Annotated in this window: 402 protein-coding genes, 4 tRNA genes, 2 pseudogenes and 5 riboswitches (1 of these 413 running past the window's edge); of the genes and pseudogenes, 158 read left to right on the top strand and 250 right to left on the bottom strand. The window is 72.3% G+C overall.

What is annotated here, in order from left to right; translation table 11 throughout:
- Positions 1-108: 108 nt before the first annotated feature.
- Positions 109-531, top strand: coding sequence for a phage holin family protein (locus JOD48_RS03305; protein WP_191791916.1), 423 nt, complete (start codon positions 109-111; stop codon positions 529-531).
- On the top strand, positions 528-815 hold the full coding sequence (locus JOD48_RS03300; RefSeq protein WP_191791917.1) for a DUF3618 domain-containing protein: 288 nt from the start codon (positions 528-530) through the stop codon (positions 813-815). Before JOD48_RS03305 ends, JOD48_RS03300 begins: the two co-directional genes overlap by 4 nt.
- Positions 816-1,017: 202 nt before the next feature.
- Here the strand turns inward: JOD48_RS03300 and JOD48_RS03295 are convergent, their stop codons facing one another.
- Complete coding sequence (locus JOD48_RS03295) at positions 1,018-1,230, bottom strand: BldC family transcriptional regulator (protein ID WP_030151000.1); 213 nt, start codon at positions 1,228-1,230, stop codon at positions 1,018-1,020.
- A gap of 338 nt (positions 1,231-1,568) precedes the next feature.
- On the opposite strand from JOD48_RS03295, the gene JOD48_RS03290 reads away from it, so the two are divergent.
- The gene (locus JOD48_RS03290; protein WP_372440791.1) at positions 1,569-1,889 is read left to right on the top strand and encodes a DUF3073 domain-containing protein; all 321 of its coding nucleotides are present in this window, start codon (positions 1,569-1,571) and stop codon (positions 1,887-1,889) included.
- A gap of 169 nt (positions 1,890-2,058) precedes the next feature.
- Here JOD48_RS03290 and purM read toward each other — a convergent pair whose 3' ends face one another.
- The 13 genes from purM to gdhA form a co-directional block, all read right to left on the bottom strand.
- Positions 2,059-3,177, bottom strand: coding sequence for a phosphoribosylformylglycinamidine cyclo-ligase (gene purM / locus JOD48_RS03285; protein WP_191791918.1), 1,119 nt, complete (start codon positions 3,175-3,177; stop codon positions 2,059-2,061).
- Between the two features lie 56 nt (positions 3,178-3,233).
- Positions 3,234-4,781 carry an amidophosphoribosyltransferase gene (purF, locus tag JOD48_RS03280; RefSeq protein ID WP_191791919.1) on the bottom strand — a complete coding sequence of 516 codons (1,548 nt, stop codon included), beginning with the start codon at positions 4,779-4,781 and terminating at the stop codon, positions 3,234-3,236.
- Between the two features lie 93 nt (positions 4,782-4,874).
- Positions 4,875-5,321, bottom strand: coding sequence for a hypothetical protein (locus JOD48_RS03275; protein ID WP_204807345.1), 447 nt, complete (start codon positions 5,319-5,321; stop codon positions 4,875-4,877).
- A 128-nt stretch (positions 5,322-5,449) separates the two neighbouring features.
- Positions 5,450-10,156: an ExeM/NucH family extracellular endonuclease gene (locus tag JOD48_RS03270; protein WP_204807343.1), complete on the bottom strand. Its 4,707-nt coding sequence runs from the start codon at positions 10,154-10,156 to the stop codon at positions 5,450-5,452.
- Positions 10,157-10,543: 387 nt separating this feature from the next.
- The gene (locus tag JOD48_RS03265; protein WP_191791922.1) at positions 10,544-10,921 is read right to left on the bottom strand and encodes a sterol carrier family protein; all 378 of its coding nucleotides are present in this window, start codon (positions 10,919-10,921) and stop codon (positions 10,544-10,546) included.
- Positions 10,922-10,956: 35 nt separating this feature from the next.
- A complete protein-coding gene (locus tag JOD48_RS03260; RefSeq protein WP_307823943.1) occupies positions 10,957-12,543 on the bottom strand; it encodes an RNB domain-containing ribonuclease in 1,587 nt (528 codons plus the stop codon).
- 160 nt (positions 12,544-12,703) lie between these two features.
- Positions 12,704-13,591, bottom strand: coding sequence for an ABC transporter ATP-binding protein (locus tag JOD48_RS03255; RefSeq protein ID WP_191791924.1), 888 nt, complete (start codon positions 13,589-13,591; stop codon positions 12,704-12,706).
- The gene (locus JOD48_RS03250) at positions 13,591-14,508 is read right to left on the bottom strand and encodes an ABC transporter ATP-binding protein (RefSeq protein ID WP_191791925.1); all 918 of its coding nucleotides are present in this window, start codon (positions 14,506-14,508) and stop codon (positions 13,591-13,593) included. Before JOD48_RS03250 ends, JOD48_RS03255 begins: the two co-directional genes overlap by 1 nt.
- On the bottom strand, positions 14,505-15,647 hold the full coding sequence (locus tag JOD48_RS03245) for an ABC transporter permease (RefSeq protein WP_191791926.1): 1,143 nt from the start codon (positions 15,645-15,647) through the stop codon (positions 14,505-14,507). Before JOD48_RS03245 ends, JOD48_RS03250 begins: the two co-directional genes overlap by 4 nt.
- On the bottom strand, positions 15,640-16,635 hold the full coding sequence (locus JOD48_RS03240) for an ABC transporter permease (RefSeq protein WP_191791927.1): 996 nt from the start codon (positions 16,633-16,635) through the stop codon (positions 15,640-15,642). The genes JOD48_RS03245 and JOD48_RS03240 overlap by 8 nt, the downstream gene beginning before the upstream one ends.
- A 46-nt stretch (positions 16,636-16,681) precedes the next feature.
- On the bottom strand, positions 16,682-18,364 hold the full coding sequence (locus JOD48_RS03235) for an ABC transporter substrate-binding protein (RefSeq protein ID WP_191791928.1): 1,683 nt from the start codon (positions 18,362-18,364) through the stop codon (positions 16,682-16,684).
- Positions 18,365-18,679: 315 nt separating this feature from the next.
- A complete protein-coding gene (locus JOD48_RS03230; protein WP_191791929.1) occupies positions 18,680-19,438 on the bottom strand; it encodes a copper homeostasis protein CutC in 759 nt (252 codons plus the stop codon).
- A 225-nt stretch (positions 19,439-19,663) separates the two neighbouring features.
- Positions 19,664-21,001: an NADP-specific glutamate dehydrogenase gene (gdhA, locus tag JOD48_RS03225; protein ID WP_191791930.1), complete on the bottom strand. Its 1,338-nt coding sequence runs from the start codon at positions 20,999-21,001 to the stop codon at positions 19,664-19,666.
- Positions 21,002-21,264: 263 nt separating this feature from the next.
- Positions 21,265-21,374: riboswitch (SAM riboswitch) on the top strand.
- A gap of 20 nt (positions 21,375-21,394) precedes the next feature.
- Between gdhA and JOD48_RS03220 the strand changes: the two genes are divergently transcribed.
- Together JOD48_RS03220 and JOD48_RS03215 are read left to right on the top strand one after the other, a co-directional pair.
- Complete coding sequence (locus JOD48_RS03220; RefSeq protein ID WP_204807341.1) at positions 21,395-22,048, top strand: NADPH-dependent FMN reductase; 654 nt, start codon at positions 21,395-21,397, stop codon at positions 22,046-22,048.
- A complete protein-coding gene (locus JOD48_RS03215) occupies positions 22,045-22,611 on the top strand; it encodes a flavin reductase family protein (RefSeq protein WP_191791932.1) in 567 nt (188 codons plus the stop codon). Before JOD48_RS03220 ends, JOD48_RS03215 begins: the two co-directional genes overlap by 4 nt.
- A 71-nt stretch (positions 22,612-22,682) precedes the next feature.
- Here JOD48_RS03215 and JOD48_RS03210 read toward each other — a convergent pair whose 3' ends face one another.
- From JOD48_RS03210 to JOD48_RS03135, 16 genes are all read right to left on the bottom strand, one after another.
- On the bottom strand, positions 22,683-23,099 hold the full coding sequence (locus JOD48_RS03210) for a hypothetical protein (RefSeq protein WP_239527319.1): 417 nt from the start codon (positions 23,097-23,099) through the stop codon (positions 22,683-22,685).
- A gap of 159 nt (positions 23,100-23,258) precedes the next feature.
- On the bottom strand, positions 23,259-24,356 hold the full coding sequence (locus JOD48_RS03205; RefSeq protein WP_204807339.1) for an LLM class flavin-dependent oxidoreductase: 1,098 nt from the start codon (positions 24,354-24,356) through the stop codon (positions 23,259-23,261).
- Between the two features lie 43 nt (positions 24,357-24,399).
- Positions 24,400-25,515 (bottom strand): LLM class flavin-dependent oxidoreductase, encoded by a 1,116-nt coding sequence (locus JOD48_RS03200; protein ID WP_191791934.1) that lies wholly within the window; start codon positions 25,513-25,515, stop codon positions 24,400-24,402.
- A gap of 13 nt (positions 25,516-25,528) precedes the next feature.
- Positions 25,529-26,176 carry a GNAT family N-acetyltransferase gene (locus JOD48_RS03195; protein ID WP_204807336.1) on the bottom strand — a complete coding sequence of 216 codons (648 nt, stop codon included), beginning with the start codon at positions 26,174-26,176 and terminating at the stop codon, positions 25,529-25,531.
- The gene (locus JOD48_RS03190; RefSeq protein ID WP_204807334.1) at positions 26,173-26,562 is read right to left on the bottom strand and encodes a rhodanese-like domain-containing protein; all 390 of its coding nucleotides are present in this window, start codon (positions 26,560-26,562) and stop codon (positions 26,173-26,175) included. Before JOD48_RS03190 ends, JOD48_RS03195 begins: the two co-directional genes overlap by 4 nt.
- A gap of 40 nt (positions 26,563-26,602) precedes the next feature.
- Positions 26,603-27,877 (bottom strand): LLM class flavin-dependent oxidoreductase, encoded by a 1,275-nt coding sequence (locus JOD48_RS03185; RefSeq protein ID WP_204807332.1) that lies wholly within the window; start codon positions 27,875-27,877, stop codon positions 26,603-26,605.
- Between the two features lie 99 nt (positions 27,878-27,976).
- The gene (locus JOD48_RS03180) at positions 27,977-28,846 is read right to left on the bottom strand and encodes an NADPH-dependent oxidoreductase (protein WP_204807330.1); all 870 of its coding nucleotides are present in this window, start codon (positions 28,844-28,846) and stop codon (positions 27,977-27,979) included.
- Between the two features lie 60 nt (positions 28,847-28,906).
- A complete protein-coding gene (locus JOD48_RS03175) occupies positions 28,907-30,100 on the bottom strand; it encodes an FAD-dependent oxidoreductase (protein ID WP_204807328.1) in 1,194 nt (397 codons plus the stop codon).
- A gap of 97 nt (positions 30,101-30,197) precedes the next feature.
- Positions 30,198-31,259 carry an ABC transporter substrate-binding protein gene (locus JOD48_RS03170; RefSeq protein ID WP_191791940.1) on the bottom strand — a complete coding sequence of 354 codons (1,062 nt, stop codon included), beginning with the start codon at positions 31,257-31,259 and terminating at the stop codon, positions 30,198-30,200.
- Between the two features lie 83 nt (positions 31,260-31,342).
- On the bottom strand, positions 31,343-32,158 hold the full coding sequence (locus JOD48_RS03165) for an amino acid ABC transporter ATP-binding protein (RefSeq protein ID WP_204807326.1): 816 nt from the start codon (positions 32,156-32,158) through the stop codon (positions 31,343-31,345).
- Entirely contained in the window at positions 32,155-33,303 is a 1,149-nt protein-coding gene (locus tag JOD48_RS03160) for an amino acid ABC transporter permease (protein WP_204807324.1), read from the bottom strand. The genes JOD48_RS03165 and JOD48_RS03160 overlap by 4 nt, the downstream gene beginning before the upstream one ends.
- A gap of 73 nt (positions 33,304-33,376) precedes the next feature.
- Positions 33,377-33,988, bottom strand: coding sequence for a GNAT family N-acetyltransferase (locus tag JOD48_RS03155; protein ID WP_204807322.1), 612 nt, complete (start codon positions 33,986-33,988; stop codon positions 33,377-33,379).
- On the bottom strand, positions 33,985-34,959 hold the full coding sequence (locus tag JOD48_RS03150; protein ID WP_204807320.1) for a DUF1684 domain-containing protein: 975 nt from the start codon (positions 34,957-34,959) through the stop codon (positions 33,985-33,987). Before JOD48_RS03150 ends, JOD48_RS03155 begins: the two co-directional genes overlap by 4 nt.
- 51 nt (positions 34,960-35,010) lie before the next feature.
- Complete coding sequence (locus tag JOD48_RS03145) at positions 35,011-36,432, bottom strand: NtaA/DmoA family FMN-dependent monooxygenase (protein WP_204807318.1); 1,422 nt, start codon at positions 36,430-36,432, stop codon at positions 35,011-35,013.
- 12 nt (positions 36,433-36,444) lie between these two features.
- Complete coding sequence (locus JOD48_RS03140) at positions 36,445-37,713, bottom strand: LLM class flavin-dependent oxidoreductase (protein ID WP_204807315.1); 1,269 nt, start codon at positions 37,711-37,713, stop codon at positions 36,445-36,447.
- Positions 37,714-38,296: 583 nt separating this feature from the next.
- The gene (locus JOD48_RS03135) at positions 38,297-39,073 is read right to left on the bottom strand and encodes a 3-hydroxyacyl-CoA dehydrogenase (RefSeq protein ID WP_191791947.1); all 777 of its coding nucleotides are present in this window, start codon (positions 39,071-39,073) and stop codon (positions 38,297-38,299) included.
- Between the two features lie 119 nt (positions 39,074-39,192).
- On the opposite strand from JOD48_RS03135, the gene JOD48_RS03130 reads away from it, so the two are divergent.
- The 7 genes from JOD48_RS03130 to JOD48_RS03100 all read left to right on the top strand — a co-directional run bounded on the left by JOD48_RS03130 (position 39,193) and on the right by JOD48_RS03100 (position 47,210).
- On the top strand, positions 39,193-40,821 hold the full coding sequence (locus JOD48_RS03130; protein ID WP_204807313.1) for an ATP-dependent DNA ligase: 1,629 nt from the start codon (positions 39,193-39,195) through the stop codon (positions 40,819-40,821).
- Positions 40,822-41,226: 405 nt separating this feature from the next.
- Entirely contained in the window at positions 41,227-42,339 is a 1,113-nt protein-coding gene (locus JOD48_RS03125; protein ID WP_204807311.1) for an ABC transporter substrate-binding protein, read from the top strand.
- The gene (locus tag JOD48_RS03120; protein WP_204807309.1) at positions 42,336-43,232 is read left to right on the top strand and encodes an ABC transporter ATP-binding protein; all 897 of its coding nucleotides are present in this window, start codon (positions 42,336-42,338) and stop codon (positions 43,230-43,232) included. Before JOD48_RS03125 ends, JOD48_RS03120 begins: the two co-directional genes overlap by 4 nt.
- Positions 43,225-44,136 carry an ABC transporter permease gene (locus JOD48_RS03115; protein ID WP_204807307.1) on the top strand — a complete coding sequence of 304 codons (912 nt, stop codon included), beginning with the start codon at positions 43,225-43,227 and terminating at the stop codon, positions 44,134-44,136. The genes JOD48_RS03120 and JOD48_RS03115 overlap by 8 nt, the downstream gene beginning before the upstream one ends.
- Positions 44,137-44,221: 85 nt before the next feature.
- Entirely contained in the window at positions 44,222-45,652 is a 1,431-nt protein-coding gene (locus tag JOD48_RS03110; RefSeq protein WP_204807305.1) for an LLM class flavin-dependent oxidoreductase, read from the top strand.
- Positions 45,649-46,944 carry an MFS transporter gene (locus JOD48_RS03105; protein ID WP_204807303.1) on the top strand — a complete coding sequence of 432 codons (1,296 nt, stop codon included), beginning with the start codon at positions 45,649-45,651 and terminating at the stop codon, positions 46,942-46,944. The genes JOD48_RS03110 and JOD48_RS03105 overlap by 4 nt, the downstream gene beginning before the upstream one ends.
- Positions 46,945-46,991: 47 nt before the next feature.
- On the top strand, positions 46,992-47,210 hold the full coding sequence (locus tag JOD48_RS03100) for a helix-hairpin-helix domain-containing protein (protein WP_204807301.1): 219 nt from the start codon (positions 46,992-46,994) through the stop codon (positions 47,208-47,210).
- 6 nt (positions 47,211-47,216) lie between these two features.
- On the opposite strand, the gene JOD48_RS03095 is transcribed toward JOD48_RS03100, so the two are convergent.
- The 4 genes from JOD48_RS03095 to purL all read right to left on the bottom strand — a co-directional run bounded on the left by JOD48_RS03095 (position 47,217) and on the right by purL (position 52,412).
- A complete protein-coding gene (locus JOD48_RS03095; protein WP_204807299.1) occupies positions 47,217-47,978 on the bottom strand; it encodes an SAM-dependent methyltransferase in 762 nt (253 codons plus the stop codon).
- 182 nt (positions 47,979-48,160) lie between these two features.
- Positions 48,161-48,520 carry a hypothetical protein gene (locus JOD48_RS03090; RefSeq protein ID WP_204807297.1) on the bottom strand — a complete coding sequence of 120 codons (360 nt, stop codon included), beginning with the start codon at positions 48,518-48,520 and terminating at the stop codon, positions 48,161-48,163.
- 74 nt (positions 48,521-48,594) lie between these two features.
- Positions 48,595-49,689 carry an endonuclease/exonuclease/phosphatase family protein gene (locus JOD48_RS03085; RefSeq protein ID WP_204807295.1) on the bottom strand — a complete coding sequence of 365 codons (1,095 nt, stop codon included), beginning with the start codon at positions 49,687-49,689 and terminating at the stop codon, positions 48,595-48,597.
- Positions 49,690-50,039: 350 nt separating this feature from the next.
- On the bottom strand, positions 50,040-52,412 hold the full coding sequence (gene purL, locus JOD48_RS03080) for a phosphoribosylformylglycinamidine synthase subunit PurL (RefSeq protein ID WP_191791958.1): 2,373 nt from the start codon (positions 52,410-52,412) through the stop codon (positions 50,040-50,042).
- A gap of 208 nt (positions 52,413-52,620) precedes the next feature.
- Between purL and JOD48_RS20050 the strand changes: the two genes are divergently transcribed.
- Entirely contained in the window at positions 52,621-53,625 is a 1,005-nt protein-coding gene (locus JOD48_RS20050) for a DUF2599 domain-containing protein (RefSeq protein WP_204807293.1), read from the top strand.
- Between the two features lie 108 nt (positions 53,626-53,733).
- Here JOD48_RS20050 and JOD48_RS03070 read toward each other — a convergent pair whose 3' ends face one another.
- The 3 genes from JOD48_RS03070 to JOD48_RS03060 form a co-directional block, all read right to left on the bottom strand.
- A complete protein-coding gene (locus JOD48_RS03070; protein ID WP_204807291.1) occupies positions 53,734-54,462 on the bottom strand; it encodes a GNAT family N-acetyltransferase in 729 nt (242 codons plus the stop codon).
- Positions 54,463-54,879: 417 nt separating this feature from the next.
- Positions 54,880-57,060, bottom strand: coding sequence for an acyl-CoA dehydrogenase family protein (locus tag JOD48_RS03065; RefSeq protein ID WP_191791961.1), 2,181 nt, complete (start codon positions 57,058-57,060; stop codon positions 54,880-54,882).
- 38 nt (positions 57,061-57,098) lie between these two features.
- A complete protein-coding gene (locus tag JOD48_RS03060) occupies positions 57,099-57,827 on the bottom strand; it encodes a TetR/AcrR family transcriptional regulator (RefSeq protein ID WP_307823942.1) in 729 nt (242 codons plus the stop codon).
- A gap of 280 nt (positions 57,828-58,107) precedes the next feature.
- Here JOD48_RS03060 and JOD48_RS03055 point away from each other — a divergent pair, with 280 nt between their 5' ends.
- Genes JOD48_RS03055 through JOD48_RS03045 form a run of 3 tightly spaced genes read left to right on the top strand, consistent with a single transcriptional unit; the run spans position 58,108 to position 61,933 of the window.
- Positions 58,108-59,595 carry an acetyl-CoA C-acetyltransferase gene (locus tag JOD48_RS03055; RefSeq protein ID WP_204807289.1) on the top strand — a complete coding sequence of 496 codons (1,488 nt, stop codon included), beginning with the start codon at positions 58,108-58,110 and terminating at the stop codon, positions 59,593-59,595.
- Positions 59,596-59,606: 11 nt separating this feature from the next.
- Positions 59,607-60,959: a 3-oxoacyl-ACP reductase gene (locus JOD48_RS03050; protein WP_204807287.1), complete on the top strand. Its 1,353-nt coding sequence runs from the start codon at positions 59,607-59,609 to the stop codon at positions 60,957-60,959.
- Entirely contained in the window at positions 60,956-61,933 is a 978-nt protein-coding gene (locus JOD48_RS03045) for a MaoC/PaaZ C-terminal domain-containing protein (protein WP_204807284.1), read from the top strand. The genes JOD48_RS03050 and JOD48_RS03045 overlap by 4 nt, the downstream gene beginning before the upstream one ends.
- 85 nt (positions 61,934-62,018) lie before the next feature.
- Here the strand turns inward: JOD48_RS03045 and JOD48_RS03040 are convergent, their stop codons facing one another.
- From JOD48_RS03040 to JOD48_RS03030, 3 genes are all read right to left on the bottom strand, one after another.
- Positions 62,019-64,199, bottom strand: a complete 2,181-nt coding sequence (locus JOD48_RS03040; RefSeq protein ID WP_204807282.1) for a CocE/NonD family hydrolase — start codon at positions 64,197-64,199, stop codon at positions 62,019-62,021.
- Positions 64,200-64,285: 86 nt separating this feature from the next.
- Positions 64,286-65,779: a peptide MFS transporter gene (locus tag JOD48_RS03035; protein WP_239527318.1), complete on the bottom strand. Its 1,494-nt coding sequence runs from the start codon at positions 65,777-65,779 to the stop codon at positions 64,286-64,288.
- Positions 65,780-65,883: 104 nt separating this feature from the next.
- Positions 65,884-66,504 carry a GNAT family N-acetyltransferase gene (locus tag JOD48_RS03030; protein ID WP_191791967.1) on the bottom strand — a complete coding sequence of 207 codons (621 nt, stop codon included), beginning with the start codon at positions 66,502-66,504 and terminating at the stop codon, positions 65,884-65,886.
- 122 nt (positions 66,505-66,626) lie between these two features.
- On the opposite strand from JOD48_RS03030, the gene JOD48_RS03025 reads away from it, so the two are divergent.
- Positions 66,627-66,803 carry a CsbD family protein gene (locus tag JOD48_RS03025; protein WP_191791968.1) on the top strand — a complete coding sequence of 59 codons (177 nt, stop codon included), beginning with the start codon at positions 66,627-66,629 and terminating at the stop codon, positions 66,801-66,803.
- Positions 66,804-66,875: 72 nt separating this feature from the next.
- Here the strand turns inward: JOD48_RS03025 and JOD48_RS03020 are convergent, their stop codons facing one another.
- From JOD48_RS03020 to JOD48_RS03010, 3 genes are all read right to left on the bottom strand, one after another.
- The gene (locus JOD48_RS03020) at positions 66,876-67,667 is read right to left on the bottom strand and encodes a GNAT family N-acetyltransferase (RefSeq protein ID WP_204807280.1); all 792 of its coding nucleotides are present in this window, start codon (positions 67,665-67,667) and stop codon (positions 66,876-66,878) included.
- 123 nt (positions 67,668-67,790) lie between these two features.
- Positions 67,791-69,191, bottom strand: a complete 1,401-nt coding sequence (locus JOD48_RS03015) for an aminotransferase class V-fold PLP-dependent enzyme (protein WP_191791969.1) — start codon at positions 69,189-69,191, stop codon at positions 67,791-67,793.
- Positions 69,192-69,232: 41 nt separating this feature from the next.
- Positions 69,233-69,347, bottom strand: a riboswitch (SAM riboswitch).
- A gap of 80 nt (positions 69,348-69,427) precedes the next feature.
- Positions 69,428-70,270 (bottom strand): phosphotransferase enzyme family protein, encoded by an 843-nt coding sequence (locus JOD48_RS03010; RefSeq protein ID WP_204807278.1) that lies wholly within the window; start codon positions 70,268-70,270, stop codon positions 69,428-69,430.
- Between the two features lie 74 nt (positions 70,271-70,344).
- Positions 70,345-70,437: riboswitch (SAM riboswitch) on the top strand.
- A 6-nt stretch (positions 70,438-70,443) separates the two neighbouring features.
- On the opposite strand from JOD48_RS03010, the gene JOD48_RS03005 reads away from it, so the two are divergent.
- From JOD48_RS03005 to JOD48_RS02985, 5 genes are all read left to right on the top strand, one after another.
- Positions 70,444-70,908, top strand: coding sequence for a rhodanese-like domain-containing protein (locus JOD48_RS03005; protein WP_204807276.1), 465 nt, complete (start codon positions 70,444-70,446; stop codon positions 70,906-70,908).
- A 20-nt stretch (positions 70,909-70,928) separates the two neighbouring features.
- Positions 70,929-72,188: an O-succinylhomoserine sulfhydrylase gene (locus tag JOD48_RS03000; RefSeq protein WP_204810294.1), complete on the top strand. Its 1,260-nt coding sequence runs from the start codon at positions 70,929-70,931 to the stop codon at positions 72,186-72,188.
- Between the two features lie 114 nt (positions 72,189-72,302).
- The gene (locus tag JOD48_RS02995) at positions 72,303-73,352 is read left to right on the top strand and encodes an LLM class flavin-dependent oxidoreductase (protein ID WP_191791972.1); all 1,050 of its coding nucleotides are present in this window, start codon (positions 72,303-72,305) and stop codon (positions 73,350-73,352) included.
- 66 nt (positions 73,353-73,418) lie between these two features.
- On the top strand, positions 73,419-74,213 hold the full coding sequence (locus JOD48_RS02990; protein WP_307824277.1) for an MBL fold metallo-hydrolase: 795 nt from the start codon (positions 73,419-73,421) through the stop codon (positions 74,211-74,213).
- A gap of 66 nt (positions 74,214-74,279) precedes the next feature.
- Positions 74,280-74,951: a DUF1345 domain-containing protein gene (locus tag JOD48_RS02985; RefSeq protein ID WP_307823941.1), complete on the top strand. Its 672-nt coding sequence runs from the start codon at positions 74,280-74,282 to the stop codon at positions 74,949-74,951.
- A gap of 10 nt (positions 74,952-74,961) precedes the next feature.
- On the opposite strand, the gene JOD48_RS02980 is transcribed toward JOD48_RS02985, so the two are convergent.
- The 5 genes from JOD48_RS02980 to JOD48_RS02960 form a co-directional block, all read right to left on the bottom strand.
- Positions 74,962-75,243, bottom strand: coding sequence for a hypothetical protein (locus tag JOD48_RS02980; protein WP_204807274.1), 282 nt, complete (start codon positions 75,241-75,243; stop codon positions 74,962-74,964).
- Positions 75,244-75,382: 139 nt separating this feature from the next.
- The gene (gene purQ / locus JOD48_RS02975) at positions 75,383-76,111 is read right to left on the bottom strand and encodes a phosphoribosylformylglycinamidine synthase subunit PurQ (protein ID WP_204807272.1); all 729 of its coding nucleotides are present in this window, start codon (positions 76,109-76,111) and stop codon (positions 75,383-75,385) included.
- The gene (gene purS / locus JOD48_RS02970) at positions 76,111-76,383 is read right to left on the bottom strand and encodes a phosphoribosylformylglycinamidine synthase subunit PurS (protein ID WP_030151045.1); all 273 of its coding nucleotides are present in this window, start codon (positions 76,381-76,383) and stop codon (positions 76,111-76,113) included. Before purS ends, purQ begins: the two co-directional genes overlap by 1 nt.
- 264 nt (positions 76,384-76,647) lie before the next feature.
- Positions 76,648-77,304: a hypothetical protein gene (locus tag JOD48_RS02965; RefSeq protein ID WP_204807270.1), complete on the bottom strand. Its 657-nt coding sequence runs from the start codon at positions 77,302-77,304 to the stop codon at positions 76,648-76,650.
- Positions 77,304-77,702 (bottom strand): PadR family transcriptional regulator, encoded by a 399-nt coding sequence (locus tag JOD48_RS02960; RefSeq protein WP_239527317.1) that lies wholly within the window; start codon positions 77,700-77,702, stop codon positions 77,304-77,306. Before JOD48_RS02960 ends, JOD48_RS02965 begins: the two co-directional genes overlap by 1 nt.
- 85 nt (positions 77,703-77,787) lie before the next feature.
- Between JOD48_RS02960 and JOD48_RS02955 the strand changes: the two genes are divergently transcribed.
- Positions 77,788-78,147: an HNH endonuclease signature motif containing protein gene (locus tag JOD48_RS02955; RefSeq protein WP_204807268.1), complete on the top strand. Its 360-nt coding sequence runs from the start codon at positions 77,788-77,790 to the stop codon at positions 78,145-78,147.
- Here the strand turns inward: JOD48_RS02955 and JOD48_RS02950 are convergent.
- Both JOD48_RS02950 and JOD48_RS02945 read right to left on the bottom strand, forming a co-directional pair.
- The gene (locus JOD48_RS02950) at positions 78,125-79,081 is read right to left on the bottom strand and encodes a phosphoribosylaminoimidazolesuccinocarboxamide synthase (RefSeq protein ID WP_307823940.1); all 957 of its coding nucleotides are present in this window, start codon (positions 79,079-79,081) and stop codon (positions 78,125-78,127) included. The genes JOD48_RS02955 and JOD48_RS02950 overlap by 23 nt on opposite strands.
- A 5-nt stretch (positions 79,082-79,086) precedes the next feature.
- Positions 79,087-81,375, bottom strand: coding sequence for a substrate-binding domain-containing protein (locus JOD48_RS02945; RefSeq protein ID WP_204807263.1), 2,289 nt, complete (start codon positions 81,373-81,375; stop codon positions 79,087-79,089).
- Between JOD48_RS02945 and JOD48_RS19835 the strand changes: the two genes are divergently transcribed.
- Both JOD48_RS19835 and JOD48_RS02935 read left to right on the top strand, forming a co-directional pair.
- The gene (locus JOD48_RS19835; protein WP_307823938.1) at positions 81,374-82,570 is read left to right on the top strand and encodes a LacI family DNA-binding transcriptional regulator; all 1,197 of its coding nucleotides are present in this window, start codon (positions 81,374-81,376) and stop codon (positions 82,568-82,570) included. The genes JOD48_RS02945 and JOD48_RS19835 overlap by 2 nt on opposite strands.
- Before the next feature lie 228 nt (positions 82,571-82,798).
- A complete protein-coding gene (locus JOD48_RS02935; protein WP_204810288.1) occupies positions 82,799-85,045 on the top strand; it encodes a glycoside hydrolase family 6 protein in 2,247 nt (748 codons plus the stop codon).
- A gap of 193 nt (positions 85,046-85,238) precedes the next feature.
- Here JOD48_RS02935 and purD read toward each other — a convergent pair whose 3' ends face one another.
- The 7 genes from purD to JOD48_RS02900 all read right to left on the bottom strand — a co-directional run bounded on the left by purD (position 85,239) and on the right by JOD48_RS02900 (position 92,361).
- Positions 85,239-86,528 carry a phosphoribosylamine--glycine ligase gene (gene purD, locus JOD48_RS02930; RefSeq protein ID WP_204807259.1) on the bottom strand — a complete coding sequence of 430 codons (1,290 nt, stop codon included), beginning with the start codon at positions 86,526-86,528 and terminating at the stop codon, positions 85,239-85,241.
- An 11-nt stretch (positions 86,529-86,539) separates the two neighbouring features.
- Complete coding sequence (locus tag JOD48_RS02925) at positions 86,540-87,160, bottom strand: signal peptidase I (protein WP_191791982.1); 621 nt, start codon at positions 87,158-87,160, stop codon at positions 86,540-86,542.
- 54 nt (positions 87,161-87,214) lie between these two features.
- Positions 87,215-88,561: an RCC1 domain-containing protein gene (locus JOD48_RS02920; RefSeq protein ID WP_204807256.1), complete on the bottom strand. Its 1,347-nt coding sequence runs from the start codon at positions 88,559-88,561 to the stop codon at positions 87,215-87,217.
- Positions 88,562-88,624: 63 nt separating this feature from the next.
- Positions 88,625-89,383, bottom strand: coding sequence for an LPXTG cell wall anchor domain-containing protein (locus tag JOD48_RS02915; RefSeq protein WP_204807254.1), 759 nt, complete (start codon positions 89,381-89,383; stop codon positions 88,625-88,627).
- 1 nt (position 89,384) lies between these two features.
- Positions 89,385-89,921, bottom strand: a complete 537-nt coding sequence (locus tag JOD48_RS02910) for a hypothetical protein (RefSeq protein WP_191791985.1) — start codon at positions 89,919-89,921, stop codon at positions 89,385-89,387.
- Positions 89,922-90,295: 374 nt separating this feature from the next.
- The gene (locus tag JOD48_RS02905; protein WP_191791986.1) at positions 90,296-91,582 is read right to left on the bottom strand and encodes an adenylosuccinate synthase; all 1,287 of its coding nucleotides are present in this window, start codon (positions 91,580-91,582) and stop codon (positions 90,296-90,298) included.
- A gap of 338 nt (positions 91,583-91,920) precedes the next feature.
- On the bottom strand, positions 91,921-92,361 hold the full coding sequence (locus tag JOD48_RS02900) for a DUF3151 domain-containing protein (protein WP_204807252.1): 441 nt from the start codon (positions 92,359-92,361) through the stop codon (positions 91,921-91,923).
- 69 nt (positions 92,362-92,430) lie between these two features.
- Here JOD48_RS02900 and JOD48_RS02895 point away from each other — a divergent pair, with 69 nt between their 5' ends.
- A complete protein-coding gene (locus JOD48_RS02895; protein WP_191792012.1) occupies positions 92,431-92,769 on the top strand; it encodes an STAS domain-containing protein in 339 nt (112 codons plus the stop codon).
- A gap of 47 nt (positions 92,770-92,816) precedes the next feature.
- Here JOD48_RS02895 and JOD48_RS02890 read toward each other — a convergent pair whose 3' ends face one another.
- Positions 92,817-95,168: a SpoIIE family protein phosphatase gene (locus JOD48_RS02890; protein ID WP_204807250.1), complete on the bottom strand. Its 2,352-nt coding sequence runs from the start codon at positions 95,166-95,168 to the stop codon at positions 92,817-92,819.
- A gap of 114 nt (positions 95,169-95,282) precedes the next feature.
- On the opposite strand from JOD48_RS02890, the gene JOD48_RS02885 reads away from it, so the two are divergent.
- Entirely contained in the window at positions 95,283-95,738 is a 456-nt protein-coding gene (locus JOD48_RS02885) for an STAS domain-containing protein (RefSeq protein WP_138826418.1), read from the top strand.
- 203 nt (positions 95,739-95,941) lie between these two features.
- On the opposite strand, the gene fbaA is transcribed toward JOD48_RS02885, so the two are convergent.
- Positions 95,942-96,964: a class II fructose-bisphosphate aldolase gene (gene fbaA / locus JOD48_RS02880; RefSeq protein WP_191791989.1), complete on the bottom strand. Its 1,023-nt coding sequence runs from the start codon at positions 96,962-96,964 to the stop codon at positions 95,942-95,944.
- A gap of 170 nt (positions 96,965-97,134) precedes the next feature.
- Entirely contained in the window at positions 97,135-97,827 is a 693-nt protein-coding gene (locus JOD48_RS02875; RefSeq protein ID WP_191791990.1) for a TrmH family RNA methyltransferase, read from the bottom strand.
- Positions 97,828-97,984: 157 nt separating this feature from the next.
- Between JOD48_RS02875 and JOD48_RS02870 the strand changes: the two genes are divergently transcribed.
- Both JOD48_RS02870 and JOD48_RS02865 read left to right on the top strand, forming a co-directional pair.
- Positions 97,985-98,893, top strand: a complete 909-nt coding sequence (locus JOD48_RS02870) for a DedA family protein (RefSeq protein ID WP_307823936.1) — start codon at positions 97,985-97,987, stop codon at positions 98,891-98,893.
- Positions 98,893-99,666 carry an HAD-IIA family hydrolase gene (locus tag JOD48_RS02865; protein WP_191791991.1) on the top strand — a complete coding sequence of 258 codons (774 nt, stop codon included), beginning with the start codon at positions 98,893-98,895 and terminating at the stop codon, positions 99,664-99,666. Before JOD48_RS02870 ends, JOD48_RS02865 begins: the two co-directional genes overlap by 1 nt.
- A 161-nt stretch (positions 99,667-99,827) precedes the next feature.
- On the opposite strand, the gene JOD48_RS02860 is transcribed toward JOD48_RS02865, so the two are convergent.
- From JOD48_RS02860 to JOD48_RS02845, 4 genes are read right to left on the bottom strand one after another with little or no spacing between them, the layout of a single operon-like run.
- Positions 99,828-100,217 (bottom strand): universal stress protein, encoded by a 390-nt coding sequence (locus JOD48_RS02860; RefSeq protein ID WP_191791992.1) that lies wholly within the window; start codon positions 100,215-100,217, stop codon positions 99,828-99,830.
- Entirely contained in the window at positions 100,217-101,776 is a 1,560-nt protein-coding gene (locus JOD48_RS02855) for a tripartite tricarboxylate transporter permease (protein WP_191791993.1), read from the bottom strand. Before JOD48_RS02855 ends, JOD48_RS02860 begins: the two co-directional genes overlap by 1 nt.
- Positions 101,769-102,443, bottom strand: coding sequence for a tripartite tricarboxylate transporter TctB family protein (locus tag JOD48_RS02850; protein WP_204807248.1), 675 nt, complete (start codon positions 102,441-102,443; stop codon positions 101,769-101,771). Before JOD48_RS02850 ends, JOD48_RS02855 begins: the two co-directional genes overlap by 8 nt.
- Position 102,444: 1 nt before the next feature.
- Positions 102,445-103,518 (bottom strand): Bug family tripartite tricarboxylate transporter substrate binding protein, encoded by a 1,074-nt coding sequence (locus tag JOD48_RS02845; protein ID WP_204807246.1) that lies wholly within the window; start codon positions 103,516-103,518, stop codon positions 102,445-102,447.
- Between the two features lie 225 nt (positions 103,519-103,743).
- Here JOD48_RS02845 and JOD48_RS02840 point away from each other — a divergent pair, with 225 nt between their 5' ends.
- Entirely contained in the window at positions 103,744-105,510 is a 1,767-nt protein-coding gene (locus JOD48_RS02840; protein WP_204807244.1) for an ATP-binding protein, read from the top strand.
- Positions 105,507-106,235, top strand: a complete 729-nt coding sequence (locus JOD48_RS02835; protein WP_191791997.1) for a response regulator — start codon at positions 105,507-105,509, stop codon at positions 106,233-106,235. The genes JOD48_RS02840 and JOD48_RS02835 overlap by 4 nt, the downstream gene beginning before the upstream one ends.
- Before the next feature lie 79 nt (positions 106,236-106,314).
- Here JOD48_RS02835 and JOD48_RS02830 read toward each other — a convergent pair whose 3' ends face one another.
- From JOD48_RS02830 to JOD48_RS02805, 6 genes are all read right to left on the bottom strand, one after another.
- Positions 106,315-111,003: an HtaA domain-containing protein gene (locus JOD48_RS02830; RefSeq protein ID WP_204807243.1), complete on the bottom strand. Its 4,689-nt coding sequence runs from the start codon at positions 111,001-111,003 to the stop codon at positions 106,315-106,317.
- Between the two features lie 249 nt (positions 111,004-111,252).
- Positions 111,253-111,828, bottom strand: a complete 576-nt coding sequence (locus tag JOD48_RS02825) for a LemA family protein (RefSeq protein WP_239527316.1) — start codon at positions 111,826-111,828, stop codon at positions 111,253-111,255.
- Positions 111,829-111,990: 162 nt separating this feature from the next.
- A complete protein-coding gene (locus JOD48_RS02820) occupies positions 111,991-112,752 on the bottom strand; it encodes a hypothetical protein (protein WP_191789781.1) in 762 nt (253 codons plus the stop codon).
- Between the two features lie 38 nt (positions 112,753-112,790).
- A complete protein-coding gene (gene pyrE, locus JOD48_RS02815; protein WP_030151073.1) occupies positions 112,791-113,375 on the bottom strand; it encodes an orotate phosphoribosyltransferase in 585 nt (194 codons plus the stop codon).
- A 10-nt stretch (positions 113,376-113,385) separates the two neighbouring features.
- Positions 113,386-114,132, bottom strand: a complete 747-nt coding sequence (locus JOD48_RS02810) for a hypothetical protein (RefSeq protein WP_204807241.1) — start codon at positions 114,130-114,132, stop codon at positions 113,386-113,388.
- Positions 114,133-114,156: 24 nt separating this feature from the next.
- Positions 114,157-114,924, bottom strand: a complete 768-nt coding sequence (locus tag JOD48_RS02805) for an SDR family NAD(P)-dependent oxidoreductase (RefSeq protein ID WP_191789784.1) — start codon at positions 114,922-114,924, stop codon at positions 114,157-114,159.
- A 115-nt stretch (positions 114,925-115,039) separates the two neighbouring features.
- Between JOD48_RS02805 and JOD48_RS02800 the strand changes: the two genes are divergently transcribed.
- Positions 115,040-115,831 carry an exodeoxyribonuclease III gene (locus JOD48_RS02800; RefSeq protein WP_204807239.1) on the top strand — a complete coding sequence of 264 codons (792 nt, stop codon included), beginning with the start codon at positions 115,040-115,042 and terminating at the stop codon, positions 115,829-115,831.
- Between the two features lie 88 nt (positions 115,832-115,919).
- Here the strand turns inward: JOD48_RS02800 and JOD48_RS02795 are convergent, their stop codons facing one another.
- Both JOD48_RS02795 and JOD48_RS02790 read right to left on the bottom strand, forming a co-directional pair.
- On the bottom strand, positions 115,920-118,376 hold the full coding sequence (locus JOD48_RS02795) for a glycoside hydrolase family 94 protein (RefSeq protein ID WP_204807237.1): 2,457 nt from the start codon (positions 118,374-118,376) through the stop codon (positions 115,920-115,922).
- 81 nt (positions 118,377-118,457) lie between these two features.
- Positions 118,458-120,680 carry an NTP transferase domain-containing protein gene (locus tag JOD48_RS02790; protein ID WP_204807234.1) on the bottom strand — a complete coding sequence of 741 codons (2,223 nt, stop codon included), beginning with the start codon at positions 120,678-120,680 and terminating at the stop codon, positions 118,458-118,460.
- Between the two features lie 293 nt (positions 120,681-120,973).
- Between JOD48_RS02790 and JOD48_RS02785 the strand changes: the two genes are divergently transcribed.
- Positions 120,974-121,603, top strand: coding sequence for a DUF4190 domain-containing protein (locus JOD48_RS02785; RefSeq protein ID WP_191789788.1), 630 nt, complete (start codon positions 120,974-120,976; stop codon positions 121,601-121,603).
- Positions 121,600-122,259: a DUF4190 domain-containing protein gene (locus JOD48_RS02780; RefSeq protein WP_307823935.1), complete on the top strand. Its 660-nt coding sequence runs from the start codon at positions 121,600-121,602 to the stop codon at positions 122,257-122,259. The genes JOD48_RS02785 and JOD48_RS02780 overlap by 4 nt, the downstream gene beginning before the upstream one ends.
- A 38-nt stretch (positions 122,260-122,297) precedes the next feature.
- Here the strand turns inward: JOD48_RS02780 and JOD48_RS02775 are convergent, their stop codons facing one another.
- Positions 122,298-123,023 (bottom strand): TetR/AcrR family transcriptional regulator, encoded by a 726-nt coding sequence (locus JOD48_RS02775; protein WP_191789789.1) that lies wholly within the window; start codon positions 123,021-123,023, stop codon positions 122,298-122,300.
- A gap of 303 nt (positions 123,024-123,326) precedes the next feature.
- On the opposite strand from JOD48_RS02775, the gene JOD48_RS02770 reads away from it, so the two are divergent.
- From JOD48_RS02770 to JOD48_RS02755, 4 genes are all read left to right on the top strand, one after another.
- Positions 123,327-124,040, top strand: a complete 714-nt coding sequence (locus JOD48_RS02770; protein WP_191789790.1) for an ABC transporter ATP-binding protein — start codon at positions 123,327-123,329, stop codon at positions 124,038-124,040.
- Positions 124,040-124,933 carry a hypothetical protein gene (locus JOD48_RS02765; RefSeq protein ID WP_204807232.1) on the top strand — a complete coding sequence of 298 codons (894 nt, stop codon included), beginning with the start codon at positions 124,040-124,042 and terminating at the stop codon, positions 124,931-124,933. The genes JOD48_RS02770 and JOD48_RS02765 overlap by 1 nt, the downstream gene beginning before the upstream one ends.
- Positions 124,934-125,037: 104 nt before the next feature.
- On the top strand, positions 125,038-126,465 hold the full coding sequence (locus JOD48_RS20045; protein ID WP_204807230.1) for a sensor histidine kinase: 1,428 nt from the start codon (positions 125,038-125,040) through the stop codon (positions 126,463-126,465).
- Complete coding sequence (locus JOD48_RS02755) at positions 126,462-127,124, top strand: response regulator (RefSeq protein ID WP_204807228.1); 663 nt, start codon at positions 126,462-126,464, stop codon at positions 127,122-127,124. The genes JOD48_RS20045 and JOD48_RS02755 overlap by 4 nt, the downstream gene beginning before the upstream one ends.
- A 102-nt stretch (positions 127,125-127,226) precedes the next feature.
- Here the strand turns inward: JOD48_RS02755 and thiC are convergent, their stop codons facing one another.
- The 10 genes from thiC to clpB form a co-directional block, all read right to left on the bottom strand.
- A complete protein-coding gene (thiC, locus tag JOD48_RS02750) occupies positions 127,227-128,903 on the bottom strand; it encodes a phosphomethylpyrimidine synthase ThiC (protein WP_204807226.1) in 1,677 nt (558 codons plus the stop codon).
- Positions 128,896-129,005, bottom strand: a riboswitch (TPP riboswitch). It overlaps the preceding gene by 8 nt.
- Positions 129,006-129,130: 125 nt before the next feature.
- Positions 129,131-130,423: a hypothetical protein gene (locus tag JOD48_RS02745; RefSeq protein ID WP_204807224.1), complete on the bottom strand. Its 1,293-nt coding sequence runs from the start codon at positions 130,421-130,423 to the stop codon at positions 129,131-129,133.
- Entirely contained in the window at positions 130,420-131,055 is a 636-nt protein-coding gene (locus tag JOD48_RS02740) for an ABC transporter ATP-binding protein (RefSeq protein WP_191789796.1), read from the bottom strand. Before JOD48_RS02740 ends, JOD48_RS02745 begins: the two co-directional genes overlap by 4 nt.
- A complete protein-coding gene (locus tag JOD48_RS02735; RefSeq protein WP_204807222.1) occupies positions 131,046-132,125 on the bottom strand; it encodes a peptidoglycan-binding domain-containing protein in 1,080 nt (359 codons plus the stop codon). The genes JOD48_RS02740 and JOD48_RS02735 overlap by 10 nt, the downstream gene beginning before the upstream one ends.
- A 94-nt stretch (positions 132,126-132,219) precedes the next feature.
- Positions 132,220-132,807, bottom strand: a complete 588-nt coding sequence (locus JOD48_RS02730; protein ID WP_191789798.1) for a hypothetical protein — start codon at positions 132,805-132,807, stop codon at positions 132,220-132,222.
- A gap of 513 nt (positions 132,808-133,320) precedes the next feature.
- On the bottom strand, positions 133,321-133,749 hold the full coding sequence (locus JOD48_RS02725) for a hypothetical protein (RefSeq protein ID WP_191789799.1): 429 nt from the start codon (positions 133,747-133,749) through the stop codon (positions 133,321-133,323).
- Between the two features lie 237 nt (positions 133,750-133,986).
- A complete protein-coding gene (locus JOD48_RS02720; protein WP_204807220.1) occupies positions 133,987-134,295 on the bottom strand; it encodes a hypothetical protein in 309 nt (102 codons plus the stop codon).
- A 347-nt stretch (positions 134,296-134,642) separates the two neighbouring features.
- A complete protein-coding gene (locus JOD48_RS02715; protein WP_307823934.1) occupies positions 134,643-135,626 on the bottom strand; it encodes a diacylglycerol/lipid kinase family protein in 984 nt (327 codons plus the stop codon).
- 65 nt (positions 135,627-135,691) lie between these two features.
- Positions 135,692-136,840: a CAP domain-containing protein gene (locus JOD48_RS02710; protein ID WP_204807216.1), complete on the bottom strand. Its 1,149-nt coding sequence runs from the start codon at positions 136,838-136,840 to the stop codon at positions 135,692-135,694.
- Positions 136,841-137,162: 322 nt separating this feature from the next.
- Positions 137,163-139,778 carry an ATP-dependent chaperone ClpB gene (gene clpB, locus JOD48_RS02705; RefSeq protein WP_204807214.1) on the bottom strand — a complete coding sequence of 872 codons (2,616 nt, stop codon included), beginning with the start codon at positions 139,776-139,778 and terminating at the stop codon, positions 137,163-137,165.
- Between the two features lie 250 nt (positions 139,779-140,028).
- On the opposite strand from clpB, the gene JOD48_RS02700 reads away from it, so the two are divergent.
- Entirely contained in the window at positions 140,029-140,580 is a 552-nt protein-coding gene (locus JOD48_RS02700; protein WP_204807212.1) for a hypothetical protein, read from the top strand.
- Positions 140,581-140,705: 125 nt separating this feature from the next.
- On the top strand, positions 140,706-141,662 hold the full coding sequence (locus tag JOD48_RS02695) for an alpha/beta hydrolase (RefSeq protein WP_204807210.1): 957 nt from the start codon (positions 140,706-140,708) through the stop codon (positions 141,660-141,662).
- Between the two features lie 33 nt (positions 141,663-141,695).
- On the opposite strand, the gene JOD48_RS02690 is transcribed toward JOD48_RS02695, so the two are convergent.
- From JOD48_RS02690 to JOD48_RS19395, 11 genes are all read right to left on the bottom strand, one after another.
- On the bottom strand, positions 141,696-142,721 hold the full coding sequence (locus JOD48_RS02690; RefSeq protein WP_191789804.1) for a cation diffusion facilitator family transporter: 1,026 nt from the start codon (positions 142,719-142,721) through the stop codon (positions 141,696-141,698).
- Between the two features lie 66 nt (positions 142,722-142,787).
- Positions 142,788-143,237, bottom strand: a complete 450-nt coding sequence (gene mnhG, locus JOD48_RS02685) for a monovalent cation/H(+) antiporter subunit G (protein WP_204807208.1) — start codon at positions 143,235-143,237, stop codon at positions 142,788-142,790.
- On the bottom strand, positions 143,234-143,689 hold the full coding sequence (locus JOD48_RS02680) for an MrpF/PhaF family protein (RefSeq protein WP_191789806.1): 456 nt from the start codon (positions 143,687-143,689) through the stop codon (positions 143,234-143,236). Before JOD48_RS02680 ends, mnhG begins: the two co-directional genes overlap by 4 nt.
- Positions 143,686-144,387 (bottom strand): Na+/H+ antiporter subunit E, encoded by a 702-nt coding sequence (locus tag JOD48_RS02675; RefSeq protein WP_191789807.1) that lies wholly within the window; start codon positions 144,385-144,387, stop codon positions 143,686-143,688. The genes JOD48_RS02680 and JOD48_RS02675 overlap by 4 nt, the downstream gene beginning before the upstream one ends.
- A complete protein-coding gene (locus tag JOD48_RS02670; RefSeq protein WP_138826491.1) occupies positions 144,384-145,955 on the bottom strand; it encodes a Na+/H+ antiporter subunit D in 1,572 nt (523 codons plus the stop codon). Before JOD48_RS02670 ends, JOD48_RS02675 begins: the two co-directional genes overlap by 4 nt.
- Entirely contained in the window at positions 145,952-146,500 is a 549-nt protein-coding gene (locus tag JOD48_RS02665) for a Na(+)/H(+) antiporter subunit C (RefSeq protein ID WP_204810279.1), read from the bottom strand. The genes JOD48_RS02670 and JOD48_RS02665 overlap by 4 nt, the downstream gene beginning before the upstream one ends.
- A gap of 89 nt (positions 146,501-146,589) precedes the next feature.
- Positions 146,590-149,688 (bottom strand): Na+/H+ antiporter subunit A, encoded by a 3,099-nt coding sequence (locus tag JOD48_RS02660; protein ID WP_204807206.1) that lies wholly within the window; start codon positions 149,686-149,688, stop codon positions 146,590-146,592.
- A gap of 259 nt (positions 149,689-149,947) precedes the next feature.
- A complete protein-coding gene (locus tag JOD48_RS02655; protein WP_204807204.1) occupies positions 149,948-150,586 on the bottom strand; it encodes a PadR family transcriptional regulator in 639 nt (212 codons plus the stop codon).
- Positions 150,587-150,664: 78 nt separating this feature from the next.
- Positions 150,665-151,756, bottom strand: a complete 1,092-nt coding sequence (locus JOD48_RS02650; RefSeq protein ID WP_191789810.1) for a hypothetical protein — start codon at positions 151,754-151,756, stop codon at positions 150,665-150,667.
- Between the two features lie 65 nt (positions 151,757-151,821).
- Positions 151,822-152,397: a dCTP deaminase gene (gene dcd / locus JOD48_RS02645; protein ID WP_030151112.1), complete on the bottom strand. Its 576-nt coding sequence runs from the start codon at positions 152,395-152,397 to the stop codon at positions 151,822-151,824.
- Between the two features lie 61 nt (positions 152,398-152,458).
- Entirely contained in the window at positions 152,459-152,995 is a 537-nt protein-coding gene (locus tag JOD48_RS19395) for a TM2 domain-containing protein (RefSeq protein WP_239527314.1), read from the bottom strand.
- A gap of 137 nt (positions 152,996-153,132) precedes the next feature.
- On the opposite strand from JOD48_RS19395, the gene JOD48_RS02635 reads away from it, so the two are divergent.
- Positions 153,133-153,206, top strand: a tRNA-Gly gene (locus JOD48_RS02635).
- An 84-nt stretch (positions 153,207-153,290) separates the two neighbouring features.
- Here the strand turns inward: JOD48_RS02635 and JOD48_RS02630 are convergent.
- A complete protein-coding gene (locus JOD48_RS02630) occupies positions 153,291-153,524 on the bottom strand; it encodes a hypothetical protein (RefSeq protein ID WP_204807203.1) in 234 nt (77 codons plus the stop codon).
- A 113-nt stretch (positions 153,525-153,637) separates the two neighbouring features.
- Here JOD48_RS02630 and JOD48_RS02625 point away from each other — a divergent pair, with 113 nt between their 5' ends.
- The 3 genes from JOD48_RS02625 (at position 153,638) to JOD48_RS20040 (ending at position 157,060) form a co-directional block, all read left to right on the top strand.
- Positions 153,638-154,042, top strand: coding sequence for a TOBE domain-containing protein (locus tag JOD48_RS02625; RefSeq protein ID WP_191789813.1), 405 nt, complete (start codon positions 153,638-153,640; stop codon positions 154,040-154,042).
- Positions 154,039-154,887: a molybdate ABC transporter substrate-binding protein gene (gene modA, locus JOD48_RS02620; protein ID WP_307823933.1), complete on the top strand. Its 849-nt coding sequence runs from the start codon at positions 154,039-154,041 to the stop codon at positions 154,885-154,887. The genes JOD48_RS02625 and modA overlap by 4 nt, the downstream gene beginning before the upstream one ends.
- Before the next feature lie 82 nt (positions 154,888-154,969).
- Positions 154,970-157,060: an ABC transporter permease gene (locus tag JOD48_RS20040; protein ID WP_204807201.1), complete on the top strand. Its 2,091-nt coding sequence runs from the start codon at positions 154,970-154,972 to the stop codon at positions 157,058-157,060.
- Here the strand turns inward: JOD48_RS20040 and JOD48_RS02610 are convergent.
- The 5 genes from JOD48_RS02610 to JOD48_RS02590 form a co-directional block, all read right to left on the bottom strand.
- Positions 157,045-158,304 carry an AGE family epimerase/isomerase gene (locus JOD48_RS02610; RefSeq protein ID WP_204807199.1) on the bottom strand — a complete coding sequence of 420 codons (1,260 nt, stop codon included), beginning with the start codon at positions 158,302-158,304 and terminating at the stop codon, positions 157,045-157,047. The two genes, JOD48_RS20040 and JOD48_RS02610, sit on opposite strands and share 16 nt — an antisense overlap.
- A gap of 120 nt (positions 158,305-158,424) precedes the next feature.
- The gene (locus JOD48_RS02605; RefSeq protein WP_191789816.1) at positions 158,425-159,339 is read right to left on the bottom strand and encodes a carbohydrate ABC transporter permease; all 915 of its coding nucleotides are present in this window, start codon (positions 159,337-159,339) and stop codon (positions 158,425-158,427) included.
- On the bottom strand, positions 159,336-160,241 hold the full coding sequence (locus JOD48_RS02600) for a carbohydrate ABC transporter permease (RefSeq protein WP_191789817.1): 906 nt from the start codon (positions 160,239-160,241) through the stop codon (positions 159,336-159,338). The genes JOD48_RS02605 and JOD48_RS02600 overlap by 4 nt, the downstream gene beginning before the upstream one ends.
- Before the next feature lie 182 nt (positions 160,242-160,423).
- Positions 160,424-161,713: an ABC transporter substrate-binding protein gene (locus JOD48_RS02595; protein WP_191789818.1), complete on the bottom strand. Its 1,290-nt coding sequence runs from the start codon at positions 161,711-161,713 to the stop codon at positions 160,424-160,426.
- A 170-nt stretch (positions 161,714-161,883) separates the two neighbouring features.
- Complete coding sequence (locus JOD48_RS02590; protein ID WP_191789819.1) at positions 161,884-162,948, bottom strand: LacI family DNA-binding transcriptional regulator; 1,065 nt, start codon at positions 162,946-162,948, stop codon at positions 161,884-161,886.
- Between the two features lie 325 nt (positions 162,949-163,273).
- Between JOD48_RS02590 and JOD48_RS02585 the strand changes: the two genes are divergently transcribed.
- On the top strand, positions 163,274-164,845 hold the full coding sequence (locus JOD48_RS02585) for a GmrSD restriction endonuclease domain-containing protein (protein WP_204807197.1): 1,572 nt from the start codon (positions 163,274-163,276) through the stop codon (positions 164,843-164,845).
- Between the two features lie 223 nt (positions 164,846-165,068).
- Here the strand turns inward: JOD48_RS02585 and JOD48_RS02580 are convergent, their stop codons facing one another.
- The 20 genes from JOD48_RS02580 to JOD48_RS02485 form a co-directional block, all read right to left on the bottom strand.
- Entirely contained in the window at positions 165,069-166,940 is a 1,872-nt protein-coding gene (locus JOD48_RS02580) for an ABC transporter ATP-binding protein (RefSeq protein ID WP_191789821.1), read from the bottom strand.
- On the bottom strand, positions 166,937-168,775 hold the full coding sequence (locus JOD48_RS02575) for an ABC transporter ATP-binding protein (RefSeq protein ID WP_204807195.1): 1,839 nt from the start codon (positions 168,773-168,775) through the stop codon (positions 166,937-166,939). Before JOD48_RS02575 ends, JOD48_RS02580 begins: the two co-directional genes overlap by 4 nt.
- 287 nt (positions 168,776-169,062) lie before the next feature.
- Entirely contained in the window at positions 169,063-170,034 is a 972-nt protein-coding gene (locus JOD48_RS02570) for a DMT family transporter (protein WP_191789823.1), read from the bottom strand.
- A gap of 180 nt (positions 170,035-170,214) precedes the next feature.
- Positions 170,215-171,465 carry a diaminobutyrate--2-oxoglutarate transaminase gene (ectB, locus tag JOD48_RS02565; RefSeq protein ID WP_191789824.1) on the bottom strand — a complete coding sequence of 417 codons (1,251 nt, stop codon included), beginning with the start codon at positions 171,463-171,465 and terminating at the stop codon, positions 170,215-170,217.
- 68 nt (positions 171,466-171,533) lie between these two features.
- Entirely contained in the window at positions 171,534-172,706 is a 1,173-nt protein-coding gene (locus JOD48_RS02560; protein ID WP_204807193.1) for a hypothetical protein, read from the bottom strand.
- Between the two features lie 53 nt (positions 172,707-172,759).
- On the bottom strand, positions 172,760-174,061 hold the full coding sequence (locus tag JOD48_RS02555) for a lysine N(6)-hydroxylase/L-ornithine N(5)-oxygenase family protein (protein WP_191789825.1): 1,302 nt from the start codon (positions 174,059-174,061) through the stop codon (positions 172,760-172,762).
- 70 nt (positions 174,062-174,131) lie between these two features.
- Positions 174,132-175,187: an FAD-dependent oxidoreductase gene (locus JOD48_RS02550; RefSeq protein WP_307824276.1), complete on the bottom strand. Its 1,056-nt coding sequence runs from the start codon at positions 175,185-175,187 to the stop codon at positions 174,132-174,134.
- A gap of 65 nt (positions 175,188-175,252) precedes the next feature.
- Positions 175,253-177,226 carry a class I tRNA ligase family protein gene (locus JOD48_RS02545; protein WP_191789826.1) on the bottom strand — a complete coding sequence of 658 codons (1,974 nt, stop codon included), beginning with the start codon at positions 177,224-177,226 and terminating at the stop codon, positions 175,253-175,255.
- Between the two features lie 42 nt (positions 177,227-177,268).
- On the bottom strand, positions 177,269-177,823 hold the full coding sequence (locus JOD48_RS02540) for a DUF3291 domain-containing protein (RefSeq protein ID WP_191789827.1): 555 nt from the start codon (positions 177,821-177,823) through the stop codon (positions 177,269-177,271).
- A gap of 146 nt (positions 177,824-177,969) precedes the next feature.
- A complete protein-coding gene (locus JOD48_RS02535; RefSeq protein WP_204807189.1) occupies positions 177,970-179,226 on the bottom strand; it encodes an NAD(P)/FAD-dependent oxidoreductase in 1,257 nt (418 codons plus the stop codon).
- Between the two features lie 65 nt (positions 179,227-179,291).
- On the bottom strand, positions 179,292-179,999 hold the full coding sequence (locus JOD48_RS02530; protein ID WP_204807186.1) for a rhodanese-like domain-containing protein: 708 nt from the start codon (positions 179,997-179,999) through the stop codon (positions 179,292-179,294).
- Between the two features lie 132 nt (positions 180,000-180,131).
- A complete protein-coding gene (locus tag JOD48_RS02525) occupies positions 180,132-181,043 on the bottom strand; it encodes an alpha/beta hydrolase fold domain-containing protein (protein ID WP_204807184.1) in 912 nt (303 codons plus the stop codon).
- A complete protein-coding gene (locus tag JOD48_RS02520) occupies positions 181,036-182,652 on the bottom strand; it encodes an amino acid adenylation domain-containing protein (protein ID WP_204807182.1) in 1,617 nt (538 codons plus the stop codon). The genes JOD48_RS02525 and JOD48_RS02520 overlap by 8 nt, the downstream gene beginning before the upstream one ends.
- 23 nt (positions 182,653-182,675) lie before the next feature.
- Positions 182,676-183,101 carry a GNAT family N-acetyltransferase gene (locus tag JOD48_RS02515; protein ID WP_204807180.1) on the bottom strand — a complete coding sequence of 142 codons (426 nt, stop codon included), beginning with the start codon at positions 183,099-183,101 and terminating at the stop codon, positions 182,676-182,678.
- Positions 183,102-183,145: 44 nt separating this feature from the next.
- Complete coding sequence (locus JOD48_RS02510) at positions 183,146-183,622, bottom strand: hypothetical protein (RefSeq protein ID WP_191789832.1); 477 nt, start codon at positions 183,620-183,622, stop codon at positions 183,146-183,148.
- Between the two features lie 91 nt (positions 183,623-183,713).
- The gene (locus JOD48_RS02505; RefSeq protein WP_191789833.1) at positions 183,714-185,060 is read right to left on the bottom strand and encodes a condensation domain-containing protein; all 1,347 of its coding nucleotides are present in this window, start codon (positions 185,058-185,060) and stop codon (positions 183,714-183,716) included.
- 582 nt (positions 185,061-185,642) lie between these two features.
- On the bottom strand, positions 185,643-186,299 hold the full coding sequence (locus tag JOD48_RS02500) for a 4'-phosphopantetheinyl transferase family protein (RefSeq protein ID WP_204807178.1): 657 nt from the start codon (positions 186,297-186,299) through the stop codon (positions 185,643-185,645).
- Positions 186,300-186,566: 267 nt separating this feature from the next.
- Positions 186,567-186,639 (bottom strand) — tRNA-Arg (locus JOD48_RS02495).
- A gap of 202 nt (positions 186,640-186,841) precedes the next feature.
- A complete protein-coding gene (locus tag JOD48_RS02490; RefSeq protein WP_191789835.1) occupies positions 186,842-187,615 on the bottom strand; it encodes a KUP/HAK/KT family potassium transporter in 774 nt (257 codons plus the stop codon).
- Entirely contained in the window at positions 187,612-187,974 is a 363-nt protein-coding gene (locus JOD48_RS02485) for a KUP/HAK/KT family potassium transporter (RefSeq protein WP_204807176.1), read from the bottom strand. The genes JOD48_RS02490 and JOD48_RS02485 overlap by 4 nt, the downstream gene beginning before the upstream one ends.
- Positions 187,975-188,066: 92 nt before the next feature.
- On the opposite strand from JOD48_RS02485, the gene JOD48_RS02480 reads away from it, so the two are divergent.
- Positions 188,067-188,804 (top strand): fumarylacetoacetate hydrolase family protein, encoded by a 738-nt coding sequence (locus JOD48_RS02480; protein WP_204807174.1) that lies wholly within the window; start codon positions 188,067-188,069, stop codon positions 188,802-188,804.
- Positions 188,805-188,909: 105 nt separating this feature from the next.
- On the opposite strand, the gene JOD48_RS20035 is transcribed toward JOD48_RS02480, so the two are convergent.
- Positions 188,910-190,142 carry a DUF418 domain-containing protein gene (locus tag JOD48_RS20035; RefSeq protein WP_204807172.1) on the bottom strand — a complete coding sequence of 411 codons (1,233 nt, stop codon included), beginning with the start codon at positions 190,140-190,142 and terminating at the stop codon, positions 188,910-188,912.
- The gene (locus JOD48_RS02470) at positions 190,139-190,738 is read right to left on the bottom strand and encodes a TetR/AcrR family transcriptional regulator (RefSeq protein WP_204807171.1); all 600 of its coding nucleotides are present in this window, start codon (positions 190,736-190,738) and stop codon (positions 190,139-190,141) included. The genes JOD48_RS20035 and JOD48_RS02470 overlap by 4 nt, the downstream gene beginning before the upstream one ends.
- Before the next feature lie 175 nt (positions 190,739-190,913).
- Here JOD48_RS02470 and JOD48_RS02465 point away from each other — a divergent pair, with 175 nt between their 5' ends.
- Both JOD48_RS02465 and JOD48_RS02460 read left to right on the top strand, forming a co-directional pair.
- A complete protein-coding gene (locus JOD48_RS02465; protein ID WP_191789840.1) occupies positions 190,914-191,651 on the top strand; it encodes an ABC transporter ATP-binding protein in 738 nt (245 codons plus the stop codon).
- Entirely contained in the window at positions 191,648-193,012 is a 1,365-nt protein-coding gene (locus JOD48_RS02460; protein WP_204807168.1) for an FtsX-like permease family protein, read from the top strand. Before JOD48_RS02465 ends, JOD48_RS02460 begins: the two co-directional genes overlap by 4 nt.
- Positions 193,013-193,166: 154 nt before the next feature.
- On the opposite strand, the gene JOD48_RS02455 is transcribed toward JOD48_RS02460, so the two are convergent.
- From JOD48_RS02455 to JOD48_RS02415, 9 genes are all read right to left on the bottom strand, one after another.
- A tRNA-Ser gene (locus tag JOD48_RS02455) sits at positions 193,167-193,255 on the bottom strand.
- A gap of 156 nt (positions 193,256-193,411) precedes the next feature.
- Positions 193,412-196,009 (bottom strand): MMPL family transporter, encoded by a 2,598-nt coding sequence (locus tag JOD48_RS02450; protein ID WP_204807166.1) that lies wholly within the window; start codon positions 196,007-196,009, stop codon positions 193,412-193,414.
- A 40-nt stretch (positions 196,010-196,049) separates the two neighbouring features.
- Complete coding sequence (locus JOD48_RS02445; RefSeq protein ID WP_204807164.1) at positions 196,050-196,745, bottom strand: TetR/AcrR family transcriptional regulator; 696 nt, start codon at positions 196,743-196,745, stop codon at positions 196,050-196,052.
- Between the two features lie 68 nt (positions 196,746-196,813).
- Complete coding sequence (locus JOD48_RS02440; RefSeq protein ID WP_307823930.1) at positions 196,814-198,085, bottom strand: threonine/serine exporter family protein; 1,272 nt, start codon at positions 198,083-198,085, stop codon at positions 196,814-196,816.
- Positions 198,086-198,232: 147 nt separating this feature from the next.
- A tRNA-Ser gene (locus JOD48_RS02435) sits at positions 198,233-198,317 on the bottom strand.
- Between the two features lie 159 nt (positions 198,318-198,476).
- Positions 198,477-199,022: a GTP-binding protein gene (locus JOD48_RS02430; RefSeq protein ID WP_084690016.1), complete on the bottom strand. Its 546-nt coding sequence runs from the start codon at positions 199,020-199,022 to the stop codon at positions 198,477-198,479.
- 391 nt (positions 199,023-199,413) lie between these two features.
- The gene (locus JOD48_RS02425; RefSeq protein ID WP_030151140.1) at positions 199,414-199,830 is read right to left on the bottom strand and encodes a DUF742 domain-containing protein; all 417 of its coding nucleotides are present in this window, start codon (positions 199,828-199,830) and stop codon (positions 199,414-199,416) included.
- 10 nt (positions 199,831-199,840) lie between these two features.
- Positions 199,841-200,290, bottom strand: a complete 450-nt coding sequence (locus tag JOD48_RS02420) for a roadblock/LC7 domain-containing protein (protein ID WP_030151141.1) — start codon at positions 200,288-200,290, stop codon at positions 199,841-199,843.
- Between the two features lie 40 nt (positions 200,291-200,330).
- Positions 200,331-204,023: a sensor histidine kinase gene (locus JOD48_RS02415; RefSeq protein WP_204807160.1), complete on the bottom strand. Its 3,693-nt coding sequence runs from the start codon at positions 204,021-204,023 to the stop codon at positions 200,331-200,333.
- 108 nt (positions 204,024-204,131) lie between these two features.
- On the opposite strand from JOD48_RS02415, the gene JOD48_RS02410 reads away from it, so the two are divergent.
- Together JOD48_RS02410 and JOD48_RS02405 are read left to right on the top strand one after the other, a co-directional pair.
- Positions 204,132-205,223, top strand: coding sequence for an NAD(P)H-quinone oxidoreductase (locus JOD48_RS02410; protein ID WP_307823929.1), 1,092 nt, complete (start codon positions 204,132-204,134; stop codon positions 205,221-205,223).
- Between the two features lie 46 nt (positions 205,224-205,269).
- Positions 205,270-205,953 (top strand): bacterial proteasome activator family protein, encoded by a 684-nt coding sequence (locus JOD48_RS02405; protein WP_239527313.1) that lies wholly within the window; start codon positions 205,270-205,272, stop codon positions 205,951-205,953.
- Between the two features lie 25 nt (positions 205,954-205,978).
- Here JOD48_RS02405 and JOD48_RS02400 read toward each other — a convergent pair whose 3' ends face one another.
- From JOD48_RS02400 to JOD48_RS02380, 5 genes are all read right to left on the bottom strand, one after another.
- On the bottom strand, positions 205,979-206,872 hold the full coding sequence (locus tag JOD48_RS02400) for an EamA family transporter (RefSeq protein WP_307823928.1): 894 nt from the start codon (positions 206,870-206,872) through the stop codon (positions 205,979-205,981).
- A gap of 107 nt (positions 206,873-206,979) precedes the next feature.
- On the bottom strand, positions 206,980-207,918 hold the full coding sequence (locus JOD48_RS02395) for a carbohydrate ABC transporter permease (RefSeq protein WP_204807156.1): 939 nt from the start codon (positions 207,916-207,918) through the stop codon (positions 206,980-206,982).
- A complete protein-coding gene (locus JOD48_RS02390; protein WP_191789848.1) occupies positions 207,915-208,904 on the bottom strand; it encodes a carbohydrate ABC transporter permease in 990 nt (329 codons plus the stop codon). Before JOD48_RS02390 ends, JOD48_RS02395 begins: the two co-directional genes overlap by 4 nt.
- Positions 208,905-209,084: 180 nt before the next feature.
- Positions 209,085-210,473, bottom strand: a complete 1,389-nt coding sequence (locus JOD48_RS02385) for an ABC transporter substrate-binding protein (protein WP_191789849.1) — start codon at positions 210,471-210,473, stop codon at positions 209,085-209,087.
- A gap of 254 nt (positions 210,474-210,727) precedes the next feature.
- Entirely contained in the window at positions 210,728-211,735 is a 1,008-nt protein-coding gene (locus tag JOD48_RS02380) for a LacI family DNA-binding transcriptional regulator (protein ID WP_191789850.1), read from the bottom strand.
- 226 nt (positions 211,736-211,961) lie between these two features.
- Between JOD48_RS02380 and map the strand changes: the two genes are divergently transcribed.
- Positions 211,962-212,744, top strand: coding sequence for a type I methionyl aminopeptidase (map, locus tag JOD48_RS02375; protein ID WP_191789851.1), 783 nt, complete (start codon positions 211,962-211,964; stop codon positions 212,742-212,744).
- Between the two features lie 76 nt (positions 212,745-212,820).
- Here the strand turns inward: map and JOD48_RS02370 are convergent, their stop codons facing one another.
- From JOD48_RS02370 to JOD48_RS02325, 10 genes are all read right to left on the bottom strand, one after another.
- On the bottom strand, positions 212,821-213,267 hold the full coding sequence (locus JOD48_RS02370) for a GNAT family N-acetyltransferase (RefSeq protein WP_307823926.1): 447 nt from the start codon (positions 213,265-213,267) through the stop codon (positions 212,821-212,823).
- Between the two features lie 112 nt (positions 213,268-213,379).
- A complete protein-coding gene (locus JOD48_RS02365) occupies positions 213,380-214,321 on the bottom strand; it encodes an HAD family hydrolase (RefSeq protein ID WP_307823925.1) in 942 nt (313 codons plus the stop codon).
- Complete coding sequence (gene serS / locus JOD48_RS02360) at positions 214,318-215,631, bottom strand: serine--tRNA ligase (protein ID WP_204807152.1); 1,314 nt, start codon at positions 215,629-215,631, stop codon at positions 214,318-214,320. The genes JOD48_RS02365 and serS overlap by 4 nt, the downstream gene beginning before the upstream one ends.
- 85 nt (positions 215,632-215,716) lie before the next feature.
- The gene (locus tag JOD48_RS02355; RefSeq protein WP_204807150.1) at positions 215,717-216,619 is read right to left on the bottom strand and encodes an ABC transporter ATP-binding protein; all 903 of its coding nucleotides are present in this window, start codon (positions 216,617-216,619) and stop codon (positions 215,717-215,719) included.
- 53 nt (positions 216,620-216,672) lie between these two features.
- Positions 216,673-217,749: an iron-enterobactin ABC transporter permease gene (gene fepG / locus JOD48_RS02350; RefSeq protein WP_204807148.1), complete on the bottom strand. Its 1,077-nt coding sequence runs from the start codon at positions 217,747-217,749 to the stop codon at positions 216,673-216,675.
- Positions 217,746-218,849 carry a Fe(3+)-siderophore ABC transporter permease gene (locus JOD48_RS02345; protein ID WP_204807145.1) on the bottom strand — a complete coding sequence of 368 codons (1,104 nt, stop codon included), beginning with the start codon at positions 218,847-218,849 and terminating at the stop codon, positions 217,746-217,748. The genes fepG and JOD48_RS02345 overlap by 4 nt, the downstream gene beginning before the upstream one ends.
- A gap of 1 nt (position 218,850) precedes the next feature.
- Positions 218,851-219,726, bottom strand: coding sequence for a siderophore-interacting protein (locus JOD48_RS02340; protein WP_204810266.1), 876 nt, complete (start codon positions 219,724-219,726; stop codon positions 218,851-218,853).
- The gene (locus JOD48_RS02335) at positions 219,726-220,715 is read right to left on the bottom strand and encodes an ABC transporter substrate-binding protein (RefSeq protein ID WP_204807142.1); all 990 of its coding nucleotides are present in this window, start codon (positions 220,713-220,715) and stop codon (positions 219,726-219,728) included. Before JOD48_RS02335 ends, JOD48_RS02340 begins: the two co-directional genes overlap by 1 nt.
- A 115-nt stretch (positions 220,716-220,830) precedes the next feature.
- Positions 220,831-221,850 (bottom strand): ABC transporter substrate-binding protein, encoded by a 1,020-nt coding sequence (locus JOD48_RS02330; protein WP_204807140.1) that lies wholly within the window; start codon positions 221,848-221,850, stop codon positions 220,831-220,833.
- A 58-nt stretch (positions 221,851-221,908) separates the two neighbouring features.
- Complete coding sequence (locus JOD48_RS02325; RefSeq protein WP_204807138.1) at positions 221,909-222,931, bottom strand: helix-turn-helix domain-containing protein; 1,023 nt, start codon at positions 222,929-222,931, stop codon at positions 221,909-221,911.
- A gap of 55 nt (positions 222,932-222,986) precedes the next feature.
- On the opposite strand from JOD48_RS02325, the gene JOD48_RS02320 reads away from it, so the two are divergent.
- From JOD48_RS02320 to JOD48_RS02300, 5 genes are all read left to right on the top strand, one after another.
- Positions 222,987-224,789, top strand: coding sequence for an ABC transporter transmembrane domain-containing protein (locus tag JOD48_RS02320; protein ID WP_204807135.1), 1,803 nt, complete (start codon positions 222,987-222,989; stop codon positions 224,787-224,789).
- 95 nt (positions 224,790-224,884) lie between these two features.
- Positions 224,885-226,636 (top strand): ABC transporter ATP-binding protein, encoded by a 1,752-nt coding sequence (locus tag JOD48_RS02315; RefSeq protein WP_204810264.1) that lies wholly within the window; start codon positions 224,885-224,887, stop codon positions 226,634-226,636.
- A 65-nt stretch (positions 226,637-226,701) separates the two neighbouring features.
- Complete coding sequence (locus tag JOD48_RS02310) at positions 226,702-227,949, top strand: diacylglycerol/lipid kinase family protein (protein WP_204807134.1); 1,248 nt, start codon at positions 226,702-226,704, stop codon at positions 227,947-227,949.
- 53 nt (positions 227,950-228,002) lie between these two features.
- Positions 228,003-229,223: an AI-2E family transporter gene (locus JOD48_RS02305; protein ID WP_204807132.1), complete on the top strand. Its 1,221-nt coding sequence runs from the start codon at positions 228,003-228,005 to the stop codon at positions 229,221-229,223.
- Positions 229,224-229,431: 208 nt separating this feature from the next.
- On the top strand, positions 229,432-234,129 hold the full coding sequence (locus JOD48_RS02300; protein WP_204807130.1) for a hypothetical protein: 4,698 nt from the start codon (positions 229,432-229,434) through the stop codon (positions 234,127-234,129).
- A 50-nt stretch (positions 234,130-234,179) separates the two neighbouring features.
- Here JOD48_RS02300 and JOD48_RS02295 read toward each other — a convergent pair whose 3' ends face one another.
- Positions 234,180-234,959 carry a glycosyltransferase family 2 protein gene (locus JOD48_RS02295; protein WP_191790042.1) on the bottom strand — a complete coding sequence of 260 codons (780 nt, stop codon included), beginning with the start codon at positions 234,957-234,959 and terminating at the stop codon, positions 234,180-234,182.
- A 404-nt stretch (positions 234,960-235,363) separates the two neighbouring features.
- Positions 235,364-236,188, bottom strand: coding sequence for a DUF5926 family protein (locus tag JOD48_RS02290; RefSeq protein ID WP_191789860.1), 825 nt, complete (start codon positions 236,186-236,188; stop codon positions 235,364-235,366).
- Positions 236,189-236,299: 111 nt separating this feature from the next.
- Here JOD48_RS02290 and JOD48_RS02285 point away from each other — a divergent pair, with 111 nt between their 5' ends.
- Positions 236,300-238,087, top strand: a complete 1,788-nt coding sequence (locus JOD48_RS02285) for a metallophosphoesterase family protein (RefSeq protein ID WP_204807128.1) — start codon at positions 236,300-236,302, stop codon at positions 238,085-238,087.
- A gap of 29 nt (positions 238,088-238,116) precedes the next feature.
- Here JOD48_RS02285 and JOD48_RS02280 read toward each other — a convergent pair whose 3' ends face one another.
- Positions 238,117-238,440 carry a rhodanese-like domain-containing protein gene (locus JOD48_RS02280; RefSeq protein ID WP_191789862.1) on the bottom strand — a complete coding sequence of 108 codons (324 nt, stop codon included), beginning with the start codon at positions 238,438-238,440 and terminating at the stop codon, positions 238,117-238,119.
- Positions 238,441-238,513: 73 nt separating this feature from the next.
- Between JOD48_RS02280 and pgm the strand changes: the two genes are divergently transcribed.
- Positions 238,514-240,196 carry a phosphoglucomutase (alpha-D-glucose-1,6-bisphosphate-dependent) gene (gene pgm / locus JOD48_RS02275; RefSeq protein ID WP_204807126.1) on the top strand — a complete coding sequence of 561 codons (1,683 nt, stop codon included), beginning with the start codon at positions 238,514-238,516 and terminating at the stop codon, positions 240,194-240,196.
- Positions 240,197-240,281: 85 nt separating this feature from the next.
- On the opposite strand, the gene JOD48_RS19375 is transcribed toward pgm, so the two are convergent.
- Entirely contained in the window at positions 240,282-240,581 is a 300-nt protein-coding gene (locus JOD48_RS19375; RefSeq protein ID WP_191789864.1) for a GNAT family N-acetyltransferase, read from the bottom strand.
- Positions 240,582-240,725: 144 nt separating this feature from the next.
- On the opposite strand from JOD48_RS19375, the gene JOD48_RS02265 reads away from it, so the two are divergent.
- From JOD48_RS02265 to JOD48_RS02240, 6 genes are all read left to right on the top strand, one after another.
- Positions 240,726-242,009, top strand: coding sequence for an MFS transporter (locus tag JOD48_RS02265; protein WP_307823923.1), 1,284 nt, complete (start codon positions 240,726-240,728; stop codon positions 242,007-242,009).
- A 210-nt stretch (positions 242,010-242,219) separates the two neighbouring features.
- Positions 242,220-244,007, top strand: a complete 1,788-nt coding sequence (locus JOD48_RS02260; protein ID WP_204807124.1) for a pyruvate dehydrogenase — start codon at positions 242,220-242,222, stop codon at positions 244,005-244,007.
- Positions 244,008-244,122: 115 nt separating this feature from the next.
- The gene (locus JOD48_RS02255) at positions 244,123-245,259 is read left to right on the top strand and encodes a phosphotransferase family protein (protein ID WP_204807122.1); all 1,137 of its coding nucleotides are present in this window, start codon (positions 244,123-244,125) and stop codon (positions 245,257-245,259) included.
- Positions 245,260-245,434: 175 nt separating this feature from the next.
- The gene (locus tag JOD48_RS02250) at positions 245,435-245,929 is read left to right on the top strand and encodes an NfeD C-terminal domain-containing protein (RefSeq protein ID WP_307823922.1); all 495 of its coding nucleotides are present in this window, start codon (positions 245,435-245,437) and stop codon (positions 245,927-245,929) included.
- Between the two features lie 70 nt (positions 245,930-245,999).
- Positions 246,000-247,481 carry a flotillin family protein gene (locus tag JOD48_RS02245; protein ID WP_191789868.1) on the top strand — a complete coding sequence of 494 codons (1,482 nt, stop codon included), beginning with the start codon at positions 246,000-246,002 and terminating at the stop codon, positions 247,479-247,481.
- Positions 247,482-247,576: 95 nt separating this feature from the next.
- Positions 247,577-248,128, top strand: coding sequence for a DivIVA domain-containing protein (locus tag JOD48_RS02240; protein WP_204807119.1), 552 nt, complete (start codon positions 247,577-247,579; stop codon positions 248,126-248,128).
- Positions 248,129-248,140: 12 nt separating this feature from the next.
- On the opposite strand, the gene JOD48_RS02235 is transcribed toward JOD48_RS02240, so the two are convergent.
- Together JOD48_RS02235 and JOD48_RS02230 are read right to left on the bottom strand one after the other, a co-directional pair.
- Entirely contained in the window at positions 248,141-248,803 is a 663-nt protein-coding gene (locus JOD48_RS02235) for a class I SAM-dependent methyltransferase (RefSeq protein WP_307823921.1), read from the bottom strand.
- Positions 248,804-248,907: 104 nt separating this feature from the next.
- Positions 248,908-249,717, bottom strand: a complete 810-nt coding sequence (locus JOD48_RS02230) for a GAP family protein (protein ID WP_204807115.1) — start codon at positions 249,715-249,717, stop codon at positions 248,908-248,910.
- 127 nt (positions 249,718-249,844) lie between these two features.
- Between JOD48_RS02230 and JOD48_RS20030 the strand changes: the two genes are divergently transcribed.
- The gene (locus JOD48_RS20030; RefSeq protein WP_204807113.1) at positions 249,845-251,323 is read left to right on the top strand and encodes a sensor histidine kinase; all 1,479 of its coding nucleotides are present in this window, start codon (positions 249,845-249,847) and stop codon (positions 251,321-251,323) included.
- Positions 251,320-252,006, top strand: a complete 687-nt coding sequence (locus JOD48_RS02220) for a response regulator (RefSeq protein ID WP_191789873.1) — start codon at positions 251,320-251,322, stop codon at positions 252,004-252,006. Before JOD48_RS20030 ends, JOD48_RS02220 begins: the two co-directional genes overlap by 4 nt.
- A gap of 96 nt (positions 252,007-252,102) precedes the next feature.
- On the opposite strand, the gene JOD48_RS02215 is transcribed toward JOD48_RS02220, so the two are convergent.
- The 3 genes from JOD48_RS02215 to JOD48_RS02205 all read right to left on the bottom strand — a co-directional run bounded on the left by JOD48_RS02215 (position 252,103) and on the right by JOD48_RS02205 (position 256,051).
- Positions 252,103-253,590 (bottom strand): sugar porter family MFS transporter, encoded by a 1,488-nt coding sequence (locus JOD48_RS02215; protein ID WP_204807110.1) that lies wholly within the window; start codon positions 253,588-253,590, stop codon positions 252,103-252,105.
- A gap of 284 nt (positions 253,591-253,874) precedes the next feature.
- Entirely contained in the window at positions 253,875-255,236 is a 1,362-nt protein-coding gene (locus JOD48_RS02210) for an MFS transporter (protein ID WP_204807108.1), read from the bottom strand.
- Between the two features lie 128 nt (positions 255,237-255,364).
- Positions 255,365-256,051 carry a FadR/GntR family transcriptional regulator gene (locus tag JOD48_RS02205; protein WP_204807106.1) on the bottom strand — a complete coding sequence of 229 codons (687 nt, stop codon included), beginning with the start codon at positions 256,049-256,051 and terminating at the stop codon, positions 255,365-255,367.
- A 130-nt stretch (positions 256,052-256,181) separates the two neighbouring features.
- Between JOD48_RS02205 and JOD48_RS02200 the strand changes: the two genes are divergently transcribed.
- Both JOD48_RS02200 and JOD48_RS02195 read left to right on the top strand, forming a co-directional pair.
- Positions 256,182-256,808 carry a gluconokinase gene (locus JOD48_RS02200; RefSeq protein ID WP_204807104.1) on the top strand — a complete coding sequence of 209 codons (627 nt, stop codon included), beginning with the start codon at positions 256,182-256,184 and terminating at the stop codon, positions 256,806-256,808.
- Positions 256,805-258,217, top strand: a complete 1,413-nt coding sequence (locus JOD48_RS02195) for a GntT/GntP/DsdX family permease (protein ID WP_204807102.1) — start codon at positions 256,805-256,807, stop codon at positions 258,215-258,217. Before JOD48_RS02200 ends, JOD48_RS02195 begins: the two co-directional genes overlap by 4 nt.
- A gap of 72 nt (positions 258,218-258,289) precedes the next feature.
- Here the strand turns inward: JOD48_RS02195 and JOD48_RS02190 are convergent, their stop codons facing one another.
- The 3 genes from JOD48_RS02190 to JOD48_RS02180 all read right to left on the bottom strand — a co-directional run bounded on the left by JOD48_RS02190 (position 258,290) and on the right by JOD48_RS02180 (position 262,000).
- Positions 258,290-259,471 carry a hypothetical protein gene (locus tag JOD48_RS02190; protein WP_204807100.1) on the bottom strand — a complete coding sequence of 394 codons (1,182 nt, stop codon included), beginning with the start codon at positions 259,469-259,471 and terminating at the stop codon, positions 258,290-258,292.
- Positions 259,461-260,645, bottom strand: coding sequence for a hypothetical protein (locus tag JOD48_RS02185; protein WP_204807098.1), 1,185 nt, complete (start codon positions 260,643-260,645; stop codon positions 259,461-259,463). Before JOD48_RS02185 ends, JOD48_RS02190 begins: the two co-directional genes overlap by 11 nt.
- Before the next feature lie 236 nt (positions 260,646-260,881).
- Positions 260,882-262,000, bottom strand: coding sequence for a VIT1/CCC1 transporter family protein (locus JOD48_RS02180; RefSeq protein WP_204807096.1), 1,119 nt, complete (start codon positions 261,998-262,000; stop codon positions 260,882-260,884).
- A gap of 123 nt (positions 262,001-262,123) precedes the next feature.
- Here JOD48_RS02180 and JOD48_RS02175 point away from each other — a divergent pair, with 123 nt between their 5' ends.
- From JOD48_RS02175 to JOD48_RS02145, 7 genes are all read left to right on the top strand, one after another.
- Positions 262,124-262,501 carry an FKBP-type peptidyl-prolyl cis-trans isomerase gene (locus JOD48_RS02175; RefSeq protein ID WP_030151190.1) on the top strand — a complete coding sequence of 126 codons (378 nt, stop codon included), beginning with the start codon at positions 262,124-262,126 and terminating at the stop codon, positions 262,499-262,501.
- Positions 262,502-262,715: 214 nt separating this feature from the next.
- Positions 262,716-263,309, top strand: a complete 594-nt coding sequence (locus JOD48_RS02170) for a ribonuclease H family protein (protein WP_204807094.1) — start codon at positions 262,716-262,718, stop codon at positions 263,307-263,309.
- 138 nt (positions 263,310-263,447) lie between these two features.
- Positions 263,448-264,416, top strand: a complete 969-nt coding sequence (locus JOD48_RS02165) for a DNA-3-methyladenine glycosylase family protein (RefSeq protein ID WP_239527311.1) — start codon at positions 263,448-263,450, stop codon at positions 264,414-264,416.
- A 256-nt stretch (positions 264,417-264,672) separates the two neighbouring features.
- Positions 264,673-265,731 carry an iron-siderophore ABC transporter substrate-binding protein gene (locus JOD48_RS02160; RefSeq protein WP_204807092.1) on the top strand — a complete coding sequence of 353 codons (1,059 nt, stop codon included), beginning with the start codon at positions 264,673-264,675 and terminating at the stop codon, positions 265,729-265,731.
- A 13-nt stretch (positions 265,732-265,744) separates the two neighbouring features.
- Positions 265,745-266,803 (top strand): FecCD family ABC transporter permease, encoded by a 1,059-nt coding sequence (locus JOD48_RS02155; RefSeq protein ID WP_204807090.1) that lies wholly within the window; start codon positions 265,745-265,747, stop codon positions 266,801-266,803.
- Positions 266,800-267,879, top strand: coding sequence for a FecCD family ABC transporter permease (locus JOD48_RS02150; protein ID WP_204807088.1), 1,080 nt, complete (start codon positions 266,800-266,802; stop codon positions 267,877-267,879). The genes JOD48_RS02155 and JOD48_RS02150 overlap by 4 nt, the downstream gene beginning before the upstream one ends.
- Positions 267,880-267,881: 2 nt before the next feature.
- Positions 267,882-268,718 carry an ABC transporter ATP-binding protein gene (locus JOD48_RS02145; RefSeq protein WP_204807086.1) on the top strand — a complete coding sequence of 279 codons (837 nt, stop codon included), beginning with the start codon at positions 267,882-267,884 and terminating at the stop codon, positions 268,716-268,718.
- 144 nt (positions 268,719-268,862) lie between these two features.
- Here the strand turns inward: JOD48_RS02145 and JOD48_RS02140 are convergent, their stop codons facing one another.
- Together JOD48_RS02140 and JOD48_RS02135 are read right to left on the bottom strand one after the other, a co-directional pair.
- Positions 268,863-269,021 carry a hypothetical protein gene (locus JOD48_RS02140; RefSeq protein ID WP_191789886.1) on the bottom strand — a complete coding sequence of 53 codons (159 nt, stop codon included), beginning with the start codon at positions 269,019-269,021 and terminating at the stop codon, positions 268,863-268,865.
- Positions 269,022-269,238: 217 nt separating this feature from the next.
- Complete coding sequence (locus JOD48_RS02135; protein WP_191789887.1) at positions 269,239-269,910, bottom strand: DsbA family oxidoreductase; 672 nt, start codon at positions 269,908-269,910, stop codon at positions 269,239-269,241.
- A 147-nt stretch (positions 269,911-270,057) separates the two neighbouring features.
- Here JOD48_RS02135 and JOD48_RS02130 point away from each other — a divergent pair, with 147 nt between their 5' ends.
- The gene (locus JOD48_RS02130; RefSeq protein ID WP_204807084.1) at positions 270,058-270,327 is read left to right on the top strand and encodes a hypothetical protein; all 270 of its coding nucleotides are present in this window, start codon (positions 270,058-270,060) and stop codon (positions 270,325-270,327) included.
- Positions 270,328-270,428: 101 nt separating this feature from the next.
- Here JOD48_RS02130 and JOD48_RS02125 read toward each other — a convergent pair whose 3' ends face one another.
- From JOD48_RS02125 to JOD48_RS02110, 5 genes are all read right to left on the bottom strand, one after another.
- On the bottom strand, positions 270,429-271,037 hold the full coding sequence (locus JOD48_RS02125; protein ID WP_204807082.1) for a DinB family protein: 609 nt from the start codon (positions 271,035-271,037) through the stop codon (positions 270,429-270,431).
- Positions 271,038-271,154: 117 nt separating this feature from the next.
- Positions 271,155-271,415 (bottom strand): metal-sensitive transcriptional regulator, encoded by a 261-nt coding sequence (locus JOD48_RS02120; protein WP_138826660.1) that lies wholly within the window; start codon positions 271,413-271,415, stop codon positions 271,155-271,157.
- Between the two features lie 11 nt (positions 271,416-271,426).
- On the bottom strand, positions 271,427-271,849 hold the full coding sequence (locus JOD48_RS02115) for a hypothetical protein (RefSeq protein WP_204807080.1): 423 nt from the start codon (positions 271,847-271,849) through the stop codon (positions 271,427-271,429).
- On the bottom strand, positions 271,846-271,962 hold the full coding sequence (locus tag JOD48_RS20315) for a DUF8730 family Cys-rich protein (RefSeq protein WP_494278073.1): 117 nt from the start codon (positions 271,960-271,962) through the stop codon (positions 271,846-271,848). Before JOD48_RS20315 ends, JOD48_RS02115 begins: the two co-directional genes overlap by 4 nt.
- A 33-nt stretch (positions 271,963-271,995) precedes the next feature.
- A complete protein-coding gene (locus tag JOD48_RS02110) occupies positions 271,996-272,169 on the bottom strand; it encodes a DUF8730 family Cys-rich protein (protein ID WP_191789895.1) in 174 nt (57 codons plus the stop codon).
- 75 nt (positions 272,170-272,244) lie between these two features.
- Here JOD48_RS02110 and JOD48_RS02105 point away from each other — a divergent pair, with 75 nt between their 5' ends.
- A complete protein-coding gene (locus tag JOD48_RS02105; RefSeq protein ID WP_204807078.1) occupies positions 272,245-274,098 on the top strand; it encodes an FAD-dependent oxidoreductase in 1,854 nt (617 codons plus the stop codon).
- A gap of 439 nt (positions 274,099-274,537) precedes the next feature.
- On the opposite strand, the gene JOD48_RS02100 is transcribed toward JOD48_RS02105, so the two are convergent.
- From JOD48_RS02100 to JOD48_RS02085, 4 genes are all read right to left on the bottom strand, one after another.
- Entirely contained in the window at positions 274,538-275,515 is a 978-nt protein-coding gene (locus JOD48_RS02100) for a carbohydrate ABC transporter permease (protein ID WP_204807076.1), read from the bottom strand.
- A gap of 1 nt (position 275,516) precedes the next feature.
- Positions 275,517-276,524 carry a carbohydrate ABC transporter permease gene (locus tag JOD48_RS02095; protein WP_204807074.1) on the bottom strand — a complete coding sequence of 336 codons (1,008 nt, stop codon included), beginning with the start codon at positions 276,522-276,524 and terminating at the stop codon, positions 275,517-275,519.
- Between the two features lie 2 nt (positions 276,525-276,526).
- Positions 276,527-277,921, bottom strand: a complete 1,395-nt coding sequence (locus JOD48_RS02090; RefSeq protein WP_204807072.1) for an extracellular solute-binding protein — start codon at positions 277,919-277,921, stop codon at positions 276,527-276,529.
- Positions 277,922-278,094: 173 nt separating this feature from the next.
- Positions 278,095-279,393: an ROK family transcriptional regulator gene (locus tag JOD48_RS02085; RefSeq protein WP_204807070.1), complete on the bottom strand. Its 1,299-nt coding sequence runs from the start codon at positions 279,391-279,393 to the stop codon at positions 278,095-278,097.
- Positions 279,394-279,600: 207 nt separating this feature from the next.
- Here JOD48_RS02085 and JOD48_RS02080 point away from each other — a divergent pair, with 207 nt between their 5' ends.
- Complete coding sequence (locus JOD48_RS02080; protein WP_204807068.1) at positions 279,601-280,269, top strand: GNAT family N-acetyltransferase; 669 nt, start codon at positions 279,601-279,603, stop codon at positions 280,267-280,269.
- Positions 280,270-280,277: 8 nt separating this feature from the next.
- Here the strand turns inward: JOD48_RS02080 and JOD48_RS02075 are convergent, their stop codons facing one another.
- A complete protein-coding gene (locus JOD48_RS02075; protein WP_191789900.1) occupies positions 280,278-280,472 on the bottom strand; it encodes a hypothetical protein in 195 nt (64 codons plus the stop codon).
- A 217-nt stretch (positions 280,473-280,689) separates the two neighbouring features.
- Between JOD48_RS02075 and JOD48_RS02070 the strand changes: the two genes are divergently transcribed.
- Positions 280,690-281,319, top strand: coding sequence for a histidine phosphatase family protein (locus tag JOD48_RS02070; RefSeq protein ID WP_191789901.1), 630 nt, complete (start codon positions 280,690-280,692; stop codon positions 281,317-281,319).
- A gap of 48 nt (positions 281,320-281,367) precedes the next feature.
- Positions 281,368-281,892 (top strand): PH domain-containing protein, encoded by a 525-nt coding sequence (locus JOD48_RS02065; RefSeq protein WP_191789902.1) that lies wholly within the window; start codon positions 281,368-281,370, stop codon positions 281,890-281,892.
- A gap of 72 nt (positions 281,893-281,964) precedes the next feature.
- Here JOD48_RS02065 and JOD48_RS02060 read toward each other — a convergent pair whose 3' ends face one another.
- Entirely contained in the window at positions 281,965-282,657 is a 693-nt protein-coding gene (locus JOD48_RS02060) for an MOSC domain-containing protein (protein ID WP_204807066.1), read from the bottom strand.
- 194 nt (positions 282,658-282,851) lie between these two features.
- Between JOD48_RS02060 and JOD48_RS02055 the strand changes: the two genes are divergently transcribed.
- The gene (locus tag JOD48_RS02055; RefSeq protein WP_204807063.1) at positions 282,852-284,396 is read left to right on the top strand and encodes an APC family permease; all 1,545 of its coding nucleotides are present in this window, start codon (positions 282,852-282,854) and stop codon (positions 284,394-284,396) included.
- 109 nt (positions 284,397-284,505) lie between these two features.
- On the opposite strand, the gene JOD48_RS02050 is transcribed toward JOD48_RS02055, so the two are convergent.
- Positions 284,506-286,239 (bottom strand): M20/M25/M40 family metallo-hydrolase, encoded by a 1,734-nt coding sequence (locus JOD48_RS02050; protein WP_307823920.1) that lies wholly within the window; start codon positions 286,237-286,239, stop codon positions 284,506-284,508.
- Positions 286,240-286,519: 280 nt separating this feature from the next.
- Between JOD48_RS02050 and JOD48_RS02045 the strand changes: the two genes are divergently transcribed.
- A complete protein-coding gene (locus tag JOD48_RS02045) occupies positions 286,520-287,257 on the top strand; it encodes an MIP/aquaporin family protein (RefSeq protein WP_138826684.1) in 738 nt (245 codons plus the stop codon).
- Positions 287,258-287,316: 59 nt separating this feature from the next.
- On the opposite strand, the gene JOD48_RS02040 is transcribed toward JOD48_RS02045, so the two are convergent.
- The 3 genes from JOD48_RS02040 to JOD48_RS02030 all read right to left on the bottom strand — a co-directional run bounded on the left by JOD48_RS02040 (position 287,317) and on the right by JOD48_RS02030 (position 291,347).
- Entirely contained in the window at positions 287,317-287,973 is a 657-nt protein-coding gene (locus JOD48_RS02040) for a TetR/AcrR family transcriptional regulator (RefSeq protein WP_191789905.1), read from the bottom strand.
- A gap of 22 nt (positions 287,974-287,995) precedes the next feature.
- Positions 287,996-290,314: a YhgE/Pip family protein gene (locus JOD48_RS02035; RefSeq protein WP_204807059.1), complete on the bottom strand. Its 2,319-nt coding sequence runs from the start codon at positions 290,312-290,314 to the stop codon at positions 287,996-287,998.
- Between the two features lie 91 nt (positions 290,315-290,405).
- The gene (locus tag JOD48_RS02030; RefSeq protein WP_204807056.1) at positions 290,406-291,347 is read right to left on the bottom strand and encodes an ATP-binding cassette domain-containing protein; all 942 of its coding nucleotides are present in this window, start codon (positions 291,345-291,347) and stop codon (positions 290,406-290,408) included.
- Between the two features lie 277 nt (positions 291,348-291,624).
- On the opposite strand from JOD48_RS02030, the gene JOD48_RS02025 reads away from it, so the two are divergent.
- From JOD48_RS02025 to JOD48_RS02010, 4 genes are all read left to right on the top strand, one after another.
- Complete coding sequence (locus JOD48_RS02025) at positions 291,625-292,971, top strand: NAD(P)/FAD-dependent oxidoreductase (RefSeq protein WP_191789907.1); 1,347 nt, start codon at positions 291,625-291,627, stop codon at positions 292,969-292,971.
- A 36-nt stretch (positions 292,972-293,007) separates the two neighbouring features.
- Entirely contained in the window at positions 293,008-294,084 is a 1,077-nt protein-coding gene (locus JOD48_RS02020) for a lysylphosphatidylglycerol synthase transmembrane domain-containing protein (RefSeq protein ID WP_204807054.1), read from the top strand.
- Between the two features lie 104 nt (positions 294,085-294,188).
- The gene (locus JOD48_RS02015) at positions 294,189-294,416 is read left to right on the top strand and encodes a BrnT family toxin (protein ID WP_204807052.1); all 228 of its coding nucleotides are present in this window, start codon (positions 294,189-294,191) and stop codon (positions 294,414-294,416) included.
- A 10-nt stretch (positions 294,417-294,426) separates the two neighbouring features.
- Positions 294,427-294,888 carry a hypothetical protein gene (locus JOD48_RS02010; RefSeq protein ID WP_204807050.1) on the top strand — a complete coding sequence of 154 codons (462 nt, stop codon included), beginning with the start codon at positions 294,427-294,429 and terminating at the stop codon, positions 294,886-294,888.
- Between the two features lie 128 nt (positions 294,889-295,016).
- Here JOD48_RS02010 and JOD48_RS02005 read toward each other — a convergent pair whose 3' ends face one another.
- A complete protein-coding gene (locus JOD48_RS02005) occupies positions 295,017-297,140 on the bottom strand; it encodes an MMPL family transporter (protein WP_204807048.1) in 2,124 nt (707 codons plus the stop codon).
- 77 nt (positions 297,141-297,217) lie between these two features.
- Positions 297,218-298,702: an amino acid permease gene (locus JOD48_RS02000; RefSeq protein ID WP_204807046.1), complete on the bottom strand. Its 1,485-nt coding sequence runs from the start codon at positions 298,700-298,702 to the stop codon at positions 297,218-297,220.
- A gap of 180 nt (positions 298,703-298,882) precedes the next feature.
- Between JOD48_RS02000 and JOD48_RS01995 the strand changes: the two genes are divergently transcribed.
- From JOD48_RS01995 to JOD48_RS01975, 5 genes are all read left to right on the top strand, one after another.
- Positions 298,883-299,305, top strand: a complete 423-nt coding sequence (locus tag JOD48_RS01995; protein ID WP_191789911.1) for an organic hydroperoxide resistance protein — start codon at positions 298,883-298,885, stop codon at positions 299,303-299,305.
- A gap of 82 nt (positions 299,306-299,387) precedes the next feature.
- Positions 299,388-300,026 carry an SDR family oxidoreductase gene (locus JOD48_RS01990; RefSeq protein ID WP_204807044.1) on the top strand — a complete coding sequence of 213 codons (639 nt, stop codon included), beginning with the start codon at positions 299,388-299,390 and terminating at the stop codon, positions 300,024-300,026.
- 254 nt (positions 300,027-300,280) lie between these two features.
- Entirely contained in the window at positions 300,281-300,898 is a 618-nt protein-coding gene (locus JOD48_RS01985) for a class I SAM-dependent methyltransferase (RefSeq protein ID WP_204807041.1), read from the top strand.
- A gap of 145 nt (positions 300,899-301,043) precedes the next feature.
- Positions 301,044-301,841, top strand: coding sequence for an excalibur calcium-binding domain-containing protein (locus tag JOD48_RS19365; RefSeq protein WP_239527310.1), 798 nt, complete (start codon positions 301,044-301,046; stop codon positions 301,839-301,841).
- A 140-nt stretch (positions 301,842-301,981) separates the two neighbouring features.
- Positions 301,982-302,398 (top strand): Hsp20/alpha crystallin family protein, encoded by a 417-nt coding sequence (locus JOD48_RS01975; protein ID WP_204807039.1) that lies wholly within the window; start codon positions 301,982-301,984, stop codon positions 302,396-302,398.
- A 149-nt stretch (positions 302,399-302,547) separates the two neighbouring features.
- Here JOD48_RS01975 and JOD48_RS01970 read toward each other — a convergent pair whose 3' ends face one another.
- Together JOD48_RS01970 and JOD48_RS01965 are read right to left on the bottom strand one after the other, a co-directional pair.
- The gene (locus JOD48_RS01970) at positions 302,548-303,393 is read right to left on the bottom strand and encodes an SDR family NAD(P)-dependent oxidoreductase (RefSeq protein ID WP_191789915.1); all 846 of its coding nucleotides are present in this window, start codon (positions 303,391-303,393) and stop codon (positions 302,548-302,550) included.
- Between the two features lie 100 nt (positions 303,394-303,493).
- A complete protein-coding gene (locus JOD48_RS01965) occupies positions 303,494-304,423 on the bottom strand; it encodes a hypothetical protein (protein WP_204807037.1) in 930 nt (309 codons plus the stop codon).
- A 134-nt stretch (positions 304,424-304,557) separates the two neighbouring features.
- Between JOD48_RS01965 and JOD48_RS01960 the strand changes: the two genes are divergently transcribed.
- Positions 304,558-305,517 carry a hypothetical protein gene (locus tag JOD48_RS01960; protein WP_191789917.1) on the top strand — a complete coding sequence of 320 codons (960 nt, stop codon included), beginning with the start codon at positions 304,558-304,560 and terminating at the stop codon, positions 305,515-305,517.
- A gap of 7 nt (positions 305,518-305,524) precedes the next feature.
- Here JOD48_RS01960 and JOD48_RS01955 read toward each other — a convergent pair whose 3' ends face one another.
- Positions 305,525-305,788 carry a hypothetical protein gene (locus JOD48_RS01955; RefSeq protein WP_204807035.1) on the bottom strand — a complete coding sequence of 88 codons (264 nt, stop codon included), beginning with the start codon at positions 305,786-305,788 and terminating at the stop codon, positions 305,525-305,527.
- Positions 305,789-305,921: 133 nt separating this feature from the next.
- Between JOD48_RS01955 and JOD48_RS01950 the strand changes: the two genes are divergently transcribed.
- The 3 genes and pseudogenes from JOD48_RS01950 to JOD48_RS01940 all read left to right on the top strand — a co-directional run.
- The gene (locus JOD48_RS01950) at positions 305,922-307,433 is read left to right on the top strand and encodes an exonuclease domain-containing protein (RefSeq protein WP_204807033.1); all 1,512 of its coding nucleotides are present in this window, start codon (positions 305,922-305,924) and stop codon (positions 307,431-307,433) included.
- Positions 307,430-307,711 (top strand): annotated as a pseudogene (locus JOD48_RS20295) (FRG domain-containing protein); the annotation flags it as partial. The gene JOD48_RS01950 and the pseudogene JOD48_RS20295, both read left to right, overlap by 4 nt.
- Positions 307,712-307,743: 32 nt before the next feature.
- Positions 307,744-307,977, top strand: a pseudogene (locus tag JOD48_RS01940) (helix-turn-helix domain-containing protein); the annotation flags it as partial.
- A 496-nt stretch (positions 307,978-308,473) separates the two neighbouring features.
- Here the strand turns inward: JOD48_RS01940 and JOD48_RS01935 are convergent.
- The 3 genes from JOD48_RS01935 to JOD48_RS01925 form a co-directional block, all read right to left on the bottom strand.
- Positions 308,474-309,133 (bottom strand): Eco29kI family restriction endonuclease, encoded by a 660-nt coding sequence (locus JOD48_RS01935; RefSeq protein WP_204807031.1) that lies wholly within the window; start codon positions 309,131-309,133, stop codon positions 308,474-308,476.
- A gap of 119 nt (positions 309,134-309,252) precedes the next feature.
- On the bottom strand, positions 309,253-309,882 hold the full coding sequence (locus tag JOD48_RS01930; protein ID WP_307824275.1) for a very short patch repair endonuclease: 630 nt from the start codon (positions 309,880-309,882) through the stop codon (positions 309,253-309,255).
- Between the two features lie 140 nt (positions 309,883-310,022).
- Positions 310,023-311,285 carry a DNA cytosine methyltransferase gene (locus JOD48_RS01925; RefSeq protein ID WP_204807029.1) on the bottom strand — a complete coding sequence of 421 codons (1,263 nt, stop codon included), beginning with the start codon at positions 311,283-311,285 and terminating at the stop codon, positions 310,023-310,025.
- Positions 311,286-311,685: 400 nt separating this feature from the next.
- Here JOD48_RS01925 and JOD48_RS01920 point away from each other — a divergent pair, with 400 nt between their 5' ends.
- Positions 311,686-312,027 (top strand): hypothetical protein, encoded by a 342-nt coding sequence (locus JOD48_RS01920; RefSeq protein WP_204807027.1) that lies wholly within the window; start codon positions 311,686-311,688, stop codon positions 312,025-312,027.
- 195 nt (positions 312,028-312,222) lie between these two features.
- Positions 312,223-313,524 carry a DNA sulfur modification protein DndB gene (locus JOD48_RS01915; RefSeq protein WP_204807025.1) on the top strand — a complete coding sequence of 434 codons (1,302 nt, stop codon included), beginning with the start codon at positions 312,223-312,225 and terminating at the stop codon, positions 313,522-313,524.
- Between the two features lie 87 nt (positions 313,525-313,611).
- Here JOD48_RS01915 and JOD48_RS20290 read toward each other — a convergent pair whose 3' ends face one another.
- The 4 genes from JOD48_RS20290 to JOD48_RS01895 all read right to left on the bottom strand — a co-directional run bounded on the left by JOD48_RS20290 (position 313,612) and on the right by JOD48_RS01895 (position 319,128).
- Positions 313,612-314,280, bottom strand: a complete 669-nt coding sequence (locus JOD48_RS20290) for a helix-turn-helix domain-containing protein (RefSeq protein WP_204810251.1) — start codon at positions 314,278-314,280, stop codon at positions 313,612-313,614.
- A gap of 205 nt (positions 314,281-314,485) precedes the next feature.
- On the bottom strand, positions 314,486-315,109 hold the full coding sequence (locus JOD48_RS01905; protein ID WP_204807022.1) for a hypothetical protein: 624 nt from the start codon (positions 315,107-315,109) through the stop codon (positions 314,486-314,488).
- A gap of 3 nt (positions 315,110-315,112) precedes the next feature.
- Positions 315,113-316,771 carry a DEAD/DEAH box helicase family protein gene (locus JOD48_RS01900; RefSeq protein WP_204807020.1) on the bottom strand — a complete coding sequence of 553 codons (1,659 nt, stop codon included), beginning with the start codon at positions 316,769-316,771 and terminating at the stop codon, positions 315,113-315,115.
- A complete protein-coding gene (locus JOD48_RS01895; protein ID WP_204807017.1) occupies positions 316,771-319,128 on the bottom strand; it encodes an ATP-binding protein in 2,358 nt (785 codons plus the stop codon). The genes JOD48_RS01900 and JOD48_RS01895 overlap by 1 nt, the downstream gene beginning before the upstream one ends.
- 201 nt (positions 319,129-319,329) lie before the next feature.
- On the opposite strand from JOD48_RS01895, the gene JOD48_RS20285 reads away from it, so the two are divergent.
- The 3 genes from JOD48_RS20285 to JOD48_RS01880 are packed head-to-tail and all read left to right on the top strand — an operon-like array spanning position 319,330 to position 322,239.
- Positions 319,330-319,635, top strand: coding sequence for an HNH endonuclease (locus JOD48_RS20285; RefSeq protein WP_372440676.1), 306 nt, complete (start codon positions 319,330-319,332; stop codon positions 319,633-319,635).
- Positions 319,632-320,213 (top strand): hypothetical protein, encoded by a 582-nt coding sequence (locus JOD48_RS01885; protein WP_204807014.1) that lies wholly within the window; start codon positions 319,632-319,634, stop codon positions 320,211-320,213. The genes JOD48_RS20285 and JOD48_RS01885 overlap by 4 nt, the downstream gene beginning before the upstream one ends.
- Positions 320,214-320,256: 43 nt before the next feature.
- Entirely contained in the window at positions 320,257-322,239 is a 1,983-nt protein-coding gene (locus JOD48_RS01880; RefSeq protein ID WP_204807012.1) for an SIR2 family NAD-dependent protein deacylase, read from the top strand.
- A 27-nt stretch (positions 322,240-322,266) separates the two neighbouring features.
- Here JOD48_RS01880 and JOD48_RS01875 read toward each other — a convergent pair whose 3' ends face one another.
- A complete protein-coding gene (locus JOD48_RS01875) occupies positions 322,267-323,106 on the bottom strand; it encodes a VOC family protein (protein WP_204807010.1) in 840 nt (279 codons plus the stop codon).
- Positions 323,107-323,264: 158 nt separating this feature from the next.
- Between JOD48_RS01875 and JOD48_RS01870 the strand changes: the two genes are divergently transcribed.
- The gene (locus JOD48_RS01870) at positions 323,265-324,305 is read left to right on the top strand and encodes an ADP-ribosylglycohydrolase family protein (protein WP_307823919.1); all 1,041 of its coding nucleotides are present in this window, start codon (positions 323,265-323,267) and stop codon (positions 324,303-324,305) included.
- Between the two features lie 54 nt (positions 324,306-324,359).
- Here JOD48_RS01870 and JOD48_RS01865 read toward each other — a convergent pair whose 3' ends face one another.
- Entirely contained in the window at positions 324,360-324,854 is a 495-nt protein-coding gene (locus JOD48_RS01865; RefSeq protein ID WP_204807008.1) for a hypothetical protein, read from the bottom strand.
- Positions 324,855-324,980: 126 nt separating this feature from the next.
- Here JOD48_RS01865 and JOD48_RS01860 point away from each other — a divergent pair, with 126 nt between their 5' ends.
- Complete coding sequence (locus JOD48_RS01860; RefSeq protein ID WP_204807006.1) at positions 324,981-325,955, top strand: glycoside hydrolase family 19 protein; 975 nt, start codon at positions 324,981-324,983, stop codon at positions 325,953-325,955.
- A gap of 107 nt (positions 325,956-326,062) precedes the next feature.
- Here JOD48_RS01860 and JOD48_RS01855 read toward each other — a convergent pair whose 3' ends face one another.
- From JOD48_RS01855 to JOD48_RS01800, 12 genes are all read right to left on the bottom strand, one after another.
- Complete coding sequence (locus JOD48_RS01855; RefSeq protein ID WP_204807004.1) at positions 326,063-326,710, bottom strand: nucleotidyltransferase domain-containing protein; 648 nt, start codon at positions 326,708-326,710, stop codon at positions 326,063-326,065.
- A gap of 290 nt (positions 326,711-327,000) precedes the next feature.
- Positions 327,001-329,538, bottom strand: a complete 2,538-nt coding sequence (locus JOD48_RS01850) for an alpha/beta hydrolase-fold protein (RefSeq protein WP_204807002.1) — start codon at positions 329,536-329,538, stop codon at positions 327,001-327,003.
- Between the two features lie 77 nt (positions 329,539-329,615).
- The gene (locus JOD48_RS01845; RefSeq protein WP_204807000.1) at positions 329,616-330,446 is read right to left on the bottom strand and encodes an HpcH/HpaI aldolase/citrate lyase family protein; all 831 of its coding nucleotides are present in this window, start codon (positions 330,444-330,446) and stop codon (positions 329,616-329,618) included.
- A complete protein-coding gene (locus JOD48_RS01840; protein WP_204806998.1) occupies positions 330,443-331,651 on the bottom strand; it encodes a CaiB/BaiF CoA transferase family protein in 1,209 nt (402 codons plus the stop codon). The genes JOD48_RS01845 and JOD48_RS01840 overlap by 4 nt, the downstream gene beginning before the upstream one ends.
- Positions 331,648-333,699, bottom strand: coding sequence for an SUMF1/EgtB/PvdO family nonheme iron enzyme (locus JOD48_RS01835; RefSeq protein WP_204806996.1), 2,052 nt, complete (start codon positions 333,697-333,699; stop codon positions 331,648-331,650). The genes JOD48_RS01840 and JOD48_RS01835 overlap by 4 nt, the downstream gene beginning before the upstream one ends.
- A complete protein-coding gene (locus JOD48_RS01830; protein ID WP_204806984.1) occupies positions 333,696-334,649 on the bottom strand; it encodes a ribokinase in 954 nt (317 codons plus the stop codon). Before JOD48_RS01830 ends, JOD48_RS01835 begins: the two co-directional genes overlap by 4 nt.
- Positions 334,646-336,040, bottom strand: coding sequence for an ADP-ribosylglycohydrolase family protein (locus tag JOD48_RS01825; RefSeq protein ID WP_204806982.1), 1,395 nt, complete (start codon positions 336,038-336,040; stop codon positions 334,646-334,648). Before JOD48_RS01825 ends, JOD48_RS01830 begins: the two co-directional genes overlap by 4 nt.
- Positions 336,037-337,215, bottom strand: a complete 1,179-nt coding sequence (locus JOD48_RS01820; protein ID WP_204806980.1) for an ADP-ribosylglycohydrolase family protein — start codon at positions 337,213-337,215, stop codon at positions 336,037-336,039. The genes JOD48_RS01825 and JOD48_RS01820 overlap by 4 nt, the downstream gene beginning before the upstream one ends.
- Positions 337,216-337,322: 107 nt before the next feature.
- Positions 337,323-338,609 carry an ABC transporter substrate-binding protein gene (locus JOD48_RS01815; RefSeq protein ID WP_204806978.1) on the bottom strand — a complete coding sequence of 429 codons (1,287 nt, stop codon included), beginning with the start codon at positions 338,607-338,609 and terminating at the stop codon, positions 337,323-337,325.
- Between the two features lie 80 nt (positions 338,610-338,689).
- Positions 338,690-339,517 (bottom strand): carbohydrate ABC transporter permease, encoded by an 828-nt coding sequence (locus tag JOD48_RS01810; RefSeq protein ID WP_191789933.1) that lies wholly within the window; start codon positions 339,515-339,517, stop codon positions 338,690-338,692.
- Between the two features lie 4 nt (positions 339,518-339,521).
- On the bottom strand, positions 339,522-340,490 hold the full coding sequence (locus JOD48_RS01805) for a carbohydrate ABC transporter permease (RefSeq protein WP_204806975.1): 969 nt from the start codon (positions 340,488-340,490) through the stop codon (positions 339,522-339,524).
- Complete coding sequence (locus tag JOD48_RS01800; protein ID WP_191789935.1) at positions 340,487-341,527, bottom strand: LacI family DNA-binding transcriptional regulator; 1,041 nt, start codon at positions 341,525-341,527, stop codon at positions 340,487-340,489. Before JOD48_RS01800 ends, JOD48_RS01805 begins: the two co-directional genes overlap by 4 nt.
- Before the next feature lie 269 nt (positions 341,528-341,796).
- Between JOD48_RS01800 and JOD48_RS01795 the strand changes: the two genes are divergently transcribed.
- On the top strand, positions 341,797-342,954 hold the full coding sequence (locus JOD48_RS01795; RefSeq protein WP_204806973.1) for a hypothetical protein: 1,158 nt from the start codon (positions 341,797-341,799) through the stop codon (positions 342,952-342,954).
- 92 nt (positions 342,955-343,046) lie between these two features.
- Positions 343,047-343,700, top strand: coding sequence for a chitinase (locus JOD48_RS01790; protein WP_204806971.1), 654 nt, complete (start codon positions 343,047-343,049; stop codon positions 343,698-343,700).
- Positions 343,701-343,790: 90 nt separating this feature from the next.
- Here the strand turns inward: JOD48_RS01790 and JOD48_RS01785 are convergent, their stop codons facing one another.
- Both JOD48_RS01785 and JOD48_RS01780 read right to left on the bottom strand, forming a co-directional pair.
- Positions 343,791-344,252 (bottom strand): hypothetical protein, encoded by a 462-nt coding sequence (locus JOD48_RS01785; RefSeq protein WP_204806969.1) that lies wholly within the window; start codon positions 344,250-344,252, stop codon positions 343,791-343,793.
- A 49-nt stretch (positions 344,253-344,301) separates the two neighbouring features.
- A complete protein-coding gene (locus JOD48_RS01780) occupies positions 344,302-345,057 on the bottom strand; it encodes an SDR family oxidoreductase (protein WP_204806967.1) in 756 nt (251 codons plus the stop codon).
- Between the two features lie 140 nt (positions 345,058-345,197).
- Between JOD48_RS01780 and JOD48_RS01775 the strand changes: the two genes are divergently transcribed.
- Complete coding sequence (locus JOD48_RS01775; protein ID WP_191789940.1) at positions 345,198-345,827, top strand: hypothetical protein; 630 nt, start codon at positions 345,198-345,200, stop codon at positions 345,825-345,827.
- A gap of 28 nt (positions 345,828-345,855) precedes the next feature.
- Here JOD48_RS01775 and JOD48_RS01770 read toward each other — a convergent pair whose 3' ends face one another.
- Genes JOD48_RS01770 through JOD48_RS01760 form a run of 3 tightly spaced genes read right to left on the bottom strand, consistent with a single transcriptional unit; the run spans position 345,856 to position 347,639 of the window.
- On the bottom strand, positions 345,856-346,374 hold the full coding sequence (locus JOD48_RS01770; protein WP_204806965.1) for a MarR family winged helix-turn-helix transcriptional regulator: 519 nt from the start codon (positions 346,372-346,374) through the stop codon (positions 345,856-345,858).
- A complete protein-coding gene (locus tag JOD48_RS01765) occupies positions 346,371-347,159 on the bottom strand; it encodes an SDR family NAD(P)-dependent oxidoreductase (protein WP_191789942.1) in 789 nt (262 codons plus the stop codon). The genes JOD48_RS01770 and JOD48_RS01765 overlap by 4 nt, the downstream gene beginning before the upstream one ends.
- Positions 347,160-347,207: 48 nt before the next feature.
- Positions 347,208-347,639 (bottom strand): VanZ family protein, encoded by a 432-nt coding sequence (locus JOD48_RS01760; RefSeq protein ID WP_204806963.1) that lies wholly within the window; start codon positions 347,637-347,639, stop codon positions 347,208-347,210.
- 28 nt (positions 347,640-347,667) lie between these two features.
- Here JOD48_RS01760 and JOD48_RS01755 point away from each other — a divergent pair, with 28 nt between their 5' ends.
- Positions 347,668-348,111 (top strand): YchJ family protein, encoded by a 444-nt coding sequence (locus JOD48_RS01755; protein WP_307823918.1) that lies wholly within the window; start codon positions 347,668-347,670, stop codon positions 348,109-348,111.
- Between the two features lie 12 nt (positions 348,112-348,123).
- On the opposite strand, the gene JOD48_RS19360 is transcribed toward JOD48_RS01755, so the two are convergent.
- The gene (locus tag JOD48_RS19360; protein ID WP_191789944.1) at positions 348,124-348,987 is read right to left on the bottom strand and encodes a copper chaperone; all 864 of its coding nucleotides are present in this window, start codon (positions 348,985-348,987) and stop codon (positions 348,124-348,126) included.
- A complete protein-coding gene (locus JOD48_RS01745) occupies positions 348,984-350,459 on the bottom strand; it encodes a tyrosinase family protein (RefSeq protein ID WP_191789945.1) in 1,476 nt (491 codons plus the stop codon). Before JOD48_RS01745 ends, JOD48_RS19360 begins: the two co-directional genes overlap by 4 nt.
- A 257-nt stretch (positions 350,460-350,716) precedes the next feature.
- Between JOD48_RS01745 and JOD48_RS19355 the strand changes: the two genes are divergently transcribed.
- Complete coding sequence (locus JOD48_RS19355; protein ID WP_239527309.1) at positions 350,717-351,358, top strand: hypothetical protein; 642 nt, start codon at positions 350,717-350,719, stop codon at positions 351,356-351,358.
- A gap of 19 nt (positions 351,359-351,377) precedes the next feature.
- Positions 351,378-352,487: a threonine aldolase family protein gene (locus JOD48_RS01740; protein WP_307823917.1), complete on the top strand. Its 1,110-nt coding sequence runs from the start codon at positions 351,378-351,380 to the stop codon at positions 352,485-352,487.
- 73 nt (positions 352,488-352,560) lie between these two features.
- Here the strand turns inward: JOD48_RS01740 and JOD48_RS01735 are convergent, their stop codons facing one another.
- The 5 genes from JOD48_RS01735 to JOD48_RS01715 all read right to left on the bottom strand — a co-directional run bounded on the left by JOD48_RS01735 (position 352,561) and on the right by JOD48_RS01715 (position 359,776).
- Complete coding sequence (locus JOD48_RS01735) at positions 352,561-356,391, bottom strand: DUF5979 domain-containing protein (RefSeq protein WP_204806961.1); 3,831 nt, start codon at positions 356,389-356,391, stop codon at positions 352,561-352,563.
- A gap of 293 nt (positions 356,392-356,684) precedes the next feature.
- Positions 356,685-356,963 carry a hypothetical protein gene (locus JOD48_RS01730; RefSeq protein ID WP_204806959.1) on the bottom strand — a complete coding sequence of 93 codons (279 nt, stop codon included), beginning with the start codon at positions 356,961-356,963 and terminating at the stop codon, positions 356,685-356,687.
- Positions 356,960-358,234: an inorganic phosphate transporter gene (locus JOD48_RS01725; RefSeq protein WP_307823916.1), complete on the bottom strand. Its 1,275-nt coding sequence runs from the start codon at positions 358,232-358,234 to the stop codon at positions 356,960-356,962. The genes JOD48_RS01730 and JOD48_RS01725 overlap by 4 nt, the downstream gene beginning before the upstream one ends.
- A 183-nt stretch (positions 358,235-358,417) precedes the next feature.
- Positions 358,418-358,894: a VOC family protein gene (locus tag JOD48_RS01720; protein ID WP_191789950.1), complete on the bottom strand. Its 477-nt coding sequence runs from the start codon at positions 358,892-358,894 to the stop codon at positions 358,418-358,420.
- 108 nt (positions 358,895-359,002) lie between these two features.
- Positions 359,003-359,776: an NUDIX hydrolase gene (locus JOD48_RS01715; RefSeq protein ID WP_204806955.1), complete on the bottom strand. Its 774-nt coding sequence runs from the start codon at positions 359,774-359,776 to the stop codon at positions 359,003-359,005.
- Between the two features lie 96 nt (positions 359,777-359,872).
- On the opposite strand from JOD48_RS01715, the gene JOD48_RS01710 reads away from it, so the two are divergent.
- From JOD48_RS01710 to JOD48_RS01690, 5 genes are all read left to right on the top strand, one after another.
- Positions 359,873-360,913, top strand: coding sequence for an SPFH domain-containing protein (locus JOD48_RS01710; protein ID WP_204806953.1), 1,041 nt, complete (start codon positions 359,873-359,875; stop codon positions 360,911-360,913).
- 1 nt (position 360,914) lies between these two features.
- Positions 360,915-361,928, top strand: coding sequence for a diacylglycerol kinase catalytic domain-containing protein (locus JOD48_RS01705; protein ID WP_204806951.1), 1,014 nt, complete (start codon positions 360,915-360,917; stop codon positions 361,926-361,928).
- Between the two features lie 48 nt (positions 361,929-361,976).
- The gene (locus JOD48_RS01700; protein WP_204806949.1) at positions 361,977-362,729 is read left to right on the top strand and encodes a DinB family protein; all 753 of its coding nucleotides are present in this window, start codon (positions 361,977-361,979) and stop codon (positions 362,727-362,729) included.
- A 115-nt stretch (positions 362,730-362,844) separates the two neighbouring features.
- Positions 362,845-363,582 (top strand): HEAT repeat domain-containing protein, encoded by a 738-nt coding sequence (locus JOD48_RS01695; RefSeq protein WP_191789955.1) that lies wholly within the window; start codon positions 362,845-362,847, stop codon positions 363,580-363,582.
- Between the two features lie 163 nt (positions 363,583-363,745).
- A complete protein-coding gene (locus JOD48_RS01690) occupies positions 363,746-364,342 on the top strand; it encodes a VanZ family protein (protein WP_191789956.1) in 597 nt (198 codons plus the stop codon).
- Here the strand turns inward: JOD48_RS01690 and JOD48_RS01685 are convergent.
- From JOD48_RS01685 to JOD48_RS01660, 6 genes are all read right to left on the bottom strand, one after another.
- Positions 364,339-364,692: a helix-turn-helix domain-containing protein gene (locus JOD48_RS01685; protein WP_191789957.1), complete on the bottom strand. Its 354-nt coding sequence runs from the start codon at positions 364,690-364,692 to the stop codon at positions 364,339-364,341. The two genes, JOD48_RS01690 and JOD48_RS01685, sit on opposite strands and share 4 nt — an antisense overlap.
- Before the next feature lie 320 nt (positions 364,693-365,012).
- Positions 365,013-366,746, bottom strand: coding sequence for a glycoside hydrolase family 43 protein (locus JOD48_RS01680; RefSeq protein ID WP_239527308.1), 1,734 nt, complete (start codon positions 366,744-366,746; stop codon positions 365,013-365,015).
- A gap of 1 nt (position 366,747) precedes the next feature.
- Positions 366,748-369,216, bottom strand: a complete 2,469-nt coding sequence (locus JOD48_RS01675; RefSeq protein ID WP_204806947.1) for a beta-xylosidase/alpha-l-arabinosidase — start codon at positions 369,214-369,216, stop codon at positions 366,748-366,750.
- 7 nt (positions 369,217-369,223) lie between these two features.
- Positions 369,224-370,174, bottom strand: coding sequence for a carbohydrate ABC transporter permease (locus JOD48_RS19350; RefSeq protein ID WP_191789960.1), 951 nt, complete (start codon positions 370,172-370,174; stop codon positions 369,224-369,226).
- The gene (locus JOD48_RS01665) at positions 370,174-371,094 is read right to left on the bottom strand and encodes a carbohydrate ABC transporter permease (RefSeq protein WP_191789961.1); all 921 of its coding nucleotides are present in this window, start codon (positions 371,092-371,094) and stop codon (positions 370,174-370,176) included. Before JOD48_RS01665 ends, JOD48_RS19350 begins: the two co-directional genes overlap by 1 nt.
- A gap of 25 nt (positions 371,095-371,119) precedes the next feature.
- Positions 371,120-372,427, bottom strand: a complete 1,308-nt coding sequence (locus JOD48_RS01660; RefSeq protein WP_204806944.1) for an ABC transporter substrate-binding protein — start codon at positions 372,425-372,427, stop codon at positions 371,120-371,122.
- Between the two features lie 191 nt (positions 372,428-372,618).
- Between JOD48_RS01660 and JOD48_RS01655 the strand changes: the two genes are divergently transcribed.
- From JOD48_RS01655 to JOD48_RS01645, 3 genes are all read left to right on the top strand, one after another.
- On the top strand, positions 372,619-373,629 hold the full coding sequence (locus JOD48_RS01655) for a LacI family DNA-binding transcriptional regulator (protein ID WP_191789963.1): 1,011 nt from the start codon (positions 372,619-372,621) through the stop codon (positions 373,627-373,629).
- Positions 373,630-373,760: 131 nt separating this feature from the next.
- Positions 373,761-373,967, top strand: coding sequence for a hypothetical protein (locus tag JOD48_RS01650; protein WP_191789964.1), 207 nt, complete (start codon positions 373,761-373,763; stop codon positions 373,965-373,967).
- 146 nt (positions 373,968-374,113) lie between these two features.
- Complete coding sequence (locus tag JOD48_RS01645; RefSeq protein WP_204806942.1) at positions 374,114-375,646, top strand: glycosyltransferase 87 family protein; 1,533 nt, start codon at positions 374,114-374,116, stop codon at positions 375,644-375,646.
- Positions 375,647-375,682: 36 nt separating this feature from the next.
- Here JOD48_RS01645 and JOD48_RS01640 read toward each other — a convergent pair whose 3' ends face one another.
- The 3 genes from JOD48_RS01640 to JOD48_RS01630 are packed head-to-tail and all read right to left on the bottom strand — an operon-like array spanning position 375,683 to position 379,760.
- Positions 375,683-376,462 (bottom strand): uracil-DNA glycosylase family protein, encoded by a 780-nt coding sequence (locus JOD48_RS01640; RefSeq protein WP_204806940.1) that lies wholly within the window; start codon positions 376,460-376,462, stop codon positions 375,683-375,685.
- 21 nt (positions 376,463-376,483) lie between these two features.
- The gene (locus tag JOD48_RS01635; RefSeq protein ID WP_204806938.1) at positions 376,484-378,199 is read right to left on the bottom strand and encodes a S41 family peptidase; all 1,716 of its coding nucleotides are present in this window, start codon (positions 378,197-378,199) and stop codon (positions 376,484-376,486) included.
- A 43-nt stretch (positions 378,200-378,242) separates the two neighbouring features.
- Entirely contained in the window at positions 378,243-379,760 is a 1,518-nt protein-coding gene (locus tag JOD48_RS01630) for an amidohydrolase family protein (RefSeq protein ID WP_191789968.1), read from the bottom strand.
- Between the two features lie 227 nt (positions 379,761-379,987).
- Here JOD48_RS01630 and JOD48_RS01625 point away from each other — a divergent pair, with 227 nt between their 5' ends.
- From JOD48_RS01625 to JOD48_RS01610, 4 genes are all read left to right on the top strand, one after another.
- The gene (locus tag JOD48_RS01625) at positions 379,988-380,488 is read left to right on the top strand and encodes an FBP domain-containing protein (protein WP_204806936.1); all 501 of its coding nucleotides are present in this window, start codon (positions 379,988-379,990) and stop codon (positions 380,486-380,488) included.
- Positions 380,489-380,515: 27 nt separating this feature from the next.
- Positions 380,516-381,106 (top strand): TetR family transcriptional regulator, encoded by a 591-nt coding sequence (locus tag JOD48_RS01620; protein WP_204806934.1) that lies wholly within the window; start codon positions 380,516-380,518, stop codon positions 381,104-381,106.
- 130 nt (positions 381,107-381,236) lie between these two features.
- Entirely contained in the window at positions 381,237-381,854 is a 618-nt protein-coding gene (locus tag JOD48_RS01615; protein ID WP_191789969.1) for a carboxymuconolactone decarboxylase family protein, read from the top strand.
- 147 nt (positions 381,855-382,001) lie between these two features.
- Positions 382,002-383,219, top strand: coding sequence for a glycoside hydrolase family 3 N-terminal domain-containing protein (locus JOD48_RS01610; RefSeq protein ID WP_204806932.1), 1,218 nt, complete (start codon positions 382,002-382,004; stop codon positions 383,217-383,219).
- Positions 383,220-383,340: 121 nt separating this feature from the next.
- On the opposite strand, the gene JOD48_RS01605 is transcribed toward JOD48_RS01610, so the two are convergent.
- The 6 genes from JOD48_RS01605 to JOD48_RS01580 form a co-directional block, all read right to left on the bottom strand.
- A complete protein-coding gene (locus JOD48_RS01605; RefSeq protein ID WP_191789971.1) occupies positions 383,341-384,060 on the bottom strand; it encodes an ABC transporter ATP-binding protein in 720 nt (239 codons plus the stop codon).
- Entirely contained in the window at positions 384,047-384,940 is an 894-nt protein-coding gene (locus JOD48_RS01600) for an ABC transporter ATP-binding protein (protein WP_225226852.1), read from the bottom strand. Before JOD48_RS01600 ends, JOD48_RS01605 begins: the two co-directional genes overlap by 14 nt.
- Before the next feature lie 125 nt (positions 384,941-385,065).
- A complete protein-coding gene (locus tag JOD48_RS01595) occupies positions 385,066-386,505 on the bottom strand; it encodes a branched-chain amino acid ABC transporter permease (protein ID WP_204806930.1) in 1,440 nt (479 codons plus the stop codon).
- Positions 386,502-387,536, bottom strand: a complete 1,035-nt coding sequence (locus tag JOD48_RS01590) for a branched-chain amino acid ABC transporter permease (protein ID WP_191789974.1) — start codon at positions 387,534-387,536, stop codon at positions 386,502-386,504. Before JOD48_RS01590 ends, JOD48_RS01595 begins: the two co-directional genes overlap by 4 nt.
- Before the next feature lie 170 nt (positions 387,537-387,706).
- Complete coding sequence (locus tag JOD48_RS01585; protein ID WP_307823913.1) at positions 387,707-388,798, bottom strand: branched-chain amino acid ABC transporter substrate-binding protein; 1,092 nt, start codon at positions 388,796-388,798, stop codon at positions 387,707-387,709.
- Between the two features lie 447 nt (positions 388,799-389,245).
- Positions 389,246-390,097: an aldo/keto reductase gene (locus JOD48_RS01580; RefSeq protein ID WP_204806928.1), complete on the bottom strand. Its 852-nt coding sequence runs from the start codon at positions 390,095-390,097 to the stop codon at positions 389,246-389,248.
- 245 nt (positions 390,098-390,342) lie between these two features.
- On the opposite strand from JOD48_RS01580, the gene JOD48_RS01575 reads away from it, so the two are divergent.
- From JOD48_RS01575 to JOD48_RS01555, 5 genes are all read left to right on the top strand, one after another.
- On the top strand, positions 390,343-391,887 hold the full coding sequence (locus JOD48_RS01575; protein ID WP_204806926.1) for a polysaccharide deacetylase family protein: 1,545 nt from the start codon (positions 390,343-390,345) through the stop codon (positions 391,885-391,887).
- 182 nt (positions 391,888-392,069) lie between these two features.
- Positions 392,070-392,273 carry a cold-shock protein gene (locus JOD48_RS01570; protein WP_030152390.1) on the top strand — a complete coding sequence of 68 codons (204 nt, stop codon included), beginning with the start codon at positions 392,070-392,072 and terminating at the stop codon, positions 392,271-392,273.
- A gap of 129 nt (positions 392,274-392,402) precedes the next feature.
- Positions 392,403-392,514: riboswitch (SAM riboswitch) on the top strand.
- 105 nt (positions 392,515-392,619) lie between these two features.
- Positions 392,620-392,994, top strand: coding sequence for a hypothetical protein (locus JOD48_RS01565; protein WP_191789978.1), 375 nt, complete (start codon positions 392,620-392,622; stop codon positions 392,992-392,994).
- Positions 392,995-393,126: 132 nt separating this feature from the next.
- Positions 393,127-393,855 carry a hypothetical protein gene (locus tag JOD48_RS01560; RefSeq protein WP_204806923.1) on the top strand — a complete coding sequence of 243 codons (729 nt, stop codon included), beginning with the start codon at positions 393,127-393,129 and terminating at the stop codon, positions 393,853-393,855.
- A gap of 134 nt (positions 393,856-393,989) precedes the next feature.
- Complete coding sequence (locus tag JOD48_RS01555; RefSeq protein ID WP_204806922.1) at positions 393,990-394,988, top strand: transglutaminase-like domain-containing protein; 999 nt, start codon at positions 393,990-393,992, stop codon at positions 394,986-394,988.
- A gap of 51 nt (positions 394,989-395,039) precedes the next feature.
- Here JOD48_RS01555 and JOD48_RS01550 read toward each other — a convergent pair whose 3' ends face one another.
- A complete protein-coding gene (locus tag JOD48_RS01550; RefSeq protein ID WP_204810236.1) occupies positions 395,040-398,981 on the bottom strand; it encodes a TM0106 family RecB-like putative nuclease in 3,942 nt (1,313 codons plus the stop codon).
- 257 nt (positions 398,982-399,238) lie between these two features.
- Between JOD48_RS01550 and JOD48_RS01545 the strand changes: the two genes are divergently transcribed.
- Positions 399,239-400,252, top strand: coding sequence for an excalibur calcium-binding domain-containing protein (locus JOD48_RS01545; RefSeq protein ID WP_204806920.1), 1,014 nt, complete (start codon positions 399,239-399,241; stop codon positions 400,250-400,252).
- A 98-nt stretch (positions 400,253-400,350) separates the two neighbouring features.
- Here the strand turns inward: JOD48_RS01545 and JOD48_RS01540 are convergent, their stop codons facing one another.
- The 4 genes from JOD48_RS01540 to JOD48_RS01525 all read right to left on the bottom strand — a co-directional run bounded on the left by JOD48_RS01540 (position 400,351) and on the right by JOD48_RS01525 (position 404,327).
- A complete protein-coding gene (locus tag JOD48_RS01540) occupies positions 400,351-401,115 on the bottom strand; it encodes an amino acid ABC transporter ATP-binding protein (protein WP_191790054.1) in 765 nt (254 codons plus the stop codon).
- An 89-nt stretch (positions 401,116-401,204) separates the two neighbouring features.
- Positions 401,205-402,248: an amino acid ABC transporter permease gene (locus JOD48_RS01535; protein WP_191789982.1), complete on the bottom strand. Its 1,044-nt coding sequence runs from the start codon at positions 402,246-402,248 to the stop codon at positions 401,205-401,207.
- A 29-nt stretch (positions 402,249-402,277) separates the two neighbouring features.
- Positions 402,278-403,201, bottom strand: a complete 924-nt coding sequence (locus JOD48_RS01530; RefSeq protein ID WP_191789983.1) for an ABC transporter substrate-binding protein — start codon at positions 403,199-403,201, stop codon at positions 402,278-402,280.
- A 196-nt stretch (positions 403,202-403,397) separates the two neighbouring features.
- Positions 403,398-404,327: an ABC transporter substrate-binding protein gene (locus JOD48_RS01525; RefSeq protein WP_191789984.1), complete on the bottom strand. Its 930-nt coding sequence runs from the start codon at positions 404,325-404,327 to the stop codon at positions 403,398-403,400.
- Between the two features lie 571 nt (positions 404,328-404,898).
- Between JOD48_RS01525 and JOD48_RS01520 the strand changes: the two genes are divergently transcribed.
- Together JOD48_RS01520 and JOD48_RS01515 are read left to right on the top strand one after the other, a co-directional pair.
- Entirely contained in the window at positions 404,899-406,893 is a 1,995-nt protein-coding gene (locus JOD48_RS01520; RefSeq protein WP_204806918.1) for an ABC transporter ATP-binding protein, read from the top strand.
- A gap of 5 nt (positions 406,894-406,898) precedes the next feature.
- The gene (locus JOD48_RS01515) at positions 406,899-408,794 is read left to right on the top strand and encodes an ATP-binding cassette domain-containing protein (RefSeq protein ID WP_204806916.1); all 1,896 of its coding nucleotides are present in this window, start codon (positions 406,899-406,901) and stop codon (positions 408,792-408,794) included.
- An 88-nt stretch (positions 408,795-408,882) separates the two neighbouring features.
- Here the strand turns inward: JOD48_RS01515 and JOD48_RS01510 are convergent, their stop codons facing one another.
- The gene (locus tag JOD48_RS01510; RefSeq protein WP_204806913.1) at positions 408,883-410,049 is read right to left on the bottom strand and encodes a winged helix DNA-binding domain-containing protein; all 1,167 of its coding nucleotides are present in this window, start codon (positions 410,047-410,049) and stop codon (positions 408,883-408,885) included.
- 1 nt (position 410,050) lies between these two features.
- Entirely contained in the window at positions 410,051-410,737 is a 687-nt protein-coding gene (locus JOD48_RS01505) for an LmeA family phospholipid-binding protein (RefSeq protein WP_204806910.1), read from the bottom strand.
- A 125-nt stretch (positions 410,738-410,862) separates the two neighbouring features.
- Between JOD48_RS01505 and JOD48_RS01500 the strand changes: the two genes are divergently transcribed.
- The 4 genes from JOD48_RS01500 to JOD48_RS01485 all read left to right on the top strand — a co-directional run bounded on the left by JOD48_RS01500 (position 410,863) and on the right by JOD48_RS01485 (position 414,508).
- A complete protein-coding gene (locus JOD48_RS01500) occupies positions 410,863-411,645 on the top strand; it encodes an LLM class F420-dependent oxidoreductase (protein WP_204806908.1) in 783 nt (260 codons plus the stop codon).
- Between the two features lie 69 nt (positions 411,646-411,714).
- The gene (locus tag JOD48_RS01495; protein WP_204806907.1) at positions 411,715-413,076 is read left to right on the top strand and encodes a multidrug effflux MFS transporter; all 1,362 of its coding nucleotides are present in this window, start codon (positions 411,715-411,717) and stop codon (positions 413,074-413,076) included.
- Positions 413,077-413,346: 270 nt separating this feature from the next.
- A complete protein-coding gene (locus tag JOD48_RS01490; protein WP_191789991.1) occupies positions 413,347-413,718 on the top strand; it encodes a VOC family protein in 372 nt (123 codons plus the stop codon).
- Between the two features lie 34 nt (positions 413,719-413,752).
- Positions 413,753-414,508 carry a uracil-DNA glycosylase gene (locus tag JOD48_RS01485; protein WP_204806905.1) on the top strand — a complete coding sequence of 252 codons (756 nt, stop codon included), beginning with the start codon at positions 413,753-413,755 and terminating at the stop codon, positions 414,506-414,508.
- 1 nt (position 414,509) lies between these two features.
- Here the strand turns inward: JOD48_RS01485 and JOD48_RS01480 are convergent, their stop codons facing one another.
- The 4 genes from JOD48_RS01480 to JOD48_RS01465 form a co-directional block, all read right to left on the bottom strand.
- Positions 414,510-417,713 (bottom strand): AAA family ATPase, encoded by a 3,204-nt coding sequence (locus tag JOD48_RS01480; protein ID WP_204806903.1) that lies wholly within the window; start codon positions 417,711-417,713, stop codon positions 414,510-414,512.
- Positions 417,713-418,990 carry an exonuclease SbcCD subunit D gene (locus JOD48_RS01475; RefSeq protein WP_204806900.1) on the bottom strand — a complete coding sequence of 426 codons (1,278 nt, stop codon included), beginning with the start codon at positions 418,988-418,990 and terminating at the stop codon, positions 417,713-417,715. The genes JOD48_RS01480 and JOD48_RS01475 overlap by 1 nt, the downstream gene beginning before the upstream one ends.
- A gap of 103 nt (positions 418,991-419,093) precedes the next feature.
- Positions 419,094-419,438 carry an STAS domain-containing protein gene (locus JOD48_RS01470; RefSeq protein WP_191789994.1) on the bottom strand — a complete coding sequence of 115 codons (345 nt, stop codon included), beginning with the start codon at positions 419,436-419,438 and terminating at the stop codon, positions 419,094-419,096.
- 119 nt (positions 419,439-419,557) lie between these two features.
- The gene (locus JOD48_RS01465; RefSeq protein WP_191789995.1) at positions 419,558-420,037 is read right to left on the bottom strand and encodes an aminoacyl-tRNA deacylase; all 480 of its coding nucleotides are present in this window, start codon (positions 420,035-420,037) and stop codon (positions 419,558-419,560) included.
- 166 nt (positions 420,038-420,203) lie between these two features.
- Between JOD48_RS01465 and JOD48_RS01460 the strand changes: the two genes are divergently transcribed.
- The gene (locus tag JOD48_RS01460; protein WP_204806898.1) at positions 420,204-420,827 is read left to right on the top strand and encodes a hypothetical protein; all 624 of its coding nucleotides are present in this window, start codon (positions 420,204-420,206) and stop codon (positions 420,825-420,827) included.
- On the top strand, positions 420,824-422,020 hold the full coding sequence (locus JOD48_RS01455) for a PrsW family intramembrane metalloprotease (protein WP_204806896.1): 1,197 nt from the start codon (positions 420,824-420,826) through the stop codon (positions 422,018-422,020). The genes JOD48_RS01460 and JOD48_RS01455 overlap by 4 nt, the downstream gene beginning before the upstream one ends.
- Here JOD48_RS01455 and JOD48_RS01450 read toward each other — a convergent pair.
- From JOD48_RS01450 to JOD48_RS20025, 3 genes are all read right to left on the bottom strand, one after another.
- Positions 422,009-423,814: an ABC-F family ATP-binding cassette domain-containing protein gene (locus JOD48_RS01450; RefSeq protein ID WP_191789998.1), complete on the bottom strand. Its 1,806-nt coding sequence runs from the start codon at positions 423,812-423,814 to the stop codon at positions 422,009-422,011. The genes JOD48_RS01455 and JOD48_RS01450 overlap by 12 nt on opposite strands.
- Positions 423,815-424,058: 244 nt before the next feature.
- Entirely contained in the window at positions 424,059-424,565 is a 507-nt protein-coding gene (locus JOD48_RS01445) for a nucleoside deaminase (RefSeq protein ID WP_191789999.1), read from the bottom strand.
- Positions 424,562-426,418: a M15 family metallopeptidase gene (locus JOD48_RS20025; RefSeq protein ID WP_204806894.1), complete on the bottom strand. Its 1,857-nt coding sequence runs from the start codon at positions 426,416-426,418 to the stop codon at positions 424,562-424,564. Before JOD48_RS20025 ends, JOD48_RS01445 begins: the two co-directional genes overlap by 4 nt.
- Positions 426,419-426,683: 265 nt before the next feature.
- On the opposite strand from JOD48_RS20025, the gene JOD48_RS01435 reads away from it, so the two are divergent.
- The 4 genes from JOD48_RS01435 to JOD48_RS01420 all read left to right on the top strand — a co-directional run bounded on the left by JOD48_RS01435 (position 426,684) and on the right by JOD48_RS01420 (position 430,719).
- The gene (locus JOD48_RS01435; protein ID WP_191790001.1) at positions 426,684-427,211 is read left to right on the top strand and encodes a hypothetical protein; all 528 of its coding nucleotides are present in this window, start codon (positions 426,684-426,686) and stop codon (positions 427,209-427,211) included.
- A gap of 53 nt (positions 427,212-427,264) precedes the next feature.
- A complete protein-coding gene (locus JOD48_RS01430) occupies positions 427,265-428,464 on the top strand; it encodes a hypothetical protein (protein ID WP_191790002.1) in 1,200 nt (399 codons plus the stop codon).
- Positions 428,465-428,619: 155 nt separating this feature from the next.
- Positions 428,620-429,216, top strand: a complete 597-nt coding sequence (locus JOD48_RS01425; RefSeq protein ID WP_191790003.1) for a hypothetical protein — start codon at positions 428,620-428,622, stop codon at positions 429,214-429,216.
- A 294-nt stretch (positions 429,217-429,510) separates the two neighbouring features.
- Positions 429,511-430,719 carry a GAF domain-containing sensor histidine kinase gene (locus JOD48_RS01420; protein ID WP_204806892.1) on the top strand — a complete coding sequence of 403 codons (1,209 nt, stop codon included), beginning with the start codon at positions 429,511-429,513 and terminating at the stop codon, positions 430,717-430,719.
- Positions 430,720-430,757: 38 nt separating this feature from the next.
- Here the strand turns inward: JOD48_RS01420 and JOD48_RS01415 are convergent, their stop codons facing one another.
- The 3 genes from JOD48_RS01415 to JOD48_RS01405 all read right to left on the bottom strand — a co-directional run bounded on the left by JOD48_RS01415 (position 430,758) and on the right by JOD48_RS01405 (position 432,075).
- Entirely contained in the window at positions 430,758-431,075 is a 318-nt protein-coding gene (locus tag JOD48_RS01415) for a type II toxin-antitoxin system PemK/MazF family toxin (RefSeq protein WP_307823912.1), read from the bottom strand.
- A complete protein-coding gene (locus tag JOD48_RS01410; protein WP_030152361.1) occupies positions 431,072-431,275 on the bottom strand; it encodes a hypothetical protein in 204 nt (67 codons plus the stop codon). Before JOD48_RS01410 ends, JOD48_RS01415 begins: the two co-directional genes overlap by 4 nt.
- Before the next feature lie 131 nt (positions 431,276-431,406).
- Positions 431,407-432,075, bottom strand: coding sequence for a response regulator (locus JOD48_RS01405; protein WP_191790006.1), 669 nt, complete (start codon positions 432,073-432,075; stop codon positions 431,407-431,409).
- 142 nt (positions 432,076-432,217) lie between these two features.
- Here JOD48_RS01405 and JOD48_RS01400 point away from each other — a divergent pair, with 142 nt between their 5' ends.
- A complete protein-coding gene (locus JOD48_RS01400) occupies positions 432,218-433,873 on the top strand; it encodes a bifunctional phosphatase PAP2/diacylglycerol kinase family protein (protein WP_204806890.1) in 1,656 nt (551 codons plus the stop codon).
- An 85-nt stretch (positions 433,874-433,958) separates the two neighbouring features.
- Here JOD48_RS01400 and JOD48_RS01395 read toward each other — a convergent pair whose 3' ends face one another.
- Entirely contained in the window at positions 433,959-434,573 is a 615-nt protein-coding gene (locus JOD48_RS01395; protein ID WP_191790008.1) for a 1-acyl-sn-glycerol-3-phosphate acyltransferase, read from the bottom strand.
- 179 nt (positions 434,574-434,752) lie between these two features.
- On the opposite strand from JOD48_RS01395, the gene JOD48_RS01390 reads away from it, so the two are divergent.
- The 4 genes from JOD48_RS01390 to JOD48_RS01375 all read left to right on the top strand — a co-directional run bounded on the left by JOD48_RS01390 (position 434,753) and on the right by JOD48_RS01375 (position 437,758).
- A complete protein-coding gene (locus JOD48_RS01390) occupies positions 434,753-435,229 on the top strand; it encodes a hypothetical protein (protein ID WP_191790009.1) in 477 nt (158 codons plus the stop codon).
- Positions 435,230-435,401: 172 nt separating this feature from the next.
- Positions 435,402-435,716 (top strand): DUF4190 domain-containing protein, encoded by a 315-nt coding sequence (locus tag JOD48_RS01385; protein ID WP_191790010.1) that lies wholly within the window; start codon positions 435,402-435,404, stop codon positions 435,714-435,716.
- 91 nt (positions 435,717-435,807) lie between these two features.
- On the top strand, positions 435,808-436,806 hold the full coding sequence (locus JOD48_RS01380) for a cyclase family protein (RefSeq protein ID WP_204806889.1): 999 nt from the start codon (positions 435,808-435,810) through the stop codon (positions 436,804-436,806).
- Between the two features lie 76 nt (positions 436,807-436,882).
- Positions 436,883-437,758 (top strand): hypothetical protein, encoded by an 876-nt coding sequence (locus JOD48_RS01375; protein ID WP_204806887.1) that lies wholly within the window; start codon positions 436,883-436,885, stop codon positions 437,756-437,758.
- 33 nt (positions 437,759-437,791) lie between these two features.
- Here the strand turns inward: JOD48_RS01375 and JOD48_RS01370 are convergent, their stop codons facing one another.
- Positions 437,792-438,616: a DUF427 domain-containing protein gene (locus tag JOD48_RS01370; protein WP_204806885.1), complete on the bottom strand. Its 825-nt coding sequence runs from the start codon at positions 438,614-438,616 to the stop codon at positions 437,792-437,794.
- Between the two features lie 93 nt (positions 438,617-438,709).
- On the opposite strand from JOD48_RS01370, the gene hrpA reads away from it, so the two are divergent.
- The 15 genes from hrpA to JOD48_RS01295 all read left to right on the top strand — a co-directional run bounded on the left by hrpA (position 438,710) and on the right by JOD48_RS01295 (position 457,827).
- Positions 438,710-443,518 (top strand): ATP-dependent RNA helicase HrpA, encoded by a 4,809-nt coding sequence (gene hrpA / locus JOD48_RS01365; protein WP_307823910.1) that lies wholly within the window; start codon positions 438,710-438,712, stop codon positions 443,516-443,518.
- A 149-nt stretch (positions 443,519-443,667) separates the two neighbouring features.
- Positions 443,668-444,441 carry an SDR family oxidoreductase gene (locus JOD48_RS01360; RefSeq protein WP_204806883.1) on the top strand — a complete coding sequence of 258 codons (774 nt, stop codon included), beginning with the start codon at positions 443,668-443,670 and terminating at the stop codon, positions 444,439-444,441.
- A 111-nt stretch (positions 444,442-444,552) separates the two neighbouring features.
- Complete coding sequence (locus tag JOD48_RS01355; RefSeq protein WP_204806881.1) at positions 444,553-445,077, top strand: O-acetyl-ADP-ribose deacetylase; 525 nt, start codon at positions 444,553-444,555, stop codon at positions 445,075-445,077.
- Positions 445,078-445,282: 205 nt separating this feature from the next.
- The gene (locus JOD48_RS01350; RefSeq protein WP_204806879.1) at positions 445,283-445,501 is read left to right on the top strand and encodes a hypothetical protein; all 219 of its coding nucleotides are present in this window, start codon (positions 445,283-445,285) and stop codon (positions 445,499-445,501) included.
- Positions 445,501-446,718 (top strand): YeiH family protein, encoded by a 1,218-nt coding sequence (locus tag JOD48_RS01345; RefSeq protein WP_191790020.1) that lies wholly within the window; start codon positions 445,501-445,503, stop codon positions 446,716-446,718. Before JOD48_RS01350 ends, JOD48_RS01345 begins: the two co-directional genes overlap by 1 nt.
- A gap of 255 nt (positions 446,719-446,973) precedes the next feature.
- Complete coding sequence (locus JOD48_RS01340; protein WP_204806877.1) at positions 446,974-448,806, top strand: YhgE/Pip domain-containing protein; 1,833 nt, start codon at positions 446,974-446,976, stop codon at positions 448,804-448,806.
- 194 nt (positions 448,807-449,000) lie between these two features.
- Positions 449,001-449,453 carry a hypothetical protein gene (locus tag JOD48_RS01335; RefSeq protein ID WP_204806875.1) on the top strand — a complete coding sequence of 151 codons (453 nt, stop codon included), beginning with the start codon at positions 449,001-449,003 and terminating at the stop codon, positions 449,451-449,453.
- The gene (locus tag JOD48_RS01330; RefSeq protein ID WP_191790023.1) at positions 449,450-449,773 is read left to right on the top strand and encodes a winged helix-turn-helix domain-containing protein; all 324 of its coding nucleotides are present in this window, start codon (positions 449,450-449,452) and stop codon (positions 449,771-449,773) included. Before JOD48_RS01335 ends, JOD48_RS01330 begins: the two co-directional genes overlap by 4 nt.
- 110 nt (positions 449,774-449,883) lie before the next feature.
- Entirely contained in the window at positions 449,884-450,564 is a 681-nt protein-coding gene (locus JOD48_RS01325; RefSeq protein ID WP_204806873.1) for a DNA-3-methyladenine glycosylase I, read from the top strand.
- 44 nt (positions 450,565-450,608) lie between these two features.
- Positions 450,609-452,054, top strand: a complete 1,446-nt coding sequence (locus tag JOD48_RS01320) for an L-serine ammonia-lyase (RefSeq protein ID WP_204810222.1) — start codon at positions 450,609-450,611, stop codon at positions 452,052-452,054.
- A gap of 187 nt (positions 452,055-452,241) precedes the next feature.
- On the top strand, positions 452,242-453,501 hold the full coding sequence (locus JOD48_RS01315) for a sensor histidine kinase (protein ID WP_204806871.1): 1,260 nt from the start codon (positions 452,242-452,244) through the stop codon (positions 453,499-453,501).
- On the top strand, positions 453,498-454,178 hold the full coding sequence (locus tag JOD48_RS01310) for a response regulator (protein ID WP_307823909.1): 681 nt from the start codon (positions 453,498-453,500) through the stop codon (positions 454,176-454,178). The genes JOD48_RS01315 and JOD48_RS01310 overlap by 4 nt, the downstream gene beginning before the upstream one ends.
- Before the next feature lie 125 nt (positions 454,179-454,303).
- Complete coding sequence (locus tag JOD48_RS01305) at positions 454,304-455,512, top strand: hypothetical protein (protein ID WP_204806869.1); 1,209 nt, start codon at positions 454,304-454,306, stop codon at positions 455,510-455,512.
- Positions 455,513-455,596: 84 nt separating this feature from the next.
- On the top strand, positions 455,597-456,715 hold the full coding sequence (locus JOD48_RS01300; RefSeq protein WP_204806867.1) for an App1 family protein phosphatidate phosphatase: 1,119 nt from the start codon (positions 455,597-455,599) through the stop codon (positions 456,713-456,715).
- Positions 456,716-456,786: 71 nt separating this feature from the next.
- Positions 456,787-457,827 carry a hypothetical protein gene (locus JOD48_RS01295; RefSeq protein WP_204806865.1) on the top strand — a complete coding sequence of 347 codons (1,041 nt, stop codon included), beginning with the start codon at positions 456,787-456,789 and terminating at the stop codon, positions 457,825-457,827.
- A gap of 20 nt (positions 457,828-457,847) precedes the next feature.
- Here the strand turns inward: JOD48_RS01295 and fdxA are convergent, their stop codons facing one another.
- The 3 genes from fdxA to JOD48_RS01280 all read right to left on the bottom strand — a co-directional run.
- A complete protein-coding gene (gene fdxA, locus JOD48_RS01290; RefSeq protein WP_056764260.1) occupies positions 457,848-458,165 on the bottom strand; it encodes a ferredoxin in 318 nt (105 codons plus the stop codon).
- 147 nt (positions 458,166-458,312) lie between these two features.
- On the bottom strand, positions 458,313-458,939 hold the full coding sequence (locus JOD48_RS01285; RefSeq protein WP_129429624.1) for a superoxide dismutase: 627 nt from the start codon (positions 458,937-458,939) through the stop codon (positions 458,313-458,315).
- A gap of 226 nt (positions 458,940-459,165) precedes the next feature.
- On the bottom strand, positions 459,166-459,590 hold the 3' portion of the coding sequence (locus tag JOD48_RS01280) for a lysophospholipid acyltransferase family protein (RefSeq protein ID WP_191792300.1). 217 nt of this gene lie beyond the right edge of the window; only the last 425 of its 642 coding nucleotides appear in the window; the start codon falls outside the window, past its right edge; its stop codon occupies positions 459,166-459,168.

Genomic DNA, 459,590 nt, shown 5'->3' with positions numbered 1-459,590 from the left:
TCGGGCCGGTTGACCGGTTGAGTGGGACATGAAGAACCGACTCTTCAGGGCGCGGGTGAACCCCGCGCGCACGGGCGCCCCGACCGGAGCGCCAGGAAGGTGACCACCATGAGCGACTGGGACGACGGACAGCCCCCTCCCCCGAGCCCGAAGCCCTCGATCGGCAAGCTCGTCGAGCAGATGTCCGAGCAGGCCACGCGCCTGGTCCGGACGGAGATCGCGCTCGCCAAGAAGGAGCTGACGACCAAGGCCGCCCGATCGGGCATCGGGATCGGGATGTTCGTGGTGGCCGGTGTGCTCTCGCTCTACGGGCTCGGGTTCGCGCTGCACTCCGCGATGGTCGGGCTCGCGCACGCCGTACCGCTGTGGCTCGCGGCCCTCATCGTCGGCGTCGTGCTGTTCCTGCTCGCGGGCATCCTCGCCTTCGTCGGCAGCAAGCAGCTCAAGAAGGGGATGCCCCCTACCCCGGAGAACGCCATCGCGGGGATCAAGGAAGACGTCGCCACCGTCAAGGAAGGACTGCGCCCGTGACCACAGAACCGACCCAGGCCGAGCTGGAAGCCGAGATCGCCCGGACCCGGTCCGAGCTCGCGAGCACGATCGACGAGCTGACCACCCGCCTCGACCCTCGCACCCAGGCGGCGAACGTGGCGCACCAGACCAAGCAGGCCGCTGCTGACACCGGCAGCTTCTTCACGGGCGGCGGGCTCCCCGAGCACGACCCCGCGCGAGCGCGCAACGTCAAGATCCTCATCGGCGGTGCCGTGGCGACGGTCGCGCTCGTCGCCGCGGCGATCCTCCGGCGTCGCTCCTGACGTCGCGACGTGCTGGCCGGGTCGGCCGAGGTCGACCGAACAGCACCCCCAGGAACGACCGAGCCCGGCGCCACAGGCGCCGGGCTTTCGGCTGGTCGTGAGGAAGGGGTCAGGACGCGACGGGGAGCATCGGGAAGCAGGTCCCGAGGCTCCTCAACGGCCCGACGGCGCAGGCTGGGCGCGCGGGGACACCGCGCGTCGGTCAGCCCTTGTCGACGCCCTCGGCGTTCTCGCTCGCGGCACCCAGGAGTGCGCGAACCTCGGACTCGCGATAGCGACGATGCCCCCCGAGGGTCCGGATCGACGACAGCTTGCCGGCCTTGGCCCAGCGAGTGACGGTCTTGGGATCGACGCGGAACAGGCTCGCGACCTCGGCCGGTGTGAGCAGAACTTCGGACTCTCCATGGACGGACATCACTGCACCTCCTCCTAGCGACTGGCTGGTCCGACGGTGACGTCGGAACGCGACGACAGCGCTGCGCTAGCCCTTCCATTGTCGCAGCATGAGGATTTTGGGCGACTTGGCGGACAGGGTGAATTAGGCGGGGTATGGGTGGTACAGGTGTTTCGGACCGAGATCCGGGCGTGTCGCGCGGCCCGGATCTCTCCCTCCGGCCGCTCCTGCCCCACCCCCTGCGACCTCGCCGCGACCGGCCTCGACCCCCTGGTACGGCGTCCGGAGCGGCCCGACGGGCCGCCGTTGTGTGGAGACAGTGTGACAAGGCACCCGTTCGGGGGACCTGAGTGGCTGGAATGCATCCGGACCATGTACCGTTGGACTCTGAACAGACGAAACACACTCCCGGGGCCGCACGTCGAAGTACGTTGCCGCCCCGCTTCTACGTTGAGGGGGTCGGAGCCATGGGCCGCGGCCGTCAGAAGGCTAAGCAGACCAAGGTCGCTCGTGCGCTGAAGTACTACAGCCCCGAGACGAACTACCAAGCTCTCGAACAAGAGCTCACTGGTCACAGCCACACGGATCTCGCGACAGATCCTCGCTACGGAGCGAGGTCTTCCGAGGACAACAGCGGAGAGTACGACCAGCCGTTCGCCGGCTGGTCCGACGACCGCTGACTCGACCTCACCCCCTCCTGCGACCTTCGGGCCCCAGGCGGTCCGTGAGTCGACAGATCGCGAGTACGTCCTCAGTGACCTGCCCGCGACCTCACGTCGTTCGACGAAAAGCGCGTCCTGCACCCCAGGCCTCCCGGCCCGAGTCGCAGGACGCGCTTTTCGTCGTACGTCAGTTGCGGTAGTCACCCGTCAGGCGCACAGCCCCTGCGTGGACGCCCTTGGTGCCGACCACCAGGTCCTCTCCCCCGGCGGCAGACGTCTCGGCCGGGTCGAGAGCGCCCACGGTGCCCAGGACCCAGGCCGTGAGGCCCAGCTCGGTGCATCGCGCGAGGGCGGCGTCAGCGCCGTCGGCGCCCACGATCGCGACCATGCCCACGCCCAGGTTGAGCGTGTTCTCCAGGTCACGTCGAGGCACGTTCCCGAGGTCACGGACCACGGTGAAGATCGGCGGGACCTCCCACGAGCCGCGGTCGATCGTCCCGACGAGGCCAGCCGGGAGCACACGGGCCAGGTTGGCCGCGAGCCCACCACCCGTGACGTGCGTGAACGCGTGCACCTGCGCCGCGTCGTCGTGGGCCAGGGCCAGGCAGTCGCTCGCGTAGACGCGCGTGGGCTCGAGCAGCTCCTCGCCGAGCGTCCGACCGAACTCCTCGACCTCTCGGTCCAGCTCCCAGCCCGCGTGCTTCACGACCGCACGCACTAGCGAGTAGCCGTTCGAGTGCAGGCCCGACGATCCCAGCGCGATGAGGACGTCGCCCTCGCGCACCCGCTCGGGGCCCAGGAGGCGGTCGGCCTCGACCACGCCCGTCGCGGCACCCGCGACGTCGTACTCGTCCTCGCCCAGGAGACCCGGGTGCTCGGCCGTCTCCCCGCCGACGAGGGCCGTGCCGGCGACCTCGCACGCCGCCGCGATGCCACGGACGATGCCTGCGATGCGCTCGGGCACGACCTTGCCGCACGCGATGTAGTCCGTCATGAAGAGCGGCTTGGCCCCCACCACGACGATGTCGTCGACGACCATGCCCACGAGGTCGAACCCGATCGTGTCGTGGACGTCCATCGCCTGCGCGATCGCGACCTTGGTCCCCACGCCGTCGGTCGAGGTGGCCAGCAGGGGCTTGGTGTAGGTCGCGACCTCGCTGAAGTCGTAGAGCCCGGCGAACCCGCCCACTCCCCCGAGGACCTGGGGGCCGTGCGTACGGCGTACGGCGTCCTTCATCAGCTCGACGGCCTTGTCGCCCGCCTCGGTGTCGACACCGGCTGCGGCGTACGTGAGACCTTCAGACACGAATGAACTCCTGGTGGTTGCGGCGCGCCCCGGGTGGGGCGGTGCGTCGTACGGGGTCAGGGGTGGTCGAGGGCGGTCCCGCCGCCGACTCCCACGGAGAGGCTGCGCAGCCCGTCCTCCGGAGCGCCCAGCGGCAGCTCGGCCTGCTCGAGCAGGTGCTTGCCGAGCTGGTCGTCCGGGGGCAGCTCGATGGGGTACTTCCCGGTGAAGCAGGCCGTGCAGAGCTGGGAGGCGGACTGCTCGGTCGCCGCGATCATCCCCTCCTCGGAGATGTACCCGAGGGTGTCGGCGCCCAGCGAGGCGCCCACCTCCTCCGGCGACAGGCCGTTGGCGATGAGCTCGGCGCGCGACGCGAAGTCGATGCCGTAGAAGCACGGCCACTTGACCGGCGGGGAGCTGATGCGGACGTGGACCTCGGCGGCCCCCGCCTCGCGCAGCATGCGGATCAGGGCACGCTGGGTGTTGCCGCGGACGATCGAGTCGTCGACGACGACGAGACGCTTGCCCCGGATGACGTCGCGCAGCGGGTTCAGCTTGAGCCGGATGCCGAGCTGGCGCAGCGTGTCCGACGGCTGGATGAAGGTGCGCCCGACGTAGGCGTTCTTGGTCAGCCCCTGGCCGAACGGGATGCCCGACTCCTGGGCGTACCCCACGGCGGCGGGGGTGCCGGACTCGGGGACCGGGATCACGAGGTCTGCGTCGATGCCGTGCTCGCGAGCGAGCTGGCGCCCCATCTCGACGCGCGCGGCGTGCACCGAGCGGCCGTTGATCGAGGTGTCCGGGCGGGCCAGGTAGACGTACTCGAAGACGCAGCCCGCGCGCTCGACCGGTGCGAAGCGCTGCGAGCGCAGGCCGTCACCGTCGATCGCGATGAGCTCGCCCGGCTCGACCTCACGGACGAACGACGCGCCCACGATGTCCAGGGCGGGGGTCTCGCTCGCGACGACCCAGCCGCGCTCGAGGCGACCCAGGACGAGCGGGCGCACCCCCTGCGGGTCACGCGCCGCGTAGAGCGTCTTCTCGTCCATGAAGACGAGGCTGAAGGCGCCTCTGAGCCGCGGCAGGACCTCCATCGCGGTGTCCTCGAGCGAGTGGTCGTCGTCCCCCGCGAAGAGCGCGGTGATGAGGGCCGTGTCGGTCGTGTTACCGCGGGCCAGCTCGCCGCGGCGCTGCGCGCCGTAGCGCTCGGCGACGAGGTTCACGAGCTCGGCGGAGTTGGTCAGGTTGCCGTTGTGCCCCAGCGCGACCGTCCCCGACGACGTCGCACCCAGCGTGGGCTGCGCGTTCTCCCAGGTCACGCCACCGGTGGTCGAGTACCGGCAGTGCCCGACGGCGATGTGCCCCGTCAGGGCGTTGAGGGCCGTCTCGTCGAACACCTGGGAGACGAGTCCCATGTCCTTGTAGACGAGGATCTGCTCACCATTGCTGGTCGCGATCCCGGCCGACTCCTGACCACGGTGCTGCAACGAGTACAGACCGAAGTAGGCAAGCTTGGCGACCTCTTCGCCGGGCGCCCAGACACCGAAGACGCCACAAGCGTCCTGGGGGCCTTTCTCGCCGGGCATGAGGTCGTGGTTGAGAAGTCCATCTCCGCGGGGGGCCACGGCTCCAGTGTCCCATACGGTCCCGGGCTGCCCGAAGTCACGACCAGGGGGTGGACCACGTGACCGGACGAGGATCCGGCTCAGCGTGCTCGCTCAGCGGCGCAGGCTGCGCTTGTCCGCCCAGATCGCCAGCGCGCCCGCGACGAGCGTCGTGAGCGTCGTCGTCCCCAGCACGACGACCGTGAGGTAGACGCCGGGCTTGAGCACGCCGCGGGACTCCGGGGAGCCGAGCCACGTGATCCCGAGGCACAGCCCCACGACGATCCCGACGACCGCGCCCGTCGTGAAGAACGCCTTGTACCGGGGCGCGCGACGGATCGTCGTCGGGTCGATCATCGACTCGATCTCGATCTCGACCTCGTCACCACGGATGCCGCCGTCGTTCGCGTCACCGGGCTCGGTCGACGCGGTGTCCGCGGCAGCGGGCGTGGTCGGAGGTACCGGGGCGGCCGGGGCGGCAGCGCCGGTCTCCGGCGGAGCGGCGGGAACGGGGCCGTCAGGGGTCGCGTTCACGTCGGGGGTGGGGGTGCTGGGGCTCACGCGCCGACAGTACCCCGTCCTGCTGAGAATCCCCTGGGCCGCACCCGTGCCAACGGGGCGCGAGACGCCGTCGGGCCTGCTCCCCCAGCAGGGAAGCAGGCCCGACGGATCCTCAGGTGATCAGCGCGTCAGCCGCACGTGACCGCCGGGTAGGCGACCTCGTAGACCTCGGTCAGCGTCTGACCGCCCTGCGACTTCGTCGCTCGGACCTCGACCGTGCCGGCCGGCACGGACGTGGCGCGGGTGTTGAACGACTGCGCCGCGATCTTGCCCTCCTTGAGGTTCGGGAAGGTCTTGGTGCCGTAGGGCGTCGTGAACTTCACGTCGATCGGGCCGGACTCGCCGTTCACGCCCTTGACCGACAGGTGCACGCGGCCTCCGACGCACTGGCCCTTCGCGGTCAGGTCGTCCATGACGACGTCGGGAAGGTCGACCCCCTCGACCGTGAGGGCCAGGCGCGTGACCGTGCCGCTCGGGTCCGCGACCACGTACAGGCCGTACTCGCCGCCCGCCGTCTCCGCCGGGACCGGCACCTCGAGGCTCGCAGCCCCGTTCGTGACCGTGCCCGTGGCCACGGGCGTGCCCGGGTTGGCCGCGTCGAACGCCGTGCCCGCAGGCACGAGGTACGCCGAGACCCCCGTGTTGGCCGGGCTGCCGAGCGACGTCAGGTTCAGACGAGAGACCGCCGCGGTGACGGACTCACCTGCGGTGACCGTGCCCAGCCCGTCCGCGACCACGCCACGACGGGCGAAGTCGGGGGCGAGGTCCGGGTGGGCCTGCAGGTAGGAGATCCACGCGTCACGGTCGATCAGACCCGAGTCGCGCGCGTCCGTGCCCTGCGAGAAGACCCGGAAGTTGTCGCCGCCCGTCGCGAGGAACGAGAACGTCGCGACCCGGTAGACCTTCGCCGGGTCGAGCGGCTCACCGTTGATGAGGACCGACGTGATGTTGTCACCCGGGGTGGCATTCACGTCCGCGGTCTTCGTGGTGTAGCTGACGTTGTCCGACAACCCCAGGGCCAGGTACGGACGCGACGGGCGCGTGCCGTCCGCGTTGGTCTGCCACTGCTGCTCGAGCATCGTCTCGACCTGCGCGCCCGTGAGGGACACGGTCCACAGGTTGTTGACGAACGGCAGGACCGCGTTGGCCTCGGCGTACGTGATGACGCCGTCCTCGCCGAAGTAGAGCTCGTTGCGGAGCCCGCCCGGGTTGACGACACCGAAGTCGGCACCGCCGCGGGCCGGGTCGGCCAGCGTGTCGCGCAGCGAGGTCGCGACGAGGTTCCCGAGCGTCGACTCCGACGCACGGTCGTCACGCCCCGTGGAGGGCAGCGGGCCCGAGCCCGTGTACTTGCCGTCCACGTACGAGCCCCCCAGGTAGGCGGTCGTGATGTCGGCCGTGACCGAGCCGACCGGCTGAGCGCCGATGACCTCGGCCTGCGCGAGCGCCGCGTCGACGATCGTCTTGACCTGGGCCACGCGGGGGTAGGTCGCGACGAGCTCGCCGGCAGGCGTCGTGGTGCGCTTGACGTTCTCGACGGAGTAGTCCGTGACGAGGTCCGTCGCGGTGTCGAACGTCAGGCTCACGTGCCCGACGTTCTCGCCGTAGCTCCCGGTCTGCAGGACCGGACGGGTCCGGTCGGTGCCGGGGATCGGGGCCTCCCACGCGTACTGCTTGTGCGTGTGGCCCGTGAAGATCGCCGAGACGCGGGCGTCCGTGTCGTTGACGATCTGCTCGAACGCGCCCTGGTGGGCGAGCTCCTGCTCGAGCGTCGAGCCGTCGGGCGTGCCCGCGCTGGCGCCCTCGTGGTAGAGGGCGACCAGCAGGTCGGCCTCACCGTTCGCGGCGTCACCGTCGCGCAGCTGCGCGGCGACACGGTTCACGGCCTCGACGGGGTCGCCGAAGTCGAGGTCCGCCACGCCGGACGGCGTCACGAGCGTCGGGGTCTCCTCGGTCACGGCGCCGATGACGCCGACCTTGACCCCGTCGACGTCGATCACCGCGTACTCCGGCAGGGCCGGGTTCGTGGTGCCCTTGGCGTAGACGTTGGCCCCCAGGTAGGACCAGTCGGCCGCGTCGCTCACGCGCCCGGTCAGGTCCGCGAAGCCCTTGTCGAACTCGTGGTTGCCCACCGCGGAGGCGGACAGGTCCAGGGCGTTGAGCACGTCGATCGTCGGCTGGTCGTCCTGCAGCGCCGACGCGAACAGCGAGGCGCCGATGTTGTCACCGACCGAGAGGAACGCGGTACCCGCCGGGTTGGCGGCGCGCAGCTGCTCGACCGTCCCGGCGAACGCGACGGTGTTCGCGTCGATGCGACCGTGGAAGTCGTTGATCGCGAGCAGGTCGAGCTCCTTGACCCCGCCCGGCTCCTCGCCGCCCAGCTCGAGGCCGACGACGATCGGGTCGTGGTCGGACGAGCGGAACGCCGTGGTGTCGTACAGGTTCGAGACGTTGTAGTTGAAGCGGCTGTACTCGTTCGCGATGGGCTCGACCGAGTTGATGTTCCAGATGTCGGTGTCCGTGACCGCGTTCGCGGCGCCGGGCGATGCGAGCACGTGGTCGAGCGAGCCGACGAGGCCGTCGAACAGGTACGTCTCCTTGCCCGTCGTCGGGCCCAGGTCGACGTAGCCCGCGTCCGTGAGGACCTTGATCGGGTCCTCCTGGGCGTAGGCGTTGAAGTCGCCCGCGAGCAGCACCTTGTCGGTGCCCGCAGCCGACGAGACCTGGTCGGCGAACGTCACGAGCGCCGTGGCCTGCTTGACGCGCGACGCGTTCGACGCGCCCTGCCCGTCGCCCTGGTCGGCGTCCGCCCCCGAGCCCGAGCCCTTGGACTTGAAGTGGTTCGCGATGACGACGAAGTCCGTCGAGGCCTCGCCCCCGGCGACCCGGAAGGTCTGGGCGAGCGGCTCACGCGCGTTGTCGAAGGCCGCGACGTCGTGGACGACCGAGGCCCCCACGGGCTCGACGGCCGCCGGACGGTAGATGAACGCCGTGCGGATGACGTCCTCGGACGCGGGCAGCGTCGCGGGCGAGGGCACAAAGGCCCAGGTCCCGGCACCGGCCGCGGCGTTGAGGCGGTCCGTGAGCGTCGAGAGCGCGGCGTCACGGTTCTTGCCGAACGCCTTGGAGTTCTCGATCTCCTCGAGCGAGACGACGTCCGCGTCCAGGGCGTTGATCGCCGCGACGATCTTGGTCTCCTGACGTTGCAGGTTCGCCGCGTTCGCCGCACCGCGGGCGTCGCAGCCCGTGCGCACCGTGATCGGGTTGCCCTCGCGGTCCGTGTAGAACTGGCACCCGCTGAGCTGGTCGCCCGTCGTGGTGAAGTAGTTCAGGACGTTGAACGTCGCCACGGTCACGTCGCCGCCCACGGCCTCCGGGGCGTCCGTGCGCGTGTTCGCGAACGTCGCGGGCTGGACCGCGGCCGCGTTGGCCGGGGTGAGCTCCGTGACGGGCTGGAAGTTCCAGCCGTCGAACCGGTAGTCGAGGACCACGGGCGACGTGAACGTCGCGAGCGCGCCGACGCGCACCGGCGCGCCGCCGGTCAGGTACGGCAACGGCTTGGCCTTGTTCGCGGCGTTGTTGAAGTTCGTCGTCGCCCCGTCGTCGAGGTTGACGCGGCGGGCGTTCGCGTCGGCGACCGCGGCCGCGGCCTCCGCGCTGCCCGGACGGCCGACCGACGTGGGCTGCCGCAGCGGCTCGGTGCCGCTCGCCAGGACGACCGAACCGTAGTAGTTCGTGTCGTAGTTGTCGGCGACGACGTAGTCGCCGGCGGGCTGGACGAGCATGCCCTCGAGCTTCTCGCGGTCCGCGGCGGTCGCGGGGTACGCGACGTTCGCGGGCTTGACGACCTCGGCCGGGTCCGTCAGGACCTTCCAGCCGGTCGCCGCGGGCGTGACCTGCGTCAGCCCGAAGTACTCCGAGACCACGCCCGTGACCTCGACGTGCTGGCCGACCTGCAGCGCCGTCGCCGCAGCCTTCGAGTACACGAAGAGGCCGTCCGACGCGGTGTGCGTCGCGAGGTCCAGGTCGCCCCCCGAGCCGGCCGTCTGGATGTAGAGACCGTCGAAGCCGCCCGAGGGGTAGGTCGCGGTCACGACGCCGCGCGTCGTGACGGTCTGGCCCACGAGGGGGCTCGCGTCACCCGTGCCCTGGATCTCGGCGATGGTCTTCGCTGCGCCGGGCTCCGGGTCGGGGCCGGGTCCTGAGCCGCCGCCGCTGTTCTGCGGCGTGACCGTGCTGCTGACCGCGAAGTCCTTGGAGTTGTCGTCCGTGTCCGCGCCGGCCGCGCGGTTGAGCGAGCCCGGCACGGTGTTGGCCGTTCCCGCGGGAGCCGCCGCGGCCTCGAACGTGTTGGACGTGCCGTAGCCCAGCAGGTCCACGACCTGCGGGTTGCCCACGACGGAGCCGGGCGTGATCGTGATCGCCGAGGCCGACCTGACCAGGGCGAGCGTCCCGTTCTGGCCCTGCGGCGCGATGGTGCCGGTCGCGTCGGGCGTCGGGAGCGCGGCGCCGTTGGCGCCGTTCGAGGCGCCCTGCACCAGGTAGTAGCCGCCCGCCTTGATCTTGCCCGTGAGCGGGACGACGCCGTTCGAGGCGCCCGTGCCCGTCGCGGACCGGTACTGGACCGACCAGCCCGTGAGGTCGATGTCCGCAGCCGTGGGGTTGTAGAGCTCGACGAACTTGTTGAGGTAGGGGGCGCTGGCGCTCCCGCCGTTGAGGTACGCCTCGTTGATGACGACGGACGAGCCGTCGACCGCAGCAGATGCCGTCCCTGCGGCTACCGTGCTGAGCGCCGCCGTGGCGACGAGCGACGCCGAGAGGGTGGCCGCGACCACACCTCTCCTGCGTCGGGACTGGTGGTGACTACCGATCACGCTGACTCCTTCGTGTCGTGGCCGGGTTCCCGGCGCGCCCGCCTCGGCGCGGGTGGCGCGGGTGCAGGCTCTGGAATCCAACAGCAGGCTGATGAACACGTGGTGTCCGGCCGGTCTCCACCGGTCGAACGACCACGTCTCCCAGGCGGACGGCACCCTCCGGCCGGGGTGCGCGACGTCGTCGTGCGCGGACCGGTCGACGGGCACCGTCGCCCGTTCGCCTCGCACGCTATCTCACGATGCAGACACTGCGAACTTCGAAGGGCCCTCGCTCTCGCCCGAGGGCGGCGGCAGCCGGTGCCGAGGGCGACGGCAGCCGGTGCGGGGCGGCTGCGCGTCGAGGGTGGCCTACCGGTCGCGGCGGCGCGCGGCCTGCAACGGCAGCAGCGACGAGATGTCCGACCGTTCGCCCGAGGCGCTGATGCGACCGTCGGCGACGGCCTCGGCCCAGTCGACCGCCCCGGTCACGAGGCCGAGCCACGTCTCGGGGTCGGTCTCGACGACGTTGGGCGGGGTCCCGCGGGTGTGCTTCGGGCCCTCGACCGCCTGGACCGCTCCGTACGGGGGCACCCTGACCTCGACGGCGTGGCCGGGGGCTACCTCGGCCAACTCTTCGAGCGTGAAGCGGACGGCGGTCGTGATCTCGGGGCGGCCGGCGGCACCGTCCTGCCAGACGGCGAGAGCGGTGCGGCCGACGGCCGGGTCGGTGCGGCGACGAGGAGGCATGGGTCCATCCTCACGCACTCGACGGACCCGACCCCTCAGGCGAGCTCGAAGTCGACCCGACGACGTTCGATCGACGCCTCGCGCACCCTGACCCGCACCGGGTCGCCCAGCGGCAGGTCGGCACCCTCGACGCTCGCCCGGACCGCGGGCTCGGCGATCACGACCTGGCCCCGCACGAGGTGCCGGTCGTCGGACGCCGGTGCGGGACCGCCGGGGGTGGCCTCGGACGCCGGCGTGACCGCCGCAGTCTCCTTCGCCGCCCGCTCCGCAGCCTTGGCCGCACGACGGCCTCGCTCCTCGTCGTTCTCGACGTCGACGACCACGGCGTCGAGCACCTCCCCGACCCGCCCCATGAGGAGCGCCGCCTCGATGATGTCCACGCTCGCCCGCTCGTACGACCCGGCACGCTGGCCGGTCCTGGCCATGGTGCGCGGCAGTCCCGGCAGGGCGTCGCGCACCCAGGTCGGCACGTCCTCGCCCGCGCACAGGGCCAGGCAGATCTCGGTCCCGTAGCGGTCGACCAGGCGCCGCAGCGGCGCGGTCACGTGCGCGTACTCGGCGGCGATCGCGGCGTGCGCGACGTCGTCGGGCACGCCCGCCGGCTGTCCCGTGCCACCGAACGGGACGTACGACGCGCCACGGAACAGCGACGTCGCCTCGTTGAGGAAGGCCGCGTGCCGTGACGTCGCCGAGTCGAGCGCGGCGAGCAGCTCACCGTAGGACTGGTCCTGAGGCCAGTCGATGCCGAGCGCGCCCGCCGTGCGGCGCAGGCGCGCCAGGTCACGCGGGTCTGCCGCCGGGAGCGTCCGGAAGATCCCCACCCCGCCCGACCGCATGATCCGCGCGGCGGCGATGCCGGTCAGCAGCGAGACCTGCGCGTTCCACCCCTCGACCGGGAGGGTTGCTCGGAACTCGAGCCCGAACGTCCCGTCCTCGTGCGCCACGACGTCCTGCTCAGGAACGTTGAGGGACACCCCACCCCGCTCGCGCTCGCGTGCCTCGCGCAGCAGCCCGATCTCGGGCAACAGGTCGAGCATCTCGCCCGCCTCCCCCGCGTCGAGACGCGCCTGAACCTCCTCGTACGTCAGCCGCGCGGTGCTGCGCACGAGGGCGCGCTCGACCCGGGCGGACGTGATCTCGCCCCGCTCGTCGAGCTCCACGTGCCAGACGGCGGCGGCCCGGTCCGCGTCCGGCAGAAGGCTCGCGGCGGCCTCGGACAGGACCGCAGGATGCAGAGGAGTGCGCTCGTCGGGGCCGTAGAGCGTCATCCCCCGCTCGTTCACCTCGGCGTCGAGGGCGCCGCCCGGGGTCACGAAGACCGCGAGGTCGGCGATCGCGTACCGCACGAGGTAGCCGCCGGGGCGGCTCTCGAGGTGGAGCGCCTGGTCGAGGTCCATCGACCCGGGCGGATCGATCGTCACGAACGGCACGTCACGCTGGTCGGCGCGCCCGTCCGTGACGTCACGTCGTGCGGCCTCAGCCGCCTCGTCGAGGGCCGGCCGGGGGAACTCTGCGGGGATCTCCATCTCGGCCCGCAGCGCGGCGAGCGCGCTCAGGACGGGGTCGACCGCGGGCAGGACGGTGGCGGTGGGGGGCGCGACGCGCAGGTTCCGGGAGGGCACGTCCCGACTCTAGGGGGTGTCTGGCGCCGTCGGGCGGCGCGGCGACCCCTCACGCCGGTCTCCCGCCCCGGCACACGAGTGACGGCCCCGGGCCGTGGCCCGGAGCCGTCACTCGTGCGTCGGTCGCCTGCTCGCGCCGACACCGCCTGGTCGAGCCGCCCTAGAGGCCGGCCGTTCCGAAGCGGTCACGCACCGCGGCGGCCTCCCCCGAGGCGGTCGCCGTGGATGCGAGCTCGTTGCGCACCTCGTCTCGCAGCTTGCCCTGGTTCCGAGGATCAGGTGCAGCCGACAGGAGGAGCTTGGTGTACTCGTGCTGCGGGTTCAGGATGACGTCGTCCGCCGGACCCCGCTCCACGATGTTGCCACGGAACATGACGATGATCTCGTCGGAGAAGTGGCGCGCTGTCGCGAGGTCGTGCGTGATGTACAGGACCCCGAGGTTCTCCTCGCGCTGGAGGCGCGCGAGCAGGTTGAGGACGCCGAGCCGGATCGAGACGTCGAGCATCGACACGGGCTCGTCCGCGATGAGGAAGCGAGCCCCCGGTGCGAGCGCCCTGGCGATCGCGACGCGCTGCCGCTGGCCCCCCGACATCTCGTGCGGGCGCTTCTCGGCGAAGATCGCCGCAGGCGTCAGGTTGACGCGCGTGAGCAGCTCCTCGACCGCCTCGTCGAGCTCGGCGTTCGTCTTCGCCCGACCGTGGATCCGGAGCGGGCGCTCGAGGTGGTGGCGGATCGAGTGGAACGGGTTGAGCGACGCGAAGGGGTCCTGGAAGACCATCTGGACGTTGTGCCGGTACGTCGCCAGGGCCCGGCCGCGGTGGGCGCTCGGCGTGCCGTCGATGAGGATCTGCCCCGACGTCGGCGTCTCGAGCTTGGCGATCATGCGCGCGACCGTGGACTTGCCCGACCCGGACTCCCCGACGATCGCGATCGTCTTGCCGGGCTCGAGCGTGAACGAGACGTCGTTCACGGCACGGAGCCGCGACCTCTTGAGCCCGTTGCGGATCGTGAAGTCCTTGGTCACGTTGCGGACCTCGAGCGTGCCCATCAGGCCACCTCTCCCGTGTTGTCTCCCGAGCCTTCGCCGGACCGGACGAACGCCCCGCGCTCCCCCGTCAGGCTGGGGAACGATGCCAGCAGCTTGCGCGTGTACTCGTGCGCAGGTGCGCGGTAGATCTCCTCGGAGGTGTTCAGCTCGACGATCTCGCCCTGGAGCATGACCGCGATGCGGTCGCTGATCTCCAGGAGCATGGGCAGGTCGTGCGTGATGAAGACGACTGCGAAACCGAACTGCTCACGCAGGCGCATGATCTCGCGGAGGATCCCGCGCTGGACGACCACGTCGAGGGCGGTCGTCGGCTCGTCCATGATCATGACCTGCGGGTTCAGCGCGAGCGCCATCGCGATCATGACGCGCTGACGCATGCCGCCCGAGAGCTCGTGGGCGTAGCTGTTCAGACGGTTCGGGTCCACGCCGACCAGCTCGAGAAGCTCGCGACTGCGAGCGACCTTCTCCTTCTTGGACATCCCCCGACGGTGGGTGTCGAGGACGTCGAAGAGCTGGGCCTTGATGCTGATGACCGGGTTCAGGGAGTTCATCGCCCCCTGGAAGACCATGGAGACCTTGTCCCACCGGAACGCGCGGAGCGCGTCCCCCGTCAGGGCTGCCACGTCGATGTCGTGACCGTCCTTGTCGTGCAGGACGATCTCCCCGCTCGTGCGGAGCGCGGGTGGCTTGAGGAGCTGGTTGAGGCCGTACGCCAGCGTCGTCTTGCCGCACCCGGACTCCCCGGCCAGGCCGAGGATCTCGCCACGGTGGAGCGTCAGTGACACGTCCTTGACGGCCCGGACCACGGGACTGACCTGGTACTCGATCGAGACGTTCTTTGCGGTCAGGACGGGGACGGCGTCGGCCGCGGCTCCGGCGTTCCCGGCGGGCCTGGAGGTCAGGGTCGGCGTGCTCATGCTTCCACCTTCTCGTCGTGGCGGGCCGAGACCTCGACCGGCGGACGCTTCGCCGACGGGGTTGCTCCGCGCTTCCCACGCTTCTTCTGGGCGAGCCGGACGTTCTTCACAGCCGCAGGGGCCGTCCGGAGCTTGGGGTTGATGATCTCGTCGATGCTGAAGTTGATCAGCGCGAGACCGCAGCCGAACAGCGCGATCAGCAGGCCCGGCGGCACGAACCACCACCACCGTCCGTAGGCCATCGCGTTCTGGGTGCTGGCCTCGTTGAGGATCGTGCCCCACGTGACCGACCCCGAGGGGCCCAGGCCCAGGTAGGAGAGCCCGGCCTCGCTGAGGATCGCGAGGATCACGGCACCCAGGAAGTTCGCCGCGAGCAGCGGGAGCAGGTTCGGCAGGATCTCGACCAGGATGATCCGGGGCGCCTTCTCGCCCGCGACCTTCGCTGCGTACACGTAGTCACGGCTGCGCAGCGACCGGGCCTGGGCGCGGAGCACGATCGCGGCTCCGGCCCACCCCGTGATACCGAGGATCAGGGCGATGAGCAGGAGCGAGCGGGACTCGAGGTAGGCCGAGATCACGATGATGAGCGGCAGCCCCGGGATCACGAGCATGATGTTCGTGATGAACGAGAGGATCTCGTTGGTCCAGCCGCCCACGTAGCCGGCGATGATGCCGAACGCCAGGGACAGGACCATCGCGATGACACCTGCGAGCAGACCGACCGTGAGGGACCCCATGCCACCGTGAGCGACCTGGGCGAAGATGTCCACGCCGATGTTGTTGGTGCCGAGCAGGTGCTCGGAGCTCGGCGGGAGGTACTGCGCGTTCTTGGTCGAGGTCGGGCTCTGGCTGAAGAGCGGCGCCAGGACCGAGAAGAGGACGATGCCGAGCGTCAGGACGAGACCGACGACGAGCTTGCCGGAGCGGCGAGGAAGCATGGCCCGCAGGCCTCGCTTGGGCGCGGCGCTGGTCTGGACGGGCTCGCCGGCGACGACCGACTCCGGCGACGCGATCGGGACGTCGGGCACGAGCCCGCGCGTCTCGTTGCGGGCGGGAAGTCCGTCGACCACGACCGAGCTGGCCGGGGCGGCGTCGGCAGCCGGGGTGACGGTCTCGGCGTCACGGATGTCGTCAGCCATTGTTGCGCGTCCTCGGGTCGATGATGCCGTTGATCAGGTCCATGAGGAAGTTCGCGGCAAGCACCACGACGGTGATCACCAGGAACGCTCCCTGCATGAGGGCGTAGTCCTTGGCCTGGACCGCCGTGAAGAGCAGCTTGCCGATCCCGGGGTAGCTGAACGCCTGCTCCATGACCACGGACCCTGCGACGACGAAGCCCAGCGCGATGCCGAACCCTGTGACCGACGGCAGGACCGCGTTGCGGGTCGCGTAGGTCGTGGCGACGCGCATGGGGCGCAGCCCCTTGGCCTCGGCCGTGGTGACGTAGTCCTCGGCGAGGGTGGACACCATCATGTTGCGCATCCCGAGGAGCCACCCGCCCATCGCGGACAGGACGATCGTGATGGCGGGCAGGGTGCCGTGGTAGATCACGCTGCCGATGAACTCCCACGACCACTCGGGGCCGTTGTCGAACATGAAGATGTCGTAGGCACCGACGATGGGGAACCAGCCCAGCGACACCGAGAAGACCGAGATCAAGACCAGAGCGAGCCAGAAGTAGGGCACGGCCTGGAGGAAGGTCGACGCGGGGATGATGTGGTCGACCCAGGTCCCGCGCTTCCACCCGACCCAGGCGCCGCCACCGACGCCCAGGAGGAAGGCGATGATCGTCGCCAGCCCGACGAGGCCCACCGTCCAGGGGAGGGCCTCGCCGATCAGCTGGTCGACGGTTGCCGGGAAGTAGACCACCGAGGTACCGAAGTCACCCTTGAAGAGGTTCCCCCAGTAGGCGAGGTACTGGTCCCAGAGCGATGCGTCGTCACTGCCGAAGAGGAGATCGATGCTGTTGAGCATCCCAGGAGTCAGTTCGCCATTCCTCCGCAGAAGCGTATCGATGTAGATCTGCTTCGGGTCACCGGGTATGGCCCGGGGAAGAATGAAGTTGAGTGAGACGGCGGCCCAGAGGGTGACCACGTAGAACGTGATCCGCCGTGCGAAATACCTCATGCGATGGACTCCTCGTGGCTCCGAGCTCCTCTTCGGCAGTACGACATCAGCTGTTGGACTCGAGCTGCGAGAGGATGACGCCGTTGCTGATGGTGGCCCACGACGGCGGGAACGCGTACATGTCACCCTCGGCGGGCCAGCCCGTGTAGTCCTTCGTGTTGACGAACGACATGGTCGGGTTCACGACCAGCGCGATGTACGGGAGGTCACGGACGATCTCCTTCTGGACCGTGGCGTACGCCTCCTTCTTGGCCTCTTCGTCGTTCGTGGCGGCGGCTGCGGCCACCGCGTCGTCGACGAGCGGGTTCGAGTAGCGCGGGAAGTTGAAGCGGCCGGCCTCGATCGTCTCGCCCACCGGCGTCGTGTACTCGGTCGTGAGCCACTGGCGGTAGATCGCGAACGGGTCGTCGAGCGAGGTGCCCGTGATGCCGCTGATCATCATCTGGTAGTTGCCGGCGGTCCGGGCGTCGGACATCTCCTGCTGCGTGATCTTCACGTGGTTGATCTGGACGCCCGCGTCGATCCCCTGCTGAGCGATCAGGTCGCCCGCGGCGTTGTGGTCGCTCCAGCCCTCGACGGAGATGAGCTCGACGACGAGCTTCTGGCCGTCCTTCTCGTAGATGCCGTCGGCACCCTTGGTGTAGCCGGCGCCCGTGAGGACCTTGTCGGCCTCCGCGACGTTGGCCTCCTGCGGGCTCTCCTTCTCGATGTCCGGCGAGATCCACCGGTCGTCGCGACCGACGAGCGCGAGCGAGGGCGACGCCACCGCTGCGTGCCCCGAGAACGCCTTGTCGTTGATCTCGCCACGGTCGATCAGCAGGTTGACCGCCTCACGGACCGCGAGGTCCGTCTGGGGGCCCACGCAGCCGAGCGCGGCGTTCATGCAGGACATGATCGTCGTCGGGTCCTGCGGGGTGTTGAGGAGGGAGAGCTGCCCCTTGCCCGTGATGGGCTCCGGGTCGGCGACGAACATCGTCGTCCAGTCGATCTTGCCCGTGGCCAGGAGGTCCTGGGCGCTCTGGTTCTTGTCGAGGGCCAGGTAGCGGACCTTCTTGAGCTTGGGCGCCTCGCCCCAGTAGTCCTCGTTGGCCACGACGGTGTACGTCGCGTCCGAGATGGTGTCGAGGATGTAGGGGCCGGTGCCGACCGGCTTGTCGTTCGTGAACGTGATCTTGTCGGCGACGCCCTCGTAGATGTGCTCGGGCACCATGAGCGTCGTGCCGAGGATCTGGACGGCGGCCGTGAACTGTGCGCCGTTGAACGTCAGCTTGACCGTCGAGTCGTCGACCTTCTCGGCCGCGCTGAGGTAGTCACGCTTGGCGGTCTCGTTGGTGTACGAGAAGATGACGTCCTCGACCGTGAACGGCTCGCCGTCGGTCCACTTGACGCCCTCGCGGATCTTGATGGTGAGCTCGGTGCCGTCCTCGGACCACTCGTAGGACTCGCCGAGGCGCGGCGTCGGGTCGCCGGCCTCTGCCCGGTTGTAGAAGAAGAGCGGCTCGTAGATCCCGCCGTTGGTCACGTGCAGGGGGTTCGGGGCGTAGGGGTTGAAGTTCGCGACCATGGGGGTCTGCGTCCCGGCCCACACGTTCAGGACACGGCTGCTCTCGCCGCCGCCCCCCTCGTTCTTCTCGCCCCCGGAGCTGGAGCAACCGGCCGCGAACATCGTCACACCGGTCACCAGGGCAACCGCCGTGAGCAGGCGCTTGCGCGCCACGCTTCGAATCATCATTGGTCCTTTCGAGTCGTCAACGCGTCGTCACGCTGATCGGCCGCTCGCCACCGTGCGAGCTCGTGGCAGGAACACTAACGAATCCCGGACGGGGTTCCGACCAATACAACAGGAAAGTTACCTAAATGAAATCTCGCCGACTCCGGAGCACCCCGGAACCGCTAGATCCTGCGGATTCGAGCCGAGGCGCCCCACCGACGATCGGTGCGCAGTGCACAACGGAACCGTCCTGCGGGGACGCTCGTCGGTCGGGTGGCCGCCGTGGGAACGCTCCGACGACGACCTCTCCCAGCGCCCTCCTGAGTGGTGGCCCTAGAGGCGCGCGAGAGCCTCGTCGACCGCGTCCCGCGCCGCGCGGGCGACAGCCGGGTCGGTGACCTCGTAGCCGGCCCCGCCCCCGCCGCCGGGGCCGCCGTCGTCGGACAGCGTGCGCTTGGCCGAGAGGTGGACCGCGTCCACCCCCGCGTCGACGAGCGCGGCGACGTCCTGCGGGCGCACTCCACCGCCCGCCTGGACCTGCACGCGCCCCGCGGAGTGGCGCGCCATCTCCCGCAGCCGGTCGACCCCGTCGATGCTGCTCGGAGCGCCGCCCGAGGTCAGGACGCGGGAGACGCCCAGGCCCGCAAGGAGGTCGAGCGCCGCCGTCACGTCCTCGACGACGTCGATCGCCCGGTGGAACGTCACCTCGCGCCCGTCCGCCGCCTCGACGAGAGCGCGCACCGCGTCGGAGTCGACGAGCCCGTCGGCGGTGAGCGCACCGATCACGACCCCGGACGCCCCCGCGACCACCGCCGCGCGCACGTCGCGCACCTGCACGTCGACCTCTGCCGCAGTGAACACGAAGCCGCCCGGGCGCGGCCGGATCAGGGGGTGCACCTCGACGGGCGCGGCGTCCCCCGCCACCTCGAGGGCCGCAGCGACCGCCGCCTCGACGAGCCCGATGCTCGGCGTCAGCCCGCCCGTCGCCCCGAGCGCCGCGCACAGCTCGACGCGCTGGGCGCCGACCTCCGCCGCGACCCGCACGCCGTCGGTGTCCTGGACTGCGATCTCGAGGGCGACCTCGCGTGCCATGTGGGGATGCTCCTTGGGTCAGGGGTCGGCACGCCGCAGCGCACCCGGTGTCAGCGGTCAGCGTAGACCCGACGGGACCGCGCGCGCTCTGCCGTCAGGGGCCGCTCCCCTCGCCACGGCGTCGAGCCCCCGGAACGCCGACGGGAGCGGCGTCCTGCGCACGCCGTGAGGCGCACGGAGGACGACGCTCCCGTCGGTCGGTAGGGCCCCAAGGGCTCAGGTCGGTCAGATGACGCCCAGCGAGATCATCGCGTCGGCGACCTTGGTGAAGCCCGCGATGTTCGCACCCAGGACGTAGTTGCCCGGCGTCCCGTACTCGTCGGCGGTCTCCTCGCAGCGCGCGTGGATGCCCGCCATGATGTGCGCGAGGCGCTCCTCGGTGTACTCGAACGTCCACGCGTCGCGCGAGGCGTTCTGCTGCATCTCGAGGGCCGAGGTCGCGACGCCGCCGGCGTTCGCGGCCTTGCCGGGTGCGAACAGCACGCCGGCGTCCTGCAGGAGCGCGACGGCGCCCGGGGTCGTGGGCATGTTGGCGCCCTCCGCGACCGCGAGGACGCCGTTCGCGACGAGCTGCTTGGCGTCCTGCTCGGTCAGCTCGTTCTGGGTGGCGCACGGCAGCGCGACCGTCGCGGGGACGTCCCAGATGCTGCCGCCCGTCACGAGGCGCGCGCCGGGGCGGCGCTCGACGTAGTCGGCCACGCGCCCGCGCTCGACCTCCTTGATCTGGCGGAGCAGGTCGACGTCCACGCCTGCCTCGTCCACCACGTAGCCCGAGGAGTCGGAGAAGGACACGACGTTCGCACCGAGCTGCTGGGCCTTCTGGATCGCGTAGGTCGCGACGTTCCCCGATCCGGAGACGACGACGCGCTGGCCGTCGAAGCTCTGGCCCTTGGTACGCAGCATGTGGTCCGCGAAGAACACCGTGCCGTAGCCCGTGGCCTCGGTCCGCACGAGCGACCCGCCCCAGCTGATGCCCTTGCCCGTGAGGACGCCGGACTCGTAGCGGTTCGTGATGCGCTTGTACTGGCCGAACAGGTAGCCGATCTCGCGGCCTCCCACGCCGATGTCCCCCGCAGGGACGTCGGTGTACTCGCCGATGTGGCGGTAGAGCTCGGTCATGAAGGACTGGCAGAAGCGCATGACCTCGCCGTCGGACTTGCCGCGCGGGTCGAAGTCCGAGCCGCCCTTGCCGCCGCCGATGGGCATGCCCGTGAGGGAGTTCTTGAAGATCTGCTCGAACCCGAGGAACTTGACGATTCCCAGGTACACCGACGGGTGGAAGCGCAGACCGCCCTTGAACGGGCCGAGGGCCGAGTTGAACTCGACGCGGAAACCGCGGTTGATCTGGACGTGGTTCTGGTCGTCGACCCACGGCACGCGGAAGATGATCTGGCGCTCGGGCTCGCAGATGCGCTCGAGCACGGCCGCGTCGACGTACTGGGGGTTCTTCTGGAGCACCGGCCCGAGCGAGTCGAAGACCTCGCGAACTGCCTGGTGGAACTCGACCTCACCAGGGTTGCGGGCGAGGACCTCGTCGAAGACGGACTGCAGACGACTATCCATGGAGTGCTCCTCGGCAGGGCGGGCTTTGAACCGCACCAGGTTACGTACTCGTAAACAGCGCCGTACTCCCGTCCCACTCTGGGAGACGCCGGGCTCACGACCTGGGACGTTGCTCATGCCCGGGGCAACAGTTCGATCTGCCTGCGTCGGTCGACACCGTGCGACGTGCCAGAGCACGCGGCACGAAACCTCCGTCCACCCCGTGAGAATTCTCGACCGGATCGGTGCAGAAAGCCCCCCACGGGTCTATACCCCTGTCCAGAGGTCACGAGCACCAGCGCGAAGCCCCGGCTCGCTGGTCAGCAACCCCTTCACGACGGGGTGCTCCGGGAGATGACCCGGCCGCGCCGGCACGACGCGGCAAGCGTGCAGCACGACGACAGTGAGGAAGCGATGACCCAGCACCCTGCAGCCCCCCGCCCCACGCAGACCGACCACCCGCGACCGGCCCTGGTCACCCTGGTCGGCAACCCCCGTCCCGGTTCGCGGACCCTGGCCGCCGCCCTGACGGTCGCGGCCCGGGTCGCCGACCACCTGGGCCTGGCCGCGGCCGACGTGAACGGGCCTGACGTGAACGGGCCCGACCAGGCCACGATCGACCTCGCCGAGATCGCGACCGAGATCCTCGCCCCCGAGCACCCGCGCGCCGACGCCGCGCGGGAGACCGCCGCGGGCGCCGCGGTCCTGGTCGTCGCGACGCCCGTCTACAAGGGCTCGTACACCGGCCTCCTCAAGGCGTTCCTCGACCTCTACGGCCCGGACGGGCTGGCCGGCGTCGTGGCCGTCCCGGTCGTGGTGTCGGGCAACCCCGCGCACGCTCTCGCGGGCGAGGTGCACCTGCGCCCGCTCCTCGTCGAGCTCGGCGCGACGGTCCCCGCACGCACGCTGACCCTCCTGGACTCCCGGCTGGGCGAGGCCGACCTCACGAGCGCCGTCGACGCCTGGCTCGGCCACGCGGGAGGTCCCCTGCTGCGGGCGGCGGGCGACGCCGTCAGGCAGGAGACCACCCACCGGACCGCCCCCGAGCTCGCCGAGGTGACCCGATGACCGCCGAACCCACGACCCGCTCCGACGTCGCGCGCCTCGCCGGGCTCGAGGCCCTGCTCCACGAGCAGGACGAGCCGCAGCTCAGCGCCGACGCCTACAAGGCGGTGTTCCGGCAGCACCCCGCGGGCGTCGCGGTGATCGCGCTCGAGCACGAGGGCCGGCCCGTGGGCTTCACGGCGACGTCGGTCATCTCGGTCTCGGCCGCGCCGCCGCTGCTCGCGTTCTCGCTCGCGTCGACGTCGTCGTCGTGGCCCGCGATCTCCGCGGCCCGCACGGTCACGGTCAACTTCCTCAGCGCCGACCAGGACGACGTGTCCGCGCGGTTCGCGACGAGCGGGATCGACCGCTTCGCAGCCGGCGGGTGGGCTCCTCTCGCGTCCGGGGAGCCCGTGATCGACGGCGCGCTGTCCTGGGTGCGCGGCCGCATCATCCAGCGCACGCCCGTGGGCGACAGCTACCTGGTCTCGCTGCGCGCGCTCGCGTCGGGGACCCGGGCGGACGCCACGCCGCTCGTCTACCACGACCGGTCCTACCACCGGATCGGGGACCACTCGGCCCTCTGAGGCCCACGATCTGGGTGAGGGGCCCGACGGCGGAGCGCGCCGCCGTCGGGCCCCTCACCCGTGCCGCCTGGCTACCAGGTCCACCCGCGCGCGCTGAGCTCGAGCTCCTCGCGCAGCCGCTCGTCCTCGTCGCTGCGCAGGCCCGCGCGCAGCGGGTCGGCCACGACGTCGAGGCCGCTGAGCCGGCACGCCTCGCGCAGCAGCGCGTCGTACGCGCCCTGCGCGGCGAGGTAGTGGTGGGCGCGGGCGTAGACGTCCGGGTCGGCCTCGACCGCGCGCAGCTCGTCGGCGAGCCGCCCGAGGCGGATCTGGAGAGCGAGCGCGACGAGAGGATCGGGAGCCCGACGGCGCCGCTCGCGCAGGGTGGTCCGGTGCGGTCCGGGTGGCGGGAGGGCATCGGTGGAAGGCCGGTCGACGCGCATCGTGGACCAGGCGATGGCGGCGACCAGGGCCGCGCCCACCGCTCCGGAGACCACGAGGAGCCACATCGTCGGAGCCTTCTTCCGTGCCCGTGCCCGGCGCACGCGAGGGCCCGCCGGACACTTCCAGCCTAGGCCGAGCGGGAACGCTCCGCCAGGGTGCCGGTCGTGCCCGGCCGGCCCGCGGTCGGCCTCTGCCTGGCGTCCCTCGCCCGCTCCCCAGCAGGCCTACCGTGCCGTGAACCCCTTGGCCCGGCGGGCGTCGGCGGGCCCCCAGAGGTCGGTCTTGACCTCGGCCCTGACCAGCGGCACGACCTCCTCCGCGAACCGGCGCAGCACGTCGTCCTGCCGGGCGGGCTCCAGGAGGTGGTTGATCGAGACCGACTGGAGATCGTGCCCGTAGCTCTGGTGGTAGTCGAGGATCTTCTCGGCCACGCGCTCGGGAGAGCCGACGAGGGCGGGGCCGCGCTCGACGGCCTCCTCGATGGTCCGGAAGCTCGTGACCTTGCCGACCGCGGACGGGTCGTGCTTGCGCAGGTCTGCGCGCGCGACGGCGCCCTCGTAGATGGGGCGGAACTCCTCGATCGCCTGCTCGGTCGTGTCCGCGAGGAACAGCCCGCCGGACCCCGACCCGACGAACCCGTACGCCGGGTCGTGCCCCGCGGCCGCGTACTGCTCGCGGTAGTGGTCGATCAGCACCTGGTAGCTCTCGCGGGGCTGGAGCGCGTTGGCGCTCACGATCGGGTCGCCCCACCTCGCGGCGAGCTCGACAGCGAACCGCGAGGTCGCGGACCCGTGCCAGATCCGGAACGCGCCGTCGTACGGGCGCGGCAGGGTCGTGGCGCCTCGCAGGTCCGGGCGGTGACGGCCCTCCCAGTCGACCTCCTCGCCGCTCAGGAGCAGCCGGAGCAGCTCGTAGTTCTCCTCGAGGTACTCGTACTGCTTCGCGAGGTCGAGACCCAGCAGCGGGTACTGGAGGGCCTCGTTGCCCTTGCCGATGACCATCTCGAACCGGCCCCGGCTGAGCTGGTCGATCGTCGCGTAGTCCTCGGCGACCCGGATCGGGTCGAGCAGGGACAGCACCGTCACGCCCGTGCTCAGCAGGATGCGCGACGTCCGGGCGGCGATCGCCCCGAGGATCACCGTCGGCGACGAGGACAGCACGTCCCCAGCGTGCCGCTCGCCGACCGCGAACGCGTCGAGGCCGAGCTCCTCCGCCAGGACCGCGGTCTCGACGACGCGTTCGAGCCGGTCGGCCGCGGGCACGGCCTCGCCCGTGACGGGGTGGGGCGGGTTGAAGACGATGTCGAGGACCTGGAAACGCACGGAAGCTCCTTGGTGGGGGTGGGTGGTGGTGCCGAGGGAGTGCTCAGGCCGCCTGGGTCGACGCCGCCTCGGCGTCGCGCTTGGCGACCTCCTCGCGCACGATCGGGATGACGTAGCGACCGAAGTCGGTCGCGTCGTCGAGCAGGTCGTAGCCACGAGCCGAGATGATGCGGACTCCCAGGTCGTAGTACGCGAGCAGCGCCTGCGCGACGGTCTCGGGCGTCCCGACGAGCGCGTTCGAGTTGCCCGCTCCCCCCGTGGCCCTGGCCGTCGCGGTCCACAGGGCCGTGTCGAACCGGTCGCCCTGGGCCGCGATCTCCAGAAGGCGCTGCGAGCCCGCGTTCTCCGGCTTGTCGATCGGGTGGCGACGGCTCGGCACGCCCCCGGCCGCGGCCTTGCGCTCCTCGATCCGGTCGAGCACGCGGTGGGCCTTCTCCCAGGCCAGCTCCTCGGTCGCGCCGAGGATCGGGCGGAACGCGGCGTGGATCCGCGGGGGCGTGGAGCGCCCGGCGGCAGCGGCCTCCGCGTGGACCCGCTGGATCTGCTCGGCCGTGCGGTCGAGCGGCTCGCCCCACACCGCGTAGATGTCGGCCTCGGCCGCACCGACCTTGAACGCCGCGTCGGAGGACCCGCCGAACGAGATCGTTGGCGTGCGTCCCTCGAACGGCTTGGCGTCCAGCACGAAGTCGTCGAAGTCGTAGAACGTCCCGTGGTGGTCGAACGGCTCGGCGCTCGACCACGCCCTCTTGACGATCTGGATGTACTCCTGGGTGCGGGCGTAGCGCTCGTCCTTGGTCAGCGTGTCGCCCTCGCGCCCCTGCTCGTGGTCGTTGCCGCCCGTGATGAAGTGGACGGACAGCCGCCCCTCGGAGAGCTGGTCGAGCGTCGCGAACGACTTGGCCGCGAACGTCGGGTAGGAGACGTTGGGGCGGTGCGCGAGCAGCAGCTCGACCGTGTCGAGGCGGGCCGCGGTCCAGGCCGCGAGCGCCGACGGCTCAGGGCCGCTCGACCCGTAGGCGAACAGGACGCGGGTCCACCCGTTGTCCTCGTGCGCGCGCACGAGGCGCTCGAGGTACTGCTTGTCGAAGGGGGCGGTCGTACGGGCGGTGGTCTCGGAGGCGTCGCTCGTGGTGGCGATGCCGAGGAACTCGACGGGCATGGTGTTCTCCGGTTCAGGTGAGGTCGGGTGCGGTGGGGTGCTGTCTCGGTGAGCGTGGCTCCGGGGTGAGGTCGAGGCCGTACGCGTGCAGCCGGCCACCGCCCTCCCCCTCGATCACGCGGGTCTCACGCTCGGGCAGGCGCCGGAACCCGAGCGCCTCGTAGAGCCTGTGCGCGCGGGTCATCTGCGGGCCGGAGTTCATGACGACCCGCTGCGCTCCCTGGGCACGGGCCACGTCGAGGACGTGCCGCGTGAGCGCGGTGCCGATCCCCCGCCCCCGGGCCGCGGGAGCGACACCGAGCAGCCGGAAGTCGAGCTCGCCCTCGCGGGCCAGCGGCGAGATGTGCCGGCCGGGCGACGGCGTCGCGACGGTCCCGAGCAGGGCGCCGGTCTCGTCGTCGACCGCGACCCACACGTCGTGCTCGGCGGCGCGGCTCGTGACGTCGCGCAGCACGGCCCGGTACGACTCCGAGATCGAGTACTCGTGCCCGTACGCCGCGTCGAGCAGGTCGGCGACGGCCTCGTGCTCGGCGGGCGTCACGAGCCGCACGGTCACCCCGTCCCCGGGCGTCCCCGCTCCCCGGGGGGTCTGCTCGCTCCGGTGAGCGACGCCGTCGGGCAGGCTGTCCGCGCGCGGGCGCGACGTGGTGGGCGCGCTCATGCGCGCTGCCGGACGGGCTCGTGCGGGCCCGACGGCGCCGCTCCCGTCCCCGGCTCGGCCGGGAGTCCCGCGTCGCGCCAGGCGGGGAAGCCACCCTCGACGTGCGTGACGTTCGTGTAGCCGCGTGCCGCGAGGGCCTCGGCGACGGGGCCCGAGCCGCGCTCGGAGCCGCAGACCACGACGACCGGGGTGTCGAGCGACACCGCAGGGGCGGCGGCAGGGCCGAAGATCGCGTCGAGGTCGTCGCGGTCGGTGACCGTGGCGCCGGGGATCCTGCCGGCGGTCGCGCGGCCACCCTCGCTGCGCACGTCGATCAGGAAGGCCCCGTCGGCGACGCGGGCTCCCGCGTCGGTGGCCGGGGTGAGGAGGGGCTGGTGCTGGGTCATGTGGGTTCTCCGGGTTCTGGTGGGGCGGGTCGCGGGTGGTCTACCTGGCGAGGGCGGGTTCACGGGTGGGGGCGTCGACGACGCCCTGCAGACCCCAGTGCCGGGCCAGGAGCTCGAACGAGCGCGCCCGGTCGGCGGGGTCGTGGGCGGCGGTCGTGACGACGATCTCGTCGGCAGCGGTCACGCGCGCCAGGGTCTCGAGGCGTTCGACGACGGTCTCGGGCGACCCGACGAACCGCGTCTCGACGCGGTCCTGGACGGCGGCCCGGTCGGCATCGGTCAGGTCCTCCCACGCCGGCGACGTGCCGGGCGCCGGGTACGCGACGGCACCGCCCGCCCCGCGACGGATCGACAGGACCCAGGCCGTGAACGGCTCGCCGATCCGGCGGGCCTCGTCGTCGGTGTCCGCGACGAGGACGTCGGCCGAGACCACGACGTACGGGCGGTCGAGCACTCCCGGCCGGAACGCCGCCCGGTAGGCCGCGACGGTGTCGAGGGTCGCGGACGGGCCCACGTGGTAGTTCGCGGCGAGCGGCAGCCCGAGCTCGCCCGCGACGCGGGCGCTCATGCCGCCGCTCGACGCGAGGACGAACAGGTCGAACGCCGCGCCCTCGACGGGAGGGCTCGTCCACCCGGTGCCCGCTCCGTCGGTGAACGTCCCGGCGCGCAGCCCGAGGACCAGCTTGAGCTCGGCACGGAACTCCCCCGGGGTCCGGCTCGCACCGACGACCTCCTTCTGGGCGAGCAGCCGCTCACGCAGGGCGGAGTCGGAGAGGTCGACGCCGGGCGCGGCGGGGACCAGGAGCCCGTCGACCACGCGCGTCCCGGCCGGACGCTCGGGGGCGGGCGGGACCGGGGGTGCGGCGGGTGCCTCTCCCGTGCCCGACGGCGGGGCCCCGCCTCCCGCGCTCTGCGCACCCTTGGCGGGGGGTGGGGTGAAGGCCCGCCCCAGGCCGAGATCCACGCGCCCGGGGTGCAGGGCCGCGACGGTCCCGAACTGCTCGGCCGCGATCAGCGGGCTCGTCGTGCTCAGCAGCACGGCCCCCGACCCGACGCGGATGCGCGACGTGCGCTCCGCGACGAGGGCCGCGAGGACCGCGGGGGACGCCGACGCGACGCCGGGCGACAGGTGGTGCTCGGCGAACCAGATGCGGCGGTAACCGAGGGCGTCCGCGCGGACAGCGGTGTCGAGGGTGTCGCGCAGGGCCTGGGCACCGGTCGATCCCTCGCTCACGACGGCGAGGTCGAGGATCGACAGCGGGACCCGGCTCGGGGGCGACAGCTGAGGGACGGTCGGCTGGTCGGAGGTGGTCATCGAAAGGTCCTCTGTGAGTCGGTGGGGCGCTGGGTGCGGAGTAGTTGTCGTCGATCGCCCGATCTGACGACATCTGCTCCGCACTCAGCAGGAGATGGGTCAGCGGGACGGCAGGCCGCGGGCCGCGAGCGCCGAGTGCAGGTGCGCGTGTCCGCGCTGGGGGCCGGGGATCGCGAGCCGGTCGACCACGCGGCGGCGCCAGCTCTCCGTGAGCCCCTCGTCGCGGTAGAACGGCGCGATGACGTCCTCGTAGGCGTCGACGTGCTCGACCTGGGCGTCGAGGTCGTAGGTCTCGTGGTGCAGCACGGCGGCCTGGGGCAGGCGCGGCTTGACCCGCTCGCCTCCCTCGGGGTCCGGGTGCCCGACGACGAGCCCCACCACCGCGACGGTGCCCTCGGGCAGGCCGAGCTCGGCCGCGACCTGCTCGGGGTGGTGGCGCAGCGCACCGATGTACACGGTCCCGAGCCCCAGCGACTCCGCGGCGACGACGGCGTTCTGCGCGGCGAGGGCCGCGTCGACGAACGCCACGACGGTCGAGTCCAGGTAGTCGGTGCCTTCGAGCGAGGTGCCGTGCGCCTCGCCGATCGCGCGCGCACGCGCCAGGTCCGCGACCCACACGAGCAGGAGCGGCGCCTGCCGGATGTGCTCCTGACCACCCGCGAGCGCCGCGAGCCGGTCCTTGCGCTCCGGGTCGGTGACCGCGACGACGCTCCAGAACTGCATGTTGGACGACGTCGGGGCGGACTGCGCGGCCGCGACGAGGGTCGGCAGGACCGCCTCGTCGAGCGCGTCGGGGAGGTAGGCGCGCACCGTGCGGTGCCGCAGGATCCCGTCGATCGCCGCGGTGGGCTCCGCGAGGACGACGGCCTGGCCGGGGCCGTAGCGCTCGGTCAGGGGCGAGGCCGTCGCGAGGGGGTCCGTCGCGAGGACGGCCTTGGGGGGTGCGGCGAGGTCGGTCGAGGTCGACATGGTGGCCTTTCGGTGGTCGGAGCGGAACGAGGTGGTCGGTGTCGCAGGCGGGGTCTGCTGTCAGTCCGCCCGGCCGCGAACCTGCGCCAGCGGACCGCGCGCGAAGCGGGCCAGGGAGAACAGCCGGTCCGCGGCCTCGGGCGATGCGTCCGGGTCCTCGCGGGCCAGCTCGGCCAGGACCCGCCCGATCGACGGCGCGAACTTGAAGCCGTGCCCCGAGAACCCCGCGGCGATCACGACGCGGCCCACGCGGTCGAGCACGAAGTCGTGGTCCGGAGTCGTGGTGTACGTGCAGGAGACAGGCACGAGCCGCTCCGCGTCGGCGCCCGGCACCCACGCCCGGACGTAGTCCTGGAGCTGGGCGAGCTGCCCCGGCTCGGGACGGAAGGTCCGCCGGTCGGGGTCCGTGCGGGGACCGACGCCGTGGAACCCGACCTTGATCCCCTCCCCCGGAGTCGCGAGCCCGTAGACGCCGCTGGGCCACGCGTGCGGCTCGGCGGGGGCGTGCGTGAACGCCGGCCAGGCGCCCTCCGCCGGTGCACCCAGGGTGAGGGCGAAGTGCGCGGGCTGCTCCTGGGTGACGACGAGGGACGGGAGGGGCGCGGCGCCGTCGGGCTCGGGGAACGCCGCCCCCAGCAGGCCCGTGCTCCACGCGCCCACGGCGACCACGACCGTGCCCGCGACCAGGTCGCCCCGGTCCGTGACGACACGTACCGAGCCCGGACCCGGGTGGACGTGGCGGATGTGCACGCCGTGGCGGACGTCGGCACCGTGCGCGCGGGCCGCGGACTGGAACGCCGCGACGGCACGGTCGGCGTGTACCCGCCCGGCCGTCTCGGTCTCGTGCAGGACGTCGCCCTCGAAGCGCAGGCCCGGCCAGCGTTCGGCCGCCTCCTCGGGGCGCAACCACTCGTGCGGGATGCCGCGCGCGACGAACGCGTCCCCGATCTCGGTGCGCCGTGGGAAGCCGTGGCTCACGCCACCGGTCAGCGTGAGGACCGCGCCCGCGCGCAGCCCTGCGTCGCGTTCGAGCTCGCGCCACAGGCCGAACGCCTCCTGCGCGAGGTCGAGGTACGCGGGCTGGGAGTACGTCGTGCGGTAGATGCGCGACGCGCCGTGCGAGGCGCCGTTCGCGTGGCCGGGCTCGAAGCGTTCGAGCAGGACGACGTCGTGCCCCGCGCGTGCGAGCTGCCACGCCGCGGCGGACCCCATGACGCCGCCGCCGACGACGACGTGCGACACGTGCTCGGTCATGCTGGGTGCCTCTCTCGGGGCTGCTTCACGGTGGGTGGTCCGGTGCCGCCGGCCCGCGGGTCCCAGGAGGAGCCCCGCGGGCCGGGCGGCCGTCCGGTCAGGGCTTGGGCAGCCCGGGCGGGTTGGTCTCCGAGGCGGCGATCGCCTCGTCCTCCAGGCCCCAGTGCTCGAGGAGCTTGGCGTAGCTGCCGTCCTCGATCGCGTGGTTGATGGCCGCCGTGACAGCCGGGGCGAGCTCGCTGCCCTTGAGGGTCGCGACCGCGATCTGCGCCGTCGCGGGCCAGCCGCCGTTGAGCGTGCCCACGACCTTGTACTGGTCGGGCGCGGTCGCGGCGCTGTACGCGAGGCTCGCGTTGGGGCCCACGTACAGGTCGAGGCGACCCGAGGCGACCGCGAGCAGCGCGTCCTTGTAGTCCTCGTAGTACTCGGGCTCCCCGCCCTTGAGGGGGTCGAGGCCCGCGGCCACGTTCTCCTCGTTCCAGGCGAGCAGGATCTTCTCCTGGTTGGTGCCCGACCCGACGCCCACCGTGAGGCCCGCGATGTCCTTGGCCTCCTTGATCGGTGGCACCTTGTCGTTCGACGCGCCCGCGAGCCAGCCGAGCTGGTCGTTGCGGTAGGACGAGAAGTCGTACAGCTCCTTGCGCTCCTCGGTCACGGTGACGTTCGAGATCACGGCGTCGACGTCCCCGGACTGCAGCGCGAGCGGCCAGTCGGCCCACGCCTTGACCTCGAGCTCGAGGTCGAGACCCAGGGCGTCCGCGACGAGGACGGCGATGTTGGGCTCGTTGCCGATGGGCGTCTTGTCGTCGTCCGCGAGGAACCCCAGGGGGGGCAGCCCGCCCGCGGTCGTGGAGACCTTGAGGACCCCTGCGGCCTTGACGTCCTCGGGCAGGAGCGCGATCGCCTCGGGCGACTCGGTCGTGTGGATGAACTCCTGGTCGGGCGAGGTGTCGATCACGAGACCGGCGGCCTCCGCGGCCTTCTCGTTGTCGGCCGTGCCGGGCTCGGCGTCGGCGTTCGTCGCGCACGCCGCGAGCAGCGCGAGGAGGGGAAGGGTCGCGACGGCGGCGACCGCGCGGTGGGAGAGACGGGCGGGGCGGCGACCGGTGCGGGACGCCGCAGAGGGGCGGGCGGGCGCGCCGGAGGTGTGCAGGGACATCGTGTTCTCTTTCGTGGTGGGTGGGAGTGCGGTGGGGCGGGTGACGCGGACCGGCCTCGGGTGTGCCGGACCCCGGGGGTCGGTCACAGGACCTTGTCGAGGAAGGCCCTGGTCCGGTCGTGGCGGGGCGCGTCGAGGACCTGGGCGGGCGGCCCCTGCTCGACGATGCGACCCGCGTCCATGAAGACGACCGTGTCGGCGACCTCGCGGGCGAAGCCGATCTCGTGCGTGACGACGACCATGGTCGTGCCGCCGTGCGCGAGGTCCTTGATGACGTCGAGCACCTCGCCGACGAGCTCGGGGTCGAGCGCCGACGTCGGTTCGTCGAAGAGCAGGACGCGAGGCCGGGTCGCGAGCGCGCGGGCGATCGCCACGCGCTGCTGCTGCCCGCCGGAGAGCTGGCGCGGGCGGGCGTCGACCTTGTCGGCGAGGCCGACCCGGGCCAGGAGCTCGCGCGCCTCGACCTCGACCTCGGCGCGTGGTCGGCCCTGCGCCGAGACGGGCGCCTCGACGACGTTCTCGAGGGCCGTGAGGTGCGGGAAGAGGTTGAAGCTCTGGAACACGAACCCGATCCGGGTCCGCTGGACGAGGATGTCCTTCTCCTTGAGCTCGCGCAGCGTGTCTCCTCGGCGGGAGTACCCGATGAGGTCGCCGTCGACCGCGACGAACCCGCGGTCGACCTTCTCCAGGTGGTTGATGACGCGCAGCAGCGTCGACTTCCCCGAGCCGGACGGGCCGAGGATCACGGTCACCTCGCCCGGGTGGACCACGAGGTCGATGCCCGCGAGCACCTCGAGCGTGCCGTAGGACTTGTGGACGCCGCGGACCTCGACGAGGCCCAGGGGCGTGGTGGGCGGGTTGGCCGGCTCGGCCGCGGGACGGGTGGTCGTGGCGGTCATGCGGCACCTCCAGGGTGGCGGCCGGTCGCCCCGGTGCGGGTCAGGTGACCGCGCCCGACGGCGGCGCGCGCCGCGTAGGCGGGTGGCAGGTGGGCGGGCGCGGGGCGTCCGGTGGCCCGGGACCACGCGACCTGGAGCGTCCACCGGACGCGCTGGACCGGGGTCGGGGGCAGCGTGCGGACCGCGCCCTTGGCGTAGTGCCGCTCGACGTAGTACTGCGCGATCGTCAGGACCGTCGTGATGACGAGGTACCAGATGGCCGCGACCATGAGCAGCGGGACGACGCGCTGGTTGCGGCCGTAGATGACGCCGATCGTGTAGAACAGCTCGCCGTACGCGAGGACGTACACGACCGAGGTCCCCTTGACGAGGCCGATGATCTCGTTGACCGACGTCGGCACGATGGTCCGCATGGCCTGCGGCAGCACGATGCGCAGCGTCTGGCGCGAGCGCGGGATGCCCAGGGACGCCGCGGCCTCGTGCTGGCCCTGGTCGACCGAGAGGATCCCGGCGCGCACGATCTCCGAGGAGTAGGCGGCCTGCGACAGGCCCAGGCCCAGGATCGCGGCGCCGAACTTGTCGATCACGTCGAGCGTGCCGAACTCCAGGAAGCCGGGGCCGAACGGGATGCCGAGCGACAGCGTCGGGTACAGGTAGGCCAGGTTGTACCAGAGGAGAAGCTGCAGGATCAGGGGCACCGAGCGGAACACCCACGTGTACGCCGACGACACGGCCTGGAGCAGCGGCGAGCGGGACAGTCGCATGAGCGCGAGGACCGTCCCGAGCCCGAACCCGATGACCGCGGCGACCGCCGTCAGCCGGATGGTCCCCCACAGCCCGCCCAGCACAGAGGGCCAGGTCAGGTACTGCGCGACGACCGACCACTCCCACTTGGGGTTGGTCACGAGCGAGCTGACGACCATCGCGACCAGGACCGCGACGAACGCGGTCGCGACCCAGCGTCCCGGGTGGCGGGCGGGGACGACCTTGAGGTCCTCCCAGCGCGAGGTGGCCTCGTCGGGAGCCGTGGCCCCGTCGGAGACGGATCGGTCGACAGTGGCGGTGGCGCCCGGCGGGTCGGGCAGGGATCCGGGGGGTGGCGCGAGCTGGCGCGACTCGTCCTGCGGGAGGGACAGGGTGCTCATGGTGGACCTCGGGGAGAGAAGGGGGGTGGGCGTGGGCTGGTCCAGCCGTGTCAGAGCGAGCGCGACCTCGGGGTCACACCAGTTCTGACACGTGCGGACAGAGCCACTTCTCGAACGCCAGGGGCCCGATCTCCTCGGGGTCGCGCGTCACGTCGAACAGCGGGGTGTAGCCCGCGCTGAGGTACAGGCCTGCGGCCTCGGGCTGGCGGGGTCCGGTCGTCAGGTAGATCCGGGGGTAGCCGCGCCCGGCCGCGCGCTGCTCGAGCTCGGCGAGGACCTGGCGCGCGAGCCCGCGCCGCCGGTGGGCCGAGTGGGTCCAGATGCGCTTGAGCTCGGCGGTCGCGACCAGGGGGACGCCGTCGTCGGAGTGCGTGGCGCCCCGGGCGTGCGGCCCGGCGTCCGGCCGGGTCCGGCGCGCGGGGTCACTGACCTCCGGTTCTGCCCGACGGCGGAACGCACCACCCGCGACCGGCTCGCCGTCCGCGAGGAGCAGCACGAGGTCGCCGTGCGGGGCCGCGAAGTCGGTCGCAGGGTAGTGCTCCATCTCAGCGCGCAGGTCCTCCTCGTCGAGGAGGCTGCGGTAGCGCGAGGCGTACTCGTGCGCGAGCTCGTCGAGCAACGGGCGCACCAGCGGGTCGTGCAGGTGGACGGAGCGGACCGCGACCGCCGTCGTGGGCGCGCTCATCGCGGCACCTTCTCCCCCGCCTCGACCGAGAACGGCAGGACGTTGCCCTCGACCGGGCGCGGGCACGTGCCGAAGTCGGTGAAGGCGTAGGGCAGGTTGAGCGTGCGGTTCAGGTCGAGCCGCAGCGTCCGGACGGCGTCGTCCGGCCCGGCAACGCGCTCGTCGTCGGGGGCGTCGACCTCGTCGGGGGCGTCGGTCTTGTCGGAGGCTGCGGCGCGGTCGACGAACAGCACGCGCCAGTCCGCGACGCCGGGGGCCGGGTCGGTGAACAGCAGGCTCGCACTGCCGCCCGGCGTGCCCGTGAGGCGCAGGGTCGTCGTCAGGCCGTCGCGCGTGACGTCGACCTCGCCCACGACCTGCACGTGGTGCTCCAGGCCGGGCTGCGCGCCGCCCACGACCTCCGCGACCGGCTCGTCATACCAGCGGACCGGTGCGTCGAGAACCCACGACGGGTCGTAGGCGAAGGTCGGGACCCCCTCGAACGTGACCCGGGTGCGGGCCCTGGGGTCACGCACGCGCAGCCCGTAGCGCCCGGTGCGCCGCACGAGCTCGACCGCGACCGGGGAGGCCGGGTCGGCGCCGTCGGGCACGAAGGTCGCGACGAACGTCGACGCGCCCTCCGCGACGTCCTGGACGTGCGTGCCGCGCAGTGCGTCCTGGCCGCCGGCCGGGACGATCGCGTCGGCCGCCGCGGCGCGCAGGTGCACGCCGTCCGCGTCCGACCACCACTGGCCGGGCAGGCCCGGGAAGGACGTCGGGGACTCCGGGACCCAGTGCAGCGACGTGAGGGTGAGCCAGCCGTGCTGCTCGCGCAGGGTGCGCTCGCGCTCGGCGTGCCACGCCGACCACACGGCCGCGGCGGCGCTCGTCGCCGAGCCGCCGGACGGCTCGACGGGCGTGCCCGTCGGTGCGGACGCCGTGTGGCGGCCGCGCGTGGTGACGCCTGCCGGGGACGTGGTGTTCGTCGTCATGATGCTCCTTCGGGGCTGGTGGTCGGGCGGTGGTCGGGCGGTCGAGCCGGGTCAGGCGGAGGGGGACGTCGTGCCGGTCGAGGCTCCGGCGGGGCGCCTCGACCCCACCTCGGGACGCGAGAGCCCCAGGTGGTCGCGGAGCGTCGTGCCCGTGTACTCGGTGCGGAACGAGCCGCGCTCCTGGAGCAGCGGCACGACCTGGTCGAGCACGTCGTCGAGGCCCGTGGGGGTCAGGTGCGGCACGAGGATGAAGCCGTCCGACGCGTCCTCCTGCACGTGGCGGTCGATGTCGTCGGCGACCTGCTGCGCCGTGCCGACGAACCCGCCGCGACCCGACACCTCGATCACGAGGTCCCGGATGGACCAGCCGTTGGCCGCGGCCTTCTCGCGCCAGGCGCGGACCACCGGGCCTGGGTTGCTGACGTGCCGGACGCGGCCGCGCGTGATGTTCAGGTGGTCGAGGTCGGGCTCGACGTCGGGCAGCGGCCCCTCGGGGTCGTACGCCGTGAGGTCCCGCCCCCAGACCTGCTCGAGGAACGCGATCGCCGTCCGCCCAGGGACCTGCTGGAGCCGGATCTCCCGCGCACGCTCGGCGGCCTCCTCGGCCGTGTCCCCCAGGACGACGACGGTCGCGGGGAGGATCTTGAGCGAGTCGCGGTCGCGACCGTGGGCCGCGAGGCGGGACTTCACGTCGGCGTAGAACGCCTGGCCGTCCTCGAACGCCGAGTGTGCCGAGAAGACGACGTCGGCCGTCGCCGCCGCGAAGTCGCGCCCGTCGGCCGAGTCGCCCGCCTGGAACAGGACGGGGTGCCCCTGAGGCCCACGCGGGGTCTCGAACCGGCCCGACACGTCGAAGTGCTTGCCCTGGTGTGCGAACGGGCGCACGGCCCCGGGCCGCACGAGCTCGTCCTCGTCCACCGCGTCGTCGTCCCACGCGTCCCACAGCTGCCGGGCCAGGGCGACGAGCTCGCCCGCGCGCTCGTACCGTTCCTCGTAGGGCAGGAACCCGCCGCGGCGGAAGTTCGCACCCGTGAAGGCGTCGGGGCTCGTGACCAGGTTCCAGGCCGCACGCCCCCCGGACAGGAGGTCGAGCGTCGCGAACTGGCGGGCCAGCTCGTAGGGCTCGTTGAACGTCGTGTTGACCGTCCCCGCGAGGCCCAGGCGGTCGGTGACCGCGGCGAGCGCTGCCAGGACCGGGAGCGTGTCGGGGCGGCCCACGACGTCGAGGTCGTGGATCTGCCCCTTGTGCTCGCGCAGCCGCAGGCCCTCGGCGAGGAAGAAGAAGTCGAGCTTCGCGGCCTCGGCCCGGCGCGCGAGGTGCTCGAACGAGCTGAACTCGATCTGGCTGCGCGAGGCCGGGTCGCTCCACACGGTCGTGTTGTTGACGCCCGGGAAGTGGGCGCCCAGGTGGATCTGCTTGCGTGGCCGACCGTCGTGCGGGCGGGCCGACGAGGCGGGGGTGGGGTGCGTCATGGTGGGGGTTCCTCAGGCGATCGCGGCGGCGTAGCGGTTGGCGGGGCGGGCGAGGCCCAGGGTGTCCCGCAGGGTCGTGCCCGGGTATGCGGCGCGGAAGACGCCTGCGTCCTGGAGCAGCGGCACGACGCCGTCGACCAGCGCGTCGAGGTCCGTGCGGAGCGAGGAGGGTCGGATCGTGAACCCGTCAGCGGCGCCCGCCTCGAACCACTCCTCGACGACCTCGGCGAGGTCGCGGGCCGTGCCCACGTGCGTGAGCGAGTCGGTGTCCCACGTGACGCCCTCGAGCCCTTCGAGCAGGTCGAGCCGCGCCTGGGCGCTGGCCCTGTCCTGTCCGATCACGGCGTAGAGGTCGACCAGGACGCGCAGCTCGTCGGGGTCGCGTCCTGCCTCGGCGGCCGCGGCGCGCACCTGGTCGCGAAGCGCCTTGGCCGCGTCGAGCGTCGTGGCCCGCACCCGCACGACGTCGGCGCGACGACCCGCGAGGGCCAGCGCCTCCGCGGAGTCCCCGCGCACCACGACCGGGGGCTGCGCCTGGGGCGAGCGGGGCGTGATCGAGGGGCCCTTCACGGCGAACCGGACGCCGTCGTAGTCGACGTAGTGCACCTTGTCGCGGTCGATGAACCGCCCCGAGGGGACGTCGCGGATCTCGGCGTCGTCCTCCCAGCTGTCCCAGAGGCGGCTCACGACCTCGATCGCCTCCTCGGCCTCGGCGACCGCGTCCGCGGTGTCCTGGGCCTCCTTGCGCCCGAACAGCGCGGCGGCGGCCTCGGTCGTCGACCAGCCCACCTGCCACGCGGCGCGGCCCGTGCTCACGTGGTCGATCGTCGCGATCGCCTTGGAGACGTGGAAGGGCTCGGTGTGCGTCGTGTCGACCGTCGCGACGAGGCCGATCCCCGTCGAGCGGGGCGCGAGGCGCGAGGCCACGAGGGCCGCGTCGAGCCGGCCGCGGAGCGTCGTGTTGCGCGTGGGCTGGAGCGAGAACGTGTCGTCGAACAGCGCGAAGTCGAGCACGCCGCGCTCGGCGGTCGCGACGAGCTCCTGGAGCCGGTGCGCGTCGAACAGTCGCGGCGACTGCGAGCCCACGGCCCGCCACGCACCCGCTCGTGCGCCGGCGTCGGACAGGTCGACGCCGAGGTGCACCGAGCGGCGCGGGCGCTCGTCGAGCAGGTCGTCGATGCCGGCGAGCGCGTCGAGGTCGTCCTCGACGGGCCGGGACGCGGCCTGCTCGTCGGGCTGTGAGGTGGGGGCGAACAGCGGCGTCAGGTTCGAGTCAGGCATGGGTCGTTCCACTCCGGGAGGTCGGGTGCGGGGTCGCTCGGTCGCTGCCGCAGGGGTCGGCGGACGGCCGCGACGGGTCGCGAGAACTGGGGTGCAGAGGGGTGGACCGCCGGGCGCGGTGGCGGGTGGCGCTGTGGCTCGCCGCAGATCGGCATGCCGCAGCGACCCGTTCACGGGCGGGGCGGTTCAGGGACGAGCCGGTCCGGCTCGGGAGACGTCAGGAGGAGCGCAGGCTCAACAACAGACGCGGCCCGGGACGACGGGGCGCCCGGGGGGACAACACGTGCGACCTGCGAGGGCCGACGGCGCCGTCACGGGGACGAGCGCGGTGCTGGTGTCCACGGGTCCTCCTCGGGTCGTCGTGCTGCGGTGCGGCGGACGGGGCGTCTGCCGATGGCCCGGAATGTATGCCCGAGCACAGGAGGTGTCAACGACTTGGGCCAACCGTCCGCATTCTGGACCGAATCAGTAGAGATTGAGACAGGAACCGGTCCGAACCGGACACCACCTTCCGCTGAGTGCGGAGCAGTTGTCGTCATCACCGGCGATCCACAGCAACTGCTCCGCACTCAGCGGACGAGGGTCAGCGCGGGGCCATCCGGATCCCGCCGTCGAGGCGGATCACCTCGCCGTTGAGCATGGGGTTCTCGACGATCGCGCGCACCAGGCGCGCGAACTCCTCGGGGCGGCCGAGCCTGCGCGGGTGCGGCACCTGAGCCGCGAGCGACTCCTGGGCCTCGGGCGGCAGGGACGCCATCATGGGCGTGCTGAAGATGCCGGGCGCGATCGCCATGACCCGGATGCGCCGGTCCGCGAGGTCGCGCGCGAGCGGCAGCGTCATCGCCGCGACCCCGCCCTTCGACGCCGCGTAGGCGGCCTGACCCACCTGGCCGTCGAACGCCGCGACCGACGCGGTGTTCACGATCACGCCGCGCTCCTCGGGCGCCTCGCCGCGCGGGTCGCCGTCCAGGGCGACCATGCGCTCGGCCGCGAGCCGCGCGACGTTGAACGTCCCGACCAGGTTCACGGTCACGACCTTCTGGAACGACGCGAGGTCGTGCACGCCGCCCTTGCCGAGCACGCGCCGCGCGAGCACGATCCCCGCGCAGCTCACCGCGACGTGCAGCCCGCCCAGGTCCGCGGCGGCGTCGAGCGCCCGGGACACGTCGTCCTCGTCCGTGACGTCGGTGGGCACGAACCGGACCGCGTCGCCCAGGGTGTCCGCGAGCGCCTGGCCGGGCGAGCCCGGCAGGTCCGCGACCACGACGCGCGCCCCGGCGCCGACCAGCTCCTCGACGGTCGCCCGCCCCAGCCCCGAGGCCCCTCCGGTCACCAGCGCGACCTTGCCCGCGATCTCCACGTCCCACTCCTTCGTCGACGCCCCTGGGCAGCGTAGCCCGAGGGCGAGGAGGTCCGCAGGGCCGGGCGCCGCCGTCGGGCTGGCCGAGCGGGCCGGGCGGGGTGGCGCGAGGATGAGACATGCTGCTCGCCGAGGTCGCCGCCACGTCCGACGCCGTCGCCGCCACCCGCTCGCGCCTGGCCAAGCGCGCGGCGCTGGCCGACCTGCTGCGCCGGGCCGCACCGGACGGGGAGGCAGGCGGGCCCGGTGACGACGTCGAGATCGTCGTGTCCTACCTCGCGGGCGAGCTGCGGCAGCGGCGCACGGGGCTCGGCTGGGCGTCGCTGCGGTCCCTCCCGCCGCCTGCCGGCTCCCCGACGCTCACGGTCGAGGCGGTCGACGCGACGTTCGAGGAGATGGCGGCGCTCTCGGGTCCCGGCTCGGACACCGCCCGGTCCGCGGCGGCCACGGCGCTGTTCGCAGCGGCGACCGAGCGCGAGCAGTCGTTCCTGCGCGGCCTGGTCGCGGGCGACCTGCGCCAGGGTGCGCTCGACGCCCTGGTCGTGGACGCGGTCGCGGAGGCCGCGGGCGTCCCGGTCGACGCGGTGCGCCGCGCGGTCATGCTGCGCGGGGCGACGGGCCCGGTCGCGCGCGCGGCGCTCGAAGCCCCCGGCCCGACGGCGGCGCTCACCGCCCTGGCCGGGTTCGGCCTCGAGGTGGGTCGCCCCGTACGGCCCATGCTCGCGCAGTCGGCCCCCGACGTGGCGGCGGCGTTCGACAAGCTCGGGGCCTCGCCCGCGGCGGACGACCCGGGACACCGGGTGTCGGTCGACGTGAAGCTCGACGGCATCCGCATCCAGGTCCACCGGGACGGCGACGCGGTGCGGGTGTTCACACGCTCGCTCGACGACATCACCCCGCGCGTCCCGGAGATCGTCGCGGATGCGCGCTCCCTGGCCTCGGAGCGGTTCGTGCTCGACGGCGAGGCGCTCGTCGTCGGGCCGGACGGCGTGGCCCGGCCCTTCCAGGAGACGGCTGCCCGGTCGGCCACGCGGGACGCCGGCGGTGCGGGCAGTGGGGACGCCGACGGTGCTGGTGGCGCGGACGGCGGGGCCGCGCTTGCCGGGGCGCTCGCGCTCCGCCCGTACTTCTTCGACGTGCTGCACGCCGACGGTCACGACCTGATCGACGCCCCGCTGCACGAGCGGCTCGACGTGCTCGACCGGGTCGCGGGGTCGTTCACGGTCCGCCGCCTGGCGACCGCGTCCCCCGGCGCGGCAGAGGAGTTCTTCGCCGAGGCCGTGCGCGAGGGGCAGGAGGGCGTGGTCGTGAAGTCGCTCGACGCGCCCTACGCGGCAGGGCGCCGCGGAGCCGGGTGGGTCAAGGTCAAGCCGCGGCACACGCTCGACCTCGTGGTGCTCGCGGTCGAGTGGGGGTCGGGTCGCCGGACGGGGCTGCTGTCCAACATCCACCTGGGCGCCCGCGACCCCCAGGGCGGGTTCGTGATGCTCGGCAAGACGTTCAAGGGTATGACCGACGAGATGCTGCGCTGGCAGACGGAGCGGTTCCTCGAGCTCGAGACCTCGCGCACCGACTACGTCGTGCACGTCCGGCCCGAGCAGGTCGTCGAGATCGCGTTCGACGGGCTCCAACGGTCCACGCGCTACCCCGGCGGGCTCGCGCTGCGCTTCGCGCGCGTGCTGCGCTACCGCGACGACAAGACCGCCGACGAGGCGGACACGATCGAGGCGGTCAGGGCGCTGGCCTGACCTCAGGGCCGGCCCCGTGCCGTTAACCCGGAGGAACCGGGCGAAACATCGTCTCGGAGACCGGATAGGGCCTTGTGCCGTCCCGGTGGCTGCCGCCAGGATCGCCGCCATGCGCTTCGACGACTCCGCCCACGAGCACCCCGGGACACCGGTGCGCCTCGTGGTGCGCCGCGCCGTCGACCTGCGTCTCGTCGCCGGCTGTCTCTGTCGATAGCCCCGCCGTTCCCCGGGCACGGCTCGCGCCGACCCCCCGCCCCGCGCTCCTCGCGCGCTCACGCTCCCGCTCGCGCCGTCGTGCACCTCGCGCGCCAGCGGACCGAGCGACCCCTTTCCCACCCTTCCCACCGTGCTGCCGGCGTGCCCGCCGTCGGCCGGACACGCCTACCCCGACTACCTGGAGCTCCCATGCCCCGCACCCTCAGACCCCACGCCCACCACCCGGCCCGCACCGCCGTCCGTACCGCCGTCCGGGCCGCGCTGACCGCGGGCCTCGCCGTGACGCTCGTGGCGTGCTCGGCCGCGAGCGCCGAGGAGGCCACGGTCGGCGAGTCCGGCAAGGCCGTGCTGCGCTACGACGGCTCGGTCGGGCAGGTGACCTTCCCCGAGCTCGCGGCGGACCTCGGCTACTTCGAGAAGGTCGAGCTCGAGTGGGTCGGCGACTCGACGGGCGGCCCACAGAGCATCCAGGCCGCCGCGACAGGCTCGACCGACTTCGGGGGCGCGTTCAACGGCGCCATCGTCAAGCTCAAGGCGTCGGGCTCGCCCATCACGTCCGTCATCTCCTACTACGGCTCGGACGAGCTGTCCTACGGCGGCTTCTACACGGTCGAGGGCAGCCCTGTCACCGAGCCCCGGGACCTGATCGGCAAGTCGATCGGCGTCAACACGCTAGGCGCGCAGAGCGAGTTCCTCATCCGCGAGTGGCTCTCACGCGGCGGGCTGAGCGCCGAGGAGATCGACCAGGTCGAGCTCGTCGTCGTGCCGCCCGTGAACGCCGAGCAGGTGCTGCGCGAGGGGCAGGTCGACGTCGTCGGGCTCTCGCGCGTCTTCCAGGACAAGGCCCTGGAGCGCGGCGGGATCACGCAGCTCTTCAGCGAGACGTCGCTCTACGGGAACTTCTCCTACGGGACGTACATCCTGCGCGACGAGTACATCGAGAAGAACCCCGAGGTCGTCGAGGACTTCGTGCAGGGCACGGCGCGCGCGATCCGCTGGACGCAGGTCACCCCGGTCGAGGAGGTCCGCGCGCGGTACACCTCGATCATCGAGGGGCGCGGGCGCGGCGAGAACACCGAGCTGGTCCCCTACTGGAAGTCCCCGAGCATCACGGTCCCGGGAGGCGTGATCGACGAGGAGGAGATCTCGACGTGGATCGACTGGCTCGTGCGCGAGGGCGAGCTCGAGAAGGGCCAGTTCTCCCCCGAGGACATCTACACCAACGAGTACAACCCCTACGCGAACGGGACCTACGCGAAGGACGCGGGCCCCGACGGCGAGCCCGTCGAGGTCGCGCCATGAGCGGCACGACGGCGGTCACGGCGACCCGGCCCAGCGCGACGGTTTCCCCGGAGGCGGCGGACTTCCCGGGCTCGACCCCCAAGCTCCGCCTCGAGCACGTGCACAAGGAGTTCATCGTGCGCGACGCGGCCGCGGGCCGCGGGGCACGCAAGCGGTTCACGGCCGTCGAGGACTTCACGCTCGACGTCCGCGCGGGCGAGTTCCTGACGGTCGTCGGGCCCTCGGGCTGCGGCAAGTCGACGCTGCTGGACCTGCTCGGCGGGCTCACCGAGCCGACGTCGGGCCGCATCCTGCTCGACGACTCGCCCGTCACGGGGCCGGGCCTCGACCGGGGCGTGGTGTTCCAGCAGTACGCGCTGCTCCCCTGGCGCACGGCCCGCGCGAACGTCGAGCTCGGGCTGGAGGCCAAGGGCGTCGCGCGGGCCGCACGGGCCCGCGTCGCCGACGAGTACCTGGACCTCGTGGGCCTCACGGCCTTCGCGGACCGGTACCCGCACGAGCTCTCGGGCGGCATGAAGCAGCGCGTCGCGATCGCGCGCAGCCTCGCGTTCGACCCCGAGGTGCTCCTCATGGACGAGCCGTTCGCGGCCCTCGACGCCCAGACGCGCGAGTCCCTCCAGGACGAGCTGCTGCGCATCTGGCGCGCGACGGGCAAGACGATCGTCTTCATCACCCACGGCATCGAGGAGTCGGTGTACCTGGGGCAGCGCGTCGCGGTCATGACACCCCGCCCGGGCCGGCTGCAGACCGTGATCGACGTCGACCTCGCGGGGGCCGCTGACCTTGGCGGCGACGACGGCAAGCACGGCGACGTCCGCTCCTCGGCGCGCTTCGGCCGGTACCGGCACGAGGTGTGGAGCGCGCTCCACGCAAAGGAGGACGCCCATGTCTAGCACCGTGACCCCGCACGCCCCCGCCCGGGGCGAGGCCCTGGCCCGCCCTGCGCAGGACACCGTCGCGTTCGCCGACCCGCCCACGCTCGGACGCCGCCAGGTGCTCACGGCCGACCAGGACCCGACGCCGTCCGCCGGCGCTCGCCTGCGGGGCGTGGGAGTCCGCGTCCTGCGGGCCTCGGCCGCGATCGTGCTCTTCCTGGTGATCTGGGAGGTCGCGCCGCGCGTCGGGCTGGTCGACAAGGTCTTCCTGCCGCCGCTCAGCGCGGTGCTCGAGTCCTTCTGGGAGCTGCTCACGAGCGGCGAGCTGGGCAAGCATGTCGGGACGAGCCTGACGCGGGCGGGCACGGGATTCGCGATCGCGGTCCTGCTCGCGATCCCGCTGGGCATCGCGATCGGGTGGTGGGCGAGCGTCGCCCAGTTCCTCGGCCCGTTCCTCGAGCTGTTCCGCAACACCGCGGCCCTGGCGCTCCTGCCCGTGTTCATCCTCGTCCTGGGGATCGGCGAGACGTCGAAGATCACGCTCGTCGTCTACGCGTGCTTCTTCCCCATCCTGCTCAACACGATCGCCGGGGTCCGGACCGTGGACCCGCTGCTCGTGAAGTCGGCCCGGTCGCTCGGGCTGCCTCCCGTCCGGCTGTTCCAGAAGGTCGTGCTGCCGGCCGCCGTCCCGACGATCTTCACGGGCATCCGCATGGCCGGGACGAGCTCGATCCTGGTGCTCATCGCGGCCGAGATGGTCGGCGCCAAGGCCGGGCTCGGGTACCTCATCACCTACGCCCAGTTCAACTTCCAGATCACGAACATGTACGCCGGGATCATCGCGATCTCGCTCGTCGGGGTCTCGATCAACGCCGTGCTCGTGAGCCTCGAACGGCACTTCTCGCGCTGGCGCACCACGTGAGCGGTTCGCCCGTGAGCGACCCAGCCCCCGCAGGAACCGTCTCCCGCCCCATCCCACGACCCGACCCACGACCCGAGGACGCACCATGACCCAGCAGCCCCGCCAGCTCAGCCTGAACCTGTTCATCCACCCCGCCGGCCACCACGAGGCGGCCTGGCGGCACCCGGACACCCAGCCCGAGCGCATCTTCACGGCCGACTTCTACACCGAGCTCGCCCGCACGGCCGAGGCCGCGAGGTTCGACGCCGTCTTCTTCGCGGACGGCCCCGTCCTGCACGACGGCGTCGAGTTCAACAGCGTCGGCCGGCTCGAGCCGATCCTGACGCTCGCGTCGATCGCTGCTGCGACGACGCGGATCGGGCTGATCGCGACCGCGTCGACCACGTTCTACGACCCGTACAACCTGGCGCGGCTCTTCTCGACGCTCGACCACCTGAGCAACGGTCGCGCCGGGTGGAACATCGTCACGACGGCGAGCGAGGACGCGGCCCGCAACTTCGGCCTCGACTCCCACCCGGACCACGTCGAGCGGTACGCGCGCGCCGCCGAGTTCGTCGAGGTCACCACCCGGCTCTGGGACAGCTGGGAGGACGACGCGGTGCTGATCGACCGCGCGTCGGGCCGTTACGCCGACCCCGCGAAGATCCACGACGCGGCCTTCCGCGGCGAGCACCTGCGCGTCGAGGGCGCATTCAACGCGGCCCGCTCGCCGCAGGGCCACCCGGTCCTGGTCCAGGCGGGCGCGTCGAACGAGGGGCGCGCGTTCGCGAGCCGCTACGCCGAGGCGATCTTCACGGCGCACCAGCGGCTGTCCGACGCGCAGGCCTTCTACGCCGACATCAAGGCCGGGGCCGAGGCGCTGGGCCGCTCGCGCGACGCCGTCAAGATCCTCCCGGGCATCAGCCCGTTCATCGCCGCGACCGAGGACGAGGCCAAGGCCCTGGAGCGCGAGTTCAACGAGCTCACGGTCCCCGAGTACGGGCTGCGCCAGCTCGAGAAGCTCACGGGCGTCCGCCTCGATCACGCGCAGCTCGACGGCCCCGTACCGACCGAGCTGTTCGCGGACGCGGGCGACGTGACCGACAACTCGCGCAGCCGCCTCCAGGTCGTCGCGGGCATCGTCGAGCGTGAGCAGCCCACTGTCCGCGGGCTGCTCCACCGCCTCGCGGGGGCGCGCGGCCACCGGGTCGTCGCGGGCACGCCCGAGCAGGTCGCCGACACGATCGAGGAGTGGTTCACGCAGGGCGCCGCCGACGGCTTCAACGTCATGCCGCCCTACCTGCCGGGCGGCCTGGACGACTTCGCCGACCACGTCGTGCCGATCCTGCGCGAGCGCGGCCTGTTCCGTACGGAGTACGAGGGCACGACGCTGCGCGACCACCTCGGCCTCGCGCGCCCCGAGAGCCGGTACGCGACGCGCGCGGCCGACGCGCTCCCCGAGGCGGGCCGTACGGACGAGGCGAGCGGCGCCGTCGGGCAGGAGGGGGCCCGGACCACGGAGCCGGTCCTGGCGTGAGCGCGGGCACGGGCTCCCCGCCGGTCCGGTTGGCGTGGACCGTCCACGTCCCCGCCGGCGTCTGGGGCGTCGCCCAGGGCGCGGCCGCACCGGTCGTCGCGCTCGCCGCGCGCGAGCACGGCGCGTCGCTGGGTGTCGCGGGCCTGGTGGTCGCGCTCGCCGGGCTCGGTCAGCTCGTCGGCGACCTGCCCGCGGGGCGGCTCGTCTCCCGGTTCGGGGAACGGCGCTCGATCGTCGGGGCGAGCGTGCTCGCCGTGGGCGGGGTCGCGCTCTGCCTGGTCTCGTGGTCGGTCGTCTCGCTCGCGGTCGGCGTGTTCCTCGCGGGCCTCTCGCAGGCCGTGTGGGGCCTCGCCCGCCAGACGTACCTCGCCGAGGCCGTGCCGTTCGCGCGCCGCGCACGCGTCATGTCGAGCGTCGCGGCCATGATGCGGGTCGGCTTCTTCGTCGGTCCCCTCCTCGGGGCGGCCGCGATCCTGGCCGTCGGGACGCGCGGCGGGTTCGCGGTGCAGCTCGTCGCGGTGTGCGCCACGGCGGTCCTCATGGGCCGCGTGCCCGACGTCGGACGCTCGCCCCGTGCACCCGGCGCGCCGGGCGACGTGGCCGCCCGGGAGGCGGGGCTGTGGCGCGTGCTCGTCGAGCACCGCCGGCTGCTGCGCACGCTCGGCCTCGGCGCCGCCCTCATGGGGCTCTCGCGCACGGCCCGCACCGTGGTCCTGCCGCTGTGGGCCGACCTCCTGGGGGTCGACGCAGCGACGACGAGCCTGGTCTTCGGGGCGAGCGCCGCGCTCGACGTGCTCGTGTCGATCCCCGCGGGGTACCTCATGGACCGGTTCGGTCGGCGCGCCCTCGCCGTCCCGTCGCTCGCAGTCCTCGCTGCGGGCTACCTCGCGCTGCCGTGGGCGGGCGGCGTCGCGTCCCTGGCGGTGATGGCCCTGGTGCTCGGGTTCGGGAACGGGCTGAGCAACGGCGTCATCATGACGCTCGGCGCCGACGTCGCGCCGCCCGCGCAGCGTGCCGAGTTCTTCGGGGCGTGGCGGCTCCTGCACGACGCGGGGGCGTTCGCGGGTCCGCTCGTCGTCGCGGGCACCGCCCTCGTCGCGCCGCTGGGGGCCGCCGCGGTCGTCGTCGGCGCGACGTCGGTCGCGGGCGGTGCCGTGTTCTGGCGGTACGTGCCCGTGTGGGCGCCGTGGCCGCGGCCCGTGCCGGTGGCGGTGGAGATGGAGCCCGTGGCGGTGACCGTGCCGGGGGCGGAAGCCGTGACCGGGGTCGCGAGCGAGACCGTCCCTCGGTGATGCTGGGTGTCCACGCCCCCTGGCGGGCCGACCGAGAGGACCACGCCATGACCGACGACCGCGCCGCCGTCCCGCCCAGCGACCTCACGCCGCGCATCGGCAAGGTCGCGACCCGCGAGCTCGCGCACCACGGGTACACGCGCTACGAGGACCTCACACGCGCGACCGCCAAGGAGCTGCTCGCGATCCACGGGGTCGGGCCCCGGGCGATCCACATCCTGGGCGAGGAGCTTGCCGAGCGGGGATCGGGGTTCCGGGAGGCGTGACGCTCGTCAGGACCGGAACAGCCCGCCCCACAGGAAGGACTCGCCGAACAGCGACGAACCGTCGGCCTGCGGTGCGAGCCTGCGCAGCTCGATCTCGGTGAACCCGTCGAAGAGGGCGCGGAGGTCGTCCGCGCCGTACGCGAGCCCGCCGGCGAGCGCCCCGCTGCGGTAGAGCTCGACGTCGTCGACCTCGGACCCCATCGCGGCGACCCCGTCGCCCGCGGCGGCGAAACAGGTCAGTCCGAAGGATCCGCCGTCACGGAGCCAGGACTCGACGAGCCTTCGGTAGCCGATCCGACGGTGCGGCGGGAGGTGGTGGAAGCACCCGCTGTCGAAGACGACGTCGTACGTCTCCTCGGCGGACCAGTCGAACATGTCCGCGCACACGAAGCGGACGTCCACACCGGCGGAGGATGCCCGCTCCTGCGCCCAGCTCACGGCCGTCCCGGAGAGGTCCAGCGCGTCGACGGTCGCGCCCTGCTGGGCGAACCAGATCGCGTTGCGCCCCGGTCCGCACCCGAGCTCGAGCACACGCGTGCCTGGGCCGATCGGCAGGAGACCCGCCCCGTGCCAGGCGACGAGGCTCTCCTCGGGGGCGTCACGGAAGAACGGGACGTCACGGTCCCGGTCGGTGTAGAAGGTGTCCCACCAGGCTGCGCTGCCGTGCCAGGCGGCGGCGCCGCGAGCGGCCCACCGCTCGGTGGCCTCGGCGTAGAGGGCGTCGAGCAGCCGCGCGACGTCGTTCTCGGTCTGGATGGAACGGTTCATGACGGCCCTCCGCCTCAGGCGCCCCCGAGAGCACGTTCATATGCTCTGACCTGCGAAGACACCGAGATCATCATCCCACCTGAGGGCCCGTCGAACCAGGGGTCCGGCGGGTGTTTTCCGGGGCTTTCAGGTGGTCCTGGCAGGGCCGAGAACGTCCGTGAGCGCCGGCGGCGACCCGGCGCTCAGGCCGTGATGACGTCGATGACCTCGGTGTCGTCGTGGCGGCGGGCCAGCGCCGTCACGACGGGCGGCTTGGGCACCGGCGGCTGCGCCTTGACGCCCGTGCTCCTGCTGCGGCGCGGGCGCGTCGGCACCGGGACGCCGAGGGACTTGAAGACCTTGCGCAGCTCGGCCTCGGTCCAGCCGGCGGCGAGCGCGTCGGAGAACGCCGTCGCGTACTCGCGCTCGGCCTCCTCGAGCGTCGCCTTGGCGGCCGCGACCTGCTCGGCCCGCTCGGCCAGGACGCGGCCCGACTCCATGCGGTGCTCGAGGAGGTCGCGCAGCCGAGCCTCGTACGTGGTGGCGGTGTCGTCGTCGCTCATGCCACCAACCTAGGGCCTGACCTGCACGGTCGCCAGGATCGTCAGGTGATCGGTGGTCGTCGGCGCGGCGACGCTCACGGGGCGACCTGCACGGTGACCGCGAGCGCCCGGTGGTCGGAGCCGGGAACGACGAGCGAGTCGACGTCGTCGACCCGCATGCCCGCCTCGACCACGACGTGGTCGAGGTCGAGAAACGTCGGGACCCGCTCCCCCACGGGCCACGACAGGTTCAGGCCGTGCCCTGCCGTGCGCGTCGCGTCGCGGAACCGGTCGCCCAGGACAGCGCGGAACGACGCGTGGTCGTACGTCGCGTTGAAGTCGCCCAGCAGCACCTGGGCCAGGGGCTCGTCGTGCGCGCGCCGGGCAAGGTCGGCCATCTCCTGGTGCCACACGCCCGTGATCTCGGGCAGCGGCGGGACGGGGTGGACCGCGGTCACACGCACGGGCGTGCCGTCCACGTCGACCGTGGCTGCGGGCATGGCGAACGTGCTCCACTCGCTGGTGTCGGGGTCGGAGAGCACTGTCCGGCTCCACAGGCCGCTCCCGGGCGAGCCCGTGCCCACCTTGGCGTCGACGTGGTGCGGCATGACCGCCTCGATCCCCGCGGCCTCGAGCCGGTCGTGGAAGTCGGCCGTGAGCTCGACGACCGCGAGCACGTCGGCGTCCTGGTCACGAACCATCTGCACCACTGCGGCGGCGTCCGCCTGCCCGAAGTACGCGTTGACCGTCAGGACCCGCAGCGTCCCCTGGGCACCCGCCTCGATGCCGTCGACGCCGGGACCCGGCACGACGAACGGGGCGACCCACACGACCTGCGCCGCGAGCGCGACCCCGCACAGGGTCGCGAGCAGCCGGCGCCGCAGGGCCAGGGCCGCCGCGGCGACCAGCAGCGTGAGGGGGACGACCCACGGCGTGGCGCCGACGACCTGCGCGAGGGGCGTGACGCCGTCGTACGGGACGGCGCGCACGAGCGTCATGGCCAGGACCACCCCGCCCAGGACCCACAGCACCAGCCCGACGGCGCGCCCACCCGGGCGACGTCGGCTCGCCGGGGCGGGGGCGAGGTCGGGCGGGGTGGCGGGTGCGGGTGCGGGGGCGACGTCGGGCTCGGGGCCGGGCGCGCGGCCACCGTCGTCGCTGGTCCCCGCGGCGCTGCTGTCCCCTGTCATGCAGCGACCCTATCGACCGATTCGGGCGGTTCCGGGCCGGTCGGTCCCGGGCGACGGGCAGACCCGGTGCAGCGCGCGGAGGGATTCTGTGAACGCGGCCGCGTTGCCCTGGGGCGGGCGTCGTCGACCTCCGAGATGCTGCCCGTTGTCGGCCAGGCAACCCCGGAACCGACGACGAGCCCGATCTCGGCGAGCCGCCGCACCGGGTGGGGCCTCACGACGACCGCGAGATGCGGCCAACTGGGGTCCGGGACGGTTCCAGACCCCGGCTGGCCGCATCTCGCGAACGCCGACGGGGCGGGGCGCCCGAGGAAGACCTCGCGCGCCCCGCCCCGTCGGCGGCCTGACGACTAGCCGAAGATCCCCGGCAGCGTCGCGCGGAACACCTGGTCGGCCTCGCTCAGCGGGATCGTGAAGATGCCCTCGATCTCGAGCGACTCCCCGGTCTCGCTGACCTCGGCGGGCTCGGTGCCGGTCTCGCCGATCTTGAGGACGGGCACGCCGCGCGCGACGCACGCGTCGACCAGCTTGGTCTCCTCGCCGCGCGGCACGGCGACGAGCGCACGGGCCGTCGACTCGGAGAACAGGGCCTCGAACGGGGTCACGCCGTCGCGCGCGGCGAGGGCGTCGATCGAGACCTTGGCGCCGGTCCCGAAGCGCAGCGACGCCTCGAGGAGGCCCTGGACCAGGCCGCCCTCGGAGAGGTCGTGCGCGGCGGAGACCAGGTCGTCGCGGCTCGCGTTGACGAGCACCCCGGCCAGTGCGCGCTCGGCCGCGAGGTCGACCTGCGGGGGCACGCCACCGAGGTGCTGGTGGACGACGTCGGCCCAGGCGGAGCCGTCGAGCTCGGGACGGGTCGTGCCGAGGAGGTAGATCGCTTCCCCGGCCTCGCGCCAGCCGGACCCGGTGGCGTGCGCGACGTCGTCGAGCACGCCGAGGACGCCGACGACGGGCGTCGGGTGGATCGAGGAGTCGATCTGCCCGGGCTCGCCCGTGCCGTTGTAGAGCGAGACGTTGCCGCCCGTGACGGGGACGCCGAGGGTCTGGCACGCGTCGGCCAGGCCTTCGATGGCCTCGACGAGCTGCCACATGGAGTCGGGGTCCTCGGGGGAGCCGAAGTTGAGGCAGTCGGTGATGGCGAGCGGGCGGGCGCCGGTCGTGGCGACGTTGCGGTACGCCTCGGCGAGCGCGAGCTGGGCGCCCGTGCGCGGGTCGAGCTTGGCGTAGCGGCCGTTGGCGTCGGTCGCGAGGGCGACCCCGAGGCCCGTGGTCTCGTCGACGCGGATCACGCCGCCGTCGTCGGGCTGGGCGAGGGCCGTGTTGCCCTGGACGAAGCGGTCGTACTGGTTGGTGACCCACTCCTTCGACGCGAGGTTGGGCGAGCCGAGCAGGCGCAGCGCGGTCGCGCGGAGCTCGTCGGCGGTCTCGGGACGTGCCAGCGCGGCAGCAACCACGGTGTCCGCGTTGAGGCCGTCCATCCACGTGGGGCGCGCGTAGGGGCGGTGGTAGGTGGGGCCCTCGTGCGCCACGGACTTGGGGTCCACGTCCACGATGCGCTCGCCCTGGTGGTCGATCGTGAGGCGACCGGTGCCGGTGACCTCGCCGATGACGGACGTCTCGACGTCCCACTTGCTCGTGATGGCGAGGAACTCGTCGAGCTTGTCGGGAGCGACGACCGCCATCATGCGCTCCTGCGACTCCGACATGAGGATCTCGCCCGCGTTGAGCGACGGGTCGCGCAGCAGGACCGAGTCGAGCTCGACGTGCATGCCGCCGTCACCGTTGGAGGCGAGCTCCGAGGTGGCGCACGAGATGCCGGCCGCACCGAGGTCCTGGATGCCCTCGACGACGCGTGCCGCGTAGAGCTCGAGGCAGCACTCGATGAGGACCTTCTCCATGAAGGGGTCGCCCACCTGGACCGAGGGGCGCTTGGCGGGGACGCCGTCCTCGAACGTCTCGGACGCGAGGATCGAGGCGCCACCGATGCCGTCGCCGCCCGTGCGCGCACCGAACAGGACGACCTTGTTGCCGACGCCCGAGGCGTTGGCGAGGTGGATGTCCTCGTGGCGCAGCACGCCGATGCACAGCGCGTTGACGAGCGGGTTGCCCTGGTACGACGAGTCGAACACGAGCTCGCCGCCGATGTTCGGCAGGCCGAGGGAGTTGCCGTAGCCGCCGACGCCCGACACGACGCCGTGCACGACGCGCGCGGTGTCCGGGTGGTCGACCGCGCCGAAGCGCAGCTGGTCCATGACAGCCACGGGGCGTGCACCCATCGAGATGATGTCGCGGACGATCCCGCCGACGCCCGTCGCGGCGCCCTGGTAGGGCTCGACGAAGCTCGGGTGGTTGTGGGACTCGACCTTGAACGTCACGGCCCAGCCGTCACCGATGTCGACGACGCCCGCGTTCTCGCCGATGCCGACGAGGAGGTGCTTCTTCATCTCGTCGGTCGTCTTCTTGCCGAACGTGCTCAGGTGCACCTTGGACGACTTGTACGAGCAGTGCTCCGACCACATGACGGAGTACATCGCGAGCTCGGCGGCCGTGGGGCGCCGCCCGAGGATGTCGCGGATGCGCTGGTACTCGTCCGGCTTGAGGCCGAGCTCCGCGAAGGGCTGCGCCTCGTCGGGGGTGGCGGCTGCGCGCTCGACCGTGTCGAGGTGCGGCCGGTGCTCGGAGGTCGCTGCGGCGGGCGTCGGGGCGTTGCTGGGGGCGGTCATCGAATCCCTCGGGGTGGCGTGCCAGCCGGCGCGTTTCGACGAGCGAGTCATCGAGGAGGCGACCGGCACGGGGCTGCACAGGTGCGGCCAGTTTACCGGCGGTCGGGAGCGGTGGGGTCGGGCGTCCAGGAACGCGTGCGGCGGACGGTTCCCGGGCACGTGGGCGGCGGGGTGCGGCCCCCTCGGCGAGCGGCGATAGCCTCGCACGGTGACTCCCGTCGTTCGCCGCCGCCCCCGCTCCACCCTCACCGTGGTGGGCGTCGTCGTGGCCGCCCTGCTGGCGGGATGTTCCCCGCCCGACGGCGCCGCTCCCGTCCCGCCCACGTCCGCGGCTTCCGAGGGGGCCGCGTCGGGGGAACCCTCGACGGCACCGTCACCTGAGCGGGCGACCGTGACGCAGGCCCTCTCGGCCGACGGGATCGAGCTCGTGCTGACGGTGCCGCTCGGGGCGGCCGACGACGCCAGCGCCGGAGGCGAGGTCGTCACGGTCACCCCGGACGAGGACGGGTCGAGCCGCGTCGCGTTCGTGCTGCCCGCCGCCGAGGCGGCGAACGTCGCCTCGGCGGGGAGCACCCCGACCGGCCCCACCGACGGCACCGACGGCACCGACGGCACCGACGGCACCGACGCAGTGCGCACCGCGGTGCCCGCGACGCTCGACCTCGTCTCCCCCGCCGACGGCTCACTGGTGCGCAACAGCGACGGCAGCATCACGGTCCACGACGCCGCGGGCACCCCGGTCGGCGGCCTGTCGGCGCCGGAGGTGACGGAGGCGCCCGGACCTGCGGGCCGTGCAGGAGTCGTGGTCGCGGCGCCGACCCGCGCGGAGGTGCACGTGAAGGCCCGGGGGGCGGCGCCGTCGGGCACCGGGAGCGCGACGGGCGACGCTGCCGGTCCGGGGAACGGCTGGACCGTGACCACGTGGCTCGGCGCGCAGGGCGTGCGCAGCGCGACCTGGGGGAACCGCGAGGGCGGACGCTCGCTCGCGGTCGACCCGACGCCGTGGGCGCGGCAGTCGGGCATCGTGGGCGAGGCGACCGCCTGGGCGCAGCTCGTCGCGAGCGAGCCCGAGGCCGCCTCGACGACCATGCGCGACCAGTTCGACTGCCACGCCCTGGGCGCGACCGACAAGAAGACGTGGAACCTGGAGCCGTGGCGCCCGGACGTCGGGTTCCTGGCGACGGCCGCTGCCCGCTGCAACCCCACGCCCTAGCCCCGGCGGACCCCGCCCCCTCTCGGTGCCGAACATGCGGTTGGCGTCGAGAATCGGCCGGATCCGGACGCCAACCGCATGCTCGACCGACAGCAACCGCATGGTCGCTCAGTCGAGGCCCAGCATCTCCCTGACCGGTCCGACGCCGTGGAGCGTGACCTCGGGCCGCAGCGCCTCCGGGCGCGCGTCCCAGTCCTCGCGGTCGAGGCGGTACCGGACGTCGGCAGCCGCCTTGCCCTCGCGGGCGAGCGTCGCGATGCCGTTGGGCCGGTAGCCGAGCTTGCGCGTGACGCCGTTCGAGGGGCCGTTGTCCTCCCAGGCGGACGTCGTGGCCGTCCGGGCGTCGAACCCCGCGAAGAGGAGCTCGAGGATCATGAGCCGCGCGAGCGTGCCGACGCCGGCCCCCTGGTGCCGACGCCCCAGCCACGAGCCCGACTCCGCGGTACGTGTCACGACGAAGTCCGACGCCGTGAGGGCCTGCACGCCCAGCACCTCGCCGTCGCGGACCACGGCCAGCTCGATCGCCCAGGACGCGGGCGCGATCCGCGACGCTGCGCCCCACTGGTAGGCCAGGATGCTGCGGCCGACCTCGACCGCCGAACCGCGCGACCACGGGAACATGAAGGGCATGAACCCCTCGTCGTGGATGCCCTCACCGCCGACCACGGCGAGCCGGTACAGGAGGTCCTCGTCGAGGTGACGCAGCTCGAGGTCCCCCGAGACGACGCGCAGGCCGGACGGAGGCCAGAGCTCGGTGCGCGTCGGGCGTGCGGGGGTCGAGCCTGCCGACGCGGGGGCGTCGGGGACGGGTGCGTCGGGGACGGGGTCGGGTGCCATCGGTGCAGCCTGGCGAAGTCCGCGAGGTGCGTCAACAGCAATGCCGGGGACTCGCCGTCGGGCCGACGACGGACGACGCGCCGGGACCGCGACGGTCCGAGCGACCGGCCCCACGGACCCACGGACCCACGGACCCACGGACCCACGGACGCACGACGGGACCCGCCGGCCCGACCTGACGGCTGGTGGTCGTCAGGTCGGGCGGGCGGGTCCCGGGTTCCCTCGGTGGCGGTACCGCTCCGCCGTCGGTCCGAGGTCGTTCGTACGCCCGCAGCCGGGCCGAACATGCGGTTGTCGTTGCTCGACCATGCGGTTGTCGTTGCTCGACCATGCGGTTGTCGTCCGGAATCACCGCGATTCCGACGCCAACCGCATGCTCGGCGCCGAGACGGCACCGCGGACGGCGCCGAGACGGCGTCAGCGCCTGGCGACCTTCGACCCGCCGCGGGCCGCCTTCGCCGCTGCCTTCTCGCGCGCCTTGATCGACTTCTCGCTCACGGGCTCGTCGCCGCTCGCGCGCAGCTGCCGGTAGTACTCGCGGGCCTCGTCCTGACGGACCTGCTCGGCCCCCGACGCGATCTTGGCGCGCAGGTGCTCGGGGCCGTAGCCCCAGGCGTCGACGAGGTCCTGGGCGTGCGGGCGCAGGCGGGCGACGAGGCGGTCGACGTACCCGCTGACGGTGCGCGCACGCTGCGCCGACAGGCGCCCGTTGATGAGGTACCACGCGAGGTTGCGCTCGATGGTCGTGAGCCCGAACAGGTCGCGCACCCACGTGAGGACCTGGCGCGTGCCCGCGTCCTCGATCGTGTCGAGGGCCTGCGTGAAGGCCTCCCAGTGCAGCAGGTCGGCGTGCGCTCTCGCCATCTCGATGAGCTCGTGCTGGTGCTCGTTGAAGAGCTCGGCGGCCTTCTCGGGCGTGGCCTTCTGGGCCGGGCGCAGGGCCGCGGCGACGTCGGCGACCATGGTCTCGACCCGGTCGGTCAGCAGGTCGCGCTGGTTGCCGACGTCCTTGAGGTGCCCGACGGCGCGGCGCGGGTCGCCCACGTCCGCGATGGTCTGCGCGGCGCGCTTGAGCGGCGTGCGGTGCAGTGCGGCGTCGGCCGCCTGCTCGACGACGAACCGGGCCATCTGCCCCGGGGAGATGTCCTTGAACTCCTTGCCGTAGTCGGCCAGGAGCCGCTTCGCGACGAGCTGGAGCAGGACCGTGTTGTCCCCCTCGAACGTGACGTAGACGTCCAGGTCGGCGCGCAGGCTCGTGAGCCGGTTCTCGGTGAGGAACCCGGCGCCGCCACAGGCCTCGCGCGCCTCCTGGAGCGTGTCGAGCGCGAACCACGTGCTCATCGGCTTGAGGGAGGCCGCCATGGTCTCGAGGTCCTCGCGCGACTCGGGGGTGTCGTTCTCCCCCGAGAACACGGTGTCGAACAGGTCGAGCAGGCGGTCGTGCGCGAAGTGCATCGCGTAGGTCTGCGCGATGCGCGGGAGGAGACGGCGCTGGTGGGTGCCGTAGTCGAGGAGGACGACCTCGTCGACGGCCGACGCACCGTTGAACTGGCGGCGCTGGTTGCCGTAGGTCACCGCGGTCGCGAGCCCCAGCTTCGACGCGGTGATCGCGGCCCCGTCGAGCGAGACGCGCCCCTGGACGAGCGAGCCGAGCATCGTGAAGAAGCGGCGCCCGGGGCTGTCGATGGGCGAGGTGTACGTGCCGTCCTCGGCGACCTGGCCGTAGCGGGCCAGGAGGTTCTCGCGCGGGACGCGGACGTGCGTGAAGTGCAGGCGCCCGTTGTCGATCCCGTTGAGCCCGCCCTTGAGCCCGTCGTCCTCCCCGCCGACGCCGGGCAGAAAAGCACCGGCCCCTCCGTCAGCAGCGGTCTCCCGGATGGGCGCGTAGAACGCGTGGACGCCGTGGTTGACGCCGTTCGTCACGAGCTGCGCGAAGATGACCGCCGCGGTCCCGTTGACGGCCGCGTTGCCGAGGTAGTCCTTCCACGCCCCGCGGAACGGGGTGTGGACGACGAACTCCTGCGTCGCGACGTCGTACGTCGCGGTCGTCGCGATGGAGGCGACGTCCGAGCCGTGACCCGTCTCGGTCATGGCGAACGCGCCGGGGACGGAGGCGTCCATCGCCCCCGGCAGCAGGCGGTCCTGCTGCTCGGGCGTGCCGAGGTGCAGGATCGCCGACGCGAACAGACCCCACTGGACGCCCGCCTTGATCTGGAGCGAGGGGTCGGCGGCGACGAGCTCCTCGAACCCGGCCAGGTTGCCGCCCGCGTCGTCCTGCCCGCCGAGCCGCGTGGGGAACCCGCGGTGCACCTGCCCGATCTCGACGAGCTGCTTGACCTGGTCCATGACGCGCTCGCGGTGCTCGGTGAGCGAGAGCCCCTCGATGCGGTGGAAGCGCTCCTCGCCGGCGGTCGCGCGAGCCTTGGCCCGCAGGTCCGCCCAACGGCCCAGGAGCTGGTGGGAGAGGTCGGCCACGTCGATGCGGACCTCGCCCGCAGGCATCGAGGGTGTGACGCCCGCGGCGGGGATCGACGTGGAGGCGGCTGCGCCGTCGCCGCGGGTGTCGCGGGCGGTGGTGCGGTCTGAGGTGGTGGTCATCGGGACTCCTGTGTGCCGGTGGTAGCCATGAGAGAGGTTCAGAGGTCGTCGGTCGAGGGGGTGGCGGTGTCGTCCGCAGCCGGTGCCGCGCCCCGACCGCGGGCCATGACCCCGACGGGCCCGCCCCACAGCCAGGCGGCGACGCGCTCGGTGAGCTCGTCGCGGTCGGGGGCGTCGGGCCCGTCGTGGTTCCCGAGCCACCACTCGCCGGCCCCGCGCACGAACCCGACGGCGCCCGCGGCCCACGCGGCGGCGTCGGCGGGGCTCACGTCTGTCGCCCGCGTGAAGGGCTGGGCGACGAGCTGGGTCACGGAGTCGAGGAACGCCGCGAGGGGCGCGGAGGCGGTGCGGGCCGTGCCGTCGGTCCCTGCGATCGCGCCCGTGCGGGTCACGAAGTAGTAGACGTTGGGCGAGCTCGCGATCATCTCGAGGTAGACGCCGACCATGGCGCGCAGCGCGCGGCGCGGGGTCTCGGCGGACTCCGCAGCCTGGGTCAGGGCGTCGTGCATCTGCCCCACGACCGAGGCGCCGATCGCGATCTGCAGCCCCGTCTTGTCCTCGAAGTAGCGGTAGATGATCGACTTGGACGTGCCCGAGGCCGCCGCGATCTCGTCCATGGAGACCCCGGGACCGCCCTTGTGGACGGCCTTGCGGGCCGCGTGCACGAGCTCGGCGCGACGGATCGCTCGGTGGTCGTCCCAGCGGGTCGAGCGGCCGTCGGTCACGGGGGCGGGGGGCGGGGTGCGTCCGGGGTCGCGAGAGAGCACGGCAGTGCGGGGTCTCCCGGCTCGTCCGTTCGTGTCGCCGTTGATCACGCAGTCCTCCAGTGGTGCCCGACGTCGGTGTCGTCCCTGGTCGTCCGTCCGGCGGTCCGCGAGTGGCCGGCCGGGCGGCGCCCCTCGAGGCGGGTGCCGCCGGGGCGCAGGGAGCGAGGGGTGTGACCCACCTCACGGTACCGAGAGTATCAGGTACTGTGGGTCTTGGACACCGCGTGGATCGCGCCCGCGGTCCCCACCCTCAGCAACGACGCGAGAGAGAGCAGGCGAAGTGGCCACCCCGAAGACACCCCAGACCACCACCCCCGGAACCGACGAGCGGCCGGACGCGCAGCACGTCGAGCAGCCCGGGCGCACTCCCGCCCTCCGCGACGCCTACGTCCTGGGCGGCAACCGCATCCCGTTCGCCCGCGCGGGCGGCAAGTACACGGGAGCCGGCAACCAGGACATGTTCACGGCCGCCCTCGAAGGCCTCGTCGCGCGCTACGGGCTCCAGGGCGAGCGGCTGGGCGAGGTCGTCGGCGGTGCCGTGCTCAAGCACTCGCGCGACTTCAACCTGGTCCGGGAGTCCGTCCTCGGCTCCTCGCTCTCGCCGCAGACCCCCGCGTTCGACCTCCAGCAGGCGTGCGCGACGGGCCTCGAGGCCGTCGTGACCGTGTCCAACAAGATCCGCCTCGGCCAGATCGAGTCGGGGGTCGCGGGCGGCTCGGACACCGTGTCCGACGCGCCCATCGCCGTGAGCGAGGGGCTGCGCAAGGCGCTCCTCAAGGCCAGCCACGCCAAGACCCTGGGCGCTCGCCTCAAGGCCTTCGCCGCCGTGCGCCCGGGCGACCTGGCGCCGTCGACGCCCAGCACGGGCGAGCCCCGGACGGGCCTGTCGATGGGCGAGCACCAGGCGATCACGACCGCAGCCTGGGGCATCAGCCGCGAGGCGCAGGACGAGGTCGCCCTGAACAGCCACCTGAACCTCGCCGCCGCCTGGAAGGCAGGGTTCTTCGACGACCTCGTGACCCCGTTCCGCGGCCTGACGCAGGACCAGAACATGCGCGCCGACTCGTCCGCCGAGAAGCTCGCGTCGCTCAAGCCGGTCTTCGGCAAGCACCTCACGCCGAGCGCACCCACGCACGGGGCGGCGGCCGGAGGGTCCGCTGGCGCGGCGGCGGCAGGCCCCGCCCTGCCTACCATGACCGCCGGCAACTCGACCCCTCTGACCGACGGCGCCTCGGTCGTCCTGCTCGGGTCGCGCGAGTGGGCGGCCGACCACGACCTGCCCGTCCTCGCCCGCGTGGTCGACGCCGAGTCCGCTGCGGTCGACTTCGTGCACGGCCACGAGGGGCTGCTCATGGCCCCCGCGCACGCGGTCCCCCGCCTGCTCGCCCGCAACGGCCTGGCGCTTCAGGACTTCGACTTCTACGAGATCCACGAGGCCTTCGCCTCGACCGTCCTGACCACGCTGGCCGCATGGGAGGACGACGACTACTGCCGCACCGAGCTCGGGCTCGACGGTGCGTTCGGCTCGATCGACAGGTCTCGTCTCAACGTCCACGGGTCGTCGCTCGCCGCAGGTCACCCGTTCGCCGCGACCGGCGGGCGCATCGTCGCGACGGCCGCGAAGCTCGTGGCCGACAAGGCGCGCGAGACGGGCCGCCCGGCCCGCGCGCTCATCTCGATCTGCGCGGCCGGTGGCCTGGGCCTCGCCGCGATCCTCGAGAGCGCCGCGAGCCCGGCCGCCACGCCCGCACAGAGCACCGAGAGCTGAGGGAGCCCACCATGACCGACAAGTACCTGTCCGCCGTCAACTCGGGCTTCACCAAGACCCTCGCCAAGAAGCTCGGCCTGCCCCGGCCCGCGGTCCTGCGCCGCTACCGCCCGGGCGACCCGCTCGTGCCCGGCCCGGTGCTCGTGATCGGCGAGCCCGGCTCGGCCAAGGACACGAACGCCGTCGCGCAGGCCCTGCTCGGGTGGGACCTCGACGTCCGGCAGAACGCCGGCGACGGGGAGACCCGCTGGGGGGCGGTCGTCGTCGTCCTGACGGGCGCCACCAGCCCCGCTGACTTCTCGGCTCCCGTGCTCGAGCTCGGCGCGAACCTGCGCCGCCTCGCGCCGAGCGGGCGCGTCGTGACCGTCTCGCGCGCACCGGCCGACGACGACACTCCCCTGCTCGCGGCGACCCGCCAGGGCGTCGACGGGTTCCTGCGCTCGCTCGCCAAGGAGCTGCGCGCGGGCGCAACGGCCAACGGCATCCAGCTCACGGACGGCGCCGCACCGGACTCGGGGTCGGCCCTGGCCACGCTGCGGTTCTTCCTGTCGGGCAGCTCGGCGTTCGTCGACGGGCAGCTCCTGCACGTGGGCCCGGCCGCGACCGAGAGCACCCCCGACTGGGACCGCCCCCTCGCGGGCCGCGTCGCGGTCGTGACGGGCGCCGCCCGCGGGATCGGCGCAGCCATCGCCCGCACGCTCGCACGCGACGGCGCGACGGTCGTCGTGGTCGACGTCCCCGCCGCGGGCGAGTCCCTCGCGAAGGTCGCCAACGAGATCAAGGGCACTGCCCTGCAGCTCGACGTGACGGCCGAGGACGCGGGAGCCCGCATCCTCGAGCACGCCCGGACCCGCCACGGCGGACTGCACATCCTGGTCCACAACGCCGGGATCCTGCGCGACAAGCTGCTCGCCAACATGTCCCCCGACAAGTGGGACGCCGTCATCGCGGTCAACCTGCTCTCGCAGCTGCGGATCAACGAGTACCTGCTGGGCGCGAACGGCTTCTCGGAGGCGCCGCACATCGTCTCGCTCGCCTCGACGAGCGGCATCGCGGGCAACCGGGGCCAGACGAACTACGGCGCCTCCAAGGCCGGGGTCATCGGGCACACGCGCGCGACCGCGCGCCTCCTGGCCCCGCTCGGCGGCTCGGCCAACGCCGTCGCGCCCGGGTTCATCGAGACCGACATGACCGCCTCGATCCCGCTCGTCCAGCGCGAGATGGCCCGCCGCGTGTCCTCGCTCCAGCAGGGCGGCCTGCCGATCGACGTCGCCGAGGCCGTCGCGTTCCTCGCGTCCCCGGCCGCGGCGGGCGTCAACGGCCAGGTGCTGCGCGTGTGCGGCCAGAGCCTGGTGGGCGCGTGACGGCCGCCGCGCAGGAGGCCCCCGAGCGCCGCAACCCGCGTCTCGTCACGCTGCCCACGCTGCCGGGGCTCGGCGGCCTGTATGCGAGGGGCGTGGCGTCGTCGGGCCGGATCGCCGTGACCCGCTCCCCCGTGGGGCGCGTCCTTCCCGGGCCGCGCGACGTCGTCCTGCCGGACGTCGTCTACCGCGTCGCCGACGTCCCGACCGCGGACGTGACCGAGCACCTGACCGCGTACCAGCGGCTGGTCGGCGAGCGTGTCGACGACACCCTGCCCGCGGGCTACCTGCACGTGCTCGCGTTCCCGCTCGCGACCGCCCTCATGGTCCGCGGCGACTTCCCGCTGCCGCTGCTGGGCCTGGTGCACGTGTCGAACGCGGTGTCGCTGCATCAGCCCGTGCGGGTCGGCGACGTGCTCGAGGTGCGCGCGACCGCCGAGAACCTGCGCGCGCACCGGCGCGGGGTCCAGGTGGACCTCGTGACCGAGGTGAGCACGGGCGGCGAGCTCGCGTACCGCGGCGTCTCGACGTACCTGGCCAAGGGGTTCGGTCTGCCGTCGGAGGAGGAGGCGCCCTCTCAGCGGACCGAGGAGGCGCCCCGCGAGGACTTCGTGCCACCGCTCCCGACCGCACGCTGGGAGCTCGGCAGCGGGACCGGGCGCGCGTACGGCGCGATCTCCGGCGACCGCAACCCCATCCACACCTCGGCCCTGGGCGCCAAGGCGTTCGGCTTCCCGCGGACCATCGCGCACGGCATGTACACGGCGGCCCGCGCGCTGGCCGAGGTCGGCGCCGCTCGCGGCGACGCCTACGACTGGACGGTCGAGTTCGAGAAGCCGGTCCTGCTTCCGGGCACGGTCCAGGTCGCCATCACCCGAACACCCGACGACGCCGCTCACCCGGGCATCTTCACGTACGCAGGCTGGAACGGCCGGAGCGGCAAGCGCCACTTCAGCGGGACGGTCACGCCCCGCTGAACGCTGTTCCTGCCGCTCGCCGAGAAGTGAGCAGACGCCCCTGATCGGGTCAGATCAGGGGCGTCTGCTCACTTCTCGGCGGAGCTCACCCCGCAGTGCGGCGGATGCTGCGCCGCCACCTGCGCTCGAACACCACGTCCTCGCCGTCGCGCGCCACGACCTCGTCGTCGGTGTGGAAGAACTCGGCGTCGCACGAGATCTCCGAGCGCGTCACGACGCTCGCGTCCCACGCGAGGTCGGACGGTGTGGCCCCTGGCCTGCGCAGCCGCACGCTCCAGTCGGAACGCGTGCGTGCGCTCAGCGGGTCGCGCCCGATCCAGTAGCGCTCGAGCGCGTCCTCGGTGAACTCGAGGCCGTCCGGGTAGACGCGCGTCCCGCCGTACCGCGGGTCGACCTCCAGGAGCCATTCGTCCGCCGCGACGTCGCGCACGACGCGTCGCTCGGGTCGTTGGTCCGCGTCCTGCGGGTAGACGACACCGAGCGGGGGCGCCTGCTCGGGCTCCTCGAAGGTGACGACGGGGTGCCCGCCGGGGGCTGCGCCGTCGTGCACCGGGAGCTCGAGAGAGCTGCCCGCGGGCGCGACCGCGAGCGCCGCACCGCCCGGCTGCGGCCACACCCACGGCCAGTACGCCGACGAGACCGCGAGCCGGAGCCGGTGCCCGGGGGCGAGGGCGTACCCCACGCCGCTGAGCTCGAACGTCACGTCGTGCGTCGTGCCGGGTTCCCAGGGGACCACGCGGTCGCGCCCCTCGCGGGCCGACAGGTTGAGCACGCCACGGGTCACGAGCGTCGACGAGCCGTCGGGGCCCACGTCGCACAGCCGCGCCACGACCTGCCCCTTGTCGCCCGCGGACGACAGGCGCAGGCGGACCCGTGCACGGCCCAGGATCTCGAGCCGCTGGGTGAGCGGGGCCGAGTCGAAGCACACCGACCGCCCGTCCTCCTCGCGTTGGTCGGGCGGCAGGTCCGCGTCGTTGCCGAACGGGAAGAAGCGCCCCGCGTCGATCCCGGTGTGCTGCGGAGAGGCCACGAGGCACGACGGCGGCACGTCCGCCGGGGCCGTCGGCCCGCCGCTCGCAGGTCCCCGGTGGGCGGGAAGCTGCGTGACGAGCGGGGCGGTCGTGCGGAGCACGGGGGCACCCGCGTCGTCGTCGGTGTCGGTGTCGTCCGTTCCACCGGGCGCTCCCGCGAGCGGGAGCACCGTGGGCCGGACGTGCGGGGACGGCCACTGCGCCTCCCCGACCCAGCGGCCGGGCAGCTCGTCGTAGACCGTGGCGGGCGGCACGGACTCGGTGACCCACGCGCGCAGCGCCGGTTCGTCGAGCGCGCCCGTGTCCTCGTCCTTGAGGAACTGGTCCCACCAGCGCAGGGTCTCCTGGAGGAACCCGATCGAGGGGCCGGGCGGCAGCCCGCGGTCGGGGTACTGGTGCGACCAGGGGCCGACGATCCCCCGGACCGGGCCGCCCAGGGCGCGGTCGCCCTCGGCCGCCTGGTCCCCCGCGGCGACGAGCCGCAGGACCGTGTCGCGGTAGGGGTCGTTCCACCCGCCGACCGCGAGCACCGCGGCTGTGATCGCCGAGTAGTCCTCGACGACGCTGCCGTGGCGCCAGTAGTCGTCGCGCGTCTGGTGGTCGAGCCAGGTGTGGACGAACGGCTCGGTGTGCTCGAGGCGGTCGAGCCACTGCTCCTTCCATCGTTCGCCCACGACGGCCGGGTCCGGGGGCCGGGAGCAGAACGCGAGCATGGTCGCGGCCCACGCGTGCATGTCGACCGCGAGGACGGACCCGCCCGTGTAGTGCACGTCGTTGTCGTACCGGTCGTCGGTCGAGCACACCGTGACGATCGCCGCGAGCGCCTCGGGCGCGAGGGCCGCGACCTGCAGGGCGTTGAACCCTCCCCACGAGATGCCGAACATCCCGACCTTGCCGCTGCACCACTCCTGCGCGGCGAGCCACTCGACGACCGCGACGCCGTCGGCGAGCTCGGTCGGGGAGTACTCGTCGTCCTGGTGGCCGTCCGAGTTCCCGCTGCCGCGGATGTCGACGCGCACCGACGCGTACCCGTGGCCCGCGTAGTACGGGTGGCGCTGCGCGTCGCGCGGGGCGGTCCAGTCGGACAGCCGGTACGGCAGGTACTCCAGGATCGCGGGGACGGGCGTGGGGTCGACCGGTCGCCAGACACGCGCGGCGAGGCGTGTCCCGTCGGCGAGGGGTATCCAGTGGTCCTCGACCGTGGTCTCGAACGGGAGCTCGGTCACGTACCGCATGGTCATTCCTCCGGTGCTGGGTCGTTCGGGTGGTGCAGTCGTTCGGGTGGTGCAGTCGTTCGGGTGGTGCCGGTGGCGCGCACCGGTCAGTGGACGGGGTGCATGGTCCGCTTCATCCAGGGCGAGAGGACCAGGACGACGACCGCGACGAGCACCGCGACCGCGCCGTTGAGCGTGAAGTACAGGCCGTCGGGGATCTCGCCGTAGAACCGGACGGTCTGCGCCTGGATACCGTTCGCGAGCGCGATCGACAGGAACCACACGGCCATCGACTGGCTCGAGAACGCCGCGGGGGCGAGCTTGGTCGTCGCGGACAGGCCCGTCGTCTGGAGCAGCACGTCCCCGAGGCCGAGCAGCAGGAGCGAGGCCAGGAGCCACCACACGGCGATCTTCCAGTCGCCGCTCTGCCCCGTCACGGCGGGCACGAGGACCAGGTAGGACAGCCCGCCGAGCAGCGCGCCGATCGCGATCTTCTTGGACGCGTGCGGCTGTCGGGGCCCGAGCCAGGTCCACAGCGCCGCGACCACGGGCGCGACGAGCACCTCGACGCCGCCCAGGAACGAGCTGAACCAGGCCGCGGGAGCCTCCCACCCGAAGATCGTGCGCTCGACGTGCTGGTCGGCCAGCAGGATCAGGACGCTGTACGCCTGGAAGAGCACGAAGTTGAACGCGACCGACGCGAACCACAGCACGAGGAACGGCCGCAGGCGGCCGCGCTCCTCCCCCGTCACGCGGGGGCTGCGGAACATGACGGTGAAGTAGACGATCGGGGCGGCCATGGCGACCACGGTCAGCGCGTCGACGACGCCCGCGATGCTGAGCCGCCCCACGAGCGCGAGCCCGACGGCGAGGATCACCACCCCTGCCGCGGCGCCTCCCAGGATCCACAGGGTCCGGCGCATCACGGCCGGTGGCAGTGGCGCCTCGGGGCCGCGCCCGTGCCCGGGGACGTGCTTGCGACCGACGACGTACTGCACCACTCCTGCGGTCATACCGATCGCGGCGGCCGAGAACCCCCAGTGCCAGCCGACGTCGGCACCGAGCCACCCCGTCACGAGGGGCCCGAAGAACGCCCCGACGTTGATGCCCATGTAGTAGAGCGCGAACCCGGCGTCCCGGCGTTCGTCGGTGGTCGAGTAGAGCTTGCCCACGAGGGTCGACACGTTGGGCTTGAGCAGGCCCGTGCCCAGGCTGATGAGGACCAGCCCGAGCCACGTCGAGAGCTCGGCGGGGATCGCCATGGTGTAGTGCCCGCACGCGATGAGGATGCCGCCCCACAGGACCGCGCGGTACGAGCCCAGGACCCGGTCCGCGATCCACCCGCCCCCGACCGAGACCAGGTAGACCATCGTCCCGTAGCCCGCCGCGATCGATGCGGCCGGCCCCGCCGCCATCCCGAGCCCGTCGTCCGCGACGGTCGCCGTGAAGAACAGGACGAGGATCGCCTGCATCCCGAGGAAGGAGAACCGCTCCCAGACCTCGAGACCGAACAGGGTCGACAGGCCCCGCGGGTGCCCGAAGAAGGCCCGGTCGTCCGGGTCGACCGCTGGTCCTGCCGGTCGTGCGCCCTCGATCGTCAACAGCCCTCCAGCGATCGGTCGGCCCGTCGCAGGTCCGCGCAGGCATCCTTCCAACCTAAGGAGGATCGGGGAAAGAGGCCACAGGGGCGGCTCGCGTCAGCCCGTCACCTCGACCGCTGCCCCGGCGGCAGGCGATGCACGCGGTCCAGCAACCCGTCCCGCACGGCCGGCCACTCGTCCGCGAGGATCGAGAAGTAGGCTGTGTCGCCGCGCGACCCGTCGGGCGCGACACGGTGGCTGCGCAGCACCCCCTCGGGGATCGCGCCGAGCCGCTGGATCGCCGCGATCGACCGCGCGTTGCGAGCGTCGGCCCGCAGCGCGACGCGCTCGACGTCGAGCACCTCGAACGCGTGCTGCAGCAGCAGGTACTTGCACGCCGGGTTGGTCACCCCGCCCCACCAGGGCCGGTCGTAGAAGGTCGAGCCGAGCTCGACGCGGCCCTGCGAGGGCGACCACTCGTAGAGCGAGGTGCTGCCGCGGACGGACGTGACGCCGTCGGGCCCGGAACCCGGAGCCACCGGCCCGACGACGGCCCACGCCAGGCGCCCCGGCGCCGCCACCGCCTCGCGCACGTAGGCGGACATGGCGGGCGTACCGCGCGGCGTGGGCGACGACATCCCGGCCCACAGGGCGTCGTCGACGAACGCGCCGAGCGCGGGCGCGTGCTGCTCGGCGAGCGGTTCGAGGCGCAGCCCGAACCCTTCCAGGACGACGTCGTTCTCCATGCGGGCATCCTGCCCGACCACTTGTGAAGGTCTCGTGGACCGCCCGTCCTCCGAGATGCGAGTCCCCGGCAGCCCTGCCTACGGTCGTCAGGAAGCACCCACCAACACCGAGGGAGGACCCCATGGGACTGGGAGACAAGATCAAGCACGGTGCCGAAGAGGCCAAGGGCAAGGTCAAGGAAGGCACCGGCAAGGCGACCGGCAACGAGCGCCTCGAGGCCGAGGGCCACGCCGACCAGGCGAAGGCCAACGTCAAGCAGGCCGGCGACGACGTCAAGGACGCCTTCAAGAAGGACTGACGCCCCGACGAAGACCGCCCCGGGACCCATCTGGGTCCCGGGGCGGTGCTGTGGACAGGGGGGACGAACCGGTCAGAGCGCGATGACCGGGGGCAGGTCGGCGGCCGCGGCGCGGTCGGGGGACGACCCTGCGACGGCGTCGAAGCCGCCGGCCCCCGCGAGCGACAGCTCGCCGACGGCCGGTACCACCGTGAGGACCGGCGGTCCCACGGGCACCCCGGCCCCAGGACCCACGGCGTCGGGCTCCCCGGTGGCGGTGAGCCCGACCGGGCCGAGCACGGGCACGATGCGCGGGCTCATGATCCGGGCGAGCAGGCCGAGCTCGACGCCGGGCCACTCGTGCGCCAGGATCGAGAAGCACACCGAGTCGGCCCGGGTCCCGTCGGGAGCCGTGCGGTGACCACGCATGACGCCCTCCTCGTACGCGCCGAGGCGACGCATCGCGGCGAGGGAGCGCGTGTTGCGCGCGTCGACCCGGAAGCCGACACGGTGCACGTCCCACGACTCGAACGCATGTCGGAGCAGCAACCATTTCGAGACCGGGTTGACGAGGCTCCCCCACGTGGAACGGGCGTAGAAGGTCCGCCCGATCTCCACGCGCCTGTCGTCGAGCGACAGGTCACGGAAAGCGGTGCTCCCCACCACGAGACCCGAGCCCGCGTCGACGACGGCGAACGCCGTCAGCGCGCGCGTGGCGCGGGTGTCCTCGATGAAGTTCACCATCCCGACCTCCCCCTCGGGGAGGGTCGCACTCATGCCTGCCCACATCGACGGATCGACGATCTGGGCCAGCGCACCGGCGTGCGCGACAGCCAGGGGTTCGAGGCGGAACCCGTGGCCTTCAAGGTGGACATCGTGCTGCACAGCGCATATCAGAACACACGCAGGCGTCGCCGCCAAGACCACGGAACGGTCGTTCGTGAACGGTGAGGTGACGCCCCGGTGAACGTTGCGCTCCAGGCAGCGTCTCCGCAGGTCAGAGGGTGCTCAGGCGGGGGCGGGTCCGCAGCCCACGGCGGCCGTGATGTTGCCCGCGGCGGCCGTCGCGAACAGGCCCGAGAGCCCCGCGACCTGCAGGAGCGGTCGCGGGTCGTCGCTCACGACCCAGCAGCCGTCCACGACCTCGTACCGGGCCTTCGCCCCCTCGCTCACCCAGGTGCGCAGCGCGGAGACGAGCCGGTCGATCTCCTCACCCGTGGTGCCGACCCCGATCGACGCCCGGATCGCCCCCGCCGGGAAGCCCAGCCGCGCCAGGAGCGGGTGCGCGCAGAAGCGGCCGTCGCGCACGCCGATGCCGTGCTCGGCCGACAAGTAGGCCGCGACCAGCCCCGCGTCGGAACCGTCGACCGAGAACGTCACGACCCCCACGGGGTCGACCGCGTCGGCCCAGGCGCGCACGACGCGTACGCCGTCGATCGCCTCCAGGCCCTCGACGAGGCGGGCCCGCAGCTCGGTCTCGTGCGCGACGAGCACGCCGGGCTCGAGGGCCGCGAGCGCGTCGCACGCGGAGGCGAGCGCGACCGCGCCGATCACGTTGGGCGACCCGGCCTCGTGCCGCGCCGGGGCGCTCTGCCACGTGGTGCCGTCGAGCGTCACGTTGCGCACCGCGCCGCCGCCGGCGAGGTAGGGCGTGCCGGTGTCGAGCCAGTCGCGGCGGCCCACGAGCGCGCCCGCACCGAACGGCGCGTACGTCTTGTGCCCAGAGAACGCGACGTAGTCCACGTCGCTCGCGGCGAGCGAGACGCCGCGGTGCGGGACGAGCTGTGCGCCGTCGAGCAGGACGCGCGCGCCGGCGTCGTGCGCCGCGGCCACGACCTCGGCGAGGGGCAGCGACTCGCCCGTGACGTTCGAGGCCCCCGTGATCGCGACGAGCGCGTACGGGAAGCGCGAGAGCTCGGCGCGCAGGCCCGACAGGGTCTCGGCGACGGTCGCACCGCCGACCAGGACCGTGGCGCCCCCCGTGCGCTGCCAGGGCAGGAGGTTCGCGTGGTGCTCGACGTCGAGGACGAGCACACGCCCCGGCGAGCCGTCGGCCTGGGCCGGGACGCAGCCCGCGAGGAGGTTGAGGGAGTCCGTGGTGTTGCGCGTGACGATCGTGACGTCGTCCTCGCGCGCCCCCACGAACGCGCCGATGGTCTGACGCGCAGCCTCGTAGAGGGCCGTCGACACCTGGGAGAGGTAGCCCGCGCCGCGGTGCACGCTCGCGTACAGCGGCAGGACCTCGGTGACCCGGTCGGCCACGACCTGGAGCGCCGGTGCCGAGGCCGCGACGTCGAGGTTCGCGTACGGGACGCTGCGCCCGTCGACGAGGGGGACCAGGGTGTCGCTGCCCACGACGGGCAGCACGGCACACGAGGTAGGGGCTTCGATGACTGCATGTGCGCTCATGGCACGTCCTCCGGTGGTCGTCGGAGTTCGCCGTGCCGGCCCCTCCGCGCTTGCCCCCCTCCTGATAGAGAGGGACCTGGTCGTCACCCGGGGCACCCCACCGCGGAGGAGGGTTGCCGGCCAGCAAACCGGGGTTTTGCGCTGGCACTCATGACCTGGTGTCCAGGATGGTCGAGGCGCGCGGAGCGTGTCAACCGGTGGGCACAGCGTCTCGGATGATGAGCAGAGGCAACCTGTCAGGTGGGCAGATCCGGCGAATCGGACGCTGTCGCGAGACTCTCGACCCGCTGCGCGTCGGAGCGGTACATGGCCGCGTGCTCCCGGAAGTCGTCGCGTCCGGTCGCGGCCGCACGCTCGTCCGTGAACGCCGCGAGCTCGTCGAGCCGCGCGACCACGACGGTCAGGACCTCCCGGCGCGAGTACGGCATCCCGTACGCGCGGACCAGGGCGTCGAGGCGCGCCAACGGGTCCAGCCGCCCGACGACGTCGCTCCCCTCCGACTCCCCCGCGTCCGCCACGAGGGGCGCGAGCCGGTAGCCGAGGTAGGCCAGGTCCCAGATCCGGGGGCCGGGGCTCGCGGTGTCGAAGTCGATGAGCCCGACCACGGCCCCGTCACGGAAGACCAGGTTGTACGGGGCGACGTCGTTGTGGCACACGACCTCGGCAGGCTCGTGCGGTGCGGTCTGCCAGGTGGGGGCCGCCGGCAGAGCGTCGGGGACGAGGGCGGCGGCGCCTGTGTCGAGGAACCCGACGCTCGCGTCGTGCACGCGCCGCAGCAGCGCGCCCGCGTCCCGGAGCACCGACTCGTCCCAGACCCACGGTGGCAGCGGGTAGTTCCCGACGTCACCGGGGAGGAACGACAGCACCTCGCGCCCCTGCTCGTCCGTCCCGAGCGGCTCCGGCACCTCGGCGACGCCCTGTGCGCGCAGGTGCCGCAGGAGCGCCTGGACCGTGGGCGTCCAGGGCCCTGCGGTGCGGCGGACGGTGTCGCCTCGCCGCACCACGGTCGTCGAGTTCCCACCGGCCAGGGGCTCCTCGGCCTGGTCGGGCGCGCGGTCGGGTTCGGGGAGGTGGCTCATGCGCAGGAACCTAGCCCGACCACCCTGCGAGACACCTGTTCTTTTCCGTGGTCACGGTGGCGTACGATCCGACGCAACCATCCAGAGCGGCTGAGTGACTTGGCACGATGACGCCGCAGCAACCCCCCGGTGACGGGCGAGGGTGCTACCGCCACGACCGATGGAGGATCACCATGAGTGCCCCCGACCGCGCGACCGCTGCCCCGGTCCCCGACGCCCGTCCCGCCGACGGGTACGCCGGCGACATCACGCCCCAGCAGGCGTGGACCCTTCTCCAGAACGACCCGAGCGCCGTCCTCGTGGACGTCCGCACCGACGCCGAGTGGCGCTTCGTCGGGGTCCCCGACCTGTCCTCGACGGGCCGCGCGCCCGTCCTGACCCAGTGGGTCGACGTCGCGGGCCGCCCGAACCCGGCGTTCGTCGCGGAGCTCACCGCGGCCGGGCTGAGCCCTGAGCGTCCGGTCGTCTTCCTGTGCCGCTCGGGAGCCCGCTCGATCGGCGCGGCCAAGGCCGCGACCGCCGCGGGGCTGGGTCCCGCGTACAACGTCCTCGAGGGTTTCGAGGGAGCGCTCGACGGCGCCGGTCACCGTGGTTCCGACGGCTGGCGCGCCGCGGGCCTGCCCTGGACGCAGTCGTGAGCGCCGCGACCGGGGACGGCGTGCTCCGCATCCCCGCCGGCGTCCCGGGCGGCTCGGGTCGTGGCCCCCTCCCCCGTTCGGTCCGTCCCGACACGCTCGCGGTGCGCGGCGGCCACGCCCGCACCAACTTCGAGGAGACGAGCGAGGCGCTCTTCCTCACGCAGGGCTACGTGTACGGGAGCGCCGCGGAGGCCGAGGCCGCGTTCACGGGCGAGGTCGACCGCTTCATCTACTCGCGCTACGGCAACCCGACGGTGCACACGTTCGAGGAGCGGCTGCGCCTCATCGAGGGCGCCGAGGCCTGCTACGCGACCGCGTCGGGCATGTCCGCGGTCTTCACCTCGCTCGCGGCGCTGGTCGGTGCCGGGTCGCGCATCGTCGCGGCCCGCGCGCTGTTCGGCTCGTCGCTCGTGATCTTCGACGAGATCTTCGCCAAGTGGGGCGTGCGCACCGACTACGTCGACGGTCACGTGCTCTCGCAGTGGGAGGAGGCGCTGTCGACCCCCGCGGACGTCGTCTTCTTCGAGACCCCGTCCAACCCCATGCAGGACGTGATCGACGTGCGCCGCGTGAGCGAGCTCGCGCACGCCGCGGGTGCCGTCGTCGTGCTCGACAACGTGTTCGCCACCCCCGTCCTGCAGAAGCCGCTCGAGCTCGGCGCCGACGTCGTCGTGTACTCGGCGACCAAGCACATCGACGGGCAGGGCCGCGTGCTGGGCGGCGCGATCCTGGGTTCCGAGGAGTACGTCAAGGGACCCGTCCAGACCTTCATCCGCAACACGGGCCCCTCTCTCAGCGCGTTCAACGCCTGGGTCCTGGTCAAGGGGCTCGAGACGCTGTCGGTGCGCGTCAAGGCGCAGAACGCCTCGGCCCTCCAGGTCGCGACCGCGCTCGAGGAGCTGCCCGGCGTCACGGCCGTGCGCTACCCGTTCCTCGCCTCGCACCCGCAGGTCGAGCTCGCCAAGGCCCAGCAGAGCGGGGGCGGGACGGTCGTGACGTTCAACCTCGACGTGCCGGGCGCCGACGCCCCGGGCACCGACCCCGAGCTCCTCAAGAAGCGCACGTTCCAGTTCCTCGACGCGCTGCGGGTCGTGGACATCTCCAACAACCTGGGTGACGCCAAGTCGCTCATCACGCACCCCGCGACCACGACGCACCGCAAGCTGGGGCCGGACGGGCGTGCCGCCGTCGGGATCGCGGAGACGACCGTGCGCCTGTCGATCGGCCTCGAGGACCCGCTCGACCTGATCGAGGACGTCGAGCAGGCGCTGCGCCGCTGACCGTCCGGCCGGGTGCGGAGTACGTGTCGCGAAACCTGCCCGACGACGACACGTACTCCGCACCCAGCGGCCGCGCAGGAATACCCCGGCCGTATCCCGGGGTTGCACCAGGCGATGACTACCTCGCCGCGCCTCTCCGTCCTCGACCTCGTCCCCGTCCGCTCGGGACAGTCCTCCGCCCAGGCCATCGCCGCCTCCCTGGACCTCGTGCGCCTCGCCGACCGCCTCGGCTTCACGCGCTACTGGTTCGCCGAGCACCACAACATGCCCGCGGTCGCCGCGTCCGCACCGCCCGTCATGATCTCGGCGGCCGCCGCGGTGACCGAGCGGATCCGCGTCGGGTCGGGCGGCGTCATGCTCCCCAACCACGCGCCGCTCGTCGTCGCGGAGCAGTTCGCGGTCCTGGAGGCCATGGCCCCGGGGCGCGTCGACCTGGGCATCGGGCGCGCGCCCGGCAGCGACCCGGTCGTCACCGCCCTGCTGCGCAGCAGCGGCCCGACGTCCGACGTCGACCGCTTCCCCCAGCACGTCCAGGACATCCGCTCGCTCATGAGTGCCGAGGGCGCCTCGGTCCGCCTCACGACCGGTCAGGTCTACGACGTCCACGCGACTCCGGCCGCCGAGTCGGTGCCGACCGTGTGGTTGCTCGGGTCGAGCGACTACTCCGCGCGCCTGGCCGCCGAGCTCGGCCTGCCGTACGTGTTCGCCAACCACTTCTCGGGCGCCGGCATCGACGAGATCCTCGCCCTCTACCGCGACGGCTACCGCCCGTCGGCCGAGCACCCCGCGCCGGAGACGTTCCTGACGGTCAACGTGTCGGTCGCCCCGACGCTCGACGAGGCACGCGCCCGCGCGCTGCCGCAGGCGCGCATGATGGCCCGCCTGCGCTCGGGGAAGCCGCTGGGCGCCCAGGAGACGGTCGAGGACGCCGCGTCCACGCCGCTCGACGGGCTCACGTCCCAGATGGCCGAGGAGATGCTCGACCGCTGGATCGTCGACGAGCCCCAGGCCGCGGCCCGCCGCGTGCGCGAGCTCGCCTCCCGGCACGGCGTCGACGAGGTCATGGTCGTGCCCGTCGCGGGCTCGCGCGCCGACGAGTCGCTCGACGCGACGCCCGGCCGCACGCAGACGATCGAGCTGCTCGCGGCCGCGCTCGGAGACTGACGCCGAGCCGTGACCCCACCGAGCGACGACCGCACCCGACGGCCCGCCCACGCGGCGCCGTCGGGCGTGCCCGTCCTCGTCACGAGCCAGGCCTCGGTGCTGCTCGCCCCCAACCCTGGACCCATGACGCTCGACGGGACCAGGTCCTACGTCCTGGCCGCGCCCGGGGCGGGCACCCGCGTGGTCGTCGACCCCGGGCCCGACGACGTCGCTCACCTCACGACCCTGGCCGCCGGGCCGCCCGTCGAGCTCGTCCTGATCACGCACCGCCACGCGGACCACACCGCAGGGGCGGCACGCTTCGCCGAGCTCACGGGCGCACCGGTCCGCGCGGCCGACCCCGCGCACTGCCACCCGGCTCGTTCCCGCGACGCAGCGCCGTTGCTCGGCGGCGAGACGATCCACGCGGCCGGCCTGCGGATCGAGGTGCTCGCGACACCCGGGCACACGGGCGACTCGACGAGCTTCCGCCTCCCCGACGACGGCCCGCACGGCAGCGTGCTGACAGGCGACACCGTCCTGGGCCGCGGTACGACCGTCATCGCCGAGCCCGACGGCTCGTTGCGCGACTACCTCGCGAGCCTCGACCTGCTCGAGTCGCTCGGCGCTGCGACCGTGCTGCCCGCGCACGGCCCGCACCTGGACGACCTGTCCGTCGCCGTGCGGTCGTACCGCGAGCACCGGGCCGACCGGCTCGCGCAGGTGCGCACCGCGCTCGGGGACCGGGCGGGCGAGGCGGTGACCGAGGCGCTCGTCGACGACGTGACCGCCTCGGTGTACGGCGACGTCGCCCTCGGCGTGCTCCCCGCGGCGCGCCAGAGCGTCCGGGCGCAGCTCCGGTACCTCGCCGAGGGCGCATAGCGGCGGACGCCGCGGGACGAGCCCGGCCGACGCGCCGGGCCGCGGCGCCGGTGGTTGACTGACCGCGTGATCCCCTCCCGCCCGGACCTGCCCTCGACCCCCGTCCCGCGCGACCGCCTCGGGGCCGGCCCTGCGGTGCGTCTCGCGGTCGGGCTGCTCGTCGGGGCGGGCGTCGGGTTCTGGTTCGGCTCGCAGGGATACCCGCGCTTCGCATTCCTCGCGGGGTGGAGCGTCGCGGCCCTGCTGTTCATCGCGTGGACGTGGCTCGTCATCGCCCCCATGGACGCCCGGGTCACGGCGAGCCATGCCACACGCGAGGAGCCCTCGCGCCGGGTGACGCACCTGTTCATCCTGGCGGCGTCGGTCGTGAGCCTCGTGGGGGTCGCGCTCCTGCTGCTCGCGTCGCCCGACGACAAGCGGGCCCAGGCGCTCACCGCGGTGTTCGCCGTGGGGAGCATCGCGATCTCGTGGGCCGCCGTCCACACCCTGTTCGGCCTGGCCTACGCACGCCAGTACTACACGGGCACCGACGGCGGCATCGACTTCAACCAGGCCGAGCCGCCCCGGTACCTCGACTTCATGTACGTCGCGTTCACGGTCGGGATGAGCTTCGCGATCTCCGACACCAACGTGACGTCGGGCGAGATCCGGCGCACCACGCTGGGCCACGCCCTGCTGTCCTACCTGTTCGGGACCGTGATCATCGGCGCCGTCGTCAACCTGGTCGCGGGGCTCTGACCCCGCCGTCTCACCGGCTCCGGCGCGTCACGACGCTCGACACGAGCGCGGCGACCGCCGCCACGGACATGACCAGGAAGAGCGCGAGAGCTACCCGCAGCGGCGTGTACGCGATGCGCTCGGTCATCTCGCCCGCCGGGCCGAACCAACCCCAGTCCGCGACCACGGCCTCGATGCGCGAGCCGATCGCCCCTACCCGACCCGGCGCCGCGCCGAGCATACCGGTCACCCACGCGACGCAGTCGATCATCAGGGCGCCGAACACGGAGGAACCGGACAAGAGGGTGAGCACCGGACCAGGGTAACGGGTCGGGCGGCGGGGAGGCGGGTGATATCCGTCCCCGAGGACGCCACTGCCCGACGGCGCCGCTCACCTCGGGAGGTGAGCGCCACCGTCGGGCAGTGCGCGTGTCGCGCGGGGCGACGGGCTCTCAGGCCTGGACGAGCGTGCTCAGCACCGAGGTGAAGAAGCCCAGCCCGTCCGTGCCCGCGCGCGGGCCGGACTCGTTCGCGGGGCCGAACCCGGCCTCGACCGCGTGCTCGGGGTGCGGCATGAGGCCCACGACGTTGCCCGCCGCGTTCGAGATGCCCGCGATGTTGCGGCGCGACCCGTTGGGGTTCCAGCCGTCGTAGCGGAAGACGACGCGGCCCTCGGCCTCGAGCTCGTCGAGCGTGCGCTCGTCGGCGACGAACTGGCCGTCCTGGTTCTTGAGCGGCACCGTGATGCGCTGGCCCGCGGTGTAGTCACGCGTCCAGGCGGTGTCGGCGTTCTCCACGACCATGGTCTGCTCGCGGCAGATGAACGCGAGGTGGTCGTTCTTGATCATCGAGCCGGGCAGCAGGTGCGCCTCGGTGAGGATCTGGAAGCCGTTGCAGATGCCCAGGACGGGCAGCCCGCCCCTGGCTGCGTCGACGAGCGAGTCCATGACGGGCGCGAAGCGGCTGATCGCCCCGGCGCGCAGGTAGTCGCCGTACGAGAAGCCGCCCGGCAGCACGACCGCGTCGACCCCGTGCAGGTCCGCGTCCGCGTGCCACAGGGACACGGGCTCGCCGCCGGCCAGGCGCACCGCACGCGCGGCGTCGCGGTCGTCGAGCGTGCCGGGGAACGTGATGACACCGATCCGGGCCGTGGCCAGGCCGGTCGCTGCGGGGGCGCTCATCAGGCGCTCTCCCCGCCCAGCTCGGCCGTGAGCTCGGCGACGAGGACGACGTCCTCGATGACCGGGTTCGACAGGACCTTCTCGCCGGCCTCGCGGGCCGCGGCAAGCACCTCGGGGGTGACGTCACCCTCGACCTCGAGCTCGAACCGCTTGCCCTGGCGCACGCCGGTGAACTGGGTGAAGCCCAGGCGCGGGAGCGCCCCGACGACGGCCTTGCCCTGCGGGTCCAGGATCTCGGGCTTGGGCATGACCTCGACGACTACGCGTCCCACAGGAGCTCCTCGGGAAGTTGGTCCGGCCGGCTCGGCTCGGACAGGTCCGCACGAGGCTCGGGGCGCGCCGCGAGGGCGGCGACGAGGTCGCACGGATCTCGGTGGGTGGGGATTCCGGGGCCAGTTTACCCGGGCCGCGCATGGGGCCTGGCCGCGTCTCAGGCGTCGGTCGGGGTGGTGCTTCCTGGGCGCCGAGAACGAGGTCGCGGCCGTTCTGCGTGCCACGGCGACCTCGACCTCGTTCTCGACCGCGGGGGTCTCCCGTCAGGAGGTCGGCCCGGCGTCCCGGGGGGTCGATGAGGCGGGCGTGGGTGCCGGACGTTCGACGCCGGGCGGCAGCGGGGCCGGTGCACGCGGCGGCACCGGCATGTTGCCCTCCATGACGTGCCGACGCCAGGCCCGACGGACTCGGTCCTTGCGGAAGGCCGTGCCCCCGACGACGATCGTCAGCGCCATGAACGCCCACCAGTACCAGGACGACAGGTAGATCGGGACGTAGACCCCCTGCCCGGTCAGGAACGCGACGGGCGTAGGCCACGTCGTGGCCAGGACGAGCATGGCGACCACCCCGGCCTGTGCCCGGAACGCGTAGGCGGCTCCGTGGATGTCGTCCGCGACCCACCACCAGTACTTCTCGGGCAGCCGCCTGTCGAACATCCGGTACAGCGCCCACCGCCACAGCGGCGGGTGCTCGCGCCACCGCAGCCCCCAGCCGGCGCGCAGCAGGCTGCGGACCTCGTCGGTGCTCAACCGGTCGGGCGCGGGCGCCCCCGCGGCCTCGGCCGCCCCGTGCGCGACGTCCTGCTGGACCGCGAGCAGCTCGTCGCCGTGGACCTCGCGCCAGCGGCGCGGGTAGGCGCGGGCCCACCAGCGCGCCGACCGTTCGAAGCGCTCGTCGGGTGTCAGGTCGCGGCGGCGCATCAGGCCAGCCCTCCGGCGAGCCTGCCCGACGTCGGGCGCACTGCCGTGCCGCGCGTGTCGAGGGCCTTCTGCGCCCTGGCGGCGAGCTCGCGGAGCCTGGCCGTCTCCTGCTCGGCTGCGCGGCGGCCGTCGTCGGTGATCCGGTAGTAGCGCCGGAGGCGACCGTCGACGACCTCCTCACCTGCGGGCTCGACGAGGCCGGCCCCCGAGAGCCGGTCGAGGTTGCCGTACAGGGTTCCGGCGCCGAGGGCGGTGGCGCCGTCGGACAGCTCGGCGACGGCCTGGATGACGGCGTAGCCGTGCAGCGGCTCGGGGGTGAGGGAGAGCAGGATCAGGTACGCCTGCTCGGTCATGCGGAAGGACTTCCCGCCGGCCGGGCCGCTCGTCGCTGTGGTCATGGTCGATATATATCGTGCGACGACCCATACGGGCAAGAGGCAGCCCCGACCTGCGGTGTCAGAGGCTCGGCCTAGGATCGAACACATGTTCGATCCGTCGCTCGCAGCCCGCCCCGGGCCAGGGGTCCAGGTGATCGCCGCCGTGCTCTCGCGGGACCGCACGTGCACGTTCCCGGGGTGCTCGGTGCCCGCCTTCCGGTGCGACCTCGACCACGTGGCCCGCCCTGCGCCGCGAGAGCCGGACGCCCCCGAGCCCGACGTCCGGCCCGAGGACCTCATCTCGCTGTGCCGGCACCACCACGTGGTCCGGGCACGGTCCGGCTGGCGCCCCGAGCTCACGGCCGACGGCACGGTGCGCTGGACGTCACCGACCGGCCACCGCTACGTCCGCGAGCGCCTCGGCTCCCCGACGGGCTCAGGGCTCAGAACAGGGACTCGCCCGTGATCCGCTCGTAGGCCTCGAGGTAGCGGTCGCGCGTGCGCTCGACGACGTGGGCGGGCAGCGAGGGCGGCGGCGCGTCGGACGCACGGTCCCAGCCCGAGGCCTCGGAGGCGAGCCAGTCACGGACGTACTGCTTGTCGAAGCTGGGCTGCGAGCGCCCCGGCTGCCACTGGTCCGCGGGCCAGAAGCGCGAGGAGTCGGGAGTCAGCACCTCGTCCCCCAGGACGGTCGCGCCCGAGACGGGGTCGATCCCGAACTCGAACTTGGTGTCGGCGAGGATCACGCCGCGCGCGCGCGCGATCTCCTCGGCGCGCGAGTAGACGGCGAGCGTCAGGTCGCGCAGGCGGGTCGCGGCGTCGATCCCGATCGTCTCCGCGACGACATCGAACGACACGTTCTCGTCGTGCTCCCCCACCTCGGCCTTGGCCGCGGGCGTGAAGATCGCCTCAGGCAGGCGCGACCCGTCGACGAGACCCTCGGGCAGCGGAACTCCGCACACCGTACGGTCCACGCGGTACTCGACGAGGCCGGAGCCCGTGAGGTACCCGCGGGCGACGCACTCGACCGGGAACATCTCGAGCCGGCGGCAGACCATGGCACGCCCCGCGACGGCGTCGGGCACCAGGCCGTCGCCCGGCATGGCGCTGGCCTCGGTGCTGACGACGTGGTTCGGGACCAGGTCCGCGAGCTTGTCGAACCACCACAGGCTGAGCTGGGTCAGGACGACGCCCTTGTCCGGGATGCCCGGGGACAGCACGTGGTCGAACGCGCTGACACGGTCGCTCGCGACCACGAGGACCACGTCACCGAGCGGGTGCGCGCCACCGAGCTGCGCGAGGTCCGGCTCGTAGAGGTCGCGCACCTTGCCCGAGTAGACGTGCCGCCACCCCGGGAGATCGAGGTGGGCCGTGTCGAGGGCGTCGCGCGAGTCAGTCACGGCGCCTAGTCTCTCATCCACCCGCCCTCGCCTCGGGAGGTGATCTCCTGTCGTTCGTCCGAGCAGTCCGTCAGGACTCCGACCATCCGTGTCGGACATCCTGCGCCGTCGCTCACCGTCACGGCGCGGCAGTGCACCCGCAGGTAGCGGCCGTCGGCCGCCAGCAGCCGGTGCTCCAGGTCGAGCATCCCGCCGACGCCGCCGAGCTGGACCGCGAGCGCGACCTGGACTGCGGGAAGGTCCTCGGGATGGACCCGGTCGAGCCACTCCTCGGGGTCGGCGGTCTTCAGGTCGTCGGCGGGGAGGCCGAGCATCGCCCTCCAGGACGGCGAGAAGTAGACCGTGCCGGTCGCGACGTCCCAGTCCCAGGTCGCGTCGTACGCGGCGACCGAGGCCAGGGCGTAACGTTCCTCGCTCACGCTGATCTCCTCCGCCAGCCGTCGCTCGCGCAGCGCCGCCTCCTCGAGCTCCGTCCGCTGGGCACGCAGCGCGGCGAGGTGGTCCTCCTGGTCGAGCGCGACCGCGAGCATCGCTGCCCAGTGGTTGTACCTCTCGCGCGCGCTGGTCGCACGGGTGTCGACCGGGCCGCCGATCACGAGGTACCCCCAGTCGCTCGCGTCGGACGCCACGGGGATGACGAACGAGAGAGCGTCGGCACTCAGGAGCGCGCGCGGAGGGAACTGCGCCGCGGGAAACCTGTGCCCGACGAGCCGTCGGCCGGCCAGGCTGCCACGGACGCCGGCGACCTCCAGCGCGCCCCCTCCCGGTCCTGCACCGGGAGGGTTCCAGAGGGCGATCGCAGCCGGCCCCACCTGGCCCCTCGGCAGCCACTCGAGGTGACGCAGCGACGCGCTGTCGGCGTGCATGAGCTCGAGGTCGAGCTCGTACTGGTCGACCATCGCCCGCTCGAGGTTCCCCGAGCGGACGAGCAGCGCGTGGGTGCATCCTTTGGCGAGCGCGACGAGGACCTCGGTCGTCACGTCGCTCAGCGCCAGAGAGCGTCCCTGCGGGCGTCCCCGCGCCCCGCCGACCCCGACCACGGCGCTGATCGACCCCGCCGGGCCACGGCGCTTGGTCCCGGCCCCGAGCTCGGCCTCGAGCGCACGCACGGCCGGCACGAGCAGCTCGAGCGCCTCGGGCACGGGGCGCAGCACGGCGGTGCGGTCGGCGAGCGCCCGGTAGAAGTGCGGCGTGGGCACCGTGCCGTCGCCGGCCGCGTCGGTCATCGTGCCGACGACCGCCCGCACCCATCCACCGACGGCGCTCTCGCCGGAACCGGTCGGGCCGGTGCTCCCCGGGCCTCGGCGGGCTCGCAGCACGACGGAGTCGTCGAGCACGGCGCGCGCGACGGCGTCGAGGCGGGCCGTGGCGGTGCCGGCCTCGGCCGCCTCGGCCGACGTCGGTATGCCGTCGACGAGCAGGTCCGTCCGTGTGCTGTCGACGCAGCCGCAGGACTCGCGGCAGACCAGCGTCGCCTCGGCGAGGTGCTGCCCGGGCCCCACCTGCTCACCGTGGATGCGCGCGAGCAACAGCTCGGCGGCCAGCTCACCGACCCGGTCGTGGTGGGGGTCGACCGACGAGAGCCGCGGTCGGGACCGGGCACCGCCGTCGGAGTGGTCGAAGCCGATCAGCGCCTGGTCGCGGGGGAGCACGAGGCCGGCATCGGCGAGCGACCGCAGGAAGCCCACCGCGTTGCGGTCGGTGCCCGCGACCGTCGCGGTGGTGTCGAGCCCTTCCTGGAGAGCGGCCCGTGCCGCTGCCGCCCCCGCCGCCTCCTGGTTGTCGCGGGTCTGGTAGATCCACTCGGGTCGCGGTTCGATCCCGCGGGCGCGCAGCGCGGCCTCGTACGCGGCGTGCCGCTCGACGAGGTCGTGCTGGCGCGGGTTCCCGAGAAACCCGATGCGCTCGTGGCCGTGCTGGAGGAGGTGCTCGACGGCGGCGCGCACACCACCCGCGTTGTCGGGTGTGACCACGGGCGCCCCGAGGTCGTCGACGGTCTCGCTGATCACCACGAGAGGCTTGCCCGATCGATCGACCCCCCGCAGGACGTCGTGCTCGACCGCGGACGTCACCACGATGACGCCGTCCATCACGTCGAGCCCCACGATCTGCCGGTGGGGCGGCCGGTCGGGGAACTCCTCCCGGTCCAGGTCGGCCGGATAGGTCTGGAACGCGACCACCCGGTGGCCGCCCGTCCGTAGTCCTCGTGAGATCCCCGCGAGGATCTTCCCGAAGTAGAAGCCGCCCACGACGGGCGAGAGCACACCGATCGTGAGGTGTCGTCGGTGGGTCATGACATCGACCATGGTGTCCACTCCGTCGTGTACCGCGTTCTCCGTGCGACCGGTCCGCCGTCGGGCCGGTCGGGTCGTGCTGTGTGCGCTGCCTGCGGCATGCTGTGTGACCGTGGCCACATTCTCACGTCCGGAAAGCCCGATTGCTACCGGTAGGCGTCCCACCATCACGGATGTCGCCCGCACGGCCGGGGTGTCGATCGCGGTCGTCTCCTACGCACTCAACGGGCGACCGGGCGTCTCCGAACGCACCAGACGCCGCGTGCTCCAGGTCGCCGAGGACCTCGGCTGGCGACCGAGCGTGGCGGCCAGGGCCTTGCGCGGAATGTCCGGGACGGTCGCTCTGCTCCTCGTCCGGGACGAGATCGGGACTGCGTCGACCGACGCTGATCTCGAGCTCGCCGACGGGCTCCGCGACGTCCTCGACACCGACCTCCCGTTGACCGTGCACCTCGTCGACTCCCTCTCCGAGGCGGCAGCCGGGGTCGCCACCTGGTGGGCCGAGCACCGCTACGACGCCGTCGTCATGACCGGGATCCGCACCGACGACCCTCGCCTCGCCGTCGTCGAACGGCTCGGCGTCCTGACCGTGCTGGTCGACCAGGTCTCCTGGTCCTCGGCAGCCCCGACGGCCCCGACGGCCCCTGCCCCGCGGACGGTGGCCCTCGACCCGGCGGCAGACGTCAAGGTCGGCCGGCACCTCAGCGACCTGGGACACCGGCACGTCGCGGTGCTCGCGTCCGCGACGTCGCTCCGGTCAGGGCATGGCGCTGCGGTTGCCGTGCGTGACGAGGTCGCCCGGCGAGGTGGCACCACGCTCGTCGAGCCCTGCACGACGCTCGAGGAGGTCGCGACGACCGCCCGTCGGCTGCTCGCCACCCCGGACCGCCCGACGGCGATCGTCACCTCGGACGACCTGGGCGCCCTGGTCGTCCTCGACGTCGCACGCCGTGCCGGGCTGGCCGTGCCGTGGGACGTGTCGGTCGTCGCCGGTCGCGACGCCCCCGTGCTGCGCCTGTCGACCCCGCCCGTCACCGCGGTCGCGCGCCCCCTCCGCGCTCTCGGGCAGGAGGCGGGTCGCCAGGTCCTGCGCGCCGTCGGACGCCACGAGGGCGACCGCCCGGACGACGAGACCTCCCGGGAGGTCCCCGGTGGAAGGCTCGTGCTCCGTGGCACCACTGCTCCACCGCGCTGACCTCGCACGTCGCGGCGTCCACCGTCGCCTCCGTCCGCCGCCGCCGGGTGAACGACTGTGTCGTCCTAAACGTTTCATGTCGTTCCCTCCACACCCGGTCCGTGGCACGTTGCGCTCGACGCCGCACTCCCGCGGCACGGACCGGCCGGTGTCGTCCGGTCCGAGGACGAACCTCAGGAGGACCTCGTGTCACCAACCCCCCATCGGCTGCGCAAGGGCGCGACAGCCATGGCCGCTGCGGCGCTCGTCGCCGCTCCGCTCGCGCTCGCACAGGTTCCGGCCGCCGCGGCCGAGGCCCGCGTCGCGAACCCGTACGCCGGGGCCACCCAGTACGTGAACCCGTACTGGTCGGGTGCCGTGGAAGCGGCCGCCGCACGCGCCGACGACGACCTGGCTGCGAAGATGCAGGCGATCTCGGGCGAGCCCACGGCCGTCTGGATGGACCGCATCAGCGCGATCGAGGGCAATGCCGACGGCCCGGGCCTGCGCTTCCACCTCGACGAGGCGCTCGCCCAGAAGGACGCGGGCGTGCCGATCGTGTTCAACCTGGTCATCTACGACCTGCCCGGCCGTGACTGCTACGCGCTCGCGTCGAACGGCGAGCTGCCCGCCACGGACGCCGGGCTCGTGCGCTACAAGAACGAGTACATCGACCCGATCGTCGACATCCTCGACGACCCCAAGTACGACTCGCTGCGGATCGCGGCGACGATCGAGCCCGACTCGCTGCCCAACCTCATCACCAACATCAGCACGCCCGACTGCCAGCAGTCCGCCCCGTACTACCGCGCGGGCGTGAAGTACGCGCTCGACGAGCTCTACACGGTCGGCAACGTCTACTCCTACATCGACGCCGCGCACGCGGGCTGGCTGGGCTGGCCGAGCAACTCGGGCCCCGCTGCCAAGCTCTTCGCCGACGTCGTGAGGTCGACGAACGCGGGCTTCGCATCGGTCACGGGCTTCGTGACCAACACCGCGAACTCGACGCCGCTGGTCGAGCCGTTCCTCGAGGACGTACAGATCGGCGGCACGCCCATCCGGTCGTCGAGCTTCTACGAGTGGAACGCCGACTTCGACGAGGCCGACTGGACCGCGCACCTCTACGACCTCCTGGTCGCCGAGGGCTTCCCGGCCTCGATCGGCATGCTCATCGACACGTCCCGCAACGGGTGGGGCGGCGACGCCCGACCGACCGCGGTCAGCACGTCGACGAACCACAACACCTACGTCGACGAGTCGCGCGTGGACAAGCGCATCCACCGCGGCGCGTGGTGCAACCCCGCAGGCGCGGGCATCGGTGAGCGCCCGCAGGCCACACCGTCGGGCTACCCCGAGTCGCACCTGCACGCGTTCGTGTGGGTCAAGCCTCCGGGCGAGTCCGACGGCGCCTCGACGGACATCCCGAACGACCAGGGCAAGCGGTTCGACCGCATGTGCGACCCGACGTTCGTCTCGCCCAAGCTCTCCAACCAGCTGACGGGCGCGCTGGGCGGGGCCCCGCTCGCGGGCCAGTGGTTCGACGCGCAGTTCGAGATGCTCGTCGAGAACGCCTACCCGGTCATCGAGGGCGGCGGCACGACGCCCGGCGACGTGACGGCTCCCACGGCACCGACGGGCCTCACCGCGGGCACGGCCACGGCCACCTCGGTCCCCCTCTCGTGGACGGCCTCGACCGACGCGGTCGGCGTGACGGGCTACACGATCTACCGCAACGGCGTGCAGGTCGGCACCTCGACCACGACGAGCTTCACGGCGACGGGCCTGAGCCCCGCGACCACGTACTCGTTCACGGTCACGGCGCGCGACGCGGCCGGCAACGTCTCGACGCCGTCTGCCGCCCGGTCGGTCACGACCGCGGCGGGCCAGACGGACCTGCCGCCCTCGACGCCCACGGGTCTGACCGCGGGGACGACCACGGCGAGCACCGTCCCGCTCTCCTGGAACGCGTCGACCGACGACGTCGGCGTGGCCGGCTACGTGGTCCTGCGCAACGGAGCCCAGGTCGGCACCCCGACCGGGACGTCCTTCACCGACACGGGCCTGACGGCGGGCACCACGTACTCGTACACGGTCCGGGCCAAGGACACCGCGGGCAACCTCTCGGCGGCCTCGGCCGCGGTGAGCGCGACGACCACGACGGTCGTCGTCCCGCCCCCCGGCTCGTGCACCGTCGCCTACTCGGCGAACGGCTGGGGCTCGGGCTTCACCGGCACCGTGAAGATCACGAACACCTCGACCAGCACGGTCAACGGCTGGAGCCTGGCCTTCACGTTCCCGTCGGGCCAGACGATCACCAACTCGTGGTCGGGCCAGTTCACGCAGACCGGCGCGAACGTCACGGTGACCGGGCTGTCCTGGAACGCGAACCTCGCCCCGGGCGGGTCCGCCGAGGTCGGCTTCAACGCGAGCCACAGCGGCACGAACGGCGTGCCGGCCGTCTTCACCCTCAACGGTCAGGCCTGCACGACCTCCTGACAGGCGCGCGTGCGGCCCTCGGCCGTCTGCGCACCGACGGGTCCCCTGTGTCGGACGGACCCGGACGGCGAAGGCCCGCGAGCATCGGCTCGCGGGCCTTCGTCCGTCGCCAGGTCCGCCCGCTCCTGGCCGTCTCCCGCTCAGGGGCGCCGACCGAGCGGGACGACCGGGCCGTACCGTCGGAAGGACGCGGTCAGTCCCGCGCCGCCTTCTCCGCGATGTCGGTGCGGTGGTGCGAGCCGGGCAGGACCACCTGGTCGACGCCCGCGTACACCCGGCGCCGTGCCTCGGCGAGGTCCGTGCCGCGCGCGACGACCGACAGCACGCGGCCGCCGGCGCTGCGCAGCGTGCCCTCGTCGAGCGTGGTGCCGGCGTGCAGGACGTGCACGCCCTCGACCGCCTCGGCTCCCTCGATGCCCGTGATCGGGTCGCCCGTGCGGACGCTCGACGGGTACCCGTTGGCCGCGACGACCACGGTGACCGCGGCGTCGTCGGACCAGCGCAGGCGCGGGAAGTCCGCGAGCTCACCACGCGCCGCTGCGCGCAGCACCGCGGAGAGCGGGGTCGTGAGGCGGGCCAGGACGACCTGCGTCTCCGGGTCGCCGAAGCGCGCGTTGAACTCGACCACGCGGGTGCCGCGGCTCGTGAGCGCCAGACCCACGTAGAGCACGCCGGCGAACGGCGTGCCGCGGCGCGCCATCTCGTCGATCGTGGGCTGCGCGACCCGGGTCACGACCTCCTGGGTCAGGCCCTCCGGCGCCCAGGGCAGCGGGCTGTAGGCCCCCATGCCTCCCGTGTTGGGGCCGGCGTCGCCGTCGAACGCGCGCTTGAAGTCCTGCGCGGGGGCCAGGGGGACGACGCTCGTGCCGTCCGACAGGCAGAAGAGCGAGACCTCGGGGCCGTCGAGGTACTCCTCGATGACCACGACGGGGTCTCCCGCACCGGGGCGGGGCGTCGCGAAGCAGGCCTGCGCGTGCTCGAGAGCCTCCTGGCGGTCGTCGGTCACGACGACGCCCTTGCCCGCGGCCAGCCCGTCGTCCTTGACGACGTAGGGGGCACCGAACGCGTCGAGCGCCTCGGCGACCTGGTCGACGTCGGTGCAGACGTGCGCGAGCGCGGTCGGGACCGACGCGGCGGCCATGACGTCCTTGGCGAAGGCCTTGGAGCCCTCGAGCGCGGCAGCCTGTGCGCTCGGTCCGAAGCAGTCGATGCCGGCCGCGCGCACCGCGTCGGCGACCCCCGCGACGAGCGGCGCCTCGGGGCCGATCACCACCAGGTCCGCGCCGAGGCGGGTCGCGAGCGCCGCGACGGCCTCCCCGTCGACCGCGCTGACCGCGTGCAGGGTCGCGAGCTCGCCGATGCCCGGGTTGCCGGGGGCGGCGTGCAGCTCGTGCGCCTCCGCACCCGTGGCCGCTGCCTCCTGGGCGAACGAGTGGACGATGGCGTGCTCGCGGGCACCCGAACCGATGACGAGGATCTTCACGGGACGGCAGTCTACCGATCGCCACCCGGGGCGACCGGGGCGTCCACGTGACCTGCGCCCGTGACGGCGCTGCCACCGGCCCCCGACGGCCCGTCGTCGGGGTCCCCGCTCGTCGCGGGGTCCTCGGCGTCCTCGTCCCGCACGGTGCGCTTCTTCGAGGAGGGCATGAGCGCGAACCCGACGAGCGCGCAGGCCGCGACGACGACGGGAATCCCGACGGTCGGGCGCCGCAGGACCTCGATCGCGTCCCGGGCTCCCGGGATCCGGACCATGGGCACCAGGGCGTCCTCGACCACGTAGGGCTCGGGGTCGTCGACCGGGTTGTTGTCGCCGCGCAACGTCAGGGTGCGGGCCGCCCCCGGTCCGTCCTCGACCTGGACGACGCGGTGCGTGACGAGGACACCTTCGCGCGTGAACACGCTCACGACGTCGCCCACCTCGAGCGTCGAGGCCGGGACACGGCGCGAGACGATGCCGTCGCCCACCTCGTAGGTGGGGATCATCGAGCCTGAGACGACCACGAGGGACTGCAGGTTGCCCGTCTGGATACCGACGAACAGCACCAGTCCGAGCACCCCGGCGATCGCGGCGACCGTGAGGAACGCGTCGCCGATGCGCTTGAGCCACTTCATGCAGCACCTCCGGGAGAGGCCGTCGGGTCGAGAGAGGTCGAGGGAGTCACGGCGTCACCCCCAGGCGGACCAGGTCTGCAGCACCGGCCACGGCCGGTACTTCTTGGGTGCCGCTGTGGGACCGCCCTCGATGCCGAGCTGCCCCTGGGCGTTGCTCCCCCAGCAGTAGACGCTGCCTGCGGTGGACATCCCGCACGCATGGTTGCTGTCGACGTCGATCGTGGCGAACTGACCGATGTCCATCTGGCCGGTCGTGATCTCGGACGGGCGGTCGACGACGGTCTGGACCCACGACTCGTCGTACCCGACACCCGCCTGCCCGGACGCGTTGTCGCCCCAGCAGTAGCCGTCCGCTCCGGTGGTGATGGCGCAGGCGGTCATGCCGCCGAGGTCGACCGAGCGGACGCCGATCTCGGTGAGAGCACCACGGACCTGGAGCGGCACGTTCGAGAGCTCGACCTGGGCCCCGTCGCTCGACTGCCCGAGCTGCTTCTTCGAGTTGTCGCCCCAGCAGAAGGTCCGCAAGGCGTTGTTCGGCCCCGAGCCGACGGCGCACGCGAAGTTCTGACCGACCGACACGTCTCCGACCGCGAAGCCGGACATGGGGCCCGTCGTCACGACCTGGACCGGGACGAGGCTCGTCGTCGTGGTCCCGTCGCCCAGCTGTCCACGGCCGTTCTCACCCCAGCAGTAGGGGACGCCGTCGGCCGTGAGGCAGCCCGACGCCTCGCCCACCCCGATGTCCGTCACGGTCGCGGACGCCGGGAGGGCACCTCCCGAGATCAGGACGGGAGTGGCGCTGCTCCCGGCCGAGGTGTGCGTCTCCCCCCAGCAGTACCCCTTGCCTCCGCTGACGACGCAGGACGAGCTCGCCCGGAGCTCGAGCTCGGTCACGGCCCCGGTCTGCGACGCTACCCGGACCGGCACGGCGGAGCTGGCGACGCCGGACAGGCCGAGCTGTCCCTGGTCGTTGCCTCCCCAGCAGTACACGCCGTCGTCGGTCGCGGCACAGGCGTGCGACGTGCCGACGTCCAGCCGGGTCACGGTCTTGCCCTGCAGCTCTCCGCGCACCGGGCCGACGAAGACGTCCGAGGACGTGGTGTCCCCGGTCCCGAGCTGACCCACCGAGTTGTCGCCCGAGCACCAGACCTGGCCGCTGACGAGCGCGCACGAGAAGTTGCCCCCGGCGACGACGTCGGTCGCGGTCGCGGCGACCGCGACGTCGATCTGCCCCTGGGAGTAGACCGCGTCGGTCCAGGCAGCCGTGGTCGGCTCCGGGCGGCCCGCCCACAGGACCGCCGCGACGGCGAGCAGGAGCACGAGCAGCGCGGCCGCACGCGTGCGGAACCGGTCGGAGCCCGGAGCGTGGAGGTGCGCTCGGGTCATGGATCGGCTGGCCATGCTCTCTCCTCTCGTCCTGGTCGTCTCGTGTCCTCGGTCAGGCGTCCTGGTCGACGCGGTCGTTCAGCCGGGCGCACGGCCGTGCCGTCGGTCGCTCTCAGCATCCCGCCGACGCCGTACGAGCGCAGCCCCGATGCCGAGCAGCCCTCCGGCGAGGGCGGCCAGGGACATGACGTCCGTACCGGTGGTGGCGAGCGGTCCGCTCCCCGGCCGGCCCGCGCCCCCTAGACGGTCCGCAGCGTCGGTCCCAGTGGTTCCCGGGGGATCGTCCGGCCAGGTGGTCCCACCGCCCTGCGAGGCCTCGCCCTGCGTCTCCTGGACGGAGAGGTCGTAGCGGACGCTGCCCGTCGCACCGGCGGCGACGTCGTCGTCGAGCGTGACGGAGACCTTGAGCGACGTCGTCCCGCCGGCGGGCAGGACGACCTCCTCGCTGGAGGTCCCGGCCCGCTCCCCTCTCCACCCCTCGACGAGGACAGCGGCCCCCGTCGGGCAGGAGCCGTTCTCCCAGGTGGTGCTGCACGCCTCGATCGACGTGCTGAGCGACGAGCCCAGCTCACCGCTGGTCGTCATCGCGACGCCCACGACGACTCCGTCGCTCTCGTGGGTCGAGGCAAGGTCGACGAGGGTGGACCGGGTCTGCCCCGGTGACATGCCGTCGAAGGAGAACGACTGCGGCTGGGGGATCACCTCCCCGGCCGACACCCTGGCGGGTGCGTCCACGGCGACGGCAGCGCCGGCTCCCAGGAGGGCTCCGGCGCTGCCGAGCGTGCAGGCAGTCGCTATCCCCGCGACGGCGAGAGCCGTTCGCGGGATCCGGGCCATGTCAGGAAGCGATCTCCGTGCCGGTGACCTGGACGGTGATCTGCGCGGACTTCCCCTGCGCCCCGGCGTTGGGGCCCGTCGCGCTCGTGTCGGGGTTCGTGAACGCGTACGTCACGTCGACCGGGATGACGTCGTTGGTCGCGAGGTTGTCCGGGTCCTTGCCGCCCGACGTGTCGTACGCGGCGGTGACCGTGAGGAACGAGGCTGCGTCACCCGTGACCGAGACGACCGGGGTGTCGACGAGGTCCGCCGCGTTGGTCGAGTCGGCGTTCTTGACCCAGACCGTCCGCGTCACGGACTCGCCGGGGGCCAGGTCCTCGACGACGGGGATCGTGAGGGCGAGCGCTTCGCTCGACGCCTCCTCGAACCCGGTGTCGGCACTGGTCACCGAGCCCTGCAGGTTGAAGGCGGACGTGCTGACGTCCCCCTTGAACCAGACGTTGTCGCTCCAGAGCGCGCTGGTCGCGGCGACGCCGACCCCGAGGACGACCAGGCCCGCGAGTCCTGCCTTGATCTTGCGGCTACGTGATTCCTGCATGAAACACCCATCTCTCTCGGTCAGGGCTGCGAGCGGTACGTAGCCGACGCCACCCTGAAGTTCCCTTGCGGTCACCCCAAGAAAGCGCCGTTGCATGAAGCTTCTTGGTACGCCTATACCATACTGAGAACGAGACGTGACGTGAAGACACGCACAGTCTTTACCCGGGCGACTTGTGCAGTCCTGTCCGGTTTCTGACACGCTGTTATGACGAAGATCACCCGCTACGGCGCGGGACGCCGAAGGGCCCCGCGTCGACGTGTCCGATCGGACGGTCGAGCGCGGGGCCCTTCGTGGTCGACGTGTCCGTCATGACGGACCTCCCCTCGTCGAGGAGGACGGCGACCGGTACCAGCGTCCCAGCGAGGCAGTTCTCAGTGCAGCAGGTCGTGGAGCGGGATGATCGCGTCGCGCGACGGCCCCACGCCGATCGCCGAGACCCGGGCTCCCGAGAGCTCCTCGAGCGACCGCACGTACGCCTGGGCGTTGGCCGGCAGGTCCTCGAACGACCGGCAGCCCGAGATGTCCTCGGTCCAGCCGTCGAACTCGGCGTAGATCGGCGTGGCGTGGTGGAACGCCGTCTGGTCCGTGGGCATCTCGTCGTAGCGGACGCCGTCCACGTCGTAGGCAACGCAGACCGGGATCTTGGGGATGCCCGTGAGGATGTCGAGCTTGGTCACCACCAGGTCCGTGATGCCGTTGATGCGGCTCGAGTACCGGGCGATCACCGAGTCGTACCAGCCGCAGCGGCGCGCGCGACCCGTGGTGACGCCGTACTCGCCACCTGCCTTGAGCAGGTACTCGCCCATCTCGTCGAAGAGCTCCGTGGGGAAGGGGCCCTCGCCGACACGGGTCGTGTACGCCTTGATGACGCCGATGACCGACGAGATCTTCGTGGGGCCCACGCCCGAGCCGGTCAGCGCGCCGCCGGCCGTCGCGTTGGACGACGTCACGAACGGGTAGGTGCCGTGGTCGACGTCGAGCATCGTGGCCTGGCCGCCCTCGAACAGGACGTTCTTGCCCGCGTCGAGCGCCTGGTTGAGGATCAGCGACGTGTCCGCGACCATCGGCTTGACGCGGTCCGCGTACGCCAGCAGCTCCTCGACGGTCTCGTCGACCGTGATCGCGCGCCGGTTGTAGACCTTGACCAGCAGGTGGTTCTTCTGGTCGAGCGAGCCCTCGATCTTCTCCGCGAGGATCTTCTCGTCGAACAGGTCCCACATGCGGATGCCCACGCGGTTGATCTTGTCGGCGTACGCCGGCCCGATCCCGCGCCCGGTCGTCCCGATGCGGCGCTTGCCCAGGAAGCGCTCGCTGACCTTGTCCATGGTGCGGTGGTACCCGGTGATGACGTGCGCGCTCCCGGAGACCAGGAGGCGCGAGACGTCCACCCCGCGCGAGATCAGGTCGTCGAGCTCCTGGAAGAGGACCTCGATGTCGACGACGACACCGTTCGCGATGACCGGGGTGACCCCGGGCGACAGGATGCCGGAGGGCAGCAGGTGCAGGGCGTACTTCTCGTCGCCGATGACGACCGTGTGCCCGGCGTTGTTGCCGCCGTTGAACTTGACCACGTAGTCGACCCGCGACCCGAGGAGGTCGGTCGCCTTGCCCTTGCCTTCGTCGCCCCACTGGGCACCGATGAGCACCACGCCTGGCATGGATTCCCCACTTTCAGACTGCCTGTTCCTCGGACCAGGTCACGGACCGGCACCGACCGGCACGTACGTCAGGACTGTCCGGTCGGCGAACGACCGCGTCGCGCACCATCGACCGGAGATCGACGTACGGCGCGTGCCGCCGACGGGTCCTGCGCGGGCCCGAGGCGCGTCCGGGCGGCAGTCACCCGGAAGCCTGGACGAGTTTACCCGCCATTGACCTCGGAAAGCCCCTCGGCCCACCGTGGGGGCTCACCGCCGCCCGACGACGCAGCGCGCGCGGCGTCGTCGGGCGGCGGGAGGGCGCACCGGCGCCGGCGCGCGGTGACCCTGCGCGGACGTCAGCCCGCGAGCGCCGCGACCTCCTCGGCCGACGTGCCCGAGTCGACGAGGAACTGGGCGCAGCGCTCGGCCTCGCCGTCCTCACCAATGAGCGACGCCGCGCGCGAGAGCGCCAGGAGCGCCCGCAGGAAGCCCTGGTTCGGCACGTGGTCGGCCGGGATCGGCCCCTGACCGCGCCACCCGGCGCGACGCAGCGCGTCGAGCCCCCGGTGGTAGCCCGTGCGGGCGAACGCGTAGGCCGTGACGGCCGCGTGCTCGTCGCCGTCGCGCAGCGTGGCCTCCGCGAGGAGGGCCCACGGGAGCGACGAGGCCGGGAACGCGCTCGCCAGGGCGAACGCGTCGTCCCCCCGGGCGATCGCCGCGTCGACGTCCGGCTCGGCCGGGAGGCGGACGGGCGCAGGCCCGTCGAGGAGGTTGCGGTGCGTGGGTGCGTGAGACATCCAGCGATTCTCGCAGGCTCCTGACGAGCGCATGTGCAACGAGACGCCCCGCACCCTAGAGTCATGAGCATGATCGAGATCTCCACGTCCCCCGCGACGACCACGCTCGTCATCGCCGGGGACCTCGATCTCGCGGAACGCGACCAGTTCCCGGAGATCGCGGCCCGCGTCGTCGGGTTGCGCCGCCAGCTCCTCGTGATCGACATGTGCCGTGTGACCTTCATGGACTCGACCGGCGCAGCCTTCCTCATCTCGCTCGCAGACTCCGGCCGCAAGCGTGGCGGGGCGACCGTGCTTCGTGGCTGCGACGACCGGGACCTGTTCGTCCTCGAGGTGTGCGGTGCGCTCGACCTGTTCCGCATCGACGCGGACCACCGGTGCGACCCGCCCGTGAGCGCCAGCGCCTGACGCGCCGGACACGGCCCCCTCGGGCCGTCTGGCCCTCCCCGGGCCGCTCAGCCCTCCTCGGACCTCGCTGCCCGCTCGGCACGCTCGGCGCGCTCGCTGGCTGGTCGGATCCGGGCCCACACGAGCTTGCCCGAGCCGGCCGGCCGCCAGCCCCAGTCCGCGAGGCGCTCGACGATCTGCATCCCGAACCCGCCCATGCGGTGCACGTGCCCGTCGGTCGACACGGGCGGCGCAGGGTTCGAGTCCTCGACCTCCACGCGCAGACCGTCCCCGGTGTCGAAGAGCCGCAGCGCGAGGTGCCCCCACCCGTGCAGGACACCGTTCGCGACGAGCTCGGACACCACCAGCTCGGCGTTGGCGCTGTCGCCGAGGTCCCACGCCTGACAGGTGCGCAGGACCGCGTGCCGCGCCCGTCCGATCGACGCGGGCTCGCTCGGCAGGAGCCAGCGCCGGCTCCGCGGGCTCAGGGCCGAGGTCACGGGGTCGGTCACGGGGTCCGGGACCCGGACGACGACGAGCGCGACGTCGTCCTCGGGGGCGTCCGCGAGGCGCGACAGGAGCTCCTCGCCGATCCCCGCGGAGTCGATCGCGGTGATCGCACGGGTCGCCTCGACCAGGGCGTCGAGGCCGACGCGCAGCGCGCGGTCCCGGCGCTCGATCAGACCGTCGGTGTAGAAGAGCAGGACGTCGCCCGGGACCAGCTCGGCCCGTCCTGTCGCGCGCGTCCCCACCCCGAAACCGACGAGCGAGCCCCCGGCCTCGTTGAGCTGCGTGACCTCGCCGTCCCGGAGCAGCAGGGGCGGCAGGTGCCCCGCCCGCGAGTACTCGATCGTCCAGCGCTGCAGGTCCCCCGCGCCCCCGTCATCGGCCCCGGAGGCGTCCTCGCCGGGCTCGTCGGACCTGTCCTCGTCCGACGGCTGCTCGCCGTGCCGTACGAGCGACGCGTACACGAGGCTCGCAGACCGCGGGATACGCATGCCGACCACGAGCTGGTCCACGCGCTCCAGGACGGGCCCGGGGGTCGTGAGCTCGTACGCGTAGGACCGCACGACCGACCGGAGCTGCCCCATGGCGGCAGCGGCCTCGACGTCGTGCCCCACCACGTCCCCGATCACGAGCCCGACGACGTCGGGCGTGATCTGCAGGACGTCGTACCAGTCGCCGCCCACCTGGGCGTGCTCGGAGTTGGGCGCGTAGTACGTCCAGACGTCGAGCCCCGTGACGTCGGCCTGCTCGGGCAGCATCGCGCGCTGCAGGGTCTCCGCGAGCCGGTGCTCACGGGCGTAGAGACGCACGTTGTCGATCGCCAGGCCGGCGCGCCGTGCGAGCGTGCGCAGGACCGCGTCGGCACTCTCCGGGTCCGTCGCCGTCGCAGGGGAGGCCGGTAGACCGCTCGTCGCCAGCAGCCCCAGGACGCGCCGTCGGCCCGCGATCGCGTGGAGCAGGACCTCGCGTGGCGCGCCCGCGAGCGTGGAGGTGCGCTGGCGGACGTCGCGGCTCAACCAGCCCGACGCCGACCACTGCGGGTACTCGGCCGACAGGTCGAGCCGCACCGGGCCGTCGATCCGCCCGTCGAGCAGGTCCTGCACGGTGTCCTGCAGGTCGATCACGGTCCCCGGGACCAGGAGCGCCGGGCCCGTGGCGTCGCCGAGCGCGTCGGTCTGCCCCATGGCGCCCTCGACGATGCCGGCGCCGTCCGCGATGTACCGACCGTGGCGCTGCCCGCGCCCGCTCGGCGGCGTCGTGGTGTCGATGCCCTCGGCGAACCGCAGGCCGTCGTCGTTCATGTAGAAGCCGGCCCACTCCACGAGCGCGCCCTCGAGGACGTCGCAGATCTCCCGCAGAGCGAGTGGGTAGTCCAGGTCGTTGAGCAGGTCCGAGGTCTCGGTGATGATCGCCAGACCGGCACGCTTGCGGCGTTCGAGCTCGAGCGACGCGAGCTGGGCCGCCGACCGGTCGACGTACTCGGTGACGTCGACCATCGAGCCTGCCCAGTGGCCGACCTCGCCCCCGGACTCGTCGACGGGCGCGAGCGTGAGCTGCACCCAGATCATCGACCCGTCGTGCCGCTCGTGCTGCACCGTCCGCCTGACCTCGCGGCCCTCGAGCACCCCCGCCCGGAAGGGCTCGGCCTCCGACTGGTCCGCGAGCAGGTCCGACAGGAACTGCGGGCGACGCCCGACGACCTCGTCGGTCGCGTAGCCCGTGAGCCGGCTGAACGCGTCGTTGACCCACAGCACGGGCATGCCCCCCGAGGCCGGCCCCAGCAGGAAGGCGGCGATCCCCGCACGCTGCACGGCGCGCGCGAGAAGCTCCTCCGCGCCCTGCGGCAGCGACGCTCCTCCGGCACGCGGAACGTGGCCCCATGAGCCCAGACCCAGGCTCGACGAGCCGACCATTTCCACCTCCGAACGACACTGCCGTGAGCGCGTTACTGTCCCGAGTGGACATTCAACCGTAGATTGGTGATCTCCGAGACCTGTGCGGGTCCGGTCCACGCTGGGAGGAGCAACGTGCGCGACGGTAACACCACGGCTGGTAGCGAGCCCGAGGACCCCGAACTCGGGGCGAGCGGCGTCGTCACGGACCAGGCCGATCCTGCGAGCGTCCACGTCATCGTCGGGGCGACCCGAGCACGCATCGTGCTGTCGGGAGAGATCGACGCCGATCTCGGCGCCGACCTCCTGGACGCCACGGCCGACGCGGAGGCCACGGGTCTGCCCGTCGAGATCGACGCCCATCACGTGACCTTCATGGACTCCTCGGGCGTGGCCTTCCTCGCCCGGCTCGCGACCCGCGGGCCGCACCGGGTCCGGGTGCTGCGCGCCCCGCCGACGGTGCGGTTCCTGCTGGAGGTCACGCGCATCGGCGACATGCTCGACATCGTCGACGAGGACCCGGGCTTCGACCTGCCCGACGGCGTCACGCACCTCAACGGCAGTCGTCGCCTGCCGCGCACCGACCGCTGACGCCGGGCCGGGCGCACCGCCGTCGGTGCGCTCCGCCGTCGGGCGTCGGCTGACGTGGGCCGCCCCGCCGTCGGGCGTCCACCACCCCAGGCTCCCGAGAGCACGCAGCAGGCCCCGGTCCGTGACGGACCGGGGCCTGCTGGCACTCCAGGTGGCGGGACGTCCCCGCCGGGGTCACCGCCCTGGTGGGCGGGTCACCAGGTTCAGCGGATCTTCTGGCCCGCCGAACGCAGCTGCTGCGACGCCTCGACGATGCGCTGAGCCATGCCGGCCTCGGCCAGCTTGCCCCAGGCGCGCGGGTCGTAGGCCTTCTTGTTGCCCACCTCGCCGTCGATCTTCAGGACGCCGTCGTAGTTGCGGAACATGTGGTCGACGACCGGACGCGTGAACGCGTACTGCGTGTCGGTGTCGATGTTCATCTTGATGACGCCGTTGTCCACGGCCTCCGTGATCTCCTCGAGCGTCGAGCCCGAGCCACCGTGGAAGACGAGGTCGAACGGGTTCTCCTTGCCGATCGCTTCGCCGACGGCCTTCTGGATGTCCGCGAGGATCGACGGACGCAGCTTGACCGCACCCGGCTTGTAGACGCCGTGCACGTTGCCGAACGTGAGGGCCGTCAGGTAGCGGCCCTTCTCGCCCGCACCGAGAGCCTTGACGGTCGCGAGACCGTCCTCGACCGTCGTGTAGAGCTTGTCGTTGATCTCGGCCGTGTGGCCGTCCTCCTCGCCACCGACGACGCCGACCTCGATCTCGAGGATGGTGCGCGCGGCGACCGAGAGCTCGAGGAGCTCCTCGGCGATGACCAGGTTCTCGTCGAGCGGCACGGACGAGCCGTCCCACATGTGCGACTGGAAGGTGGGCAGGCCACCGTTCTTGACCTGCTCGGCCTCGATCGCGAGCAGCGGGCGGACCCAGGAGTCCAGGTTCTGCTTGGCGCAGTGGTCCGTGTGCAGGGCGATGGTGACGTCGTACTTCTTCGCGACCTCGGTCGCGTAGGCCGCGAGGGCGAGCGAACCGGTCACGCGGTCCTTGATCGTCGAGCCGGACGCGTACTCGGCGCCACCGACGGAGACCTGGATGATGCCGTCGGACTCGGCCTCGGCGAAGCCCTGAATGGCAGCGGTCACGGTCTGCGAGGACGTGATGTTGACGGCGGGGTAGGCGAACTTGCCTGCCTTCGCACGGTCGATCATCTCGGCGTAGACCTCGGGGGTTGCGATAGCCATCTGCAGAACTCCAATGACGGAAGGAGGTGGGTGCCGACGACACTGCCGCGCGCCCTGTTATCCCCATGATTTTGTCATGGATCCCTACCGGGGGTGTCGCCCGTCCCTCAGGTGGACGCTCGTCACCACGGGTTGGGACGTCTCACGGAGCGGGCTGCGGGGCCTACCCGTCAGGGGGTCGTGAGGTGCTGCGTGACCCATGCGTGCATCGCGATCGCCGCCGCGGCGCCCGCGTTGATCGACCGCGTCGAGCCGTGCTGCGTGATGTGCAGGACGTCGCGGCTCGCCGCCCGCGCCTGGGCCGTCAGCCCCGTGCTCTCCTGGCCGAACAGCAGCACGCACTCGGGCGGGAACACGTACCCCTCGAGGGGGACCGAGCCGGGGACGTTGTCGATCCCGATGACGGGGATGCCCGCCCCGTCGTGCTGCTCCGCGGCCCAGGCCAGCAGGTCCTCGACCTGCGGGTGGTGGCTCACGTGCTGGTAGCGGTCGGTGACCATCGCACCGCGACGGTTCCAGCGGCGCCGCCCCACGATGTGCACCCCGGCCGCGTTGAACGCGTTCGCGGTGCGCACGACCGAGCCGATGTTGAGGTCGTGGCCCCAGTTCTCGATCGCGACGTGCAGACGCCGGTCGCGCGGCCTTCGCGCGTCCATGTCCGCGACGACCGCCTCGACCGTCCAGTAGCGGTACGCGTCCACGACGTTGCGGCGGTCGCCGTGCTCCAGGAGCTCGGCGTCGTAGCGCGGGTCGGTCGGCCACGCCGCCCTGCCCCCGGGCCAGGGACCGACACCCACCTCGACCTCGTCCTCGCCGCGGGGGGTCGGATCGTCGGGCTGCGGCTGTTCAGGGCGGGCGGTCACCGTCCCATTGTCGCTGCTCCCGCTCGGGTCACGGTCCCGCTCGTGACGCGCCGGGCGGGCGGCCACGGCACCGAAGACGTGCGATCCACCCACGACGTTCACCTTCGCGCCACGCCGCCCAGGGAAGGCCCGACGGCGCGCCCACTACGCTGGGTGCGTGCTCACCGACCTGCTCACGTCCGCGCTGCCCGATGCCACGGCCGCACTCTCCGCCGTCGACGGCAGCCACGTGGTCGCGCTCGGACCCGACTGGCTCGACGCGCGGAACATGATCAGCGGGTTCATCGAGCGCTTCGGCGTCTACGCGGTGTTCGGCATCGTCGCCGTGGTCTTCATCGAGACCGGCCTGCTGTTCCCGTTCCTGCCCGGCGACTCGCTGCTCTTCACCGCGGGCCTCCTGGTCGCGCAGGACGAGCTGAACCTGTCGATCTGGCTCGTGTGCGGCATGATCTTCGCCGCCGCGTTCCTCGGGGACCAGCTCGCGTACCTGATCGGTAACAAGATCGGTCCGCGGCTGTTTAAGCCCGACGCCCGCGTCCTGAAGACCAAGTACATCGACCAGGCGCACGACTACTTCGAGCGCTTCGGCGGTCGCACCGTCATCCTCGCGCGCTTCGTCCCCTTCCTGCGGACCTTCGCGCCCGTCGCCGCCGGCATGAGCGGCATGCGCTACCGCACGTTCGTGGTCTACAACCTCATCGGCGCGTTCGTCTGGGGCGTCGGCGTGACGCTGCTCGGGTACTGGCTCGGCAACGTGCAGTTCGTCAACGACCACATCGAGACCATCCTCGTGCTGATCGTCGCGGTCTCCGTGATCCCCGTCGTGATCGAGGTCCTGCGCGCCCGCCGGGAGTCCCAGCGGGTCAAGGCCCAGGGCACGAGTGCCCTCGCGGACGCCGCGACCGTCTCCGAGCTCGCCGCCGCCTCCGCGACGCCTGCCGCGTCGACCACCGGCGAGGCCGCTGCGGCCCCCGCCGCGCCCCCCACCGAGGCGACGACCGCACCGGTGACACGACCCGAGAAGTCGACGGACGCCGTCGAGCACTCCCCCGGAAAGGACGACTGATGCCTCGCGTGATCGAGAGCTGGCTCACCGACATGGACGGCGTGCTCGTCCACGAGGGCCACGCCATCCCCGGCGCCCCCGAGTTCATCCGGGCGCTGCGGGACAAGGAGCGCCCGTTCCTCATCCTGACGAACAACTCGATCTTCACGGCCCGCGACCTGCGCGCGCGCCTCGCGACCTCGGGCATCGAGGTGCCCGAGGAGTCCATCTGGACGTCCGCGCTGGCCACCGCCCAGTTCCTGAGCGACCAGGTCCCGGGCGGCAGCGCCTACGCGATCGGCGAGGCCGGGCTGACGACCGCTCTCTACGAGGCCGGCTACACGCTCACCGAGTCCGACCCCGACTACGTGGTGCTCGGCGAGACGCGCACCTACTCGTTCGAGGCCATCACCAAGGCCGTGCGGCTCATCCTGGGCGGCTCGCGCTTCATCTGCACCAACCCGGACACGACCGGCCCCTCGCAGCAGGGGCCGCTGCCCGCCACGGGTGCCGTCGCGGCCATGATCACCGCCGCGACCGGGCGGGAGCCCTACTTCGTGGGCAAGCCGAACCCCATGATGTTCCGGTCCGCGCTCAACCGCATCGACGCGCACTCCGAGACGACCGCGATGATCGGCGACCGCATGGACACCGACGTCGTCGCGGGCATCGAGGCCGGGCTCTACACGTACCTCGTCATGACCGGCTCGACGAAGCTCCACGAGGTCGACACGTTCCCGTTCCGGCCCAGCAAGGTCGTCGACTCGATCGCGGACCTCGTCGACCGCGTCTGAGTCCTGTCGGCGGGCGGCCCCGGCCCCGCGGCCCTCTCGGCGCGGCCCTGCCCTCCAGACGGGCCCCGCCTCCAGGCGGGCCCCGCCGCCCTCCCCCGGACAGCGCACCGCCCCGGCCCCCCGACCAGCTCGGGGTACCGGGGCGGCGGTCCGTGGACGCCTCAGGCCTTGACCGCCAGGACCGGGCAGCTCGCCCGGAGGAGGATCTGCTGAGGCGTCGAGCCGAGCACGAGCTTGCCCACCGGGGTCCGGCGGCGCAGGCCGACGACGATGAGCTCGGCGTCGACCTCCTCCGCGACCTCGAGGACCACGTCGGCCGGCAGGGCGCCGGACTTCAGGTGGCGCACCTCGTGGCCGACCTGCGCCTCGTCGAGGATCTCGATGACGTGGGCCAGCTCGGCCTCGTCGGCCCACCGGGGATCGACGAGCCGGTCCGCCCGGGTCGCGTTGACGATCACGACCTTCGACCCGAGCAGCGCGGCCGACCGGCCCGCCGAGCGGGCGGTGGCGGTTCCGAGGTCGCCGGGCGCGTAGGCGAGGACGACGGTCATCAGTTCACCTCCTGCGACTGGGATTCTTCGCGAATCTCCTCGCCGAGCCGGGACAGCTCGGCGTTGGCACGCTTCTCGCGGCTCTTGAGCCACAGGCCGAGGCCCACGATCACCAGGATCGAGACGTACGCGGTGGCCGCGAACGGGCTCGTCACGAGGTACGAGAGGTCTCCCTGGCTGATGGTCAGGGAGCGCCTCAGACGGTCCTCGGCCATGGGGCCGAGGATCATGCCGACCACCATGGGGGCCACGGGGTAGCCGTAGCGCCGCATGAAGAAGCCGACCACACCGATGACGAGCAGGATGAGCACGTCGATCGGGGAGAAGTTGAGCGCATACGACCCGAGCGCCCCGAACAGCAGGATGCCCGCGTACAGGTAGTGCCGGGGGATCTGCAGGACCTTGACCCACATGCCCACGAGCGGCAGGTTCAGGACGATCAGCATGAGGTTGCCGATGTAGAGGCTCGCGATGAGCGCCCACACGAGCGACGACTGCGTCTGGAAGAGCATCGGACCCGGCTGGATCCCGTACGACTGGAACGCGACGATGATGATGGCCGCGGTCGCGGTCGTGGGGAGCCCCAGGGTCAGGAGCGGGACGAGGACGCCCGAGGCCGCCGCGTTGTTCGCCGACTCCGGGCCTGCGACGCCCTCGATGGCGCCCTTGCCGAACTGGTCCTTGTGCTTGCCGGCGAGCTTGCGCTCGGTCGCGTACGACAGGAACGTCGCCACGTCGGCGCCACCGGCCGGGATGGTCCCGACGGGGAAGCCGATCGCGGTGCCGCGGAGCCAGGGCTTCCACGAGCGTCGCCAGTCCTCGGGCTTCATCCAGGAGCGCCACCCCTTCTCGACCGGGATGACGTGCACCGGTCCGTGCCGCAGGCGAGAGGCCACGTAGAGCGCCTCGCCCACCGCGAACAGGCCCACGGCGACGATGACGACGCTGAGGCCGTCGGCGAGGTTCGGGACGCCGAACGTGAAGCGCTGCTGCCCGGTCAGGGTGTCCGTGCCCATGAGGCCCAGGAACAGTCCGAGGGCCAGGGCGACCATGCCGCGCGAGACTGACTTGCCGAGGAGCGCTCCCACCGTGATGAACGCGACGATCATGAGCGCGAAGTAGTCGGGTTCGCCGAGCTGGACCGCCCACCTCGCCATGACGGGGGCCACGAGCGTCAGCAGGACGGTCGCGATGGTGCCCGCGACGAACGAGCCGATCGCGGCCGTGGCGAGTGCCGCGGCACCGCGCCCGAGCCGCGCCATCTTGTGGCCCTCGAGCGCGGTCACGATCGAGGCGGACTCGCCCGGCGTGTTGAGCAGGATCGAGGTCGTCGACCCGCCGTACATGCCGCCGTAGTAGATGCCCGCGAACACGATGATCGCGGCCGTCGCGTCGAGCGAGTACGTCAGGGGCAGGAGCAGGGCGATGGTCATGGCAGGACCGATGCCCGGCAGGACGCCGACCGCCGTCCCGATGAACACGCCGAAGAGCGCGTAGAGCAGGTACACGGGCTGCGCGACGGTCGCGAAGCCCTCCATCAGTGCGGAGAGGTTATCCACGGAACGAGCTCACCCCTTCGAGGAACGGGCCGGGGGGCAGCGACAGGCCGAGCAGTCCGCCGAAGACGAACTGGATGACGAGCGCGAGGACGACGGCGAGCGCGATCGCGCGCCACCACGGGCGGGCCCCGAGCACGATCGCCGACCCGCCGAAGAGCAGCGTCGCCGCCACCGGCCAGCCGGCGAGGTTGATCGTGTAGACGTGCGCCACGAAGATGACGCCGAGGAGCGCGACCGTCTTCCAGTCGGTCCTGACGTCCGGGTCGACGTCCTCGCCGTCGTCCTCCTCGCCGAACTTCCCGCGCAGGAGCCCGATCAGCACGAGGACGCCCGAGATCAGCAGCAGGCCGCCGACGAGGTACGGGAAGGCGCGAGGGCCCATGGTGGTCGTCGAGCCCGGGACCTGGATGGTCCCGGCGTCGGCGACCACGAACACGCCCAGGGCGATCGTGACCCCGGCGACCACGTACTCGCCGATCCGCCGCCTGGGGGCCGCGGCGGTGTGCGGCGCCGCGGCCCCCGACGGCCCGGTCCCGCCGGTGAGCGGGACCTCTTCGGTCACCGGGTCCTGTCCGCGCGAGTCGGCGCGACGGCCCGTGGCGACCTGGGGGGAGGCCCCGCCCGGTGCGGGGGATTCACCGGGCGGGACGACAGAGGACGAGGACATGTCAGGCGACCAGACCGATGTCCTGCAGGACCGCCTGGATGTCGGCGATGTTCTGCTGGAGGTAGTCGTCGAAGTCCGCGCCGGTGACGAACGCGTCCGCCCAGCCCTTCTCGTCGAGCGTGGCCTGCCACTCCTCGGACGCGTGGAGCTCGGTGAGGACGTCCTCGAGCGCGGCGCGCTCGTCGTCCGTGATGCCGGCGGGGGCGAGGACGCCACGCCAGTTGGTGAGGTCGAAGCCGTAGCCCGCGTCGTGGAGCGTGGGGACGTCGGGGAGGACCTCGACCTTCTCGGGGCTCGTGACCGCGAGCGCACGCAAGGTGCCCGCCTTGACCTGCTCGGAGTACTCGCCGACGCCCGAGATGCCGGCGCTGACCTTGTTGCCGAGCAGGGCGGAGAGGGACTCGCCACCACCCGAGTACGCGACGTAGTTGAGCGTGTCGACGAGCTTCTCGGACGGGACGCCGGCCTGCTTGAGGAGCATCCCCGCGAGGATGTGGTCCGCGCCGCCGGCCGATCCCCCGGTGACGGTGACGCTCTTGCCGTTGGCGACGATGTCGTCCACGAGCTCCTGGAGCGTCGTGTACTTGGACTCGGCCGGCACGACGATGACGAGCGGTTCCTCGGTGAGGCGCGCGATCGGCGTCGTGTCCTCGATGCGGGCCTGGGACTTGTTGGTCTCGACCGCACCGACCATGACGAGTCCGGTGACCATGAGGGTGTTGGGCTCGGTCACGTTCGCGAGGGAGGCCAGGCCGACGGTCCCGCCCGCACCGCCCACGTTGGTCACGTTGATGGTCTTCGCCAGCCCCGTCGCCTGCAGCTCCTTCTGGAGCGCGCGGCCCGTCTGGTCCCAGCCACCGCCGGGGTCTGCGGGGACGATGATGTCGAGCGAGGCCAGGCCGACCGCGGCGGGCTTGTCGCTGCCCTCGCCTGCCGGGGCCTCGTCTCCCGAAGCGAGACCTGCGCAGGCGCTGAGGGCGAGGGCGAGGCTCGTGAGTGCTGCTGCGCCGACCAGGCGGCGACGCCCCGGCCGGCTGGTGCTGTGCCCGCTGCGCGGGCTGACGACGGATGCCATTTCTCCTCCTTGAGCAGGCCTCGCGACGTCGTAGTCCGGGGCCGTTGGTGTGCAGCGGAGCCTAGGAGCGCGGAGGCACCGTGTGGTCCCTGAGGTCGTAATGGACGTTGTGGTCGTTGTGGTCAGGCGAGTTTCCGGCGTCAGGTCACGGGTACGTCTCGGTTCTGCGTCCGAGTGGCTGGCCACCCCTGTGGCCTGGGGCACACTGGTCCGGTGGGATGGGCAATGCCGCTCAGGGTTCAGCTGCTCCTGCTGCAGGTCGTCATCGTCCTCGCCGTGGTCTCGGCCGCAGGCGTGGTCGCGGGGACCCTGCAGGAGCGGCAGCTTCGTGACGCGTACCTCGACCGGATGACGGGGGTCGCGCAGTCCGTCGCGGGGCTGCCTGCCATCAGGGACGCGCTGGGCTCGACCGACCCCTCGGCCACCATCCAGCCCATCGCCGAGGTCATCCGCGAGGCCTCCGACGTGACCTACGTCGTCGTGACCGACGACGAGGGCATCCGCATGTCCCACCCCACGGCGGAACGCATAGGGGAACGCGTGTCCACCGACCCCTCCGTGCCCCTTTCCGGGGGTACCTACATCGGCACCCAGACCGGCACCCTGGGCGAGTCGTGGCGCGTCAAGGTCCCCATCTACGACGAGACGGGGCGGGCCGTCATCGGGGCCGCGTCGGTCGGCATCCTCGAGTCGCAGCTCCACGCGGACTTCCGCGAGGACCTGGACGGCCTGCTCCTCGCGCTGGGCACCGCCGCGGCAGGCGGGGTCGTGTGCGCCTGGTGGGTCACGCAGCTCGTCCGCCGCAGGATCTACCGGCTCGAGCCGGAGGAGATCGCGTCCCTGCTCGAGACGCGTGACGCGATGCTCCACGGCATCAGCGAGGGCGTCGTCGCGCTGGACCGCACCGGGCGGGTCGCGCTCGTCAACGACGAGGCGCGCCGCCTCCTGGGCCTGGGGCCCGGCGAGGCCCCGGTCGGGTCGCTCGCGACCGACGTCCTCGACGGCCAGCTCCTGGAGCTCGCCGACCGGCCCGGCGACCATTCGAGCGGCGAGCTGCTCCTCGCGGGCGAACGCGTGCTCCTGGCTCGCGCCAACCCGGCCACGGTCGACGGGCGGGCCGTGGGCGCGGTGCTCGTCCTGCGGGACCACACCGAGCTGCACGCCCTCCTGCAGGACCTCGACGGCGCCCGCGACCTGACCGACGCCCTGCGCGCCCAGTCGCACGAGTTCGCCAACAAGCTGCACGTCGTGTCCGGGCTCCTCGAGCTGGGTCAGCACGTCGAGGCCGTCGCCTTCATCGAGCGAGCCGGGCACGGCGGCCTGCTCACCGCGAGCGCGATCGCACCGGGGGTCCACAGCCCGCAGGTCGCGGCCCTGCTCCTTGCCAAGGCGACCACGGCGCGCGAGCGCGGGATCGACCTCGAGGTCGACCCGTGCTCGGTGCTCGACGCCCCGGGCTCCCCCGACTCGGCCGCGCTCCAGCAGGACGTCCTGACGATCCTCGGCAACGCGATCGACAACGCGATCGACGCGGCGGGCCCCGGCGGGACCGTCCAGGTCCTGGTCCAGGAGGACGCCGAGGAGGTGGCCGTCCTCGTCGACGACGACGGCCCGGGCGTCCCGACGGCGTTGCGCGCCGCGGTCTTCCGGCCCGGCTTCAGCACCAAGCACGCGGGAGCCCAGCCTCCCCGGTCCGTCCGCCGGGTGCCACGCGCCGGCACCGACACGTCCTCCTCACCCCGGTGGGACGCCCTCCGGCACGACGACGCCCCCTCCTCTCGGCTCCCACCGACGCCAGCCTCCGACGCGGGAACCGCGCGCGGCATCGGGCTCGCCCTCGTGCGACGGATCGTCGCCCGACGCGGCGGCACCGTCGGGTTCACGACCTCACCGCTCGGCGGCGCGCGCCTCACGCTGACGCTGCCCGTGCGCTCCTCCGCGGCCCCCGCAGGGGCCGCACTCGACCGACTCACCGGGACGGTGCACCGATGACTTCCACAGACGACCGACTGCGCACCCTGATCGTCGAGGACGATCCCCTCGTCTCCCGCCTGCACCGCGGGTTCGTGGAGAGCCACCCCCGCTTCGTCGTCGTCGGCGAGGCCCGCACGGGCGCGGAGGCGGTGCGAGCGATCTCGGTGCTCGAGCCGGACCTCGTCCTGCTCGACATCTACCTGCCCGACACGAGCGGGTTCGCGGTGCTGAACCAGCTCCGTCGGCGGCCCGGTCCCCCGGTCGACGTGATCGCGACGACGGCGGCACGCGAGCTCGACAGCGTGCGGCGCGCCATGGCGGGCGGGGTGCAGCACTACCTCGTCAAGCCGTTCACCGCGGCCGTGCTGCGCGGCCGCCTCGACGAGGTCGTCCGGTTCCGCGCGCAGGTGCGGGCGACCGACGGCGCTCTCGACCAGGCCACGGTCGACCGGCTCGTCCGGCAGGCCCGCAACGAGGGCCCCCAGCTGCCCAAGGGCCTGTCCGACCGCAGCCTGGAGCTCGTCGTCGGGGCTCTCGTCGACGTGTGCAGGACCGGGTCGGTGGACGCCTCGGCGGTCGACGTGGCCGAGGCGACCGGCATGTCCCGGGTCAGCGCCCGGCGCTACCTCGAGCACCTCGTCACGGTCGGCCAGGCCGAGGTCAACCCGCGGTACGGCTCGGCCGGTCGACCCGAGAACCGCTACAAGCCGCTCCTCGCTGTCAGCGCGGAGTCGCCGTCCTAGCCGGCCACGGAGCAGAACGACGAAGGGCGGGCCGGGACCTCGAAAGGTCCCGGCCCGCCCTGGTCGTGCAGGTGGGTCGTCAGGCGTCGACGCGTGCCCGACGGCGCTTGCTCGCGGCGAGCAGGCCAGCGCCGCCCAGGAGCAGCATCACCCCGAAGGCCGCGACCGTCGCCGAGTCGGCGCCGGTGTCAGCGAGGCCCGAGTGCACGTCGCACTCGACGTCGCCGCCGACCGGGAAGCTGAACGTGACGGGGGCGAGCGCCGTCCCCGGCTCGTAGAAGCCCGCGAACGCCTTGGCGCCCGCGGCGGTCAGCGTGGCGGAGGCGCCCGTCCACGTGATCGTGCTGCCCGAGGTCGACTTCTTGCCCGAGAGGTTCAGGCTCGCGAACGCGACGCCCTTGCTCGTGGACTTGTTGCCCTGCATGTCGCTGCTCACCACGTCGACGATCAGGGTGCCCGAGCCACCGTCGACCTGAACGCGCGGGTTCGAGATCTGCAGGTCCAGGATGCCGTCGTGCCCCGTGAACTTCACCGAGCCGGCAAAGCTCGTGCGTCCCTTGCCGAGATCGGTGTTGAAGGATCCCTTGCCACCGCTCCACGTGTACGAGGAGCCGTTGTCCTTAACTCCGCTCGTCGAGACCGAGCCCTTGGCGATCGGGCCGGCGATGTATGCGCGGAACGCGTCGCTCACGCCCCAGCTCAGCGTCGCACCGTTGACGCCCTGCGCGTAGCACTGCTGGGCGGCGGAACCGCCCGAGGTGCTGGTCGTGCCCGTGACGGTGATGATCGCGGAGACCTTGTGGTTCGCACCCTCGAGGGACAGCGTGTGCTCCCCCGGCTCGAGGTTCTTCGGGATCGTCACCGTGGCCGACGCGGCGCCGCCGGCGTTGGCCGTGACCCCGGTCGCGAGGGTGCGCGGCGTCGACCGGATGACCGACTTGAGGCCGGCCTCGTTCGCGCCGAAGCCCACACCGCTGATCGTGACCTTGCCGCCGGGCACGACCTGGTAGGTCGAGAGGGTGGCCTTGGCGGGGTCGACCGTCGTGGTGCCGGAACCGTCGTTCGGGGTGCCGATGCTGCCACCTGTACCACCGCCCGAGGTGCTGTTGGCACCCATCACGAAGAACAGCGGGTCGAGCTCCGTACCCGCGGGGTAGAAGCCCGAGAACGCCTTCGAACCCGCGTCGGTCAGGGTCGTGGCGACGTTGACGTAGGTGACCGAGCCGCTCTCGTGCTCGATCGCACCGTTCAGCGCGAGCGAGGCGAACCGGACGCGCTTGGCGTCGAACGTGGTCCCGTCGAGGTTCGCGGACCGCACGTCGACGACGAGGGTGCCCTTGCCGGGCGACGTCACGTCGACCGTCGGGTTCGAGAGGGTGAGGTTGAGCAACCCGTCGTGACCCGAGAAGGTGACCGTCCCGCCGTACTCGGCGGTCCCGAGGAGGGTTCCGGGCTTCCACGAACCGCCGGTCTGACGGAAGTCGAACGTCCCGTCCTTGACGGTGGCACCGGCGGACGCCACGGCGCCGCCCTTGGCGATGCCCCCCGTGATGTAGGTACGGAAGCTCTCCTTGACGCCCCACTGGAGGTCGCCCACCGGAAGGGTGGCGTCGACGGGCGGCCCTTCGACGGCAGTCACCGTGACGGTCTGCGACGCCGACGGCTCGAACGTCGCCGCGTCCGCCGGCACGAACCGCGCCGAGAACTGGACCGGGCCGAGCACGGAGGTCGGCACGCCGATCGCCGCCTTGCCCTGGACGACCGGGATCCGAGCCACGACCGAGTCTCCGCGCAGGAACTCGACGGTCCCTGTCGCGGTGGTGGGCGTGACGGTCGCCGCGAGCTCTGCCGCGGCGCCGAGCGCCACCTCGGCGGACGCCGCGGTCAACGTCGTGGCCGTCTTGACGGCCACCGGGGCGGCCGACGTGAGCCTGATCGGGGAGAAGGTGTCGAGCGTGCGGTCGGTGATGGAGAGCCCGTGCGCCGCGGAGGTGGCGACGACGTAGTCCTTGGACGGGTCGAACGACCCGGCAGGGACCGTGATCGTCTTGGTGAACTTCCCGTCGACGATCGAGGCCACGTGCGCGAGCTGCAGCCAGCCGGCGGCGACCAGCGGTCCCTCGCCCTTCCAGATCGCCGCGTCGCCCAGCAGGACGTAGGTGCCGTTCGAGGCGCCGGCACCCACGAAGCCGCTGCCCGTGATGGTGAAGGTGTTCGCGACCGACGGGTCGACGTCGCCGCTCGGTGTGACCGTCACGGTGGGCTTCACGATCGTGAAGGTCGCCTCGCCGTGCGCACCGAGCGCACTCACGACCGTGACCGTCGTCGTCCCTGCGGGGGCCGACCTGGGGACCGAGACGGTGAGCGCGGCACCCGTGGACGAGAACGTCGCGGGAGCGCCGTCGATCAGGACCGACTGGACCTTGTCGCCCTCACCGAGGCCGTCGACCGTCAGGGTCTGCTTGCCTCCAGGGACCACCTCGGGCAGGCCCGGGGCGATGGTCAGCGGCCCGGGGGCCGGCTTCTCCGTGAAGTTCACGGGGACGGAGAGCTCCTGAGCAGCGTTCGTCACGCCGCCGGCACCGTAGGTGTAGACACCGAAGCGGCCACCTTCGAGCGCGGCGGGAGCCTTGAGCGTGAGCCTGGCCGTGAACGAGCCCTCGGCCGTGATGTCGACCCACTGAGCCCGGATGATCGCCTGATTCGTCGGGGTCAGCTGCTCGAGCACCGTCTCGGACAAGGCCCATACCTGCGACCCGACCTTGCGAGCAGCGCCCGTCGCCCCGGCAGACGGCTTCCAGCTCTCCGCGAACGCACCGAACACCACGTAGTTGCCCTGCGGCAGCGTCTTCGGGATCGGGTTACCGTACCCACCGACGTTCGACGCCGGGTCGAACCCGGTGCCCTTCACGACGATCTCGTCACCAGGACGAACCACCGTGTTCCCCAGCGGCGTCTTCCCGTCAGCGGCGAAGACCTCGACCTTCGGCTCGAACACCGGGGCCGGCGCGTTGGTGAAGTTGACCACGACCGCCTTCTCCTGCGCGGCGTTCTTCATGCCGCCTGCGGCGTACGTGTAGACGCCGAACGTACCGCCCTCGATCGCGTCGAGCGTGGTGAGCTTCAGCTTCGCCGTGAACGAGCCGTCGGCGGAGATGTTGACCCAGTCCTTGCGGATCGCGCCCTGGTACTGCGGCGGGACCTGGTCCAGCACCGACTCGGCCAGGGCCCAGGCCTGCGGCCCCGCCTTGCGGGCCGAAGACGGCGCCCCCGTCGAGGGCTGCCAGTCCTTGGCGAACGACCCGAAGACCACGTAGCTGCCCTGCGGCAGGTTCGCCGGGATCGGGGCCCCGCGGCCGCCGACGTTCGACGCCGGGTCGAACCCGGTGCCCTTCACGACGATCTCGTCACCGGGACGAACCACCGTGTTCCCCAGCGGCGTCTTCCCGTCAGCGGCGAAGACCTCGACCTTCGGCTCGAACACCGGGGCCTGCGGCTCCTCGCCCTGGAGGGTGATCGGGGTGAGGGTGTCGAGCGAGCGGTCGGTGACCGACAGCCCGTGCGCGGCCGAGGTGGCCACCTGATAGGACTTCGACGCGTCGAGCGTGCCTGCCGGGACCGTGATCGTGGTCGTGAACGCGCCGTCCTTGACGAGCGCGGCGGGCACGAAGGCCTGCTGGAGCCAGCCCGTGCCGGGAAGCGCCGAGCCGCCGCTCCAGAGCGAGGTCTCGCCGAGCAGCACGTACGCGCCGTACTTCGCGCCCGCTCCGACGAAACCGGTGCCCGAGATCGTGAACGTGTTCGCGACGGCCGGGTCGACGTCCTTGTTCGGCGTGACCGTGACCTGGGGGTCGGCGACCGGGGCCGGCGGATCGACCTGCTTGGCCGTCACGGTGTGCGCGACGCCGGCGGACGTCGACGCCGTGAAGGCCGCGGCGTCGGCCGGGGTGAAGCGCGCGGTGAAGGAGCGCTCCCCCACCGTCGTGGGCGTGACGTCGCGGCGGGCGACGCCGTCGGACACCGTGGCGGTGCCGAGCGACGTGGCGCCGTCGAAGAACTCGACCGCGCCCGCGGCAGCGGGTGCGACCGTCGCGCTCAGCGCGAGGGCCGTGCCCTCGACCGAGGTGCCGCCCGGGGAGACCGCGAGCGTGGTCGAGGTCGTCGCCGCGGGGGCCACCGGGAGCGGCGCATCGAGCGTCGCCGTCAGGGTGGACATGGGCTTGCCGACGTACGCGCTGAAGTAGTCCGAGACCGCAGCGAGGTCGTTCGAGACGGTACCGCTCGCGACGAGGGTCAGGGTGTCACCGGTCCGCGTCGGGGCGACCGTGACGTCGGCGACCTTCGCGTCGTTCCCGGTGCCCGCGTTGATCGTGCCCCCGAAGTCGGCCGTGAGCACGCCCGCCGTCGGGGAGGTCAGCCGGAGCGTCAGGTCCGAGATGGTGAGGCCCAGGGCGCCGTCGTGGCCCGAGTACGTGGTCGACCCGGCGAACCTCACGGTCCCCGTGCCCGCCGCGTCGAGCGATCCGGACGCCGGCTTGTAGACCGACTTCCCGTCGACCATGGCAGGCGTGACGGTCCCCTTGGCGATCGGGCCCGTGACGTAGCCCGTCCAGCCGTCCGTGAAGTTCCAGGTGGCGCTGCCACCCGACACCGTGTCGGCGGCGGCCCCTGCCGGAGCGACTCCGACGAACGTGAGACCGGCGACGAGCGCTCCGGTCAGGAGTGACGCGAGGGCGCGTCGGCGCCCTCCCCGTTGCGTGATGAGCACTCGATCTCCTGTGAAGGTCCAGGGTCGCCCGCGATGGCGACGCATGGCGACAGGTCTCTCGACCATCGCCCCGTGGACCATATAAGGGCTGCCTCACCAAAGCAAGGCAAACCTTATCTGCTGTGCGCGGAGTCACACCCCCGCACCTCCCAGGACGCGAGGAGGGGCGGGGCGCCCTCCGGCCCCCCGCCCCTCCTCGCGTTCCGCCCTCGGTCCCCGGCGTCGTTCCGGGGCCCGCGGGCTCGCTGCTCAACGGTCGACGATCGGCCCGTTCCCGTGGAAGTCGACCCGCGGCGCGTTCCGCACCGCCGGGTTCTCGACCTCGAAGTACTCGGCGCGCTGGAAGCCGAACATCTTCGCGACGACGTTCGCCGGGAACGTCTCGACCTTGGTGTTCAGCGTGCGCACGTTGGCGTTGTAGAACCGGCGGCCGGCCGCGATGCGGTCCTCGGTGTTCGTCAGCTCGTCCTGGAGCCGACCGAAGTTCTCGCTCGCGCGCAGCTGCGGGTAGGCCTCGGCCACCGCGAAGAGCCGCCCCAGGGCCTGGGTGAGCTGGTTCTCCTTGGCCGCCTGGTCCGCCGGACCCGTCGCGGTGCCCGCCGCGGCCGATCGAGCGGCAGCCACCTCCTCGAACACGCCACGCTCGTGCGCGGCATAGCCCTTCACGGTCTCCATGAGGTTCGGGATGAGGTCGTGGCGTCGGTGCAGCTCGACGTCGATCTGGCGCCAGGACTCCTGCACCAGGTTCCGCAGCCGGACGAAGCCGTTGTACTGCGCGACCGCCCAGAACAGGACGATCAGGACGACGATGCCGATGACGATCAAGGCGATGGTGCCGCTGTCATGCTGCCCCCTTGGGCTGAGCTGGTCGGACCGCTCGCCCGAGCACCGCACGACCGGACCTGACGGACCGGGCGCGAGACGCCGTCGGGCGGCGCGGAAGGTAGGTGCATCGTAGCGGCGCAGCCGCTCGCCGGACCGCACGGCTCACGGCGACGGCGTGCCCCACGGCGGCGCCCCGGCCTCCGGCTCCGGACGCACCTCGCGCGGGCCGCGCGACGCCTGCTGTCCCCGGCACGGCGGGACCGCACCCCGGTCCAGCCACACGAAGTCCGGGACGGCGTCGACCACCACGGCCAGACGCGAGAGCGTCGGGAGGACGTTGTCGGGGACCGTCCGCCCGCCCGTCCACGCGAGGATCGCGTCCCCCTCGATCCGCAGGAACCGCCGCTCGAAGTCCGCCTCCAGCAACCGGTGCATGGTGCGCGGGTGCAGCACGTCGTGCGCGAACCGCAGGTCGCTCGCCTGGACCCGCCACGCACGGTTGAAGGCGTCCGACTCGAGCTGGACGTCCTGCCCGCCGAACACCTTGGCCAGCCTCGCGCCGAGCCCCTCCGGGGTGAGCTGTAGCGTGGGGAACGAGGCATGCAGCAGCAGCGCGACCACGTGCGCCGAGTGCGTCGTCGACTCCTTGCCCGAACCCGTGGTCCAGCTGAACGTGAACGACAACGCCGAGCGTCCCTCGTACGGGCCCGTCAGGACCTCGGTCGCCCGTCGCGACCGCCCCTCGTCGAACGGCGTGCCCCGCCACCGGCGAGCCAGCGCAGGGTCGGCACCATGGTGCTCCCACCCGTTCTCCGCAGCCCACCGTTCGAGCAGCGCGACGCGCGCCCGGTGCCCCCACCAGCCGACGAGCACCCCCGCGACCGCGAGCAGCGCCATCCCGACCACGAACCACGAGCCGTCCATCGTTCCCCCTGGGCCGCGTCCGCCGTCAGACGGACCGGTCAGGCCAGATCGAAGTCGGTCAGGCCGAAGATCGAGTGGTAGGGCACGCCCAGCGCCTCGATCTTCTCGCGCGCGCCCGTGTCGCGGTCCATGATCGTCGCGACGCCCACGACCTCGGCGCCCGCGGCCCGCGCGGCCTCGATCGCCGTGATGGGCGAGCCGCCCGTCGTGGTCGTGTCCTCGACGACGACGACGCGGCGCCCTGCGATCTCCGGGCCCTCGATCTGGCGCTGCATGCCGTGCGCCTTGGCCGCCTTGCGCACCACGAACGCGTCGAGGTCCTGTCCGCGCGAGGCCGCGGCGTGCAGGAGGGCGGTCGCGATCGGGTCCGCCCCCAGCGTCAGGCCACCCACGGCGTCGACCTCGGCCGTGCCCAGCCCGACCTCCTCGAGCTGGTCCAGCAGGACGTGCCCGATGAGCGGGGCCGCACGGTGGTGCAGCGTGACGCGGCGCAGGTCCACGTAGTAGTCGGCCTCCTTGCCGGAGGACAACGTCACCTTCCCGTGCACGATCGCGAGCTCGGCGATCAGGTCGCGAAGCTGCTCGCGAGGCGTCGGGGACAGGTGCGTGGAGGTCTCGGTCATGGGGTCAAGGCTAGCGGTCCGACGCGTCCGCGGGCCGCGGGCTCTCGCCCTCCGGGTGCTCGGGAACACCGGGGACCGGGGGGCGTTCCGGCGCACCGACCCGAGCGAGGACCCCGGCGAGCAGGAGAGCGAGGTCACGCACGTCCTCGACGGGCGCCGTACCGTCCGTCCAGGACAGGATCGCGCGGCTCTCGAAGCGCAGACGGGACCCCACGTACGCGGGGTCCAGGAGCCGTTGCCGCACGGCCTCCGTCAGGAGGTCGTGCGCAGCGAGCTCGTCGGGGGCGCGCACCGTCCAGGTCGAGGCGAACGCCGGGTCGTCGAACACGACCTCACGGCCCACCACGCGCTGGACCGACGGCTGCCGGTACCCCACGGGCACGACCTCGACCGTCGGGACGTCCCACGGGACGTCGAGGGCCACGACCTGGCACTCGACCATCGTGGGGCGCCCGCGTCCTGCCATGGTCGCGGCGGAGCGCCACGCGTACCGGAACGTGACGAGCGGCCGGCCGTCCACGGCCCCGCGGCGAAGGTCCTCGACCCTGCCGCGGTCCTGGACGTCGAACGGGGCCCCCTTCCAGCGGTCGAGCAGGGACTCGTCGGGCGGCGCAGGCTCCCAGCCCAGCTCCCGCACGAGCGCGTCCTGCGCGTCCCGGCGCGCACGCCGGGCGACCACGGCCAGCACGGCCACCGCGACCACGAGCACCAGCAGGACGCTCAGCACGACCAGCCCGACGACGGACTCGCGGCTCATGCGCGCCTCCTGCGTCGCACTCCCCTAGCGCCCCTCGAACGCCCGCACGGCCGCGCGCGGCGCGACCTTCAGCAGCCCCGACGCGAGCCGGTACCGCAGCGACGGCGTCGAGATCACGACGCCGCGGCGCACGTCCGCGAGAGCCGCGGCCACGACGCGGTCGGCGTTCAACCACGCGACCTCGGGGAGCTGTGTGTAGTCGATCCCGGCGCGCTCGTGGAACTCGGTGTGCGTGAGCCCGGGGCACAGCGCGGTGGCCGTGACGCCCGTCCCGCGCAGCTCGACCGCGAGCCCCTCGGTGAAGGTCCGCACCCACGCCTTGGCCGCCGAGTAGGTCCCGCTCGCGGTGAGCGCCGCGACCGACGCGACGTTGAGGATCGCGCCGCGCCCACGCTCGGTCATCTGGCCGGCGGCGGCGTGCGAGAGCACGAGGACCGCGCGCACCATGACGTCGAGCGCCTTGACCTCGGCGTCGACGTCGCCGCCCACGAACCGCTGGTGCACCGCGTAGCCCGCGTTGTTGACGAGCAGGCCCACGGGGCGCTGCCCTGCCTCGTCCTCCTGCGCCACGGCGAGGCGCGCTGCGACGCGCGCGACGTCGTCGGGCACCGAGAGGTCCGCCGGGAGCACCTGGACCCGCACGCCGGCCGCAGCACGGATCTGCTGCGCGACACGCTCGAGGCGTTCCTCGTCGCGCGCGACGAGGACCAGGTCGTGACGGGCCGTGGCCAGCTGCCACGCGAACTCGAGCCCCAGGCCGGCGCTGGCGCCGGTGATCAGTGCAGTCGCCATGGGCCCCAGCCTAGGGGGCGCGGGGCGGTCGCGAGACCCGCACGCCCGACGACGTCGCGCACCGTCCCGCACCCGGGGCGCGGGACGCGTGGGACGCCCCGGATAGCCTGTCGCCATGCGTCTCGCCACCTGGAACATCAACTCGATCCGAGCCCGCGCCGAGCGGGCCGTCGCCTTCCTCGAACGATCGGGCACCGACGTGCTCGCGCTGCAGGAGACCAAGTGCAAGGACGCCCAGTTCCCGCACGAGATCTTCGAGGCCGCGGGCTACGAGGTCGCGCACTTCGGCCTGAGCCAGTGGAACGGCGTCGCGATCGCCTCCCGCGTGGGCATCGAGGACGTCGAGACGGGCTTCGCGACGCAGCCCCACTTCGGGGCCGAGCCGCACCTGGAGGCCCGGGCCGTCGGGGCGACGTGCGGCGGCGTGCGCGTGTGGAGCCTGTACGTGCCCCACGGTCGCGCGCTCGACGACCCGCACTACCCGTACAAGCTCGAGTGGCTGCACAACCTGCGCACCCAGGCCGCGGGCTGGCTCGAGGCGGACCCCGCCGCGCAGGTCGCGCTCGTCGGGGACTGGAACGTCGCACCGCTCGACACCGACGTCTGGGACCCGGCCGTGTTCGCCGGGCACACGCACACGTCTCCGGCCGAGAGGGCGGCGTTCTCGGCGTTCGCGGCGGCCGGGTACAGCGAGGTCACGCGCGACTTCTTCCCCGAGGAGCACAAGTACACGTACTGGGACTACCAACAGCTGCGCTTCCCCAAGAACCAGGGCATGCGGATCGACTACGCCTACCTGTCCCCCGCGCTGCGCGCCCGCGCGACGGGCGTCGAGATCGACCGCGACGAGCGCAAGGGCAAGGGCGCCTCGGACCACGTCCCGGTGATCGTGGACCTCACGGACTGACGTCCCCGGCCTGAGGTACCGAGAACGAGGTCGGGGTCGTTCTGAACCTCAGAACGACCCCGACCTCGTGCTCGGCACCCGCGGTGCACTAGCCCAGCGTCACGACGACCTTGACCTCGGAGCCCTCCGGCTGCACCGGGATCGGCTGCGTCGGGTCGAGCTCGACACCGTCGAGCGTCACCGACCGCACACCCTTCGAGACGTGGTCCGGGTTGCGGACCTCGATCTCGTAGACCGCGCCACGCCACTCACGGCGCACCTCGAAGCCGTCCCAGTCCTTGGGGATCGACGGGTCGACGACCAGGCCGTCGAGGGCCAGGCGCACACCGAGGATGTACTTCGTCGCGGCCGTGTACATCCAGCCCGCCGTACCCGTGAGCCACGGGTTCTGCGCCTTGCCGAACCACTCGTGGTCGCGGCCGTACAGGAACTGCACGTACGCGTACGGCTCGGCCCCGCGGACCTCGATGTTGTCGTTCTGGTTGTACGGCAGGATCGCGTCGTAGAACTGCACCGCCTCGTCGCCGCGGCCCAGCATGGCCTCGGCGATGATCGGCCACGCGTTCGGGTGCGAGAAGATCGCCGCGTTCTCCTTGATGCCCGGGTACACGCGCGTCACGAACCCGACCGTGTCGTCGACCTTGGTGAACGCCGGCCAGTTCAGGTGGTTGCCGTACTCCGAGCCCAGGAGCTCGCGCACCGAGTCCATCGACGCCTCGCCGCGCTCCTGCGTCGTGATGCCCGCGATGACGGGCCACGCCTGGTGCTCGAGGAAGATCTTGCCCTCGTCGTTGTCGTTCGAGCCGATCTTCACGCCGTCACGCGTGTACCCACGGATCCACCAGGCGCCGTCCCAGAGCTGGGTGTCGGCGACCTTCGCGATGCGCTCGAGCTCGGCCTCGTACTTGGCGACGTCGGCGGCCGCGCTCTCGTCCCCGGCGACCGCACGGTGCCGTGCGACCTCGAGGAACGCCTGGATGGCCCACGCGTGCAGGAACGTGACCAGCGAGGTCTCGCCGCCGCCCAGGTTGAGGCAGTCGTTCCAGTCCGCACGCAGCCCCAGGGCCACGCCGTTCTGGCCGATCTGCTCGCTCGAGAAGTCGAGCGCGCGCGTCAGGTGCTCGTACACCGTGGCGGGCGTGCCCTCGGCGAACGGGATCTCCTCGTCGAGGAATTCCAGGCGACCGGTCTCCTTGACGTACTCGACGACCGACGGCACGAGCCACAGGTGATCGTCCGAGCACGTGTCCTCGAGCCCGTGGATGAGGTCCTTGGGGTCGGGCGTCGGGACGATCGTGGGCGACGGGACGTCGGGGAGCTTGGGCGCGTCCGGGTCGAACGCCTTGGGCTCGAACAGGTGCAGGCCGTAGCCCGCCTCCGTCTGGGCACGCAGGAGCTCGACGATGCGCTGGTGCGTCTTGGTCGGGTTGGTGTGGATGACGCTCATGACGTCCTGTGCCGTGTCGCGGAAGCCCAGGCCGCTGCGGCCGCCGACCTCGACGAACGACGCGAAGCGCGACCACACGACGCAGGTCTCCGCCTGGAGCAGCGTCCACGAGTTGATCATGGTGTTCATGCCCTCGTGGGGCGTGCGGATGCGCAGCTTGTCCTGCTTGGCCTTCCAGTACGCGGCCAGGCGCGCACGCTCGGCGTCGACGGTCGCGACGTCCGCGTACTTGGCCTGCATCGCGCGGCCGGCCTCGGCGCGCGAGCCGTAGCCGAGCATGTAGACGAGGCGCTTGGTCTCACCCGGCTGCAGCGTGATCTTGTGCTGGAGCGAGCCGCAGTGGTTCTGCGTCGTCGCGCTCTCGTTCGAGCCGTGCCCGCGCTCGATCGCGATCGGGTTGGCCTCGGAGCGGTAGGGGCCGATGAAGTTGTCGCGCAGCGAGTCGTACGACGACGGCGCCTCGCTCGACGCGAAGTAGTGGAACGTCCACGGCTCGTAGTAGGCGTCGTACTCGATGATGCCGTCCTCGTACGACGACCCCGTCGAGTAGAGCGACATCTGCAGGTTCTGGTTGTCGATCGTGATCGTGTGGAAGGAGAACTCCACGTACGACCCGACCGTCAGCTCACGGACCTCGTCGGTCGTGTTCGTCAGGCGCACGTCCCAGATCTCGACGTCGTCGTCCAGGGGGATGAAGATCGTCTGCTGGGCGTCGATGCCCTTGTACTGGGCCTCGAACGTCGAGTAGCTCAGGCCGTGGCGCGTCGTCCAGCGACCGGCACCGCCCGCGGGGTCGATCGGGTCGCCGTCGGCCGCGAGCGGCTTGCCCACCGGCTGCCACGACACCGACCAGAAGTCGCCGTCGGCCTCGTCGCGCAGGTACACGTAGTGCCCCGGGCGGTCGAGCGGGACGCCGTTCTGGCGGAACCGCGAGATGCGGCCCGTCTGCGCCGACTTGTAGTACGAGTAGCCGCCGCCGTTGTGCGAGAGCACGGTGCAGAAGTCCTTGGTGCCCAGGTAGTTCGTCCACGAGACGGGGACGTCTGGGCGCTCGATGACGTACTCGTCACGAGCGGTGTCGAAGTGGCCGTAGCGCATCGTCGGGTCGGTTCCTGTCGGTGAGAGGTGCGGGTGGGGTGGGGGTGGGCCGACCCTCCGGGGTCCGAGGACCCCGGAGACTCAGACGCCTGCGGTGACGAAGCCCTTGAGCCAGTCGAGCAGCTCGGCGGCCTTCTCAGGCGAGTCCGCCTCGACGAACATGCGCAGCACGGGCTCGGTCCCGGAGAACCGCAGGAGCGCCCAGTTGTCGTTCTCGAGGACGATCTTGGTGCCGTCGAGGTGCGAGATGCTCACGACCGGGTAGGGGCCGATGTGCGTGAGCGGGTCCGCCTCGAGGCGGCGCGGCACGGCCACCCGCATCTCCGGCGTGGAGTCCACGCCTGCCTCGAGCGTGTAGAGGCGCCCCGTGATCTCGTAGATCATCTCGCGCAGCTCCGAGATCTTCTTGCCCGTGCGGGCCAGCATCTCGACGACCAGGGCGCACGCGAAGATGCCGTCCTTGCCGAGGATCCAGCCACGGACCGTGAGGCCGCCCGAGGACTCGCCGCCGAGCACGGCGCCGATCTCCTCCATGCCGGCCGTGACGTGCTTGAAGCCCACCTTGACCTCGCGGGACTCCTCACCGAAGTGCGCGGCGAGCCGGTCGAGCAGGTGGGTCGTGGCGAGGTTGCGCACGACGCCGCCCTTCTCGCCGCGGAACTCGTGCAGGTACCAGTACAGGAGGAGCAGGAGGTCGTTGGTCGAGATGTACTCGCCCGTCTCGTCGACGATCCCGATGCGGTCCGAGTCACCGTCGGTCGCCATGCCGAGGTCGTAGCGGCCGCCACCCTGCTGGATCATCGAGATCAGGGTCGACAGACGCTGCAGGTCCGGTGCGGGGGCGATGCCACCGAACAGCGGGTTGTGCGACGCGTGGATGAACTCCGAGCGCACGCGCATGTCGTTGAGGATCGTGCCGAGCGTGAGCTGGCTCGTGCCGTACATGGGGTCCACGATCACGCGCAGGTCCGAGCCGCGCACCGCGTCGACGTCGACGATCTTCTCGATCGCGTCGACGTAGGGCTCGGTGAGGACCTTGTCCACGACGAGCCCGGCCTTGCGGGCGACCGCGAGGTCGAGCGTGATGACGTCGTCGACGCTGAGCGCGTTGGCCTCGTCCTGGTAGCGGTCCGTCTCGTCGTCGAGGGGGAGCGAGCCGTCCTGGCGGAACACCTTCATGCCGTTCCACTCGGGCGGGTTGTGGCTCGAGGTGACGATGATGCCGTAGGCCGCGCCGAGGTACGGGGCGGCGAACGTCACGAGGGGCGTGGGGACGTCGTCGGGCAGGAGCGTGACCGGGATGTTGTTGCCCGCGAAGACCTCGGCCGCCGCGATGGCCGACTCGCGCGAGAGGAAGCGGCGGTCGCCGCCGATGACGACGCCCAGGCCGTCGATCCCCTTGCGGACCGTCTCGTTCGCGATGGCCTGGCACAGGCGACGCACGTTGGCGAGCGTGTAGCCCTCGCCGATGATGGCGCGCCACCCGCCGGTGCCGAACACGATCTTGGTGTCGGTGTTCTTCTTGGGCATGAACAGGCGCTTGAGGAGGATGTCCGCGGCCTCCTGGAGCTCCTCGGGGGTGTTGATGCCCCGGACCTCGTCGGTGTCGTAGATCCGGTACGACGAGATGCTCTTGTGCTTGGCGATGACGCGGCGGGCGAGCTCGGTGAGCCGGTGCTCGCCTCCGGCGACCATGGCCTCGAGCTCGGAGAACAGCAGGTCGGGGGCTGCGACGTAGGCGCCCACGTTGACCTCGATGGGCTCCCCGTCGGGGTGCGCGTCGGCGGGCCGGTCCTCCTCCTCGAGGATGGCCGTGATCTCGCCGTCGTGGCGGACGATGCGCCCGTAGGTCGGGAGGTCCTCGGTCACGACGGCCGCGAGCAGCGACAGGTCGGCGGCCTTGAGCGTGTGGCGCGTCAGGAGCCCGAGGAGGGACTCGGACCGCAGGAGCGGGGTGTCGGCGTAAGCCACGAGGACCTCGCTCGCGGGACGCCCGAGCGCCTCGACCGCGGCACGGGCCGCGAGCACGGCACCGCCCGTCCCGGGCAGGTCTTGCTGCTCGACGTACCGCAGCCCCTCGCCGAGCAGTCCCCGCACCGTCGTGTCGCCGGGGGCCACGACGACCACGATGCGGTCGTCGGCGACGACCTTGCGGACGTTCGCGACGGCGAGCTCGACCACCGTCGCGTCTCCGAGCGGGCGCGTGATGAGCTCGCGCGAGGCGTCGTCGTGGCCTGCGGCGAGGACCACCGCCGCTCGATCGTTCGTGGTGGCGGGAGCCTGTGCGGCCTGTGGCAGGGTCATGACGTCCTCACTGCTCGGTGATGCGTCGTGCGCGGCCCGTGCAGACCACGCTCGGTAGGGCACCAGAGAGGCGAGCGAAAAAAGCACGACTCCTTCCAAATCCCTCGTGCGAGGGTCCGCGGAAGCCCGGTACCACCACCGATCATAGACGCGCCAACGGCCCTCCCGAAGGCCTCCGGGGGCTTTGGGGTGGAATCCTCACAAAATATTCGTCCGGAACCCGCGCGCACCGACGAGGCCGTGCCCAGTGGGGGGTCTCGGCAGCGGTCGCGGGTCATGGCTACGGTTCTCCCATGACGTCACCTCCACCGCAGGGCTCGGACACCCCGGACCAGGATCCGTTCGCGCCACCGGTCCCCCCGTACTCGCCCGGCGGAGCGTCACGCCAACCCCCGCTCGTGCCGTACCGCCTCCCGACCGGGTCGGACGACGCCCCCGCCCCGGCGGACCCGTACGCGCCCCCGGCCCCGGGGTTCCCGACGACGCCTCCGCCCGCGGGCAACCCGGCCTACGGTCCGTACGGGGCCCCCGGGACCCCTGTCTACGGGAGCCCGCCGGGGGCGTACGGGACCGATCCGTCCGCCCTCTCGTACCCGCCGGGCTACCCCGGCGCGTACGGCCCCGGCCACCCGACCGGCTACGGCCCGCAGCCGGGCTGGCCGACCCCGTCGTGGGACGCCTCGTTCGCTCCCCCGCCACGGCAGAACGGCCTGGCGCTCGCGTCGATGATCACGTCGCTCGTGGGCCTGGCCTTCTGCATGGTCCCCGGGGTCGTCGGGCTGATCCTGGGCATCGTGGCGCTGCAGCAGATCTCGCGCGACGGGACGACCGGCCGCGGGTTCGCGATCACGGGCATCGCGGTGGGCGCCGTCGCGACCGCCCTCGTGGTGCTGTGGCTCTTCGCGATGATGGGGTCCTGGTGAGCAGCCCGCCCTCCCCGCACGAGTACGACCCGGACGTCTACTACGCACCCGGCTGGCAGCCCCCTGCCCCGCGGACCGAACCGCTGGCCGTCGCCGCCGTGGCGACGGGGCTGCTGCTCGGCCCGGTCGGTGTCGGGGTCGGGGCGGCCGCGCTCGCGCGCATCCGGCGGGACGGGACCCGTGGCGTGGGCCTCGCCTGGGCGGGCATCGCCCTGGGGGTCGCGGTGACGCTGACGGCGGTCGCGGTGCTCGTCGCGCTGTTCGTCGGCAAGGCCGCGACGGCACCGCTGCCCACCGACGTGAGCGAGCCCCGGTCCGCGCACGCGCGCCAGCTCGTCCTGGGGAACTGCCTGGCCGAGCTGCCCGACGACGGCGAGGTCGCCACGGTGCGGGTCGTACCCTGCGCGGACCCGCACGAGGCACAGGTCGTCGCGCGGACCGACTTCGCCGCGGACGCGGGGTGGCCGGGGCAGGACGTGGCTGACGCCCGGGTGTCCCGGGTGTGCTCGCCCGCGGTGCTGTCGGCGGACGCGCCCACGGACGGCGTCGAGCTGGTCGTGTGGTCGCCGTCCGAGGCGTCCTGGGCGCAGGGCGACCGGACCGGGCTGTGCGTGGCGAGCACCGCGGCACTCACCGAGGGCTCCCTGATCGGCTGACGCCCCGGGGAGGAGACCCACCCGTGTGCCCGGCGAGGTCAGTCCTCGGGCACCGGGTCCTCGTCCACGTGGATCAGCGCGAGGTAGGAGCGCAGGCCGGCCACCATGTCGACGGGCGGACGCGGCGTCCCGCGCTCGATCAGGAACTGCACCTGCAGCCCGTCCATGACGGCGACGAGGGCCCTGGACACTGCGGTGACGTCGATCCCGGGCCGCAGTCGTCCCTCCGCGGCGCGACGGGAGACCTCGTCCCGGATGCGCGCCAGGACACCGTCGTAGCGTCGCTGGAAGTACGCGTGGGCCGGGTGGTCGGGCGACGTCGCCTCGGCCGAGAGGATGCAGAAGAGCTCGACGATGCCCGGCCGGGCCGCGTTGCGCTCGACGACCCGCACGAGCGACTCGAAGTAGTCGAGCCCTTCCTCGCGGTCCTGGGCGAACAGGGCGAAGTCCGCCTCGTCACGACGTTCGAGCACCGCCTGGAGCAGCATCTCCTTGGTGGGGAAGTGGTGGAGCAGACCCGGGTGCGAGATCCCCACGCGCGAGGAGATCTCGCGCAGCGAGGCCGAGTGGTAGCCGACCTCGCCGAAGAGCCCCGTCGCGGCCTCGATGATCTCGTCGCGCTTGGCGCGCCCCTTCGCATAGCCGCGAGGCGCTGCGCCGGTTCCCGGGCCGGGGCCGTCGCGGCGGGCGTCCCCCCGGGAGGCTGGCTCCGCCGTCGGGCGGGCCGGGCCGCTGGCGTGCAGGTCTGACGTCGTGCTGGGCATGTGCCCTCCCCCATGAAGTGTGATTCCCCGCGAGCGTAGCGCCGCCGACGGCGGCGACCCGTCGCGTTCCACTCTCGACGCCGGGTGACTCAGGGACCACCGCCCCGAGGCCGTGTCGGTGTGAGCGCTCTCAGGGGCACGTCTGCCGGGACCCGTGGCGCCCGCCGCCGCCACCGCCGTTCCACCGCAAGTCGCAACCCACCTTCCCCCTTCCGCCAGAAGCGCCCACGACCACCCGGAAGACAGGCTGGAGGCACGGCGCGCGGCACCCTGCCGCACGACCGGAGGAGAGGGGATCCCCCGATGCCAGCCATCGAGATCGTGGGCCTGCGCAAGTCCTACGGGACGTTCGACGCCGTCCGCGACGTGAGCTTCGCCGTCGAGCCCGGGAGGGTCGTGGGGCTGCTCGGCCCCAACGGCGCGGGCAAGACGACGACGCTGAACGTCCTGCTGGGGCTCGCGTCCGCGAGCGCCGGCACCGCGACGATCCAGGGCAGCCCGTTCGCGGCCCTGGAGAAGCCGGCCTCGACCGTGGGCGCGCTGCTCGACGCGGGCGGCCTGCACCCGGGCCGCAGCGGCCGCGACCACCTGCGGGTCCTCGCGACCGCGGGCGGGACCGGGGGCCGGCGGGTCGACGAGGTGCTCGCGCTCGTCGGGATGGACCGTGCGGCCGACCGGCGGGTCCGGACGTACTCGCTCGGGATGCGTCAGCGCATCGGGCTGGCCGCGGCGCTCCTGGGCGACCCGCAGGTCCTGGTGCTCGACGAGCCCGCGAACGGCCTGGACCCCGCGGGCATGCGGTGGATGCGCGAGGTCCTGCGCTCGTTCGCCGACGGCGGCGGGGCGGTGCTGCTCGCGAGCCACGTCCTGGCCGAGGTCACGCAGGTGGCCGACGACCTGGTCGTGATCGGCCAGGGCCAGGTCATCGCCGACGGCCCGCTCACGGACCTCGTCCGGGGCGAGTCCCTGGAGGACTTCTACCTGAACCTGACCGCCGAGACCGAAGGAGTGCGCTGATGTTCCGCGCCGAGCTGCTCAAGCTACGCACGACCCGCACGCCCTGGGTCCTGGGGATCGTCGCCCTCGCGGGAATGATCCTCGTCCAGGCCCTGACGATCACCCTGCCGCGCGTCCTGTCGAGCCTCGAAGGGCTGGGTGGAGGCGCCACCGTGGGCCTCCAGGCCTCGCCCGAGATGACGGCCGACCTCGCCCCAGACCTCACCGGGCTGACCGACCTGGGCGCCGCTCCCGTGCAGCGCGCGATGCTGGACCTGCTGGGCAACGGCCCCGCGGGCTCGGGCTCCGCAGGGGTCTCGGTCATCTGCATGCTGCTGCTGGGCGTCCTCGCGGTCACGACCGACTTCCGCACGGGCGGCATCGTCCCCACGGCCCTCGTCGTCCCGTCCCGCCTGCGCGTCCTCGCGGGCAAGGCGGGGGCGACCGCGGTCGTCGCGCTCGTGATCGGCGCCGCGCTCGCGGTGCTCACGGCCTTGGGCCTTCTCGCGGCCGTCGCGTCGACGCCCGGCGCGCAGCTCATGGTCGACGCGGGCGACGTCCTGGGGGTGTGGGGGCGCGGACTGCTGGTCCTCGTGCTGTTCGCGTGGCTCGGGCTGGGCATCGGGACGCTGATCCGCGGGCAGGTCGCGGCGATCCTGGTCGTCGTCGGGCTCGTGGTGGTCGAGCCGTTGGTCCAGGCCGCGGTCGTGCTGCTCTCGGGCGGCACGTCGAGCGCCGCGGCGTGGCTGCCGCTGGGCCTGGGGTCGCTCGCGTCGACCGGCCAGAGCGCGACGTCGGCCCTGGGCGGCCTCGCCCCGATGGGCGTCGGGGTCGCGGTGCTGGGACTGGTCGCCTGGGTCGCGGTCGCGCTCGGGTCGGGCGCGGTGACGTTCCGCCGCCGCGACCTCGTCTGACGTCTCGTCCGAAGGGGCGGCCCGTCGGGCGCCACGGCCACGTACCGTGGTGCCCGACGGCGCCGCCGACACCGCCCGCCCGCCCGGACCTGAGAGGAACCTTCGTGCTCGACGCCCTGCACCGCCGGCTCGCCGCGGTCGGCATCCGCACCGCGACGGGTCGCGACGCCCTGCTCGGCGCGGTCGTCGCGGTCCTCACGGTCGGCTTCCTGCTGGCCGTCGAGCGGGTCGCGCTGACGGACCTCGGCATCATGGTCGACGGCGCGCCCGACTCCCTGCAGTTCTCGACCGGGGGACGGGTCGCAGCGATCGTGATCGTCGTCGCGCAGGCCATGGCGCTCACGCTGCGCCGTCGGGCACCGCTGCTCGCGCTCGCCCTGACCGTGGTGGGCCAGGTCGCGCTCGTGCCGGTGCTCCCCGCGTTCGTCTCGTTCCAGGCGCCCGCGACGCTCGTCGCGGCCTACTCGGTCGGCGCGTACGCACCGCGCCGCACGGCCCTGTGGGCGGCCGGGGCAGCAGCGGGCGTGCAGGTCCTGCTGGGCTTCGTGCTCGGCGGCCCCGTGCCGATCACGTCGACGGGTCCCACGCCCGTCGCGGTCCAGGTCTGGGGAGGTCTCGCCTCGGCACTCCTGACGTACGTGGCCTCGGCGCTCGTGGGCGCGTACGTCGGCACGCGCCGCGAGCTGTTCGCCCAGCTCCAGGGGCGCGTGGCCCAGGCCGAGCGCGAGCGCGACATGCTCGCGGCGCAGGCCGTCCTGGAGGAGCGCGGCCGCATGGCCCGCGAGCTGCACGACGTCGCCGCGCACCACCTGTCGGGGATCGTCGTGCAGGCGGCCGCGGCCGAGCGCCTGGTCGACCGCGACCCCGAGCGCGCCAAGGAGTCGATGCGCTGGATCCGCACCCAGGGACGCGAGACGCTCGACAACCTGCGCCTGGTCGTCGGCATCCTGCGCAGCTCGTCGCAGACCGGCCCCGGCGAGCCGGGCGAGGAGGCACCGGCCGCACCGCAGCCCACGCTCGACGACGCGGACGAGCTGCTCGACCTCGCGCGCAGCGCCGGCGCCGAGGTGCGCGACGTGCGGCTCGGCGAGCCGTTCGACCTGTCCCCCGCCGTCCAGCTCACGGTCTACCGCGTGCTCCAGGAGGCGCTGACCAACGCGCGCCGGCACGCGCCCGGGCGCGCGATCGAGGTTGTCACCGACCACCAGCAGGCCGCGCTCGTCGTCACGGTGACCAACCGGTTGCCCGTCGCGGCGATCGGCTCGGGTGGCCGGGCCGGGCCGCCTGGGCCGGGCAGCCCAGCGCCCGGCTCCCCTGCTGCCCCGGCCCCACCCGGCCACGGCCTCATCGGCATGACCGAGCGCGCGCACCTCGTCGGCGGGACGCTCGACGCCGGCCCCGTGCCCGGCGACGGCTGGCGGGTCCGGCTCACGGTCCCCCGGCCGGTCGACCCGGTGTCCCCCACGATCCCCCAGCGCTCGGCGACGTCCGCGGACGGGCCGGGCTCCGCCGTCGGGCAGGAGGCCCCATGACCCGAGTGGTGCTGGTCGACGACCAGGCCGTCGTCCGCGCAGGCTTCACCGTGATCCTCGAGAGCGAGGGCTTCGAGGTCGTGGGCGAAGCGTCGAACGGGGCCGACGCCGTGCGCGTCGCACGCCGCGAGCGCCCCGACGTCGTGTGCATGGACGTCCGCATGCCCGGCGGGGACGGCATCACGGCGACGCGCGCGCTCGCGGGTCCCGGCGTCGTCGACCCGGTCCCGGTGCTCGTGGTGAGCACGTTCGACCTGGACGACTACGTGTTCGGCGCCCTGGAGGCCGGGGCGAGCGGGTTCCTGCTCAAGGACGCCGAGCCCGACGTCCTGGTCGACGCGGTGCGGCGCGTGGCGTCGGGCGAGGGCCTCGTCGACCAGACGCTCACGCGGCGCGTGATCGACGAGTTCGCCCGACGGCGGTCCCCCGCGTCCCCGGACGACGTCGCCTCAGGTCTGCTCACCTCGCGCGAGCACGACATCCTGGCGCTGCTGTGCCGGGGGCAGTCGAACGCCGAGATCGCCTCGACACTGTTCCTCGAGGCGAGCACCGTGAAGTCGCACCTGAGCCGGATCATGACCAAGACGGGCCTGCGCGATCGCGTCCAGCTCGTGGTGTGGGCGTACGAGCACGGGATCGCGGCGCCCGGCACCCCCTGAACACGCCGGGCCCCCGCTGAGTGCGGAGTAGTTGTCGTCGATCGGCTCGTTCGACGACAAGTACTCCGCACTCAGCGGTCGGGCAGGTGGCCGGGCGGCGGCTCAGCTGCCCGCGACCGGCAGGTAGACCCGGCCGCCCGCGTCCGTGAACTCGCTCGACTTCTCCGCCATGCCGGCCTCGATCGCCTCGACCGAGGTCAGGCCGTTCTTCTCGGCGTACTCGCGCACGTCCGCGGAGATCCGCATCGAGCAGAACTTGGGCCCGCACATCGAGCAGAAGTGCGCGGTCTTGGCGGGCTCGGCCGGCAGGGTCTCGTCGTGGAAGGCGCGCGCGGTGTCGGGGTCGAGCGACAGCGCGAACTGGTCGTGCCAGCGGAACTCGAACCGGGCACGCGACAGCGCGTCGTCCCGCAGCTGCGCGCGCGGGTGCCCCTTGGCGAGGTCGGCCGAGTGCGCCGCGATCCGGTACGTGATGACGCCCGTCTTGACGTCGTCGCGGTCGGGCAGCCCCAGATGCTCCTTGGGCGTGACGTAGCAGAGCATCGCGGTCCCGGCCTGGGCGATGATCGCGGCCCCGATCGCGGACGTGATGTGGTCGTAGGCGGGCGCGATGTCGGTCGCGAGGGGGCCGAGCGTGTAGAACGGCGCCTCCTCGCACAGCTCCTCCTCGAGGCGCACGTTCTCGACGATCTTGTGCATGGGGACATGGCCAGGGCCCTCGATCATGACCTGCACGCCGTAGGACTTCGCGACCTTGGTCAGCTCGCCCAGCGTGCGCAGCTCGGCGAACTGGGCCGCGTCGTTGGCGTCCGCGATCGACCCCGGTCGCAGGCCGTCGCCCAGGGAGAACGTCACGTCGTAGTCGCGCAGGATCTCGCACAGCTCCGCGAAGTGCGTGTACAGGAACGACTCCTGGTGGTGCGCGAGGCACCAGGCGGCCATGATCGAGCCGCCCCGGGACACGATGCCCGTGACGCGGCGCGCGGTCAGCGGGACGTAGCGCAGCAGGACGCCCGCGTGCACGGTCATGTAGTCGACGCCCTGCTCGGCCTGCTCGATCACGGTGTCGCGGTAGATCTCCCACGTGAGCCTCGCGGGGTCGCCCTTGACCTTCTCGAGCGCCTGGTAGAGCGGCACGGTCCCCACGGGGATCGGGGAGTTGCGCAGCACCCACTCGCGGGTCTCGTGGATGTCCTTGCCCGTCGAGAGGTCCATGAGGGTGTCGGCGCCCCAGCGCGCGGCCCACACCATCTTCTCGACCTCCTCCTCGATCGAGGAGGTCACGGCCGAGTTGCCGATGTTCGCGTTGATCTTCACGCCGAACGCCTTGCCGATGATCATGGGCTCGATCTCGGGGTGCCGGCGGTTGGCCGGGATCACGGCCCGGCCGCGGGCCACCTCGTCCCGCACGAGCTCGACGTCCACGCCCTCGCGCGCCGCGACGAACCGCATCTCGTCGGTGATGACCCCGGCCCGCGCCCAAGCGAGCTGCGTGCGGGCGCCGCCCGTGCCGTGCTCGGTGGCGACGGCGTCGGGCCGCAGCCACGACGCCCGCAACGCGGGCAGCCCGCCCGCGAGGTCGAACGCGGCCGGGTCGTCGACCTCGGTGTACGGGCCCGAGGTGTCGTACAGGTCCAGGTGCTCGCCGTTGCTCAGGTGCACGCGGCGCTCGGGGACGCGCAGGTGCTCCGCGCCGGGGACGGGGTGGTGCACCTTGGCAGACCCGGCGATGGGTCCGGTCGTGATGGTGTGCGCGGGCACAGCGGTCTCAGAGCTCATTGCTCTCTCTCCCTACGTCGGCATGATCCGAACAGGTTCGAACGGTCGGCGGCGCTGAGCCGCCCTCTCAGCTCGCTGCTGCGAGCTCCCGTGGGTGTGTGGAGTTGTGGGTGGTACTGGTGGTGCGGTGGTGCTGGGTGGTGGTGCGGTCGTCACCGTAGCGCAGGTTGCACGACGGCGGCGCGGGCGTCCCGCGATCAGCCCGGCTCACCCAGCGTCGAGGTCCGTCACCTCTCCTTGAAGTACTTGAACAGGTGCTTCTCCCGGGTCGCGAGCGCCCCGACGACCGCTCCGACGAGCACCGCGCCCGCTCCCGCGAGGACGGTCCGCATGCCGATGACCCAGGTGCTGAGGTGGTCGGCGGGAAGGCCGGCATCGGCGGCGAGCCACCACAGCACCGGAACGGTCACGATCACGGCGGCACCGGTCCACGCCGCGGTCTCCAGGAGCACCTGCCAGGTCAGCGCCGAGCGCGGGACCCGGGCGTGCAGGGCTGCGGCGAGCTCGAGGCGGCGCAGACGAATCGCGGCGAAGCCCAGGGCCAACCCCAGGAAGGCGGCGGCGATCGGCGCGGGCTTCGTCAGACGATCCCTGAACTCGGCGCTCGCGTCGTACGTCGCGCCGAGCCGGCCGTTGAGCTGCTTCTGGGTGGGCTGAACCTCGGAGGCTGAGTCGGCGACGATGGTCGTGCGCAGGAGCGTCGCCGTCTCGGGCTCGACGGGCCAGATCTCGACCCAGCACGAGTCGAACAGTCCCGCCGCGGGCACCGGCGCGACTGCTGCGTAACCGAGCGCGCGGTCGCGCCCGTCGTCGGGGTACGGGTAGACGGCGCCGACCCGCGCGGGACCGGTGCTCGTCGCGATCGAGTCACCGGCGGACGCGCCGAGCGCCTCGGCCAGGTCCGCGGACAGCCACAGTCCCGCCCCGGCGACCCGGCCGCGGTCGAGCGCGCCGAGCAGCCCGGGGGTCGCCTCGAAGCCGGTCAGCTCGCTCGACGGCAGGTTGAGCGCCCGCACGGGATCCCCCGTCCGCAGGGCTCCGGCGGCGTTCACGCCGTCGACCCCTGCGAGGGCCTCGCAGCGTGCCCCGTCGACCTGCCCGGTGGCCTCGAGGATCTGCACGCTCGCGCCCGCGTCCCGGTACTCACGGGCGCCCTCGATCACGCCCGCGACCGCACGCACGTCGACCGCGGCGAGCGCCCCCACGACCACGACGAGCACCGCCGCGAACAAGGTCGCGCGCGTCGTGCCGGACCCGACGTTCCGCCACGCCTCGGACACCACGGACGCGGCCCGCATGGCACGCGCCCGCACTGGTCGCGCGGGCTTCTCCCCCGGCCCGACGCCGCCACTCGCCTCCGCGCGGAGGTGCGCTCCGCCGTCGGGCACGGTGGGGGGTGCTGAACCCGTGACCTGACCGAGGGGCTGTGCGCCACCGGGACGGTGCGAGGCGCCCGGGGACGTGGCCAGGCCGGGTCCCGCCGCGCCGTCGGGCACGGGGCCCTGCTCGGTGGCGGTCACGCCGCGACCTCCGCGGACTGGAAGTCGGCGAGGTCGATCACGCGCGTGCAGGCGTCGCGCGTGTGCGGGTCGTGCGTGGCGACCACGACGATCGAGTCGTCCTGGGCGATGCCGGCCAGGACCTCGTTGACTGTCGCGGCCGTGCGCAGGTCGAGCTGCGCGGTGGGCTCGTCGACCAGGAGCAGATCCGGGGCCAGGGCCACGGCACGCGAGAGCATGAGCCGCTGGGCCTCTCCGCCCGACAGCGCCCGGAAGGGTCGGTCGGCGACCGACGTCAGGTTGAAGCGCGCCAGGATCTCGGCAGCCCGGTCCTCGGCGTCGGGGCGGCGCAGTCCGCGCGCCAGCAGCGGCAGCACCACGTGGTCGAGGGCGGCGCGACGCGCGACACCGTGCGGGTTCTGGAAGACCCACCCCGTCGTGGCGACCCCGACGCGCTCGACCTGCCCCTGCGTGGGGCGCTCCCAGCCCGCGACGATGCTCAGGAGCGTCGACTTGCCGCTGCCCGAGGGCCCGACGAGCGCGACCACCTCGCCCGCCACGATCTCCAGGTCCAGTCCGGCGAAGAGCAGCCCGGTGCCGGGGAACGCGTGCCCCAACCCCGCCCCGACCAGCCGCTTGCCCCCTACCGGCACGTCTGGCCCTCCTCCTGCGAGGTGAGCTCGACCTCGGTGGGAGCGGCCGCCGCGTCGAGGCCGTCGAACGTCACGAGGGTCTGCCCCAGGCTCGACGCGACGACCGTCACGGGGTACGCCGTGCCGTCCGCGCTCACGCAACCGGTCGCACCGCTCAGCGCGAACAGCGACCCCGGTGGCACGACCGACACGTCGAGAGGCGCGGCCAGCACGTACTCGAGCGTCAACGGCTCGGACCCCTCGGTGCGCTGCCACCCGGCGAACTCCATGCTGCCGCGCACGGCCTCGAGGAACGTCGGGTCCGTGACCACACCGCCCTCCCCGACCGGTGCGCTCAGCTCGCCCAGGCGCAGCACGCGGTCCCCGGGCGTGACGTTGGAGAGAGTGTCCGACAGGCCGAGCGAGACCAGCGTCCCGGCGGTCGTCGCGAACGCCTCCTCGGACGTCGCGGCTCCCACGGGCACCTCGCACGCCTTGACCGTGACCGACGACGCAGGCAGCCACAGCACTGACGCCACCGGCAGGTCCCCGGTCGGCTTGGCCACGCCCGCAGCCTTGAACAGCTTGGTCACGGCGGCCTTGGTCGTGTCGCCGTAGGTGCCGTCCGCGCTCACCTTGTGCCCGAGGCGAGTGAGCTCGACCTGCAGGGCCTTCACGTCGTCGCCCTTGGCCGTGGGAGCCAGGTCCCGCCACAACGGGATCGACGTCGCGAGCGCCACGACCGGACGGTCGTCGACCGTGGCCGGGCTCGATCCCGACTCGATCACGGCCCCCGGGGCGCACACCGAGCGCGTGACCTTGCCCTGGTCCGCGACGGACAGCGTGCCCTCCTCCGCGACGACCGGGGTGACCTTGACCTTGCGGGCGTCGTCGAACACCTGACGCGAGACCGGAACGGTTGCGGGTGGCGTCGCACTCCGCACGCTCTGCGGTTCCGCCTGCGGCGCCAACGCCATGCCCGCCGTGACACCCCCCGCGAGCAGCACCACCGCCGTGAGCGCGAGCGCGCCCACGCGGGCCGCTCCTGAGCTTGCGGCCCTGGGCCGGGCGGGGCGTCGATCTCTGGTCACTGCTGCTCCTCGGGTGGTGCGCATGCGTGGTTGCTGCCGGGGTGTGCGATGTCGTGATGTCGACGTCGTGATGTCGACGTCGTGATGTCGGGGACTACTGCTCCGGGTCCCGCTCGCAGGCCGTCATCTCAAGAGGTGGCGCTTGCCCGGCCAGCGCTCCCGGAGTCTCTGTCGTCGAACCGTCGTCGGCGACGTTCATGCCGGTCCCGTAGCTCGACATCTCCTCGATGTAGTCCGCCTTGTCATAGCCCTCGTCGCGATGACCGCCGCGGACCAGGCAGTCGGCGACGGCCTGCATCAGATCCGTGTTCTCCGGGTTGTCGGCCACCGCCCAGTAGAGCGCCTCAAGCACGGCGAGATCGACCTTCTCCTCGCACTCGGCCATGATCGCTTCCCTGCGCGCGCGATCCGCGTCGAGCTGGTCCTGCGGGGTGTCCCAGGTCGAGCCGACGCCCTCGACCTTGACCCCGCCTTCCTGGGTGCGACTGGCCGCGAGCCCCTGGTCCCGCATGCACTGGACCGACTCGTCCTTGACCTGGTCGTACTCGGCGGCGGTGATGACGTCGTCCTCGAGAATCGCTCGGGAAACCTCTGCGGTGACTTCATCGCGGGCCTTGGCGAACTCGGCCGCGTAAGGATTGCGCACCTCGGACTCACCCGAGCACCCGGTCACCAAGGCCACCGCCAGAGCGGTCCCCAGCGACGCCCCCGCCCCCCGTCGTCGAACAGTCCTCAGCATGTGCTCTCCCCCCAGGTGTGCGACCCCTGCGACGCGGAAGCTGCCCGCTGCTTTGAGCACGCACGATAGCGGCCGACGGTTCCATCGCGCTCCGCCCCTCGAGGCGCCGCCGGAGGCCTCACTGCTCTGGACTCGCCTCCTCATTGTTGTGTCCCTTTGCCCACCGCAGACCAGGCAGTCCGCGATTACCTGCGGCACGTCCTCGTTCTGCGGGCTCCCGCGAGCCTGCCAGTATTCGCGTCAGGTACGTCGAGGTCTTCCGGACGGGCAGTGTGAGAACCCGCATCCTGGGGGACCTCGTCCCCTCCCCGACCCGACTCAGCCAACCAGCCCAACACCCTCATCTGCGTTGAGTCTCTGACCGTCTGGTTTCTGAAGCTCTCCAAGGCGCCCGCTGCAGGTTCACGCCCGCCTGCGCCTCCGGCCCGCTGCCCCGTGGGCGTCGCCGCCCACGGATCACTCTCGGTTTTCCATCGCCTGCAGGGGATCGGTGAGGCATAGCGACGACTCTGGCGAACCCGTGCCCGGCAGGTTCTGGTCCTTGAGGTCTTGTGCGTACTGTTCACCGGTGTACGTCTCGTCAACGACTTTGAACTCGCGGAGACACTGCGCGATGAGCTCGTTGAAGTCCACCCTGTTCGGGTTTGTCGTGATCACCGTGTAGAGCGGCACGACCTCCCGGAGACCCACACTGATCTCACATTCGTCCTGGACGGACTTGAGCTCCTCGGTGTATTCCCCTTCGGTCTGATATGACTCCACACCGAACTCGTCAACCCAGGTCTCGACCGCAAGCCCACGGTCACCCATGCAGGCGATGAACGCGTCCTGGACCTCCCGGTACTCGTGCTCCTCGAGCGTTCCGTCCTGGGCGATGTGGCGCACCAGATCGATAGACGTGGATTCCGCGAGCGCACGAACATCAGGCTCCCACGGAGAAGCCTCAGGGCCCTCGGACGTGCCGTCAGTAGAGCACGCCCCCAGCATCAGGACCGTCGCTATCGCTGCCCCTGTCCAACACATTCGCTGCACTCAGATCACCACTCCATCCACACCTGGAGCGGCCGACGCACCCCTGGGCGCGTCGGCCGCCTCTACGCCAACTCAGCTACTACTGGTGAATCAGGCAAATGCAACGAGCCGGTTGGTCACCCAGGACGAGTTCACAGTGCCGGTCTTGGAGTTCTGGCCCGGACCCGCCCACAGTGCCGGCCACGTCGTGACCTTGGTGCCGGTGGCGGGGTTCTGGTAGGTCATTCCAGCCTTCGCACCCCCGCAGGTGTAGTTCGTCACCAGCGCGTACCCGGGCGTGTTCTCACCCGGGTGAAGGTACGCGGAGCACGACGCCGCTTGCGCCGGAGCCCCAGCCACGACGGCGCCTCCGAACGTCACCACAGTGGCTGTCAGGACGGCCATGATCTTTCGCTTCATTGCGTTCCCCCTCTGCAGGCCTCCCCCCCTTGAGAAGCCCCTGCGGAGCCAGGCTGGCAGGACCCGGCACCATCCCACAAGGGATTCGTCAGGACTTCTCACTATCTGAACTGGACGTACGACCTGGTAACCACGTAGACGCGCCCAGGTCGTCGGGCTCGGCACCACACCGTGCCGGGCTCGGCGGGGTGAACGCCCATGACTCGTCGTACACCGTCGTTCCACCCGCCTCAGCACGTCCCGGGGAGCGCGTCTCCCCGTGCCCGCCGTGCCGTCCGGCCTCCACTCAGCCCACACCTGTCCTGCCGTCGTCGCGCCCTGACGCGCCCTACCGCTCGGGGAGGGGATCAGCCCTCGGCCGGCGCCCCCTCCGCGATGTCGTCCGACGTGTCGGGCTGGTACACGCACACCCACAGCGCCCCGGCGCGGACGGTGACCTCGAGCTTCTTCGCGGGCTCGATCACGTCGCCGTCGAGCTGGCGCGGCTGGGGCCGGTCGGAGATCACGGAGATCCGCGATCCGCGCAGCACCTCCATGTTGGGGACGCGCCCCTTGCCGCGCAGCACGCCGACGAGGAGCTGTACCCAGTGGCCGAGGTTGCGGGGCGCGATGATCGCGACGTCCATCTGGCCGTTGTCGGGCTCGGCGTCGGGCAGCAGGTTGACGCCCGCCTGGAGCTTGCCGACGTTCCCGACGACCACGGTCCGCGCCCGACGGCGCAGCACCGGCCTGTCGTCGACGCGCACCTCGACCTTCATCTCGTCGTCGGCGAGGTGCTTGAACGCGGAGACGACGTACGCGAGCACCCCGGCCTTGGCCTTGAGCGCGGTCGGGGCGTCCTCCATCATCGCGGCGTCGAGGCCCATGCCGGCCATGACGGCGAAGGCCTGCCCGTCGACCTCGCCGATGTCCACGGCCCGACGGCCGCGGTCGAGCGCGAGGCGGATGCCGTCCTCGGGACGGGGCGGGATGCCGAGGTTGCCTGCGAGGAGGTTCCCGGTGCCTCCGGGGAGGACCGCGAGGGCGGCGTCGGTCCCGACGAGCCCTTCGATGCAGGCACGCACGGTACCGTCGCCGCCGCTCACGAACACGACCTCGGCACCGTCCTCCACGGCCTGGCGGGCCTGGCCCGTGCCGGGGTCCTCCGCGGTCGTCTCGAGCCAGGCGGGGGTGGGCCAGCCGGCGTCGGCGAGCTGGGTCTCGATGGTGCTGCGGAGCTCGTCGAGGCCTTCGACGCGATTCGGGTTGACGATCACGGCCGAGCGGAGCGGCGCGTGGTCGAGGCGTTGCTGGGCGGCGGTCTCGGGCGCTTGTTCCTGGGACGGGTTCACACCTGAGTATGTCGTGCGCCGCGCCCGCTCGCCCGACAAGGGGACGACTCGGGCACTCCGGGCGCTCAGTACCCGAAGACCTGCACCCAGGTGTTGCCCGCGCGCCCCAGCCCCATGGTCGTGAAGTCGCAGTTGAGGATGTTCGCACGGTGCCCCTCGGACGCCATCCATGCGTCGACCACGGCCTGGGCGGTCTTCTGCCCGGCGGCGATGTTCTCGCCGCCCGGTCGTGCGTAGCCCTGGGCCGTGACGCGGTCGCCGAACGTCCGACCGTCGAGGCTCGTGTGGCTGAAGTACCCCTGCGCGACCATGTCCTGCGCGTGCAGGGTCGCGGCGCGCCCGAGCCGGTCGTCGGCGCGCAGCGCGGGGCAGCCCGCGGCGGCGCGGTGCGTGTTGACGAGCGCGAGGGCGGCGGCCGTGTCGCCCGCGGTGTCTCCCCCGCCCGACGACGTCGCTCCCCCCGCGCTCCCGGTGGCACCTGGCGTCGTGGTCGGGTCGGCGAGCAGCGCGGCCCGGGTCGCGGGGCCGGCGACCCCGTCGGGCTCGAGGCCGTTCGCGTCCTGGAACGTGCGCAGCGCGCGGTCGGTCCCGGGCCCGAACACGCCGTCGGCGGGCACCGTGGCCCCGTGTGCCTGGAGACGCTCCTGGACCTGCTGGACCTCGGGCCCGGTCGCGCCCTGCTGGGGCGGTGCCGCGGGGGCCTCCGGGGCGGGCGGGGGTGCCGGGACCGGGGCCTCGTCGGCGGAAGGCTCCGGCGCCGGGGCCGCGGCGGTGGGCTGCTCGGCGGCGGCGCCGGGCTGCTGCGCGGCGTTCCCGGCGGTCCCGGCGGTTCCGCTGCTGCCCGCCTGGGCGAGCAGCGGCTCGCGCCCGTCCGCGCTGCGGCTGGCGCGGTCGTCCCCCCGGCCGAGCGCGGCGTCCCAGCGGGCACCGATCGGTTCGAGGCCAGGTCCCTCGCCGCCGAGCTCCTGCGTCGCCGGGACCACGAGCAGCCCGCCCACGAGGCCGAGGGTCACGACCGCCACCTGCGGCAGACCACGAGGTCCGCGCGCCCTGCCGGTGGAGCCGGTGGTACCGGTCGAGCGGGCGTGCCGGACGGCCTCGGCGCGCCGCCGGCGACGCTGCGCCCGCGACGGCGAGGCGGCGGCCTGCTCGGCGAGGCGGCGCGCGGCGCGGGTCTGAGGAAGGCGGTCGGGCAACGGGGACTCCGGCGGCACGAGCGACCTTCCGTCGGTGGAATGTGGGCTGATTGCCCAGTATGCCCCGACACCGCGGGTGAAAACCAGGCGCCCGGTAGGACCGGGCGTCTGTGCGCCCCGCCCGAGATCGGGCCCGTTGTCGCCTTATGTCGAGCGAAGCGACAACCGGCCCGATCTCGCGGGGCGCGCTGCCCCGGAGCCGATGGCACGAACACCTCACCCGTCGCCGGGACGCACGAAGGCCCGGCCCCTTCCGGGACCGGGCCCTCCACCGCGAGGTGAGCGGCGCCGTCGGGCAGGAGGAGCTCCAGCCCGACGGCGCGCCACCCCGCGGACGGCGTCAGCGCTGGACGGTCAGCTCCAGCCCCTCGCCCTCGGTGACCGACCGGTCGACGACGATCGTGTCGCCGTCCGCGACCTCGCCCGCCAGGAGCTTGCGCGCCAGGCGGTCGCCGATCTCGCGCTGCACCAGGCGGCGCAGCGGGCGCGCACCGTACGCCGGGTCGAAGCCCTCGAGCGCGAGCCACTCGCGCGCGGCCGGGGTGACCTCGAGCGTGAGGCGACGGTCCGCGAGGCGCTCGCCGAGCCGGTCGACCGCGATGTCCACGATCCGCCCCAGCTCGTCGAGGTTCAGCGGGTCGAAGATCACGACGTCGTCGAGCCGGTTGATGAACTCCGGCTTGAAGTTCGACCGGACCGCCGACATGACGGCCTCGCGCTTGGCCGCGTCGTCGAGCATGGGGTCCACGAGGAACTGCGAGCCCAGGTTCGACGTCAGCACCAGGATGACGTTGCGGAAGTCGACCGTGCGGCCCTGGCCGTCGGTCAACCGGCCGTCGTCGAGCACCTGCAGCAGGATGTCGAACACCTCGGGGTGCGCCTTCTCGACCTCGTCGAGCAGCACGACCGAGTACGGCCTGCGCCGCACGGCCTCGGTGAGCTGGCCGCCCTCCTCGTAGCCGACGTACCCCGGAGGGGCACCGACCAGGCGTGCGACGCTGTGCTTCTCGCTGTACTCCGACATGTCGATGCGCACCATGGCGCGCTCGTCGTCGAACAGGAAGTCCGCGAGCGCCTTCGCGAGCTCGGTCTTGCCGACGCCCGTGGGGCCGAGGAACAGGAACGAGCCCGTGGGGCGGTCGGGGTCGGCGACGCCCGCACGAGAACGCCGTACGGCGTCCGAGACCGCCGCGACCGCTGCCTTCTGGCCGATCAGTCGCTTGCCGATCACGTCCTCCATGTGGAGGAGCTTCTCGGACTCGCCCTGGAGCATGCGGCCCGCGGGGATGCCGGTCCACGCGGAGACGACCTCGGCGATCTCGTCCGCGCCGACCTTGTCGGCGATCATGGGCGCCTGCGGCGCGGTGGCGGACTCGTCGCTGTCGATCGACGCCTCCTCCTGCTCGGCGGCCTGGAGCTGCTCCTGGAGCTGCGGGATCTCGCCGTACTGGATGCGGCCCGCGGTCTCGAGGTCACCCTCGCGGATGGCCCGCTCGACCTGGACGCGCAGCTCGTCGAGCTTGGCGCGCAGGTCGCCGACGCGGTTGTGGCCCGCCTTCTCGGCGTCCCAGCGCGCGGTCAGCGCGGACAGCTCCTCGCGACGGTCCGCGAGGTCGGCGCGCAGCTTCTCGAGGCGCTCGCGCGAGGCGGGGTCGTCGGACTCCGAGAGCACGACCTCCTCCATCTCCAGGCGCGTGACGGCACGCTGGAGCTCGTCGATCTCGATGGGCGAGGAGTCGAGCTCCATGCGCAGGCGCGACGCGGCCTCGTCGACCAGGTCGATCGCCTTGTCGGGGAGCTGGCGGCCCGTGATGTAGCGGTCGGACAGCGCGGCGGCGGCCACGAGCGCCGAGTCGGCGATCGTCACCTTGTGGTGCGCCTCGTAGCGCTCCTTGAGTCCGCGCAGGATCGCGACCGTGTCCTCGACCGAGGGCTCGCCCACGAAGACCTGCTGGAAACGGCGCTCGAGGGCGGGGTCCTTCTCGATGTGCTCGCGGTACTCGTCGAGGGTCGTCGCACCGACCAGGCGCAGCTCGCCGCGGGCGAGCATGGGCTTGAGCATGTTGCCCGCGTCCATGGCGCCCTCGCCGCCCGCACCCGCACCGACGACCGTGTGGAGCTCGTCGATGAACGTCACGACCTCGCCGTCTGAGGACTTGATCTCCTCCAGGACGGCCTTGAGGCGCTCCTCGAACTCGCCGCGGTACTTGGCGCCCGCGACCATGGCCGCGAGGTCGAGCGAGATGAGCTTCTTGCCCTTGAGCGAGTCGGGGACGTCGCCCGCGACGATGCGCTGGGCCAACCCCTCGACGACGGCCGTCTTGCCGACGCCGGGCTCACCGATCAGGACGGGGTTGTTCTTGGTGCGGCGCGAGAGGACCTGCACGACGCGGCGGATCTCCGAGTCGCGCCCGATCACGGGGTCGAGCTTGCCCTCGGCCGCGGCCGCGGTGAGGTCCTGGCCGTACTGCTCGAGCGCCTTGTAGGTCCCCTCGGGGTTGGGGCTCGTCACGCGGCCCGAGCCACGGACCGCGGGCAGCGCGGAGCGCAGCGCGTCGGCGCTCGCCCCGGCGTCGCCGAGGATCTGCGCGGCGGGCGAGGAGCCCGCGGCGATCCCGATGAGCAGGTGCTCGGTCGAGACGTACTCGTCCCCCATGCCCTGGGCCTCCTTCGAGGCCAGGTCGAGCGCGGCGGACGTGCTGCGCGACGCGGTGGGCTGGGCGACGGCCGAGCCGCTCGCGGTGGGCAGCGCGACGAGGGCCGCGCGCACCTTCTGGCCGATCGCCTGGGCGTTCGCGCCCACGGCGTCGAGCAGCCCGACGGCGACTCCCCCCTCCTGCGTGAGGAGCGCGGCGAGGAGGTGGGCGGGTTCGAGCTGGGGGTTGCCGGCGGCCGAGGCGGTCTGGATGGCCTCGCCGATGGCCTGCTGGGACATGGTGGTGAACTTGGTGTCCATGGGGTCTCCGGATACTTCAGGGTCTGGGTCTACCTGGAACAACAGGGCCTGACTTGAGCCTATTCCACTCAACTCTGTCCGTCATGTCAGCCATGCGGCGTCAGGTCCGGGTACCAACGGGTGGCACCCCCTTCTCACCGACGTCGATCCACGGGATGCTGTGGGGCGTGAAGACACGACGGCTCGAACCTCCTGCCACCATCGCACCGGACCATACCGACCGCACCACGGCGCCGGACGGTGGCCCGCGATGAGCATCCTGCTCCTCCTCGTCCTCGCCGTCGTCCTGGTCGGTCTCGTCGTGATCGGCGTCGTCGCGTGGCTCCTGCTGCGCCCCAAGAAGGTGCCCGCGCCGCAGCCCTACGGGTACGGCGCACCGGTCGACGGCTACCCGGGGCAGGCGCCGGCCGGGTACCCCGGCCAGCCCGCGCCGAACGGGTACCCGGGCCACGCCGTCCCGCCCGCCCAGCCCCACGTGGTCCCGAGCGGGCAGCCGCCGTACCAGGCGTACCAGGCGTACCCCGCGCAGCCACCGGCACCGCCCCAGGGCGCCGCGCACCCGTACGGCCCGCCGAGCGCTCCGCCCGCCCCGCCCGCTCCGGCCGCCTCGTCCGGCGCCCCCGTCGCGCCCGCCCAGACGTGGACCGCGCAGGTCACCGACCCCGGGACCGAGCAGGTGGACGACTCGGAGATGGACGAGTCGACCCGCCTTCGGGAGGACGTGCGCCCCGCCCCGCCCGCAGCACCCCCGGCTCCCCCGGTCCCGCCGTCGCCCCCGACAGGCCTCGCCCCGCCCGCCTGAGCCACGGCACGTCCGGTCAGGGCGAGCGACACCCAGGGATCACGCTCGCTCTGACAGGCCCGCCCCCGCAGTGGACAATGGCGGCACCGCGGCACCGCCCGAGTCCGCGCGCGAAGGGCAGCACCATGACGCACGGCTGGCAGCAGGACGTCCTCGGACCCGACTGGGTCGCCCGCACGCTCGACCTCCCCGGTGGCGACACGGCCACGCTCGTCCGCAAGGCGACGAGCCCGGAGGGCGCACGACGCCGCCGGGCCGTGCTGTACGTCCACGGGTTCGTCGACTACTTCTTCCAGACCCACCTGGGCGACGCCTTCGAGGAGCACGGCTACGCGTTCTACGCGGTCGACCTGCGCGGGTACGGCCGGTCGCTCGCGCACTGGACCGAGGCCGGCAAGGACCCCAACATGGTCGACGACCTGAGCCTCTACGCCCAGGACCTCGACGCGGCAGCCGCCGTGATCCGGGCCGAGGGGCACGACGAGCTCGTGGTCGTCGGACACTCGACGGGCGGCCTCGTCACGAGCCTGTGGGCCAACGCCCGCCCCGGCAAGGTGGCTGCGCTCGTCCTCAACAGCCCGTGGTTCGACCTCAACTCGTCCTGGTTCGACCGTGTGATCTCCACCCGGGTGATCGACGTCGTCGGGCGCTTCGCCCCGCGGCTCGTGGTGGGCTCGCTCGACGACGCCTACGGGCAGGCCCTGCACACCGGGACCGGCGGCGAGTGGACCTACGAGCTCGGCTGGAAGCCGCACGAGGGCTTCCCCGCGCGGGCAGGCTGGGCGCGCGCGATCCGGCGCGGGCACGCGCAGATCGCTCGCGGTCTGCACGTCCAGTGCCCCGTGCTCGTCCTGACCTCGACACGGTCCGGGCCGAACAAGGGCTGGCACCCCGAGGTCGTCACGACCGACAGCGTGCTCGACGTCCAGCACATCAAGGACCGAGCGCCCGGGCTGGGCGACGACGTGACGCTCGTCGCGATCGAGGGCGGCGCGCACGACCTCGTGCTGTCCCCCGAGCCGGCCCGGACGGCGTTCCTCGACGAGGTCTTCGCGTGGCTCGACGAGCGGCTGCCGGGCTGACCGGCCCGGCGCCGTAGAGCGACGCGCATCGCCCTACGGGACCGCTGGGGCCGACGACACCGACGGCACCAGGGACGGCTCGCTCGCCGGGGACACCGAGATCACGGCCCCCGCGATCACGGGCGCCGCGGTCGCCCGGCGCTCGAGCGCGTCGATGCGCTCGGCGACCACGTGCTCGTCGTCGTCCCCCACGAGGTCGACGCTCGCGACCAGGTACAGCGACCGCGGCCCGACGAACTCGAGGCGCAGGTACGTGACCCGGTCGACCTCGGGGTCGGCGAGCAGCTCGCGGAGCACCGCGTCACGTGTCCCGACCCCCGCGGGCTCGCCCACGAGGAAGCGCCGGTTGCGATCGATGAGGATCCACGAGATGACACCGAGGATCAGGCCGACGACGATCGAGCCGATCGCGTCGGGCACGGGCGACCCCGTGACCTGGTGCAGGAAGATGCCGACGAAGGCCACCACGAGGCCCATGAGCGCTGCGGCGTCCTCGGCGAACACGGCCCGCAGCGTCGGGTCGGACGTGACCAGGACGTGCTGGAGCAGGTCGCGCTCGGCCTTCTTCGCCTCCTTGCGGGCCTGCCGGTTCGCCTGGAGGAACGAGACCCCCTCGAGGACGAACGCGACGCCGAGCACCGCGTACGCGATCCCGAAGTCGTCCGCGGGCTCGGGGTGGACGAGCTCCTGGATGCCGTGCGTGATCGAGACACCCGCCCCCACCGCGAACAGCCCGAGCGCCGCGAACATCGACCACACGTACGCCTCGCGCCCGAACCCCAGCGGGTGGTCGTGGTCAGCGGGCTTGCGCGACCGCTTGTTCGCGAGCAGCAGGAACACCTCGTTGCCCGTGTCGGCCCACGAGTGCACGGCCTCGGCGACCATGGAGGCCGAGCCGGTGAGCACCGCGGCGGCCGACTTCGCGACCGCGATGAGGAGGTTCGCGCCGAACGCGACGATCACCGTGAGCGCGCTCTCGGCGTGCTCCTCGGTCTTCACGACGCGCGGGCTGTCGGCCACAGGCCGCGTGGGGGGCTGCGCACGGGGCGACGAGGTCATGTAGCGGGTCTATCACCGGACCCGTCGCCACGCGCGGGGACGCATCGCCCTCGGCGGGCGCGGCCGTCACCCTCGGCGGGTTCCGGCGTCACCCTCGGCGGGCCCCTTGCCGTCCGCCTTCTCGCGGTCCGCGACGTCCTTCTCGCGGTCCGCGACGTCCTTCTCGCGGTCCGCCGCCTCCTGGTCCGCCGTGAGGTCGTCGAGCACGAGCAGGTCGGGGCGGACCTTCCCGGTCCGGTAGCCCGCACGGCCCACCATGTGCGCGGCGACGGGCGACGTCATGAGCTGGAAGATCACGACGAGCACGAGCATGCCCACGGCCGACCAGCTCCGCAGCCGCAGCCCGAGCGCGATCAGCACGAGGATCAGTCCCAGCACCTGCGGCTTGGTCGCGGCGTGCATGCGCGCGAGCAGGTCCGGGAACCGCACGACGCCCACACCGGCGGCGAACGCGAGGAACGCCCCGCACAGCAGGAAGATCGCGGCGACGACGTCGGCCACCAGGGTCCAGCTCATGAGCGTGCCTCCTCGGGTCCGGTCGAGCCGCCGACCTCGGGGGCCGCGGCCTCCTCGACCTCGTGCAGCGCGTCGGGCTCGTGCTCCGCGCCGTGCTCGGGGTCAGCGGCCTTGTCCTGCTCGCCCTCTTCGGCCGCGAGGCGTTCGGCCTCCTCGGCGGCGATCTCCTCGCGGGTCTTGATGCGCCCTTCGCCCTCGGGCTCGACGGACGCGAACCGCGCGATGGTCACGGACCCGACGAAGCCCACGAGCGAGAGGACGACGAGGATCGGGATGGTCTCGGTGCGCCGGGACCAGGCGGCCTCGAGCGCGATGGTGCCGACGAGCGTCGTCGTGAAGACGTCGAGCGCGATGGTGCGGTCGAGCATCGACGGGCCCTTCTCGGCCCGGACGACGGCGAGCGTCGCGGCCGAGGCGAGGAGCACGGCGCAGACGAGGACGACGACGATCATCGCTGCCCCTCCCCTCGGTCGGTACGACGTTCGGTCCGGCGAGCGGCGCCGTCGGCCCCGGGTGCCCCGGGTGCCCCGGTGGTCCCGCCCGACGCCGTCGCGCCCGCGGGCTCGGGAGTCTCGCCCGGGTGGTGGTACAGCCCGGCGGCCTTGAGCTCGTCGTTGGACGCGAACGCGCGCAGCACGCGGGCCTCGAGGTCGAGCGTGTCCTGACGGACCTTGTCCGCGCCGCCTGCGGCGTCGAGGTCGAGCACGTGCAGGTACAGCATCCCCGTGAGGCGGTGCGCCTCGATGACGAGCGAGCCGGGCACGAGCGAGCTGAGCTCGGACGTGATGGTCATGTAGATGTCCGAGGGGTTGCGCAGGCGCACGCCGACCACGGCCCCGTGCGGGGTGTGGCGTAGCTTGAACGCCTGCATGCTCACCTGGAAGGACGCGACCACGAGGTCGGCGACGAACCGGGCGACGAGCACGAGCAGGGGCCAGGGGCGCACGGTGCCGCTCGTCGCGATGGACGGCAGCGGCATGAACGTGATGAGCAGGCTCGCGAGGAGGATCCCCGCGAGGACGTTGCCCCACGACAGCTCGCCCCACAGCATGACCCACACGACGGTCAGCCAGACGACGGTGCGCCACTGCGCGGTGAGGCGCCCGAACCAGCCGCCCGCGAGCGGGCCTCTACGACGGTGCAGGCTCATGACCCCTCACCTCCCTGCTCCTCCTCGACGAGGTCGCTCGAGACCCCTTGCCCGCGACCGGAGTCGTCGGGGAAGACCGCGTCGACGTAGGTCGAGGGCTGCATGAGGTTCCCGGCGGCCCTCTCGGCGTACGAGTACAGCGGCCCGGCGGCGAACGTGAGGGCCAGGCCGAAGGCGACGAGCGCCGTCGTCGGCCCGACCATGCCTCGCGGCGTGCCGGTCGACGGCAGCTCGACCGGGGCCGTCTGCCAGAACGCCTTGTTCCACGCCTTCACGATCGCGTAGAGCGTCAGCAGCGACGTCACGACGCTGCCCACGACGAGCGCCCACGTGAGCGGCGTGCCCTGGGCGACGCCCTCCTGGAGCAGCCCGACCTTGCCGAGGAAGCCCGACAGCGGCGGGATGCCCGCGAGGTTCATCGCGGGGATGAAGAACAGGATCGCGAGCCCCGGGGCGATCTTCGCGAGACCGCCCAGCTTGTCCAGGGACGTGGAGCCGCCTCGCCGCTCGATGAGCCCGACCACGAGGAACAGCGTGGTCTGGACGGTGATGTGGTGCACGACGTAGAAGATCGACGCCGCCATCCCGGCCTCCGACGCCATCGAGATGCCGAAGATCATGTACCCGATGTGGCTGACGAGCGTGAACGACAGCAGACGTTTGATGTCGTTCTGCGCCACGGCACCCAGGATGCCGATGACCATGGTCAGCAGCGCGAGCCACATGAGGACCGTGTCGAGCCGGTTGTCCGGGAACAGCAGCGTCTGGGTGCGGATGATCGCGTAGACGCCGACCTTGGTCAGCAACCCCGCGAACACGGCCGTGACGGGCGCGGGCGCCGTCGGGTACGAGTCCGGGAGCCAGGCCGAGAGCGGGAAGATCGCCGCCTTGATCCCGAACGCGAGCAGCAGCAGGAGCTGGAGCGTCATGCGGACCCCGGGGTCCACGTCGGGCAGGCGCTCGGCGAGCTGGGCCAGGTTGACCGTGCCCGTCGCGGCGTAGGTGAGCGCGATCGCGACGAGGAAGATCACGGACGACAGGAGTGCGACGACCACGTAGATCGACCCTGCGCGGATGCGTTCGCCCGTCCCGCCCAGGGTCAGCAGGACGTACGACGCCGCGAGCAGGATCTCGAAGCCCACGTAGAGGTTGAACAGGTCGCCCGAGAGGAACGCGTTCGCGACCCCCGCGGCAAGGACCAGGTAGGTCGGGTGGTAGATCGAGACGGGTGCTTTGTCGTGCCCGTCCGCGACGCCCTGCCCCAGCGAGTAGAGCAGGACGCACAGCAGCACGAAGCTCGACACCGTGAGCATGAGCGCCGAGAGCCGGTCGGCGACCAGGTCGATGCCGACAGGGGCGGCCCACTCCCCGACGTCGACCACGATGGGGCCGTTGTCCGCCCCGACGAGCAGACCGATGGAGGCCGCCAGCACCAGGGACAGCGCGGCGACGGAGATGATGTGCTGGGCGCGCGGGTGGCGCCAGAGCGCGAGCGCGAGGCCCGCCGCGAACAGCGGCAGGACCACGGGCAGCGGGACGAGGGTCGCGAAGCCGTAGGTGAGGTTCATCGGCCCTCACCTCCTCCGGTGCCGGGCCTGCCCGACGCCGGGGCGTCCTTCTCGCTCGGACGCTCGCCGCGGGAGTCGGTCTCCCCGTCCCCGTCGCCGTCGGTCTCGTCGAACACCTGCGAGGCCTCGTCGTCCAGGGTCTCTCCGCTCTCCTCGGTGTCGGAGTCCTCGAAGGCCGGGGCGTTGCGCGCAGCGTGGCGCGCGACCCGGCGGTCCTCGAGGTCGTCCTGCACCTCGTCGTGACCGTGCAGCTGCCACGACCGGTAGGCCATGGCGAGCACGAAGGCCGTGAGGCCCAGGGTGATGACGATGGCCGTCAGCACCATCGCCTGGACGAGCGGGTCGCTCATCTGGTCAGGGGGCGTCGTCCCGATGAGGGGTGCGCCCCCGGCACGCCCACCGGCGACGAGGAACATGAGGTTCGCGCCGTTGCCGATGAGGATGAACCCGATCAGCACGCGGGTCAGGCTGCGCTCGAGGAGCAGGTAGATACCGGTCGCGAACAGCACGCCGATCGCGAGCACGAGGATCAGGCTCGGGGTCATGTCGATGCTGTCGGTGGTCCGCGCCACGTCGGCGGGGTCGACGTCCGCGGCGGGCAGCAGGAGCGGCGCGAGCAGGTGGTTCGTCAGGCTCATCGTCGCCCCCCTCCGATCTGGTCCGGTTCCATCGCTTCCATGGGTCCTGCGTCCTCCCGGGCGGAGGCTTCGGCCTGCCGGTCGATCTCTGCGCCGAGGGTGCGCAGGATGTCGAGCACCAGGCCCACGACGACGAGGAACACCCCGACGTCGAAGAACAGGGACGTGACCAGGTGGACGGTCCCGATGAGCGGCAGGCTGATGTCGATCGCGGTGCTCAGCAGGACGCTCTTGCCCATGAACAGGCCGATCAGCCCGACCCCGACGGACAGGAACAGCCCGGTGCCGAGCAGCAGGCCCGGGTGGACCGGCGCGGCCTCGCCGAGCTCGTACCGCCCGCCGGCGAGGTATCGCACGATGAGCGCGATCCCGACGACGAGCCCGGCCGCGAACCCGCCACCGGGTGCGTTGTGCCCCGAGAACAGCAGGAAGATCGCGAACACGATCATCGAGTGGAAGAGCACGCGCGTGACGACCTCGAAGATGACCGACCGTCGCTGCGGGGCGAGCGTCCGCCCGGCGCTGAGCCACACGAGCATGCGCGGCTGCTTGCCCGCCTCGGTGGCCTGGTCGACCCCGCGACGGCGCAGCGCGGCCCCTGGGTCCTCCTCGTTGGCCCAGATGCCAGGGGTGGCGCCCCCCGACGACGTCGCGTTGCGCTCGCGCAGGATCTCGCCGCTGCGGGTGCGCAGGAACACGAGCGACGCGACGCCGGTCGCCGCGACCAGCAGCACCGAGATCTCGCCCATGGTGTCCCACGCACGGATGTCCACGAGCGTCACGTTGACGATGTTCTTGCCGTAGCCGTGGATGAAGGCCTCGGCCGGGAAGTCGAGCGAGATGGGGCTCGCGACGCGTGCGAGCGGCACCGTCAGGGCGAAGCCCATCATGACGACGCCCACCGCGACGCCCAGCCCCAGGCGTACCCACCGCGACGCGACGAGCGGGCGGTTGGAGAAGTAGGGAGGCAGGCGGCGCAGCACGAGCACCATGACGACGAGCGTGATGGTCTCGACCAGGACCTGGGTCAGCGCGAGGTCCGGCGCACCGTGGAGCAGGAACAGCATCGCGTTGCCGTACCCGGCGATCCCGACGAGGATCACGGCCTTGAGGCGGCGACGGGACCGGGCGGCGAGGATCGACGCGACGCAGATGGCGGCCACCGCGGCGACCTGCGCCGGGCGGTCCCAGGGCTTGACCTGCTCGGGCCACTGCCCGCCGATGAACATCAGCAGACCGGGCCCGGCGACCAGGACGACGAGGATCGCGCCGAGGTAGAACGGCAGCGAGCCACGCTGGGTGACCGCGGTGACGTCGGCCGCGAAGTCGTCGAGGCGGCGCATGATCCGCCGGTACGTGCGGTCGGCCTCGGGGCCCGTCCACAGGGACGCCTGGAACCGCTCGACCGCGTTGCGCTGCCAGAACAGCACGGCACCGACCCCGAGGATCAGGACCGTGAGCCCCAGGGCAGGGGTGAAGCCCGCCCAGAGGACCAGGTGGCCCGGCTCGCCGACCGGGTACGTGTCGGCGTAGGGCGCGAGCAGGTCCTCGCCGAAGTGCGGCACCAGGGCCGTCGCGAGTCCGAGGAGGGCCAGCACCAGGGCCGGCCACACGAGGAGCGCCGGCTGCCGGTGGATGCGCGCGGGGTCGATCGGGGCGTCGTCGGGCGCGAGTCCCGGGCCGCGCTGCGTGGCGGCCGCCGGCGGCGTGGGCGAGCCCTGCGCCGCCGCGTCCTTGGTGACGGCGTCGACCCGGACGTGCTCGTTGGCACGAGCCACCGCCGCGGCGACGTGCCGCTTGGTCGCGAACGCTCCCCAGAAGAACCGCACCCCGTACGCGACCGTGAACATCGAGCCCACGACCACGCCGATCAGCACGACCGTGTTCACCCAGGCCGGCCCCTCGCCGTGCAGGAGCGACTCGAGCGCGGCCTCCTTCGCGACGTACCCCGCGAGCGGGGGCAGGCCGATCATGGACGCGGTCGCGAGCCCGCCGGCGAGCGCGGTCAGGGGCAGCGCGCGCCCGACGCCCGTCAACCGGCGCAGGTCGCGGGTACCCGTCGCGGCGTCGACCACGCCGACCACGAGGAAGAGCGACGCCTTGAACATGGCGTGCGCGCCGATCATCGCGAGGCCCGCGAGCGCGGCGGACCGCGTCCCGAGGCCCACGAGCAGGACGATCAGGCCGAGCTGGCTCACGGTGCCGAACGCCAGGACGAGCTTGAGGTCGTGCTGGCGCAGCGCCCGGTAGCCACCCAGGAGCAGCGTGCCGACGCCCAGGACGATGACGATCGTGCGCCAGACCGTGGTGTCGGAGTACGCGGGGGCGAAGCGCGCGACGAGGTAGACACCGGCCTTGACCATGGCCGCGGCGTGCAGGTAGGCGCTGACCGGGGTGGGCGCGGCCATGGCCGCGGGGAGCCAGAAGTGCAGCGGGATGAGCGCGGCCTTGCTCGCCGCACCGGCCAGGAGACAGACGATCGCCGCGGTCACGGCGCCCCCCGTCGGCGGGTCCGCGATGATCTCCGAGAGGCGGAACGTCCCTCCCTGGACCCCCAGGATCACGACGCCCACGAGCATCGCCAGACCACCGGCCGTGGTCACGACGATGGCCTGCATCGCGGCGCGCCGGCTCGCCTTCCGGTCCGCGTAGTGACCGATCAGCAGGTAGGAGAAGACGGTCGTGAGCTCCCAGAAGATGAACAGGAGCAGCATGTCGTCGGACGTGACGAGGCCGACCATGGCTCCCGCGAACGCGGTGAGCACGGCCCCGAAGCGGCCGAGTCCCGAGGCGGTGGGAGAGAAGTAGGCCGAGCAGTACACGAGGACCAGCGCGCCCACGCCACCGACGAGCAGCAGCATGAGCCACGACAGGGTGTCCATGCGGAAGGCGAGCTCGAGCCCCAGGCCGGGCACCCACTGGGTGACCTCGGTGGGGTGCACGCCGTCCATGACGCGCGTGGTCCAGCTGAGGGCGTAGACAGCGGCGGAGGCGGGCGCGAGGGCCATCACCAAGAACGCCTTGCGGCCCAGCACCGACACGAGTGCGGGCGCGCCGAGTGCCATTGCCAGATGCGCAACGAGCAGATAGAGCACGTCCGCTCCGTCCTGGTCGGGGGCGGGTGGGCGAGAACACGGACCGCCGGCGCCGCGCGGACCGACCGTTCCTGCTCGACGGCGCGCAGGTGGAGGACGGCCCGGAGACACACCGGGTCCGGTAGGTATTTTACCGTTCGACGAGGCCCTCAAGACCACGCGACGCCCCGTGCACCGGTGGGAGATGTCACAGGTTCAGCGGGAATGCACCGGCGAGCCACGGTTCGGCCACCGACCGGCACGAGCCACCGGAGGCCGGCTACAGGGCAGGGACCGCCTCGTCGACCGCGCTCGTCCCCCAGGCGTCGAGGCCGCGCAGCGTGCCGTCCCCCAGGCGACGGACCAGGACCTCGGTGTACCGCAGCTCGGCGAGGAGCAGCGCGAGCTCGTACTCGGTCTCGGCGGTGAAGGGGGCCGGGACCTCCTCGACGCGGCGTTCCAGGTCGTCCTCGAGCCGGCTGACGGCGACCCGCAGCGCCACGAGACGGGTGCGCAGGAGGGTGGCGGCGTCGTCGGGCGCGAGGACCTGCATGAAGCTGAGCGCCGCCATGAACTGCGGGAACTCCTTGACCGGGGTCTCGAGCAGGCTGCGCATCCAGTCGTCGACCTCCTCGCGCCCGGCCCCCGTGAGCCGGTAGACGGTCCGCTGGGGCCGGTTCCCGTCCTGCTCGGTGCCCGCGGGCTCGATGAACCCGTCGCGCACCAGTGCCGTGATGACCGAGTAGAGCGAGCCGTAGTTCAGCCGGACGGACTCGTCCTTGCGGCCGTCCTTAAGCACGCGCGCGATCTCGTAGGGGTGCATGGGCTTGTCGCCGAGCTGGGCGAGGACCGCGAGCGCCAACGGGTTCCCGCGGCGGCGGGCCGTGGCCGCGCTGCTGCGCACTGCACCCTCCGACATGCCCACCTCGCCCTGTTCACCCGATTCCTGCCGGCCGGTCGAGGGTATGCGGGGCACGGATGAGAGCGCAACCAACCCTCAGACGTCCTGCGGGTCCACCAAGAAGTCGGCCTCGTCGGCGATCTCCCCGCCCACGGCCGCGTAGAGCGCCCGGGTCACGGTCGCGACAAGCTCGGCAGCACGCTTGCGCGCGATCTTCAGCTCGAACGACGGCACCTCCATCTGCGCCTCGACGAGGTCCCGCGGCTCCCAGCGCACCCGGTACGCGACCGCGCCCTGGGACGCCCACGGCAGGTTGCGCAGCAGCAGCGGCAGCTGCTCCTCGCCACCGACCTCGACGGCCACGAGGCCGTCGACGCCCATGTCGATCACGAGCCCGTACCCGTCGAGGATCTTGCCGCTCGTCAGGGCCGCGATGTCGATGTCGTCCGCCTGCGCGTGCAGCGCCCGCCGCAGCTCGGGGTCGAACTTCTCGCCCCGGAACAGCGGCATCTCCCCGATACCCTGCGGCGGCCCCTGGTACGGGCTCCCCTCGGTCGCGAGCACCACGCGGGGGTGCACGGCCCCCACGACGGCCACCGCCGCCTGCGGGTCGAGCCACACGTCCGAGAACACCGACATGTTCACGGCGACGCCCGGGTCCGGGGTCAGGACCACCGCCGGGGACACCGGGTTGCCGGCATCGACCCGGATCGACCCGCCGAGGCGGCGCGCGACCTCGACGAGCCACGCGATCACACGCTCTTCCTCACGCGTCGGCAACCCGGACGCGAAGGCCCGCCCGACACCGTCGCGGTCTCCACCACCAGGGATCGGGGCGTCACCACGGTCGCGGGGACACACGACGTCGAACACCTGCTCCGTGCCCGGCGGCAGGCCGGGGTTGACCCCGTCTGCCGACCACGGCGAGTACGGTCCGGTCAGCGTCGTGTGCCGCGAGGTGCGCAGGACTCCCGGCTCGCCCGGCCTGGCCGTGCGGGGCGCCGGCGTCAGGGGGTCCGTGCCCGACGGCGCCACGTCCCACCGCGCGCCCGCGAACCTGGACACGGCAAGGGTCTCGACCTCGTCGACCTCGACGTCCCCCGGCAGCGCGAGCAGGTGCCGCGCCTGGTGGGCCTGCGCCGACGACGCGGGGAACGGCTGGAGGGTCGGGCTGGTCGGTTGCGACACGGTGGGTTCGGCCTCTCTGCGGTGACGACGTCCGATCAGGCGGGCTCGGTCGAGCCGGCTGGGGATCACACGTCGGTGCGGTGGAAGTTCTGCCAGGAACGCGAGGCCGTCGGCCCGCGCTGGCCCTGGTACCGAGAACCATAGATCGACGATCCGTACGGGTGCTCCGAGGCCGACGACAGGCGGAAGAAGCACAGCTGGCCGATCTTCATGCCCGGCCACAACGTGATCGGGAGCGTCGCGACGTTGCTCAGCTCGAGCGTCACGTGACCGCTGAAACCCGGGTCGATGAACCCGGCCGTCGAGTGCGTGAGGAGACCGAGGCGGCCCAGGCTGGACTTGCCCTCGAGACGGGCCGCGACGTCGTCGGGCAGGGAGACCTGCTCGAAGGTCGCGCCCAGGACGAACTCGCCCGGGTGCAGGATGAACGGCTCGCCCGGCTCGACCTCGACCAGGCGCGTCAGGTCCGGCTGGTCCGTCGACGGGTCGATGAACGGGTACTTGTGGTTGTCGAACAACCGGAAGAACTTGTCGAGCCGCACGTCGATGCTCGACGGCTGGAGCATCGCAGGGTCGTAGGGGTCCAGGCGGACCCGCTGGGCGTCGATCTCGGCAGTGATGTCGCGGTCGGAGAGGAGCACGGGGCAACCGTACTCCGCACCGGCGGGGCGCCGGTGCGGAGTATCGGACCGCGGGGGTACGTCAGCTGCGCAGCGGGCGGCCCGTGGAGTCGACCGAGTACTGACCGCTCTTGGACGTCAGGTAGAGGATGCCCTCGACGAGACCCCAGATCCCGACGAGCGGCGCCAGGAAGCCGAACGACAGGACCGAGATCAGCAGCATCGCCACGCCGATCCCGGTGTACCCGAGGTAGAAGCGGTGGATGCCGAGCGACCCCAGGAAGATGCCGAGCAGACCGGCCGCGAGCCGTGACTTCGCGTTCGGGTCCTCGTAGTAGCCCGGCTGCTGGGCGCCGTACGCGCCGTACGGCTGCTGGTACCCCTGCTGATAGCCCTGCTGGGGGGCTCCGTACCCGTACCCGGGCTGCTGGGCGTAAGGGTCCGTGCCGTAGGCCGAGTGCTCCCCGTACGCGGGCTGCTCGCCGTACGCCGGCTGCTGGGCGTACGGTTCGGTCGGTGCCCCGTACGCGGGCTGCTGCGGCGCCCCACCGGACGTGCCGTACGGGTCCGCTCCAGCCGCAGGATCGGTGGGCTGCTGCTGGTACGGGTTCTCGGACAAGACGCCTCCTCAGGCAGTGCTCGGGCACAAGATGCTGGCATCCTGGCCCGACGTGGGTATGATCGTGGACGCACGCCGGTTCCTCACCGGCTCGCACCGGCCGGAGACGGCCCGCGAGCTGCAGGGTTCCACGTCACGCGGATGTAGTTCAATGGTAGAACTTCAGCTTCCCAAGCTGATAGCGCGGGTTCGATTCCCGTCATCCGCTCCACACGTCGAGAGGCCCCGCACCTGCTGGTGCGGGGCCTCTCGCGTTCGCCTCCGGACGGACCGACGCTCCCGCCCCGCGCCGCCGTCACACCTCGTCGCGCGTGCGGGACCGGACGACGGCGCTCCCGACGCCGACCAGCACGGCCACGCCGCCCAGCACGACGAACAGGATCGGGGACTGCGGTCCGTCCTTGCCGGTCAGCGCGGCGATCCCACCGCCCAGCGCCCAGACGGCGCCGATCACGATCAGTGCGAGCGAGCTCCAGTACCGACGAACCACGAGTCCTCCGATCTTCCCCGCGCACCGGTGCGTGCGCACCGCCCGAGCATGCCACGCCCGGGCCGCCACATAGGACAAATGCGCTGGAACCGGTGCTCAACCGTCACGCGACCAGCCCGGCAATCCGCATCTGCGGGCCTATAGTCGTCCTCATGCCGCACTATCGGATCAGGGAAGCAGCCGACCTGCTCGGCGTCAGTGACGACACCGTGCGGCGCTGGGTCGACGCCGGAGACCTCGACGCGACGCTCGACGGCTCCGGTCGCAAGGTCGTCGACGGCGCGCAGCTCGCCGAGTGGGCTGTCCGCACCGCGCAGTCCGCGCCCGACCCCTCGGGCGTCGCCCGCTCCGCCAGGAACCGGTTCGTCGGCATCGTCACCGGCGTCGTCAGCGACACCGTGATGTCCCAGGTCGAGATGCTGTGCGGCGGACAGCGCGTCGTGTCCCTCATGAGCACCGAGGCCGTCCACGAGCTCGGTCTCGAACCGGGGAGTCTCGCCGTCGCCGTCGTCAAGGCCACCACCGTGATCGTCGAGACGCCAGGAGGCCTCGCGTGACCCGCACCTTCCCCTTCCGCACCGCCCCCCGCACCACGACGCATCCCGCCGCACGCCCCGCCCTGCGCACGCTCACCGCGGGGACCACCGCCCTGCTGGTGGCCGCGCTCGCGGGGTGCGCGGCGCCGTCGGGCACTGCGGACCCCGGAGACACCGGCTCCGCGCCCGCCGCCGAGCAGACGCTCACCGTGCTCGCCGCCGCCTCGCTGCGCGACGTGTTCGCGGACCTCGCCACGGACTTCGAGGCCGACCACGACGGCGTGACCGTCGCCCTGTCGTTCGCAGGGTCGGCCGACCTCGCCGACCAGCTCCTCGCCGGGAGCCCCGGCGACGTGTTCGCGTCGGCAGACACCACGAACATGGGGCGCGTCGTCGAGGGCGGCGACGCCGCCGACCCCGTGGTCTTCGCGACCAACACCCTCACGGTCGTCGTGCCCGCCGGGAACCCTGGCGGCATCACGTCGTTCGCGGACCTGGCGCGCGAGGACCTCAAGGTCGTCGTGTGCGCCGCCGAGGTGCCCTGCGGGGCCGCGACCGCCAAGGTCGAGGCCGCCGCCGGGACCGCCGTCCACCGCGTGAGCGAGGAGGCGAGCGTGACGGACGTGCTCGCCAAGGTCACGGCCGGGGAGGCCGACGCCGGGCTCGTCTACGTCACCGACGCGACCCTCGCGGGCGACGACGTCGAGGTGGTCGACGTCCCCGAGACGAAGACCGTCCTGAACACCTACCCGATCGCCGTGACCTCCGGCGCCGCGGACGCCGCACTGGCACAGGAGTGGCTCGACCTCGTGACCGGGCCCGTCGGCCAGGCCGCGCTCGCGAAGGCGGGCTTCGGGGCGCCGTGAGGCCCGACGACGAGCGTCGCCCCGGGCGAGGTCGCTCCCCTCGCCCGGGCGACGACCCCGCGAGGACCAGGGAGGCCACCTGATGCGCGGGCTCCCCCGCTGGGTCCTGGCCCCCGCGATCCTCGGGGCCCTGTTCGTCGTCGTGCCCGTGGTCGCCATGGTCGCGCGCCTCGACGTCTCCGGGGGCCTCGGGGGGATCTGGGACCTGCTCACCTCACCGACCGCGACCGACGCCCTGTGGCTCTCGGTGCGGACCTCGCTCGTCGCGACCGGGTGCTGCGTGCTGCTCGGCGCACCCATGGCCCTCGTCCTCGCGCGGACCACGTTCCCGGGGCAGCGCGTGGCCCGTGCGCTCGTGCTGCTCCCCCTCGTCCTGCCGCCCGTCGTGGGAGGCATCGCGCTGCTCTACACGTTCGGGCGGCGCGGGCTGATCGGCCAGCACCTGTCCGTCCTGGGGATCGAGGTCGCGTTCACGACCGCCGCGGTGGTCATGGCGCAGACGTTCGTCGCGCTGCCGTTCCTCGTGCTGAGCCTCGAAGGGGCGCTGCGGACCCACGACGCGCGCTACGAGGAGGTCGCCGCGACGCTCGGCGCCTCCCCCACGACCGTCCTGCGCCGCGTGACCCTGCCGCTCGTCCTGCCCGGGCTCGCGTCCGGGGCGGTGCTCGCGTTCGCGCGCGCCCTCGGGGAGTTCGGCGCGACCATCACGTTCGCCGGGGCGCTCCAGGGCGTCACGCAGACCCTGCCGCTCGAGATCTACCTGCAGCGCAGCGCAGACCCCGACGCCGCGGTCGCGCTGTCGCTCCTGCTCGTGGTCGTGGCCGTGGTCGTCACCGCGGCCGTGCACGGAGGGCCGTTCGGCCGCGAGACCCCCGCCGAGGGGGACGGGAAGCCGGCCGAGGGGGACGCGATCTCGGCCGACGGCGACGGGTCGCGTCACCCCCGACGGACCGGTGCGTCACCCGCAGCGGGCGGGTCCGTCCCCCTCGGTGCACCGGTGCGCGTGCGTGTCCGCCTCGCGGAGCGCGGCGTCGACCTCGACCTCACGATCGAGCCCGGCCAGGTCGTCGCGGTCCTCGGCCCCAACGGCGCCGGGAAGTCGACCCTGCTCCAGGCCGTCACCGGCCTCCTCCCCCACCGCGGCCGCCCCCGGTCGGGGTGCCCCGACGAGCTGCGCGTCTCGATCGACGGCACCGTCCTCACCGACACCACGCGCGGCACCGCAGTCCCCCCTCGGCGTCGCGGCGTCGGCTGGCTCACGCAGCGCCCGCTGCTCTTCGCGCACCTCGACGCGGTCGACGACGTCGCGTTCGGGCTCCGCGCCCGCGGTGCGACCCGGCGTGAGGCCCGGGCGCAGGCCCGCGAGCGCCTCGCGACGCTCGACGCGGAGCACCTCGCCGGGCGCCGGCCGCGCGAGCTCTCCGGCGGCCAGGCGCAACGGATCTCGATCGCGCGAGCGCTCGCGACCGACCCCCGCGTCCTGCTGCTCGACGAACCGCTCGCGTCGCTCGACGTCGGGGTCGCGCAGCAGGTGCGCCGCACCCTGCACGACACCCACCGCGCCCACCCCCGCACGACCCTGCTCGTGACGCACGACCTGCTCGACGTCCTCCTCCTCGCCGACCGCGCGGTCGTCCTGGAGCACGGCCGGGTCGTCGAGGACGGGCCGGCGCGCGAGGTCCTGACCCGGCCGCGGTCGCGGTTCGCGGCGCGCCTGGCGGGGATCAACCTGCTCGCGGGCACCGCGACCGACGACGGCGGGCTGCGGCTCGGCGCGGGAGGTGACGCAGCGACCGGCACGAGCAGCGCGGGCACCCCACCCGCCCCCACCACGACGCAGGTCGTGGCCGGGGTCGTGGCCGACGACGAGGGCCTCGTCGCGGGGGACCCCGCGGTAGCGATGTTCGAGCCCCGGGCGGTCGCCATCCACCGCGAGGCGCCGTCGGGCAGCCCGCGCAACGCCTTCGCGGTGACGATCACGTCGCTCGAGCCGCACGGGCAGCTCTTCCGGGCCTGGGGAGAGGCGACGGGACCGCGCGAGGTGCGCGACGCCGTCGGGCACCTCGCCGCCGACCTGACCCCGACGTCCGTCGCCGACCTGCGCCTCGCACCGGGCGAACGCGTGTGGTTCGTGGTCAAGGCGGCCGAGGTGCAGGTCTACCCCACGCGCTGAGCGCGCCAGGCGCGGACCGACTCCGCGAGGCTCCCCGTGACCGGCACGTCCGCGAGGAGGAGCGCCTGCCCCGCGTGGTAGACGTCGGGCTTGCCGCCCCACACCTCGGCCGACGGCCGGTTGTGGGCGTCGAGCTCGTGGTGCCACGAGCCCCGCTCGACGTCGACGAGGTGAGACCGCGCGTACGCCCACCAGTCGTCGGCGAGCCGCGCGTACCGCTCCTCGCCCGTGACCCGGGCGAAGACCTCGGCGGCCGCGATCGCCTCGGCCGCGACCCAGTGGAAGCGGCGCTGCTCGACAGGTCGCCCGTACCAGTCCACGGTGTAGACGAACCCGCCCTCCTCGGGGTCCCAGCCGTCGGCCGCGGCGCGGTCGAACAGGTGGCGGGCGGCGTCGAGGCGGGCCCCCGGTGCGACGGCGACCCCACCGGCCGCCCTGGGGTCCTGCGCCCTCCGCGCCGCGTCGAGCTGCAGCAGCAGGCGTGACCACTCGAACCCGTGGCCGGGCGTCGACCCGTACGGCTTGAACTGGTCGGCGGGGTGGTCGGCGTTGAGCTCTGGCTGTGGCTGCCACGAGGCGTCGAAGTGCTCGACGACCCTCCAGTCGCGCTCGGCCGCCCAGCCGACGACCCGGTCAGCGATCGCCGCGGCGTGCTCGAGCCACAAGGGGTCGCCCGTCGCCGAGTGCGCCGCGAGCAGCGCCTCGACGCCGTGCATGTTGGCGTTCGCCCCCCGGTAGGGCGCGCACACGGTCCAGGCACGGTCCCACTCGTCCCGCAGCATGCCCTGGTCCGCGTCCCAGAACTCCTGGTCGAGGACGCGCAGCGCGTCGTCGAGCAGATCGCGCGCACCGGGCCGTCCCGCGATCGTGGCACTCGACGCGGCCAGGACGACGAACGCGTGCGCGTAGGCGCTCTTGGTGTCGTCGACCGCGTCGCCCGGTCCGCGCGAGGCGAACCAGCCGCCGTCCACGGGGTCGGCGAGGTGGGTGCGCAGCCCGTCGAGGGCCCGGTCCGCGAGCGCGTCGGCCCCGGGCACCCCGAGCAGGGTCCCGAGCGCGTGCACGTGCGCCATGCGTGCGGTGATCCACGTGTGCACGGGCTGGCGCGCGTCGGGGACGCCGTCGGCGTCGAGCCACCGCGCCCCGCCGTCGGGCCCGAGCGACGCCTGCGCGAAGGCGAGCAGCCTGCGCAGCTCGTCGTGACGCCACGCGGCCCCGCCCGTCGTGCGTGCCGGCTCGTCCATGACCGTCATCGTTCCCCGTTCGTCGTCCTTGTCCGAGATCTTCCCCGGACGGGCCCCTGCTCGTCGAATGCTCGTCGAATGCTCGTCGAATGCTCGTCGAATGCCCGTCGAATGCCCGCCTCAGCCCTTGACCGACCCGGACATGAGCCCACCCATGAAGTACTTGCCGAGCAGGATGTAGACCAGGAGGGTCGGGAGCGAGGCGAACAGCGCCCCCGCCATCGAGACGCCGTAGTTCTGCAGCAGCGCACCGTTCGCGAGGTTGTTGAGCGCGAGCGTGACCGGGCCGTTCTGGCTCGAGGAGAAGAACACCGCGAAGAGGAAGTCGTTCCACGCGGACGTGAACTGCCAGATCAGCACGACCACGAAGCTCGGGATCGACAGCGGCAGGACGATCGACCAGTACGTGCGCAGCATGCCCGCCCCGTCGACGCGCGCGGCCTCGATGAGCTCGCTCGGGACGGTCTGGTAGTAGTTGCGGAAGATCAGCGTCGTGATCGGCAGGCCGTAGATCACGTGCAGCACGATCAGCGTCGGGATGCCGCTCGGCAGGTCGAGGCTCAGGACGAGCTGGTTGAGCGGGATGATCACCGCCTGATACGGGATGAACATGCCGAAGAGGATGAGCGTGAAGACGAGGTTCGCTCCCCGGAACCGCCAGCGTGAGAGCACGAACCCGTTGAGCGACCCGAGGAACGCCGAGATGAGCGCGGCCGGGATCACCATCTGGAGCGTGCGCAGGATCGCGGGCGACAGCGCGGTCCACGCGGCCTGCCAGTTCTCCGTGGTCCACACCTGCGGCAGGTTCCACGCGCGGGTCGGCGCCGCGTCGCCCGGTCCCTTGAAGCTCGTGACGAGCAGGACGTAGACGGGCACGAGCACGACGAGCACGAACAGGATCAGGAGCGCGTAGCGCAGCGTACGGGCCACGGAGAACCGCTCGACCGGCTTCTTGCGACGACGCGAGCCGGCGGCGCCGGACCCCGAGCCCGAGCCCGGTGCCGTCGCCTCGACAGGGGTGGTGACCGTGGTCATCGGATCTTCTCCTTGCGGTTCAGGGAGATCAGGTAGGGCACGATCACGAGCGCCACGATGATGAGCAGGATCGCGCCCACCGCGGCCGCGTTCGCGTAGTCGAAGCTCGACTTGAAGACGTACATGTCGACCGCGGGGACCTTGGTCTGGTAGTTCGAGGGCTTGGAGATCGACATGATGAGGTCGAACGCCTTGAGCGACATGTGGCCCACGATGATGAGCGCGGACAGCGCGATCGGGGTGAGCTGCGGGAAGAGCACGTAGCGGTAGAGCTTCCACTCGCTCGCGCCGTCGATGCGGGCCGCCTCGCGCAGCTCCTCCGGGATGCCGCGGAACCCTGCGAGGAAGAGCGCCATGACGTAGCCGGAGAGCTGCCAGATCGCGGGGATCGCGATGGCCGCGATGCCGAACGTGACGTTGTTCCACCAGTCGTTCTGGAGCGCGTCGAGCCCGATCATCTGGAACAGCCGGTTGAGGCCGCTGGCCTTCTCGTCCTGGTTCGAGTTGAGGAGCCAGCGCCACACGACGCCCGAGGCGATGAACGAGACCGCCATGGGGAACAGGTAGACGGCGCGGAAGAAGCCCTCACCCTTGACGGGCTTGTCGAGGAGCCAGGCCCAGACGAAGCCGATGACCATGGTGCCCACCAGGAAGACCACGGTGTAGATCAGCAGGTTCAGCAGCGAGTGCTGGAACTCCGGGCTCGCGAGGAGGTCGAGGTAGTTCTGGAAGCCGACCCTGGACACGGGCGCCTGACCCGTGGACTGTGCGGCCTTGTGCATGTCCGTGGTCGAGGTCGAGAAGTTGATCGCGATGAGGCCGTAGACGAACACCCCCACCAGGATCAGGGACGGGGCGACGAGGAGCAGTGGCGGCCCCCAGCGTCGGGCGGAGTGGATCACCGGTGATCCTCCAAGGGTGCGGGCACGGTCCGGGGCGCTCGCCGCGGGGGTGCGGGAGCGCCCGCCGACCGGTGCGGCGGGGAACGAGGCGGTGCGGCGGGACGCCGCGGGTACGGGACGTGACCGGGCGGTGCCCGCCGCGGGGCTGCGCGAGCAGCTCCGCGACGGGCCCGCCCCGCGCCCTACTCGGCGGCGGCAGCGGCCAGGTCGGCCTGGTACTGCGCCAGGTCGGAGGCGCCGGAGGTGAACTTGCTCGTCGCGTCCGAGACGGCGTTGAGCACGGCGACCGAGGCGGCTGCGCCGTGCGCGAGCGACGGCACGATCGTGTCGTCCGCGAACGAGGTGATGGCGGTCTGCTGGTACTCGGAGAAGTCCGTCGGGTTCGCGTCGGTGCGGGCCGGGATGGAGCCCTTGGCCTTGTTGAACGCCGTCTGGCCCTCGAGGCTCGAGACCGTCTCGATCCAGGCCTTGGCACCGTCGGGGTTCTTGGCTCCCACGGGGAGCGTGAACGAGTCGGCGAGGAATCCGAACATGCCGTCCGTCCCGGGGACCGGGAAGTAGGTGAAGTCGGTGCCGGCCGTCTTGCCGGCCTCCTCGAACGCCGCCACGGCCCAGTCGCCCATGACGTTGAACGCGGCGTCGCCGTCCATGACGAGCTGGGTGGCCTCGGGCCAGTCCAGGCCGTCGCGGTCGGTGTTGGTGTAGCTCATGAGCTTCTCGAAGTCCTCGAGCGCGGCCGTGACCTCGGGGCTCTCCCAGTCGGTCGTGCCGTCCCAGAGCCCGTTGTAGGCCTCGGCACCGAGGTCGGCCATGAGGACCGTCTCGAGCAGGTTGACCTGGGTCCAGGTCTGGCCGACCGAGAGGGCGGTCTTGCCCGTGGCCTGGACCGCGTCGAGGGCGGCGAACCAGTCGTCGAGGGTCGCGTAGGTCGCGGCGGGGTCGAGGCCCGCCTCGGTCAGGACCGCAGGGTTGGCCCAGACCATGTTCGAGCGGTGGATGTTGGAGGGCATCGAGTAGATCTTGCCGTCGACCGTGAGGAGGTCGATGAGGTCCTGGGGGAAGACGTCCGTGACCCCGAACTCGTCGTACAGGTCGGAGATGTCCTCGATCTGGGCGGCGTCGATGTAGTCCGTGAGCTCTGCGCCCGCGTGGGCCTGGAAGGTGTCCGGCGGGTCGTTGGCCTGGAGCCGGGTCTGGAGCAGGTCCTTGGCGGCCGATCCGGCGCCGCCGGCGACCGCGCCGTTCACGAAGGTGTAGTCGGGGTGCTGCTCGTCGAAGACCGAGACGAGGGCGTCGAGGCCGGCCTTCTCGGAACCGGCGGCCCACCAGGTGAAGACCTCGACGTCACCGCCTGCGGCATCCCCCGAGCCACCCGAGGTGGAATCGCTACCAGAGTCGCCGCTGCAAGCCGCGAGGGCCAGGAGGGCTGCGGTGCCCACCAGTGCCCCGGCGACGCGTAATCCGTTACGCATGGGGTCCTACTTTCGTCGTTGACAGCGCTGTCAGGAACAGGTCGAACGTAAGACCGCACCTCTCCCCCTGTCAAAGAGGTACGCCGAATCGTTACCTGCGAGAGACATCTGCGGGGGTCGAAGAGGACGACGACGACAAAGCGGCCGGCCTGACGCTCACCCCGGTCGGGTCATCGCCGGGCCGGGACCTCCACCGCCGCCAGGCGCGGCGCGATCTCCCCGGAACCCCGGGGGATCAGCACGGTCGGGACGACGCGCAGCCGTGGAGCGCCCCCGGGCGACTCGATGCGGTCGACCGCGAGACGCGCGGCCTCCTGACCCATCGCGGAGATCTCGTAGCCCACGACGGTCACGTCGAGGACGTCCGCGAGCTCGAAGTCGTCGAACCCGACGAGGGCGACGTCGCGGCGCGCGCCCTGGACGGTGCGCAGCGCTCGGAGCGCCCCCTGGGTGATCTTGTTGTTGGCGGTGAGGATCGCGGTGGGGGGCTCGTCGAGAGCGAGGAGCCCCTGGACCGCCTCACGGGCCGTCGCGGCGTCGTGCAGCCCGTCGCGCACGTAGCGCTCGGGGTCCTCGATCCCGGCGTCGCGCAGTGCGGCGACGAAGCCCTCGTGCCGTTCGCGGAACGTCCACAGCCGGGACAGGTCTCCGGCGAGCGCGATCCGGCGGTGCCCCTGCGCGAGCAGGTGCCGGGTCGCGGCGGCGGCGCCGGCACGGTTGTCGAGCACGACGGTGTCGGCCTCGATCCCGCTCGGCGGGCGGTCGAGGAAGACGACGGGCACGCCGCTCGCGAGCTCGGCGTGCAGGTAGGAGTGGTCGGTCGCGGTGGGAGCGATGAACAGGGCGGCGACGCGGCGTTCGATCAGCGCGTCGATGAGCTCGCGCTCCTGGTCCGCGTCCTCGTCGGAGCTCGTGGTGATGAGCTGGAGCCCGTGTTTGCGCAGCTCGCGCTCGATCCCTCCCGCGAGGTCCGAGTAGAAGGGGTTGGCGATGTCCCCGGTCACGAACCCGACGAGGCGGGAGCCGCCGCCGCGTGCAAGGTCCGCCGCGACGGCGTTGCGCCGGAAGCCGAGCGCGTCGGCGGCCGTGCGCACCTTGAGGCGGGTCGCCTCGGAGACGCTGGGTTCGTTGTTGAGCACGCGGGAGGCCGTCTTGAGGCTGACCCCCGCGGCCTCGGCCACCGCGGCGAGGGTCGGGCGACCTCCGCCGCGTGCAGTGCGGCCTCCTGAGGCCATGTGCACACCCCCGCACGGTTCGACTGGCGGGGATTCTTCCACACCCCGACTGGCTCCGCCTCGACGTGTCGCCGACGACGCGGTTCGGACGGCCAGGACCGTCCGGCGCTCCTGGGGCGAGTAGACCCGATCTTGACAGCGCTGTCAAGATCAACGCCCACCCTCTGTCGCAGCCTCGCCAGGACACCGCGTCCACCCCCTGCGCCCGGTGGACGCCGGACCGATTCGTGACCATCCGACGCTCTCCGCTAGCCTTCGATCGCCCTGTCGGTCCAGGACGCCGCCGGCGGGTTGCACGCAGGCGACCAGAGCAGCAGGAGGCGTCATGGGTCGCACCGCTCCGGGGTGGTACCCCGACCCCTCTGCCGCCGGTGCGGAACGGTGGTTCGACGGCGACCGCTGGTCCCAGCACACGCGCCCCACCGTCCAACCCACGAGCACCCAGCGCCTGCCCCTCGGCGTCGGGACGCTCGGCGGCGATGCCCCCCGACCGGCGAGCCCGTCAGGCGAGAAGTCCCCCGCCATACCGTTCGCCGAGGTCCGTCCGGCCGTCGAGGAACAGCCCGCGTCGTACGCGCCCGCGTCGACCGTCCGGGCGCTGCCCCCGGTCCCTGCCCCGCCGGGACGGGCTGCTCGGCCCGCGTCCCCCACGGGCCCGACGGCGTCCCGCGCCTCGGCCCGCCAGCAAGCCTCGACACGCCGGGACGCCTCGACGGGGCGACCCGCCCGGCAAGGACTTCTCTCCGGGCCCGCGCTCTGGGTCGGCGGCGCGGTGCTCGTCGTGGCCCTCGCCGGGAGCGGGGTCGCCCTCACCCAGAAGGGCGGATCGGACACCCCGCCGACCCCCGTGACCTCCAGGACGACCACCGCTCCGCCACCCGTCGAGGACCCCGCGGAGGACCGGACCCCGGACTACCTGGAGGTGGCCAACTCGGCCGTCCTCGAGGTCCCGACCCTCGACGTCGACGCCGTCGTGGCCGCAGCCCCCTCCCAGTCGGCGCTCGCGACGGTCGCGCTGCTCGAGGTCGGCGACCGGGACGTCTCCGCCGCGTTCGCGGTCGAGGCGTTCGGAGCCCGTTTCGCCGACACGGACGGCAACGGGTGCGACACCCGCAACGACGCGCTCACCCGGTCGATGTCCGGGGTCTCCTTCAGGCCCGGCACGAACGACTGCGTCGTCCTGACGGGCCTGCTCGCCGACCCGTACAGCGGCACCGACATCGCCTTCGAGCGCGGCCCGCTGTCCTCGGAGAAGGTGCAGGTGGACCACGTGGTCGCCCTGACCGACGCGTGGCACAAGGGCGCACGGACGTGGGACGCGGCACGGCGCGAGGCCTTCGCCAACGACCCGCTCAACCTCCTGGTCGTCGACGGCGCCCTCAACCAGCAGAAGGGCGACGGGGACGCCTCGGCCTGGCTCCCTCCGAACGAGGCCTTCCGCTGCGCGTACGTCGCACGCCAGGTGGGCGTCAAGTACACCTACGGCCTACGCGTGACCAGCACCGAGAAGGCGGCCCTCGTCGCCGTCCTCTCGACGTGCCCGGGCGAGCCGCTACCGACCGGCAGCACGCTCCCTCCGCCCCGCGACCCCGTCGTCCCCCCGGTCGAGAAGCCCCGGCCGCGCCCCACGCAGACCCCCACGCCCGAGGCACCTCCCGTCGCCGCGCCGCCGCCCGCCCCCTCTCCAGCGCCCCCGACGCCCGAAGCGACGCCGAGCCAGACCCCGATCCCCGAGGACTGCAAGGTCAAGGGCCTCTACGTGCGCCAGATCGACGGCGCGACCAACGTCTACTACGTGCGGGGCGAGGAGTGGAACTTCCGAGACGTCAAGGCCGACGTGTGCTTCGAGAGCCGCAAGGACGCGGAGGCGGCGGGCTTCAAGCGGGCGTGGTGGTAGACGCGGAGACCGTGACCAACCCGGCCGACCAGCCGCGACGCGGCGACCACCGCCCCCGGCCCGGCGCAGGCACTCCCTTCCGCCCGCCGCCCGAGCCCGGTCGGGGATGACGCGTGACTCCGGGCGAGCGCGACGAGGCCCCCGGCCACTCGTGCTGTGCGTACCTCCGGGCGCCGACACGTGGAACGGTCGGCGCCCGGGAGGCGGCGTGCGGCGCCGATCGTCAGCGGTAGGCGGCCGCCTGCAGCGCGAACAGCTCGGCGTACAGGTCCGGCTCGGCCACCAGGTCCTCGTGCGTACCCTCCTCGCGAACTCGCCCCGCGTCGAGGACGACGATCCGGTCCGCGTCCCGCACGGTCGAGAACCTGTGGGAAACGAAGAGAGTGACCCCTCCAGCGAGCGCACCTGCGCGCTCGGCCGACGCCGTGAACCGCTCGAACAAGGCGTGCTCCGCGGTCGCGTCGAGCGCCGAGGCCGGTTCGTCGAGCACCAGGAGCAGAGGGTCCGGACGGAGGAGCGTCCGGGCAAGCCCGAGGGTCTGCCACTGCCCACCGGAAAGGTCGACGCCGTCCCGGTAGGCGTGACCCAGCACCTGGTCGAGGCCGTCAGGCAGGCCCTCGACGACCTTTCGCGCCCGCGCCTCCCCCAGCGCCTGCCACAGCGCGGCATCATCCTCGAGGTGCGGGAGATCGCCGACCCCGACGTTGTCCCGGACCGCGAGCTGCAATCGCGCGAAGTCCTGGAACAGCGTGGTCACGCGTGCGTGCCACGCCTCAGGGGCGATGTCCGCAAGATCGACCCCGTCGACCAGGATGCGGCCACCCGTCGGCCGGTAGAGACCGCACAGCAGCTTGACGAGCGTCGACTTCCCGGCACCGTTGTCGCCGACGAGCGCGACGGTCGCACCGGCCGGAAGGTCGAGAGTCACCCCGTCCAGCACGGGTCGGGAGGCGCCGGGGTAGGTGAACGTGATGTTCTCCAGGCGGATTCCCGCGTGCAGTCTCTCCGGCACGTACGCCGGGAGGGCGTCTGAGCCGCGGAGCGCCTCACCGGTCCGTACACCGAGCGTCCCGCGCTCCACGACGGTGTCTTCGAGCTCGGCCTGTTGCCGCGAGGCACCCAAGCCCACGTCCGGGAGCTCCCCGCGCAGGTCACGGATGTGCTCGACGACCGCACCGGCTCCCTGCAGCGTTCCCAGGAGGCCGAGCGCTCCCGACACCTGGACGGACACCTGGATCGCGAGCGTCACGACGAGCACCACCTGGCCGATCGCAGCCGATCCTGACGCCGCCCCGCTGACCACCACGAGCACTGCGGCGGCGTACGCGAGTGCGAACCACACCTGCCCGACCGCACGCAGCACGGCCGAACGGCGGTGCGCCGTCCACAAGGTCGCCGTCGTCCGTGCCCACGCGTCGTGATGGCGCGCGGCGAGCAGGTGTCGCGCCCCGAACAGCCGGATCTCCTTGGCGGACGCGCCGGAGGTCCCGACCGTCACGAGATGGCGCGCCAACCGGATGTCGGGTGCCGACCCCTCGCGAGCCACGTCGAGCACCTTCTGCGCACGGTTCGCGAGAAGGACGGGCGGGACCGCGGCGAGCGGGAGCAGGAGGAGCCACGGCTCGACCACGCCCAGGATCACGGTGGTCACGACCACCTGGAGGGTCATGCCTGCAAGCTGCAACGTCGACTCGAGCGCACCGCGGATCCGCACCACCGCTTCCGTGACCGTCGTGACGCGCTGCGTGAAGGACGGGTCGTCGAGGCGAGCGATGTCACCACCGTGAACGATACGCACGATGTCGTCCGTCAACGCCATCTGCTCGAGCTCCCCGACCTCGAAGTACGAGAGGTGAGCGAAGTGCCCGAGCATGAGCTCAGCGACCAGCAGGACGACCACAATCACCGCCAGAGTCATGGCCCGTGAGGTGTCGGCGTCGAGCGCCGCACCCGTGAAAGCGCCGAGCGCGACCCCGACGAGCGGCGCCGCGAGATACCCGATCATCAGCAGGACGCTCGCGACGAGCAAGCGCCGCCGGTCGATGCGCCAGGCGTGCCCAAGCAGGAAGGCGGCAGCAGTCAGGACGAGCCTCATCGGGCAGCTCCGGTCGTGTGGTTGGGTTCTCCGGCCCCCGCACCGAGGGACGTCTGATCGGACGGATCGGCGGGGTCGTACGGGGCGGGCTGCCGGGCGTCTGGGTCTGCGCGGAACCTGCGAGCCTGTAGCTCGAACAGCTCGGCGTAGCGTCCACCGAGCTCGAGCAGCTCGGCGTGGTCGCCCTGCTCGACGATCCGGCCGCCCTCCAGCACGACGATCCGATCCGCGGGCCGCACCGTCGAGAACCTGTGCGAGATCACGACGCTCGTCACGTCCTCGGAGGCCCCCACCGCGCCGGGAGCCAGGAACCGGTCGAAGAACTCCGCCTCGGCCCGCACGTCGAGCTGCGCCGTCGGCTCGTCGAGCACCAGGACGCGTGCCCCTGCCCCCACCGCGAGCAGAGCGCGGGCAAGAGCGACGCGCTGCCACTGACCGCCGGACAGGTCCTGACCGCTGGGATAGCCGGATGCGAGGACGGTGTCGAGGCCGTTCGAGAGCCGATCGACCACGATGTCCGCTCCGGCCGCACGCACGGCTTCGTCGACCGCTGCCGCCAGAGCGACCTCGTCGTCGTGAAGGTGCGGGGCCCCCCAGGCGACGTTCTCGCGGACCGGGAGCTCGAGCCGCACATAGTCCTGGAAGATGAGGGCCAGGCGCCGGTGCCAGGTGTCCTGTGAGAAGGACGCGAGGTCGACCCCGTCGACGGTGATACGCCCCTCGCTCGGCTCGTAGAGGCGCGCGAGGAGCTTGACGAGGGTTGTCTTTCCTGCGCCGTTGAGCCCGACGATCGCCGTCGACCGGCCGGCGATCAGCTCGAGGTCGAGGTCACGCAGGACCCATGGCCCGTCATCGGAATAGCGGAACGACACGCCTTCGAAGCGGACCGCACGGAACGCCGGGGGAACCGCGGTGACCGGTGCCACCCCGCCGCCCTGGGTGCCCACGGCGAGGGACATGCGCTCGAAACGTTCGAGCGCGTCGTGCGAGAACATGCCGTACTGCGTCTGCACGTCCGCCTCCGGGAAGTACACGCCGAAGCGCATGGGGATGAGCACTGCTTGGAGTGCGACGCCCAGTGCGAACAGGTCCAGCTCGCCCGACGTGGCGTCGGCAGCGACGAGCAGGAGCACCGCGGTGCCCCCTGCGAGCGCCACCCCCGCGAAGACGACGAACGGCCAGAACAGCACCCGTCGGCGTTCGGCCCAGAGGGGCCTCAAGCCCTCGAGCGTCTCGTCCCGCAGACGCCCCCGCAGCCAGCCGAGCAGCCCTAGCAGACGGACCTCCTTCGTCACGGTGCCTGTCGTGCCGAGGTCACGCAGGTATCCCGTGCGTCGGCGCGAGCCGGCGAACGAGTTCCACACGCCGGCGAACTGCCGCAGACCACGACGGTTGCCGAATCGCACGACGAGGGCCGTCGTGAGGATCAGGACCCCGGCGAGGGGCCCCACGACGATCCCGACGAGAATCGCGGCACCCACGAGCTGCACATAGCGGGAGACGAGCGGGATCAGCGCTGCGGCCGCGTCACCGGGGCTGAGGTCCTGCCGCGAGAAGGCACTGCGCGCGTCGGCAAGGAGGTCGAGCGCCTCGGGGTCGTCGAGCGTCGTGGCGTCGGCGTCCCGCAACGCTGCCGTGAGCATCCTGCGGACGCAGTGCTCGTCGACGCGCCGGGCGACGACCTCGACGATTCCTGTGAGGAACGGGGCGAGGATCTGCTGCACGACGAGCACGACCACCACGGCCGCGAACGTCTCGACGAACGGCCCCGCTTCTCCCCCTCCGGTCAGACCGGGCAGTAGGTACAGCACACGGCCCAGCAGGACGATCAACAACAGTGGGAGCGCACCCAGCAGGAATGCCAGCAGGAATCCTCCAGCGAGGATCGGAAAGCCTGCCGCCGGCAGCAGCGCGGTTATCCGAGCCCACCGCCCATAGCGCTCCCGGAGGTCTTTCCGCAACCTTTCGACGAACGATTGCTGGTGCACGGGCGCGGGATCTTCAGCGATGCGCATGGTCCTCCTCGGGAATCGGGCCCAGGACCGGGCCGCGCGACTTCTTCAAAGTAAGGCAGGCAGGTATCACGGTGGCGACGCTCCACATATCGGGACGAGCACGAGAGTCACCCCTTCTTCCGCAAGGCTGAGACAGGTCCAGCGGCTTCACCGGCTGCGGGAGCGGTGCGCGTGCGACGAATCGCGTCCAGCACCCCCACGACGATCAGAGCGAAACCCAGGAGCTCGAGCACGGGTGGAATCCTGCGCTCCCAGACGAAGACGTAGGTGAGACCGGCCACGACCTGGATGACCGTGAGCTGGCCCGCCACCGAGATGGGGAGGAGTCCTGAGGACCTGTTCCAGAGAGCCGTTCCAGCCCACGAGACGAGCCCTCCCAGGACCACGCTTGCAATGATCAGAGACGGGACGCCGTCCGCCCCCTGGTGGCCGACCGACCCCGTGCGCGCAGCGAACGGCAGTGCAGCAAGGGCGAGCACGAAGGCCCCTGCCCCCATCATCGTGGACCACGTCATGGACGAGATCTGAGGGTTTCGTCGAACGAACTGAGCATTGCTCACGGCATAGGAAGTCCAGAGGGCGAGGGCCCCCACGGCGGAAGCGATACCGGCCGCCCAGTCATTTCCCGAGCGCCCGCTCACGTCGCTCTGCCAGTCGAGCTCCATGAGGTAGACGAGCGAAAGCCCCAACGACAGGCACACCAGGGGAAAGACGAGGCGCGCAAAGGCGAACTCGCGACGGAGAAGGTTCCCCGCGATCGCGACGGAGACCGGCAGCATCCCGATGATGACGGTCGTGATGGGCGCCCCGGCCCACCGGATGCCCTGCACCAGGAGCAGGTAGTAGCCGAAATGCCCGGTGAACGCGAAGAGCAGGGCGGTGCTCCACGCGCGCAGATCGAGGCCGCTCAGCCGTCGGCGCCCGCCGATCGCCAGAATGCCGACGGAGATCGCACCGAAGCACAGGTAACGCCCTAGCGCGAGGGAGATGGAGTCGGCCTCAGGAAGTGCCACCGGTACCAGGAACGCCAGCCCCCAGATCAAGTTCGCCCCGATGCCACACAGCGCGCCGACGGTCACCGGGCCGCCCCTAGCAAGCATGGAGGCCCTCGTCTACCGAGCACCACGTCGGCAGCTGTGACCGCCTCCTGCGGGCACGTGCCATCGATGTCGCACTCGGCCGCGGGCGCGTCGAATCCACGCCGCGGTGCCGCGAGACGGTGGGGTCTTGCTGCTTGCCCTCAGCATCGCCCTGCATGCTCAAGCCTCCTGCGCGGCCGCGAGCGAGTCCTGCAGGATGTCGAGCCCCTCGAGAAGTTCCTCGTCCGTGGTCGTCAGCGGCGGCAAGAGCTTGACCACCTCGTCACGAGATCCGGCCGTCTCGACCAGGAGAGAACGCGAGAACGCGCCGTCTGCGACCCTCCTCGCGAGGCTGGGCTCGTGGAACGCCAGGCCCCAGGCGAGACCACGTCCACGCACCGCGGACACGAGCCCCGCATGACGACGCGCGACCTCGGTCAGGTACTCCTTGAACCAGAGCTCTCGCACCAAGGTCTGCTTCTCCAAGGCATCGTCCGACCAGAACGTCCGGAGTGCGGCCGTCGCCGTCACGAACGCTGGGTTGTTTCCCCGGAAGGTGCCGTTGTGCTCTCCCGGAAGCCAGACGTCGAGCTCGGTACGGAAGAGGGTCAAGGACATCGGCAGGCCGTATCCGCTGATGGACTTGGAGAGGCACACGATGTCCGGGACGATCCCGGCGGCCTCGAAACTGAAGAAGGGACCGGTCCGACCACAGCCCATCTGGATGTCGTCGATGATCAAGAGGATCTCCAGCCGCCTGCACAGCGCGGCGAGGTCGCCGAGCCACTCCACGCGCGCCGGGTTGATTCCGCCTTCACCCTGCACCGTCTCCACGATGACGGCCGCCGGGAGGTCCATGCCGCTGCTGCTGTCGGCGAGCATGCTCTCGAGGAGCCGCAAGCCGGACACTTCGCTGCCGGCGAACCCGTCGTACGGAAGTCGCCACGTGTGCGCGTGCGGGACTCCGCCCCCGGCGCGCTTTCCGGCATTGCCGGTGACGGCCAGCGCTCCCATGGACATGCCGTGGAATGCCCCTGTGAACGCGACGACCGTCTGACGACCCGTCACCTTGCGAGCCAGCTTGAGCGCCGCCTCCACGCTGTTGGTCCCCGTGGGACCGGTGAACTGGACGCGGTAGTCCAGATGTCTGGGGGCGAGAACCCGGGCCTCGAGCTCGGCCAGGAAGGTGCCCTTGGCATCCGTGTGCATGTCCAGGCTGTGGGTGACGCCGTCCTCCTCGAGGTACTCCAGGAGGACGCGCTTGAGCACAGGGTGGTTGTGACCATAGTTCAGAGCACCGGCACCGGCGAAGAAGTCGAGGTAGGCACCACCGTCGCGATCGTAGAGGCGACTGGCGCGCCCGCTGGCAAAGACGACAGGCCAGTTCCTGCTGTAGGTACGCACTTCGGACTCGATGGTGGATCCGGGCATGAAGGCCTCCGTGGGAGTGGCTGGGACGAGGGGGAACGGATTCGGCCGCGATGTCGCTCGCGAGCAGTTCATGCGGTGTGCAGGATCGGCACTGCGAGCACCGACAGCAACACGAGCGCCAGGACGAGCAACGCTCCGGAACATCGCAGGACCGGCCCGCCGTACCTCACGGCGCCGGCCGCGGCCAGGGCGTACCCGAAGCCGACGGCTGCGGCCGGCCCCAGGAGGAGCAGCGGAACACCGCCGTCCCGGTCCCCCAGCCACGCAAATCCGCAGCACGCGACACCGACGATGCCGACCAGAGACCTGGCGGGCGCCGTGCTGTCGCCAGCGCGACACGCCCCAGGTGCCACCCGAGAAGCGATACCGGCGGCTGTGCGCACGTTGGTGAGGCAGTACGAGGTGAGCACGACGCCGGTCGCTCCTGCGAGCGCCCACCGCAGCGGCACCGGGGTGCCGTACGGTGCGCTCGTCACACCGACGACCGACCGCTGGACCGCGGCAAGGCCCAGCAGGACGACCGCCACAGCCGCTGCGCCCAGCGCCGTCCCCGCCATGGAGCGCCCCCGTGTGGCCCCGGCCCTGGGGGCCAGCTCTGTCACGGACTCCCAACCGACGCCGGCAAAGAACAACGCGGCGATCGCCAGCCACAACGCCCCGCCGGGCGCCAGGCCCGACGGCGCCAGCGGCGATCCGGCGGCTCCGTTGGCTCCGGCGGGCCAGCCCGCCGCCGCACAGGAGAGGGCCAGCAGCCCGGCAATCCACGGCCGCCACCGGATCATCACGGCCGGGATACGGAGCGGACTGAGGGCCCCCAGGACTGCCAGAGCAAGAATGCCCCACGCGATCACCAAGCCGTCTCCGTCGGACGAGGGCAGCGTGCCGTCAGCGGCCGTCAGGAGACTGGTCGCGACGAACCAGGCGATCGCTGCCTGCCCCGCGGTGAACGCGACGGCCATGGCAAGGTCCTGCGTCCGTCGCGCCCACGGTCCCCACACGACCCCGAGGACGCCCGCCAACGTGGTCGGGCGAAGCCTTGCCCGAACGACCAACGCGCAGAGGACGAGGCTGACCGAGCCACCGAGCGCCACGTGGACCGACCACGCCAGAAGGTCTCTCTCGCCCGCCACGGCCGAGACGACCGGGGGCATCACCACCATCCCTGCGCCGAGCACGGCACCGGTGATCCCACGGGTGACGGCCGGCTCGTACGCTGGCACCTTCCTGTCTGCGGTGGTCACGCGGCCAGCAGGTGGTCCAGCCGTACCAGTCGCGGCTGTTCGTTCCGGACTCACTACGCGAGTCGCTTCCAGAGGCTGTCTGCGATGATCTTCGCCCTGAGCGACAGCAGGCTGAACGATCCGGCGTCTCCGATCCCGTGGCTCGACTCGCACAGTCCGTTGAGAAAGAGCGCAGGCGTCGTGACATCCGCCGGACGCACCTCGTAGTCGGTCCCGACGACCAGGTAGCCATGGTCGTCGAAGACGAAGTCGTCGGCGATGTGGCGCACGAGCGCTGGGACCCGCTCCTGATGAGAGGCAGGGCCCAAGTCGCGGAACCCGGTGGCCAGGACGACGAAGTCCGCCTCGAGCTCTTCGTGCGCGCCCGTGTTCAGCTCGTCGACGCTCAGCCGGACGCCGTCCTCACCGACCTCGAGGCTGCGCACCTGGCGGCTGCCGCGAACGCGTACCCGCTGATCGCCGTCGATCCGCTGCTCGTACATCAGGCGATACAGCTCGCGCAGGACGTCGCCATCGGCAGACGAGTAGTTCGTGGGCCGCATGAACGCGTCGATGGCGTTCTTCCGCTCTCGGGTGGCCCGGTAGTAGTAGTCGGTGAAGTGGGGAAAGTACCCCTCCTCGCTGAACGGGCTCGTGTCCTTCTGCCGCAGGGTGAGGGACCGTGCAAGGTTGGTCACCTGGGCTGTCGGGTATCGCCGGGAAAGGTCCAGAGTCAGTTCGACCGCGCTCTGGCTGCCACCGACGACCACGACCGCTCGTGGCGTCCGCCCACCGTCCTGGCGTGCTCCAAGCGCTTCCATCTCCTGCAGCGCGGGCAGGTATCGCGTCAGGTGGAAGACCCTTGGGGAGTCGACCTCGTCAAACGGTGCCGGAACGAACGGAGATCGCCCGGTGCCGATCACGAGGGCTCGCGCGCGCAAGACTTCCCCGGTCGAGGTCGTCACCTCGTAGTACGACTCGCCCTCCGCGTCCTTTCCGAGGGCTACACCCGTGACGTGAACGCCATAGTCGACCTGCCCGCCGAGCAGCCTGGCTGCCCAGGTGACGTACTGCGCGTACTCCTTGCGGAGGGGAAACTCCATGGGGACGTTGAGGTGCTCGAGGAGGCGGCCGTTCTCGAACAGGAAGTTGATGAAGCTGTAGCGGCTGCGAGGGTTGCGCAGCGACACGAGATCTCGCACCGGATGGTTCTGGATGTCCGATCCGTCGAGCATCATGGCGCTCTGCCACGACGGCCCGGCAGAGGACTCGAGAAAGCGGACGTCCAGGCCGTACCCCTCTTCCTCGAGCGCGATCGCGAGAGCCAGGTTGGCAGGGCCGAAGCCGATGCCTATGACGTCGTGGCAGCGGGTCATTGTTCCCCCTTGATGGAATGTCGAATAAGCCAGGCGAGTGATCTCCGGACAGGTCTTGAGGAGCGAGCCATCAGGCGACACCAGGCAAGAGGTCCGCGACGACTACGTCAGCGATTCGCCGGCCCGCCTCCGGTGCCACTCTGACCCCGACGCCGTTGCCTCCCCGTACAGACCACACATGCCGTGTGTCCGTCTCGCTCAGCAGCTCGGGCCCCCGGTCGGCAGCGGACTGCAGATCGAACGCGTCAGATGCGCGGACCGTCCGGTGATGCACCGTCGACCCGAGCCATGGAAGGTGGGCGGCCAGCGCACGGAGGGTGTGCTGCTCGTGCACGGGATCCGGCGGCGCGTCGAACGGCGAGTCCCAGACGAGGTGCGGGAGGCCGATCAGCGTCTGCTCGGAGCCGATCGGCTTCGCGTACGTCCCGTTGCGCAGATCCACGAACGTCGCATGAGGCTGTGTCGGTTGCAGCCGATCGACGATGCTCACCTGGATCGAGCGTGACCGGACCGCCGCCCCAGGGCGCATCCCGGGTACCGGGTGCGCGGCCCACGCTCCGACGGCCGCGACGACGGCTCCCGCCACCACCGTTCCGGCGTCGGTGAGCACCCGGGGACGAGCGCGGTGCTCCTCGATCGCGAGCACACGCACGCCATAGCGGACGCGAGCTCTATTGCCGACCGCCTGATGCAACCAGTCCTCGGTGACCTGCGACGGTTGCACCCAGCCAGCGTCCGGCTCGACCAACGCGACACCGCCGGCGAGCCCGATACCGGCCGCTTCGCCAGACCCGACGACGACGTGGGCAGCGGTGCCGAGCGCAGAGTTGATCTGCCCGGCGGCCGCCTCCAGCTCCTGATCGCGCCCCGGGTCGGCGATGGTCACCGCGCCGACCACGTGCAGGGGTGCAGCCCCGCGGGCCCACTCATCAGGGTTCCGGTAGGTGGCCAGGCTTCGCAGCGCCAGGTCGGCGACCGACGGATCGGGGTCGTAGGCGCGAACCATGCCACCAGACCGTCCGGTGGCTCCGCTGCCCGCCTGCGCCCCCTGCTCCAGTACCAGGACGGACGCCCCTCGCTGTGCCAGGTAGTGCGCGACTGCGGCGCCCAGGATCCCCGCTCCCACCACCACGACGTCGGCACGAGCGGGCAGGCCCGAGTCGTCGAGGGAGGACGGCGGACCTGGCCTGCTCACGGTCGCCCGCTGGCCACGAGAGCCGGTTCTGCGGAGAGCGTGGGCGCGGGCGAGGCACACCGAGTGCTGGCCGGGAGGAACGACCAGTCCGTCTCGCGCACGGGATCGCCAGGAAGCCCGAGCCACTCCCAGACGTTGCGCGCCGTCTCCGGTGCGACCGGCCAGGCGAGCGCAGCGAAGACCTTCGCTGCCAGGTACTCCAGTGCGAGGCTGGTCCGGGACTCCTCTGCCAGCGACCGCACCTCGCGGCCCGGCCGCTCGACGGCTCGAAACTCGGCGCACTGAGCGACGAAGGAGTCCAGGAGACGGATGTAGCCCCGCGCGCTGAAGGCCTCCGGGAGCAGTGCGCCGTCCAGCTGGCGGGAGGCCAGACCGAGGTATCGATAGAACTCCCGGTGCCTGTCCGTCCAGGCACCCGTGCCAGGCACGATGCCCCCCGACGTCGTGCTGATCTCCTCGAAACCTCGCAGCCATTCCTGGAGGCCGCGGTACAACGGATCGTCCGTGGGCTGGGCCGCCCGCTCCTCGATGATCCGGGTGACCCGTCCTTCCGGGGCATCGCGCAGCAAGGCGATGCGCACGGCGTCCGGGCCCGACGCTGCGAGTGGCTCGTCCGCCCAGATCGCGTGGCCTCGGCTGGTCGAGAACTTCGCGTCCCCCAGGTGCAGGAACTGGTTGGTGACGAAAGTGGCGGGCAGGCACTCTGCAAGGCCGGTGGCGAAGGCGAGGGCCGGCAGGAGGACCGCGTAGTAGAAGCTGTTGTCGTAGCCGAGATAGAGCACCACCTCCGCAGGGCCGCCCTGTGCGATCTCGGACCGCGCCGCGTCGAGGAAGGTGAGCGCGAGATCCGCCCAGGCATCGAGGACCTGACCATCGCCGAGGTCCACCCCCCACGCGCTGGTCCGGGTGAGGCGGTACGGGGGCAGCCGGTCGGCAAGGAGCCGATCGACGAGTGCCAGCAGGTCCGCAGGCAGGCGCGAGGCGCGCAGGTAGTCCCGGAGCTCGTCCTTGTACCCGTCGAGATCCAGCCAGAGCGCCCGCTCCGACCGGAGGACCGCAGGGGTGCCGCAGATCCTGCACTCGACGCCCTTGAGGTCGCGTGCCTCGTTGGGTCGTCCGCACGCCTCGCAGATCTCGCCGTCGCTGGCCTCACCGCAGTGCGGGCATGCCCCCCGCGCGAACGCCTGGTGGAGCGAGAGGTCGCACGCCGGGCAGTAGGCCGTCGGCCGTTCCTCCTCTCGTACGGCCGACGAGGCGAGGACCTGCTCGAAGAGCTCGGCGATCCGGGTCCCGTGCTTCCGGTCCTGGAGAGGACGGGTGAGTCGGTCGAGACCCACACCCGCCGTGTGCAGGGTCGAGACGATCGCATCGCCTGCGGTCGTCGCGACGTCCTCCGGCCTCTGTCCACGCATTCGTGCGGCAACGGCCACGTGCGACTGGTGATCGTCGGTCCCACTGATGTAACGGACGTCACGCCCCAGGCTGCGCAGGGCCCGGACCAGCATGTCGGCCCGTACGTAGGGCCCCGCCAGGTGCCCGAGGTGCAGGCTGCCGTTCGGTGTCGGAGGGGGGCAGAACACGAGGGTTCGCTCGGCGTGCTGGTCACGCGAGGGGACCTTTTCGAGCGCCGCGACGGCGCTCGGGATGTGCTCCCAGTAGATCGAGACGATGTCGAACGGTGCGTCGCTGTCGTTCTTGATCTCATGAAAGCCGAAGGGCGCGAGATGGACGACCTGCCCCGGGCCCAGCTCACGCTCCTCGCCGTCGAGCGAGACGATCGCTCTGCCTGCCAGGACGATGAACATCTCACCGTCCTGATGGGCGTGACGCTTCGATGCGGTGCCCGGCGGAACGCTGCCGAAGACCGAACCGAAGGGCAGTCCCTCGATGTCGGCGGCGGAGAGCATCGGTTGAAGGTGCATGTCGTAGGACCAGCTCATCGCCGAGCGGTCGAAGGAACGCGTGATCATGATTGGCCCCTCAGGGAGTGTTGGATGGACGGACGGTCGAGGTCATCCACCGACCGGCTGGCGTGTGGCGAGCCCGCGCACACGAGTGGGTTGCCCGTCCGAGGTGAACGCCTGACGGAGGGTGAACGAGGCGGGTGTCGAGCCGTGGTCGTGCAGGTGCTCCAACCGTTGACAGGCGTCCTTCCAGGTGGGGAGCTCGTCGTCAGCGATCCACCACGCCGCATAGGTGGGCCACTCGGGCTTCAGGAACCACTCGTGACGCCTCGTCAGTGCCGTGCGGTGCAGCCCGGTGTAGACGAAGGCGAAAACCGAGTCCAGGTCCCTCCACAGCGACAGGGTCGAAGCCCTGCTGTCCAGCTCGTCCGTCCGGCCGCCCGTGTAGAAGCGAGGGACCTCGAACGTCCCCCACACACCCCAGTCACGCTGGAAGTTGGAGAGATGGCTCTGGCCGGGGTCCTCTTTTGCTCGGGCGATGAACCCCTCGCTCCGCTCAGCTTCGTCGAACGTCGCGGGAGTCATGTCGTCGAAGTCCTGGACTTCCGGCTCACCGTACGGCGCCCTGAGGATGGCGAACGTCGTGAAAGCGATGCGTGGCATCGGCTCCTCCGTCTTCTGTCGTGGGAGATCTCGCCGCGAGCACTCATAGCGAAGGAGAAGCGATCGGGCATGCTTCCGCTCCGTGACGAGCGAGGCGAAACGTGTCGTCGTCGGTGCCGGGCGCGCGACGCCGGACCGGAAGGGAACTAGGCGATCGCACCGCTCCTGGCCCTCGTCATCAGGGTTCGCATGAGAGCCCGCTGGAAGTCGGCCGGCATCGACAGGCGACCCGTCAAGGACAGGTACTCCCGACTCAGCCCGGGGCTTCCACAGATGGCCTCGAACACCCTCTGCTGGGTGGACTCGTCCTTCTGGACGAGCGAATCCGCGCAGATCCCGTCCACGTGAGGCCGGAACGCTGCCTCGAAGCGCAGCCCATAGTCGTCCAGTCCCTCTCTGACGTCTCCGGTGTCCAGAGATCTCCCGACGAAGGAGCGTGCCAGAAGGTCTGCCGAAGACAGGGCGAAGCCGCAACCGACGCCGCTCATGGCGTCGAGCGAGAGCGCGGCATCGCCGACGAACGGTACAGAACCGGCGACAGGCTGACGGATCTGGTTGGGGTAGTCGGCATACCCCAACAGAGGCGAGTCCAGGACCGCGCCACTCAGGGGTGGCGATTCTTGCAGGCCTGCGAAGTACGCGAGAAGCCCCGCGAGGCGGTCGTCGGGACCGTCCCAGTTCGCGATCCGGGACTTCTCGGCAAACAGGACGAGGGCGGTCCGACCGCCGACCAGCGGGTAGACGCATGCCATGTCCTTGCCGTTTCGAATGAAGATCGAGCGATTTCCTTCCAACGCAGCAATCCCCGTGAAGTAGCCGAAGATCGCCGCACGGTCGTTCGGGCGCTGTTCTGTCGTGTTCCCGAGCAGCCCGGCCAGCCGCGAACGACGCCCGTCAGCAGCGACGACCAGCCGAGCTCGCACCCGGCGGGACCCGTGCACGGTGCGGACGCCCAGGAGCCAGTCCGTCCCATCCCGTTCGAGCGCCTCCACGCTCGTCCGGTCGAAGAATCGGACACCCTGCCTCCTCGCAGCCTCGCGAATCGCAGGGTCGAGCACACGGCGCTCGAGATTCAGCGCGCGCGCGCTCGGGTCGTCGCCGTAGGACGCATCGATGGTTCCCCCGGGGGTGACGAAGAGTCCCCGGGTCATGACCGACCTCGCGGGGTCCAGGAGATGCTCGAGGCCGAGAGGAGCAAGCAGCGGTGCTGCGTGCGGCTGGATGAAATGAGTGCACAGCTGCTTGTAGTGCTCGACAGCCGTCACTCTCTTCTCGACGACCGCGACACGGTGGCCCATCTTGCTGAAGTGGATCGCCGTAGCGCACCCGGCAAGGCTTGCGCCGACCACCACGACGTCCCACAACGAATCGTCGAACCTTTCAGCGCTCATCAGATGACTCATGCTTTCTGTACGGTATGGACGTTCTTCGACCAAGTCGCCACCGAGCCAGGCGGCCGGAGAGAGATCTAGCCGGCGCACCCACAAGCGAGGGGATGCTCGCCGACCACCGTGTGCGCGGCGTGCCCTTCGGTGAGGTGGCCGTCCCGCTTCCACCAGTCCAGGCCACCGATCAGTTCCTTCACCTGGAAACCTGCGGCGGCCAGCTTGAGTGCCGTCTTGGTAGAGGCGTTGCAGCCGATCCCGTCGCAGTACGCGACGTACAACGGGGCGCGGGAGAGCTCGCTGAGTGAGTCGTGCGAGATCGAGCGATGCGGGAGGCTGACGGCACCGGGAATGTGCTCCGCTGCGAAGGACTCGCTGCTGCGTCCGTCGACGACGACGACGTCCTTGCCCGCTGACAGGGCGTCCTGAAGGTCTGCGGAGTCGATCTCGTAGGCGAGCTTCGACTGGTAGTGAGCGATCCGGTCGTTCTCCAGGACGGTCTTCTCCTCGTCGTGAGCAGGACGGTCCTCGCCTGGGCCGAACCTCACACCCAGGGCATAGAGGTCCGCGAGCGTGCTGGGGGTGACAAGCGAGTCGGAGTGCTCGAGGAGGTCCACGCCGGACTCGTCCAGAAGCGTGGCGACGACGCTGATCGTCAGGAGTGAATCCAGCCCGAGGGTGTTCAGTGGTGTGTCGTCCGCCAAGGAGTGGACGTCGACCGGTCTCCCCAGAGCCGCCTCGAGATATCCCGCGATGTCACGCTTGACCGTGTCGCTCACTGAAGTGGTCATGATTTCCTCTCACCGAAGTAGTTCGCGTTCTGGCCTGTCTTGTTCGTGGACCACGGGCGTCCCCGTGGCGTGACTGCCTCCGACCACGAGGATCGGGGGCAGCACCACGCCGCACATCGGCTGCAGTACGGCTCACCCGGCGTCTCCGGAGACGAATGCCTCGCCGGCGATCTGTTCCACCGCGCGTCGGGCGGAGCTCAGCTTGGGGGCGTAGAGGCAGAAGTCGTGCGGCAGGTCGGGGAAGTGCAGGTGACGTACGTCGGCTGATCGATCAGCCACGTACCGAGCCCACTCGAGTCCTTCGTCGCGAAGCACGTCGCATCCGGACGTCACGATCGAGCAGCCCGCCAGCGCGGAGAGGTCCGAATCGGACAGGTCCATCGGGTTGAAGGCGATCTCCCGGAAGAACGGTTGCAGCAGCGACGTGAAGTAGCGCATGTCGACACCGTCAAGGAAGTACCCGGTCCCGAAGGCCTGGTAGGACTCGTGCTCCACGTCGAGGTCGAGCACCGGGTAGATCAGCACGATGCGAGAGAAGACCCTCGGCAGCACCCTCACGCCGAGATAGAGCGCGAGCAGTCCTCCGACGCTGTCTCCTGCGACGATCAGCGGACGATCCGTCACCTCTCGGCAACGGCCCGCGATGCGAGCGGCCAGGTCCGCCACCGAGCGCATGACGTCGTGCTCCGGTGCCTTGTCGTAGTCAAGAGCCTCCACGGGGGCGCCGAGCCGGTCTGCGAGGATTCGCAGGTACGGTCGGAAGGTCGAGGTCGAGTAGTAGACCATCCCCCCGCCGTGAAGGTAGAGGACCCACGGGCTCCCTGGTGCCTCCTTCTCCGGGTAGATGACCACGGAGCGCCGTTCCTGGTCCTCGTGCGCCTCGTCCTCCAGGTCGGCCTCACCGCCGAATAGGCCGACCCAACGTTCGGCGTTCCGCCGATCGTCGTCCACCCTCCCCGTGGATCCTCCCGCAGTCACGAGCGAGCGGGCCATCGCCAGTCGGCCGAACTCCGGGTGCAGCGCCGAGCGCTCCGACTCAACCATGGCCGTAACCCTCGAGCGTCGTCGCCGTCCCGCCGATCTCAAGGGCGAAGCGCGTCCCGTTGACGTCCCGAGCCGCATCGGCGAGTCGGCGAACCAGCTCCTTCTCGTCGGTCTTGCCGGTCGACGAGACCGAGCGGTTCGGCGACCACGCGACGAGTGACGGCTGCATGTACTGAGGCAGCATCTCCGTCAGCCGCTTCTCGACGTGCTCGATCACCCTGCGGTCCGGCGAGGTCACCACCAGGGCGATGACGTCGTGGCCGTTTCGCTTGACGAGCCCGACAGCGGCTTGCTCGACACCGGGGCAGCTCATGGCGGTCTGCCGGATCTCGGCCAGGTGGATCCGGCGGCCGGAGAGCTTCACCTCGTCGTCGTCGCGCCCCCGGAACACGATGTCACCGTTCTCGTCGTAGCTGCACCGGTCACCGGTGCGGTAGAAGCGCAGCCCGTCGGTCTCGACGAGTAGGCGTGCAGACTCCTCAGGACGATCCAGGTATCCGCGCATCACCTGGGCGCCTCCGACCCAGAGCTCGCCGACCACTCCCGGCTCCACGATCACTGCGCCGTCCTCGACGATCCTGGCGCAGACCCCACGGAGGGGCCGTCCGATCGGGTAGGAGACGTCCCTGTCCTCATCGACCTTCATGATCTCGTATGCGAGGCAGACGATCGTGGCCTCGGTCGGTCCATAGACGTTGAGGACGCGGACATCGGGAAGACGGCTCTTCCAGGCGTTGATGACGGCCGGGTCGCAGACCTCGGCCCCCGTCATCACCATCTCCAGCCCAGGGGCCGCATCCCGCGTCAGGTGACGCCCGTCGCCGGTGATCATCTTCAGGAGCGTCGACACCGCGATCAGGTGGGTGATCCGCTCCCTCGTGATGACGGCACGCATGATCGCGCCCACCTGGATCCCACGGAACTGGAAGACGAACGCCCCGAGGGACAAGGGGAGCATCGTGTCCTCGATCGAGACGTCGAAGTGGAACGGAGAGAGACTGAGCACCCGAGACTCTGGCGTCAGTCGCAGCACCTCGTTGTGCGCTCCGAAGTAGGCGACGAGATTGGGCACGGTGATCTCGACGCCCTTGGGCTCCCCGGTCGACCCCGACGTGAAGATGATGTACGCGAGATCGTCGGCTCCCCGCGCATCGACGGTCGACCATCCGCTGGGTGGCCCGGAGAGGATCATGTCGACCTGGTTTCGGTCGACCCAACGACCGTCTCCGGCCACGGGGTCACGATCGTCCAGGGCGACGACCACCCGCGGGCGAAGGCGCTCGATCAGCGCGGCCAGGCGCGGTGCCGGGGCCTCGCCGTCGAGCGGGACATAGACCGCACCACACTTCCAGATCGCGATCGCCAGGAGCGGCATGAGCGCAGACTTCTCGGCGATGACGGCGACCCGGTCCCCCACCCCGACCCCTCGCTCGGCCAGCTGGGCAGCGAACGTCTGAGACAGGTGCTCGAGCTCTGCGAAGGTCAGTCCGACAGTCCCGTCATGGACGGCCAGACGGTTGGGCCACCGCTCAGCAGCCGGTCGAATCAGGTCGCCGAGCGCGGGTACCGAGCTCGCCTGTTCCGATCGGTCGAGCGACCACGGAGGCATCGAGCGGAGTGCACTTCCGTTGATCACGTGAGGTCACGCCCTCTCGTCTCGTAGGTGAAGCGGCGCTTGGGCTTGGAGACAGCACCCATGCGCTCGTAGAAGCCGATCCCGAGCTCGTTGTCCGGGGGGGTCTGCCACTCCGCCCAGTCGCATCCCTGAGCGGTCGCGAACGCCCGCAGCTGCTCGAGGAACAAGCGACCGACGCCCCTTCCTCGGAAAGGCTCGCGGATGTAGAGGCAGTCCATGTGGGCAAAGCGACGGGCGCTCCACGTCGCGAAGTCCGTGGTCGCCGTCATGAAGCCGCAGGCTTCCCCGTCCTCGATGGCGATCCAGCCGTGCAGGGCTGCTGGCTCGGCGAACAGCGCCGACTTCCAGCGACCGACATGCCCATCGTCATGAAACTCCGCGTTCTCGTAGGCTGCGTGCTCTCGACACAGCTCGAGCAGCATGCCCAGGTGGTCCGGGTGGACCGGTCTGACCTCGACGTCGGGACTCATACCCACCCCGAGAAGCTCGTGCCCAGATACGCGGTGACCGACGAGTCGTCCACCCGTCCCTGGGCAAGCACCGTGTTCACCCAGGCGTTGCGTTCGAACGCGATGATCGCCAGCTCCCATACGCAGGCGATGAGCTCGCGCTGCGCGAGAGGTGCGAACGACTCACCGCCTTCCTCCGCACCAGATGTTCCACGTACCCAGTGCTTGAGCATGTCCGCGTCGAACCACTGGGAGAGCAGGAGGTAGGTACCTTCCTTCCCGTGGTGCAGGATCAGGAATCCGAGCGGGTGGTCGCCCTCCCCTGGAGGTGTGTCCAGGACCGAGGTCACCTGTTCTCTCAACCACTCCGGATCGGGGTCGCGAGAGAAGGAGTCGGGCTCTGCAAACATCACGTATACCTTCAGGAGGCGACCGCCCGCCTCCACCGGCGGCAGAGCCCTGACCAGTCTGGGCGCGTACACGAGCTGATTCATCGACGTCCTTTCGTCATCACCGGCAATGAGCCCGGTCAAGTCTCCTGTCGAGACCACCCGACGTTGACAAGACCCTCGAAGGGAAAGGCGGTCAACCCGCGATGGCCGCCTCGACGACCACCGATTCCATCGAGAGCAGCAGCTTCTCGATCTCCTGAGCAGGAATGAGCTCGGTGTCGGCCATCAGGAACAGTCGACAGGTGTTGGTCGCATCCTCCGTGTGCACGAAGAATGTGGCATCCTGCCGTTCCCACGAACCGACCAGGCTGATCTCGGTCTCTTGCGCAAGCTCGCGAAGACGGTCCGGCTCCGAGTCCCACTCAGGAATATCGCTCCAGTCACGCCCGATTCGCATGTCGTTGAAGAAATACCCGAGATCGAGCGCTCCGCCGTTCTGCGTACGAATGCGTTCCAGCACGTCGTCGAGGACCAACGGGTCGTACTGCGCATGTCGATAGGCGTTCAGACCTGCCCCGAACGCCCGCTTCGCGACCGTCTGGAAGTCACCGTCGACAGCCGCCGGCGAGGTGTCGATGACGAAGAGAGCGTTCTCGGCCAACGCACCGACCAGCCCCCGGCTACGGGCGTCCAGTCGATTGGCTGCGATGAGCTGGAGGGCGACCTCCTTGCGTCCGGTGTGTCGACCGACGACCACTGCCGTCGCGGCGAGCAGCACAGTTCCGGTGCTGACGCCGCAGCGCGTGGCCACGGCGCTCGCTGCGACCGCGAGAGCCGTCGACGACATGCCCAGGCGCACGAAGCGCCCTGGGCGGCCCGTGTCGACCACCGGGCGGACCGGGCTCGGCGGGTTGGAGGAGAGCGTCTTCGACCAGTAGTCCACCGCAGCGACCCCACGTGCCGCGCCAGCACCGTCCGCTTCGGCGGCAGCCTGGTCCACCGGTTGCCAGTGGGGTGCAGGCCCTGCGTCTCCTCGCAGCAGGCCGATGAGGTCCTGCTTGAGAAGGTCCGCCGACCAGCCGTCGACGGCGAGATGGGAGACCACCATCACGACCTTGCGCGGCCGGCTGTCCTCGAGCACGATCGAGAAGCGCACCGGTAGTTCCTCGGAATGACGGAACGACCGCCCCATGAGGTCTTTCACGACCCCGCCCGCCACCTCGGCAGAAGCGTTCTCACGGGCGGGGACGAGGTCCACGACCAAGCGCCCCGCAGGACGAACGTCCTGCGTCCAGCCCGCGGCCGAGTCGTGGAAGAGCGTACGCAGCACCTCGTGCCGAGCAATAAGGGACCCAAGCGCACCGTCTAGATCCCCGACCGCCATTCCGTCCGGAACGTCGATGACGCGGAAGAGATTGAAGTAGTGGGCATCCTCTGCAAGCCAACGGATCGACTTGTAGATGGCCTTCTGACCCCACATCATCGGCCCAGAACGCCCGACGAGCTGGTCGAACTCGATCGACCGTGTCGATAAATCCACTGAGACCCCCCTGAGTCAGCATGCCCATTCAGAATGGCGAGCATCGCTCGTCTCTCAGTGGGACGACACGGAGTCAAGCGAAGTTCGTGAGCATCCGCAACCATCATCTCGACATACGAGATGAGCAAAATTCCTGACGCTCGGTCGGTTTTCTTGCTCGACGACCTGGGACCAGGCACGTTGCCGTACGGCGCACTCCGTTGCCTTTTAAGAGTACGAATGTGCCATAACAATGCATGCCCGGGCCCTCCTTCCCGACAGTGCGTAGGTTCGAAAGGGTGGGCCGAGCCCGGCATGCCGACGATCCAGAAGCCGCTCGCCAGGTCCCTCGTGTCGACGGCCATCCGGACCGCCGGCCTGGGTGGCCCACACGGATCGACGCCGACCCAGGGTCCCGCGGCCGACCTGTATTGGGCCACCCTTCCCGGAGGGCCGACCCGCGAGGGAGACCGACGCCCCGAGGCAGGCTTGCGAGCCGGCGGGACGCGGTCGGAACCCGAGACCGCGTCGCCTGCCACCGACGTGCCGCCGACGTGCCGCCGACGGAGCGTGACCGGCGCGGACTCGTGAGCGGTGAGGATCCTAGATCGCTGTGGGGGACGGCATCGCGACCGCCGCCGCTACATAGCCGTCACCGACCGACCAACGACCCGCCAGGCCACCAGCGAGAGCACCGAGGGACGCCTGCGGAGCCAGGACCTGCGCGGAGAACGTGCCGTCCGTCCGCAGCACGACGCTCGCGCCGGCGAAGCCGAGCGGTATCCGTCCGACAGGAAACCACCCCTTGTAGACCGCTTCCTTGGCACAGAAGAGAAGCCGGTCCCAGTGGATCGCTGGCACATCTCGCCGCAGCACCTGGATCTGCGCGGCCTCGTCGGGGAGGGCGACCAGATCGAGCACGCCGTCTGGAAGCCGTTCGTGCGGTTCGGCGTCGATACCCAGGGCGATGACGTCCGCCACCCGGGCGACGGCCGCTGCGCGGTAGCCCCGGCAGTGGGTGATGCTCCCGACGAGGCCGTGCGACCACACGGGCTCCCCCTGAGGGCCGCACGGGACCGGGACGACGGACTCGTCGAGCTCTGCCATGGCGCGGCGGGCGCAGGCGCGCCCGCTGACGAACTCCCTGCGGCGCTCCTCGACCGCATCGGCGATCGCGCTCTGCTCGTCGTCGAACAGCGGGACGTCGAGGTCGCATGACGACTCGTGCACCGCGACGGTCGGCGGCAGAAGACGCCTCATGGTCACGAGACCAGTCATGAGACGGAGGTCCGCGACCGCACTACGAGGTACCCGCATGGGCGAAAGGTCGCGTCGGCGTGGCGCACAGGCATGGGCCGCATACTGCCAGTCGCGGCGGCGTCGTTGGCGCCCGTCCCACCCGAGGCGGCGCCGGAGTGCCGTCCTCCGACCCGCGGTCGCCTCGTCCACGGCGGGAAGCGTGAGGGATACCAGGCAGCAGAGAGCACGAAGGCCAGGAACCTTGCGGTTCCTGGCCTTCGTGTTCTGTGCGCCCGGAGGGATTCGAACCCCCAACCTTCTGATCCGTAGTCAGATGCTCTATCCGTTGAGCTACGGGCGCCCGGCTGTTCGTGATTTCTCTTGAGCAGCCGTCGAGAAGACTACAACGAGAATCGCTGGATACTCAAACCGATACGGCCTGACCAGCCACTTCGTGACGCACGACACCACGACGGCCGCGTTGCGACCCGCCACGACGGCGCGACGAACCGCGGAGCAACCGCGGAATCCCGCCGCTCCCGCCGCACGAGGCGCGGCCTCGCCTAGAGCGGCACGTCCCGGCCGAGCACGATGGTCCGCTCGCGGGGCAGGTCGAGCGTCTCGACGGGGTCGGGCACGATCCGGTACAGGCCGAGGAAGAGTCGTTGTGCCCATCGCGGCATCCTGGACCGCGGGCTGAGCCGTGGCACGGACAGCGACACGAAGTAGGTCGCGGTCCCGAGGTTGATGCCGTGCATGGCATCGGGGGCGTCGCGCTGGACCTGGCCGAGGAGCCGCACGACCCGTGGTCGCTCTCGGAAGCCGTACGTCGCGACGATCTCGACGACCCCCTCGTCCCCGGCAGCGGCCACGCGGTACCTCTCGGGGGCCGGGACGACGGGCCGGTCGGTCGTCGCCCAGCTCACGAGCAGGACGTGGCGCTGGAGCGCGTGGTTCTGCTCGACCATGGAGCGCAGCGCGAGCGGCACGACACCGCTGTGCCTGCTGAGGAAGATCGCGGTCCCTCGGGTCCTGGTCACCGAGCCGTGGGCCTCGAGGACGTCCTCGACGCGCTGGACGGTGGTCTCGAGCGCGAGGCGCCCGCGGCTGACGTGCCGCTGGCCCGTCCACCAGGTCGTCATCACGACGAACACGAGGGCACCGATCGTCAGGGGGAGGCAGCCGCCGGAGCCGACCTTGGCGAGGTTCGCGGCGAGGAGGACGAGGACCACCAGGAGGATCGAGCCGGCGACGACGACGCTGCCGGTGAGGCGCCGTCGGGACGTCCAGCCGTGGGCGAGGTAGACGACCGTGGTGATCGAGATGGTCAGCGTCACGGCGATGCCGTACGCGGAGGCGCGTAGAGGATGCTGACGACGAGGGTCAAGGACCACAGGACGGTCGAGGTCATGCCGTAGACGAACGTCCGGTCGATCTGTGCCCCGGCGCCCTGAGCGGTCGCGACGACGGCTGTCGCGGCGCACAGCGGGCTGGTGCCGATGTCCCCGAAGACGACGCCCAGCGCGCCGACGAGGGCGAGGGCCCCGGGCGCCCCACCGCGTCCCGCCGCATCGTCCGCAGTGCGTGAGATGGCCCCTCCTCGCCGCGCGTCGCTGGGCGCCCGTCCGCGAGCCCCCGGTCTCCCCAGTGTCACGCCGCGGGGGCGGGGCGGCCAGGCGATCACATCGGACGTCATACCTCCTGTACTCTCGCCTCAGCCGGCACGACCGCGCCGACACCCGCGAGCGACGCCCGCGGACCGATCGCCCGCAGACGGAGGAACCCACCGTGAGACTCGCTCGGATCGACACGCCCACCGGCCCCCGGCCCGTCGTCCAGGACGACGACCTCTGGGCCGTCGTCGTGGACCACTACGCCCCGGTCCTCGAGCGCACGGGCGAGACCTACCCCGTCGACGGCGCACGCCTCCTCGCGCCGTGCGAGCCGCGCGTCGTGCTCGGCATGGCGCACAACAGCGGCCCCGAGGACCGCCTCGTCCCGCCGCAGGCGTTCACCAAGTCGGCACGCACCGTGATCGGGCCGGGCGAGCCCGTGCGGCTCGACCCGGCCGCCGGCAGGGTCGTGGTCGAGGGCGAGCTCGCGATCGTCGTCGGCCGCACGGCACGCCACCTGACGCCCGAGCAGGTCCCCGGCGCGATCCTCGGCTGGACCGTGGGCAACGACGTGACGGCGTACGAGCAGAGCGCGCTCGACGACAAGTTCACGCAGTCCAAGAACGGCGACGGCTTCACGCCGCTCGGCCCGTGGATCGAGACGGACCTCGCGGCCCCGGACGACCTCGCGATCGACGTCCAGGTCGACGGCGCCACGCAGGCCGAGGCGTCGACGTCGGGTCTCGCCTGGGACGTCGTCGAGCAGCTCGTCTACCTGACCTCGCACCTGACCCTCGGCCCGGGTGACGTGGTGCTCACGGGGTCGCCGAGCACGTCGGCGCACGTCGTGCCCGGCCAGACCTCCTCCATCACGATCGAGGGCGTCGGGACGCTCACGAACCCGATCGTCTGACCTGTCCGCCGTGGCTCAGCGCGACGCCCGCCACCGCGGGCGTCGCCCGTTCGTGACCCACCGCAGCGCCCACTCGAGCGGCCCGTAGACGTGCCGTCCGAGCCATCACCGGCTCAGGACGAGCTGGGCCGCGAAGACGACCGCCACGAGCCCGAGCACGACCGTCGGCGCGACCTGGTCCACGAGCCCCAGCCCGTAGCCCGTGAAGACGACCGCGAGCACGGCCGACTGGCCGACGTAGCCCGTGAGCGCCATGCGTCCGGTCGGCGCGATCGAGTCTCGTACGCGCCGCGAGCGCCGGAACAGCGCGAGGCATCCGACGACGTACGCGGCGGTCAGGAAGGGGGCGGTGAGCTGCCCGACGCCGAACGCGAGCGTCTCGAGCCCTCCTCCCGGTGCGCGAACCACGGTCCAGGCGTAAAAGGCCCCGCCCGCCAGGCCGAGCGTCAGACCGAGTCCCAGCGACCACCGCACCACGGCACGTGGCAGCGCGCGGGTGAACAGCTCGTGCCGGCCGGCGGCGAACCCGAAGAAGAACATCGCGAGCGCGCTCGGGCCCTGGAGGAGGACGATCGCCGCCACGACCTCCGCACGGTGCCCCGCGGTGAAGGCGAACGCCTCCCCCGCGTCGCCCCCGAAAGCCGTCGCCTTCGCGAGGGCCTCGCCGGCCCCCGCCCCCGGAGGAGCCGCCGCGTAGCCCGCGGCGAGCTGGAGCACACCGAGCCCGACCCACAGGACCGCCACGGCCGCGAGCAGCGCGCTCCCGAGGACCACGGCTCGACGCAGGGTCATGTTCCTGGCCACCAGGAGCACGAGGGCGAGCCCCGCGTAGACCACGAGGATCTCGCCGGAGTAGAGCGCGACGCCGTGCACCGCCCCCAGGACGGCGAGCCCCAGGACCCGCCGGAGCATCCGCCCCACGAACGAGACGCCGTCCCGCTCGGCCGAGGCCATCTGGAGCGTGAACGAGTAGCCGAAGAGGAACGAGAAGAGCAGGTAGAACTTGGTCTCGAACAGGGCGGCGACCACGAACCGCACCGTGTGGTCGACCGGGCCGTCGAACGCAGGGTTCCCGCTCGCCGTCGCGTAGTAGGGGTCCGCGAACGCCCACACGTTGACCACGAGGATCCCGAGGAGCGCGAAGGCGCGCAGCGCGTCGACGTCGGCGAGCCGGCGCCCTCGGCCCGTCGTTCCCGCTGCACGCGAAGAGGCCGTCCGGCCCGCTGCGCCCGCAGTGCCCGCAGTGCCCGCAGGGCCGGGATCTCCTGCCCCCGCGGAACCGTCGACGACCGCAGGTGCGCGTCCCGCCGCACCTCGCGCCCCCTGCCCCGCACTCACGACTCGCCCGCCAGGAGCGCTGTCGCCACGCGCCGCAGCGTGGTGCTCTGCGAGCCTGCGTCGAAACCGGGGTCTGCGGCGACGCGCGCGAAGACGCCGTCGACCAGTGCCGCGAGCCAGGTCGCACCTTCCTCGACGGACAGCGTCCTCGAGACCTGACCGGTCCGGACCCCAGCAGCCAGCAGTGCGGCGAGGGCCGCGCGGAAGGCGCGGTCGCCGGCCTGCATCCGCTGCTGCACGTCCTCGTCGCGGTGGGCGAGCGCGGAGATCTCGAGCGCGAGCCCGGCGGCGACGGGGTCGGAGGCCAGCCGGCAGACCTCGTCGAGGAGCGCGAGCAGCGCCTCCCAGGGATCGTCGGCGTGGGCGAGCTCGCTCACGCCGGTCGCGGTGCGCTCGGCGTCCCGGTCGACGACGGCGAGCAGCACGTCGTGCTTGGTCGGGAAGTAGTGGAAGAGGTTGCCGGCGCTCATGCCCGCTCCCGCGCAGATGTCGGCCGTGCGGGTCGCGTCGTAGCCGCGCCCGGCGAAGCAGGTCTCCGCCGCGTCGAGCAGCGCTGACCGGCGAGCGGCACGCTGCTCCTCGTCGACCGTCCTCATGATCCCACCTTTCTTTGACTGAGCACTCACTCAACGATACAGAACGCTCTCGGGCGGGACAAGCCCCGTACGCCGCGAGGACGGCCACCGGTCCCCCCAGGGCATGACCCGTCGTCGGGCAGGTCCACACCGTGGCCGGACGCGGCAGGCCCTGTCCCCCGCGAAGGATGGGGGCATGACGAACCTCGGCCCTGCCCCCTCGACCGGCTCGCCTCTCGTCGCCTCCGGGCTGACGAAGGTCTACGGCACCGACCACACCGCCACGCACGCCCTCGCGGGCGTCTCCCTGACCGTCTCCCCCGGCGAGTCCGTCGCCATCATGGGCCCCTCGGGCTCGGGCAAGACGACGCTCCTGCACTGCCTGGCGGGCATCATCAAGCCCACGTCGGGCACGGTGTCCTGGCGCGGCGAGGACCTGACGACCCTGAGCGAGGGCCGTCGCACGGCCCTGCGCCGCCAGGACTTCGGCTTCGTGTTCCAGTCGGGCCAGCTCCTGCCCGAGCTCCCCGCGGTCGAGAACGCCGCCCTGCCGCTCATGCTCGCGGGCACGCCGCGCACCGAGGCGACGCAGGTCGCGGCGTCGTGGCTCGCACACCTGGGCCTGGCGGGCATGGAGCAGCGCCGCCCGGGCGAGCTCTCGGGCGGGCAGGCGCAGCGTGTCGCGATCGCACGGGCCCTCGTCGGGTCCCCCGGCGTCGTGTTCGCCGACGAGCCGACGGGCGCGCTCGACCAGGGCACGGGCGCCGAGGTCCTGTCGGTCCTCACGTCCGCGGTCCAGGCGTCGGGCGCGGCGCTCGTGATCGTCACGCACGACGCGGGCGTGGCCCGCTACTGCTCGCGCACGGTCACGATGCGCGACGGCCGCATCTCGGGCGAGTTCCACGCCACCCCCACGCAGGGAGCGGCCCGATGAAGGCCACCCTCGACCTGTGGTGGCTCCTGCGCCGCCGCAGCTCCGACAGCCGCGACCCCCAGGGGCTGACCAACGTCCTGGCGATCATCGCGTTCGCCGCGACGACCGCGATCCTGCTCGTCGTCGTCGGCGGCGTGGGGGCGTTCGTGGAGCGCGCTGGCGGGATCGAGGGCATGTCGGCCGGGCCCGAGGCAGGGGCGAGCTCCTACGACAGCCAGTACCCGATCTTCGCGGCCATCGCGTCCCTCCTGCTGCTCATCCCGCTCGTCACGCTGGGCGGGGCCGCGGCGCGCCTCGCCGTGGCCCGTCGGGACGCCCGTCTGGCGTCGCTGCGCCTGGCCGGGGCGACGACCGGGCAGGTCGCGACCCTCACGGTGCTCGACGCGGCCGCGCAGGCCCTCGTGGGCGCCCTGGCAGGGCTCGTGGGCTACGCGGCGCTGCTGCCCCTGGTCGCACAGCTGCGCTTCCAGGGGCGGACGTTCGGCCTCGCCGAGCTGTGGGTCGGCGTCCCGGCACTGCTTCTCGCGGTCGTGGGCGTCGTGCTCGTCGCGCTGGTCTCGGCCGCGGTCTCGCTGCGTCGGGTGGCGATCACCCCCCTGGGCGTCGCGGCCCGCGTGACCCCTCCGGGCATGAAGGCCGTGCGGCTGCTCTCGATCGCGGTCGCCTTCGTCGCGATGCTCGTCGTCACGAACGTCTCGTTCGGCGGGGCAGGGGTCACGATCGCGATCCTCACCCTCGTGCTCGTGGCCGGGTTCGCGACGCTCAACGTCGTCGGTCCGTTCGTCATCTGGGTCGTCGGGCGGATCACCGCGCGCAGCGCGAAGAGGGTGCCGACGCTCCTCGCGGGCCGTCGCATCGTCGACTCGCCCAAGACGGCGTGGCGGTCGGTCGGCGGCGTCGCCCTCGCGACCTTCATCGCCGGGATCACGAGCATCTTCGCGCTGTTCGACCCGAGCATGGGCGCCGACCCCGAAGAGGTCCAGTTCGTGGGCGACCTGGTCACGGGCGGCTTCCTGACCCTCGCGATCGCGGGCGTCCTGGCTGCTGTCTCGACGGGGGTCATGCAGGCCGGACGCGTGATCGACCAGCGGGGCGAGTATCGCGCGCTGACCCTCGCGGGCACCGACCTCAGGACCCTCGACAAGGCGCGGTTCCGCGAGACCGTCATCCCGCTGGCAGCGAGCGTGGGCCTCGCGACCGTCGCCTCGCTCCTGTTCATGGTGCCCGTCCTCGGGCTCAACACGTTCGCGAACGTCGACGTGGTGCTGCAGTTCCTGGCGTGCGTCGCGGGGGCCTCGGCGCTCGTGCTCGCCGGGGCGGCCGCGTCACGGTTCGTGGTCCGCTCGGCCATGGCGGCCTGAGGTTCGCCACGCCCACGGCGGCCCGACGGCGGAGCTCACGTCCCGCCGTCGGGCCGCGGCGTGCGGGACGAGCGGTGGGGGGGCGCCGACTCGGCGCACTCTTCCGGGGCAACAGAAAAGGCCCCGGGCCTGACGCAGCCGGGACCTTCCTGAGCGGAGACGGAGGGATTTGAACCCTCGAACGGGTTGCCCCGTTACCACCTTAGCAGGGTGGCGCACTAGACCTGACTATGCGACGTCTCCATGCTCGGATGCTAGGCACCGAGCGTCGCAAGGCTACCTTCTCGGAGCGCTGCGGAGCAAAACAGGGGTGCCGACGGGCGCGTCCCGGTGCCGCGACGGCCGCCCCAGGACTGCTGGAGCCGCCCCCCTCGTGGTGAGGAGGGCGGCTCCAGGAGGTCAGCCTCGGACGCCCGCGGCGTCCTTGTCGAGGTCGCCCTCGGGAGCGGCCCCCGAGACGCCGGCGACCACGTGCGGGTGGCGCCGTTCGAGCGACGCCCCCTCCACGTCGACGTCGGGCAGGATCTTGTCGAGCCAGCGCGGCAGCCACCACGCCTTGTCCCCCGCGAGATGCATGAGCGCGGGCACGACCATCATCCGGATCACGAACGCGTCGACGAGCACGCCGAACGCGAGCGCGAAGCCGATCGGCCGGATCATCGCGCTGTGCGAGAAGATGAAGCCGCCGAACACCGCGATCATGATGATCGCCGCGGCCGTCACGACCGAGCGACCGGCGCGGACGCCCTGCACGACCGCGATGCGCGCGGGAGCACCGTGCGCGTAAGCCTCACGCATGCCCGACCCGAGGAAGAGCATGTAGTCCATCGCGAGCCCGAACAGGATGCCCACCAGGATGGTCGGCAGGAAGTTCAGGATCGGGCCGGGGCTCTCGACGCCGAACACGCCGCCCAGCCAGCCCCACTGGTAGATCGCGACGACGCCGCCGAGGGCGGCGAAGTACGACAGGATGAACCCGAGCGTCGCGATGACCGGGACGACGATCGACCGGAACACCAGCACCAGGATGATCAGCGACAGGCCGACCACGACCGCGAGGTAGACCGGCAGCGCGGACGCGAGCTTCTCCGAGATGTCGACGTTGCCGCTCGCCGAGCCGGCGACCCCGATCTCGTACGTCCCGTCGATGGGCGACATGTCGCGCAGCGTGTGCACGAGCTCCTCGGTCGACTCGCTCGTGGGCCCCTCGGCGGGCACCACCTGGAACGCCGCGACCGTACCGTCCTCGGACGTGCCGATGGGCGCGACCGCCACGACGTCGTCCTGGTCGAAGAGGGTCTGGGCGATCTCCACCTGGGCCGTCATGGAACCTGCCTCGGTCCCGGCCTCGGACGCGGGCAGGTCCGCGACCACGAGCAGCGTCCCGTTCTGGCCCTCGCCGAACTTCTCCGCGAGCGTCGAGTACGCCTGGTACTGCGTCGAGTCGTGCGGCTCGGTCGAGCCGTCCGGCAGGTTCAGCCGCAGGTCGAGCGCGGGCAGCGCGACGAGCAGCAGTGCCGCGATGCCGACGACGACGCGCACGACGGCCCAGCCGGTCGACATGGGACGGACCTCGGCGGGCGCAGGGGCGACAACCTGGGCGTCCTGGGTACCCGTCGCACCGTTCGCCGGGCCGGCAAGTCGCGCGCGCTCTTTCTTGCTGAGGATCCGCTCACCCACGAGGCCGAGCAACGCCGGCGTGAGGGTCACGGCGATGAGCACCGCGATCGCGATGCAGGCCGCACCGACCGTGCCCATGAGGCCCAGGAACGGGATGCCTGTGACGTTGAGGGCGAGCAGCGCGACGAGCACCGTGGTGCCCGCGAACACGACCGCGTTGCCCGACGTCCCGTTCGCCAGCGCGATCGACTCGTGCAGGTCGTCGCCCGCCTTGAGCTGACGGCGGTGCCTGTTGACGATGAAGAGCGAGTAGTCGATCCCGACCGCCAGGCCGAGCATGAGCCCGAGCACGGGCGTCACGGACGCCATCTCGACGACCCCGGACAGCGACAGCGCTCCGAGCGCACCGATGCCCACGCCGATCAGGGCGGTGAGGATCGGCAGACCGGCGCCGATGAGCGTGCCGAGCATGACGACGAGGACCACCGCGGCGACCAGCAGGCCCACGATCTCTCCGGCGCCGATGATGCTCGGGGCCCCCATGGTCATGTCGGCCGAGAGGTTCACGGTGAGGTCCGCGGGGGCGTCGTCGAAGATGCCGACGAGCTCGTCCTTGGTCTCCTGCGGGATCTCCATCTGCGGGTCCGTGAACGAGATCATGACGATCGCGGTCGTGCCGTCCTCGGAGACCATGCGGATCTCGGAGGCCATGTCGAGCAGCGTGGCCCCCTGCTCGAGCTGGGCGCTCTGCTCCTCGAGCTGGCTCGTACCGTCGTCGAGCGTCGTCTGCTGCGCGTCGAGCGCCGCGCGCCCCGCGTCGAGCTGGGCCTGCTGCGCGTCGAGCTGCGGCTGAGCCTGCGCGAGCATGCCCGCGGCCTCGGCCTGGGCGCGGGCGGCGTCGAGCTGGGCCTGACCTGCGTCGAGCTGCGCACGACCCGCGTCGAGCTGGGCCTGACCGGCCTCGAGCTGCGTCCGCCCGCCCTCGACCTGGGCGCGTCCGTCCTCGACCTGCTGCTGCTGCGCGGCGCGGTCCGCCTCGGTCACGAACGGGTCCATGACCGCGGTGACGCCGTCGACCTCGGAGGCCTCGGCGACCAGCCCCGCGATCTCGTCCTGCTGCGCGCTGGTGAGCGCCTCACCGTCGGCCGACTGGACGACCACGGTCCCTGTCCCGCCCGACGCGTCAGGGAAGTCGCTCTGCAGGCGGTCGGTCACCTCGGCCGTGGGAGTGCCGGGGATCGAGAAGGTCGTCGCGAGCGTGCCCGCGCCGAGCGCGAACGCCACGCCGGCCGCGACGAGGATCGCGAGCCACGCGACGATCACCGTCTTCGCGCGGCGCGCCGACCAGCGGCCGACGCGGTAGAGAAATTCAGCCATGAGAGTCCTTCGGTTGCGCGCGAGTACGCGGATGGGTGGGTCAGCGGGTGCGGCGTGACGAGGCGACCGGCTCGTGGCCGGTCCGGGTCGCGTCGAGGAGCCGTTCGAGCAGGACTGTCCAGGCCTCGCGCGAGGTCGGGTCGTCGACCGCCCCCGTCACGTCGACCCAGCGGAGGTAGACCACGATCAGCCCGCTCATGAGCGAGCCGACGAGGAGCTCGACGTCGAACGGGTCGGCGTCGGGGTGGCTCGCGGCCAGGGCGGCCGTGAGGCGCATGCTCACGTCGGCGAAGACCTTGATGAGGGTGTAGGCGCGCCGCGGCGAGGGGCCGCCCTCGTCGCCCAGCACGCGGGTCAGATAGACCAACGGAGTCACGAAGTCGGTCGAGCGCAGGGCGTCCGCGACCTCGTCGAAGAGCGTGACGTCGTGCGGGGGGCCGGCCTGCTGGTCCCGCTGGCGCTGCTGGTCCCGCCCAACCTGCTGGTCCGACGCGATCGCGTCGAGCCGGTCGAGCGCTGCGCCGACGACCTCGCTGCAGACCTCGGTCACCACGTCGTCGAGCGACGCGAAGTGGTTGAAGACCGTGCGCCGCGAGACGTCGGCGCGCTCCGCGAGCTCGTCCACCGAGAACCTCGTCCCGCCCGACTCGCCGATGAGCGCCGCGGCGGCGTCGACGATGGCCCGCCGGTGGCGGGCCTTGAGCGCAGCACGACGATCGACGACAGGCAGGGACATGTCCCTACGCTAAGTGCATCGATGCACTCGGTGCAACAAGCCTGGTCAGGCCCCCGCGCTGCGTACGCCTACCGCTCGAACGTCCAGTTCTTGTCCGTCAGCATGCGGGCGACCGCGAGGCCGATCGCGAGCGCGACGATCACCAGCCCGGCCTCGACGGTCGACGCCAGGGCGTCGAGCGTGGCACCGCTGTTGAACTCGTAGACAGCGCGGTAGGCCGTGACGCCCGGCACCATGATGACGACCGCGGGCACCGACATCGTGATGCGCGGCACCTTCATGGCCGGTGCGATGTAGGCGGCGAGGATCCCGACGATGAGCGCGGTCGCCGCCGCGGCGGCCTGCGACGCGAAGCCCGCGTCGATGAGCTCGAGGCGCGCCACGTTCGCGACCATGCCGATCGACGCCGCTCCCACGGCCATCTTCCACGGGCTGTTGAACATCAGCGCGAAGCCGAGCACGCCCGCGAAGCTCGCGAGCGCGCGCAGCGCCACGAACAGCGTCTCGTCCAGGGCCGGCGGAGGGAGCCTGTCGGGCTGGAGCCCTGCGATCGCGGAGATCGCCCACACCGCGAGGGCGGCCGACGCCAGGATCATCAGGGCGTACGTCATGCGGGCGATGCCCGCGGAGAAGTCGAGCTTGGCGAGGTCGAGCGCGGCGGTCACCAGGGCGAACCCCGGGACGAGGAACAGGACCGCGGACACGTAGCCCGCCTCGTGGCCCCCCGCGACCCCCATCAGGTTCTCGAAGACGAGCACGATCAGCAGGTAGGCCGTCGCGGCGACCGTCGCTGCGAGCATCGTGGTGCCGAACTGGTTGATGCCCTTGTGCAGCATGGCCCGACGCACCATCTGACCGAAGAACGCCCCGACGAACACGGCACCGCACTCGATGACCCCGCCGTTGTTGAGGAACGCGAACGCCGCACAGGCGATCGCGGCCCACAAGGCGTTGAGGAACGCGCCGTAGAGCAACGGCTTCGCAGCGATCCGCTCGAGCTCCGCGTCGACCTCCGCAGCCGTGACCTGCTCCGGCAAGTCGCCGACGTAGGCCTCGAGCTCGGACAGCCGGTCGGAGTTGATGCCGACCGCCCGGACCTCGGCGACCTCGGTGCGGAAGTTGCGGTCCCGGTAGGACGTCGCGGTGATCTCGGTGAGCGTCACGTGCGCTGCGGTGCGGTCGAGGCCCAGCGCCCGGCCCACGCGCGTCATGTGGGACTTCACGCGGTAGCTGCCGGTCCCGGCCGAGAGTGCGAGGTGGCCGACCCTCAGGACCGTCCCCGACTGCCGGACCAGCTCGCTCGGGCCCAGGCCTGGTTCGTCGGTCGCGTCTGCTGTCACCCCGACATGATCGCCCGTCCGGCGCGCGCGTGCACTCATGGGCCGGTGCGGTGAGACGGTCCGGTCCACGCTCCCCGGCCGCGGGTCAGCGTCCTGGAGAGAGGGCGAGAGGCCCCGGACCGCACCGGTCCGGGGCCTCTCGGCAGGCGGAGGGCGAGGGATTCGAACCCCCGGTTGCTTGCGCAACAACGGTTTTCAAGACCGTCACATTAGGCCGCTCTGTCAGCCCTCCTGGGATGCTCCGACGCACATTCTGGCACGTCGGGGCGCTCGGGCGCCCCTGTGCCTCCCCGAGAGGCCGCGTGCACGACGACGGCGGGTCACCCGCAGGGGTGGCCCGCCGTCGTGCGGTGGGGCGTCGCGCGACGATCTGGGATCGTCGTCGAGGATGTCAGGCAGCGCCCGAACGCAGCTGACGCATCGCGAGCTGCACGAGCGAGATCAGCGTCTGCTTGGTCGCCGCGCGCGAACGGGCGTCCGTGTACAGCATCGGGACGTGAGCCGGGATCTGCAGCGCCTCGCGCACGTCCTCGAGCTTGTGCTTGGCCACGCCGTCGAAGCAGTTCACGCCCACGACGAACGGGATGCCACGCGACTCGAAGTAGTCGATCGCGGGGAAGCACTGCTCCAGGCGGTCGGTGTCCACGAGCACCACGGCACCGATCGCGCCACGCACGAGGTCGTCCCACATGAACAGGAAGCGGTCCTGCCCCGGGGTGCCGAACAGATAGAGCCAGAGCGACCCCGGCAGCTCGATGCGACCGAAGTCCATGGCGACCGTCGTCGTCATCTTGCGGTCGCTCACACCACCCGCGTCGTCGACGCCCACCGAGTGCTCCGTCATCGCGGCCTCGGTGTTGAGCGGCTCGATGTCCGAGATGGAGCCGATGAAGGTGGTCTTGCCGACGGCGAACCCGCCCGCGACGACGATCTTCACGACGGTCGGCGCCGTGCGTGCCGCCTGCGGGGCGGGCGTCGCGGCCGGGGCGACCGGCTGCGGTGCCGTCGGGGCCGGGCTCGCCTGCTGCTGCACGGGCGGGGTCTGGTGGACCGTCGGCGCCTGCTGCGTGGCGACGGGAGCCGGAGCCTGCGGGGCCGGCGCCGGCGTGCTGCCGGGCTGACCGCCGAGGACGCTCTGGCGGACCGGAGCCGACGTCGGCGACCCTGCGGACGGGGCCGAGGCGGCCGGGGCCGGCGCTGCAGCCGCCGGGGCCGAGACGGGAGACCACGAAGGCCCCGACGCGCCGCCGGCGGCGGGTGCCGACGACCCGGGGGCGCCCGTGATCAGACCGGTGCCACCAGCAGCCTGCGGCTGGCCGACAGCACCGTCAGAGGGTGGAAATGCCATTGAGAACACTCTCCAAGATACTCAGGGACAGTCCCGAGTTGCTGCTGCCGTGGCCGGTGTGGACGTTGAGCGGGGTCGACGTGTGCACCGTGAGGTAGTTCTCCTCGGCGAGGTCGGCGACCAGGATGCGGGTGACGCCCAGGGGCATCCGCAGGAGTGCCGAGAGCTCGGCGATCGACACGTAGTTGTGCGCGGCGTGCTGGAGGATCGCACGCTTCTCAGGAGGCAGGCCGTAGCTGTTCACAGCACCCGGCATCACCTCGACCAGCGCCTCGAGCGGGAGGTCCGAGGTGGCCGAACGGACACGTCCGCCGGTCACCGCGTACGGACGGACCGTCGCGGCCTCGTACGAGTCCGAGCTGTGCGCTCCCAAGCTGCCAAAAGGTGCGTTCGTCATCGACCTGTCCTCATCCCACCGGGGCTCGGGTTGCTCCGTCAACGGGCAGGCTACCGCGCATCTCCGAGATGAGCTGAGGCGTCAACGTCGCCTCGGTGCGGGAGACGAGGAGGGCCATCTCGTAGCCGATCAGGCCGATGTCGCACGTGGACTCGGCGACGACTCCGAGCACGGACCCGTTCGAGACGTTCATGAGGAAGAGGAAGCCGTTGTCCATCTCGACGATCGACTGGCGGACGTTGCCCCCGTTGAGCTGGCGGGCCGCACCGCGGGTCAGGCTCGACATCCCGGACACGATCGCCGCGAGCTGGTCTCCGCTCGTGCGGTCGAGCTGGTCGGACATCGCCATGAGCAGGCCGTCGGCCGACACCACCAGCGTGTGCCGGCTTCCCGGGACGGTCCGCACGAAGTTGTCGAGCAACCACCCGAAATTGGTTGCTTCGGTGCTGAGCGCGTTCACACTTCCTCCTTGTCAGTTGCCACAGACGGCGAGCTGTACGTCACCGCGACTGCGGCGCTGAGTCGGGGACATCATTGCCGTGCGAGGCACGTTCCGTCGAACTTGTCTCGTCGTCGGCCTCGACCCGTCCCCGTGCGGTCGCCGACTGGAAGGCTGCGAGTCGTGCCCGCAGCTGCTCCGGGTCGCGATCGATCTTTGCCGTGAACCGGTCGACGTACTCCTCGCGGTTCACGGTCCGGGCCCGACGCGTCAGGCCCGAGCTCGTCACGTCCGAGCGCTCCTGGGGGCTGTACGTCCCCGCGGACTCGGCGTACGCCTTGCCCTGGACCTCCGGGCCGTTGCGCAGCAGCGTCGACATCTCCTCGTAGAGGACCGCGGAGGCGATCCAGTCCGAGCGAGCCTCGACGGAGTCCGACACGTAGCCGGCCTCGAGAGGCTCGATGGGCTCCGGTGCCGGGCGACGCACGAGCGGCGTCGAACCTGCCGGGGCGCCAGAAGACTCACCTGCCGGCGACGCCGGCGCCTGCGCACGCGGCGGGGCGAACGCAGTCGGCGCAGCGGGCTGCTGGTACGCGACCGGCGCCTGCTGCGGCGACGGAGCGGGCGGCTGGTAGGCGGACGGCTGCTGCACCGGTGCGGCCTGCGTGAGCGGCGCAGCACCGGCCGGCTGCGACGCGAGCGCCGCGGCCGACGGGGTCACGACGGGCATGGCCCCCGTGCGCGGGCGACGGTTGAAGATGCCGCGCTTGCGTGCCTGGCTCTCCCGCAGCGACCTGCGCGTCGGCAGGTCGGCCATGAGGTCCTCGAACTTGGGGAGCGCCTCGAAGGACAGCTCCTCGGGGATCTCCTCCCGCGCCGGGGGCGCAGGCTGCTGGGTCGCGGGCTGCTGCTGGGTCGCGGGCTGCTGCTGGGTCGCGGGCTGCTGCGGAGCGACCTGGAGGGCGGCCGGGGCCTCGTGGTGCTGCTCCTGGAGCGGCTGGGGCGCGACCTGCTGCTGGTCCTGGTACTGCTGGACCGGCTGCCCGACCGGGGGTCGGTACGTGTCGACGTGCGCGACCGGCACCTCGTCCTGCGTCGGCTGCGCGGTCGGGGCCGAGCGCTGCGGGAGCGCGACCGCCGGGGCCTGCGCGGCCTGCGGCTCGCTCACGTCGGACACAGCGGCCGCGGGGTCCTCCGTGACCGTCGCGGAAGCCTCGCTCGGTGCGAGCGGCTCGATCGCGAACTGCGGGGCCCACGTGCCGTCGTCGGGCACGAAGTCCGGGACGGAGATGTCGGTCGCCGACACGTCCGGTGCGGCGTCGAGCTCGACGGCCTGCTGCTCGGACGTCGTGGGGTCGGCCGCGCCGAGGGCGCGGAAGCTCGAGAACATGGCCGAGCGCGTGCTCACGTCGAGCACGGGGATCTCGGCGGACTGCGGCTGCAGGGGCGGCATGACGCCGGTGGTCTCCGCGGGGCTCGCGGCGCGGGCCCTGCTCGGGAGCGAGGAACCCGACGAGGCCACGCCCTCGGGTGGGGACCAGGCCTCGGGCGAGGCCGGCAGGTCGAGCGGGAGCGATGGCGTCGCGAGCGGCGGCAGCACGATCGAGCCGGTCTGCGGGCCGGGGACGAACGAGGCGCTCGGCGCGGACCCGGCAGGGTCCATGCCGCGCGAGCGGCGCCGAGGCATACCCGTCGAGGTCGCGCCGTCGGTCAGGGCCGCGAGGTCGACCGGGATCGCGACGGGCGCGTCCTGGTCGATCTGCGGGGTCGCGGTCGTGGCCGGGCCCGAGTAGACGGGGGCCGACGGCTGCGCGGGAGGGGCGGAGAGCTGGTTCGCGGCGACCTGCGTGCGGTTGTCCAGCGGGTCGGTCGGCATCGGCAGCGGGACGTTCGAGTCCGGCACGAAGAGGACGTTGGGGAAGCTGACCGTGACGAGGGTGCCCGCACCCTCGGGGGCGCGCTCGAACGTGACCCTCGCGCCGAGGCGGTCGGAGATGCGCCCGACCACGTACAGGCCCAGTCGCTGCGACCCCACGACGTCCGAGGCGGCGTGCGCGTTGACCTTGCGGTTCGCCTCGGTGATCTCCTCGGGCGTCATGCCCAGGCCGTGGTCGCGGATGATGATCTTGACGAACCGCTCGTCGCGCGCGGTGCTGACCTCGACCGGCGTGTGCGGCTCGGAGAACATCGTCGCGTTCTCGAGGAGCTCTGCGATGAGGTGCGCCGCGTTGAGCGCGTTGTGCCCCAGCATCAGCGGGTCGACGACGAGGTTCAGCCGGACGCGGTCGTACAGCTCGATCTCGGACGACGCCGTACGGATGACGTCGGAGGCAGGCATGGGCTGACGGACGCGACGGCCCGAGTCGATGCCCGCGAGCACGAGGAGCGACTCGGCGTTGCGGCGCATACGGGTCGCGAGGTGGTCGAGGCGGAAGAGGTTCGACAGCGTGTTCGCGTCTTCCTCGGAGCGCTCGAGGTCGTCGAGGAACGCCAGCTGGCGGTTGAGCAGCACCTGGTCGCGACGGGCCACGTTGACGAACATCTCGGCGATCGACCCACGCAGCGCCGCCTGCTCGCGGGCCACCTGGATCGTCGTGGAGTTCACGTCGTTGAACGCGTTCGCGAGCTGACCGACCTCGTCGCTCGACTCGACCGTGATGGGCTGGATGTTGATGCCCGGGCCCTGGCCCGGCACCGAGACCTGCTCGACCATGCGCGGGAGCTGGTCCCGGACGTCCTGGGCCGCGCTCGTGAGTCGGCGCAGCGGGTTCACGATCTGGCGGGCGATGGCACCGGCCACGAGGATGCTGGCGGCGAACGCGACGAGGGTCACGAGGATGGTCAGCACGGCTCGGGTCACGGCCGCGGCCGCGATGTCCGACGCCGTCTCGCCGGCCTCCTTGCGGACCTCGTCACGGACCGGGGTGATGTTCGCGAGGTCGTTGGTCGAGGCGGTGGCCCAGTCCTCCTTGTTCGTCACACCCTTGGCGCCGTTGGCCGCGAGCGAGTTTCGCAGGTTGACGTAGGAGCCGAGCGGGGAGGGGATCGCGAGCCCGGTGCGCAGCTCGCGCACCGCCTTGCGGGCGGCCGCCGCCTTCGTCTCGCCCTCGCTGACGAGTCGGGCGGCGCGCTGGGAGTCGTCGTCGATGTTCGGGACGGCGTTGGCGATGTCCTGGAAGAGGAACGAGACGACCGGGAGCTCGAGCGCGACCTGGCTCATGAGCACGTTCGACGCGACGTACGCGTCGAGGACCTGGGCCAGGCCACGGTCCTGCGCGGTGTCGGCCAGCACGCGGGGGACGTCGAGCGCGTCGTCGATCAGCGTGTTGTAGGACGACGTGAAGCCGAGCTCCTGGATCGTCTGGTTGTCGATCTTCTTGCGGAGCGCGTCCAGCTCGGCGCGGTCCTTGACGGTCGCGTCGACGGCCCGGGTCACGCGGGGGTCCAGCATGGACATGGTGACGTCGCCGTACATCCGGTCACGTCGGTCGAGCGCCTTGTCGGTCTCGGCGCGCGCCTCCTCGACCAGCGCGTCGGCGTTCTCGACCCCCCGGGCCCGCTGGATCTCTGCGGCGCGCTCGGCGGCGACGGCCTTGCCGGCGACGTCCTGGGAGGCGAAGGCCTCCACCAGGGCGACGGTCTGGTTGGCCACGCGCGCCTCGTTGATCGCCTGAACCGAGAAGACCGTTGCGGCCAGGAACAGGACGAAGACAGGCAGCGCGAGTGCCGCAAGGATCTTCCCGCGAACGCTCAACCTGCGGAGCATACGAACCTCTCTCCATACCCTGTGACCAGCGGATCGTCGTGAGGTCCGGTCGGCTGCGACCATCCCCCACTCGCCAGACGTGCGTACTAACTATCGGTGCACTTGCCCCAGGGACCTAATCCGGTCATCCAGGGCAAGCTGGAGGCTTCGTGGAGGATTCCGACGAGGCCCGACACCCGCCCTCGTCGACGAGGCCGTAGTGTCTTTCGTGTGCGAGCCGTCACGATAGCCGCCCCGGGTGGCCCAGGGGAACTCACCGTGTCCTACCTCCCTGACCCCGTCCCGGGTCCGGACGAGGTGCTGATCGACGTCGTCTCGAGTGGCGTGAACCCTGCTGACCTGCTACAACGTGCCGGAAAGTACCCCCCGCCAGCGGGTGCGCCGGTATGGCCGGGTCTCGAGGTATCTGGGGTGATTTCGGCCGTCGGGTCGCGTCTCACAGGATGGGACGTCGGCGACGAGGTCGTCGCGCTGCTCGACGGGGGCGGCTACGCGGAGAAGGTCTGCGTCCGGGCGTCCCAGGTGCTCCCTCTGCCGGGCGGCGTCTCGCTCGTCGACGGCGCCGCGCTCCCCGAGGCGGTGTGCACCGCGTGGAGCAACCTGGTCGACGTGGGGCGCCTCGCCCGCGGCGACGTGCTGCTCGTGCACGGCGGGTCGGGCGGGGTCGGCTCGGTCGCGACGCAGATCGGTGCCGCGCTCGGAGCGCGGGTGGTCACGACCGCAGGCGGACCCGAGCGCGTCGCCCGCTGCCTCACGCTCGGTGCCGACGTCGCCGTCGACCACCGGACCCAGGACTTCGTGGCCGCGGTGCGCGAGGCCTCGGGCGGCGCCGGTGCGGACGTGGTGCTCGACGTCGTCGGGGCGGCGTACCTGACCGACAACCTCCGCGCGCTCGCCACGGGCGGGCGGCTGGTCGTGATCGGGATGCAGAAGGGGCGCCGCAGGGAGCTCGACCTGGGCATGCTGCTCGCCAAGCGCGCGACGGTCGCCGGGACGACCCTGCGCGCCCGCCCCGCCGAGGAGAAGGCCCGGCTGGTCCGTGACGTACTGACGCACGCGTGGCCCCTGGTCGAGCAGGGGCGGGTGCGCCCCGTGGTCCACGCGAGGCTGCCGCTCGACGCGGCGGCCGACGCTCACCGCCTCATGGAGTCGGGCGAGGTGTTCGGCAAGGTCCTGCTGGTGCCGTGAGCGCCGGGCCGTCGCGCTCGGCCGCCGTTCGGGACAGACTGGGTGCATGAGCGACGACGCGCGAGGCGACCTGTCCCCCGAACGGTCCGAGCAGCCCGCTCCCCCGGATCGGGGGCGCGAGCGGGGCGCGGGCACCGGCTCCGGGAGCGGGCGCGGCTACACGGTCATCTCCCCCGACGGGACGGAGGTCGCGCCCGACGGGTCGGACGACGAGGCCTCGCGCGAGGGAGCGGTGGGAGCGACGGACGAGGACCGCGACCCGGGCGCGGCCGTCGAGGAGCCGGCCAAGGTCATGCGCATCGGCGGCATGATCAAGAGGCTGCTCGAGGAGGTCCGGGACGCGCCGCTCGACGAGGCGGCCCGCAGCCGGCTCGCCGAGATCCACGAACGGTCGCTCAAGGAGCTCGAGGAGGGCCTGTCCCCCGAGCTCGTCGCGGAGCTGCACCGCATCTCGTTGCCCTTCACGGACGACACGGTGCCGTCCGACGCCGAGCTGCGCGTCGCGCAGGCGCAGCTCGTGGGGTGGCTCGAGGGGCTGTTCCACGGCATCCAGACCGCCCTCGTGGCGCAGCAGATGGCCGCGCAGGCGCAGCTCTCGCAGATCCGTCGGGCCCTGCCGCCGGGAGCGATCCCCGTCCCCGGCATGCCGGGCCACCCCGCGCAGCCTGCACCGCCCGGCGTGCGACGCGAGGGGGACGACGGCCGCCCCTCGCCCGGGCAGTACCTGTAGGGACCTCTCGGAGCGGGTGCGCGCGCTATGCGGGCGGCGGGTCGGTCCGCTGCGCGGTCATGGCGATGGCCCCGGAGACGAGCAGCAGTCCGACGAGCTCGAGCCAGGAGGGGAACTGCTGGAGCACGACGGCGCCGATCACCACCGCGGTCGCCGGCAGCATCGCGAGCAGCACCGAGAACGTCGCCGCGCTGACGCGCCGCAGGATGAGCTGTTCGAGCACGTAGGGCACGACCGACGAGCACACCGCGATCCCGACGACGGCGAGCAGCAGCTGCCAGTCCTCGAGCACGGCGCCCGACGACGGCGCGAGGAACGGGGCGAACACCAGCGCCCCGGCGGTCATCGCCACGGAGAGCGACGTGACCCCCGACCCGGCCAGCGCGACGCGGCGCCCGAGCAGGATGTACGCGGCCCAGCACGCGGCCGCGATGCCGATCGCGACGAGCCCGATCACGACGTCCTCGTGCGGGAGGTCGGACGTGAGCGTGACCCCCGCGAGCAGGACCACGCCGACCGCGGCGACCGCGATCCCGCCCCGCTCGCGCCAGCCACGGCCGGTGATCGCCGCGACGGCCACCGGGCCGATGAACTCGATCGCGACCGCCGACCCGAGCGGCAGGTGGTCGATCGCGACGTAGAACGTCACGTTCATCGCGGCGAGCGCCACACCGAACACCGCGGCCCACGCGAGCGTGCGCCAGGTCCAGCGCTGCCGCCACGGGCGTCGCCAGGCGAGCAGCAGGAGGGCCGCGACGACGATGCGCAGCCAGGCGACCTCGGGTGCCCCGACGACGGTGAACAGCCCGACCGCGATCGCGGCCCCCAGGTACTGGGTCAGCCCCGAGACGACGAAAAGGGCGGGCGGCGGGATGCGGCCCGCCACGTTGCCGAGGGCACGACCGGGACGCGAAGACACGAGACGACCCTACGTCGGCGCCAGGAGTCCCCTCACGCACCAGCACCCCCGTGAGCCACGACGGCACCAGGGAGAGGGGGCCCACAGCTGTCGGGCGAGCAGGTACCTCACCCCTTGACGGAACCAGCCAGGAGGCCTCGCACGAAGTACCGCTGGAGCGCCAGGAACACGATGAGCGGCACGATCATCGACACGAACGCTCCGGCGGTGAGCAGGTGCCAGGCGTTGCCGCGCGTCCCGGCGAGGTCGGCGACCGCAACGGTCAGCGGGCGCGAGTCCTGGTTGGCGAACGTGAGGCCGACGAGGAGGTCGTTCCACACCCACAGGAACTGGAAGATCGCGAACGACGCGATCGCGGGCACGAGCAGCGGCATGAGGACCTGGAAGAAGATCTTGACGTGTCCCGCGCCGTCCATGCGCGCGGCCTCGATGAGGGACGAGGGGATCTCCTTCATGAAGTTGTGCAGGAGGAAGATCGCGAGGGGCAGCGCGAAGATCGAGTGGGACAGCCACACGGTCCAGAACGTGCCGTTGATGTCGGCGTCGACGTAGGCCGACAGGAGCGGGATGAGCGTGATCTGGATGGGCACGATCTGCAGCGCGAACACCGCGACGAACAGCAGGTTGCGCCCCTTGAAGTCGATCCACGCGAACGCGTAGGCCGCGAGGAGCGCGATCGAGATGGGGATGACGACCGCCGGGAGCGTGATGACGATCGAGTTGACGAAGAACGACGCGAGGTCGGCGGACCCGAAGAGGACGTCGTTGTAGTTGTCGAGCGTGAACTGAGGGTCGCTCAGCGTGGTCCACCAGCCGGAGCGGCGGATGTCGAGGGCGGGCCGGAACGACGTGACGAGGAGGCCGACCGACGGGATCGTCCACAGGATCGCGATGACGATCGCGAGGCCCGACGCCCACGGGGAGCTGAGCCTGCCCTTGACGGCGATCGCCCGACGTTCGGCGCGCGAGAGCTTGCCGACGCGCTGGATGTCCTTCGACGCCTCCGCGTCGACGGAAGCAGGCAGCGTGGGCGGGACGGCGGTCATCGGACCTCCTCGGAGAGGCGGAGCTGGCGGACGTTGTAGACCACGATCGGGATGACGAGGACGAACAGGATGACCGCGAGCGCGGCTCCCAGCCCTTCGTTGGACTGGCGGAAGCTCTGCGTGTAGAACTCGTTCGCCACGACCGACGTCCCGAACTGGCCGCCCGTCATGGTCCGGACGATGTCGAAGACCTTGAGGGTGCCCATGGCGATGGTCGTGACCACGACGACGAGCGCGGGTCGGATGCTGGGCACGGTGATGTAGCGGAACATCCCGATGCCGTGGAGCCCGTCGAGACGCGCGGCCTCGACGATGTCGTCGGGGATGGCCTTGATCGCGGCCGACAGGATCGTCATCGCGAACCCGGTCTGGATCCAGATCATGACGACGATGAGGAACAGCGTGTTGGTCGGCTGGTTGATGAGGAACTGCTGCGGGGGGATGCCGATCCACACGAGGAGCTGGTTGAGCAGGCCGGTCTGCTGGATGTTCGCCTGGTCGGGGCGGTACTCGTAGACGAACTTCCAGATGATCGAGGCGCCCACCATGGAGATGGCCATGGGCAGGAAGATCAGGCCCTTGGCGACCTTCTCGAAGCGGGTGCGGTCGACGAGCACCGCGTACACGAGGCCGATGAACGTCGAGACGATGGGCACGAGGATGACCCAGACCGCGGTGTTGCGCAGCACGATCTGGAACTGGTCGGTCGTGAACGCCGTGACGTAGTTGTCGAGGCCGACCCACTCGGCCCCGGTCTTGTTCTTGAACGACGAGAGGATGGTCAGGATCCCGGGGTAGACGAGGCCGAAGATCACCAGGAGGACGGCCGGTCCGAGGAAGCACAGCACGACGACCCAGCGCGGGACGCGTTTGGGCTTGTCGACGGCGAAGAGCAGGCCTCCCATCACGACGACGAAGAGGAGCATCGCGAAGACCATCAGGCCGAGCTTCTCGGCGGTGGTCTCCGGTGTGGTGAAGAAGTCCATGAGGGCCTCCGGTCTGCCCGACGGCGTCGGCGGGCTGGGGCGGTTCGGTCACCCGCGGTCGTGGTCCGGCGGGCGGGGTGGTGCTCTGATGCTCGGTCGCCTGCGGGGACGTGCTGAGCCGGGGCCCGTCGCGTGGACGACGGGCCCCGGCTCCTCACGCCTCGTTGCGGGCGTGCTCGGTCAGGAGGCGGGCCAGGACGCCTCGATCTGGTCGACGACCTCCTGGGTGCTGGCCCCGGTGAGCCAGTTGACGATCCCGGTCCAGAACGTCCCGGCGCCCACGGCACCCGGCATCAGGTCGGAGGCGTCGAAGCGGCTGACGGTCAACGGGTCGGCGAGGATGTCGGCCGAGAGCTTGTCGAACTCGGTCGAGAGGTTCTCCGGGTCGAGCCCCTTGTTGGCGCTGACCCACCCACCGTCGGGCGTGGCCTTTGCCTTGGCGTTGGCCCACTCGGCGCTCGACAGGTACGTCTGGAAGGCCTGGACCTCGGGGCGGTCGTTGAACGCGGCGACGAACTCGCCGCCCACCTCGACGGGCTTGATGTCGGTCTGGTTGGTCGGCAGGTAGAACGCGAAGACGTCGCCGTCCTTCGACACGTCGGTGCCCTCGGGGAACTGCGTCTGGTAGAAGTTCGCGGCGCGGTGCAGGAAGCACGTCCCGTCGAGCAGACCGAAGCCCGCGTCGGTCCACGGGGTCGTGGCGATCGAGTCGACCCCGCCGAGGCCTGCGTTGACCATGGCCGGGTCCTTGAGGACCTCGCCGGCGGCGTCGAACGCCGTGACGACCTGGGGGTCGTTGAAGGGGATCTCGTGCTTGTACCACTGGTCGTAGACGTCCGGACCTGCGGTGCGCAGCATCATGTCCTCGACGAAGTCGGTGCCCGGCCAGCCCGTCGCGTCACCGGACTCGACTCCTGCGCACCAGGGCAGCGCCCCGTCGTTGTCCTCGGAGTACTGGGCAGACAGCGCCATGAGGTCGTCCCACGTCTCGGGGACCTCGTAGCCGCTGTCCTCGAACACGGCGGGCGAGTACCAGACGTACGACTTGACGTTGGCGCCGAGCGGGGCGGCGTAGAAGACGCCGTCGACCGTGCCGTAGTCCTTCCAGGAGGCTTCCCAGTTCTCGTCGACGTTCTTCACGGTCGCGTCCGGCGCCGGGACGATGGTGCCGGTGTCCCGCACGATCGTCTGAAGGAGGCCGGGCTGCGGCAGGTAGGCGATGTCAGGTGCGTTGCCTGCCTTGACGCGGACGAGGAGCTGGGCCTCGAACTCGCGGGAACCCTCGTAGTCGATCGTCACGCCCGTGCAGTCCTCGAACGGCTTGTAGGAGTCCTTCTGGGTCTGCGCCTCCGGGTCGACGATCGAGGTGTAGACGTTGACGGACGTGCCGTCGAGGTCGCCGAACTCCTCGTAGGGGGCGCAGTCGATGCTGGACGCCTCGCCGGACGAGCCGGACGTCTCGTCGCCCCCTCCGCTACCGCCGCAGGCGGTGAGCACGAGCGCGAGGCTTGCTCCGCCGGCGACGGCCGCGAGGGCACGGCGCTTGGGTGACAGGGTGCTTCTGGTCATGACATTCCTCCACAGCGTTGTGGTGCTGACATCGCGGTCGGCCCGCGGGTGTCGCGGTCCATCGTCCTCGACTCGACCGCCCCACTTGCCATGCAAGCGTTTACATCGCTGTTGCGCAAGCGCAGGAGGCCCGTTCGCGAGTAACGATTCCGTTACTCATGACGCCTTGCAACCGCTCACGGTGGTCGCGCTCCCACCCCTGGTGACCTGCGAAAGCCCGTCAGCAAGCCGGAAAGGGGGTCAGCAGGTCCCGATCACCGGCGACGCGGCTGCGACGTCGACGACCGACGGACCAGGTGCGTCGGGTAGGTCAGGCTCTCGGGCACCGGGGCGCCGTTGATCATCTCCATGAGCAGCATCGACGCGTCCGCCCCCTGCTGGTAGGCGTCCTGCCCGATCGTCGTCAGCCCGACGAGCTCGCCCAGGTCGTGCCCGTCGACCCCGATCACCGACAGGTCGCGCGGCACGTCCAGGCCCAGGTCGCGCGCCGCGAGGATCGCGCCCATCGCCATCTCGTCCGACGCCGCGAAGATCGCCGTGACGTCCGGGCGACGACGCAACAGCTCCTTGGTCGAGGACCGCCCACCCGCGACGTCGAAGCCACCGTTGACCATCAGGTCCGGTGACGGCTCGATGCCGGCCTTGCGGAGCGCGCGCTCGTACCCCGTCGAGCGCTCGACCGGCGGCGACCAGGACGAGACCAGGTCCGGCTGGCCCGTGATGTGCCCGACGACCCGGTGCCCCAGGTCCAGCAGGTGACGGGTCGCCAATGAACCGGTCCGCACGTCGTCGAGGCGGACCGTCACCTGGTCCGCCGGCCCCGAGCCCACGAAGGCCAGGGGCGTCCCCAGCGCCACGAGCGAGGCCACCTCGTCGTCCTCGAGCGGCAGCCCGACCACGAGCGTGCCGTCGACACGGCGCCGCAGCACCGTCGGGTCGACCGTGCGGCGCGGACGCCCGTCGTCGACCTCGAACGTGTAGAGCAGCACGTCGTAGCCCACCGAGCGCAGCGCCCGCTCGGCACCCTCGATGACGTTCGCGAAGAACCACCGGCTCACCCACGGCGTGATCACGCCGATCGTCCGGGTCCGCCCGGTCGCGAGCGACGCCGCCGACGGCGACGGGACGTACCCCAGCCGCTCGGCCTCCGCGCGGACCCGTGCCCGCGTCGAGGCCGACACGTTCGGCAGCCCCCGCAGCGCACGCGAGACCGTCGCGGTCGACACACCAGCCGCTTGCGCTACCTCGTCAATTCCTGCCACGAGGAGCGATTGTCCCCCGTCCACGGAGCAGAAGCGATTCACGGCGCGGGCGGACGACGACGATCCGGGCGGCGCGGGCGGTTCACGACGGGCCCCCACGAGCGGCCGCGGAGGCCGCGCGGTTGCACCCCGGGCACCCTCCCGTGACACCCTGGGAACAGGTCGGAGGCCGCCGCGACTTCCCGCGGCGACCCGGCACGCACCCGCACGCACCGAGAGGAACACCATGATCGAGCTGAGGACCCCCCGCGAGATCGAGCAGATGCGCCCGGCGGGCCGCTTCGTCGCGGACGTCCTCACGCAGGTCGGCGCGGCCGCGAAGGTCGGCGTCAACCTGCTCGAGCTCGACGCGATGGCCCACGAGATGATCAAGGACCGCGGCGCCGAGTCCTGCTACATCGACTACCACCCGTCGTTCGGGGCGAGCCCCTTCGGCAAGGTCATCTGCACGTCGGTCAACGACGCCGTGCTGCACGGCCTGCCGTTCGACTACCGCCTCCAGGACGGCGACCTGCTGAGCCTCGACTTCGCGGCGTCGGTCGACGGCTGGGTCTCGGACAGCGCCGTCTCGTTCGTCGTCGGGAACCCGCGGGCGGGCGACCGTGGTGCCGCGGACCAGAAGCTCATCGTCGCGACCCAGGAGGCCCTCGCCGCAGGGATCGCGGCCGCGCAGCCGGGCAACAAGGTCGGCGACATCTCGGCCGCGATCGCCGCCGTGGGCCACGGGGCGGGCTACCGGATCAACACCGACTTCGGCGGGCACGGCGTGGGCCGCACCATGCACGGCGACCCCCACGTGCCCAACGACGGCCGCAAGGGCCGCGGCTTCCCCCTCAAGCCGGGCCTCGTGATCGCGATCGAGCCGTGGTTCCTCGAGACGACCGACGAGATCTTCACCGACCCCGACGGCTGGACGCTGCGCAGCGCCGACGGCTCGCGCGGCGCGCACTCGGAGCACACGGTCGCCATCACGGAGGACGGCCCGCTCGTCCTGACGGCGCGCGACTGACCCTCCCCGGCTGACCGCGAGGTAGGACGTCCTGAGCGAAGTAGTGCGCAGGGCGTTCTACCTCGCGCAGAACGTCCTACCTCGCCGCGACCGACCTCTTGTAGAACGTCGCCGAGTCCTCGTAGCCGAGCGCGCGGTAGAAGTCGCCCGACCGTCTGCTCGCGAGCGACACGTAGGCAGCCCCGGACTCGGCAGCCCAGGTCTCGGCAGCCAGCATCATCTTCCGCCCGACGCCCTGACCACGAAGCCCTGGGTCGACCATGACCTCCTCGACCCAGACCACGGTGCCGTTGGCGAGGAACGTCGGGTGACGGTGCGCCAGCAGGTACCCGACGGCGCCGCTCCCCTGGTCCGCGACCAGCAGCAAGGCGTCGGGAGCCGCCAGCAGCACCCCGAACGTCGACTCGAAGGGTTCGCGGCGCGGCCTGAACGACGTCGCGAAGTCACGGGCCAACGGCCAGACGGCGTCGAGGTCGTCGGCCGCGGCCCGCCGGACGATCGTGGTGGCTGCTGCGTCGTTCACGCGCGCAGCCTAGCGGGGCCCCGCGAGGTAGGACGTCCTGCGCGAAGTAGCGCGCGGGGCGTTCTACCTCGCGCAGCGCGTTCTATCTCGGCACGGGGATCAGCGAAGAGCATCAGACCAGGCTGCGCAGCACCGCGACCGCACCGGCCTCGTCGATGCTGCCCGTGACCTCGTCCGCCGCCGCCTTGACCTCTGGCTCGGCATGGCCCATGGCCACCCCGCGACCCGCCCAGCGCAGCATGTCGATGTCGTTGCTGCCGTCACCCACGGCCACCGTCGCGCCCGGGGCCACGCCCAGCAGCCCGCGCACGCGCTCGAGGGCGCTCGCCTTGGTCACGCCGAGCGGCGCGATGTCCATCCACGCGGTCCAACCCACCGCGTACGTGACGTCGCTCAGCCCCAGGGACCCGGCCAGCGCGCTGAACTCCTCGCTCGTCGACCCCGGGTTGCGCACCACGACACGCGTGACCTCGCCCGACCACAGCTCCTCGAAGTCGACCACGTCGTGCACGCCGTCGAGCTCACCGTGCGGGAAGAGGTCGTTCATGCGGAAGCCGATCCCGACGTCCTCGACCGCGAAGAGCGCGTCCGGGAGCTGGTCGCGCAGCAGCCGCAGCGCGTTCTCCGGGTTGAACGTGATCATCTCGTCGACCACGTACCCCGTGGGCGACGCGTCGTCGAAGCGGGCCGTCACGGCGCCGTTCGAGCACACCATGTACCCCTCGGTCAGGCCCAGGCGCTCGGCGATGGGCAGCACCGCGATGAGCGACCGCCCCGACGACAGCAGCACGTGGTGCCCCGCCGCGCGCACGGCGGCGATCGCGTCCGCGACACCGTCGCTCAGGACGTCGTCGTGGCTCAGGATCGTCCCGTCGATGTCGAGCGCGACGAGCAGCGGCCCCTCCCCCGGACGGGCCGGGTGCGCGGCACGGGCCGCGTCTGACCGGGCGTCCGCGCCCGACGGCGTCACCTCGCCCGGGTGCGACGGCGCGCTCGCGGGAGCGACGTCGTCGGGCCGGGGGGTGCTCGTGGCGACCTGCGAAGGGCCCGTCACTCTGTGCCCCTCGACGTGGACTTCGACGACGCGACCATGGGCTCCAGGACCTCGAGCCCGCCCAGGTAGGGCCGCAGGCCCTCCGGGACGCGGACCGAGCCGTCGGGCTGCTGGTGGTTCTCGAGGATCGCGACGATCCAGCGCGTCGTGCCCAGCGTGCCGTTGAGCGTCGCGACCGTGCGGGTCTCGGACTTGCCGTCGACCTCGACGCGCTCGCGCACGCCCAGGCGGCGGGCCTGGAACGTCGTGCAGTTCGAGGTCGACGTCAGCTCGAGGTAGCGCTCCTGCGTCGGCAGCCAGGCCTCGCAGTCGAACTTGCGGGCCGCGCTCGACCCGAGGTCGCCCGCCGCCGTGTCGATCACCCGGTACGGCAGCTCGCACTTGCGCAGCATGGCCTCCTCCCAGGCGAGGAGACGCTGGTGCTCGGCCTCGGCGTCGGCCGGGTCGACGTAGCTGAACATCTCGACCTTGTGGAACTGGTGCACGCGGATGATGCCACGCGTGTCCTTGCCGTACGAGCCGGCCTCGCGGCGGTAGCACGCGCTCCAGCCCGCGTACCGCTTGGGGCCGTCCGACAGGTCGAGGATCTCGCCCGAGTGGTAGCCCGCGAGAGCGACCTCGCTCGTGCCGACCAGGTACAGGTCGTCGGCCTCGAGGCGGTAGATCTCGTCCGCGTGCTCACCCAGGAACCCCGTGCCCTGCATGATCTCGGGGCGCACGAGCGTCGGCGTGATGACGGGCGTGAAGCCCTCCTGCGTGGCCTGGTCCATGGCCGCGTTGAGCAGCGCGAGCTCGAGGCGCGCCCCGACCCCCGTCAGGTAGTAGAACCGGGCGCCCGACACCTTGGCGCCGCGCTCGGTGTCGATCGCGCGCAGGCCCTCGCCCAGCTCGAGGTGGTCGCGGGGCGTGAAGCCCTCGGCCGCGAAGTCGCGGACGGTGCCCTCCTCGCGGAGCACGACGTAGTCGTCCTCGCCGCCCGGGGGCGCCCCCTCGATCACGTTCGAGATCTTGTACAGGATCGACTTGAGCTGCGCCTCGGCGTCGTCGGCGTCCTTCTGGCGGGCCTTGACGCCATCCGCGAGCTGCTTGGTGTGCGCGAGCAGGGCGGTCTTCTCGTCGCCCTTCGCCTGCGCGACCTTCTTGCCCAGGGACTTCTGCTCGGCGCGCATCTGCTCGAAGTCCGTCAGCGCGCTGCGACGGCGGGAGTCGGCGTCGAGCGCCTGGTCCACGAGGGCGGGGTCGTCGCCGCGAGCCACCTGGCTGGCGCGGACGACGTCGGGGTTGTCGCGCAGAAGTCGAAGATCGATCACCACTAGAGGGTATCCAACGTGCGGGAGGGCGCGGCACGGGGCCCGCCGACGGTGACCGGCACGTCACCCTCGGCGGGCGGGTCCGTCACCCTCGGCGGCCCAGCGGGATCACCAGGGGCGTGCCCGTGACCGGGTCGTCGATGATCGTGCAGCGCAGCCCGAACACCTCCTCGACCAGCTCGGCCGTCACGATCTCGCCCGGCGCCCCCTGCGCGACCACGGCCCCGTCCTTCATCGCGACGAGGTGCGTCGCGTAGCGGCAGGCGTGGTTGAGGTCGTGCAGCACCGCGACGAGCGTGCGGCCCTCGCGGTTGAGGTCGCCGAACAGCTCGAGCAGCTCGATCTGGTGCGCGATGTCGAGGAACGTCGTGGGCTCGTCGAGCAGCAGCAGCTCTGTCTCCTGCGCGAGCACCATGGACACCCACACGCGCTGGCGCTGCCCACCGGACAGCTCGTCGACGGGCCGTGCCGACAGCGGCGTGACCTGCGTGGCCGCGAGCGCCCGCACGACGGCGTCCTCGTCCTCGCGCGACCACTGCCGCAGGAGCTTCTGGTGCGGGTAGCGGCCACGGGCCACGAGGTCGGCGACGGTGATGCCGTCGGGCGCGATCGACGTCTGGGGCAGGAGCCCGAGCCGCCGCGCGACCTCCTTGGCCTTGTAGGACGTGATGGTCTTCCCGTCGAGCACGACCTGCCCGGCGCTCGGGGTGAGCAGCCGCGACAGGGCGCGCAGCAGGGTCGACTTGCCGCACGCGTTGGGCCCGACGATCACGGTGAAGGACCGGTCGGGGATCGCGACGTCGAGCCCCTGGGACACGATGCGCTCGTGGTACCCGATGCTGAGGCCTTCGGCGCGCAGCCGAGGCTCGCCGGGCTCGCCCGGCGCGCCAGGCCCAGCCTGCCCGACGGCGGCGCCCGCCGAGGGAGCGTCGGCCGCGGCCGAGGTCGTGGTCGCCGGGGTCGCCGGCGTCGTGGTCGTGGCGGTCATCGCCGTCTCCTCGGGAGGGGTGGGGCTGGTCGGGGCCGTGGGGGTCCAGGTGCTCATTGCCGCCTCGCCTCCCGGGCGAGCAGCCACACGAGGTAGCAGCCGCCGATGCTCACCGTCACGACGCCCACGGGGAGCTGCGTGGGCGCGAACGCCCGCTGCGCGACGAGGTCGCTCGCGGCGAGCAGCGCGGCACCCATGGCGGCCGAGGACGCGAGGCCGACGGTCGCGCCGCGCGTGAGTCGTCGGGCGAGCTGGGGTGCGGCGAGCGAGATGAACGCGATGGGTCCGGCCGCGGCCGTGACGAGCGCGGTGAGCGCGACCCCCACGACGACGAGCGAGAGCCGCGTGCGTTCGGAGCGGACGCCCAGGGCCTGCGCGGCGTCGTCGCCCATCTCGAGGACGTCCATGCGCCGCCCCAGGAGGAAGAGCGGGGGCACGAGGACCGCGAGGATGAGCACGACGGGCAGCACCTGGGTCCAGGACAGCCCGTTGAGGCTGCCCGCTCCCCAGGTCGCGGCGGCCATGGCCCGCGCGAGGTCCGCCTTGAGGATGAGCCAGGTGTTGACGGACGCGAGCATGGCGCTGACAGCGATGCCGACGATGATGAGCCGGAAGCCCTGGACGCCGTTCTTGTACGCGAGCAGGTAGACGATGCCCGCGGTCACGAGCCCGCCGATCATGGCCCCGGCGGCGACCGCGCTGTACGAGCCGCCGAGCAGCAGGATCACGACGAGCGCCCCGGTGTAGGCGCCGGTGTTGAAACCGATGATGTCGGGGCTGCCGAGGGGGTTGCGGGTCAGGGACTGGAAGATCGCGCCGCTCATCCCGAGCGCCCCGCCGAGCAGGATCGCGAGCAGGACGCGGGGCAGGCGCCACTCGACGACGACCATGCGGATCACCTCGGGGGCGTCGCCGGTGAGGGCGCGCAGCACGTCGGGCACGGCGACGGCGTAGTCGCCGACACCGAGCGCGACGACACCCACGGCCGCGGCGAGCACCACGAGCACGAGGGTCACGACGGCGGCGCGCACGTCGAGTCGTGCGGAGAACCGTCCGCGGCGCGAGCGCACGACCCGGGTGGGTCGGCCGAAGTCGAGGCGAGCACGCGGCGTCTGCACGGGCGCGGTCACAGCCCGCTCACCTGCCTGCGTCGCACGAGCCAGATGAGGACCGGAGCGCCGACGAACGCGGTGACGATGCCGACCTGCAGCTCGGCAGGCCGCAGGACCAGGCGCGCTGCGACGTCGGACACCAGGAGCAGGATGGGTGACATGACGAGCGTGTAGGACAGGATCCACCGCTGATCGGGTCCCACGATCCAGCGCGCGACGTGCGGGACCATGAGCCCCACGAACCCGATGGGGCCCGCGGCGGCGGTGGCCGCCCCGCACAGGAGCGTGACCGCGACGACCACGATCGTGCGGGTCCGGCTGATGCTGGCCCCGAGGGACCGGGCGAGGTCGTCGCCGAGGGCGACCGCGTTGAGCGGGCGCGCGGCGACGACCGCGAGCACGACCCCCACGAGGATGAAGGGCGTGACCGTCCCGACCATCTCCCACGAACGGTTGCTGAGCGTGCCCGCCCCCCAGTAGCGCATCTTGTCGAAGACCTGCGGGTTGAGGAGCGTGATCCCCGACGAGATCCCACCGAGGACCGCGCCGATCGAGATGCCGGCGAGCGTGAGGCGGATCGGTGTCGCTCCCCCGCGCCCGAGCGAACCGATGAGGTAGACCACGACGGTCGTCACGATCGCCCCGAGGAACGCGAACCAGATGTACTGCTGGATGTCGACGACGCCGAACGTCGCGACGCCGAGCACCACGGCGAACCCCGCGCCCGAGTTGACGCCCAGGATGCCGGGGTCGGCGAGAGGGTTGCGCGTCAGCGCCTGGATCAGCGCGCCCGAGAGCCCCAGGGCGACCCCGACCAGCAGTCCCAGGGCCGTGCGGGGCAGACGCAGGTCGCGCAGGATGACCACGTCGTTCGGGTCGGCGCCGGGCGCGCCGACGAGCGCGGACCACACCGAGGCGAGCGGGATCGTCTTGGAGCCCACGGCGAGGCTCACGAAGACCATCACGACCAGGACCCCGACGGCGACGAGCAGCCACGCGGTCCGCGTCGCGTTGGTCGCAGCGAGGCCGGGCGCCTTGTCGGGGGTGCCTGGCGCCTGGTCCTCGCCGGGTGGAGGGCCGTCCTGGGCGGGCGCGGGGGCCCGTTCGGTCGTCGTCATCTCACAGCCCCAGCGACTCGAGCTTGTCGAAGTACGCGTCCGTGACCTCTTCCTCGTCGCGGTCCTCGTCCGCCCACAAGGCGTCGATCCACGCCTTGACGCTCGGGTCGAGGTTCTCCCAGCGCTCCTCCCACTCCTCGGCCCTCGCGGTCCAGTACCCGATGGTCTTGTAGGCCGTGACCGGCAGGCCGCGCTCGTGGCGCAGGTACCTGCGGACGGCGCGCAGCACCGTGGTCTCTCCCGCGAACCAGACGTACCCGACGCCGTCGGGCAGGTCGATGCTCCGCAGGATCTCCTCGAGCCGGCACGGGCCGTGACCGTTGCCGCCGTAGACCCACGCGATGTCGACGTCCGGGTGGGCGGGGAAGGACTGGCGGTGGCCCGCGTCGGGCACCTCGACGACCACGCGCGTGCGCACGCCCGCCGGGGCCTGCTCGATCAGCCGGCCGACCGCGGGCAGGCCCGTCGCGTCCGCGAGGAGGATCTGCCAGGCGAGGTCCGCGGGCGGGTCGTACAGCCCGCGCGGGGAGTTCAGCCCGACGACGTCGCCCGGCTTCGCCTGCTGGGCCCAGGTCGCGGCGACTCCCCCGCCGTGGACGACGAAGTCGATCACGACCAGGCCCGGCGCGGGCACCGCACGGACCGTGTAGGTCCGCAGGGGTGAGGCCTGGACGCCCTCGGGGTAGTCCCACGAGTACTCCGTCGCGAACGGCAGGACGGGCTCGGCCTCACCCGGCGCGGGCAGGAAGACCCGCAGGTACTCGTCGCCGACGCCCGTGGACTCGAAGTCCGCGAGGCCCTCGCCGCCGAGCGTGACCCGGATCATGCCGGGGGTCAGGCGCTCGACCGCCACGACCTCGGCGCGGTGGATGCGCATCACGGCAGCAGCGCCTTCTCGACGACCTCGAGGAACGCGTACTGGCCGCTGGGCGAGCCGTAGACCATCTCGAGGTCGTGGACCGCGACGTTCTGGTTCGTGACGAACGGCAGCGCGGCCCACAGGCCGTTGCCCGCGAGCTCGGCGAACGGGTCGGTGAGCTCGCCCGTCTTCTCGTCGGGGGCCGTCGAGGTGAAGACCCAGTCGATGCCCGCGAGCTGCTCGAGCTGCTCGGTGCCGAGCGTGGTGCCCTCCTCGCCCTCGGCGAGCGGCGTGATCCTCAGACCGAGGTCGTCGAAGACGAGGCACGGCGTGCCGTAGCAGGACACGATGACCTCGCCGTCGCCGTAGCCGACCGGCCCGACCACCGGGTCGATGCCGGCCGCGGCGAGCCGCGCCTTCACGTCGTCGACCTTGGCCTGGTACTTCGCGGTCCAGGCGTCGTGCTCGGCGACCTTGTCGAACGCCTTCGCGACCTCGGCGAAGCTCTCGCGCCAGTCACGGCCGTCGAACCCGTTGAAGCTGTACGTCGGGGCGATGTCCGGAAGCTTGGTCACGAGCTCGTCGTCGTAGCCCAGCCCGTTGAGGATCACGTCGGGCTTCGCGGCGAGGATCTCCTCGTAGTTGTACTCGGGGAAGTTCTCGAACGTCTTGATGCCCTCGAGCGCCTTCTGGTCGAAGAACGACGGGAAGGTCGTGTACCCCTGCGAACGGATCGGCTGGGAGTCCGCGAGCGGGATGCCGAGCGTGATGAGCATGTCGAGGTCGGTCGTGTAGACACCGAGCGCGGCCTGCGGGTCGGTCGGGATCGTGGTCTCGCCGAACGCGCTGTCGACCGTGCGGGTCTCGACCTCGCCGGCACCGGAGCCGGAACCCGCGTCGGTGCCCGAGGCGCACGCGCCCAGCAGCAGGGCGAACGTCGCCGCGGAGGCGGCGGCAAGGGCTGAGCGGGCTGAGCGGGCTGAGCGACGGGTGGTGCGCGTGGTCATGGGACGTCCTGGTTCGGGCGGGCCGCGGGAGTCGCGGCGGTGAGGGCGGGGTGGCGGGTGGGGCGGCCGGGGCGGCCGGGGCGCGACGGCCTCTCGGCCGGGCGGCGGCCCAGGGTCAGAGCAGGCGCGCGGCCTCGCGCAGGTCCTCGGCGAAGACCTGGGCGGTCAGGGCGAGCCCGAAGTTGCGGTCGTAGCGGAGCTCGGCGACGCGCCCCGCCTGGACGGCGGGCACGGCCTGCCAGGCCGGGTTGGCGATCGCGGGGTCCTCGGGGTTCTGGAGCACGATCAGGTCGGCGTCGTGGAAGACGTCGAGGTTCTCGAACGAGTACCTCGACACCGAGCCGTTGCTCTGCCCGGCCTCGGGGACCACGAGGTCCATGCCGACATCGCGCGCGATGCCCGAGCAGAAGCTGTCGGGCTCCTGGATCCAGAAGCCCTCCTCGTCGGCGCCCGCGATGACGACCGTGCGCCCTGCGACGAGCGGGGCGATCTCGGCGGAGACGTCCGCGACCGTGGCGTCGTAGGCGTCGATCGCCTCGGTCGCCTGCTGCTCGCGGCCGAACGCGGCGAGCTGGCGCCGGAGCGACGCCTTCCAGTCGGGGTCGTCGTCGCCGACGACGAGGACGGGCGCGATGCCCTCGGCCAGCAGCTCGTTCTCCTGGTAGTAGTTCCACCACCCCGCGCCGACGACGAGCATGTCGGGCGAGTGGGACAGGATCGACTCCGCGTTGGGCTCGATGTTGGAGCCGCCGAGGCGCTCGACGCCCTTCGGCAGGTGTGCCATGAGGTGGCTCTCGTCGGACCACTCGGTCGCGACGATCGGCAGCCCGGCGAGGAGCGCGAACTCGAGGCCTGCGCGGGCCTCCAGGACGACGACCCGCTCGGGGTGCAGGGGCAGGTCGGTGCGGTAGCCGTCGTGCTCGAACGGCTGGGTCTCGCCACCCGCCGAGCCGGTCCCGGCCGACCCTGCCCCGTCGCCGCACGCCGCGAGGATCCCGGCGACCGTCAGTGCCCCGGCGCCGATGAGGAAGTCGCGGCGGGTGATCGCCGCGACGATCCGCTGCCACTGCCCCTCGGCGACCGGGAGGAGCGTCACGTCGGGGACGTCGGTGCGGGCAGGCAGGACGAGGGTCACAGGAGCTCCCGGGCAGGGGACGGCGACGCGACGGTCGACATCGGTTGGTTAGGTATCCCTACCCTAACCAGGCCCGCCGCTCCGGGACCGGCCGATCGTCGCCGGCAGCGGCCAGGGGATGTTCCGCATCGGCCCGCACCGAGGCCACGTACCAGCCCGGCGTGTGCCCGAGCACCCGGCGGAACGACTGCACGAACGCGCTCGGCGTCCGGTACCCCACCCGCCGACCGACCGTCCCCACCGGCATCCCGCCCGCGAGCAGCCCGATCGCGACCCGGACGCGCGCATGGATCCGCCACTGCGCGAACGTCATGCCCGTCTCCCGGTGGAACAGCCTGGAGAAGTTCCGCACGCTCACCGACACCTCGCGCGCCCACGCCTCGAGCGGACGCGTGTCGGCAGGGTCGTCCAGCAGACGCCTGGCGACCGACGCCAGGCGCGCGTCCGAGGGCATGGGCAGCACCATGGGCGTGACGTCCACGGGAGACAGGAGGTCGACGACGACGCGCTCGCTGCGCCGTCGGGCCGCCGGGGCCATGTCGCGCTGCGACAGGTGGATCATGAGCTCGCGAGCGGCGGGCGGGACCGAGACCGCGGTCGTGCGGTGCGCGCGGTCGAGGACCGCCACGAACGGGTCGTCCGTGGGCTCCGGGGCGGACGCCGCGGGTGCGGTCGCGAGCGGCTCGGCGGGCGCCGCCGCACCGTCCGCGTCCACATAGGTGCAGTAGAAGCCCGTGCCGCCTGCGGTCTGGACCGCGTGCGCGACACCCGCAGGGATCCACAGCCCGATCGTCGGCGGGACCGCGAAGAAGCCGTGCTCGGTCTCGACCGTCAGCACGCCCTGCGTGCCCCACAGCAGCTCGTGGAACGCATGCACGTGCACGGGCCACAGGCCCGGTGTGCTCGGCGGGAAGTGCGACGTCGAGACCGAGCGGACCTCTCGCGCGGCCGCCAGGAGCGCTGCGGCCTCGGCGGTGTCGGCGTCACGCGGGCCGTCCGCGGCGTCGTGCCCGCCGCCCGGGAACCGGACGTGCACGAGGGGGATCGAGGAGGCTGAGGACGCCTGGCCGATGAGCGACATGATTGGGCAGGCTATCCCACATCGGCTCAGGAAGGTAAGCATTACCTTAGCAAGCATGCCCCTCCGTACCCGTCGTCCCGCACGCCGCGGCGGGCCCCCGCCGACGACCGTCGGCCAGGTCTTCCGCCTCGTCCTCACCGGGAACCGCCGGTGGCTTCTGCTGACCGCGGGCGCGAGCGGCTTCATGGTCCACCAGGTCGCCGAGGCGCTCGTGCCCGTGCTGATCGGCGTGGTCGTGGACCGCGCGATCATGCCGCGTGACGGTGCCGCGCTCGGGCTGTGGCTCGGGGTCCTCACGGCGGTCTTCCTCGTCCTGACCATGGCCTGGCGGATCGGCATGCGCTCGACCGTCCGCGCGTTCTCGTTCGCCGCGCACGACCTGCGTCAGCTCACCGTCGCGCGCGTCCTCGACCCGCGCGGCATGGCCAGGCGCCGCGCGGCGGGCGAGACCCTGACCATCGCGTCCTCCGACACGAACCGCGTCGCGGGGATCGCCTGGCTCGTCACGGGACAGCTCGGCGCGCTCGCCGCGATCGGGACGACCGCCGTGAGCCTCCTCCTCGTCTCCGTCCCGCTCGGCGTCGCGGTCCTCGTCGCGACCCCCGTGATGCTCCTCGTGATGCACCGGCTGTCCGTCCCCCTCGAGGCGCGCAGCGAGGCCGAGCAGGAGACCGCGGCCCGCGCCGGCGGGCTCGCGACCGATCTCGTCACGGGCCTGCGCGTCCTCAAGGGCCTGGGCGCGGAGCAGGCCGCGGCCGACCGCTACCGCCGAGCGAGCCGCGGCTCGCTCGCGGCCGCGCTGCGCGCCGTCCGGTCCCGCGCCGCGTACCAGGCCGTGAGCGAAGGGCTCTCGGTGGTCTTCCTCGCGACGGTCGCGCTCTTCGCGGGACGCATGGCGCTCGCCGGGCAGATCACGGTGGGCGAGCTCGTCGCCGTCGTCGGCCTCGCGCAGTTCGTCCAGGAACCCATGTCACGCACGGGCTTCCTGGGCGTCGAGCTCGCCCAGAAGCGCGCGTCCGCACGCCGTCTGCTGCTCCTGCTCGGCGAGCCGACCGTCCACAGCGCCCCGGCCCGGCCTGTGGACGCGGGCGTGGCGGGTGCGACGCCGCCGGGCGGCTCGGTGACCCTCGCCGGGGTCTTCGGCGGCTCCACGCTCCCGTCCGTCACGGTCCGCCGCGGCCAGGTCGTGGGCGTCGTCGTGCCCGACGCCGGGGACGCGGCCGCGCTCGTCGACGTCCTCGGGTGCCGTGCACCCGCGCCACCAGGAGCCGTCGTCGTCGACGGGACCGACCTCTCCACGCTCGACCCCGCGACCGGACGCGCCCTCGTCTTCGCGGCCCGGCACGACGCGTCGCTGTTCAGCGCGAGCGTGCGCGACAACCTCGCACCCGACGGCCCGCTCGACCCGCGCGCGCTCGACGCGTCGGGGACGACCGAGGTGCTCGGGCATCTCGGCGACGGCCTCGACACCCACCTGACCGGGCGCGGCCAGCACCTGTCCGGCGGGCAGCGCCAACGCCTCGTCCTCGGCCGGGCGCTGCACCGCCCCGAACCCGTGCTGGTGCTGCACGACCCCACGACCGCCGTCGACACCGTGACCGAGGCCCGGATCGCGGCGGCGCTGCGCGGTCTCCCCGAGCGCACGTTGCTGCTCGTCACGACGAGCCCGACGCTGCTCGCGGCGTGCGACCACGTGGTGGTGGCAGTGAGCGGGACGCCCGGTGGGGCCGGGGTCCACGGCGCGGCCGGCTCGGCCGGCTCGGCTGGCTCGGCCGGCTCGGCTGGCTCGGCCGGCTCGGCTGGCTCGGCTGGCTCGGCCGGCTCGGTCGGCACCGGCGCCGAGCTGGTCGCGTCGTGAGCGCCGCCGCCGCGACCGGGACCGGCCGCGCCGCCCCGGCGCACGAGATCCTGCCCGTCGCCTCGACCGCCGCGACCAACGCGGCGCTGTGGCGCATGCTCACCCGCCGCCGATGGCTCTTCGCCGGGACCGTCGCCGTCCTCCTGGCCGGGTCGGTCGCGGGCCTCGCGATGCCCGCCCTGCTCGGGGTCCTGGTCAACGTCGTGGTCGAGGGCGGCGAGACCGCCGACCTCGTGCGCTACGCGCTCCTGCTCCTCGGGGCCGGCGTGCTGAGCGCGGGACTCGGCTACCTCGGCCAGACCCTCCTCGCCCGGATCTGCGAGGGAGCGCTCGCCGACCTGCGCGAGGACGTCCTCGCGAGCGCGCTCGACCTGCCCCTCGAACAGGTCGAGCAGGCGGGCGTCGGCGACGTCGTGGCTCGCGTCTCGGGGGACGTCGACGCCGTGAGCGAGGCGATCTCGGGCGTGCTGCCCGCGGTCACGTCGGCCGCGTTCACGATCGTCCTGACGCTCGTGGGCCTCGGTGCCCTGGACTGGCGCTTCGCGCTCGCCGCGGTCGCGGCCGCCCCCCTGCAGGTCGTGTCGCTGCGCTGGTTCCTGCGCCGCTCGGGCCCCGTGTACCGGGAGGTGCGCGTCGCCGAGGCGCAGCGCACCGAGCAGGTCATCGAGACGGTCGCGGGTGCGACGACCGTCACGACGCTCGGGCACGGCGACCGGCACGAGGCGCTCGTCGCTGCGTCGTCGCTGCGGGCGATCGACCTGTCGCTGACCGGGATCGGGCTGCTCACCCGGTTCTACAACCGGCTCAACGTCGCCGAGCTCGTCGGGCTCGGGGCCGTGCTGGCCACGGGGTTCTGGCTCGTCTCGGGCGACGCCGTGACCGTGGGCGCGGCCACGGCGGCGGCCCTGTACTTCCACCGGTTGTTCGGGCCGATCGGGACGGTGCTCGGCGAGTTCGACGAGATCCAGAAGGCGGGTGCGGGCCTCGCCCGCCTCGTGGGCGTGACGGCGGCGACGGCGGAGCCCGCCGAGGGCGACGCGATCCCCGCCGAGGGTGACCACCCCGGTCCGGCGACCGCCTCCCGGAAGCCGCGCTCCGCCGTCGTGCTCCGGGGCGTGACGTTCGCCTACACGCCCGGGCGCGACGTCGTGACCGACGTGGACCTCGACGTCGCCGAGGGCGAGCACGTCGCGCTCGTCGGGGCTTCCGGGGCCGGCAAGACGTCGGTCGCGAAGCTCGCGATGGGCATCCACCGCCCGACGCGCGGCGCCGTGCACGTCCTGGGCACGGCGCCGGGGCGACGCCGTCGGGCCCCGCACGACGACGGCCGACGGACCGACGCCGCGATGGTGAGCCAGGAGGTCCACGTGTTCAGCGGGACGCTCGCCGAGGACCTGCGCCTCGCGGCCCCCGACGCGAGCGACGCGGAGCTCGCAGCGGCGCTCGACGCGGTCGAGGCGCACTGGGCGCACGACCTGCCCGACGGCCTCGCCACCGTCGTCGGCGCGGGCGGCCTCGACCTGTCGCCCGACCGCGCGCAGCAGCTCGCGCTCGCGCGGATCCTGCTGCTCGACCCGGCCGTCGTCGTGCTCGACGAGGCGACCGCGGAGGTCGGGACCGACGGCGCCGCGACCCTCGACCGAGCCGCACGCGCGGCCCTGTCCGGGCGGACCGCGGTCGTCATCGCGCACCGGCTGAGCCAGGCCCAGGTCGCGGACCGCGTGGTCGTCATGGAGGCCGGGCGGATCGTCGAGTCGGGGACGCACGACGAGCTGCGCCGGGCGGGCGGCCAGTACGCGCAGCTGTGGGCGGCCTGGGAGCGAGGCGCGGGAGACCGCCGAGGGTGACGGGTACGTCACCTTCGGCGGGCTCGGACGTCATCGTCGGCATCCCGGGCGCTACCGTGTCGAACATGGGTTGGGAGATGTGGTTGGGGGTCGCGGCGGTCGCCATCTCCGCCGTCGCGCTCACCGTCGCGATGACGGTCTGGTCGCAGCAGCGACGTCGTCGTCGCCTCGACCCCCCGCTCGCGGTCGCCGAGGCGCTCACGGAGGACGTCGGTCAGCTCATCGCGTTCGTCGCGAACCCCTCCAAGCCCGCGGTCGCGAACCTCGAGCGGACGGTCCGGCGCGTGTGCGCCGACGCCGACCTGCCCGAGCCCCTGTGGCTCGAGACCACCATCGAGGACCCGGGCGTCGGGCAGACCCGCGAAGCCCTGTCCCGCGGCGCCGACATCGTGGTCGCGGTCGGCGGCGACGGCACGGTCCGGGCCGTCGCCGAGGGCATGGTCGGCACGGGCAAGCCCATGGGCCTGGTGCCGCTCGGCACGGGCAACCTCCTCGCGCGCAACCTCGACCTGCCCATCGCCGACCCGGACGAGGCCCTGCGCATCGTCGTCGCGGGCGCAGACCGCGTGATCGACGTCGGGTGGGCCCGCGTCCTGGAGTTCGCCCAGCCCGACGGCGCCGCGCACGACCCCGCGCGGACCGGCACCACGGGTTCGGGCGCGGCGGGCGACGACGCGACCGGCGACGCGGTCGGGACCGGCGAGGCGGACGAGGTCGGTGCCGGGACCGGGACGGACGGCGCGAACGACACGGCAGGGGACGCCCTCCCCGAGCAGGACACCGAGACCGCGCACATCTTCCTCGTGATCGCGGGACTCGGTTTCGACGCCGCGATGGTCGCCGACGCCGACGCGTCGCTCAAGGCGAAGATGGGATGGGTCGCGTACTTCGTCGCGGGCATCCGCCACCTGCACGGCCGCCGCCTGCGCGCGCAGATCCAGCTCGACGACACCCCGGTGGTCAGCGCGAAGCTCCGCACGCTGCTGGTCGGGAACTGCGGCAAGCTGCCCGGCGGCATCACGCTGCTCCCGGACGCGGTACTGGACGACGGCATCCTCGACGTCGCGGCGATCGACACCCGGGGCGGAGTCGTCGGCTGGGCCCAGCTCTTCGGCGACGTCGTCATGCAGGGCTTCGGCGTGCGCAACGACCTGCCCGCGAAGATCGGTCGCATCGACCATGCGCGCGCCAAGCGCGTCCGGGTCCGGGTCGAGGGCGGTGAGCAGGCACAGGTCGACGGCGACCTGCTGGGCAAGGCCGTCGAGCTCGAGGCCTGGGTCGAGCCGGGCGGGTTGGTCGTGCGGACCGCCTGACCGGAGGGCATCATTCGACCTGACGCACCGTCCTACCGAGGAGCACCACCTAGATGACCGCACTGCAGGACGCCCCTCGGCCGCCGGGCCTCGCGCCCTCGACCCGCACCCTGCTCAGCCTGGCCGCCGCTGTGATCGTCCTCGCCGGGATCTACCTCGCGCGCGGCCTGTTCGGCCCCCTCGCCCTCGCCGCGGTCGTCGTCATCATCGTGCAGCCGGTCCGGGGCCCGCTCCAGCGGCGGGGCTGGTCCCGGTGGGGGGCGACCACCGCGACCATCGTCACGGCCTACCTGATCCTGGGCGCCCTCGCGGCCCTGCTCGCGTTCGCGGGGGTGCAGTTCGCGAGCCTCGTGGGCCAGTACCTCGACGACCTGTCGGACATGGTCGCGCAGGCCACCACGTGGTTGGAGTCGTTCGGCGTCGAGGGGCAGGTCACGGACGCGCTGGCGTCCTGGCTCGACCCGAGCACTCTCGCGGGCTTCGCCGCGACGATCGGGGGGACCGCCATGACGGTCCTCACGGCCTTCTTCTTCGTGCTCGCCTACGTGATCTTCATGGCCGCCGACGCGACCCGCTACCAGGACGCCCGCTCGCGCTTCGGTGCGGAGCGCCCCGCGACCCTCGACCGCATCACCGCGTACAACTCGGGCGTCCGCCGCTACTTCGTGGTCAACGCGTCGTTCGGTGCCGTCGTCGCCGTGATCGACGGCCTGGCCCTGTGGTGGATGGGGGTCCCGGCCCCGGCGGTCTGGGCGATCCTCGCGTTCGTCACGAACTTCGTGCCCAACATCGGGTTCGTGCTCGGCCTGGTCCCGCCCGCGGTCATGGCGCTGGTCGTGGGCGGCTGGCCGCTCGCCCTGGCCGTGGTCGCCGTGTACTGCGTGGTGAACGTGGTGCTCCAGGTGCTGGTCCAGCCCAAGTTCGTGGCCGACGCGGTGAACCTGAGCCTCACGCTGAGCTTCTTCTCGGTCGTGTTCTGGACGCTGGTGATCGGGCCGTTGGGTGCGATCCTGGCCATCCCGCTGACCCTGCTCACCCGGGCGCTCGTCCTCGAGGGGGACCCGGGCTCCGGCTGGTTGCGCTACCTGTCGGGGGACACCTCGGCAGGCGCGGGCGCAGCGCCTCCTGAGGCTCTCGGCGAGGAGAACGACGACGACGGAGGTGACGACCGGGGCCCGAGCGGCGGTGCCGACGCGCCGGCCCCGGACGCCCCGCCTCGGGCCGCCGCGCAGGCACCGGACACGGACGTCTCAGCCCCCTCCCGCGACCGCTGAACCCGCGCTTCTCCCCCGTTCCCTAGGGTTTTCCCTAGCGATGGCATCTTCTTGACCTGCGCCTGAGACAGGCTTCTTCCTGTGCGCAGGGCACCCCCCTCGCACGCTTCCGGCCCGCCGCGACCACCCTGGGCCGACCTCGTGGAGGAACGGTGCCCGACCCGCTGGTCGAGCGGGTCCCCGGAGACGCTCCCCGTACGCTGGTCCGGTGACGAAACCGGCCGCTGACCTGCCCTTCTCGCGACCGCGCACGCTCCGGACGGCCGTCGCCGTCCTGCTCGCGCTGGTCTGCCTGGTCGGCACCGCGCTGCCCGGGCACGCCCTGCCGGGGACTTCGGCCCCCACCGAGACCCGGCCGACGCTCGCGCAGGCCCCGGCCGCGGAGTCGACCGAACCGACGCCGACCATCCTGGTCGCCGTGGCCGGCCTCTACTGGCGTGACATCTCCCGGACCGCCACGCCGACGCTCTGGAGCATGATCCGTACCGGCTCCGTCGCGTCGCTCGTCGCCGGGCGGACGGCGTGCACCACCGACGCCTGGCTGACCCTCTCGGCGGGCCAGATGGTCTCGACAGCCGACGCGCCTGCCTCCGCCCCGACGAACGAGCCCGGCGAGCCCGGTGAAGACGGCGAGGACGGCGCGGTGGACCCCGCGGTCACGGGATGCCCCGAGCTGCCGCAGCCGGTCGCCGCGAGCGGCGACCTCGAGGGGCCCGCGACGATTCCTGGGTGGGCCACCCTGACCCAGCAGCCCGACGACGTCACGGCCCAGCACCCGGCAGGCGCCGTCGCGCAGCGACTCGCCGACGTCGACGTCTGCGCGACGGCGGTCGGGCCGGGTGCCGCGGTCATGCTCGCCGACGGGGCCGGGCACGTGTCCCGCTACGTCTCGGGGATCGACCAGATCCCGGCCGGCGACCTGCAGTCGTGCCCTGTCACCGTGATCGACCAGGGAGAGCTCTTCGACAGCACCGGACGACGGGGCGAGAGCCTCGAGGCACTGGACGCGACGCTGCGGCGCATCGTGAAGGAAGCCGACCTGGGCACCCGCGTCCTGATCGCCGGGGTCTCGGCGGGACCCGTCGGAGAGCCCGGCCCGCAGGTCGTGGTCGACTGGCGGCCCGAGGTCGTGACCGGCACCTGGCTCCACTCCCCCTCGACGCAGACGGACGGCATCGTCCAGCTCGTCGACGTCTCGGCGACCATCGTCCACGAGGCCGGCGGGAGCACCGAGGGACTCGACGGCGCCCCCATCTCCCTGGGCGAGACCCGTCGCATGGACGTCTCCCGGACGGTCGAGAACCGGCAGTACTTCAACGTCCTGACCAGCACCATCCCGAGCCTCTACCCAGTGCTCGTCGGCCTGCTGATCGCGGCGCTCGTCGTGACGCTGGGCGGGCTGCTGTGGGTGCGCAGGGCGGCTCAGCGACGCGGCTCGCCGACACCGGTGCCGCCCGGCCGGGTGGGACGGCGCGTCACGACGGCCGTCCTGCTGGTGGTCGCCTCGGCCCCCGTCGGCGCGTCGCTCGCCAGCCTGTCCCGGTGGTGGGTCTGGAGCGCCCCGAACGCCGCCGCGACGCTCGCCCTGACCGCTGCCACGGTCCTGGTCGCGGTCGTGGCCTGGTCCTGCTCGCGCCTGCTCCCCCGGCGCCCGTGGGCCCTGCCGACCGCGCTCGGGGGCGTGACGTGGCTGGTGCTCACGATCGACGGGGCGACGGGGACCACGTTGCAGCAGGCCTCGTTGCTCGGGACATCCGCGGTGGTCGACTTCACGCGCTTCTACGGCTTCAACAACGTCACCTTCGCCGTCTACGCGGTCGCGGGCCTCGTCCTCGCGGGCGGCCTGGCGAGCGCGGCCGTCGAGCGGGGACGCCGACGGCTCGCGGCGGCCCTCGTCGCCGCCGTCGGGACGGTCACGGTCGTCATCGACGGCTGGCCCGGTTTCGGCGCGGACTTCGGCGGGATCCTTGCCCTCGTGCCTGCCTTCGCGGTCCTGGCCCTCCTCGTCGGGAAGGTCCGGCTGACCTTGCTGCGGATCGCGGTCGTGGCCGGGGCGACGGTCCTCGTCGTCGCCGTCATCTCCGTGATCGACTGGCTCTCGCCGACCGGCAGCTCGCACCTGGGAGGGTTCGTCCAGTCGTTGCTCGACGGCGGGGCCTTCGAGGTGATCGCCCGCAAGGCTGCCGGGGCATGGAAGACGATCGCGAACCCGGGGGGTGTGCTCGCCACCGTCCTCGTGGTCGGCCTGAGCATCGTCCTCCTGCGCCCCGAGCGGTGGCGCCTTCCGGAGGTGGCTGCGGCGTACCGGGCATGGCCGCTGCTCAAGCCCACGGCGATCGCCCTGGTGGTCGTCGCGGGGGTCGGGTCCGTCCTCAACGACTCGGGCATCATCATCGGGATCATGGTCTTCGTGGTCGGGGCAGCGATGCTCGTGCCGGGCTTCATGACCGACGACCTCGCGCCCGCGGGCGCCGGGTCGACCGGCCGCTCGGACGGCGACGCCCGCGCCGTCCTCACCACGGCGGAGGCCCTGGCAGCGCCCGGTGTCCGCCGGATGCCCACCATGGTGGCCACGATCGGCGGCGGCCTGTTCGTCGTGATCCTCCTCGCCTCGAGCGTCCTGAGCGCGGCCGGGGTGCGCTCGCCGCACGCCACGGTGCCCGCCGGGACCGAGGTCGCCCCGAGCAGGTCTGACGTGGTCGCGGCGGACCAGCCGCTGGTCGTGGTGGGCACCGCGGGGGTCACCTGGGAGGACGTCTCGTCGGGGTCGGCCCCGACGCTCAACGACATGCTCACCGACGGCGCGGGCGCAGCAGGTGTCTCGCAGCCCACCGGCGCGGCGGGACGTTGTGTCGCGGGCGGGTGGCTCGCCCTGTCCGCGGGCCAGCTCGCGGAGGTCACGACGCAGCGCGCCGCCGACGGGTCCTGGGCCTGCCCGGACCTCACCCCCGTCGTGTCGGGAGACGGTGCCCAGGTGTCGGGGTGGGACGACCTGGTCGCCCTGCAGCGCGGGTCGACCTACCAGGCCCGGCTCGGGGTGCTCGGGGACGCGCTGACCACGACCTGTGCCACCGCCGTCGGGCCGGGAGCCGCAGCAGCCCTCGCGACGTCCGACGGCGCGGTCCCGCGCTACCGGGACGCCGCCGGGGCGTTCGCTCCGGGGACGGACGCCTTCGCGTGCCCCCTCACCGTGGTCGACGCGGGAGACGCCACCGTGCCACCGCTGGACCCCACCCGGTCGGCCGCGGAGCAGTCCGCCGACCGCGCAGCCGCCCGGACCGAGCGGCTGCGCGCGGTCGACGAGCGCGTGCGCACGGTTCTCGACCGCGCCCCGTCCGGCGCGACGGTCCTGGTCGTGGACGTGAGCGGCAACCCCGGCGCCCGTCCCGTCCTCGGCGTCGCGCTGGCCCGACCGACCACCGACGGCCCGGACCAGGCGCGCTTCCTCACGAGCGCGGCCACCCGGACCGACGGCGTGGCCCGGCTCCTCGACGTCCCCGCGACCATCCTCAGCGCGGCCGGGGTGACTCCCCCGCCACGCATCCAGGACACACCCCTGGCATGGGGGTCGGTCCGTGCCCCGGACGCGGCCACGACGGCGTCCTCGCTGGCCGACCTCACCTCGCGAGACCACGTGCGGCGCACCGTGTACTCGTTCTTCGTCGACGTCCCCCTCTACGCGGGCCTCGCGCTCGGGGTCGCGTGCCTCGCGCTCGCCCCCGTGGCTTCGAGAGCACGCTCGGCCCGAGCCCGCGCCAGGTGGGCCCGCGCCTGGGTGTGGGCCCGAGGGGCGGCGCTCGTGGTCGCTGCCGTCCCCACCGCGGCCTTCCTCACCTCGCTGACGGGATGGTGGCGGTTCGCGAACCCGACGCTCGCGATCGTCCTGTCGACGGTCGGCGCGACGGCGATCGTCGCGGCTCTCGGGGCGCTCGCTCCACGACGGCCCGCCTGGTTGGCCCCGGGGATCGTCGCGGGCATCACGTTCGTCGCCCTGAGCCTCGACGCGATGATCGGCACCCCGCTCAACCGCGCCAGCCCGCTCGGGTCGGCGCCGACGTTCGGCGCGCGCTTCTACGGGTTCGGCAACCCGACCTTCTCGGTGTACGCCGTGGCCGCTCTGGTCCTGGCCGCCGCGCTCGCGCAGTGGCTCGTGCTGCGGCACCGGCGGGTCGCCGCCGCCGTGACCGTCGGGGTCATCGGCGTCGTCACGATGGCGATCGACGTGTGGCCCACGTGGGGGGCCGACCTGGGCGGTGGCCTGGTCCTCGTCCCTGCCTTCGCCGTGCTGGGCCTGGCCGCCTCTGGCGCCCGCGTCACCTGGCGCAGGTTCTTCGCGGTGGCGGCCGTGGGCGTCGCCGCGGTCGCCGCGGTGGGCGTCCTCGACTGGCTCCGGCCACCGGACCAGCGGTCGCACCTCGGCCGTTTCGTCGCCCAGGTGGTCGACGGCAGCGCGTGGGAGACGCTCGCCCGCAAGGCGGGCTACGCCCTGCGCTCTGTGCTGGGCGGTGTCCCCGTGTGGCTCACGATCCTCGTGCTCGTCGCGGCCGCACTGCTCCTCTTCGGGTCGAGGCGCTTCACGCCACGATGGTTCGCCCGCACCGAGGCGGCCTGGCCGCTCCTGCGCCCGGCGCTCCTCGCGCTGTGGATCGTGTCCGTGGCGGGGTCGGTCGTGAACGACTTCGGGGTGCGGATCGCGATGATCGCCCTCATCCCGGCGATCCCGCTCCTGACGGTCGCGGCGCTCCACGCGTCGGCGTTCCCGGGCGAGGATCCCGAACCGTCCGAGGCCTCGACGGCCGACGTCCCGGTCGAGGCGGCCCCCGCGCGGCCCACGGCGCCGCACGACGCGCCCGACGACGGAGCCGCACCGCCCGACGCGGCGGAACCTGCGGCGTCGGGCAGGTAGGACGACGAAGCGCCCGGGCGGAGACCGCCCGGGCGCTTCGTCGTGAAGGACTACTTCGAGTGCTTGGTGCCGCTCAGCGCGTCGATCGCGCTGCGCACGCGCCGCGCCCCGACCGCGAGCTGCACGTCGCGGTACTGGTTCGCGCGGTGGATCTGCCCCTTGAGGTCCGAGCCGGACGGGCGGTGGCGCAGGTCGCACGGCACCTCGACCGCGACGTACCCCTTGCGGAGCAGGTCGATCGTCAGCCCCGTCTCGACGCCCCAGCCGCGCGCGAGCGGCGTCGCGGCCTCAAAGGCCTCGCGCGTCAGGCAGCGCATGCCCGACAACGGCTGCGTGGGCGTCCACCCGGTCATCGACTGGATCGCCCGACGTGCGGCTCCCACGACGATGCCCCGGCCGCCCGCGCCGGGCTGCGGCGGGAGCAGCGCGATCGACATGTCCGCCGCACCGTTGAGCACGGGGTCGACGAGGGGGGCCGTGTTGACGGCCGTCTCCCCCAGGTCGCCGTCGATGAAGAGCAGGAGGCGCGCGGGCCGGTCGGCGACGTCACGCATCGCGACGACCGCCGCGCCCGTCTCCATGGCCGCGGCCTTGCCGCGGTTGTGCGAGTGACGCACGACGACGGCACCCGCCTCGCGCGCGACGTGCTGGGTGCTGTCCTCGCTGCCGTCGTCGACGACCAGGACGAGGTCCACGTGCGGGATCGCCTTGGCCGCGCGGACGGTCGCCGCGATGCGGCGCGCCTCGTCCTTGGCGGGGATGATCACCGCCACGCGCTGCTTCTGCCGGCCGCCACCCGTGAGCGGTGCGGGACGCGGGGTCTTCGCCACCGGGAGCGCGTGCGTCCCGTTCGCGGGGACGCCGACGGCCTCGCCGGTGGTGCCGGTGGTGGGGTTCTTTCCTGACTCGGTCGACCGATGGTCCGCGTTCACGCCGTCCAGCCTAGTAGTGCAAAGAGTTTCCCGCAGTTTGCCACACTCTTGGTGGCAAAGTCACGGCCGTCTTCCCGGGATCTCCCCGAGAACGGTGTGCCCGGGTTCTTGACGAGGTATTGCGTCCTGCCGTCCCCCGTCGGCCGCCACGTCGCGGTCGTGCCTGGAGGACGCGCACTCCGGGCGTACCCGGGGTGACGTGAAGGGGGGTGGGCGGAGGGGGCGTCAGCACCCGGACGCCGTACCGGCGACGCCCGGGTGCTGTCGCCCCCTGCCGAACCTCTATGCCCTCGGTGCCGAGGTCAGCGCAGCGTGACCTGGCGGGACACGATGCCCGCACGCGCACGGCGCTCGTTCGCGTCGAGCGGCTCGGTCACCGCGAGCGCCGCGTCGAGCTTCGCCTTGAGCTCCTTGGCAGGCTCCTCGATGTCCGCCGCCTCGGTGCCGCGCGGCAGCTCCCACACGGGCACCAGCAGACCGCTCGAGCGGAACGCGCCGACGAACTTGCCGCCGCCCAGACCCGACTCGCGCTTGGCGTGCAGGCGCGAGATCGCGTCGATCAGCGCCTCCTCGCCCACGGGCCAGGCCCAGCGCAGGAACTCACGGCTCATGGAGCACCAGTAGGCCGACTCGACCGACGCGAGCTTGACCGTGGGGACGATCGACTCCGACGCCTGGTCGAGGGACGCCTTGAGGTCCGGGGTGACGTCCGTCGTCGGGTCGAGCCAGAACGAGAAGTCGTCGTGGACCGTGACCTCGAAGGGCACCGACAGGTCCAGGACGTCCTGCAGGCGCGGACCCGGTCCGGGCAGCTCGCCCAGCTCGATCGACGTGCCCGGCTCCGCCTCGACGGCCTCCAGGAGAGCGGCCGCGAGGTCGCGGCTCGTGTCTCCGGACCCCGCGATGGTCTGGAGCGCGAGGAGGATCGTGCCGTCCTGGCGGTGCAGCGCAGCCCAGCCGGCAGGCAGGACCGTGACCACGAGCACGTCGCGCGCGCCGAACTCCTTCGTGGTGCGGGCAGGTGCCGAGGCCGAGGGGACGACCTCCCGCAGGGCGACCCAGTCGGTCTCGCCGGGGAGGCCCTCGAAGGGGCGCAGCACGAAGTCGGGCGTCGAGTTCTTGGCCATGGACGAAGTGTAGTAGGACTGAACTGCACGCCGACCCCTGTGACGAATCAACCCCTGGTGCGCACGGCGCGCCGATGGCGACCCCCCTCATGATCGGCAAGGCTGGATCCGATGACCACCACGCACCGCACGCCTCCCCGATGGGTCCGCTGGACCCTCTCCGTCGTCGCGGTACTCGTCCCCTGCGTCGTCTGGGGCGTGACGACCGCGACCGCCGACCTCAGCCTCGGTCCCCACGAGGCCCGTTACGAGGTGACCACGGACAGCGTCGTCACCGTCGACCTGGGACCGCTCGGCACCCTGCAGATCGACTCCCCGCTCCCCGCCGGTCTCGGGGCGAGCGTCACGGTCAAGGAGATCCCGGCAGACCTCACCGCGGTCGACCAGGCGACGACGCTCGCCGGTCTCACGAACGATCTCGAGGGCTACCTCCAGTTCTTCAGCGGGCCGCAGGAGTCGATCGGGCACGCCGTCCGCGCCCTGGTCCTCGACGCGCTACGACGCACGGGGTTCGCGATCCTCGTGGCCGGTGCCGTGGGCGCCCTCGGGTACGTGGTCCTCGGGGCGGCCAGGAGGGACGAGCTGACCTCGGTCCTCGCTCCCCGCACCTGGGAGATCACGGCGAGCGTCGCGATCGTCTCCCTCGTCGCCGGGTCGCTGTCCTCGTCGACCCAGGAGCGCGACCTCGGGACGACGACCCCCACCTCCGCCGTCTTCGCCGGGACCCCTCTCGAGGGTGCCCGCATCACCGGACGGCTCGCGGGGATCGTCGACACCTACGGGGGCATGGTCGTCGACTTCCTGCGGGAGAACGACGAGTTCTACGACATGGCCGACAAGAACCTGGTCGCCGCGTGGGACGAGCGCGACGCGATCGAGGAGGCCGAGGCGGCGCAGGCGGCCGCGGCCGAAGCAGCTGCGGAGGCCGCGGCCGAGGCCCAGGCCGAGGCAGGTGCGGGCGAGAGCCCGCCCGACGCCGCCGACGGCGTTGAGACCACCGGACCCCGCGCGAGCGACGAGCCGTCCGCGCCGACGCCCACTCCCACCGACGACGCCGAGCTCGTGACGATGCTGCTCATCAGCGACCTGCACTGCAACATCGGGATGGCCCCGCTCATCCGCACGACCATCGATCGCTCCGACGCGACCCTGGTCCTCAACGCGGGCGACACCACCATGAACGGGACCGCCGTCGAGAACTTCTGCGTCGACGCCTATATGTCGGCGCTGCCGAAGGGCACGACCATGGTCGTCGCCGACGGCAACCACGACTCGACCGAGACCTCGGCGCGCGAGCGCTCCCGAGGCGCCAAGGTGCTCGACGGCGGGATCCTCGAGGTCCAGGGAATCCGCATCCTGGGCGACAGCGACGCCATGGCCCCCGGCCTCATCGAAGGACCCACGACCCGCGCGGGAGGAGCGACCGCGCAGGCCGAGGAGCTGACCGAGGTCGCGTGCACGGCCGACGACGGGATCGACATCCTGCTCATCCACACCCCCCGCGTGGGCAACGTCCCCATGGAGTCCGGCTGCGTGCCCGCCCAGCTCTCCGGGCACATGCACACCCGCGCGGACCCGGAGCAGGTCGGCGGCGGCATCCGCTACGTCAACGGGAGCACCGCGGGCGCCATCGCGAACGCCTCCCGCATCGGGCCGCTCAAGGGCACGGCCGAGATGACGCTGCTGCGGTTCGACCCGACCGAACGGCGGATCGTGGACTGGCAGATCGTCTCGGTCACCCCGGACGGGGCCGCCGCCGTCGGGCCACGTCAGCCGTGGCCACCTGTCGTCGACCAGGCGACCCTGGACGAGGGCGCCGTGCCCCCGGGCGACGGGAGCACCGACGTGCCGCCGCCCGTCGAGGACGGGGCCCCGGTGGGCGAGGTCCCGGCAGGGTAGCGCTGGCGGGTCGTCCCGCGACCGAGCAACTACGCCTCGACCGGGAACCCGCGCTGCGACCAGGCGACCATGCCGCCGTCGAGGTTGGTCGCGTCGAAGTCGCCCTGGTTGAGCCAGGCCGCGGCGCGCGCCGACCGCCCACCCGAGTGGCAGATCACGAGGATCGGGACGTCGGGGTCGAGCTCGCCCCAGCGGACGGGGAGCTCACCGAGGGGGATGTGGACGGCGTCGGGCGCGTGGCCCGCGTCCCACTCGTCCTGCTCGCGCACGTCGAGGAGCACGACGCCCTCGGGCACGGGGTGCTCGGCGTCGAGCTCGGACACGTCGGTCGTGGGTACCTGAGGCGGGAACATGGTGACCAGCCTACGTTTCTGACGAGACGTCGTCGGGCGGCGCTCTCACCCCCACCAGTGGCAGGATCGGTCCATGGACCCACGCGCCGGTACGCCCGCCCAGCCCCAGGACCTCATCGACGTGGACGCCGTGGTCGGCGCCTACTACGACCTGACCCCCGACGTCGACGATCCCGCGCAGAAGGTGGTGTTCGGGACGTCGGGCCACCGCGGGTCGAGCCTGGACCACGCGTTCAACGAGGCGCACATCGTCGCGATCACCGCGGCCATCGTGGAGTACCGCCGTTCGCAGGGCACCGACGGCCCGCTGTTCATCGGCCGCGACACGCACGCCCTGTCGCTGCCCGCCTGGCAGACCGCGCTCGAGGTGCTCGCGGCGGCAGGCGTCCAGACCTACGTCGACGCGCGCGACTCGTACACGCCGACCCCGGCGGTGTCCCAGTCGATCCTGCTGCACAACGGTGCGGCCACCGAGGAGGGCGTCCGCACGAGCGGCCCGGAGCTCGCGGACGGCATCGTCGTGACGCCGTCGCACAACCCGCCGCGCGACGGCGGCTTCAAGTACAACCCGCCGCACGGCGGCCCGGCGGACTCGGAGGCGACGGGCTGGATCGCGGACCGCGCGAACGAGATCCTGCGCTCGGGCGTCGGGCAGGTCCGGCGCGTCCCGCTCGAGCGCGCCCTGACCGCGGACACCACGCACCGGCACGACTTCCTGACGGCGTACGTCGACGACCTGGCCTCGGTCCTGGACCTCGACGCGATCCGCAGCGCGGGCGTCTCGATCGGCGCCGACCCCCTCGGTGGGGCGTCGGTCGAGTACTGGGGCGAGATCGGTGAGCGCTACGGGCTGGACCTGACGGTCGTGAACCCGCAGGTGGACCCGCGCTGGGCGTTCATGACGCTCGACTGGGACGGCAAGATCCGCATGGACTGCTCGTCGCCGTACGCCATGGCCTCGCTCGTGCAGAAGATGACGGACCCGGACGCGACCTCGACGTTCGACGTCGCGACGGGCAACGACGCCGACTCGGACCGCCACGGGATCGTGACCCCGGACGCGGGCCTCATGAACCCCAACCACTACCTCGCGGTCGCGATCGACTACCTGTACGGCGGGGCCCGCCCGGGGTGGCGCCAGGACGCGGCGATCGGCAAGACGCTCGTCTCCTCGTCGCTCATCGACCGGGTGGGCGGTGGGCTGGGTCGCCGCGTCGAGGAGGTGCCGGTGGGCTTCAAGTGGTTCGTCCCGGGCCTGCTCGACGGCTCGGTCGGGTTCGGCGGCGAGGAGTCCGCGGGCGCGTCGTTCCTGCGCAAGAACGGCGGGGTGTGGACCACGGACAAGGACGGCCTGCTCCTCGCGCTGCTCGCCTCGGAGATCCTCGCGACCACGGGGAAGACCCCGTCGCAGCACCACGCCCGGCTCGTCGAGCAGTACGGCGAGTCCTGGTACGCCCGCGTCGACGCCCCGGCCTCGCTCGAGGAGAAGTCGGCGCTCGCGAAGCTCAGCCCGGAGCAGGTCACGTCGACGACGCTCGCGGGCGAGGAGATCACCGCGAAGCTCACGACGGCGCCGGGCAACGGTGCGGCGATCGGCGGCCTCAAGGTCACCACGGAGAACGCGTGGTTCGCGGCGCGCCCCTCGGGCACGGAGAACGTGTACAAGATCTACGCCGAGTCGTTCGTCTCGGCCGAGCACCTGACGCAGGTGCAGGACGAGGCCAAGCAGGTCGTCTCGGACGCGCTGGGCGGCTGACGCCCCCCGGTGAGGGGCCCGACGGCGGCGCGTGCCGTCGTCGGGCACCTCGCCTGTGCGGCCGGGACGGGTGGGCGAGGTGCCCTCAGCGCGCTACCAGGTCCTGGTACTCCTCGTGGAGCTGCACGAACGCCCGGATGAACGGGCACAGGGGCACGACCTTCTGCCCCGAGGCCCGTACCTGGTCGAGCGCCCCGCGCGCGAGCGTCGACCCGACGCCGTGCCCCGCGAAGGCGTCGTCGACCTCGGTGTGGGTGAACACGACCTGGCCGGGTTGTCGCACGTACGCGGCGAAGCCCGCCACCTCGCCCTCCGGGGTGCGTGCCTCGAAGCGCTCCTCGGCCGGGTTGTCGACGACCGCGATCTCCTGCGTCTGCTCGCTCACCCGTTCATCATGCGGGCCGGGATCAGTTCGCGCGCGCCCGGTGGAACGGTGACACTCGGTACGTGCCGGTGTCCGACCGGCGAAGGGTGGGCCGTGCGCCGGACGGGCGCCGTCGACCGGGGCGACAGATGGGAGAATGGGACGGTGGTACAAGACCCCCCTCGCGCAGCGGCAGACGACTCCCGCAACCCCTACCGTGTCGTCCTCAGCAAGCCGGGGGCGCTGAACTTCTCGGCCGCCGCCGTCGTGGCGAGGCTCCCGATGTCCATGGTCGGCATCGGCATCGTCCTGATGATCCAGGGCATCTACGGCTCCTACGCCCTGGCCGGACGCGTGTCCGCGGCCTACGTGATCGCGCAGGCCATCGCCTCGCCGCAGATCGCGCGCTACGTCGACCGCGTCGGCCAGGCCAAGGTCATGCGCCCGCTGCTCGTCGTGAGCACCCTCGGGCTCGTGGGCCTGATCCTGTCCGCGGTCAACCAGGCCCCCGAGATCTGGCTCTACGTGAGCGCCGTCGTCGCGGGCGCGAGCATCGGCTCGTACGGCTCGATGGTCCGCGCGCGCTGGAGCCACGCCGTCAAGGACCCACGGCAGCTCCACACCGCCTACTCCCTGGAGTCCGCGCTCGACGAGCTCGTGTTCGTCGTCGGCCCGGTCCTCGCGACGCTGCTCGCGACCGAGGTCACCGACTCCGCAGGCATCATCGTCCCCGCGGTCGCGGCCGTCGTGGGCGGCGTGTGGTTCCTGTCGCAGCGCCGCACCGAACCGCCCGTGATCCCGGTCGTCCCGGGCGTCAAGCACGGTTCGGCGATGCGATCGCCCGGCATGATCGTGCTCGCCGTGGTCTTCGTCGCGATGGGCTTCATCTTCGGCGCGACCGACGTCTCGACCATCGCGTTCGCCGAGGAGCAGGGGTCCAAGTCGGCGTCGGGCCTCATCCTGGCGGTCTTCGCGATGGGCTCGCTCATCTCGGGCCTGGCCTACGGCGCACGCCACTGGGTCTCGCCGCTGTGGAAGCGGTTCGCGATCGGCATGGTCGCGCTCGCCCTGGGCGTCTCGCTGTTCTTCGTGGTCACGTCGCTGCCCATGCTGGCCGTCGTCATGTTCGTCACGGGCTTCACGATCGCCCCGACCCTCATCAACGGCAACGCGCTGGTGCAGAACCTCGTGACGCCGCACCAGCTCACCGAGGGGCTCGCGTGGGTCGGCACGTCGCTGGGCGTGGGCGTGTCGTTCGGGGCGTCGATCGCGGGCTCGCGCATCGACGCCGCGGGCGCGCACGCGGGGTTCCAGGTCGTCATGATCGCCGCGGGCCTCGCGGTGGTCGCGGTCCTCGCGTCGCTGCGGGTCCTGCGCCGGGGGGCGCCGCGCCCTGACACGACCGACACGTCCGGCCCGTCGGAGGCTCTCGCACCCGACGAGGCGTAGCCCGCGCCCCTGACCCGCACGACGTCGAGCGTGCGGTGCGGGCCGTCCCGAGGCGCTGCGGACCGCCCGAGCTGCACACTCGGCACGCCCGCACTGTGACGCGGACCTGACACCCGGACGTGACGAGGGGAACGGCCCCTGCGGCTGCGTCCCGCACGCTTCCGGCGCACGATGGAGAGGTCCCCAACCCTTTCGTGCGGAGGTTTCCTCATGGCTCTCGGACTCGGCCGGCCCCAGGACAAGCGCAACAGGACGGTCGCCGACCTGCTCGTCGCGCAGCTCATCGAAGCGGGGGTCGAACGCATCTACGGGATCGTGGGCGACAGCCTCAACCCTGTGGTCGACGCGGTCCGGCGCAGCCAGAAGGGGAAGGGCAAGGGCATCGAGTGGGTGCACGTGCGCCACGAGGAGGCCGCCGCGTTCGCCGCCGCGGCCGAGGCGGAGGTCACCGGGAAGCTCGCGGTGTGCGCGGGCTCGTGCGGGCCCGGCAACCTGCACCTCATCAACGGTCTGTACGACGCCAACCGTTCCAAGGTGCCCGTCCTCGCGATCGCGAGCCACATCCCGAGCGCGCAGATCGGGACGAGCTTCTTCCAGGAGACGCACCCCGACCGGCTGTTCACCGAGTGCTCGGTGTACTCCGAGATGATCTCGTCGGCCACGCAGGCGCCGCGCGTCATCAACTCCGCGATCCACCACGCGTACGGCGCCCCGGGCGTCGCGGTCCTGACGATCCCGGGTGACGTCGCGGACCTCGACGCGGCGGCCGAGGTCATCGACGTCGCCGTCCACCCCGCGAAGCCCCGGATCGTCCCGGACCCCGACGCGCTCCGGACCCTGGCCGACGCGATCAACAAGGCCAAGAAGGTCACGATCTTCGCGGGCGTGGGGACCCGCGGGGCGCACGACGACGTGATCGCGCTCGCCGACAAGATCGCGGCTCCCATCGGCCACTCGCTGCGCGGCAAGGAGTGGATCCAGTACGACAACCCGTTCGACGTCGGGATGAGCGGCCTGCTCGGTTACGGCGCCGCGCACGACGCCATGCAGGAGGCCGACCTCCTGGTCCTGCTGGGCACCGACTTCCCGTACGACCAGTTCCTGCCGGCCTCCGTGCGGACCGCGCAGGTCGACATCGACCCCACGCACCTGGGCCGTCGGACCCGGCTCGACGTCGCCGTGGTCGGCGACGTCGGCGAGACCGTACGGCTCCTGCTGCCGCTCGTGAACCCGGCCAAGAACCGCTCGTTCCTCGACGGCATGGTCGCCAAGCACGAGAAGTCCATGACGGGCGTGGTCGGGGCGTACACCAAGGACGTCGAGAAGCACTCGCCCATCCACCCCGAGTACGTCGCGGACGTCCTGGACCAGGAGGCCTCCGACGACGCGGTGTTCACCGTGGACACGGGCATGTGCAACGTGTGGGCCGCCCGGTACATCAGCCCCAACGGCAAGCGGCGCGTCATCGGTTCGTTCCTGCACGGGTCCATGGCCAACGCGGTGCCGCACGCGATCGGCGTCGCCGCCGCGCAGCCCGACCGCCAGGTCGTCGCCATGGCGGGCGACGGCGGGCTGTCGATGCTGCTGGGCGAGCTCATCACGATCAAGGCCTACGAGCTGCCCGTGAAGATCGTCCTGTTCGACAACGCGAGCCTGGGCATGGTGCGCCTCGAGATGCTCGTCGACGGGCTCCCCATGTTCGGCACCGAGTCGCCGCACGTCGACTACGCCGCGGTCGCGAACGCGATCGGCATCCCGTCGGTGCGGGTCGAGCGCGCCAAGGACGTGCGCGGTGCGTTGCGCGGCGCCCTCTCGCGCCCGGGGCCCGCGCTGGTCGACGTCGTGACCGACCCGCGCGCACTGTCCCTGCCCCCGACCATCACGGCCGGGCAGGTGCGCGGCTTCGCGGTCGCGATGAGCAAGGAGGTCCTGGGCGGCGGCATGGGCGAGGTCGTGTCGATGGCACGGGCGAACCTGCGCAACGTGCCGCGGCCGTAGGTCCGGTCCGAGGGCCGGCCCGGCTCCGGCCGCGGCCCCGGCCCCGGCCCCGGGTCGCTCGCCCCGGTGCCCAGCCCCCTTCCGCCGAGCGCCTCGAATCGATACGATCGCCAGCGTGCTCACCAAGATGACGGTCACCGACGACCAGCTCTCCCGCATCGTGTCCCCGCTCGGCGAGATCGCCGACGCCGCCCCCCTGGACGGCGGCCTGTTCGCCTCCACGTTCCGGGTCGACCTCACGGACGGTCGGCGCCTCGTCGTGAAGATCACGAGCGCCGACACCTCCCGCCTCCTGCGCTACGAGCACGGGATCCTCGGCACCGAGGAGGACGTCTACCGGCGCGTCGCGGACCGCCCCGACCTCCTCATGCCGCGCGTCGTCCACAGCGACTTCAGCCGCACCGCGCTCGACGGCGACGCCCTGGTCGTCACGTTCCTCGACGGCGACGTGTGGAACGCCCTGCCCCCGCTCGACGACGCCGCGACGGAGCGTGTGCGACACGACCTCGGCGCGTTCATGGCCCGCCTGCACACCGTCACGGGCGACGCGTTCGGCTACCCCGCCCCCGCGTCCGGGATGAGCGCCCCGACGTGGCCCGAGGCGTTCGGTCTCATGGTCGACGCTCTCCTCGCGGACGCCGAGACCTGGGAGGTGGACCTCCCTGCCGAGGCTCTGCGGGCCGTGGTCGCGCGCCACCACGACGCCCTCGCCGAGGTCACGGTGCCGCGCCTCGTCCACGCCGACCTGTGGCCGGGCAACCTCTTCCTCGCGTCCGGGCCCCTCGACGTGGCGGACGCCACGGCGGACCCGGCGGACCCCGCCGACGGGCACTCCCCGCTGCGGCTGAGCGGCGTGATCGACACCGAGCGCTGCCTGTGGGCCGACCCGCTGTACGAGCTCGCTGGCGCCGACCAGCTCGGCCTGGGTCCCGTGCCGCCCGCGATCGCCGAGGGCTACCGCTCGGCGGGCGGCCTGCTTCCCGTCGAGGAGCCGTGGTCCACGTCTCCCACACCGGGTGAAATCCCGCCCGACGACGGCGCTCCCCTCGAGCGCGACGCCGTCGGGCGGGTGCGCCCCGGGGCGAGCACGCTCGGGGCCGGTGACGTGCGCCTGCTGCTGTACCGGGCGTACATCAGCGCGGTGCTCGTGACCGAGGTCGTCCCGCGCGACTACCAGGGCGAATGGGTCCAGGGGTACCGGGACACGGCCGCGGCGAACCTCGACGTGCTGCTGGACCAGCTCTCACGCTGACCCCTGAGCGCCGCGTCAGGACCGCGTGACCCCGAGGCCACGCTGGTCCTGGCACGAGCGCTCCCGACGGGGAGGAGTACCCATCTCGTCCCGGGGCAGGGTTGAGTCACGCTAGAGTTCGGGCAAGTTCACGATCACGTCAAGTGTTCGGGCGGCCAGAGCTCGGCGGCGCGACGTGAGCGACCCTGGGGGGTATGCGGTGATCACGTTCGTCGTCGTCGGCATCGTCGGGCTCGCGCTCGTCCTGGTCTCGATGATCCTCGGGGAGTTCATCGAGCTCGGTGACGGCGCCGTCTCCGGGACCTCGCTGGGCGTCGGGGCGATCGTGTTCGGCGCGACCGGGGCGATCGTCGTCTCGAACGACCTGCCGGTCGTCCTCGCGTACGTGGGCTCCGTGGCCCTCGCGGCTCTCGCGATCCTCCTCGTGGCCGTGCTCACGGCCAAGCTCCGCGCGTCCGACGACGCGGTCCCCGTCTCGCTCGTCGGCGTCCAGGGCACCGCGACGAGCGACATCTCGCCCGCGACCGGTGAGGTCTCGCTCGACGCCGCGCACGAGCTCGAACGACGCCTCGCCTGGGCCGACGAGCCGATCCCCTCGGGCGCTCGCGTCGTCGTCCTCGAGCAGTCCGGCACGCGCGTGCGCGTCCGGCGGTACTTCCCCAACGACTGACCTCTCCCACCGCACGACCCGCTCGCACGACCCGCCACCGAAAGGAGTCGCGCCGCAGGCGCGTACCGACATGCTCGAAGATCCCAACCTCGTCGGCATCATCGCCACGATCGCCCTGGTCATCGCGTTCTTCGCGATCATCACCTTCATCGCCAAGCGCATCCGCCGCGTCCCCCCGAACGAGGCCCTGATCATCGTCGGGCGCGGTGCGGGCCGCAAGGAGGCCGCCGGCACGGGCCAGCGCGTCGTCACGGGCGGTCGTACGTTCGTGTGGCCCATCCTCCAGCAGGGCTTCTCCATCTCGCTCGAGCAGCGCCAGATCGGCATCACGGTCGAGGGCGTGGACAAGAACCGCATCAAGATCGCGATCAAGGCCTCGATCAACTTCAAGGTCCGTGGTGACGAGGAGGGCGTGCGCCGTGCGGCCCAGCGCTTCCTGTCCCAGCAGGGCACGCTGACCGAGATCATCAAGGAGTCCCTCGAGGGCTCGCTGCGCTCGATCGTGGGCGACATGACGATCGAGCAGATCATCTCCGACCGCAAGGGCCTCTCGGACCGCGTCGTCGAGTCCACCAAGACGGACCTCTCGGAGCAGGGCCTGCAGGTCGACCTGCTCAACATCTCGGACATCTCGACGCCCGGCTCCGACTACCTCGCGAACCTCGGTCGCGCCGAGGCCGCTCGCGCCCGCCAGGTCGCCGAGGTCTCCGAGGCCGAGGCGCAGCGCGCGTCGGAGTTCGCCGCGATCGACGCCGCCGAGCAGATCGCCGAGCGCCAGAAGGCCCTCGACCTCAAGCGCGCGATCATCAAGGCCGAGACCGACAAGGCCAACGCCGAGGCCGAGGCCGCAGGTCAGCTCGCCCGGGCCGAGCAGGAGCGCCTGGTCGCGGTCGAGGAGCGCGAGGCCCTCGCCGAGCAGGCCCGCGTGACGCAGGAGCGCCTCGACATCGAGATCCGCAAGCCCGCCGAGGCCGCCGCCTACGCCGAGGTCCAGCGCGCCAACGCCCAGCGCGACTCGTCGAACGCCGCGACCGAGGCCGACGCCTACAAGCGCACCACGATCGCCGAGGCCAACAAGACCGCCGCGATCCAGGACGCCGAGGCGTCCGCCGAGGCCGTCCGCCGCGCCGGTGAGGCCGAGCGTGACCGCCAGGTCGCCCTGGCCGTCGGTATCAAGGCCGAGGGTGAGGCGCGGGCGTTCGCGGTCGAGGCCGAGGGGCGCGCTGAGGCCGTCGCCACGGACGCCAAGGCCGAGGCGCTCAAGAAGTACGGCGAGGCGGCCCTGGTCCAGGAGCTCATCGAGCGCCTCCCGGAGATCGTCCGCGCCGCGGCCGAGCCCATCGGCAAGATCCAGGGCATGACGGTCATCTCGACCGACGGCGCGAGCGCGGTCACCAAGAACGTCGCCTCGGTCCTGGGCGAGGGGCAGCAGGTCATCAAGCAGCTCACGGGCGTCGACATCAACCAGCTCATCGCCGGGCTCGCCGGCGGTCACCTGAGCGGCCAGTCGGCCTCGAACGGGTCGGCCGGTTCGCCCGCGTCGTCCAACTGATCCGTCCCTGACGCCCGCCGTGCCGCCGCGGTGGACCCGTTCGGGGTCCACCGCGGCGGCGACCTCGCCCCACCTCACCCCTCGGAGCAGCCCCCATGCTGACCGCCCAGCAGGTCCTGGACACGACGTTCACCGCGACGAAGTTCCGCGAGGGCTACGACGTCGAGCAGGTCGACATCTACCTCGACGACGTCAGCGCGACGCTCAAGGCGTACGAGGCGGGCGGCCGCCCCGGCACGGGGCTGCTGACCTCGGCCACGGCCGGGGAGGTGCGGTTCGCGGCCACGAAGTGGCGGGAGGGCTACGACGTCACCGAGGTCGACGACCTCATCGACGCGATCGTCGGCACGCTCCGGTCCTACGAGTCCCGCACCGTCCCGACGGCGCCCCCGGCCGTCCCGCACCCGGGCGGGGCGGCGAGCGACGCCGTCGGGCAGCAGGACGCCACCGCACCGGACCCGGCCGCCGCTGCCGACGCCCGGCCCCTCGGCATCCACGACCTGACCACCCGGCTCCAGTACGCGCGCGTCCGCGCGAACGGCAGCGACCGGCTCGTCGTGCTGCTCCCCGACGGCTCGAGCGCCCACGTGACCGCGCTCGACGCGGGCCCGCAGGGGATCACGCTCCGCACCGCGCCCGAGGCGTAGCCCGGTCCGGGACTACGGGCGCCGCACCCGCAGCACCGTGTCGCGGATGGTGGCCGGACGCCCCTCGGCGTCGAGCATCTCGCGCGTGGGCGCCTCGTCGGTCTCGACCGTCCAGCCGTCGAGGTCGAGCTCGGCCAGGAGGTCGTCGCCCGTGTAGAAGTAGTGCTCGTCGAACTCGCGGCGCACCGTCTCGTGGTCCTCGGGGTGGTGCCCGACGACGAGCAGCCGCCCACCCGGTGCCACGGCCCGTGCGAGGCGCGGGAAGACCTGGCGGCGCAGGTCGGCCGGCAGGTGCATGAAGTGGGCCGTCACGAGGTCGAACCGCTCGTCCCCCGGCTCCCACTCGACGAGGTCCGCCTGGCGCCACTCGATGCGGTCGGCGACCTCGGCGCTCACCGCGGCCGCGTGCGCCGCGGCCTTCGCGAGAGCCACGGGCGACACGTCGAGCCCGACCACGCGCCATCCCTGTCGTGCGAGCCACACCGCGTCAGCCCCCTCGCCCGCCCCCACCTCGAGCGCGCTGCCCGCGGGCAGGCCCGCGACCTCGCGCACGAGCTGCGGGTTCGGGTTGCCGCTCCACACCGACGTCGCGGAACCGTAGCGCTCGTCCCAGAACGCCTGGTCGTGGTGGTGCTGCTGGTGGCCGTGCTCGTGGTTCTGGTGGTCGTGTGCCACGCGGGCTCCTCGGGTCGGGGCGGGCCGCAGGGGTCGGCCGTCTTCCCCGACCATGGGGCCTGGCTCGGCCCTCGCGCAAGCGTCGTTGCCGTTCCGGCAAACGCCTACCCCATCCAGCCGAGCCACACCACGGCGTCCCGCGCGAGCAGGAAACCGACGATCCCCACGACCCACGCCGTGGTCGACGCCGCGTTCCTCGTCATCCACGCGTTGAGCCGCTCGAGCAGCGGCCCCACCTGGCGGGCTGCGAGGACCCGGCCCGCCAGGAGCACCAGCGCGGGCAGCACCATGACGACGCAGTACGCCGCCAGGACGACCGCCGTCGCAGGCCACCCCAGGTCTGCGCGCGTCATCATCCCGATCGCCGCGAGGTACGGCAGCATCGACGCGAGCTCGATCGCCGCGGCCGCGAGCGCCAGCCCCACGAGGGCCGTCACGGAACCGGTGCGCGGTGCGGTCGCCACACCCGGGTGTGCATCGGGTGCGGGGCGCGCTACGCCGTCGGGCAGGGGCGTGCTGCCCGACGGCGCCGCTCCCGTCTCGTCCGACGCCCCCATCGCGCGGGCCCGCCACCGCAGCACGCGGCCCTGACCGTTCGACGCCCCCTTGGACCGCCGGTCGAGGCGGAAGCTGTACGCGACGAGCGTGACTCCCACGAGGAGCTCGACGATCCGGGCGGGCCGCGTCTCGAAGAGCTCGCCGAACCCGTCGGCCAAGGCCCCCGCGCCGAGCGCGATGACGACCCCGACCACGAGGTAGAACCCGACGATCGTGCCGAGGTAGACGAGCAGGCGCGCGACGCGGACCCGGCCCGGGGTCATGAGCAGCCAGACGGGGATGAGCAGCGTCCCGAAGCTCGTCGAGTCGACGAGCGCCAGGACGACGAGCGCGCCGAGGAGGGGCAGGAGTTCCATGCCGCAAGGCTCGTGCAGGGCAGGGGGCGGCGGCGTCGGGCGGACGAGTGATCCTCGGGCCGGCGTCCGCCGCGCCGTACATCGTTCGGGCGATCCCCGGCCCGGGTAGCTGTGCTGAGATGGGGGCGTGCCCGACCCCCTGCCTGCGGCCGCCGACGCCGAGGCCCCGACCGCGCGCGCCGACACCGCGGCGCCGAGCCACACCTCGCGCGTGCGGCGCGTCGTGCGCCGGATCGACGCCGGGTTCCGTGACGACGGTCCGGCCGGCGACCCGTACGGAGCGGTCGGCACGTTCCTCATCGGGGTCGCGCTGCTCGCGGTCGGGGTGGTCTCGGTCTGGTCCATGTCGGCGTTCGTGCAGCCCGCCAACCGGTGGTGGCACGTCGTGCCCCTCGCGGTCGGCTGCCTGATCCTGCTCGCCAAGCGCCGGCACACCGCGCTCGCCCTCGTGGGTGGCACCCTCGTGGTCGTCGCCGACCTCCTGATCGGCGGCAGCCTCAGCATCCTCCTGGTCCTGTGGGAGCTGCTGTTCGCGTGCGGGCTCTACGGGAGCAAGCGGCTGCGGACGGTCGTCAACGTCGCCGTGTCGGTGCTCGTCGTCGCGGCCGCGGTGGCCACGGGCGAGTACTTCCGGGACGTGCAGGGCTTCGCCCTCGGGGGCATCCAGGCGGCGGCGATCATCGCGACGCCGCTGTGGTGGGCTGCGAACGTGCGGCAGAAGACCGATCTCGCGGTCCTGTCCGCCGAGCGGGCCGACCTCGAAGCACAGCGCGCCGACCTCGAGGCGCAGCGCGCCGCCGACCTGGAGCAGATCGCCGAGCTCGGTCAGCACGAGGCCGTGCGGGCCGAGCGCGCGGCCATGGCGCGCGACCTGCACGACGTCATCGCGTCGCACCTGTCGGCCATCGCGATCCACTCGGGGGCCGCGCTCGCGTCCCCTCCCGACGCGGTCAAGGACCGGGCGGCGCTCGAGCTCGTGCGGTCGAGCAGCATCACGTCGCTCGAGGAGATGCGGGCCATGATCCTGCTGCTGCGCTCGGACCTGACGCGCGACGGCCTCCCGTCGACGGTCGGTCCGGCCGACCCCGCGACCCGTGACGCACCGCACGGCACGGTGCTCGCGGGCGAGGCCGTCGCGGCCCCCGCGCGCCTCGCCCGGCTCGACGACGTGCTGTCGTCCGCGCGCGCCCAGGGCCTCACGGTCGAGGTCGAGGACCCCGGCGACGTCCGGTCGGTGCACCTGCCGTCGGCTCTCGACCAGGCTGCGCACCGGATCGTGCAGGAGGCGCTGACGAACGCCGCCAAGCATGCCCCGGGGTGCCGGGTGCGGGTTCTGCTCGGGCTGGCCGAGCCGCCCGAGCAGGTCCTCGCGGTCGAGGTCACGAGCACGCTGACCGCCCGCCCCGGGCCGCTGGCACCGAGCCTGAGCGCCCGCACCGGTCTCCTCACGATGCGCGAACGCGCCGAGGCGCTCGGCGGCACGTTCCGGGCGGGCCCGTCCGACGCGGGCGGCTCGTGGACCGTGCGGGCCGAGCTGCCGCTGTGCGGCCCGCCCCCGCCCCCGTCCTCCGCCGCCCGCCACGACTCCCCCGGAGCCCCCGCATGATCCGCGTCCTGCTCGCCGACGACCACGCCGCCATCCGCGCCGGGCTGCGCTTCCTGCTCGACTCCGCGCCGGACGTCGAGGTCGTGGGCGAGGCCTCCGACGGCGCCGCCGCGATCACCAACGCCCGCGCCCTGCGCCCCGAGGTCGTCCTCATGGACCTGCGCATGCCCGGCGTCGACGGCATCGAGGCGACGCGCACGATCGTCGCCGAGCGCCTCGCCGAGGTCCTCGTCCTCACGACGTTCGACCTCGACGAGTACGTCGACGAGGCCCTGCGCGCAGGAGCCGCGGGATTCCTGCTCAAGACCGCGGAGCCCGCCGCTCTCATCGACGCGGTCCGCCGCGTCGCGGCCGGGGACGGCGTCCTCGCACCGGAGGTCACGCGACGCCTCCTCGCGGCGTTCGCGTCCGCCCCGAGGCCCGACGGCGCCGCTCACCTCCCGGGGGGAGCGTCGCCGTCGGGCACGGGAACCCCGGGCGACCCGCGGCTGTCCGACCTGACCCCGCGCGAGACCGACGTGCTGGCGGCCCTGGGCCGCGGGCTGTCCAACCAGGGCATCGCCGACGCGCTCGTCATCAGCGAGGCCACCGCGAAGACCCACGTGTCGCGCGTGCTCGCCAAGCTCCAGGTCACGACCCGCATGCAGGCCGCGATCGTCGCCCGCGACACAGGACTCGCATAACGCACGCCCCCCGTCCCGCCGAGAAGTGAGTAGATGCCCCTGAACCGTGGGGTTCAGGGGCATCTACTCACTTCTCGGCAGGGACGAGACGGCGCGTCAGGCCGACTCGACGATGTGCCCGCGCTTGATGACGAAGTCGTCGCGCATGTCCTCGAGCTCCTTGCCGCGCGTCTCGGGGATCTTGTAGAAGACGAAGAACAGCGACAGCAGCGCGAAGAACGCGTAGAACGCGTACGCGAAGCTCAGGCCGATGTCGGCCAGCACGGGGAACGTCGTCGAGATCGCGAAGTTCGCGACCCACTGCGCGGCGGCAGCGACCGCGAGCGCGCTCGCCCGGATGCGGTTGGGGAACATCTCCCCCAGCAGCACCCAGACGACCGGCCCCCACGACGCCCCGAAGAACACCACGAACGCGTTGGCCGCGATGAGCGCGACCGTGGCCCAGGCGCCGTCGAGCGAGGCCGTGGACGTACCGTCGGAGGCCGTGGTCATCGTGGCCTGCGTGAACGCGATGGCCATCATGCCGAGCGAGACGAACATGCCCGTCGACCCCGCGAGGAGCAGGATGCGGCGGCCGATCCGGTCGATCAGGAGGATCGCCACGATCGTCACGACGATGTTCGTAACCGACGTGATGACAGAGGTCAGGAGCGCGTCGTCCTCGGAGAACCCGACCGACCGCCACAGCGTCGTCGAGTAGTAGAAGATCACGTTGATGCCGACGAACTGCTGGAAGACCGAGAGCAGGATGCCGACCCAGACGATCGGCTTGAGCCCCAGGCGCTTGCCCCGCAGGTCCTTGATCGACGCCTTCGTGTCCGACTTGAGAGAGTTCTCGATGTCCGCGATCTTGTGGTCGACGTCCTGGACCCCCGTGAACTCGCGCAGGACCTCGGCGGCCTTCTTCGTCTCGCCCTTCGCCACCAGGTAGCGGGGAGACTCGGGGATGCGCAGCGCGAACAGACCGTACGCGACCGCCGGGACGGCCGCGGCCATGAACATCCAGCGCCACGCCTCCTGACCCAGCCACAGCACGTTCGACGCGCCACCCGCGGCCCCCGCCAGCGCGGCGTCCGTGAGGAGCGAGGCGAAGATACCGGTCACGATCGCGAGCTGCTGCAGAGAGCCCAGCCGGCCGCGGATGCGCGCCGGGGACACCTCGGCGATGTACGCGGGAGCGATGACCGACGCCGCACCGATACCCAGACCCCCGACCACGCGCCAGATGATCAGGTCGACCACCGAGAACGCGAGACCCGAACCGAACGCCGACACGAAGAACAGTGCCGACGCGATGAGCATCACCTTGATGCGGCCGATCTTGTTCGCGACCGGCCCTGCGAACCAGGCACCCACCGCGCAGCCGATGAGCGCCGACGACACCGCGAAGCCGGTGATCGCCGCGTTCAGCTCGAACGTCTCGGACAGCGAGTCGACGGCCCCGTTGATCACGGCCGTGTCGAACCCGAACAGGAAGCCACCCAGTGCGGCGGCCAGGCTGATCCCGACGACCTTCTTGTTCAGCCGCTTGGCCCTGGCCTGGGCCTGTGCGTCCCCAGCCGCTCCCGCGTCGTTGCTGGTCATGACGACCCCCTCCGTGTCAGGTTGTCCTTTGACGATAGTGAGGAGAGGGCGTGGTCGCGCGGTGAGCGACCGTGGTGAGGGTCACGCAGCAGGTCACGTGCGGCGTCGGAGGGTCGACGTCGCCGCCATCACGCCGAGAGTGCAGTACGGGCTGTCTCTCAGCGTGCGGGACCGCCCGAGCTGCACGCTCGGTGAGCGGACCCACGCGTCCGGCGCGACGTCGTCGGGCACATGGGGACTCGGGGACACGGGCGCACCGGCGAGAGAGGCGAAACGGACCCGCTCTACGGCTCGGGGTGCAGCGCGTCGTACTTGAGGAAGCGCGGCTGCGCGCGCAGGATGAGCCACACCACGACGATGCAGGCCAGGCCTCCCGCGACCGCGGCCCACGCCTCGCCGAACCAGCTCGCCTGCGCACCGAGCACGACCTCGCCCAGCCGGGGGCCGCCCGCGACGACCACGATGAAGACCCCCTGGAGGCGGCCGCGCATGTCGTCGGGGGTCGCGGTCTGCAGGATCGTCTGGCGGAAGACCGCGCTCACGGCGTCGGACGCTCCGGCCAGGGCGAGCGCGACGCACGCCGCGACGAGCCCGCCGACGAGCACCTGCGAGGGTTCAGTCCGCCCGACGACGAGGAGCACCGCGCCGAACGCCGCGATCGACAGGCCCCACGCCGTGATGGCCCACGCGATCACGAGCCCTTGCCAACGCACGCGCGACAGGGCCCCGGAGAACACCCCGGCGAGCACCGCACCGACCGCGAAGGCCGCGCTCAGGACGCCCGTCGTGGTCTCGCCGCCCCCGATGAACAGGACGCCGACCGCGGGCAGCAGCACGCGCGGGAACGCGAGGATCATCGCGGCGAGGTCGACCAGGAAGGTCGTGCGGACGTTGGGCCGGGTCGCGAGGTAGCGCAGGCCGTCGACCACCGAGCTGATGCCGACGACCTTGCGGCGGGGCGTCGCTCCATCCCCCGCAGGGTTGTCAGGACCACCGTGGCCCGGAGTGCTCGCTGGTTCCGACACGTCGCTCGTGAGGACCGGCGGGATCGACGGCAGCCGCCACACGGCCCACAGCGCCGCCGCGAACAGCACCGCGTCGATCGTGTACGCGATCCCGTACCCCCACAGCGCCACGAGGAACGCCCCGAGCAGCGGTCCGACGGTCAGCGCGATGCTCCACGAGATCGTCTGGAGCGCGTTCGCGGCGGGCAGCAGCCGGGGCTCGACCAGGCGCGGGATGATCGCCGAGCGTGCGGGGTTGTTGATCGCGAACGCCGCGGACTGGAGCGCGACGAGCCCGTACAGGACCCCGACCGACCCGACGTCGAGCCACGCCTGGAGCGCGAGCAGCCCCGTGACGACCCACAGCGCCCACGACGCGAGGAGTGCGACCTTGCGGCGGTCGTACGCGTCGACGAGCGCGCCCCCGTACAGGCCGAGCGCCACGAGGGGCACGAGCGCGAAGATCCCGAGCACGCCGACCGCGAGCGTCGAGCCCGTGAGCGCGTAGACCTGCAGACCCACGGCGACGACCGTGAGCTGGGAGCCGAGGTTGGAGATCCCGAGCCCCCACCACAGCCGGCGGAAGGGCGGGGAGACGCGGAGCGGGGTCGTGTCGGCAAGGATGCCGTCGAGGCGGGGCACGACCGACGAGGCTACCTCGCACCGGCCAGAAAACCGTCTCCCGGGGCGACCGTCTCAGGAGGTGGGTCCTCCGCGCGCGGTGCCCGACGCCGTCGGGCCGTCCGGGCGACGGCCCGCGGTCGCCCGGTTCACTCCGCGAGCGCCGCCCGGACCTCGCCCACGAGCGCCGCCATGGCGCGCTCGGCCTCGACGGGGTCTCCCGCCGCGACGGCGCGGGCGACGGCCTCGTGCTCGTCGAGGGCCTCGGCGACGGGCGCCTGCGGCATGAGGCCCAGGTGCGTGCGCCCGGCGAGGACCTCGCCGACGACCTCGGTGAGCGCCGCGAACATCTCGTTGCCGCACGAGCGCAGGAGCAGGGCGTGCAGGCGGATGTCGAGCTGGAGGAACTCCTCGAGGTGCCCGGCCTCGCCGAGCTCGCGCATGCGCGCGGCGAGCTCGACGGCCTCGGTGCGGGCCTCGGGGGTCGCGTGCCGGGCGGCGCCGGCCGCGGCGAGGGGTTCGACGGCGCAGCGCAGCTCCGTGAGGGACCTGAGCTGGGCGTCGCGGCCGGGTCCGGCGAGGCGCCAGCGGATGATGCGGGCGTCGTAGACGTTCCAGTCCTGCTCGGGGAGGACGACGAGGCCGATGCGTCGGCCCGAGCGCACGAGGCCGAGCGCTTCAAGCTGGCGCATGGTCTCGCGGGTCACCGTGCGGGAGACGCCGAACTCGGTGCCGATCCCGTCGAGGGTCAGCGTGCTGCCCGCGGGGAGGTGACCTGCGGTGATGCGCTGACCGAGGACGTCGGTCACCGAGCTGTGGAGCACCGTCGCGGACATGGGTCGAGCCTACGGCGTCCGCCATTGGTCACACCATTGTTTGCCAAAGGTGATACCAATCATGCATGCTCGAACAGCGGCCGCAGAGGTCCGCGCACGACGCAGCAGTCGACAGGCCAAGGAACCCCTCATGGACACAGACGTCAGCCCCGCCCCGACACCGGGGAGCGAGACCGAACCCGTGCACCTCGTCATCATGGGCGTCGCAGGATCGGGCAAGACCACGGTCGCGACCCTGATCGCCGAGCGCACGCACCGCCCCTACGCCGAGGCCGACGAGTTCCACCCGCAGGCCAACATCGACAAGATGAGCGCGGGCACCCCGCTCACCGACGAGGACCGATGGCCCTGGCTCCGGGCGATGCGCGACTGGCTCGACGAGCAAGCCGCCGAGGGCGACTCCGCCGTCGTGACCTGCTCGGCGCTCAAGCGCACCTACCGCGACCTGCTCCGCACGGCCCACGGCCGCGTGCGGTTCGTGCACCTCACCGGGAGCCCCGAGCTCCTCGAGGAGCGCATGACCCACCGCAGCGGGCACTTCATGCCGGCGTCGCTCCTGCCGTCCCAGCTCGCGACGCTCGAACCCCTCGCGGACGACGAGGACGGGATCACGCTCGACGTCGGCACCCCGCCCGAGGAGCTCGTCGACCGGATCCTCGCGACCAGCGCCCTGCCCCACCCCACGATCCCCCGCTCGCCCCGCCACCTGGCGGGCGACCCCCGCACCGACACCGACACCGACACCGAGGAGCGATGATGCTCACCCTCGCCTCGCACCCGCTCGCCGCGGGCGCCCTGCGCGCAGCCACCGAGACCCCCACGACCGACGCCGGGACGGCCCAGCTGGTCCTCGCGGCGGTCGTCGGGATCGCGACGATCATCGTCCTGATCGTGTGGCTCAAGCTCCACCCGTTCCTGTCCCTCATGATCGGCTCGGCGGTCCTCGCGATCGTCGCGGGCATCGACTTCGTGAGCGCGTTCGTGAGCTTCTCGGCCGGGCTCGGCTCGACCGTCGCGGGGGTCGGCGTCCTCATCGCGCTCGGCGCGATCATCGGCAAGATGCTCATCGACTCGGGCGGCGCCGACCAGATCGTCGACACGATCCTCGCGCGCACGCCCGTGCAACGTCTGCCGTGGGCCATGGCGCTCATCGCGTTCGTGATCGGCATCCCGCTGTTCTTCGAGGTCGGCGTCGTCCTGCTCATCCCCGTCGTGATGATGGTGGCCCGCCGGTCCAAGGTCTCCCCGATCCTCGTCGGCATCCCGGCCCTCGCTGGCCTCTCGGCGCTGCACGGCCTCGTGCCCCCGCACCCCGGCCCGCTGCTCGCGATCGACGCGCTCGGCGCCAACCTCGGCCTGACGCTCGGGCTCGGCCTCCTCGTCGCGGTCCCGACCGTGATCGTCGCCGGGCCGCTGCTCGCCAAGCCGCTCGCCGTGTGGGTCAAGCTGCCCCCTCCCACGACCGTCCTGGGTGTGTCCGAGCGTGACCAGGACGCCCCGCGCCCGAGCTTCGCGATCGCCGTCACCGTGGTCCTGCTGCCCGTGATCCTCATGCTGGCCCGGACCGTCGTCGAGACGACCGGCACCCTCGACACGCCCGTCGGCAAGGGCCTCGAGTTCATCGGGACCCCGCTCGTCGCGCTGCTCATCACCTCGCTCGTGTCGCTCGTGGCGTTCGGCAGCGCGATGGGCCGCACGCTCGACGAGATCAGCACGCTCGTCGACAAGTCCTTCGCCCCGATCGCGGGCATCCTGCTCATCGTGGGCGCGGGTGGCGGGTTCAAGCAGACGCTCGTCGACTCGGGCGTGGGCGACGTCATCGCGAGCGGCATCTCCGACGCGAACCTCTCACCGCTCCTCGCGGGCTGGCTCGTCGCTGCCCTCATCCGCGTCGCGACCGGGTCCGCGACGGTCGCGACCATCACGGCCGCCGGGATCATGGCCCCGCTCGCTGTGGGCCTCGAGCCCACGCATGCCGCGCTGCTCGTCCTCGCGATCGGCGCGGGATCGGTGTTCCTGTCCCACGTCAACGACGCCGGCTTCTGGCTCATCAAGGAGTACTTCGGTATGACCGTGGGCCAGACGTTCAAGACGTGGTCCGTCATGGAGTGCGTGCTGTCCGTCGTGGCGCTGGTCGTGATCCTGCTGCTGGGCCTCGTCGTCTGACGCGCCTCCCTGAGGCCTGAGGCCCGACGGCGGAGCGCACCTCCGCCGTCGGGCCGCGGGGCCGCTCCTGCGTCAGCCGGGCTGAGCCCCGTCGAGAGCCCCCGCCCACGAGAACGAGCACTCCTCGATCCCGACGCCGTCGCGCCAGCGGTAGAACAGGCGACGGTCGGTCGAGTACTGCCACACGGTGGCCTTGGCACCGGTCGTGAATTCCTCGACAACGCCCCCGAGCTCGAACCTGGTCTCTGGCAGGTGCTCGACGACGCTCCCGTCAAGCCGGACGAGGGACGCCCCGTTCGCGTTCAGGGCCACGAGGTGCCCCGTCGCCTTGTCGTAGTGCAGCTCACCGCGAACCTCGCCGTGCTCGTCGAGGGGGAACACGTCGCAATCCACCGCGACCGGATCGATCCAGCGTTTCTCGCCGTCCCTGGTGAGCGGGGAGGGGATCGTGAAGATACCGAGCTGCTTGTACTCGTACCCCTGCTCGGCGACGTCCTCCTCGTCGAAGAAGAACCCCCCGAGGACCCGGTCGTCCATGGCCATGGCGAACGTGGCGTCGTCGATGAACGCGATCGACCTGTTGAACCCGCTCATGCCGCCCTCGGCGTGGGCACCGCTGGCGCCCCAGTCGGTGAGGAATTCCTCGACCGTGTAGATCTGCACCTGGGGGTCTGGCATGTCGTAGTTGTCGGATTGGCAGAGGAAGTGCCGCGAGTCCGGTGAGACGAGTGGCGACGAGACCGCCAACCAGGACCAGTTCTCCTCCTCGATCTCCCACCCGCCCGGAGCGTTCCGGTCACCGACGCCCCGGCGGTACATCTCCCGATCGGTCAGGAGCTCCCCCGATTCGACGTCGAAGACGTCCAGCCGGTTCCACGCAGTCGGCGCGATCAGCAAGGTGCGCCCCTCACGCTCCACGAACCCGACGGAGTGCTCCGGGTAGCCGTCGTCGAGCACCCGGCTGTGCTCCCGCACCAGCCCGGTGACGGTGTTCACGAGTGTCGCGTTCTCGCCGAACCGCTCGGCGACCCACACCCACGAGCCGTGCACGTACAGCAGCACCTCGAGCGGCCTGCCCTCCCAGTACCCCGGCCCCCGAATCTCCCGGATGCACGGCACCTCGCACACGACCTCGGCCTCCGGCCCGCGCCCGACCGTCGACAGCAGCCGCCCGTCGGCCACCACGAAGAACCCCGGGCCGTCGTCCGCCGCGGCGACGGCGCGCACCGCGCTGGTTCTCAGGTCAACGGTCATTCGTTTCCACTCCTTCGAGGCCAGGTCGGCCAGACGCCCCGTCGGGGGCCCCCGCCCACGAGAACGACCGCTCCTCGATCCCGACGCCGTCGCGCCACCGGTAGAACACGCGGCGGTCCGCCGCGTATCGCCATCCCTCGCCCTCACCGTCGTCGAACACCCCGAGGGAAGGGCTGAGGCCGGGCAGGCGCTCGACGACACTCCCGTCGAGCCTGACGAGGAACGCGCCGTGAGCGTTCAGGGCGACGAGGTGGCCGGTGACGGGGTCATAGTGCAGCTCCCCCCTGACCTCACCCTTCTTGCCGAGGGGGAACGCGTCGCAGTCCACCCCGACCGGATCGATCCAGCCATTCCCCGGGAGCGGGGACGGGATCGTGAAGATGCCGAGCTGCTTGTACTCGTACCCCTGCTCGGCGAGATCCTCCTCGTCCCAGAAGAACTCCCCGAGGACCAGGTCGTCCATGGCCATGGCGAACGTGGTGTCGTCGATGAACGTCAGCGGCCTGGTAGTGCTCATCCCACGGCCGTCGATGTGCGTCGCGCTGGCCTCCCAGCCTTGCAGAAAGCCGTCGACGGAGTACACGCCGACCGTGTCCTGCATCTGATAGGCCTCGCAGAGGAAGTAGGCAGAGCTCGGAGCAACATGCAAAGAGCCGGTGCGCAACCAGGACCAGTTCTTGCTCTCGACCTTCCACACGCCTTCCTCGTTCGGCTCACCGACCGTCCGCGAGTACATCTCACGGTCGGTCAAGAGGTCTCCGGTCTCAGCGTCGAAGATGTCCAACCTGTTGAACCCCGTCTGGGCGATCAGCAGGGTTCGCCCGTCGCGCTCCAAGAACCCCGCGGAGAAGGGAAGGGGGTTGTAGTGGGCGAACGTCCGGAAGAACTCACGCACCAGCCCAGTGGAGGTGTTCACCAATGTCGCGTGCTCGCCGTAGTTCTCGGTGACGCACACCCACGGTCCGTGCACGTACAGCCGCAATTCGAGCGGATTGTCCTGCCAGTACCCACCTTCCCACTCCTCCCGGATGTTCGGCAGCTCGCACACGACCTCCGCCTCCGGACCGCGCCCGTCGGTCAGGAACAGCCGCCCGTCGGCCACGACGAAGTACCCGACCCCATCGTCCGCGGCAGCAACCGCCCGCACCGCGGCAGTCCTCAGGTCAACGGTCATCAGCGCGGTCTCCTCGGGGCCTTCGACGGTCGGAGGCACCGGGACGCAGGCGGTGGGCCGACCGAGCGTCGTCGCCCACACCGCCGGGGCGCCCTGCCGCCACCGAGTGTGCGGCGAGTATCGACGCACACCGGCGGTCAGCGCAAGGAGGACATGTCCGGCACGCGAGTTCTCGTCCGCCACAGGGCCCCCACCCAAGGACCGAGGCGCGCTCCGCCGTCGGGCCTCGGAAACGACTACGCGACCGTCGCCCCGAAGACCAGGCCCAGCGCGTACGTCGCGGCCGCGGCGCCGAACCCGATCGCGAGCTGGCGCAGCGCCCGCTTGATCGGCGAGGCGCCCGAAAGCAGCCCGACCGTGGCGCCCGTCCCGAGCAGCGCGAGCCCCACGAGTCCGCTCCCGACGAGCACCGCGACCCCGCCCTGGAGGCCGAACAGGTACGGCAGCACGGGGATGAGCGCGCCCGACGCGAAGAACAGGAACGAGGACACCGCGGCGCCCATCGCAGAGCCGTGCGTCTCGAACTCGTCCCCCTCCACCGCCGGCGCGATCACGGTCGCGGCCGTGTACGTCGACAGGACCTCGCCCGCGTGCCTCTCGGCCTCGTCGGGTGCGAGGCCCCGCGCCCGGTAGACGAGCGCGAGCTCGTTGGCGTCGACGTCGAGGTGCGGCAGGGCCGCGGACGCCAGCGGCGAAGGCGTCGACGCGTCGAGCAGCTCGCGCTGCGAGCGCACCGACACGTACTCGCCCGCACCCATCGACAGGGCGCCCGCCAGCAGACCTGCGAGGCCCGACAGCAGCACGGTCGCGTTCGACGCACCCGACGCCCCGATCCCGAGGATCAGCGCGAGGTTGGACACCAGGCCGTCGTTCGCGCCGAACACCGCGGCCCGGAACGTCCCCGACATGCGCATGCGCCCGCGCGTCGCGAGGCCGCGCACGACCTCCTCGTGGATGCGCTCGTCGGCCGCCATCGTGGCGGTCGCGTCGACGTCGGTCTCGTACGACGACCGGGCCTCGGCCCGCTGCGCGAGCGCGAGCACGAACACCCCGCCGAACCGGCGCGCGAACAGCCCGAGCGACCGCGTGCGCCAGTCGCCGCGCAGCGGCTTGCCCACGTCGTCGCCGAGCAGCGCGAGCCAGTGGTCCTCGTGCCGCTTCTCGGCGTCGGCGAGCGCCAGGAGGATCTGCTTCTCCTCGCCCGTGCGGCGCGAGGCCAGGTCACGGTAGGTCGCGGCCTCGGCACGCTCGTCGGCCAGGTAGCGGCGCCAGCGGCGGATGTCCTGAGGTGTCCGACGGCGGTCCGCACCTGCGTTCGCGGGCACGCCGGAGGTCGGGGTGGCGGGGGGAGTCATGCGTTCATCATGGCAAGAAATGGGCCTCCGTGGGTTTCGGGATCCCCAACTTTTCCGCACGGTTCTGCGGTTCGCGGGAGTTGCGACAGCCCGCGCAGCGGCGGGGCGTGGTTGGATCGGAACATGTCCGAGAACACCGAACGCACCCGTCCTGAGGTCGACGCCCCCGAGGGCCCGGCCCCCACCGAGCTCGAGGTCACCGACCTGATCGTCGGCGACGGCGCCGAGGCGCAGCCCGGCTCGACCGTCAACGTCCACTACCTGGGCGTCGAGTACGACTCCGGCGAGGAGTTCGACTCGTCCTGGAGCCGCGGCCAGTCCATCAACTTCCCGCTGCGCAGCCTCATCGCCGGCTGGCAGCAGGGCATCCCGGGGATGAAGGTCGGCGGGCGCCGCAAGCTCGTCTGCCCCCCGGAGCTCGCCTACGGCCCGGCCGGTGGCGGCCACCGCCTGTCCGGCAAGACGCTCGTCTTCGTGATCGACCTGCTCGGCGTCAGCTGAGCCCTGGTCACGTGGCGCCCCCGCTCCCCCGGTCACCGGTGGGGGCGGGGGCGCTGTGCGTGTACCGGCCCGGGGCTGTCAGAACCAGCGTGAGGTCTGGGTCACGCTCGCTCCGACATCACCCGCGGGCGCGCGAGCCGCGGTCCTCGGGCCTCGGAAAGTCGGGGACAATGGGCCCGACGGACTTCCGACTCCGATGAGCGAGGACGCACAAGTGATCACTGTCAGCACCGACGGCTCGTGCCTGGTCAACCCGGGTGGAGCGATCGGTTGGGCGTGGATCAACCACGACGGAACCTTCGACTCGGGCGGCGCAGCCTCCGGGACGAACCAGATCGCGGAGCTCATGGCTCTGCTGGAAGCGGTACGCGCCCACCCCAGCGCCGAGCCGCTCCTCATCGAGTCCGACTCCCAGTACGCCATCAAGTGCGCGTCGGAGTGGCTCGAAGGATGGAAGCGCAAGGGCTGGCGGACCGCCGGTGGCAGCCCCGTGAAGAACCTCGAGCTCGTGCAGGGCATCGAGGCCGCGATCACGGCCCGACCCGGACCGGTGCGTTTCCGGTGGGTGCGCGGGCACGTCGGCAACCACTTCAACGAGCGGGCCGACCAGCTCGCGGGCCTCGCGGCGCAGGACTGGGCCGCTGGTCGTGGCGAGGAGCGCGCAACGCTCGCGGGGACGGACGACCTCGTGGCCGCGCCTGCGGCGAAGCGCCCGGCAGCGGCTGCTCGCCCTGCAGCCAAGGTCGGGGCCACCGCTGCGAGCCGCGCCGCCGCCGAGGCCTGGACCGAGTCGACGCTCTTCGACTGACCCACGCGAGCTGCCGAGAACGGGTTTGAGGTCGCCACCGCGTCGGTGGCGACCTCAAACCCGTTCTGGACCCACGCGCCGAGCCCGGCCGGTTCACGGGCGCCCAGGACGCCCAGGCTCCGGTGCGACACTGGGGCGATGACCGCGTCCCCGCTCTCCGCCCCGGCCTTCGCAGGGCCTGGGGCTGCCGACGCGCTCCCCCTCGCCCTGCGCTCCGAGCGCCCGCTCGACCTGCGGTCGACGCTCGCGAAGCTCGCCCGCGGCCCCTACGACCCCACGTTCCGCGTCGTGCCGGGCGGCCCGCACGCCGGGACCTGGCGCACGAGCCTCTTCCCCACCGGCCCCGTGACCTACCGGCTGGTGCAGGCGGGGGCGCGTGACGTCGTCGGGCAGGCGTGGGGGCCGGGGTCAGGCGAGCTCGCCGCGTCGCTCCCGTCGCTCCTCGGCGAGCCCGACGACGCAGCCTCCTTCGAGCCTCCCGCTCGCCTCCGCGACGCGCACCGCCGCCACCCCGGGCTGCGTGTCCCCCGCACCGGGCGGGTGCTCGAGGCCCTGGTGCCTGCCGTCCTGGAGCAGAAGGTGCAGGTCGTGACCGCGCACCACGCGTGGCGCTGGTTGCTCGCTCGCTACGGGACGCCCGCGCCGGGGCCTGCGCCCGACGGCATGCGCGTGGTGCCCGACGCACGGACCTGGGCGACGATCCCCACGTGGGACTGGCACCGGGCCGGCGTCGACCCGCGGCGGGCGCGGACCGTCGTCGAGTGCGCACGCGTCGCCCGGCGGCTCGAGGAGTGCGCGGTGATGGACCCGGCCGCGGCGCAGGCGCGGTTGCAGCTCGTGCCCGGGGTCGGGGTGTGGACGGCCGCGGAGGTGGCGCAGCGGGCGCTCGGGGACGCGGACGCGGTGTCGGTCGGGGACTTCCACCTGGCCAAGGCCGTCGGGTGGGCGCTGACCGGCGAACGGACCGACGACCTTGGGATGCTGGCGCTGCTCGCGCCCTACGCGCCGCACCGGTACCGGGTCGTGCGGCTGCTCGAGGTGTCGGGACTGGGGCACGCGCCGCGGCGCGGTCCGAGGCTCTCGATCCAGGACCACCGGGCCAACTGAGCACGAGGTTCCGTGCGGTCGAGCACGAGGTTGCGGTCACCAAGCCGGTCATAACGACCGCAACCTCGTGCTCGGCACCAGCACACCGACCACCCCCGGACGGCAGTTCCGCGACACACCCCGGCCGGGAGATGACAGGACGTTGTGAACCATCCCACTGGGTCGCGCGGGCCCCCTTCGTCGAGGGCTCCCAGGTCATGAGGTTAGCCTTACCTCTAGCACCACCACCCCCGTGCAGCACCGACCGAGGAGCATCATGTCTCGCACCGTCTCTCGACGGCTCCGGCCCGCAGCGCTGGTCGCCGCGACCGTCGCCACCGCGTTCGCCCTGGGAGCCTGCTCCGGCGGGTCCACCGGCGACGCCTCGTCGCCCGCGGCCGACAGCACCGCGTCCGAGGGCGCCTTCCCCGTGACGATCGACAGCGCTCTCGGCGAGGCCGTCATCGAGGAGAAGCCCGAGCGCGTCGTGACGTGGGGCTGGTCGACGCAGGACGCCGTCCTCGCGCTCGGCGTCGTGCCCGTCGCGATGCCCGCCTACAAGTACGGCGGCAACGCCGACGGCGTGCTCCCCTGGGTCGCCTCGACGCTCGACGAGATGGGCGCCGAGACGCCGACCCTCCTCTCGGGCGGCGACACGAGCGAGGTGCCGTTCGAGGAGGTCGTGGCCGCCAAGCCCGACGTCATCCTGGCCCCCTACTCGGGCATCACGCAGGAGGAGTTCGACAAGCTCTCCAAGATCGCACCCGTCGTCGCGTACCCGGACGAGCCGTGGTCCCTGTCGTGGCAGGACCAGCTCGACATCGTCGGCGAGGCCCTGGGCCTGTCCGACGAGGCCGACGCCCTGCTCCAGGAGACGGACGCCGGCATCGCCGCGCAGTCGGACGCCTACCCGGTCATCAAGGACAAGTCCTTCTTCTACGCGGCCGCCAACACGGCCGACCAGCTCAACGTCTACCGCGCCGGGGACCCGCGCGTGCAGGTCGTCGAGGACCTCGGCATGACGCTCTCCCCGAGCGTCGCGGAGCTCGACGCCGACCCGTCGTCCGGGACGTTCTGGTACCCGCTGAGCTACGAGAACGTCTCCAAGATCGAGACCGACGTCCTCATCATGTACTTCGCGACACAGGCCGACGTCGACACGTTCGTGGCCGACCCGGTCATCGCCGCGATGCCCGCGGTCGCCGAGGGCCGTTTCGCCCCGATCGTGGGCGAGTCGTTCGTCATGGCGTCGAGCGCCCCCACGGTCCTGTCCATCCCGTGGATGCTGGACCAGTACGTGCCGCAGCTCGCGACCGCCGCCGAGAAGGTGTCGTAGTCTCACACCACTCATGAGCACGACCCACAGCACAGACGCCGGCACGGGCCGGGCGACCTCTCGTCGCCCGGCCCGTGCTCGGCGTCTCGTCGTCGGGCTCGTCGTCCTGGTCGTGGCGCTCGCCGCGGTGTGCGCGCTGAGCCTCGCGGTCGGGGCCAACGCCCTGCCGCTGAGCGTCGTCATGGACGCCCTCACGAGCTACGACCCGACCAACCCCGACCACCTCGTCGTGATCGAGAAGCGCGTGCCCCGCACGCTCGTGGGCCTCGTCGCGGGGGCCGCGCTCGGCGCAGCGGGCACGCTCATGCAGGGTCTGACGCGCAACCCGCTCGCCGACCCGGGCCTGCTCGGCATCAGCGCGGGCGCGTCGCTCTTCGTGGTCGGTGCGATCTCGTTCTTCGGGGTCTCGCAGGTCGGCGGCTACGTGTGGTTCGCATTCGCGGGCGCTGCGGTCGCGGCGGCCGTGGTCTACGGGGTCGCGAGCGTGGGGCGCGAGGGCGCGACCCCGGTCAAGCTCGCCCTCGCCGGTGCTGCCGTCACGGCGGCGCTGACGTCGGTCGTGACGGCGGTCCTCCTGGTCGACCGCGCCGCGCTCGACCTCATGCGCTTCTGGCAGGTCGGATCGCTCGCGGCGCGCGGCTCGGCCGTCGTGTGGCAGGTGCTGCCGTTCGTCGTCGTGGGCCTGGTGCTGGCGCTCGCGCTCGGGCGCTCGCTCAACGGCCTGGCCCTGGGAGACGACGTCGCACGCGGCCTCGGGCAGGACGTGACCCGCACGCGCGTGGTCGCTGGCGTCGCGATCGTGCTGCTGTGCGGGGCCGCGACCGCGGCCGTGGGACCCGTGGCCTTCGTGGGGCTCGTCGTCCCGCACGTGGCGCGCTACGTCGTCGGGCTGGACTACCGGTGGGTGCTGCCGTACGCGGCCGTCGCGGCGCCCGTGCTGCTCATCGGGTGCGACGTGATCGGGCGTGTCGTGGCGCGCCCTGGCGAGCTGCAGGCGGGCGTGGTCACGGCGGTCGTGGGCGCGCCCCTGTTCATCGCGCTCGTGCGGCGCGGGAAGACGGTGTCGCTGTGAGCGCCCCGGCCACGGCCCCGCACGGCCTGCCCGACGGCGCCGCCCACCAGGGTGTCGACGTCGCCCGGGCCTCGCGTCACCGCGGGCGCCTGCGCGAGGCGCGGCTCGTGACGGGCCTGTCGGTCGCGCTCGTCGTGCTCGCCGCGGTCGGGATGACGCTGGGCGACGCGTCCGTCCCGCTGTCCGGCATCCTCGACACCGTCCTGGGCCGCGCCGACGTCCTCACGCAGTTCGTGATCGTCGAGCTGCGCCTGCCGCGTCTCCTCACGGCCCTGGTCGTGGGGGCCGCGCTGGGCCTGTCGGGCGCGCTCTTCCAGTCGATCGTGCGCAACCCGCTCGCGAGCCCCGACATCATCGGGATCACGCAGAGCGCGAGTGCCGCGGGAGTCCTGGGCGTCGTCGTGCTGGGCATCAGCGGGCTCGCGCTCACGGGGCTGGTGCTCGTCGGGTCGCTCGTCGCGGCCGTCGCGATCTACCTGCTCGCGTGGCGCGGCGGCGTGGCCGGGTACCGGCTCGTCCTGATCGGGATCGGCGTCGCGGCCCTGTGCATGAGCGTGGTCTCGTGGGTCCTCACGACGAGCGACGTGCGCGACGCGCAGGCCGCGCTCGTGTGGATCACGGGCTCGCTCGCCCGCTCCGACTGGTCGACGCTCAACCCGCTGCTCGTCGGCTTCGTGGTGCTCGTACCGCTCACGGCCTACCTGGCTCCGCGGCTGCGCTCGCTCGAGCTGGGTGACGACGCCGCGGCCGCGCTCGGCATCCGCGTCGAACGCTCCCGTCTCCTGCTGATCCTCGTGGCCGTGGGCCTCGCGGGCTCGGCCGTCGCGGTCGTGGGCCCGGTCGCGTTCGTCGCGCTCGTCGCGGCCCCCATCGCGCGCCGCACGCTCGGCGACGGGCGGCTCGCGCTCGTGCCCGCGGCCCTCGTGGGCGCGCTGCTCGTGCTCGGGTCCGACCTCGTCGCACAGTTCGCGATCCCCGACGTGACGCTGCCCGTCGGCGTCGTCACGGGCATCGTCGGCGCCCCCTACCTGCTGTGGCTGCTCGTGCGCACCAACCGTTCCGGACGCGGAGGCTGAGAATGACCGACCACCCCGAGACCTCCGGGGGCGCGCGCACCGCCGGGACGCACACGCTCGCGGCCGACCACGTGTCGCTCGCCTACGACGAGCGCCTCGTCGTCGAGGACCTCAGCCTCACGATCGCGGCCGGGAAGATCACGTCGATCGTCGGCTCCAACGGGTGCGGCAAGTCGACGCTGCTGCGCGGCCTCGCGCGCCTGCTCAAGCCCGTGGGCGGGGCCGTCCTGCTCGACGGCGAGAACATCCGCACGCTGCCCACCAAGCAGGTCGCGACCACGCTCGGCCTGCTGCCGCAGAGTCCCGTGGCCCCCGACGGCATCACCGTCGCGGACCTCGTGGGTCGCGGCCGCTACCCCCACCAGGGCTGGTTCCGGCGATGGACCGCGGACGACGACGAGGCCGTGGCCGACGCGCTCGCCTCGACCGGGACGCTCGACCTCGCCGAGCGGTCCGTGGACGAGCTGTCGGGCGGGCAGCGGCAGCGCGTGTGGATCGCCATGGCGCTCGCTCAGCGCACCGACCTGCTGCTGCTCGACGAGCCGACGACGTTCCTCGACATCGCCCACCAGATCGACGTGCTCGACCTCCTCGTCGACCTCAACACCTCGCGCGGGACCACGGTCGTCATGGTGCTGCACGACCTCGACATGGCGTGCCGCTACTCCGACCGCCTCGTCGCGATGCGCGACGGCAAGGTGCACACCGAGGGGGCACCGGGCGACGTCGTCGACGCGCAGATGGTGCGCGAGGTGTTCGGCCTGGACTCGCTCGTCGTGCCCGACCCGATCACGGGGACCCCGACGCTCGTGCCGATGGGCCGCCACCACCGGGGCTGAGTCGCTCGCGCTGCCGATCAGACAGGCGCGGCCCCGCCCCGGGTGTGACGAACGGGTGGTCAGCGGTCGCACGCGGCGACCCGTTCGTCACACCCGGCGCAGGGCCGGGCATCTGTCGGCGGTAGGCCGAGAATCGGCCGGTGATCACTCGGGGAGAGCGCACACCCCGTCGACGCACACAGCGCCGTCGTCGCTGCCGACCATCGTGAACGGCGCGGCGGCCTCGGCGGCCGAGACCGTCATGAGGGTCGTGCGGCGCGGGTTCGCGATCGAGTGGAAGAGGTTTTCCTGGGTGTCAGTCATGGGATCTCCTGATGTCACGTGCTGCGGTGCTCGTGGGTGGTGGGATGGCCGGCCGTCTCGACGGGCGGACGCCTGCGGGGCCACCGGGACCAGCGACGCTGCGGGTTTCCGACAGTCTGGCTGATACTCGGTCGCATTCGCTACCGCTCCTGTTGTGATCTCGGTCGCATTCCACGTGGTAGGTGGAGGCGTCCGAGGCCACGGTCGAACCGGGGCGTCAGGCCACGGACTCGGCGGCGTCCGCGACGACCTGGTCGAGGACCTGCGTGAAGACGGCCGGGTCCTGCGCGCCCGAGACCCCGTACTTGCCGTTGAACACGAAGAACGGGACGCCGCTGATGCCGTAGGCGCGGGCCTGCGCGATGTCCTGCTCGACGTCGTCCGCGAAGTCGCCGTTCTCGAGGGCCGTGCGGACCTCGTCCGCGTCGAGCCCGACCTCGGTCGCCAGTGCGACGAGCTCGTCGATGCGGCCGACGTGGCGTCCCTGCTCGAAGTAGGCCTTGAGGAGGCGCTCCTTCATCTCGACCTGCTTGCCGCGCGACTTCGCGAGGTGCAGCAGCTCGTGCGCCTTGAGGGTCTTGGTGTGCTGGAGGGCGTCGAAGTCGTACGTGAGGCCCTCCGCAGCGGCGACCGTCGTCATCTGTCCGAGCATCTGCTCGACCTGCCCCTTGGGCATGCCCTTGTGCTTGGCCAGGAAGTCGACCTCGGTCCCCTCGAAGTCGACCGGGGTGTCCGGCGCGAGCTCGAACGAGTGGTACTCGATCTCCACCTCGGGGGCGTCGTCGCGGCCCGCGAACCCGGCCAGCGCCGTCTCGAAACGGCGCTTGCCGACGTAGCACCAGGGGCACGCAACGTCGGACCAGATGTCGACCTTCACCTTTTCGCTCATGCCCGTTCTCAACCGCGGCGACGGGCCGGGGATTCCCCCGGAAGGGTGTGATCCTGCCGACGCCTCTCCGGTTGCGGGCCGTCCAGCTCTGTGACGACGATGGGCGTCGTGCCCACTACGGGGCATTCGGATGAATCAGGGGAGAACATGCGAAACAAGGTCATCGGAGCCCTCGTCTCCGCAGCAGTCGGGGTCACCACTCTGGTCGGAGCTGCGGCTCCGGCGAGCGCGGCGCCCCTCAGCGGCCAGGCCGCACCTCTCAGCGGGCAGGTCGCACTCCTCAGCTCACAGGTCGTCGGTGGCTTCACGACGCTGGCGAGCTGCAACGCGGGACGCGCCGAGTGGCGCAACCGCGGGTACATCGTCGGCTCCTGCACGTACGCGGGCGGCGAGTACCACTTCATCGCCCGGCGCTGACCGACGACCTCGGCGACGTCGCCGAGAGGACGGCTACGGCCCTGTCCGCGGAGCACGACGGCGCGCCGCCCTGTGGGGTGGCGCGCCGTCGTCGGGGTGACTCAGTCCGCGTGCCGCGCCCGGTACAGGTCCTGCAGCACCATGATCTCGGCGCCGTGGTGGATGAGCTCGCGGTTCATGTGGAGCACGAGGTGCCCGAACGGCGCCTGGGCGTCGATCTCGGTCGCCTGGCTGAGCCCGACCGTGAACACCTCGTCGTCGGGCAGCGAGTCGACGCCGTCGCGCCACAGGTCGACCCAGCGCGTCAGACCTTCGATCGCGGGGTCCACCTCGCCCGAGAACGCGACGGCGTCCCGCCGGGCGATGCGGTCGCCGAACGTCCACTCCCACCGCTCGAAGAACGCCTCGGTGAGGTGCGCGACGAGCCACGCGATCGTCCGCGGCTGCGGCGAGTCCGACCCCTCGGGCCACTCCATGACCCACTCGCCGACCCCGAGCGTCCGGGGCGAGCGCTCCTCCCCGCGCCGCACGACGCGCAGCGCGTCCGGCGCGGGCTCCCACTCGAACTCGTCCTGGTCGAGGGTCACGAGCCGTCCCAGCACCTCGAGCCACGAGAACCCGAGCTGCCCGCGCACCATCGCGAGCGGGGTCGGGACCGTCAGCACGGACCAGTCGAACACGGGGCTGCCGTAGGTCGCGTCGTCGCTCATGGGTGGCTCCTGAGAGGTCGCTCCTGCCCGACGGCGCCGCTCGCCCCGGGAGTCCTGCTCACCTTCGCGATCATCCCCCGGGGCGCGCGCGGTCGCCTCCCGGCGCGGTCGGGCGGCCTAGGTCAGCGACAGGAAGAGCTTCTCGAGCTTCTGCACGTCCGCCGTGCCGTTCTCCTCGTCCGTGAGGCACTGCTTCATGCCCGAAGCGATGATCGCGAACCCGGCGCGGTCGAGCGCCTTGGACACCGCGGAGAGCTGCATCACGAGGTCGGCGCAGTCGCCGCCGTCGTCGACCATCCGCACGACCGCGGCAAGCTGCCCCTGGGCACGCTTGAGCCGGTTCGAGACCTTCTTCATCTCGTCCTTGTCGAGCTCCATGACTCTCCCTCTCATCGCACGCACGCGTCGCGCGTGCTGCTCGTGCGCTGCACGAGCCCGAACAGGACAACAGCCAGCGCTGGCAGCACCATCCCGGCCTGGTGCGGCGCCTGGCCCACCAGGAACACGGCGGCGAGCACCGTGCCGCCCGAGACGACGGCGCACGGCGAGCACCCGAGGGTATCCCGCCAGGACTCGCCCCGGGCCGGGACGTAGCTCGCGAGCGTGAGGCCGCCGACGACGGCCACGGCCGCGAGCAGCCCCAGCCACAGGGGTGCGACGCCGGAGGTCCAGCCACCGCCCGCCTCCACGAGCAGTACGAGGAGCCCGGGAACGACGGCGGCGGCGACGACGAGCCGTCGCCTTCCCCACGCGGGTCGCCGCACCTGGACGGGCAGGGCGTCGGGCACGGCGCGCCGGGGCGCCGGGCTCATCGGCAGGTGCAGCGTTCGGAGGGCTCGAACTCGGCGAGGACCTCGTCGGCGTGCATGCCGCAGCCGGTCCAGGTGATCTTGCGGCAGGTTCCGCAGCGGGCGGGGCTGCACATGGTGGTTCTCCTCGTGGTCGTCGGGTCGGGGGGTCAGCGCTTGAACAGGCGCGAGAGGAAGGACCCCTGCGCAGGTGCCTTGGCCTCGGCCGCGTGGCCCTCGCAGCGGTCGGCGCGGGGCACGCCCCGCATGACCTGGTCGACGTGCTGGCCGCAGCCGGCCCACGTCGTCTTGCCGCACTTCTTGCAGGTCACCGCTCTACACACGCTTTTCCTCCTTGGTGGATGTGGTCCCACTATACCCCCGGGGGTATAGTGCTTCCCAACCCCCAGGAGGAAAGCATGAAGATCGTCATCGTCGGAGGCGTCGCGGCAGGCATGTCCGCGGCGACCCGTCTTCGTCGCCTGTCGGAGGACGCGCAGATCGTCGTCCTCGAGGCCGGCGATCACGTCTCGTTCGCCAACTGCGGCCTGCCCTACTACGCCGGAGGAGTCATCGAGGACCGCGACGCGCTCCTCCTCCAGACCCCCGGGTCGCTCGCCGCCCGCTTCCGCATCGACGTCCGCGTCCGCCACCGCGTCACAGGCGTCGACGCCGACGCGCACACCGTCGCGGTCCGCGACCTCGCCACGGGCGAGGAGTCCGTCGAGACCTACGACCGGCTCGTGCTGAGCCCCGGGGCCCGCCCGATCGTCCCGCCCGCGCCCGGCATGGAGCGCGCCCTCGTGCTGCGCGACGTGGCCGACGTCGACCGGATCGTCGCCGCGATCGACGGCACGATCGACGGCACGGACCCCGCCGGCTCACGCGCCACGACCATGCCCGGCCCCGTCCGGTCACCGGGCCGGTCGCCCGCCCGGCCACCGGCCCGCTCGGCCGTCGTGATCGGCGGCGGGTTCGTCGGGGTCGAGGTCGCGGAGAACCTCGTGCACCGTGGTCTCGACGTCACGCTCGTCGAGCTCGCCGACCAGGTCCTGGCCCCGCTCGACCCCGAGATGGCGATCCGCGTCCAGCAGGAGCTCGAGGCCCACGGCGTCCACGTGCGCACCTCGACGCAGGTCGGTGCGCTCGGCCCCGACACGGCCGACCTGTCCTCGGCCGACGGCTCGCCGCGTGGCACGGTCCCGGCCGACCTCGTCGTGGCCGCGATCGGCGTCCGCCCCGACGTCGAGCTCGCGGTCCTCGCCGGAGCGCAGGTCGGCCCGCGCGGCGGCATCCTCGTCGACGAGGACCTGCGCACCTCGGTGCCCGACGTCTACGCCGTGGGCGACGCCGCGACCAAGCGCGACGCACTCGCCGCGACGGCCTCCGACGCCTCGTCCACCGGCGACGAGCCGACCACCCTCATCCCCCTCGCGAACCTCGCCAACCGGCACGGGCGCCACGTCGCCGACGTGATCCTGGGGCGCCGCAACGGCATGCGCCCCTCGATGGGCACGGCCGTCGTCGGGGTGTTCGGGCTGACGGCCGCGAGCGTCGGGCGCAACGAGAAGCGCCTGCGTGCCGAGGGGCGCCCCTACCGGGCGATCCACACGCACCCCGCGCAGCACGCGGGCTACTACCCCGGCGCGACCCAGATGGCCCTCAAGCTGCTCGTCGACCCTGAGACCGACCTGATCCTCGGCGCGCAGGGAGTCGGCCGCGACGGCGTCGACAAGCGCATCGACGTACTCGCCACGGCCATCGCAGGCGGGCTCACGGCCTCCGACCTCGCCGACCTCGAGCTCGCGTACGCCCCGGCCTACGGCTCGGCCAAGGACCCCGTCAACATGCTGGGCTACGTGGCCGACAACCTGCGCGCGGGTGAGACCCGCAGCGTCCAGTGGCACGAGCTCGACGCGCTCGTCGCCCAGGGCGCGACCGTCGTCGACGTCCGCACGCCGGGCGAGCACGCGCGCGGGACCGTCGAGGTGCGCGCTGCTGACGGCCCTGAGGGCGCGGAGACGCTGCCCGCGCTCAACGTCCCGCTCGACGAGCTGCGCGACCGGGCCGCGGCCGAGATCCCCGCCGGGGCCCCCGTCGTCGTGCACTGCCAGGTGGGGCAGCGCGGGCACACGGCCGCGCGACTGCTGACCCAGCTCGGGTACGACGTGCGCAACCTCGACGGCGGCTACCTCACGTGGCGAGACGGGACGCTCGCCCGCCGCACGGCCCGCACCGACGAGCTCGCGGCGTCCAGCAGCCCCACGGCCTGACGGACGGTGGCGGGCGGAGAGGCCCGCCCGCCACTGTCGCGCCGACCGCCTCCGACGGGACCCGCGCCGGGAAGGTGCCGGCCCTGCCTACGATGGTCGGGTTCCCTCAACGCGCACGGACGTCCGTGCGCGCGACCCCTACCCGGCAGGAGCCCCATGCCCGTCCGTCCCCGTACCGTCCTGCTGATATCGGTCGGTGTCGCCGTCGTGCTGCTCGGGTCCCTCGTGGTCTTCCTGTCGATCGTGGGGATCGACGGCGTCGCCTGAGGCAGGGGCTGCCCCGGGGCGAGCACGGGCTGAGGTGCGCCGCACCGCCCGGGGTGCGGCGCCGCCGTCGGGCAGGAGCGCACGAAGGGGCCGCTCGACGCGGACGTCGAGCGGCCCCGCACCTCCGCCGCGGGCTCCCGGCCCAGTTCCGGTCCCCGCGGCACCTCCCGGACTACCCCTTCACACCTGAGAAGGAGATCCCTTCGACGAACGTCTTCTGGGCGACGAAGAAGATCGCGACGACGGGGATCATCGCGAGCAGCGTCGCCGCCATGGTCAGGTTCCACTGCACCTGGTGCACCCCGCGGAACGACGCGAGGCCCAGGGACAGCGTCCAGCTCTGGGGATTCTCCCCGGTGTAGAGGAGCGGACCGAAGTAGTCGTTCCACGTGTACATGAACGTGAACAGCGCGGCGGCCGCGACGCCCGGCTTGGCCATGGGAAGGATCACGCGCCGCAGGATGCCGAGCTCGCTCAGGCCGTCGAGCCGCGCGGCCTCCGAGTAGGACTCGGGGATCGTGAGGAAGAACTGGCGCAGCAGGAAGATGCTGAACGCGTCCCCCACGAAGTACGGGACGATCAGCGGCCACAGCGTCCCGGTCATGTCGAGGCGCGCCCACAGGATGTAGAGCGGCACGGCCACGACCTGCGGCGGCAGGAGCATCGCCACGACCGTGAGCAGGAAGGACACGTTGCGGCCCCGCCAGCGCAGCCGCGCGAGGGCGTAGGCCACAGGCACCGAGGACAGCAGCATGCCGAGCGTCGCGAGCAGCGAGTACACGAGCGAGTTGAGGTAGTAGCGGAGCATGGGCGCCTTGTCGAAGACCGCGGCGAAGTTCTCCGCGTGCCACGACGTGGGCCACCAGGCACCCGTGAGCGCCTGCTGGTCGGACATGAACGCCGTGAGCACCACGAACACGATCGGGGCCAAGAACATCACGGCCAGGACGATCGCGAACGAGTGCGTCCCGACCGAGGAAGCGATGCGTCGGGCGCGCGGAGTCAGGTGGAAACCGGGAAGCTGCGCCGAGGATCGCGCGGCGCGCGAGGTGCGCGAGGTGCGCGAGGTGCGCGACGTGCGCGACGTGCGCCCGTGCCGGTGCGGAGCGGGCGATCCGGACGATGCCGGCAGGGTCGTGGACGTGGTCATGTCAGGCTCCCGCCTCGTCGGAACCCCGGGTCATGCGTCGCAGCACGAGGACCGTGAACGCGCCCGACACGAGGAAGAGCACGACCGCCATCGCGGAGGCGTAGCCCATGTTGTAGTACTGGAATCCCTGCTGGTACAGCCACATGGGGAACGTCATGGTCGAGTTCTCCGGGTACCCCGCGAGCTGGCTGCTGCCCGCGACCTGCGACGAGCCCGAAGCCACCGACCCCGCGACCATGGCCTGCGTGAAGAACTGCAGACCCGCGATCACGGACGTCACGACCGAGAAGAGCAGGACGGGGACGATCGACGGCAGGGTCACGTGCCAGAACTTCCGCCACGCCCCCGCACCGTCGAGCCCAGCGGCCTCGTACAGCTCGGTCGGGACGTCGAGCAGCGAGGCGAGCACGATGATCATGAGCTCGCCCACTCCCCACAGGACGAGCATCGTCAGTGCGGGCTTGGCCAGCGCCGGGTCCTGGAACCACAGCGGCCCCTCGATCCCGAACCAGCCGAGCACCTTGTTGACCGGACCCGAACCGGGGTTGAAGAGGAACACGAACGCGAGCGTGCCGGCGACGGGGGGCACGAGGGCCGGCAGGTAGTACAGGGTGCGGAAGACGCCTGTTGCCCGCTTGACCCGGGTCAGCGTCACCGCGGTCACGAGCGCGAAGAGGACGCGTCCCACCGTGATCGCGACCGTGAGCCACGCGGTGTTGCGGATCGCGATCCACATGATGGGGTCCGCAGTGAACATGTGCGTGTAGTTGCGCAGGCCCACGAAGGTCGGGGCGGAGATGAGGTCGTAGTTCGTGAACGAGAAGTAGACCGTCGAGACCAACGGGTACACCAGGAACAGCGAGAACCCGACGATCCAGGGGGACATGAACGCGAGGACGGTCAGTGCGCGGCGTCGCGCGCGCCTGCGCCGCAGAGCGGGGCCCGCCGGGTCCCCCGGCCGCACGGTGGCGGACGGGGAACCGGGGTGGCCCGGAGCCAGGACGGTCATGATCAGCCGCCGATGCCCTTGGCGTTCTCGATGTCCGTGTCGACCTGCGCGAGAGCCGCGTCGAGGTCCTTCACGCCGCCCGCCTGCCACGTGTCGAAGAAGTCGGACACGGTCTTGAGGTAGGCGCCACCGTTCGCCGACGGCGGGTTGTTGGACAGCCCGTCCGAGGCGAACACGTCGAGGAACGTCTGGAACTGCGGCGTGACCTCGAGCTCGGTCGACTCGAGCGCGTCGAGCGTCGTCGGGACGTTCTTGAGCCCGTTGGACATCGCCACGAGCGAGCCCGTGTCGAACGCCAGGTACTTGATGAGCTCGAACGCGGCGCCGGGGTTCTCGGCGCCCTGGGGGATGCCGATCACCGTCCCGGTCGCGTACCCGCCGCCGTACTCTTCGACCCGGTCGTCGCTCACGGGGACGGGAGCGGTCGCATAGTTCAGGTCGGGCGCAGCGTCGTCGATGAACGCCGTGCGGTACTCGCCGTCGAGGGCCATCGCGATGCGGCCCGTCTGGAAGTCCTGGTCGGCCGAGTACTGCTGCCCCGACCCGGCGACGAACTTCTGCAGCGTGTCGTAGCCGTACCAGTCGACGAGCTCCTTCTGCCAGGTTGCGAGCGCGGCCCATGCCGGGTCGGTCGAGATGCTCGACCTCCCCGAGTCGTCGGTCCAGTGCGCGCCGAACATGGGGCCCACGACCTGCGGGGTGTTGGCGTAGAAGTTCATGAGCGGGACGAAGCCGGCGACCTTGATCGAGCCGTCCTCGTTGAACTGCGTGAGCTTCTTGGCGGTCTCGAGGAGCTCGCTCGTGGTGCGAGGCGGCTCGGTCAGGCCTGCCGCCGCGAACTGGTCCAGGTTGTAGTAGAGCCCGTAGACGTCGGCGAGCATGGGGAGCGCGCAGCGTGTGCCCTCGAACTCGGTGTAGCCGCGCACGGCCGCAGGGATCTGCTCCAGGTCGACGCCGTCCCGCTCGATGAACGGGCCGAGGTCCTGCCACGCGCCCGACGAGCAGTTCTGTCCCACGTAGTCGGTCGAGAAGGACACCGCGACGTCGGGCGCGTTGCCCCCGCGGATGGCCTGGGCGAGCTTGTCGTCGTCCTGGCTGCCCTGGCTGGTGACGGTGTAGTTGGGGTGGTCGGCCTCGAAGCGGGCGACCGCGTCGTCGATGATGCCGAGCTCGCGGTCGGAGAATCCGCTCCAGATCGAGATCGACACCTCCTCGTCGTCGGCGGGGGCCGCGGTGGTGCCCCCGCCGCCGTCGGTCCCGGCGGTGCAGGCGGAGAGCGCGAGGGCGCTCACGGCGAGCGTCCCGACGGCGGAGGTCACCCGGGCGCGGATGCGTCCGGGGGTCTGGCCCGCCCGGGCGACGGTGCCTCGGGAGGGTGTGTGCAGGGTGCGGATCATCATCGTTCCTTCGGAAAATGGGCGCGCGAGGGCCCGGGACGGCGGAGTGCCTGGTGGAGGGTGCGACGGGTCAGGGGGTGGTCGACCGTGGTCGCGAGGTGTGGAGTCTGGTGGGGGTCGGAGGGGTTGGCGAGTCGGTGGGTCGTCCCGGCGGACCGGGTCGGCCCGGCGGGCTAGGAGGGGACGACGCTCCCTGCCTCGAAGACCCGGCGCCGGGATTCGTCGAGGGCCGCGGCGAGGGCTCCCTCGACGACGCCGTCTCCCCGTGCGGTGGACAGGAGTACTGGAGCGAGGGCACCGTGCTCGGTACCCAGGGCCGTGGCGACACGGTGGCGGAGCTGTTCGCCACCGGCTACCGCGACCTCCCCCCCGAGCACCACTGCGTCGGGGTCGAGGACCCCGATGACCATGCTCAGGACGTTCGCGAGGCGCCGGGCGAGGTCGTCGAGGAAGTCCCCGGCATCGCCGGTCGGGTCGTTGCCGGCCCGCTCGAGCGCACTCGTCGCGGCCTTGCGGACCTCGGGGCTGCGCGCGACGTCGGACGCACGTCCGGCGGGGGCGGGGTCGATCCGCAGCGTGTCGAGCGGTGCCGCGTCGAACGGCGGCAGACGGTACCCCTGGGCGAGGCGCGCGACGCCGTCGAGCTGGACGAGGTCGGCGACCGTGCACCGGCCCTCGGGATCGCGACCCCGACGGGCAGGGTCGGGGACGGGGACGTGGTCGATCTCGCCGGCGCCTCCGTGGCGGCCACGGCGGATGCGGCGGTCGAGGAGCGTCGCGGCCCCCACGCCCTGGTCGACCCACAGGACGAACAGGTCCTGGGCGTCGGCCAGGTCGTCGCGCGCGAGCTCGGCGAGCGCGACGAGGTTGACGTCGTTCTCGACCGCGACCGGGACACCCAGCACCTCGGTGAGCTGTGCCTCGACGTCCTGGTCGTTCCAGACCTCGATGTGCGGGGCGTACGCCAGCCTGCCGGTCGCGGGGTCGATCGATCCGGGGAAACCGACGGCGACCTGGAGCAGGTCGGCGCGAGCGATCTCGGCGCGCTCGCAGGCCTCGTCCACCACGGCGCGCACGACTTCCAGGTGCATACCGCCGGGGTGCTCGTCCGTGGTCCACTCGACCGAGCGCTCGGCCCGGCCGAGCACCCGGCCGCCGAGGTCGGCGACCAGGACGCTGATCTTGCCGACCGTGACGTCGATGCCGGCCGCGTGTCCGGCGGCGGCGCGCAGCGTCCACACGGCCGCCCGCGGACCGGGGCGCCCGTCCCGGTGTCCCGAGCGTTCGACGAGCCCGGCGGCCTCCAGGCGCGCGACGAGGGTCGCGGTCGCGGGCTTCGACAGGCCGAGCCTCTCCTGGAGACCTGCGGACGTCGTGGGCCCGTGACGGAACAGGGCCTCGAGCGCGGCTCCGTCGTTGAGGGCGCGCAGGACGGTCGCGTTGCCGACCCTCTTGGTGCTGTCCGTGCTCACGGCGTGATCTCCTGTCCGGCCCCGGCGTCCGCGGTGCTCGGGCTCAAGAGTGCCTGAACCCTGACGTCACCATCGATGTCGGTCGAGATAGTTGTCTGTAAACTTGACTAGTAATCTTCCACACGACATCGCCCCGCGCAAGAGGTCGAGCCCGATCGCGACCAGGACACTGCGCCGGACGACCCGAGACCCAGGGATGGCACCACCGTGAGAATCCGGCCCTACGCGCCCCGCGACCTGGACGCGCTGTACGACATCTGCCTGCGCACGGGAGACAACGGCCGCGACGCGACCGCCGTCTACTCCGACCCACGCCTGCTCGGCGAGATCTACGCCGCGCCCTACGCAGCCCACGACCCGTCGCTCGTGAGCGTGCTCGTCACCGACGACGACCGCGTCGTCGGCTACGTGATCGGCTGCCGCGACACGCTGGCCTTCGAGGAGTGGCGCGAGCGCGAGTGGTGGCCGTTCCTGCGCGAGCGGTACCCCCTTCCGGACCCCGCCGACCCCACGCCCGACGCGCGCCTGGTCCGCCAGATCCACGACCGCACCGCCGCGACGCCGCGACCCTGGCTCACCGAGCCCGCGACGCACCCCGCGCACCTGCACATCGACCTGCTCCCCGAGGCGCAGGGCACCGGCTGGGGACGACGCATGATCGAGCACCTCACGGGCCAGCTCACGGACCTCGGCGTCCCGGGCCTGCACCTCGGCGTCGGCGCCAAGAACCACGGCGCGATCGCGTTCTACTCCCGGCTGGGCCTCGCCCCCCTCTCGGACCCCGACGACGGCGGGCTCACCCTGGGGACGACGCTCGGCGTCCAGGACGCGGCCAGGGCGGACGACACCTCGACGGACGCGCTGCGCGCCGGGTAGCCAGCGGGTCAGACGACCTCGTGCGCCCCGCTCCACGACGCGACCGTGCGGTCGTCCGAGGTCTGCAACGAGAACGAGGTGAGCGGCAGGTTCCCGCTCCGCTTGCGTGACCGGACGACGTCGAGCGCCGCCTCGTCGGTCTCGGCCTCGAACGGTTCGCCTCGCAGCGCAGCGGTCGCCGTCAGGATCGAGTAGGTGGTCATGACGGACGAGCCTAGAGCCAGAACAGGCTCCAGGACGACCCCCGACTCGGTCACACCCGCTCGCGGCCTCCCCGTGCGGGCGCCGCCGGAGGCCCTTCGGCGGCCCCCGGCCCGTCTCCCGGGCGACCCGTCCGCGGGGTACGACGGCCGCCCAGCGGGTGCTCCGCCGTCGGGCCTGGGGGATGCTCGGAACAGCACCCCGACCCCGGAGGACCCCATGCCCGACCCCCAGCTCGTGCTCCTGCGGCACGGTGAGACCGAGTGGAGCCGCTCCGGCCAGCACACCGGCACGAGCGACATCCCCCTGACCCCGCTCGGCGAGGACCAGGCCCGGGCGGCCGGGGCGTTCCTCGCCGGACGCTCGTTCGCCCTCGCCCTGCGCAGCCCGCTGCTGCGCGCCCGGCGGACCGCCGAGCTCGCGGGCTACCCCGACGCGGTCGCCGAACCGAACCTCGCCGAGTGGGACTACGGCCCCGTCGAGGGCCGCACGGCCGACGACGTGAGCGAGGAGATCGGGCGCGACTGGCTGATCTTCCGAGACGGCGTGCACGTGGTGCCCCGTGCCGAGGGCGCCCCGGGCGAGCCGGGGACCCGGCAGGGCGAGACGCTCGACGACGTCGCCGACCGGGCGCGGGCAGTCGTCAGGCGCGTCGACCCCGTGCTGCGCGACGGCGGCGACGTCCTGCTCGTCGCGCACGGTCACCTGCTGCGCGTGCTCGCCGCGGTCTGGCTCGAGCTGGGACCCGCGACCGCCGCGCGGTTCGAGCTGGGCACCGCGAGCATCAGCCTGCTCGGCCACGGGCACGGCCTGCGCACGGTCGAGGGGTGGAACCTGCCGACGGCCTGACCGGGACACCGCGCCGCGACACCCACCCGGGGTGGCACGATGCTCCCCATGAGCGTCAACAAGAACCTCGCCGAGGGCGAGACCGTCGTCATGGAGCTGCGGACCCACCCCAAGGCCCTGTTCCTGCCGATCCTGGTCCTGGTCCTGATCGTGGCCGCGGCGGCGGCGATCCTCTGGTTCTCCCCCGAGCACCCCGTGATCCTGTGGGGCACGCTCGGCGTGGCGGCGGTCGCGGCGTTCGTGTGGGTCGTCGTGCCGCACCTGCGCTGGCTGACGACCAAGTACACGGTGACGACCAAGCGCCTGTCGACACGCACCGGCATCCTCACGCGCACGGGCCGCGACATCCCGCTCTACCGCATCAACGACGTCACGTACGAGAAGGACCTGGTCGACCGCATGTTCGGCTGCGGGACGCTCATCATCTCGGACGCGACCGCCAAGCCCGGCATGACCCTGCCCGACGTCCCGCACGTCGAGGAGGTCCAGGTCCGGCTGCACGAGCTGCTGTTCGCGGCCGACGACGGCTCGGACGACGGCGAGTGGCCCCCGGCCGAGCCGCGGCGCGCCTGATGCGCGCTGAGTGCGGAGTACTTGTCGTCGAACGGGCGATCCGGCGACAAGTACTCCGCACTCAGCGACGGATCAGCGGACGGCGCGCTCGGCGCGCTCCCGCACCTCGGCCGACAACCGGACCTCGCCTGCGGCCTCGGCCGCGAGCAGGCGCTGCGAGACCTCGACCGTCGTGCCCGCGACGCGCGCCCCGAACCAGTCCGCGATGCGCACGCCGTGCGAGGGCCGGTGAACGACCTCGACCGCGTCCCCGGCCCGCACCTCGCCCGGGGTCACGACCCGCAGGTACGCGCCCGTGCGGTTCGCGTCGGTGAACCTCTTGACCCAGCGCTCCTCGCCGAGCCGCCGCGCGAACGTCGAGCACGGCGTGCGCGGCTGCGTGACCTCCAGGACCGCGGACCCCACCTGCCAGCGCTCACCGATCAGGGCCCCGCTCGCCGCGACGCCGCGCGTGCGGAAGTTCTCCCCGAACAGCCCGGGCGTGACCTCGTAGCCGAGCTCGGCCGACCAGTGGTCGGCGTCCTCCTGCGAGTACGCGTACACGGCCTGCTCCTCACCGCCGTGGTGCGCGCGGTCGGCCTGCACGTCGGCGTACAGCCCCAGGGGCCGGACCTTGACGGGTCCCTCGACGGGTCGCTTGTCGATCGCGGTCACTCCGACCGCGCCCGCGTCGGGCAGCAGGACGTGCACGCGGCACACCGCGAGGAGCTCGCCGGTCGCGGTGCTCGCGCCGGGTCGGACGGGTTCCGGGGTCGAGAGGGTCACCGGAGGATTCTCCCAGGTCCGCGCACCGCTCCGGCCCGACGGCGTCGCACCGGCGAGTCCGTCCCGTCACCGTGGGCGGGTGGCCCGGTCACCCTGGGCGGGTGGCCCGGTCACCGTGGGCGGGTGGCCCCGTCACCGTGGGCGGCGCGCGCCCCCGCCGCGCGTGTTGGCGACCCGCCGGACAGACTGGTCCGATGGCCAACGGTGTTCTACGACTCAAGTCCGTCGAGGAGTCCCTCGCAGCCCTCGACGACCCGGAACGGTCGCTCAAGCGCGACCTCAACGCCTGGGACCTCGCGGTCATGGGTGTCGCGGTCGCGGTCGGGGCGGGCATCTTCTCGGTCGGCGCGACGGCCGCCGCGAACTTCGCCGGGCCGTCGGTCATCATCTCGTTCGTCATCGCCTCGATCGTGTGCGCGCTCGCCGTCATGTGCTACGCCGAGTTCGCCTCGGCCCTGCCCATCGCGGGCTCGGCCTACACGTTCTCCTACGCGACCATGGGCGAGCTCGTCGCGTGGATCATCGGCTGGGACCTCATCCTGGAGATGCTGCTCGCTGCGTCGGTGATCGCGAAGTTCTGGGGCATCTACCTCGCGGACGCGTTCTCGCTGTTCGGGGTGGACCTGCCGCTGACCATCCCGATCGGTCCCGTGGACCTCGAGTGGGGGCCGGTGTTCATCGTCGCGGTCTTCACGACGCTCCTCGCGATCGGGACCAAGCTCAGCAGCCGCATCAACAGCGTGTTCACGATCATCAAGGTCGCGATCACGCTGTTCGTGATCGTCGTCGGCTTCTTCTACGTCAAGGCCGAGAACTACACGCCGTTCATCCCGCCGTCGCAGCCAGCGCCCGAGAAGTCGGCGCTCGAGCAGCCCCTGCTCGGCTTCCTCACGGGCCTCGAGCCCACGACGTACGGCGTCATGGGCCTGCTCGCGGGCGCGGCGCTCGTGTTCTTCGCGTTCATCGGGTTCGACGTCGTCGCGACCACCGCCGAGGAGGCCAAGGACCCGCAGAAGACCATCCCGAAGGGCATCCTGAGCGGCCTCGCGGTCGTCACGGTCCTCTACATCCTGGTGACGCTCGTCGTCACGGGCATGGTCTCCTACACCGACCTCGCGGCCTCCGAGGATCCCTCCCTGACCACGGCCTTCATCCTGGTGGGCGCCGACTGGGCCGGACGCGTCATCTCGGTCGGCATCCTCATCGGCCTGACCACCGTGATCATGGTGCTGCTCCTAGGGCTCACGCGCGTCATGTTCTCGATGAGCCGCGACGGTCTGCTGCCACGCGGCGTCTCCAAGACCTCGCACCGCTTCCACACCCCGGTCCGCCTCCAGGTGGGCGCTGGCATCGTGGTCGCGCTCATCGCGGGGCTCGCGCAGGTCGAGCTGCTCGAGGAGATGATCAACATCGGCACGCTGTCGGCGTTCGTGCTCGTGAGCTTCGGCATCCCGATCCTGCGTCGCTCCCGGCCCGACATCCAGCGCGGGTTCCGCGTCCCGTGGTCCCCCGTGCTGCCCATCTTCTCGGGAGTCGCGTGCCTGTGGCTCATGACGAACCTGACGACGCTCACGTGGCTGCGGTTCCTCGTGTGGGTCGTGATCGGGCTCGTGATCTACGCGTCGTTCGGGTACCGGCACAGCCTGCTCTCGAAGCGCAACGTCGCGGCACGCGAGGCGGAGGCGGCCGCGGCAGCCGGCCCACCGGGTTCGCCGGGCGACCCAGCCCCACCGGCCTGACCTCCCCGTGCCCGACGGCGCCCCCTCCTCCGGCGAGAGTCTCGCCGGAGGAGGGGGCGCCGTCGGGTACTGCCGCCGAGGTAGAGGCGACCTCGGTCTCACGGTCAGGTCAGCAGGTGAGCGCCGCGTAGTCGAGCGTGTACGTCTCCTGCGAGCCCGTGTCGTCCCACGCCCGCACCGTCACGCTGCCCGCCGCGAGCGACCCTGACCTCGCGCTGAACGACTGGTGCGCAAGCTTGTCCGGGTTGACGTGGTTGAACGTCTTCTCGCCGAACGGGGTCGTGATGCGGACGTCGAGCGGTCGGTCCTCGCCGTTGGTCGCGACGACCGACAGCGAGGCCACCTTGCCCGTGCATCGCGCGGTCGCCGACAGCCCCGTCAGCTCGGGGTCGACCGGCGAGACCACGCCGTTGATCGCCGACGTGTCCGCCGCGAGCGACGCCGTGGCGTGCGCGATCGCCTTGGCGTTGATGTCGAGCGCGACCGGGTCGATGTTCTCGATGTCGTCGTTCGCCGAGTGGTAGTTCGGGTCCTGCCAGATCCCCGCCGTGCCGCCGAACAGCGCGACCTCGGCCTCGGTCTTGACGTCGTCGGCGCCCGTGAACAGGCCCGACGCGGGGACGCCGTTCGCGATGAACGCCTGGTAGTCCGAGCGGCCCGAGAACTCCGAGTCGACCCACGCCTGCCCGATCGAGTCGAAGTAGTCCGTGAAGACGTCCTCGGTCTCGGGCGAGCCCGGCGGCACCTCGACCGGCGCCGGATACGTGGACTCGTCGGCGTCGTAGACCCCGATCACGTAGTTGGGCGAGCCCACCATGTCGAAGTTCAGGTAGGTCGCGATCTGGTCGAGCGCGGCCGGGTCGTTCGCGACGAGGTCGTCGACGTAGTGCGTCGACCCGACCAGCCCCACCTCCTCGGCGCCCCACCAGGCGAACCGCACCTGGTTGTCGAGCGGGCCGCCGTGCTCGGCGAGCTGGACCGCGGTCTCGAGGATCGCCGCGGAACCCGACCCGTTGTCGTTGATGCCCGGCCCCTCGGGCACGCCGTCGAGGTGCGCACCGAGCATGACGACGTTGTCCGCCCGGCCCGTGCCGGTCTCGGCGAGGATGTTGAACGTCGTGTGCGAGATGGTCGAGGTCTGCAGCACGTACGTCGCGCTCGTCTGCCCGCCCGCGACCCCCGCGACGATGGCCTGCCCGTCGGCCTGCGTGATGCCGACAGTGGGCACCCACGCGTCGCTGGGCTCGCCGAGCGTCGGGCTGATGGGGCCCGCCGTGTTGTTGTAGATGATGACGGCCGCCGCCCCCGCGGCGGCAGCGTGCTGGACCTTGAGCGAGAAGTTGCAGGACCCTCGGCTGACCAGGGCGACGCCGCCCGTGGCCGCGACGCCTGCCCACGCGTCGGGCGTGCAGCCCTGCTTGAGGGCGTCGGCCGGCTGGACGACGGGTCCCGTGACGCCTTCCGGCGGGGTGTCGGGCGCGAACTCCGCCGGGAAGACGCTCTGCGTGACCGCGACCCCGCCGGCCGTGAGCGACAGCTCGTCGGTCACGAGGTCCTCGAACGTGAAGTACTGGCGCTCGGGCGTGTACCCGGCGTCGGTCAGGACCTGCTCGACGTACGCGGCGCTCGCCTCGTACCCCGGGGTCTCCAGGGCGCGGTTGCCGCCGTTGGCGTCCGCGATGGCCTGGAACTGCTCGAGGTGCTCCATGACGGCGGCGCCCGTGACGTGGTCCTCGAGCGGCGCGGGTGGTGCCGGCGGCGCGGCGGCGGCCGGCGGGACGAACACCGCGGCGAGCCCCAGGCTCAGCGCGGCGACGGACGGGACGATCGGACGTGTTCTCACACTCGTTCTCCTCCACTGGTCTCCCAGCAGCAGACCGCACACTCGACGCGACGCTGCGGGAGTTCGGTTGTCGCGAGCGTACGGGCACGGGGCGAGACGCGACACAGGAACGGTGGAACGCCGAGGGTGCCGGGCAGGATCGCCGACGGCGACGGGCTGGACCGCCGACGGCGACGGGACCGACCGCGGCGGGCGACGCCGTCGGGCCTGATCGCGCGAGACCCCGTCTCGCGGGGTGTCGTGCCACCCGCCCGCAGCCCACCCCTGGCAGGGTGTGCGCATGGATCCGGACTACTCCCTGGCGGTGCGTGCCGCGTGCGAGTTCATCGGCACGGCGATACTCATCATCATCGGCAACGGCACGGTCGCGAACGTGCACCTCAAGGGGTCCAAGGGATACGGCGGCGGCTGGAGCCTCATCGCGATGGGGTACGGGTTCGGCGTCATGATCCCGGCGCTGATGTTCGGCGGGATCAGCGGGAACCACATCAACCCGGCGTTCACGATCGGGCTCGCGACGTGGGGCCTGTTCCCGTGGGCCGACGTCGCGCCGTACGTGGTCGCGCAGATGCTCGGGGCCATGGCGGGGCAGCTCGCGATCGTCGCGACCCACAAGCCGTACTACGACCGCACCGAGAACGTCGACGACGTGCTCGCGACCTTCTCGACCGTCAACGCCGCGCACAGCCGCGTCAACGGGTTCGCGAACGAGCTGCTGGGCTCGGTCATCCTGTTCTCGTGCGCCCTGGCGATCGTCAACTCGCCGCTGACCACGACCGAGCCCGGGCTCGCGCACATGGCGCTCGGCTTCCTCGTGTGGGCGCTCGTCGCGGGGCTCGGCGGCCCGACCGGTCCGGCACTCAACCCGGCCCGTGACCTCGGGCCGCGCATCGTGCACGCGCTCCTGCCCCTCAAGCACAAGGGCCCCTCCGACTGGGGCTACGCGTGGGTGCCCGTCGTCGCGCCGCTGCTCGCGGGGCTCATCGGGGTGGGTTGCTGGAAGCTGCTGCTGGGCTGAGCCGGGCGGGCACGTCACCATCGGCGGCGGGCACACGTCACCCTCGGCGGGGGCCGCGCTCAGAGGCCCGCGACCAGCTCCAGCACCGCAGCCAGGACCTCGCCGAACCCGCGCTCGGGCTGGAACACGAGCCACTCGAGCCCCGCGACGAGCGTGGCCCCGAACACCGACGCAGCGAGGAGCGACACGTCGTCCCCGGGGCGTTCCTCGCGCAGCGCGGCCGCGTAGAACTCGATGACGCGCGCACGGATGTGCCCGACCGTCTCCTGCCACTCGCGCCCGACCCGGAAGACCTCGGCCGCGAGGAGCTTGGCGAAGTCGGGGTGGGCGCGGATCTGCTCGAGGAGCGACGCGATGAGCGCCGCGAGCGCCTCCTTGCCCTGCAGCCCTCCGCGGGCCTCGGAGAGCGTGAGGGTGAGGCGTTCGAGCCCGCCCGCGAGCGCGGCCTCGAACACGTCGGACTTGGACCCGAAGTTGTAGTAGACGCTGCCCTTGGCCACGCCCGCGGCGGCCGCGATGTCCTCGACGGACGTGGCGGTGAACCCCTGGTCGGCGATGAGGCTCACGGCGGCGTCGATGATCTGCTGCCGGGTCCCGGCGCGGCGGGCCGCGAAGGCCTGCTCGCGCCGGGTCCCGGCCTCTGCGGTGGCGCCGGGCTCAAGGGGCCCGACGGCGCCCGGTCCATCCGCCGTCGGGTCCGCCTTGGTCGTCGTCATCGTTCGTCCAGCCTCTTCGTCGTCAGATCTCGAGCGCGGGGTGCAGGCGGTCGAGGGTCCAGGTGCGCATGCGGCCCGCACGCCAGGCGCTGATCGCCAGCGACGCTAGCAGCAGCACGCCGAGGTAGACCACCGCGAACCAGAGCCGTCCGTCGACGCCGCCCGTGATCGTCTGGCGCAGCCCGTCGACGGCGTAGCTCATGGGCAGCAGCGGGTGGATGGCCTGGAAGAACGCGGGCGTGGTCTGCACGGGGTAGGTGCCGCCCGAGGACGCGAGCTGCAGCATGAGCAGCGCGAGGATCGCGACCTTGCCCGCGGCCGGGCCGAGCAGCGCCATGAGGGCCTGCTGGAGGGCGAGGAACGTCGCGGCGACGAGCGTCGTGAACGCGAGCGTCCCGAGCGCGTGCGTCATGTCGAGGCCCACGCCCCAGTGGATGACGGCGAGCATCACGGCGACCTGCGCGAACCCGATGCACAGCGCGGGCAGGAACCCGGCGAGCGTGGTCCGCAGGCCCGAGGCGGGCGTCGCGAGGGCCCGCGAGGGCAGCGGGCGCATGAGCAGCCACGTGATGAGCGCTCCCACGAACAGGGCGAGCGGGATGAAGAACGGCGCGAACCCTTCGCCGAAGCCCTCGGCCTCGGCCAGGTCGTGGTCGGCGACGGTCACGGGGGCCGCGATGACGTCGGCGCGCTGCTCGCGCAGGGCGGTGCCGTCGTCGGGGATGGCCTCGGACCCTTCGGCGAGCTTGTCGGTCAGCGTCTGCGCACCGTCGGTGAGCTGCGCGCCGCCGTCGGCGACCTGGGTGGCGCCGTCGGCCAGGGTGCTGGTGCCGTCGGCGAGCGCCCCGGCGCCGGCCGCGGCGGACTGTGCGCCGTCGGCGAGCTGCTGGGCGCCCGAGTAGAGGGACGAGGTCCCGGCGGCGAGCGTGCCCGCTCCCGACGCGAGCGAGGCGTTCCCGGCCGCGAGGTCGGAGGCACCGCCGCGCAGGGTCGTGAGGCCGTCGCTCAGGGTCGCGGCCCCGGCGGCCACGCCGTCGACGCCGTCGCGGACGGTCTGCGTGCCCGAGCCCGGGTGGAGCTGCGCGTCGATCTGCGCTGCTCCGGCAGAGGCCGTCCTGAGGCCGGTCGAGAGGGCGGGCAGCCCGGCCGCGACCTGCTTCGAGCCGTCGGCGAGGGCCTGGAGCCCGGCTGCGCTCGTGGCGAGCTCGGCGTCGGACGGGAGCTGGCCGAGGGCCTGCTGGTTCGCGGCCGCGAGCGCCTGCGCCCGGGGGTCGGCCGAGGCGCCGAGCGTCGCGGCGTTCTGCTGGAGCAGCGCGCGGAGCGTGGGGACGCTGCCCGTGAGCGAGGTGACCTGTCCTTGGACCTGCGCGACGCCGTCGGACACCTGCTGGGCGCCTGCGGCGGCCTTGTCGGCCCCGGCCACGAGCCCGTCGGGTGCCGTGAAGCCCGCGACGAGCTTCTGCGAGCCGTCGGCGAGCTGGACCATGCCCGACTGGGTCGTGGCCGCACCGGCCGCGAGGGCCGAGGCGCCGTCGGCGGCGGAGGACGCTCCGGCGGCGAGCTTCGAGGCGCCCGCGCTCGCCGAGGTCGCGCCCTGGGACAGCGCGCCCGCGCCGGTCGCGAGCTTTCCGGCGCCCGCCACGGCGGACCCTGCACCGTCGGCGAGCCGGTCGATCCCGGACGCGAGCGTGCCCGCGCCGTCGGCGGCGGAGGTCGCACCGTCGGCGACCTGCGTCGCGCCGTCGGTGAGCTGACCGCTCGCGGCGGTCAGGGTGAGCGCGCCGTCGGAGGCCTGCGCGAACCCGTCGCGGGCGCTGCCGAGGCCCACGAGGACCTTGTCGACGGCCTGCGCGCCGATCTCCTCGCGCACCGCGCCCTGGACCTGCGTCATGGCGCTGCGTCCCAGGGTCGTGGCGAGGAACGAGTTCGCGTCGTTGTACGTGACCATGAGCTGCGCGGACTGCGGGTCGTCTCCCGCGGCGCTCGCGATGCCCTCGGAGAAGCCCTCGGGGATGGTCAGCGCGAAGTAGTAGGTGCCGTCCCTGACGCCCTTCTCGGCCTCGGCCGCGTCGACGCGCGCCCACTCGAGGTCGCCCGAGTCGACGAGCGTGGACGTGACCTCCTCGCCTGCGTCCAGGCGTTCACCGTCCACCTCGGTGCCGGTGTCGGCGTTGACGATCGCGACGGGCAACTTGTCGAGGTTGCCGGTCGGGTCCCAGAAGGCCCAGAGGTACATGGCCCCGTAGAGCAGGGGCACGAAGATCATCGCGCCCACGGCGAGCTTGGGCAGGAGGCCGCGGCGGAACCGCCGCAGCTCCGTACCGGTGGAGGTCCAGGACATCACGAGAGGTGTCTTCCGTTCTGTTCGTGCGAAGGATGGGGCCCGACGGCGGAGCGTGGGCGGGGCGACGACCGTCGCCCGGGGTGGTGGGTCAGGCCGCGACGAGCTGCGGGCCGGTCGCGAGGCGCACGACGTGCGGGGCGCGACCCCAGCGCATCGCGTCGACCTCGCCCGCGGAGGCGACCGAGCCGATCACGGTCACGCCCGTGGCCGCGAGGGCTTCGAGGCGTCCCCAGACGATCTGGCGGCGGGCCGAGTCGTGGACCTGGTCGAGGTCGTCGACGACGAGCAGCTCGGGGTCCTGGGCCATGGCGATCGCGATGCGCAGGAGCATGGCGTCGACCTCGTCGAGGTCCCAGACCATGGCGTCGAGCGCGGGCAGCTCGCGGCGCCCGAACACGGGGCGGGCCACGCGCTCGTAGACCTCCTGGGTGACCTTGGGGGTCCGGCGGTACCAGGGCGCGAGCCACGTGAGGCGTTCGCGCACCGAGTCCCCGACGGTGACCGCGTCGTCGAGCTCGTCGATCCCGTGGAAGCCGGCGATCGCTGCGCGGCGCTGGACCGCGGTGCGACGCGCGCGACGGCCCGTGAGGTTCTCACCAAGCACGACGAGCCAGCCGTCGGGGGTGTGGTCGGGAGCCATGCGGCCCGCGAGGGTCAGGAGCAGGCTCGACCGGCCGGCCCCCTGCGGGCCTTGGAGGACGACGACCTCGCCGGCCGGGATCTCGAGGTCGACGGGGCCGTAGACGAGGCCGCGCGGGCCGTGGAGCTGGAGGTCGTAGGCGCTGACCGCGTGCGGGGGCGTGCCGTCGCCGAGGGGCGGGGTGTCGGGCTCGGCGATCTCGCCGCCGAGCGGGCCGCGCAGGGTCAGGTCGGCGGCGATGTCCGCGGCGGCGAGCTCGCCCGGCGGGAGGTGGGCGGCGCCGTCGGGCCTGCTGACGTTCGCCGCGGTGCCGTGGTCGGGGGCGGTGGTCGGGGCCTGCACGAGGTACGTGGCCTCGTCGCTGCCGTGCCGTGCGACGGGCTGGTTCATGGGGGTTCCTCCGAGAGTTCCAGGTCCGATCACTCTTTTAGACTGACCGGTCAGTTCGAAGTTACGCGCCGGGAACCCTCGTTGTCCACACGGCGTCAGATACCCGGTCCCGTGATCCCCGTCACGCACGGCCGCCGAGACGGGTCCACCGGACCGAGACGGGCCCTCGCGCCCCGGTCCGGACCACCCACCTCGGGCCGCGCGGCCCGTCTCGCAACCGCCCCCCGGGCGACATACGCTCGTGCCCCGGACCACCCGGCTCATCGGAAGGCACACAGTGAACGACGGCACCGCCGCCCACCCCGCACCCACCGGGGCACCGCTCCCCCACGTCGTCGTCGTGGGCGGCGGGTTCGCAGGCCTCGCGACCGTCAAGGCGCTCGCAGGCGCACCCGTGCGCGTCACGCTGATCGACCGCCGCGTCTACAACACGTTCCAGCCGCTGCTCTACCAGGTGGCCACGGGCGGCCTGAACCCGGGCGACGTCACGTACTTCCTGCGCGCGCTGCGCCTGGGGCAGCGCAACGTGCGCGTGGTCCACGAGCACCTCGTGGGCCTCGACCCGCACACCAAGACGCTGCGCCTGCTCAACGACGAGGAGATCCGCTACGACTACCTCGTGCTGGCCAACGGCGTCACGACGAACTTCTTCGGCACGCCCGGCGCCAAGGAGCACGCGTTCGCGATGTACTCGCGCTCGCAGGCGCTGAAGATCCGCGACACCCTGTTCGTCCGCCTCGAGAAGTCCGCGGCCTCCCCGGGGACCGACGACGGCCTGCGCGTCGTCGTCGTCGGGGGCGGGTCGACCGGCGTCGAGGTCGCGGGCGCCCTCGCCGAGCTCCGCACGCAGGGCCTGGCGCCCGCGTACCCGGAGATCCACGGCGACGCGTTCAGCGTCAAGATCGTCCAGCGCGGCACCGAGCTCATCAAGCCCTTCCCCGCGAAGCTCCGCACGTACGCGGCGCGCGAGCTCCAGCGCCGCGGGGTGGACCTGCACCTGGGCGCGGGCGTCGCCAAGGTCCTGCCCGACGGCGTCGAGCTCACCGACGGCGACTTCATCCGCTCGGACCTCACGATCTGGGCCGCGGGCGTCGCCCCGCACGAGGAGGTCTCGCGCTGGAACCTGCCCCTGGGCGAGGGCGGGCGCATCCGCGTGGGCGACGACCTGCAGGTCGAGGGGTTCCCGGACCACTTCGCGGCGGGAGACGTCGCGGTCTCGCCCGCGGGCCTGCCGCAGCTCGCCCAGCCCGCGATCCAGTCGGGCAAGGTCGTGGGGCGCAACATCCGCGCGCTCGTCCAAGGACGCCCGACGACGTCGCTCAGGTACCTCGACAAGGGCACCATGGCCGTCATCGGACGCCGCGCGGCCGTCGCGGACATCGCCGGGAAGCTCCGGCTGACCCGCGGGACCGCGTGGTTGGCGTGGCTGTTCGTGCACATCATGAGCCTCATCGGGCCGCGCAACCGCCTCACGACGCTCGCAGGGCTCGTGACCCGCTACGGCTTCCCGTTCCACCGCCGCCCGGTGCCGATCGTGGGCGACGTCCCGACGGTCCGGCCCCCCAAGGGCTGGGTGCCCGCGGACGGCCCCGCGCCGCTGCCCGAGGTCACGCCGAACGACTGACCGCGCGGTCACCCCGGCCGCCCGGCGCGGGGTCCGGTGCGCCGGACCCCGCGCGTCGGTAGGGTCACGGGACGGCCCGCACATCTCGGCAAGGAGCACGTCATCACGCACGCACCCGACCCCGAGCCCCAGGCCTCGGACCGGGCCCCGGGCCCGCCCCCGAAGCCCACCCGGTCCCCCACGAGCCACGCCCTGCGCGTGCTGGTGTGGTTCGTGCTCATCGGCGGCCTCACGTACGTCGTCATCCCGGAGATCAGCGAGATCCCGCGCATGGGAGAGGCCCTGCGCGACGCCCAGCCGGCGTGGGCGCTCCTGGCCGTGCTCTTCGCCGCGACGGGGTTCTTCGCCGCCGCGGCGTCGCTCGCCGCGTGCTCCCCGAGGCACCTGCCGTTCCTGCGGACCACCCGCGTCCAGCTCGCGAACGCGTTCGCGGGCACCGCGACCCCGGCGAGCGTCGGGTCGCTCGCGCTCAACGTCCGCTACCTGTCGAAGTCCGGGATGAGCACGGCGCTCGCGACGGGCACGGTCGCGCTCCAGAGCATCGTGCAGGTCCTGGTCCACCTCGTGCTCCTGACGGTGCTCGCGCTCGTCGCGGGGCGCAGCATCGACCACCACGTGCCGGGTTGGGCCAGGTGGGCGCTGCTCGCCGCGGCCGTCGCGGTCGTCGTCACGGGGGTCGTGGTGCTCGCGGTGCCGCGGTTCCGGCACGCGGTCCGCACGTACGCGCGTGACGACGTGCTGCCCGCCTTCCGCCAGCTCGGCGGGCTCGCGAAGGACCCGCGCCGGCTCTCCTTCGCGGTCCTGGGCGCGATGGGCACCACGGTCTCCTCGGCCGCGACCCTGTGGGCCTGCCTCCTGGCGCTCGGCGGCGGCAGCGACCCGGTCGCCGCGGCCTTCTCGACCATGGTCGGGCAGACGCTCGCGTCGGCGGCCCCGACCCCGGGCGGCGTGGGCGTGGTCGAGGCCGCGCTCACGGGCGGGCTCGTGAGCTTCGGGATCGCGTCCGCGATCGCCCTGCCCGCAGTCCTGCTCTACCGGCTGATCTCGTGCTGGGTCCCGGTCCTGCTGGGCTGGATCACGCTGCGCCGGCTGCAGCGCGAGGACGTGGTCTGACACGACGACACACTCGACGGGACGGCTCTCGTACCGACACCGCAGGAGCGGGCGAATGTCAAAGCAGGCTTGACGCAATCCATCTGTCAAAGTACCTTTGACAGATGCGGATCCTCCCCGATGCCCTGAAGCACGGTGTCTCCCGCGAAGAGATCCGCTCCGCTCTCCAGGTGCCGATGCGGGAGGTCCGCCAAGGCACTGAGAAGATGCTCGTCATCGGGGCGACGAGCGCTGGGACGCTTCTCGAGCTCGTCGTTGCTGATCCCGAAGGCGACGACCCTCGCGTGATCCACGCAATGGCCCTTCGCCCCAAGTTCTACGACTACCTGTGAGGTGATGACGATGACCAAGACAACGCGCAAGGACCCAGCCGTCACCGGCCGGGTGTTGACCACTCGTCACGACGCTCTCGACGAGGCCCGCCGCCTGTTGAAGGTCGCGCATCTCAGTCTCGCTTCGGCCGACGAGACGCCGCTCGACGAACTCGACGAATCACTCGGAGAGCCGATCGAGGTCATCTACGTCGTCCCGCGACCAGCAGATGCGCCCCGTGGCGAAACGGCAGAAGCAGAAGATTGGCTCGACTCCCTCGACCCGGCGTCGACTCCGGCCGATGACCCGCGCGAGCTTCGTCGGGTCGGTCTCGCACAGCGAGGTGTTGAGGAAGCCGAGGCCGAGCTCAGGGCAGCCGTGCGTGAGGCCCGAGCAGCCGGGCGAACCTGGGCCGACATCGGACGCACACTCGGGGTGACTCGACAGGCCGCACAGATTCGATTCCGCGAGTCGCCACTCCCCACCGCCTGAACCCACCGTCAGCGCCGCCTCCGAGCAATCGGAGGCGGCGCTCTGGCGGGTCCTCGTCGACGACGGCATGGTCCGACACCCTTCGGCGGTGCGCTCCGCCGTCGGGCGTGGGCCGTCCTGACCGGGTGCTACTCGCGGACCGGTGCGCCCGTCGGGACCACCGGGGTCGCCTCGACCGGCACGTCCTCCTTGCGGCCCAGGGCGCTCGGCCACCACATGTGCCGTCCCACGTCGAGGTTGAGGGCCGTGACGAGCACCGACCGGACGACGAGCGTGTCGAGCAGGACGCCGAACGCGACCGCGAACCCGATCTCCGCGAACGCGACCACAGGCAGCGTGCCCAGCACCGCGAACGTCCCCGCGAGCACCAGCCCGGCCGACGTGATGACCGCCCCCGTCGCCGCCAGCCCGATCAGCGCGCCGCGCCGCGTCCCGACGCGCAGCGACTCCTCGCGCACCCGGGTCATGAGGAAGATGTTGTAGTCGATCCCCAGCGCGACGAGGAACACGAACACGAACAGGGGCAGCGACGTGTCGGCGCCCTCGAAGCCGAAGACGTACTTGAAGACGAGCGCGCTCACGCCGAGGGCCGCGGTGAAGGACAGCACGACCGTCGCGACCAGGACGAGCGGCGCCGTGATCGCGCGCAGGAGCAGCGCGAGGATGACCAGCACGGTCAGCAGGATGATCGGGATGATGAGCATGTTGTCCGCGGCCGAGGCGCGCTGGACGTCGAGCGTGATCGCGCTCGCCCCGCCCACCTGGGCGTCGGCGTCCGGGACCGCGTGGACCGCGTCCCGGACCCGGTCGACCGTGTCGTACGCCGCCTGCGAGTCCGGCTCGGACGTGAGCGTGCCCTCCATGTACGCGTACCCGCCCGCGGACACGGGCTCGGTCACGCTCGAGGCGTCGATCCCCTCGGTGCCCGCGAACGCGTCGTGCACCGCGGCGACCGCGGTGGGCGACGAGTCGTCCGCGACGACGACCACGGGCGAGCCCGACCCCGCCGGGAAGTGCTCGGCGAGGACCTGCTCGCCCACGATCGACGGCTGCTCGCCCCGGAACGACTCGGCGCTCGAGAGCCCGTTCGCGTCGAGCTGCGTGATGCCCAGGCCCAGCACGGCCAGGACGATCGACGTCACGACCCACACACGCCGGGGCCGCTTCGCGATCCGGCCGCCCAGCCGCGCCCACACACCGTGCTCGGTGGGCTCGTCGTCACCCACGTGCGGCACGCGCGGCCAGAACACCCACCGGCCCGTCGCGACGAGCAGCGCAGGCAGCAGCGTCAGCATCACCAGCAGCGCGACCACGATCCCGACCGCCGCGACGGGCCCCAGCCCGGCCGTCGAGCTCATCTGCGCGAACAGCAGGCACAGCATGCCGATCGCGACCGTCGCACCGCTCGCGACGATCGCCGGGCCCGCGCGGTGCAGCGCGAGCGACATGGCCTCGTGCCGGTCCTCGTGGCGACGGAGCTCTTCCCGGTAGCGCGCCACGAGCAGCAGGGCGTAGTCCGTCCCCGCACCGAAGACCAGGACCGTGAGGATGCCCGCGCTCTGCGCGTTCACGGTCAGGCCCGTGCGGTCGGCGAGCACGTAGACCACGGCCTGCGACACGGTCAGCGCGACGCCCGCCGAGACCACGGGCAGGAGCCACAGCGTGGGGCTGCGGTAGGTCAGCAGCAGGATCACGATCACGACGCCCGCCGCTGCGTAGAGCAGCGTCGAGTCGATGCCCTCGAACGCCTTCGAGGAGTCGGCGGCCGCGCCCGCCGGGCCCGTCACGTAGACGTCCATGCCGTTCGCGCCGTCCTCCGCGGTCGCGCGCAGGTCCGCGACGGCGTCGGCCGCGAGGTTCCAGCCCTCGCTGCCCAGGTCGAGGGGCACGATCACCTGGACGGCCTGCCCGTCCTCGGACGGGATCGGCCCGACGACGTCCCCGTCCAGGGTGTCGAGCTCACCGAAGGTCGCGACGTCCTGGGAGACCTTGGCCAGGTCCTCGGGAGTCAGGCCGGACTCGCGCACGTAGACCAGGACCGCCGGGATCGTGTTGGGCGAGGTGAAGCTGCTCGCGACGTCGAGCACCTGGGTCGACTCGGCGTCGGCCGGGAGCCACGACTTGGCGTCGTTGTCCTGCGCGCCCGTGAGCTTTCCGGCCAGCGGCGCGGTCAGGGCCAGGACGACCGCCCAGAAGGCGATGACGACCCACTTGGCGTAGCGGTGCGTGATCCAGCCGGCGATGCGAGACATGGGTTCTCCCCGAGACTCCCGGTGCTCCCTGGCGCGAGATTCCAGCGCACACCCGCGAGGGGGTGGGTGTCAACGGGTCAGGACCCGACGCCGGCCCGCTCGGTCCGCTTCCGCAGCCGCGACCGCACCGCGTAGATCCCGACGATGACGCCCACGAGCACGAGCGTCGACACGAGCTGGACGCGTGCGGCGTCGTCGAACAGCATGAGCACGATCAGCCCGGCGAGCCCCGCGAGCGTCGCCCAGGTGAGCCCGGGGTAGGCCCACATGCGCAGCGTCATCCTGTCCGCGCCACCTGCGGCGGCCTCGAGGCGCGGGCGCAGCCGGAGCTGCGAGACCGCGATGAACACCCAGATGACGAGCAGCGCCGAACCCACGGCGTTGAGCAGGATGCCCAGGACCTCGCCCGGCAGCAGCCAGTTGAGCCCCACGGACACGAGGCCGAAGAACACCGACAGCAGCACGGCGACCCACGGCACACCGGTCGGCGACACCTTGGTCAGCGCCGGGTGCCCGTCGCCGCGGCCCGCGAGCGAGAACGCCATGCGGGACGTCCCGTAGACGTTGGCGTTGAACGCCGACAGGAGCGCGACGACCACGACGGCCTCCATCAGCCGCGCCGCGCTCGGCAGCCCCGCGAGGTCGAGCACCGCGACGAACGGGCCGCTCAGCAGCTCGGGGGCGTCCCACGGCAGGACGAGCGCCATGATCGCGACCGCACCCACGTAGAAGAAGAGGATGCGCCACACGATCGAGCGGGTGGCGGTCACGATGGCCTTCTGCGGCTCGCGGGCCTCGGCCGCGGCGATCGTCACGATCTCGATCCCCCCGAACGCGAAGACCACGACGAGCAGCCCCGCCGCGATGCCGGGCAGCCCGTGGGGCGCGAAGCCCGCGAGCGAGGCCGGGTCGCCGAAGATGTTGGTCGTCCCCACGGGGTCGGTGCCGGGCAGCCAGCCCAGCACGAGCAGCACCCCGATCACGAGGAACGCCACGATCGCGGCGACCTTGATGAACGCGAACCAGAACTCGAACTCGCCGAAGTGCTTGACGCCCCACAGGTTCACGACCGCGAACGCCGCCACGAACACGAGCGCGACGACCCATTGCGGCACGCCGGGGACCCACCCGGACACGATCTGCGAGGCACCCGTGATCTCGGCGCCGAGCACCATGATGAGCGTGAACCAGTAGAGCCAGCCCATGGTGAACCCGGCCCAGCGCCCCAGCGCGGTCTCGGCGTACACCGAGAAGGAACCGCTCGACGGCACGGCCGACGCCATCTCGGCGAGCATCCGCATGACGAGGATGACGAGCAGGCCTGCGACCGCGTACGAGACCAGGACGGCGGGTCCCGCGGTCGCGATCCCCACGCCGCTGCCGAGGAACAGGCCGGCCCCGATCGCGGAGCCCAGTCCCATCATGGTCAGGTGCCGGGTGCGCAGGCCGTGGGAGAGCTGCTCGCCCTCGGGGGCGAGGGGCGCGGTGGGGTGCGCGGCGTCGTCGGGCAGGGAGGGGGAAGCGCTGTCAGGCGTGCCCGACGGCGTAGGTGCGTTGCTCATGGGGGTGCGGTCAGTCCGTGGTCGAGGGGGGTCGCCGAGACGGCGGCCGTTCCACGGTACCCGCACCCCGACGGCGGGGAGTGCGGCCGCTGCGCTCTGCGCGAACCGACCACACCTTGTTGCCCCGAGCGACATACGTTCGAGAGGTTCACCCGTCGACCCCACCCTGGAGGTAGCACGATGAAGACTCTCTACACCGCGGAAGCCCTGGCCACCGGAGAGGGCCGCAACGGCCACGTCCGGTCCACCGACGGGCGGGTCGACCTCGACGTCGCCGTACCCAAGGAGATGGGCGGCACCGGCGACGGGTCCAACCCCGAGCAGCTCTTCGCCGCGGGCTACGCGGCATGCTTCCACTCGGCCCTCCTGGGCGTCGCCCGCCAGCGCAAGGTCTCGGTCGTCGACTCGGCCATCGGCGCGAGCGTCTCGATCGGCCCCCTCGACGGCGGCGGGTACACCCTCGCCGTGCAGCTGGAGGCCAGCCTGCCCGGCGTCGAGCGCGCGGTGGCCCAGGAGCTCGTCGAGGCCGCGCACCAGGTCTGCCCCTACTCGAACGCGACGCGCGGCAACATCGAGGTGACCGTGGCGGTCGTCGAGGAGTAGTCCTGCCTGCCCCCAGCGGGCGGAGCGCGCGTCCTCGGTGCACCGTGGAGGGAGCACCGTCACCGACACCACGAGGAGAACCATGAACGTCGCCCTGATCGGAGCCCACGGCAAGGTGGGTCGCCTGGTCGTCCCCATCCTCAGGGACCACGAGATCGAGGTGAGCGGGATCGTGCGGCACGAGTCGCAGCTCCCGCTCGTCGAGGAGCTCGGCGGCACGCCGTTGCTGCTCGACGTCGAGAACGCCACGACCGAGGAGATCACCGAGGCCCTGCGCGGGCACGACGCCGTGGTGTGGTCCGCCGGCGCCGGTGGCGGGAGCCCGGAGCGGACCTACGCCGTCGACCGGGACGCCGCGATCCGTTCGATGGACGCGGCCGCCGCCGCGGGCGTCTCGCGCTACGTCATGGTGTCGTGGATCGGCTCGGTGCCGGACCACGGTGTGCCGGAGGACAACAGCTTCTTCCCGTACGCCGACGCCAAGCTCGCCGCCGACGACCACCTGCGCGGCACCGACCTGGACTGGACGATCCTGGGCCCGGGCACCCTGACGAACGACGAGCCGACCGGCATGATCACGGTCGACGCGCACGAGGGGAAGACGTCGCGCGGCAACGTCGCCCTCGTCGTCGCGCAGGCCCTGCGCTCGCCGTCGACCGTGGGGCAGTTCGTCCGTTTCGTCGACGGCGAGACGCCGGTCCTGGAGGTCTTCGGCCGCTAGCCCGGTGTCCCCGGGGTGCCGAGAACGGGGTTGAGGTCGTTCTGCCGCCGATACCGACCTCCATCCCGTTCTCGACCGCAGGCAACCTCGTGGTGGGCGAGGGGTCCGGGTCCGGTCGGTGAGACCGGGTCTGGTCGGCGCTGGACGGTCGCCGGGGTAGTACCCGGTGGGGGTACGGTCGAAGGTGCGGCGACCCGCTCTCGTGGCCGCCGCCGAGCCCGTTCAGAGCCCCGCCCGACCCCGAGGAGCCACCGGTGAGCAAGGCCAACCCCACCCGCTGGGAGCAGAAGACCGCCGTGAACCCGTCCCACTCGACCTGGTACGTCGAGCGGTTCCGCGCCATGGCCGCCCAGGGCGCCGACCTCGCGGGCGAGGCCCGGCTGGTCGACGCGATGGTTCCCCGCGGCGCCCGCATCCTCGACGCGGGCAGCGGCCCGGGGCGCGTCGGTGCCGAGCTCGCAGCGCGCGGTCACACCGTGGTGGGCGTCGACGTCGACCCCGTGCTCATCGAGGCCGCCGAGGCAGACCACCCCGGTTCGACGTGGCTCGTCGGGGACATCGCCGAGCTCGACCTTCCCGCGGCCGGGATCGCCGAGCCGTTCGACCTGATCGTGTGCGCCGGGAACGTCGTCACGTTCCTCGCGCCGGGCACCGAGGTCGAGGTGCTGCGCCGCTTCCGCGCCCACCTGGCGCCGGGCGGTCGGGCCGTCGTCGGCTTCGGAGCGGGGCGCGGGTACGCGTTCGACGCGTTCTTCGCCGACGCCGCCGAGGCCGGGCTCGAGGTTCAGCTCAAGCTCTCGACGTGGGACCTGCGGCCGTTCGCCGAGGACGGCGACTTCCTCGTCGCCGTGCTGGGAGCACCTGAGAACTGACGCGTCGCGGTCCGCTCCCGGGGGATTTCACCCCCTCCCGGGTGCTGACGCGAGGGCTCTGCTCCCCCTAGCCTCCGGGGTGTCGACCGAACGACGGTCGCCCCGGCACCGCCGCGCGCGTGCCCGCTCGACGAGGAGCCCTGCCATGACCGTTCGCTTCAACCCGCCCCCGGGCTGGCCCACCCCGCCCGAGGGATGGACCCCGGACCCCCACTGGACGCCCGACCCTCGCTGGCCGGCGAAGCCCGCCGACTGGCCGCTCTGGGTCGAGGACCCCGCAGCGGTCGAACCGACCGAGCAGACCATGGCACTGCCGGTCGCGAGCCTCACCGGTGCGGGAGCCGTGGCAGGCCGTCACGACGGTCGCACGCGGCGCATCGTGCTCGTCGCCTTCCTGTGCCTCGCCTTCCTGGTCGTCGGGCTACTGCTGGGCGCCGTGCCCTCGGGCTCGCGGCTCGCCGCCGCCGAGGCCACCCTGGGCGAGGCGACGGAGGCTCGCGCCGCCCTGGACGAGGACAGCGCGGCGCTCACGACCGCGCAGGACGAGCTGGGCGCCGCTCAGGCCGACGTCACGGCCCGCGAGGAGGCAGCGGTCGCGAAGGAGGCCGAGCTCGCGACCCGCGAGTCGGCCGCCGTGACGGCCGAGGCCGACCTCCAGGCCCGGCTGACGGCGGTCGAAGGACGCGAGGGCGCGGTCACCGCGGCCGAGGCCGACCTCCAGGCGCGGAGCGCGGCGACGGGTCGCTCGGGCACGTCGTCGAGCGCACCGAAGGTGACCACGCCGGACGCGCCCGCCGGGATCGTCGGCGGGAGCGGGGGCGGCGCGGTGTCCTACGCGAACTGCGACGCGGTCCGGGCTGCTGGCAAGGCGCCGATCCGGTCCGGAGACCCCGGGTACAGCAAGAAGCTGGACCGCGACGGCGACGGCGTGGGCTGCGAGTAGCCCCCCGCCACGACGGGGCCCGGTCGGCGCGCCTTCCGGGGTCGTCGGTCGTTCGTCCAGGGCGAACGCCGACCCGGAATTGAGCGGAGGCGACTCAAGTTGTACCGGTCAGAGGTTCCGCACCGACCGAAGGAGTCACCATGACGACCACCCTGACCACCGCCCCCGCGTTCGACCGCGCCCTGCGCGACCTGCTCACCGCCCGCCCCGTGGCAGGCGTCCCGGCCCACGCCGACGTCTTCCAGGACGGCGACGACCTGGTCGCCCGCTTCGACCTGCCGGGGATCGACCCCGCCCAGGACGTCACGGTCGAGGTCGAGGGCCGCAAGCTCGTCGTGCGCGGCGAGCGCAAGGACGAGCGGGCCGAGGAGGCCGAGGGCCGTCGCGTCCGCGAGGTCCGCTACGGCGCGTTCCACCGCGTCGTGACCCTCCCCCAGGCCGCCGACGCGAGCGCCATCAGCGCCCGCTACGACGCAGGCGTCCTGACCGTCACCGTCGCCGGCGTCTACGCCGGCACGACGCCGCAGCGCATCGAGGTCACGACCTCCGCGTCCTGACGGTCTTCCAGACCTCCCCGCCGCAGGTCACCCCCCTTCGGCCGGCGGCGCGGTGAGTCGACGGGCCCGGATGCGAGAGCACCGGGCCCGTCGTGCTGTCCGGGGCCCGTTCGACACGTACGGCCGGTGCGCCGGTCGGGCCCGAGTCTTCAGGCCGCCGCCCCCGGGGCGTCGTCGTCGGCGACCATCGCCGCGCTCCGTTCCCACAGCTCGGCCGCGAGCCGCGGGTCACCCACGAGGGGATGGGTCGTCGCGACCTTGCGCTTGACGTAGTAGCTCCCCGGCTCCCAGTCGACGCCCGGGGTCGTCGTCGCGAGCCACACGAGGGTGTCGGCCCCCTTGGTCGACGACGTGAGGAAGCGGCTCAGCACCGTCTGGTACATCACGCGCATGCTGCTCGTCGACGTCGCGGCGAAGTTCGTCGCGACCACGCCGGGGTGGAACGACGCCGCCGCGATGCCGGCCGCGCGGTACCGGCGGTCGAGCTCGCGCGTGAACAGGTTCACCGCGAGCTTCGCGTTGCCGTACGCGGTGTTGGGCGCGTAGGACCGTTCGGACTCGAGGTCGTCGACGTGGAAGTCGCTGAAGAGCCGGTGCGCGGCGCTGCTCGTGCTGATGACGCTCGCGTGGCTCTCTTCCAACCGGTCGAGCAGCAGCGTCGTGAGGAGGAACGGCGCGAGGTGGTTGACCTGGAACGTCAGCTCGTGGCCGTCCTCGGAGACCTGACGGTCGGCCATGATGCCGCCCGCGTTGTTCGCGAGGACGTCGATCCGCTCGTAGCGGTCCCGCAGCTGCGCGGCGAGCGCCCGCACCTCGGCCAGGCGTGCGAAGTCCGCCACGAAGTGGTCGGCTCCCAGCTCGCGCGCGACGGCTGCGGTCTTCTCGGGCGAGCGCCCCACGACCACGACCTCGTGCCCGTCCGTGGCGAGCGCCCGGGCTGCCGCCGACCCGATCCCGTCGCTCGCTCCCGTGATGACGATCGTCCTGCGTGCCATGTGCCGTCCCGCCTCGTGTCGTGCCGTCGCCGTGCCCCTCTCGGAGCGTAGACCGCGCGCGGGGGCCAGGCAGGGCGGCGCGGTCGCCGCCCGGGCCGGGCTACGCCGTCGGGCCGGTGTCTCGCGTGAAGCGGTCCCGTAGTCCCAGCGCGGTCGAGCGCCACGCCGCGGCCCGCTTGATCGTCGCGCCCATCTCGCCCTCGTCGACCGGGACGTGCACGACCCGCACGCCCCGCTCGGCCGCGAGCGCGAGCATCGCATCGGTCGACCCGGGGAACGCGAGCTGCAGCAGGACCGACGTCGTGCTCGCCTGCCGCTCCCCCTCGCCGATGCGCCGCTTGTAGAGGATCTCGGTCACGGTCCGCCGCGTGAACGAGCCGCCTGCGGGCGCCGCACCGCCGACCGGCGCCTCGTCCGTGGTGTCGCCCGGCTCCAGGAGACGAGCGGCGTCGTCGGGCAGCGGGACGACGCTCAGGTACAGCGACACGAGCAGCTCCGAGACCTTGCCCAGGACCCAGCCGCGCCCCGGCACGCGCGGGATCACGCGCAGGTACTGCGCGAAGTTCGCCTCGAGCGCGTCGGCCGACAGGCTCGACCACGCAGGCTGCGTGCGCACCTCGAGCACGCGGTCCCAGTCGATCGCGCCGCCGTCGAACCCGACCTCGCGCGGGCCGACGTGCACGGCCCCGAACCGGTCGAGCAGCTCGAGCGGCTTGGTCGCGAAGCGCGGCACCAGCGGGACCTGGCGCACCAGCCCCGCGGCCGAGGCGTCCCAGTGCTCGGTGAGCGGCACGGCCGGGCGCGGGTAGGCGTCGAGGGCGCGACCCACCCAGCCGGTGACCAGGGCGTCGAGGCGCGGCTTCTTCGCGGTCTCCTCGCTGCCGTCGCGCTCCACGCTGCCCGACGGCGGGGCGTCCGTCGCGTCGTCGGCGGCGGTGGCGTCGGCAGTGGCGTCGGCGGTGGCGTCGGCGGCGGTGGCGTCGGTCGGCGCGTCGGCGACGGCCACGCTGAGCGGCGCTTCCTGGTCCATGGGTTCCCCTGCGTGTCGACGACTGTGCACGACGCCCGGGTTCGGGCCGGACGCGGTCAACCCTGGACCCTACCTTCTCCGTGCCGTCAGGTACTTGGAAGGTGCCGGCCCGGGAACGGTGCGACGCTGGACCGATGAGCGACGAGCCCGGCACGAGCGGCGAGCAGGCCGCCGACCGGCTGTTCGCCCTGCCTCTCGACGAGTTCGTCGCCGCGCGGAACGCCGCCGCCAAGCACGCGACGACCGCCGGGGACGCCGTGGGCGCCGCACGGTTGCGCGCGCTCACCAAGCCGACCGTCGCCGCGTGGGTCGTCAACCAGGTCGCCCGCACGCACCCCGACGAGGTCGGTGACCTCGTCGGACTCGGCGAGGACCTGCGCGCCGCGACCGAGGCGCGCGACCGGGCGCGACTCACCGAGCTCGACCACGAGCGTCGACGGCAGGTCGACGCGCTGGTGCGAGAGGTGTCGCGCGCGGGCGAGGTCGGCGGGCGCGCCGTGTCGGGCGAGGTGCTGCGGCGCCTCGGCGAGACGCTCACCGCGGCCGTCATGGACCGCGACGCCGGGGCCCTCGTGCGGGCTGGGTGCCTGACGCAGGCGCTCCAGTACGTCGGGTTCGGGATCGTGGACGAGTCGGGCGAGAGCGCCGACGTCGTGTCGTTGAGCGCGGAGCGCGCGGCGCGGCGCGGCACGGGGGCGCGTTCGCGGGCCGCCGGGCAGCAGGGCGAGGAGGCTCCCCCACCCGTGACCGAGCACCCGGGAACGGACACCGCCCTCGCGGACGCGGAGCGTCAGGTCGCCGACGCGGCCGCGGAGATCGACCGGCTCGAAGGACGCCGCGACCAGGCCGCCGACGTCGTGCGGGAGGCGAGCGACGCCGTCGGGCCGCTGGACGCGCGGCTCAGCGAGCTCGACGAGCAGATCGCCCGGCTGACCGCCGAGCGTGAGGACATGCTCGCGGCGCTCGACCAGGCGCGGGACACCCTCGCGGCGGCGGAGGAGGAGCTGGCCGCGGTGGACCGTGAGCTCGAGGACGCAGAGCGGAAGGCCGAGGAGGCGAGGCGTCGACGGCGGGCGGCGCGGGCGAAGGGCTGAGCCGGCGTCAGTCGCCCGAGGGCGGTGCCGTGCGCTCGGGGATCTGGACCCGGATCGAGACCTCGTTCTCGCCGGGCTCGGTGGGCGTCGTGGGGTCGGTCGGCGTGGGGGTCGGCGTCGGGGTGACCGGCGGGGTCGTCGGGGAGGGCGTCGGGGAGCTGGTCGAGGTGGGGCTCGGCGTGGGCTGCCCCGGGCCCGTCTCCCCGCCCTTGCAGCCCGTGAGCACGGCGACGGACAGCAGGACTGTGGTCGTGATGGCGGCAGTGCGCACTACGGCTCCCCCGATGAATTGGTATGTCCGTCCAGGTTAAAAACGATTCGCGCGTCTCGCTCGGCGAGAACTCCCTCGCCGCCTCCTATGCGCGGACTTCACCCCGCAGCCCCGACCTGGCACGCTGTCCCCCGTGCCCGGATTCGCCGTGATCGACCTCGAGACCACAGGGTTCTCGCCACGCCAGCACGACCGCATCGCCGAGGTCGCCGTCGTCCTCACCGACGCCGCCGGCCGCGTCCAGGACGAGTGGTGCACGCTCGTCAACCCCGAGCGCGACCTCGGCCCCCAGCACGTGCACGGCATCAGCGCGGCCGACGTCGGGCTCGCACCCACGTTCACCGTCGTCGCGCCGCACCTCGCGCGCCTCCTCGAAGGCCGCGTGATCGTCGCGCACAACGCGAGCTTCGACACCCGGTTCCTGCGCGCCGAGTTCGGCCGCGTCGGACTGCCCGTGGGGATCGACCCGCTCGCGTGCCTGTGCACCATGCGCCTGGCCGGGACGTTCCTGCCGTCCGCGCCGCGCGGTCTCGCGATCTGCTGCGAGCTCGCGGGCGTCGTGCACGACGGCGCCCACTCCGCCCTCGGCGACGCGCGCGCCACCGCGGGACTCCTCGAGCACTACCTCGGGCTCGACGACACCGACCCGCTCTGGGCCGTCGCGCACGAGGCGTCCGCGACGCACTCGTGGCCGTGGCTGCCCTCTTCCGGGGCATTCGCGCCCGTGCTGCGCGGCGCGAGCCGCCCGACCGGCCACTGGCTGTCCGGCCTGTCCGACCGCCTCGACCGCGTCCCCTTCCCACCCCAGGCCGACGACTACCTCGCGCTCCTCGACCTCGCCCTGCTCGACCGGTACGTGTCCTTCACCGAGCGCGGCGCCCTGCTCGCCGCCGCCGAGGAGGCCGGGCTCAGCCGCGCGCAGGTCGAGTCGCTGCACCACGGGTACCTCGACGCGCTCGCGCGGGTCGCCCTCGCGGACGGCGTGCTCTCCGACGCCGAGGTCGCCGACCTCCACGAGGTCGCCGACCAGCTCGGCCTGGACGCCGACGACGTCGCGGCGGCGGTCGCGCGGGCGGGTCGCGGCGTGGTTGACGGCGGAGCGCACCTGGGCACGGAGGCGAGCGGCGCTGTCGGGCTGGGAGATGACCGCAGTGCTGCCGATGGTTGCGGCGCACCGGCCGGCGCCGGGGAGACTGCTGTGACGGGCGCGGCCCCGGCTGCACACGCCGGTGCGGCGGCCGTCGTGGTCTCCGACGCGAACGTCGCGGTGATGATCGAGGCGACTGCCGGGACCGTGGCGACCGTGGCCGACAGGCCCCGCTTCACACTGGCGCGCGGCGACGAGATCGTGCTGACCGGGGCCATGACGCGCCCGCGCGAGGACTGGGAACGTGAGGCGCGGGCAGCCGGGCTCGCACCGTGGCCGAACGTCACCAAGCGCACCCGCGTCGTCATCGCCGCCGACCCGGACTCGCTGTCCGGCAAAGCGCGCACGGCTCGGCGGTACGGGATCCCGGTCGTGAGCGAGCGGGTGTTCGAGAAGCTGCTGGGGGGTGATCGGAACTGGCTCTCGATCGGACCGGCAGCCGCACTCCGCCCGAAGGCAAGCCCCTCTAAGGCCCCAGGGAAGGCTGGTACCAGATGACGGACGGAGGCCCGACCTACGATGCCCCACCGAACAGTTCGACGACGCGTGAGATCGGCGACGTCACTGACCTCATTCGCCTGATTGGCGAACTTTCGCCGCCGAAAACTCCGTGGTTTCGTGGGCAACGCGACAGGTCTTGGGACTTAACACCTCACATTCGACGCCTGAACGACCCCCGGAACGCCGAGAAGGACATGCTCGATCGCTTCCGCCAGGAGGCGGCCGCCACTGTCGCGTATACCTCCATGTCCGAATGGGATTGGCTCTGTATGGCTCAACATCACGGGCTCCCTACCCGCCGGCTTGATTGGTCAACCAATCCACTAGTGGCGCTCCTGCTGGAAGACGGCGCCTGGTCGAGCGCTGTCGGACACATCCGGTTGCTCACGTCGCGGCAGAGGCCGGCATCTCGAGGGCGTGCTCGAGCAAGTGGAAGCGCCGGTTCGAGGAGCTCGGCGAAGTCGGCTTGGCGGAACGGTCCTCGGCCCCGCACCGTTCCCCGACCCAGACCCCGGACGAGGTCGTGGACCTGATCGAGTCCACTACAACTACCATCACGACCACCGCCATCGGGAACCGTCCCCCAGCGTCACGACTCCCAGCCAGCGTCACCAACCTCATGAGCCAGAACATCTAGCGGCGAGCTCGCGTAGTCGTCGACCGGGTCAAACAAGCCTGGGACGACGCGCTCACGCCGCCCAGGGACTCGGTCGCCGTTCAGATACCTACGGAATGCGGTCATAGATCTTGTGGCCGGCCATTTCACTAATCGTGAACCCTGCCGCTTCAGGGCATGGATGCCCACGCTATCCTCCTTGAAAGCACGAGAGAGGTCCTCCAGCGGACGCTGGCGTGTGGTTCAGTGGGCACCACTGAATCGAGGAAGCCCCGCCCCGCGCGACGGAGTGTCCCAGGGTGGGGAACATCGACGAGCAGCAAGGCGCTGCTTCAGTGAGCGGCGGTCACTGCGGCCCCCTCAACCGCGAGAGGCAGCGCCAGCAGCGCGACGGGATGCGGACTTGTCGCGCGTCGTGTGTCTAGCTCTTTGGAACCTCGATCGCGTCAGGGTCGTAGAACGCCCAGTCGATCGCGCCCCGCGCGCCGCACAGTGCCACTTGCATGTCGATCAGCTTGCTCGCGATCGACTGCTCCTTGGCGACACTCGCCGCGATCCTGGCCGAGCCGTAGGTCCGCGCACGCCCGGGGTGGGCCGCATCCCAAGCCGATTGAGCGCCGGTCCGCGTAGTCGCCCCTTGCTCGTTACTGCCGAAGCCCGTGAAGACAGCGTTCCAGACAGGCTTATATCCCACGCGGAGTCCGTTCTCGCCGAGGTCGATATGGACGTCCGGCATGAGGAGCATGCGGATGACGAACTCGTCAAGATCGAGACCGCTCTGGCCGATCGACTTCTTGTGCTTCTGGACTCGCTTGTAGAGAGGGTTTGCTGTGGGCGCTGAGCGTCCCGTGGCGCTTGCGTTCTGCTGCGCCGACCCGACGTAGACCGGGACAAGAAGTGGGCTCAGCTTGCGGTAGAGGCCGTGCGTGACCCCTTCGTAGTAGATGGCGTACAGTCCCGCGCCGCTGAAGTCTTGGATGTTCGCCAGCGCCGTCGCGGGTTGCTCCTCAAACTTCTGGCAAACGACAGCCGTCAGCCCCTTGGTCGAAAGTGGGTCATAGTACGCGGGTACGAAACTCATGTGCCGATCGTGGCATATCTATCTCTGTCAGGAGGGGCCTCATGCGCTGTTTCACCCGCCAGCTGATGCACCTCACGGCGGTGCGAGGAGCCCAATCTAGCCTCGCAGACGATTTGTACCTACCGACCACGACGATGAAGTACGGCCTCACGGACGCGCGCCGCCACCACCTGCGCGGACTCGTGCTCCCAACCCCGTACCACTTCCCACCCGCCATCGGTCAACTGGCGGTAGGTGTCAGCATCACGGGCGCGGTCTGCAGAGATTTTGTCCGACCATGACTCCGAAGTCTCTCCCGCTGCGGGCCGATAGTGATCTGGGCAGCCGTGCCAGAAGCACCCGTCCACGAACACCGCGACCCGCTCGCTTGGGAACACAATGTCGGCAGTTCGCGGCAGGTTGGGGAGTGGCCGGATCCCGATGCGATATCGCATGCCCATCCTGAAGAGAGCCGAACGAACCGCCAACTCGGGCGACGTGTCCCGTGGCCTGTTCGCCTTCATGACGGCTCTAGATGCGGGCGACGATGCCCACGAGTCATCCGGTTCGACGAGTAGATCCTTCTCTCGCGCGATGTCCCACGCAGCACGCAAGTTCTGTGCTCGCGTCGGCCGTTCGACCTCACCGAGGTAGCTGACGCGAGTCTTACCCCCCTGGCTCCACCGGAGGTATGCCCTAATGCGACGCTGCTTCGGCAAGAGCTTGAGTTCGACCGAGGCGCGCGCGGCGCGCCCATCACCGGTGTCCACGAGCCGCCACTCGGGGCCACCCGCCGCGCGATCCTGTTCGAATCTCCCGGCTCGGGCCGACCGACCCTCGGCCCCTTTCCACGCCTCGTCGGCCGGTCGGGCCTCTCGCCACGGCGAGACAAGCCGCGGCACCTCGGACGTCACGCTCCCGCCTGGTCCAGTACCTCACGAACCGCACGGGCGACGGCCTCACCTAGCTTGACCGGCACGGCGTTTCCGAGCTGGCGCATCTGCTCCCCGCGTGGGCCTTCGAGGATCCAATCGTCGGGGAAAGTCATGACACGCGCTGTCTCGCGAACGCTCATGTAGCGATGGGTGCCATCGTCGAGCAGCATCACCGATTCGCCGCCAGGCACGCCGTGAACTCCCGCCTTGACGGTCTTCGCCGGTCGGTCAAGGAGGTTCGGGGTATGGCCCTTGTAGATCCGCGCGCCCGGCCAGCCGATGTGTTCCCGAACACCACCCAGCATGCGTTCCTTGCGGTCGAGGAACTGTGTCGGGATGGGCGGGAGCGTCGGCTGCCCATCGATCCCTTCGATCGCGTCCCGAAGCGTGGCCCACGGCAGAAGCCCGTCGTCCACCTCAGCCTCCGGGAGGCTTGCGACGACACGCTCGCGAACAAATGCGGGCACGTTGGGGTGTCGCTCCCAGTAGGAGCCGTCACGAATCGACTGGTTCAATGCGGTCTCCGAGTGTGTCGGGCGTACCGCCTTGCGGAATGCCGCAAGGTCGACGCCGAGGTCCGACCGAAAGGCGACCATGATGACGCGGCTGCGAACCTGTGGGACGCCATAGTCGGCGGCGTTCACTGGTGTGACAACAACGTCATACCGTTCGGAGGAGGGTCCGCCTCCCGCTGCGATTAGATCGCGGAGCGTAGCGTCATGCTGCTCCCACGTCGAGTCGTTAGCCCGTACCGCGAACGGATGGGCAAGCTCGCGCTGGATGTACTCGAAGTATGGGCGGAACGATGCGCGCAAGAGTCCACGCACGTTCTCCACCATCATCACCTTCGGCCGCACCTCGCGCGCAGCGCGGAACATGTGGGGGAAGCCGTTCCGCTCATCCTCGACGCCCTTGTGGATGCCACCGAGACTGAACGGCTGACACGGGCACCCGCCGGCGAGAACATCGACGTCGGCGGCGCGCAGGTACCGCATGTCCAGCTCACGAACATCACCCACGACGAGCGGTGTCGGCTCGCCAGGCGAGGGGACTCGGTCGAGCTCCACCCGCGGTTTCGCGCCGTTCGCCTCGAGCGTCTCCCCCGCCCGCCGATCCCACTCGTTGAAGAGCAACGCCCGAAACCCCGCGCGTTGGACGGCTTGAGCGAGCCCTCCGGCCCCTGCGAAGAGTTCGACGGACGTCCGTTCAGTGGCGACGGTGTTGGGCTCTGCGGTCATTGGAGAACCATACCGCGGAGCGCGGCTCGCACAAACGTTCGAGACTCCGCCGTTGTCACCGCGTCGCAGAACGGTGCCGTAGACCATGTCAGTCTTCGAACACGGCGCCGGCCAGACCTGTTCACGCCGGGCCGCGCTAGTTGTACCCGGCCAGGAGGTTGGCTACAGCCTGCCGATCGGGGGTAGTCCGCCGAGGACTTGGTGGCGGCGGTGGGTGCTGTAGTGCTCGATCCAGGGTGCCAGGGCGGCGGGTCGCGAGCGGAGCGCGGCGCCGTTGCCACGCAGTCGGTGTTGTCATGCGTGGAGGATGCTCGCGCTGCGGGCCCGCCCGGGTGCTGGGCGCCCGAGCGGTAGAGTCACGCCGCCACGCGCCCGCGTGCGCACGACACAGAGGACCCTGATGCCGCAGGCCCGCAAGCTGAGCAAGTTCAACCTCGTTATGGGCTCCTGCTTCATGCTGGCCCTGATCGGATCGGTCTGGAGCATTGCCGAGTACTTCCGCTACCGGCAGTCCTCCAACGTCTACATTTCGCAGCTCGAGCAGGAGAACGGCGACCTTCGCGCGAACGTCGGCGCCACCACGAGCGAGCTGGTACAGGTCCGCCAGGACCTGGAGAACGCGGGCGCTGCGCTGGAAGCGGCGAACGCTGAGGTCGTCCGCCTGCAGGGTCAGATCACCGCCGACCCCGAGTGCCTAGCAACAGGCGTGGACTCTCGATGGTGCACGAGGGTCATCCCCTGACCCGATGGCCGACTGGCAGCGGCGCGTGTATCACCCTGTGCAGCGTGAAGGTGCACTCGTCGTTCACACCCGGCGGTCGAACTTGTTCCATGTTTAAGCCGCTTAATCCATTGACAAGCCGGCAAAGCCGGCCCTAAGGTTCTTGTTGTCCGGCCGACACCCTTAACCGTCGATCCACTCAACTAGGAGCCCTAGATGACCACCAACGCCTTCATCCTTCCGACCGGGTACGACCCGTACGAGCGCTTCTTCGCCTCCCGGTACACGCAGGGAGGTCGGACCGTCTACTCCGTGGACTTCTCGGTCCGAGAGCTGGTGACGTTCCTGCCGAAGCCCGATCCGGACAAGCCTCTCGACGTCAACTCGACGCAGCGCAGGATCGTCCTGAAGCACGCGCAGGACTTCGCGGAGTACCTGCTCGACAAGCCGGAGTGGGTGTCGCCCGCTCTGCTCTTGCGCTCCCCGGACATCTTCGAGTTTCAGCCGTACGACGTGATCAACACGGCGACCACGCAGTTCGGCATCCTTGCCGTCCCGAAGGACGCGAAGGGCGAGATTCAGATCGTCGACGGCCAGCACCGAACGCTCGGCTTCCACCTGGCGTGGGAGCGCCTCATTTCCCGCATCGAGAAGGCTCGCGCTTCGGTCGCGGCGGCCAAGCGGCAGGAGGAGCCCGCGCTCATCGAACACCACCAGCAGCTCCTGGACAAGGAAATCGCGGTCCGGGAGCGACTGGCCTCCGAGCGTGTATCCGTACAGATCGTGCTCACCGACGCGATCGAGACCGCCCGGCGCATCTTTGTCGACATCAACGACAACGCGAAGGGCATCACAGGCTCCGTTCGTGACCGCTTCAACGACCGGACGGCGGTAGGCCGGGCGCTCAACATCGTGCTCGAGACGTCGGACCTGCTCGAGGGCAGGGTCGACCTCGAGCAGGACCGCGTCGGCGGCACGTCGCCGTACCTGCTCGGGGCGAAGCACGTCGCCGACATCATCCGGGCGCTGGCTGTCGGCAATGGGCGTGTCGGGCGGGTGGTCGCTCAGTCCCTCAAGGACCAGAACCTCGTGAAGGAATATGAGGCTTTCGAGGAGGCGCTGCTCACTGCGTTCCCGTCACTGAATGAGGTGATCGATGGCGACCTGAGCCCCGCTGAGCTCCGCCAGCAGCACCTCATCGCGTCCAACGTGGTGGTGCGGGCCTTCGCGGCCGCCTGGCACGACCTCTTGAAGGAGGGCAAGAGCTCCGACGAGATCGTGACGGCGTGGAAGGCGTTCGACGAGCAGATGTCGCTGCCGGTGTATGCCGAGCCGACGGACAGCTGGTTCGCACTCGGAGTGATCGAGGCTAGGGCGGGTGGCTCTTACTCCACGCGCTCCCGCGCGCAGGACTTCAAGGTCCTCACCAAGTTCATCGTGGACCAGACTCTCGCGGGCGACTCAGCAGTCTGGAACCGGGCCGACGCCGAGCAGGCCAACCTCATCCCGTCGCGCTAGACCAGCTGAGCAGGCGCGGTGTGGAGCGGGCTAGCTCCACACCGCGCCCGCACTCCCCCTGCGTCGATCTCCACACTGCGGCGCGTCTCAAAACAACGGCGATCTCACCAGTCCAGAACGCGGCGAGGACGATCGTGGAGAAGCAACCGGATCCGCTCCAGCTTGTCGTCTGTCGTAGCTGCGAGGTTGGCGCGTCTTCGGAGGTAATGGCACAGGAGGCGGTCGGTGCTCTCGTTCGTGCCGCGCTGCCGAGGCCTGCGAGGGTCGAAGAAGAAGGCAAGTGCGTCGATGAGTGCGCTGAGGAAGGCGTGGTCGGCCATCTCGCGACTGCGGTCCCAGGTCAGGGACTTGCACCTGCCCGGTGGCACGCTGAATACAGCGCGGGCGACGGCGGTGTTGACGTCCTTGGCCTTGATCCCGTCGCAGATTCCGTGACCTCGGCAAGTACACCGCGCGGTAGATCGTCTCGTGCGAGACCCACATGCTCGGCTCGCCGGGATGCTCTCGCCGCAGCCACGCCGCGATCTGCTGTGGCGACCAATCCAGCTCGAGCCGAGCGGGCACCGTAACCCGAATACTCTGGTCGCGGGCGAGGCGCGGAGTCGCCGATCGCTTGACCTGCGCCTGAGCGCACTCTTCCGCGACCGTCGCGCGGTTGGCGGAGAGGCCGCCGTTGCGGGCGAACTCGCGCGAGATCGTCGACGCCGGCCGACCCAAGGCCTCTGCGATCGCCCGAGCGGACGAGCCGGCCGCGATCCCGCGAGAATCTCCTCTCGCTCGGAAGGGTTCAGATGCCGCAGCGAGGGCCGTACCCCGCCGTGGCGCAGCAGGTACCGGCGCACCTGTTGTTCTTGAATTCCCACCCTGTCAGCGACCCGCCGCAGCGATCGCCTTCGCGCCGCGGGTTGAGACCGCCTGCGATACGCAGCCATTCTCACCGTCACAGCAGGGTGTGGACCTGTCAGTCCTTGAACACGGGCGCCGACCAGACCTGTTTACGCCGGGCCGCGTTCGTAACCTGATGCGGCACCGCGCCGATGACTCCGCAGAGATCGCGCACAAACCTCCAGTCATCGGGCGGCAACGGGGCAATACTCGGCTTGGTCACGACGACATCGAAACCGATCGCTGAGCCCGAGGCGATGTGAACAGCGCCGGTCCAGATCAGTTCCTTAAGGTTTGCGAAGGCACCCCATGTCACGAAGCGCACCTCATCGCCCTTGGCCGCCTGACATCGCATCGGCTTGTGGTCGAGAGACTCTAGTCGCACGAGCCACCCGCTTCCGATCGAGCCGTCGATGATCGACTGCGGACCCGGGTACTGCCGTGATGTAAAGGGCGCATACCGTCCAACCCCCTCAAGGGCGCGCCGGTACTCCTTCGCAGGACCGTCCTTTATCCACACCCTGATTTGACCACGTGGCATGTATGTCCCAAGCCTCCCCCCGACTGCGGGGTCGCTCACAAAACGCTGGTACGCCGCCGTGCTCTCGCTCGAGCTGAACTGCTCCCACTGCATCTCATCAAGGCGCTTATAAAGCTCAACGACGATCTCATGCCGTACGGCATCCGGGATGTCGGCCACCAATCACGCTCCTACTTCCGGGGGAAACTCGAGACGGACGCTGTCGTCGGCACCTGCGAGGTCACCGACATCCGCGATCCAGCGCTCTAGGAGGCCCTCGACCCTGGCGTCGGTGAACTCGAACTCGTTCCGCGGGACGGATACGCTCTCGGCTTCCGACTCACTGACCTGCTCCCGTAAGTCGTGGATCTCGGCGAGGCGTCGGATGTCAGACACGAAATCCAACACTTCCACGCTCTCTTTGCCAGCGCGGATCCGGAGCCCGCGGCCGAGCTGCTGCACAAAGATCCGCCGCGAGTGCGTGACCCTGGCGAATGCGAGGATGTTCACGTCGGGCACATCCACGCCCTCATTTAGCAAATCGACGCTGGTAAGGATTGGGATCTCTCCATTGCGGAAACGGACAAGTCGATCACGACGTTCACTCTTCGTCAGCTGCCCGTGGATCGAGGTCGTTGCTGTCCATCCCGGAACTCGAGCAAGGAGCCCTGCCATCTCCTCCGCGTGCAGGATGGTCTGGCAGAAGACGATCGCACGAGGGCTCCTCGTCCGACCCCAAACCTCGATCAGGTGATCGCGGATCGCCTCGTCGCGTTCCGGTACGAAGAGACGCTTGTTGAGGTCCCTGATCGAGTACCCCTTCTCGCTTTGGTCGCGAACGAAGTCCCAGTCGATGTTGTCGGAGTAGAGCTTATACCTGACGCTCGCGAGGTAGCCTAGACACATGCCGTCCGAAATGCTCACGCGTACGACGGGCCGACCGAAGACCTTTTCGATGTCGAACCGATCGCCGCGCCACGGCGTGGCAGTGACGCCGAGCCTCGGGACATCCGGCAGCGCGGCAAAGACGTCGGCGTAGTCGCCATCCTCCCCGACGTGGTGCGCCTCATCTACGATGATCGCGTCTGGTTTAAAGCCAGACCGGACGTAGTTCGCGGCCGTCGGCAGAACCGCGAAGGTGACCCCCCGAAGGTCATCCGGTTTGAATGTCCCGTTCACAACCCGGGTCGCGACACTCTTCGGAATGTCACGCCACATGGACCGCTCCAGTTGCTCGACGAGATCCGTCGTGTGCGCCACCACCAGGACTCTCGCACCGGGGCAGGCAGTCAAGATCTTGGTTACGACCCGTCCTGCGACGACCGTCTTGCCGAGCCCTGTCGCGAGGAAGGTCAGCGCCCGCCCTGTGTCGGTCAGGGCCTTCCAGGCACCTTCGACCGCGCGCTCCTGGTACTCGTGGAGTTTGAAGGGTTTGGTCCGCTCGCTGGCACGATCATGCAGCTTCTCGAGCGCAACTCCGTCCCAGAGCGAAATGTTGAGGTTGACCTTGCGAAGCGCCTCAACGCGGGCGCGTGCCTTCTTAGTGAAGGTGCCGTTTGTGACGACAACACCACGATCGATTCGGTACGCGGACATCGCGTTCTGCACTTCGTCCACCGCATCCGCGTCGACCGTCGCTCCTCCTCTGAGGCGCCACTTCGCCTGGAAAACCCAGTCGTCACCTTTGAGTCTGCCTATCAGATCGCCGCCCTGATCTCCGGAGGCGTCAATGTTGATGACATCAACGAACCCGATCAGTGCAAGCAGGCGCTCTACCTGCCGGGTGAAACCCAACGGTCCGCCAGCCCGCAGAAACCCAGGGTCTACGAAGCGCAGCCCCATCAGTCCGCCACCTCTGCGGCGATCAGCTCTGCCGAGAGGAGGTGCTTGCTGAGCTCGCGAGCGCTCGTCCCCCGCGTCACCCCGAGCATCCTGCCGAGATCACTCAGAAGGCCATCGAGCCGGTCGAGCGTGTCGGCGCGCGTTCCCTCGTCGTCGAACGCCGAGTAGGTCGTCCTGAACACCCGTCCGTCCAGGTATCGCTCCGGGTCCTCCGCGACCAAGTCCTTGATTCCAGCGACAGTGAGGTAGTCAGCAAACCTTCCAGTCTCGATCGCGTTCATCCAGTCAATGGACGGCGACGATTTGTAGGCGGCGAATTCCGCCTCACGTCGCGACGACGGGCGAAGCCTCTCCCAACTCACCAAGGGAGTCTCGCCAACGACCGGGCCGAACAGATCGCGCAGATGCTCGACGAGTCCCTCCGCCCGGGACCGCACGGCCGCGTGATCGAGTTTCATGTCGGCATGCGCCGAGAGGACGTCCAAGATGAACGCGTCTACCGTGCCGCTGTACTGGAGAACCGTAGAGAGAACAGGGGCCGCGCAGACGAGCGCCACCGACGTCGCATCCCAGCCGTATTCGGCGATCAACGGATGCTCACCGGCTACGTACATCTCCACCTCGCCACCTGTCACCCTAATCGCGAAGTAGGGTCCGTTGTTCTCCGCCGACAGGTCGACGCCGCACGTCAGGTAGCACCGGATAAACGGGGCCGCACCCCCGATCGAGGCCTTTCCATCGATGCCGGCTACGCTCACCGAATTCTCGCGGTAGCGCGCAAACCGCTCATCGAGCGTCACCGGCCGTGACGGAGCGTCCGGTTCAGCAACCAGACCGGAACCTTCGTCCTGCTCGTCAGACTCGTCGCCACCGCCAGTCAGGTGGCCGAGCCCCTCTCTCGCGAGCCAGTCGTCATCCGCGCGCGGCTCCGACATGTCGGAACCACGCCCGTGGACCATCGCCTCGTGCTCTTCGATCGCGGCGTACCACACCGAGTCGGTCTGATACTCGGGGTCACCTGCGACGAAGAGGCGAGCCCACTCACGAGCCCGGTCATGAATCGCCGACCTTCCGTTTCCCGGAACCAAGTAACGGAGGCCCGGGTCATTTCGGCGGTAGGCATTGAACAGGATCCCGAGTGGACTATCGTTCTCAGCGAGGTTTAGCTCTCGCGCCTTTCCGGGCCGCAAGGGAGCCACGCCCCGTACCTTTTGGACCATCGTCGACCAGGCGGCATTCTCGCGATCGAAGTTTGTCTTGCGGAAGGTGACAGGTGCGTGATCGAGGTGGACTTCTCCGACGATCCGCCCGCCTCCAACCTCGATCGGGTACTCGACCTGCCGAGTGTCGTCGTCGTCGATCCACTCGAAGAGGGACTTGTCGCGGTGCACGATCACTCGACCCTGCCGAATGAGGCTGATTCCGAAGTCGCTGTTGTGGTTGTAGCGCTGAATGCCGAGCCAGCCGGTGATGCGCCGTTCGCGCTCATGCACGTTGCAGGATGAGCACTCAGTGCACTCGTCCGCGCTCAGACTCATCCAGTGCCCGCAGTCCATGCACGCGAAGGCGCTGGTCAAGGGGAATTCGAGGGAACGGACCGACTTGATGTCCTGCCCCTTGTAGGGGACCGCTCGAGATGGGTCCCAGACGCACGGCACGGTCGGCTTGATTGCGTTCCCGTTGAGATAGAGCGACAGCGCGAGACCGCCGATGACGTCTGAGCCAGAGTAGGAGGAGCGCTGGGGATCGCGGAGCATGAAGGTATAGATGTTGCCCAGTTGGGTCCTCACGCGCCCCAACTCGGCCTGCTTCTGGAGCTTGGCCACCGTGTCCTGCCGCAACCCCTTGACGATGATCATCGTGCCGTGCTCACCAGATGCCTTTGGCTCCTTGGTCAGCGGCACATGAAAGGTCCCCGCACGGCGCATCTCGGTGAGGTCGATAGTCACGACGTTCCAGAAGCCGTCACCCTCACGACCGGACCTCACAACCGTGACACCACCGAGCCGGGCCGTCGCGACGTTGAAGCCCATCCCGAAGAGCCCCAACGTGCCGTACTGGCTGTTGCTTGACGAGCCAGCCTTCAGAGCCTGCTCCATCTGCTCGGGAGACATGCCCCTGCCCGAGTCCGCAACTACAACCTCCGAGTGCCGGTTCGCCCTGCTAGCGGTCGGGAGGGTGATGTCGACGCGCCCGTCGAAGCCGGGGATCGCCTCCCGAGCCTTCTGCAACTCGTCGAAGCAATTGTCGATCAGCTCCGCGAGGCACTGATGGATCTGCAGGTCCGTCTCGGCGATCATCTCGAGGATGCGCGGCGACGGCGTAAGATCAAGTGTCTCGACGGGCTGTTCGGGCATCTCTACCTACCTTGGTGAGCTGAGTGGGATCCCAGGGTAGGACAGTCCCGGGCGAGCGTCCGACCATTGGGTCGCCCGAGCACCGGCCCGGCGCTACCTGTCACCATCGGCACCCCAACTACGAAGAGCCTGATTGACCACGCGAGACTTCCTTGGGCTACGCCTCGTCAGCGCCCACTAGACCCATGAGTTGAGGCTTCAATGCGGAGCTGGTCGCAGACTCGTGAAAATGAGCATGGTGGCCTGATGCTCCGGCTAGACGTTCACCGCCTTTTCGACGACGGACTGATCGCAGTGGACCCCTCCCGCCTTCGAATCGACGTCGGGTCCGAGCTCACCCAGTTCCCGCAGTACGCCAGGCTGCACGACGAGCACCTGAACGTGGCGCTAGAGGACGAGCAGGTGGACTGGTTGGGCAAGCACTGGGAGGAACACCGGGCGCCCATGGCTCTGGCACCGATCGAACGTCACCGTTCGCTCACGGCGCCATCGGTTGAGACCCCATGACCCCCGGCCACCTCTTCGTCCTCAACGGCCGCCTCGAGGCTCTCGGCGCGAACGCCGTCGTCATCTCGACGGACTCGCGCTTCAGCGTCCGCGACCACTGGCGCCCGGCCGTGGGCCTGGGCGCCCACGAGGACTGGGCCACCGTCCGTCCGCACGGCTGGCAGCGCGGCTCCGCGCTCCCGGCGAGCCGCCAGCCCCTCAGCGACCGTCAGGTCTGGTTCCTCGATGCGATCGGCGCGACGCCCGACGAGGTCGGGCGCGCTGCGGCGCGTGCCGTCGAGCACATCGCGCGAACGGGCAGCGAGCGCCTTCGTTCCACCGCCCACGCGGCGGGCCGCGACCTTCCACTGGTCGCGCTCCCGGTCCTCGGCACGGCGGGCGGCGGCCACGACGTCGAGCGGGGTCTGGTCATCGACGCCCTCCTCGCCCACCTCACGGCGGCGGCCGACGAGCACGGGGTCGAGGTCGCGCTCGTCGCGTCGAGCCGGTCCGACTACTCGGCGCTCCAGCACCGCCGCCGGGCCGCAGGACGTCGCGCCCTCCCGACCGAGAAGCTCGACGCTCAGGCCCGCAAGTGAGCGAGCCGCCAGGGGCGACCTTGCCCTCTTCTTCGGCGCCGGCGTGAGCATCGCCGCAGGCCTACCCTCCTGGGGCGCGCTGTTGGACAACTTCGTCGAGGCGATGAGCCTCGACATCACACCGAAGGATCTCCAGGGCCTCGGTTCGCTCGAGCAGGCCGAGCTCCTGCAGGTCATCCTGGCCAAGCAGGCGGGCCGGCACGACGAGGCCGCGCGTCGCGACAGCCAGGAGCAGCTGGGTCGCCAGGTCGCGGCGATCCTCGCCAGGGACGGCCGCCGCCCGAGCCTCGCCCACTGCCTGCTCGCGGGCATGCGCATACCCGAGGCGGTGACCACGAACTACGACCACCTCTACGAGGAGGCGGTCGCGGCGTCGTCGGGCCTTCCGGTCGGCCGACGCGACCTCGCGATCTCGACCCTCCCCTGGGACCCCACCAAGGCATCGCGCCCGTGGGTCCTCAAGATGCACGGGGACGTCGACCATCCGGCGACGATCGTGCTCTCCCGCAGCTCGTTCGTCCGGTACGACACCCGCTGGAAGCCCGTCGGCTCACTCGTGCAGTCGCTCATGATGACCAAGCACCTGCTGGTCGTGGGCGCCTCGATGACGGACGACAACCTGCTCCGCTTCGCCTACGAGGTCGCCGGGCTCCGTGAGGAGCTCGTCGCGTCGGGTGCGCCCGGCGGGCTGGGGAGCGAGATCGGGACGGTCGTCCACCTGGCCGACGACGCGGCCTTCAGCCGCCTCTGGGAGGGCCGCTTCGACGTCGCCGTCGCATCCCCTCCCCTGCCCGACGACGGCACTCCCGCCAGAGAGACCACCTCCCGTGGGGAGAAGGAGGCCGAGGCTGCGCGCCGCCGTCGGGCCGCGCGGGGCCTGACGCGCTTCCTCGACACCGTGGCGATGTACGCCGAACGCGACGCCCCGCACCTGCTCGACGACCGATACCTCCCCGTGGGCCCGGACGAGGCTGCGCTCGTGCGACGGCTGCGGGAGGATGCGCACGCTGTACGGCAGCGCGCTGACGCCGGGGCGACCGGAGCGCAGGGTGGCGCGAGCTCGCGGAGGCGCTGGAACGGTTCGGGACCCGTAACTAGTGCGACTTCGAACCATTTGACGTTCGACTTTCGTCGACGCGTGCCGATTTCACCCGCTCGACCCTCCTACCAGGTGCCAAAGAACCGTACATTCAGGCTCGCAGACTCACCCAGCGACCATGGAGGCACCGTGTCGGCGACCGCAACCGAGAACGCCCCGAACGACTCCGACGACACCACCGAGTCCCGGGTCGAGAAGGTCGCAGCGCGCCTGACCGCGCTGGTCGGCTCGGTGGTCGCCGACGGAGTGGGCCCCGTGGCCGGATCCGTCGAGTGGGCGGAGTCGCGTCTGGCACGGGTCCAGAAGGAACGGTACGACCCGAGCAAGAAGAGGCAGAGAAACCCGGACGAGGACACCGAGGAGATCGAACGCGTCATCAAGCGACTCGTCATTGAGTCGACGCAGGCTGCAGGCGCGAACGGCTTCGTCACCGGCCTGGGTGGACTTGTCGCCATGCCGGTCACGATCCCCGCCAACATGGCTGGTGCGCTGATCATCAATGCACGCCTTGCCGGCGCGATCGCCTATCTACGCGGCTACGACCTGCACGATCCGCACATCCTCACGATGGTCACCCTCGTGTCTGCCGGCTCGACCGCACAGCAGGTACTCAGTGCGTTCGGTGCCAAGGTCGGGCAGCAGTTCGCGATGGAGGCCATCAAGGCGATCCCCATGAGCGTTCTCCGGCAGGTCAACAAGAAAGCGGGCTTCTTTCTCGTCGCCAAGTACGGGACGCAACGGGCAGCGATCACGCTCGCCAAGGTGCTGCCCATCGTTGGTGGTGTCGTCGGCGGAGCGGTGGACGCGACGCTCACACAGCTCATCGCGCGCACCGCGAAGTCGTTGTTCCCACGCGACATCGACGACATGCCGGAGCGGAAGCCAAGAAGGCGTCGCCGTGACGAGACGGCTGACGGGGTGGCGTGACCCTTCCTCCTGGACCCGCCTGAGCTTCTACCCCCACTCCTGCGGCGCGAACTGCGACAGCGTCAGCTCCGCTCCCTGCGGGTCGCGCACCACGGCCTCGCGCACCCATTCGTTCTCCGACGTCGACAGCACGACCCCGCCGGCCCGCTCGGCCGCGGCCGCGCTCTCGTCCCGGTCGGCGACGGAGAACGCCACGTCCCAGCGCGCCGGCCCGGACACGCGCGCGACGCCCGCGGCGACGTCGGCAAAACCCGGGGGTGCGAACTCCTGCCGCTCGTGGATGCCAGGGTCCACGGTCCGTGCGAGGTGGTCGCCGTAGCCGGGGACGCGGAACATCCCGGCGCCGAGCTCGGGGTCGAGCTCCCACCCGAGCAGCGGACCGTAGAAGTCGAGGGCGCGGTCGGGGTCCGGGGTGAGGAGGTTGCTGAAGTTCCAGGTCCCCGGCTCGTTGACGCGCTGCGCCCCGAGGCGCGTGCCCGCCTGCCACAGGCGGAACCGTGCGCCCTGCGGGTCCTGGACCGAGGCCATCCGTCCGGGTGGGCCGACGACCTCAGGGCCGGAGAGCAGCACGCCGCCGTCGGCCGCGACAGCCCCGGCTGTCACACCGATGTCGTCGACCGCGACGTAGGTGATCCACTCGGGTGGCGCGTCACCGCCGTCGGGTGGGGAGGCGATCGCCGCGACGTCCTGCCCGTCGAGCGAGGCGACGACGTAGCGCCCCGGTGCGTCGGGCGGCATCTTGTCGGTGAACGTCCACCCGAACAGGGCGCCGTAGAACGCGGTGGCGGCGTCGACGTCGGGCTGCTCGGTGTCGACCCAGCACGGCACCCCGTGCGGGTACGTACGGGACTGCGTCGGTGAGCTCATGGCGACCTTCCCGGTCCCGCCCGGTGCGGGGCCTCCCGAGTCCCACCTTCCCAGCCGCCGCCGACACGGACCTCTGGAGGGTTGCTCGGCGGGCACACCGCGCTCGTCGCTCAGGCCCCGCTGCTCCCCGAGGTCCAGCGTCCCCCTACGCTCTCCCCGTGACCATTCACCTCGCCCCCGACCTTCTCGACCGTGCCGCTGGCGTCCTCGTCGTGCAGGCGTGCGGCGACGCCCTGGGCGTCCCGTACGAGTTCGCGACGCCGCCCCGCGCCGACGAGGCCGCGGTCATGCGCGGCGGTGGGCTCGGCCCCTACGCACCCGGTGAGTGGAGCGACGACACGCAGATGGCGGTGTGCATCGCGCGCGTCGCGGCACAGGGTCGCGGACTGACGAACGAAGGCCCGCTCGACGACGTCGCCGCAGCCTTCGAGGCGTGGCTCACCGGGGGCGCGTCCGACGTCGGCACGCAGACCGCCGCCGTCCTGAGGAACGCGGCGCACCTCCCCGGGCAACCGGCCGCGAGGTTGCGCGCGGCGAGCCAGGCCCTCCACGCCTCCACCGGCCGGACAGCGGGCAACGGTGCGCTCATGCGCACCGGGATCGTCGGGGTGGTCGCCCTGGACGACCGCGACGAGACGGCCCGCTCAGCCCGCGCCGTCGCCGAGCTCACGCACACCGACCCACTCGCGGGCGAGTCCTGCGTGCTGTGGTCGGAGGCGGTACGGGTCGCGGTCGCCAAGGAGAGGCTCGACGTGCGCGCAGGCCTCGACCTCCTGCCTCCGGATCGACGCGCCCTGTGGGAGGCGTGGATCGCGGATGCCGAGCAGGAGCGCCCCACCGCCGATCTCGGGGCGAACGGTTTCACGGTCACGGCGTTGCAGGCCGCGTGGCACGCGATCGCCTCCACCCACGTGCCCGACGGCGGAGCCCACCTGGCGCGCGACGGCTCGGCTGCGTCGTCGGGCACCGTGGCCGAGCATGCGCCGCACACCGTGCGCGCGCTGCAGGCAGCGGTCAGGATCGGGGGCGACACCGACACGGTGGCCGCCATCGCGGGTGCGCTCCTCGGCGCGCGCTACGGGACGACGGGCCTCCCCGCCGAGTGGCTCGACCTGGTCCACGGCTGGCCGGGCCTGGATGTGGCTGGCCTCGGCGACCTCGCCCGCGCGACTGCCCAGCGGGGCAGGCGCACCGCCTGACAGGTAAACGTCCGGACGGTGCAACTCCGGCGATCCTGCCGCTGCCGCCAGACGTCAGCCCACCATCCGGGGCCAGACGTTCGTGTGTTGCTCAAGTGCGATGTCGCGAAACGTGACGCGTGCCGAAACGTTGCCGAGGCCCGCCCTCTCGGCAAAATCGAGCTCCAGCGTCCTCGTCCAGGTACGTTGCCCTCCACCAACGATCACTGGTTGCTGCAACGTGATAGATCGCGAAGGTGGCTCCACCTCGCCGTTAAACCGGACGCGACGTACGTCCAGGGGAAACTCAACGGAACACTCGACGTTGTCGATGGGCATACCGCCTGGGTTGGTGATCACGTACTTGTAGCGCCAACGCGCTCGGCCGCGCGAATCAGGTCCTGTGGGGCTTTCCAGCGTTTCCCACGTCACCGATACGCCAGCGATTTCGCGGCGAGCACGCTCTCTGCCTTCCTTCACCAGTCGGAGGACTTCCCACCCCGCGAAGCACAGTCCGACGACCGTGGCGCCCCCGACAACGACTTGGACCACCTCAAGGAAAGTACTCATGGCCGGTCATGCTCTCACGGAGGAGGGACGCCTCCGCCTACGTAGTACCCCCTACGTGCGTTGACCATTCCGCGGACCGCCCGCCAGGCTCGCAGACGTCCCCTGTAATCGACGAGAGGCACGTGCATGCTCACGGCACGAACGATCCGACGACCAGCGACGGTGCTGGCCCTCCTTGCTCTTCTCCTGACGACGGCCCTCGCGTGGTCGATCGCCGGACCCGCGCCCCGCGCGGCCGCTGCCGAGGTGTGCGCTCCGGCGTGGTCCTCGTCCGCGGTCTACACGGGCGGCGCGGTCGTCTCGAAGGACAACCAGAACTGGAAGGCCGGGTGGTGGACCCAGGGCGAGGCCCCGGGCACCACGGGCCAGTGGGGCGTCTGGCGTTCCCAGGGCGCCTGCGGCTCGACCGGCGGCACCACGGGTGGCACCACCGGTGGCACCACGGGCGGGACGACCGGCGGCAGCACCGGCGGCAGCACGGGCAGCTTCGTGGTGAGCGAGGCCCAGTTCAACCAGATGTTCCCCAACCGGAACCCGTTCTACACCTATCAGGGCCTCGTCGCAGCGCTCAGCGCGTACCCGCAGTTCGCCACGTCGGGCGGCACCGAGGTCGCCAAGCGTGAGGCCGCGGCGTTCCTCGCGAACATCAACCACGAGACGGGTGGCCTGGTCTACATCAAGGAGAGCAACACCGCGAACTACTCGCACTACTGCGACACGAGCAAGTCCTACGGCTGCCCCGCGGGTCAGTCGGCGTACTACGGCAAGGGGCCGATCCAGCTCTCGTGGAACTACAACTACAAGGCTGCGGGTGACGCCCTGGGCATCGACCTGCTGAACAACCCGTACCTGGTCGAGACCGACCCGGCCGTGGCCTGGAAGACGGGCCTCTGGTACTGGAACACGCAGTCGGGCCCGGGCACCATGTCGGGCCACCAGGCCATCGTCAGCGGCGCGGGCTTCGGTGAGACGATCCGCTCGATCAACGGCACGCTCGAGTGCAACGGCGGCAACCCTGCGCAGGTGCAGAGCCGCATCGCGGCGTTCCAGCGCTTCGCGCAGATCCTGGGCACGACGACGGGCTCGAACCTCACCTGCTGAGCCGTTCGTTCCCGGCCCGACGGCGGGGCGCACCTTCTCCTGGGAGGTGCGCTCCGCCGTCGGGCGTCCTGGGTAGGTCGGGCGTCCTGAGGCACCGGGCGGGCACGTCAGACGACGAGCGGCAGGTGCGCGTGCACCGGTGGGCCCCTGAGCTGTTCGGCGTCACGGGCCCAGCGTTCGAGCACCGGCCAGGCGGCGCCGTGGCTCCACGCGACGAGCTGTGGGGGCGTCGCCAGGTGGACGTCGGCGTCGTTCCCCGTCCATCGCGGGACGTCGCGGTGCAGCCGGTCGAGCAGCTCCGCGGCGATCCACCCTTCCAGGCAGGCCGGGACGACGACGAGCAGGTCGAGGTCGTCGTCGGCGGCACCGTCCCCTCGCGCGGCCGAGCCGACGAGCGCGACGCCGATCTCCGCACGGACCTCGTCGTCCCGCACGACGTCGCACAGCAGGTTCTCGACCTGTCGCCGCAGCTCACGGCACGGGTGGAGCGCCTCGAACAGGCCGTCGATCGCCGGCCAGCACACATGATCGGTGTTGATCCGGTACCACGCGCCGGCCCCCGCGCCCCGACGGTTCACGACCCCCTGCCGCACGAGCCGGGCGAGCGCCTTGCGGACGCCCTCCGACGAACCGGCGTGCGCGACCCGGTGCACCTGCGCTCCCGACAGCTCGTCGTCCTGCCGCGCCCAGAGCCCCCGCAGGACGGCGCCCTCGAGCCCGGGCACGACCGCCGAGACCGGTCGGCTCCAGTCCACGGACTTCCCCCTTCGTGCGGTTCCTCGTGCGCCGTGCCGGACGCCCTGCCTCTCGGCGCCGGTAGCCCGCGTGCACACAGGCGGTGCTGGCTGCGCTGGGGGCGGGGGGTTGTTTCGAGAATCACCCACGATTGTTGGTGATTCTCGAAACAACACCCCCGTCCCCCGCCGAGCGGCGCCCACCGGAGCCCCACCGACCACTGTGTCGCCCGCGGCAGCGGCGCAGGGTGACACGAGGTCGCTCCTGTGGAGAGCCTGCCGAGATCGAGGCGTGTGGACGGCCCGCCGCGTCAGGCCCCGCAGTCCGTCGCCGCGTACGGTGCGAGGACCTCGACCGGCCCTGCCGGCTCGTGCACCGTCACGGTCGCCGCGCCCGCCTCGATCGCCGGCACGCGGGCGGAGAACGTCTGCTGCGCGCTCTTCCCCGCCCCGACCGCCGTGAACTTCTTGGTCCCGAACGGCGTCGACACCGCGACGTCCACGGGGTGGTCGCCGCCGTTGAGAGCCCGCACCGAGACCTGCGCCCTGCCCCCGACGCAGCGCGCCGTCGCCTCGACGACGACCTCGGTCGAAGGCGCCGACGGCCCGGTCGCGAACTCGACCCGGGTCACGAACACATCCCCCGCCCCGGCGTTCACCAGACCGGCCGGCGCCCCGAACGTCAGACCGCTCAGCCACACGCCGTCCGCCCCGGGAGCCGCCGCGGCGAACAGGTTCGCGTCGTCCCACTCGTCGGCCCCGTCGCGCTCACGCGTCCCGAGCTGGGTCACGGCCCCGGGCGTGCCGTCGGCCGCGAGCGCGAGCGTGAACACGTCCACGCCGCCGACGGGCGTCCCCAGCGAACCGTACGTCGTGCCCACGACGAGCACCGTGCCGTCGGCCCCGGCGACACCGGTCACGCCGCGGTCGTCGGTCGCCGTGCCGGTCTGCGTCGTCCACAGGACCTCGCCGCGCGCGTCGAACGCCCGCGCGAACACGTCGTTGTCCCCCGCGGACTCCCCGCCGAGCGCACCGCGCGTGTGCCCCACGGCGACGACCGACCCGTCGGCGCGCGCGACGAGCCCGCTCACCTGGTCGTTGGCCGACGTCGCGACGCCGCGCAGCCACACGAGCTCGCCCGCGCCGTCGTACCGCGCCACCCAGCCGTCGTTGGCGCCGGCACCCTGCGCGCCCGGCATGCCCTGCCCCGCGACCCCGCCCACGTACACGGACCCGTCCGGCCCGGGGGCCACGGCGAGCGCCTTGTCCTCGCCCGGCCCGCCGACCTGGCGCAACCACAGGAGCTCGCCGGTCGCCGACACGCGCCCGACGATCGCGTCCTTGTCGCCCGCGCTCGTCCCGCCAGGGACGGTCCCGCTCGTGTACCCGGCGACGTACGCGCCGCCCGCGCCGTCGGACGAGACGGCGTAGAAGCGGTCGGCCGCGGCGGGGTCGCCCGTCTGGAGCGTCCACGCGCGCTCACCCGCGGCGGTCACGGCCGCGACGAACCCGTCGTCGCGCGACGAGCCCGGGTGCTTCCCGTCGAGGTCGCCCTTGGTGTACCCGGCGACCAGCGTCGTCCCGGAGCGCCCGGCGACCACGCCGTACGCGCGCTCGTCGGCGGCCGTCGCGATCTGGTGCTGCCACTGGGTCGCCCCGTCCGCGTCGCGGCGCGCGAGCACGACGTCGAGGCCGCCCGCGGGCTGCGACCCGGCCCACGCCCCGGCGAGGTTGAGGGCGACGGTCGTGCCGCCGTCGGGCGTGGCGAGGATGCCGCCCGCACGGTCGTCACCCGCGGAGCCGAGCAGCTCGGCGTCCCACGGCACGGTGGGCTCGGTGCGCAGGCGCGAGGAGACGTCGACGATCGCCTCGCGGAACGCGGGCTGCCAGACGTCCCAGTCGTGGCCGCCGTTCATGACCCGCAGCTCGGCCGTGACTCCCGGCACGCGGCGCGCGGTGTTGTAGAGCCGGGCGGACTCGAAGTCGATGTCGTGGCTGGCCTCGGCGGGGTCGGGGTTGGCCCACTCGTCGTCGCCGACCGCGACGAACAGGTGCACGGGCAGGGCCGGGTCGAGCGCGGCGAGCGCCGCCGGGTACGAGAGCTCGGTGTACCGCTCGGGCGAGAACAGCTCGTGCCCGACGCCGTAGCCCCCGTGGTCACGGACGGAGGAGTCCGCGGGAGGCTGCGGGACGTACACCGCGGGGCTCAGCACGATGCCCGCCGAGAACTCGTCCTGGTGCGCGAGGGTCAGGCGCAGCGCGCCCGCCCCTCCCATCGAGTAGCCGCCGACGGCGCGCGCCTCACGGTCGGCGACGGTCCGGTAGGTCGCGTCGACGTGCCCGACCAGGTCGCGCGTGAGCGCGGTCTCGACCTGGAAGCCGGCACCAGTACCGCCGCCGGGTCCAGCACCGTCAGCGCCCTCGTACGCCGAGTCGGTGTACCAGTTCCCCCGGTCGTTCCAGGGCGCGTCGGGCATGACCACGACCAGGGGCTGGATCGCCTCGGTGCCGATGAGCTCGTCGAGGTCGGTCGCGACGCGCTGCCACGCGGCCTGCGTGTCGCCGCGCCCGTGCAGCAGGTAGACGGTCGGGTAGCGCTGCTCGGCGTCCTCGTCGTAGCCCGGCGGGAGGTACACCGTGTAGTCGACGGCGCCGCCCGCGCCGAGCGCCTCCGAGGGCGCGCTGCCGGGCACGAGCGTGCCCTGCTCGGCGGCCGCGACAGGTCCGGCCACGGCGAGCGGGAGCCCGACGACGGCGCCGCCCGCTCCCACCACCCCGGCCAGGAGCGCGGCGATCCGCCGTCGCGAGCGGGGCGCGCGCGGGGGCGTCGCCGGGAGTGCTGTGGTCATGGTTCTCTCCTTTGAGAAGCGTGATCGGGGCCGCGCGGGTCAGACCGGCCCGGTGCGTGCGGACGGGTGGTGCAGGGTCAGTGCGGGGTCTCCCCCGCGACCGCGAGGACCGAGCGCGCGCGCTCGACCATCGCGACGTCGAGGAACGTGCCGTCGGGGAGCGCGATCGCCCCGACCCCGCGCGCGGCCGCGGTGCCGACGCGGTCGAGCACCTCGCGCGCTCGCGACACCTCGTCGGTGCTCGGGAGGAACGCCTCGCGGATGGGGTCGAGCTGGACGGGGTGGATCGCGGTGCGCCCCAGGAAGCCGAGCGCACGGCCCGCGCGGCACGAGGCCACGAGCCCGTCGAGGTCCTTGACGTGCGTGTACGCCGACATGGACGGCGACGGCAGTCCGGCGGCCCGCGCCGCGACCACGAGGCGGCTGCGCACCCAGGCTAGCGCGCCGTCGTCGTCCACGCGCAGGTCCGAGCGCAGGTCGGCCTCGCCCAGCCCGACCGACGCCACCTGGGGCGAGGCGGACGCGATCTCGAATGCGCGCTCGACCCCGAGCGCCGACTCGATCAGCAGGTGCAGGTCGCGCCCGGGCAGCGCGGCGGCGAGGTCGCGGACCTCGTCGGCCGACTCGACCTTGGGCACGCGAGCCCCCACGGCGCGTGGCAGCATCGCGACCGCCACGACGTCGTCGGCGTGCCAGGGCGTGCCGCGCTGGTTGACGCGCACCTGGACCCGGCGCGAGACCTCGGCCAGCAGCGCGACGGCCGAGGCGCGCGCGGACTCCTTGGCCGCCGGGGCGACCGCGTCCTCGAGGTCGACGATCACGACGTCGGCCGACGTCGCGAACGCCTTGGCGACGCGGTCGGGCCGGTCTCCCGGGGCGTAGAGCAGCGTGAGCGGCGGGGTGCTCATACGGCCCCCGCCTCCCGCAGCGCGGCGACGCGCTCGGCGTCGAAGCCCAGCTCGCCCAGCACCTCGTCGGTGTCGGCGCCGTGCGCACGGCCCGTGAACCCGATGACGCCGTCGTGGTCCGAGAGCCGGAACAGCGGGCCCTGCATGAGCATGGGCCCGAGGTCGGGGTCCTCGATCTCGTGGAGCGTGCCGAGCGCCTGGAATTGCGGGTCGCCCACGATGTCCTGCGCGTCGTAGATGGGCGCGACCGCGGCCTGCGCCTCCTCGAACGCCGCCACGACCTCGTCGCGCGTGCGCTGCGCGATCCAGCCGCCCACGGCCGCGTCGAGCTCGTCGGCGTGCTGGGCGCGCTCGGCCCCCACCGCGAACCACGGCTCGTCGATGACCTCGGGGTGCCCGACGAGGCGCATGACGCGCTCGGCGATCGACTGCGCCGAGGTCGAGACCGCGACCCACTGGCCGTCGCTCGTGCGGTACGTGTTGCGCGGCGCGTTGTTCGCCGAGCGGTTGCCCGTGCGCGGCTGCACGGTCCGCAGCTGGTCCCACCGCGTGATCTGGGGCCCGAGCATCGCGAGGATGGGCTCGATGATCGCGGTGTCGACGACCTGGCCGCGCCCCGTGCGCTCACGGCTCTGGAGCGCGACCATGACCGCGAACGCGGTCGCGAGCGACGCGACGCCGTCCGCGAGGCCGAACGGCGGCAGGGTCGGCGGGCCGTCTGCCTCGCCCGTCATGGCCGCGAACCCGCTCATGGCCTCGGCGAGCGTCCCGAACCCGGGCCGCGACCGGTACGGCCCCACCTGCCCGAACCCGCTGATGCGCGCGAGCACGAGGCGTGGGTTGTGCGCCGAGAGCTCGTCGTAGCCCAGGCCCCAGCGCTCGAGCGTCCCGGGACGGAAGTTCTCGATCACGACGTCGGCCTCTGCTGCGAGCGCCAGGAAGACCTCGCGCCCGCCGTCGCTCGACAGGTTGACGGTCACGGCGCGCTTGTTGCGCCCGAGCGTCTTCCACCAGAGGTTGACGCCGTCCTTCGAGGCGCCGTGCCCGCGCGAGGGGTCGGGCTTGGTGGGGTGCTCGACCTTGATCACGTCGGCCCCCATGTCGCCCAGGTGCATGGCCGCCATGGGCCCCGCGAAGAGCGTCGAGGCGTCGACGACCTTGAGCCCCGCGAGCGCTCCGTCCTGCGGGTTGCGCGAGACGGTCATGCCGTCACCTCCACGGTCCACGCGCAGCGGAAGCCGATGCTCGCGCTGCGCGCCAGACCCAGACCAGGCAGGAGCAGCTTGGCGCTGAACTCGGGGCGCTGGACGCCGCCGTCGAAGTACCACTCGGAACCGGTCGACTCGTGGTCCGCACCGCCCTTGAGCATGACGTACCGCGTGCGGCCGTCGCTGTGCTCGCTCTCCGTCCAGTTCCACACGACGGGCGCGCCGCGCAGCAGGCCGCCCGTCTCCCCCGCGAGCTGCCACTCGTCCTCGCTCGGGAGGCGGCCTCCGCGCCACGCGCTGTAGGCGCGCGCGTCGTCGAGGTCGACGAACGTCACGGGCTCGTCCTCGCGCCCCGCGGGCGGTCGCCCGTCCACCCAGTGTGCGAGGAACCGGTGCCGGGTGGCCGGTCGGTAGCCCGTGGCGTCGACGAACGCCGCGAACTGCGCGTTGGTGACCTCGGTCGCCGCGACCGCGACGGGAGCGGCGAGCTCGCCGTCGCGCTGGAGCGTGCGCGGGTCGTGCAGGCGCGGCGCGAGGGGCTTCCACTCCTCGACGTACGGCGCGCCCTGGTACATCCCGGTCTCGCGGGCGCGGTAGCGCACGGTCAGGACGTAGGGCCCCGCAGGCACGACGACGGCGCTCGCCTCCGCGTCCCGGCCCGGCCCGGTCCCGGCGTGGGTCGGTGCGCCGTCGGCCCAGGATGCCGGGACCTCCGGCACGATCCGGCGCGCGAGGCGGTGCGGGAACCGTGCGTCGGCGCTGGGCGCGTGGCGGCGCATGTCCTCGACCAGGCCGGGGAGCCAGTCGGGCTCCTCGGCGCCGGGGGCGACGTGCACGAGCGCGGCGATGCCGCGCCCCGGGATCACTGGTCCGGTCAGGTCGATCACGCGCCCGGCGGGCGCGCCGGTGAGCACCGGTCCCGTGTAGTCCTGCTCGCTGCGGTTGACGAGCGTCCACACCGAGACGCCCTCGTGCGAGAAGAGGGACGCGTGCACGCCCGCCTCGCGCGCCTCGGGGGCGAGGTCCGTGAGCGGGGTCCACTCGCCGTCGAGCAGCAGGTCCTTGGCAGCGCGCTGGACCGTGACCATACGGCGCAGGGTCGCGGCGTCGCGCTCGCTCCACCCGACCCACACCCCGAACACGACCTCCCACACCATGACGCCCACGCCGTTGATCCAGGCGGACTGCAGCTCGTCGGTGTGGTCGCGGTTCCAGCGGCGCACGTGGTGCTGCATGTGGCGGCGCTCGTACCAGTGCGCGCGCAGCACGCCCGGCACGGGCGAGTCGGCGAAGAACTGCGCCCACGACGACGAGTGGTCCTCGATGCGCTCGACCGCGAGCTTGGACTCGCCCTCCAGCACGATGCCCGGCCGGGCGGCCTCGAGCCGCTCGACGAGCTCGGGCTCGGCCTTCTTGAGCGTGTCGAGGAAGACGCCGTCCGCGGGAAGGTCCGCGACGACCGCGGCGAGCTCGGTCAGGTCGTCCTCGCCGCGGCGCGTGCCCGTGTCCCACGGGTTGAAGTCGACGAACACGTGCAGGCCTGCGGCGTGCAGGGTCGCGACCAGGCCGTCCGGCCCCGTGAGGCCCGGGACGTCGCGGTAGAAGTCCCACTGGTTGCGGTCGTCGATCCCGATCACCGGGTACGCGTGCCACAGCACCACGGCGTCGAGGTCCGCGAAGCGCTCGCGCGCGTCGGCCAGGAAGCGTTCGGGCGTGAAGCGGTTCTCCTCGAACGAGTAGAGCAGCTCGTCCCACAGCCAGACCTGCGCGATCGTGAAGCAGCTCGCGGCCCACGCGGCCTGGGGACGCTCGTACACGGCGCCCGTGAAGCCGTGGCGCTCGCGCGCGTCGGTGCGCCACGCCTCGAGCCGCTCGCGCCACGCGGCCCACTGCGCCGGGTCGTCGGGCGCGGCGAAGATCTTCGCCTGGTCGAGCGCGGCGAGATCCTGCGTGGCGTCGGCGGTGGCACCGGTGGCGGCGTCGAGCGGGACGACCGTCGGGAGGTCGATGGGGCGGGGGACGAGCGGGTCGAACGTGTAGCTCATGGCTGCTGCTCCGAGTGCGCGAAGGTGGTGACCTCGTCGGCCGTGGGCACGGCGTCCTGGGCGCCGGGCCGGGTCACGGCCAGGGCGCCTGCGAACGAGGCGGTCCGGGCGGCGTCCACGAGGGTGGACCCGCCCGCGAGAGCGGCGGCGAGCACGCCGCAGAAGGTGTCGCCCGCGCCGGTCGTGTCGACGGCGTCGACGCGCGGGGCCGGGACGCGGACGGGGGCCGAGCCACGCTGGGCGACCAGGCACCCTGCACCGCCGAGCGTCACGACGACGGCGGGCACCCTGGCGAGCAGGGTCGCGGCCAGGTGCTCGGCGGCGTCGACGGGGTCCGTGGGGGCGGCGGCCTCCCCCGCGAGGTCGCGCGCCTCGTGCTCGTTGACGATCAGCAGGTCGAGCGCGGCCCACATCTCGTCGGGCAGGTCGCGGGACGGTGCGGCGTTGAGCGCGAGCACAGCCCCCGGCCTGCGAGCGGCACCCGCGGCGAGGACGACGTCGAGCGGGATCTCGAGCTGCGCCAGGACGACGTCCGCGGCGCCGATCCGCTCGGCCTGCTCCGGGCCGATACGCACGTGGGAGTTCGCCCCCGGGGCGACGACGATCGCGTTCTCGCCGTCGGGCGAGACCGTGATGAGCGCGGTGCCCGTGGGGGCCGCAGTGCGCTCGACGAGGTCGGTGCGCACCCCTGCGCCGTCGAGCGAGGCGAGCAGCAGCTCGCCCGACTCGTCGCGGCCGAGGGCTCCGACGAAGGTCGTGTCGGCGCCGCCCGCCCGGGCCGCGGCGACGGCCTGGTTGGCCCCCTTGCCGCCGGGGCTGCGGCGCAGGTCGCCGCCGAGGATCGTCTCGCCGCCGCCGGGGTGCCGGGGGACGTCGACCACGAGGTCGACGTTGGCCGAGCCGACGACGACGACGCTCCCCCGGCGGTGCGCGCTCGGGTCGGGGCTCATGCGCCGGCCCCCGCAGTGTCGGCAGTGTCGGCCGCAGGGACCACCGCTTCCGTGAGCCGCAGCGCGAGCGTTCGCGCCGCGAGGTCGTCGATGCGCTGCTCCCCGCCGGGGAGCGAGGTCGCGATGCGACCGTCGAGCGGCGCGGTCCACCGCTCCCCGATCCCGTCGGTCCCGAGCAGGGCACCGACGACGCCCCCCACGGTCGCGGCGGCCGAGTCGGTGTCCCAGCCCGCGGTGACCGCGATCGAGACGCTCGACCCGAAGTCCCCCGCACCCTTGGTCAGGGCGTAGGCGATCACGGCCGCGTTGTTGAGCACGTGGACCCAGTGCAGGTCCCCGTACGCGGCGTGGATCCGGTCAAGACCGACGCTCACGTCGCCGTCCTGCGCGGCCTCGCGGCCCAGGCGGACGGCCTGCGCGATCCGGCTGTCCGGGGGCAGCACGGTGTGCGCCGCGTCGAGCACGTCCTCGACGCTCGCGCAGACCATCGAGGCCGATGCGAGCGCAGCCGCCCACATGGCGCCGTAGACGCCGTTGCGCGTGTGGCTCAGGCGCGCGTCGACCCATGCGAGGTACGCCGCGCTCCGGACGTCTCCCGGGGCGACCCACCCGAGCACGTCGGTGCGGATGAGCGCACCGATCCACTCGCGGAACGGGTTCTGGTGCGTCGCGGTCTCGGGCACGGGACGCGCGTCGAGGATGTTGCGGTACGCCGCGCGCTCCGCGGTGAAGACGCGCCCCGCGGGCAGGTTGTCGAGCCAGAGCTGGGCGACGTCGTCGGTCGTGAAGCCCGTGCCGTGCTTCTCGAGCAGGGCGAGCGCGAGGATCGGGTAGTTGAGGTCGTCGTCCTCGGGCATCCCGTCGATGTTCTCCTCGAGCGAGGTCGGGGCGCTGCGCCGGTTCCAGGGCCAGCGCGCCGCGACGTCCTCGGGGAGCCCGACCGCCGTGAACCACGTGGCCAGGGGCCAGCGGCCCGTCGCCCGCAGGATCTCCTCGATGCCCTGGCGCGGGATCTTCTCGACGGGCTTGCCCAGGAGGCACCCTGCCGAGCGTCCGGTCCAGGCGCCGTGCACGCGGCGGGCGAGCTCGTCGTCGGGCACCGTGGGGAGAGCCGGGGGTGCTGGGAGGAGCGCGGCGATCTGCGCCCACCCGTCCGGCTCGGCCGGGGCCGGCGCCGCGGACAGGGCGTCGAGCTCGTCGAGGAGCTCGCGCGCCAGGGTGCGCAGCGCCGGGGGCGCGGGCACGGGGCCCGCGCCGCTCACGGCCGGGACGACGTCGCCGCCCGCCGCGGTCCATCGTGCGACGACCGCGGAGACGTCCTTGCCCTCGATGGTCGACTGGACGAGCTCGTGCGCGAGCAGGTCCTCGGGCTGGGCCCAGGTGAGTCTCACGCCGAGGCTCCCACCGTCGCGGCCTCGATCTCGTCGAGGGCCAGGAGGCGAGCCTTCGCGGCCTCGCGGTCGGCGCGCAGGATGTCGCCCGCGACCTGCCCCATGAGGCGTCCGGTCGCGCGGACGTCGGTCCGGCTCGCGCGCTCGATCTCGTCGAGCCACTCGGTCGGCACGACCTCGGTCCCGCCGAGCCCGGCCGTGATCGCCCCTGCCATGACCGCGATCGAGTCGGCGTCGCGCCCGTAGTTGACCGCGCCGAGCACCGCACCGCGGAAGTCGCCGCGGTGGCCCAGCACGAACCCGAGCGCGGCGGGCAGCTCCTCGATGGCCTTGGTGCGCGAGGGGCGACGGGCGTCCATCGACATCTGCCGGTACTCGGGGCCCACCGAGTCGAAGGGCGCCACGACCTCGCGGATCCTGCGCGCCAGGGCGCGCTCCTCCTCGTCGGTCGTGGGGACCGTGGTCCAGCCGTCGAACGCGTCGACGACCGCGCGCAGCGCGGCGAGCGTCCCGTCGTGCGCGACGTCGAGCGCGGCGGCCACGACGTCCTCGACGCTCGCACCGGGCGCGACCGCCGCCGCGACCATGGCCGCGAACACGCCCGCGGCCTCACGGCCGTAGCTCGCCTGGTGGGCGCCGGTCAGGTCGATCGCCTCGGCGTACGCGCCGCGCGGGTCGCCCGCGTTGGCCAGCCCCACGGGGGCCACGTACATGGCCGCGCCGCAGTTGACGATGTTCCCGACGCCCGCCTCGCGAGGGTCGACGTGCCCGTAGTGGAGGCGCGCGACGATCCACTTCTCCGCGAGGAACACACGCTGCAGCAGCAGGGCGGTCGACTCGAGCTCGGGGATCCAGCGGGGCTCGCCGATCATGAGCGGGACCAGGTCCTCGGCCACGGCGTACGCGTCGAGGTGCGCGCGGCGCTTGGCGTAGACCTCGACGAGCGCCTGCGTCATGAGGGTGTCGTCCGTGATGTGGCCGTCGCCCTTGTGGTACGGCGCGATGGGGCGGGCGTCCTGCCAGTTCGGGTAGAACGGCCCGACGATGCCCGTGACCCGTCCGCCGTGGCGCTCCTCGATCTGCTCCGGGGTCCACCCCTCGGTCGCCCCACCCAGCGCGTCGCCGACGGCTGCGCCGGTGATCACCGCCACTGCCTTCTCGTCCAGCCAGCTCACGAGGTCACTCCCTGTCGTTCGTCGTTCTGCGTCCGGGCGACTCGCGGCCACCCGTGGTCGTCGTCCGTGCGGACGGCCGGTCTGCCCGGCCGTCCGCACGGGTTGCACTACTTGGTGATCTCTTCCCAGCCGGCCGTCAGCTCGGTCGCCACGCCGTCGGCGTCGATCTCCTGCGCGAGGAAGCGCTGGTAGGCCGGCGTCGCGACCGTGTCCTTCCACTGCGCGTAGGCGTCGACGAAGAGGTACGGCGCGGACACGAGGTGCTGGCCCGAGGAGAGGATGACGTCCCAGCCGTTCTCGGTGCCGAGCTTGGCCGCGAGGGCCTCCTGCGCGGACGTCGTCGCGGGGATGAGGGCGTCGGCCTCGTTGAGGGCGGCCAGGTTGTCGGTCTGCGTGAAGAACTCGATGAACTCCGCGGACTCCTCGACGTGCTCGGAGTCGATGTTCACGGACAGGGTCTGCGGGTTGGCGGCCTGCTGGGCGCCCTCCGACCCCTCGAGCGGCGGGAGCACGATCCAGTCGAAGCCCTCGGGGGCGTCGGTCGCGATGTTCGCGGCCTGGAACGAGCCCTGGATCGTCATGGCGACCTGCCCGGCGTAGAACGTCGCGAGCGTCTCCGAACCGGTCTGGCTCAGGGTCACGGGCAGGATCGACTTGTCTTCGAACGCCATGGCGTCCACGAGGTTCGGCACGGCCATCTCGCCCTCGCCGACCGTCAGCGTGGCGTCCGCGCCGCTGCCCTCGAAGTAGGTGCCGCCGAAGCCCGGCGCGAAGGACATGTACGCGGCGGTGGGGCTCTTGAGCCCCCAGCCCAGGCCGTACGTGCCGTCCTTGGTCGTGGCCTGCGCGATCGAGCGCATCTCGTCCCACGTCATGGTCTCGCCCGTGGGGATCGCGACACCTGCGGCGTCGAGCAGCGTCTTGTTCGCGAACACCATGTAGGACTGGAGCTCGGTGGGGTACGCGATGACCTTGTCGTCGACCGTGACCGCGTCGAGGATGCCCTCGGGGACGTCCGCGCGGAACTCGTCGGACATGTACTCGGAGAGGTCGGCCAGGTAGCCGTCCGCCGCGAAGGGCACGATGCTCGCGGCCTCGTAGTGGATGATGTCCGGCGCCGCACCACCGTTGAACTGCGTGATGAGCTTGTCGTAGATGCCGTCCCACCCTGCGGGGACGATCTCGACCTGGACGTCGGGGTTGGCCTCGTTCCAGTCGGAGACGATGCTCTCGGTCGCGGCGATGGCCGCGGGCTGGTCGGACAGCGACTGGAACTTCAGCGTGATCGGGCCGGAGTCTCCACCGGCGTCGCTGTCTCCGCCGCTTCCGCAAGCGGTGAGGAACAGGGTGCCGATCGTGAGGCATGCGGCGATGGACGCACCACGAGTCTTCATGTGTCTGCCTTTCTGAGGCGTGGGGGTCGTGCGGGTGGGGTGGGTGGGACGGGTTCCGTCGAGGCGGGGGCGCACTGCGCTCACCCCTTGACGGCACCGGACAGGAGTCCGCCGGTGAGCCTTTTCTGCATGATCGAGAAGAAGACGATGCTCGGGATCGCGGCCAGCACGGCGCCCGCCGCGAGCGGGCCGAGGGCGACCTTGCCCTCGCCGCCGATGAACATCTTGAGCGTGATCGGCAGCGTGTAGTTCTCGGGCGACTGGAGCAGCACGAGCGCGAAGAAGAACTCGTTCCACGACGACACGAAGCTGAACATCGCGGTCGCGACGACGCCCGGCATGAGGAGCGGGAAGACGATCTGGCGGAGCACCGTCAGGCGGCTCGCGCCGTCCATCGAGCCCGCCTCCTCGAGCTCGATCGGGATCGAGCTCACGTAGCCCTGCAGCATCCACAGTGCGAACGGCAGCGTGTACGTCGTGTGCACCAGGGTCAGGCCGACCAGGCTGTCGGTCAGGCCGATGGTCCGCAGGATGAGGAACAGCGGCAGGATGATGAGGATGACGGGGAAGACCTGGCTGACCAGGATCCACCCGACGCCCATGCCGCGAACCAGGCCCTTGAGCCGGGCGAGGACGTACGCGCCGGGCAGCGCGATGAGGAGCACGAGCGCGGTCGAGACGAGCGCGACGATCGCGGAGTTCCACGCCGAGCGCACGAGTCCCTGGCGCTCGAGCGCGGCCGAGTAGTTGCCGAGCTCGATGTCCTGCGGGATCAGGCTCACGCTGAGCGAGTTGAGCTCTCCCGACGACTTGAGCGACGCCGAGATGAGCCACAGCAGCGGGAAGCCGAGGAAGACGATGTAGAAGGCCAGTGCCACGTACTGGGCGGGCCGGACGAGATGACGCATCAGATCACTTCCCCGTGCTGTCGCGGTCTTGGCGGAACTGGGACCACAGGTAGATCGCGAGCAGGAGGACGACGACGACCACGAGCACGACGCCCATGGCGGCCGCGTAGCCGATGTTCCTGTTCTTGAACGCCTCGAGGTACGTGTAGAGCATCGGCAGCATGGTGCGGCCGCCCGGTCCGCCCTCGGTCAGCACGTAGACCAGGGAGAACGAGTTGAAGTTCCAGATGAAGTTGAGCGAGGTGATCGACGTGATGATCGGGCGCAGGCTCGGGAGCGTGACCGCGGTGAAGCGGCGCCAGGCGTTCGCGCCGTCGATCGCCGCGGCCTCGTGGAGCTCGTCGGGGATCTGCTGGAGCCCGGCGAGCAGCGTCACGGTGGTCTGCGGCATGCCGACCCAGATGCCCACGACGATCACTGCCGGCAGCGCGGTCGAGAAGTCCGCGAGCCAGTTGATGTCGTCGGGCAGCCCCACGCTGCCGAGGAACGCGTTGAGCGGCCCCGCGTTGGGCGAGTAGATCATCCGCCACATGATCGCGACGACCACGGGCGGCATGGCCCACGGGATGAGCGCGAGCACGCGGGTCAGGCCCTGGAGCTTGAGGTCGGAGTTGAGCAGGAGCGCGAGGCCCATGGCCGCGACGAGCTGGAGCAGCGTCACGGACACGGCCCAGATCATGCCGATGCGGAACGAGTCCCAGAAGAAGGAGTTGTCGGCGAGCCGGACGAAGTTGTCCATCCCGACGAACGCGTACTCGGGGTTGCGCACGAGGCGGGCGTCGGTGAACGCGAGGCCGACGCCGACCAGGAGGGGCGCGACGCTCAGGACGAGGATGGGCAGCAGCGACGGGATGACGAGGGCGATGGCCTCGCGCCGCTTCGAGCGGGCCATCCCTCCGGTCCGGCGCGGCTTCTGCCGCTGGGGTGCGGGGGCGGTCGGTCGGGGGCCGGCCTCCACGGTGGGGGCTGTCATGACTTCTCTCCGTCGAGTGCGTCGGTCGGTCGGGTGGATTCGCGGACGAGGAGGGTCGGCCCCACGTCCACGTGCCGGGTCTCCTGGTCGCTGCCCTCGACCAGTCCGAGCAGGAGCTGGGCGGCCCGCCGACCACGTTCGGCGGACCCCAGGGAGACGCTCGTGAGGCTCGGGTAGAAGACACGGCCGATCTCGGTGTCGTCCATGCCGGTCACGGCGAGGTCGGTGGGGACGTCGAGGCCGCTCTGGCGGGCCGCGTGCATCGCGCCGATCGCGAGCAGGTCGTTGGCCGCGACGATCGCGTCGAGACCGCCGCGGGCGGCGTTGCGCTCGATGAGCGTGCGCGTGGCGGCGAGGCCGGCGGCGACCGTGAAGTCCTCGGCGATCTCGACGTCGACGTGCTCGGCGGCGAACCCCGGGGCGGCGACGGCGGCGTCGAAGCCGCGCTGGCGGGCCTCGCCGGGGGTCGTGTCGAGGGGGCCGTTGAGGAACGCGATGCGGCGGCGGCCGATATCGAGCAGGTGGGTCACGGCCTGGCCGATCCCGCCTGCCGAGTCGGTCGAGACCGAGTCGATGCCGTGGGCGCCGAGCGACCGGCCGATCACGACGACCGGCACCGCGGACTCGTGGATCGCGCGGACGAGCTCCTCGCTCATGCGCAGGGGGCTCAGGACGATCCCGTCGACCATGCCGTTCGCGAGGCTGCGCACGAGGTCCGTGGTGGACTCCGCCGTGTCGCCCGTGGTCGTCACGACGACCCGGTAGCCGTAGGGCGCGATGACCGCGTGGATCGCGGACATCATCTCGACGTAGACCTGGTTGCCGATGTCGGCGACCGCGAAGGCGATCTGGAACGTGCGGCGCATGCGCAGGGAGCGGCCGACGGCGTCCGGGCTGTACCCGAGCTCGTCGGCGGCGGCGCGCACGCGCTCGACCATGGCCTTGCTCGCGCCGGAGCCGTGCAGCGCTCGGGAGGTCGAGGCGAGGGACACCCCTGCGCGCTCGGCGACCTCGTTCAACGTTGCACGTGGTGCCATCGGTTCCTGCCCTCTCCGTCGAAGGTGGTGCGGAAGATCTCGATTTGGAAACGTTTCCAACGCAGCGGTGCGAAACACTCTGGAAACGTTTCCGGATTGAGAGGCACTCTTGCACGCGCCCTCGGAAGGTGTCAACCGCCGGGCGGTTCCGGGCCCGACGCCGGAGCCCACCGTGCGTGCGAGGGCCTGCTCCGCCGTCGGGCAGGGCCGGGCCACGGGCTCCCCTCACCGGGCTCGTCGCCTCCTGCGCGTGCGCTACCCTCGCGGGCATGCCGATGACGTCACGCAGGGAACCCGCCGTGCTCGTCGCCGGGCTGGTCACGTCGATCCTGTGGGTCGGGACGGCCGTCCTGAGCGACTGGGTCCACGCGAACTTCACGTACCGCGTCCACAGCGCGCTCGTCCGGACGTTCCTCCCCCACCCGAACGGCACGGTCCCGGGCGGTTCGGCGGTCACGGGTCAGACGATCCTCGCGGCGCTCCTCGCGGGGTTGGTGGTCATGGTCGTGGCGTACCTCGCGACGCGGCGCCTGCCTCCACGCACCGGCACGTGGGGCGTCTTCCTCGCGACGTGGTTCGGGGTCGTGGCCGGCGGCACCGCCGGTTCGGTCGCGGACACGGTCGCGGACATCTCCTTCCCCTCGCCCATGAACCCGGCGTTCCACCTGCTCGCCGCGTCGTTCGAGGGCGGCTGGTGGGGACTGGTCAACGGCTGGCTCGTGGGCATCGCGCTCGTCGGGGCCCTCGCCCTGACGAGCCGTTCCTCCGCGCAGACGCTCCCCGCGACGCGCAGGTCGCGCAAGCCTCTGCGGGCCCGCACCTGGCCGACCGTCCTCGTCGCAGGCCTCACGGCCTCGCTCGTGTGGGTCACGGTCGGGGCCGGCAGCTCGTGGCTCGTGTGGCACCGCAGCGCGCGCGGCCCGATCGACCTCGTCGCGGAGGCGGCCACGGGGGCGATGATCTTCCGCTTCGCGCCGCAAGGGCAACCGGTCCAGGGCATGGAGGTGACCCTCGCCCTGGCCGTGGGCCTGCTCGTCGCGGGCGGGACGTGGCTCGCGACCCGCCGGCTCCCGCCGAGCGCGGGGCGCTGGACCCTGGTGCTCGCGGTCTGGTTCGCCACGGTCGTGGCGGCCGTGGTCCCCGCCGCGACCCGGTCGTTCACGACGTACACCGCGTTCGGGCTGCACTCGGCCACCATGAACATGGTCCTGCCGACCGTGCAGGCGAGCCTCTTCTGGCCGCTCGTCACGGGGTGGGTCGCGGGTCTGGTCGCGGTCCTCGTGTACGCCAGGACGGGCGGCGCGACCCCTGCGGACGTCTCTCCCGAGGGGTCCCCCGGCCCCGGCGACCGCCCCGAGCCGGACGTCGAGGACGCCCCGCAGAGCGCACTGCACACCGATGCCGAGGAGCGCTCGCTCGTCCCCTAGGGTGACCGCTGAACGCAGGCGGGGGGTGCCGACGAGTCACTGACGAGTCGTCGGACGACGTTCCGCCGGGAACAGTGACGAGAGGGTGGCTCATGGCTGAGACAGGTTCGACGAGCGGCATCACGACGGGCTTCGTGGTGACCGAGGCGCAGTTCGAGGAGATGTTCCCGGACCGCAACCCGTTCTACACGTACGCGGGCCTGGTCGCCGCGACCGAGGCGTACCCGGAGTTCGCGACGTCGGGCGGCACCGAGATCGCGAAGCGGGAGGCCGCGGCGTTCCTCGCGAACGTGAGCCACGAGAGCACGGGTCTGCTGCACGTGAGCGAGCTCAACACGGCCGTGTACTCGCACTACTGCGACCCGTCGCAGCCGTACGGGTGCCCCGCGGGCCAGGACGCCTACTACGGCAAGGGCCCCATCCAGCTCTCCTGGAACTTCAACTACAAGGCGGCGGGCGACGCCCTGGGCATCGACCTGCTGAACAACCCGTTCCTCGTCGAGACGGACCCGACCGTCGCCTGGAAGACGGCGCTCTGGTACTGGAACACCCAGCCCGGCGAGGGCACCATGACGTGCCACGAGGCGATCGTCGGGGAGCACGGCTTCCGCGAGACGATCCGCGCGATCAACGGCCCGCTCGAGTGCGACGGCGGGAACCCGCGCCAGGTCGCGAACCGCGTCGCGCTGTTCCGCCGCTACGCCGAGCTCCTGGGCACCACGACGGGCAACGCCTTGACCTGCTGAGGCCCGCGGCCCGACGGCGGAGCTCGCCCCGGAGGTGAGCGGCGCCGTCGGGCCGCGGTCGTCCGGGGACGTTGCCGTGGTGGGGTCGCCTCAGGGGCGCACCGCGAACGCCGCGAGCGAGAGCGCGACCGCGTCCTCGACGACCGCGGCCTGCCAGTCGGGGCGCCTGCCGACCGCAGCCGCCCGCCACGCTGCCCCGCCCCAGGTGCCCGCAGCGCCGCCCGCCGCCCCGAGGAGCAGCGGGAAGAGGACCCCGGCCTCGGCGCGTCGGGCGATCACGAGCGCACCGACCGCACCCGACGTCATGCGGATCGGCGGGCCCGGCTGCTCGAGCCGAGATCCCGCGCTCGGCAGCTTGTCCCCCGTGAGCTCGGCCGCGACGCCCAGCGCACCGACGACCTTGGCGAGCACCCCCCACGGCCCGGACAGCGAGGACGTGAGCAACGGAGGAGCCAGGCCGAGCGAGGCACGGCTGCCTGCGGCAACCCCGATCGCGAGCGACCGGGCGAGGACGTCGAACGAGGATCGCGAGGCACCACGGGCTCGGGTCATGCTCCCCACGATCACGCGCGGCCCGGGCCCCGGCAACCCGGGGGGTCGGCTAGCGCGGGCGCCCGTACCGTTCGAGCAGGTGCTGGCCGTACGTGCCCGTCCCGTAGGGGGCGCCCGGCACCATGTGGTGGCCCGCCGCGTACGCGCCGAAGGTCCGCCCCGGCAGCCGCACCCGGGCGACCCCGCGGCGGCTGCCCGTCGCCCGCAACCAGGCGCGGGCGGCCTCACGGCCCGTGAGGCGCTCGGGCCCGCCGACGTCCGCGACCCGACCTGAGGGCCCCGCGGCGACGATCTCCACGAGGCGCGCGGCGACGTCGGGCACCGCGATCGGCTGGACCGCGAGCGCAGGCGTGAGCAGCACGGGCGAGAAGCGCTGCGCCGCGAAGAGGTTGTCGACGAACTCGTGGAACTGCGTGGCCCGCAGGATCGTGTGCGCCAGGCCGGACGCGGTCAGCAGGTCCTCGACCTCGACCTTGGCCGTGTAATAGCCGAGCGGGATCTGGTCGACGCCCACGATCGACTGGAACACGACGTGCCCCACCCCGGCGTCGCGGGCCGCGGCCACGACGTGGTGGCCCATCTCGACGTCGGCCCGGGGACCACGGGTCGCGAGGTGCAGGACGGTCTGCGCGCCGTCGAACGCCTCCCGCAGGCCCTCACCCGTGGTGAGGTCCCCGGTCACGAAGGCCGGGCCTGGCCGGGTGGACCTGCTGAGCACGCGGACGTCGTACCCAGCGGCACGCAGGAGCGTCACGGTGGGCGTGCCGAGCGTGCCGGTGCCGCCGGTCACGAGGATCGTGGTCATGAACGCATCCTCTCGCGTCGGGCTCGGGCCCGCCGGACGTCACGATCCGGCGTCGTCCACAGGTCGCGTTCCGGCGCCCTCGTCCACAGGGCTCCGGCCGGCCCCGGCGGGCGTCCCCGCAGGCGCGGCACCCTACCGGCATGAGCCACGGCACCCGCCCTTCCCACCCCCGACGACGCGCGACGACCCGGCACCCGGTCTCTCCCCTGGGCCTGCCCACCCTCCGGGCGCTCTGGGAACGCCAGGCCGCCGAGGCCAACGGCCCCGACGGCTTCCACCACGTCCACGGGCCGCACACGCACGGCTGGCTCCTCGACGATGCCGTGCCCGAGCTGCTGGAACCGGTCCTGCACCCCGACGACGACCCGCTCGAACCGACGTTCTTCGCGAACCTCGACGGGCCCCTGGCCGAGGCGCTCCTGGCACGCCTCGCCCCCACCCGGCTCGTCCACCGGTCGAACGGTTCGCCGCCGCTGGGGCGCCTGCTCCGGGCAGCCGCCGAGCACCCGGACGACGTGACGCTCCACGGGTTCGTGGTCGGACCGGGACGCTGCGACGAGCGCCTGGTCGCAGAAGGCGCGATCCTGCGCTTCGAGGCGGACCTGCTCGTGACCGAGCAGCACGTCCCGGACTGCGAGTGCGAGCTCCTGTGGGCCTACGTGGTCGACGAGCTGGGGCTCGACGACGCCCTCAACGCGCCGCACCGCATCCACCGGATCCACCGCGCGGACGCGCCGGGCGAGACCTGGTGGCGCCTGCTGTGGGCCTAGACGGGTACCAGCGGAGACGACGGAGCCGTCAGCCCCGCTCGAGGAAGGCCTCGGTCGCCCCTTCGAAGCGCCGCATGAGCTCGGTGAAGGCCAACCGGTCGTGCGCGGACCACCCGTCGAGCAGCTCGTCGACGAGCGCGTCCCCCGCGGCGACGAACGTCCTGGCGACGCGGGCCCCCGCCTCGGTGAGGTGGACGCGCGAGGCCCGGGCGTCGTCGGGGTCCTCGCGGCGCTCGGTGAGCCCCGCGCCGTCGAGGCGGCGCAGGATCTTGCTCACGTTCGACGGTCCCGTGGACAGGTGCTCGGCGATGGCCGAGGGTCGTCGTGGGCCCTGCCGCCACACGACCGTGAGCACCACGATCGCCGGGGTGTCCAGGTCGATCCCCTCGCGTGCAGCGACGGCCGCGAGGAAGTCGCCGCTCGTCCACAGGCCCATGACGCGGACCAGCGAGTCGAGCAGGTCGGACCGGTACCCGGGCACGCGCGGGTCCCCCGCCGGGGCGGGGCCGTCGCCCGGCCCCGCCCCGGGGTGCGGTGCGTCGGTCACGCGACCCGGGTGCCGCCGTCGACCGGCAGGACCACACCGGTGATGAAGCTCGCCTGGTCGGACAGCAGGAACGCGACGGCGTCCGCGATCTCGGACGGCTGGCCGAGGCGCTTCATGGGGACGTCGGCCGCGTAGCCGGCGCGGGCCTCCTCGGGCAGCGACGCGAGCGCGGCAGTCTCGATCGCCCCCGGCGCGACGGCGTTGATGCGGATGCCGTCGGTCACGTACTCGATCGCGGTGCCGTACGTGAGGGACACGACGCCTGCCTTCGCGGCCGAGTACGGCGCCAGGCCGGGCGACGCCTTGAGGCCCGCGATCGAGGCGATGTTGACGATGCTGCCGCCCCCGTTGCCGAGCATGTGGGCGATCTCGGCCTTCATCGACAGGAACGTCCCGCGCAGCGTGACGTCGAGCGTGCGGTCCCAGCCGTCCTCGGGCATCTCGTCGAGGCGGAAGGGCCGAGTCCCCACGCCTGCGTTGTTGACCGCGAGGTGCAGCCCGCCGAAGGTCTCGACGGCGAACGCGACGAGGGCGCTCACGTCCGCGGGGTCGGCGACGTTCGCTCGTCGGTAGGCCGCACGGCCGCCCGTGGCCTCGATGTCGGCGACGACCCGCGCACCGGCCTCGTCGTTGACGTCGGAGACGACGACGGCCGCCCCCAGGGAGGCCAGCCGCTTCGCGACCGCCTCGCCGATGCCTGCCCCGGAGGCAGTGACGAGGGCGACCCTGCCCTGGAAGGACGGGGCGCCGTCGAGCGGTGCGCCGGTGACGTGGGGGGTGGACATGGGGGACCTCCGTGTGACGATGCGAGAATTTTTAGTGTCGTCGCGACACTAACTTGGGGTCAACGGGCGACGGGCGCCCAGAATTCCCGCCACGGCGACCGCACCCACGACCGCCCCCGTGGTGTTCATCACGACGTCCTGCACTGTCGAGTACCTGCCCGGGATCACGAGCTGCGACAGCTCGATCGCGATCGACAGGGCGAACCCCGCCAGGACCACGGCCCCGACCGCCCTCCCGAGCGGCACCCCGGGACGCGCCCCGGACAGCACGAGCAGCCCCAGCACGCCGAACGGCAAGAACATCACCACGTTCGAGGCGGCCTCCAGGAACTCGTACGACATCGGCAGGCCCACTGACCGGAACGCGTCCAGGACCGCGAGCGCCCACCCGGGCGCGGCGGTCGACTGCGGGGACGGCCAGCACGTCACCACGAGCACGGCGGCGAGGTAGACGGCGAAGGTCCAGCGGAGGAAGCGCACGGCTCACACCCTACGGAAGGATGGTCGGGTGACCGCGACCTCGCCCCTGCCCGACGACGCCCGCTGCCCCTGCCTGTCCGGAGAGACGTACGGGGCGTGCTGCGGGCGGTACCACCGCGGCCTCCTTGCGGGCGGCGCCGACTCGGTGACGGCTCCGACGGCCGAGGCCTTGATGCGTTCGCGCTACGCGGCGTTCGCGGTCGGCGACGCCGACTACCTGCTCGCCACCTGGCACCCCTCGACGCGCCCCGCGGACCTGGACCTCGACGACGACGTGACGTGGCGCCGTCTGGACGTCGTCGCGACGAGCGCGGGCGGCCCGCTCGACCGGACGGGCGTCGTGGAGTTCGTCGCCCACTACCGGTCCGACGAGACGCGGGAGCGTGCATCGTTGCACGAGATCAGCTCGTTCGTCCGGGAGGGCGGACGCTGGTACTACCTCGACGGTGAGGCCCCTGCCCGCCGAGGGTGACGCACCGCCCCCTCAGCTGGTCCCGACCAGGACCACGGCCGACAGCACCCCGAGGACGGCCACGGGGTGCACCCAGCGTTCGGCGTCGGCGCCGAGCTTCTGGAGGCACGTCACGGTCGCGATCCCGAGCGCGAGCCAGAGCGGGTGCCCCGCGAAGGTCGCCGCCACCATGAACGGTGCACACGTGGCCGCGCACGCACGGGCGTGGAACCAGCCGAACCGCAGGGCCGCGACGTCCGCCGTCCGGCCCTCGACGCCCAGCGGCACCGAGCGATGGCACCGGGCCAAGGCTCGCCGGACGACGGGGGTCAGCTCCCACGCCGAGGCCGCGACGAGGACCGCGGCGGCGGCCATGACCCCGGGGCGCAGCAGGCCGACGACGAGCGTCACCCCGAGTCCCACCACGATCCACAGCGCAAGATAGGCGGCGACGAACAGTGCCGTGGTCCCGTGCCGTCGTCTGCGTGGCGAGGCGAACGCCGCGTGCCGCACGGACGGGACCAGCCCGGGCAGCATCATCGCGACGACCATGAGCGCCCAGTGCCCCCAGCCCGCTGCCACTGCGGGCACGAACCCGTGAACGCCGTCGGCCCAGCCCGTCGCGACAGACGCCGGGTCGAGCCACGCGGAGGACCACCCCCCTCCCTGGACCCCCGGGGACGCGTGGTGCGCCGACACCGGTACCGGGCCGCGGGCGCCAGAGCCCGGTGTCGGCGACCGTGCGCCGAGGAGCGCCGCCCACGCGGCGGCCGCCGCCAGCAGGACCGGCCACTCGGGATGACGGTCGAGGAACCGTCGCGCCTCGACGCCCACCGCCCGGACCCCCGGCCCGCGCGCGGCGGCCGGGCGCGGGCGACGCCCGGCCGCGACGGTCACTGGACCATGAGGCGGACGGTCCGGACGACGACCTCGGGCGCCGCCAGCACCTCCTGCTCGTCGTGGACGACGGGGTGGAACGTCAGGTGCAGGTGGCCAGGGTCCCAGGCTCCTCTCTCGCCGAGGCTGGCCGCGACGTCGGTGATGTCGAAGACGTACGACAGCCCGTGCTCGGCGTCGGACTCCTGCGACTCGCGGACCCCGAAGAGCGGCAGGTTCCCGACGAGCGCGTCGTCGTCCTCGGTGTCGCCGACGTACACGGCGTAGGTGGGCGGCTGGTTGTCGCCCTCGAGCGTGATGTGCTCGAGCACGAGCAGCAGCCGTTCCGGCTCGGTCGGCGACGCCGCCCGGTCGGTCAGGTCCCGGGCCGCACCCGGCCCGACCACGATGTCGACGCTCGCCGTCCGGGACGCGAGGCGTACCGGCTCACGGTTGACCGCGACGGCCTCGGGCGGGACCTGCTCGAGGCGACGTACCTCCTCCTCGCGGCGGGCGTCGTCCTCGGCCCCCGCGTCTCCGACGCCGGCCACGGGCCCCCTCCTCTCTCGCTTCAGCGTGCGGGCCGACGGTGGGACCCCGATGTCCGCGTACACGTACCCGAACGCGCTCGTGTCGAGCACCTCCCAGCTCTCGGGTTCCCTCCGGGCTCCGGACGGGTCGAGGAACGCGAACTTCTGGGTGAAGACGCTCTTCGCGGGGTCGCGCCCCTGCCCGGCGTGGGACCGCCACACCTCCCACAGCCGGTCGATGTTGGAGTGGTGCAACCAGAAGACGGCGTCGGAGGCCGCGGTGTTGAAGTTCCCCATCTTGCCGCCCACGAAGTTGTGGACGGTGCCGTGCGGGGTGCCCTCGAGGGCGCCGATCGTGCCGCCGAGGTGGCTGAACCCGGTCGTGGGACCGCCGAAGGTGACCGTGTTCGGGATCTTCGACGTGAAGAGCGGCTGGTAGAACCAGCCCTTCGCGGTGGTCTCGGTGGGGTCGAGGGAAGCCGTCCCGGCGTTCACGCCGTTCTTGCGCTGCACCTCGTAGAGCGGGTTGGCGAGGCCGTCGGGCCCGATGGGGTCCCGGAAGGGCGGCGGCAGCGTGTTGGTCGTGGCCGTGTCGTAGTCCCAGTAGGGCAGGGCCCACGTGTCCTTGACCTTCTGGGGGATGTCGTTCCGGTTGCGGATGATGTCGCGGCAGATCGCCTCGAAGTAGCCCAGGTAGAGCCGGTGCCACGGCAAGAAGTACCAGGAGCCGTGCTGGCACTGGTTGCGCAGCCCGTCGTGCGGGTCCGGACTCATGCCGTGGACCTGGGTCTGGTGCAGCCAGGACCGGGCTCCCGTGGACGGGCCGGCCTTGAGGACCCCGACGGCCTTCGCGTAGGCGGTGATGACGGCTTGGCCGTCGGGTCCCTGCTGGTAGAGCTTCCAGACGTCCTGCCGGACGAACGGTCCCCCCAGCTGCGGGTCGGGGTGCGGTGCGGTGCTCATGGTGTTCCCCCTCGTGTGCCGGCGGGGGCGTGGGAGCGGGTGGTCGGTCGTGCCCCGGGCCGCGATGCCCGGGCGGACGGGCTGCTCGCCCGCCGCGTCCCCCTGCGTCGTGCAGGGGCGACCGCCCCCGCTCTTCCAGGGTGCGCCTCACGGGGGCCCTTGTCGCGCGGGCCCGGCCGCGCAGACGCGTCACCCTCGGCAGGAGGGCACGTCATCCTCGGCGCCCAGGCGCACCGCGCTCTGGTTGACTTCGGGCTGTGAGCACTTCGGCCTCGATCGCACCGGTCGCGTCGGCCCCTTCTGTGGAGCGCCTCCACTGGGCCTGGTGGGTCTGGCTGGGGGCTCCCATCCTGATCGCCTGTGTCGCCGGGGTGGGGATCTTCCTCCTCGACCCCTACGTCGACTCGGCCTATCTGCTGCTCGTCCGCGGTCACGACGCGGAGACGATGACCGCCTGGCTCTGGTTGGTGATCTGCGGATGCATGGGCCTTCTCTGCGTGGTCCTGGCCGTCCGGGTGTCGATGACCTGCCGCTACGGGGTCGCCGTGCTCATGTGGCTCGGGACGGGCGTCGCCCTGCTCGCCGTGACGTGCGTGGCCTTCGTCGCATGGCTGATGGGGGTCGGCGCCGCGATGAGCACGTACGTCCCGCTCGACGACCTGGCTCGTCCGGCCGGAAGACAGATCCTGGTAGAGGAGCGACACTCCCTCCATTGGCACATGTCGTACGCGATCTGGCAGGGAGGCCCGCGCGTCTACTCGCCGGCCGATGTCCCGGAGATCCTCGACGTACGGACCCGGGGCGAGCAGCCGATGGTCGACGGTGATTTCCGGGTCGAGACGGCGGACGACGGCTCGTCGGTCCTCGTCCTGCTCGGGCACAGAATCACCCTGCCCTGACCGGGTCTACCCTGGCCGGGTGCCTTCGACCCCGCGTTCGTTCGCGTCCGACAACTACGCCCCTGCCCACCCTGCGGTCCTCGCGGCCTTGACCGCGGCGAACGTGGGCCACGCCGGCTCGTACGGCGCGGACCCATGGACCGAGCGTCTCCAGGAGTCGGTCAGGCATCACTTCGGCGAGGCGGCCACGGCCTACCCGGTCTTCAACGGGACGGGCGCGAACGTCGTCGCGCTCACGTCGATGCTGCCGCGCTGGGGCGCGGTCGTGACGTCCGAGCACGCGCACATCCAGCAGGACGAGAACGCCGCACCGGAGCGTGTCGGCGGGATCAAGCTCCTCACGGTCCCTGCCCCGGACGGCAAGCTGACGCCGGGCGCGGTCGACCGGTTCGTGGGCGACCTGGGCGACCAGCACCGCGCGCAGCCGCTCGTCGTCTCGATCACGCAGGCGACCGAGCTGGGCACGGTCTACTCGCCCGACGAGATCCGCGCGATCAGCGACCGCGCGCACGCCGCGGGCCTGCGCGTGCATCTCGACGGGGCGCGGCTCGCGAACGCGGCGGCCGCCCTCGGGGTGTCGTTGCGTGCGACCACGACCGACGTGGGCGTGGACGTCGTGTCGTTCGGCGGCACCAAGAACGGCCTGCTGTTCGGCGAGGCCGTCGTGGTCCTCGACCCCGGCGCGGCCCAGGGCGTCGACTTCGTCCGCAAGATGACCATGCAGCTCGCGTCGAAGATGCGCTTCGTCTCGGCGCAGCTCACGGCGCTGCTCGAGGACGACCTGTGGCGCACCAACGCGGCGCACGCCAACGCGATGGCCGCACGCCTGCGGGTCGCGCTCTCGCCCGTGGCGAGCGAGCGAGAGGCGCCCGACGGCGGGACGGACGCCACGCCGTCGGGCCTGGCGTTCACGCAGCCCACCCAGGCGAACGCGGTGTTCGCGGTGCTGCCGCGAGCCGTGGCCGACGCCCTGCGCGCGGACTTCGCGTTCTACGACTGGGCGGCCGCCGCCCCCGACCCCGTCACGGGCGCCGAGCGCGTCGAGGTCCGCTGGATGTGCTCGTGGGACACGTCGGCGGAGGACGTCGACGCGTTCGCCGCGGCGGTCCGCGCGGCGCTCGGGGCGTGAACGCCGGAGCGGGCGTGACCGGGTAGGTCACGCCCGCTCCGGGGCACGCTCGGGCGGTGGTCCGGTCAGGACCTCATGCCCGACGGCGTCGCGCACCCACGAGGAGCGCGCCACCTCCGCCGACCAGCAGCAGTGCGACGGCGGCGATGCCCGCGACGCGAGCTCCCGTGGCCGCGAGACCGCCGTCCGCGGAGTCCGCGGTGTTGGTCAGGGTCACCGCGACGGTCTGGCCCGCGCCGATCGTGACCGACGTGACCTTCTCGCCGTCGACCGTGAAGACCGGCGTCCCCCAGCGCACGCCCTCGACCTTCGGCAGGTCGACCTCCGCGAGGTCGACGACCGTCCCTGCGGGGAGGTTCGCCGGGCCCTCGACGACGGTGCCGTCGGCGCGGACCGTCAGGGTGCCCTCGGTGTGCTCGCCGTTGACGGTCCCGGAGATCGCGACCGTGAACTGCGTGTCCGCGGGGACCTTCGCCGCGCTCGGCCCCGTGACCTTCTTGGCGATCGTGAACCCGCCGACCTGGGCGGCCACGACGTCGGCCGTGTTGGTGAGCGTGACTGCCGCGTTCTGGCCGTCCGTGACCGTGACCTGGGCCGGGCTGAAGACCGGCGTCCCCCAGACCACGCCCGCGACCGTGGGGAGGTCGGTCTCGGTGAACGTCACGACCGTCCCGACCGGGAGGTTCTGCGGGCCGTCCACGACGGTCCCGTCAGCGGCCACGGTCGACGTGCCGCTGACCGGTGCGCCGTCCAGCTCGTAGGCGTAGCGGACCGTGAACTCGGTGCCCGCCGGGACGACCGAGGCTCCGGAGCCCTCGACGACCTTCGTGAGCGAGAACCCGCCCGCGGGCTCGGCATTGGCCGTGTTCGTGAGCGTGACGGCGGTGTTCTCGACGCTGCCGATCGTGACGCGCGCCGGGCTGAAGACCGGCGTGCCCCACTCGACGCCGACCACGTGGGCGGGCGTGAGCTCGGTGAACGTCACGACGGTGCCCGCGACGAGGTTCTGCGGGCCGTCGACGACGGTCCCGTCGGCGAGAAGCGTCAGGGTCCCCCCGAGCGTGGCGCCGTCGATCGTGTACTCGTAGGTCGCGGTGAACTCGGTGTCGGCCGGGACGCGGCCTGCGGCCTCGCCCGTGAGCTCCTTGGCCATCGAGAAGCCGCCGAGCGGGACGACGACCGCGTTCGCGGTGTTCGTCACCGTCACCAGGGTGTTCTCGCCGTCGGCGATCGTGACCGAGGCGGGGCTGAAGACCGGTGCGCCCCAGACCACGCCGTCGAGCGACGGCGGGGCGAGCTCGGTGAACGTCACGACCGTGCCGACCGGAAGGTTCTGCGGGCCGTCGACGACGGTCCCGTCCGCGGTCACCGCGAGGGTGCCCGTCGTCGTCACGCCGCCCAAGTCGTACGTGTAACGGACGGTGAACTCGGTCGCACGGGGCACCTTGTCCGCTGCGAGGCCCGTGACGGCCTTGGCGAGCGAGAAGCCGCCCGCCGGGGCGTCGAGCGCCGTGTTGGTCAGCGTGACCTCGGCCTTCTCGTTCGCGCCGACCACGAGGCTCTCCGGGCTGAACACCGGGGTGCCCCACACGACGTCGTCGACCGCGGGGAGCGCGATCTCCTCGAACGTCACGACCGTGCCCTCGCGGAGGTTCTGCGGGCCGTCGACGACGGTCCCGTTGGCCTTCACGGTCATCGTGCCCGTGGTGGGCACACCGTCCAGGTCGTAGGCGTAGCGAACGGTGAACTCGGTGCCCGCGGGCACCTTGTCCGCGGCCTCGCCCGTGACGGACTTGGCCATCGAGAACCCGCCCGCCCGTGCTTCCTCCGCGGTGTTGGTCAGCGTGACCTTGGCGTTCTCGTTCGCGCCGACCACGAGGCTCGCCGGGCTGAAGACCGGTGCTCCCCACACGACGCCGTCGACGTCGGGCAGGCTCACCTCGCCGAACGTGACGACCGTGCCGGCCGGGAGGTTCTGCGGGCCGTCGACGGCGGTGCCGTCGGCGCGCACCGTCAGGGTGCCCGACGTCGGGACGCCGTCGAGCTCGTAGGAGTAGGCGACCGTGAACGCGGTGTCCGCGGGCACCATGCCCGCGGGAGCGTTCTCGACGACCTTCTGGACCGAGAACCCGCCGACGGGGATCACCGCAGCGTCGGCCGTGTTGGTCAGCGTGACCCGGGGGCTCTCGCCGTCGGCGACCGTGATCGAGGCGGGGTCGAACGACGGCGCGCCCCACACGACGCCGGGCACGGTCGGCAGGTCGATCTCGGCGAACGTCACGACCGCGCCGACCGGCAGGTCCTGGGGACCGTCGACCACGGTGCCGTCGGCGCGGACCTTCACGGTCCCCTGGGTCGAGGTGCCGTCGACCGTCACGGTGTAGGCGACGGTGAACTCCGTGCTCGCGGGGACCTGGCTCGCGGCGAGCCCGGTCACTGCCTTGGCGATCGAGAACCCGCCGAGCTGCGCCGACGCGGTGTTGGTGAGCCGCACGGCGGCTGTCCCGGACGCACCGATCGTGACGGTGTCCGACGGGGCGAACGACGGCGTGCCCCACTCGACGCCGGGGACGACGGGCAGGTCGGGCTCGGAGAGCGTGACGACGGTCCCGGCAGGGAGATCCGCCGGGCCGTCCACGACCGTGCCGTCGGCCTTCACCGTGAGGGTGCCGGCGACGGGCGTCCCGTTCGCGGTGTACGAGTAGGCGACGGTGAACTCGGTACCGGCCGGCACGAGGTCCGCGCCGTCACCGACCACGCTCTTGGCGACGGTGAACCCACCGGGCTCGACCGAGAGGCACGTGAACGGGCCGGGCCCGGTCCAGGGGTAGCTGTGCATCTCGAGCCCGGTCGTGAGTCCGTCGATGCCGAAGCTCAGGTCGCCGCCGACGATCACGCGCCCGTTCGTGGCGGTCGAGATCGTGGCGTCCGCTGCGGGCGCGAGGATGGTCCCGAGGAACTGGTCGCCGCGCCCGATGCTCAGGCTAGGGGTCTCGACGAAGTTCCAGAGCGTGCGCGCGGCCCAGTTGCCGAACCCGGGGGTGTTGAAGTCGTTGATGAACCCCGTCCCGTTGCCGGACCAGTAGTTCGGCGCGATGTCGACAGGCTCCGTGCCGGTCACGTTGATCGCGATCGCGACCTTGTCGGGGATCCCGACGAAGTACATCTCCTTGGCCCCGTCGAGCATCGTCGCGGGGATCGTGAACACCTGCGGGTCGTCCGTCCCGGACCCCGTGAAGGTGAGCTGGTTGCCCGAGCGCGTCACGGCCGTCCCGCCCCACGAGGCGATCGTGGCCGAGGTGTCCTCGACGACCGTGCGGAAGTCGGCCCAGGGCGCGAGCGCGGCCGGAGCCCCGATCCCCTGCTGGACCGGCGCGCTGGACGCCGGCCCGGTGGTGCTGAGCGAACCGTCGATCGTCAGCGTGCCGCCGACGTTCACCCCGCCGCCGTTCGGCTGCGTCGAACCGACGGTGATGCCGGTCTCCGCTCCCACGGTCATGGAGCCGCCCACGTGCAGCATGGTCGACCCGTCGGGCGGCGCGATCTGCGACCCCGCCCCGACGGCGCCGATGCTGAAGTTGCCGGGGGCGTCGAACGTCGCGTCGCCCTCGACGACCAGGACGCCCTCCGACTCGGCGGCGCTGTGGAGCGCCGAGTAGTTCCCCCCGACCCAGACCGCCACGTTGCTGTCGGTGAAGATCGGGACGCCGGTCGACACGTTGGGCATCTCCCCCGGCGCCGGGCACTGCGGGAGCTGCGCCTTGGGTGCCGCCGACGCAGGCGCCGCGAGCGGTCCCGCGCCCAGCGCGACCGCTCCCGTCAGGGCGAGGACCGCGGCGGTGGCGGCGGCGACGGCCCGACCGAACGGTGTACCCGCTCGACGAGCCCGGTGGGGGGTGCTCATGACGCTCCTTCTGGTGACCTGAACAGTTGTCCAACTACCCAGAAGACCAGACCCCGACGGCGGTATGACGGGAGATTCCCGTGCTCCCGATCACATCGTGCGACACGGTCGCACATCAGCCCCTCGAAATGCGGGACAAGGTGGGGCGACCGTGGTAATTCGACCACTACCGCCCGGATGTGGTGTTCGCCTCATCACGTCGTGCGGGCGGCGCTCTGCCTCCCGCGAGGACGACGAAGGCCGCCCCGTCGTCGTACGACGGGGCGGCCTCCTGTCGGGGGTCGTGCGGGGGGTCAGTGACCGCCGGACGCGAGGAACCAGATGCCCACCGCGCACGCGGCCAGCACCGTGCCGAAGCACACCACCGCGCCGGTGAGACGAAGGCCCGTGGGGCGAGCCGTCGTCGGGCCGGAGCCCGTGCCCGACGGCGCACCTTCCACCGCGAGGGCCGCACCCTGCGACGGGGCGAGCAGGCGGACGCCCAGCGCGAACAGCGCGGGCAGGCCCGCGCCGACGATCGCGCCGGCGACCACGACCTGGAGCAGGGCGTCGAAGTGGATGAACTCGCTCATGCGTGGACTCCCTCACGGGCAGTGGCGGTCGGGGCGGTGGCGGTCGGAGCAGTGGAGTTCGCTGCCGTGGTCGCGGCGATCGTGGCCTCGGCCTCGGCCGTGACCTCGACGGCGACGGCCGTGAAGGACTCGGCGGCGTCGACCACAGCGGTCTCGCCCTCGCCGTCCCACTCGTCGTTGACGTTCGACGCGTCGACGGGCTTGCGACGCGACGCGACCCAGATCGCGGCGGAGACGCCGATGAGGATCGTGAAGACCGCGACGGTCCCGCCGACGCCACCGATGACGTCCTGCAGCCAGAAGCACAGCGCGCCGACGACGCCGGCGGCCGGCAGCGTCAGGCCCCACGCGGCGAGCATCTTGCCCGCGACGCCCCAGCGGACCTTCGCGCCCGGCATGCCGACGCCCGAGCCGAGGATCGAACCGGTCGCGACGTGCGTCGTCGACAGCGAGAAGCCGAAGTGGCTCGAGAGGAGGATGACCGCGGCCGACGAGGTCTCGGCGGCCATGCCCTGGCGCGAGTCGATCTCGACGAGGCCCTTGCCGAGCGTGCGGATGACGCGCCAGCCGCCCAGGTACGTGCCCAGCGCCATGAAGAACGCGCACGACAGGACGACCCAGAACGGGACCCCCGAGTCGGACGGGACGGCACCGCCCGCGATGAGCGCGAGCAGGATGATGCCCATCGACTTCTGCGCGTCGTTGGTGCCGTGCGCGAGCGAGACGAGCGAGGCGGAGCCGATCTGGCCCCAGCGGAACCTGCGGCTCGTCGTGTCCTGCGGCAGGTCCTTGGTGATGCGCGCGACCAGGAAGGTGCCGAGCGCGGCGACCCCGATCGCGATCACGGGAGCGAGCAGGGCGGGGATCATCACCTTGGACAGGACACCGGTCCACAGGACCCCGCTCGTCCCGACCGCAGCCAGGACCGAGCCGACGACGCCGCCGATGAGGGCATGCGACGAGCTCGACGGGATACCCAGCAACCAGGTCAGCAGGTTCCAGGTGATGCCACCCACCAGACCGGCGAGCACCACCTCGAGGGTGATGACGTTCGCGTCCACGATCCCCTTGGCGATGGTCGCCGCCACGGCCAGGGACAGGAACGCCCCGACCAGGTTGAGGACTGCAGACAGCGCGACGGCGGTCTTGGGCTTGAGGGCACGTGTGGCGATGGACGTGGCCATCGCGTTGCCGGTGTCGTGGAAGCCGTTCGTGAAGTCGAAGGCCAGGGCCGTCACTACCACGAGCGCGAGCAGGATCGTCTCGGTCACGTACTCCATGGTGGACGCTCGATGACAGGGGTCTGAACCAAGTCGGCGAGTCTTCGGCGACTGTTCACCTGGTGTTCATCTGACGTTCGAAGGCCCTTCGAAAGTGCCCTGTGGGCGCCGTCTGGCGGGCGGAAACGGCTCGATATCCGGACGCTCCACGGTGCGGCGCGGGTGGCCGCCCGCTCACCCCTCGCGCCCCTCCAGCACCGCGAGGTAGTGCGGGTTCTCCATGACGCCGAGCACGTTCCCGAACGGGTCCACGACGGCCGCGGTCACGAACCCGCCGTCGCCCTGCGGCGTGACCGGCTGGTACTCGGTCCCGCCGAGCGCGAGCAGTCGCGCGTACGTGGCGCGGACGTCGTCGACGTGCCAGTAGACGACCGCCCCGCCGGGCACCGTCGCGGCGCCTGCGGGCGCGTACGAGCGGTCGATGATGCCGAGCTCGTGCTGGTAGTCGCCCACCCGGAACTCCACGTAGGCGGCCGGGGCCGGCGCGGGCGGCATGACGTAGTACGGGTCGACGCCGAACACCTCGGTGTACCAGGCGACCGCCGCGGGGACGTCGTCGGACCAGAAGCTCACGGTCGTCAGGCCGCGCGGGGTCGTGGCAGTCGTGCGGGGGGTGGTCGTGCTCGGGGTCGTGCCGGTCGTGTCGCTCATCGTCGGGCTCCTCGTGCCGTGCGGTCCAGCAGCGGTTCGTGCTGACGTCTCTCACGCTAGCGACGGTGCGCCGCGGCGCATCCGGCGAGCACCCCGGGCATGGCGGGCTCAGCCTGCGGGTCGCATGAGGGGCGGGTTGAGCACGGCGGGCACGGAGGCGGGCGCCTCGTCCTGCCCGACGGCGTCGCGCGCCCCGGCGGAGCGCTCCGCCTCGGGCGCGAGCCGGTAGAGCGCGGCGGGCCGGCCGGTCCCTCCCGACGTCGACTCCCCCGTCTCGACGAGGAACCCCGGGGTGCCGACGGCCTTGCGGTGGAAGTTGCGGGGGTCGAGCCGGGTGCCCCACACGGCCTCGTAGACGGCGCGGAGCTGGGCGATCGTGAACTCGGGGCCGCAGAAGGCCGTCGCGAGCGTCGAGTACTCGAGCTTCGCGCGGGCACGTTCGACGCCGTCGCGCAGGATCCGGTGGTGGTCGAACGCGAGCCCGTCCGGGTCCGCGAGCGCCTCCTCGACCGGGTACCAGCCGACCTGAGCGGCGTCGCTGCCTGCGGTCGGTAGGCCGTACGTGGGTGCGAGCAGGAGGTGCGCGACGGTCAGCACGGGGCCGCGCGGGTCGCGGCCGAGCGGCCCGTAGGTGCGGAGCTGTTCGAGGTGGCCGGGGACCGCGACGCCCGTCTCCTCGGCGAGCTCGCGGGCGGCGGCCTGCGGCAGGGACTCGTCGGGCAGGACGAACCCGCCCGGCAGGGCGAGGCGGTCCCGGAAGGGGTCGAGGAGCCGCGTCACGAGCAGGACCTGGAGCGTGCCGTCACGGACCGTGAGCGCGACGACGTCGACCGTGACGGGGATCCGGGCGGCTGACGGCGGGGTCTCCGGGTTCTCGCTCATGCCCCCATCCTATCTCCTTATCGTCAGGTTGACACTAAAGACGGTCGAGGCTTATCGTCAAAGTGACACAAACACCGACGACGGACGGAGCCTCCCATGGCCACCATCAAGCGCTACCCCTGGCTGCGGCACTTCCTCGGCAGCCCTACGGGCGCCGTGATCCACCTCAAGGCAGGACGGGTCGCGCACCGCGGGATCGGCCAGGCCTTCTGGTTCCGCCCCGGCACCTCGGTCCTCAGCGAGGTACCGGTCGACGACCAGGAGCTGCCCGTCCTCTTCCACGCCACGACGCGCGACCACCAGGACGTCACGGTCCAGGTCAACGTGACGTACCGGTTCGCGGACCCGGCCGTCGTCTCGCAGCGGCTCGACTTCGGGATCGACCCCGACACCGGCGCCGCGACCACCACGGGGCGCGACCAGGTCGCGACGATCATCGGCCAGCTCGCGCAGAGCCACGCGATCGACCACCTCGCGGCCGTCCCCCTGACGACCGCGCTCGAGCAGGGCGTGAGCCAGGTCCGTGCCCAGCTCGTGGAGGCACTGGGCTCGGACGCCCGGCTGGCCTCGACCGGCATCGAGGTCCTCGGGGTCCACGTGCTCGCGGTCCGCCCCGACGGCGACGTCGAGCGCGCCCTGCAGACCCCGCTGCGCGAGCACGTCCAGGCCGAGGCCGACCGGTCGACGTACGAGCGGCGGGCGCTGGCCGTCGAGCGCGAGCGCACCATCTCGGAGAACGAGCTCGCGAGCCAGATCGAGCTCGCGACCCGCCGGGAGCGGCTCGTCGCGCAGGAGGGCGCCAACCTCCGGCGAGAGGCCGAGGAGACCGCCGCCGCGGCGCTCGTCGAGGCCCGCGCCGCGGCCGAGCGTCGCGACCTGACGTCGGCCGCGCAGGCCGAGGAGATCCGCCGGCTCGGCGAGGCGAACAACGCCAAGTTCCGGACCGTCATGGACGTCTACGAGGGCATGGACCAGTCGACCATCCTGGCCGTGGCGATGCGCGACCTCGCCGGGGCGCTGCCCAAGATCGGCAGCCTGACCATCACGCCGGACCTGCTCAGCGGGGCGCTCGCCGCGTTCACGGGAGCCGCAGGCGGCCCCGCCACCGGCGGTGCCACCGCCGGCCGGGGAGCCTGACGTGCCCCTCCAGCGACGCGTGGTCGTCGTGCACCGGCGGACCGAGCTCGACGAGCTCCTCGACCGGCACGCGACCCGCGGTCAGGCCGAGTTCTTCCTCCGCACGCGCGGCCGCACGCTCGCCGCGGTCCAGGAGCGGCACGACGCCGTGGCCGAGGCCCGGGCCCGGGTCGTCGCCGCGATCCCCGAGGGCTGGCGGCGGGCCGACGTCGAGCGCGCCGACCTCGGCCGGTTCCTCGTGGCCCCCGAGGACGTCGTGGTCGTGGTCGGGCAGGACGGGCTCGTCGCGAACGTCGCCAAGTACCTCACGGACCAGCCGGTACTGGGCGTCGACCCCGAGCCGGGGACCAACGCCGGCGCGCTCGTCCGTCTCGACGTCACCACGGCCGTGCGTCTCCTGGCCCGCGCGGGAAGGACCGCGAGCGCCCCGGCCGGTCCCGGCCCTTCCAGCCTCCGGCCCGACGGCGCCGCGCCCCTCGGCGGCCTCGGCTGGCGGACCGAGGACCTCACGACGGTCGTGGCGCACCTCGACGACGGGCAGCACCTGTCCGCGCTCAACGAGGTCTTCGTGGGGCACCCGTCGCACCAGTCGGCGCGGTACCGGATCGCCGCGGACGGAGCGGGCGGGAGTCAGGGGCCGGCGGTCGGTCGCGGCAGGGAGCGCGGGTCCGTCCGGGTCGAGCGGCAGTCGTCGTCGGGCGTGATCGTGGCGACCGGTGCCGGGGCGACGGGCTGGTGCGCGTCGATCGCGCGCGAGCGCGGCGGGCGACGCCTCCCCGGCCCCACCGACCCGCTGCTCGCGTGGTTCGTGCGCGAGGCGTGGCCTTCGCCCGCGACGGGCGCGGACCTGACCGAAGGGATGCTCGACGCGGGCGGCGAGCTCCGGCTCACCGTCGAGTCGGACCAGCTCGTGGTCTTCGGCGACGGCGTCGAGTCGGACCGGCTCGTCGCGACCTGGGGCCAGGAGGTCACGGTCCGCGTCGGGGAGAACCGGTTGCGACTCGTCGTCGGGTGACCTGGTCGTCACCGGGCAGGACTGCCCGGTGTCCGTCATCGTGGAGCGATGACGACCTATTCCAGGACGAAGGAGTTCGAGGGCGCGACCTTCGTCAGGGCCAGCTTCAAGGGCGCCACCCTGCGGTTCTCCGACGTCAGCGGCGTGACCATGCGCGGCGTCGACGTGGGCGGTCTCGACATCGACAGCCACGACCTGTTCTTCGGCAGCCTGATCGTCAACGGGGTCGACGTCGTGCCGTACGTGGACGCCGAGCTCAACCGGCAGTTCCCCGGCCGCGAGCTGCAGAAGGCGCAGACGGTCGACGGGCTGCGCGAGGGGTGGGTCGCCGTGCAGTCCGCGTGGCAGGAGACCGTGGAGGGCACGCCACCCGACCTGGTGGACGCCCACGTCGAGGACGAGTGGTCCGTGGCCCAGACCCTGCGGCACCTCGTCCTGGCGACCGACGCCTGGCTCCGCGGCGGGATCCTGCGGATCGAGCAACCGTTCCACGAGATCGGGCAGATCTTCACCGGCGCCGGCGAGATGGGCTTCGACCTGTCGATCTTCCGCACGGACACACCGACGTACGAGGAGATCCTCGCGGTGCGGGCCGAGCGCCAAGGGCAGGTGACCGAGTTCCTGGCGACGGCCACCACGGAGCTGCTCGCGGAGGAACGCGACGACCCGTGGGGCGGGGAAAACTGGCACCCCAGCGTCGGGGACTGCGTGCGCGTGATCCTGGAGGAGGAGTGGGCGCACCTGCGCTACGTCCGCCGGGATCTCGCTCTGCTGCGTGAGGCCCCGCCCGCGTCGCCGTGAGGCTCCGGGGCGGGTGCCGAGAGCGCGCGACGCCCGCCGAGACGGGTCTTTCGACGGCCGCACATCGGCCGAACGGCCCTACCCGAGCAGGGGCGGGAGCCCTAGCGTGCTGGTCATGAGCGTGCGTGAAGAGCACCGGGCGGCCTTGCGCGCGCTCGACGATGATCCGGCCGCCGTGCGCGCCTACCTCACGGCCCGCTCAGGGCTCCCCGGGCCTCGGGCGAACCTCGAGCTGATCGGTGCGTTCGCCGACGTCGCGCCGGCAGGCCTCGTGCTCTCCCTGGCCGACTCCCCCGACGAGTACCTGCGCTGCTGCGGGACGGTCGGCCTCGGCCGGCTCGTCGTCGACGTCCCCGCCCGTGCACGCACCGACCTGACCGACCTGCTGCGCGTCCGCGCGGCTGAGGGGTCGTGGCGCGTCCGCGAGGCCGTCGCGATGGCGCTGCAGCGCATCGGCGACGCCGAGACCGCCACCCTCGTCGCGCTCGTGGCCTCCTGGGTCGACGACCAGGACCCGCTGGTTCGCCGAGCCGCGGTCGCCGGGATCTGCGAGCCGCGCCTCCTGCGAACCCCCGCCACCGTGACGGCCGCCCTGGACGCCTGCGCGGCCGCCACCGCCTCGATCCACGCGCTCCCGCCCGACGCCCGCCGCGACACCGGCGTCCGGACGCTGCGGCAGGCCCTCGGGTACTGCTGGAGCGTCGCCGTCGCGGGTGACCCGGCCTCAGGTCTGCCGCGCTTCGCCGCGCTGCGCGGCTCGGACGACCCGGACGTGGCCTGGGTCGTGCGCGAGAACGAGAAGAAGACCCGCCTTCGCCGCCTGCTCGACCCGCCCGACGTCCCGTCCGCGTGATCCGGGCGCCGCACGAGCGCGCCCGGGCGACGACGACGGTCGTACTCGCCGTCATGTCGGGTCCGACCACGGACGGATGCCGAGCCCGTCGCGCGACGGGCACTCTTGCGTGGAGCCGCGGCACCAGCCGCCGCGCAGGTCTCGGAGAAGGCGCAGGTCGCTCGTGTTCCACCAGGTCCCGGTCCTCCCGGTCGTCGTCCCTCTGGCCGCGGCGGTGCTCGCGGGGTTGATGTGGTCACTGATCCGCAGCGGACGCTTCTCCGTGCCGCGAGCCACGGTCGCCCTCGCGCTCTGCGTCTACGTCGCCGGGATCGTCGCGAACACCGTCTTCCCGGTCTTCCTGGACAAGCCCGTCAGCAGCGCCCCCTGGGGCAGCCATCTCGCCGTCGTGCCGTTCGTGGACTACGAGGTCGCCGATGCGGTCATGAACGTCCTGGTCTTCGTCCCGGTCGGCGTCCTCGTGCCGCTGCTCGCGCCCCGGGCCTCGTGGAGACGGGCCGTGGCGGCGGCAGCGGTCCTGAGCCTGACGATCGAGGTCACCCAGCTCGTGACGGCGCACCTGCTGGGTGGGGGGCACATCGCGGACGTGAACGACCTGATCTTCAACATCACCGGCGGGGCGGTCGGCTTCGCGGTGTTCTCGGCGCTCGTGAAGATCCCGTCCGTCAGCGCCGTCGTCGACCGGTTCCGCTGGCACGAGATCACGGCCTGCGCCCGGGGCGCCGCAGCGATCCCCGAGGGCTGGCGGCGTGGTGACTAGTTGCGGGTGTGGTGTGATGCGTCGAGGTCGAGCTCTATGCGTTGACCGTTGATCGTGACGGCGAGCGTGATGTCGGATCCGCCTGCTGCGCTGAGATAGTCGACGAGCGTGGACCACAAGACGTCGCTGCGCCGTTCGGTGCGCGAGACCGTGTTCTGTCCGACTCCCAGTCGTTCACCGAGCTGCTTCTGCGTGAGATCGGCGGCCTTGCGGATCGCCGCGAGATTGAGGGCGTAGGCGCGATCCTCGGTGTCCATCTCCTTGCGGATCGCTGCGACGGCCTGGGCACGTTCGGGGGTCCGTAGATATCCCGTCAAGCGGTCATTGCCGCGGACGAAATCGTCGCGCATGCGATTCTGACTCATGGTTCACCACTCCGCTCTCGTAGCCACTGGTCGATGATCTGGTCGGCCCGTGGTCCAACACTGTCGTAGAAGACGTCGCCCATCGCTGCCTTGTCGTTGCTGAACAAGGCGACCACCGCGCGGGCGTCACCGTCTCCCTGGTCAGCCCGCTTCTCGAGTTCGGCGAAGTACCGGTCGAAGGCCGCGGTCCAGTCGATCAGAACCCACTGAGCATGCCTTCGAAGGGATATCGCTTCAAGGGGATGTCATGGACGATCTGCCGGTCGGGGCCGAGCGTGAGCACGGGTCCTGCGGCCTGCAGATGCTCAGCGCCCTCGGAACTCCACGCACTCGACGTCCGCGACCGTCGCGGTCGTCGTCCCGCGGCCCGTCGCGTACGGACCGACCCACACGCCCAGGAACCCGCCCGCCTCGGGCGAGCTGAGCCGCCCGCCGTGCACGGTCGCGACGGCGTGGAAGCCAACCAGCGTCCGGACCCCGAGCGCGTACTCCTGACCGGTGGCGTGCAGCACCACGTCCACGGCTCCCTCGGCCAGCCCCAGCGGCCCGAGCGCCGCGCGCCCCACGACGACCTCCTCGCCGCCGAAGCGCTCGACCACGAGCACCTCGCGCCCGCCGACTGCCCCTGCGGAGTCGTCAGCGGGCGCCGCCCGCGTCACGACCGCCGCGATCCACGCCTCCTCGGACTGACGCACCGCGAGCCCGGCCCACTCGTCGGGCCCGGCGGGGTCGACGTCGACACGCACCGTCAGATCCATGTCCGCGTGCTGCTGGCGGCGGCCCAGGAACGCGGGGGTCGCGACGTCGGACAGCGTCGCGGGCAGCAGCGGGAGCCGCAGGTGCCAGGGCCGCTCGGTCAGGGACCAGAAGCGCTCCCCGGTCCGCACCTGGTTCCACGCGAGGTCGAGCCCCTCGCCGGGGCCGTCGAACGTCTCGTGCACGACGACGGCACCCACCCCTGAAGGCTGGCCCACCACCTCAGCCGGTGAGCCGCTCCCCGGAAGCCGCGCTCCGACGTCGGGCAGGGGGAAGCTCCCCGCGACGTGGCCCACACCCCGGGCGACCACTGGCCACCCGTCCTCCCAGACGACAGGGGCGAGGAACGTCTCGCGCCCCAGGTTGGGGAAGTAGCCGCCGTAGGGGCGGCTGCCGAGCAGGACCATCCACCACTCGCCGGCGGCGGTCTCCACGAGGTCCCCGTGCCCGACCCCGACCACGGGGAAGTCCCGGCCGAGGTGGCGGTGCGTGAGGATCGGGTTCGCGGGGTTTCCCGTGTACGGGCCGGTGACGGTGTCGGCGCGCGCGACCGAGACGGCGTGGCGGTGCTCGGTACCGCCCTCGGAGGCGAGCAGGTAGTAGTGGTCGCCGACCCGGTACAGGTGCGGACCCTCGGCCCAGACCGCGCCGTGCAGCGCGCCGCGCCACAGGACGTGCTCGGGGCCGACAAGCGCGCCCGCGGCGAGGTCGAGCTCGCGCAGCCACACCTCGGTCTGGCCCTCCCACTCCCCCGGGTCGGCCAGGCGCGTCGCGGTGAGCCACACGCGCCCGGTCGAGTCGTCGAAGAAGAGCGACGGGTCGATCCCCTCGCCCTCGAGCCACACGGGGTCGGACCACGGCCCGGCGGGGTCGGTCGCGGTCACGAGGAGGTGCCCACCCCGGCCCTGGGTGTGGACGAGCGTCGTGACGACGTAGAACGTCCCGACGTGGCGCCGGATCGTCGCGGCGTACAGCCCGCCCGAGGACGGCACGGTCGACAGGTCCACCTGGTCGGTGCGGTGGATCGCGTGGCCCACCTGCGTCCACGTCACGAGGTCGTGGCTGTGGAAGACCGGCAGGCCCGGGAAGTACTCGAACGTCGAGGTGACGAGGTAGTAGTCGTCGGGCGCACCGCCCGAGCCGGGGAACCGGCAGACGCTCGGGTCGGGGTGCGTCCCGGGCAGGACGGGGTTCGTGAACGTGGTCCCGGCGGGCATGGCCCCGGCCGCCGGACCCGAGGTCGGGACGGGGGTCAGCCGCCGGACCGGCCTCGGGTCCGTCATCTCAGGCCTCGTCCACCACGAGCGGCGCGTGCAGCTCGCGCGTGTGGTCGACCACGCGCACGTCGCCCACGAGCGACACGGAGGCCACGAGCCGCACGTCGGCGCTCGACGCCCCGAACCGCAGCTCGATCGCGCCGGGCTCGACGATCCGGCGCCCGTCACGGCCCGTGAAGGACAGGACGTCGGCGGGCACGGTCGCGCTCACGCGCGCCGAGGCGCCCGCGACGAGCGGCACGCGCACGTACCCGACGAGCCGCTGCACGGGCCGCACGACCGACGCCACGGGGTCGTGCGCGTAGAGCTGCACGACCTCGACGCCGTCGCGCCCGCCGGTGTTCCGCACGACGAACGACGCCTCGAAGGCCCCGTCGGTCGCGGCCTCGGCCGCGCTCACCACGAGGTCCGACCAGTCGAAGCTCGTGTACGTGAGCCCGTGGCCGAACGCGAAGGCCGCGGTCGGGTCGATGTTCGACACGTCGGTCGCCTGCGCGAGCGTCGCGGCCAGGTAGGACGTGGGCTGGGCGCCCTCGGTCCCGGGCACGCTCACGGGCAGCCGGCCCGACGGCGCCACGCGCCCCGACAGGACGCCCGCGACCGCAGGGGTCCCCTCCTCGCCCGCGAAGAACGCCTGGACGATCGCCGCGGCACCGGGCTCACCGGGCGCGGGGGTCGCGGCCGCGCCGAGCGCGTAGGGCCGACCCGAGAGGATCGTCGCGACCACGGGGCGACCTGTGGCGAGCAGCGCGTCGAGCAGGTCCTGCTGGGCGCCGGGCAGGCGCAGCGACTCGGCGTCGCAACCCTCGCCGCTCGTGCCGCGGCCGAACAGCCCGGCCCGGTCGCCCAGGGCGACCACGACGACGTCGGCCTCGCGGGCGAGCTCGACCGCTGCCGCGATGCCTGCGGCGTCGGCGGCCGCGACCTCGGCCGTGCTCACGGCCCCGGTCGAGGACGGGTCGCTCGTGCCGTCGAGCGTGATCGCGGGCAGCACGTCGACCGTGACGCCCGGCAGCTCGGCTCGCAGGGACTCGGCGAGGGTGGGCAGCGCGAGCCCGAGCGGGATCTCGGGGTGGGCCAGGCCCACGTGGGCGGGGAACGAGTAGCAGCCAAGCACGGCAATGGGGTCCTCGGCCGTGGGACCCACGAGCGCGATCCGGCGCACGTCCGCACCGAGCGGCAGCACGCCGTCGTTCGCGAGCAGGACCACGGCCTGCTCGGCGACCTCGCGGGCCAGCGCGCGGTTGGCGGGGCCGTCGAGGTCGACGGTCCCGCGCAGGGCGGCGGCCGGGTCGTCGGAGCCGGCCGCCACCCCGGCGAGCACGTCCGCGGGCACGTCGCGCAGCACCGCGGGGACGGGGTCCCAGTCGGCGTCGAGCAGGCCGAGCTCGACCTTCTGGCGCAGCACGCGCTCCAGGGCGCGGTCCACGAGCGCGACGTCGACCTCGCCGGCCTCGAGGGCCGCGACGAGCGGCTCGCCGAACGTCTTGACGGTCGGCAGCTCAACGTCGACCCCGGCCGCGAGCGCCGCCGCGGCGGCCTCGGCCCAGTCGCCGGCCACGCCGTGCATGATCTTGAGGAACGCGATCCCGAAGTAGTCGGCGACCACGGTCCCGTCGAAGCCCCACTCCTCGCGCAGCAGCCCCGTGAGGAGCTCGCGGTCGGCGGCCGAGGGGATGCCGTCGGTGTCGGTGTAGGCGTGCATGACCGAGCGCACGCCGCCCTCGCGGACGGCCATCTCGAACGGCGGCAGGATCACGTCGGCGCGCTCGCGCGCCCCCATCGAGACGGGCGCGTGGTTGCGCCCGCCGCGCGAGGCCGAGTACCCCGCGAAGTGCTTGAGCGTCGCGACGATCCCGGCGGACTCCAGGCCTTGCACGTAGGCCGTGGCCACGGTCCCGACGAGGTACGGGTCCTCGCCGATGGTCTCCTCGACGCGGCCCCAGCGGGCGTCGCGCACGACGTCGAGCACGGGGGCCAGGCCCTGGTGCACGCCGACCGAGCGCATGTCCTGCCCGATCCGCTCCGCCATGCGGCGCACGAGCGCGGGGTCGAACGACGCGCCCCAAGACAGCGGCACGGGGTAGGCCGTCGCGCCCCACGCGGCGAAGCCCGCGAGGCACTCCTCGTGCGCGAGGGCCGGGATGCCGAAGCGGTTCGCCGAGCGCACGCGCTCCTGCGTCCGCAGCAGGGACAGCGCGCCCAGGGCCGGGTCGACCGGGTTGGTCCCGAAGGGCCGGGTGAGCTGCCCCAGCCCGTCGGGCAGGATCGCGTCGAGGTCGACGCCGTCCTCCATGTCGTGCTGGTGGGGGGCGACCTCGCCGCCCTCGGCCGACGCGCCGACCCACACCCCGAAGAGCTGGGCGACCTTCTCGCGCAGCGTCATCTCGGCCATGAGCGCCTTGACGCGGGTCGCGGTGTCGACCGACGGGTCGGACCACACGGGCAGGTCGGTCTGGTTCGTCTGAAGAGTCATGGTGGAGCTACTTTCCGCCGACGCCCATGAGGCCCTGGACCAGGGCACGCCGGGCGAACAGGTACACGAGCAGGATCGGGATCATCGACATGACGACCGCCGCGAGGAGGCCGGGGATGTTGACGCCGTACTGCGTCTGGAAGTTGAAGAGGCCGAGCGTGATGACCTTGGTCGACTCGGACTGCGTGAGGATCAGGGGGAACAGGAACCCGTTCCACGCCTGCAGGGCCGAGTAGACGACGATCGTCGCGACGCCGCCCTTGGACAGCGGCAGCACGAGCTGCATGAACACGCGCTTGGGCGACGCGCCGTCGAGGGCCATGGCCTCGTAGAGCTCGTTGGTGATGTCGCGCATCGAGCCGCTGAGGATGATCGTGCAGATCGGCAGGCAGAACGCCGCGGTCGGCAGGATCACGCCGATGAGGTTGTCGTACAGGCCCACGACCGAGATGACGTAGAAGATCGGGACGATCACGGCGCTCGCGGGGACCGCGAGGCCCAGGAGGAACATCCGGAAGATGCCCGTGGTGGCGCGCGAGCGGTTGCGCACGATCGCGTACGACAGCGGCGGCACGAGCAGCACCACGATCCCGACCACGGCGACCGTCACGACGAGCGTGTTGAGGAAGTAGCGGCCGAAGCCCTGGTCGAACGCGTTGGTGAAGTTGTCGAGCGTGAACGTGGTCGGCAGGGACAGGGGGCCGCCCTGGGCGTACCCGGCCTGCGTCTGGAACGACGCGGTGACGAGCACGTAGAGGGGGATCGCGACGATCAGCAGCCAGATCGTGACCGCGACGCCCGCGCCCCAGTTGGGCCGGTTGCGGCTGCCCTTTCCTGCCCGACGGCGCAGCGGGACGCCCGCGCTCGTCGTGCCCGGGCGGGACGCACCACCCGAGCCGGGTGACGTCGTCGGGCCGGAGACCTGCTCCGCGGGGGTGACGCTCAGGTCGTTGCTCATCACACGCCCTCCAGCTCGCTGCGCATCTTGTCGTACCCGGACAGGCGGACCATGACCAGCGAGATCGCGGTCGCCGCGACGACCAGGACCACGGCGATCGCCGAGGCCAGACCGAAGTCGAAGCCGCGGAACGCCTTCTGGTACATGTAGAAGGCCGTGATGGTCGTGTCCGTGCCGGGCCCGCCGTTGGTCAGGATGAGGACCGTGTCGAACGTCGTCAGACCACCGACGACCATGAGGATGACCGACGTGATCATGGTGTTGCGCAGCTGCGGGAGCGTGATCGCGAAGAACGAGCGCACACGCCCGGCGCCGTCGATCTCGGCCGCCTCGTAGAGCATGGGCGGCACGGCCTTCGCGGCGCCCTGGTAGATCAGGGCGTGCAGCGGCGTGAACTGCCACAGGCTCACGAACACCAGGACCGCGATCGCGGTCGACTGGTTGCCGAACAGGTTGCCGTCGCCGAACAGCCACTCCATCTGGGCCGGGACGCCGAAGTTCGGGTCGAGCACCGCGCGCCACAGGACCGACACCGCGGCCGCGGACAGCAGGAGCGGCACGAAGAAGATCGCCGAGAGCACCGCACGGTTCCACTGGTGGCCCGCGGCCCACACGCCCAGCAGCATCGCGACCGGGGTCTGGGTCGCGACGCCGAGCGCCGTCAGCACGAGCGAGAGCCCGATGCTCTTGAGCATCACGGGGTCGTCGAGGAGACGGGACCAGTTCTCGGTCCCGACGAACTCGGGGCTGCCCAGGCCGCTCCACTGCGTGAACGACAGCACGAGCACGAGGACCATGGGCAGGAGGGCGAAGAGCCCGAAGAACAGGGCGGCGGGCAGGGCCCAGACCACGCCCGGGCGACCGACCTGGAGGTCGGCGGCGCCCGGGCGCGTGCGCCCCTGGGGTGCGCGGGTGGTCATGACGATCTCCGTCCGGGGGACCGGGTCAGCGCGAGGCCGGCAGGGACTTCATCGCAGCGATGAAGCCGTCGGCGTCGATCTGGCCGCTGAAGAACTGCTGGACCGCGATCTTCAGCGGGGTGCCGGCAGCCGGGGGGAACGCCTGGTCCCAGGACATCTGGAAGTGCGGCGCGTTCTTCACGAGGTCGAACTGGAAGGCGGCGTAGTCGGGGCTCGCGGCCTGGTCCAGGAACTGCTCGGTGTTGGTCGTGGTCGGCAGGTTGCCGATCGCGAGCTGCGCCTCGACGAACTCGTCCGAGTACATGAGCTGGAGGAAGTCACGCACGGCGTCCGGGTAACGCGTCGTGGCGAGCACCGAGTAGAAGTTGTTGGTGTTGCCCGTGATGTTGGCCGCGTCGCCCTTGCCGCCGTCGATCGCGGGGAAGGCCGTGTAGCCGAGGTTGGCGTCGGTCCACTCGGGGTCGACGTCGTAGTGCGTCGAGTAGTTCCACGAGCCCATGAGCTCGAACGCCGCCTTGCCCGTGCGCAGGAGCGCGGGCGAGCCGCCGTCGGTGAACTTCACGGAGTCGAAGTTGGTGCCGAACGCGCCCGCGTCGATGAGCTCGGACAGCTTGTCGAGCGCCTCGTGGCTCTCTGCCGAGTCCCACACGTCGGTCTCGCCCGCGAGGGCCTTCTCGAAGAGCTCGGGCCCCGCGACGCGGTCGAACGCGTACTGGTACCACATGAGGGTCGGCCACTGGTCGGCGCCACCGAGGGCGATCGGGGTGACGCCCTTGGCCTTGAGGGTCTCGACTGCGGCGAGGAGCTCGTCCCAGGTCTGGGGGGCCTCGATGCCCGCGTCCGCGAGGACCTGCTTGTTGTGGAACAGCATGACGGGCTGCGTGCCGCGCATGGGGATGCCGTAGGACTTGCCGTCGATCACGGCCGAGTTGAACACCGCGGGCAGGAACGCGTCCTTGAGCTGGGGGTCCTCGGCGATGAAGTCGTCGAGGGGGAGCAGCAGGTCGGCGTCGACGAAGGGCTCGATCGAGCCGCCGCCCCAGTTGAAGAAGACGTCCGGCGCCGCGTTGGTGTCGATGATCGTCTGGAGCTTCTGCTGGTAGTCGGCGCCGGGGATGGTGTCGAGGACGACCTTGACGTCCGAGGTCTCGTTGAAGGTGTCGACCATCTGCTGCTCGACCTTGTTGGTCGCGTCCCCGTAGACCATCACGTGGATCTCGTTCTCGGGGCGGCTCGACCCACCGGAGTCCCCGCTCGCGCACGCTGCGAGCGGGAGGACCAGCGCCGACGCCACGGCGGCGGCCGTGAGCGACTTCCGCGTTCTTGTGTTCATCATCGAACCCTTTCGAAAGTTTCGGCGTCTGCGCCGAAAGTACTCGGTTGCCCTGGACTCTAAGACGCGAAGTGCTCGCGGTCAACACCGAGTCTGAACCGTTATCTGCTGCGAGAACCCTGAGAACTGCCCGCCGAGACCTCGGAGTTCACCCGTCGAAACTTTCTGTCCGAGGCGCTACGCTGACCGGCATGACCGACGACGTTCTTCCCGGCCGGGTCACCCTCGCCGCCGTGGCGGCCGAGGCCCAGGTGTCCCTCTCGACCGTGTCCAAGGTGCTCAACGGGCGCACCGACGTGTCCGCGGGGACCCGCGACCGGGTCGAGGCGCTGCTCGTCCAGCACGGCTACCGGCGCCGCAAGAGCCCCACCGCCTCGGCCCCCCTCATCGAGATCGTGTTCCACGAGCTCGAGAGCATCTGGGCCATGGAGCTCATCCGCGGCGTCGAGGACGTCGCGCGCGAGCACGGGGCGAGCGTCGTGCTGACCGAGTCGGGCACCCGGCACGCCCCCGGGCCCGAGTGGATCGAGGGGGTCCTCGCGCGCCGGCCGCTCGGCGTCGTGCTCGTCTTCTCGACGCTGCCCGCGGCCGTCAAGGAACAGCTCCGCTCACGTGCCATCCCGTTCGCGGTCATCGACCCCGCAGGGGATCCCGAGCCCGACGTCCCGTCGGTCGGCTCCGCGAACTGGCAGGGCGGGCTCATGGCCACTCGTCACCTCATCGAGCTCGGCCACCGCCGCATCGGCGTCATCACGGGCCCCGAGGACATGATGTGCTCGCTCGCACGCCTCGACGGCTACCGCTCGGCGCTCGGCACGGCCGGGATCGCGGCCGACCCCGACCTCGTGCGGTTCGGCGACTTCCACCCGCAGGGCGGCACCGACCGCGCCGAGGAGCTCCTGAACCTGCCCGAGCCGCCCACCGCGATCTTCGCGGGCTCCGACCTCCAGGCCCTCGGCGTGCTCGAGGCCGCGCGCCGCCACGGGCTCCGCGTCCCCGAGGACCTCTCGATCGTCGGGTACGACGACGTCCCCGTGGCCCGTTGGTCGAGCCCCGCGCTGACCACGGTCCACCAGCCGCTCCAGGAGATGGGCCAGGAGGCGGCGCGACTCGTCCTCAAGGCCCGCGAGGGCGATGTGACGAACACGCGCATGGACCTCGCGACGAGCCTCGTGGTGCGCGGGAGCACGGCGGCTCGATAGCACCGGGGATACCCCACCCCCGTACGCCACGCCACCGGGGGCCACGTGACTCTCTTCACGCGCATCTCGCGTCACGTGGGACCCGCAACCGTGTCTACCGTGGTGAACGCACAACCCCGGAGGTACGAACCATGAGCACCCAGCACGCCACCGAGCCCGCCCCCGTCACGGCCGGGCTCTCGCGCCGCGAGATCCACCACGCCCAGACCGCCTCCCCTGCCCCGAGCCTCTGGCAGCGCCTGCACACCTCCCCCACCCACCCGGTCGCGCTCACGGTCTCGACCGTCGCGGTCGGGGTCCTCGCGGGCATCGGCGCGGGCGCGCTCCTCAACCTCTGACGACCCCGCCCTCCCGCTGAGCGCGGAGCAGTCGTCGTCGATCGGCCGCCGCGACGACAGCTGCTCCGCACTCGACGGCGCGGCGGCGAGGTGCGGCGTCAGGCCTCCGCGCGCGGCCCGGTGCCACGCCGGGCAGACTCGAAGAAGTGAGCCCCGCACCCCGCATCCCCCGCCCGGACCGCCGGCCGGGCGCTGCGCTGGGCTGGGCGGTCGCCGCCGGGGTCGGGGCGCTCGCGTTCCTCGTGCGGTGGCACCTCGTGGGCGGGACGGTCGGCCTCCGCGGGTATCACGGGTACGACGACGGCGTGTACTTCTCGTCGGCCGTGTCGTTCGTGCACGGCCTCCTGCCGTACCGCGACTTCCTGCTCCTGCACCCGCCCGGCTCGATGCTCGCCCTGACGCCCTTCGCGGCGCTCACCGCGTGGACGAGCGACAGCGACGCCCTGGTCGCCGCGCGCGTGGGCTTCCTGCTGGTCGGCGCCGCGAACGCGGTCCTCGTGACGCGGGTCGCGCGACGGTGGGGCACGACCGCGATGGTCGTCGGCGGCGTCCTGTACGCCGTGTCGTACGCCGCGGCGTGGGCCGAGCGCATCACGCTGCTCGAGCCCTTGGGGTCGCTGTGCCTGCTGGGCGGGGTGGTGCTGGTGCTGCGCGGCCTCGATGCGGACCGGCACCCCGCGACCGGCCCCGGGGTGGGCTGGCTGTGGGCGGGCGGCGCGGTCCTGGGGCTCGGCGTGACGGTCAAGATCTGGGGCGTCGTGCCGCTCGCGGTCGTGGTCGTCTGGTTGCTCGTGACCGCGGGGTGGAAGGTCGCGGCGCGGGCGGCCGCAGGGGCCCTCGCGGCGGTCGCGGTCGTGGTGGCGCCGTTCGCGCTGGCCGCGGGCGGGGACATGTTCCGCATGGTGGTGCTCGACCAGCTCGGGCGACCGCGCGAGAACGACACGGGCGTCCTCCAGCGGCTCACGTGGATCGCGGGCACGGGCGACGCGCAGTGGGTACAGACCCCGACGGCGCAGCTCGCCCTGGTCTGGGCGGTGCTGGGCGCCGTGGTCGTCGCGGCTGTCGCCGCCTGGGTCGGGCGGCGCGGTCGCCTGTGGGTCGTGCTGCTCGTCGTGCAGACCGTGGTGCTCGTGGCGTCGCCGTCGGCGTACCAGCAGTACGCGGCGTTCGTCGTCCCGGCGCTGGTCCTCGTCGTGGCCGCGGCGGTCTCGCTCGTGCCGGTGCGCTGGCGGGAGCCGGTCGCGGCGCTCGTGTGCCTGGGCTTCACCCTCGGGGCCGGGGTGACGGCGACGCAGCGCGTCGTGCCGTTCCCGGCCGCCGAGGTGCGGTCCCACCTGCCGGTCGACGGGTGCGTCCGCGCCGACTCCCCCGCGCTGCTCGCGCTGACCGACGTCCTGAGCCGTGACCTGGCCCGCGGCTGCGAGCTGCCCGTCGACCTGTCGGGGTACGCGTACGACGTCGGGTCGAAGGACTCCGCGGGGACCCCCGTACCACGCGCCCGGAACGCCGCGTGGCAGCGGGAGGCGTTGCGCTACCTGACGTCGGGGTCGGCGACGCTCCTGGTGCGTTCGATCGGGAACGGCTTCGACGAGGCGACGACGCGGACCCTCGACGGGACGACCACGACGGTCCTGGACCTGCGGGGCGTGCGGGTGCTGGCCCCGGGCGGCGAGCCGTAGGACGACCGGGGTCCCCGGGCCCCGGACGTCCCGGCCTCACTCCGCTCCTCCCGGCGCCCTCCACTCGATCGTGTGGAGGGCGTCGCTGCGTGGTCGCCGGACGCTGCCGTTCTCGCCGAGCGCGCGGATCCAGGCGTCGTCCCCGAACCAGTCGGGCATCCCGTAGGGAAGGTCGCCGCGCGGGATCGGCGCGTAGTCGCCCTCCGCGAAGGTCGCGCCGTAGGTCGGGACGGTCGGGTCGCCGTCGGGGTCCGGGGTCACGACGCCCCGCAGGTCGCCGACCGCGTCGCGCCACGCGTCGAGCAACGCCTCGGGGTCGCGGCTCGAGGGGTGCGGGACCTTGTGCACGGGGACGTCCGGGGCGCCCTTCCAGCGCGCCAGCGCGTCGCGCGCCTGAGCCCCGAACGCGACGACCGCCTGGAGCCCTGGCCCCGTGACGGCGTCGAACAGCTCGTTGCGCCAGCGCGTGTGCTCGGACGCGCGCAGGATCTCTCGCGCGGCCTCGTCCGCGCGAGAGGGCAGCGTCGCGTACGCGTAGGCGTTGAGGCACACGTAGCTGCGCGTCAGCCCGAGCTTGGTGAGGAAGCCCTGGACGCGCTGGCCCGCGTTGCCCACCAGCGAGCGGCCCGCGATGCGTTCGGTCGGCCCGGGGTCGGACGCGATGACGAGCAGGCGCGCGGACCCGTCGAGGCGGCCCCGGTAGAACACCGGCCCCCAGTCGTGCCAGAACAGCGCGGCGTGCTCGCCGTAGCCCGGGAGCCGCTCGAAGATCTCGGCGACCTGGGGCGGTGGTCCGGGGTCGTGGTCGGTGCTCATGTCTCCTCCTGTCGTCCCCGCTCAACCGCCGCGGAGCAGCCCCAGGCAGAACGCCTGGAGGTCGACGTTGCCCCGCAGCAGGTCGTCGCGGGTCATGTCGTACGGGACGCCCGCGATGCCGAGGTCCTCGACCGGGATGCCGTCGCCCCGGCCCGAGCGGATGGTCCGCCGCACCGCGACGGTCAGCGACGTCCCGGCGGGCATGGGCGGCAGCGCGCGCTCGGTGCCCGTGAGCGCGTCGCGCACCTGGGACAGCGTCCACACGTTGGCCCCGCCGCCCCCGGTGGCCTGCCCGACGGCGACGAGGGGCCCCACGTCGTTGTCGACCCACCCGGCCGCGAACAGGTCGCCCGAGGAGTACGTGTTCGGGTCGACGACCGCGACCGCGGGTCCGGGGTAGACCCGTCCGCGGTCGTTGCACCAGGCGGGGTCGGTCAGCGGCAGGGGCTGCGCGTACTGCTCGCCTGTCGACACGGCGTCCTGGAGCGAGCCGTTCCACGCCTCGAGCTCGAGCCGGTTGAACGGGCTGGCGGCCATGAGCCGGGTGAGGGGCGTGGCGACGAGGCTGAAGCGCGTGGGGACGACCGGGTGGTCCGTGAAGAGCTGCAGCGCGCGCTCGGCGGCCCAGACGAGCCCGCCGGGGTTGCCGCGCAGGTCCACGACGACCCCGCCCGTGGGCAGCAGCCCCAGGAGCCGGGTCATCTCGTCGAGGTAGGCGGTGTCGTCGCCCACGTCGAAGGACCACAGGCGCAGCAGGCCGTGGTCGGCGTCGAGCGCCCGCGCGGCGAGGACGTCCTGGAGCGGGGTGGGGATCCAGTCACCGCCCGACGGCGCAGCACCCCCTGCGCGGGCGACGCTCGCTCGCGTCGCGCTCGCCGGGGTGAGGGGCGGCGGTGGTGGCGCGGCAGGCTCGGCCTCGTCCTCGGTGGCCCACAGCTCGGGGACGAACGTGAGCTTCTTGGCCCGGCGCACGGCGTCCGCGGCCGGGTCGACCGCGACCTTGAGCGCGGCCCGCGTAGCCCGGCTCACGGCCGTCTCAGCCCGCCCGGGAGCGACGACCGTCCAGTCGAAGCGCGTCTCCCGGCTCGCCCCGCGGCGCGTCCGGTACTCGACGACGACCCAGTGCTCGTCGGGCGGCGGGCCGTAGTCGAGCGCGCGGAACGTGAGCGACTCGAGCGCCCGCGAGCGCCGCGCGTCGGGCCGTCCGCCGGTCTCGCGGTCGGCGTGGACCTCGACCGCGCGGGCGATGGGCACGCCGTTCCACGCGAGGACCTCGACGCCCGGGGCGAAGGACCTGTCCGTGGTGGCGCGGGGCCCCACCTTGGTCACGAGGAAGTGCGGCTCGTGCCCGGTGCCGTAGGCCTCGACCAGGAACGGCAGGGTCGCGACCTGCCCCCGCGCGGCGACGGGCCCGACATAGCGGGTGTGCGCGTCGCGCAGCCCGGTGAGGATGCCCGTGAGGGCGAGGTGGAACTCGGCGTCGGTCAGGTCGACGGCGCGGCGGCGCAGCAGCGTAAGCCCCTGCACGGGGTCGCTCGCGTAGGCCGCGCGCTTGGCCGGCAGGTGGGCGTAGAGGCCGCCCAGGACCGTGACGAACGTGTCGACGACCTGGAGCCGCTCGCCGCCGTCGAGGTGCGCGGCCGAGGGGACGTCGGCGAGGGTCGTGCCCGTGGCGGCCTCGGCGAGCAGGCGCCGCACGCGGGCGTCGCGCGGGTCGGTGCTCGTGCTCCCGGTCATCGTGCTCCCTCCCCCGGGTCGGCAGGATCGCTGCGGTGCGACCTCAGTAGTAGGCGCGCAGGCCGTCGAGCACGCCCGCGTGGAAGCCGCGCCCGACGACCTGCGCGAGCCAGGCGTCGTCGGGCGTCAGGGACTCGAGCGGCGGGACGGTGATCGTCCCGAGGTCGCGCGGGAGCCCGCCGACCGGGCCGACGCCCGTGGGCATGTCGAGCGCGAGGCGCAGCGGCGCGCCCGCGTCGCCGAGGCTCCCTGCCCACGCCGCGGCCCGCGCCTGGGCCGCGGTGATCTCGGCCTGCGGGTCGGCGCGGACCTCTTCGAGGCGGTCGACGACGTCGGACCACGCCCAGGGCGTCGTACCGTCGTCGGGGTGCGTGAGGCTCAGGCGCATGTCGCGCGAGCCGACCGTGAGGGGCGTGAGGTCGGGCGCCCCCGCCGCGGCCGTGAGCGCGGGCGTCCCGTAGCGCGCGACGCCGTCGATCACGACGAGGTCCACGTCCTCCTCGGTCGCGGCCACGACGGCCCGGAACGGGTCGGCGCCACGCTGGGCGCGCAGCACGAGGACGTCCGCGAGCGCCCCGGGCTGCAGCCGCCCGGTCTGTCGCCCCCAGCCGCGTGCGAGGACGTCGCCGGGCACGCAGGTCACCATGCGCACGAGGTCCTCGTCGCGGAGGCTCCACCCGGCGTGGTCGGCGGCGAGGCGCGCGGCCTTGAGCTCACCCAGGACGTTCTTGCTGCCCGACGGCGCCCAGTCGGCCCCGAGGCACACCGCGATTCCGGCGTCCCTCGCCGCGGGGACGTCGGTGGTGACGCCGTAGAGCCACAGGTTGGAGAAGGGGGACCAGACGACGGCCCCGGGGTCGGTCCACCGGGCGAAGCCGGCCGCGTCGACCGCGGTCGCGTGGACCGCGACGAACCGGGGCTGGAGACAGCCGGCCGACTCCGCGTCGGTGTACTCGCGGGCGACGAGGCTGCCGGGCTGCCCCTCGGCGCAGTGGTAGACGAACAGCGAGCCGGCGCGCATGCGGTTGGCGCGGTCGGCGAGGTCGGCGGGCTTGGCCGTGAGGACCGACGCGAGGACCTTGTTGCGGTCCCCGGTCCCGAAGCTCTCGTCGTCGATCTCGCGCACGAGCCACCCGTCGCGCGGGCGGTTCATGGGCGGGGAGCCCTGGACCGAGGTCGTGCCGCCCACGAGAGCCTTGGTCTCGACGTACGCGAGGAGCTCGTGCGGGCTCGCGGTGATGAACGCGTACGCGGGCCACGTGGTGCTCGCGGCGTAGGTCTTGGCGCGGGGCCACGAGTCGTGGTGCGCGAACGGGACGGCCTGGGACGGCTCGGTCCACAGGGGCAGCGTGTCGTAGGCCAGGTGGTTGTGGAGGTCGATCAGGCCCGGCAGGACGAGCGAGCTGCCGACGTCGACGACCGGGCAGCCGTCGAAACGTGCGGGCCCCTTCGCCGTGCTCCGGGTGACGTCGGCGACGCGGCCGTCGTCGTCGATCCACACGCGGCCCGTGAAGACCGCGGACTCGGACGGCGCGACCGACCGGTCGTCCGACAGTGCCATGACGCGTCCACGGATCGCCCACATGAGATCCCCCCGGTCGAGCGACGGGCGTACCTGTTCTCGACGCTAGACCCGTCGGCGCGCGTCGGCGACGGAGCGGGAGGGTGATTTCCCTGGGCGCCCAGAAGAACGGGACGGAAAAGGGCGGGCCCTGCCGCATCCATCTGTACTAGTGTCCAACTTGAACACGCGTACAAATTGACCGACGGACACCGGAGGAGCCGCACGTGCGACCACTGACCCGGCAGGAGACCCGCCACGCCTTCAGGAACACGACCACGCAGGAGACGAAGGCCCTGCGGCTCCCCGCCACGTTCGACACGCTCGACTGGTCCCGCCTCGACTACCTCGGCTGGCGCGACCCCCGGTCACCCCTGCGCGCGTACCTCGTCGCCCTCGTCGACGAGGTGCCCCACGGCGTCATGCTCCGCCAGTCGGCGACCCGCAACGAGCTCGCGAGCCGCGCCGTGATGTGCGCGCTGTGCCGCTTCACCCACCGCTTCAACGAGGTCGCCCTGTTCTCGGCCGCGCGCGCCGGGGCGGACAAGCGCGCCCGCCTCGACACCCTCGGCATCTACGTGTGCGTCGACCTCGACTGCCACACGAACGTCCACAGCACCCCGCTCCCGGGCCCCCTCGACCCGCCGGCCGCGCAGATCGTCGCGTCCCGTCGCGACGGGCTGCGCGCCCGGACCAGCGCGTTCGTGCGCTCCGTCGTGATGCAATAGGCCGCTGCCGACACCGAGGAGACGACCATGGGGAGCTATCTCGCACGAGACGCGCGCCGCCGGACCATCCTGGACTCGGCCGTGGTCGTCCTGGGACGCGACGGCATCGCCGCCGTGACGGCCCGATCGGTGGCGGCCGAGCTCGGCGGCTCCCAGGGGCAGATCCACCACCACTTCGGGTCGACGACGCAGCTCGTCGCCGAGGCCTGGCTCCTGTACACCCGGACCGAGGTCGAGCAGTTCGAGGTCGAGACGGCGAGCCTCGACCCGCAGGAGGCGGTCGGCCACTTCTTCGAGGGCCTACGCGGCGGGCAGGACAGCGGCGCCCTCGCCCTCTGGGCCGAGGCCGGCTCGTACGCGCGGTTCGCCCAGGAGTTCGCCCCCGCGTACCTGGCGTCGCTCCAGCAGGTCTGCACCGTCCTCGAACGGCTCCTCGACCGGGAACGTCCCGACGACGGCAACCGGGACGCCGCCCTGCGCCTGCTCATGGTCGGGATCGGTCTGGCCGGGCTGACCGCGATCGCACCGGCCGACGAGACCGGCATCGCCCCGGGGCAGGTCGTCGGGTCAGCGATCGCACAGGAGTTCGCCCGCCTCCGCACGCCACCCCACGCCTAGCGGCCTCCTCTCACAGTGCCGGCGCGGGAGACCTTCCGGTCCCGCCGCCGCCGTGCCAGCCTGGAGGGACAGCCCCGGGGCGCGGTGCTCCCTACCGCGAGCGCACAGCCGCCCGGGAAGGAGACCTGCCATGAGCTGGATCCGAGAGGCCGACGAGAGCGAGCCCAGCGGCGCCGTCGCGGCAGCGTTCGCGAAGGACCAGGAGTCGCTGGGGTACGTCGCGAACCTCACGCGGCTCCTCGCGAACCGGCCCGCGGTGCTCGACGCGTGGATCGGGCTCAACGGCGCGATCAAGGCGTCCATGTCGCCGCGCCGGTACGAGCTCGCGACCCTCGCGGCGGCGCTGCGGCTCCGGTCGACGTACTGCGCGCTCGCGCACGGCGCGGTCCTCGCCGACCACCACGTCGGTGCCGACGCCGTGCGCGACGTCGCCGAGGGGCACGACACCGTCCAGCTCTCCCCGATCGACCGCGCCGTCATGGACCTCGCGGACAAGGTCGCCGCCGGGGCCGCCGACATGTCCGAGCCCGACCTCACCGAGCTGCGCGACCTCGGGCTCGACGACGGCGAGATCCTCGACGTGATCCTGGCTGCGTCCGCGCGCTGCTTCTTCAGCTCGGTCCTCGACGCGACCGGGACGCAGGCCGACGCGGTGTTCGCCGACCTCGACCCGGCGATGCGCGACGCCCTGACCGTGGGCCGGCCGATCGCGACCCCGGACCCCGTGGGCCGACACCTCGCCGGCTGACGCCCGGCCCCCCGCCCGGCGCAGCTCCCCCTCGCGACGCAGCTCCCCGTCGCCGAGCATCCCGCACCCCGGCACGTGACGCGAAGAACACGCTCCCAGCACCGCCCGGCGACGCGGTGCCCCCGGGAACCGTCCTAGGGTCGAAGCATGAGGTCGTCCCGTCGAGGCGCCACGAGCGCCGCCCTGCTCACCACCGTCCTGCTGCTCGCCGCGTGCTCGCCGGGAGGCGGGACGCCCTCCCCGACGAGCGCTCCGCCGTCGGGCACGCCCACCCCCACCGCGACCGGGACGCCCACGCCGACCCCCGCACCCGACCCGACCACCGACGCCCCGGACCCCCTCGCCGGGTGGAGCCTGGAGCAGAAGGTGGGCCAGCTCCTCATGGTCGGGGTGAACGTGGGGAAGATCGACCAGGCGAGCTACGACGCGGTGCACCAGCACCACGTCGGCAACGTGTTCCTCGCGGGGCGTACCCAGGCCGGGTCGGTGCGCGTCAAGAACCTCGTCGACTCGTTCACTGCCCTCGTGTCCGACGAGACGACCCACGGGACGCCGATGTTCGTCTCGACCGACCAGGAGGGCGGCAAGGTCCAGGTGCTCCGCGGGCCCGGCTTCTCCGACCTGCCGAGCGCCATGGAGCAGTCCACGCTGGCCCCCGCGGAGCTCCAGAGCCAGGCCACCACGTGGGGCAAGGAGCTCGCGGACGTGGGCATCGACCTCAACCTCGCACCCGTCATGGACGTCGTGACGAGCCCCGAGACGGCCGCGACCAACGCACCGATCGGGTACTTCGAGCGGAACTACGGGTTCGGGGTCGAGACCGTGACGTCGCACGCGAACGCGTTCAGCGCGGGCATGGAGGCGAACGACGTCGACGTCGCGATCAAGCACTTCCCTGGGCTGGGTCGCGTCGGGGGCAACACCGACACGACGGCGGACGTGCGGGACGCCGTGACGACGCGGGACGACCCGTCGGTCGACGCCTTCCGGTCCGGCATCGAGGCGGGCGCGGCGTTCGTCATGACGTCGACGGCGATCTACGACCAGATCGACGCCGGTCTCCCCGCAGCGTTCTCACCCGAGGTCGTGGACGGGCTGCTGCGCGGCGACCTCGGCTTCGGTGGCGTCGTCATCACCGACGACGTGTCGAAGGCCGAGCAGGTGCAGGCGTGGTCGCCCGGCGAGCGGGCGGTCCTGACGATCGCCGCCGGGGGCGACATGGTGCTCGCGTCGGCCGACCCGACCGTGATCCCCGAGATGGCGACCGCGCTCGTCGAGCGTGCGCAGTCCGACCCCGCCTTCGCCGCCAAGGTCGACGCCTCGGTGCTGCGCGTGCTGGCGGCCAAGGAGCGCCTGGGGTCCTGAGAGGCCCGTCGGCCGCAACTGTCCCCACGTGCCCACACCGTGTTCCACACGTTGTCCCCATGCCTGTCCACAAAGTTATCCACAGGCCTGGGGACAGTGTGCACAAGGAGCGCACCACCGCTCACGCGACCCCGAGGTACGCCTCCTTGATGCTCGGGTCCGCGAGCAGCTCCCGGCCGCCCCCGGAGCGCACGACCTCTCCCGTCTCGAGCACGTACGCCCGGTGCGAGCGCGACAGCGCCTGCCGCGCGTTCTGCTCCACGAGCAGCACCGTGGTGCCCTGCGCGTTGATCTCCGAGACGATCCGGAAGATCTGCTGGATGACCATGGGGGCCAGGCCCATCGACGGCTCGTCGAGCAGCATGAGCCGCGGCCGGGCCATGAGCGCGCGCCCGATCGCGAGCATCTGCTGCTCGCCCCCGGACATGGTCCCGCCGACCTGCGACGTGCGGTCCTCGAGGCGCGGGAACAGCTCGAAGACCCGGGCCAGGGTCTCGTCGTGCACGGCCTTGTTCTCGAACGTGCGCCCGTAGGCCCCCATCTCGAGGTTCTCCAGGACCGTCATGCCGGGGAAGATCCCGCGCCCCTCGGGTGCCTGCACGATGCCCTCGAGCACCCGCAGGTGCGGCTTCATGCGCGTGATGTCCTTGCCGTCGAACAGGATCTTCCCGCGCGACAGCGGACGGATGCCCGAGACCGCGCGCATGGTCGTCGTCTTCCCGGCACCGTTGGCCCCGATGAGGGTCACGAGCTCGCCCTCCTCGACCGTGATCGACACGCCGCGCACGGCCTCGATCCGCCCGTACGCGACCGTCATGTCGGTGATCTCAAGCAGGGGCATCGGTGTCTCCCTCGGGCAGCTCTTCGTCGGGTACGCCCAGGTAGGCGGCGATGACCTTGGGGTCGGCCGTGACGTCCTCCGGGGTGCCCTCGGCGATGACCTTGCCGAACTCGAGCACCACGATGCGGTCCGTCACGCCCCGCACGAGACGCATGTCGTGCTCGATGAGCAGGACCGTGTACCCGTCGTCGCGGATGTGGCGGATGAGGTCCATGAGGGCCTCCTTCTCCGCCGGGTTGAAGCCGGCCGCGGGCTCGTCGAGGCACAGCAGCTTGGGCTCGGTCGCGAGCGCCCGCGCGATCTCCAGGCGCCGCTGCTCGCCGTAGGACAGGTTGCGCGCCTTCTCCGTGGCGCGTGCCCCCACCCCGACGAACTCGAGGATCGCCATGGACCGGTCGATCGCGTCGCGCTCCTCCTGCCGGTGCCGCCTGGTGCGCAGCAGCGCGCCCGGCACCGAGGTCCGGTGCCGCGCGTCCGTCCCCACGACGACGTTCTCCAGGGCCGTCATCTCGTTGAACAGACGGATGTTCTGGAAGGTCCGGGCGATGCCGAGGCGCGTGATCTGGTTGCGCTTGGCCTTGCCCAGGACCTGCCCGTCGAACCGTACGAGCCCCTTGGTGGGCCGGTAGACGCCCGTCATGGCGTTGAAGGCCGTCGTCTTGCCGGCCCCGTTGGGCCCGATCAGCCCCAGGATCTCCCCGCGCCGGATGTCGAACGAGACGGAGTCCAGCGCGGTCAGACCGCCGAACACGACCGACACGTCCTCCATGCGCAGCAGCGGCTCGCCCACCTCGGTGCGGACCGTGCGGTCGGCCGCGACGATCGCGTCGACCAGCGCGGAGTCCGCGAGCTCGGGCCGCACCTCGGTCACGTCGACCATCACCGGCTCGGCGAGCCCGGCACCGGGCAGGTACTTCTCGGCCATGGGCTCGCCCGCGTCCGCGGACAGCGACAGGTGCGCGTCGCCGACGTCGCCGCCGGCCCCCATACCGCCAGGATCGTTGCTCATCGGTTCCCCCCGTCGGTGGTCTCGTCGTGCTCGCCGGCACCGGTCCCGGCGGGGCCGCTCCCGGTGGCGTCGCGCCCCGTCCCGCTCCCCGTGCCCGACGCCGGAGCGGACGTCGCGTACGCGGCCTGCGGGCCGCCGTCGGGCATCTTGGCGAGCGTGCGGCGCGCCGCGACGTACAGCTCGCGCCCGTACGTGAGGAGCTTCTGCCGGACGGGTATGAGCCCCTGCGGCCGGAAGATCATGAGCACCATGAGCGCGACCCCGAAGAACAGGTACTTGTAGTTCGCGATCTCGTTGCCGTCGATCGGGATGCCGAACAGGGACGTGCGCCCCAGGAAGAAGTTCGGCAGGTACACGATGATGAACGCCCCCAGGATCACGCCGAGCTTGTTGCCCTGGCCGCCCAGGACGACCGCGCACAGGAACAGGACCGAGTTGATGATGTTGAAGTTCGTCGGGATGACGAACTGCACCTGGCCCGCGTAGATCGCGCCCGAGACGCCGCCGATCGACGCCCCGATGACGAACGCCCACAGCTTGAAGCGGAACGTGGGCACGCCCATGATCTCGGCCGCGTCCTCGTCCTCGCGGATCGCGACCCACGCCCGGCCCACGCGCGAACGCTCGAGGTTCCCCACGAGCATGAGCGAGATGATGATGAACACCAGGGACAGCCAGAACCACCACACGCCCGAGTTGAGCGTCGTCCCGACGTTGCCCGCCGAGAACACGCCGTTGGGCAGCTCCTCGGTCACGCCGAGCCGCGGGTAGGCGACCGACTTGAGCCCCTGACCGCCCCCCGTGATCTCGTCGAGGTTGTCCGCCAGCAGGCGCACGATCTCACCGAAGCCGAGCGTCACGATCGCGAGGTAGTCGCCGCGCAGGCGCAGCGTGGGCGACCCCAGGACCAGGCCCGACATGGCCGTGATCGCGACCGCGACGGGCAGGATCGCGAGCCACGCCCAGTCGTCCGACAGCCAGCCCTCGGGCTGCGTCACGTTCCACGGGCTGTCGGGGCTCGTCATGATCGCGAGCGTGTACGCGCCGATCGCGTAGAAGCCCACGTAGCCGAGGTCGAGCAGACCCGCCTGCCCCACCACGACGTTCAGGCCGATCGCGATGAGCGCGTACATCCCGAACTGCGCCATCACGGCCCCGAAGTTGGTACCGACCGTGGTCAGGACCGGGATGTTGAGGATCGGCAGCAGGGCCACGAACAAGATGAACGGGACGCCGACCCCCCACTGCGCGGGCCGCGCGAGCGCGTCCCACCACAGCCGGAACCGGTCCCCCACGCCGCCGTGCGGGCGCTGGGCCACGGGCGTCTGGCCCGCAGGCGGGAGCTCGGGGCGGGGCCGTGCGGGCGGGGTGGCGCCGTTCGTCGCGGCCGTGCCGCCGGGGACCCCGTCGTTCCCCGCAGGAGTGCTGGTGCTCATGCTCGTGCCCTCCCCAAGGACTCGCCGAGGATGCCGGTCGGGCGGAACATCAGGACCACGATCAGCAGGACGAACGCGACCACGTCGCGCCACTCCGTGCCGAACACGACCTGCCCGTAGTTCTCCATGACGCCCAGCAGCAGGCCACCGAGCAGCGCGCCGCGCAGGTTGCCGATCCCGCCGAGGACCGCCGCGGAGAACGCCTTGATCCCCAGGATGAAGCCGCCCGAGTAGATGATCCCGTTGGGGACGCGCAGCGTGTACAGCAGGGCCGCGGCCCCGGCCAGGACGCCGCCGATGAGGAACGTCAGCATGATGATGCGCTCGCGCGAGACCCCCATGAGGGTCGCCGTCACGGGGTCCTGCGCGACCGCCCGGATACCGCGCCCGAACTTGGTCCGGTTGATGAACATGTCGGTCGCGAGGGCCAGGATCAGGGCCGAGAAGATGATGATGAGCGTCACGTTGGTGACGTTGGCGCCGAAGAGCGTGAACTGGACCTCGGGCTCGACGAGCCGGATGGGCTGCTCCGCGTTCACGCCGCCGAGCTCACCGCCCGTCAGGGCCGGGAGCACGAAGTGCACGAACTCCTGGATCACGAACGACGCGCCGATCGCGGTGATGAGGAAGACGAGCGACGGGGCCCCGCGTTTGCGCAGGGGTCTGTAGGCCACGCGTTCGAGCCCGACAGCGGCCCCTCCCGCGACCACCATGCCGCCGATCATCGCGATCCCCAGATAGAGGACCGTGAGCAGGATGCCCTTGTCGAACGCGTCGCCGCTCGGGTAGAAGCCCAGGGCGAGGAGCGTGGCGTACTGCCCGAACATGCCGAGCATGAAGATCTCGGAGTGGGCGAAGTTGATGAGGCGCAGCACGCCGTAGACGAGCGTGTAGCCCACCGCGACGAGCGCGTAGACCGCGCCGTAGGTCAGGCCGTCGACGGTGAGGGCCCAGAAGTTGCGGCCGAGGGCCGCGAGGTCGAATCCGATGAGTGGGTCGGCGGCGAGGACGCCGTGGACGAGCATCGACATGCTGCTCCTTGAAGCCGGTGGGAGGGCGGTCGGCCGACCACCGTGCGCCCACCCCGCGAGGAGGCGGGCGCACCGTGGTCCGCTCGGCGGCTGCCGTCAGGCGCACCGCCCCGGCCCGGCCGTGCTTGGCCGGGAAGGGGCGGCGCTCCGGACCGGCAGGCGCCGACCGGCTACTGGACCTCGTAGATCCAGATCAGCGCGGACGAGAGCTCGCCCGTGTCGTCCCACTTGTAGGTGCGGGCCAGGCCCTCACCGTCGTAGCTCGTCACGAAGTCGAGCATCCCGGCCCGGTCCGTGACGCCCGACGCGATGCCCGTGAGCATGATCGTCGCGAGGTCGTAGCCCTCGACCGAGTAGACGCCCGGGGCCTGACCGTTGAGCGCCTCGTACGCGGCCGCGAAGTCGTCGGGAGCCGGTCCGCAGGGGCAGGACAGGATCGCGCCCTTGGACGCCGCGCCCGCCTGGGTGACGAACTGCGGGTCGTTGGTGCCGTCCGCGGACACGAACGGGATGTCGACGCCCGCGTCACGCAGCTGCTGCGCGAACGGCGCGGCCTCCGCGTAGTAGCCGGCGTAGAAGACGGCGTCCGCGTCGGAGCTCGAGATGAGCTGCGTCGCGGCAGCGAAGTCCTTGTCGCCGACCTTGACCTCGGCAGAGCACGAGTCGTCGGCCGCGTCGCCGAGGCCCGCGGTGATCTCCTTGGCGAGCCCCACGCCGTAGTCCGAGTTGTCCTGGACCACGCAGACCTTCTCGTACCCGAGCGTGTCCACCATGTACTTGGCGACCGCCGGACCCTGGACCGCGTCGTTCGCGAGGCCGCGGAAGAACGTCTTCCAGCCGTTCTTCGTGATGTCGGGGTTGGTGGCCGACGCCGACAGCGAGGGGAGGCCCGCCTGGCTGAAGACGTCGCCGGTCGCGGAGGTCTCCCCGGAGAACGCCGGGCCGAGGAGCGCGATGATGCTCGCGTCGCCGACGATCTGCGGGGCGACCTGGGTCGCCTTCTGCGGGTCGCCCTCGGTGTCGAACTCCTTGATCGTGACCTGGCAGCCCGCGTTCGCTGCGTTGAACGCGTCCACCGCGACCTTGGCGCCGTAGAGGATGTTCTGCCCGAGTGCGGCGTTGGGGCCGGTCAGAGCACCGGCCATGGCGATCGAGGTGCCCTCGGCACACTCGGCCGTGCCGTCTCCGGCCGGGTCGACGGGGTCGCCCGAGGTCTCGACCGGGACCTCGGCCCCGTCGATGTCGATCTGGACGGACGGCACGATCTTGAGATCGGCCGACCCTGACGCGCTCGACGACTCCGTCGAACCTCCGTCGTCCCCCTGAGACTGGGTACCGCAAGCGGTGATGGCGAGGGCGGCTGCCAGCACGAGAGCCAGCCCACCCGTCGTTCGACGTGCTGTGCGTTGCATTCCGAACCTCCGTGCGCCAGATCGCACCCGGGTGCTCGGAGACCTCGCACCCGCGGTGGATCACCTGATATTCAGCACTGAATAACGTGCTGACGATGGCACAGGTCGGACCAGCGCGAAACCCCAGATGCACAATTGCAACCAGGGACTCACACGCGGCGAACCGGACAAGGCGCCCGAGGTCCCGGGCCCCGGGTCCGGCGACCTGAGTGCCTGGAACGTACGTGGGCGCGGTTACGCGAGACTCCGTCCCGCGTTACGGGGCCGTCACAGGAACGTCTCGATCCGGTCCGGGGGTCAGGACGGGTACTGCGAGAACGCGGCGGTCGCGGGGTCGGAGCCGAGCCGGGCGTCCGAGTCGAGCGCGTCGATCGCCGCGATCTCGTCGGGCGAGAGCTCGAAGCCGAACAGGTCGATGTTGGACGCGAGGCGCTCGGGGTTCACGGACTTGGGGATGACGATCCGGTCGCTCTGGACGTGCCAGCGCAGGATCGCCTGGGCGGGCGTGACGCCGTGGGCGTCGGCGACCGCGGCGACCGCGGGGTGGTCGAGGTCGGCGCCGCGTCCGAGCGGCGAGTACGCCTCCACGGCGATGCCCGCCGCCCGGGTGGCCTCCTGGGTCGCGCGCTGCTGGTAGGTCGGGTGGACCTCGATCTGGTTGACGGCCGGGACCACGTCGGTCTCGGCGAGCAGGCGCGCGAGGTGCTCGGGCAGGAAGTTCGAGACGCCGATCGCGCGGGCCGCGCCGTCGGCGTAGAGCTTCTCGAAGGCTCGCCAGGTCTCGACGTAGAGGTCCTTGCTGGGGACGGGCCAGTGGACGAGGTACAGGTCGACGACCTCGACGTCGAGCTCCTCGCGCGAGTCCTCGAACGCCTGGAGCGCCGACTCGTACCCCTGGTCGCCGTTGCGGAGCTTGGTCGTCACGAAGATCTCGTCACGTCGCAGGCCGCTGGCCCGGAGCGCCGCACCGACACCGGCCTCGTTGTAGTAGCCGGCCGCGGTGTCGATGTGCCGGTACCCGGCCTCGAGCGCCTGCTCGACGTTCTTCTGCGTCGCGTCGTCGGGCACCTTGAAGACGCCGAGCCCGACCTGCGGGACGGCGACACCGTTGCTGAGGACGACGTCGGGGACCTGCGTGGGGGAGACCATCACCCCTTTCTACCCCGCCGCCCGTGGCCCGCACCACCCGTCCCGGCAGTGGCCGGCGCGTCGCGGACGGGTCGCGGACGGGTCGCGGTCGGGTCGGAGGCGGAGAGCCGACAGGTGACCGGTCGGTGAAGGCCGTGGAGTCGTTGCGAGGACCGTGCGAGAGGGTGTCGCAGACGACTGTGGCGCTGCTCTCATCCGCCGTGCCGGTCGCGACGCGCACCCTGCGCGGGTGGCACGGTGGACTGATGTCCCAGTCCCTCCCTCCGTCCCGCGGCCAGACGCCGGGCGGCTCCGCTCCCGCGCGCCCGCGGAACCGAGCCCTCTGGGTCCTCGCCGTGCTCGTACCGCTCCTGGTCGTCGCCGCGGGCGTCACGTTCTACCTGACGCGTGCCGCGGCCGACCCCTCCGGAGAGGCGTCTCCCACGGGTACCCCGTCGCCCACGGCCCATCCGGTCCCCGCCGAACGGGTCGACCCGCCTCCGGTCCTGGACCCGGCGTCGGTCGAGAACCTCGAGATCCACCAGGAGTCGACCGCGAGCACGGGCGACGCCCGCTCGATCTCGACGGTCTCCGTCCCGGGCGAGCGCTCCCTCTCGCACGCCTTCGGCACGTTCGTCGACGAGACCGAGAAGGCGTACGACGCCGCGGTCGACCCGGCCGGAGTGGGCAACGAGCTCAACGTCGGATGGGACCTGGTGCTCGCGCAGGGAGACGTGCTGGGCGTGCGTGCCACGACGTACTCCTTCACGGGCGGGGCGAACGGCACGACCGGCGCCCAGACGTTCTACACCGACCTCCCGCGCGCGACCACGACGTGGTCCTCGGACCTCTTCACGGCCGACGGCCGCAAGCAGGCCGCGCAGTGGGTCGACGCGGCGCTCGACCAGGCCGGGCTCGGGTTCGAGGAGCCGGTGCCCGCGTCGGAGGACACCTTCCGGGACGTTCGCCTGGGGCCCGACGGCGCCGCGACCCTGGTCTTCTCCCCCGGCCTGGTCTCTGCCCGCTCGGACGGAGAGCTGGCCGTGCGCATCGAGCCCGACGCGACGCGGACGGTCCTGTCCGCGGTCGGGAAGCAGCTCGCGGACACCGCGTCGAGCGGCACCCCGTTCATGGGGATCACGCCGCCGCCCGTCGAGCCCCCCGTGACGACCCCGCCCGTGCCGCCCGCGTCCCCGGGAGCCCCGGACTGCTCGGTGCTCAGGTGCGTGGCCCTGACGTTCGACGACGGACCCGGCAAGCACACGTCGCGCCTGCTCGACACCCTCGCCGAGAAGCAGGCCAAGGCGACGTTCTTCCTCGTCGGCCGGTCCGTCACGTCGCACCCCGACCTGGTCCGCCGCGAGGTCGCCGAAGGGCACGCCATCGGGAACCACACCTGGTCCCACCCGGACCTGTCCAAGCTCGGCACGGACCAGATCACGGACGAGCTGACGTCGACGGCGGACGCGGTCGAGGCCGCGTCAGGCGTCCGACCGACCCTCGTGCGCCCTCCGTACGGCGCGACGAGCGACACTGTGACGAGCGTCCTCTCCCAGCGGAACGAGCCGGCGATCCTGTGGGACGTCGACACCGAGGACTGGAAGAACAAGGACGCGGCCATGACGACCGAACGGGCGCTCGCAGGCGTCCGACCTGGGGCGATCCTCCTGATGCACGACATCCACGCCTCGACCGTCGACGCCGTCCCGGGCATCGTGGACGGTCTGCGGGCTGCCGGCTACACGCTCGTAACGGTGCCCGATTTGCTCGGCCCTGACCTGGTTGGCGGACAGGCGTACTTCAATCGTTAGCATCAGGGCTAGCACAGTCGGAGTAACCCCTGTACCGTAGCCGGTGAGATTGCAGTGCCTCGCTTGTCCTTGCGCAACGGCCCCATGCCACCGCGAACCTTGTTACCCAAGAGTTGACGACGAACACCGTGATGTTCGGCTCCAGATCATGGAGCTGTTTGAAACTCTAGAAGGAGATCCCCATGGCATTGGGAACCGTGAAGTGGTTCAACGGCGAAAAGGGCTACGGCTTCATCGCACCTGAGGACGGCAGCGCCGACGTGTTCGCGCACTACTCCGCCATCCAGACGCAGGGCTTCCGCTCGCTCGAGGAGAACCAGCGCGTCGAGTTCGACGTGACGCAGGGCCCCAAGGGCCCGCAGGCGGAGAACATCCGCCCGCTCTGATCTCACTCGCCTCCGGGCGTAGCTGATCATTGAACGAGTGCCCCCGACCGTCTCGGTCGGGGGCACTCGTGCGTCCAGGACCAGGTGCTCCCTGTGCTCGGTCGGTGACGCCGTGGTAGAACTGAGAACGGTCCAGAGGACCAGCGAACCGCCCTCCGGCGTGCTGGTCCGGCAACCGCGCGACGCGCACGGTGCTCCCGGAGGAAGACCCGCCCCCACGACCGTGGGGGAAGAGCGAGGCCCGACGTCGTAGGGCGCCTCCTCGTGCCCCTCACCCGGGGAGCCTCCCGGGTGGGCGTGCGCACGCGGGTGAGCCCCGTCGTCGGGCACGGAGAGAAGGAGCACCATGGCCGAGCGCGTCATGGAACGCCGGGCGACGGTCGTCGCCTGTCCCCCGCCCACCGTGTGCGACCGGTTCGACACGGGGCACCTGCTGCACCCCGTCCACGAGCGCATGCTCCGCAACCGGCCCTGGGGGTGGCGCGAGGGCGTCGTGCTCGCGGTGCGGACGACCAGCGGCGGCACCGAGGTCGTCGTCGAGTACGCGACGGGCGAGGGAGCGTGCCGGGTGTGGCACCACACGAGCCTCGCCCTCGACCCCGGGGTCACCGTGCGGGTGCACGAGCAGTACCACGCGCTCGAGCTCGCGGGACGGGCGCTCAACGTCCGGCTGGTCGGCGGGGTGGGTCCGGCGCCGGAGCCGCCCCACGCTCGCCGCTGAGTGCGTGATCCGGCTGCGACTCGCCGGGCGTCTCGCAGCCGGACCATCCACTCGACGGAACGGGCGGGCCGGGCGCCGCGTTGAACCGGTGAGGGCACCCGCCCTCGACGGTTCGACCAGAAGGACACGCTCATGGGATTCCTCGACCGCCTCCTCGGCCGCACCCCGCAGGACGACAGGCTTCACGGCTCGGCAGAGCGTCCCGGTGCGCCCGCCTACGGCACTGCGCCCCCGGCCCCGACCGGCCCCGCGCGCAGCGAGGACGACGTCGCGATCGACCGCTACCGCTACCTGCTGCGCACGGCTCCCCCGGAGGCCGTCGAGCAGGCGCACGCCGAGGCGTTCGAGCGGCTGACGCCCGAGCAGCGTCGACGCGTGCTGACCGAGCTGGGTGAGAACGTGCCGCCCGCCGAGCGCGCTACCTCCGACGACCCGCAGTCGCTCGCCCGCATGGCGACCCGCGCCGAGATGCGCAACCCCGGCACGCTCGAACGGTCGTTCGGCGGCAGGCAGGGGGGGCCGGGCGGGCCGGGCGGGCCGGGCGGGCCGGGCGGGCCGGGCATGGGCTCGATGATCGGCTCGAGCATGCTCGGCACCATCGCGGGCGTCGTGATCGGCTCCGCGGTCGCCAACATGATGTTCGGCCCGATGTTCGGCGACCCCACGGCCGACTTCGCGGGCGACGGCGGCACCTCGGGCGCAGGCGACCCGGGCGCGACCGAGGGCGACCCCGGAGCCGGCGACACGGGCGGCGGCGACTTCACCGAGGCCGGAGGCGGGGGCGACCTGGGTGGGGGCTTCGGCGACTTCGGCGGTGGGGACTTCGGCGGTGGGGACTTCGGCGGATTCGGAGACTTCTGAGGACCTCGTCCGCCCGGCCCTCGCTCGGACGGAGCCGACGGTCCGCCGGGCCGAGGCATTGCCCTGGCGCGCGACACGGTCGACACTGGTGCCCGGCATCACGCCGCTCGTGACCCGCGACCTCGGAGGATCCGATGTACGACCCGTCCAGCCGCCTCGAGCCGGTCGGCACGACCGCCGTCCATCCCGCGGTCGCCCGCTGGGTGGCCCACTCGCCGTACTCCTCGCCCGGGGAGCACGCCCAGCTCCTGCGGGGCGTACCCACCGACCCGGACGCGCTGGGGCAGGTGGCACGCAACGTGATCGCGCACTATCGCGCCGAGGCCGAGTTCATGCCGGCCGAGCGTGCCACGGACGTCGACAGCCGGTGGCTCGCGACGATCCTCGACCTCGACCACTCCCGGCACGGGACCGCGCTCACCGAGCCCCGGGCGGTCTGCGACCGGGTGGGAGGCTGCTGCCGGGACCACTCGCTGCTGACCGTCGGGGTGCTGCGAGAGCACGGCATCCCCGCCAGGACCCGCGTGGGGTTCGTCTCGTACTTCACGCCCGGCTTCCACCACGATCACGTCGTCGTCGAGCACTGGGCGGACGGCCGCTGGTTGCGCTGGGACCCCGAGCTCACCGCGGGAGACCCGGTGTTCCCGTTCGACCCCCTGGATCTTCCACGGGGCACGGGGGATGTCGCCGAGGACCTGGCTCTACCGTTCGTCCCCGCAGCCACGGCCTGGCTCGCGCTCCGTGCCGGGCTGGCGGACGCGGACCTGTTCGGAGTGGACCCGGGGCTGCCGTTCCGCGGCGACTGGTTCGTCCACGACTACGTCCTGTTCGAGCTGGCCCACCGTCAGGGGGACGAGCTGCTGCTGTGGGACACGTGGGGGGCGATGAGCACGGACGACACGCTCGAGGGCGCCGACCTCACGCTGGTCGACGAGATCGCGACCCTGCTCGTCCGTGCCGACCAGGGCGACCAGGAGGCGGAGGAGGAGCTCACCGCACGCTATGCCGTCGACGACCGCCTGCATCCTGGGCCACGGGTGCGCACCCTCTCCCCCACGGGACCCAGCAGATGGACCGACCTCACCGACCGGCACCTCGACGCCGCCGGCAGCCTGAGGCCGCCGACCGCCTGAGTGCGGGGTAGTCGTCGTCGGGAGCCCGACACGACGACGACTACCCCGCACTCAGCGGAGCGGCGAGCGGCTGCCCGAGCTGCACAGACCGATGAACGCGCCCAGCTCGGCGAGCTCCTCGGGGTGGTTCGGCAGGTAGTCGGTGAGCCGGGGCGAGCGGACCACGACCGCGCACCACTGACCCCGCGAGACCGCGACGTTGACGCGGTTGCGCGAGAGGAGGAACTCCATGCCGCGCGGCACGTCCTCGCGCGCCGAGGCCGTCATCGAGACGATCGCGACGGGCGCCTCCTTGCCCTGGAACTTGTCGACCGTGCCGACGCGCACGTCGCCCAGCCCCGCGGCCGCGAGCGCGTGGCGCACGGTCCACACCTGCGCGTTGTAGGGGGCCACGACGACGAAGTCGTCCTCCGTGAGTGCTCGCGAGGCAGGTGCGGCGCCGTCCGACCCACCGGGCCCTCCGGGGTACCACGTCGTCCCGAGCAGCCCCTTGACCTGCCGCACGATCTCCTGCGCCTCCTCGACCGAGGACACCGCGTTGCCCGCGTGCTCGACCTCGACGACGTGCACGCCGGGCTCGACGCCCACGAGGACCCGCTCGCCCGCGGCGGCCTCCGCGTGCAGGAGCCCTTCGTACGCGAGCTCCGAGACGGCGTCGCACAGCGCGGGGTGCATGCGCCACGAGCGGGCAAGGAAGTAGCCGAACTCGGGCGGCAGCACGTCGTGCCCGCCGCCGGCACGGGTCAGCCACCCGAGCGCCGACTGGTCGACGGGCTCGGGGTGCTGACCCTGCGAGACCTGCGGGAGCTGCTGCGGGTCGCCGAGCAGCAGGAGCCTCTGCGCGGCCCGGGAGACCGCGATCGTGTTGGCGAGCGAGAACTGCCCGGCCTCGTCGATCACGAGCAGGTCGAGCTCGCCGTCGCCGAAGCGTTCGGCGTGCGCGAAGTCCCAGGCCGTCCCGCCGACGACGCAGGGACCCTCGGCGACGAAGGCCGCGGTCTGCGGGGAGTCGACGAGGCGCCAGGGCACGAGCCGCGACCCTTCGGGCAGGGCGGCCGCCGCGACGTCGTCGGGCAGGCCTGCGCCCACCTCACGGCCGACGGCCGACACGTCGCGCCCCTTGGGACCCGAGGCCTTCTTGCCCACGCGGTCCGCGGGCACGCCGCCCTTGGTGATCACGCCCGCGAGGACGTTCTCGACGACGTCGTGCGACTGCGCCACGACGCCCACGCGCCACCCCTCGGCGACGAGGCGGCCGACGACCTTGGACGCGAGGTGGGTCTTGCCCGTGCCGGGCGGGCCCTGGACACCCAGGTAGGAGCCGTCGAGGTCCCTGACCGCGTCGGTCACGGCGTCGACGTACCGCTCGGGGCCGTCGCCCAGGACGGGCAGCGGGTCGCCGGACACCGTGCGCGGCGGGCGACGGCGGAGCAGGTCGAGCGCCGGGTGGTCCGGGAGCACCAGGGGCGCCTGCGGCCCGTAGGGATTCTGCGCCTGCACGGTCGTGGCCAGCGCCCGGATCGACGCCTCCTGCTGGGGCGTCGGCAGCACCTGCCCGACCGCGAGCGCCATGGGCAGCGCGTCGTGCGGAGCGACCCCCTTGGGCACGGGCAGGCGCACGTCGAGGACGTCGACCTCACGCCCGTTCCCCAGCCGTCCGCGCTCGACGCCGTAGACGCGCACGCTCCCCGTCGACCACCGCACCGCGCCGTGCGCGGGCTCGATCCCCTCGGGTGCCGGTCCCTCGAAGAGCGCGGTGGCGCCGTCGTACCCGGCCTTGAGCTCCGAACCGTCCGGCAGCTCGCCGAACAGGCGCAGGCGACGCGACGGGTTGCTGCGCGGTGTGGCCTTCGCCCAGTCCTCGATCACCTCGGCCCGTTCCACGAGGAAGTACGCGCGCGGCGTCTGCCACTGGTCGACCGGGTCCTTGAGGCGCGCGAAGAACTCCTGCCAGAACGGCTTGGCCTCGCGCCAGTAGTACCCGACGCCCGCGCCCAGGAGCGCGACGGCCTCCTCGTCGTCGGTCCGTCCGTCCCCCGCGCGACCGTCCACGCCGCCCGCGAGCGCGCGGACGTCGAGCTCGACCTGCTCGGCCTCGGCGCGCTTGGCGCGGCGCGCGACCTCCGCGTCGGTCAGCTCGAGCGCGGGTGGCAGGTCGTCCTCCCAGCCGTCGCCGGCAGGGGCGGCGAGCGGGCCCGGGGCGGAGGTCGCGGGAGCGGCGCGCCCCGCGAGCCCCAGGAGGAACTCGTGCAGGCGCAGGGTCGAGAGGCAGTCGTACTCGTTGTAGTCGGCGATGCCGTGCAGCAGGCGCTCGGCCTCCTCGGTGCGGCCCGCGTCGCGCGCCGCGCAGTACGTCGCGTACGCCACGACCGACGCCGCGGCGTCCGTGACGTCGCCGCCCCGGAGCTGGTCGCCCATGTAGAGGGGTTCGAGCTTCTTGATCGAGTACGACGGCGCCGACACCTTGAGCGAGTGGCGCACGGTCGAGTAGAGGTCCACGAGGACGCCCTCGCGCAGGAGGTCGTCGACCTCCTGCTCGTACACGCCGTGCCGGGCCGCGATCGAGAGCAGGTGCGTCTTCTCGTACGACGCGTAGTGGTAGACGTGCAGCCCCGGGTACTGGGCGCGGCGCTTGGCGAGGTAGTCGACGAAGTCGACGAGCGCCTGCTTCTCCTGGTCGAGGTCGTGGGCCCAGAACGCGGTGAAGGGCGGCTTCTCGCCGGGGCTGGTCGGTCGCTCGACGAGCCCGAACAGGTAGTCGATGTTCCAGACGATGCCCTCGGGCGAGGCGTCGGGCGCGGACCACAGCGGGTCGCCCTCGAAGTCGAAGAACACGTCGCCCGGGTCGGGGCGCGGCAGGTCGCGCAGCGGGGCGGGATCGACGACGACGTAGGACAGCGTGTGCTGCTCGGGCTCGACGGCGCCCTCGAGGCCGGCTCCGTCCCCGCTGCCCCCGGCGGCGGGCGTGCTCCACGTGACCGACCCGCTGGGGCCCGGCCCGACGTCTGGCACCCCTCCCCCGTCGACCGGCACGTCGACCAGGCCGGCCTGGAGCCGCGCCTGGACGCGCAGGGTCTCGAACGTGCGCGCCGCCAGGCCCTGGGGCGGCTCGGTCGCGGCCGCGAGCTGGGTCATGGTCGTGATGCCGGCGGCGCGGAGCCGGACGCGCTGGGTGCTGCGCAGGCCCGCGACGCGCAGCACGTCGTCGTGCTCGGTGACCTGCTGCGCGCAGTACGCGCACGTGCCGCACTGACGCAGTCCGGGCGCGTCCCAGGCCACGGGCTCGGCGCTCGCCCGGTGCGTGTCCAGGAGGCGCAGCAGCTCGGTGCGCCGCTCGCGGAAGACGGGCAGGACGTCCGCGAGCCGGTGGTCGGTCACGGCGCGCGTCCCGAGGATCAGGTGCAGGGCCGGGGAGGTCTCGACCCCGGCCGCGAGGAGCTGGTCGGCGTAGGCCGCGAGCTGGAGCAGCGCGGGGACCTTCGCGCGGCGCGCGAGCTTGGCGTCGTACACGGCGTACACCGGGCCGGCGCTTCCCGGAGCGCCCAGGCCGCCCGACGTCGTCGGGCCGGTTGCGTGGGGCCACGCGTGCGCCGCCCGGCTGTCGGTGCGGATCAGGAAGTCCGCGCGCCCGTGGAAGCGTCCGTCGAAGAAGGAGCCCTGGTAGACGACGTCGACGCCGTCGCTCAGGGCGTCGAGCGTCGCGGCGTGCGCGGCCTCCAGGTCCCCGCGCCGCATGGTGCGCGGCACCGGCACCTCGCGGATCGCGTCGGCCCCCACGAGGTCGACGAAGCCCGCGAGCACCTGCTGCTCGTGCACGTCGCCGAGCGTCGCGGTGCGCTCGAGCATGTCGTCGACCTCGACAGCGGGGTGCGCGGCGCGCCCCACCTTCTCGTCGAGGGTGCGCAGCAGGCGGTACTCGCACTCGCTCGCCGCGACGAGGTCGCTGGCCGAGAAGACGAGCAGGGGCTCGACGGTCGGGTCCTGCTGGTCCATCAGGAACACGGCGACTCCTCGCGGTCACTGGGCCGGTCACGACGGGCTGTCGATCGAGGACGCGGCGGCGCCCCGGCCCGGTTCCTTTCTACCGGGCGCCGCCCACATCCTGGTCTCCGCCGACGACCACGAGGCGCCTCCCGGCCGGCCGCCGACCGTGCCGGGCCCCGGGACGCACCCAGGACACCCGGGAATTGGCATCGACGGGCCGTCCTGCAGCATAGTGAGCGCGCAGGAACCGTCGAAGGAGAGCTCCCATGGCCGTACATTTCAACCCGCCGCCCGGCTGGTTGGTACCTCCCGGTTTCTCCCCTTCGTCGGACTGGCACCCGGATCCCGCCTGGCCGGCCGCTCCCGCAGGCTGGGTCTTCTGGGTCGAGGCCGCACCGACGCCCCCGCCCGCCCCGCCCACGGCCGGTGCCGAGGCGTGGTCGCGACAGACCCCGGGCGGCGGGATCCCGCTCCACTTCCCGACCGCGATCGTCCCCGTGACGCCGGGGCACGGGGCTGCGTCCCCCTCCGCGCCCTCACCGTCGGGCCCGCCGTCCGGGCCGACGCGTCGCTCGCTGCGCGACGTCGGCGGCGCGAGCGGAGCCCCGACCGAGTCGCCGTCCTCGACCATGATCCTGCCGGTCGTCGGCGGTGCCGGGGCGGCTGGTCACGCCGGGCACGCCGCGGGTCCTGCCGCCCCCCTCCCCGCCGCCCCGGCCGAGCCGACCGCGTCCGCGCACGGGCCGCTCGCGATCTTCTCGGGCGACGACGAGCCCCGGGAGGAGCGCTCGTACATGCGCTGGCTCCTGCCTCTGGGCGTCGGTGTCGGAGGGGTCGCCGTCGGGCTCATCCTCGGGCTGGGCGTGACGCTCAAGGCACAGTCGGAGGCCGGCGACGCCACCGCCGCCGCAGCGCAGACGACCGAGCAGATGGCGGCCGAACGGGCCAAGCTCGACACCGAGCGCGCCGACCTGGACACCCAGCTCGCGGGCATCACGGCCTCGACCGAGGCGGTCGCCGCCCGGGAGGCTGCGGTCTCGGCCCTCGAGACCGAGCTCGAGGCGCGCAAGATCGCGCTCGACGAGCGCGAGGCCACGATCGCGGAGAAGGAGGCCGACGCGGGGAACGACGACGGCGGCTGGCAGAGCGGGAAGGTCAACGGCATCTACCTGACGTGCGACGCCGTGAAGCGTGACGGCAAGGCCCCGCTCAAGCAGGGCGACGACGGCTTCAACCCGGCGCTCGACTGGGACGGCAACGGGGTCGCCTGCGAGCGCTGACGCCGAGGGGGGCAGCCGCCCGGGGCGGGCGCGCGCCGGGACGACGACGGCCCCCGGATCTCTCGATCCAGGGGCCGCGAGTCGTGCTGGGCAGACCTCTACAGCACGTGCGCCAGGAACTCCCGGGTGCGCTCCTCGCGCGGGTTCGTGAGCACCTCGCGGGGGTCGCCCTGCTCGACGATCACGCCGTCGTCCATGAACACCACGTGGTCGCCGACCTCGCGCGCGAAGCCGATCTCGTGGGTCACGACGATCATCGTCATGCCGCTCTCGGCGAGGTCGCGCATGACCGCGAGCACCTCGCCCACGAGCTCGGGGTCGAGCGCCGACGTCGGCTCGTCGAACAGCATGAGCTCGGGGTCCATCGCGAGCGCCCGCGCGATCGCGACGCGCTGCTGCTGGCCGCCCGAGAGCTGGGCCGGGTAGTGGTCCATGCGGTCCGCGAGGCCGACCCGTTCGAGCAGCTCCACGGCCCGCGCGCGGGCCTGCGCCCGCGACAGCCCGCGGACCTGGACCGGCGCCTCCATGACGTTCTGGAGCGCCGTCATGTGCGGGAACAGGTTGAAGCGCTGGAACACCATGCCGATGCGCGAGCGCTGCTCGGCGATGACCTTGGGGTGCAGACGGTGCAGCCGCTTCTTGCCGTTGTTCTCGACCTCGCGGTAGCCGATCAGGTCGCCGTCGACGTAGATGCGTCCCGCCGTGAGGTCCTCGAGCTCGTTGATGCAGCGCAGCAGCGTGGACTTGCCCGAGCCCGACGGGCCCAGGACGACGCACACCGAGCCGCGCGGCACCTCGAGGTCCACGCCCTTGAGGACGTGGACGTCGCCGAAGGCCTTGTGCACCCCGACGATCTCCACCATGGGCGCGACGGACGCGTCGGCGGGCGACGCCGTCGGGCCGGAGGCGGAGCCCGCAGCCGGGCCGGGGGCGGGGCTGAGTGCGTCCGCGGTCACGGGGTCACCTCCAGGAAGGGGTCGGCGTTCGCGGTCGTGCCCGACGCCGCTATCGCCTCCTGCTTGCTCGGCTTCTTCGGGCCCCTGCCCGGCTTGCGACGACGGCTCGTGCCCGTCGACGTGCCGAACCCGCGCCCGTAGTACTGCTCGATGAAGTGCTGGCCGACCATGAGGATGCTCGTGATCAGCAGGTACCAGATCGCCGCGACCATGAGCAGCGGGATCGGGAGGAAGATGCGGTTCGCGATCGCGTTGGACGCGAACGTCAGGTCCAGGCTGAACGGCACCGCGAGGACCAGCGACGTGGTCTTGAGCATCGAGATCGTCTCGTTGCCCGTCGGCGGGACGATCACGCGCATGGCCTGCGGCAGGATGATGCGCCGCAGGATCTTGCCGTCCTTCATGCCCAGGGCCTTCGCGGCCTCGGCCTGCCCCGGGTCCACCGACCCGAGACCGGCGCGCACGATCTCCGCGAGGTACGCGGCCTCGTTGAGCGCCAGGCCCAGGATCGCGGCGCGGGCCGCGGTGAAGAGGTCCGCGGTGTCGAAGACGAACCACTCGGGCCCGAACGGGACCCCCAGGCTCAGCTTGGGGTAGAGCACCGAGATGAGGCCCCAGAACACGAGCTGCGTGTAGATCGGGGTGCCGCGGAAGAACCAGATGTAGAACCAGCTCGTCGCGCGCATGACCGGGTTGTCCGAACGCCGCATGACCGCGAGGATCACCGCGAGGACGACCGCGATGGCCATCGAGGAGAACGTCAGGATCAGCGTCCACCCGACGCCGCGCATGATCTGCACGTCACGCAGGTAGAGCCAGACGACGTCCCACCGGAACTTCTCGTTCGTGACCAGGCCGTGCACGGCCATGGCCGCGAGGACCAGGAGGACCACGGCCGCCGCCCAGCGCCCCGGCCGGGGCACCGGGACCGCACGGATGCGGTCCGGTATCCGGTCGACAGGCGCGGTCGCCGTGCCGCGGCTCGCGGAACCACCGCTCGGGGGACCGTCGGGCGTCGGGGTGCTGGGCGGCTGGGCCATGGCTACCTCTGTTCTGTCAGGGGATCGGCTCAGGAGACCACGGGGTTGAGCTCGGCCGTGGTCACCGCACCGGAGGTGTTGCCCCAGGTGTCGAGGATGGTCGTGTAGTCGCTGTCGTCCATGAGCTTCTGCACCGCGGCCTGGACGGCCTGCGCGAGCGCGGTGTCGTCCTTGGCGATCGCGATGCCGTGCAGCGAGTCGGCGAAGATGTCGCCGAGCTGCTCGATCTGGCCTCCGGTCTGCGTCACGGCGTACGCGACGACCTGCGAGTCCGCGTACATGACGTCTGCCTTGCCACCGACCAGGTTCGTCGTGACGTCGGCCTGGCTCGCGTAGCGCAGCGGCGTGATGTCCGCCTTGCCCGCGGCCTCGCAGTCCGCCATCAGCCCGTCGAGCGCGTCGTCCTCGACCGTGCCCGTCTGGACCGCGATGCTCAGGCCGCACACGTCGGACGGGTCGACGTCCTTCGGGTTGCCCTTGGCCACGGCGAACGCCTCGCCCGCACGGAAGTAGCTGACCATGTTGACCTCGGCGGTGCGCTCCGGGGTGATCGTGAAGCCCGAGACCCCGATGTCGTACTTGGAGCCGATCGCCGGGATGATCGAGGAGAAGTCGGCGTTGGTGACCTCGACGTCGAGGCCCAGCACGGCGCCGATCGCCTTGGCGAGGTCGACGTCGTACCCGACGATGGTCTTGCCGTCGTCGCCGATGAACTCGGCCGGGGCGTACGTCGCGTTGGTGCCGACCGTCAGGGTGCCGGCCTCGGCGACGTCGGCCGGGAGCATCGCCGCGATCGCGTCGTCCTTGGCGATGGTCGACGGGTCGAACGCCTCGGCGGACGAGCCGCCCTCGGTGGGCGAGGAACCAGAGCCCGAGGAGGCGTCGGTGCACGCCGTGAGCGCGAGCGTCGCGGCGATGGCGGTGAGGGCGGTGAGGACGGGCAGCCTGCGCATGGGGGGTCTCTCGTTTCGTGGTGGTGATCTCCGGCGCCGACCTCAGGGGGGTGGGTCACACGCCGCGCAACGCGGGCAGCACGGAGCGGCGCCGCACCGTTGCCCTCCCAGTTTCCCGCGCGGGCGCCCGGACTGGCAAAACGGGGGGCGCCTCGTGGTGCCGGACCCGAGGTCGGGCCCGGCACCACCGGCAGCGTCAGGAGACCGGCGGGTTGACCACGGCCTCGTCGAGAGCCCCGTCCTCGTTGCCCCACGAGGCCAGGATGTCGCTGAACGTGCCGTCCTCCATGAGGACCGTGAGCGCCGCCTGGATCGCGGCCGCGAGCGCGGTGTCCGCCTTCGCGGTCACGATGCCCTGGGGCGCCGAGTCGAAGACCTCCCCGATCTGCTCGATCTCTCCCTTGGTCTGCTCGACCGCGTACGACACGATCGGCGAGTCCGCGTACATGATGTCGGCCTTGCCGCCGACGAGGTTGACCGTCGCGTCGGCCTGGTTGTCGTAGCGCAGGATCTGGAGCGGCTGCTCACCGTCCTCCTCGCAGGTCGTGCTGATCTCGTCGGCCCCCTCGTCCTCGACCGTGCCCGTCTGGACCGCGACCGTCAGCCCGCAGATGTTCGACGGGTCGACCTTCTTCGGGTTGCCCTTCTGCACCGAGAACGCCTCGCCCGCGTTGAAGTAGCTGATCATGTTGGCCTCGGCCATGCGCTCGGCCGTGATCGTGAACGACGAGATCCCGACGTCGTACTTGGTGCCCAGCGCCGGGATGATGCCCGGGAAGTCCGCCGACTCGACGACGACCTCGAGCCCCAGGACCGCGCCGACGGCCGAGATGATGTCGATGTCGTACCCGACGGGCGTCGACCCGTCCGCCGCGATGAACTCCGCGGGCGCGTACTCGGTGTTCGACGCGACCACGAGCTTGCCCGCGCTCGCGATCTCGGCCGGCAGCAGCGCCGCCGCGGCGTCGTCCTTCTGCACCGACGTGAGGTCGAAGGGGGCCACCGTGGCCGTCTCCCCCGAGGCCCCGGCGGACGAGGAGTCGGCAGGCTGCGAGGCGTCCGTGCAGGCCGTGAGGGCCAGGGTCGCCGCGGCCGTGACCGCGACGAGGAGTGGCATCTTGCGCATGAGAGCTCCGATCGGTGGGTACGTCGTGGCGCGTCACTCTAGGGGTGATACGTCTCGCTCGCGTCACGGACGGGTTTCGGTTCGGCACCTTGCTCGCCCGCTCGCCGACCACCCTGCGAAAAGGAAGCGACCCTCACCAACCACCTGCGCTACTGTCGGCGCGCACCGACAGACGGCCGCCACCGACGGCAGCCGCACGCGACCGGAGGGGAGCCGCCCATGACACGCACACCCACGTGCCCGCGCTGGCGCCCCTCCCCCTGCACACCCCGCCAGGTCACCACCGGATGACGCGGCGCGGGACGTTCGCTCGGCAGGCTCCTCGGAGCCGACCAGCGCCGTCCCGGGCCCGCACCGTCCGCCCCCGCAGCCTCCGCACGCCCACCGCCGTGCGGAGTCCCTGGGACCCGCGCAGCCGCGCGACCCGCCCGGCCGCGGCAGCACACCCCCACCAGCACCCGACCCACCCGTCGGCGTACCCGTCCCCGGACGCGAGCGACGCCGTCGGGCCGCGCGGCCTCGCAGGCAGGCGCACCCGCAGACCGACCCGTCCCACCCACCGGAGGTACCGATGACCGACGACCCACCCGCGCACGCCCCCGACGGCGCGGCGCGCCTGCCCCGCACGAGCTCGCTCAAGGCCACGCTCGCCGCCCGCGCCTCGCGCTGGACCGACCTCGCGCAGCTCCTGCCCCAGGCCGGCAAGCCGCTCGTCGCCGCGGCCGCGCTGCTCAACGTGCTCCTGGGGCTGCTGCCGCTCGCGTTCATCGTCCTCATCGGCTACGTCCTGTACCTCGTGCCGCTCGTCGCCGAGAGCACGGCCGGGACGGGCCACCCGCCTGGCACCCCCGGCTGGTCCGAGCTCTGGACGACGCTCGCCCTCGCGGTCGGCGTGTTCGTGGTCCAGCAGGTCCTCGCGCCCTTCCAGGCGGGCGTCACCGAGGTCATCGCGCGCCGCGTCGACGAGCACTGCATCGACCGGCTCATGAGCGCCGCGCTGCACGACGCGCCGCTGAACGCGCTCGAGAGCCCCGAGGCCCTGGACCTGCTGGCCGACGCCCGCGCGGCCTTCGCCCGCGAGGCGCGCCCACCGGGGGACGCGGCCGCCGCGCTGCTGTCGCTCCTGTCGCGCTACGTCCAGCTGCTCGGCGCGATCGTGCTGGTGGGCGTCGTCGTCTCCCCCCTCGCGGGGGTCGTGATCCTGGCGACCGGGCTCTCGATGCGGTTCGGGGTGCGCGGGACCCTCGGGAAGTTCGCCGACATGTGGGACGCGCTGTCGGGCTCTCGTCGCAAGGTCTTCTACCTGCGGGACCTCGCCACGGGGGCGCGGGCGGCCAAGGAGATCCGTCTGCTGGGTCTGCTCCCCTGGGTGCGGGCTCGCCTGCGCGCCGACACCATGGCCGCGTACGAGCCCGCCTGGGCGGGGAGCCGCAAGCTCCAGTTCTGGCCCATCATCGGGCTCTCGTGCGTGGGCCTCGTGGGTGGCGCGGTCGTCCTCGCGCTCCTGGCCGACGCCGCCGCGTCCGGCAGGCTGAACCTGTTCCAGCTCGGCGTCGCGCTGCAGGCCGTGCTGATCCCCATGCGGTTCGGGGTGTACTTCCCCGAGGCCGACGTGCAGACCCAGTTCGGCCTGCACTCGTTCCACGCGCTGCGGACGTTCGAGCAGCAGATCGCCTCGGCCCGTCCGGCGCGTCCGACGGCTCGCGTCGCGGCGCGGCGCCCCGAGCGGGGCATCCGCTTCGAGGGCGTGCGCTTCCGCTACACCGACGACACCCCGTGGGTGCTCGACGGCCTCGACCTCGAGCTCGGCGCCGGGCGGTCCACGGCGATCGTGGGGCTCAACGGCGCGGGCAAGACGACGCTCGTCAAGCTCCTCGCCGGGCTCTACGAGCCGGTCGAGGGCCGGATCCTGGTCGACGGCGTCGACCTGCGCGACCTCGACACGCAGGACTGGCAGCGGCAGCTCGCGCTGATCTTCCAGGACTACGTGCGCTACGAGCTCACGGCCGCGGAGAACATCGGCCTGGGTGCGCCCGCGCTGCTCGACGACCGTGACGCCATCACGGCCGCGGCCAGCAGGGCCGGGGCGCTCGACGCCCTGAGCGGACTGCCCGAGGGGCTCGACACCACGCTCTCGCGCCGCTACCCCGGCGGGCGCGACCTGTCGGGCGGGCAGTGGCAGCGGGTCGCGCTCGCCCGGGCGCTCCTCGCGATCCAGGGCGGCTCGTCCGTCCTGGTCCTCGACGAGCCGACGGCGCAGCTCGACGTGCGTGCCGAGGCGGAGTTCTTCGACCGCTTCCTCGCGACCACGGAGAACATCACGAGCGTCGTCATCTCGCACCGCTTCTCGACCGTCCGCCACGCGGACCGGATCGCCGTGATCGAGCACGGCCGCGTCGTCGAGTGCGGCGACCACGTCGAGCTCGTCGCGCTCGGCGGCCGCTACGCCGACCTGTTCGAGCTCCAGGCACAACGCTTCCGCGACACCGCGTCCGTGGGCGCGACCGCGTCGGCCGAGGCCGACGACCCCACCAGCCCCATCGCAGAGGCGGAGACCGCATCGTGAGGACCATGCTCAGAGCCGCACGCTTCTTCCTCGTCCTGGGCTACCGCACGGACAGGCGCCGCCTGCTCACGGCGGCGATCCTCATGACGATCGGCTACCTCGCCGGGCCGCTCGTCGGCGTCGCGCTCGGCGCCCTGACGAACGCCGCCCTCGACCAGCAGACGGGCCTCGCGATCAGCCTGGGCGTGTGCGTCGCGGTCCTGCTGATCTTCGAGCTCATGATGGGCCACTTCGCACACCTGTACTACTTCGAGCTCGCGGACCTGCAGCAGCTCGAGCTGACCGACGAGGTCGCGAGGCTCGCGCACGACAACCCGCAGATCGACCAGTTCGACCGGCCGCGGTTCGCCGAGCTCCTGACCCTCGTCACCGAGGGGCTGCAGCGCGTGCGGTCCGCGCTCGAGGCGACGCTCCAGCTCAGCGGGCTGCTGCTCCAGGTCACGATCACGACCGTCATCCTGGCGTTGGTCGAGCCGTGGTTGCTGCTGCTGCCGCTCGCCGCGCTGCCGCCCGTGCTCCTCAACAACCGGGCGCAGAAGGTGCTCGACTCCGCACGCGACGCGTCCGCGCACGAGGTCCAGCTCTCGACGCACCTCGTCTCGCTCGCGACCACGGGCAGCTCGGCCAAGGAGGTGCGCCTGTTCGGCGCACAGGCCCCGGTCGTCGCGCGCCAGCGTGCGGCGTGGTCGGCGACGACGGCCCGTGTGTGGTCGGCGCACCGCCGCAGCGCCCTGCTGCGCGCGGCCGGGCAGGCGTGGTTCGCGTGCGCGTACGGCGTCGCGGTGTTCCTGGTCGTGCGCCAGGCCGTCACGGGATCGGCGAACGTGGGCCAGGTCGTCCTGGTCATCACGCTCGCGGTCCAGGTGAGCGTCCAGGTCTCGGGCGCGCTCGCGCTGCTCGGCACCCTGCAGGGGGTCGGGCGCACGGTGTCGCACGTCGAGGAGCTGCGCGCGTCGGTCGCGCGTCCCGCCTCTCCCGCGGCACCCGGCCAACCGGTGCCCGACGGCGCCGCGCACCCGGGTGCGTCCGGCACCCCGGTCGGCGAGGACGTGGCGACCGCGTCGTCGGGCACCGTCACCGCGCCCGCGGGTGAGCCCGTGGGCTCGGGCGGCGTGCCCGCGCGGCTCACGCGCGGCGTGCGTTTCGAGGACGTGACCTTCACCTACCCCGACACGGACCGCGTGATCCTCGACGGCGTGAGCCTCGACGTGCCCGCGGGGTCGACCCTCGCGGTCGTGGGCGACAACGGCGCGGGCAAGAGCACTCTCGTCAAGCTGCTGTGCGGGCTGTACCGGCCGACGTCGGGGCGGATCCTCGTCGACGGCGTCGACCTGCGCGACCTCGACGACGCCGAGTGGCAGGCGCGCACCGCGACCCTGTTCCAGGACTTCGCGCGGTTCGAGCTCACGATCCGCGAGAACGTGGGCGTGGGGCGGCTCGCGTCGCTCGACGTCGACGAGGACCTGTGGGCCGCGCTCGACCGGGCGCGCGGTCGCGGCATCGTCGAGAAGCAGGCGGCCGGGCTCGACCAGCTCCTGGGGCACGGGTACGGGAACGGTGTCGGGCTCTCGGGCGGGCAGTGGCAGACGCTCGGTCTCGGGCGCACGCTCCTGCGCCGTGAGCCGCTGCTGCTCGTCCTCGACGAGCCCGCCGCTGCGCTCGACGCCGCGGCCGAGCACGCGCTGTTCGAGCGGTTCGTCGCGACGGCCGACGAGGCCGGACGGGCCGGGGGTGCGATCACGTGCTTCGTGTCGCACCGGTTCTCGACCGTGCGGGACGCGGACCAGATCGTGGTGCTCGACGCCGGGAAGGTCAGGGAGCACGGCGACCACGCGGCCCTCATGGCGCGCGGCGACCTGTACGCGGAGCTGTTCGGCCTCCAGGCGGGCGCGTACGCGTAGGGGTCGCACCCGAGGTGGGTGGGTGGGTCGGGTGGCTCGGTCGAGCCGCCTGGCCCACCTCGGGTCCGGCGCCGGGTCCGGCGCCGTGTCAGGACGCCTCGTACGCCACGCCCCAGTGGGCTGCGAGCCGCTCCGCCTGGGCGTCGAAGCCCTGCTGCTCGGCCCGGGTCAGCGGCCGGAAGAGCTGGGTGTCGAGGCGCAGGGTCTTCGCGGTCAGGACGTGCCGCCACCGCCCGACCACGCGGCCGTCCACGGCGATCACGTGCAGGAACGGCGACACCTCCGTGCCGGGAAGGCGCAGCGGGAGCACGGCCGGGGCCTCGGCCGAGAGCGGGTCGCGGGCCAGGTCGCGGCTGTCCTTGTACGACACGAAGTACTCGTCGTACCCCTGGAGCAGGTCCACCTGTACAGCGCGCTCGGTGCCGCCCTGCTCGGCGGGTGGCTGGCCGTCGACGAGCCGCCAGAACGACAGGCCCTCGGCATCGCCCACGCCTGCGACCTGCTCGACGGCCGCACCCAGCAGCGCCAGCCCCTCGCGCGCCCGCGTCAGCGTGAGGCCCGACCAGCCCGCGAAGTCCTTGACGGTCGCGAGCCCCCGGCTGCGCAGGTACCGCCGCAGCAGCTCGACGAGCGCGGCGTCGTCGTCGTACGTCGCGCCGAGAGGCCCGTAGCCCGCGGGCACGCGCTCGTCGAACGCCGCGTACGTCTGCTGCTTGCCGCGAAGCGCGCCGCTGACGAGGACCCCGTCGAGCTCGGCCCGCATCACGATGTACGTGAACGCGAGCCCGCTCGACGGCAGGCCACGGTCCGCGAGGAGCGCCGCGAGCTCGGCCCGCGTGCGGTTCCCCTCCGCGACGGCCTCGGCGAGCAGGTCGGTCGCGGCCGCGTCGTGCGCCGGGCCGCCCAGGTCCGGGTAGTACGGCCGGTTGAGGCGATGCACCCGGGGCGCGGTGAGCCGCAGGAGCCAGCGGGCGTCGTCGGGCAGGACGTGGTGCCACGTGGGGCGCAGGACGTGCGTGCGCAGGAACGCTCCCGCGGAGAAGTCGTCGCGCACGGAAACCGCCGAGGGCGTCCCCACGGTGCGCTGCGCGAGCCCCCACAGGGACGGGTGGAACTCCTGCGACTGGACGGCCCCCAGGTGCCCGACGACGGCGCGCACGCTCGCGAGCCCGTCGCCCCGCAGGGAGTGCGCGACGAGGCGCGTCGCGACGACCGCCTCCGCGTCAGGCGACCCGAGCGCCCCCGAGCCGCTCACCTCACGACACCGCGAGGTCCGCGAGCGCGACGTCCTTCCCGGACAGCTCGACCCGGATCGCCCCGTCGCTCACCCCGACCGACGTGAGGCTGACGCCCTGCGGAAGGTCGAGCGGGACCGTCAGGTTCGTCACGAGCTTCGCGATCGGTGCCGGGAGGTCCGAGATCGTGATGGTCGCGGGGCCCAGGGTCAGCGCGGAGACGTCGACCGCGATCGTGTTGCCGTCGACGCGCGGCGTGAGCCGCGCCGACAGCGGCACCCCCAGGACGTCCATGCTCGCGACGAGCAGGTCCCCCTCGGTGCTGAACGTGACCGGGTTCCCCGCGGCCTTGGTCACGACCGCGTCGAGCGACGACGGTTCGAGGAGCCCCGTCGCGGTCCCCGACCGCACGACGTAGGGGTCGCTCGTCGAGACACCGCGCGCGTCGAGGTCCAGGTCGGTCACGGTGTACCCGCCGAACGTGGCCGTGGCCGCCGACCCCGTCACGTGGTCCAGCTCGCCGCCGGCGACCTGGGTCAGGAACGGGAAGCCCAGGATGTCGAGGTTCGCATCGGTGAGCTCGACGTCACCCTGCTCCATGGACCGCACCGCGGTCCCCTCGGCGATGCGCACCGTGACACGGTCGACCACCACGAGCACGAGCACCAGGACGACGAGCCCGCCGACCACCCACCACCATCGCTTCATCCGCCCACAGTAGGTGCCGAATCTGGACATCGCCCGGCCGTTGCACATCTGTGACCTGCGGAGTTGGCCACGATGCGAGGAAAGACCTCGCCGTCTCGGCACCATGCCTGTCTAGGCTGAGGCCCATGACTCGTCCCGTACGCATCGGTGTCCAGCTCCAGCCACAGCATGCCGACTACCCCCAGATCCGCGACGCGGTCGCCCGCGCCGAGGACGCCGGGGTCGACGTGATCTTCAACTGGGACCACTTCTTCCCGCTCACGGGCGACCCCGACGGCAAGCACTTCGAGTGCTGGACCATGCTCGGCGCGTGGGCCGAGCAGACGAGCCGCGTCGAGATCGGGGCGCTCGTCACGTGCAACAGCTACCGCAACCCCGAGCTCCTCGCCGACATGGCCCGCACGGTCGACCACATCTCCGGTGGCCGCCTGATCCTCGGGATCGGCGCGGGCTGGTTCGAGAAGGACTACGACCAGTTCGGCTACGAGTTCGGCACCGCGGGCTCACGCATCGCCGACCTCGCGGACGCCCTCCCCCGCATCAAGGCCCGGTGGGCCGCGTCCAACCCGGCTCCTACCCGCGAGATCCCGATCCTCGTCGGGGGAGGTGGCGAGCGCAAGACGCTGCGCATCGTGGCCGAGCACGCGACGGCCTGGCACTCGTTCGGCGACGCCGCGACGCTCGCCCGCAAGAGCGCGATCCTCGACGAGCACGGCGTCGCCGTCGGGAGGGACACGGCCTCGCTCGTCGAGCGGTCGGTCGCGGTCAACCGACCCCCTGCCGAGGTGGGCGAGGAGCTCGTGGGCCTCGGCGCGACCCTCCTGACCGTCGGTGTCAGCGGACCCGACTACGACCTGTCGCTCGTGAAGCAGTGGGTCGCCTGGCGCGACGAGCGCGCCCAGGGCTGACCCGTCTCACCCCTCGGATGCCGTACGGCGTCCGGGAACAACGGTCTGGTGGTCGGGGTTGGCGCAGTCATGGCCACCCCACCACCAGCGTCGTCAGCGTCCGCGCCCACGCGCGCCACCCGGATCACCGTCGGCTTCGTGCTGCTCCTGTCGGCCCTCACGGCGATCGGCCCGCTCACGATCGACCTGTACCTCTCGGCCTTCCCGCAGATCGTCACGGAGCTCGGCACGACCGAGTCCCGCATCCAGCTCACGCTCACCGCGACCCTCGCGGGCCTCGCGCTGGGCCAGCTCCTCATCGGCTCGCTCTCCGACGCGGTCGGGCGGCGCCTGCCGCTGCTGTCCGCGCTCTCGATCTACGTGCTGGCCTCGGTCGGGATCGTGTTCGTCCAGTCGATCGAGATGCTGACCGTGCTGCGGTTCGTCCAGGGCCTCACGGCCGCGGCCGGCATGGTCCTGTCGATGGCGATCGTGCGCGACAACTTCGAGGGTTTCCTGGTCGGCAAGGTCATCGCGCGCCTCATGCTGGTCGTGGGCGTCGCGCCGATCCTGGCCCCGACGATCGGCGCCCAGTTCCTGCGGATGGGCTCGTGGCGCCTGATGTTCGTGGCCCTCGCGGTCTTCGGCGTGCTGCTGCTCGTCCTCGCCGCGCTGCGCCTCAAGGAGTCGCTGCCCCCGGCGATGCGGCGGACGGGTGGCACGTCGGCGGCGCTGCGCTCGTACGGGTCGCTCGTGCGCGACTGGTCGTTCTTCGGCCTCGCGCTGCTCGGCGGGTTCTACATGGCCGCCATGTTCACCTACATCTCGGCGTCGACGTTCGTGTTCCAGGAGCAGTTCGGCCTGAGCGCCCAGCAGTACGCGATCATCTTCGGCGCGGGCGCGGTGTCGGTGACGATCGGCAGCCAGGTCAACGGCGCGCTCGTCGGGCGCGTGACGCCCGAGCAGATCCTGCGCGTGATCGTGCCGGTCGGGATGGTCCTCTCCGCGGGGTTGCTCGCCGCGACCCTGAGCGGGGCGGGACTGCCCGTGATCGTCGCCCTGATCGTCCTGACGCTCGGCACCGCCGGGTTCGTCATGCCGTCGGTCCCTGCGGTCGCCCTCGAGCGCAACGCGCACCGGGCCGGCAGCGCCGCGGCCCTGCTCGGGGCCATGCAGTTCGGCGTCGGCGCAGGCATCGCGCCCCTCACGGGCCTCATCGGCGGGGACGTCACGATCACCATGGCCGCGGTCATGTTCGGCGTCATCTCGGTCGCGGGGCTGCTGCTGCTGAGCCTGACGAGGTCGCTGCGGGCAGCTCCGGTCGAGGGGACGGACGACGAGCCGGTGCTGGTCTCCGACGCGTCCGAGCTCGGGGTCGTCGCGGCGGCCGAGGCCGTGGTCGAGGCCGCCGAGGCGTCGGCGACCGCAACCCCGGCACCCCGCCGCGCCTGAGCCGCGCCTGCTCGGACCACGCCTGCCGCCCCGCGCCCGGTCGACGCCGGTCGAACATGCGGTGGGCGTCCGCCGAGCATGCGGTGGGCGTCCGAACTCCCACGGATCGCGACGCCAACCGCATGCTCGGCACCGAGGAGGTGGCACCCAGGGGGCGGCGACGCGGGACAGTCCCGGCCAGCGGGTGGCCGCTTCTCTTCGTACGGTGGAGACGTGCCCGCCCCCCGGCGGGCCGTGCAGATCACCAGCCGATCAGCAGGAGCGAGAACCATGGACTGGAAGCTCGAGCTCATCCCCGTGCCCGTGTCGGACATCGACCGGGCCAAGGCGTTCTACGTCGACCAGGTCGGGTTCCACGCCGACCACGACATCCCCGTCAACGACGACCTGCGGTTCGTGCAGCTCACCCCACCGGGTTCCGCCTGCTCGATCGTGCTCGACGTCAACATGACCGACATGCCGTCGGGTGCGCAGCGCGGTCTGCAGGTCGTCGTACCGGACGCCGACGAGGCCCGTCAGCACCTCCTCGACCACGGCGTCGACGCCCCTCCTGTCGAGGACCTGCCGTGGGGCCGGTTCACGTACTTCGCAGACCCGGACGGCAACACCTGGGCGTTGCAGCAGATCGTCCCGCAGGGGTGACAGCAGCGGTGGGGCGACGTTCGCGGGAGGTGACGTGCCGCGCGAGGTGAGCGCCGTCGTCGGGCCCGACGACGCCACGTACCCCCTCCAGGCCCGTTCCGCCCGGAGCGTCGGGGCGCTCGACGAGGTGCTCGTCGAGTGCAGGGCCTGCCCGCGCCTGGTCGCGTGGCGCGAACGGGTGGCGGCGGAGAAGCGGGCCTCGTTCCGTGACGAGACGTACTGGGCGCGGCCCGTGCCCGGGTTCGGCGACGAGCGGGCCGCGGTCCTCGTGGTCGGGCTGGCGCCTGCCGCGCACGGCGCGAACCGCACGGGACGCATGTTCACGGGCGACCGTTCGGGAGACTTCCTGTTCGCGTCGATGTTCCGCACGGGGTTCGCGAACCAGCCCACGTCGGTGAGCGCGGACGACGGGCTCGTGCTGACCGGGATCCGCGTCACGGCTCCGGTCCGCTGCGCCCCGCCCGCGAACAAGCCGACCCCGCTCGAACGTCGGACGTGCGCGCCGTACCTGGGGCGCGAGCTCGAGCTCGTCGGGCCGCGGGTCGCGGTGGTGCTCGGCGCGTTCGGGTGGCAGGCGCTGCTCGCGACGCTCGACGACCAGGGGTGGTCGGTCCCGCGCCCGCGACCGCGGTTCGGTCACGGGGCCGAGGTGCGTCTCACGCATCCCGACGGTCGCACGCTGACCCTGCTCGGGTGCTTCCACGTGAGCCAGCAGAACACGTTCACGGGTCGGCTGACGCCCGAGATGCTCGACGCGGTGCTGCTGCGGGCACGGGACCTCGCCGACTGACCTACGCCCGCACGGTGAGCGTGCTCGACCCGTTCGCGAGCCGCCGCACCTCGATACGTTCCGCGATGGCCTGCTTGAGCGCGTCGACGTGCGACACGACGCCGACGACGCGACCACCGGCACGGAGCTTGCCGAGCTCACCGAGCACCGCTTCGAGGGTCTCGGGGTCGAGCGTCCCGAAGCCCTCGTCGACGAACAGCGTCCCGAGGTCGACACCTCCGGCCTCGGCGGTCACGACGTCGGCCATGCCGAGCGCGAGGCACAGCGACACGTAGAAGGTCTCGCCGCCCGAGAGCGTGCGGGGGTCGCGCGCCTGCTCGGTGCGGTGGTCGAGGACCTTCATCGCGAGCCCGGTCCGGCGGGTGCGGACGTCCTCCTTCTCGTCGGACCGTTCGAGCTCGTAGCGCCCGTCCGACATCTCGCGGAGCCGCTCGTTGGCGGCCGCGACGACGTCCTCGAACCGCCTGACCAGCACGAACGTCGCGAGGGACAGCGCCTTGGCGTTGTCGCTGCCGGACCCCGCGGCGAGCGCGGCCATGCGTGCGACGGGGGCGGCGTCCTCGCGGGCGCGCACCCAGGCCGACACGGTCGACCCGATCTCGGCTGCTGCGGTCGCGGCCGCCGTCGCGCGCCGGGACGCACCGTTCGCCTGGAGGGCGGCCATCCGCTCGGCGGCCTCGGCCTGCCCGACGGCGTCACGCGCGCCGTCGAGATCGACCTCCACGTCCGCGGGCAGGGACGCGACGACCTCCTCGGAGAGCCCTCTCCGGACGCGCTCGGTGTCCGCGTCGACCGTGCGGAGCCTGCGGTCGAGCTCCTGACGGCTCTCGGCCGGCAGGAGCGCGTCCACGGCTTGCTGCTCGTCGTCAAACCCGGCCTCGGCGACGACTGCCGCCACCTCGGCCGCCCGGGCCTCGACCGTGGCCGACGTGCGGGCGACCGCGGCCTCGGCGTCGAGCAGGGCGCTCACGGCGAGATCGCGGTCCCGCAGGGCTGCCGCGAGCACCGCGACAGGGTTGGCGGGCGCGCCCTCGTCGGCCAAGGGATCCGGGAGGCCGGCGCCCGCGAGGAGCGGCCCGGTCGCGTCGAGCTCGTCGGCGATCTCGCGGCGGTCCTGCTCGATCCCGGCGGCCAGGGCGTCGAGGCGCGCACTCTCGCCCGCGATCCGCTCGGCGAGCGTCGAGGCCAGGGTGATCAGCTCGCCGGTCTCGGCGTCGAAGGCCGAGAGGGCTGCGGACACCTCGGACCGTTCGGTGGCGGCCGCAGAGGACGCCGACACGAGCTCCTTGGCCGCGGCGAGCGCCGCCCGCGCCTGGTCGACCTCGACGCCTCCGGCCGCCCGCAGGAACCCGTCGAGGCGTTCGGCGAGGGTCGCGACCTCGGCGGACGCCGCCGCGACGAACTCCTCGGCGGCCCGACGGGCGGCCTCGGCGGCCTCCACACCGTCCCGGCCCACGTGCTCGTCACCCGTCCGGGCGGGCGCGGGGTGCTCGTGCGCGCCGCAGACAGGGCACGCGTCCCCGGGCTCCAGCCCTGCCGCGAGCTCGCCCGCGATGCCCCCGAGCCAGGCCGTGCGCAGTGCGTGCTCGGCGTCGGACGCGGCCCGTGCGGCGGCGACCGCCTGCTCCTGACCGGCTCGGGCGGCGTCGAGGGCGGCGCCGGTCTCGACGGCCTGGCGCGCGGCCCGCAGCACGGACTCGGCCGCGAGCACCTTCTCCTGCCGCTCGCCGAGGCGTCCGGCGACGTCGGCGAGCTCGTCGCGCCGCGCCTCCCGCTCGGCCCGTTCGGCCGGGCGCGCCTCGAGCTCCGCGAGGACCCGTGCACGCTCCTCGCGGTCGCGCTCGATCTCCTTGCGGCCGTCGACCAGGTCCCGCTCCCGGAGCGGCAGCGACTCCCCCACGGGCAGGAGCCGGACGAGGCGCGTGCTCGCGGCCGCGAGGCTCGACCGCAGGACGTCGAGGGCCGTGACGTCGGCCGACGCCAGCGACTCGGGCACCCCGGTGCGGGCGAGCAGGAGCCGCTCGAGCGCGGCAGCGTGCTCCGTCGCGGCGTGGCGGGCACCCGCGAGGACGGGCTCCACCACGGCCGCCCGTTGCGCGGCGGCGAGAGTCTCACGGTCGGCGGCCACCTGGTCCGCAGCGGCGTCGAGCGCCGCCTGCTCGGCGAGCAGCGCGTCGCGGCGCACGACGGCTGCGCTGAGCGAGCGCGCCGCCTCGAAGGCGTCACGGGCCGCGACGAGCACGCTGTTGGCCGAGATCTCGCTCGCGCCGAGCTCGTCGGCGGTCCGCTGCATCGCGGCGACGTGCCGGTGGACGAGGGTCCGGACCGACGGCAAGGCCGCGACCTCTGCGACAGCGCCGACCTCGCCACCGTCGACGTCGCTGTCACGGTCACCGTCGACGTCGCCCGCCGGCTCCTTGGCCGCGTCGAGCGGCCCCGCGAGCCGGACGTCGTCGCGCGCGGCCTCTCGCAGGGTCGCTGTGGCCTCGCTCGTCAGCCCGGCGGCACCGACGAAGTTCTCGACGGCCCCCGTCGCGATGCCCTTGGCGGCCGACACCGCGCCCTGCGCCTCGCGGTTCAGGGCCGCGAGCTCGGTCTGCACGCGGTCGTAGATCTCGGTGCCGAAGACCTTCTGGAGCAGGCTGCGCCGGTGCTCGGGGTCCGCCCGGAGGAAGTTCGCGAACTCCCCCTGCGGCAGGACGATGGTCTGGACGAACTGTCGGCGGTCGAGCCCGACGGCCCGCTGGATCTCCAGCCCGGCCTCGTCGAGCCGCGTCGAGAGCAGCTCGCCGGGTACGTCGTCGGCGTCGGCCCCCGGCACCACCGCGGCCTGGTCCGCCCCGGCGAGCCGCCAGAGCTTCACCCCGGCCTGCTGGGTCGTGGTGCCCGTGCCGCGCTTCTTGGCGCGCTGGAACTCGGGGGTGCGTCGCACGCGGTAGACCCCGGACCCGGTCTCGAAGGCGAGGTCCACGAACGACTCGACGTCGGGGGCGGCGTACGCCGAGCGGAGCCGGTCCTCGCTCGCGGCCTCGGACGCGACCTTGCCGTACAGCGCGAAGACGACGGCGTCGATGATGGTCGACTTCCCCGCGCCTGTGGGGCCTTCGAGCAGGAAGATGCCCGAGGTCGCGAGCTGGGCGAAGTCGACGACGTGCCGTCCGGCGAACGGCCCGATCGCCTGGAGGGTCAGGGAGTGCAGGTGCATCAGGCGCTCCGCTCGCTCGCGAGGGCGCGTTCGAGCGCGGTGCGCAGCGCGGCCCCCTCGGCCTGGTCGGGTCCCGTCCCCGTGACGTGCTGGACGAACTCGTGGGTCACCTCGAGCGGGTCGCTCCCCTGCCCGACGACGGAGATCACCTCGCGCTCCGCGGTCACCGGTGGGCGGTGCTGGACCTGGAGCGCGTGCGGGAACCGGGCGCGGACGCGCGCGTACATCTCGGTGGGCCGGGCGGGATCGGTGACGAACACGCGCAGCCAGTCGTCGGTGTGCGGGTCGCCGGCCGCGCCGAGGAGTTCGTCGAGCGTCCCGGTGACCTCCGCGAGACGCCGCGGGACCGGTGCCGGGAGCAGCTGCGTCCGGGCGTCCCCGGTCGCGTCGAGGTCCAGCAGGACGGTCGACTTCTTCTGGTGCATCTCCGAGAACGAGTACGCGAGGGGCGAGCCGGAGTAGCGGGCCACGGTCGCGACCTCGTCGCCCTGACCTGTGGTTTCACGTGAAACACCGGGCACCGTGACGGTCTGCGGGCCGTGCAGGTGACCCAGGGCCACGTAGTCCACGCCCGCTCCCCCGAACACCCCGGCGGGCACCGAGTCCACGCCGCCCACCCGGATGTCCCGCTCGGACTCCGAGGCCTGTCCGCCGACGACGAACGCGTGAGCCACGACCACGTTCCGCAGCCGGTCGCCGCCACCCTCGCGGCGGCGCGCGACGTCCGCCGCGACCCGCCGCACGGCCGCTGCGGTCACGGCCTCGTGCGACCGCGGCAGCGGGGCGCGCTCGTGCTCTCTCCCGGACAGGTCCCGCGCGTCGCCACCGCATCCGCAGCCGTCCGCGAGCTCCCACCGCACGGCGTCCGGGTCGAGGTAGGGCATCGCGTACACCGCGACGCGGCCGCCCGAGCCACCGCGCGAGGCGGGGTCCAGGACGACGGGCGTGCCGACGTCGGGCACGCGCGTGCGGAAGTGGACGCCCGCCCGCATGAGCGACGCCCCGAAACCCAGCCGGATCGCCGAGTCGTGGTTGCCCGGCGTGAGCACGACGTCCGCATGCTCGGCGAGCCGTGCGACCGTGTCCGAGAGGAGGTTCACGGCGTCCACGGGCGGGATCGCGCGGTCGTACACGTCGCCCGCGACGAGGACCGCCCCGACCCCCTCCGAGCGGACGACGTCCACGAGGTGGTCCAGGTACGCAGCCTGATGGTCCAGCAGGTCGACGCCGTGCAGCGTGCGACCGAGGTGCCAGTCCGAGGTGTGCAGGATGCGCATGCCCCGAACGGTAGCGGGCGCCACCCACAGCCCTGCGCACCAGCCCCTCGGCCCCCGGGTCGACCTCGTCGTCACCCCGATCGAGCCGCGAGGACCCGACGGGCTACGACCCTGCGGTCGCGGTCCGCACGACGGGGATGGTCCCGGCCATGCCGATCATCTCGAGCAGGTCCTCGAGCGAGGTCGTCGGGTCCTGCAGGACCACGGCGCGCCCGTCCTCGGAGCCCAGCATGTAGACCTGGAGGATGAAGGCGATGCCGGACGAGTCGATGAACGTCACGCGTCCGACGTCGATCGTCACCGGTCCGGGATGCGTGAGCACCTGTGCCATGGCGTCGCTCGCGCGGTCCCTCAGCGCTGCGTCGATCTCTCCCCACAGGGTGATGAGCGACCCCTCGGGGGTCGCCTCGTAGCTGATGCCTGAGTCGTACGTACTGGGGATGGTCATGCTCTTCTCGTGCTCCGTCAGTCGGTGAGGGTGGCCTCGCGGACCGTCCTCCTGGTCAACGATCGGGCAATGAACGGTGTTCCCGTTGTCGGGATCCGTGGAGGTCAAACTCTGAGAGGTTAGACCGGCTCGGTCACGTCCGCGACCTGCGCGCCCAACGCCTTCGCCAGACTCGCGCCGTCGACGCTCGCCGCGACCCCGAAGGCGCCTGCGCCGATCGACACGAGCGGGGACGCCCCGTCGCGGTCCACGACCCGGGAGTCGGCGACCACGGGCCAGGCGGTCGTCGCGCCGAACGGGGTGATCGTCCCTCGCTCGTACCCCGTGACCTCGCGCGCGACCTCCTTGTCCGGCATGGACAGGCGCGAGACGCCCAGGAGGGTCCGCAGCCTGGGCCACGAGATGGTCCGGTCGCCCGGGACGAGGACGAACAGGTAGTCCTCGTCGCCGCGGCGCACCACGAGCGTCTTGACGATGTTGGCCGGGTCGATCCCACGCGCCTCGGCGGCTTCCTCGAGGGAACCGACGGGTCCGTGCCGGGTGATCGTGAAGTCGATCCCGGACGCTTCCAGCGCGGCGCGTGCCCGCTCTTCGCTCATGCCCTCGACCCTAGGCATCGCCGCCCACACTCACCACGCGAAGGGCCGATCAGCACGTGTCGTCCACGTCACCTCCCCGTGGTGTCCGCGCCGTCCCGGGTCGCGGACCTCGCGCCCCGGTGCTTGCATCGAGGGACGCCCGACCCGGACGAGCCCGAGGAGAGCCATGCGACCCGAACCGCCCCCGCTGCTGCGGCCCGAGCGTCGCGGACGCTTCGGCATGGACCGTGTGGGCTCGGTCGCGACGTCCGTCGTGCTGCTGGCCCTCGTGGCCCTGTGGCTCGTCCCGACAGCTGTCGACGAGGGCACCCCGCCCACCGAGACCGAGATCGCCGCAGGGCGGGTCGTGACCGTCTCCGACGGCGCCTCGACCGCGACGGTCCGGTTCCCGGCAGGGTGGTCCACCACGGCCGACATAGCGTCGGGGGACGCGAGCGAGTCGACGTTCGAGGGTGCCAGCCTCACGGTCGACCGCCGAGGCGTCGAGGTCCAGATCGAGGTCGTCTCGGGCGTCGAGAACTCGAACGTCTTCTTCACGCGGAGAGCCCGGCTCGCCGAGCTCTCGACGGGCACGACCCTGTACGACGCGCAGATCGTGTCCGACGGGGACCCCGCCGAGGTCTCAGGGGTCTTCCGGTCGAGCGGTCCCGAGGCGGCCACGCTCACGGTCAAGGTCACGGCGCAGCACGCACAGGGCGGGGTGTCGATCCTCGCGTACGGGACGGCGTCCGACCTCCAGGCGCAGGCCGAGGCCGTGGCGGACCTGGTGAAGGCCGTGACGATCTCATGACCGACCACGCCCCGCGCAACGTCCCGGTCGTCCTTCCGACGAGCGCGCCCGGGCGACGACGGCGCGCCCTCTTCCCCCCCTACCAGTGGGCGACCTGGCTCTACTGGGTCTGCCTGGTCGTGACCGGCGTCGGGATGCTCCGGGTCGCCCGCCAGGACGCGTTCCTCACACCCGAGGGGCTCGCGATCGGGGTACTGCTCGCGGTCCTCGTCACGCTGCTCCTCACGGCGGTCGTCCGGCGGCTCGACCTGTTCGAGGACGAGCCCGTCGGCATGCTCCTCGCCGCCTACGGGTGGGGATTCGTGGCCGCCCCGACGATCGTCGTGGTCGCGAACGACCACCTGATCTCCGCGCTCGAGCGCGTCGGGCTGGCCTCCTGGTCGGCAGCCCTCGTCGGGCCGACCGACGAGGAGCTCGTCAAGCTCCTCGGCGTGGTCCTGGTCCTGTACGCGGGCCGCGCGCACGTGACCCGCCCGCTCAACGGCCTGGTCTACGGGGCGATGGTCGGCCTGGGCTTCGAGGTCAGCGAGAACATCAGCTACATCGTGCAGGGCGCGATCATGGACCCGAACGCCGACGCCGTAGGCGCTCTCCAGGTCGGCCTGAGCCGCGTGCTCGTCGGTCTGGGCGGCCACGCGATGTTCAGCGCGATCGCGGGCTTCGGCATCGCCTACGCCCTGGTGGCGTTCCAGGTCTCCACGGCGCGGCGCGTCACGGTCGCGGTCGCGGCCTCTGCGCTCGCCTGGGTGCTGCACTTCGCGTGGAACGCCCCCGAGATCTTCTTCCCGTCGTCGGAGGCCGGTGCGTTCGCGTCGGTCGTCGTCAAGTACGTCGTCCTGATCCTCGCGTTCGTGCTCGTCGTCCGCTACGCGCGGCACATCGACCACCGCTGGTTCGAGGCGGCGCTCGCCGGCCAGCCCGACGACGTCGTGACGCCCGGCGAGAGGGAGGCCCTGCGCTCCGTCCACGGACGCCGCGCGGCGCGCAAGGCGGCCCGGCGCGCGGGCGGGCGGGCCGAGAGCCGTCGGCTGGCCGACCTCCAGGAGGCGCAGCTCCGGCTCGCGACGCTGCTGGGCCTGCATCCCGACGGGTCACCGCCCGTCGAGGTCCAGAAGGAGGTCGTGCGGGAGATCCGCGCGCAGCTCCTCGTGCCGGTCCAGGCGTCACCGTCGCCGGCGCGGTCAGCTCCCTGAGCCGAGGTCCACCACGTCGCCCTTCCAGGTCCGCCGCAGCCACCGGTCGTGCGACGCGACGACCACGGCACCTGGCCACGTCTCGACCGCGGCCATGAGCTCCTCCGCGAGCGTGAGTGACACGTGGTTGGTCGGTTCGTCGAGCAGCAGCACGTCGGGCGCCTGCGTCACGAGCATCGCGAGGACCACCCGCCGTCGCTGGCCCACGCTCAGCGACGCCAGCGGTCGGTCCAGGTCGCGGGGCGCGACGAGGCCGTGCGCGTCGACGTGCGGGCGGTCCGCGGGGTCCTGCCCCGTGACGAGGGCGAGCAGGTCGCGCGGGGTGCGCGCGTCGTCGTGCAGGCGGACGTCCTGCTCCAGCAGGGCGACCTCGACGCCCCGCGCGCGGCCCACCGTGCCCGACGACGGCGCGAGGTCCCCCGCCAGCACGTGCAGCAGCGTGGACTTCCCGGACCCGTTGGCCCCGGTGACGAGCAGCTTGGCGCCCGGGGCGAGGTCGATCGACGGCACGCCGGCCGCCCGCAGGTCGAGGCGCGGACGACCGTCCGAGGCGGAGCCCGGCTCGGTCGCTCCTCCCTGCACGACGACGTCACGCGCCCACAGCGCCAGGCCGTCGGTCCCGTTCGACGCTCCCTGGGAGCCGCGCCGACCGCCCGAGCGTCCCGGGGACGAGCTCGCCGTACGCTCGCGCACGAGGTGCGGCGGCGCGAACCGCAACGGCGCCGGAGGCTTGCGCACCTGCTCGGCCTGGAGCGTGTCGAGACGCTGCTGGGCGTTGCGCACGCGCCGCGACACCTGCGACTGCACGCGCTCCCCCTTGGCGTCGTAGAGCAGCTTCGACTGGTTGCCGCGCTCACGGTTGTGCGAGACGTTGCGGGCCGTGGTGGCGACCGACCGGCGCAGCGCCTTGAGCTCGTCCTGCTCGGCCGCGAACTGCTGCTCCCACCGTGCGCGCTCGACGCGCTTGGCCCGCAGGTACTCGCGATAGCTGCCCGCGTACAGGGTGCCGCCCGTGCGACCCGCCGAGCTGGCCTCCTGCGAAGGGTCGAGGTCCAGGATCTCGGTGCAGACCTCGTCGAGGAACACGCGGTCGTGGCTCGCGAGCAGCACCGCGCCGGGCAGCGCGCGCAGGGCCGACGCGAGGAACTCGGCGGCCTCGTCGTCCAGGTGGTTGGTCGGCTCGTCGAGCAGGAGCGCGCCGGGCTGGCGGATGAGGAGAGCCGCGAGGCCCAGGCGGGTGCGCTGCCCTCCCGAGAGCCGCGAGACCAGGCGGTCGCGGTGGATCACGTCGAGGCCCAGGCCTGCGAGAGCCCGGGACGCGCGAGCGTCCGCCCCCCACACGTCCGACTGCTCGGCGCGCGCGAGGGCCAGGTCGTAGGCCGCGGTGAGGGCGTCGACGTCAGCGCGCCGGTCGTCGGAAGCGGACCGGGCGACGTCCTGGTCCGGCTCGGACAGCGACGCGAGGGCAGCCCCGGCCGCCTCGAGCTCGCGCTCGATCTCCCGGACCCCCGCGAGGGCGTCCTCGACGACCTGGCCGACGGTCGTCGTCGGGCCGTACGGGAACTCCTGGTGCAGGTAGCCGAGGTCCGGGGGCCGCGTGACCGTCCCCGAGTCGGGGTCCTCGACCCCGGCGAGCAGGCGCAGCAGCGTCGACTTGCCGACGCCGTTCTCACCCACCAGCCCGGTCCGGTGGCCGGGGTCGACGGCGAGGCTCACCCCCGCGAGGACGGTGCGGTCACCGTAGGACTTGGTGAGGTCGAAGGCTGCGAGGAGGGCGGATGAGGGCTGGGGCACGGAATCACCTGACGAAGAGGGCGCCACGGCGGCACGAGAGGCTGCCGACCGACGTCGAGCGCAGCCAGGACACGACGAGGGCGTGTCGCGGGGCGACGTCGGGGCGCGAGAGGAAGGGGGTCTCGCGAGCAGGCTCAGATCCACATGAGGGCAACCCTACGGGGTCGGGCGGGCGGGCCGCGACCGGATTACCCCGACGTCGTGGCTCGACCGTCGTGCCTGCCGTGCCGTACGGGAGGCCGCCCTAGTGGTCGTCCACGCCCAGCAGGCGAGCGTGGAGCGCCCGGACCTCGTCCACGAGCGCCGGGTCGGGGCCCGACACCGGAGTCCCGGGGGCGACCGTGGCGATCGGCAGCGGCGCGACAGGTCCGGGGGGCACGCCCCATCCCGCACGCCACCCGACGAGCTGGGCGCTGCTCGCGGCGTACACGATCCGTCCCAGGCCGACCCACGCGTGAGCCGCGCTGCACATGGGGCAGTGCTCGCCCGACGTGTAGACCACGCTCGTCCGCCGCTGCTCGGCGTCCAGGTGCTCGGCAGCCCATCTGGCGAGAGCGAGCTCCGGGTGCTGGGTCGCGTCCCCGCCGCGGACCCGGTTGCGGTCCGAGCGCAGGATCGTCCCCTCGGCGTCGACGAGCAGCGACCCGAACGGCTCGTCGCCCGCGTCGAGCGCCTCCCGGGCGAGGTCGACGCACACCCGGAGGAACGCGTGGTCGCGCGCGTCCGGAGAGTCGGGGGCCGCGGCGGTCACTGGGCTCCGGACGTCGCGGTCGGCGCGGGGATGTTCGTCGGGGAGGTCGAGGGAGCCACGGAGGACTCGGTCGGCGACGGTGCCGGTGTCGTCGGCGGGTCCGTCGGGTCCGGCGTCGGGGCGGGGGTCGTCGGGGTGGGTTCGGGCGTCGTCGGGGTCGGGGTCGGCGTCGTCGGGGTGGGCTCCGGCGTCGTCGGCGTCGGGGTCGGCGTCGGGGTCGGCGGCGGGTCCGTCGGGACCGGGGTCGTCGGGGTCGGCGTCGGCACGGGGTTCGTCGGTGACGGCGCGGGCGGAGGAGTCGACGGCGAGGCGGGGGCCGTCGGCACGGGAGGTGCCGTCGGCGTCGTCTCCGCCCCTGGCTCGTACCGGTCCGGCATGGCCCCGGCCGCGTAGAACTCGAAGTGCCACGGCTCGGGCTTGCGCCCGTCAGGACGCGCCCAGGTGGGGTTGTCCCAGCCGTAGTCCGGGGCGTGCAGACGCATCCACTGGTACTCGGCGCTCGTCCCGGTCGAGACCGGGGAGCCGACGTCGATCGCGAGACCCCACCCGTGCTGGGACGTCCCGGGGACGGCGGCCAGGAACGGCTTCGCGGCCTTGACGGCCACCTGGTCGTCGTAGCTGCGGTAGGAGTCGGTGATGCGCAGCGGCTTGCCGAACGCCTTCTGGTACTCGGCCGCGAGCGCCTCGAGCTGCTCGGCGGCGTCGCACCGCAGGCTGTGCCCGGGGGCGAAGGCGAGCGTGCACAGCACCGCGTCGGGGAGCTGTCCGTTGGCGTACTGGGAGGTGCTGTCCGCGTACTTCGCGACCGCGGCGGCGAGCTGGTCGGCCAGGGTCATGTCGGCAGGGACCTGGCCGTCCGCCGGGACGACGCCCACGGCCGCGAGCGCGTACGCGGGCCCCATGAGCTCGGCGAGCCGGGTCGCGGCAGCGACGACGTCGTCGATCGTCACCAGGCCCTCGTGCGACGGGGCCTCGTCGTCGGTCGGGTCGGCGGGGTCGGGGGCAGGCGTTGCTGGCAGGCCTGTCTCGGGGTCGAACCCGTCCGCCGCGCCGTCGGCGGGGGGCGTGGGCGTCGTGGCTGTCGTGAGCGGGACGGGAAGTCCCGGCGTGACGGCCCCCGCCGCCCCGGGTGCGTACGGGTCGGGATCGGTCGCCAGGACGTCCGCGGCCCCGTAGCCCTCGTCGGCCGTCGTGGGGGGCGGGACCACCGGGTTCGCGGCGGGCTGGACCCCCGGGCCGGCCGGTACGAGCGTCGACGGTGTGCCCGTCGACGGCGGCACGGCGCCCGCTTCCGGCGCCCCGGGCTCGCCCGGGGTCTCGGGGGGCGTCGGGGCGAGAGGGGTCGGTGCGGCGGGCGGCGTCGCGAGGTCCTCACCGGGCAGGGCGCCGGGCGAGACGGGCCCAGGAGCGTCGACCGACCCCCGGGCGCCTCCGCCGGCCGCGGCCTGCTGGGCCTGGTAGGTCGCGAGCAGCATCCCGAGCTCCGAGCGCGCCTGCAGCACGGGCTCCGAGACCGCGGCATCGGTGCCGAGGACCTCGTCGGACCGGTCGAGCATCTTGACCACGCGGTCGAGCTGGACGTCCTCGCTGGGTGGCTCGTAGGCGGGGGGCTGCACGCCGAACGCGGCGCCGGCCACGGGCTCGTCCGCCGCGTACTGCACCGACCACGCCTCGCGGTGCGTGATCGAGGACCCGACGAACCCGACCGTCATGGCCGACCCGAGGACCAGGGTCGACGAGAGGATCAGCGGGACCGCCCGCGCCGGGCGTCGCGCATGACGGGCATCGACGTGGTCGTGGGGCTCCGCCGGAGGACGGGCGGGCTCGTTCGGCCTGTCGGCCTGGTCGAGCACTGCAGGGGCGTCGTCGACAGCGGGCGCGCCAGTGGCGGCGGGCGCGGCGCGGTGCGCGCCATGCCTGCCCCCTGGGCCGCTGGAACGCACCCGGTGCGTCGGCAAGGTCACCACGAGACTCCCATGTCCGTTCTGCGACGTTCGACCGTGCGAGGGTATCTGCGAACACGGCCAGACTCCAGCCTGAGGGAGTTTCGGCGTGTGCGCCACCCTGGTCCGGGACGTTCATGGGTGACTTCTCATCCGACGTCGGCACAATGGGGAGATGGACACACACGCCACGCACACCGCCAGCGTCCGACGCACCCGCCGGAGCGCCGCCGTCGGGCTCGCGCTCGTCCTGTCCACGTCCGTGCTGGGCGCGTGCGGCGACGACGGGAGCATCACGATCCCCGAGATCTCCATCTCGAGCGACCAGCTCGACCAGCTCCTCGACGACGCCAAGGCGCAGGCCGAGACCATCGGCGGGGACGTCCAGTCGCTCGTCGACTCGCTCGGTTCGCTCCCTGCCGACCAGCGCGCACAGGTCGAGGAGGCCGTGACCTCGGCCAAGACCGCGACGGAGGACCTCCAGACCGCCCTCGACGAGGCGGCCACCGCGACGGAGGAGACCAAGGCGCAGGCCGAGCAGCGCGTCGCGGACGCCCGCGCGCGGCTCGACGAGGCCTCGGCCCAGCTCCAGTCGGCGTCCGAGGCCGTGAAGTCGGCCGACGAGGCCGTGAGCAGCTCTCTCGACGACCTGCGCGGCGAGGTCGAGAAGTTCTCGCAGGACGTCGAGGGCGCGACCTCCTGACAGTCCGTCACGGTTCCCGTTGACCCCACCTCGGGGCCCGGGGACACTGGGCCATGCCTTCTGCCTCCCCGACGCCGGAGCCCGCCAGGACCTCCCTCCCCGACCTCGACGAGACCCTGGCGCTCGCCGGCATCGCGCTGGGCGCCGCGCTCGCCGAACCCGAGGCCCTCGGCGGGTCGGAGCGGTCCCTGGTCGTCCGTGCCCGCGTCGTCGCGGGGCTCGCGGACGACCGCCTCGACACGACCCGAGCCGCGGCGCACGCACCGGGCAGCACGGTCGTGGTCAAGCGCTTCCTGGACGGTCCCGGCGTGCACGGCCTGCCGTTCGAGCACGAGGTCGCAGGGCTCCTGACCCTCGACCACACCCCCACCCTGCTGGCCGTCGACGAGGCGCACCGCCTGGTCGTCATGAGCGACGTCGGCGACGGCCCCACGCTCGCCGACCTCCTGCTCGGCACCGACCGCGACGCCGCCTGGCAGGGCGCGCACGACTGGGCGACCGCGCTTGGTGCGCTCGCCGGGGCGTCAGGGCGGCACGTCGAACGCTTCTCGGGCGAGCTCGCGGCCCGCGGCGTCGTCAAGGGGTGGGACCTCGACGCCGACGCCCGCGCCGGGGTGCACCGGCTCGTCGAGGCCCTGCCCACCCCGACGGACCTCGCACGCGAACCGCTCGACGCGATGCTCGCGTTCGTGCACGACGACCTCGAGGCGGTCGCGAGCCTGCGCGCGCCCGGGAGCTGCGCCGTCGTCTCCCCCGGCGACACGTGCCCCGACAACGCCGTCCGCACCGGGGCGGGCTGGGTGTTCCTCGACCTGGAGGACACCAACGTCCACCACCCCGCGCTCGACGCCGCGTACACGCTCATGCCGTTCTCGACGTGCTGGTGCGTGTTCGACCCGCCGCCGGGCCTGACCGACGGGCTCCTCGCCGCGTTCACCGCGGGCCTGGGCAAGCACCTGCCCGACGCCGTCGTCGAGCCTGCCTGGACCCGCGACGTCCTGCTCGCGTGCGCGGGCTGGATCCTCGCCATGACGGGCTGGCTCGTCGACGGCGCGGTCGCGGACCGCCCCCACGTGGGGCCCGAGGGGAGGTCGCCGTCGTACCGGCAGCTCGTGACGTCCCGCTGGCGGTGGGGAGCCGAGCACCTGCGAGACGTCACCCCGAGCATCGCGACCGTCCTGTCCGACGCCGTCGCGTGGGCCGAGCGCGAGTGGGGACCCACGCCGTCGGGCGGGTATCCCGCGTTCACGTGACCCACCCGCAGACGCTGTCCCGCTGGTCCCGGCACGAGGGGACCTAGGTCCCCCGCGTTCCTCGACCTTCGCCCCAGGTCCGGGCCCTCCCGCTCCGGTGGAATGGAGTCAACGCACCGGATGGGGATCCGGTCCTGGAGAGGAAGACAGACGACATGAGTGCAACGATCGAACGTCCGGCCAGCTCGGCCCGCTCGGCCCGAGCAGTACGTGCCGTCCCTCACGAGGTCTCGGGGGCCACCACGACCGCGAGCCTCGCGGTCCGCGGGACCCTCCCGACGCAGATCGTGCTCGGGGTCTTCCGGATCGTCATGGGCTTCTACTTCGTGTGGGCGTTCCTCGACAAGACCTTCGGGCTCGGGTTCTCGACCCCCTCGGAGCGTGCCTGGATCAACGGAGGCAGCCCCACGGCCGGCTTCCTCGGCGGCGTCCAGGGTCCGTTCGCGAGCTTCTTCAACGGGATGGCCGGTGCCGCCTGGGCCGACTGGCTCTTCATGGCAGGCCTCCTCGGCATCGGGCTCGCCCTGATGCTCGGGATCGGGATGCGGATCGCGGCGATCGCCGGCACCGTCCTCCTCGGCTTCATGTACCTGGCCTCCCTGCCCCTGACCACCAACCCGATCATCGACAGCCACGTCGTCGAGGCCCTCGCGATCATCTCGCTGGCCATGATCGGCGCCGGTGACACCCTCGGCCTCGGCCGACAGTGGAAGAGCCTCCCGCTCGTCCGCAAGAACTCCTGGTTGGTCTGATCCCGGTTCGGCGACGCGATCCGCTCGCCACGGCGATACACCCAGGAAGACGCGGGGAACACCAGGGAACGCGAGACCCTGCCCCGCCCGACGGCCCTCCCGGTCACCTCCCGGAGGGCCGTCGCTCTTTCCCCGGCCGGTCGGCCACCCGCCGACCGGCCGGGGACACACCCGGAGCTCACGGAGATCGAGGGGGTAGTCATGGAGTACCTGAAGACCTACCACGCACGAGAGAGCGACGTCCCGGTCCTGCCGAGGCCGGTTCCGGTCCGAACGTCTGACAGACTCACGTGGGTGACCGAGTCTCTTCCCTCTGCCGTCGCGCACCGCGTGCTCGACGCCGTCGTCGCCATCACGAGCAACCTCGACCTCGACACCGTGCTCCGCCGCATCGTCGAGGCCGCGATGGACCTCACCGGCGCCCGGTACGGGGCGCTCGGCGTGCGCGACGGGGACCGGCTCGGCCGGTTCGTGCCGGTCGGCATGAAGGACTCCGAGGTCGAGGCGATCGACCACTGGCCCCACGGGCACGGCCTGCTGGGCGAGGTCATCCGCAACCCGCACCCCCTGCGCGTCGACAAGATCGAGGGCTACCCGGCCGCGTCCGGCTACCCCGCGGGGCACCCGCCCATGCACACCTTCCTCGGCGTCCCCATCCAGGTCCGCGACTCCGTCTACGGCAACCTGTACCTGACCGACAAGCGCGACGGGTCGCCCTTCACGCGCGACGACGAGGCCGCGGTCCGCGCCCTGGCCGCCGCCGCAGGAGTGGCCGTCGACAACGCCCGCCTCTACGAGGACGGACGACGGGTCGCGGTGCTCGAGGACCGCGAGCGCATCGCGCGCGACCTGCACGACGTCGTCATCCAGCGCATCTTCGCGTCCGCGATGACGCTCATGAGCACGACCAAGCACATCGAGAACGAGCTCGTGCGCTCGCGCGTCGAGGAGGCCGTCAACGACCTCGACGACACGATCCGCGAGATCCGCTCGACGATCTTCGCGCTCCAGGCCACCACTCCCCCCGAGGCGAGCCTCCAGGAACGCCTGACCGCGGCCGCCGGTGCGGTGACGTCCGCGCTCGGGTTCGCGCCCTCGATCATCATCGAGAGCGACGACTCGTCGCTCGTGCCCGCAGAGGTCGCGGACCAGCTCGTGGTCGTGGTCGGCGAGGCCCTGACCAACGTGGCCCGCCACGCGCGCGCGTCGCGCGTCGACGTGCGGCTGCGCGTGACCGACGACGCCATCACGCTGTCCGTGGTCGACGACGGGATCGGCTGCGCGGGCGTCGACGCGGGCGACCACCGCGGCGGCCTGCACAACCTCGCGACGCGCGCCGAGGCGCTGCGCGGGACCCTGTCCGTCGGACCGGCCGAGGCTGCGGCGCGCGAGCTCGCGGGCGCCGCCGGCGGGCCGGGGGACGCGTCGACGGCGGACGGGTCGACGGGTGTCGTCCCCACGGGCCGCGGTACCGCGCTCGTGTGGCGGATCCCGAACGCCTGACGGTCAGCCAGGAGCGCCCGCACGGCTGCGGAGCTCGATCACACCAGCCCGAGGTAGTGGATGACGGCCTGCTCCACCGTGGTGAGCTCGTCGTGGTTGAGGTAGTCGACGGGGTCTCCCACCAGGTAGGCGGTGTCCACGGTCCGGATCTGGTCGACCAGGAGCAGGGTCTGCTGCCCGTCGATGACCAGCTCGGGCCGGAACGTCGCCGGTCGGGCGCTGGTCGAGGTCGGCACGATGGTCGCCACCGACCAGTTCATCTCCGAGGGCGAGAGGACGAGCCCGTACCGACGCCCGCCCTGTTCGTGCCCCCGCGGGGCACCGAGGTCGACCCGGTAGACGGCGCCGCGGATCACCAGGCGTCCGGCTCGTCGTTCAGGTTCTCCTCACGCAGCATCTCGGCATCGGCACGCGCCTGGTCGAGCCACTGCTCGTGGGCCACGAGGTGCAGGCCGCGGCGCAGGGCATCGCTCGTGGACATGCCCTTGCGTGCGATCTCCTCCAGGAGTCGGCGTTCCTCGGCGGTCGGTCGGAAGCCGACGGTGCTCTGCGACATGTTCCCACCCTAGGGGCGTGTCGAACATCTGTCGAACATCACGCGCCCAGCGCGACCCGCGCACCCACGTGCGCTCCGTCGTCGGGCATCGCCGTGCTGCTCGACGCCGCGGCACCGCCGGGGCACACCGCTCAGCCGCGTGGGCGGTCCTCCGTGCGCATCTCGGTCGCGAGGACCGCGACCTGCGTGCGGCGCTGCAGCCCGAGCGTCGAGAGGATGTGCGACACGTAGTTCTTGACCGTCTTCTCCGCGAGGAACAGGCGCTCGCCGATCTGCCGGTTCGTCATGCCCTCGCCGATGAGGTCGACGATCTGGCGCTCCTGCGGCGAGAGCCCCTCGAGGCGGTCGACCTCCTGGGCCTGCGGCGTGCGCAGCCGGTCGAGGATGCGCGCCGTGCTGACCGGGTCGAGCAGCGAGCCGCCACCCGCGATGGTCCGCACGGCCCCCACGAGGTCCGAGCCGTGGATCTGCTTGAGGACGTAGCCCGAGGCGCCGGCGAGGACCGCCTGGAACAGCGCCTCGTCGTCCGCGAAGGACGTGAGCATGAGGCAGCCGATCTCCGGCATCTCGGAGCGCACGTCACGGCAGACCTCGACGCCCGAGCCGTCGGGCAGGCGCACGTCGAGCACGGCCACGTCGGGTCGGACGGCGCGGATACGGGTCAGCGCGGAGGCGGCGGTGCCTGCCTCGCCGACGACCGTGATGTCGTCCTCGGCCTCGAGGAGGGCGGCGACGCCGCGGCGGACGACCTCGTGGTCGTCGAGCAGGAAGACCCGGATCGGGTCGGGGGTGGTGCCCATAGGGAGAACTTATCGGAGTTGTGTCAGAACGAGGGTGCCGGGCCGCGCGAAGAGGCCCGACGGCGCCGCTCCCCCGGGTGCGCGGGCGCCCTCGGGGCGGCGTGGGTGGGCGGGCCGGGCGCGGGCGTCCTACCGTGGCTGGATGTCGTCCGCTCCCGTCCCGCCACCCCAGACCCCGCGACGGAAGCCGCGCTTCACGGGCCTCGTCAAGCCCCACGAGGCGTTCCCCGCCGTCGCCCGCCTCGACCGCCGCATGAACGACCGGACGTACCGGCGACAGCTCGGGCCCCGGGCGGACGCGGCCCTCGTGCGCCTGACGACCGCCGCGAACCACAGCGTCCTGTGGATGGGGCTCGGCGCGGGGCTGGCCGCGACCGGCGCGCGCGGCCGCCGGGCGGCGGTGCGGGGTCTCGTGAGCGTCGCCGCCGCGAGCGCGACCGCGAACCTGCTCGGCAAGGGCCTGTTCGGCGGCGACCGCCCTTCCGCCGACCCGCTGCCCCTCGTGCGGCGCCTGCGCCGCTACCCGACGACGCCGTCGTTCCCGTCGGGCCACTCGGCCACCGCGGGGGCGTTCGCCGCGGGCGTGGCCCTGGAGTGGCCCGCCGCCGGGCTGGTCGTCGCTCCTGTCGCGGGGGCCGTCATGTACTCGCGGCTGCACGTGGGCGCGCACTGGTTCTCGGACGTCGTCGGGGGCGCGGCGCTCGGGGTCGGGCTCGCGGTGCTCGGCCGGTGGCTCGTGCCCTCCCCACCGGGGCCCGAGCCGGACGTGCCCGCCGGACCGCCCACGGACGTGCCCGCGCTCCCCGACGGCGAGGGCCTGTTCGTCGTCGTCAACACGGCCGCAGGGTCCGGGCGGATCCTCAAGGAGGACCCGCTCGAGGTCCTGCGCCGCGACCTCCCGAAGGCGCGGGTGCACGTGCTCGCCGAGGGCGACGACCTGCGCGAGATCTACGACCGGGCGGCGAAGGGCGAGGGTGCCGGCGGGTCCGACGGCGACAGCGGGGCCCGCCCCGCCCGAGCCCTCGGGATCAGCGGTGGCGACGGGACCGTCGCGACCGCTGCCGCCGCAGCGCGCGAGCACGACCTCCCGCTCGTCGTCCTTCCCGGCGGCACGCTCAACCACTTCGCCAAGGCCGCCGACCTCACGTCGATGACCGCGACGGTCCGGGCCGTCCAGGCCGGGTCGGGGGTGAACGTCGACGTCGCCGAGCTCCGCGTCGACGGGCAGGACCCGATGACGGTCCTCAACACGTTCTCGCTCGGCATCTACCCCGAGCTCGTGTCGCAGCGCGAACGCGCCGAGAAGCGCCTGGGGAAGTGGCCAGCGACGGTCTGGGCGACGTCGCGCGTGCTGCGTTCCGCGACCCCGCTACGGGTGTCGGTCGACGGGGTCGTCGGGAGCTACTGGTCGTTCTTCGCGGGGGTCAACAAGTACGTCCCGCAGAACCTCGCGCCCGTCGAGCGCATCCGGCTCGACGACGGCGTGCTCGACGTCCGCACGGGGCGCGCCGAGCAGCGCTACAGCCGCGCACGCCTGTTCCTGGAGACGGTCGCGGGCGGAGCCGCGTCCTCGCTCGCCGGACGGGTCCGTCGACTCGAACGCCACCTCGCGCTCGACGCCTGGACCACGCCCGACCTGTCGCTCCGGTTCGGTGACGGCGCCCCGCACGACCCCGTGATCCTCGCGCACGACGGCGAGACGCTCGAGCTCGACGGTGACCAGGTCACCGGCGCGACGCTCACCATGGTCCCCGGCGGCCTGCGGATCTACGCGCCGACCGACCCGGCTGCGGGCTGAGCACCCCGGCGAGGCGCGCTGGGTGCGCGCGGGGTGCGCTGCGCCGTCGGGCAGGCGAGCAGCGTGCCCGACGGCGTCGACCGCCTCAGGCGGTCGAGCCGGCTTCTCCCGTGGCCGCGTCCGGCGCGGGACGGTCCTCCTCGCGCAGGCGCGGCTCGGTGCGACGCGACGGGTCGAACCCGGCCTTGTCCGCGTAGAAGGCGCGGACCAGGTCCATGTCGGCGCGCACGTCCCCCGTGAGCTCGAGCGTGGGGCCCAGGCCCGCGGTCATGGTCGTGCGGTCCACGTACCCGAGCGTCACGGGCATGCCCGCCTCGCGCGCGATCCGGTAGAAGCCCGACTTCCAGTACTCGCCCTTGCTGCGCGTCCCCTCGGGCGTGATGACGAGCGAGAACACCTCACCCCTGCGGACCCGCGACACGATGTCGTCGACGACGAGGCTCGGGTCGGTCCGGTCCACGGGGATCCCGCCGAGCGCTCGCGCGAACGGCCCCATGACACCCTTGAACAGGGTGTGCTTGCCGAGCCAGCGGACCCTCACGCCCACGCTCGTCGAGATCGCGAGCATGAGCACGAAGTCCCAGTTGGACGTGTGCGGGGCGCCGATGAGGATGCCGGGCCGGTCGGTCGGGGGCTGCTCGGTACGCAGCGTCCACCTGCTCACGGCCCAGTAGGCGCGCGCCAGGGCGCGGCGGATCATCGGGGCGCCTCGGGGGCGGGGGCTACGGGGTGGGGCACGGCAGCAACGCTACCCGCGCGACCGGGCCGTCGTGGCCGAGGTGCCGCGCGCGGGCGTCCCCCGCGACTGTGGGCGAAATCTCCACCTCCTGTCCATGTCCTCCCTGTCTTTTCCCAGGTTCGCCGTGCAGACTTCTCGACATGACGTCGCCGAAGACATCAGGACCAGCCGCCCGGCTCGCCGCCGCCAGCTTCCTCGCCCTCGCGATGATGCTGCCGCTGAGCGCGACCGCATCGGCCGCCGAGGTCACCCAGTTCCTCGAGGACACCCAGTGTCAGGTCGACTCGATCGGCGAGGACCTCGAGAAGGCCGCGACCCAGCTCTCCTCCCTGCCGGCCGGCCTGCGCAGCGAGGTCGAGGACGCCGTCGGGAACGCCCAGGCCGCGACCGACGAGGCCAACGCCGCGCTCGCCCAGGCAGCCGCCGACCCGTTCGGCGACGGCCGCGCGGTCATCGCCCTCACCGACGCGCAGGTCGCGCTCGACGCCGCCTCGGCCCAGCTCCGCTACGTCGCGGACAAGACCGTGGCGCAGGGGGCCGACGTCGGCTCGACGCTGCGCGACGTGCAGAACACGATCGACCACCTCCGGGGCGAGACGAGCCGCGCCGCGTCCTGACCCGGCCCACGTTCCGGACCTGCTTCTCGTTTTTCACCCGCATGGGGAGAAATCCCCCTGTGCAGCGGTGCCTTTCTCCACCACAATGAGCACCGCACTTCGTGGCGCCCGTCGCCACGACCCCCACGCACCCGACTAAGGCTCGTGTGCGCGAGAGAAACGAGAAACCCCCATGACCACCCCTTACGGTTCCCCGCAGGCCCCGCAGTCCGCTCCCGCCCCGCAGTACTACGGCGCCCCCGTCGAGGACCCGGGCAAGACGCTCGGCATCGTCGGCTTCATCCTGGCCTTCCTCTTCGCGCCCGTCGGCATCGTGCTGAGCGCGATCGGCAAGAAGAAGTCCCGCGAGGCCGGCTTCGACAACCAGCTCGCCAAGTGGGGCCTCATCCTCAGCATCGTGTTCACGGCGATCTACGTCGTCTACTTCGTGTTCGTCGTCATCGTGGCCGTCGCGGCCGTCTCCACGGGCAGCGTCAGCTCGTACTGACACGGGTCCGCCCACGAGGCCGCCGCCCCTTCCGGGGCGGCGGCCTCGCTGCGTCTTCCCGAGGGTCCGCCCCCGGTGCGACACTCCGGTGATGACCGAGCACCGCGCGCACTTCGACGCCCACGTGACCTTCGCCAACGGCGGCAGCCTCCGCACCGAGGGGTTCCGTCTCGACGTCCCGGCGGGCGACCTCCAGCCCGACGACGTCGCTCGCCTCCTCGTCCGGCACCTGGGCCTCACGCTGGTCGGGTCGGTCGAGGTCACGGGACTGACGTTCGTCGAGGAACCGCACGTGGGGAGCCGTGGGGTGAGCGGGGGTGACCGTGTCGCCACCGAGGGTGGCCGTGCGGACGCCGAGGGTGACGGCCCGGGCGCCGCTGCTCCGCGCACGACCCGGCTCGTCGACCTGAGCCACACCGTGCGCGAAGGCCTCGAGACCTACCCGGGGCTGCCCGCACCGACCATCACGCCCTTCTTGACCCGCGCCGACTCCGTCGCGAAGTACGCGCCCGGCACGCAGTTCGCGATGGACGTGCTGACGATGATCGGCAACACGGGCACCTACCTCGACAGCCCCTTCCACCGGTACGACGACGGGACCGACCTGTCCGGGCTCGGGCTCGAGACCCTCGTCCGGCTGCCCGCCGAGGTGTTCCGGCTGAGCGAGTCGGTCGACCCCTCGCGGGGTGGTCGTCGCGGGATCGGCGCCGAGGTCTTCTTCGACCGCGATCTCACCGGGAGCGCGGTCCTGCTGCAGACCGGCTGGGACCGACGCTTCGGCACCCCGGCCTACGGCGAGCCCGCGCCGTTCCTCACCGAGGCGGGCGCGCAGCACCTCGTCGACGCGGGCGTGACGCTCGTCGGGATCGACTCGCTGAACATCGACGACACCGACCCCGTGACGTCCGGCGGGGCGCGCCCCGCCCACTCGCTGCTGCTCGCCGCGGGGATCCACGTCGTCGAGCACCTGACGAACCTGGGCGACGTGCCGCCCCGCGGGGCCCTGTTCACGGCCGTGCCGCCCAAGGTCGAGGGGTTCGGGACGTTCCCGGTGCGGGCGTTCGCGGAGGTCCCCGCCCACCGAGGGTGACCGTGTCGGATGCCGACGGTGACCGCACCGTCACCCTGGGCGGTCCGGTCCGTCGCCCTCGTCGTAGGCTCGGCGCATGTCCGACGACCAGAGCCCCGCCCACGACGTCCTCCCGTTCGGCCGTGCCCCGCGCCCGGACACCGGCCCCGCGCTCGCCGAACGGCTGCGCGACGTCGTGACCAAGAACCTGGGCGACCACGCCACGGGCCTGGACCGCGTCCGCATCGACGCCGCGACCGTCCCCGGCAGCCCCGACGTCCAGAGCCTCGACGTCGACGTGACCGGGCTCGTCGTCCGCGCCATGGGTGCCGCCGACGCCCCCGACCCGGCCGAGAACGTCGAGCACGTGATCGCGCGCGAGCAGGCCGTCGCCCGGGTGATCCGCGCCCAGGGCCACCCGGTCACGCTCGCCGGTGTCGCCGTCGACCTCGACGCCGAGATCCGCGACCTGCGCTTCTCCTGGGTCGAGGGGGCGGACGGGTCGCTCTCGATCGAGGAGGCCCCGCAGAGCACCGAGCACCCCGTGAGCGGTCACCTCCGCGCTGCGGCGAGCCGCGACGCGCTCGTCAGCACGGCCCGCGAGCTCGCGACGAAGGCCCTCGCCGACCAGGGCTTCACGCTCACGTCCCTCGACGTCGACCTCGCGTCCCGTGGCCCGCGCGCCGCGTCGATCGTGGCGTCGGCGAAGATCCGCAAGGGCTTCCTGTCCGCGAGCGCCCAGATCACGGCGACCGCGTCGATCGACCAGGCCATGGTCCTCACGCTGACCGACGTGGGCGCATCGAGCCGCAACCCGGTCGTCGCCGCGCTCCTCCTGGCGGTGCGCGGAAAGCTCGAGGAGGTCGACGGCAAGCGCATCGACCTCGCGTCGTCCCTGCCGCCCGGCGTGACGCTCTCGGACGTGCGGCTCGACGTCGGCGAGCAGCTCGTCCTGAGCGTCCGGGTGGGCTGAGGCCCGGGCAGAGGGCCCGTCGGGCGGCCTCGGTCAGCGCCGCCCGCGGGGGAAGAACAGGCTCTCGGGGCGCGGCACCTGGACGCCGTCGAGCGTGAGGTCGGTGCGCTCGCACCAGAAGGCGACGTACCCGCGCACCCTCTCGCCGTCCGACAGGGGGTCCTCGTAGCTCCAGCCGATGTCGGCGCCGTCGGGGTCGCCCGACGAGAGCGACCAGTAGCGGGCGTGCCCCTTGTAGGCGCAGTCGCTCGTCGTCGGGCTCGGCGTCAGGGCCTCCCACCGCACGTCCTCACGGGGGACGTACCAGCGCAGCGGCAGGTAGGTCTCGGTCAGCGCCATGGCCCGGTCGCTGTCGGCCAGCACCACGCCGCCCAGGGAGACGACGACGTGGCGTGCGCTGGGCACGACGTCGACCCGCTTGAAGGGGTCGCGCGGGTGAGCGGCCAGGGGCCGCTCCTCGGCGAACCAGTCGAACGCCTGGAAGTCGACCAGGACGTGGCCCGCGAGGTCCTCGTCGTCGGGGCGGAAGAACGGGGCGGTCGCGCCGTCCGCTCCCTCGAACCACACCTCGCTCCCCGGGCAGGTGTGTCGTTCGAAGTGCAGCGGGTGCGGGATCAGGCCGTGCCGCACCTGCCCGTCGCGATGCTCGCCCTCGACGAGGGACGCGCGCACGTCCGTCGCGGGGACCGCGTACACCGGCAGCAGCCGCCACGGCTCCCAGACGAGACGGGCGGACGTCGAGCGGAGCACGACGTCCTGGGGGTCCTCCCGCCGCACCGCTCGGATCTCCTGGGCCACGGGGTACCACCGCAGCCGATCGAGATCGAGCTGCCAGCGTTCGACCCAGGACGTGGCCATGTCCTCAGGGTGCGCCCGGCGCGGGGCGGCCGCAAGGCGCTCGCTCTGCCCGGAGGCAATTGAAGTTGCGACCGCTTGAGAGAATGGTTGGTCGTGAGCACCGAACCGCACGGCCCCACCCGGCCCGCCCTGGACCAGTCCCAGGCCAGGACCGCGGACGCCCCTGCGAGCGCGAGCTCCGACGCACCTGGTCGCGAGACCGGCGGGCAGCAGCGCGAGGGCGCGGGCCAACGTCGTCGGCGCGGGGGACGTGGGCGAGCGAAGTCGCAGGCCACCGCGCAGAACCCGGCCCCCGAGGGCGAGCAGGACGCCCGGGGCGAGCGTCCGCCGTCGGGCAGCGAGCGACGCTCGAAGCGTGGCGACCGCCGCGGCGGACGCCCGCAGCAGGTCGACCCGGCCCGGCTCGCCCAGGCCGCCGAGCGGCGCGCGCAGGTCGTCGTGCCGCCCATCACCTACCCCGAGCAGCTGCCCGTCTCGGCGCGGCGCGAGGACATCGCGAAGGCGATCGCGGAGAACCAGGTCGTGATCGTCGCGGGCGAGACGGGCTCGGGCAAGACGACGCAGCTCCCCAAGATCGCGCTCGAGCTCGGCCGCGGCCGCAAGGGCCAGATCGGCCACACGCAGCCGCGACGGATCGCGGCGCGCACGGTCGCGGAGAGGATTGCCGAGGAGATCGGCACGACGCTCGGCGAGATCGTCGGCTACCAGGTGCGGTTCACGGACCAGTCGAGCGACCAGACGCTCGTCAAGGTCATGACGGACGGCATCCTGCTCGCGCAGATCCAGCGCGACCCGCAGCTCCTCGCGTACGACACGCTCATCATCGACGAGGCGCACGAGCGCTCGCTCAACATCGACTTCCTGCTCGGGTACCTCACACGGCTCCTGCCGCAGCGGCCGGACCTCAAGGTCATCATCACGTCGGCGACGATCGACTCGCAGCGGTTCGCGCGGCACTTCGCGCCGGGCGGCCCGCTGCCGCCGCTCACCGCGGACGAGCTGGCCGCGGCCGAGCTGACGGGCACGGACGAGGGACCCGACGGCGCCGCGCACCTTCCCGGGACGGCTCCCGTCATCGAGGTCACGGGCCGCACGTACCCCGTCGAGATCCGCTACCGCCCGCTGAGCCCTGACGTCGACCCCGAGACGGGCAAGGCCCAGCGGGGCGGCGGCTCCTCCAAGAGCCCTGCCAAGGCCCCCGCCAAGCAGGAGAAGGACCTCGTCACGGGCATCGTCGACGCGGTCACCGAGCTCATGGCCGAGGGGCCGGGCGACGTCCTGGTGTTCCTGTCGGGCGAGCGCGAGATCCACGACACCGCCGACGCCCTCGAGTCCCGCCTGGGCGAGCGCACGCGAGACGCCAAGCGCCCCGACTTCGTCGAGATCCTGCCGCTCTACGCGCGCCTGTCCTCGGCCGAGCAGCACCGTGTGTTCCAGGCGCACTCCTCGCGCCGCGTCGTGCTCGCGACCAACGTCGCCGAGACGTCGCTGACGGTCCCGGGCATCCACTACGTCGTCGACCCCGGCACGGCCCGCATCTCGCGCTACTCCAAGGCGACCAAGGTGCAGCGCCTGCCGATCGAGCCCATCGCGCAGGCCAGCGCCAACCAGCGCTCGGGGCGCTCGGGCCGTGTCGCGGACGGCATCGCGATCCGCCTGTACTCCGAGGAGGACTTCCTCTCCCGCCCCGAGTTCACCGAGCCGGAGATCCTGCGCACCTCGCTCGCGTCGGTCCTGCTGCAGATGATCTCGGTAGGCGTCGTCTCCTCGCCCGACGACGTCGCGCGCTTCCCGTTCGTCGAGCCCCCGGACACGCGCTCGATCCGCGACGGCGTGCAGCTCCTGACCGAGCTCGGGGCGCTCGAGACCGTGCCGGAGGACGCCGGCCGCGACGGCCAGCCCGGCCGTGCCGTCACGCGCCTCACCGAGATCGGCCGCGTCCTCGCCCAGCTCCCCATGGACCCTCGCCTGGCCCGCATGATCTGGGAGGGCTCGCGCCGCGGCGTCGCGCGCGAGGTCGCGATCATCGCGGCCGTCATGTCCATCCAGGACCCGCGCGAACGCCCCGCCGAGTACCGTGCCCAGGCCGACCAGCTCCACGCCCGCTTCGCCGACCCCCGCTCCGACTTCCTCACGTACCTCAACCTGTGGGAGTACGTGCGCGAGCAGCAGCACGAGCTGTCGTCGTCAGCGTTCCGGCGGCTGTGCAAGGCCGAGTACATCAACTTCCTGCGCGTGCGCGAGTGGCAGGACGTCGTCGCGCAGCTCCGCGAGATGAGCAAGCCCCTCGGCATCGACATGTCCTACACGCCCCGCACCCGGGGCGACGCGAGCGCGAAGGGCGCGACGCCGTCGGGCACCACGATCGCCGAGGCGACCGACCAGCCCGTCGAGCGCCGCCTCACCTGGGACGACGACACCATCCACCAGTCGCTGCTCGCCGGGCTGCTCTCGCAGATCGGCATGCAGGAGGCGACCGAGGTCAAGGCGTCGTCCGTCGCGCACCTGCGCGGCCCGCAGAAGGAGCTCGCCATGAAGCGGGCCAAGAAGCAGGCCCGCAACGAGTACCTCGGCGCCCGCGGCGCCCGCTTCGCGATCTTCCCCGGCTCACCCCTGTCCAAGAAGCCCCCCGTGTGGGTCATGGCAGGCGAGCTCGTCGAGACCAGCCGCCTATGGGGCCGCGACGTCGCGAAGATCCAGCCCGAGTGGGCCGAGGAGCTCGCCGGTCACCTCGTCAAGCGCACCTACTCCGAGCCGCACTGGTCCACCAAGCAGGGCGCAGCGCAGGCCAAGGAGAAGGTCCTGCTCTACGGGGTTCCCATCGTCGCCGACCGCACCGTGCTCTACGGCAAGGTCGACACCGAGGCCGCGCGCGAGATGTTCATCCGCCACGCCCTCGTCCAGGGCGAGTGGACCACGCACCACCAGTTCTTCCACGAGAACCGCCGCCTGCTCGAGGAGGCCGAGGAGCTCGAGGCGCGCTCGCGCCAGCGCGGCCTCGTCGTCGACGACGACGTGCTCTTCGCCTTCTACGACGAGCGCATCCCCGACGACGTCGTCTCGGCCCGCCACTTCGACACCTGGTGGAAATCCGCCAAGCGCCGCGACCCCGACCTGCTCACGTTCACGCTCGAACAACTCGTACCCGACGCCGAGTCCGTCGACACCTCGCTGTTCCCCGAGACCTGGGTCCAGGGCGACCTCACGCTCCCCCTGACCTACCAGTTCCAGCCCGGTACGGACGCGGACGGCGTGACCGTGCACATCCCCATCAGCGTGCTGAACCGCGTCGTGCCCGACGGCTTCGACTGGATGGTCCCCGGCCTCCTCGACGAGCTCGCGACCGCGACCATCCGCTCGCTGCCCAAGCCCGTGCGCGTCCAGCTCGTCCCCGCCCCCGACGTCGCGCGCGACGTCGTCGCCTGGCTCCGCGACAACACCCCCGCGTGGGAGGACGTGACCCGCGCCGGGGACATGGCCGAGCCCTTCCACGTCGCCTTCACCCGAGCCGTCCGCGCCCTGCGCGACGTGCTCATCCCCGACGACGCCTGGGACGACGCCCGCACCGAGCGCCTCCCCGCCCACCTGCGCATGACGTTCCGCGTCATCGAGGAACGCCGCGGCGGCGAGGTCGTGCTCGACGAGTCCAAGGACCTCGTCTCGCTCCAACGACGCCTCGCGCCCCAGGCGCAGGCGGCGGTGCGGGCGGCGGTCAAGGGGGCGGTCGGAGCGGCGTTGCGTGAGGCGGCTGGGGCGGAGGCCGCGGGGAGGGGGGCGGCGGCTCGAGGGCTACCATCCGCGTCGCTCGTTCCTCGCGACGCTCCCGCCAGCCCCGCCACGCCCTCCGGCGCCGCCGCCCCCCTCCCCGCGTCCGGCGCACCTTCGGCCGGTCGCCCTGGTGAGGGCTCAGGGGGTACTGGTGAGACGAGTGCGCCCGACGGCGGCGTGGCCTCCGTGGTCGTCGCCGAGGCGACCGGGCTCACCACGTGGCCCACGGGCCTTCCCGACGGCGTGCTGCCCGAGGTCGTGTCGACGCCCGCCGGAGGCGGCATGGTCGTGCGCGGGTACCCCGCGCTCGTCGAGGAGGTCGACGCCAAGGGCAAGCCGTCCGTCGCGCTCCGCGTCCTCGCCGACCGTTCGACGCAGGACCGCGAGCACGCACGCGGCGTGCGGCGGCTGCTGCTCGGCGAGACCGCCCTGCAGACCGCGCGGGTCACGAGCCGCTGGAGCGGGACGCAGTCGCTGACCATGGCCGCGAGCCCGTACCGGAACACCGAGGCGCTCGTCGCCGACCTGCAGCTCGCGGCCGTCATCGCGCTCACGTCCGGCGCCAAGGCCTCGCAGTACGGGCCGCTGCCCGACGCTGTACAGATCCGGAGCGCGGAGTCGTACGTCGCCGCGCGGGACCTCGTGAAGCGACACCTCGAGAACGAGGTGCACCAGATCGTCGGGCACGTCGTCGCCGCGCTCACGGCCGCACGGGACCTGGACGGCCAGATCCGCTCGGCGAACAGCCTCGCGCTGCTCAACACGCTCCAGGACGTGCGTGACCAGGTCGCCGGGCTCGTGGGCGTGGGCTTCGTGTCCCGTACCCCGGCCCACAGGCTGCCGCACCTGACCCGCTACCTGCGGGCGGCGTCGTACCGGATCGAGAAGGCCGCGACCAACCCGCACCGCGACGCCGAGCTCGCGTGGCGTGTGCACGACGTCGAGGAGGCCTACGCCAAGGCGCGTGCCTCCTACGCGGCCGGCCCCGCAGACCCGGGGCGCCTCGCCGAGCTCGACGAGGCGCGCTGGCTCATCGAGGAGTTCCGGGTCTCGCTGTTCGCGCAGCAGCTCGGGACCGACGGGCCCGTGAGCGAGAAGCGCATCCGGAAGGTCCTCGCGCCGGGCGGGTGGTAGGCGGTCGGCCGACAGCAGGACCACCGGTGGGACCTTCGTCACGATCACCGCGTCGGAGGTCCCGGGCGCCCGTTTTCCCCGGTTCTGCGGCCTAACCTGAAGGGGACGGCCAGGAAGGTCTGGCCGCACCAGCTGCTCTGGAGGGCATCATGCGCACCGTCGTCGTCACCGGAACCGCCTCGGGCATCGGCAAGGCCCTCAAGGGGATGCTGGAGGCCGACGGCCACCGCGTCATCGGCGTGGACCTGCGCGACGCCGACGTCACGGTCGACCTCACGACCGACGCCGGCCGCGCCGGGCTCGTCGAGCAGGTCACCGCGCTCAGCGGTGGCACGATCGACGCGATCGTCGCCAACGCGGGCCTGTCGAACGGCAGCCCGGCCACCCTGGCGGTCAACTACTTCGGCGCCCTCGCGACGCTCGAGGGCCTGCGCCCGCTCCTCGCCGGGTCGGACGCGCCGCGGGCTGCGGTCACGTGCTCGATGGCGAGCCTCCTGCCGGTCGACGACCAGCTCGTCGACCTCACGCTCGCGGGCGACGAGGCCGCCGCCCTGGCCCGCGCGGCCGAGCTCGCCGCGGCCGGCACGGGCGACATCATCTACGGCAGCAGCAAGGCCGCGGTCGCGCACTGGCTGCGCCGCGCCGCGCCGAGCGCCGACTGGGCCGGGGCCGGCATCCCCCTCAACGCGATCGGCCCGGGCATCGTCCAGACCGGCATGACCGCCGAGATGCTCGCGACCGAGGAGTCGACCAAGGCCGTCGAGTCCCACGTCCCCATGCCGCTCGGCGGGATCATGGGCCCCGAGGTTCCCGCGAACCTCCTGCGCTTCCTCGTCTCCCCGGAGAACAGCCACATGTGCGGTCAGGTCGTCTTCGTCGACGGCGGCTCGGACGTGGTCATCCGGGGCGACAAGGTCTGGTGACCTGACCGGCTCACCTCGAGGAGGCGGCCCGACGGCGTCACGCGCGTGACGTCGTCGGGCCGCCTTCTGCGTGTCCGCGCAGGGCAGCACGACCCGCGCGAGGATGGACGGATGCACCTGTCCGCAGAGCTCGGAGACCTCACGACCGTCGACGTCGACGTGATCGTCAACGCCGCGAACTCGTCGCTGCTCGGGGGAGGCGGGGTCGACGGCGCGATCCACGCCGCGGCCGGTCCCCGGCTGCTCGACGCGTGCCGCGAGCTGCGACGGACGACGCTGCCGGAGGGGCTCCCGGTCGGCGAGGCGGTCGCCACGCCGGGCTTCGACCTGCCGGCGCGGTGGGTCGTCCACACGGTCGGGCCGAACCGTCACCGGGGCCAGACCGACCCCGCGCTGCTCGCGTCGTGCTTCACGCGCTCGCTCGACGTGGCCGCGGACCTCGGTGCGACGTCTGTCGCGTTCCCCGCGGTGAGCGCGGGCGTCTACGGCTGGGACGGGGACGAGGTCGCGCGGGTCGCGGTGGCCGTGGTCCGCGCGTGGGGTGCGGGCGGGGACCGGGGCGTGGTGGACGTGCGCTTCGTGCTGTTCGGCGAACGGCTGCTGGATGCGTTCGAGAGGGCTCTCGCCCAGGACTGACGTGTCCGTCCCGTTCACACGGCGTCACGTTCTCCCGGAGGGTGGACACCCTCTTGCCCCGGTCGGCGGTGACCGCCACCCTGTCGGCCATGCAGATCTTCCGTACGTCGCAGGTGTGTCCGTAGGGCGACGACGCCGTGCAGCCCTGCGCCGGTCGTCGCCCTCGCCGCACCCACCCCCGACGCCGGAACCCGAAGGACCTGCCATGCCCGCACGCGAGAACCCCGTCCCGCCCGCCAGGGCGGAACACGCCCCGACCGCCTCACCGCCCGTCGAGCCCGCCACGGCTCCCGCCCCCCGGCCCGTGACCGTGGACGCCGTCCGACGCGTCCACGTCTCCGAGGACTGGCTGGCGACCGTCGTAGGCCTCGCGATCGTCGCCGTCGGCCTGCTGGGCCTGATCCCCGAAGGGCTGGTGCCCTGATGAGCGCCACGACCCCTGACACGGGCACCAGCACGACACCCCGCCGCGAGGCGGCCGTGGATGGCGACCGCTCCCCCGAGGCGCCCGTCGGCGAGGCGCCCCGGGCGACGCTCGAGGACTCGGTCGTCCAGGACGGGCGCTCACCGGGCGCCCTCTACCTGGTGGCGGGCTTCGTCGTCCTCCTGGGCCTCGCCTGGTCCGCCCGCTTCCTCGAGCAGAGCGTCCCGGAGTGGCTGGCCGACACACCGCTCGGCGGCATCGCGAAGTCCGTGGAGTACCCGGTGTACGCGATCGCGCTCGGGCTGCTCGGCAACGCCGTGCTGTCGGCAACGGGCCTGCGCTCCCGGCTGGCAGCGGCGTTCCGGACCGAGTTCTTCATCAAGACCGGGCTCGTGCTGCTCGGGGCCACGGTCAACCTGTCGCTCGTCGTCTCGGCCGCCGGACCGGCGATCGCGCAGGCCGTGCTGCTCATCACGCTCGTCTTCGGGTTCACCTGGTGGCTCGGCGGGCGCCTCGGCATCGACGACAAGCTCCGGGCGCTGCTCGCGAGCGCGGTGTCGATCTGCGGGGTCAGCGCCGCGATCAGCGCCGCCGGGGCGGTCCAGGCGAAGAAGGAGCAGCTCGCGTACGCGGCGAGCCTCGTCATCCTCTTCGCCCTGCCCTCGATCTTCATCCTGCCTGCCCTGTCCGAGGCGCTGGGCCTGTCGCCCGCCGTCGCCGGGGCGTGGATCGGCGGGAACATCGACACCACGGCCGCCGTGACGGCCGCGGGAGCGCTGGCCGGGGACGAGGCCCTGCAGGTCGCCGCGATCGTCAAGACCACCCAGAACGCCCTGATCGGGGTCGTCGCGATCGCCCTCACGGCATACTTCGCGTTCCGGGTCGACCGGGTCGCGGGGGCCGCCGCTCCCCGGTGGAGCGAGCTGTGGACGCGCTTCCCGAAGTTCGTGCTCGGGTTCCTGCTCGCCTCGGTCGTGGCGACGATCTACGTCAGCTCCGTCGGGGCGGATGCCGCCGCACCGGACATCGCGATCCTCAAGTCTCTGAGCACGGTGTTCTTCATCGTCGCGTTCGTGTCGATCGGGCTGGAGTTCAACGTGACGGCGGTCCGGGAGGCCGGGTGGAAGCCGGTCGTGGTGTTCGGGTCGGCCGCGGTGTTCAACCTCGTCGTGGGGCTCGCGCTCGCGAGCGTCCTGTTCGCGAACCTGGAGGTCTGAGCCGAGGCGCGCTCTGCCGCTCGTGCCGCTGCTGCGGCTGCTGCGGCTGCTGCCGCTGGCGAAAGGCCCGTCGCGACGTCCGCGGCGGGCCTTTACCAACTTGTGATTTTCGAAGTATCAGATACTTGCTTTCTTTCCTCTTGTGGCCGTTGCTAGCGTCGACGGTGATTTATCTGATACTCGGAGTTGCATCAAGGTGATGGGCACTCCGGAGTCAGACCGGCAACGACGCCGGCCACGAGAGGACCCTCGCACATGACGAACCACGCCTTCCCGCGCCCTTCGCGCGCGCACTCAGCCCTGACCATCGGCGCCCTTGTCGTGCTGGCGCTCGCCGTCGTCGCGCTCGTCGCCTACCTGCTGATCTTCAACGGCAAGGTGGCCGACGGCGCCACGCGCCTCGACGACGGAGCCACCCGCCTCGAAGCGGGCGCGGCCGAGCTCGCCGACGGCGCCGAACGCGCCGAGGAGGGCGCAGGCAAGCTCGCCGACGGCTCGAAGGACCTCGAGGACGGGGCCAAGAAGCTCTCGACCGGGGCCACCCAGGCCTCCAGCGGGGCGACCCAGCTCGCGGACGGCAGCGTGACCGCGCTCGACGGTGCCGCACAGCTCGCGGCCGGGGCCGACGAGCTCAACGCCGGAGCGGCCAAGCTCGCGCCGGGGGCCGCGGACGCCTCGGCCGGTGCGAACAAGCTGGCCGCAGGCGCGAGCGACCTGCGGGCCGGCACCGCAGAGCTCGCGCCCGGGGCCGCCGCGGCGGCGGAAGGCTCCGCACAGCTCGCGGCGGGCTCCGCCGAGCTCAAGAACGGGGCAGCTTCCCTCGCCGACGGCGCATCACGGGCCGCCGCCGGCGCCGAGGCCATCCACTCCGCGTCGGGCGGTCTGGTCGCCGGGTCGGGTGAGCTCAGGGCGGGGGCCAAGCAGAAGCTCGGCGACGCCGTCACGGGTCTGCGTGGCGGCGTCGCCCAGCTCGACGTCGGTGCAGACCGCATCACGACGGGACTGTCGAACGCGGGGGCCGGCGCAGGTTCCCTGGCGGCCAACGCCGCGACACTTCGCGACGGGGCCACAGCCTCCAAGGCGCAGGCGGGCACGGCCGCCGCCACGCTGGGCGCTCTCGCCGCGTCGGCACAGGCCTCCGCGGACGCGACGACGGACCCGGTGGCCAAGAAGGCGTTCCAGGACCTGGCCACCGAGCTCACGTCCCTCAAGGGCGGCACGCCGGAGCAACCCGGCGTACTGGGACTGGCCGGAGCGTTCGACGCGCTGGCAACGGGGGCGACCAGGCTCGAGACGGGCGCCGCCGGACTCCAGTTCGCCCTGGGGACCGGGACAGAGGACAAGCCCCAGCTCCTCGCGGGCGCTCAAGCCCTCAAGGGTGGGATCGGCAAGCTGGGTGCGGGAGTCGACTCCCTCTCGGCCGGAGTCACGACGCTCGACGGCGAGATCGGGAAGGTCCAGGCCGGGGCCGCCCAGCTCCAGACGAAGCTCGGCGAGCTCAGCACCGGGACGCGGAGCGCCGCGACCGGCGCGACCCAGCTGTCCGCAGGGGCGGCGAAGGCCAACGGTGGAGCGCTCGCGCTCGCGGAGGGCACCACCCGGCTCGCGGAGGGCGCGACCGCGCTCGACGCCGGCGCAGGCAAGCTGCAGTCGGGTGCCAAGGACCTCGCCGCGGGCAACGCGAAGCTCGCCACGGGCGCGCGCGACCTGTTCGCGGGCACCACGAAGCTCGAGAACGGGTCGCTCAGCCTCCACACGGGCATCAACGCCCTGTCGAGCGGCGCGACGACGCTCGCGGCGGGCAACACCGCGCTCGCCGAGGGGGCGGGCACCCTGCACGCGGGCACCACGACGCTCGCGGACGGCGCGGGCGAGCTCGCGAAGGGCAGCTCGACGCTGGCCGACGGTGCGGGCACGCTCGCCGACGGCACGGTCGAGATCTCGGACGGCACGACCAAGATGAAGTCGGACGTCGAGAACAGCCCGGCCGGAAAGCTCTCGCTCGGCATGTCGGCGATCGCGGGCGGGAGCCTGCTCGCCGGTGTCGTCGGGATCGGACTGGGGTTGCGCCGCCGGCTCACCATCTGACCGGCTGACCTGCGCGATCCCGCGCGGCGCCTCACAGTCGACGGTGACGCCGCGCTTCTCGAGGGTGGCGGGGCCGCGTCCACGACCTGGACGCGGCTCCCGCCGCCCTCGCTCTGCGTCCGGGACTCGGCCCCGCAAGGATGTCCGCCTGGCACTTACTTGCCAAGCAGGAAAGTAGATGCTTCGATGGACAGATGAGCAACGACGCACTCTCCCCCACCGCCCCGACTCCGCAGGACGCCGCCGCCGCGCTCGACCTCGCGAACCGGAGCGCCGCGGCTACAGCGGGCATCGGGCACCGCTGGCTCCAGAGCCTGCTCCTCGCCTGGGCCGCCATGACCATCGCCGTGGTGCTGCTCGTCGGCCTCGGGGGCGTTCCCGGCATCGTCGTCGGCTCCCTGATCGGCCCCCTCTTCGCCGGCACGGTCGCGATCTGGGCCGCCCGCCAGGGCATCCGGGCCCGCAGCCTGAACGGTCGCTACCTGCTCGCCGTCCTCCTCTGGGCCGTCCTCTACGGCGCGGCGCTCACCCTCGGCCTGCCGGGGCAGGCCGGCAACCTGGGCTACTGGCTCCCCGCCGCACTGGCCACCGCCCTCCCGATGCTCGTCGCCGCCCTGTGGCCCCGCCGCGAGGAGCTGGAGGCATGACCGAGACGCACCCCCGCCACCGGCTCGACGACGTCATCCACTCCCCCGTCCGGCTCTCGGTCGTCGCGGCGCTCGCCGGGGTCGAGAAGGCCGACTTCAGGTCGTTGCGCGACGCGATCGAGGTGTCCGACTCGGCGCTCTCCAAGCAGCTCACGGTGCTCGAGGACGCGGGCTACGTCGCGATCACCAAGGACCGCGTGGGCCGCCGCCCGCGGACGTGGGCCGCCCTCACGCCTGCCGGGCGGGCCGCTCTCGCCGCGCACCTCCAGGCGTTGCGCGCGATCGCCGAGCAGCAGCTCCCGGCGGTCACCGACGCCTGATCCACAGGGCCTGTGGATCAGGCCGTCCACAGACGCCTGGACGCGCGCGGTCCCCACAGGGCGACCGCGCCGCACACCACGCGTGGGTGCCGTGCGGAAGAGTGGGCGCCATGCCCACGACCGAGGCCACCGGCCAGCACGTCCCCGAACCCACGGCACCGCTCGCCGCACCGGCCGACTCGCCCGTCTCTCCCCCCGCGGGCGCCCGCTGCTTCGGCGACGGCGACGCGCTCTACGAGGAGTACCACGACACCGAGTGGGGGGTCCCCGTCCACGGGGACGAGGCGCTGTTCGAGCGGCTGGCGCTCGAGGCCTTCCAGTCGGGCCTCGCGTGGATCACCGTGCTGCGCAAGCGCCCCGCGTTCCGCGAGGCGTTCGCGGGCTTCGACCCGGAGGTCGTCGCACAGTTCTCCGAGGAGGACGTCGAGCGCCTGCTCCAGGACGCCTCGATCATCCGCAACCGGATGAAGATCGAGGCCACGATCTCCAACGCGCGCGCCCTGCTCGCGCTGCACGAGCAGGGTCGGACCCTCGACGAGCTCGTCTGGTCGTTCGCCCCGGGGGGTTCGCGCGCGCCCGACGGCGGCACTCCCGTCGACCGTCCGCGTCCCGCGACCTTTGCGGACCTCGCGGCCAGCACCCCCGAGTCGGTCGCCCTGGCCAAGGCGCTCAAGAAGGAGGGCTTCCGCTTCATCGGCCCGACGACGGCCTACGCGGCGATGCAGGCGTGCGGGCTCGTGGACGACCACCTGGCAACGTGCCCGGTCGTGACCGGCGAGTCTTTGCTATAGCAGAACGGTTCCATCTTCTGAGACAGGATGCGATCATGAGGACCATGTCCTCGTACGTCAGCGTCCTCGACCTCTTCTCGGTCGGCATCGGACCCTCGAGCTCGCACACCGTCGGCCCCATGCGCGCAGGCACCACCTTCGCGCGCGCTCTCGACGAGCAAGGGGCCCTCGACCAGGTCACGGCGGTCAAGGTCGTGCTGTGCGGCTCGCTCGGCGCGACGGGGATCGGCCACGGGACACCGGACGCGGTCGTCGCGGGCCTGCGCGGGCTCGACCCGGAGACGTGCGACCCCGACGACGTCCCGGGGAGCTGGGAGCGCCTGGGCGAGGGGCACGAGGTCCGGCTGCTCGGCCGCAGGGTCGTGACCATGGCGACCGCGGACGTCCGCCTCGCACCGCTCACCCGGTTGCCCGGCCACCCCAACGGGATGCGCTTCACGGCCCTCGACGCAGCCGGCGACGTGGTCGCCGAGCAGGTGTACTACTCGGTCGGTGGGGGCTTCGTCCTCACCGAGCAGGAGCTCGAGGCCGCCGCGGCGAACGAGGAGGCCCAGCACGCGGCCGAGCTCGCGGGCGCACCGATCGACCCCGCGACCGAGCCCTCGGACGTCCCGCACCCGTTCGCCAACGCCGCCGAGCTCCTCGCGTCCTGCACGCTCGAAGGGCGCAGCATCGCCGAGACCGCGTGGGAGAACGAGGTGTCGCTGCGCCCCGCCGCGGAGGTCGGCTCGGGGCTCGACCGGATCTGGCGCACCATGAGCGAGTGCGTGGACGCGGGGCTCGACCGCCACGGCATGCTTCCGGGGAGGCTCAAGGTCCGCCGTCGGGCGCGGGCGCAGCGCGAGAAGCTCGAGGCCGCGGAGGCCGACGGCGCCTCCGACCTGTCGATCGAGTGGCTCCAGGCCTACGCCATGGCGGTCAACGAGGAGAACGCCGACGCGCGCCGCGTCGTCACGGCGCCCACCAACGGCGCGGCCGGGATCATCCCGGCCGTCGGACGCCACTTCCTGCGCATCCACCCGGACCTCGCGGCCGACGAGAAGGCCACGCGCCAGGCCATGCGCACCTACCTGCTCACCGCTGGAGCGATCGGCGCCCTCTACAAGCGCAACGCCTCGATCTCCGGTGCGGAGGCCGGGTGCCAGGGCGAGGTCGGCTCGGCCTGCTCCATGGCGGCGGGAGCCATCTGCGCGGTGCTCGGCGGCACCCCGGCGCAGGTCGAGAACGCTGCGGAGATCGCGATGGAGCACAACCTCGGCCTCACGTGCGACCCGGTCGGCGGTCTGGTCCAGGTCCCGTGCATCGAGCGCAACGCGATCGCGGCGTGCACAGCGGTCTCGGCCGCCAAGCTCGCCCTGCAGGGCGACGGCGCGCACGTCGTCTCGCTCGACACCGTGATCGAGACCATGCGACAGACGGGCCTCGACATGTCGACCAAGTACAAGGAGACGTCGACGGGCGGCCTCGCGGTCAACGTCATCGAGTGCTGAAAGCGGTCCGGGTCATCGAGTGCTGAAAGCGGTCCGGGTCATCGAGTGCCGAGAGCGGTCCGTCTCGCCGCGACCAGACACAGCCGGCCGGGCCTGGTCCCCAGGAGCGGCGCGGACCCACGGCTGACATGATGTCGAGATGTCCGGCTCGTCCCCCGAGGCAGCGAGTGGCGCATCGAGACCACGTGTGTCGCTGCGCTCTCTCGTCGCGCCCCTGAGGTCGGGGGCCACGGTCAGGGCGGGAGTGTTCCTGGTCGTCGGTGGGCTCGTCGCCGGAGCGTACGGGCTGCTGATCGAGGGGTTCGTGCAGATGTTCGCAGACCCGCAGACCGCGACTCCTACGACGGCAGCGCTCGCCGTCGTGGCGACGACGCTCGCCGCGGCGCCACCCTTCCTCGCCCCGGTCCGGACCGTCGAGGTGCTCGCGGCGCGCACCCTGCTCGACGTCGACGTCCAGACCCCGTCGGACCGGCCGAGCCCCACCGCTCGGTGGCGGGGCGCGGCGTGGTTCACGCTCCACCTCGTGCTCGGTCTGGTCGTGGTCGTCTCGCTGCTGGTCGTCGTCCCGCTCGTGCTCGACCTTCTGCTCTCGCTGTTCGGGACGCGCCCCTTCCTCGAGCCTGGTTGGCTGCCGGCCTGGCTGGCGCACCCGCCCCTGCGTCTCCTGCTCGCGCTCCTCGTCCTCGTCGCCCTGCCCTACGTCGTGGTCGGGGCGCGGGCGGTGCTGCGGTCGGCGGCGCCGGTGCTGCTGGGCCCGGACCAGAGCGAGCGGATCGCCGAGCTCGAGGCGCAGACCGCACGACTGGTCGCGCGCAACCGCCTCGCGCAGGACGTGCACGACGGCGTCGGTCACGCCCTGACGATCACCGTGCTGCAGGCTGCGGCTGCGGCGCGGACCCTGGAGTCCGACCCTGCGGCGGCTCGCCGTTCGCTGGCAGCCATCGAGGAGACGGGACGCCATGCCATGGCCGAGCTGGACGACCTGCTGCGGCGCTTGCGCAACCCCGGGTCGGCCCCTGCGCCGGGGCGCGAGAGGTCGCTCGAGCACGACGACCTCACGACCCTCGTCGAACGCGCCCGCCAGGCGGGGGCGGACGTCACGCTGGTCCTCGTGGGGGACGTGGGACGGGCGCCGGACGAGGTGGGCCGCGAGGTCTACCGGGTCGCCCAGGAGTCCCTCACCAACGCGCTGCGGCACGCTCCGGGGGCGCCGGTCGCGGTCCGGGTCGTGCGCGCCACCGACCTCGGCATCGAGGTCCGCAACCCGTGGTCGCCCGGGCGTGGGGCGCCGGAGGAACGGCGTGGCCACGGCCTGGCGGGCATGCGCGAGCGTGTGACGGCGCTCGGCGGCACGCTCGTCGCGGGGCCCGACGGCGGAGCGTGGGTCGTGCGCGCGTCGTGGCCCGTCGTGGAGGACGAGCCGGAGAGCCGGGTGGCGACCTCGTGAGGCAGGGCGACCGTCCCCCCGCCGGAGGGCTCGACGTGGTGCGTGTCCTGGTCGTCGACGACGAGCCGCTCGTGCGGGCCGGGTTGCGCGTGATCCTCGACGCCGAGCCCGACATCGAGGTGGTCGGGGAGGCGGCGGACGGTGTCGAGGTACCGGGAGCCGTCACGGCGACCCGACCCGACGTCGTCCTCCTCGACGTCCGCATGCCGCAGGTCGACGGGATCGCTGCGACCCGCGCGATCGTGGCCCGCGACCCGGCTCCTCGGGTGCTCGTCATGACGACGTTCGAGCACGACGACCACGTCCTCGACGCGCTGCGCGCCGGCGCTCACGGCTTCCTGCTCAAACGGGCGCGCCCGCAGGACCTGGCCCAGGCGGTGCGCGTCGTGGCGCTCGGGGAGTCGCTGCTCTTCCCTGACGCGGTGCGCCGGCTGGCGACCGCTCATCCTGCTCGCGGGGACGCCTTGCGCTCGGCCCGGCTCTCCGAGCGCGAGGGCGAGGTCCTGCGCCTCATGGCCACCGGAAGGTCCAACCTGGAGATCGCGAGCGAGCTGTTCCTCGGGGTGGAGACGGTCCGCACCCACGTGGGGAACCTGCTGGGCAAGCTCGGGGTCCGCGACCGCACGCAAGCCGTGGTCGCGGCCTACGAGTCGGGCTTCGTCCGCCCCGCCCTCTAGCGAGCGGGTTCCCCCGCACGGGGGACCCCGTTCCCCGTCGCGGGTGATCCGAGCCCGGCCGTCACCGACGAGCCTGAAGGGACAGCTCGCCGGGCACAGCCGGCGACACTCCCCGAGGAGCGACCGTGGAAGACATCGACACGACCGGCATCGCGACGACCACCGCCCGACCCGGCACGGATCGGCGTGGCGACCCTCGACCGGGTGGCACCGGGGCCGCACCTCCCCTGCCGGGAACGCGCCGGCCGACGGCCCCCCGCTGGCCGCGCTGGGTCCCTCCCGTGACGATCGCGTGGTGGCTCGCCGGGGCCCTCACCGCCCTCGTCGCCGTCCTCACGGGGCGGAACCTGCCCGTCGGGGCGTCGACGCCGGACGCGGCGGGGACGATCGTCGAGTCCGTCCCGAGCAGCAGCCTGACCGCGGCTCTCGCGATCCTGGGACTGGTCGGGGCGGCGCACGCCGCCTGGATGACGTCACGGTCCGACCGACCGACGACCGGCCGGGTGCGCGCCGTGGCGGTCTCGGTCTCCGTGCTCGCCGCATCCGCCGGCGTCCTGTTCGCCGACACCAGCCTTCTGGCCCGCATGGGGTATCTCCCCGTCGTCCTCGTCCGGGCCCCGTTCGACCCGGAGCTCGCGCAGGCCTTCGACCAGTACGTCGCACCGGCGTTCCTGCTCCAGCTCGGTGTGCTCGTCGCCCTGGTCCTCCTCGCGGTCACGACTACGCTCTTCGTCCGGCGCACCAGCGGGGCGTGCGAGGTCTGCGGACGCCTGGACCCTCCGGCTGACCACCACGCACCGGCACCGGCCGGTCAGGACTCCGCGCGACCGTCGGGCATCGTGGCCTGGGGTCGACCCGCCGTGTTCGTCGCAGCGATCATCCCGTGCCTGTATGCCGTCACCCGGCTGATCTGGGTCCTGGGATATCCGCTCGGGCTCGACCCCGAGATGTACGAGCAGGACGCGGGCGAGCTGGTCGCCCCCGCAGTGGGGCTCTCGCTCTTCGCCCTGGTGGGTGCCGTGCTGACGCTCGGCCTCGTGCAACGGTGGGGTGAGGTCTTCCCTCGCTGGATCCCGGGCCTCGCGGGACGACGGGTCCCGGTCGCGCTCGCGGTCGTTCCCGCCTCGGTCGTCACGGTCGCGATCCTTCCGGCCGGCCTCTCCATGATCAAGGGTCTGCTGGAGATGTCCCCGTCAGAGGTCCTGGTCAACTGGGCTGCATTCGGTCCTGGCGTGCTCTGGCCCCTGTGGAGCGTGGCCCTCGGGGTCGCGACCTGGGCCTACGCGACCCGGCGCCGCGGCACGTGCCGCGTCTGCGGCCGCCGCACCTCCTGACCAGCGGGTTCTTCCCGGTTCAGCCGATGAAGCCGGCGTCCTTGTGCCAAGGTGGGAGACCAGCACCTTCGACGAGCGGATCCCATGCACCAGACGCACCTCCCCTCCCCGACTCCCCCGGTGGAGCGGCTGCACCTCTCGGCACGCCTCGAGGACCGCATCCGTGCGGCCGCGGTCAAGTTCCTGCGGGCCCGGGGCTGGACCCCGCGCATCGAGGCGTACGTCGGCTACGGCAACGAGGGCTCGGTGCGCGTGCTGGCGCGGGTGCTGCTGAGCCGCCCGCACCGCCGGACGGACCTGGTGTGGAACCGGCGCGGCTGGCGCAACTACCTCACGGTCTCCGCGCCGGGCGAGGTGGTCCGTGCGTCGGTCACGCGGACCGACGGGTCGGGCCAGGAGGAACGACTGGTGACGGACCTGCCCGCCGACCGCGACGGGTACGTGGACGGGATGCTGGACGTCGCGCTCTCCCCGGGGTGGCACGACGTCCAGCTCGCCACGGCGAGCGGTGCCGTCGCGACGGCGCGGGTCTTCGTGGTCGGGCCGGGGCGGCGACTGGGCGTCATCAGCGACATCGACGACACGGTCATGATCACCATGGTCCCCAGCCTGCTGCGCGCGGTGTGGAACACGTTCGGTATGCACGCGAGCGAGCGGCGCCCGGTGCCCGGCATGGCCGACCTGTACCAGGGCATCGCCTCTGTCCACCCGGATGCCCCCTTCGTGTACCTGTCCAACGGCGCGTGGAACTCCGCGGGGAACCTGGAACGCTTCCTCGACCGCAACGGCTTCCCGCCCGGGGCCCTCCTGCTGACCGACTGGGGTCCCACCGCGACAGGATGGTTCCGCAGCGGGCAGGAGCACAAGGGCAACGCGATCGACCGGCTCGTGCGCGAGCTACCCGACGTCGGCTGGCTCCTGCTCGGCGACGACGGCCAGCACGACCCGGAGATCTACGACGCGGCCGCGACGCGCCACCCGACGCACGTGGCCGCGATCGGCATCCGCCAGCTCAGCCCCGCGCAGAAGATCCTCGCCCACGAGCCTCCCGCGCCGTCGTCGGGCCGCAGCGGCGGCGCCTTCCTCGGGACGGTCGCCGCGCCGGGATCGCGCCGCCCCCGGCGCCCGGCGCACGGCGTCCCCACGGCTGGCGGGCCCGACGGCGGAGCGCTCGCCCGGGCGCTCGGACGCGCCCTGCGCTGAGCACGGCCCGTGCCCGCGACGCGCGAGACGTCCCGGATGCCCCGTGCGTCACGAGATGTTTCGCTGGAGGCATGACCGACGACGAGGAGCGACCAGGCCCAGCAGGCGAGCAGGGCCCCACCGAACCGATCAGGCCCGCCTTCCCGGCGCCGGGCGGCATCACCGGCGGCAGCGTCCCACCCGCCGAACCCATCCCGAACGCCCCGGACCCGTTCTCCGCCACGGGAGCCTCGACGCCGCCCGGGGGACCCGGCGAGCCGCCTCCCGGCGGACCGGCCGAACCGCCGGGCAACCGCGCGTGGTGGTGGGCGCTGGGCGGGCTCGTGCTCCTCGCGATCGTGGCGGTCGGCATCTGGCTCGCGACCCGCGGTGACGCGGACGGAGACGCCGCCGCCTCTCCCGCCCCGACGCCGCCGGCCACCGTGGGCTCGCAGGCCCCCTCCGACGAACCGACCCCGGAGACCACGACCACCACGACCTCGCCCACCACGGGCTGCGCCGCGACCGGGACCGGCGTGCCCGCGGGCGCGGACACGCACCAGACCGTCGACGTCGACGGCGACGGCCGCCCCGACACCGCCTGGCTCACCGGCGGCGCCGACAGGACGTTCGGCATCACGACGGCCTCAGGGGCGACGTTCTCCGCCCCCGTCACGTCCGCGAGCCCCGTCCCGGCGAGCGCGATCGTCAACCTCGTCGCGGCCGGCGGCGGCGAGGCGCCGATCGCGCTCGTCGACGTGGGTCGCGAGGTGCTGCTGCTCTCGGTGGCGGACTGCGCCGTGACGGTCACGCAGAACGCGCAGGGCCAGCCGTACACGTTCGACAAGGGGTTCAGCGGGTTCGGGACCGGCGTCGGCTGCACGGCCGTGGACGGCGTGCTGCACCTGGCCGGGCTGGACGCGACCTCGTCCGACGGTTCGACGTACACCGTGGAACGCACGTTCATCGACCTCGACGCGGCAGCGCGGACCGCGACGAACGGCCAGGCAGAGACCGTCGCCGAGGGGGCTGCGGCGACCGACCCCGTCGTCGTCACGGCGCAGGAGACGAGCTGTGGCGACCTCGTCGCGGGCGGCACGGACCCGGGCGGACCGGTCGAGCCGCAGGGCTGAGGACGGGCGGCTCGCGTTGCTCAGGCCTGCGGGGCCAGGGCCGCGATCATCGGGTCGTCCTTCTCGATCATGCCCATCTTCGCCGCACCACCCGGCGACCCCAGGTCGTCGAAGAACTCCACGTTCGCCCGGTAGTAGTCGCTCCACTCCGAGGGCACGTCGTCCTCGTAGTAGATCGCCTCCACCGGACACACCGGCTCGCACGCACCACAGTCCACGCACTCGTCCGGATGGATGTACAACGACCGCTTGCCCTCGTAGATGCAGTCCACCGGACACTCCTCGATGCACGCCTTGTCCTTCACGTCCACACAAGGCTGAGCGATCACATAGGTCACGGCGGACCACCTTTCTGGAGGGTTCTGGCTGCCCGCAGGAAGGCCCCGGCAGCGTCGCGCAAGGTGCGCGCCGCAGTGCCGGGGCCTTTCCCGTTCACGCGGGTCTCGTCGTGCCGGGCGCTCGACGCCCGGCACCGGTCACGAGGGTCAGGCGGGGATGATGAGGCCTTCGCCCTGGGTGCGGGCGCGGGCGAGGCGTGCGTCGGCGTCGGCCCAGTTGACGAGGTTCCACCAGGCGGTGACGTAGTCGGCGCGCACGTTCTGGTAGTCGAGGTAGTAGGCGTGCTCCCAGACGTCGAGCAGGACGATCGGGACCAGGCCCAGGGCGATGTTGCCCTGCTGGTCGTAGAGCTGGACGATGATGAGCTTCTTGCCGAGGGTGTCCCAGGCCAGGATGGCCCAGCCCGAGCCCTGGACGCCTGCGGCGACGGCGGCGAAGTGCTTCTTGAACTTCTCGAACGAGCCGAAGTCCTCGGCGATGGCTGCGGCGATGTCGCCGGTGGGCTCGCCGCCGCCCTCGGGGGAGAGGTTGGTCCAGAACGCGGAGTGGTTGACGTGTCCGCCGAGGTTGAACGCGAGGTTCTTCTCGTGGAGGTTGACCGCGGCGAGGTCGCCGGAGTCGCGGGCCTCGGCGAGCTTCTCGAGTGCCGTGTTGGCGCCGGTCACGTAGGCCTGGTGGTGCTTGGAGTGGTGCAGCTCCATGATGCGGCCGGAGATGTGGGGCTCGAGTGCGCCGTAGTCGTACGACAGCTCGGGAAGGGTGTAGACAGCCATGGTGAGTCCTCTCTATCGGTGTCGGCCACGCTAGGACCTCAACCGTGGTTGAGGTCAAGTCGGACGCCCTCGGGGCGCGGCGGCGGCGGGCGGACCCGCCGGGCGCGATCCCTGGGACACGTGGCCCTCCCCCGAGCACATCACGGCGGGACGGGTCTTGCACGTCCTTCTCAGGAACGGGCGTGTCCCGGCCGACCTGCGACCGGTGTCGGGCGAGAGGCGAGGATCAGCTCGCGCGCTGCTGGCCGCTCATCGCGTGGATCGAGTCCATGACCTGCTCCGTGAGCTCGCGGCGGGCCTGCGCGGGCTTGCCCGACGTGATCTGGCGTGCGGGCTCGATGGGCGCCCCGAACTGGACGGTCACGCGGTGGATGCGCGGGAGGCGCGAGCCGACGGGCTGGACCTTGTCGGTGCCCTGGATCGCGACGGGCACGATCGGCGCGTGGCCTGCGAGCGCGAGCCAGGCGACGCCGGTGTGCCCCTTGTGCAGCTTGCCGTCGCGTGACCGCGTGCCCTCGGGGTAGATCCCGAACGCGCCGCCACGGTTGAGCACCTCGAGCGCGTCCTCGAGCGAGCGCTGCCCGGCGCGCGGGTCGTCGCGCTGCACGGGGATGTGGCCGAGGGTCGTGAAGAACCAGCGGGAGACGCGTC

Source organism: Oerskovia paurometabola (genome assembly GCF_016907365.1).
Lineage (GTDB): Bacteria > Actinomycetota > Actinomycetes > Actinomycetales > Cellulomonadaceae > Oerskovia > Oerskovia paurometabola.
Note: the sequence above shows the minus strand (reverse complement) of the source record. Positions and strands in the feature narration are given on the sequence as shown.

Coding starts and splice junctions, on each gene's coding strand:
- JOD48_RS01470 (WP_191789994.1), bottom strand. CDS start 419,438: ATGACCATCCCCAGTACGTACGACTCAGGCATCAGCTACGAGGCGACC.
- JOD48_RS02355 (WP_204807150.1), bottom strand. CDS start 216,619: ATGACCGCCACGACCACGACGCCGGCGACCCCGGCGACCACGACCTCG.
- pgm (WP_204807126.1), top strand. CDS start 238,514: ATGGACCCACGCGCCGGTACGCCCGCCCAGCCCCAGGACCTCATCGAC.
- JOD48_RS01405 (WP_191790006.1), bottom strand. CDS start 432,075: ATGGGCACCACCCCCGACCCGATCCGGGTCTTCCTGCTCGACGACCAC.
- JOD48_RS02095 (WP_204807074.1), bottom strand. CDS start 276,524: ATGACCGTCCTGGCTCCGGGCCACCCCGGTTCCCCGTCCGCCACCGTG.
- JOD48_RS01720 (WP_191789950.1), bottom strand. CDS start 358,894: ATGAGCGACACGACCGGCACGACCCCGAGCACGACCACCCCCCGCACG.
- JOD48_RS03295 (WP_030151000.1), bottom strand. CDS start 1,230: ATGTCCGTCCATGGAGAGTCCGAAGTTCTGCTCACACCGGCCGAGGTC.
- JOD48_RS01285 (WP_129429624.1), bottom strand. CDS start 458,939: ATGGCTGTCTACACCCTTCCCGAGCTGTCGTACGACTACGGCGCACTC.
- JOD48_RS02405 (WP_239527313.1), top strand. CDS start 205,270: ATGAGCGACGACGCGCGAGGCGACCTGTCCCCCGAACGGTCCGAGCAG.
- JOD48_RS03265 (WP_191791922.1), bottom strand. CDS start 10,921: ATGCCTCCTCGTCGCCGCACCGACCCGGCCGTCGGCCGCACCGCTCTC.
- JOD48_RS03050 (WP_204807287.1), top strand. CDS start 59,607: ATGACCGACAAGTACCTGTCCGCCGTCAACTCGGGCTTCACCAAGACC.
- JOD48_RS03040 (WP_204807282.1), bottom strand. CDS start 64,199: ATGCGGTACGTGACCGAGCTCCCGTTCGAGACCACGGTCGAGGACCAC.
- JOD48_RS01695 (WP_191789955.1), top strand. CDS start 362,845: ATGAGCGTGCGTGAAGAGCACCGGGCGGCCTTGCGCGCGCTCGACGAT.
- JOD48_RS02135 (WP_191789887.1), bottom strand. CDS start 269,910: ATGAGCGAAAAGGTGAAGGTCGACATCTGGTCCGACGTTGCGTGCCCC.
- JOD48_RS01335 (WP_204806875.1), top strand. CDS start 449,001: ATGAGCAACGACGCACTCTCCCCCACCGCCCCGACTCCGCAGGACGCC.
- JOD48_RS01550 (WP_204810236.1), bottom strand. CDS start 398,981: ATGGACCAGCAGGACCCGACCGTCGAGCCCCTGCTCGTCTTCTCGGCC.
- JOD48_RS03145 (WP_204807318.1), bottom strand. CDS start 36,432: ATGACGCACCCCACCCCCGCCTCGTCGGCCCGCCCGCACGACGGTCGG.
- JOD48_RS03180 (WP_204807330.1), bottom strand. CDS start 28,846: ATGTCGACCTCGACCGACCTCGCCGCACCCCCCAAGGCCGTCCTCGCG.
- JOD48_RS01835 (WP_204806996.1), bottom strand. CDS start 333,699: ATGAGCTACACGTTCGACCCGCTCGTCCCCCGCCCCATCGACCTCCCG.
- JOD48_RS02075 (WP_191789900.1), bottom strand. CDS start 280,472: ATGACCACCTACTCGATCCTGACGGCGACCGCTGCGCTGCGAGGCGAA.
- JOD48_RS02290 (WP_191789860.1), bottom strand. CDS start 236,188: ATGGCCAAGAACTCGACGCCCGACTTCGTGCTGCGCCCCTTCGAGGGC.
- JOD48_RS02450 (WP_204807166.1), bottom strand. CDS start 196,009: ATGGCTGAATTTCTCTACCGCGTCGGCCGCTGGTCGGCGCGCCGCGCG.
- JOD48_RS02065 (WP_191789902.1), top strand. CDS start 281,368: ATGAGCGTCAACAAGAACCTCGCCGAGGGCGAGACCGTCGTCATGGAG.
- JOD48_RS20040 (WP_204807201.1), top strand. CDS start 154,970: ATGCGCGGGCTCCCCCGCTGGGTCCTGGCCCCCGCGATCCTCGGGGCC.
- JOD48_RS02310 (WP_204807134.1), top strand. CDS start 226,702: ATGGGTTGGGAGATGTGGTTGGGGGTCGCGGCGGTCGCCATCTCCGCC.
- JOD48_RS02335 (WP_204807142.1), bottom strand. CDS start 220,715: ATGACCACGCGCACCACCCGTCGCTCAGCCCGCTCAGCCCGCTCAGCC.
- JOD48_RS02445 (WP_204807164.1), bottom strand. CDS start 196,745: ATGTCCCTGCCTGTCGTCGATCGTCGTGCTGCGCTCAAGGCCCGCCAC.
- mnhG (WP_204807208.1), bottom strand. CDS start 143,237: ATGAGCTGGACCCTGGTGGCCGACGTCGTCGCCGCGATCTTCCTGCTG.
- JOD48_RS02850 (WP_204807248.1), bottom strand. CDS start 102,443: ATGTCCTCGTCCTCTGTCGTCCCGCCCGGTGAATCCCCCGCACCGGGC.
- JOD48_RS01430 (WP_191790002.1), top strand. CDS start 427,265: ATGCCTTCTGCCTCCCCGACGCCGGAGCCCGCCAGGACCTCCCTCCCC.
- JOD48_RS01560 (WP_204806923.1), top strand. CDS start 393,127: ATGGGATTCCTCGACCGCCTCCTCGGCCGCACCCCGCAGGACGACAGG.
- JOD48_RS02520 (WP_204807182.1), bottom strand. CDS start 182,652: ATGCCTCCGTGGTCGCTCGACCGATCGGAACAGGCGAGCTCGGTACCC.
- JOD48_RS01805 (WP_204806975.1), bottom strand. CDS start 340,490: ATGACAGCCCCCACCGTGGAGGCCGGCCCCCGACCGACCGCCCCCGCA.
- JOD48_RS02510 (WP_191789832.1), bottom strand. CDS start 183,622: ATGAATCAGCTCGTGTACGCGCCCAGACTGGTCAGGGCTCTGCCGCCG.
- JOD48_RS03190 (WP_204807334.1), bottom strand. CDS start 26,562: ATGACCCAGCACCAGCCCCTCCTCACCCCGGCCACCGACGCGGGAGCC.
- JOD48_RS01875 (WP_204807010.1), bottom strand. CDS start 323,106: ATGAGCTCACCGACGCAGTCCCGTACGTACCCGCACGGGGTGCCGTGC.
- JOD48_RS02345 (WP_204807145.1), bottom strand. CDS start 218,849: ATGACGACGACCGAACGGGCCCCCGCGCCCGCCCAGGACGGCCCTCCA.
- JOD48_RS02755 (WP_204807228.1), top strand. CDS start 126,462: ATGACCCGAGTGGTGCTGGTCGACGACCAGGCCGTCGTCCGCGCAGGC.
- JOD48_RS01475 (WP_204806900.1), bottom strand. CDS start 418,990: ATGCGCATCCTGCACACCTCGGACTGGCACCTCGGTCGCACGCTGCAC.
- JOD48_RS02030 (WP_204807056.1), bottom strand. CDS start 291,347: ATGAACCAGCCCGTCGCACGGCACGGCAGCGACGAGGCCACGTACCTC.
- JOD48_RS01840 (WP_204806998.1), bottom strand. CDS start 331,651: ATGACCGTCTCGCGCAACCCGCAGGACGGAGCGCTCGCGGGGCTCAAG.
- JOD48_RS01535 (WP_191789982.1), bottom strand. CDS start 402,248: ATGGCCCAGCCGCCCAGCACCCCGACGCCCGACGGTCCCCCGAGCGGT.
- JOD48_RS03170 (WP_191791940.1), bottom strand. CDS start 31,259: ATGTCCCTGCACACCTCCGGCGCGCCCGCCCGCCCCTCTGCGGCGTCC.
- JOD48_RS03150 (WP_204807320.1), bottom strand. CDS start 34,959: ATGACGACGAACACCACGTCCCCGGCAGGCGTCACCACGCGCGGCCGC.
- JOD48_RS01490 (WP_191789991.1), top strand. CDS start 413,347: ATGGACTGGAAGCTCGAGCTCATCCCCGTGCCCGTGTCGGACATCGAC.
- JOD48_RS03025 (WP_191791968.1), top strand. CDS start 66,627: ATGGGACTGGGAGACAAGATCAAGCACGGTGCCGAAGAGGCCAAGGGC.
- JOD48_RS01575 (WP_204806926.1), top strand. CDS start 390,343: ATGTCCCAGTCCCTCCCTCCGTCCCGCGGCCAGACGCCGGGCGGCTCC.
- JOD48_RS02115 (WP_204807080.1), bottom strand. CDS start 271,849: ATGAGCCCGGCGCCCCGGCGCGCCGTGCCCGACGCCCTGCCCGTCCAG.
- JOD48_RS02240 (WP_204807119.1), top strand. CDS start 247,577: ATGCTGACCGCCCAGCAGGTCCTGGACACGACGTTCACCGCGACGAAG.
- JOD48_RS02835 (WP_191791997.1), top strand. CDS start 105,507: ATGACTTCCACAGACGACCGACTGCGCACCCTGATCGTCGAGGACGAT.
- JOD48_RS02045 (WP_138826684.1), top strand. CDS start 286,520: ATGGATCCGGACTACTCCCTGGCGGTGCGTGCCGCGTGCGAGTTCATC.
- JOD48_RS01650 (WP_191789964.1), top strand. CDS start 373,761: ATGAGCACCCAGCACGCCACCGAGCCCGCCCCCGTCACGGCCGGGCTC.
- JOD48_RS01680 (WP_239527308.1), bottom strand. CDS start 366,746: ATGACGGACCCGAGGCCGGTCCGGCGGCTGACCCCCGTCCCGACCTCG.
- JOD48_RS02680 (WP_191789806.1), bottom strand. CDS start 143,689: ATGATCGTCGTCGTCCTCGTCTGCGCCGTGCTCCTCGCCTCGGCCGCG.
- JOD48_RS01830 (WP_204806984.1), bottom strand. CDS start 334,649: ATGAGCCCCGACCCGAGCGCGCACCGCCGGGGGAGCGTCGTCGTCGTC.
- JOD48_RS02180 (WP_204807096.1), bottom strand. CDS start 262,000: ATGACTCCCCCCGCCACCCCGACCTCCGGCGTGCCCGCGAACGCAGGT.
- JOD48_RS01325 (WP_204806873.1), top strand. CDS start 449,884: ATGCCCACGACCGAGGCCACCGGCCAGCACGTCCCCGAACCCACGGCA.
- JOD48_RS03255 (WP_191791924.1), bottom strand. CDS start 13,591: ATGGGCACGCTCGAGGTCCGCAACGTGACCAAGGACTTCACGATCCGC.
- JOD48_RS03215 (WP_191791932.1), top strand. CDS start 22,045: ATGACCGCCGAACCCACGACCCGCTCCGACGTCGCGCGCCTCGCCGGG.
- JOD48_RS02770 (WP_191789790.1), top strand. CDS start 123,327: ATGCCAGCCATCGAGATCGTGGGCCTGCGCAAGTCCTACGGGACGTTC.
- JOD48_RS02155 (WP_204807090.1), top strand. CDS start 265,745: ATGAGCACGACCCACAGCACAGACGCCGGCACGGGCCGGGCGACCTCT.
- JOD48_RS01410 (WP_030152361.1), bottom strand. CDS start 431,275: ATGTCGCAGAGCACCGTCGGCTTCCGACCGACCGCCGAGGAACGCCGA.
- JOD48_RS02860 (WP_191791992.1), bottom strand. CDS start 100,217: ATGACCGTCGTCCTCGCCTACGCGCCCGGCGACCTCGGAACCGCCACC.
- JOD48_RS02120 (WP_138826660.1), bottom strand. CDS start 271,415: ATGGAGCTCGACAAGGACGAGATGAAGAAGGTCTCGAACCGGCTCAAG.
- JOD48_RS01915 (WP_204807025.1), top strand. CDS start 312,223: ATGACCACCAACGCCTTCATCCTTCCGACCGGGTACGACCCGTACGAG.
- JOD48_RS01295 (WP_204806865.1), top strand. CDS start 456,787: ATGACCGACGACGAGGAGCGACCAGGCCCAGCAGGCGAGCAGGGCCCC.
- JOD48_RS02720 (WP_204807220.1), bottom strand. CDS start 134,295: ATGAAGCGAAAGATCATGGCCGTCCTGACAGCCACTGTGGTGACGTTC.
- JOD48_RS02465 (WP_191789840.1), top strand. CDS start 190,914: ATGACGAACCTCGGCCCTGCCCCCTCGACCGGCTCGCCTCTCGTCGCC.
- JOD48_RS02675 (WP_191789807.1), bottom strand. CDS start 144,387: ATGAGCCTGCACCGTCGTAGAGGCCCGCTCGCGGGCGGCTGGTTCGGG.
- JOD48_RS02245 (WP_191789868.1), top strand. CDS start 246,000: ATGCTCGAAGATCCCAACCTCGTCGGCATCATCGCCACGATCGCCCTG.
- JOD48_RS19350 (WP_191789960.1), bottom strand. CDS start 370,174: ATGAGCAACGACCTGAGCGTCACCCCCGCGGAGCAGGTCTCCGGCCCG.
- JOD48_RS01375 (WP_204806887.1), top strand. CDS start 436,883: ATGTCCGACGACCAGAGCCCCGCCCACGACGTCCTCCCGTTCGGCCGT.
- JOD48_RS02800 (WP_204807239.1), top strand. CDS start 115,040: ATGCGTCTCGCCACCTGGAACATCAACTCGATCCGAGCCCGCGCCGAG.
- JOD48_RS02810 (WP_204807241.1), bottom strand. CDS start 114,132: ATGAGCCGCGAGTCCGTCGTCGGGCTGGTCGTGCTGAGCGTCCTGCTG.
- JOD48_RS03200 (WP_191791934.1), bottom strand. CDS start 25,515: ATGCCCGTCGAGTTCCTCGGCATCGCCACCACGAGCGACGCCTCCGAG.
- JOD48_RS02385 (WP_191789849.1), bottom strand. CDS start 210,473: ATGACCAGAAGCACCCTGTCACCCAAGCGCCGTGCCCTCGCGGCCGTC.
- JOD48_RS01615 (WP_191789969.1), top strand. CDS start 381,237: ATGAGCTGGATCCGAGAGGCCGACGAGAGCGAGCCCAGCGGCGCCGTC.
- JOD48_RS01610 (WP_204806932.1), top strand. CDS start 382,002: ATGAGGTCGTCCCGTCGAGGCGCCACGAGCGCCGCCCTGCTCACCACC.
- JOD48_RS01545 (WP_204806920.1), top strand. CDS start 399,239: ATGGCCGTACATTTCAACCCGCCGCCCGGCTGGTTGGTACCTCCCGGT.
- JOD48_RS01630 (WP_191789968.1), bottom strand. CDS start 379,760: ATGGCACTGTCGGACGACCGGTCGGTCGCGCCGTCCGAGTCCGCGGTC.
- JOD48_RS02515 (WP_204807180.1), bottom strand. CDS start 183,101: ATGCTGCTCGAGCTGTGTCGAGAGCACGCAGCCTACGAGAACGCGGAG.
- JOD48_RS03235 (WP_191791928.1), bottom strand. CDS start 18,364: ATGATTCGAAGCGTGGCGCGCAAGCGCCTGCTCACGGCGGTTGCCCTG.
- JOD48_RS02285 (WP_204807128.1), top strand. CDS start 236,300: ATGACCACCACGCACCGCACGCCTCCCCGATGGGTCCGCTGGACCCTC.
- JOD48_RS01745 (WP_191789945.1), bottom strand. CDS start 350,459: ATGAGCACCGCACCGCACCCCGACCCGCAGCTGGGGGGACCGTTCGTC.
- JOD48_RS01925 (WP_204807029.1), bottom strand. CDS start 311,285: ATGACCGCAGAGCCCAACACCGTCGCCACTGAACGGACGTCCGTCGAA.
- JOD48_RS01570 (WP_030152390.1), top strand. CDS start 392,070: ATGGCATTGGGAACCGTGAAGTGGTTCAACGGCGAAAAGGGCTACGGC.
- JOD48_RS02340 (WP_204810266.1), bottom strand. CDS start 219,726: ATGCGCATCCACCGCGCCGAGGTCGTGGCGGTCGAGCGCCTGACCCCC.
- JOD48_RS03005 (WP_204807276.1), top strand. CDS start 70,444: ATGAGTGCCCCCGACCGCGCGACCGCTGCCCCGGTCCCCGACGCCCGT.
- JOD48_RS01655 (WP_191789963.1), top strand. CDS start 372,619: ATGACCGACGACGTTCTTCCCGGCCGGGTCACCCTCGCCGCCGTGGCG.
- JOD48_RS19835 (WP_307823938.1), top strand. CDS start 81,374: ATGACATCGACCATGGTGTCCACTCCGTCGTGTACCGCGTTCTCCGTG.
- JOD48_RS02775 (WP_191789789.1), bottom strand. CDS start 123,023: ATGCCCAGCACGACGTCAGACCTGCACGCCAGCGGCCCGGCCCGCCCG.
- JOD48_RS01455 (WP_204806896.1), top strand. CDS start 420,824: ATGACCGACCACGCCCCGCGCAACGTCCCGGTCGTCCTTCCGACGAGC.
- JOD48_RS02895 (WP_191792012.1), top strand. CDS start 92,431: ATGATCGAGATCTCCACGTCCCCCGCGACGACCACGCTCGTCATCGCC.
- JOD48_RS02960 (WP_239527317.1), bottom strand. CDS start 77,702: ATGACCACAGCGACGAGCGGCCCGGCCGGCGGGAAGTCCTTCCGCATG.
- JOD48_RS03240 (WP_191791927.1), bottom strand. CDS start 16,635: ATGAGGTATTTCGCACGGCGGATCACGTTCTACGTGGTCACCCTCTGG.
- JOD48_RS01590 (WP_191789974.1), bottom strand. CDS start 387,536: ATGTCGATGCTCGTCCACGGCGTCCTCGCCGCCGACCCACTCATCGGA.
- JOD48_RS01435 (WP_191790001.1), top strand. CDS start 426,684: ATGGACACACACGCCACGCACACCGCCAGCGTCCGACGCACCCGCCGG.
- JOD48_RS02610 (WP_204807199.1), bottom strand. CDS start 158,304: ATGGACGAGCCGGCACGCACGACGGGCGGGGCCGCGTGGCGTCACGAC.
- JOD48_RS02820 (WP_191789781.1), bottom strand. CDS start 112,752: ATGGACGGCTCGTGGTTCGTGGTCGGGATGGCGCTGCTCGCGGTCGCG.
- JOD48_RS03120 (WP_204807309.1), top strand. CDS start 42,336: ATGAGCGGCACGACGGCGGTCACGGCGACCCGGCCCAGCGCGACGGTT.
- JOD48_RS02205 (WP_204807106.1), bottom strand. CDS start 256,051: ATGTCCGCGACGGTGCTCCACAGCTCGGTGACCGACGTCCTCGGTCAG.
- JOD48_RS02175 (WP_030151190.1), top strand. CDS start 262,124: ATGTCCGAGAACACCGAACGCACCCGTCCTGAGGTCGACGCCCCCGAG.
- JOD48_RS02055 (WP_204807063.1), top strand. CDS start 282,852: ATGGCCAACGGTGTTCTACGACTCAAGTCCGTCGAGGAGTCCCTCGCA.
- JOD48_RS03015 (WP_191791969.1), bottom strand. CDS start 69,191: ATGAGCGCACATGCAGTCATCGAAGCCCCTACCTCGTGTGCCGTGCTG.
- JOD48_RS01425 (WP_191790003.1), top strand. CDS start 428,620: ATGAGTGCAACGATCGAACGTCCGGCCAGCTCGGCCCGCTCGGCCCGA.
- JOD48_RS01385 (WP_191790010.1), top strand. CDS start 435,402: ATGACCACCCCTTACGGTTCCCCGCAGGCCCCGCAGTCCGCTCCCGCC.
- JOD48_RS01990 (WP_204807044.1), top strand. CDS start 299,388: ATGAACGTCGCCCTGATCGGAGCCCACGGCAAGGTGGGTCGCCTGGTC.
- JOD48_RS01380 (WP_204806889.1), top strand. CDS start 435,808: ATGACCGAGCACCGCGCGCACTTCGACGCCCACGTGACCTTCGCCAAC.
- JOD48_RS02595 (WP_191789818.1), bottom strand. CDS start 161,713: ATGCGTAACGGATTACGCGTCGCCGGGGCACTGGTGGGCACCGCAGCC.
- purQ (WP_204807272.1), bottom strand. CDS start 76,111: ATGAGCGCCCCCGCAGCGACCGGCCTGGCCACGGCCCGGATCGGTGTC.
- JOD48_RS01895 (WP_204807017.1), bottom strand. CDS start 319,128: ATGCCCGAACAGCCCGTCGAGACACTTGATCTTACGCCGTCGCCGCGC.
- JOD48_RS01600 (WP_225226852.1), bottom strand. CDS start 384,940: ATGGTCGACGTGACCGAGGTGCGGCCCGAGCTCGCGGACTCCGCGCTG.
- JOD48_RS02955 (WP_204807268.1), top strand. CDS start 77,788: ATGTTCGATCCGTCGCTCGCAGCCCGCCCCGGGCCAGGGGTCCAGGTG.
- JOD48_RS01565 (WP_191789978.1), top strand. CDS start 392,620: ATGGCCGAGCGCGTCATGGAACGCCGGGCGACGGTCGTCGCCTGTCCC.
- JOD48_RS01400 (WP_204806890.1), top strand. CDS start 432,218: ATGTCGTCCGCTCCCGTCCCGCCACCCCAGACCCCGCGACGGAAGCCG.
- JOD48_RS01635 (WP_204806938.1), bottom strand. CDS start 378,199: ATGACCGGGAGCACGAGCACCGACCCGCGCGACGCCCGCGTGCGGCGC.
- JOD48_RS02220 (WP_191789873.1), top strand. CDS start 251,320: ATGATCCGCGTCCTGCTCGCCGACGACCACGCCGCCATCCGCGCCGGG.
- JOD48_RS02000 (WP_204807046.1), bottom strand. CDS start 298,702: ATGAGCAACGCACCTACGCCGTCGGGCACGCCTGACAGCGCTTCCCCC.
- JOD48_RS02460 (WP_204807168.1), top strand. CDS start 191,648: ATGAAGGCCACCCTCGACCTGTGGTGGCTCCTGCGCCGCCGCAGCTCC.
- JOD48_RS03125 (WP_204807311.1), top strand. CDS start 41,227: ATGCCCCGCACCCTCAGACCCCACGCCCACCACCCGGCCCGCACCGCC.
- JOD48_RS02015 (WP_204807052.1), top strand. CDS start 294,189: ATGCGGATCCTCCCCGATGCCCTGAAGCACGGTGTCTCCCGCGAAGAG.
- JOD48_RS03130 (WP_204807313.1), top strand. CDS start 39,193: ATGCTGCTCGCCGAGGTCGCCGCCACGTCCGACGCCGTCGCCGCCACC.
- JOD48_RS02215 (WP_204807110.1), bottom strand. CDS start 253,590: ATGACCAGCAACGACGCGGGAGCGGCTGGGGACGCACAGGCCCAGGCC.
- JOD48_RS03030 (WP_191791967.1), bottom strand. CDS start 66,504: ATGGAGAACGACGTCGTCCTGGAAGGGTTCGGGCTGCGCCTCGAACCG.
- JOD48_RS01810 (WP_191789933.1), bottom strand. CDS start 339,517: ATGCGTCATCTCGTCCGGCCCGCCCAGTACGTGGCACTGGCCTTCTAC.
- JOD48_RS01775 (WP_191789940.1), top strand. CDS start 345,198: ATGAGCCACGGCACCCGCCCTTCCCACCCCCGACGACGCGCGACGACC.
- JOD48_RS02100 (WP_204807076.1), bottom strand. CDS start 275,515: ATGACCACGTCCACGACCCTGCCGGCATCGTCCGGATCGCCCGCTCCG.
- gdhA (WP_191791930.1), bottom strand. CDS start 21,001: ATGGATAGTCGTCTGCAGTCCGTCTTCGACGAGGTCCTCGCCCGCAAC.
- JOD48_RS02695 (WP_204807210.1), top strand. CDS start 140,706: ATGACGCACGGCTGGCAGCAGGACGTCCTCGGACCCGACTGGGTCGCC.
- JOD48_RS02165 (WP_239527311.1), top strand. CDS start 263,448: ATGACCGCGTCCCCGCTCTCCGCCCCGGCCTTCGCAGGGCCTGGGGCT.
- JOD48_RS01320 (WP_204810222.1), top strand. CDS start 450,609: ATGTCCTCGTACGTCAGCGTCCTCGACCTCTTCTCGGTCGGCATCGGA.
- JOD48_RS01465 (WP_191789995.1), bottom strand. CDS start 420,037: ATGAGCGAAGAGCGGGCACGCGCCGCGCTGGAAGCGTCCGGGATCGAC.
- JOD48_RS01900 (WP_204807020.1), bottom strand. CDS start 316,771: ATGGGGCTGCGCTTCGTAGACCCTGGGTTTCTGCGGGCTGGCGGACCG.
- JOD48_RS02670 (WP_138826491.1), bottom strand. CDS start 145,955: ATGAACCTCACCTACGGCTTCGCGACCCTCGTCCCGCTGCCCGTGGTC.
- JOD48_RS02500 (WP_204807178.1), bottom strand. CDS start 186,299: ATGAGGCGTCTTCTGCCGCCGACCGTCGCGGTGCACGAGTCGTCATGC.
- JOD48_RS01850 (WP_204807002.1), bottom strand. CDS start 329,538: ATGACCACAGCACTCCCGGCGACGCCCCCGCGCGCGCCCCGCTCGCGA.
- JOD48_RS03220 (WP_204807341.1), top strand. CDS start 21,395: ATGACCCAGCACCCTGCAGCCCCCCGCCCCACGCAGACCGACCACCCG.
- JOD48_RS01505 (WP_204806910.1), bottom strand. CDS start 410,737: ATGAAGCGATGGTGGTGGGTGGTCGGCGGGCTCGTCGTCCTGGTGCTC.
- JOD48_RS01970 (WP_191789915.1), bottom strand. CDS start 303,393: ATGGCACGCAGGACGATCGTCATCACGGGAGCGAGCGACGGGATCGGG.
- JOD48_RS02305 (WP_204807132.1), top strand. CDS start 228,003: ATGACCGCACTGCAGGACGCCCCTCGGCCGCCGGGCCTCGCGCCCTCG.
- JOD48_RS02070 (WP_191789901.1), top strand. CDS start 280,690: ATGCCCGACCCCCAGCTCGTGCTCCTGCGGCACGGTGAGACCGAGTGG.
- JOD48_RS02470 (WP_204807171.1), bottom strand. CDS start 190,738: ATGAGGACGGTCGACGAGGAGCAGCGTGCCGCTCGCCGGTCAGCGCTG.
- JOD48_RS02580 (WP_191789821.1), bottom strand. CDS start 166,940: ATGAGGCTCGTCCTGACTGCTGCCGCCTTCCTGCTTGGGCACGCCTGG.
- JOD48_RS02140 (WP_191789886.1), bottom strand. CDS start 269,021: ATGACTGACACCCAGGAAAACCTCTTCCACTCGATCGCGAACCCGCGC.
- pyrE (WP_030151073.1), bottom strand. CDS start 113,375: ATGACCGAGACCTCCACGCACCTGTCCCCGACGCCTCGCGAGCAGCTT.
- JOD48_RS02260 (WP_204807124.1), top strand. CDS start 242,220: ATGGCTCTCGGACTCGGCCGGCCCCAGGACAAGCGCAACAGGACGGTC.
- JOD48_RS02530 (WP_204807186.1), bottom strand. CDS start 179,999: ATGACCACTTCAGTGAGCGACACGGTCAAGCGTGACATCGCGGGATAT.
- JOD48_RS01710 (WP_204806953.1), top strand. CDS start 359,873: ATGGCCACCATCAAGCGCTACCCCTGGCTGCGGCACTTCCTCGGCAGC.
- JOD48_RS03090 (WP_204807297.1), bottom strand. CDS start 48,520: ATGAGCGACGACGACACCGCCACCACGTACGAGGCTCGGCTGCGCGAC.
- fbaA (WP_191791989.1), bottom strand. CDS start 96,964: ATGGCTATCGCAACCCCCGAGGTCTACGCCGAGATGATCGACCGTGCG.
- JOD48_RS01330 (WP_191790023.1), top strand. CDS start 449,450: ATGACCGAGACGCACCCCCGCCACCGGCTCGACGACGTCATCCACTCC.
- JOD48_RS03010 (WP_204807278.1), bottom strand. CDS start 70,270: ATGAGCCACCTCCCCGAACCCGACCGCGCGCCCGACCAGGCCGAGGAG.
- JOD48_RS02995 (WP_191791972.1), top strand. CDS start 72,303: ATGACTACCTCGCCGCGCCTCTCCGTCCTCGACCTCGTCCCCGTCCGC.
- JOD48_RS01340 (WP_204806877.1), top strand. CDS start 446,974: ATGACGAACCACGCCTTCCCGCGCCCTTCGCGCGCGCACTCAGCCCTG.
- JOD48_RS02690 (WP_191789804.1), bottom strand. CDS start 142,721: ATGACCTCGTCGCCCCGTGCGCAGCCCCCCACGCGGCCTGTGGCCGAC.
- JOD48_RS02795 (WP_204807237.1), bottom strand. CDS start 118,376: ATGCGCTACGGCCACTTCGACACCGCTCGTGACGAGTACGTCATCGAG.
- JOD48_RS01345 (WP_191790020.1), top strand. CDS start 445,501: ATGAGCGCCACGACCCCTGACACGGGCACCAGCACGACACCCCGCCGC.
- JOD48_RS02905 (WP_191791986.1), bottom strand. CDS start 91,582: ATGCCAGGCGTGGTGCTCATCGGTGCCCAGTGGGGCGACGAAGGCAAG.
- JOD48_RS01920 (WP_204807027.1), top strand. CDS start 311,686: ATGCCGCAGGCCCGCAAGCTGAGCAAGTTCAACCTCGTTATGGGCTCC.
- JOD48_RS01865 (WP_204807008.1), bottom strand. CDS start 324,854: ATGAGTACTTTCCTTGAGGTGGTCCAAGTCGTTGTCGGGGGCGCCACG.
- JOD48_RS20315 (WP_494278073.1), bottom strand. CDS start 271,962: ATGTGCAGCCCCGCCCGCTGCGGAACCTGCCGCAAGATCACCTGGACC.
- JOD48_RS01800 (WP_191789935.1), bottom strand. CDS start 341,527: ATGGCACCACGTGCAACGTTGAACGAGGTCGCCGAGCGCGCAGGGGTG.
- JOD48_RS01715 (WP_204806955.1), bottom strand. CDS start 359,776: ATGAGCGAGAACCCGGAGACCCCGCCGTCAGCCGCCCGGATCCCCGTC.
- JOD48_RS02035 (WP_204807059.1), bottom strand. CDS start 290,314: ATGTCCTGGACCTCCACCGGTACGGAGCTGCGGCGGTTCCGCCGCGGC.
- JOD48_RS01860 (WP_204807006.1), top strand. CDS start 324,981: ATGCTCACGGCACGAACGATCCGACGACCAGCGACGGTGCTGGCCCTC.
- JOD48_RS01395 (WP_191790008.1), bottom strand. CDS start 434,573: ATGATCCGCCGCGCCCTGGCGCGCGCCTACTGGGCCGTGAGCAGGTGG.
- JOD48_RS02130 (WP_204807084.1), top strand. CDS start 270,058: ATGCGAAACAAGGTCATCGGAGCCCTCGTCTCCGCAGCAGTCGGGGTC.
- JOD48_RS03160 (WP_204807324.1), bottom strand. CDS start 33,303: ATGAGCACCCTGTCCCTCCCGCAGGACGAGTCGCGCCAGCTCGCGCCA.
- JOD48_RS02925 (WP_191791982.1), bottom strand. CDS start 87,160: ATGAAGTGGCTCAAGCGCATCGGCGACGCGTTCCTCACGGTCGCCGCG.
- JOD48_RS02945 (WP_204807263.1), bottom strand. CDS start 81,375: ATGACCCACCGACGACACCTCACGATCGGTGTGCTCTCGCCCGTCGTG.
- JOD48_RS02805 (WP_191789784.1), bottom strand. CDS start 114,924: ATGGCGACTGCACTGATCACCGGCGCCAGCGCCGGCCTGGGGCTCGAG.
- JOD48_RS02005 (WP_204807048.1), bottom strand. CDS start 297,140: ATGTCTCGCATCGCCGGCTGGATCACGCACCGCTACGCCAAGTGGGTC.
- JOD48_RS03250 (WP_191791925.1), bottom strand. CDS start 14,508: ATGAGCACGCCGACCCTGACCTCCAGGCCCGCCGGGAACGCCGGAGCC.
- JOD48_RS02920 (WP_204807256.1), bottom strand. CDS start 88,561: ATGGCCAGCCGATCCATGACCCGAGCGCACCTCCACGCTCCGGGCTCC.
- JOD48_RS01675 (WP_204806947.1), bottom strand. CDS start 369,216: ATGACTCTTCAGACGAACCAGACCGACCTGCCCGTGTGGTCCGACCCG.
- JOD48_RS01605 (WP_191789971.1), bottom strand. CDS start 384,060: ATGCCCCTGCTTGAGATCACCGACATGACGGTCGCGTACGGGCGGATC.
- JOD48_RS01660 (WP_204806944.1), bottom strand. CDS start 372,427: ATGAACACAAGAACGCGGAAGTCGCTCACGGCCGCCGCCGTGGCGTCG.
- JOD48_RS03110 (WP_204807305.1), top strand. CDS start 44,222: ATGACCCAGCAGCCCCGCCAGCTCAGCCTGAACCTGTTCATCCACCCC.
- JOD48_RS02665 (WP_204810279.1), bottom strand. CDS start 146,500: ATGACCCCGAGCCTGATCCTCGTGCTCGCGATCGGCGTGCTGTTCGCG.
- JOD48_RS01785 (WP_204806969.1), bottom strand. CDS start 344,252: ATGACCCGAGCCCGTGGTGCCTCGCGATCCTCGTTCGACGTCCTCGCC.
- JOD48_RS03085 (WP_204807295.1), bottom strand. CDS start 49,689: ATGACAGGGGACAGCAGCGCCGCGGGGACCAGCGACGACGGTGGCCGC.
- JOD48_RS02200 (WP_204807104.1), top strand. CDS start 256,182: ATGGACACAGACGTCAGCCCCGCCCCGACACCGGGGAGCGAGACCGAA.
- JOD48_RS02105 (WP_204807078.1), top strand. CDS start 272,245: ATGAAGATCGTCATCGTCGGAGGCGTCGCGGCAGGCATGTCCGCGGCG.
- JOD48_RS01845 (WP_204807000.1), bottom strand. CDS start 330,446: ATGAGCACCCCGCCGCTCACGCTGCTCTACGCCCCGGGAGACCGGCCC.
- JOD48_RS03185 (WP_204807332.1), bottom strand. CDS start 27,877: ATGACCACCTCCGACCAGCCGACCGTCCCTCAGCTGTCGCCCCCGAGC.
- JOD48_RS01975 (WP_204807039.1), top strand. CDS start 301,982: ATGACGACCACCCTGACCACCGCCCCCGCGTTCGACCGCGCCCTGCGC.
- JOD48_RS02525 (WP_204807184.1), bottom strand. CDS start 181,043: ATGGTTGAGTCGGAGCGCTCGGCGCTGCACCCGGAGTTCGGCCGACTG.
- JOD48_RS01995 (WP_191789911.1), top strand. CDS start 298,883: ATGAAGACTCTCTACACCGCGGAAGCCCTGGCCACCGGAGAGGGCCGC.
- JOD48_RS02765 (WP_204807232.1), top strand. CDS start 124,040: ATGTTCCGCGCCGAGCTGCTCAAGCTACGCACGACCCGCACGCCCTGG.
- JOD48_RS03290 (WP_372440791.1), top strand. CDS start 1,569: ATGCATCCGGACCATGTACCGTTGGACTCTGAACAGACGAAACACACT.
- JOD48_RS01460 (WP_204806898.1), top strand. CDS start 420,204: ATGCGACCCGAACCGCCCCCGCTGCTGCGGCCCGAGCGTCGCGGACGC.
- JOD48_RS03195 (WP_204807336.1), bottom strand. CDS start 26,176: ATGAGCGCGCCCACCACGTCGCGCCCGCGCGCGGACAGCCTGCCCGAC.
- JOD48_RS02915 (WP_204807254.1), bottom strand. CDS start 89,383: ATGGCCCGGATCCCGCGAACGGCTCTCGCCGTCGCGGGGATAGCGACT.
- JOD48_RS02655 (WP_204807204.1), bottom strand. CDS start 150,586: ATGTCGGAGGGTGCAGTGCGCAGCAGCGCGGCCACGGCCCGCCGCCGC.
- JOD48_RS02555 (WP_191789825.1), bottom strand. CDS start 174,061: ATGACCCGCTGCCACGACGTCATAGGCATCGGCTTCGGCCCTGCCAAC.
- JOD48_RS01735 (WP_204806961.1), bottom strand. CDS start 356,391: ATGAGCACCCCCCACCGGGCTCGTCGAGCGGGTACACCGTTCGGTCGG.
- JOD48_RS01555 (WP_204806922.1), top strand. CDS start 393,990: ATGTACGACCCGTCCAGCCGCCTCGAGCCGGTCGGCACGACCGCCGTC.
- JOD48_RS01780 (WP_204806967.1), bottom strand. CDS start 345,057: ATGACCACGATCCTCGTGACCGGCGGCACCGGCACGCTCGGCACGCCC.
- JOD48_RS01700 (WP_204806949.1), top strand. CDS start 361,977: ATGACGACCTATTCCAGGACGAAGGAGTTCGAGGGCGCGACCTTCGTC.
- JOD48_RS03175 (WP_204807328.1), bottom strand. CDS start 30,100: ATGACCGAGCACGTGTCGCACGTCGTCGTCGGCGGCGGCGTCATGGGG.
- JOD48_RS19365 (WP_239527310.1), top strand. CDS start 301,044: ATGACCGTTCGCTTCAACCCGCCCCCGGGCTGGCCCACCCCGCCCGAG.
- JOD48_RS02900 (WP_204807252.1), bottom strand. CDS start 92,361: ATGTCTCACGCACCCACGCACCGCAACCTCCTCGACGGGCCTGCGCCC.
- JOD48_RS01620 (WP_204806934.1), top strand. CDS start 380,516: ATGGGGAGCTATCTCGCACGAGACGCGCGCCGCCGGACCATCCTGGAC.
- JOD48_RS01885 (WP_204807014.1), top strand. CDS start 319,632: ATGACCCCCGGCCACCTCTTCGTCCTCAACGGCCGCCTCGAGGCTCTC.
- JOD48_RS01640 (WP_204806940.1), bottom strand. CDS start 376,462: ATGAGCACCGACCACGACCCCGGACCACCGCCCCAGGTCGCCGAGATC.
- JOD48_RS01390 (WP_191790009.1), top strand. CDS start 434,753: ATGACGTCGCCGAAGACATCAGGACCAGCCGCCCGGCTCGCCGCCGCC.
- clpB (WP_204807214.1), bottom strand. CDS start 139,778: ATGGACACCAAGTTCACCACCATGTCCCAGCAGGCCATCGGCGAGGCC.
- JOD48_RS02890 (WP_204807250.1), bottom strand. CDS start 95,168: ATGGTCGGCTCGTCGAGCCTGGGTCTGGGCTCATGGGGCCACGTTCCG.
- JOD48_RS02125 (WP_204807082.1), bottom strand. CDS start 271,037: ATGAGCGACGACGCGACCTACGGCAGCCCCGTGTTCGACTGGTCCGTG.
- JOD48_RS02195 (WP_204807102.1), top strand. CDS start 256,805: ATGATGCTCACCCTCGCCTCGCACCCGCTCGCCGCGGGCGCCCTGCGC.
- JOD48_RS03165 (WP_204807326.1), bottom strand. CDS start 32,158: ATGACCGCCACGACCACCCGTCCCGCGGCCGAGCCGGCCAACCCGCCC.
- JOD48_RS01355 (WP_204806881.1), top strand. CDS start 444,553: ATGCACCTGTCCGCAGAGCTCGGAGACCTCACGACCGTCGACGTCGAC.
- JOD48_RS03245 (WP_191791926.1), bottom strand. CDS start 15,647: ATGGCTGACGACATCCGTGACGCCGAGACCGTCACCCCGGCTGCCGAC.
- JOD48_RS02010 (WP_204807050.1), top strand. CDS start 294,427: ATGACCAAGACAACGCGCAAGGACCCAGCCGTCACCGGCCGGGTGTTG.
- JOD48_RS02090 (WP_204807072.1), bottom strand. CDS start 277,921: ATGATCCGCACCCTGCACACACCCTCCCGAGGCACCGTCGCCCGGGCG.
- JOD48_RS01525 (WP_191789984.1), bottom strand. CDS start 404,327: ATGCGCAAGATGCCACTCCTCGTCGCGGTCACGGCCGCGGCGACCCTG.
- JOD48_RS02605 (WP_191789816.1), bottom strand. CDS start 159,339: ATGACCACGGTCACCACCCCTGTCGAGGCGACGGCACCGGGCTCGGGC.
- JOD48_RS01665 (WP_191789961.1), bottom strand. CDS start 371,094: ATGACCACCCGCGCACCCCAGGGGCGCACGCGCCCGGGCGCCGCCGAC.
- JOD48_RS01685 (WP_191789957.1), bottom strand. CDS start 364,692: ATGCGCGACGATTTCGTCCGCGGCAATGACCGCTTGACGGGATATCTA.
- JOD48_RS02845 (WP_204807246.1), bottom strand. CDS start 103,518: ATGGCATCCGTCGTCAGCCCGCGCAGCGGGCACAGCACCAGCCGGCCG.
- JOD48_RS02390 (WP_191789848.1), bottom strand. CDS start 208,904: ATGGACTTCTTCACCACACCGGAGACCACCGCCGAGAAGCTCGGCCTG.
- map (WP_191789851.1), top strand. CDS start 211,962: ATGATCGAGCTGAGGACCCCCCGCGAGATCGAGCAGATGCGCCCGGCG.
- JOD48_RS02625 (WP_191789813.1), top strand. CDS start 153,638: ATGCCGCACTATCGGATCAGGGAAGCAGCCGACCTGCTCGGCGTCAGT.
- JOD48_RS01960 (WP_191789917.1), top strand. CDS start 304,558: ATGAGCGACGAGCCCGGCACGAGCGGCGAGCAGGCCGCCGACCGGCTG.
- JOD48_RS02280 (WP_191789862.1), bottom strand. CDS start 238,440: ATGTTCCCGCCTCAGGTACCCACGACCGACGTGTCCGAGCTCGACGCC.
- JOD48_RS02185 (WP_204807098.1), bottom strand. CDS start 260,645: ATGACCGTTGACCTGAGGACTGCCGCGGTGCGGGCGGTTGCTGCCGCG.
- JOD48_RS02590 (WP_191789819.1), bottom strand. CDS start 162,948: ATGGCCTCAGGAGGCCGCACTGCACGCGGCGGAGGTCGCCCGACCCTC.
- ectB (WP_191789824.1), bottom strand. CDS start 171,465: ATGCCCGGATCCACCATCGAGTCCGAAGTGCGTACCTACAGCAGGAAC.
- JOD48_RS01530 (WP_191789983.1), bottom strand. CDS start 403,201: ATGCGCAGGCTGCCCGTCCTCACCGCCCTCACCGCCATCGCCGCGACG.
- JOD48_RS02785 (WP_191789788.1), top strand. CDS start 120,974: ATGACGTCACCTCCACCGCAGGGCTCGGACACCCCGGACCAGGATCCG.
- JOD48_RS02790 (WP_204807234.1), bottom strand. CDS start 120,680: ATGACCCTGCCACAGGCCGCACAGGCTCCCGCCACCACGAACGATCGA.
- JOD48_RS02540 (WP_191789827.1), bottom strand. CDS start 177,823: ATGCCACGCATCGCTTTCACGACGTTCGCCATCCTCAGGGCGCCGTAC.
- JOD48_RS01730 (WP_204806959.1), bottom strand. CDS start 356,963: ATGAGCGAGTTCATCCACTTCGACGCCCTGCTCCAGGTCGTGGTCGCC.
- JOD48_RS02535 (WP_204807189.1), bottom strand. CDS start 179,226: ATGAGTCATCTGATGAGCGCTGAAAGGTTCGACGATTCGTTGTGGGAC.
- JOD48_RS01580 (WP_204806928.1), bottom strand. CDS start 390,097: ATGGTCTCCCCCACGCAGGTCCCCGACGTCGTCCTCAGCAACGGTGTC.
- JOD48_RS02230 (WP_204807115.1), bottom strand. CDS start 249,717: ATGGAACTCCTGCCCCTCCTCGGCGCGCTCGTCGTCCTGGCGCTCGTC.
- JOD48_RS02935 (WP_204810288.1), top strand. CDS start 82,799: ATGGCCGCTGCGGCGCTCGTCGCCGCTCCGCTCGCGCTCGCACAGGTT.
- JOD48_RS03155 (WP_204807322.1), bottom strand. CDS start 33,988: ATGAGCGCGCCCACGACGGCGGTCGCGGTCCGCTCCGTCCACCTGCAC.
- purL (WP_191791958.1), bottom strand. CDS start 52,412: ATGACCGCCCCCAGCAACGCCCCGACGCCCGCCGCAGCGACCTCCGAG.
- JOD48_RS02325 (WP_204807138.1), bottom strand. CDS start 222,931: ATGTCGCTCATCGGCCAGGCGTCCTCAGCCTCCTCGATCCCCCTCGTG.
- JOD48_RS01595 (WP_204806930.1), bottom strand. CDS start 386,505: ATGAGCACCAGCACTCCTGCGGGGAACGACGGGGTCCCCGGCGGCACG.
- JOD48_RS03140 (WP_204807315.1), bottom strand. CDS start 37,713: ATGCCTGACTCGAACCTGACGCCGCTGTTCGCCCCCACCTCACAGCCC.
- JOD48_RS01515 (WP_204806916.1), top strand. CDS start 406,899: ATGCTCAGAGCCGCACGCTTCTTCCTCGTCCTGGGCTACCGCACGGAC.
- JOD48_RS01300 (WP_204806867.1), top strand. CDS start 455,597: ATGCACCAGACGCACCTCCCCTCCCCGACTCCCCCGGTGGAGCGGCTG.
- JOD48_RS02585 (WP_204807197.1), top strand. CDS start 163,274: ATGGGTCGCACCGCTCCGGGGTGGTACCCCGACCCCTCTGCCGCCGGT.
- JOD48_RS02040 (WP_191789905.1), bottom strand. CDS start 287,973: ATGACGACGACCAAGGCGGACCCGACGGCGGATGGACCGGGCGCCGTC.
- JOD48_RS02160 (WP_204807092.1), top strand. CDS start 264,673: ATGTCTCGCACCGTCTCTCGACGGCTCCGGCCCGCAGCGCTGGTCGCC.
- JOD48_RS01370 (WP_204806885.1), bottom strand. CDS start 438,616: ATGGCCACGTCCTGGGTCGAACGCTGGCAGCTCGATCTCGATCGGCTG.
- JOD48_RS03065 (WP_191791961.1), bottom strand. CDS start 57,060: ATGACCACCACCTCAGACCGCACCACCGCCCGCGACACCCGCGGCGAC.
- JOD48_RS01935 (WP_204807031.1), bottom strand. CDS start 309,133: ATGAGTTTCGTACCCGCGTACTATGACCCACTTTCGACCAAGGGGCTG.
- JOD48_RS20285 (WP_372440676.1), top strand. CDS start 319,330: ATGCGGAGCTGGTCGCAGACTCGTGAAAATGAGCATGGTGGCCTGATG.
- JOD48_RS01500 (WP_204806908.1), top strand. CDS start 410,863: ATGACTCGTCCCGTACGCATCGGTGTCCAGCTCCAGCCACAGCATGCC.
- JOD48_RS02700 (WP_204807212.1), top strand. CDS start 140,029: ATGAGCATCCTGCTCCTCCTCGTCCTCGCCGTCGTCCTGGTCGGTCTC.
- JOD48_RS02865 (WP_191791991.1), top strand. CDS start 98,893: ATGCCTCGCGTGATCGAGAGCTGGCTCACCGACATGGACGGCGTGCTC.
- JOD48_RS02190 (WP_204807100.1), bottom strand. CDS start 259,471: ATGACCGTTGACCTGAGAACCAGCGCGGTGCGCGCCGTCGCCGCGGCG.
- JOD48_RS03305 (WP_191791916.1), top strand. CDS start 109: ATGAGCGACTGGGACGACGGACAGCCCCCTCCCCCGAGCCCGAAGCCC.
- JOD48_RS02315 (WP_204810264.1), top strand. CDS start 224,885: ATGCTCACCCGCCGCCGATGGCTCTTCGCCGGGACCGTCGCCGTCCTC.
- JOD48_RS02425 (WP_030151140.1), bottom strand. CDS start 199,830: ATGACGAACGCACCTTTTGGCAGCTTGGGAGCGCACAGCTCGGACTCG.
- JOD48_RS02965 (WP_204807270.1), bottom strand. CDS start 77,304: ATGCGCCGCCGCGACCTGACACCCGACGAGCGCTTCGAACGGTCGGCG.
- JOD48_RS03100 (WP_204807301.1), top strand. CDS start 46,992: ATGACCGACGACCGCGCCGCCGTCCCGCCCAGCGACCTCACGCCGCGC.
- JOD48_RS02145 (WP_204807086.1), top strand. CDS start 267,882: ATGACCGACCACCCCGAGACCTCCGGGGGCGCGCGCACCGCCGGGACG.
- JOD48_RS01350 (WP_204806879.1), top strand. CDS start 445,283: ATGCCCGCACGCGAGAACCCCGTCCCGCCCGCCAGGGCGGAACACGCC.
- JOD48_RS02910 (WP_191791985.1), bottom strand. CDS start 89,921: ATGCAGGAATCACGTAGCCGCAAGATCAAGGCAGGACTCGCGGGCCTG.
- JOD48_RS03230 (WP_191791929.1), bottom strand. CDS start 19,438: ATGGCACGCGAGGTCGCCCTCGAGATCGCAGTCCAGGACACCGACGGC.
- JOD48_RS01360 (WP_204806883.1), top strand. CDS start 443,668: ATGCGCACCGTCGTCGTCACCGGAACCGCCTCGGGCATCGGCAAGGCC.
- JOD48_RS01480 (WP_204806903.1), bottom strand. CDS start 417,713: ATGCACCTGCACTCCCTGACCCTCCAGGCGATCGGGCCGTTCGCCGGA.
- JOD48_RS01765 (WP_191789942.1), bottom strand. CDS start 347,159: ATGTCCACCCCCCACGTCACCGGCGCACCGCTCGACGGCGCCCCGTCC.
- JOD48_RS02840 (WP_204807244.1), top strand. CDS start 103,744: ATGCCGCTCAGGGTTCAGCTGCTCCTGCTGCAGGTCGTCATCGTCCTC.
- JOD48_RS01540 (WP_191790054.1), bottom strand. CDS start 401,115: ATGGTGGAGATCGTCGGGGTGCACAAGGCCTTCGGCGACGTCCACGTC.
- JOD48_RS01790 (WP_204806971.1), top strand. CDS start 343,047: ATGGCTGAGACAGGTTCGACGAGCGGCATCACGACGGGCTTCGTGGTG.
- JOD48_RS01520 (WP_204806918.1), top strand. CDS start 404,899: ATGACCGACGACCCACCCGCGCACGCCCCCGACGGCGCGGCGCGCCTG.
- JOD48_RS02485 (WP_204807176.1), bottom strand. CDS start 187,974: ATGACGTCCGATGTGATCGCCTGGCCGCCCCGCCCCCGCGGCGTGACA.
- JOD48_RS03210 (WP_239527319.1), bottom strand. CDS start 23,099: ATGTGGCTCCTCGTGGTCTCCGGAGCGGTGGGCGCGGCCCTGGTCGCC.
- JOD48_RS01815 (WP_204806978.1), bottom strand. CDS start 338,609: ATGAAGACTCGTGGTGCGTCCATCGCCGCATGCCTCACGATCGGCACC.
- JOD48_RS02320 (WP_204807135.1), top strand. CDS start 222,987: ATGCCCCTCCGTACCCGTCGTCCCGCACGCCGCGGCGGGCCCCCGCCG.
- JOD48_RS01965 (WP_204807037.1), bottom strand. CDS start 304,423: ATGGACCAGGAAGCGCCGCTCAGCGTGGCCGTCGCCGACGCGCCGACC.
- JOD48_RS01495 (WP_204806907.1), top strand. CDS start 411,715: ATGGCCACCCCACCACCAGCGTCGTCAGCGTCCGCGCCCACGCGCGCC.
- JOD48_RS03115 (WP_204807307.1), top strand. CDS start 43,225: ATGTCTAGCACCGTGACCCCGCACGCCCCCGCCCGGGGCGAGGCCCTG.
- thiC (WP_204807226.1), bottom strand. CDS start 128,903: ATGAGCTCTGAGACCGCTGTGCCCGCGCACACCATCACGACCGGACCC.
- JOD48_RS03070 (WP_204807291.1), bottom strand. CDS start 54,462: ATGGCACCCGACCCCGTCCCCGACGCACCCGTCCCCGACGCCCCCGCG.
- JOD48_RS02395 (WP_204807156.1), bottom strand. CDS start 207,918: ATGACCGCCGTCCCGCCCACGCTGCCTGCTTCCGTCGACGCGGAGGCG.
- JOD48_RS03095 (WP_204807299.1), bottom strand. CDS start 47,978: ATGAACCGTTCCATCCAGACCGAGAACGACGTCGCGCGGCTGCTCGAC.
- JOD48_RS01795 (WP_204806973.1), top strand. CDS start 341,797: ATGCCGATGACGTCACGCAGGGAACCCGCCGTGCTCGTCGCCGGGCTG.
- JOD48_RS02545 (WP_191789826.1), bottom strand. CDS start 177,226: ATGATCACGCGTTCCTTCGACCGCTCGGCGATGAGCTGGTCCTACGAC.